This window comes from Nonomuraea sp. NPDC050227, assembly GCF_044459705.1.
Taxonomy (GTDB): domain Bacteria; phylum Actinomycetota; class Actinomycetes; order Streptosporangiales; family Streptosporangiaceae; genus Nonomuraea.
This window is the reverse complement of sequence record NZ_JBITJF010000001.1, coordinates 265,318-709,152: the sequence shown is the minus strand read 5'-3', so window position 1 is coordinate 709,152 and position 443,835 is coordinate 265,318. Positions and strand designations below refer to the sequence as shown.

The 443,835-nt window shown below is 70.3% G+C and carries 450 protein-coding genes, 6 tRNA genes and 7 pseudogenes (1 of these 463 only partly in view); 263 read left to right on the top strand and 200 right to left on the bottom strand.

Features of this window, described 5'->3' with window-relative positions; all coding sequences use genetic code 11:
* Positions 1–868: the 5' portion of an NAD(P)H-quinone oxidoreductase gene (locus ACIBK9_RS03825; protein ID WP_397154945.1), read on the bottom strand. The gene continues 89 nt to the left of window position 1, outside the view; only the first 868 of its 957 coding nucleotides appear in the window; its start codon is at positions 866–868; the stop codon falls past the left edge of the window.
* Between the two features lie 114 nt (positions 869–982).
* Here ACIBK9_RS03825 and ACIBK9_RS03820 point away from each other — a divergent pair, with 114 nt between their 5' ends.
* On the top strand, positions 983–3,121 hold the full coding sequence (locus ACIBK9_RS03820; RefSeq protein WP_397154943.1) for an AAA family ATPase: 2,139 nt from the start codon (positions 983–985) through the stop codon (positions 3,119–3,121).
* 1 nt (position 3,122) lies between these two features.
* Here ACIBK9_RS03820 and ACIBK9_RS03815 read toward each other — a convergent pair.
* Positions 3,123–3,209: transfer RNA gene (locus ACIBK9_RS03815), tRNA-Ser, on the bottom strand.
* A gap of 36 nt (positions 3,210–3,245) precedes the next feature.
* Between ACIBK9_RS03815 and ACIBK9_RS03810 the strand changes: the two genes are divergently transcribed.
* A complete protein-coding gene (locus ACIBK9_RS03810) occupies positions 3,246–3,581 on the top strand; it encodes an STAS domain-containing protein (RefSeq protein WP_397154941.1) in 336 nt (111 codons plus the stop codon).
* A 44-nt stretch (positions 3,582–3,625) separates the two neighbouring features.
* On the opposite strand, the gene ACIBK9_RS03805 is transcribed toward ACIBK9_RS03810, so the two are convergent.
* The 6 genes from ACIBK9_RS03805 to ACIBK9_RS03780 are packed head-to-tail and all read right to left on the bottom strand — an operon-like array spanning position 3,626 to position 8,245.
* On the bottom strand, positions 3,626–4,471 hold the full coding sequence (locus tag ACIBK9_RS03805; RefSeq protein WP_397154939.1) for an NUDIX hydrolase: 846 nt from the start codon (positions 4,469–4,471) through the stop codon (positions 3,626–3,628).
* 11 nt (positions 4,472–4,482) lie between these two features.
* Positions 4,483–5,214: a M15 family metallopeptidase gene (locus ACIBK9_RS03800; RefSeq protein WP_397154937.1), complete on the bottom strand. Its 732-nt coding sequence runs from the start codon at positions 5,212–5,214 to the stop codon at positions 4,483–4,485.
* Positions 5,215–5,243: 29 nt separating this feature from the next.
* Positions 5,244–5,729: a universal stress protein gene (locus ACIBK9_RS03795; protein ID WP_397154935.1), complete on the bottom strand. Its 486-nt coding sequence runs from the start codon at positions 5,727–5,729 to the stop codon at positions 5,244–5,246.
* Positions 5,730–5,742: 13 nt separating this feature from the next.
* Positions 5,743–5,979, bottom strand: a complete 237-nt coding sequence (locus ACIBK9_RS03790) for a hypothetical protein (protein WP_358290947.1) — start codon at positions 5,977–5,979, stop codon at positions 5,743–5,745.
* Positions 5,976–6,401: a hypothetical protein gene (locus tag ACIBK9_RS03785; protein ID WP_397154933.1), complete on the bottom strand. Its 426-nt coding sequence runs from the start codon at positions 6,399–6,401 to the stop codon at positions 5,976–5,978. Before ACIBK9_RS03785 ends, ACIBK9_RS03790 begins: the two co-directional genes overlap by 4 nt.
* Positions 6,398–8,245: an MDR family MFS transporter gene (locus ACIBK9_RS03780; RefSeq protein ID WP_397154931.1), complete on the bottom strand. Its 1,848-nt coding sequence runs from the start codon at positions 8,243–8,245 to the stop codon at positions 6,398–6,400. Before ACIBK9_RS03780 ends, ACIBK9_RS03785 begins: the two co-directional genes overlap by 4 nt.
* 50 nt (positions 8,246–8,295) lie before the next feature.
* Between ACIBK9_RS03780 and ACIBK9_RS03775 the strand changes: the two genes are divergently transcribed.
* The 3 genes from ACIBK9_RS03775 to ACIBK9_RS03765 all read left to right on the top strand — a co-directional run bounded on the left by ACIBK9_RS03775 (position 8,296) and on the right by ACIBK9_RS03765 (position 11,460).
* Positions 8,296–8,856 (top strand): TetR family transcriptional regulator, encoded by a 561-nt coding sequence (locus tag ACIBK9_RS03775; RefSeq protein ID WP_387672102.1) that lies wholly within the window; start codon positions 8,296–8,298, stop codon positions 8,854–8,856.
* 144 nt (positions 8,857–9,000) lie between these two features.
* Positions 9,001–10,335, top strand: coding sequence for a glycoside hydrolase family 6 protein (locus tag ACIBK9_RS03770; RefSeq protein ID WP_397154928.1), 1,335 nt, complete (start codon positions 9,001–9,003; stop codon positions 10,333–10,335).
* Positions 10,336–10,464: 129 nt separating this feature from the next.
* Positions 10,465–11,460, top strand: coding sequence for an LLM class flavin-dependent oxidoreductase (locus tag ACIBK9_RS03765; protein WP_397154926.1), 996 nt, complete (start codon positions 10,465–10,467; stop codon positions 11,458–11,460).
* Here ACIBK9_RS03765 and ACIBK9_RS03760 read toward each other — a convergent pair.
* Both ACIBK9_RS03760 and ACIBK9_RS03755 read right to left on the bottom strand, forming a co-directional pair.
* Entirely contained in the window at positions 11,457–11,915 is a 459-nt protein-coding gene (locus ACIBK9_RS03760) for a hypothetical protein (protein WP_387672111.1), read from the bottom strand. The two genes, ACIBK9_RS03765 and ACIBK9_RS03760, sit on opposite strands and share 4 nt — an antisense overlap.
* On the bottom strand, positions 11,899–12,606 hold the full coding sequence (locus ACIBK9_RS03755) for a PAS domain S-box protein (RefSeq protein ID WP_387672213.1): 708 nt from the start codon (positions 12,604–12,606) through the stop codon (positions 11,899–11,901). The genes ACIBK9_RS03760 and ACIBK9_RS03755 overlap by 17 nt, the downstream gene beginning before the upstream one ends.
* A 238-nt stretch (positions 12,607–12,844) precedes the next feature.
* Between ACIBK9_RS03755 and ACIBK9_RS03750 the strand changes: the two are divergent.
* Positions 12,845–13,468 (top strand): annotated as a pseudogene (locus ACIBK9_RS03750) (serine hydrolase domain-containing protein); the annotation flags it as partial.
* A 104-nt stretch (positions 13,469–13,572) separates the two neighbouring features.
* Here the strand turns inward: ACIBK9_RS03750 and ACIBK9_RS03745 are convergent.
* The gene (locus ACIBK9_RS03745) at positions 13,573–13,779 is read right to left on the bottom strand and encodes a hypothetical protein (RefSeq protein WP_397154924.1); all 207 of its coding nucleotides are present in this window, start codon (positions 13,777–13,779) and stop codon (positions 13,573–13,575) included.
* Positions 13,780–13,936: 157 nt separating this feature from the next.
* Entirely contained in the window at positions 13,937–14,515 is a 579-nt protein-coding gene (locus ACIBK9_RS03740; protein ID WP_397154922.1) for a shikimate kinase, read from the bottom strand.
* Between the two features lie 74 nt (positions 14,516–14,589).
* Between ACIBK9_RS03740 and ACIBK9_RS03735 the strand changes: the two genes are divergently transcribed.
* Positions 14,590–15,615, top strand: coding sequence for an ATP-binding cassette domain-containing protein (locus ACIBK9_RS03735; protein WP_397154920.1), 1,026 nt, complete (start codon positions 14,590–14,592; stop codon positions 15,613–15,615).
* The gene (locus tag ACIBK9_RS03730; protein WP_397154918.1) at positions 15,612–16,448 is read left to right on the top strand and encodes an ABC transporter permease; all 837 of its coding nucleotides are present in this window, start codon (positions 15,612–15,614) and stop codon (positions 16,446–16,448) included. The genes ACIBK9_RS03735 and ACIBK9_RS03730 overlap by 4 nt, the downstream gene beginning before the upstream one ends.
* Positions 16,449–18,128: 1,680 nt before the next feature.
* Here ACIBK9_RS03730 and ACIBK9_RS03725 read toward each other — a convergent pair.
* Positions 18,129–19,367: pseudogene (locus ACIBK9_RS03725) on the bottom strand (ATP-binding protein); the annotation flags it as partial.
* Between the two features lie 323 nt (positions 19,368–19,690).
* On the opposite strand from ACIBK9_RS03725, the gene ACIBK9_RS03720 reads away from it, so the two are divergent.
* The gene (locus ACIBK9_RS03720) at positions 19,691–21,283 is read left to right on the top strand and encodes an FAD-dependent monooxygenase (RefSeq protein WP_397154916.1); all 1,593 of its coding nucleotides are present in this window, start codon (positions 19,691–19,693) and stop codon (positions 21,281–21,283) included.
* 16 nt (positions 21,284–21,299) lie between these two features.
* On the opposite strand, the gene ACIBK9_RS03715 is transcribed toward ACIBK9_RS03720, so the two are convergent.
* The 4 genes from ACIBK9_RS03715 to ACIBK9_RS03700 form a co-directional block, all read right to left on the bottom strand.
* Positions 21,300–21,920 (bottom strand): DedA family protein, encoded by a 621-nt coding sequence (locus ACIBK9_RS03715; RefSeq protein ID WP_397154914.1) that lies wholly within the window; start codon positions 21,918–21,920, stop codon positions 21,300–21,302.
* Positions 21,921–22,016: 96 nt separating this feature from the next.
* Positions 22,017–23,054 (bottom strand): CU044_5270 family protein, encoded by a 1,038-nt coding sequence (locus ACIBK9_RS03710; RefSeq protein ID WP_397154912.1) that lies wholly within the window; start codon positions 23,052–23,054, stop codon positions 22,017–22,019.
* A complete protein-coding gene (locus ACIBK9_RS03705; RefSeq protein ID WP_387672142.1) occupies positions 23,051–23,623 on the bottom strand; it encodes an RNA polymerase sigma factor in 573 nt (190 codons plus the stop codon). Before ACIBK9_RS03705 ends, ACIBK9_RS03710 begins: the two co-directional genes overlap by 4 nt.
* Before the next feature lie 282 nt (positions 23,624–23,905).
* The gene (locus ACIBK9_RS03700; protein ID WP_397154910.1) at positions 23,906–24,616 is read right to left on the bottom strand and encodes a hypothetical protein; all 711 of its coding nucleotides are present in this window, start codon (positions 24,614–24,616) and stop codon (positions 23,906–23,908) included.
* Between the two features lie 70 nt (positions 24,617–24,686).
* Between ACIBK9_RS03700 and ACIBK9_RS03695 the strand changes: the two genes are divergently transcribed.
* Entirely contained in the window at positions 24,687–25,520 is an 834-nt protein-coding gene (locus ACIBK9_RS03695) for a TetR/AcrR family transcriptional regulator (RefSeq protein WP_397154908.1), read from the top strand.
* A gap of 432 nt (positions 25,521–25,952) precedes the next feature.
* On the opposite strand, the gene ACIBK9_RS03690 is transcribed toward ACIBK9_RS03695, so the two are convergent.
* The 3 genes from ACIBK9_RS03690 to ACIBK9_RS03680 form a co-directional block, all read right to left on the bottom strand.
* The gene (locus ACIBK9_RS03690) at positions 25,953–26,807 is read right to left on the bottom strand and encodes a hypothetical protein (protein ID WP_397154906.1); all 855 of its coding nucleotides are present in this window, start codon (positions 26,805–26,807) and stop codon (positions 25,953–25,955) included.
* 360 nt (positions 26,808–27,167) lie between these two features.
* Positions 27,168–27,572: a hypothetical protein gene (locus tag ACIBK9_RS03685; protein WP_397154904.1), complete on the bottom strand. Its 405-nt coding sequence runs from the start codon at positions 27,570–27,572 to the stop codon at positions 27,168–27,170.
* A 244-nt stretch (positions 27,573–27,816) separates the two neighbouring features.
* Positions 27,817–28,083 carry a hypothetical protein gene (locus ACIBK9_RS03680; RefSeq protein ID WP_397154902.1) on the bottom strand — a complete coding sequence of 89 codons (267 nt, stop codon included), beginning with the start codon at positions 28,081–28,083 and terminating at the stop codon, positions 27,817–27,819.
* Between the two features lie 266 nt (positions 28,084–28,349).
* On the opposite strand from ACIBK9_RS03680, the gene ACIBK9_RS03675 reads away from it, so the two are divergent.
* Positions 28,350–29,006 (top strand): DUF6461 domain-containing protein, encoded by a 657-nt coding sequence (locus ACIBK9_RS03675; protein ID WP_397154900.1) that lies wholly within the window; start codon positions 28,350–28,352, stop codon positions 29,004–29,006.
* 623 nt (positions 29,007–29,629) lie between these two features.
* A complete protein-coding gene (locus ACIBK9_RS03670) occupies positions 29,630–30,574 on the top strand; it encodes an ADP-ribosylglycohydrolase family protein (protein WP_397154898.1) in 945 nt (314 codons plus the stop codon).
* Between the two features lie 590 nt (positions 30,575–31,164).
* Here the strand turns inward: ACIBK9_RS03670 and ACIBK9_RS03665 are convergent.
* Complete coding sequence (locus ACIBK9_RS03665; protein ID WP_397154896.1) at positions 31,165–31,779, bottom strand: TetR/AcrR family transcriptional regulator; 615 nt, start codon at positions 31,777–31,779, stop codon at positions 31,165–31,167.
* A gap of 103 nt (positions 31,780–31,882) precedes the next feature.
* Here ACIBK9_RS03665 and ACIBK9_RS03660 point away from each other — a divergent pair, with 103 nt between their 5' ends.
* Entirely contained in the window at positions 31,883–32,890 is a 1,008-nt protein-coding gene (locus tag ACIBK9_RS03660; protein ID WP_397154894.1) for an NADP-dependent oxidoreductase, read from the top strand.
* 570 nt (positions 32,891–33,460) lie between these two features.
* Positions 33,461–33,967 (top strand): hypothetical protein, encoded by a 507-nt coding sequence (locus tag ACIBK9_RS03655; protein WP_397154892.1) that lies wholly within the window; start codon positions 33,461–33,463, stop codon positions 33,965–33,967.
* Positions 33,968–34,124: 157 nt separating this feature from the next.
* Here the strand turns inward: ACIBK9_RS03655 and ACIBK9_RS03650 are convergent, their stop codons facing one another.
* A complete protein-coding gene (locus ACIBK9_RS03650; RefSeq protein WP_397154890.1) occupies positions 34,125–34,592 on the bottom strand; it encodes an SRPBCC family protein in 468 nt (155 codons plus the stop codon).
* A 71-nt stretch (positions 34,593–34,663) separates the two neighbouring features.
* On the opposite strand from ACIBK9_RS03650, the gene ACIBK9_RS03645 reads away from it, so the two are divergent.
* Entirely contained in the window at positions 34,664–35,188 is a 525-nt protein-coding gene (locus tag ACIBK9_RS03645; protein WP_397154888.1) for a site-specific integrase, read from the top strand.
* Positions 35,189–35,275: 87 nt separating this feature from the next.
* On the opposite strand, the gene ACIBK9_RS03640 is transcribed toward ACIBK9_RS03645, so the two are convergent.
* Positions 35,276–35,348 (bottom strand) — tRNA-Arg (locus tag ACIBK9_RS03640).
* 57 nt (positions 35,349–35,405) lie between these two features.
* Positions 35,406–35,951 carry a hypothetical protein gene (locus ACIBK9_RS03635; RefSeq protein WP_397154886.1) on the bottom strand — a complete coding sequence of 182 codons (546 nt, stop codon included), beginning with the start codon at positions 35,949–35,951 and terminating at the stop codon, positions 35,406–35,408.
* A 461-nt stretch (positions 35,952–36,412) separates the two neighbouring features.
* On the opposite strand from ACIBK9_RS03635, the gene ACIBK9_RS03630 reads away from it, so the two are divergent.
* From ACIBK9_RS03630 to ACIBK9_RS03600, 7 genes are all read left to right on the top strand, one after another.
* A complete protein-coding gene (locus ACIBK9_RS03630) occupies positions 36,413–37,864 on the top strand; it encodes a sensor histidine kinase (RefSeq protein WP_397154884.1) in 1,452 nt (483 codons plus the stop codon).
* Positions 37,861–38,487: a response regulator gene (locus tag ACIBK9_RS03625; RefSeq protein ID WP_397154882.1), complete on the top strand. Its 627-nt coding sequence runs from the start codon at positions 37,861–37,863 to the stop codon at positions 38,485–38,487. The genes ACIBK9_RS03630 and ACIBK9_RS03625 overlap by 4 nt, the downstream gene beginning before the upstream one ends.
* Before the next feature lie 474 nt (positions 38,488–38,961).
* On the top strand, positions 38,962–39,222 hold the full coding sequence (locus ACIBK9_RS03620; RefSeq protein ID WP_397154880.1) for a hypothetical protein: 261 nt from the start codon (positions 38,962–38,964) through the stop codon (positions 39,220–39,222).
* Positions 39,223–39,685: 463 nt separating this feature from the next.
* Complete coding sequence (locus ACIBK9_RS03615; RefSeq protein WP_358290831.1) at positions 39,686–39,973, top strand: hypothetical protein; 288 nt, start codon at positions 39,686–39,688, stop codon at positions 39,971–39,973.
* A gap of 3 nt (positions 39,974–39,976) precedes the next feature.
* On the top strand, positions 39,977–40,708 hold the full coding sequence (locus ACIBK9_RS03610; protein WP_358290828.1) for a prolipoprotein diacylglyceryl transferase family protein: 732 nt from the start codon (positions 39,977–39,979) through the stop codon (positions 40,706–40,708).
* Entirely contained in the window at positions 40,705–42,243 is a 1,539-nt protein-coding gene (locus tag ACIBK9_RS03605) for a radical SAM protein (protein WP_397154877.1), read from the top strand. The genes ACIBK9_RS03610 and ACIBK9_RS03605 overlap by 4 nt, the downstream gene beginning before the upstream one ends.
* Positions 42,244–42,275: 32 nt before the next feature.
* Entirely contained in the window at positions 42,276–42,485 is a 210-nt protein-coding gene (locus tag ACIBK9_RS03600; RefSeq protein ID WP_352365768.1) for a hypothetical protein, read from the top strand.
* On the opposite strand, the gene ACIBK9_RS03595 is transcribed toward ACIBK9_RS03600, so the two are convergent.
* Genes ACIBK9_RS03595 through ACIBK9_RS03585 form a run of 3 tightly spaced genes read right to left on the bottom strand, consistent with a single transcriptional unit; the run spans position 42,486 to position 44,601 of the window.
* Positions 42,486–42,944: a MaoC family dehydratase gene (locus tag ACIBK9_RS03595; protein WP_364327787.1), complete on the bottom strand. Its 459-nt coding sequence runs from the start codon at positions 42,942–42,944 to the stop codon at positions 42,486–42,488. It lies immediately after the preceding gene.
* Between the two features lie 11 nt (positions 42,945–42,955).
* The gene (locus ACIBK9_RS03590) at positions 42,956–44,119 is read right to left on the bottom strand and encodes a TolB family protein (protein WP_397154875.1); all 1,164 of its coding nucleotides are present in this window, start codon (positions 44,117–44,119) and stop codon (positions 42,956–42,958) included.
* Positions 44,116–44,601, bottom strand: a complete 486-nt coding sequence (locus ACIBK9_RS03585) for a SigE family RNA polymerase sigma factor (RefSeq protein ID WP_387672171.1) — start codon at positions 44,599–44,601, stop codon at positions 44,116–44,118. Before ACIBK9_RS03585 ends, ACIBK9_RS03590 begins: the two co-directional genes overlap by 4 nt.
* A 220-nt stretch (positions 44,602–44,821) precedes the next feature.
* On the opposite strand from ACIBK9_RS03585, the gene ACIBK9_RS03580 reads away from it, so the two are divergent.
* Positions 44,822–46,003, top strand: a complete 1,182-nt coding sequence (locus ACIBK9_RS03580; RefSeq protein ID WP_352318114.1) for an ATP-binding protein — start codon at positions 44,822–44,824, stop codon at positions 46,001–46,003.
* 103 nt (positions 46,004–46,106) lie between these two features.
* Here ACIBK9_RS03580 and ACIBK9_RS03575 read toward each other — a convergent pair whose 3' ends face one another.
* Together ACIBK9_RS03575 and ACIBK9_RS03570 are read right to left on the bottom strand one after the other, a co-directional pair.
* Positions 46,107–46,922, bottom strand: a complete 816-nt coding sequence (locus ACIBK9_RS03575) for a MauE/DoxX family redox-associated membrane protein (RefSeq protein ID WP_397154873.1) — start codon at positions 46,920–46,922, stop codon at positions 46,107–46,109.
* Positions 46,919–47,866, bottom strand: coding sequence for a hypothetical protein (locus ACIBK9_RS03570; protein ID WP_397154871.1), 948 nt, complete (start codon positions 47,864–47,866; stop codon positions 46,919–46,921). Before ACIBK9_RS03570 ends, ACIBK9_RS03575 begins: the two co-directional genes overlap by 4 nt.
* Positions 47,867–48,081: 215 nt before the next feature.
* Between ACIBK9_RS03570 and ACIBK9_RS03565 the strand changes: the two genes are divergently transcribed.
* Positions 48,082–48,612, top strand: coding sequence for a SigE family RNA polymerase sigma factor (locus ACIBK9_RS03565; protein WP_358290809.1), 531 nt, complete (start codon positions 48,082–48,084; stop codon positions 48,610–48,612).
* A gap of 14 nt (positions 48,613–48,626) precedes the next feature.
* Here the strand turns inward: ACIBK9_RS03565 and ACIBK9_RS03560 are convergent, their stop codons facing one another.
* A complete protein-coding gene (locus tag ACIBK9_RS03560; RefSeq protein ID WP_358290806.1) occupies positions 48,627–49,118 on the bottom strand; it encodes a MarR family transcriptional regulator in 492 nt (163 codons plus the stop codon).
* A gap of 94 nt (positions 49,119–49,212) precedes the next feature.
* Between ACIBK9_RS03560 and ACIBK9_RS03555 the strand changes: the two genes are divergently transcribed.
* Together ACIBK9_RS03555 and ACIBK9_RS03550 are read left to right on the top strand one after the other, a co-directional pair.
* Positions 49,213–49,773, top strand: a complete 561-nt coding sequence (locus tag ACIBK9_RS03555) for a YceI family protein (protein WP_352318104.1) — start codon at positions 49,213–49,215, stop codon at positions 49,771–49,773.
* Between the two features lie 164 nt (positions 49,774–49,937).
* Positions 49,938–50,026, top strand: a tRNA-Ser gene (locus ACIBK9_RS03550).
* 84 nt (positions 50,027–50,110) lie between these two features.
* On the opposite strand, the gene ACIBK9_RS03545 is transcribed toward ACIBK9_RS03550, so the two are convergent.
* The 3 genes from ACIBK9_RS03545 to ACIBK9_RS03535 all read right to left on the bottom strand — a co-directional run bounded on the left by ACIBK9_RS03545 (position 50,111) and on the right by ACIBK9_RS03535 (position 53,000).
* Positions 50,111–50,383 (bottom strand): tyrosine-type recombinase/integrase, encoded by a 273-nt coding sequence (locus ACIBK9_RS03545; protein WP_397154868.1) that lies wholly within the window; start codon positions 50,381–50,383, stop codon positions 50,111–50,113.
* A gap of 164 nt (positions 50,384–50,547) precedes the next feature.
* Positions 50,548–51,522, bottom strand: coding sequence for a DUF4360 domain-containing protein (locus tag ACIBK9_RS03540; RefSeq protein ID WP_397154866.1), 975 nt, complete (start codon positions 51,520–51,522; stop codon positions 50,548–50,550).
* A gap of 1,160 nt (positions 51,523–52,682) precedes the next feature.
* On the bottom strand, positions 52,683–53,000 hold the full coding sequence (locus tag ACIBK9_RS03535; RefSeq protein ID WP_397154864.1) for a hypothetical protein: 318 nt from the start codon (positions 52,998–53,000) through the stop codon (positions 52,683–52,685).
* A 305-nt stretch (positions 53,001–53,305) separates the two neighbouring features.
* Between ACIBK9_RS03535 and ACIBK9_RS03530 the strand changes: the two genes are divergently transcribed.
* Positions 53,306–53,818 (top strand): hypothetical protein, encoded by a 513-nt coding sequence (locus ACIBK9_RS03530; RefSeq protein WP_397154862.1) that lies wholly within the window; start codon positions 53,306–53,308, stop codon positions 53,816–53,818.
* Positions 53,819–53,905: 87 nt separating this feature from the next.
* Here ACIBK9_RS03530 and ACIBK9_RS03525 read toward each other — a convergent pair whose 3' ends face one another.
* The 4 genes from ACIBK9_RS03525 to ACIBK9_RS03510 form a co-directional block, all read right to left on the bottom strand.
* Positions 53,906–54,466, bottom strand: coding sequence for a DoxX family protein (locus ACIBK9_RS03525; RefSeq protein WP_397154860.1), 561 nt, complete (start codon positions 54,464–54,466; stop codon positions 53,906–53,908).
* A 283-nt stretch (positions 54,467–54,749) separates the two neighbouring features.
* On the bottom strand, positions 54,750–55,118 hold the full coding sequence (locus ACIBK9_RS03520) for a VOC family protein (protein ID WP_387677505.1): 369 nt from the start codon (positions 55,116–55,118) through the stop codon (positions 54,750–54,752).
* A 2-nt stretch (positions 55,119–55,120) separates the two neighbouring features.
* Positions 55,121–55,498, bottom strand: coding sequence for a VOC family protein (locus ACIBK9_RS03515; RefSeq protein WP_387677508.1), 378 nt, complete (start codon positions 55,496–55,498; stop codon positions 55,121–55,123).
* A gap of 163 nt (positions 55,499–55,661) precedes the next feature.
* Positions 55,662–56,777 carry a S1 family peptidase gene (locus tag ACIBK9_RS03510; RefSeq protein ID WP_397154857.1) on the bottom strand — a complete coding sequence of 372 codons (1,116 nt, stop codon included), beginning with the start codon at positions 56,775–56,777 and terminating at the stop codon, positions 55,662–55,664.
* Between the two features lie 164 nt (positions 56,778–56,941).
* On the opposite strand from ACIBK9_RS03510, the gene ACIBK9_RS03505 reads away from it, so the two are divergent.
* Positions 56,942–57,481 (top strand): hypothetical protein, encoded by a 540-nt coding sequence (locus tag ACIBK9_RS03505; protein ID WP_397154855.1) that lies wholly within the window; start codon positions 56,942–56,944, stop codon positions 57,479–57,481.
* Here ACIBK9_RS03505 and ACIBK9_RS03500 read toward each other — a convergent pair.
* Both ACIBK9_RS03500 and ACIBK9_RS03495 read right to left on the bottom strand, forming a co-directional pair.
* Positions 57,438–58,607 carry an MFS transporter gene (locus ACIBK9_RS03500; protein ID WP_397154853.1) on the bottom strand — a complete coding sequence of 390 codons (1,170 nt, stop codon included), beginning with the start codon at positions 58,605–58,607 and terminating at the stop codon, positions 57,438–57,440. The two genes, ACIBK9_RS03505 and ACIBK9_RS03500, sit on opposite strands and share 44 nt — an antisense overlap.
* A gap of 161 nt (positions 58,608–58,768) precedes the next feature.
* On the bottom strand, positions 58,769–59,107 hold the full coding sequence (locus tag ACIBK9_RS03495; protein ID WP_397154851.1) for a winged helix-turn-helix transcriptional regulator: 339 nt from the start codon (positions 59,105–59,107) through the stop codon (positions 58,769–58,771).
* A 78-nt stretch (positions 59,108–59,185) separates the two neighbouring features.
* Here ACIBK9_RS03495 and ACIBK9_RS03490 point away from each other — a divergent pair, with 78 nt between their 5' ends.
* Both ACIBK9_RS03490 and ACIBK9_RS03485 read left to right on the top strand, forming a co-directional pair.
* The gene (locus ACIBK9_RS03490) at positions 59,186–59,764 is read left to right on the top strand and encodes an NADPH-dependent FMN reductase (protein ID WP_397154849.1); all 579 of its coding nucleotides are present in this window, start codon (positions 59,186–59,188) and stop codon (positions 59,762–59,764) included.
* 15 nt (positions 59,765–59,779) lie between these two features.
* Positions 59,780–61,060 (top strand): TIGR04013 family B12-binding domain/radical SAM domain-containing protein, encoded by a 1,281-nt coding sequence (locus ACIBK9_RS03485; protein ID WP_397154847.1) that lies wholly within the window; start codon positions 59,780–59,782, stop codon positions 61,058–61,060.
* Between the two features lie 120 nt (positions 61,061–61,180).
* Here ACIBK9_RS03485 and ACIBK9_RS03480 read toward each other — a convergent pair whose 3' ends face one another.
* Positions 61,181–61,411 (bottom strand): hypothetical protein, encoded by a 231-nt coding sequence (locus tag ACIBK9_RS03480; RefSeq protein ID WP_352318077.1) that lies wholly within the window; start codon positions 61,409–61,411, stop codon positions 61,181–61,183.
* Between the two features lie 44 nt (positions 61,412–61,455).
* A complete protein-coding gene (locus ACIBK9_RS03475) occupies positions 61,456–61,965 on the bottom strand; it encodes a VOC family protein (RefSeq protein ID WP_358290701.1) in 510 nt (169 codons plus the stop codon).
* A gap of 63 nt (positions 61,966–62,028) precedes the next feature.
* On the opposite strand from ACIBK9_RS03475, the gene ACIBK9_RS03470 reads away from it, so the two are divergent.
* The 7 genes from ACIBK9_RS03470 (at position 62,029) to ACIBK9_RS03440 (ending at position 68,937) form a co-directional block, all read left to right on the top strand.
* A complete protein-coding gene (locus ACIBK9_RS03470; RefSeq protein WP_397154845.1) occupies positions 62,029–62,478 on the top strand; it encodes a MarR family winged helix-turn-helix transcriptional regulator in 450 nt (149 codons plus the stop codon).
* Positions 62,479–62,643: 165 nt separating this feature from the next.
* Positions 62,644–62,832 (top strand): hypothetical protein, encoded by a 189-nt coding sequence (locus ACIBK9_RS03465; RefSeq protein WP_397154843.1) that lies wholly within the window; start codon positions 62,644–62,646, stop codon positions 62,830–62,832.
* A gap of 84 nt (positions 62,833–62,916) precedes the next feature.
* On the top strand, positions 62,917–64,422 hold the full coding sequence (locus ACIBK9_RS03460; protein ID WP_397154841.1) for a xylulokinase: 1,506 nt from the start codon (positions 62,917–62,919) through the stop codon (positions 64,420–64,422).
* A gap of 178 nt (positions 64,423–64,600) precedes the next feature.
* Positions 64,601–65,410, top strand: coding sequence for a hypothetical protein (locus ACIBK9_RS03455; RefSeq protein WP_397154839.1), 810 nt, complete (start codon positions 64,601–64,603; stop codon positions 65,408–65,410).
* A 181-nt stretch (positions 65,411–65,591) separates the two neighbouring features.
* Positions 65,592–66,275, top strand: coding sequence for a DUF998 domain-containing protein (locus ACIBK9_RS03450; protein WP_397154837.1), 684 nt, complete (start codon positions 65,592–65,594; stop codon positions 66,273–66,275).
* Between the two features lie 56 nt (positions 66,276–66,331).
* Positions 66,332–68,566 carry a nitrate- and nitrite sensing domain-containing protein gene (locus tag ACIBK9_RS03445; protein ID WP_397154835.1) on the top strand — a complete coding sequence of 745 codons (2,235 nt, stop codon included), beginning with the start codon at positions 66,332–66,334 and terminating at the stop codon, positions 68,564–68,566.
* The gene (locus tag ACIBK9_RS03440) at positions 68,563–68,937 is read left to right on the top strand and encodes a DUF742 domain-containing protein (RefSeq protein ID WP_358290686.1); all 375 of its coding nucleotides are present in this window, start codon (positions 68,563–68,565) and stop codon (positions 68,935–68,937) included. The genes ACIBK9_RS03445 and ACIBK9_RS03440 overlap by 4 nt, the downstream gene beginning before the upstream one ends.
* 47 nt (positions 68,938–68,984) lie before the next feature.
* Here ACIBK9_RS03440 and ACIBK9_RS03435 read toward each other — a convergent pair whose 3' ends face one another.
* The 6 genes from ACIBK9_RS03435 to ACIBK9_RS03410 form a co-directional block, all read right to left on the bottom strand.
* The gene (locus ACIBK9_RS03435) at positions 68,985–69,557 is read right to left on the bottom strand and encodes an ATP/GTP-binding protein (protein WP_352318064.1); all 573 of its coding nucleotides are present in this window, start codon (positions 69,555–69,557) and stop codon (positions 68,985–68,987) included.
* Entirely contained in the window at positions 69,538–69,900 is a 363-nt protein-coding gene (locus ACIBK9_RS03430) for a DUF742 domain-containing protein (protein ID WP_352357593.1), read from the bottom strand. Before ACIBK9_RS03430 ends, ACIBK9_RS03435 begins: the two co-directional genes overlap by 20 nt.
* Positions 69,897–70,304: a roadblock/LC7 domain-containing protein gene (locus tag ACIBK9_RS03425; protein WP_352318060.1), complete on the bottom strand. Its 408-nt coding sequence runs from the start codon at positions 70,302–70,304 to the stop codon at positions 69,897–69,899. The genes ACIBK9_RS03430 and ACIBK9_RS03425 overlap by 4 nt, the downstream gene beginning before the upstream one ends.
* A complete protein-coding gene (locus ACIBK9_RS03420; protein ID WP_397154832.1) occupies positions 70,301–72,412 on the bottom strand; it encodes a nitrate- and nitrite sensing domain-containing protein in 2,112 nt (703 codons plus the stop codon). Before ACIBK9_RS03420 ends, ACIBK9_RS03425 begins: the two co-directional genes overlap by 4 nt.
* A gap of 164 nt (positions 72,413–72,576) precedes the next feature.
* The gene (locus tag ACIBK9_RS03415; protein WP_397154830.1) at positions 72,577–73,434 is read right to left on the bottom strand and encodes a PrsW family intramembrane metalloprotease; all 858 of its coding nucleotides are present in this window, start codon (positions 73,432–73,434) and stop codon (positions 72,577–72,579) included.
* Positions 73,431–74,891: a hypothetical protein gene (locus ACIBK9_RS03410; protein ID WP_397154828.1), complete on the bottom strand. Its 1,461-nt coding sequence runs from the start codon at positions 74,889–74,891 to the stop codon at positions 73,431–73,433. Before ACIBK9_RS03410 ends, ACIBK9_RS03415 begins: the two co-directional genes overlap by 4 nt.
* Positions 74,892–75,025: 134 nt before the next feature.
* Here ACIBK9_RS03410 and ACIBK9_RS03405 point away from each other — a divergent pair, with 134 nt between their 5' ends.
* From ACIBK9_RS03405 to ACIBK9_RS03395, 3 genes are all read left to right on the top strand, one after another.
* Positions 75,026–75,226: a hypothetical protein gene (locus ACIBK9_RS03405; protein ID WP_358290673.1), complete on the top strand. Its 201-nt coding sequence runs from the start codon at positions 75,026–75,028 to the stop codon at positions 75,224–75,226.
* Positions 75,227–75,236: 10 nt separating this feature from the next.
* Positions 75,237–76,760 carry an SPFH domain-containing protein gene (locus ACIBK9_RS03400; protein WP_397154826.1) on the top strand — a complete coding sequence of 508 codons (1,524 nt, stop codon included), beginning with the start codon at positions 75,237–75,239 and terminating at the stop codon, positions 76,758–76,760.
* Between the two features lie 107 nt (positions 76,761–76,867).
* Positions 76,868–77,515, top strand: coding sequence for a hypothetical protein (locus ACIBK9_RS03395; RefSeq protein ID WP_397154824.1), 648 nt, complete (start codon positions 76,868–76,870; stop codon positions 77,513–77,515).
* 3 nt (positions 77,516–77,518) lie between these two features.
* On the opposite strand, the gene ACIBK9_RS03390 is transcribed toward ACIBK9_RS03395, so the two are convergent.
* Both ACIBK9_RS03390 and wecB read right to left on the bottom strand, forming a co-directional pair.
* Positions 77,519–79,555, bottom strand: coding sequence for a glycosyltransferase (locus ACIBK9_RS03390; protein ID WP_397154822.1), 2,037 nt, complete (start codon positions 79,553–79,555; stop codon positions 77,519–77,521).
* A 54-nt stretch (positions 79,556–79,609) separates the two neighbouring features.
* Positions 79,610–80,740 carry a non-hydrolyzing UDP-N-acetylglucosamine 2-epimerase gene (gene wecB, locus ACIBK9_RS03385; RefSeq protein WP_358290661.1) on the bottom strand — a complete coding sequence of 377 codons (1,131 nt, stop codon included), beginning with the start codon at positions 80,738–80,740 and terminating at the stop codon, positions 79,610–79,612.
* 56 nt (positions 80,741–80,796) lie between these two features.
* On the opposite strand from wecB, the gene ACIBK9_RS03380 reads away from it, so the two are divergent.
* From ACIBK9_RS03380 to hisC, 7 genes are all read left to right on the top strand, one after another.
* Positions 80,797–82,470, top strand: coding sequence for a glycosyltransferase family 4 protein (locus tag ACIBK9_RS03380; RefSeq protein ID WP_397154820.1), 1,674 nt, complete (start codon positions 80,797–80,799; stop codon positions 82,468–82,470).
* Between the two features lie 115 nt (positions 82,471–82,585).
* Complete coding sequence (locus tag ACIBK9_RS03375) at positions 82,586–83,848, top strand: nucleotide sugar dehydrogenase (RefSeq protein WP_397154818.1); 1,263 nt, start codon at positions 82,586–82,588, stop codon at positions 83,846–83,848.
* Between the two features lie 19 nt (positions 83,849–83,867).
* The gene (locus ACIBK9_RS03370) at positions 83,868–84,956 is read left to right on the top strand and encodes a glycosyltransferase (protein ID WP_358290655.1); all 1,089 of its coding nucleotides are present in this window, start codon (positions 83,868–83,870) and stop codon (positions 84,954–84,956) included.
* A 43-nt stretch (positions 84,957–84,999) separates the two neighbouring features.
* A complete protein-coding gene (locus tag ACIBK9_RS03365; protein WP_358290652.1) occupies positions 85,000–86,799 on the top strand; it encodes a DUF4434 domain-containing protein in 1,800 nt (599 codons plus the stop codon).
* A gap of 31 nt (positions 86,800–86,830) precedes the next feature.
* The gene (locus ACIBK9_RS03360) at positions 86,831–87,487 is read left to right on the top strand and encodes an NrtR DNA-binding winged helix domain-containing protein (RefSeq protein WP_387677565.1); all 657 of its coding nucleotides are present in this window, start codon (positions 86,831–86,833) and stop codon (positions 87,485–87,487) included.
* Positions 87,484–87,981: a GNAT family N-acetyltransferase gene (locus tag ACIBK9_RS03355; protein ID WP_397154815.1), complete on the top strand. Its 498-nt coding sequence runs from the start codon at positions 87,484–87,486 to the stop codon at positions 87,979–87,981. The genes ACIBK9_RS03360 and ACIBK9_RS03355 overlap by 4 nt, the downstream gene beginning before the upstream one ends.
* Before the next feature lie 62 nt (positions 87,982–88,043).
* Entirely contained in the window at positions 88,044–89,102 is a 1,059-nt protein-coding gene (gene hisC, locus ACIBK9_RS03350; RefSeq protein WP_397154813.1) for a histidinol-phosphate transaminase, read from the top strand.
* Here the strand turns inward: hisC and ACIBK9_RS03345 are convergent.
* Positions 89,099–90,037 carry an EamA family transporter gene (locus tag ACIBK9_RS03345; protein ID WP_397154811.1) on the bottom strand — a complete coding sequence of 313 codons (939 nt, stop codon included), beginning with the start codon at positions 90,035–90,037 and terminating at the stop codon, positions 89,099–89,101. The two genes, hisC and ACIBK9_RS03345, sit on opposite strands and share 4 nt — an antisense overlap.
* Positions 90,038–90,196: 159 nt before the next feature.
* Here ACIBK9_RS03345 and ACIBK9_RS03340 point away from each other — a divergent pair, with 159 nt between their 5' ends.
* Positions 90,197–90,655 carry a rhodanese-like domain-containing protein gene (locus ACIBK9_RS03340; RefSeq protein WP_397154809.1) on the top strand — a complete coding sequence of 153 codons (459 nt, stop codon included), beginning with the start codon at positions 90,197–90,199 and terminating at the stop codon, positions 90,653–90,655.
* Positions 90,656–91,019: 364 nt separating this feature from the next.
* Here the strand turns inward: ACIBK9_RS03340 and ACIBK9_RS03335 are convergent, their stop codons facing one another.
* The 4 genes from ACIBK9_RS03335 to purD form a co-directional block, all read right to left on the bottom strand.
* Positions 91,020–92,309, bottom strand: coding sequence for a GTP cyclohydrolase IIa (locus ACIBK9_RS03335; RefSeq protein ID WP_352357559.1), 1,290 nt, complete (start codon positions 92,307–92,309; stop codon positions 91,020–91,022).
* Between the two features lie 201 nt (positions 92,310–92,510).
* Entirely contained in the window at positions 92,511–93,776 is a 1,266-nt protein-coding gene (gene murA, locus ACIBK9_RS03330) for a UDP-N-acetylglucosamine 1-carboxyvinyltransferase (protein WP_358290635.1), read from the bottom strand.
* A 78-nt stretch (positions 93,777–93,854) separates the two neighbouring features.
* The gene (locus ACIBK9_RS03325; protein ID WP_397154806.1) at positions 93,855–94,691 is read right to left on the bottom strand and encodes a phosphoribosylaminoimidazolesuccinocarboxamide synthase; all 837 of its coding nucleotides are present in this window, start codon (positions 94,689–94,691) and stop codon (positions 93,855–93,857) included.
* Positions 94,688–95,905, bottom strand: a complete 1,218-nt coding sequence (gene purD, locus ACIBK9_RS03320; protein ID WP_397154804.1) for a phosphoribosylamine--glycine ligase — start codon at positions 95,903–95,905, stop codon at positions 94,688–94,690. Before purD ends, ACIBK9_RS03325 begins: the two co-directional genes overlap by 4 nt.
* A gap of 462 nt (positions 95,906–96,367) precedes the next feature.
* Between purD and corA the strand changes: the two genes are divergently transcribed.
* Complete coding sequence (gene corA, locus ACIBK9_RS03315; protein WP_352357551.1) at positions 96,368–97,384, top strand: magnesium/cobalt transporter CorA; 1,017 nt, start codon at positions 96,368–96,370, stop codon at positions 97,382–97,384.
* Positions 97,385–97,420: 36 nt separating this feature from the next.
* Here corA and ACIBK9_RS03310 read toward each other — a convergent pair whose 3' ends face one another.
* Positions 97,421–98,329 (bottom strand): glycerophosphodiester phosphodiesterase family protein, encoded by a 909-nt coding sequence (locus ACIBK9_RS03310; RefSeq protein ID WP_397154801.1) that lies wholly within the window; start codon positions 98,327–98,329, stop codon positions 97,421–97,423.
* Between the two features lie 155 nt (positions 98,330–98,484).
* Here ACIBK9_RS03310 and ACIBK9_RS03305 point away from each other — a divergent pair, with 155 nt between their 5' ends.
* Positions 98,485–99,171: a GNAT family N-acetyltransferase gene (locus tag ACIBK9_RS03305; protein WP_397154799.1), complete on the top strand. Its 687-nt coding sequence runs from the start codon at positions 98,485–98,487 to the stop codon at positions 99,169–99,171.
* Between the two features lie 60 nt (positions 99,172–99,231).
* On the opposite strand, the gene ACIBK9_RS03300 is transcribed toward ACIBK9_RS03305, so the two are convergent.
* The 3 genes from ACIBK9_RS03300 to fbaA all read right to left on the bottom strand — a co-directional run bounded on the left by ACIBK9_RS03300 (position 99,232) and on the right by fbaA (position 102,111).
* Entirely contained in the window at positions 99,232–100,515 is a 1,284-nt protein-coding gene (locus ACIBK9_RS03300; protein ID WP_358290619.1) for an adenylosuccinate synthase, read from the bottom strand.
* 128 nt (positions 100,516–100,643) lie between these two features.
* Positions 100,644–101,054 (bottom strand): DUF3151 domain-containing protein, encoded by a 411-nt coding sequence (locus tag ACIBK9_RS03295; protein ID WP_352318011.1) that lies wholly within the window; start codon positions 101,052–101,054, stop codon positions 100,644–100,646.
* A gap of 34 nt (positions 101,055–101,088) precedes the next feature.
* Positions 101,089–102,111 (bottom strand): class II fructose-bisphosphate aldolase, encoded by a 1,023-nt coding sequence (gene fbaA / locus ACIBK9_RS03290; RefSeq protein WP_352318009.1) that lies wholly within the window; start codon positions 102,109–102,111, stop codon positions 101,089–101,091.
* Between the two features lie 126 nt (positions 102,112–102,237).
* Here fbaA and ACIBK9_RS03285 point away from each other — a divergent pair, with 126 nt between their 5' ends.
* The gene (locus tag ACIBK9_RS03285) at positions 102,238–102,948 is read left to right on the top strand and encodes a DedA family protein (RefSeq protein ID WP_358290615.1); all 711 of its coding nucleotides are present in this window, start codon (positions 102,238–102,240) and stop codon (positions 102,946–102,948) included.
* Between the two features lie 89 nt (positions 102,949–103,037).
* Positions 103,038–103,439, top strand: a complete 402-nt coding sequence (locus ACIBK9_RS03280) for a hypothetical protein (RefSeq protein ID WP_397154796.1) — start codon at positions 103,038–103,040, stop codon at positions 103,437–103,439.
* Here the strand turns inward: ACIBK9_RS03280 and pyrE are convergent.
* Positions 103,414–103,947: an orotate phosphoribosyltransferase gene (pyrE, locus tag ACIBK9_RS03275; RefSeq protein WP_352357535.1), complete on the bottom strand. Its 534-nt coding sequence runs from the start codon at positions 103,945–103,947 to the stop codon at positions 103,414–103,416. The two genes, ACIBK9_RS03280 and pyrE, sit on opposite strands and share 26 nt — an antisense overlap.
* A 10-nt stretch (positions 103,948–103,957) precedes the next feature.
* Positions 103,958–104,656 carry a hypothetical protein gene (locus tag ACIBK9_RS03270; protein ID WP_397154794.1) on the bottom strand — a complete coding sequence of 233 codons (699 nt, stop codon included), beginning with the start codon at positions 104,654–104,656 and terminating at the stop codon, positions 103,958–103,960.
* 111 nt (positions 104,657–104,767) lie between these two features.
* Here ACIBK9_RS03270 and ACIBK9_RS03265 point away from each other — a divergent pair, with 111 nt between their 5' ends.
* Together ACIBK9_RS03265 and ACIBK9_RS03260 are read left to right on the top strand one after the other, a co-directional pair.
* Entirely contained in the window at positions 104,768–107,104 is a 2,337-nt protein-coding gene (locus tag ACIBK9_RS03265; protein WP_397154792.1) for a sigma-70 family RNA polymerase sigma factor, read from the top strand.
* A gap of 186 nt (positions 107,105–107,290) precedes the next feature.
* Complete coding sequence (locus ACIBK9_RS03260; RefSeq protein ID WP_397154790.1) at positions 107,291–108,553, top strand: NYN domain-containing protein; 1,263 nt, start codon at positions 107,291–107,293, stop codon at positions 108,551–108,553.
* 70 nt (positions 108,554–108,623) lie between these two features.
* On the opposite strand, the gene ACIBK9_RS03255 is transcribed toward ACIBK9_RS03260, so the two are convergent.
* The gene (locus ACIBK9_RS03255) at positions 108,624–109,253 is read right to left on the bottom strand and encodes a response regulator (protein ID WP_364327633.1); all 630 of its coding nucleotides are present in this window, start codon (positions 109,251–109,253) and stop codon (positions 108,624–108,626) included.
* A gap of 3 nt (positions 109,254–109,256) precedes the next feature.
* Positions 109,257–113,447: a HAMP domain-containing protein gene (locus ACIBK9_RS03250; RefSeq protein WP_358290600.1), complete on the bottom strand. Its 4,191-nt coding sequence runs from the start codon at positions 113,445–113,447 to the stop codon at positions 109,257–109,259.
* Positions 113,448–113,909: 462 nt separating this feature from the next.
* Here ACIBK9_RS03250 and ACIBK9_RS03245 point away from each other — a divergent pair, with 462 nt between their 5' ends.
* Positions 113,910–115,112 (top strand): GAF domain-containing SpoIIE family protein phosphatase, encoded by a 1,203-nt coding sequence (locus ACIBK9_RS03245; RefSeq protein WP_358290597.1) that lies wholly within the window; start codon positions 113,910–113,912, stop codon positions 115,110–115,112.
* A gap of 50 nt (positions 115,113–115,162) precedes the next feature.
* Here the strand turns inward: ACIBK9_RS03245 and ACIBK9_RS03240 are convergent, their stop codons facing one another.
* From ACIBK9_RS03240 to rho, 3 genes are all read right to left on the bottom strand, one after another.
* Positions 115,163–116,929, bottom strand: coding sequence for a prolyl oligopeptidase family serine peptidase (locus tag ACIBK9_RS03240; RefSeq protein ID WP_358290594.1), 1,767 nt, complete (start codon positions 116,927–116,929; stop codon positions 115,163–115,165).
* A 145-nt stretch (positions 116,930–117,074) separates the two neighbouring features.
* A complete protein-coding gene (locus ACIBK9_RS03235) occupies positions 117,075–118,085 on the bottom strand; it encodes a putative RNA methyltransferase (RefSeq protein ID WP_397154787.1) in 1,011 nt (336 codons plus the stop codon).
* Between the two features lie 20 nt (positions 118,086–118,105).
* Positions 118,106–119,218 (bottom strand): transcription termination factor Rho, encoded by a 1,113-nt coding sequence (rho, locus tag ACIBK9_RS03230; RefSeq protein ID WP_397154785.1) that lies wholly within the window; start codon positions 119,216–119,218, stop codon positions 118,106–118,108.
* A 389-nt stretch (positions 119,219–119,607) separates the two neighbouring features.
* Here rho and ACIBK9_RS03225 point away from each other — a divergent pair, with 389 nt between their 5' ends.
* Genes ACIBK9_RS03225 through ACIBK9_RS03210 form a run of 4 tightly spaced genes read left to right on the top strand, consistent with a single transcriptional unit; the run spans position 119,608 to position 121,880 of the window.
* Positions 119,608–119,748 (top strand): hypothetical protein, encoded by a 141-nt coding sequence (locus tag ACIBK9_RS03225; protein WP_352321299.1) that lies wholly within the window; start codon positions 119,608–119,610, stop codon positions 119,746–119,748.
* 10 nt (positions 119,749–119,758) lie between these two features.
* Positions 119,759–120,496, top strand: coding sequence for an MBL fold metallo-hydrolase (locus ACIBK9_RS03220; protein ID WP_397154783.1), 738 nt, complete (start codon positions 119,759–119,761; stop codon positions 120,494–120,496).
* 24 nt (positions 120,497–120,520) lie between these two features.
* Positions 120,521–121,387: a TolB family protein gene (locus ACIBK9_RS03215; RefSeq protein WP_397154781.1), complete on the top strand. Its 867-nt coding sequence runs from the start codon at positions 120,521–120,523 to the stop codon at positions 121,385–121,387.
* 10 nt (positions 121,388–121,397) lie between these two features.
* A complete protein-coding gene (locus ACIBK9_RS03210; RefSeq protein ID WP_397154779.1) occupies positions 121,398–121,880 on the top strand; it encodes an NUDIX domain-containing protein in 483 nt (160 codons plus the stop codon).
* Here ACIBK9_RS03210 and ACIBK9_RS03205 read toward each other — a convergent pair.
* Complete coding sequence (locus ACIBK9_RS03205; protein WP_397154778.1) at positions 121,839–123,740, bottom strand: nitrate- and nitrite sensing domain-containing protein; 1,902 nt, start codon at positions 123,738–123,740, stop codon at positions 121,839–121,841. The genes ACIBK9_RS03210 and ACIBK9_RS03205 overlap by 42 nt on opposite strands.
* Before the next feature lie 62 nt (positions 123,741–123,802).
* On the opposite strand from ACIBK9_RS03205, the gene ACIBK9_RS03200 reads away from it, so the two are divergent.
* Entirely contained in the window at positions 123,803–124,216 is a 414-nt protein-coding gene (locus ACIBK9_RS03200) for a hypothetical protein (protein ID WP_397154776.1), read from the top strand.
* 2 nt (positions 124,217–124,218) lie between these two features.
* Here the strand turns inward: ACIBK9_RS03200 and ACIBK9_RS03195 are convergent, their stop codons facing one another.
* Positions 124,219–124,671, bottom strand: a complete 453-nt coding sequence (locus ACIBK9_RS03195) for a hypothetical protein (protein WP_397154774.1) — start codon at positions 124,669–124,671, stop codon at positions 124,219–124,221.
* Between the two features lie 74 nt (positions 124,672–124,745).
* Between ACIBK9_RS03195 and ACIBK9_RS03190 the strand changes: the two genes are divergently transcribed.
* Positions 124,746–125,273, top strand: coding sequence for a DUF6886 family protein (locus tag ACIBK9_RS03190; RefSeq protein ID WP_364327602.1), 528 nt, complete (start codon positions 124,746–124,748; stop codon positions 125,271–125,273).
* On the opposite strand, the gene ACIBK9_RS03185 is transcribed toward ACIBK9_RS03190, so the two are convergent.
* The 4 genes from ACIBK9_RS03185 to lysS are packed head-to-tail and all read right to left on the bottom strand — an operon-like array spanning position 125,248 to position 129,185.
* Positions 125,248–126,210, bottom strand: coding sequence for a ketopantoate reductase family protein (locus ACIBK9_RS03185; RefSeq protein ID WP_397154772.1), 963 nt, complete (start codon positions 126,208–126,210; stop codon positions 125,248–125,250). The two genes, ACIBK9_RS03190 and ACIBK9_RS03185, sit on opposite strands and share 26 nt — an antisense overlap.
* Positions 126,211–126,229: 19 nt before the next feature.
* Positions 126,230–126,958, bottom strand: coding sequence for a glycosyltransferase family 2 protein (locus tag ACIBK9_RS03180; protein WP_352321313.1), 729 nt, complete (start codon positions 126,956–126,958; stop codon positions 126,230–126,232).
* 60 nt (positions 126,959–127,018) lie between these two features.
* A complete protein-coding gene (locus ACIBK9_RS03175; RefSeq protein WP_397154769.1) occupies positions 127,019–127,558 on the bottom strand; it encodes an AAA family ATPase in 540 nt (179 codons plus the stop codon).
* A gap of 13 nt (positions 127,559–127,571) precedes the next feature.
* Positions 127,572–129,185, bottom strand: coding sequence for a lysine--tRNA ligase (lysS, locus tag ACIBK9_RS03170; protein WP_397154767.1), 1,614 nt, complete (start codon positions 129,183–129,185; stop codon positions 127,572–127,574).
* A gap of 89 nt (positions 129,186–129,274) precedes the next feature.
* Here lysS and ACIBK9_RS03165 point away from each other — a divergent pair, with 89 nt between their 5' ends.
* Positions 129,275–129,790: a DinB family protein gene (locus ACIBK9_RS03165; RefSeq protein ID WP_358006890.1), complete on the top strand. Its 516-nt coding sequence runs from the start codon at positions 129,275–129,277 to the stop codon at positions 129,788–129,790.
* A 4-nt stretch (positions 129,791–129,794) separates the two neighbouring features.
* Here ACIBK9_RS03165 and ACIBK9_RS03160 read toward each other — a convergent pair whose 3' ends face one another.
* Positions 129,795–130,907: an ROK family protein gene (locus ACIBK9_RS03160; RefSeq protein WP_397154765.1), complete on the bottom strand. Its 1,113-nt coding sequence runs from the start codon at positions 130,905–130,907 to the stop codon at positions 129,795–129,797.
* Between the two features lie 90 nt (positions 130,908–130,997).
* Here ACIBK9_RS03160 and xylA point away from each other — a divergent pair, with 90 nt between their 5' ends.
* The 3 genes from xylA to ACIBK9_RS03145 are packed head-to-tail and all read left to right on the top strand — an operon-like array spanning position 130,998 to position 133,989.
* A complete protein-coding gene (xylA, locus tag ACIBK9_RS03155; protein WP_352357490.1) occupies positions 130,998–132,149 on the top strand; it encodes a xylose isomerase in 1,152 nt (383 codons plus the stop codon).
* Positions 132,146–132,889, top strand: a complete 744-nt coding sequence (locus ACIBK9_RS03150) for a sugar phosphate isomerase/epimerase family protein (protein ID WP_397154763.1) — start codon at positions 132,146–132,148, stop codon at positions 132,887–132,889. The genes xylA and ACIBK9_RS03150 overlap by 4 nt, the downstream gene beginning before the upstream one ends.
* Positions 132,886–133,989, top strand: a complete 1,104-nt coding sequence (locus ACIBK9_RS03145; protein ID WP_358290549.1) for a Gfo/Idh/MocA family oxidoreductase — start codon at positions 132,886–132,888, stop codon at positions 133,987–133,989. Before ACIBK9_RS03150 ends, ACIBK9_RS03145 begins: the two co-directional genes overlap by 4 nt.
* 9 nt (positions 133,990–133,998) lie before the next feature.
* On the opposite strand, the gene ACIBK9_RS03140 is transcribed toward ACIBK9_RS03145, so the two are convergent.
* Complete coding sequence (locus ACIBK9_RS03140) at positions 133,999–135,279, bottom strand: esterase-like activity of phytase family protein (protein WP_397154761.1); 1,281 nt, start codon at positions 135,277–135,279, stop codon at positions 133,999–134,001.
* Positions 135,280–135,448: 169 nt separating this feature from the next.
* Between ACIBK9_RS03140 and ACIBK9_RS03135 the strand changes: the two genes are divergently transcribed.
* From ACIBK9_RS03135 to ACIBK9_RS03125, 3 genes are all read left to right on the top strand, one after another.
* Positions 135,449–135,715 (top strand): hypothetical protein, encoded by a 267-nt coding sequence (locus ACIBK9_RS03135; RefSeq protein WP_397154759.1) that lies wholly within the window; start codon positions 135,449–135,451, stop codon positions 135,713–135,715.
* A gap of 80 nt (positions 135,716–135,795) precedes the next feature.
* Entirely contained in the window at positions 135,796–136,071 is a 276-nt protein-coding gene (locus ACIBK9_RS03130; protein WP_397154757.1) for a hypothetical protein, read from the top strand.
* 120 nt (positions 136,072–136,191) lie between these two features.
* The gene (locus ACIBK9_RS03125; protein WP_397154755.1) at positions 136,192–136,554 is read left to right on the top strand and encodes a nuclear transport factor 2 family protein; all 363 of its coding nucleotides are present in this window, start codon (positions 136,192–136,194) and stop codon (positions 136,552–136,554) included.
* 87 nt (positions 136,555–136,641) lie between these two features.
* On the opposite strand, the gene ACIBK9_RS03120 is transcribed toward ACIBK9_RS03125, so the two are convergent.
* Complete coding sequence (locus ACIBK9_RS03120) at positions 136,642–136,974, bottom strand: hypothetical protein (protein WP_397154754.1); 333 nt, start codon at positions 136,972–136,974, stop codon at positions 136,642–136,644.
* Here ACIBK9_RS03120 and ACIBK9_RS03115 point away from each other — a divergent pair.
* Positions 136,964–137,311 (top strand): hypothetical protein, encoded by a 348-nt coding sequence (locus tag ACIBK9_RS03115; protein WP_397154752.1) that lies wholly within the window; start codon positions 136,964–136,966, stop codon positions 137,309–137,311. The genes ACIBK9_RS03120 and ACIBK9_RS03115 overlap by 11 nt on opposite strands.
* Positions 137,312–137,328: 17 nt before the next feature.
* Positions 137,329–137,682, top strand: coding sequence for a YbaB/EbfC family nucleoid-associated protein (locus ACIBK9_RS03110; protein ID WP_358290528.1), 354 nt, complete (start codon positions 137,329–137,331; stop codon positions 137,680–137,682).
* Between the two features lie 15 nt (positions 137,683–137,697).
* Here the strand turns inward: ACIBK9_RS03110 and ACIBK9_RS03105 are convergent, their stop codons facing one another.
* The gene (locus ACIBK9_RS03105) at positions 137,698–138,606 is read right to left on the bottom strand and encodes a hypothetical protein (RefSeq protein WP_397154750.1); all 909 of its coding nucleotides are present in this window, start codon (positions 138,604–138,606) and stop codon (positions 137,698–137,700) included.
* 366 nt (positions 138,607–138,972) lie between these two features.
* Here ACIBK9_RS03105 and ACIBK9_RS03100 point away from each other — a divergent pair, with 366 nt between their 5' ends.
* From ACIBK9_RS03100 to ACIBK9_RS03090, 3 genes are read left to right on the top strand one after another with little or no spacing between them, the layout of a single operon-like run.
* Complete coding sequence (locus ACIBK9_RS03100) at positions 138,973–139,866, top strand: sigma-70 family RNA polymerase sigma factor (RefSeq protein ID WP_397154748.1); 894 nt, start codon at positions 138,973–138,975, stop codon at positions 139,864–139,866.
* The gene (locus ACIBK9_RS03095; protein WP_397154746.1) at positions 139,863–140,714 is read left to right on the top strand and encodes a hypothetical protein; all 852 of its coding nucleotides are present in this window, start codon (positions 139,863–139,865) and stop codon (positions 140,712–140,714) included. The genes ACIBK9_RS03100 and ACIBK9_RS03095 overlap by 4 nt, the downstream gene beginning before the upstream one ends.
* The gene (locus ACIBK9_RS03090) at positions 140,705–143,863 is read left to right on the top strand and encodes a S8 family serine peptidase (protein WP_397154744.1); all 3,159 of its coding nucleotides are present in this window, start codon (positions 140,705–140,707) and stop codon (positions 143,861–143,863) included. Before ACIBK9_RS03095 ends, ACIBK9_RS03090 begins: the two co-directional genes overlap by 10 nt.
* Positions 143,864–143,935: 72 nt before the next feature.
* Here the strand turns inward: ACIBK9_RS03090 and ACIBK9_RS03085 are convergent, their stop codons facing one another.
* Together ACIBK9_RS03085 and ACIBK9_RS03080 are read right to left on the bottom strand one after the other, a co-directional pair.
* Positions 143,936–144,487, bottom strand: coding sequence for a hypothetical protein (locus ACIBK9_RS03085; protein ID WP_397154742.1), 552 nt, complete (start codon positions 144,485–144,487; stop codon positions 143,936–143,938).
* Positions 144,488–144,517: 30 nt separating this feature from the next.
* Positions 144,518–145,000 carry a hypothetical protein gene (locus tag ACIBK9_RS03080; protein WP_397154740.1) on the bottom strand — a complete coding sequence of 161 codons (483 nt, stop codon included), beginning with the start codon at positions 144,998–145,000 and terminating at the stop codon, positions 144,518–144,520.
* A 121-nt stretch (positions 145,001–145,121) separates the two neighbouring features.
* Here ACIBK9_RS03080 and ACIBK9_RS03075 point away from each other — a divergent pair, with 121 nt between their 5' ends.
* Together ACIBK9_RS03075 and ACIBK9_RS03070 are read left to right on the top strand one after the other, a co-directional pair.
* Complete coding sequence (locus tag ACIBK9_RS03075) at positions 145,122–146,522, top strand: hypothetical protein (RefSeq protein ID WP_397154738.1); 1,401 nt, start codon at positions 145,122–145,124, stop codon at positions 146,520–146,522.
* 139 nt (positions 146,523–146,661) lie between these two features.
* Positions 146,662–148,977: a hypothetical protein gene (locus ACIBK9_RS03070; protein WP_397154736.1), complete on the top strand. Its 2,316-nt coding sequence runs from the start codon at positions 146,662–146,664 to the stop codon at positions 148,975–148,977.
* A gap of 325 nt (positions 148,978–149,302) precedes the next feature.
* On the opposite strand, the gene ACIBK9_RS03065 is transcribed toward ACIBK9_RS03070, so the two are convergent.
* Positions 149,303–149,923, bottom strand: coding sequence for a TMEM175 family protein (locus tag ACIBK9_RS03065; protein WP_352357460.1), 621 nt, complete (start codon positions 149,921–149,923; stop codon positions 149,303–149,305).
* A 222-nt stretch (positions 149,924–150,145) separates the two neighbouring features.
* On the opposite strand from ACIBK9_RS03065, the gene ACIBK9_RS03060 reads away from it, so the two are divergent.
* A complete protein-coding gene (locus ACIBK9_RS03060; protein WP_397154734.1) occupies positions 150,146–150,307 on the top strand; it encodes a hypothetical protein in 162 nt (53 codons plus the stop codon).
* A 90-nt stretch (positions 150,308–150,397) separates the two neighbouring features.
* Here the strand turns inward: ACIBK9_RS03060 and ACIBK9_RS03055 are convergent.
* Together ACIBK9_RS03055 and ACIBK9_RS03050 are read right to left on the bottom strand one after the other, a co-directional pair.
* Positions 150,398–150,471, bottom strand: a tRNA-Pro gene (locus ACIBK9_RS03055).
* A 64-nt stretch (positions 150,472–150,535) separates the two neighbouring features.
* Positions 150,536–151,399 (bottom strand): metallophosphoesterase, encoded by an 864-nt coding sequence (locus ACIBK9_RS03050; protein ID WP_352321394.1) that lies wholly within the window; start codon positions 151,397–151,399, stop codon positions 150,536–150,538.
* A gap of 89 nt (positions 151,400–151,488) precedes the next feature.
* Between ACIBK9_RS03050 and ACIBK9_RS03045 the strand changes: the two genes are divergently transcribed.
* Complete coding sequence (locus tag ACIBK9_RS03045; protein ID WP_397154732.1) at positions 151,489–151,944, top strand: GatB/YqeY domain-containing protein; 456 nt, start codon at positions 151,489–151,491, stop codon at positions 151,942–151,944.
* Positions 151,945–152,584: 640 nt separating this feature from the next.
* On the opposite strand, the gene ACIBK9_RS03040 is transcribed toward ACIBK9_RS03045, so the two are convergent.
* Positions 152,585–154,918 carry a transglycosylase domain-containing protein gene (locus ACIBK9_RS03040; protein WP_397154731.1) on the bottom strand — a complete coding sequence of 778 codons (2,334 nt, stop codon included), beginning with the start codon at positions 154,916–154,918 and terminating at the stop codon, positions 152,585–152,587.
* Positions 154,919–155,162: 244 nt separating this feature from the next.
* Between ACIBK9_RS03040 and ACIBK9_RS03035 the strand changes: the two genes are divergently transcribed.
* Complete coding sequence (locus ACIBK9_RS03035) at positions 155,163–155,459, top strand: WhiB family transcriptional regulator (protein WP_090771382.1); 297 nt, start codon at positions 155,163–155,165, stop codon at positions 155,457–155,459.
* A 53-nt stretch (positions 155,460–155,512) separates the two neighbouring features.
* Here ACIBK9_RS03035 and ACIBK9_RS03030 read toward each other — a convergent pair whose 3' ends face one another.
* A complete protein-coding gene (locus tag ACIBK9_RS03030; protein ID WP_364327527.1) occupies positions 155,513–156,640 on the bottom strand; it encodes an ArsA family ATPase in 1,128 nt (375 codons plus the stop codon).
* Positions 156,637–157,641, bottom strand: a complete 1,005-nt coding sequence (locus ACIBK9_RS03025) for an ArsA-related P-loop ATPase (protein WP_397154729.1) — start codon at positions 157,639–157,641, stop codon at positions 156,637–156,639. Before ACIBK9_RS03025 ends, ACIBK9_RS03030 begins: the two co-directional genes overlap by 4 nt.
* A 131-nt stretch (positions 157,642–157,772) precedes the next feature.
* Between ACIBK9_RS03025 and ACIBK9_RS03020 the strand changes: the two genes are divergently transcribed.
* The 4 genes from ACIBK9_RS03020 to ACIBK9_RS03005 are packed head-to-tail and all read left to right on the top strand — an operon-like array spanning position 157,773 to position 160,036.
* A complete protein-coding gene (locus ACIBK9_RS03020) occupies positions 157,773–157,928 on the top strand; it encodes a hypothetical protein (RefSeq protein WP_352321370.1) in 156 nt (51 codons plus the stop codon).
* On the top strand, positions 157,925–158,383 hold the full coding sequence (locus ACIBK9_RS03015; protein WP_358290489.1) for a RidA family protein: 459 nt from the start codon (positions 157,925–157,927) through the stop codon (positions 158,381–158,383). The genes ACIBK9_RS03020 and ACIBK9_RS03015 overlap by 4 nt, the downstream gene beginning before the upstream one ends.
* A gap of 49 nt (positions 158,384–158,432) precedes the next feature.
* Positions 158,433–159,251 carry an NUDIX hydrolase gene (locus tag ACIBK9_RS03010; RefSeq protein WP_358290486.1) on the top strand — a complete coding sequence of 273 codons (819 nt, stop codon included), beginning with the start codon at positions 158,433–158,435 and terminating at the stop codon, positions 159,249–159,251.
* Complete coding sequence (locus ACIBK9_RS03005; protein WP_397154726.1) at positions 159,248–160,036, top strand: MBL fold metallo-hydrolase; 789 nt, start codon at positions 159,248–159,250, stop codon at positions 160,034–160,036. The genes ACIBK9_RS03010 and ACIBK9_RS03005 overlap by 4 nt, the downstream gene beginning before the upstream one ends.
* Here the strand turns inward: ACIBK9_RS03005 and ACIBK9_RS03000 are convergent.
* Together ACIBK9_RS03000 and ACIBK9_RS02995 are read right to left on the bottom strand one after the other, a co-directional pair.
* The gene (locus tag ACIBK9_RS03000; RefSeq protein WP_352321378.1) at positions 160,018–160,698 is read right to left on the bottom strand and encodes a Crp/Fnr family transcriptional regulator; all 681 of its coding nucleotides are present in this window, start codon (positions 160,696–160,698) and stop codon (positions 160,018–160,020) included. The genes ACIBK9_RS03005 and ACIBK9_RS03000 overlap by 19 nt on opposite strands.
* 133 nt (positions 160,699–160,831) lie before the next feature.
* On the bottom strand, positions 160,832–161,260 hold the full coding sequence (locus ACIBK9_RS02995) for a hypothetical protein (RefSeq protein WP_397154721.1): 429 nt from the start codon (positions 161,258–161,260) through the stop codon (positions 160,832–160,834).
* A 76-nt stretch (positions 161,261–161,336) separates the two neighbouring features.
* Here ACIBK9_RS02995 and nth point away from each other — a divergent pair, with 76 nt between their 5' ends.
* Positions 161,337–162,059, top strand: a complete 723-nt coding sequence (gene nth, locus ACIBK9_RS02990) for an endonuclease III (protein ID WP_352321382.1) — start codon at positions 161,337–161,339, stop codon at positions 162,057–162,059.
* A 49-nt stretch (positions 162,060–162,108) separates the two neighbouring features.
* Positions 162,109–162,774, top strand: a complete 666-nt coding sequence (locus tag ACIBK9_RS02985) for an NUDIX hydrolase (protein WP_397154719.1) — start codon at positions 162,109–162,111, stop codon at positions 162,772–162,774.
* Between the two features lie 15 nt (positions 162,775–162,789).
* Here ACIBK9_RS02985 and ACIBK9_RS02980 read toward each other — a convergent pair whose 3' ends face one another.
* Positions 162,790–163,281: a HEAT repeat domain-containing protein gene (locus ACIBK9_RS02980; RefSeq protein ID WP_352321385.1), complete on the bottom strand. Its 492-nt coding sequence runs from the start codon at positions 163,279–163,281 to the stop codon at positions 162,790–162,792.
* Positions 163,282–163,384: 103 nt separating this feature from the next.
* Between ACIBK9_RS02980 and ACIBK9_RS02975 the strand changes: the two genes are divergently transcribed.
* Positions 163,385–164,575 carry a MarP family serine protease gene (locus ACIBK9_RS02975; RefSeq protein WP_364327501.1) on the top strand — a complete coding sequence of 397 codons (1,191 nt, stop codon included), beginning with the start codon at positions 163,385–163,387 and terminating at the stop codon, positions 164,573–164,575.
* On the opposite strand, the gene ACIBK9_RS02970 is transcribed toward ACIBK9_RS02975, so the two are convergent.
* The 4 genes from ACIBK9_RS02970 to acs all read right to left on the bottom strand — a co-directional run bounded on the left by ACIBK9_RS02970 (position 164,572) and on the right by acs (position 168,538).
* Positions 164,572–165,015, bottom strand: coding sequence for a DUF309 domain-containing protein (locus ACIBK9_RS02970; RefSeq protein WP_397154716.1), 444 nt, complete (start codon positions 165,013–165,015; stop codon positions 164,572–164,574). The genes ACIBK9_RS02975 and ACIBK9_RS02970 overlap by 4 nt on opposite strands.
* 15 nt (positions 165,016–165,030) lie before the next feature.
* Complete coding sequence (locus ACIBK9_RS02965) at positions 165,031–165,948, bottom strand: alpha/beta fold hydrolase (protein ID WP_397154714.1); 918 nt, start codon at positions 165,946–165,948, stop codon at positions 165,031–165,033.
* Positions 165,938–166,378: a phage holin family protein gene (locus tag ACIBK9_RS02960; RefSeq protein WP_352321392.1), complete on the bottom strand. Its 441-nt coding sequence runs from the start codon at positions 166,376–166,378 to the stop codon at positions 165,938–165,940. Before ACIBK9_RS02960 ends, ACIBK9_RS02965 begins: the two co-directional genes overlap by 11 nt.
* A 186-nt stretch (positions 166,379–166,564) precedes the next feature.
* Positions 166,565–168,538 (bottom strand): acetate--CoA ligase, encoded by a 1,974-nt coding sequence (gene acs / locus ACIBK9_RS02955; RefSeq protein WP_397154712.1) that lies wholly within the window; start codon positions 168,536–168,538, stop codon positions 166,565–166,567.
* A gap of 439 nt (positions 168,539–168,977) precedes the next feature.
* Here acs and ACIBK9_RS02950 point away from each other — a divergent pair, with 439 nt between their 5' ends.
* The 5 genes from ACIBK9_RS02950 (at position 168,978) to ACIBK9_RS02930 (ending at position 174,453) form a co-directional block, all read left to right on the top strand.
* Entirely contained in the window at positions 168,978–169,757 is a 780-nt protein-coding gene (locus ACIBK9_RS02950; protein ID WP_358290459.1) for an oxidoreductase, read from the top strand.
* Positions 169,758–170,490: 733 nt separating this feature from the next.
* Positions 170,491–171,531 carry a septum site-determining protein Ssd gene (ssd, locus tag ACIBK9_RS02945; protein ID WP_397154710.1) on the top strand — a complete coding sequence of 347 codons (1,041 nt, stop codon included), beginning with the start codon at positions 170,491–170,493 and terminating at the stop codon, positions 171,529–171,531.
* Positions 171,528–172,691: a TadA family conjugal transfer-associated ATPase gene (locus ACIBK9_RS02940; protein ID WP_397154708.1), complete on the top strand. Its 1,164-nt coding sequence runs from the start codon at positions 171,528–171,530 to the stop codon at positions 172,689–172,691. Before ssd ends, ACIBK9_RS02940 begins: the two co-directional genes overlap by 4 nt.
* A gap of 13 nt (positions 172,692–172,704) precedes the next feature.
* Positions 172,705–173,418, top strand: coding sequence for a type II secretion system F family protein (locus tag ACIBK9_RS02935; RefSeq protein WP_397154706.1), 714 nt, complete (start codon positions 172,705–172,707; stop codon positions 173,416–173,418).
* A gap of 246 nt (positions 173,419–173,664) precedes the next feature.
* On the top strand, positions 173,665–174,453 hold the full coding sequence (locus tag ACIBK9_RS02930) for a type II secretion system F family protein (RefSeq protein ID WP_397154704.1): 789 nt from the start codon (positions 173,665–173,667) through the stop codon (positions 174,451–174,453).
* Positions 174,454–174,648: 195 nt separating this feature from the next.
* On the opposite strand, the gene ACIBK9_RS02925 is transcribed toward ACIBK9_RS02930, so the two are convergent.
* Positions 174,649–174,771: a hypothetical protein gene (locus ACIBK9_RS02925; RefSeq protein ID WP_397154702.1), complete on the bottom strand. Its 123-nt coding sequence runs from the start codon at positions 174,769–174,771 to the stop codon at positions 174,649–174,651.
* A gap of 91 nt (positions 174,772–174,862) precedes the next feature.
* On the opposite strand from ACIBK9_RS02925, the gene ACIBK9_RS02920 reads away from it, so the two are divergent.
* The 3 genes from ACIBK9_RS02920 (at position 174,863) to ACIBK9_RS02910 (ending at position 175,967) form a co-directional block, all read left to right on the top strand.
* Entirely contained in the window at positions 174,863–175,000 is a 138-nt protein-coding gene (locus ACIBK9_RS02920; RefSeq protein WP_387651699.1) for a DUF4244 domain-containing protein, read from the top strand.
* Entirely contained in the window at positions 174,997–175,377 is a 381-nt protein-coding gene (locus tag ACIBK9_RS02915) for a TadE family type IV pilus minor pilin (protein WP_397154700.1), read from the top strand. Before ACIBK9_RS02920 ends, ACIBK9_RS02915 begins: the two co-directional genes overlap by 4 nt.
* 227 nt (positions 175,378–175,604) lie before the next feature.
* The gene (locus tag ACIBK9_RS02910) at positions 175,605–175,967 is read left to right on the top strand and encodes an Rv3654c family TadE-like protein (RefSeq protein WP_387677916.1); all 363 of its coding nucleotides are present in this window, start codon (positions 175,605–175,607) and stop codon (positions 175,965–175,967) included.
* Positions 175,968–176,244: 277 nt separating this feature from the next.
* Here ACIBK9_RS02910 and ACIBK9_RS02905 read toward each other — a convergent pair whose 3' ends face one another.
* Both ACIBK9_RS02905 and ACIBK9_RS02900 read right to left on the bottom strand, forming a co-directional pair.
* On the bottom strand, positions 176,245–177,108 hold the full coding sequence (locus ACIBK9_RS02905; RefSeq protein WP_397154698.1) for an NAD(P)H-binding protein: 864 nt from the start codon (positions 177,106–177,108) through the stop codon (positions 176,245–176,247).
* A complete protein-coding gene (locus ACIBK9_RS02900; protein ID WP_397154696.1) occupies positions 177,095–177,463 on the bottom strand; it encodes a VOC family protein in 369 nt (122 codons plus the stop codon). The genes ACIBK9_RS02905 and ACIBK9_RS02900 overlap by 14 nt, the downstream gene beginning before the upstream one ends.
* A gap of 63 nt (positions 177,464–177,526) precedes the next feature.
* Between ACIBK9_RS02900 and ACIBK9_RS02895 the strand changes: the two genes are divergently transcribed.
* Both ACIBK9_RS02895 and ACIBK9_RS02890 read left to right on the top strand, forming a co-directional pair.
* Positions 177,527–177,985, top strand: a complete 459-nt coding sequence (locus ACIBK9_RS02895) for a MarR family transcriptional regulator (RefSeq protein WP_358290429.1) — start codon at positions 177,527–177,529, stop codon at positions 177,983–177,985.
* A 460-nt stretch (positions 177,986–178,445) separates the two neighbouring features.
* A complete protein-coding gene (locus ACIBK9_RS02890) occupies positions 178,446–178,583 on the top strand; it encodes a hypothetical protein (protein WP_397154693.1) in 138 nt (45 codons plus the stop codon).
* Here ACIBK9_RS02890 and ACIBK9_RS02885 read toward each other — a convergent pair.
* The gene (locus ACIBK9_RS02885) at positions 178,580–180,868 is read right to left on the bottom strand and encodes a DEAD/DEAH box helicase (RefSeq protein WP_397154691.1); all 2,289 of its coding nucleotides are present in this window, start codon (positions 180,866–180,868) and stop codon (positions 178,580–178,582) included. The two genes, ACIBK9_RS02890 and ACIBK9_RS02885, sit on opposite strands and share 4 nt — an antisense overlap.
* Before the next feature lie 409 nt (positions 180,869–181,277).
* On the opposite strand from ACIBK9_RS02885, the gene ACIBK9_RS02880 reads away from it, so the two are divergent.
* From ACIBK9_RS02880 to ACIBK9_RS02860, 5 genes are all read left to right on the top strand, one after another.
* A complete protein-coding gene (locus ACIBK9_RS02880; RefSeq protein ID WP_043629845.1) occupies positions 181,278–181,628 on the top strand; it encodes an STAS domain-containing protein in 351 nt (116 codons plus the stop codon).
* Between the two features lies 1 nt (position 181,629).
* Positions 181,630–182,055, top strand: a complete 426-nt coding sequence (locus ACIBK9_RS02875; protein ID WP_358290423.1) for an ATP-binding protein — start codon at positions 181,630–181,632, stop codon at positions 182,053–182,055.
* A gap of 2,196 nt (positions 182,056–184,251) precedes the next feature.
* Positions 184,252–186,564, top strand: a complete 2,313-nt coding sequence (locus ACIBK9_RS02870; protein WP_397154688.1) for a sodium-translocating pyrophosphatase — start codon at positions 184,252–184,254, stop codon at positions 186,562–186,564.
* A gap of 349 nt (positions 186,565–186,913) precedes the next feature.
* Positions 186,914–187,381, top strand: coding sequence for a SixA phosphatase family protein (locus ACIBK9_RS02865; RefSeq protein WP_397154686.1), 468 nt, complete (start codon positions 186,914–186,916; stop codon positions 187,379–187,381).
* A gap of 15 nt (positions 187,382–187,396) precedes the next feature.
* Positions 187,397–189,550 (top strand): FUSC family protein, encoded by a 2,154-nt coding sequence (locus tag ACIBK9_RS02860; protein ID WP_397154684.1) that lies wholly within the window; start codon positions 187,397–187,399, stop codon positions 189,548–189,550.
* Here the strand turns inward: ACIBK9_RS02860 and serB are convergent.
* The 4 genes from serB to ACIBK9_RS02840 form a co-directional block, all read right to left on the bottom strand.
* Positions 189,540–190,757: a phosphoserine phosphatase SerB gene (gene serB, locus ACIBK9_RS02855; protein ID WP_352357394.1), complete on the bottom strand. Its 1,218-nt coding sequence runs from the start codon at positions 190,755–190,757 to the stop codon at positions 189,540–189,542. The two genes, ACIBK9_RS02860 and serB, sit on opposite strands and share 11 nt — an antisense overlap.
* Positions 190,758–190,836: 79 nt before the next feature.
* The gene (locus ACIBK9_RS02850) at positions 190,837–191,421 is read right to left on the bottom strand and encodes a hypothetical protein (RefSeq protein WP_397154682.1); all 585 of its coding nucleotides are present in this window, start codon (positions 191,419–191,421) and stop codon (positions 190,837–190,839) included.
* A gap of 96 nt (positions 191,422–191,517) precedes the next feature.
* Positions 191,518–192,528, bottom strand: a complete 1,011-nt coding sequence (locus ACIBK9_RS02845; protein WP_358290408.1) for an S-adenosylmethionine:tRNA ribosyltransferase-isomerase — start codon at positions 192,526–192,528, stop codon at positions 191,518–191,520.
* Positions 192,525–193,181, bottom strand: coding sequence for an SDR family NAD(P)-dependent oxidoreductase (locus tag ACIBK9_RS02840; RefSeq protein WP_387677940.1), 657 nt, complete (start codon positions 193,179–193,181; stop codon positions 192,525–192,527). Before ACIBK9_RS02840 ends, ACIBK9_RS02845 begins: the two co-directional genes overlap by 4 nt.
* A 122-nt stretch (positions 193,182–193,303) precedes the next feature.
* On the opposite strand from ACIBK9_RS02840, the gene ACIBK9_RS02835 reads away from it, so the two are divergent.
* Positions 193,304–194,422, top strand: coding sequence for a GAF domain-containing protein (locus ACIBK9_RS02835; protein WP_397154679.1), 1,119 nt, complete (start codon positions 193,304–193,306; stop codon positions 194,420–194,422).
* Complete coding sequence (locus ACIBK9_RS02830) at positions 194,419–195,042, top strand: response regulator transcription factor (RefSeq protein ID WP_352357384.1); 624 nt, start codon at positions 194,419–194,421, stop codon at positions 195,040–195,042. Before ACIBK9_RS02835 ends, ACIBK9_RS02830 begins: the two co-directional genes overlap by 4 nt.
* An 8-nt stretch (positions 195,043–195,050) precedes the next feature.
* Here the strand turns inward: ACIBK9_RS02830 and ACIBK9_RS02825 are convergent, their stop codons facing one another.
* The gene (locus ACIBK9_RS02825; RefSeq protein ID WP_397154677.1) at positions 195,051–195,716 is read right to left on the bottom strand and encodes a hypothetical protein; all 666 of its coding nucleotides are present in this window, start codon (positions 195,714–195,716) and stop codon (positions 195,051–195,053) included.
* Between the two features lie 169 nt (positions 195,717–195,885).
* Here ACIBK9_RS02825 and ACIBK9_RS02820 point away from each other — a divergent pair, with 169 nt between their 5' ends.
* The gene (locus ACIBK9_RS02820; protein WP_397154675.1) at positions 195,886–198,558 is read left to right on the top strand and encodes a serine/threonine-protein kinase; all 2,673 of its coding nucleotides are present in this window, start codon (positions 195,886–195,888) and stop codon (positions 198,556–198,558) included.
* A 5-nt stretch (positions 198,559–198,563) separates the two neighbouring features.
* Here ACIBK9_RS02820 and ACIBK9_RS02815 read toward each other — a convergent pair whose 3' ends face one another.
* Positions 198,564–199,280, bottom strand: coding sequence for a hypothetical protein (locus tag ACIBK9_RS02815; protein ID WP_397154673.1), 717 nt, complete (start codon positions 199,278–199,280; stop codon positions 198,564–198,566).
* A gap of 89 nt (positions 199,281–199,369) precedes the next feature.
* Between ACIBK9_RS02815 and ACIBK9_RS02810 the strand changes: the two genes are divergently transcribed.
* The 3 genes from ACIBK9_RS02810 to ACIBK9_RS02800 all read left to right on the top strand — a co-directional run bounded on the left by ACIBK9_RS02810 (position 199,370) and on the right by ACIBK9_RS02800 (position 201,462).
* Positions 199,370–200,158, top strand: a complete 789-nt coding sequence (locus tag ACIBK9_RS02810; protein WP_358290392.1) for an ABC transporter ATP-binding protein — start codon at positions 199,370–199,372, stop codon at positions 200,156–200,158.
* Between the two features lie 95 nt (positions 200,159–200,253).
* Entirely contained in the window at positions 200,254–201,180 is a 927-nt protein-coding gene (locus tag ACIBK9_RS02805; RefSeq protein ID WP_397154670.1) for an SPFH domain-containing protein, read from the top strand.
* Positions 201,181–201,231: 51 nt separating this feature from the next.
* Positions 201,232–201,462 carry a hypothetical protein gene (locus ACIBK9_RS02800; protein ID WP_352319104.1) on the top strand — a complete coding sequence of 77 codons (231 nt, stop codon included), beginning with the start codon at positions 201,232–201,234 and terminating at the stop codon, positions 201,460–201,462.
* Here the strand turns inward: ACIBK9_RS02800 and ACIBK9_RS02795 are convergent.
* From ACIBK9_RS02795 to ACIBK9_RS02770, 6 genes are all read right to left on the bottom strand, one after another.
* Positions 201,459–202,298 (bottom strand): NAD(P)H-binding protein, encoded by an 840-nt coding sequence (locus ACIBK9_RS02795; protein ID WP_397154668.1) that lies wholly within the window; start codon positions 202,296–202,298, stop codon positions 201,459–201,461. The genes ACIBK9_RS02800 and ACIBK9_RS02795 overlap by 4 nt on opposite strands.
* Before the next feature lie 29 nt (positions 202,299–202,327).
* Entirely contained in the window at positions 202,328–203,149 is an 822-nt protein-coding gene (locus ACIBK9_RS02790; RefSeq protein WP_358290383.1) for a Rieske 2Fe-2S domain-containing protein, read from the bottom strand.
* Between the two features lie 120 nt (positions 203,150–203,269).
* A complete protein-coding gene (locus ACIBK9_RS02785; RefSeq protein ID WP_352319099.1) occupies positions 203,270–203,881 on the bottom strand; it encodes an HD domain-containing protein in 612 nt (203 codons plus the stop codon).
* A gap of 1 nt (position 203,882) precedes the next feature.
* Positions 203,883–206,108, bottom strand: a complete 2,226-nt coding sequence (locus ACIBK9_RS02780) for a molybdopterin-dependent oxidoreductase (protein WP_397154665.1) — start codon at positions 206,106–206,108, stop codon at positions 203,883–203,885.
* 119 nt (positions 206,109–206,227) lie between these two features.
* Positions 206,228–206,878: a hypothetical protein gene (locus tag ACIBK9_RS02775; RefSeq protein WP_397154663.1), complete on the bottom strand. Its 651-nt coding sequence runs from the start codon at positions 206,876–206,878 to the stop codon at positions 206,228–206,230.
* A gap of 1 nt (position 206,879) precedes the next feature.
* Positions 206,880–207,095 (bottom strand): hypothetical protein, encoded by a 216-nt coding sequence (locus ACIBK9_RS02770; protein WP_358290371.1) that lies wholly within the window; start codon positions 207,093–207,095, stop codon positions 206,880–206,882.
* Between the two features lie 667 nt (positions 207,096–207,762).
* Here ACIBK9_RS02770 and ACIBK9_RS02765 point away from each other — a divergent pair.
* Positions 207,763–208,626, top strand: coding sequence for a helix-turn-helix transcriptional regulator (locus tag ACIBK9_RS02765; RefSeq protein ID WP_352319091.1), 864 nt, complete (start codon positions 207,763–207,765; stop codon positions 208,624–208,626).
* A gap of 55 nt (positions 208,627–208,681) precedes the next feature.
* The gene (locus ACIBK9_RS02760) at positions 208,682–208,900 is read left to right on the top strand and encodes a DUF397 domain-containing protein (RefSeq protein WP_397154661.1); all 219 of its coding nucleotides are present in this window, start codon (positions 208,682–208,684) and stop codon (positions 208,898–208,900) included.
* Between the two features lie 33 nt (positions 208,901–208,933).
* Here ACIBK9_RS02760 and ACIBK9_RS02755 read toward each other — a convergent pair whose 3' ends face one another.
* Both ACIBK9_RS02755 and ACIBK9_RS02750 read right to left on the bottom strand, forming a co-directional pair.
* On the bottom strand, positions 208,934–209,440 hold the full coding sequence (locus ACIBK9_RS02755) for a DUF6082 family protein (RefSeq protein ID WP_397154659.1): 507 nt from the start codon (positions 209,438–209,440) through the stop codon (positions 208,934–208,936).
* 178 nt (positions 209,441–209,618) lie between these two features.
* Positions 209,619–211,019 carry an MFS transporter gene (locus ACIBK9_RS02750; protein ID WP_397154657.1) on the bottom strand — a complete coding sequence of 467 codons (1,401 nt, stop codon included), beginning with the start codon at positions 211,017–211,019 and terminating at the stop codon, positions 209,619–209,621.
* Between the two features lie 109 nt (positions 211,020–211,128).
* Here ACIBK9_RS02750 and ACIBK9_RS02745 point away from each other — a divergent pair, with 109 nt between their 5' ends.
* The 3 genes from ACIBK9_RS02745 (at position 211,129) to ACIBK9_RS02735 (ending at position 214,303) form a co-directional block, all read left to right on the top strand.
* Positions 211,129–211,956 (top strand): helix-turn-helix transcriptional regulator, encoded by an 828-nt coding sequence (locus tag ACIBK9_RS02745; RefSeq protein ID WP_397154655.1) that lies wholly within the window; start codon positions 211,129–211,131, stop codon positions 211,954–211,956.
* Between the two features lie 59 nt (positions 211,957–212,015).
* Positions 212,016–213,089 (top strand): CapA family protein, encoded by a 1,074-nt coding sequence (locus tag ACIBK9_RS02740; RefSeq protein WP_397154653.1) that lies wholly within the window; start codon positions 212,016–212,018, stop codon positions 213,087–213,089.
* A 623-nt stretch (positions 213,090–213,712) separates the two neighbouring features.
* The gene (locus ACIBK9_RS02735; RefSeq protein ID WP_387678343.1) at positions 213,713–214,303 is read left to right on the top strand and encodes a TetR/AcrR family transcriptional regulator; all 591 of its coding nucleotides are present in this window, start codon (positions 213,713–213,715) and stop codon (positions 214,301–214,303) included.
* Positions 214,304–214,493: 190 nt separating this feature from the next.
* Here the strand turns inward: ACIBK9_RS02735 and ACIBK9_RS02730 are convergent, their stop codons facing one another.
* Complete coding sequence (locus tag ACIBK9_RS02730) at positions 214,494–214,787, bottom strand: hypothetical protein (protein ID WP_397154651.1); 294 nt, start codon at positions 214,785–214,787, stop codon at positions 214,494–214,496.
* Positions 214,788–214,960: 173 nt separating this feature from the next.
* On the opposite strand from ACIBK9_RS02730, the gene ACIBK9_RS02725 reads away from it, so the two are divergent.
* Positions 214,961–215,491 (top strand): tetratricopeptide repeat protein, encoded by a 531-nt coding sequence (locus tag ACIBK9_RS02725; RefSeq protein ID WP_352357346.1) that lies wholly within the window; start codon positions 214,961–214,963, stop codon positions 215,489–215,491.
* A gap of 153 nt (positions 215,492–215,644) precedes the next feature.
* On the opposite strand, the gene ACIBK9_RS02720 is transcribed toward ACIBK9_RS02725, so the two are convergent.
* The 7 genes and pseudogenes from ACIBK9_RS02720 to ACIBK9_RS02690 all read right to left on the bottom strand — a co-directional run bounded on the left by ACIBK9_RS02720 (position 215,645) and on the right by ACIBK9_RS02690 (position 224,002).
* Positions 215,645–216,298: a hypothetical protein gene (locus ACIBK9_RS02720; RefSeq protein ID WP_397154649.1), complete on the bottom strand. Its 654-nt coding sequence runs from the start codon at positions 216,296–216,298 to the stop codon at positions 215,645–215,647.
* Positions 216,299–216,516: 218 nt separating this feature from the next.
* Positions 216,517–219,087, bottom strand: coding sequence for an ATP-dependent chaperone ClpB (gene clpB, locus ACIBK9_RS02715; protein WP_358290347.1), 2,571 nt, complete (start codon positions 219,085–219,087; stop codon positions 216,517–216,519).
* 30 nt (positions 219,088–219,117) lie between these two features.
* Positions 219,118–219,441 (bottom strand): annotated as a pseudogene (locus ACIBK9_RS02710) (heat shock protein transcriptional repressor HspR); the annotation flags it as partial.
* 3 nt (positions 219,442–219,444) lie between these two features.
* Positions 219,445–220,626 (bottom strand): molecular chaperone DnaJ, encoded by a 1,182-nt coding sequence (gene dnaJ, locus ACIBK9_RS02705; protein WP_397154646.1) that lies wholly within the window; start codon positions 220,624–220,626, stop codon positions 219,445–219,447.
* A gap of 21 nt (positions 220,627–220,647) precedes the next feature.
* Complete coding sequence (gene grpE, locus ACIBK9_RS02700) at positions 220,648–221,247, bottom strand: nucleotide exchange factor GrpE (RefSeq protein ID WP_357966251.1); 600 nt, start codon at positions 221,245–221,247, stop codon at positions 220,648–220,650.
* A complete protein-coding gene (gene dnaK / locus ACIBK9_RS02695; RefSeq protein ID WP_397154644.1) occupies positions 221,247–223,118 on the bottom strand; it encodes a molecular chaperone DnaK in 1,872 nt (623 codons plus the stop codon). Before dnaK ends, grpE begins: the two co-directional genes overlap by 1 nt.
* A gap of 440 nt (positions 223,119–223,558) precedes the next feature.
* Positions 223,559–224,002, bottom strand: a complete 444-nt coding sequence (locus ACIBK9_RS02690) for a hypothetical protein (protein ID WP_397154642.1) — start codon at positions 224,000–224,002, stop codon at positions 223,559–223,561.
* Between the two features lie 81 nt (positions 224,003–224,083).
* Here ACIBK9_RS02690 and ACIBK9_RS02685 point away from each other — a divergent pair, with 81 nt between their 5' ends.
* Together ACIBK9_RS02685 and proC are read left to right on the top strand one after the other, a co-directional pair.
* Complete coding sequence (locus ACIBK9_RS02685) at positions 224,084–224,965, top strand: proline dehydrogenase family protein (RefSeq protein WP_397154640.1); 882 nt, start codon at positions 224,084–224,086, stop codon at positions 224,963–224,965.
* Between the two features lie 40 nt (positions 224,966–225,005).
* A complete protein-coding gene (gene proC / locus ACIBK9_RS02680) occupies positions 225,006–225,800 on the top strand; it encodes a pyrroline-5-carboxylate reductase (RefSeq protein ID WP_352357328.1) in 795 nt (264 codons plus the stop codon).
* Between the two features lie 34 nt (positions 225,801–225,834).
* Here proC and ACIBK9_RS02675 read toward each other — a convergent pair whose 3' ends face one another.
* From ACIBK9_RS02675 to ACIBK9_RS02660, 4 genes are all read right to left on the bottom strand, one after another.
* Positions 225,835–226,578, bottom strand: coding sequence for an ABC transporter permease (locus ACIBK9_RS02675; protein ID WP_397154637.1), 744 nt, complete (start codon positions 226,576–226,578; stop codon positions 225,835–225,837).
* The gene (locus tag ACIBK9_RS02670; RefSeq protein ID WP_352325260.1) at positions 226,575–227,465 is read right to left on the bottom strand and encodes an ABC transporter ATP-binding protein; all 891 of its coding nucleotides are present in this window, start codon (positions 227,463–227,465) and stop codon (positions 226,575–226,577) included. The genes ACIBK9_RS02675 and ACIBK9_RS02670 overlap by 4 nt, the downstream gene beginning before the upstream one ends.
* A gap of 82 nt (positions 227,466–227,547) precedes the next feature.
* Positions 227,548–228,207, bottom strand: coding sequence for a response regulator (locus ACIBK9_RS02665; RefSeq protein WP_397154635.1), 660 nt, complete (start codon positions 228,205–228,207; stop codon positions 227,548–227,550).
* Positions 228,204–229,253: a sensor histidine kinase gene (locus ACIBK9_RS02660; protein ID WP_397154633.1), complete on the bottom strand. Its 1,050-nt coding sequence runs from the start codon at positions 229,251–229,253 to the stop codon at positions 228,204–228,206. Before ACIBK9_RS02660 ends, ACIBK9_RS02665 begins: the two co-directional genes overlap by 4 nt.
* A 205-nt stretch (positions 229,254–229,458) precedes the next feature.
* Between ACIBK9_RS02660 and ACIBK9_RS02655 the strand changes: the two genes are divergently transcribed.
* From ACIBK9_RS02655 to ACIBK9_RS02615, 9 genes are all read left to right on the top strand, one after another.
* A complete protein-coding gene (locus tag ACIBK9_RS02655; RefSeq protein WP_397154631.1) occupies positions 229,459–230,622 on the top strand; it encodes an acetoin utilization protein AcuC in 1,164 nt (387 codons plus the stop codon).
* 52 nt (positions 230,623–230,674) lie between these two features.
* Positions 230,675–231,457: a phosphatase gene (locus tag ACIBK9_RS02650; RefSeq protein WP_358290319.1), complete on the top strand. Its 783-nt coding sequence runs from the start codon at positions 230,675–230,677 to the stop codon at positions 231,455–231,457.
* Between the two features lie 312 nt (positions 231,458–231,769).
* Positions 231,770–231,973, top strand: a complete 204-nt coding sequence (locus ACIBK9_RS02645; RefSeq protein ID WP_026214222.1) for a helix-turn-helix domain-containing protein — start codon at positions 231,770–231,772, stop codon at positions 231,971–231,973.
* Between the two features lie 175 nt (positions 231,974–232,148).
* Positions 232,149–232,247, top strand: a complete 99-nt coding sequence (locus tag ACIBK9_RS02640; RefSeq protein ID WP_018654693.1) for a 30S ribosomal protein bS22 — start codon at positions 232,149–232,151, stop codon at positions 232,245–232,247.
* A gap of 22 nt (positions 232,248–232,269) precedes the next feature.
* Complete coding sequence (locus tag ACIBK9_RS02635; protein WP_358290316.1) at positions 232,270–233,265, top strand: NAD-dependent epimerase/dehydratase family protein; 996 nt, start codon at positions 232,270–232,272, stop codon at positions 233,263–233,265.
* Positions 233,262–234,161: a lysophospholipid acyltransferase family protein gene (locus ACIBK9_RS02630; protein WP_397154628.1), complete on the top strand. Its 900-nt coding sequence runs from the start codon at positions 233,262–233,264 to the stop codon at positions 234,159–234,161. The genes ACIBK9_RS02635 and ACIBK9_RS02630 overlap by 4 nt, the downstream gene beginning before the upstream one ends.
* 72 nt (positions 234,162–234,233) lie before the next feature.
* Positions 234,234–235,019: an SDR family NAD(P)-dependent oxidoreductase gene (locus ACIBK9_RS02625; protein ID WP_358290313.1), complete on the top strand. Its 786-nt coding sequence runs from the start codon at positions 234,234–234,236 to the stop codon at positions 235,017–235,019.
* A 58-nt stretch (positions 235,020–235,077) separates the two neighbouring features.
* A complete protein-coding gene (locus tag ACIBK9_RS02620; RefSeq protein WP_397154625.1) occupies positions 235,078–235,659 on the top strand; it encodes an RNA polymerase sigma factor in 582 nt (193 codons plus the stop codon).
* A gap of 2 nt (positions 235,660–235,661) precedes the next feature.
* Entirely contained in the window at positions 235,662–236,675 is a 1,014-nt protein-coding gene (locus tag ACIBK9_RS02615) for an LCP family protein (RefSeq protein WP_397154623.1), read from the top strand.
* 95 nt (positions 236,676–236,770) lie between these two features.
* Here the strand turns inward: ACIBK9_RS02615 and ACIBK9_RS02610 are convergent, their stop codons facing one another.
* Genes ACIBK9_RS02610 through ACIBK9_RS02600 form a run of 3 tightly spaced genes read right to left on the bottom strand, consistent with a single transcriptional unit; the run spans position 236,771 to position 238,937 of the window.
* Positions 236,771–237,640 carry an HAD-IB family hydrolase gene (locus ACIBK9_RS02610; RefSeq protein WP_358290304.1) on the bottom strand — a complete coding sequence of 290 codons (870 nt, stop codon included), beginning with the start codon at positions 237,638–237,640 and terminating at the stop codon, positions 236,771–236,773.
* Between the two features lie 22 nt (positions 237,641–237,662).
* Positions 237,663–238,313, bottom strand: coding sequence for a DUF5667 domain-containing protein (locus ACIBK9_RS02605; protein WP_397154621.1), 651 nt, complete (start codon positions 238,311–238,313; stop codon positions 237,663–237,665).
* Positions 238,314–238,373: 60 nt separating this feature from the next.
* Positions 238,374–238,937, bottom strand: a complete 564-nt coding sequence (locus tag ACIBK9_RS02600; protein ID WP_357966288.1) for a sigma-70 family RNA polymerase sigma factor — start codon at positions 238,935–238,937, stop codon at positions 238,374–238,376.
* 288 nt (positions 238,938–239,225) lie between these two features.
* On the opposite strand from ACIBK9_RS02600, the gene ACIBK9_RS02595 reads away from it, so the two are divergent.
* The gene (locus tag ACIBK9_RS02595) at positions 239,226–240,620 is read left to right on the top strand and encodes an antibiotic biosynthesis monooxygenase (protein ID WP_358290298.1); all 1,395 of its coding nucleotides are present in this window, start codon (positions 239,226–239,228) and stop codon (positions 240,618–240,620) included.
* 10 nt (positions 240,621–240,630) lie between these two features.
* Here the strand turns inward: ACIBK9_RS02595 and ACIBK9_RS02590 are convergent, their stop codons facing one another.
* Positions 240,631–240,864: a glutaredoxin family protein gene (locus tag ACIBK9_RS02590; protein ID WP_352322537.1), complete on the bottom strand. Its 234-nt coding sequence runs from the start codon at positions 240,862–240,864 to the stop codon at positions 240,631–240,633.
* A gap of 113 nt (positions 240,865–240,977) precedes the next feature.
* On the opposite strand from ACIBK9_RS02590, the gene ACIBK9_RS02585 reads away from it, so the two are divergent.
* The 7 genes from ACIBK9_RS02585 to hemL all read left to right on the top strand — a co-directional run bounded on the left by ACIBK9_RS02585 (position 240,978) and on the right by hemL (position 248,427).
* Positions 240,978–241,655, top strand: a complete 678-nt coding sequence (locus tag ACIBK9_RS02585) for a redox-sensing transcriptional repressor Rex (RefSeq protein ID WP_352322536.1) — start codon at positions 240,978–240,980, stop codon at positions 241,653–241,655.
* Complete coding sequence (locus ACIBK9_RS02580; RefSeq protein WP_397154617.1) at positions 241,652–242,908, top strand: glutamyl-tRNA reductase; 1,257 nt, start codon at positions 241,652–241,654, stop codon at positions 242,906–242,908. Before ACIBK9_RS02585 ends, ACIBK9_RS02580 begins: the two co-directional genes overlap by 4 nt.
* Complete coding sequence (hemC, locus tag ACIBK9_RS02575; protein ID WP_364327342.1) at positions 242,905–243,810, top strand: hydroxymethylbilane synthase; 906 nt, start codon at positions 242,905–242,907, stop codon at positions 243,808–243,810. Before ACIBK9_RS02580 ends, hemC begins: the two co-directional genes overlap by 4 nt.
* Positions 243,811–243,845: 35 nt before the next feature.
* Entirely contained in the window at positions 243,846–245,351 is a 1,506-nt protein-coding gene (locus ACIBK9_RS02570) for a bifunctional uroporphyrinogen-III C-methyltransferase/uroporphyrinogen-III synthase (RefSeq protein WP_352322533.1), read from the top strand.
* Entirely contained in the window at positions 245,348–246,331 is a 984-nt protein-coding gene (gene hemB / locus ACIBK9_RS02565; RefSeq protein ID WP_397154615.1) for a porphobilinogen synthase, read from the top strand. Before ACIBK9_RS02570 ends, hemB begins: the two co-directional genes overlap by 4 nt.
* Before the next feature lie 128 nt (positions 246,332–246,459).
* On the top strand, positions 246,460–247,089 hold the full coding sequence (locus tag ACIBK9_RS02560) for a bifunctional DNA primase/polymerase (protein ID WP_352357287.1): 630 nt from the start codon (positions 246,460–246,462) through the stop codon (positions 247,087–247,089).
* A gap of 48 nt (positions 247,090–247,137) precedes the next feature.
* The gene (gene hemL / locus ACIBK9_RS02555; RefSeq protein WP_397154613.1) at positions 247,138–248,427 is read left to right on the top strand and encodes a glutamate-1-semialdehyde 2,1-aminomutase; all 1,290 of its coding nucleotides are present in this window, start codon (positions 247,138–247,140) and stop codon (positions 248,425–248,427) included.
* On the opposite strand, the gene ACIBK9_RS02550 is transcribed toward hemL, so the two are convergent.
* On the bottom strand, positions 248,369–249,268 hold the full coding sequence (locus tag ACIBK9_RS02550; RefSeq protein ID WP_397154611.1) for an EamA family transporter: 900 nt from the start codon (positions 249,266–249,268) through the stop codon (positions 248,369–248,371). The two genes, hemL and ACIBK9_RS02550, sit on opposite strands and share 59 nt — an antisense overlap.
* Before the next feature lie 183 nt (positions 249,269–249,451).
* Here ACIBK9_RS02550 and ACIBK9_RS02545 point away from each other — a divergent pair, with 183 nt between their 5' ends.
* Positions 249,452–250,372 (top strand): LysR family transcriptional regulator, encoded by a 921-nt coding sequence (locus ACIBK9_RS02545; protein WP_352357281.1) that lies wholly within the window; start codon positions 249,452–249,454, stop codon positions 250,370–250,372.
* A gap of 43 nt (positions 250,373–250,415) precedes the next feature.
* On the opposite strand, the gene ACIBK9_RS02540 is transcribed toward ACIBK9_RS02545, so the two are convergent.
* Positions 250,416–251,276 carry an EamA family transporter gene (locus ACIBK9_RS02540; RefSeq protein WP_397154608.1) on the bottom strand — a complete coding sequence of 287 codons (861 nt, stop codon included), beginning with the start codon at positions 251,274–251,276 and terminating at the stop codon, positions 250,416–250,418.
* 241 nt (positions 251,277–251,517) lie between these two features.
* Here ACIBK9_RS02540 and ACIBK9_RS02535 point away from each other — a divergent pair, with 241 nt between their 5' ends.
* The 5 genes from ACIBK9_RS02535 to ccsA all read left to right on the top strand — a co-directional run bounded on the left by ACIBK9_RS02535 (position 251,518) and on the right by ccsA (position 256,017).
* The gene (locus ACIBK9_RS02535; protein ID WP_358290273.1) at positions 251,518–252,156 is read left to right on the top strand and encodes a histidine phosphatase family protein; all 639 of its coding nucleotides are present in this window, start codon (positions 251,518–251,520) and stop codon (positions 252,154–252,156) included.
* A 71-nt stretch (positions 252,157–252,227) separates the two neighbouring features.
* Positions 252,228–252,791, top strand: a complete 564-nt coding sequence (locus tag ACIBK9_RS02530; protein ID WP_397154606.1) for a TlpA family protein disulfide reductase — start codon at positions 252,228–252,230, stop codon at positions 252,789–252,791.
* Complete coding sequence (locus ACIBK9_RS02525) at positions 252,784–253,506, top strand: cytochrome c biogenesis protein CcdA (RefSeq protein ID WP_364327320.1); 723 nt, start codon at positions 252,784–252,786, stop codon at positions 253,504–253,506. The genes ACIBK9_RS02530 and ACIBK9_RS02525 overlap by 8 nt, the downstream gene beginning before the upstream one ends.
* Positions 253,506–255,068, top strand: a complete 1,563-nt coding sequence (locus tag ACIBK9_RS02520) for a cytochrome c biogenesis protein ResB (protein ID WP_397154603.1) — start codon at positions 253,506–253,508, stop codon at positions 255,066–255,068. Before ACIBK9_RS02525 ends, ACIBK9_RS02520 begins: the two co-directional genes overlap by 1 nt.
* On the top strand, positions 255,058–256,017 hold the full coding sequence (gene ccsA, locus ACIBK9_RS02515) for a cytochrome c biogenesis protein CcsA (RefSeq protein WP_397154601.1): 960 nt from the start codon (positions 255,058–255,060) through the stop codon (positions 256,015–256,017). Before ACIBK9_RS02520 ends, ccsA begins: the two co-directional genes overlap by 11 nt.
* Here ccsA and ACIBK9_RS02510 read toward each other — a convergent pair.
* On the bottom strand, positions 256,014–256,301 hold the full coding sequence (locus tag ACIBK9_RS02510) for a PLDc N-terminal domain-containing protein (protein WP_352322521.1): 288 nt from the start codon (positions 256,299–256,301) through the stop codon (positions 256,014–256,016). The genes ccsA and ACIBK9_RS02510 overlap by 4 nt on opposite strands.
* 123 nt (positions 256,302–256,424) lie before the next feature.
* Between ACIBK9_RS02510 and ACIBK9_RS02505 the strand changes: the two genes are divergently transcribed.
* Both ACIBK9_RS02505 and ACIBK9_RS02500 read left to right on the top strand, forming a co-directional pair.
* Positions 256,425–257,402 carry a hypothetical protein gene (locus ACIBK9_RS02505; RefSeq protein WP_397154599.1) on the top strand — a complete coding sequence of 326 codons (978 nt, stop codon included), beginning with the start codon at positions 256,425–256,427 and terminating at the stop codon, positions 257,400–257,402.
* Between the two features lie 10 nt (positions 257,403–257,412).
* Positions 257,413–257,655, top strand: a complete 243-nt coding sequence (locus ACIBK9_RS02500) for a hypothetical protein (protein ID WP_357966334.1) — start codon at positions 257,413–257,415, stop codon at positions 257,653–257,655.
* A 165-nt stretch (positions 257,656–257,820) separates the two neighbouring features.
* Here ACIBK9_RS02500 and ACIBK9_RS02495 read toward each other — a convergent pair whose 3' ends face one another.
* Positions 257,821–258,042: a BldC family transcriptional regulator gene (locus ACIBK9_RS02495; protein WP_026214226.1), complete on the bottom strand. Its 222-nt coding sequence runs from the start codon at positions 258,040–258,042 to the stop codon at positions 257,821–257,823.
* Between the two features lie 257 nt (positions 258,043–258,299).
* Here ACIBK9_RS02495 and ACIBK9_RS02490 point away from each other — a divergent pair, with 257 nt between their 5' ends.
* Positions 258,300–258,518 carry a DUF4229 domain-containing protein gene (locus ACIBK9_RS02490; protein ID WP_352357263.1) on the top strand — a complete coding sequence of 73 codons (219 nt, stop codon included), beginning with the start codon at positions 258,300–258,302 and terminating at the stop codon, positions 258,516–258,518.
* On the opposite strand, the gene ACIBK9_RS02485 is transcribed toward ACIBK9_RS02490, so the two are convergent.
* On the bottom strand, positions 258,515–259,720 hold the full coding sequence (locus ACIBK9_RS02485; protein WP_397154596.1) for a hypothetical protein: 1,206 nt from the start codon (positions 259,718–259,720) through the stop codon (positions 258,515–258,517). The two genes, ACIBK9_RS02490 and ACIBK9_RS02485, sit on opposite strands and share 4 nt — an antisense overlap.
* Before the next feature lie 150 nt (positions 259,721–259,870).
* Here ACIBK9_RS02485 and ACIBK9_RS02480 point away from each other — a divergent pair, with 150 nt between their 5' ends.
* The 18 genes from ACIBK9_RS02480 (at position 259,871) to ACIBK9_RS02395 (ending at position 278,930) form a co-directional block, all read left to right on the top strand.
* Positions 259,871–260,587 carry a demethylmenaquinone methyltransferase gene (locus ACIBK9_RS02480; RefSeq protein WP_397154594.1) on the top strand — a complete coding sequence of 239 codons (717 nt, stop codon included), beginning with the start codon at positions 259,871–259,873 and terminating at the stop codon, positions 260,585–260,587.
* Positions 260,588–261,024: 437 nt separating this feature from the next.
* Entirely contained in the window at positions 261,025–261,186 is a 162-nt protein-coding gene (locus ACIBK9_RS02475) for a DUF397 domain-containing protein (protein ID WP_397154592.1), read from the top strand.
* Positions 261,187–261,369: 183 nt separating this feature from the next.
* Positions 261,370–262,623 (top strand): geranylgeranyl reductase family protein, encoded by a 1,254-nt coding sequence (locus tag ACIBK9_RS02470; protein ID WP_352322514.1) that lies wholly within the window; start codon positions 261,370–261,372, stop codon positions 262,621–262,623.
* Positions 262,624–262,687: 64 nt separating this feature from the next.
* Positions 262,688–263,083, top strand: a complete 396-nt coding sequence (locus tag ACIBK9_RS02465) for an NADH-quinone oxidoreductase subunit A (protein ID WP_352322513.1) — start codon at positions 262,688–262,690, stop codon at positions 263,081–263,083.
* Between the two features lie 2 nt (positions 263,084–263,085).
* Positions 263,086–263,637 (top strand): NADH-quinone oxidoreductase subunit B family protein, encoded by a 552-nt coding sequence (locus ACIBK9_RS02460; protein ID WP_352322512.1) that lies wholly within the window; start codon positions 263,086–263,088, stop codon positions 263,635–263,637.
* Positions 263,638–263,735: 98 nt separating this feature from the next.
* Positions 263,736–264,341 carry an NADH-quinone oxidoreductase subunit C gene (locus ACIBK9_RS02455; RefSeq protein WP_358290768.1) on the top strand — a complete coding sequence of 202 codons (606 nt, stop codon included), beginning with the start codon at positions 263,736–263,738 and terminating at the stop codon, positions 264,339–264,341.
* Complete coding sequence (locus tag ACIBK9_RS02450) at positions 264,338–265,663, top strand: NADH-quinone oxidoreductase subunit D (protein ID WP_358290248.1); 1,326 nt, start codon at positions 264,338–264,340, stop codon at positions 265,661–265,663. Before ACIBK9_RS02455 ends, ACIBK9_RS02450 begins: the two co-directional genes overlap by 4 nt.
* Positions 265,660–266,316, top strand: a complete 657-nt coding sequence (gene nuoE, locus ACIBK9_RS02445) for an NADH-quinone oxidoreductase subunit NuoE (RefSeq protein WP_387678071.1) — start codon at positions 265,660–265,662, stop codon at positions 266,314–266,316. The genes ACIBK9_RS02450 and nuoE overlap by 4 nt, the downstream gene beginning before the upstream one ends.
* The gene (nuoF, locus tag ACIBK9_RS02440; protein WP_352322509.1) at positions 266,313–267,605 is read left to right on the top strand and encodes an NADH-quinone oxidoreductase subunit NuoF; all 1,293 of its coding nucleotides are present in this window, start codon (positions 266,313–266,315) and stop codon (positions 267,603–267,605) included. Before nuoE ends, nuoF begins: the two co-directional genes overlap by 4 nt.
* Complete coding sequence (locus ACIBK9_RS02435) at positions 267,602–269,989, top strand: NADH-quinone oxidoreductase subunit G (protein WP_364327291.1); 2,388 nt, start codon at positions 267,602–267,604, stop codon at positions 269,987–269,989. Before nuoF ends, ACIBK9_RS02435 begins: the two co-directional genes overlap by 4 nt.
* Complete coding sequence (gene nuoH, locus ACIBK9_RS02430; protein WP_352322507.1) at positions 269,986–271,290, top strand: NADH-quinone oxidoreductase subunit NuoH; 1,305 nt, start codon at positions 269,986–269,988, stop codon at positions 271,288–271,290. The genes ACIBK9_RS02435 and nuoH (ACIBK9_RS02430) overlap by 4 nt, the downstream gene beginning before the upstream one ends.
* Positions 271,277–271,792, top strand: a complete 516-nt coding sequence (nuoI, locus tag ACIBK9_RS02425; RefSeq protein WP_352357245.1) for an NADH-quinone oxidoreductase subunit NuoI — start codon at positions 271,277–271,279, stop codon at positions 271,790–271,792. The genes nuoH (ACIBK9_RS02430) and nuoI overlap by 14 nt, the downstream gene beginning before the upstream one ends.
* Complete coding sequence (locus tag ACIBK9_RS02420; protein WP_352357243.1) at positions 271,785–272,567, top strand: NADH-quinone oxidoreductase subunit J; 783 nt, start codon at positions 271,785–271,787, stop codon at positions 272,565–272,567. Before nuoI ends, ACIBK9_RS02420 begins: the two co-directional genes overlap by 8 nt.
* Positions 272,564–272,860, top strand: a complete 297-nt coding sequence (gene nuoK, locus ACIBK9_RS02415) for an NADH-quinone oxidoreductase subunit NuoK (RefSeq protein WP_352322504.1) — start codon at positions 272,564–272,566, stop codon at positions 272,858–272,860. The genes ACIBK9_RS02420 and nuoK (ACIBK9_RS02415) overlap by 4 nt, the downstream gene beginning before the upstream one ends.
* A 73-nt stretch (positions 272,861–272,933) precedes the next feature.
* The gene (gene nuoL, locus ACIBK9_RS02410) at positions 272,934–274,784 is read left to right on the top strand and encodes an NADH-quinone oxidoreductase subunit L (RefSeq protein WP_397155891.1); all 1,851 of its coding nucleotides are present in this window, start codon (positions 272,934–272,936) and stop codon (positions 274,782–274,784) included.
* Positions 274,784–276,343 (top strand): NADH-quinone oxidoreductase subunit M, encoded by a 1,560-nt coding sequence (locus ACIBK9_RS02405; protein WP_352322502.1) that lies wholly within the window; start codon positions 274,784–274,786, stop codon positions 276,341–276,343. Before nuoL ends, ACIBK9_RS02405 begins: the two co-directional genes overlap by 1 nt.
* The gene (gene nuoN / locus ACIBK9_RS02400) at positions 276,340–277,929 is read left to right on the top strand and encodes an NADH-quinone oxidoreductase subunit NuoN (protein WP_358290238.1); all 1,590 of its coding nucleotides are present in this window, start codon (positions 276,340–276,342) and stop codon (positions 277,927–277,929) included. Before ACIBK9_RS02405 ends, nuoN begins: the two co-directional genes overlap by 4 nt.
* A gap of 11 nt (positions 277,930–277,940) precedes the next feature.
* Positions 277,941–278,930 (top strand): polyprenyl synthetase family protein, encoded by a 990-nt coding sequence (locus ACIBK9_RS02395; protein ID WP_397154585.1) that lies wholly within the window; start codon positions 277,941–277,943, stop codon positions 278,928–278,930.
* Here ACIBK9_RS02395 and rarD read toward each other — a convergent pair.
* Entirely contained in the window at positions 278,892–279,821 is a 930-nt protein-coding gene (gene rarD / locus ACIBK9_RS02390) for an EamA family transporter RarD (protein WP_397154583.1), read from the bottom strand. The two genes, ACIBK9_RS02395 and rarD, sit on opposite strands and share 39 nt — an antisense overlap.
* Before the next feature lie 170 nt (positions 279,822–279,991).
* Between rarD and msrA the strand changes: the two genes are divergently transcribed.
* From msrA to ACIBK9_RS02375, 3 genes are read left to right on the top strand one after another with little or no spacing between them, the layout of a single operon-like run.
* Entirely contained in the window at positions 279,992–280,654 is a 663-nt protein-coding gene (msrA, locus tag ACIBK9_RS02385; RefSeq protein WP_397154581.1) for a peptide-methionine (S)-S-oxide reductase MsrA, read from the top strand.
* A 55-nt stretch (positions 280,655–280,709) separates the two neighbouring features.
* The gene (locus ACIBK9_RS02380) at positions 280,710–281,018 is read left to right on the top strand and encodes a type II toxin-antitoxin system prevent-host-death family antitoxin (RefSeq protein WP_397154579.1); all 309 of its coding nucleotides are present in this window, start codon (positions 280,710–280,712) and stop codon (positions 281,016–281,018) included.
* Between the two features lie 3 nt (positions 281,019–281,021).
* Positions 281,022–281,540, top strand: coding sequence for a type II toxin-antitoxin system RelE/ParE family toxin (locus tag ACIBK9_RS02375; protein ID WP_397154577.1), 519 nt, complete (start codon positions 281,022–281,024; stop codon positions 281,538–281,540).
* Positions 281,541–282,525: 985 nt separating this feature from the next.
* Here ACIBK9_RS02375 and ACIBK9_RS02370 read toward each other — a convergent pair.
* Positions 282,526–282,741, bottom strand: a complete 216-nt coding sequence (locus ACIBK9_RS02370; RefSeq protein ID WP_397154575.1) for a hypothetical protein — start codon at positions 282,739–282,741, stop codon at positions 282,526–282,528.
* A 112-nt stretch (positions 282,742–282,853) separates the two neighbouring features.
* On the opposite strand from ACIBK9_RS02370, the gene ACIBK9_RS02365 reads away from it, so the two are divergent.
* Positions 282,854–283,630, top strand: a complete 777-nt coding sequence (locus tag ACIBK9_RS02365) for a hypothetical protein (RefSeq protein ID WP_397154573.1) — start codon at positions 282,854–282,856, stop codon at positions 283,628–283,630.
* A gap of 48 nt (positions 283,631–283,678) precedes the next feature.
* Here the strand turns inward: ACIBK9_RS02365 and ACIBK9_RS02360 are convergent, their stop codons facing one another.
* Together ACIBK9_RS02360 and ACIBK9_RS02355 are read right to left on the bottom strand one after the other, a co-directional pair.
* Complete coding sequence (locus tag ACIBK9_RS02360) at positions 283,679–283,942, bottom strand: replication initiator (protein ID WP_397154571.1); 264 nt, start codon at positions 283,940–283,942, stop codon at positions 283,679–283,681.
* The gene (locus ACIBK9_RS02355) at positions 283,846–284,106 is read right to left on the bottom strand and encodes a hypothetical protein (RefSeq protein ID WP_397154569.1); all 261 of its coding nucleotides are present in this window, start codon (positions 284,104–284,106) and stop codon (positions 283,846–283,848) included. Before ACIBK9_RS02355 ends, ACIBK9_RS02360 begins: the two co-directional genes overlap by 97 nt.
* Between ACIBK9_RS02355 and ACIBK9_RS02350 the strand changes: the two genes are divergently transcribed.
* From ACIBK9_RS02350 to ACIBK9_RS02335, 4 genes are all read left to right on the top strand, one after another.
* A complete protein-coding gene (locus tag ACIBK9_RS02350) occupies positions 284,099–284,290 on the top strand; it encodes a hypothetical protein (RefSeq protein WP_397154567.1) in 192 nt (63 codons plus the stop codon). The two genes, ACIBK9_RS02355 and ACIBK9_RS02350, sit on opposite strands and share 8 nt — an antisense overlap.
* A gap of 112 nt (positions 284,291–284,402) precedes the next feature.
* Positions 284,403–285,278, top strand: a complete 876-nt coding sequence (locus tag ACIBK9_RS02345; protein WP_397154565.1) for a GNAT family N-acetyltransferase — start codon at positions 284,403–284,405, stop codon at positions 285,276–285,278.
* A gap of 1,285 nt (positions 285,279–286,563) precedes the next feature.
* A complete protein-coding gene (locus ACIBK9_RS02340) occupies positions 286,564–287,019 on the top strand; it encodes a helix-turn-helix domain-containing protein (RefSeq protein ID WP_352357226.1) in 456 nt (151 codons plus the stop codon).
* A gap of 3 nt (positions 287,020–287,022) precedes the next feature.
* Entirely contained in the window at positions 287,023–287,505 is a 483-nt protein-coding gene (locus tag ACIBK9_RS02335; RefSeq protein WP_397154562.1) for a PIN domain-containing protein, read from the top strand.
* A gap of 231 nt (positions 287,506–287,736) precedes the next feature.
* On the opposite strand, the gene ACIBK9_RS02330 is transcribed toward ACIBK9_RS02335, so the two are convergent.
* From ACIBK9_RS02330 to ACIBK9_RS02320, 3 genes are all read right to left on the bottom strand, one after another.
* Positions 287,737–289,068, bottom strand: coding sequence for an erythromycin esterase family protein (locus ACIBK9_RS02330; RefSeq protein WP_397154560.1), 1,332 nt, complete (start codon positions 289,066–289,068; stop codon positions 287,737–287,739).
* Positions 289,069–289,175: 107 nt separating this feature from the next.
* On the bottom strand, positions 289,176–289,634 hold the full coding sequence (locus ACIBK9_RS02325) for an SDR family oxidoreductase (RefSeq protein WP_397155889.1): 459 nt from the start codon (positions 289,632–289,634) through the stop codon (positions 289,176–289,178).
* The gene (locus ACIBK9_RS02320) at positions 289,598–289,948 is read right to left on the bottom strand and encodes an SDR family NAD(P)-dependent oxidoreductase (protein ID WP_397154558.1); all 351 of its coding nucleotides are present in this window, start codon (positions 289,946–289,948) and stop codon (positions 289,598–289,600) included. The genes ACIBK9_RS02325 and ACIBK9_RS02320 overlap by 37 nt, the downstream gene beginning before the upstream one ends.
* A 117-nt stretch (positions 289,949–290,065) precedes the next feature.
* Here ACIBK9_RS02320 and ACIBK9_RS02315 point away from each other — a divergent pair, with 117 nt between their 5' ends.
* Positions 290,066–290,962, top strand: coding sequence for a LysR family transcriptional regulator (locus tag ACIBK9_RS02315; RefSeq protein ID WP_397154556.1), 897 nt, complete (start codon positions 290,066–290,068; stop codon positions 290,960–290,962).
* A gap of 258 nt (positions 290,963–291,220) precedes the next feature.
* Here ACIBK9_RS02315 and ACIBK9_RS02310 read toward each other — a convergent pair whose 3' ends face one another.
* On the bottom strand, positions 291,221–291,817 hold the full coding sequence (locus ACIBK9_RS02310; RefSeq protein WP_397154554.1) for a hypothetical protein: 597 nt from the start codon (positions 291,815–291,817) through the stop codon (positions 291,221–291,223).
* Between the two features lie 73 nt (positions 291,818–291,890).
* A complete protein-coding gene (locus ACIBK9_RS02305; RefSeq protein WP_397154552.1) occupies positions 291,891–292,433 on the bottom strand; it encodes a hypothetical protein in 543 nt (180 codons plus the stop codon).
* Between the two features lie 633 nt (positions 292,434–293,066).
* Between ACIBK9_RS02305 and ACIBK9_RS02300 the strand changes: the two genes are divergently transcribed.
* From ACIBK9_RS02300 to ACIBK9_RS02290, 3 genes are all read left to right on the top strand, one after another.
* A complete protein-coding gene (locus ACIBK9_RS02300; protein WP_397154550.1) occupies positions 293,067–293,339 on the top strand; it encodes a hypothetical protein in 273 nt (90 codons plus the stop codon).
* Positions 293,340–293,520: 181 nt separating this feature from the next.
* Positions 293,521–294,150 carry a GNAT family N-acetyltransferase gene (locus tag ACIBK9_RS02295; protein ID WP_397154548.1) on the top strand — a complete coding sequence of 210 codons (630 nt, stop codon included), beginning with the start codon at positions 293,521–293,523 and terminating at the stop codon, positions 294,148–294,150.
* A gap of 24 nt (positions 294,151–294,174) precedes the next feature.
* Entirely contained in the window at positions 294,175–294,366 is a 192-nt protein-coding gene (locus ACIBK9_RS02290; RefSeq protein WP_397154546.1) for a hypothetical protein, read from the top strand.
* A 20-nt stretch (positions 294,367–294,386) separates the two neighbouring features.
* Here ACIBK9_RS02290 and ACIBK9_RS02285 read toward each other — a convergent pair whose 3' ends face one another.
* Complete coding sequence (locus tag ACIBK9_RS02285; RefSeq protein ID WP_397154545.1) at positions 294,387–294,809, bottom strand: MarR family winged helix-turn-helix transcriptional regulator; 423 nt, start codon at positions 294,807–294,809, stop codon at positions 294,387–294,389.
* A gap of 70 nt (positions 294,810–294,879) precedes the next feature.
* Here ACIBK9_RS02285 and ACIBK9_RS02280 point away from each other — a divergent pair, with 70 nt between their 5' ends.
* The gene (locus ACIBK9_RS02280; RefSeq protein ID WP_358290172.1) at positions 294,880–295,269 is read left to right on the top strand and encodes a PPOX class F420-dependent oxidoreductase; all 390 of its coding nucleotides are present in this window, start codon (positions 294,880–294,882) and stop codon (positions 295,267–295,269) included.
* 10 nt (positions 295,270–295,279) lie between these two features.
* On the opposite strand, the gene ACIBK9_RS02275 is transcribed toward ACIBK9_RS02280, so the two are convergent.
* Positions 295,280–295,873, bottom strand: coding sequence for a helix-turn-helix domain-containing protein (locus tag ACIBK9_RS02275; protein WP_397154544.1), 594 nt, complete (start codon positions 295,871–295,873; stop codon positions 295,280–295,282).
* 93 nt (positions 295,874–295,966) lie between these two features.
* Here ACIBK9_RS02275 and ACIBK9_RS02270 point away from each other — a divergent pair, with 93 nt between their 5' ends.
* The 3 genes from ACIBK9_RS02270 to ACIBK9_RS02260 are packed head-to-tail and all read left to right on the top strand — an operon-like array spanning position 295,967 to position 298,495.
* Positions 295,967–296,920, top strand: coding sequence for an NAD(P)/FAD-dependent oxidoreductase (locus ACIBK9_RS02270; protein ID WP_397154543.1), 954 nt, complete (start codon positions 295,967–295,969; stop codon positions 296,918–296,920).
* A gap of 25 nt (positions 296,921–296,945) precedes the next feature.
* The gene (locus tag ACIBK9_RS02265) at positions 296,946–297,305 is read left to right on the top strand and encodes a thioredoxin family protein (protein ID WP_397154542.1); all 360 of its coding nucleotides are present in this window, start codon (positions 296,946–296,948) and stop codon (positions 297,303–297,305) included.
* On the top strand, positions 297,302–298,495 hold the full coding sequence (locus ACIBK9_RS02260) for an MFS transporter (RefSeq protein ID WP_397154541.1): 1,194 nt from the start codon (positions 297,302–297,304) through the stop codon (positions 298,493–298,495). The genes ACIBK9_RS02265 and ACIBK9_RS02260 overlap by 4 nt, the downstream gene beginning before the upstream one ends.
* On the opposite strand, the gene ACIBK9_RS02255 is transcribed toward ACIBK9_RS02260, so the two are convergent.
* A complete protein-coding gene (locus ACIBK9_RS02255; protein ID WP_397154540.1) occupies positions 298,492–299,142 on the bottom strand; it encodes a hypothetical protein in 651 nt (216 codons plus the stop codon). The two genes, ACIBK9_RS02260 and ACIBK9_RS02255, sit on opposite strands and share 4 nt — an antisense overlap.
* Positions 299,143–299,253: 111 nt before the next feature.
* On the opposite strand from ACIBK9_RS02255, the gene ACIBK9_RS02250 reads away from it, so the two are divergent.
* The 5 genes from ACIBK9_RS02250 to ACIBK9_RS02230 all read left to right on the top strand — a co-directional run bounded on the left by ACIBK9_RS02250 (position 299,254) and on the right by ACIBK9_RS02230 (position 307,048).
* Entirely contained in the window at positions 299,254–300,351 is a 1,098-nt protein-coding gene (locus ACIBK9_RS02250) for a helix-turn-helix domain-containing protein (RefSeq protein WP_397154538.1), read from the top strand.
* Positions 300,352–300,377: 26 nt separating this feature from the next.
* Positions 300,378–300,893 carry a DUF3368 domain-containing protein gene (locus ACIBK9_RS02245; RefSeq protein WP_397154536.1) on the top strand — a complete coding sequence of 172 codons (516 nt, stop codon included), beginning with the start codon at positions 300,378–300,380 and terminating at the stop codon, positions 300,891–300,893.
* 131 nt (positions 300,894–301,024) lie between these two features.
* Complete coding sequence (locus tag ACIBK9_RS02240) at positions 301,025–302,236, top strand: NAD(P)/FAD-dependent oxidoreductase (protein WP_397154534.1); 1,212 nt, start codon at positions 301,025–301,027, stop codon at positions 302,234–302,236.
* Entirely contained in the window at positions 302,233–303,150 is a 918-nt protein-coding gene (locus tag ACIBK9_RS02235) for an RNA polymerase sigma-70 factor (RefSeq protein ID WP_397154532.1), read from the top strand. Before ACIBK9_RS02240 ends, ACIBK9_RS02235 begins: the two co-directional genes overlap by 4 nt.
* Before the next feature lie 145 nt (positions 303,151–303,295).
* Positions 303,296–307,048, top strand: a complete 3,753-nt coding sequence (locus tag ACIBK9_RS02230) for a S8 family serine peptidase (protein WP_397154530.1) — start codon at positions 303,296–303,298, stop codon at positions 307,046–307,048.
* Between the two features lie 35 nt (positions 307,049–307,083).
* Here ACIBK9_RS02230 and ACIBK9_RS02225 read toward each other — a convergent pair whose 3' ends face one another.
* The 3 genes from ACIBK9_RS02225 to ACIBK9_RS02215 are packed head-to-tail and all read right to left on the bottom strand — an operon-like array spanning position 307,084 to position 309,350.
* Positions 307,084–308,037: a helix-turn-helix domain-containing protein gene (locus tag ACIBK9_RS02225; protein WP_397154528.1), complete on the bottom strand. Its 954-nt coding sequence runs from the start codon at positions 308,035–308,037 to the stop codon at positions 307,084–307,086.
* 30 nt (positions 308,038–308,067) lie between these two features.
* Positions 308,068–308,895, bottom strand: a complete 828-nt coding sequence (locus ACIBK9_RS02220) for a hypothetical protein (protein ID WP_397154526.1) — start codon at positions 308,893–308,895, stop codon at positions 308,068–308,070.
* A 32-nt stretch (positions 308,896–308,927) separates the two neighbouring features.
* A complete protein-coding gene (locus ACIBK9_RS02215) occupies positions 308,928–309,350 on the bottom strand; it encodes a hypothetical protein (RefSeq protein ID WP_397154524.1) in 423 nt (140 codons plus the stop codon).
* Positions 309,351–309,504: 154 nt separating this feature from the next.
* Here ACIBK9_RS02215 and ACIBK9_RS02210 point away from each other — a divergent pair, with 154 nt between their 5' ends.
* The 15 genes from ACIBK9_RS02210 to ACIBK9_RS02140 all read left to right on the top strand — a co-directional run bounded on the left by ACIBK9_RS02210 (position 309,505) and on the right by ACIBK9_RS02140 (position 324,730).
* Entirely contained in the window at positions 309,505–309,924 is a 420-nt protein-coding gene (locus ACIBK9_RS02210) for a VOC family protein (protein WP_397154522.1), read from the top strand.
* Between the two features lie 40 nt (positions 309,925–309,964).
* Positions 309,965–310,324, top strand: coding sequence for an MmcQ/YjbR family DNA-binding protein (locus ACIBK9_RS02205; protein WP_364327188.1), 360 nt, complete (start codon positions 309,965–309,967; stop codon positions 310,322–310,324).
* 22 nt (positions 310,325–310,346) lie between these two features.
* A complete protein-coding gene (locus tag ACIBK9_RS02200) occupies positions 310,347–310,841 on the top strand; it encodes a GNAT family N-acetyltransferase (protein WP_397154519.1) in 495 nt (164 codons plus the stop codon).
* Between the two features lie 170 nt (positions 310,842–311,011).
* A complete protein-coding gene (locus ACIBK9_RS02195; protein ID WP_358290119.1) occupies positions 311,012–311,389 on the top strand; it encodes a hypothetical protein in 378 nt (125 codons plus the stop codon).
* Positions 311,390–311,407: 18 nt separating this feature from the next.
* Positions 311,408–312,328: a DMT family transporter gene (locus ACIBK9_RS02190; protein ID WP_397154517.1), complete on the top strand. Its 921-nt coding sequence runs from the start codon at positions 311,408–311,410 to the stop codon at positions 312,326–312,328.
* A complete protein-coding gene (locus tag ACIBK9_RS02185; protein WP_358290759.1) occupies positions 312,328–312,957 on the top strand; it encodes a GntR family transcriptional regulator in 630 nt (209 codons plus the stop codon). The genes ACIBK9_RS02190 and ACIBK9_RS02185 overlap by 1 nt, the downstream gene beginning before the upstream one ends.
* 72 nt (positions 312,958–313,029) lie before the next feature.
* On the top strand, positions 313,030–313,380 hold the full coding sequence (locus ACIBK9_RS02180; protein WP_397154515.1) for a hypothetical protein: 351 nt from the start codon (positions 313,030–313,032) through the stop codon (positions 313,378–313,380).
* Positions 313,381–313,650: 270 nt separating this feature from the next.
* Positions 313,651–315,105, top strand: a complete 1,455-nt coding sequence (locus ACIBK9_RS02175; protein WP_397154513.1) for a sugar transferase — start codon at positions 313,651–313,653, stop codon at positions 315,103–315,105.
* A gap of 2 nt (positions 315,106–315,107) precedes the next feature.
* A complete protein-coding gene (locus tag ACIBK9_RS02170; RefSeq protein ID WP_397154511.1) occupies positions 315,108–316,175 on the top strand; it encodes a glucose-1-phosphate thymidylyltransferase in 1,068 nt (355 codons plus the stop codon).
* Positions 316,172–317,101, top strand: a complete 930-nt coding sequence (gene rfbB, locus ACIBK9_RS02165; protein ID WP_352364744.1) for a dTDP-glucose 4,6-dehydratase — start codon at positions 316,172–316,174, stop codon at positions 317,099–317,101. The genes ACIBK9_RS02170 and rfbB overlap by 4 nt, the downstream gene beginning before the upstream one ends.
* Before the next feature lie 13 nt (positions 317,102–317,114).
* On the top strand, positions 317,115–317,966 hold the full coding sequence (gene rfbD / locus ACIBK9_RS02160; RefSeq protein ID WP_397154509.1) for a dTDP-4-dehydrorhamnose reductase: 852 nt from the start codon (positions 317,115–317,117) through the stop codon (positions 317,964–317,966).
* Entirely contained in the window at positions 317,951–318,910 is a 960-nt protein-coding gene (locus ACIBK9_RS02155; RefSeq protein ID WP_397154507.1) for an endonuclease/exonuclease/phosphatase family protein, read from the top strand. The genes rfbD and ACIBK9_RS02155 overlap by 16 nt, the downstream gene beginning before the upstream one ends.
* Positions 318,911–318,962: 52 nt before the next feature.
* Complete coding sequence (locus ACIBK9_RS02150) at positions 318,963–319,733, top strand: WecB/TagA/CpsF family glycosyltransferase (RefSeq protein ID WP_397154505.1); 771 nt, start codon at positions 318,963–318,965, stop codon at positions 319,731–319,733.
* Positions 319,730–320,845 (top strand): hypothetical protein, encoded by a 1,116-nt coding sequence (locus ACIBK9_RS02145; protein ID WP_397154503.1) that lies wholly within the window; start codon positions 319,730–319,732, stop codon positions 320,843–320,845. The genes ACIBK9_RS02150 and ACIBK9_RS02145 overlap by 4 nt, the downstream gene beginning before the upstream one ends.
* Positions 320,846–320,914: 69 nt before the next feature.
* Positions 320,915–324,730: a LamG-like jellyroll fold domain-containing protein gene (locus tag ACIBK9_RS02140; RefSeq protein WP_397154501.1), complete on the top strand. Its 3,816-nt coding sequence runs from the start codon at positions 320,915–320,917 to the stop codon at positions 324,728–324,730.
* Here ACIBK9_RS02140 and ACIBK9_RS02135 read toward each other — a convergent pair.
* Both ACIBK9_RS02135 and rfbC read right to left on the bottom strand, forming a co-directional pair.
* The gene (locus ACIBK9_RS02135) at positions 324,727–325,557 is read right to left on the bottom strand and encodes a glycosyltransferase (protein ID WP_397154499.1); all 831 of its coding nucleotides are present in this window, start codon (positions 325,555–325,557) and stop codon (positions 324,727–324,729) included. The two genes, ACIBK9_RS02140 and ACIBK9_RS02135, sit on opposite strands and share 4 nt — an antisense overlap.
* Positions 325,551–326,108, bottom strand: a complete 558-nt coding sequence (gene rfbC / locus ACIBK9_RS02130) for a dTDP-4-dehydrorhamnose 3,5-epimerase (RefSeq protein WP_397154497.1) — start codon at positions 326,106–326,108, stop codon at positions 325,551–325,553. The genes ACIBK9_RS02135 and rfbC overlap by 7 nt, the downstream gene beginning before the upstream one ends.
* 96 nt (positions 326,109–326,204) lie before the next feature.
* Between rfbC and ACIBK9_RS02125 the strand changes: the two genes are divergently transcribed.
* The 10 genes from ACIBK9_RS02125 (at position 326,205) to ACIBK9_RS02080 (ending at position 336,259) form a co-directional block, all read left to right on the top strand.
* Entirely contained in the window at positions 326,205–327,410 is a 1,206-nt protein-coding gene (locus tag ACIBK9_RS02125) for a class I SAM-dependent methyltransferase (protein WP_397155887.1), read from the top strand.
* Positions 327,407–328,186 carry a sugar phosphate nucleotidyltransferase gene (locus tag ACIBK9_RS02120; RefSeq protein ID WP_364327144.1) on the top strand — a complete coding sequence of 260 codons (780 nt, stop codon included), beginning with the start codon at positions 327,407–327,409 and terminating at the stop codon, positions 328,184–328,186. The genes ACIBK9_RS02125 and ACIBK9_RS02120 overlap by 4 nt, the downstream gene beginning before the upstream one ends.
* Positions 328,183–328,830, top strand: coding sequence for a PIG-L deacetylase family protein (locus ACIBK9_RS02115; protein WP_352364726.1), 648 nt, complete (start codon positions 328,183–328,185; stop codon positions 328,828–328,830). Before ACIBK9_RS02120 ends, ACIBK9_RS02115 begins: the two co-directional genes overlap by 4 nt.
* Positions 328,830–329,846 carry an NAD-dependent epimerase/dehydratase family protein gene (locus tag ACIBK9_RS02110; RefSeq protein WP_397154494.1) on the top strand — a complete coding sequence of 339 codons (1,017 nt, stop codon included), beginning with the start codon at positions 328,830–328,832 and terminating at the stop codon, positions 329,844–329,846. The genes ACIBK9_RS02115 and ACIBK9_RS02110 overlap by 1 nt, the downstream gene beginning before the upstream one ends.
* Complete coding sequence (locus ACIBK9_RS02105) at positions 329,843–331,108, top strand: DUF4910 domain-containing protein (protein ID WP_397154492.1); 1,266 nt, start codon at positions 329,843–329,845, stop codon at positions 331,106–331,108. Before ACIBK9_RS02110 ends, ACIBK9_RS02105 begins: the two co-directional genes overlap by 4 nt.
* Positions 331,096–332,085, top strand: coding sequence for a hypothetical protein (locus tag ACIBK9_RS02100; RefSeq protein ID WP_397154490.1), 990 nt, complete (start codon positions 331,096–331,098; stop codon positions 332,083–332,085). The genes ACIBK9_RS02105 and ACIBK9_RS02100 overlap by 13 nt, the downstream gene beginning before the upstream one ends.
* An 8-nt stretch (positions 332,086–332,093) precedes the next feature.
* On the top strand, positions 332,094–333,569 hold the full coding sequence (locus ACIBK9_RS02095) for an oligosaccharide flippase family protein (protein WP_397154488.1): 1,476 nt from the start codon (positions 332,094–332,096) through the stop codon (positions 333,567–333,569).
* 15 nt (positions 333,570–333,584) lie between these two features.
* Positions 333,585–334,463 carry a glycosyltransferase family 2 protein gene (locus ACIBK9_RS02090; RefSeq protein ID WP_358290065.1) on the top strand — a complete coding sequence of 293 codons (879 nt, stop codon included), beginning with the start codon at positions 333,585–333,587 and terminating at the stop codon, positions 334,461–334,463.
* Between the two features lie 7 nt (positions 334,464–334,470).
* Entirely contained in the window at positions 334,471–335,292 is an 822-nt protein-coding gene (locus ACIBK9_RS02085) for a hypothetical protein (protein ID WP_397154485.1), read from the top strand.
* 121 nt (positions 335,293–335,413) lie between these two features.
* On the top strand, positions 335,414–336,259 hold the full coding sequence (locus ACIBK9_RS02080) for a hypothetical protein (RefSeq protein WP_387678218.1): 846 nt from the start codon (positions 335,414–335,416) through the stop codon (positions 336,257–336,259).
* Positions 336,260–336,265: 6 nt separating this feature from the next.
* Here the strand turns inward: ACIBK9_RS02080 and ACIBK9_RS02075 are convergent, their stop codons facing one another.
* A complete protein-coding gene (locus ACIBK9_RS02075; RefSeq protein ID WP_397154483.1) occupies positions 336,266–337,393 on the bottom strand; it encodes an acyltransferase family protein in 1,128 nt (375 codons plus the stop codon).
* 142 nt (positions 337,394–337,535) lie between these two features.
* Between ACIBK9_RS02075 and ACIBK9_RS02070 the strand changes: the two genes are divergently transcribed.
* The 3 genes from ACIBK9_RS02070 to ACIBK9_RS02060 are packed head-to-tail and all read left to right on the top strand — an operon-like array spanning position 337,536 to position 340,576.
* Positions 337,536–338,444 carry a hypothetical protein gene (locus ACIBK9_RS02070; RefSeq protein WP_397154481.1) on the top strand — a complete coding sequence of 303 codons (909 nt, stop codon included), beginning with the start codon at positions 337,536–337,538 and terminating at the stop codon, positions 338,442–338,444.
* Between the two features lie 9 nt (positions 338,445–338,453).
* Positions 338,454–339,185: a hypothetical protein gene (locus tag ACIBK9_RS02065; protein ID WP_397154479.1), complete on the top strand. Its 732-nt coding sequence runs from the start codon at positions 338,454–338,456 to the stop codon at positions 339,183–339,185.
* A complete protein-coding gene (locus tag ACIBK9_RS02060; protein ID WP_397154477.1) occupies positions 339,182–340,576 on the top strand; it encodes an O-antigen ligase family protein in 1,395 nt (464 codons plus the stop codon). The genes ACIBK9_RS02065 and ACIBK9_RS02060 overlap by 4 nt, the downstream gene beginning before the upstream one ends.
* Here the strand turns inward: ACIBK9_RS02060 and ACIBK9_RS02055 are convergent.
* Positions 340,465–341,013, bottom strand: a complete 549-nt coding sequence (locus tag ACIBK9_RS02055; RefSeq protein WP_397154475.1) for a dTDP-4-dehydrorhamnose 3,5-epimerase family protein — start codon at positions 341,011–341,013, stop codon at positions 340,465–340,467. The two genes, ACIBK9_RS02060 and ACIBK9_RS02055, sit on opposite strands and share 112 nt — an antisense overlap.
* Before the next feature lie 92 nt (positions 341,014–341,105).
* Positions 341,106–342,029 carry a glycosyltransferase family 2 protein gene (locus ACIBK9_RS02050; protein WP_397154473.1) on the bottom strand — a complete coding sequence of 308 codons (924 nt, stop codon included), beginning with the start codon at positions 342,027–342,029 and terminating at the stop codon, positions 341,106–341,108.
* 106 nt (positions 342,030–342,135) lie between these two features.
* On the opposite strand from ACIBK9_RS02050, the gene ACIBK9_RS02045 reads away from it, so the two are divergent.
* The 3 genes from ACIBK9_RS02045 (at position 342,136) to ACIBK9_RS02035 (ending at position 345,429) form a co-directional block, all read left to right on the top strand.
* Complete coding sequence (locus ACIBK9_RS02045) at positions 342,136–342,951, top strand: 2OG-Fe(II) oxygenase (protein ID WP_397154471.1); 816 nt, start codon at positions 342,136–342,138, stop codon at positions 342,949–342,951.
* Positions 342,948–343,868, top strand: coding sequence for a hypothetical protein (locus ACIBK9_RS02040; protein ID WP_397154469.1), 921 nt, complete (start codon positions 342,948–342,950; stop codon positions 343,866–343,868). Before ACIBK9_RS02045 ends, ACIBK9_RS02040 begins: the two co-directional genes overlap by 4 nt.
* A 163-nt stretch (positions 343,869–344,031) precedes the next feature.
* Complete coding sequence (locus ACIBK9_RS02035; protein WP_397154467.1) at positions 344,032–345,429, top strand: hypothetical protein; 1,398 nt, start codon at positions 344,032–344,034, stop codon at positions 345,427–345,429.
* Between the two features lie 18 nt (positions 345,430–345,447).
* Here ACIBK9_RS02035 and ACIBK9_RS02030 read toward each other — a convergent pair whose 3' ends face one another.
* The 6 genes from ACIBK9_RS02030 to ACIBK9_RS02005 form a co-directional block, all read right to left on the bottom strand.
* Positions 345,448–346,104 carry a class I SAM-dependent methyltransferase gene (locus tag ACIBK9_RS02030; RefSeq protein WP_358290033.1) on the bottom strand — a complete coding sequence of 219 codons (657 nt, stop codon included), beginning with the start codon at positions 346,102–346,104 and terminating at the stop codon, positions 345,448–345,450.
* A 60-nt stretch (positions 346,105–346,164) separates the two neighbouring features.
* Positions 346,165–347,088: an NAD-dependent epimerase/dehydratase family protein gene (locus ACIBK9_RS02025; RefSeq protein WP_397154465.1), complete on the bottom strand. Its 924-nt coding sequence runs from the start codon at positions 347,086–347,088 to the stop codon at positions 346,165–346,167.
* A gap of 61 nt (positions 347,089–347,149) precedes the next feature.
* A complete protein-coding gene (locus ACIBK9_RS02020) occupies positions 347,150–348,196 on the bottom strand; it encodes a 2-oxoacid:ferredoxin oxidoreductase subunit beta (RefSeq protein ID WP_358290028.1) in 1,047 nt (348 codons plus the stop codon).
* A complete protein-coding gene (locus ACIBK9_RS02015; RefSeq protein ID WP_397154463.1) occupies positions 348,189–350,033 on the bottom strand; it encodes a 2-oxoacid:acceptor oxidoreductase subunit alpha in 1,845 nt (614 codons plus the stop codon). The genes ACIBK9_RS02020 and ACIBK9_RS02015 overlap by 8 nt, the downstream gene beginning before the upstream one ends.
* A gap of 120 nt (positions 350,034–350,153) precedes the next feature.
* A complete protein-coding gene (locus ACIBK9_RS02010) occupies positions 350,154–350,243 on the bottom strand; it encodes a putative leader peptide (RefSeq protein ID WP_352322479.1) in 90 nt (29 codons plus the stop codon).
* Between the two features lie 33 nt (positions 350,244–350,276).
* Complete coding sequence (locus ACIBK9_RS02005) at positions 350,277–351,761, bottom strand: polysaccharide deacetylase family protein (protein WP_397154461.1); 1,485 nt, start codon at positions 351,759–351,761, stop codon at positions 350,277–350,279.
* 85 nt (positions 351,762–351,846) lie between these two features.
* Here ACIBK9_RS02005 and ACIBK9_RS02000 point away from each other — a divergent pair, with 85 nt between their 5' ends.
* The 6 genes from ACIBK9_RS02000 (at position 351,847) to ACIBK9_RS01975 (ending at position 356,613) form a co-directional block, all read left to right on the top strand.
* Entirely contained in the window at positions 351,847–352,218 is a 372-nt protein-coding gene (locus tag ACIBK9_RS02000; protein WP_358290019.1) for an NADH-quinone oxidoreductase subunit A, read from the top strand.
* 239 nt (positions 352,219–352,457) lie between these two features.
* Positions 352,458–353,552, top strand: a complete 1,095-nt coding sequence (locus ACIBK9_RS01995; RefSeq protein WP_397154458.1) for a M48 family metallopeptidase — start codon at positions 352,458–352,460, stop codon at positions 353,550–353,552.
* 48 nt (positions 353,553–353,600) lie between these two features.
* Entirely contained in the window at positions 353,601–354,116 is a 516-nt protein-coding gene (locus ACIBK9_RS01990; RefSeq protein WP_387652039.1) for an NADH-quinone oxidoreductase subunit B, read from the top strand.
* The gene (locus ACIBK9_RS01985) at positions 354,113–354,655 is read left to right on the top strand and encodes an NADH-quinone oxidoreductase subunit C (protein ID WP_397154456.1); all 543 of its coding nucleotides are present in this window, start codon (positions 354,113–354,115) and stop codon (positions 354,653–354,655) included. Before ACIBK9_RS01990 ends, ACIBK9_RS01985 begins: the two co-directional genes overlap by 4 nt.
* The gene (gene nuoH, locus ACIBK9_RS01980) at positions 354,648–355,589 is read left to right on the top strand and encodes an NADH-quinone oxidoreductase subunit NuoH (protein WP_358290014.1); all 942 of its coding nucleotides are present in this window, start codon (positions 354,648–354,650) and stop codon (positions 355,587–355,589) included. Before ACIBK9_RS01985 ends, nuoH (ACIBK9_RS01980) begins: the two co-directional genes overlap by 8 nt.
* A gap of 79 nt (positions 355,590–355,668) precedes the next feature.
* Entirely contained in the window at positions 355,669–356,613 is a 945-nt protein-coding gene (locus ACIBK9_RS01975) for a hypothetical protein (RefSeq protein WP_397154454.1), read from the top strand.
* A gap of 333 nt (positions 356,614–356,946) precedes the next feature.
* Here ACIBK9_RS01975 and ACIBK9_RS01970 read toward each other — a convergent pair whose 3' ends face one another.
* Positions 356,947–358,182, bottom strand: coding sequence for a serine/threonine-protein kinase (locus ACIBK9_RS01970; protein ID WP_397154452.1), 1,236 nt, complete (start codon positions 358,180–358,182; stop codon positions 356,947–356,949).
* Positions 358,183–358,335: 153 nt separating this feature from the next.
* Between ACIBK9_RS01970 and ACIBK9_RS01965 the strand changes: the two genes are divergently transcribed.
* The 7 genes and pseudogenes from ACIBK9_RS01965 (at position 358,336) to htpX (ending at position 367,299) form a co-directional block, all read left to right on the top strand.
* On the top strand, positions 358,336–360,099 hold the full coding sequence (locus ACIBK9_RS01965; protein WP_397154450.1) for a 4Fe-4S binding protein: 1,764 nt from the start codon (positions 358,336–358,338) through the stop codon (positions 360,097–360,099).
* Positions 360,096–360,656, top strand: a complete 561-nt coding sequence (locus ACIBK9_RS01960; protein ID WP_352322488.1) for an NADH-quinone oxidoreductase subunit J — start codon at positions 360,096–360,098, stop codon at positions 360,654–360,656. The genes ACIBK9_RS01965 and ACIBK9_RS01960 overlap by 4 nt, the downstream gene beginning before the upstream one ends.
* Positions 360,656–360,958: pseudogene (gene nuoK, locus ACIBK9_RS01955) on the top strand (NADH-quinone oxidoreductase subunit NuoK); the annotation flags it as partial. The gene ACIBK9_RS01960 and the pseudogene nuoK (ACIBK9_RS01955), both read left to right, overlap by 1 nt.
* Positions 360,959–361,116: 158 nt before the next feature.
* Complete coding sequence (locus ACIBK9_RS01950; protein WP_397154448.1) at positions 361,117–363,060, top strand: NADH-quinone oxidoreductase subunit L; 1,944 nt, start codon at positions 361,117–361,119, stop codon at positions 363,058–363,060.
* Positions 363,057–364,700, top strand: a complete 1,644-nt coding sequence (locus ACIBK9_RS01945) for a NuoM family protein (RefSeq protein ID WP_397154446.1) — start codon at positions 363,057–363,059, stop codon at positions 364,698–364,700. Before ACIBK9_RS01950 ends, ACIBK9_RS01945 begins: the two co-directional genes overlap by 4 nt.
* On the top strand, positions 364,697–366,268 hold the full coding sequence (locus tag ACIBK9_RS01940; RefSeq protein ID WP_397154444.1) for an NADH-quinone oxidoreductase subunit N: 1,572 nt from the start codon (positions 364,697–364,699) through the stop codon (positions 366,266–366,268). Before ACIBK9_RS01945 ends, ACIBK9_RS01940 begins: the two co-directional genes overlap by 4 nt.
* Positions 366,269–366,447: 179 nt before the next feature.
* The gene (gene htpX, locus ACIBK9_RS01935; RefSeq protein WP_358289996.1) at positions 366,448–367,299 is read left to right on the top strand and encodes a zinc metalloprotease HtpX; all 852 of its coding nucleotides are present in this window, start codon (positions 366,448–366,450) and stop codon (positions 367,297–367,299) included.
* 152 nt (positions 367,300–367,451) lie between these two features.
* Here htpX and ACIBK9_RS01930 read toward each other — a convergent pair whose 3' ends face one another.
* Positions 367,452–367,922 carry an NUDIX hydrolase gene (locus ACIBK9_RS01930; RefSeq protein ID WP_397154442.1) on the bottom strand — a complete coding sequence of 157 codons (471 nt, stop codon included), beginning with the start codon at positions 367,920–367,922 and terminating at the stop codon, positions 367,452–367,454.
* Positions 367,923–368,024: 102 nt separating this feature from the next.
* Positions 368,025–368,522, bottom strand: a complete 498-nt coding sequence (locus tag ACIBK9_RS01925) for a YajQ family cyclic di-GMP-binding protein (RefSeq protein ID WP_352322494.1) — start codon at positions 368,520–368,522, stop codon at positions 368,025–368,027.
* Between the two features lie 219 nt (positions 368,523–368,741).
* On the opposite strand from ACIBK9_RS01925, the gene ACIBK9_RS01920 reads away from it, so the two are divergent.
* Together ACIBK9_RS01920 and ACIBK9_RS01915 are read left to right on the top strand one after the other, a co-directional pair.
* A complete protein-coding gene (locus ACIBK9_RS01920) occupies positions 368,742–369,422 on the top strand; it encodes a sulfotransferase family protein (protein ID WP_397154440.1) in 681 nt (226 codons plus the stop codon).
* Positions 369,423–369,509: 87 nt separating this feature from the next.
* Positions 369,510–369,594 (top strand) — tRNA-Tyr (locus ACIBK9_RS01915).
* 236 nt (positions 369,595–369,830) lie between these two features.
* On the opposite strand, the gene ACIBK9_RS01910 is transcribed toward ACIBK9_RS01915, so the two are convergent.
* The 11 genes from ACIBK9_RS01910 to ACIBK9_RS01860 form a co-directional block, all read right to left on the bottom strand.
* The gene (locus tag ACIBK9_RS01910) at positions 369,831–371,210 is read right to left on the bottom strand and encodes a tyrosine-type recombinase/integrase (protein ID WP_397154438.1); all 1,380 of its coding nucleotides are present in this window, start codon (positions 371,208–371,210) and stop codon (positions 369,831–369,833) included.
* A complete protein-coding gene (locus tag ACIBK9_RS01905; protein ID WP_364326961.1) occupies positions 371,207–371,398 on the bottom strand; it encodes a helix-turn-helix domain-containing protein in 192 nt (63 codons plus the stop codon). The genes ACIBK9_RS01910 and ACIBK9_RS01905 overlap by 4 nt, the downstream gene beginning before the upstream one ends.
* Positions 371,395–373,008 carry a replication initiator gene (locus tag ACIBK9_RS01900; RefSeq protein WP_397154436.1) on the bottom strand — a complete coding sequence of 538 codons (1,614 nt, stop codon included), beginning with the start codon at positions 373,006–373,008 and terminating at the stop codon, positions 371,395–371,397. The genes ACIBK9_RS01905 and ACIBK9_RS01900 overlap by 4 nt, the downstream gene beginning before the upstream one ends.
* Positions 373,005–373,208: a hypothetical protein gene (locus ACIBK9_RS01895; RefSeq protein ID WP_397154434.1), complete on the bottom strand. Its 204-nt coding sequence runs from the start codon at positions 373,206–373,208 to the stop codon at positions 373,005–373,007. The genes ACIBK9_RS01900 and ACIBK9_RS01895 overlap by 4 nt, the downstream gene beginning before the upstream one ends.
* Positions 373,205–374,632 (bottom strand): FtsK/SpoIIIE domain-containing protein, encoded by a 1,428-nt coding sequence (locus tag ACIBK9_RS01890; protein ID WP_397154432.1) that lies wholly within the window; start codon positions 374,630–374,632, stop codon positions 373,205–373,207. Before ACIBK9_RS01890 ends, ACIBK9_RS01895 begins: the two co-directional genes overlap by 4 nt.
* 84 nt (positions 374,633–374,716) lie before the next feature.
* A complete protein-coding gene (locus ACIBK9_RS01885) occupies positions 374,717–375,046 on the bottom strand; it encodes a hypothetical protein (protein ID WP_397154430.1) in 330 nt (109 codons plus the stop codon).
* Complete coding sequence (locus ACIBK9_RS01880; RefSeq protein ID WP_397154428.1) at positions 375,043–375,309, bottom strand: hypothetical protein; 267 nt, start codon at positions 375,307–375,309, stop codon at positions 375,043–375,045. Before ACIBK9_RS01880 ends, ACIBK9_RS01885 begins: the two co-directional genes overlap by 4 nt.
* Entirely contained in the window at positions 375,309–375,734 is a 426-nt protein-coding gene (locus tag ACIBK9_RS01875; RefSeq protein WP_397154426.1) for a plasmid replication, integration and excision activator, read from the bottom strand. Before ACIBK9_RS01875 ends, ACIBK9_RS01880 begins: the two co-directional genes overlap by 1 nt.
* A 122-nt stretch (positions 375,735–375,856) precedes the next feature.
* Positions 375,857–376,573, bottom strand: a complete 717-nt coding sequence (locus tag ACIBK9_RS01870) for a GntR family transcriptional regulator (RefSeq protein ID WP_397154424.1) — start codon at positions 376,571–376,573, stop codon at positions 375,857–375,859.
* Positions 376,574–376,860: 287 nt separating this feature from the next.
* Positions 376,861–377,193, bottom strand: coding sequence for a hypothetical protein (locus tag ACIBK9_RS01865; protein WP_397154422.1), 333 nt, complete (start codon positions 377,191–377,193; stop codon positions 376,861–376,863).
* Positions 377,190–377,369, bottom strand: a complete 180-nt coding sequence (locus ACIBK9_RS01860) for a hypothetical protein (protein WP_397154420.1) — start codon at positions 377,367–377,369, stop codon at positions 377,190–377,192. The genes ACIBK9_RS01865 and ACIBK9_RS01860 overlap by 4 nt, the downstream gene beginning before the upstream one ends.
* A 362-nt stretch (positions 377,370–377,731) precedes the next feature.
* Between ACIBK9_RS01860 and ACIBK9_RS01855 the strand changes: the two genes are divergently transcribed.
* Complete coding sequence (locus ACIBK9_RS01855; RefSeq protein ID WP_397154418.1) at positions 377,732–378,955, top strand: XRE family transcriptional regulator; 1,224 nt, start codon at positions 377,732–377,734, stop codon at positions 378,953–378,955.
* Here ACIBK9_RS01855 and ACIBK9_RS01850 read toward each other — a convergent pair.
* The 4 genes and pseudogenes from ACIBK9_RS01850 to ACIBK9_RS01835 all read right to left on the bottom strand — a co-directional run.
* Positions 378,933–379,463 (bottom strand): NUDIX hydrolase, encoded by a 531-nt coding sequence (locus ACIBK9_RS01850; RefSeq protein ID WP_397155884.1) that lies wholly within the window; start codon positions 379,461–379,463, stop codon positions 378,933–378,935. The genes ACIBK9_RS01855 and ACIBK9_RS01850 overlap by 23 nt on opposite strands.
* A gap of 362 nt (positions 379,464–379,825) precedes the next feature.
* Entirely contained in the window at positions 379,826–380,812 is a 987-nt protein-coding gene (locus ACIBK9_RS01845) for a hypothetical protein (protein WP_397154416.1), read from the bottom strand.
* Between the two features lie 335 nt (positions 380,813–381,147).
* Positions 381,148–382,833, bottom strand: a complete 1,686-nt coding sequence (locus ACIBK9_RS01840) for a DEAD/DEAH box helicase (protein WP_397155882.1) — start codon at positions 382,831–382,833, stop codon at positions 381,148–381,150.
* 18 nt (positions 382,834–382,851) lie between these two features.
* Positions 382,852–383,064: pseudogene (locus ACIBK9_RS01835) on the bottom strand (HNH endonuclease); the annotation flags it as partial.
* 384 nt (positions 383,065–383,448) lie between these two features.
* Between ACIBK9_RS01835 and ACIBK9_RS01830 the strand changes: the two are divergent.
* Positions 383,449–384,048, top strand: coding sequence for a DUF6932 family protein (locus ACIBK9_RS01830; RefSeq protein ID WP_397154414.1), 600 nt, complete (start codon positions 383,449–383,451; stop codon positions 384,046–384,048).
* The gene (locus ACIBK9_RS01825) at positions 384,045–384,986 is read left to right on the top strand and encodes a hypothetical protein (RefSeq protein ID WP_397154412.1); all 942 of its coding nucleotides are present in this window, start codon (positions 384,045–384,047) and stop codon (positions 384,984–384,986) included. The genes ACIBK9_RS01830 and ACIBK9_RS01825 overlap by 4 nt, the downstream gene beginning before the upstream one ends.
* 416 nt (positions 384,987–385,402) lie before the next feature.
* Here ACIBK9_RS01825 and ACIBK9_RS01820 read toward each other — a convergent pair whose 3' ends face one another.
* The 3 genes from ACIBK9_RS01820 to ACIBK9_RS01810 all read right to left on the bottom strand — a co-directional run bounded on the left by ACIBK9_RS01820 (position 385,403) and on the right by ACIBK9_RS01810 (position 388,476).
* Positions 385,403–385,597 (bottom strand): hypothetical protein, encoded by a 195-nt coding sequence (locus tag ACIBK9_RS01820; protein WP_397154410.1) that lies wholly within the window; start codon positions 385,595–385,597, stop codon positions 385,403–385,405.
* Positions 385,598–387,215: 1,618 nt separating this feature from the next.
* Entirely contained in the window at positions 387,216–387,761 is a 546-nt protein-coding gene (locus tag ACIBK9_RS01815) for a GNAT family N-acetyltransferase (protein WP_397154408.1), read from the bottom strand.
* Between the two features lie 277 nt (positions 387,762–388,038).
* Positions 388,039–388,476, bottom strand: coding sequence for a hypothetical protein (locus tag ACIBK9_RS01810; RefSeq protein WP_397154406.1), 438 nt, complete (start codon positions 388,474–388,476; stop codon positions 388,039–388,041).
* A 317-nt stretch (positions 388,477–388,793) separates the two neighbouring features.
* On the opposite strand from ACIBK9_RS01810, the gene ACIBK9_RS01805 reads away from it, so the two are divergent.
* Together ACIBK9_RS01805 and ACIBK9_RS01800 are read left to right on the top strand one after the other, a co-directional pair.
* Positions 388,794–389,987, top strand: coding sequence for a sensor domain-containing protein (locus ACIBK9_RS01805; RefSeq protein WP_397154404.1), 1,194 nt, complete (start codon positions 388,794–388,796; stop codon positions 389,985–389,987).
* 23 nt (positions 389,988–390,010) lie between these two features.
* A complete protein-coding gene (locus tag ACIBK9_RS01800) occupies positions 390,011–390,682 on the top strand; it encodes a response regulator (protein ID WP_397154402.1) in 672 nt (223 codons plus the stop codon).
* 165 nt (positions 390,683–390,847) lie between these two features.
* Here the strand turns inward: ACIBK9_RS01800 and ACIBK9_RS01795 are convergent, their stop codons facing one another.
* On the bottom strand, positions 390,848–391,255 hold the full coding sequence (locus tag ACIBK9_RS01795) for a MerR family transcriptional regulator (RefSeq protein WP_397154400.1): 408 nt from the start codon (positions 391,253–391,255) through the stop codon (positions 390,848–390,850).
* A gap of 59 nt (positions 391,256–391,314) precedes the next feature.
* Here ACIBK9_RS01795 and ACIBK9_RS01790 point away from each other — a divergent pair, with 59 nt between their 5' ends.
* The 3 genes from ACIBK9_RS01790 (at position 391,315) to ACIBK9_RS01780 (ending at position 393,642) form a co-directional block, all read left to right on the top strand.
* A complete protein-coding gene (locus ACIBK9_RS01790; protein ID WP_397154398.1) occupies positions 391,315–392,022 on the top strand; it encodes an SDR family oxidoreductase in 708 nt (235 codons plus the stop codon).
* A 522-nt stretch (positions 392,023–392,544) separates the two neighbouring features.
* Positions 392,545–393,099, top strand: coding sequence for a hypothetical protein (locus ACIBK9_RS01785; RefSeq protein WP_397154397.1), 555 nt, complete (start codon positions 392,545–392,547; stop codon positions 393,097–393,099).
* A 162-nt stretch (positions 393,100–393,261) separates the two neighbouring features.
* Positions 393,262–393,642 (top strand): hypothetical protein, encoded by a 381-nt coding sequence (locus ACIBK9_RS01780; RefSeq protein ID WP_397154395.1) that lies wholly within the window; start codon positions 393,262–393,264, stop codon positions 393,640–393,642.
* A 63-nt stretch (positions 393,643–393,705) separates the two neighbouring features.
* On the opposite strand, the gene ACIBK9_RS01775 is transcribed toward ACIBK9_RS01780, so the two are convergent.
* Both ACIBK9_RS01775 and ACIBK9_RS01770 read right to left on the bottom strand, forming a co-directional pair.
* Positions 393,706–394,956: a serine hydrolase domain-containing protein gene (locus ACIBK9_RS01775; protein WP_397154393.1), complete on the bottom strand. Its 1,251-nt coding sequence runs from the start codon at positions 394,954–394,956 to the stop codon at positions 393,706–393,708.
* A 34-nt stretch (positions 394,957–394,990) separates the two neighbouring features.
* On the bottom strand, positions 394,991–396,508 hold the full coding sequence (locus ACIBK9_RS01770) for a serine hydrolase domain-containing protein (RefSeq protein WP_397154391.1): 1,518 nt from the start codon (positions 396,506–396,508) through the stop codon (positions 394,991–394,993).
* A 224-nt stretch (positions 396,509–396,732) separates the two neighbouring features.
* Here ACIBK9_RS01770 and ACIBK9_RS01765 point away from each other — a divergent pair, with 224 nt between their 5' ends.
* Positions 396,733–397,935, top strand: coding sequence for a helix-turn-helix domain-containing protein (locus ACIBK9_RS01765; RefSeq protein ID WP_397154389.1), 1,203 nt, complete (start codon positions 396,733–396,735; stop codon positions 397,933–397,935).
* 148 nt (positions 397,936–398,083) lie between these two features.
* Here ACIBK9_RS01765 and ACIBK9_RS01760 read toward each other — a convergent pair.
* Positions 398,084–398,314: pseudogene (locus ACIBK9_RS01760) on the bottom strand (ABC transporter permease); the annotation flags it as partial.
* A 563-nt stretch (positions 398,315–398,877) separates the two neighbouring features.
* Between ACIBK9_RS01760 and ACIBK9_RS01755 the strand changes: the two are divergent.
* Entirely contained in the window at positions 398,878–399,474 is a 597-nt protein-coding gene (locus ACIBK9_RS01755) for a hypothetical protein (RefSeq protein WP_397154388.1), read from the top strand.
* 90 nt (positions 399,475–399,564) lie between these two features.
* Here the strand turns inward: ACIBK9_RS01755 and ACIBK9_RS01750 are convergent, their stop codons facing one another.
* Together ACIBK9_RS01750 and ACIBK9_RS01745 are read right to left on the bottom strand one after the other, a co-directional pair.
* A complete protein-coding gene (locus ACIBK9_RS01750) occupies positions 399,565–400,086 on the bottom strand; it encodes a hypothetical protein (protein WP_397154387.1) in 522 nt (173 codons plus the stop codon).
* Positions 400,087–400,436: 350 nt separating this feature from the next.
* Positions 400,437–401,141, bottom strand: coding sequence for a VOC family protein (locus ACIBK9_RS01745; RefSeq protein WP_397154386.1), 705 nt, complete (start codon positions 401,139–401,141; stop codon positions 400,437–400,439).
* Positions 401,142–401,419: 278 nt separating this feature from the next.
* Here ACIBK9_RS01745 and ACIBK9_RS01740 point away from each other — a divergent pair, with 278 nt between their 5' ends.
* Positions 401,420–402,175, top strand: coding sequence for a hypothetical protein (locus ACIBK9_RS01740; protein WP_397154384.1), 756 nt, complete (start codon positions 401,420–401,422; stop codon positions 402,173–402,175).
* A gap of 14 nt (positions 402,176–402,189) precedes the next feature.
* Complete coding sequence (locus ACIBK9_RS01735; protein WP_397154383.1) at positions 402,190–402,768, top strand: hypothetical protein; 579 nt, start codon at positions 402,190–402,192, stop codon at positions 402,766–402,768.
* A 62-nt stretch (positions 402,769–402,830) separates the two neighbouring features.
* On the opposite strand, the gene ACIBK9_RS01730 is transcribed toward ACIBK9_RS01735, so the two are convergent.
* Positions 402,831–403,469, bottom strand: coding sequence for a hypothetical protein (locus ACIBK9_RS01730; protein ID WP_397154381.1), 639 nt, complete (start codon positions 403,467–403,469; stop codon positions 402,831–402,833).
* Positions 403,470–403,864: 395 nt separating this feature from the next.
* Positions 403,865–404,158: a hypothetical protein gene (locus ACIBK9_RS01725; protein ID WP_397154379.1), complete on the bottom strand. Its 294-nt coding sequence runs from the start codon at positions 404,156–404,158 to the stop codon at positions 403,865–403,867.
* Positions 404,159–404,644: 486 nt separating this feature from the next.
* Here ACIBK9_RS01725 and ACIBK9_RS01720 point away from each other — a divergent pair, with 486 nt between their 5' ends.
* On the top strand, positions 404,645–405,022 hold the full coding sequence (locus ACIBK9_RS01720) for a hypothetical protein (RefSeq protein ID WP_397154378.1): 378 nt from the start codon (positions 404,645–404,647) through the stop codon (positions 405,020–405,022).
* A 237-nt stretch (positions 405,023–405,259) separates the two neighbouring features.
* Here the strand turns inward: ACIBK9_RS01720 and ACIBK9_RS01715 are convergent, their stop codons facing one another.
* Together ACIBK9_RS01715 and ACIBK9_RS01710 are read right to left on the bottom strand one after the other, a co-directional pair.
* On the bottom strand, positions 405,260–405,583 hold the full coding sequence (locus ACIBK9_RS01715; RefSeq protein WP_397155880.1) for a DUF6461 domain-containing protein: 324 nt from the start codon (positions 405,581–405,583) through the stop codon (positions 405,260–405,262).
* A 9-nt stretch (positions 405,584–405,592) separates the two neighbouring features.
* Positions 405,593–405,814 carry a DUF6461 domain-containing protein gene (locus tag ACIBK9_RS01710; RefSeq protein WP_397154376.1) on the bottom strand — a complete coding sequence of 74 codons (222 nt, stop codon included), beginning with the start codon at positions 405,812–405,814 and terminating at the stop codon, positions 405,593–405,595.
* A gap of 291 nt (positions 405,815–406,105) precedes the next feature.
* On the opposite strand from ACIBK9_RS01710, the gene ACIBK9_RS01705 reads away from it, so the two are divergent.
* Positions 406,106–408,388 carry an SCO7613 C-terminal domain-containing membrane protein gene (locus tag ACIBK9_RS01705; RefSeq protein WP_397154375.1) on the top strand — a complete coding sequence of 761 codons (2,283 nt, stop codon included), beginning with the start codon at positions 406,106–406,108 and terminating at the stop codon, positions 408,386–408,388.
* A gap of 195 nt (positions 408,389–408,583) precedes the next feature.
* A complete protein-coding gene (locus ACIBK9_RS01700; protein ID WP_397155878.1) occupies positions 408,584–409,246 on the top strand; it encodes a DUF4097 family beta strand repeat-containing protein in 663 nt (220 codons plus the stop codon).
* A gap of 200 nt (positions 409,247–409,446) precedes the next feature.
* On the opposite strand, the gene ACIBK9_RS01695 is transcribed toward ACIBK9_RS01700, so the two are convergent.
* Complete coding sequence (locus tag ACIBK9_RS01695; protein WP_358289875.1) at positions 409,447–409,791, bottom strand: nuclear transport factor 2 family protein; 345 nt, start codon at positions 409,789–409,791, stop codon at positions 409,447–409,449.
* Positions 409,792–410,866: 1,075 nt separating this feature from the next.
* Between ACIBK9_RS01695 and ACIBK9_RS01690 the strand changes: the two genes are divergently transcribed.
* The 10 genes and pseudogenes from ACIBK9_RS01690 (at position 410,867) to ACIBK9_RS01645 (ending at position 416,513) form a co-directional block, all read left to right on the top strand.
* On the top strand, positions 410,867–411,430 hold the full coding sequence (locus tag ACIBK9_RS01690; RefSeq protein WP_397154373.1) for a hypothetical protein: 564 nt from the start codon (positions 410,867–410,869) through the stop codon (positions 411,428–411,430).
* Complete coding sequence (locus tag ACIBK9_RS01685; RefSeq protein ID WP_397154371.1) at positions 411,427–412,818, top strand: SRPBCC family protein; 1,392 nt, start codon at positions 411,427–411,429, stop codon at positions 412,816–412,818. The genes ACIBK9_RS01690 and ACIBK9_RS01685 overlap by 4 nt, the downstream gene beginning before the upstream one ends.
* A 56-nt stretch (positions 412,819–412,874) precedes the next feature.
* Positions 412,875–413,081, top strand: a pseudogene (gvpJ, locus tag ACIBK9_RS01680) (gas vesicle protein GvpJ); the annotation flags it as partial.
* Positions 413,082–413,295: 214 nt separating this feature from the next.
* Positions 413,296–414,099, top strand: coding sequence for a GvpL/GvpF family gas vesicle protein (locus ACIBK9_RS01675; RefSeq protein ID WP_397154369.1), 804 nt, complete (start codon positions 413,296–413,298; stop codon positions 414,097–414,099).
* A gap of 70 nt (positions 414,100–414,169) precedes the next feature.
* On the top strand, positions 414,170–414,394 hold the full coding sequence (locus ACIBK9_RS01670; protein WP_397154368.1) for a gas vesicle protein GvpG: 225 nt from the start codon (positions 414,170–414,172) through the stop codon (positions 414,392–414,394).
* A gap of 44 nt (positions 414,395–414,438) precedes the next feature.
* Positions 414,439–414,804 (top strand): gas vesicle protein, encoded by a 366-nt coding sequence (locus ACIBK9_RS01665; RefSeq protein WP_397154366.1) that lies wholly within the window; start codon positions 414,439–414,441, stop codon positions 414,802–414,804.
* Between the two features lie 26 nt (positions 414,805–414,830).
* The gene (gene gvpJ / locus ACIBK9_RS01660; RefSeq protein ID WP_397155876.1) at positions 414,831–415,208 is read left to right on the top strand and encodes a gas vesicle protein GvpJ; all 378 of its coding nucleotides are present in this window, start codon (positions 414,831–414,833) and stop codon (positions 415,206–415,208) included.
* A complete protein-coding gene (locus ACIBK9_RS01655; protein ID WP_397154364.1) occupies positions 415,198–415,992 on the top strand; it encodes a GvpL/GvpF family gas vesicle protein in 795 nt (264 codons plus the stop codon). The genes gvpJ (ACIBK9_RS01660) and ACIBK9_RS01655 overlap by 11 nt, the downstream gene beginning before the upstream one ends.
* Positions 415,979–416,218 carry a gas vesicle protein gene (locus ACIBK9_RS01650; protein WP_358289850.1) on the top strand — a complete coding sequence of 80 codons (240 nt, stop codon included), beginning with the start codon at positions 415,979–415,981 and terminating at the stop codon, positions 416,216–416,218. The genes ACIBK9_RS01655 and ACIBK9_RS01650 overlap by 14 nt, the downstream gene beginning before the upstream one ends.
* The gene (locus tag ACIBK9_RS01645) at positions 416,202–416,513 is read left to right on the top strand and encodes a gas vesicle protein K (protein WP_397154362.1); all 312 of its coding nucleotides are present in this window, start codon (positions 416,202–416,204) and stop codon (positions 416,511–416,513) included. The genes ACIBK9_RS01650 and ACIBK9_RS01645 overlap by 17 nt, the downstream gene beginning before the upstream one ends.
* 51 nt (positions 416,514–416,564) lie before the next feature.
* Here the strand turns inward: ACIBK9_RS01645 and ACIBK9_RS01640 are convergent, their stop codons facing one another.
* The 3 genes from ACIBK9_RS01640 to ACIBK9_RS01630 all read right to left on the bottom strand — a co-directional run bounded on the left by ACIBK9_RS01640 (position 416,565) and on the right by ACIBK9_RS01630 (position 421,184).
* Entirely contained in the window at positions 416,565–418,877 is a 2,313-nt protein-coding gene (locus ACIBK9_RS01640) for an FtsX-like permease family protein (RefSeq protein ID WP_397155874.1), read from the bottom strand.
* Positions 418,874–419,608: an ABC transporter ATP-binding protein gene (locus tag ACIBK9_RS01635; RefSeq protein WP_352320949.1), complete on the bottom strand. Its 735-nt coding sequence runs from the start codon at positions 419,606–419,608 to the stop codon at positions 418,874–418,876. Before ACIBK9_RS01635 ends, ACIBK9_RS01640 begins: the two co-directional genes overlap by 4 nt.
* A gap of 178 nt (positions 419,609–419,786) precedes the next feature.
* Positions 419,787–421,184: a glutamate decarboxylase gene (locus ACIBK9_RS01630; RefSeq protein WP_397154360.1), complete on the bottom strand. Its 1,398-nt coding sequence runs from the start codon at positions 421,182–421,184 to the stop codon at positions 419,787–419,789.
* 118 nt (positions 421,185–421,302) lie between these two features.
* Between ACIBK9_RS01630 and ACIBK9_RS01625 the strand changes: the two genes are divergently transcribed.
* Both ACIBK9_RS01625 and ACIBK9_RS01620 read left to right on the top strand, forming a co-directional pair.
* Complete coding sequence (locus ACIBK9_RS01625) at positions 421,303–421,536, top strand: hypothetical protein (RefSeq protein ID WP_397154359.1); 234 nt, start codon at positions 421,303–421,305, stop codon at positions 421,534–421,536.
* 53 nt (positions 421,537–421,589) lie between these two features.
* Positions 421,590–423,104, top strand: a complete 1,515-nt coding sequence (locus ACIBK9_RS01620) for an FAD-dependent monooxygenase (protein ID WP_397154357.1) — start codon at positions 421,590–421,592, stop codon at positions 423,102–423,104.
* Between the two features lie 69 nt (positions 423,105–423,173).
* Here the strand turns inward: ACIBK9_RS01620 and ACIBK9_RS01615 are convergent, their stop codons facing one another.
* Positions 423,174–423,635: a hypothetical protein gene (locus ACIBK9_RS01615; protein ID WP_397154355.1), complete on the bottom strand. Its 462-nt coding sequence runs from the start codon at positions 423,633–423,635 to the stop codon at positions 423,174–423,176.
* A 29-nt stretch (positions 423,636–423,664) separates the two neighbouring features.
* Positions 423,665–424,234: a DinB family protein gene (locus ACIBK9_RS01610; protein ID WP_397154354.1), complete on the bottom strand. Its 570-nt coding sequence runs from the start codon at positions 424,232–424,234 to the stop codon at positions 423,665–423,667.
* Positions 424,235–424,293: 59 nt separating this feature from the next.
* Here ACIBK9_RS01610 and ACIBK9_RS01605 point away from each other — a divergent pair, with 59 nt between their 5' ends.
* Positions 424,294–425,274, top strand: coding sequence for a helix-turn-helix transcriptional regulator (locus ACIBK9_RS01605; RefSeq protein WP_397154352.1), 981 nt, complete (start codon positions 424,294–424,296; stop codon positions 425,272–425,274).
* Here the strand turns inward: ACIBK9_RS01605 and ACIBK9_RS01600 are convergent.
* Together ACIBK9_RS01600 and ACIBK9_RS01595 are read right to left on the bottom strand one after the other, a co-directional pair.
* Positions 425,258–427,750, bottom strand: a complete 2,493-nt coding sequence (locus tag ACIBK9_RS01600) for a bifunctional copper resistance protein CopD/cytochrome c oxidase assembly protein (protein WP_397154350.1) — start codon at positions 427,748–427,750, stop codon at positions 425,258–425,260. The two genes, ACIBK9_RS01605 and ACIBK9_RS01600, sit on opposite strands and share 17 nt — an antisense overlap.
* A gap of 166 nt (positions 427,751–427,916) precedes the next feature.
* Entirely contained in the window at positions 427,917–429,533 is a 1,617-nt protein-coding gene (locus tag ACIBK9_RS01595) for an AMP-binding protein (RefSeq protein WP_387679772.1), read from the bottom strand.
* An 86-nt stretch (positions 429,534–429,619) separates the two neighbouring features.
* On the opposite strand from ACIBK9_RS01595, the gene ACIBK9_RS01590 reads away from it, so the two are divergent.
* The 3 genes from ACIBK9_RS01590 to ACIBK9_RS01580 all read left to right on the top strand — a co-directional run bounded on the left by ACIBK9_RS01590 (position 429,620) and on the right by ACIBK9_RS01580 (position 431,676).
* Positions 429,620–430,495, top strand: a complete 876-nt coding sequence (locus tag ACIBK9_RS01590; RefSeq protein ID WP_358289821.1) for a LuxR C-terminal-related transcriptional regulator — start codon at positions 429,620–429,622, stop codon at positions 430,493–430,495.
* A 69-nt stretch (positions 430,496–430,564) separates the two neighbouring features.
* Positions 430,565–430,942, top strand: a complete 378-nt coding sequence (locus ACIBK9_RS01585) for a DUF2255 family protein (RefSeq protein ID WP_358289818.1) — start codon at positions 430,565–430,567, stop codon at positions 430,940–430,942.
* Between the two features lie 68 nt (positions 430,943–431,010).
* A complete protein-coding gene (locus ACIBK9_RS01580) occupies positions 431,011–431,676 on the top strand; it encodes a flavin reductase family protein (RefSeq protein ID WP_397154347.1) in 666 nt (221 codons plus the stop codon).
* Here the strand turns inward: ACIBK9_RS01580 and ACIBK9_RS01575 are convergent.
* Genes ACIBK9_RS01575 through ACIBK9_RS01565 form a run of 3 tightly spaced genes read right to left on the bottom strand, consistent with a single transcriptional unit; the run spans position 431,673 to position 433,854 of the window.
* Positions 431,673–432,179: an NUDIX hydrolase gene (locus ACIBK9_RS01575; RefSeq protein WP_397154345.1), complete on the bottom strand. Its 507-nt coding sequence runs from the start codon at positions 432,177–432,179 to the stop codon at positions 431,673–431,675. The genes ACIBK9_RS01580 and ACIBK9_RS01575 overlap by 4 nt on opposite strands.
* Before the next feature lie 9 nt (positions 432,180–432,188).
* Entirely contained in the window at positions 432,189–432,932 is a 744-nt protein-coding gene (locus tag ACIBK9_RS01570; RefSeq protein WP_397154343.1) for an ABC transporter permease, read from the bottom strand.
* Positions 432,913–433,854, bottom strand: coding sequence for an ATP-binding cassette domain-containing protein (locus ACIBK9_RS01565; RefSeq protein WP_397154341.1), 942 nt, complete (start codon positions 433,852–433,854; stop codon positions 432,913–432,915). The genes ACIBK9_RS01570 and ACIBK9_RS01565 overlap by 20 nt, the downstream gene beginning before the upstream one ends.
* A 263-nt stretch (positions 433,855–434,117) precedes the next feature.
* On the opposite strand from ACIBK9_RS01565, the gene ACIBK9_RS01560 reads away from it, so the two are divergent.
* From ACIBK9_RS01560 to ACIBK9_RS01550, 3 genes are read left to right on the top strand one after another with little or no spacing between them, the layout of a single operon-like run.
* Positions 434,118–435,116, top strand: coding sequence for a lysozyme (locus ACIBK9_RS01560; RefSeq protein WP_397154340.1), 999 nt, complete (start codon positions 434,118–434,120; stop codon positions 435,114–435,116).
* A gap of 53 nt (positions 435,117–435,169) precedes the next feature.
* Positions 435,170–435,700 (top strand): C40 family peptidase, encoded by a 531-nt coding sequence (locus tag ACIBK9_RS01555; protein ID WP_397154338.1) that lies wholly within the window; start codon positions 435,170–435,172, stop codon positions 435,698–435,700.
* A 33-nt stretch (positions 435,701–435,733) separates the two neighbouring features.
* Positions 435,734–438,940: a BTAD domain-containing putative transcriptional regulator gene (locus tag ACIBK9_RS01550; protein ID WP_397154337.1), complete on the top strand. Its 3,207-nt coding sequence runs from the start codon at positions 435,734–435,736 to the stop codon at positions 438,938–438,940.
* A 15-nt stretch (positions 438,941–438,955) separates the two neighbouring features.
* Here ACIBK9_RS01550 and ACIBK9_RS01545 read toward each other — a convergent pair whose 3' ends face one another.
* Positions 438,956–439,591 (bottom strand): hemerythrin domain-containing protein, encoded by a 636-nt coding sequence (locus ACIBK9_RS01545; protein ID WP_397154335.1) that lies wholly within the window; start codon positions 439,589–439,591, stop codon positions 438,956–438,958.
* A gap of 133 nt (positions 439,592–439,724) precedes the next feature.
* Here ACIBK9_RS01545 and ACIBK9_RS01540 point away from each other — a divergent pair, with 133 nt between their 5' ends.
* From ACIBK9_RS01540 to ACIBK9_RS01530, 3 genes are all read left to right on the top strand, one after another.
* Positions 439,725–439,955, top strand: a complete 231-nt coding sequence (locus tag ACIBK9_RS01540; protein WP_358289747.1) for a transposase — start codon at positions 439,725–439,727, stop codon at positions 439,953–439,955.
* A gap of 40 nt (positions 439,956–439,995) precedes the next feature.
* Positions 439,996–440,068: transfer RNA gene (locus ACIBK9_RS01535), tRNA-Thr, on the top strand.
* A gap of 144 nt (positions 440,069–440,212) precedes the next feature.
* Positions 440,213–440,392, top strand: a complete 180-nt coding sequence (locus tag ACIBK9_RS01530) for a hypothetical protein (protein ID WP_352320986.1) — start codon at positions 440,213–440,215, stop codon at positions 440,390–440,392.
* A gap of 61 nt (positions 440,393–440,453) precedes the next feature.
* Here the strand turns inward: ACIBK9_RS01530 and ACIBK9_RS01525 are convergent, their stop codons facing one another.
* Together ACIBK9_RS01525 and ACIBK9_RS01520 are read right to left on the bottom strand one after the other, a co-directional pair.
* Positions 440,454–440,666, bottom strand: coding sequence for a hypothetical protein (locus ACIBK9_RS01525; protein ID WP_397154332.1), 213 nt, complete (start codon positions 440,664–440,666; stop codon positions 440,454–440,456).
* A gap of 162 nt (positions 440,667–440,828) precedes the next feature.
* Complete coding sequence (locus ACIBK9_RS01520; RefSeq protein ID WP_397154330.1) at positions 440,829–441,245, bottom strand: hypothetical protein; 417 nt, start codon at positions 441,243–441,245, stop codon at positions 440,829–440,831.
* Positions 441,246–443,104: 1,859 nt separating this feature from the next.
* Here ACIBK9_RS01520 and ACIBK9_RS01515 point away from each other — a divergent pair.
* Positions 443,105–443,425 carry a hypothetical protein gene (locus ACIBK9_RS01515; RefSeq protein ID WP_357966825.1) on the top strand — a complete coding sequence of 107 codons (321 nt, stop codon included), beginning with the start codon at positions 443,105–443,107 and terminating at the stop codon, positions 443,423–443,425.
* The last annotated feature ends 410 nt before the right edge of the window (positions 443,426–443,835 follow it).

Here is a 443,835-nt window from a genome sequence, read left to right as displayed (position 1 = left end):
AGACCACGGGACGTACGGCACCCGCCTCGACCAGCGGCCAGACGTTGTCCACGACGCTCCGGACGATGACGCCCTTCTCGTCGACCGGACGGGCGCGCAACGTGGTGCCGTGGACGGAGGCCCGCTTGGTCAGCAGCGCGCCGAGATCGAGCTCGGCCCTTCCGCCGCCCTGGAGGCCGATGATCACCAGCCGGCCGCCGGTGCGCAGCGCACGTACGTTGGCCGCCAGGTACTTGGCGCCCATGATGTCGAGGATGACGTCGGCCTCCACCCGGTCGGCGAAGTCCTCCTCGCGGTAGTTGACGACCTCGTCCGCGCCCAGCTTCCTGACCTGCTCGGCCTTCGCCTCGGACCCGACCGTGGCCGCCACCCGCGAGCCGAGCGCCTTGGCGAGCTGCACCGCGAACGTGCCGATGCCGCTGGCCCCGCCGTGCACCAGCAGGGTCTCGCCGCGCCGCAGCCGGCCGACCATGAACACGTTCGACCACACCGTGCACGCCACCTCGGGCAGCCCCGCCGCCTCCGCCAGCGGCACGCCCCGCGGCGCCGGCATGACCTGCTGCCAGGGCACCGCCACGCGCTCGGCGTAACCGCCGCCGGCCAGCAGCGCGCACACCTCGTCGCCGGCCTTGAACTGCTCGACGTCCGCCCCCACCGCGGCCACCACGCCCGACACCTCCAGCCCCGGGTACAGGGGCGCGCCGGGCGGCGGGTCGTAGAAGCCCATCCGCTGGTGGACGTCGGCGCGGTTCACCGCCGAGGCCACCACGTCGATGAGCACGTCGCCGCGTCCGACGGCCGGATCGGGCACCTCACGCCATTCCAGGACCTCTGGTCCGCCCGGCTCGGTGATCTCAATGGCTCGCATGCGATCCACGGTAGCCGGGCAAAGAAGTTGTGGGTTGCCGGGCTGCGCGGGAACGCGTGGCGTTAACCTGCAAAGTATTTGCTGCCCCTTTAGACCCACCCGAGGGGGAACACGGTGGCAAGACACGATCGAGAAGAATCTCTCGAGGAACAGCTGGCCTGGCTGGACGCGATCAAGGAGACGGAGGAGACGCCCGTCTCCGTCGGAGCCTCGTCCGCGTCGGCGGACGAGCCGGTCGCTTCGCCGTACCCCAAGGACCCGTGGCTGCTCGTGCCCACGCCGCACGACACGCCGACGCCGCCGCTGTTCCGCGCTGCCGTCGACTCCGTTTACGGCCACGCGGCGGCCGAGGATCTGCCCGAGGCCGAGAGCGAGGCCGGGGAGTGGCTGGACAGGGCCGCCACGCAGGAGAGCGGCAGGGGCCGGGAAGGCGGCAGGGGGCAGGAGAGCGCGGCGGATGAGCCGGCCGTGCCGCCGGTGAGCCTCGGCCGGTCGGAGGACCCTTTCCTGGCGCCGCTCAAGCCGCTGCCGCGTCCTGACGACACCGACAGCTACTCCTTGACGTTCACGCCGCCCGAGCGGGCGGGGAGCGGGGAGAAGGACACCGAGCAGGGCCGGGAGCAGGGCGAGAGGCCGAGCCAGGAGCAGGGCGAGGAGCCGGTCCGGGAGCAGGGCCGGCAGCACGGCCCGCAGCAGGGCGAGGAGCAGGCGCGCGAGAGCGAGGAGCCGGGCTGGCCGTCGCTCGGCGACTGGTCGCGGCCCGCCGAACAGTCGAACGAGACGCAGCCGATGATCACCGAGCTGCCCGAGGCGTTCGACCTGCCGTCCCGCACCGAGTCATCCAGGACGTTCGATGTGCCGTCGCGCACCGAGTCGCCCGGGGCGTTCGACGAGCCCGCCCGTACCGACGCGGCCAGGGTGTTCGACGAGCCCGCCCGGATCGAAGCCGCCGAGTCCGCCCCCGTCGAGCCGCCGCGGGGGTTCGAGGAGCCCGTCCGCGGAGAGGAGCCGGTCCGCGCGGAGGAGCCCGTACGCAGGGAGGCGGTTGAGGACGCGCCGGCCGAGGAGCGGCCCCGCTGGGACGAGCGGCCGCAGTGGTCCGACACCTCCTTCCGCGAGGGCCGCCCGCAGCGGCCCGACCTCGCGCACGCCGAGGCGCCCGCCCCCCAGGACGCCGCGCGGGACGAGCGCCCGCAGTGGAGCGACCGCCAGGAGTGGCGGCCGGCCGAGCGGGAGATCCCGCCGCCGCACGAGCGCCGGCGGCGTCCGGCGCCCATCCCCGTGTTCACCGCGCCGCAGCGCCCGCCGCTCACCGGCAGGCCGACCGCCGACAGCCTCGACCCGGAGTCGTTGCTGCGCGGCAGGCGCAACGCGCCCTCGAAGGGCTGGCGGCGTCTGGTCTACAAGGCGTCCGGCGGCTGGATCAAGCCGGGCGAGGCGCCGGAGGTGCGCCGCCGCCGCGAGCTGGTGACCAGGGCGCGCACCCCCGTGACCACCGGCCACCACCGGGTGGCGGTGCTGAGCCTGAAGGGCGGCGTGGGCAAGACCACGACGACGGTCGGGCTCGGCGCGACGCTCGCGCAGATGCGCGGCGACCGCGTCATCGCCGTGGACGCCAACCCCGACCGGGGCACGCTGTCCGACAAGCTGGTGCTGGAGACCTCCGCCACCGTGCGCGACCTGCTCAACGAGCGTGACCAGGTCAAGCGGTACGTCGACATCAGGGCGTTCACCTCGCAGGCGCCGTCGCGGCTGGAGGTGCTGGCCTCCGACCGCGACCCGTCGGTGTCGGAGGCGTTCAGCGGCGCCGACTACCAGGCCGTCTCCCAGGTGCTGGAGAACTTCTACTCCATCTGCATCACCGACTGCGGCACCGGCCTGCTCCACTCCGCCATGGGCGGCGTGCTCGGGCTCGCCGACCAGATCGTGCTGGTCAGCAGCCCTTCCGTGGACGGCGCCAGGGCCGCCTCGGCCACTCTCGACTGGCTGGAGGCCCACCACTACGCCGACCTGGTGAAGAACGCGACCGTGGTGCTGTGCAGCGTCCGGCCGCGGTCGAAGTCGGCGGTGGACATCAGAAAGCTGGAGGCCCATTTCGCGGCCAGGTGCCGCGCGGTGATCAGGGTGCCGTACGACCCGCACCTGGAGGAGGGCGCGGAGATCGACCTCGACCGGCTCCAGGAGGCGACCAGGGAGGCCTACCTGCAGCTCGCCGCCAGTGTGGGCGACGGGTTCGCGGGTGTGCGCGAGTGAGCGGAGGGTGTGGGATTCGAACCCACGAGGCCATCGCTGACCTGGCCGCTTTCAAGGCGGCTGCACTCGTCCACTATGCGAACCCTCCTGTGCGGACACCACGATAGCGGCTGTGGTGGCAGGGGTGTACGTTCAGGAGGTGGCGGATCTCGGCGTCGAGGTGGAGCGTGGTCCTGGCGACACGACGGTGCGCCTGGCCGGAGACCTCGACAAGGTCACGGCACCCCTGCTGAGGCAGCGGCTGGCCGAGCTGACCGCCGAGGGGCTCGTGCACCTCGCGATCGACGCCCACCACCTCGACTTCTGCGACTCCAGCGGCCTGTGGACGCTGGTGGAGCACCAGCGCGCGGTCGCCGGGCACGGCGGCTCGTTACGCCTGTTCGGCGTGCACGGCGTGCTGCGGCGGGTGCTCGACGTGACCGGGCTGACGGCCGCCTTCGATGAGGTGCTTCCTGTTTAGACGTGCCGCCCGTGAGGTGCTTCCTGTTTGGCAGTGCCGCCCGTTCAGCGGCCCAGTTGTGACAGGAGCCAGCGGGGGCCCTCGGTCTCGGCGCCCAGTTCGGCGACCCGTTCCCGGAGCCCGCGGTCGGCCGTGACGACGAGCACCCGCTCCCACGGCTTGGCCCGGGCCACGACGTCGACGATCGCGTCGTCGCCGCTGCCCGTCGCGGCGACGACCTGCAGCCCGGGGATCTCGGGGGTGCTCCTGGCCGCGCCCTCCACCACCGCGACCACCCGCGGGAACCACTGCGACAACACCGGGTGGAACAGCCTGAGCTCCGCCACGTCGGTGAGCAGGCGGGTGGCCGCGCCCAGCCGGTCGTTCCACCAGCCGTGCTCGGCCCGCGCGCCGATGATGTTGGCGACGTCGAGCACGATCGTCTCGGGATGGATGGCGGCCTGGACGCGGTCCCAGGTCGCGGCGAAGCCGGGATGCAGCTTGCGGCCGGCCACCTCGGGCAGCGGCAGCCATCGCAGGTCGGTGCTCTCGCTGTTGGCCGGCTTGGCCGGCACCAGCTCGGCGGACTCGGCGATCACCGTCTCGAAGCTCCAGCCGCCGTGGTCGTCGAGGTAGACGCCCTGGACGCGGAACCCGTCGCCGCCGAGGGCGGCCTCCTCGTGGGCCTCGCGCAGCGCGCTGGTGACGGCGTCCTCGTGGCTGTCGCGGGCGCCGCCGAGCAGCCCCCAGGTGCCGCCGTGGTGGCTCCACAAGGAGCGTTCCTGCATGAGCACGTGGGGCACGCCGAGCGGGTCATGGTGGACGAGCAGCAGGCCCGACGCTCCGTGGATGCCCCAATGTCTGTGTCCGAGCCCGCATTCGGCCCAGCCGTCGCCGTCCTTAGCCGCCATGAGGGATTGTCTCAGCCTCCGCCCTTGCTGAAATGCTGCAGGTCCTTGGCACCCGTCCAGTAGCCGCCCCACTCCCATCCGACGTCGGCGAAGGCCCTTACGACCTTGTCTCCAGGGTTTACCACACCTTTACCCTTCATTGGGCGCTGGGTGTACCTCTTGGCATTTTGGTGCGCTGTGCCACCGCTTGCAGTGACATATGGGTTCTCGCGTGGATTGATGTCAATCGCTTGGCCGTACGCGTGGTTCGACCAATTGCTGGAGCCGGTCGCGCGACGGCAGTTGAATGCCGAGGTGTTGTCGGCCTCGATGGAGGCGAAGTCGTCGCCTTTGTAGACGTCGACGAGCTTCATCTGCCGGATGGGCCAGCGCCAGTCGTACAGCTTGCGGAAGACGGTCTCGATGTCGTCGGTGACCGTCTTGCGGACGACCAGCTCGCCGGTGTGCGGCTTGTCGTCGAAGCCCCAGAACGACATGGTGACCAGCCGCAGGTCCTGGTAGGACACCGGGCAACCGGGCCGCCACGAGTACGGCAGCCGCTCGCGCGACACCTTCGTGACCTTCGAGGTGAACGGCGGCGGAGCCGTCGGGCTCGGCTCGCTGGTGGGCGAGGTCGTGGGCGACGTCGTCCCGGACGCGGGCGCGGAGGGCGTGGGCGTGGCGCCGGACGAGGCGACGGGCTCCTGCCCTGCGCACGAAACGGACGTGAGCACCACGAACGCGATGGCGGCGGTACGTTTCATCTGGCCACCATATGCGACGTCATGCCAGGTCAGGGGACTATCAGCACGGTACGGCGAGCCCGTTTCGCCAGGCCGACGGCCACCGAGCCGCCCAGGGCGTGCCAGGAGGAACGCGACCTGCCGACCACGATGGCGTCGGCCCGGTAGGAGCCGGCGAGCGCCTCCAGTTCGCGGGCGGTGTCCCCGCGGACGCTGACGAACTGCCAGGGCACGCCGGCGCCCTTCAGCTCGTCCCGGAGGTCGTCGGTGAGGTCGGCCGCGCTGTCCGGGATGACCGGGGAGCCGGCGAAGAACCACAACGTGGCGCTGTTGATCGGCTCCACGAAGGCGACGAGCAGCGCGGCGGCGTCCCGCCGGGCCAGGCCGGCCGCGTACGCGAGCGCGTTGCGGCTGGGGTCCGACCCGTCGAAGCCGACGACCAGCAGCCCGGCGCCGTCCTTGCCGATCTCGAACTGCCCCGCCGGGAGCCGGCCTTCCAGTGGCTCCCAGCCGGGGTCTGTGCTACCGCCGAACACGGCAGGACTCGCGTCAGGCGTCCGCGTGCTTGCCGCGGCGGGCCAGCTCGCGCAGTGAGTCGGCGGCGTAGATCACCAGGGCGACGAACGAGACCGCGGCGAGCCCGCCGCCGACCCACAGGTCATTGACGGTCGCGTCCGCGTACACGGCGCCCCGGGGCTGGTAGCCGACCGCGAACGGCGCGGCGACCAGCCACAGCCCGGTCAGGAACAGCAGGACGAGGGCGGCAATGCCCAGCTTGGCCTTCATCGGGACTCCTCCAGACCCACCAGGGTGGTCCTGCCGTTCTGACGGTGCTCACCGCCGCGGCTCGGGTTGTGCATGTCCTCGCGCAGCGCCTCCACGAGCGGGGCGAGCAGGCTCGCCAGCTCGGCCGAGGACGCCTGCGGCGCGGCGGGCACGGGCTCGGGCTCCGGCTCCGGCTGCACGCGCTGCCTGACGGTCACCAGCCCGCGGACCACGAGCTCTTCGTAGATGGCCAGGACGAAGCCGACGACGCCCACGAGACCGAAGACGGTCACGCCCAGGCCCGAGAAGAACTCGGTCGTGGTGGGGTCGGTCCAGTCGGCGTTCTCGGGCTGCGTGCCGAGGGCGAAGGGGGCGATCATCAGCCACAGGCCGGCCATGACCGCCAGGGCGGCCGCTACGGCGCCCACGAACTTGCGAATCATTGTGAGACTCCTCCGGATACGAGGTCTTGCTGCGCCGGCGTGGCCTGCGCGATGAGGGCGCGCGAGGTGGGCCGGAGCACGTTCTGTGCGACTGCCCAGGCGCGTTCGCGCTCGGGGCGGCCGTCGGGCGGCGCCATCCTGGCGACCGCGGAGAGCAGCGCGGACGGCTGGCCGTTCGAGCGCTCGACGCGCTGGGCGATGAGCTCCAGGAGCAGCCCGGCCAGGACGAGGTCGTCCTTGCCGAGGGGCTTGGGGCCGGCCGGCATCGTGGTGCCGCGCAGTGGCAGCTCCTTCAGGAACAGCGCCGCGACGAACCCGAGCAGGGCGATCGGCACGCCGACCATGAACACCGTCTCCAGGGCCCGGGTGAAGGACTCCAGGATGATGCCCTTGATCGGCTCGGGCAGGTGCTGGATGGCGGCGGGGCTGCCCAGCTTCTGCCCGGTGCTGGGCAGGTGGAGGCGGGCCTGGGCCACCAGGTCGGCGAACTCGCTGGCCTGCCGGTTGGTCAGGATCGCGCCGAAGCCCGCGACGCCCATCGCGCCGCCGAGCGAGCGGAAGAACGAGACGCCGGCCGTGGTCGAGGCCATGTCACGCAGCTCGGAGCCGTTCTGGGCGGCCAGGATGAGCATCTGCATGGACAGGCCGAGGCCGATGCCCAGGACGCCCACGTCGAAGCCGATGAGCCATTCGCTGGAGTCGACGTGCAGCCGGGAGAGCAGGAACAGGCCGACGGCCACGATCACCAGACCGGCGACCGGGAAGATCTTCCACTTGCCGGTGTTCGTGACGATCTTGCCGGAGATCACGCCCGCCAGGAACAGCGCCACCACCATGGGCAGCGTCATCAGACCCGACTTCGTCGGGCTCAGGCCCTTGACGATCTGCAGGTACTGCGGCAGGTAGATCATCGCGCCGAACATGGCCATGCCGACGAACAGCGAGGCCGCGCTGGTGAGCACGAACGTGCGGTTCCTGAACAGCCGCGGGGGCAGAATCGGGTTGCGGGCCGTACGCTCGGCCAGCACCGCCAGGGCCAGCATAAGCAGAGCGAACGCGGCCAGGAAGTAGGTCCAGAACGAGTTCCACTCGAACTCGTTGCCGCCCAGCGTCAGCAGCAGCATCAGCGAGGCCGCGCTGGCCGTGATGGTGGTCGCGCCCCAGATGTCGATCGAGGTGTTCCGCTTGACCTTGGGCAGCCGCAGCACCTTCTGCACCACCGCGAACGCGACGATGGCGAACGGCACCACGACGTAGAAGCACCAGCGCCAGCCGAGCCAGTCGGTGTCCACGATGAACCCGCCGAGCAGCGGTCCAGCGACGGTGGAGATCCCGAAGACGGCCCCCATGTAACCGGAGTACCGGCCGCGCTCGCGCGGCGAGACGATGTCTCCCAGGATCACCTGCGCAAGTGCCGACAAACCACCCACGCCCAGGCCCTGCACGGCACGTGCCGCGATGAGCTGTCCCATGTTCTGCGACAGACCGGCCACCAGTGAAGCCGCCACGAACAGACCGAGAGCGGTCTGGAAGAGCAGTTTCCGTCCGAACAGGTCGGACAGCTTGCCCCACAACGGCGTCGAGACCGTCATCGTCAGCATGGTGGCGCTGGCCACCCATGAGTACTGGTCCTGACCGCCGAGTTCCCCCACGATCGTCGGCAACGCGGTGCCCACCACGGAAGTGGAGATCATCGACGTCAGCATGGCGAGCATGAGCCCGGACATGACTTCGAGGATCTCGCGGTGGGTGTACTGCCTTCGGGCGGGGGGCGCGGCCTGTGCCTGGGCTACCAAGACACCACATCCCCTTCGTACGCACTTATCCAAATTGAGTATACGCATGTTTACTAGCCGCGCGGCAAGTGACTTTATTCCTGAGTAGAGTTCGGAACATGGACGCCCCGACGACGGACGCCCGGCCCCGCGGACGCGAGGCCACCCGGCAGCGCATCCTTGACGCGGCCCGCGTGCTGTTCGGCGAGCACGGATACGAGCAGGTCACCGTCCGCATGATCGCCGCGGCCGCGGAGGCCAACATCGCCCTGGTCGGCCGCTATTTCGGCTCCAAGGCCGGGCTCTTCGGCGCGGTGCTCGAAGGCGAGCCCACGTTCGTCGCCCTGCTGGCCGGCGATCACGGGAGCCTGCCGCGACGCCTGGCCGAATACGCCGCCGAGCGCATGCACCACGACCCCGAGAGCCCGGTGCTGCGCACCCTCGAACGTTCGGCCGCCCATCCGGAGATCCAGGACGTCGTGCGCGAGCGCCTGCGCACGTCCATCCTCGATCCGCTGGCCGCGCAGCTCGACGGGCCCGACGTCCAGGCGCGGGCCAGGATGGCGACGGCGGTCTTCCTGGGCATCGGCGCGATGCGCCGCCGGCTGGGCCCGGAGCAGCCCACGGCGGCCGACGTCGACCGGTTGACCGCGGTGTTCGAGGCGTGCCTGGCGGAGTGAAACTTTCATCGCCCTGACCGGCCGTGGCCTGGGGAAAACCGGTCGGCAGCGGTCGGATGTCTTTCTGTGGCCGGGCGGGCTCCCTACGATCCGGAGAGAGCCGTGGGAGCGCTCCCACTCCCACTCTACGGACGGAGTAACCTCATGTCTCGCAGAAGGCCCGTGCTCGCGGCGCTCGTCGCCGCCACCGCCGTGGCCGCGGCGGGGGCGGTCGTCCTCGCCTCGTCCACCGCCCAGGCCGCCGACTCCGCTTTCTACCTCGATCCCCAGACGAACGCCGCCAAATGGGTCGCCGCCAACCCGGGCGACAGCCGTACGCCGGTGATCAGGGACCGGATCGCCGCCGTGCCGCAGGGCCGGTGGTTCGCCAGCTACAACCCCGCGACCGTGCGCGGCCAGGTGGACTCCTACGTGGGGGCCGCCGCCGCGGCGGGCAAGATCCCGATCGTCGTCGTGTACGACATGCCCAACCGCGACTGCGGCGGCGCGAGCGCGGGCGGGGCGCCCGACCACGCGTCCTACCGGGCGTGGATCGACCAGATCGCGGCCGGTCTGGGCGGGCGGGCGGCGACCGTCGTCCTCGAACCGGACGCGCTGGCCATCATGACGAACTGCATGAACGCCGCGCAGCAGGCCGAGGTGAAGGCGTCCATGGCGTACGCGGGCAAGAAGTTCAAGGCGACGTCGTCGCAGGTCAAGGTGTACTTCGACATCGGTCACGACGCCTGGCTGTCGCCGTCGGAGGCCGCGTCCAGGCTCAACGGCGCCGACGTCGGGGGCAGCGCCGACGGCATCGCGCTCAACACCTCCAACTACCGCGCGACGCCGGGACTGGTGTCGTACGCCAAGAGCGTCATCGCGGCGACCGGCGTGTCCAGGCTGAAGGCGGTCATCGACACCAGCCGCAACGGCAACGGCCCGGCGGGCAGCGAGTGGTGCGACCCCGCCGGCCGGGCCACGGGCATCTGGAGCACCACGAACACGGGTGACGCGGCGATCGACGCCTACCTGTGGGTCAAGCCGCCGGGCGAGGCCGACGGCTGCATCGCGGGGGCCGGGCAGTTCGTGCCGCAGCGGGCGTACGACCTGGCCATGGCCGCGCCCTCGCCCACCGCGAGCCCGACCGTGACCCCCACGGTGACCCCGACGGTCACGCCCACCGTCACCCCCACCACCGGCCCGGCCGGCTGCTCGGCCGCCTACAAGGTGACCAGCCAGTGGCAGGGCGGCTTCCAGGGCGAGGTCACCGTGAAGAACACCGGCTCGGCGCCGACCGCCGGCTGGAAGGTCCAGTGGACGTTCCCCGGCGGCCAGACGATCAGCCAGCTCTGGAACGGCACCCTGTCCGGCAACGCCACCGTGACGAACCTGAGCTGGAACGGCGCCCTGGCCGGCGGCGCGACGACCACGTTCGGCTTCCTCGCCAACGGCGACGCCGCGACCAGCACCCCGCCCGCCCTCACCTGCACCGCGTCCTGACGCCTCCCGGGCGCCCCCGCGCGGGGGCGCCCGGGGAACAAGCCCGGGAACCAGCTCGGGAAATAAGCGGAGAGCCATTACGGTTGCACTGCCCGATGGCCACCGTCCAGGCGAAAGGGCTCGTTCCCCATGACTGTTCCACTCTCCATCCTTGATCTGGCGCACATCGGCGACGGAGAGACGGCGAGCGAGAGTCTGGCCGCGAGCGTGGGTCTGGCCCAGCGGGCCGAAGAACTGGGATACCACCGCATCTGGTACGCCGAGCACCACAACATGCCTAGCATCGCCTCCTCGGCCACCAGCGTGCTCATCGCCCACGTAGCCGCTCACACCAGGACGATCCGCCTCGGAGCGGGCGGCATCATGCTGCCCAACCACTCCCCGCTGACCATCGCCGAGCAGTTCGGCACCCTGGAGACCCTCCACCCCGGACGCATCGACCTCGGCCTCGGCCGCGCCCCCGGCAGCGACCAGCCCACCATGCGCGCCCTGAGGCGCACCCCCGGCGCCGCCGACACCTTCCCCCAGGACGTCCTCGAACTGCAGGGATTCCTGACCGGCGAGTCACGCATCCCCGGTGTGGACGCCACGCCCGGCAAGGGCACGAACGTGCCGCTGTACATCCTCGGCTCGTCGTTGTTCGGCGCCCAGCTCGCCGCCGCGCTCGGGCTGCCGTACGCGTTCGCCTCGCACTTCGCGCCCGACGCGCTGGAGGAGGCCGTGGCGCTCTACCGGCGCGAGTTCAAGCCGTCCGAGCAGCTCGCCGAGCCGTACGTGATCGCCGGGGTGAACGTGATCGCCGCCGACACCCGCGAGGAGGCGCAGGAGCAGCTGCTGACGGCCAAGCGGTACCGGGTGAGCCGGTTCCTCGGGCGCGGGCGCACGTTCACGCCGGAGGAGGCCGACATGGTGCTCGAATCGCCGGGCGGGCAGCAGATCCTGCGGATGATGCAGTACTCGGCCGTCGGCACGCCCGCCGAGGTCGAGGACTATCTCACCCGCTTCGCCGCGCACGCGCAGGCCGACGAGCTGATCGTTGTCTCCTCGGCGCCCGACAGGAAGGCGTGGCTGCGCTCCGTCGAGCTGCTGGCCGCCGCCCACGGCCTGGCCCGCGCCGCCTCCTAGTCGGCCGAGTGCTGCGGTCGCAGCAGATGCGGCCCGGTCAGGTCGGACGGCGGCGCCGGCGACAACCCCGCGTCCACGAGCTGGGAGCGCAACGCGAGAACCGTGCGTTCCAGGGCCCGGATCTGGGCCTGCAACCGGCGGATCTGGTCGCGCATCGCCACCGAGCTGCTCTGCTCGTTGACCAGCTCCGCGCCGAGCTGGCTGGCCTGGCCCTGCATCCGGGTCATCTGCTTCTCCATCTGCGCCAGGGCGTCCTCGTAGATCGTCTTGGCGCGGATGAAGGCCTCGGCGTCGACCTTCGAGCGTTCGACCTCGGCCTGGTGCTCGACCTGGAGCAACGCGCTCTGCTGGGACTTCTTGCTGGCGTCCGTCGCCGAGCGGAAGGCGAGGTAGGCCACGCCGAGCGGCACGATGCCGACGCCGAGCTGGACCAGGATGTCACTCAGAGCGGACATGGCGGCCCCCCAATGGACGGATCACCCCTGTGTAGGTGACGCCGTCGTCGCTGTGCCAGGCGTTGACCGTCAGCGCGATCGGGAACTCGCTGCCGTCGCGGTGGAGGCCGACCAGCGGGATGATCCGGCCGGCCAGGTCGGAGTGGCCGTCGGAGAGCACCCGGGCGAGCCCGTCGGTGTGCGGGTCGCGGAAGCGCGGCGGCATCAGGATCGTCAGCGACCTGCCGACCGCCTCGTCGGTGTCCCAGCCGAACAGGGCCTCGGCCTGCGGGTTCCACGACTGGATCGTGCCCGAGGCGTCGGCCACGATGACGGCCGTCGAGGACGCCGCGCGGCCGCCCGGCAGGCGGCCCAGCACGACCGCCTCGGGCCAGGTGGCGATCAGCGCGATCCAGCCGCCGAAGGCCAGCCAGACCGCCCCGCCGACCCAGCCGCGCGGGTTGTCGCCGGTGAAGGTCGAGATCAGATAGATCAGCCCGTACGTGAGGAGCAGCGCGGTCGCGGCGGCGAAGGCCACCCGGTCGGACCGCATGAACGCCTGCGCCAGGCAGAGCATGCCGAGCGCGCACCAGACCGCCGCCCAGGCGGGCAACGGCGCGACGACGGCCAGCGACGCGTAGCCGGGAGTGCCGCGCTGGTTGCCCGGCACGAACGCCAGCGAGGCCGCGATGGCCAGGCTCAGCAGGCCCACGAACGTCAAGGAGGCGCCCCGCCTCCCGACGCGGCGGAGGACGCGGGTGAGGGTACGGCGAAGCGGCGGCGTACCGACAACGTGTCCATTACTCACAGTCGTCAGATTAATGCATTTAGTTATCGTCCGATGAGATTACCGTGCTGGTCCGCCCGGCGTGGCGGCCGTACGGGAAACACCGGGGAAACGCCGTGACCGGTTGCATGCCTTTCCTGGACCTGTCCGAGAAGAGGTGCGCATGAGTGGAGCCGGATCCGCGAGGCCGTCGCGGCGGACGACGTTGGGCCTGCTCGGGGCGGTGCCCCTGGCGGCCGGTGGCGGGCTGACGCCTGCCGAGGGCGGGGTGGCCGCCTATGACCGTCATCTCCGTTCGCTGGCCGAGCAGGACAAGTTCTCCGGGACGGCGCTGCTGGCCCGTCGCGGGCGTCCGGTGCTGGCCCGTTCGTACGGGATGGCGGACAAGGAACGGTCGATCCGCAATCGGACCGACACCGTGTACTGCCTGGCCTCGGCGTCCAAGCCGTTCACCGGGCTGGCGGTCGTGCAGCTCGCCCAGCAGGGCAGGCTCAGGTTCTACGAGAAGCTGGGCACGTACCTGGACGGCTTCCCCGACGAGGTCGCCAGGCACGTCACCGTGCACCAACTGCTCACCCACAGCTCCGGGCTGCCGGACTTCACCGTCCAGGACCCGGACGACGTCAAGCTGGTCACCCACAGCGTCGAGGAGCAGACCCGGTTCGTCAGGACGCGGACCCACCTGCTCAAGCCCGTCTACACCCCCGGCACCGACAAGACCTACAGCAGCTCCGGCTACGAGATCCTCGGCGAGCTCGTCGCCACGCTCTCCGGGCTGCCCTTCCACGAGTACGTCCGCCGCAACATCTTCGTCCCCGCGGGGATGACCCGCTCCGCCTACTACACCCGGACGGGCTGGCTCAACGACGCACGCATCGCCCATCCGTACATCTACCAGTCGGACGGCTCGCGGGTGGACGGCGTCCGCCACCTGGAGGCGGGGGCCGTGCTGAACGGCGGGCCGGGCACCAACGCCGCCCGCGCCCCAAGGTCTCCGGCCCGCCCCTCGCCGGCCCCGGCCCCGCGCCCGCGGCGGAGGCGTTCCAGGCGTACGGGCCGGTCGCCGGGATCACGGGCGACCAGCGGCACGTCAGCCACGGGGGTGGCATCGCGGGCGGCAACACCAACTGGTCGATCTACCTCGACAGTGACTGGGTCGGCGTCATCCTGTGCAACTACGACCTCGACATCCAGGCCGTCATCCGCCAGGAGAGAAAGGCCGTCCTGGGCGCCTGACCGCCGTCGGCTCCGAGCGCTAGCCGGTTCCGCATGCGGTCAGGAGGCGGGCGAGGGTCTGGTCGGGGGTGTCCGCGTCGGTGTGCAGGACGGTCGTGGCCAGGGTGCGGTTGCCCGGGTCGCGCACCCACTCCGCGAGGAAGTCGTGGCCGTCGGCGCTGATCCAGTCGGTCTGCTTCGTGGCCAGGCTGCGCCGCCGCAGGACCTGGACGGATCGTTCCTCGTCCGGACAGGGCAGCACCAGCACCACGTGCTCGACGGCGGCGAGGGCGGCCCGGACGCGCCGGAACAGCTCCGGCCGCGTGTAGTGGCTGTGGCCGGCCCCGAGGGCGACGATCGCGTCCGGGTGGTCGGCCACCGCGCGTTCCACGGCATGGGCGCGGGCCGGCTCCCACTCCCGTTCGGCCGCGACCCGGCCGACGGCCCGGATCCGGGAGCGCAGCCGGTCCATGTCCCAGCCTGCCTCGGCGTAGTAGTCGGCGCCGATCGCGTCGATGTCGACGAAGCGCCGGCCCGTCGCCGCGGCCATGCCCTCGCCCAGGGTGCTCTTGCCCGCCGCGGCGGGACCGATGAGGATCATCCACGGCGATTCACGCATCCGTACATTCTCCTCGGCAACCGGTGAAACCTTGTCGAGGGCGCCATGAAACCGGCGTCCCCGACACTGGAGCCATGAGCATCACAGAACTCGGGCACACCGGGGTCGGCCCGCCCCCCAGAGCGGCCACCGAGGCGGCCGTACACGCCGAAGGGCTGGTGAAGACGTTCGGCGCACACCGGGCCGTGGACGGGATCGACCTGGACGTACGCACCGGCGAGATCTTCGGCGTCCTCGGCCCCAATGGCGCGGGCAAGACCACCACCCTCCGCATGCTGGCCACCCTCCTGAAGATCGACGCCGGCCGCGCCGAGATCTTCGGGGTGGACGTGGCCGCCAACCCGCACGTGATCCGCCAGCTCGTCGGCGTCACGGGCCAGTACGCCTCGGTCGACGAGAACCTGACCGCCCGCGAGAACCTCTGGCTGTTCAGCCGCCTCCAGGGCATCGCCAAGCCGCGCGCCCGGCGCATCGCCACCGAGCTGCTGGGCCAGTTCGGCCTGGAGGACGCGGCCGACAAGCCGATCTCGCAGTTCTCCGGCGGCATGCGCAGGCGCCTGGACCTGGCGGTCAGCCTGATCACCAGACCGCCGCTGATCTTCCTGGACGAGCCCACCACCGGCCTCGACCCCCGCACCCGCGGCCAGATGTGGGACGCCATCCGCGACCTGGTCTCCGACGGCTGCACCGTGCTGCTGACCACCCAGTACCTGGACGAGGCCGACCAGCTCGCCGACCGCATCGCCGTCATCGACCACGGCCGCAAGGTCGCCGAGGGCACGCCCGACCAGCTGAAGAGCGCGGTCGGCAACTCGACCCTGCAGTTGCTGCTCGCCGAGCCGGACGAGGTGCCCGCCGCCGTGGAGGTCGTGCGGCGCGTGCTCGGCTCCGACCCGGTGCTCAGCCCGGAGCAGGGCCGCCTCAACGTCGCGCTCGACCAGGCCGACCTGGCCGCCGAGGTGCTGATCGCCCTGCGCACCGCCGGGGTGTCGATCTCGTCGGTGAGCGTGGCCAAGCCCAGCCTGGACGAGGTGTTCCTCGTCCTGACCGGCCACGGGACGGACGACGACGCCGCGACCGGCACGGAGGAGAACCGATGAGCACCATGATCGCCCCCACCCGCGAGACGGTAAGGGCCGCCGACCGCGTGGAGGCCGCGCGGCGGCGCGTGACCCTGGCGGAGACCGTCAGCCAGACCCTGTCGATGGCCTGGCGGGCGCTGAAGAAGATGCGCCGCAACCCGGAGCAGTTCTTCGACGTGGCGCTGCAACCTCTGCTGTTCACCGCGATGTTCGCCTACATCTTCGGCGGCGCCATCGCCGGCGACGTGCAGAACTACCTCCCGCTGATGATCCCCGGCATCCTCGCCCAGACCGTGCTGACGACGTGCATGGCGACGGGCACGCAACTGCGCGAGGACATGGAGAAGGGCGTCTTCGACCGGTTCAAGTCGTTGCCGATCGCCCGGATCGCGCCGCTCGCCGGCCCGATGGTGGCCGACCTGCTGCGTTACACGATCGCGGCCACGCTGACCTTCGGCATGGGCGTGCTGATGGGCTACCGGCCGGGCGGCGGGGTGGGCGGCGTGCTGGCCGCGATCCTGCTGGCGATCTTCACGGGCTGGTCGCTGGCGTGGATCTTCACCTGGGTCGGCACGATCGCCCGCAGCGCCCAGGCCGTGCAGGGCATCTCGATGATGATCCTGTTCCCGCTGACGTTCCTGTCCAACGCGTTCGTCCCCGTGGAGACCCTGCCGGGGTGGCTGGCCGCGTTCGTCCGGGTCAATCCGGTCTCACACCTGGTCACGGCCACCCGGGACCTCGCCAACAACGCCCTCGTCAGCGGCGAGGTGGCCTGGACCCTGCTGGCGTGCGCGGTCGTCATGGCGATCTTCGCGCCCCTGTCGGTGCGCAGCTACAAGCGGCACATGTGAGCGCCGCCGGTCATGGCCGAAGACCTGATCGACGTGCCGCCGGGCCTCGTCGAGCAGGTCAGGGCCGCGCCGGTGGCCGTACTCGGCCCGGACGGCCGCGAGCGTGCCCGGCGCGGCCCGTTCCGCGTGCGGCTCGATCAGCGCGAAGTGCATGCTCGGCATCGTGCTGTTGTACGAGAACCGTTCGGCCAGCACCAGCAGCCTGATCGCGTCGCGCGCCGCCACGGCCTGCCGCAGCAGCCCCCATGTCCCGAGCGCGAACAACATCGAGCCGCACACCGGGAAGTCGAGGACCGGGTTCGTCACGATCAGCAGGTCGTAGCCCCGCGCGGCGGCGAACAGCTCCGCGCCGTACCGGACCTCCCGCGGCCCGGCGTGGTGGGCGTACGCCGTCAGCGCGATCGACTCCGCGACGACCGACCACGACGTGGCCCCCTCGTACGGCACCCCCGGCGGACGCAGGTCGCGCGCCCGCTCGACCGCCCTGCGGTAGTGCACCAGCGCCGCGGACGTCTCCCCGCGGGCGAGGGCGATCTCGGCCGCGCAGAGCGAGTCGATCGCCGCGCCGCCGAGCACGGTGTCGCCCTCGCTGATCCCGTTGATGCCGGCCAGTTCGGCCTCGGCGGCGTCGAGATCGCCGTCGGCCAGCGCCGAGATCAGCAGGACCGAGCGGAGCTGGGCCTCGTCGTCGACGGCGCCGAGCCGGCGCAGCACCGGCAGCGCGGTCCGGGCGTGACCGACCGCCCGCCCGCGGTCGCCGAGCTGCATGAACAGCTGGGCCAGCACGGCGTGCGCGACCGCGCCGATCCACGGGCCCTCACTGTCGCGGAGCAGCGACAGGGCCTGCTCGGCGGCCCCGATCGCCTGGTGCACCTCCCCGACGTTCTCCAGGACGTGGATGCTCGCCTGCGCCGCGGCCAGCGCCACGTCGCGGTCGGGGCTGCGGCGCAGCTCCAGGAGCTTGCGGTGGGCGTCGTCCCGGTCCCACGCGAGCGCCACCGTGGTCATGGCCCCCAGGCGGGGATCGGTCTCGCCGGTTCCCGGCAGCTCCTCAAGGAGCAGGCGCAGGGGATCGTGGGCGCGGTCGGTCACGGCGATGGTGTTCATCAGCGTGATCAGCAGGGCGGCCCTGGTCACCTCGACGAGCGGCGGTGGCGGCGTCCAGCCCTTGAGCGCCTGGCCGATCGCCTCCCGGTGGACGAAGATCCGGGTGTGGTCGCCGCGGATCGACCACAGCGAGCCCACACCGGCCAGCAACTGGACCGTCGCGGCCGGGTCGGGCTCGCCGAGTGCCTGCCGGAGCAGGTCGGCGAGGTTGCCCTCCTCCGCGCGCAGCGCGTCGACCGACTCGTACTGCCCCGGGCCGAACAGCGTGTAGGCGTGTGCGAGGGCGTACGCCGTGGCCCACTTCCGCTGCGCCGCGCGTGCCGCCGCCTCCTCGCCGGCCTCCTTCAGCCGCAGCCGCCCGAACTCCCTGACGGTCTCCAGCATCCGGTAGCGCAGGCCGTACGCCGTCTCGCGGACGCCGAGGATGGACTGCTCGGTGAGCGCGTCCACGACGGCCAGGGCGTCCGGGCCGAGTACGTGCTCGGCGGCGGTCAGCGTGAACCCGTCGCCGAACAGCGACAACCAGCGCCAGGCCCGCCGTTCGGGCTCATCCAGCAGGTTCCACGACCAGTCGATCACCGCGAGCAGCGTCTGGTGGCGGTCGGGGGCCGTCCGGTTGCCGCCGCGCAGCAGGGCGAACCGGTCCGCCAGCCGCCGCGCGATCTCCTCGACCGACATCACCCGTACCTTGACCGCGGCCAGCTCGATCGCGAGCGGCAGCCCGTCGAGGCGGGCGACGACCTCGGCGACCGCGTCCTCGCCGATCCGCACCCCGGGGCGGGCGGCCGTGGCGCGCTGCCGGAACAGTTCCGCCGCGTCCTCGGCGAGCAGCTCGCCGAGCAGGTAGACGCGTTCGGCCGGGATCGACAGCGGGGCGCGCGAGGTGGTCAGCACCCGCAGGTCGCGGGTCGTCACGGTCAGGAACGCCACCAGGTCGGCGACGGCCTCGATCACGTGCTCGCAGTTGTCCAGGACGAGCAGCGCCGGAGCCTGGTCGAGATGCTGGGCGATGCGGGCGCGCACGTCGGCGCGCTGCCCGGCGGTCAGGATCCGGCGCCCGCTGACCGAGTCGCGGACCCCGAGCGCCGACCCCACCTCGCCCACCACGCCCTCCGGCGAGGAGACGCCGACCAGCTCGATGAAGTGCACGACGGGCTGCGCGGCGTTCCGGCCCGCCACATGGGCCAGCCGCGTCTTGCCCAGGCCGCCGGGGCCGACGACGGAGACCACCCGGTTGGTCTGCAACAGGGCGTGGACGGCGCGGATGTCGTCCTCGCGGCCGAGCAGCGAGGAGCCGTCGAACTGGAGGCCGACGCGCACCGGCCGGTCCGCGGCGAGGAGTTCGGCGTACACGCGGGCCAGCTCGGGGCCGGGTTCGGTGCCGAGCCGGGCGATCAGGCCCGAGCGGTGGCGTTCGTAGCGCTCCAGCGCGGCGGCGGCGCCGCGGACGGCGGCCTCGCTGCGCAGCAGGCAGGTCAGCAGCTCCTCGTCCTGCGGCCGGTCGGCCGCGGCCTCCTCCAGCAGCGGCAGCGCGGCCCCGTGCGCGCCGCCGCGGGCGGCCGCGATCGCCGCCACCCGCCGGGCCTCGGCCGCCTGCCGCGCCGCGACGGCGCGCAGGTCGGCCAGCGCGCCCGTGGCGCCGTCGGGGCCGCCGGCCGCGACCAGGTCCAGGGCCTCCTCGGCACGGCGGCGCGCGAGCGCCGCGTCGTCCTGGCCCAGCGCGGCCCGCGCCTGCTCCACCAGCGTCCCCAGCAGCAGGACGTCGACCTGGCCAGCGGACAGCCCGAGCCGGTAACCGCGCTCAACGCGCACGACGACGTCGGGGCCGGTCGCGGCCCTGGTCCGGGAGACGACCACCTGCAGCGCCTTGGTCGGGTTGGCCGGCGCGCCGTCGGGCCACAGCTCCTCGACCAGCCGCTCGTCGCCGACGCCCGCGCGCCCGTGCAGGGCGAGCACGGCCAGCAGGGTGTGCGCGCGGTCGCCCACGACGCGCGCGCCGTGCCAGCGGACGCCGTCGAGGAGGACCAGTGCGGGAGACACATCCTCAGCTTACGGACGATTCACCGGCCCGCGCCGCCTCCCGCGCCCGCCCCGCCGCGACGACTCGGCCGGGCAAGCCCTGCTTACGATGAGGCGTGGATCGGCTGCGGAGCGTCCCCAGGGCGGACGGCGAGGTGGAGGTGCTGATCGTCGGCGGCGGGCCGGTCGGGCTCACCGCACGGGCGCTGCTGGACCGCTGGGGCGTGCGAACCCTGCTGGTCGAACGGCACCGAGAGCCGTCGCCCTTCCCGCGGGCCCGGCTGGTCAACGTGCGGTCGATGGAGATCTACCGCGGGCTCGGGCTCGCCGCCGGGATCACCGCCCACGCGTTCGCCCCCGAGTACGGCCGCATCCGCTTCCGCGACACGCTGTGCGGCCGCGACTTCGCCACGGCGGCGATGACCGGCATCGACGCGCCGGTGCCCGAGAGCCCCGTGACCGGCGTGGTCACCTCGCAGGACCGCCTGGAACCCGTCCTGCTCGCCGGGGCGGAGTCGCCGGCCTGCTTCGGCGTCGAGCTCGCCGGCCTGACCGAGGAGGCGGACGGCGTCGTGGCCGTCCTGCTCGGCGGACCCCGGCGCGGCGAGCGCACCCGGCTCCGCGTCCGTCACGTCCTCGCCGCCGACGGCGCGAACTCCACCGTCCGGCGCCTGCTGGGCATCGGCGTCACCGGGCCCGGGAGCATGGGCGGCTTCACCACCGTCGTGTTCGACGCCGACCTGCGCCGCTGGTGCGCCGACCGGCCCGCCGGGGTCTACTTCACCGCGCACGGGCTGTTCGCGCCGCTGTATCCGGAAGGAGGCTGGGCCTGGTTCGTCCCCACCCCGGACGACGGCCCGCACGCCGACTGGCCCGCCCTCCTCGCGCGTGCCCTCGGCGGCGTGCCGGCCGACGTCGTACGGATCCAGCACTGGGAGACCGACGCGTTCGTCGCCGAGCGTTTCCGCCACGGCCGGATCCTGCTGGCCGGGGACGCCGCGCACGCGATGCCCATCGTCGGCGGGCTGGGCATGAACACCGGCATCGCCGACGTGCACAACCTGTGCTGGAAACTGGCGGGCGTCCTGCGCGGGTGGGCCGCTCCCGGCCTGCTGGAGACGTACGAGGAGGAGCGGCGGCCGGTCGCCTGCCGGACACTGCGCCAGGCGGTGGCCAACACCGAGCTCATGCTCGACGTGCAGAACCGGCGCCGCGCCCAGCTCCGGCCCGGCCGGGCAGCGCCGGACCACGTCGAGCTGCCCTGGTCGGAGCGGTACTTCGCGCAGCTCGGCCTGGTGCTGGGCGGCACGTACCGCTCCGGCGCCGTCCTCGCGGGCGAGGGGCCCGAGCCGGAGCCGCCGGGCGCGGACTACGTGCCCAGCGCGGAACCAGGTCGCCGGATGCCGCACCTCTGGCTCACCCGCGACCGCTCGACCCTGGACACGTTCGGCGAATGGTTCACCGTGCTCACCCCGGACCCCGTCGCCTGGGCCGGGCCGGCGACGCCATGGCCGGTGCGCGTCGAGTCCCTGCCCGTGGAACATGCGGCGTTCTGCGGGATCACCGGGCAGGGAGCGCTGCTCGTCCGTCCCGACGGGCACGTCGCCGCCCGCTGGTCCGGCCCTCCGGCCGCCTCCACCCTCCTCGACGCCCTCGCCGCGTTGACCGGGCAGGACGCCCGAGCCGTCCGTCGCGCAACGCCTCCGTGACGACCGGCCCGCGCCGTCATCCGGCCTGTGCCGCATGCCGTCCCTTGCGCCGCTCGCCCAGCCGGACGCCCACGAAGACCAGCACGGCCAGCAGCACCACGGCGATGACCGCGTTGGTGCCCATGCCGACATAGGACTCCACCAGCGACCAGTTCTCGCCGAGCGCCCAGCCGGCCAGCACGAACACGGTGTTCCAGAGCAGGCTCCCGGCCGTGGTCAGGAGCGTGAAGACGCCCAGCGGCATACGTTCCACCCCGGCGGGAACGGAGATCAGGCTGCGGAAGATCGGGATCATCCGGCCGAAGAACACCGTCTTGCGCCCGTGCTTGTGGAACCACGCCTCGGTCCGCGCGATGTCGGAGACCTTCAGCAGCGGGAGCCGGGCGGCCAGCGCCAGTGTGCGCTCGCGGCCGAGCACCGCGCCCACCCAGTACAGCGCCAGCGCCCCGATCACCGAGCCGGCCGTGGTCCACAGCAGCACGGCGGCAAGGTTCATCGCCCCCTGGGAGGCGGTGAAGCCGGCCAGCGGCAGGATCACCTCGCTGGGCAGGGGCGGGAACAGGTTCTCCAGCGCGATCGCGATCCCCGCTCCCGGCGCGCCCAGCAGCTCCATCAGGTCGATCAGCCATTCCGTCATGCGTCAGAGACTAGGAACGATCAAGGGGGGGCCACCATGAGGCAGGTGGCCGTTCGGGGGTGCGGGAAACCACACCCCCCGCTGCCCTCGTCGGGACTAGCTGCCGGTGCACCACTGCCCGCTCTTGAACTTCTCCTCGATCTCGACGTCGGGCGCCGAGTCGGCCACCGAGATGTCGAGTTGCGCCGTGGCGGCCACCAGGGTGCCGGCCGGCGGCTTGGCCACCTTGGCCGCCTTGGCGTCGACCACCACCTGACGGTCGCCGAGCAGCGCGTAGGTGTCCCTGTCGAAGATCAGCTCCCAGCGCAGCCCGTCCGGGCTCGTGAAGCCCACGCCGACGCCCTCGCGGCCCGCCGCGTCCTGCACCTCCTCGTCGATGGTGATGCCGGGGAACGTGCTCAGGGCCTGGTACAACGCGCTGCGCTGCGCGGCCGGCAGGTACGTCTGCCACAGCAGCTCACGTGCGGCGAGGAAGGCGAGGAACGGCGTCAGCTTCTCCGCCTTGGGCTTCCACATGGCGTCGAGGTGGGCGCGCATGCCGGCCGGGTCGGTCGGCAGGTTCTTGATCGTCGGGTAGTCGCTCTTGAAGTCCTTGCAGTAGACGATGGGCTGGATCTTGGTTCCCATGTCCTTGTAGGCGGACTTCGGGATCGGTTCGCCGGCATAGGCCAAGGGCTCGATGGGTGTCTGCTTGCGCACGCCGTCGGCGTACTGCCCTGGCCGCCGCTCGCCCGCTCGCAGCCAGATGGTGTTCTTGTAGCGCCGGTAGTAGTGCTCCTTGGACTTCTCGTAGGGCATCAGGGAGTAGTCCATCGTCTGCAGGGTCTTCACCACGATGTACTGGTCGTCGCGCGGCTCGATCTCGTCGGCCGCGGCCTTCGCCGCGCGGTTGAGCACTTCGGCGGCCGACAGCAGCTTCATCTCGTGAGGTGGGTTCGAGGGGGACGGGGCCTGCACCGCGACCACGCCGACGGCCACCGCCAGCCCTCCGGCGAGGGCGAAGGCGTACGGCCTGCGCCAGGCCCACCGGGACCGTCCCGCTCTGAGCAGCCGATCCCTGGCCATGGCCTTGGTGCCGGGGTCGTAGGGCGCCACTCCCGGCCGGACCTCGTTGATCAGGTCGAACTCGTTCATCGGGGGTCCTCCAGGACGTTGCGAATCTTGGCCCGGATCCGGGACAGACGGGAACGGACGGTGCCCACCGGGATGTCGAACGCCTGAGCCGCCTGCTCGTAGGACAGTTCGGCCCAGGTGACCAGGAAGAGCAGCTCGCGTTCCGCCGAAGAGAGCCTGGCCAGCGCGTCGGCCAGGCGGGGACCGAGCCGCTGGGCGTCGATCCGGTCGATGCTGCGCTGCTCGAAGGGGTTGTCGTCGTGACCCGGCATCCTGGCCAGGGCCCGCAGCCTGCGCACCTCGGTACGGCGGTGTTTGGCGATCAGGTTGGCGGCGATGCCGTACAGCCAGGGGGCGGCGTCCGGTCTGGACAGGTCGTAGCGGGACCGTTTTCGGAACGCCGCGAGGAACGTCTCGGCCGTCACGTCGTCGGCCGCGGCGGAGTTCTCCTGGCCGAGCCGTCTGGTGGCATATCGGTGGATCTCATCCGCGTACCTGTCGAAGAGGCCCGCGAACCGATCGGGGTCGGCCAGCGACTCCTCGATGAGGGCGGCGTCCGTGATGGCCGCCACCGGGGTGAGTCCTCTCATGGGGGGAAGTCCTTCCACAGGGCGCATTCGCACCCTTCACCACAGACTCACCCGCACCGGGCTTTCGGTTCCATCGCTACTCGGGGGAGTTCGGCGCGTGGGAGTTCAACGGATTCCGACCCGCTTCAGCCTGCTTGAGCAGAATCCAACCTGCTTCAGCTTGCTTGAGCGGAATTCGACCTGCTTGAGCGGGATCTGATTCGCTTCAGCGGGATCCGGCCTGCTTGAGCGGGATCCGGCCCGCCGAACTCGCCACGCGTACGTGCCTGTGCGTCGCCGCCGTCAGGCGAACCGCGGCGCCGGGACGACCCTCTTCCTCAGCGCCGCGACGCCGACGGCCGCCACCCAGATGGCGGCGATGCCGTTGAACATCGCGACCGCGCCCCAGCCGTTCGAGGCGTAGAACTCCGACGAGTTGAAGCCGAAGAACATCGACGGCACCCCGACCAGGTGCAGTGCGGCGATGCCGAACGACGACCAGCCGACCCACCGGGAAAGGGCGCCGGTGCGCAGCACCGCGTACCCGAAGGCGACACCGAAGACGACCAGCATCAGGTGGCTCATCGAGCCGTAGAGCAGGTAGGTGGGCACGGTGCGGGTCGGGTCGATCTCCTCGACGGCCTTGATGGCGCTGCTGCCCTCGATCCCCTTGGCGACCATGTCGATGATCGTCCACGCCACGCCGGCGGTGCCGGCGACCGCCCCGAACCATTCGTAGCGGGCGTCGGCCCGCGTGATGAGGGACCGGACGCCGCTCATGAACACCAGGAACAGCGTCAGCGCGCAGAAGTTGAAGAGCGTACGGGTGAGGATCAGCCAGTCCGGCATGAGGGCGCCGGTCTCGACACCGCAGGCCGGAGGGTCACACGCGGGCACGACGAAGTAGAGGGGGAGCTCGGCCATCGCGAAGACGGCGCCGAGGATCGCGGCCACGCCGATCCAGCGGCGAGCCGTGGGCGGGAGCTGAATCTGTGTAAGTAATGAAGTGTTCATGGCATGCACAGTAGCAACAACTGTGTAAGCCGTCTACTATTTCCTTCAGATCTTCGAGAGGATGCCGGCCATGACCCCACGCAAGAGCTCCGGACGCGACCTCACGCGAGACCGCGAGCCCGTGCCGGATCCCGGGCCCGCCGACGACGCAGACCTCGATGCGCTGCCGCCTGGCTTGGCCGCGGCCTGGGGCGTCGTCGACACAGGCGGGCGGCGCGGCCCCAAGCCGGCGCACAGCGTCGAGAAGATCATCGCGGTCGCGACCGAACTGGCCGACGAGGAGGGCATCGCCGCCGCCTCCCTGCCCAAGGTGGCCGCCCGGATCGGCGTGACCGCCAACGCGCTGTATCGCTACGTCAGCTCCAAGGAAGAGCTCATCGTGCTCCTGGCCGATCGCGCCTGGGGCGACCCGCCCGAGTTGCCCGACGGCGACTGGCGAGAGGCGGCCGCGCTGTGGTCACGCCGGCTGTTCGAGCGTTTCCTCTCCCGTCCGTGGCTGCTGGACGTGCCGACCACCGTCTCCCTGACCCCGCACAACGCGGCCTGGCTGGACGCCCTGATCACCGCGCTCGGATCGACCGGCATGGAGGCGCAGCTGATGCTGAACTGCGCGTACCTCCTCGACAGCCACGCCCGGTACGGCGCCAACCTGCGCCGCAACACTCCGACACCGGCCGCGTTGCGCCGCGCGAACCCCGACCAGCAGCGGGCGGTACGCGCGGTCCGCGTGTTCCTCGACGGCCAGCTCCGCTCCCGCAATCTGAACGCCGTCGCGGACGCGATCCAGGACCCGATGTTCCTCGCCGACGAACCTCCGCTCGACGGCTTCGAATTCGGCCTCGCCAGAATCCTCGACGGCATCGAGGCGTACGTCGCCGCAGCAGCAGGAACGCCGCAAGAGTAGGAACGCCGCAAGAGTAGGAACGCCGCAACACCCGGCCCGCCGGACATTCCGGTCGGCGATTGCGCCTTTGTTGTCGGCAGGGTCTCGGGCGGGCTGCACGCAGCCCGGCTCGAACTCGCCACGGAACGCTGACACATTCTGCGCGGCGAGGCCGACCCGCTCGCGCTCGCGCCGGACGAGGCGTCGTCGCGGGTCCGCGTCCAGGTGATCAAGGACGCTCCTGCCGGAAACAGCACATGACGCCGGGCCGGTTCTGCTCTCTTCACCACCGTCACGCCCTGAAGGGCGCGCCCCCGCGGCGGCCGACTGCGGCACCATCACGTACGAACAGCGTCAGGACCTCGGTCGGCTCAATCCAGCGAACGAGTGGATCGCAGGGCGCTGCGACCAGCCGTCCCCGCCGTCGCCGCCGCCGTTGTGCCGTTCGATCACTCAGGCTGACGCCAGGTCCTCGAACCCCGCCTTCAGCCAAGTAGTGCCCACGACGACGTGCAGCTCGCTGCCTCGCCCCAGCACGGCCGCCATCCTGGGAACCGGCCGTCCGTCGGGCATCACCAGCCGGGTGGGACGATCCACCGACAAGCCTTCTCCCTTGATGCTCCCGGTGACCACCCGGTGCCGATGTTCCGCATATCCGCCGACAAGCGCCACCCGGTCGCCGGCGACAACGAGCGCATGGGCGCCCCTCACCTGTGTGGACCAGCCGGCAACCGCGCCGGCTCGAACCCGCACAAGCGGAAAGTCGGTGTAGTAGTAGGCCCACGCTTCATTTCCCGACACGTTCAGCGCGTAGCAGTCGGAGATCGCGCCGAACTCACCGTCGTACGGATATCGCCACGCGGGAGCCAGGTCAGCCCCGAAGCGGATCAGCCCAGAGGATCCGATGGGGGCAGGACTGCCTTTCTCTCCCCACCCCAAGCTGCCGAACACGCCTTCGTCGTAATAGCTCACCCATATGTCGCCGGAAAGCGTCGTCTGCACGTCCGCGATTCCGTCTCCCAGTACGCCCTTTCGCAGGAGCTTTCCATCGGCATCGTAGACGGCGGCGTTGGACTCGGCCGCTCCGTCCCGCCAACGGCACCGCGCCCCCACCAAGAGCACGGCCCCGTCCGGCAGCGGCTGGACGTGGTTGTGCGCCTGTGAGTGCCGGGCGATGGAAACCGCCCTCGTCAGATGGGGGCGGTACGTGGCGACCTGTAATGCGGCGGGCGCAGCCGTACGAGATGCCCCATCGAGGGCGACAGTCTGTGCGGTGAGCGCATCGGAATTCTCCTGCGAGGCCCACACAACGACGAGTTCTCCCTTGGGGCCTGCCGCCGTACTCACCATCTCCGCGCCCCCGGATGGCGGAGCCAAGTCCGCGTGACGGCGCAGCCTCACAACATCTGTCTGTCGATTTCTCCCGCCGCGGCCTCGCATGGGAGACACCTTATTGATCGCACGGCGGAATCGCGCCCGAAATAAATCCCAGCCAGCGGGCCTCGCTCCTGAGACACCACTTCGGGACCGATCTCCATATCGCAAACGATCGACCCGACCATGTGGCATGGAACGACAGCGGGATCAGTAGCCGTCCCCGCATTCCGGCGAGCGCGGCCCGGCCGCGTGCCGCACCCAAGGCGCGGCGGCGATGCCTTCGAACAGGCTTCAGCGACGGGCTTTGCGCAACCCGGTGATCTGCAGCTCGGCGAACAGCCCCACGGCGAGGGCCTGCGCGATGGCCCAGGCGGCCCCCAGCGTGCTGAACCCGACGGCGCCGGTCACGACGGCCGCCACGCTGCCCAGGGTCCAGACGATGTTCAACGCGATGACGGCCCTGACGGCGTTCTGGCTGATCGCGGGACGCGCGGCCACCAGGCCGACGGCGGCGCCGTACACGAGCAGGAAGACCCCGATCTCGCGCAACAGCCCCGCACCCGGCCCGAGCAGGTCGCTCACGGGGCCGGCCAGGGTCAGGTACACCAGCCCGTTGAGGCCGGTGACGACGGCGTCCGCGACAAGAGCGAGACGCAGGAACTTGGTCCGGTCGGCGGTGATGGTGAGGGCGGTCATCTCGGCTCCTTCAAGTGCTCGTTTCGACACCTGAACAATGGCAGCACGCGCGTAAGGACCGCGATTACGCGTGAGGTAATGAGAACGGCGATCAGCTCGCCCACCTGAGCCAGGTCGCGGGCCTTTTGCGTGCGGTACTCGAACCCGAAACTTCTGATCCGTACCAAGAACGACGACGTCCACCACCATCCAGCGCCGACCATCAGGGCCCCAAGCCGCAGAGACGTGTTGTCAGTCCCCACGTCTACTGTCCAGCGCATGGCAGTCCCCGCGTTGGTACGCCGTTCTGCACACCTTCGACGCCGCCGGCCACCACCTCGGCTCCCGCATCGAGCCCACCGGCGCCGACGACCACGGCTCGGCCGTCGACCTCGCCGAGCAGCGACTGAAACACTGGCTCGACACGCTCACGGGCCTCCGCTTCGACGACATCGCCATCCGGCCCTTCCAGCAGACGTTCGACGGAGTGCTGTTCGGCCTCGTCATCGAGACCTTCGAAGGCGAAGAACACGCCGAGTTCTACCCGACCAACCTCGGCTTCTACGATCCATGGGACGGCCTGTACGACACCTGACCGCCTGAGCCGTGGACGCCCCGTCAGCGGCCTCTCGCCCTGCTCAGAGGGCAGATGCGAGTAGGTGGAGAGCCCCCCTGCAAGGCGCGGTGTTGCTGTACAGCACTTCCTCCGCATGGATCAGGACCCCATCAAATGTGGGCCTTCATCGAGGTGGCCGCGATCTCGACTGACTGTCGGTACGGCCTGCCACCATGACCCGCATGACGACAACCGACCCCTTGGCCCCGTTCCAGTGGCTCAACGTGCCCGAGGGCTTGGGCGGCGAGCTGGGTGTGATCTTCAGCGTGGCCTTCTTCCGCGGGCTCGACCCGGCGGAGGTGGTGCGTCGCTTCAGCCGCGGTGACAGCTTCGGCCAGGAGCCGGACTTCCGCGGGCTCGAGGGCAAGGCCGACGAGTTCGTCCTCGAGACGGACGGCGGGCTTGGCGGCGGCTACGTGGGCGTCTTCAAGGCCGGCGAGTGGTGCGTGGCCATCGAGCCCCACGGTTGGATGGTTACGTGCCACGCGGTGGTGACCGAGCTGTCGCAGGGTTGTGAGGTTGTGGCGGTCACCCGGCACGACTACGCCGACCACAGCTTCGCGTACGCGATCGACGGCATGTTCGTCACCGGTTACCAGCTGCGACACCCGTACGAGCGTTACGGCTCCGACCCTGACCGGCTCAACGGCTTCATGCGGGAGCTGGGCATGCGGCTCGACATGCCGGAGGACGAGGCTGCCTGGGACGCCGCTTGGGAGGACAACTACGGCACCGCCGTGCCAAGGGGCTTCGCCCTGGCGGCGAAGGTCACCGGGGTGCCGTTCAGGCCGGACATGCTCGACCGCCCCATGCTTGTGGGGCCCCTCGTGGGAGCATGATCGTTTCTGCGCCGCCCAGCAGTACCCGCTGCTCGGCGTACCACCTGACCGTCCCGGCGGTGCCACGGGGTTGCATCCGCGAAGGTCTGGGTCATGGGCGGGGTCCAACCGACCTTCCGCTGCTCAGACAGAGCAACCACCATGCTCGATCGATGAAGGCCGCGGTCAGAAGTGTGTGGGTGGTGCCGCAGCTGTGTCGCCGATGCAGACGTTGCTGCCCCGGCCGCGCGTCATCCGGCCGGCAGGCCCCACGAAGAAGGCCGCCGACAGCCGATCGCCCCAGCCTCGTATGGTGGTGCGATGTCCTGCCCACGTGGCAGACACTGTCCGGTGGCGGGTGATGGTGTTGCTGTACGAGGCTGATGTACACCACGTCAATGGACGCGACCAACGGGGCCCAGTCACCTCGTAGAGACCTGGCAACTCTAGCCAAGCAGTAGCTGCGGGCCGACAACGTGTGACCGGGTAAGGCGGCGTTGCTGTATCCCGCTGCTGTACTCAGCGCTCTTTCGGCGGCCTGGCCGTCATGATCTCAACGTCCGCCGTTTCCTTCGATCAGCTCGGTCACCCCGCCGAGAAAGCACCAGAGGGTCGGCGCTGCAAGGGCTAAGTAGCCTGTTGGCGTGGATCTTGTGCAGCGTGCCGTTGGTGCGGTCGTCGGCTCGGCTGTGGGCGACGCGCTGGGTGCTCCCTTCGAGTTCGGGCCGGCGGGCGCGTTCTCCTCCCGCTTTCCGGTACGAGGTGCCGGCGGCGAGATGAGTGGAGGTGGCGGCTGGGATGCTGGCGAGGCCACCGACGATACGCAGATGGCCGTTCATGTAGCCGAGTCGCTGCTGGAACGCGACGGTTTGGATCTGCCGGATATCTTCGCCCGCTTCCAGCGGTGGGCAGCCGATGAGCCCAAAGACATCGGGCTGCAGACGGAAGACGTACTGACCCGCGGCCTGCCCTGGGATCGGGCCGCGGCCGCCCACTACCGGAGCAGCCACCGAGCCGCAGGTAACGGCGCCCTGATGCGCGCCACCCCATCGGCGGTGTACTTCGCCCGCGACGGACAGCAGGCCACCATGGACGCCGCTCGGCACATCGCCGCCCTCACCCACGGTGACCCGGCGGCATGGGAAGGCACCGCGATCTTCCACGACCTGATACGCGTCACTCTGGACGGTGCGAACCCCCTGGACCAGCTCTCCCACACCCTGACCGCTGTCCACCCCGACCATCGTCAACGCTACGCCGCCATCCTCGCCCCCAGCTGGCATCCCGGCCAGGCCACCGAGTTCAACGGTGCCGTCTGGCCCTGCCTTGGCTCAGCCGTATGGGCACTGCGCACCACCTGCAGCTATGTGGATGCCATCCGCGCCGCGATCGACCTGGGCGGCGACACCGACACCGTCGCCGCGATCACCGGCGGACTGGCCGGGGCCGTGTACGGACCGGCAGCGATTCCAACCAGTTGGACCGGCCCCTTACACGTTCCGCTACCCGGAAGTGGCGGCCGAACCCTGCATCTGACCCACCTGATCGACCTCGCTTGTGACCTCGTAGAGCGTCCGAATTCAGACTGACAACGAAGCCCTGACTGCCAGGGCCGCAACGACCTTCCGCTTCTCGGCCGGAGCAACCACCTTGCTCCGGCAATGGAGACCGAGCTCGGAGCGTCGTGTACGGCTGTCGTCAGATGCCTCTGGTGGTTGCTGTCAGCGCTACTGTCATCTCCCGCCTCGACTTTCCTCCGGCAGATTACAGATGTCGATTGAGGCAACCGCTGTCCAGCGGACATGGCACAGGCTTGAAAGATGGATCACGCCGCCTGACCGAGGAGGTTCTAACCCGTCCATCGTCATGGCGGCCCTGATTGACGATGCCGGTAACCGGAGGAGTGCCGCGCCGTTCCCCGACGTCCGAACCTGGATGCAGGTTGGCCACGACCGTGTAGACGATTTCGGGCCCGGCCCTAATCTCAAGAGACCCCTGAGCCTTCCGCGCAACGTGCTGACTACTGATTGTCGTCACGTCGCGCGAGTGTGTCGATATCGAGAGAACCACCAGTGCCGGAGCGACGATCTTCCGCATCCGGGCGACATACCCCATTGCCGATGCGCGGGTGACCAAAGGGTGGCTGGGGCGGCGGGACGGTCGTGAGGGGAGGACGATGTCAGGGAGTGGCGGCCCTGGTGAAGTCCTCACTCGTTGGTGCCGCAACGGGTAGCTCGTGCGCGGCTTCCGGTCGTAGCCCGTCGAAGATCAGGCGCAGGTAGCGCTGCCACAGGTCGGATCGTGTGGTGGCGAGCGGTGCTGCGATCCGGGCAGGGGCATTGAGCAGCAGCACGATGTCGTGGCCGGTGACGTCCGCCCGGACGACTCCGGCCTGCCGGGCGCGTGCGGTCAGCGCCTCGGCCACCTGTGCCAGCCGGTCGCTGGCGGCCCTGATCGCGGGATGGGCGCGCGAGACCGCAGTGGCCGCCTCGCAGAATGCACGATCGTTGGCCTGGAGTTCGGCGCCTGCGGTCATGAACTGCAGCAGGGCGGAGCCCGGATCGGTTTGCTCCAGCAGGATCTCGCCGGTCGTGGCGAGGGTGTCGAGTTGGTCGCAGAAGATCGCGGAGACCAGCTCCTCCTTGCTGGAGAAGTGGTTGAAGACCGTCCCCTTGGCGACGCCGGCGCGCGCGGCGATCCGCGCGATGGAGGCATCGAGCCCATGCTCGGACAGTTCCGCGCAGGCCGCGTCGATGAGCAGTCTTCGATTTCGGGCGGCGTCGGCTCTGGGCATGTACGCCAGCCTAACGCAACTTGACCACCCGGTCATGCTGTGTGCTAAGGTCACCAACATGACCAGTCGGTCAACTTATCTTGGCGACTGTAAGGGGTCGATGATGAGAGCAGTTGTCGCGAAGCAGTACGGCCCGCCCGAGGTCCTGACCGTCGAGGACGTTCCGGTTCCACGACCCGGCCCGGGCCAGATCCAGGTCCGCATCCGCGCCGCAGCCATCAACCCCGCCGACCTGCGAGCCCTCAGCGGGGTGCTAGGCGAGCTGACCCCCTTGACCTTCCCCCATGTGCCAGGCAGCGACTTCGCCGGCACGGTGACCGAAGTCGGCCCGGACGTGATCCGGTTCACCCGGGGTGAGGAGGTGTTCGGAGTCGGGCTGCCGCGCGCGACACCGAAGATCGCCGCGATGCTGTCCACTCCACCATCCCTCACCACCGGCGCCATGGCCGACTTTGCGGTCTTCGAAGCCGACACCCCCGCCATCGCCCGACGCCCGGACGGTTTGACCGCCGACCACGCGGCCAGCCTGCCGATACCCGGGCTGACCGCGCTGGCCGTGGTGCGCGCGGGCCGGTTCGAGGCAGGTGAACGGGTTCTGGTGACCGGCGCCGCGGGCGGGGTCGGCGGCGCCGTGGTCCCCTTACTGGCCGCCGCCAAGGTACATGTGATCGCCACCGCGATCCCCGAGGACGACGACTACGTCCGCGACCTGGGCGCCACCGAGGTGATCGACTACCGGACAGTCGACACCATCACCGAGACACTGCGGCGCCACCCCGGCGGCGTCGATGCCATGGTCAACCTCGCCCTGCCCGGCCCCGCCCTGGTCAGAGCAAGCGACGCCATCAGGCCAGGAGGCCACCTGCTCAACGTCGCCTTTCCCAGCCCCGAGCCTTCCGCATTCGACCGCCCCGACCTGACGGTGCGCACCGTCTTCAGCACCGCGCGCCCTGGAGATCTGGAGGAGCTGGCAACACAGGCCATGGCCGGCTCCCTGCCTGCCACCGTCAGTCGGCGGTACCCGCTGGAAGAGGCTGCGCGAGCGTATGCCGATCTCGTGCACACCCATGTGCGCGGAAAGCTCCTCGTCATCGCCAACGCCACGGACTGAATCATTGCTCGCAGCCAATTCAGGACGCGATACAGCAGACCGCGGCGTGACACACCCGGCGGATCGTCGCCCACCATGGAGGCGCAGAACCCCGGTATGAAGGTGGTCCTCTCACGGATCAACTTCACAAGGGTCTGCGTCGACGAGGAGCGTCACATACGCCTCGGTCCTCACCCCGATCACGCTCAGCTCGCTCTTCCCGGCCCTGATCAAGCGAACCCCGGCACGCCGTTGCCACACGCACGGCTTCACGACCTGCGCCACATCCATGCCACGCCCTGCTCATGGCCGGCGTCCCCGTCCATGTCGTCGCGGCCCGCCTCGGCCACGCTGACCCATCGATCACCCTCCGGGTCTACGCCCACGTGATCCGTGCGGCGGAGGCCTCGGCCGCCGAAGCCTTCACCAAAGCAATGGATGAATGGTAGACGCACCCGTCCGTTGTCAGCATCGATAGCCGATGTGCGAGACCGAAGAGCCCCTGAGACGGCATGTCTGTCCAGGGGGCCTTCTGCTGAGCTGGGTTACCGCCCCTCAGCCATTGTGCTTGTCGCGGATCACATAGCGGGTGTGAGTCCCGTTCATCCACTCCCTGTCAATCTCCTTGCCCGTCACTCTGCCGACAAGCGTCAGGGCCGACGTGAGGCAGGTCGCGCCCGTCACCTGCTGGCGGCGGAGATCCTGGGCGGGCGCCGGGTCACCATCCGGATCGAGGAGAACACGCTGATGTTCCTCGACGCTGAGTCCCGGCAGCTGCTGCGGGTCCGGCCGAACCCGCTAATCTGGGCCAAGTGCCTGCAGTTGCGCGGTGCTCGCCCGGCAGGGCCGCCGCCGCTGCCGGAGCGGTCACGGGTCACGGTGCAGCGCCGCACGAACGCCTTCGGTGTGATCATGGTGACCCGGCAGAGGGTCTCCCTCGGCCGGTTGTATGTCGGCCGAGTCGTCACCGTGCATGTCAGCGACACCACGTTGACCATCGATCTGGACGAGGGACCGCGCACGGTGCACCGCATCACCGATCTTCCGGTCCGCAACGTCAAAGCGCATCGGCCGTACAAGGTCGACCATGCTTCCTAGGTCACCTGTCGCTCATGTCGTGGGACAGAAACGTCGCGCATCTCATGGGACTAGACACGTGAAGCACTCCGTCCGACTTGCTGTTTCGTCAACTTTTCCGGCGGTCGGCGATGCTGTTCAGGCTGGGGTAGCGCCTTCGATTGCAGGCCGGAGTGAGTCAGCCGGCCCCTTCGACGTAGGACGCCAGGTTGGCCAGCGAGGAGGCGATCCCAGCTTCGTGCACGGCCTGGTCGATGCCGGGTGGTACGCCCGTGGCGGTAACGGCTATTTCGGTCCCTTCATCGGCGGCGGTCAGGTGCCAGGTCATCGTCATGGTGCCCGCGTACGACGGGTCATCGGCCTCGAACACCGCCCGCTGCACCATGCGCTCCGGTGGAACCAGTTCGGCGAACTCGACGTCGACGACGTCCGTCGCGTCTGACGTCTTGCCAGGGCTGTCGGTGGGGTCGAGGTACGTAAGGATCATCCGGAACCCGCCACCAGGCCGGGGATCCCACCGCTCGATTCGCCCGCGCATGCCGTCCGGCGGCAACCATGCCTCAAGGGACTCTCGGTCGAGGAGGGCGCCGTAGACAGTCGCCGGTGGTGCCGCGATCAATCGACTGGCGCGGTCAGTCCTGGCCATGGCCCGAGTCTAGGACCGAAGCTCTCCAGGCCCATCCTCGTCGAACGACAGAGAGACCAGCGCCTTTGAAGGTGTCCGACGTCGACCTTGAGGACAGGCAGATCACCCTCCGCGGCTCGGCCTCGTTCATCGACGGGAAGCGCGCCGAGGGCACCACCAAGAGCGGCCGTAAGCGCGTCGTCAGCCTCGACGCGCGGACGGTCCAGGTCTTCCGTGCACAACGCTCCCAGCAAGCCGCGGACAAGCTCCAACTCGGCCCGGAGTGGCGGGGCGGCGGCGACTACGTGTTCACCACGGGATGGGGCGAGCCCGTCCACCCCGACACGCTCAGCTCGCTCTTCCCAATCCTGATCAAGCGGTACAACCAAGCGAACACCGGCACGCCGTTGCCCCATGCACGGCTTCATGACCTACGCCATATCCATGCGACGATCCTGCTCCTGGCCGGCGTCCCCGTCCATGTGGTCGCGGCCCGCCTCGGCCACGCCGACCCGTCGATCACGCTCAGGGTCTACGCCCATGTGATCCGCGCCGCCGAGGCGTCAGCCGCGATGTCTTCGCTGAGGCGATCGGTGAGGGATGAGAGGCCGTGTTAGCAGAGGTGTCAGCAAGATCCGGAGATTGTCCTGACAAATAGAAAGGCCCGCTCCCAGGAACCCCTGGTTGCGGGCCTTTCGCATGTGTGCGGCCGGAGGTACTCGAAACCCCAACCTTCTGATCCGTAGTCAGATGCTCTATCCATTGAGCTACGGCCGCTCGCTGCGTAAGCAAGCATAGCGGGTTCTGTGCAGTGCATCGAACCGAATACCGCGATCACTGGCGAGCCGGCTCCTCCTTCTTGGGCCAGAGGGTGTGGCTCACCGGCCAGATCAGGGCGATCAGGGGGACCTTGAGGAGGTTGAGCATGAAGTCCACCAGGGCTTTTGTGCGGGAGGGGTCGTTCACGAGCCAGATGAGGCCGAAGAGGATGAGGCACGAGATTCCGTACGCCAGGAGCAGTTTCAGCCAGAACGCCCACTCGTAGCGTGTCCGGGCGGGTCCGCCTGCGGGAGGCTTCCAGGGCGGGGGGCCGCCGGCGAAGCGGTGGTGGAAGCGGGCGTCGGCCCAGCGCATCGTCCGGTGGCCGAAGACGATCGAGTAGGCCAGGTAGGCCGCGGCCAAGCCGTGGCGCAGGTCCGCCGTGGCGCCGCCGCGCATGTCGATGACCGCCGCGGCCAGGAGGACCACGTCGAGGAGCGGGACGCAGAGCAGGAGGGCCGTGCTCAGCCGTCGGCGCTTCCAGAGGTAGCGGCAGGACAGGCCGAGGCCCAGGAGGAGCCAGAAGCCGATTTCGCAGCCGATGAGGATGGCGACAATCACGTGTACCAGCTTGCTGTGATTCGCGGCCCGGCACATCGTCGGCGAAAACGAGCCTGTGGATACATCGAAGGGTGTATCCACAGGCTGACCCTCGGAGGACGGCGGCGGCGTCCGGGAGTGGTGAGATGAGGACATGACACGAGCGGCGGTGAGGGGCTGTGGCGCCGGGGCGCGGGCGGTGGCGGGTCGGGCGACACTGTCCGAGGCGCCGCTGGGGGCCGCCTTCGGTTGTTCAGGGTGTGGGCGGGGCCGGAGTAGGCCGGGTGGTCCGGGTGCGTAGGGTCGCTGACCGGCCGCCGGCCTCGACACGGTCGGTTTCACAGTGGTGGCGGTCGGTGCCGCTGCCGTGGGGGGCCGGGGTGCGGACGGGTTCACGGTGGTTGAGGCGGTTCGAGGCGCGAGGGGCGTCCGGGGGCGGCGGTCAGGAGAAGGGCAGGGTGCCGCCTGGGGTGGCGGCCGGGGTGGCCTTCGTTCTGGGGGCGTTGCTGATTCTGGCTGGTGGATACCTGCGCCGTGGCGTGCCGGTGTGGGTGTTGCTGGTGCCGTTGGCGATCACCTGTTCGGCCGTGTTGCTGCGGCAGCGGGCCCCGTTGTGGTCACTGGCTCTGGGAGTGGTGGCCGTCACGATCGACGGGCTGGTGGGGCCGTCGCTGGCGACCGTGCTGGTGTTCACCGACAATCTTTACGCCGCGGCGCTCTATGGGCCGGCGCGGCTTGCTCGGTGGTTGCTCGGGATCACGACGGTGCTGGCCGTGGTGGCCGGGGCCGTGGCGGCGTTCATCGCGGCTGACTGGCGGTTGCTGGCCGTCATGGGGATCCAGGCGGGGCTGGTGCTGGTCACGCCGGTCACCACGGCCTGGGTGCTGCGGGAGCAGCGCGACCGGGCGGCCGCGGAACGCGCGCGGGCCGAGCAGGTCGCGCATCTCGCCGAGCTCGACCGGCAGGCCGCGATCGCGGCCGAGCGTACGCGGATGGCTCGTGAGTTGCATGACATGATCGCGAACCATTTCAGCGCCATCGCCATCCAGTCGACGGCTGCGCTGTCCCGCAAGGACCTGGATCGGGAGACGGTCCGGAAGGTCATGGAGTCCGTACGGGAGAACAGTGTCAAGGGCATGGCCGAGATGCGGGACATGATCGGGCTGCTGCGGGAGGCCAACGGCGGGCGTGAGGGGGACGGGCCGGAGCTTGAGGCCACCCGGCCGCGGCTGGCCGACGCGGAGAGCCTGGTCGAGCGTACGCGGCGGGCTGGGATGGACGTCGAGCTGCGGGTGGACGGGGAAGTGCGTGAGGTGCCGGCTTCGGTGGATCTGGCCGGTTATCGCATTCTTCAGGAAGGGCTGACGAATGCGCTCAAGCATGGTGAGGCGCCGGTTGTCGTCTCGCTGACCTACGAACCTCGGGAGGTTCTCCTGACGGTCGAGAACCGAGTCGGGCGGCGGGGGGCTCGGCTGCCGGGTTCGGGGGCGGGGCTGATCGGCATGCGCGAACGGGCTTCGCTGGTCGGAGGGTTCTTCGAGGCGGGGCGGTCGGGGGATGGGTGGCGTATCGCGGCGGCCTTTCCGACGTCGCTCACCCCGGACACACAGCGGCTCGACGCCCGCCCGCCGGACGGTAGCGCGTCAGGTGGCCGTCCTGTGGGTGAGCGTGCCGCGGGTGATGGTGCGTTGGGGGGCCGTCCTGCAGAGGTGCGTGCTTCTGGGGAGCGCGCTTCGAGGGGGCGGGGTGCGGGTGTGCCGGTGCCGGAGGCTGGGGCTGTGGATGGGCGGGTGGTGCGGTGGCGGGCGGTCGGAGGAGCAGCGTTGGCGCCGGACGACAGCACTGGCGACGACGGTGAACACCTCAGGGATGGTGAACGTCCCAGGGGCGGCGAGTGTCCCAGGAATGGTGATGGCGGAACGGACGTGGCATGAGCATCAGGGTGTTGGTGGCCGACGATCATGCGGCCGTACGGGCCGGGATTGTGATGATTCTGGACGGCGCGGACGACGTCGAGGTCGTGGGTGAGGCGGCCGATGGTGAGCAGGCGGTTCGGTTGGCTCATGATCTGCGCCCTGACGTCGTCCTCATGGACATCCGCATGCCTCGTCTCGACGGCATCTCCGCCACCAGGGAGCTGGCGGGGGTGAGTGACGTCCTGATCCTCACGACGTTCGACGTCGACGAGTACGTCTTCGGCGCTCTCCGGGCGGGGGCGGCCGGTTTCCTGCTCAAGAACACCGAGGCCGATGCCCTGGTGGAAGCGGTGAGACTGGTGGCGGGCGGCGAGGGGATGATCGCGCCGGGCGTCACCAGGCGGTTGATCGCCGCCTTCGCGGACCAGCCGCCCCGCCGTGAGCCTCCCGAGCCGGAGGCCCTGACCCCGCGCGAGCGTGAGGTGCTGGCCTGCATCGGGCGCGGCCTGTCCAACGCCGAGATCGCCAAGGAACTCGACATGGCCGAGGCCACCACGAAGACGCATGTCAGCCGGCTGCTGAACAAACTGGGCCTGAAGAGCCGCGTGCAGGCGGCGATTTACTACTCAGAGTCGCTTTAGCCCCGTAGGGTGAACGCCGTGACCACGCCGCCGCCCCCTCCAGCCGGGGAGCCGCCCCCCGAGGGGCCTCCGTCCGGGCAGCGTCCGCCCGGGCCGCCCGGCAGCCAGCCTCCACCTGGGGAGCCATCCCCCGAGGGGCCTCCGCTCGGGCAGCGTCCGCCGGGCCCGCCGGGTGGTCAGCCTCCACCTGGGCAGCCGCCCTCCGGGCTGCGTCCGTCTGGGCAGCGTTCACCCGGCGCGCCTGGGCAGCCGCCCTCTGGGCAGCGTCCGTTCGAGGCGTCTGGGCAGCCGCCGTTCGGGCAGCCCCCGTTCGAGCAGTCTCCGTCCAGGGCTTCTGGGCAGCCTTCGTCCGGGCAGCGTCCACCTGGGCCTCCTCCTCCCGGGCAGCCTCCGTTCGGGCCGCCACCTGGGCCGCCGGGCAGGCCGCCGGGCGGGCCGTCGCAGCCGCGGCGGCAGCCTGGGCTGACCGTTGCGTTGGCGCTGGCCGGCAGTTTCGCCTACCTGGTGATCAACCTGGTGGTCGGGCTGCTCGCGTTGAGCACGCAGTCCTCGGCGGGGATCGGCGTCGCGGCGGGGTTCCTCTTGCTTCTGGGGCTCGGCTTGGGCATCGTGCTGGTCGTCCTGCGCAAGCCGTGGTCGTTCGGCCTGGGGCTCGGGTTGATGATCGGATGGTCGTTGGCGTCGATCGTCTCGGCCGGATATTGCACGGGGCTGAACCCCGGCCTGTACGCATAGGTGAAGGCATTGATCCTTCGGCACGTAGCGTCCCCTGCCGGCCAGAGGTAGCGGGATGACGACACCACCGCCACAGGGCCCGCCGGGGCCGCACCAGAACTGGCCACCACCATCGTCGCCCCCGCCGTCGTCACAGCCACCGTCAGAGGCGGGGCCGATGCCCCCGCCGCCATCCCAGGCGGGGCCGATGCCCCCGCCGTCGTCACAGCCGGGACCGCTGCCGCCGCCACCGCCACAGGCGAGGCCGACGGCCCCGCCACCATCTCAGGCGGGGCCGTTGCCACCGCCGTCGTCACAGGGGGGATCGATGCCCCCGCCGTCGTCACGGCCAGCACCGTTGTCACCGTCACCGTCACAGTCACAATCCTGGGCAGGGAACTTCCCAGCGCCCCCGCCGTCACCACCGCGACCGTCGCGGTCGACGCCTCTACCGCCACCACCACCCAGCAGTCGCAACTCCGCGATGCTTCTCGGCGCGATGCTGGTCGTCGGCGTGTTCACCTACACCGTCGTCAACGGCATCGTGGGTTTCTTCGCCTTCTTCTCCGCCATCAACGGCACGAACAAGGGGGTCGTGATCGCCGCCGCGGTGCTGCTGGCCCTCGTCGGTCTCGGCGGCGGTCTGGGGTTCGGCCTGGTCCGCAAGTCGTGGTCCCGAGGGCTGGGGCTGGGGCTCGCGATCGGCTGGGCACTGTGGTCGATGCTGACGGCCGGAGTCTGCACCGGCCTCAACCCCAGCCTGTACGGCTGAACCATGCCTTACCACGAGATATTCGTCGGCCTGGGCGTCCTGGTGGCATCGGTGGTCTTCGTCCGCGAGGCCAGGGCCAGGGGCGCGCTCAACGAGCAGTCACTGGTCGCCGTCACCGGAGCCCTGGTCGGGGGCGCGATCGGCATGCGTCTGGCGGGCTGGCTGGAGACGCTCGACCTCGCCGACCTGTGGCTGTACGGCTCCCGCAGCATCCTCGGCGGCCTGACCGGCGCGTACGTCGGCGTGCTGGTCGCCAAGAAGGTCATCGGCTACAAGGAGCGCACCGGTGACCTGTTCGCCCCGGCGGTGGCGCTCGGCATGGCGATCGGCCGCATCGGCTGTCACCTGACCGAGGCGCCCGGCAGACCCACGGACCTGCCCTGGGGGGTGCACGCGCCGCCGTCCACCCCGGAATGCCCGGGATGTCTGACGGGCCAGGCCATGCACCCGTCGTTCGTGTACGAGATCGTCTTCCAGCTGGCCGCGTTCGTCGCGCTGCGGTGGGCGCGCAAGCGGCTGACCGAGCCCGGGGAGCTGTTCACGCTCTATCTCGCCGGATACGCGGCCTTCCGGTTCCTGGTCGAGTTCACCAGGGCGAACGAGACGTTGTGGCTAGACCTGACCGGGCCGCAATGGTTCCTGGTCCCCGGTCTGACGCTGCTCGCGCTCAGGCTCGCGTACGGGTGGCGTCGAGGCCACTACGATGCCCTTTTCAAACGGAAGGTCACGACATGAGCGCAGGGATGGGGCTACGGGGAGACCGCATCCTCCGGTACGTCAACGCGTTCTGCCCGAAATGCCACGGCCGGGACCTCGACCAGGTCGAACGGCTGAGCGGCTGGCTGGCCGAACGCGACGGCAAGGTGTGGCTGGAACGCGGCTGCCGCGAACACGGTCTGATCCGCACGCTGTACGACGAGGACCCGGAGATCCTCTCCTACCTGGAGGAGTGGACCGCTCCCACCAAGCAGCACATCCCCGACGTGTCCGGAAACTTCGCCCCGATCCCCGGCGCGTACCTCGACGGCCTGCCCGAGATGCAGACCCAGCACACCTGCATCCTCCTGGAGGACATCGCCGAGGCGTGCAACCTGCGCTGCCCCACCTGCTTCGCCGACAGCTCGCCCGACCTGACCGGCGTCGTCCCGGTGGCCGACGTGCTGGCCAACGTGGACCAGCGTCTGGCCAGGGAGAACGGCAAGCTCGACGTCCTGATGCTGAGCGGCGGCGAGCCCACGCTCCACCCCGAGCTGAAGACCCTCCTCGCCGAGCTGGTGAGCCGGCCGGTCACCCGCATCCTGATCAACACCAACGGCGTGCTCATCGCCAGGGACGACGCCCTGCTCGACCTGCTCACCGAGCACCGCGACCGGGTGGAGGTCTACCTCCAGTACGACGGCTCGTCGGCCGAGGCTTCCAAGCACCACCGCGGCGGCGACCTGCGCCGGATCAAGGCGGAGGCCGTACGGCGGCTGTCGGAGCGGGAGATCTTCACGACCCTGGTCATGACCGCGGCCCTGGGCGTCAACGACGGCGAGATCGGCGACGTCGTGCGCCTCGCGCTCGACACGCCGTTCGTCGGCGGCGTGTCGCTGCAACCCCAGTTCGGCTCGGGAAGGTCGGGCGTCATCGACCCGTCCGACCGGCTCACCCACACCGGCGTGCTCAAGCGGCTCGGCCCGCAGACCGGCGGCCTGGTGACCTGGCGCGACCTGACCGCGCTGCCCTGCTCGCACCCCCACTGCTGCTCGGTCGGCTACCTGATCCGCGACGACGCCCAGCAGTGGCGCTCGCTGGTCGCCCTGATCGGCCACGACCGCCTCAAGGAGAACCTGGGCCTGGTCTCCAACCGCATCGCCGACTCCGAGCTGCCGCGCGAGCTGCGGATGGCGGTCCAGGAATCGCTGCTCGGGCTGCTGTCGGAGCAGTCGTCGCTGTCCCACCCGCAGATCGGCGACCTGTGGCGGGACATCTGCGAGAACTGCGACCTCGGCGTCGCCACGCTGCTCACCCTCGCCTCCTCGGCGCTGCCCGGCCGGCGGAAGAAGCTGCGCCGGATGCTGGGGGAGCGGGTGGTGCGCATCACGATCAAGCCGTTCATGGACATCTCGACCATGATCGAGGAGCGGCTCACGCAGTGCTGCGTGCACGTCGGCACGCGTGCCGAGCAGGACCAGTGCGCGCCGTTCTGCGCCGTGCAGGCCTGGCCGCAGTTGTCGCGGCAGCGGCTGTCCGCGGTGGCCGCCAAGCCGGGGCTGGTGATCCTCTGAAGAGCCAGCCGTACGATCCGCTCCGGTTGTGTGTGTACGCCACCGTGGCGCTGCTGGCCTGGCTGCTCGGGCCGTGGGCGGTGCTCGGCTTCGCGGCGCTGGGGTTCGCCGGGTACTGGAAGGCGCGGCGGGCCGGGCTGACCCGGAGCAAATGCCTGCTCAGGGACACCCGGCTCGTGCTGGCCTATCTCGGGCTGATCGGGCTCGCCGCGGTGGTGGGAATCGTCCTGTCGCTGCGGTGATCAGGTCGCGGGAACGTACAGGATGAGCGACTCGGCGATGCAGGCCGGCCGGCGCTCGCCCTCGATCTCGATCGTCATCTTCAGGTTGGCCAGATAGCCGGCCGGGGTGCCCTTGACGTCGGTGAGCTCGCCCACGGCCCTGACCCGCGCGCCCACGGGCACCGGCCGGGGGAAACGGACCTTGTTCAGCCCGTAGTTGACGCCCATCGCGATGCCCTCGACGCGCACCATCTCGAACATGAACGTCGGCAGCAGCGACAGGGTCAGGAAGCCGTGGGCGATCGTGCCGCCGAAGGGCCCCTCCTTGGCGCGCTCCACGTCCACGTGGATCCACTGGTGGTCGTCGGTGGCGTCGGCGAAGAGGCCGACCTGCTCCTGGGTGACGGTGCGCCACTCGGTCGGGCTGAACGTCTCGCCCACGGCCGCCTTGAGTTCCTGTACGTTCGCGAAGGTCCGCATGGCCACGAACGCTATTGCGCGGGCGGGACGGCTGCCAAGTTGAGCAACCGGTACTCCTTCCCCGAGACCACCCAGTAGACGATCGTGCTGGGCTCGGCGGACCGATCGTCGCCCCACCAGATCCCCACCCGCTCGAACGTCACCAGCGCGCCGGTCGCGAGGTCGTACACCTCGCCGTCGGACACCGCGAAGCGGTCGAGAGCCGGGTAGTCGGCGAGCCGGGGGGCGAGGCCGAGCCCCCGGGGCTCGATCGCGCCGGTCCCGTCGGCCCGCTGCAGGTACGAGCGCCCGCCCTGGGCTCCCCAGCACCAGAACGGCCCGCACCGCAGCGTCACGACGTCCCGGGGGGCGACGACGCGCACGGTGTAGGGGGCGCCGGACAGGTCCACGACCTTGGTCTGGACCTTCTGCGAGTCGTCCGCGTCCGTGGCCCACGGCCACCTGATGAGGTGCAGGCCCTCGCTGCCGGGGATCAGCCGCGGCGCTTCGCCGCCTGCGAGCGGCATCCACCACACGCCTCCGCCGCCCTCCGACCAGATGATCCGGTCACCGTTGACGGCGATGCGCTCGATCCGGAGGTGCTCGCCCGTCATCGCGGCGACCCGCCGGGGCGCGCCGCCCGCGAGCGGGGCCGTCCAGATCTCGCGTACGGGGGTGCCGTCGTCGCGGAGGGCTTTCACGTACCAGGCGAGGTTCGTCCCGTCGAACGCCGGCGGCTGTGGCAGGTACGTCCTCATGCCGGGAGGGACCGTCAGGCCGGCGAGCTCGCGGAACGTCCGGGTGACTGTGTCGTACACCTCGAACAGGCGGAACGTGTCCTCCCTGGGGCCGGCGGCGACCAGGACCCGCGTGGCGTCGAACGCGGTGAGCGGGAAGCGCCGCCATCCGTCCGGCCCTTGCGCGGGCATCGTGGTGACCGCCTGCGGCCACGCCCGTTCCAGGGGCACGACCTGCGGGGCGGCGGCGGGCCGCGTCGCCTCCTCCCGTCCGTTCCCGGTGGTGAGCGTGACGGCCGCGATCACCGCCGCCACCGCCGTCGCGGCGGCCAGCCCCTGTGTACGCCGCCTGCGCCGTCGCCGTCTGCGCGCCGCCACCCCGCCGAGCAGCCTGGACGGTTCCGGCGCACGGTCCGCCGCCGCCCGCAGGGCCTCCGCCAGGTCGTCCTCGCTCCTCATGTTCGTCCCTTCTCGAACAGCCCTGGCCTGATGCGCAACGTCTGGAGCGCCCGGAACGCCTGGCTGCGGACGGTTCCGCGGGAGATGCCGAGGATGTCGGCGATCTCCTGGTCCGACAGGTCCTCGTAGTACCGCAGCACCAGGACGACCCGCTGCCTGCGCGGCAGCGTCGCCAGCTCCCGCCACAGCTCGCCGGAGGAGTGGCTGTCGGTGTACGCCCCCTCGGGCACCTCGCCCGTGAGCTGCTCCCTGCGCCGCCGGCGCCACCAGCTCACGTGCTGACGGGCCATGATCGTGCGTACGTAGGACTCCGGGTTGTCCTTGTTGCGCACCTTGCGCCAGGTGTCGCCGAGCTTGAGCAGCGCCTCCTGGACGAGGTCGGCGGCGTCGTCCGGGTTTCCGGTGAGCACGTATCCGTACCGGAGCAGGGCGGCGCCACGCGCTTGCACGAACTCCTCGAACTCCACAACACCCAGACGCACGGGCGTCCCGGACTGTTGCAAAGATCTTTTACTCGAAACCATCGCATGCATGTTCGAGTCCGCGCTACAGTTCTGGGTATCGAAATCGAACAAGGGTTCGGCCTGGTGAGAGGGGGTGTGTCCGATGACGATGCTCGCCACAGCTCCCGCTCGGACACGCCGTAGCACTTTCTTCCCAAATCTAAGACGGCCGCTATATCCGGCAATAAAGTCCGAGAGCGTGGACCCTGTGCGCAATCCCTACGCCCCCGGCGCCGGGCAGCGTCCGCCGGAGCTGGCCGGGCGCGACCGTGAGCTGCAGCAGTTCGAAGTGGTGCTGGAGCGGGTCGCCCGAGGCCGCCCCGAGCGCAGCATGGTCGTCACCGGCCTGCGCGGCGTCGGCAAGACCGTCCTGCTCAACACGTTCAAGTCCATGGCCATGCAGCGGCTGTGGGGCACGGGCAAGATCGAGGCCCGGCCCGACCAGTCGATCCGGCGTCCTGTGGCGGCCGCCCTGCACATGGCCATCCGCGAGCTGGCGCCGCGCCACCGCGCGCCCGAGCGCATCGAGGAGTTCCTCGGCGTGCTGAAGGCGTTCGCGATGCGCGACCCGTCCGCGGCCAAGGGCACCTCCCACTGGTCGCCCGGCATCGAGGTGCCCGCCAGCCGCGGGCGCGCCGACTCGGGCGACCTGGAGATCGACCTCACCGAGCTGTTCGTCGACGCCGCCGGCGTGGCGACCGACCTCGGCGTGGGCATCGCGCTGTTCATCGACGAGATGCAGGACGTGCAGTCCGCCGACGTCTCCGCGCTCTGCGCCGCCTGCCACGAGCTGTCCCAGTCGGGCGGGCCGCTGATCGTGGTGGGCGCCGGGCTGCCGCACCTGCCGAGCGTGCTGTCGGCCAGCAAGAGCTATTCCGAACGGCTCTTCCGCTACGCGCGCATCGACAAGCTCGACCGTGAGGCCGCCGACCTGGCGCTGATCCTGCCCGCGCGGGAGGAGAAGGTCGAGTTCACCCAAGAGGCCCTCGACGCGCTCTACGAGGCCGCCGACGGCTATCCCTACTTCGTCCAGGCGTACGGCAAGGTCGCCTGGGACCTCGCGCTGCGCAGCCCGATCACCCTCGACGACGTCAAGGTGTCCGCGCCCGAGGCCGAGGAGGAGCTCGCCGTGGGCTTCTTCGGCAGCCGCTACGAGCGGGCCACCCCCGCCGAGCGCGACTACATGCACGCCATGGCCCAGATCGGCGACGAGCCGGTCGCCACCGCCGACGTGGCCGACGCCCTTGGGCGGAAGCCGTCCAGCCTCTCGCCCGCCCGCGACAGTCTGATCAAGAAAGGGCTCATCTACAGCGCCGAACGCGGTCTGATCGCGTTCACGGTGCCGCACTTCGGAAGGTTCCTGCGGGCTCAACCCATTTGAGCGCCGCCCCTAGACCTCTATTGGGCTGTCTAGTGGGGAAGCTAGACAGCCCAATAGAGCTGTATCGCCATGCCCGGATAGAGAAATCTAGGGCTCTCTAGCGTCATGCCGATACTGACGTATATTCCGGCAGAGAGTCGCTGTCGTCGCTGCTCACGACCGCCACGCGCACCGCCGGACGCCGTCCGCTCAGGTAGACCGCGAAGACCACGTCGTCGTGGTCGTGGCCGGTGAAGACGAAGAAGCGCCAGCACAGCTCGCGCCAGCTGTCGTACGGCTCGGGCGAGGTCAGCGCCTCCCGGTACGCCCGCCACGGGCCGCTGGACCTGAGCCTGGAGAGCATCACCTGCTCGGCGGGGCCGGGGCGCTGCTCGCAGGGGGCGCGGTACCGTACCCGATCGATCAGCTCCTCGATCTCGGGGGAGAGCAGCGCGATCACCGCCACCCCCGCGGCCGTGAACCAGGTCGGATGGGTCATCGCCGCCCAGCCCGACGCCGGCGCGGCCACCGACAACGCCGACATCCCGGTCAGCACGACCGTCCGGCCGATCGAGCGCATGCCGACCGGCGCCGAGCTGACCTCGCCGAAGCAGCCGCAGCCCGCGTCCGGACGTCGCCTGCGCAGCTCGATCAGCACGTACGTGGACAGAGCGAAGAAGCAGACCGTCCCCCACCTGAAGATCGGCGCGGTGGTGGCCAGCAGCCCGACGGCGAGCACCAGCTCGCCCGCCGCGCAGACCAGCAGCGAGGGCGCCTGCATCCGGCCGGGCATGAGCACGGCCGGGCCCAGCCTGGACAGGGCGCCCGGCTCCCCGCCCCCGCGGACCGTGACCACCTTCGCGCCGGTGCCCATGACCAGCAGCACGATCAGGATCGGCAGCTGCGATTCCAGCACGCCCGTCTCCAGCACGTCCGTCACCCCAATCCGATCTGAGCGTTGAAGCAGCCTTTGATCAACTCGCCGCCCAGCTCGACGAACGAGGCCGGCGACAGCTCGGCGACCCGGCCGCGCGGCGAGGTCTCGCACTCGACGCAGCGGTCGCAGAACCGCCCGGCCAGGCATCCGCAGGCGACCACCGGCAGGTTGGCCGTGCGGCCGGCGCAGGTGTTGCTGATCTGCAGCAGCGAGCCGATGGCGAGGTAGGGCAGGCCGGCGCAGGAGAGCCCGGCGTCGGGGCAGCCGGTGTCCACGCGTTCCAGCATCGGGTACGCCGCGCCGCGCTCCTCCTCGTCGAACGTGTCGGACCAGGTGGCGGTGCCGGAGATGCGCGCCTGCGCCCCGGCGTAGGCCGGCGGCGGAGCCGGGACGCTGCCCGACCGGTGGGCGGGCTGCGAGGTCGCCGGCAACAGCGCCAGGGCGGAGCCGTCGCGCCTGATCCCGATCGCGTCGAACAGGTAACCCGGCTCGAACTTCGGATGCCGCACCTGCAGCCGTCCGGTGGCCGGGTAGGGGATGACGATCGTGCGGGGGCCGCGGTGGGGGCCGCAGTCGAGCTCGACCGTCAGCTCCCCGCGCCCCTCGATCGAGACGATCGTGCCGGTGAGGCGGGTGATGTCGGCCCAGATCCGCTCGACCACGCGGCCTTCGCGCAACGTGCGCATGAGCACCATGGAGCCCACCGGGAGGTCCGCGGGCGCGATCTCCGCGCCGTGCCAGGCCGTGGCCCAGGGGGCGATCACCAGCCGCTCCTCGGTGCCTTCTGGGGTCTCGATGGCGATGAGATGCGGGCTCACGTCAAGGATCTCGCCGGTGACGGCGCATAAAGGCGCGCCGTCGGCCGGGTCGGGGCCGGCGATGCCCGGGGCGCGGCCCAGCGCGGCGGCCGCGAGCAGTCTGCGGCGCTCGACGTTCGGATAGCCCATCCGCCCTCCCTCGTCAGGTACTAGGTTCACATGACTCCGGAGCGGCTCGTGCCGCGGCGAACAGATGGGAGCAAAATACGCATCCCCGGGGAAGGTAGCTGACACCCGCCTTCGAACAATCTGCCACCGACCTTGACTGACCTTTGTCTTCGTCGGGCCGAAACCTGAATTGTGGCTCAGTCGCAAAAGGGCATCAGGCTGCGATTCTGGCCACGATGCAGACCACCGGATGGGAAGAGGAGTTCCGCGAGTACGTCATGGCCCGCGGTCCCGCGCTGCTGCGCGCCGCCCGTCAGCTCACCGGGCATCCGCTGGACGCGGAGGACCTGTTGCAGAGCGCCCTGGCCAAGACGTACCTGGCGTGGGGCAAGATCGAGGACCGGGGGGCGCTGGACGGGTACGTCCGCCGGGCGATGGTCAACATCAACATCTCGCAGTGGCGGCGGCGCAAGCTGGAGGAGTACCCCTCGGACGATCTGCCCGAGGTGGCCACGGCGGACCCGCCGGCCTGCGGGGAGGTGCACGAGCTGCTGGAACAGGCGCTGGAGGGGCTGCCCGAACGGATGCGGGCCGCGATCGTGCTGCGGTACTACGAGGACATGACCGAGCCGGAGATCGCCAGGACGCTCGGGATCAGCGTCGGCACGGTCAAGAGCACGGTGTCACGGGCGATGGGCAAGCTCAGGAGCGCCTTGGGGATCCCCTCGGACGCGGGAGGGCCGGGGGTTCCGGAGACGTCCTCGTAGGAGCGCTCCAAGGATCAGTTGAGCGAGGGGGTGGTCTCCTCGGCGCCGGCGGTCGCGCAGGGGCGTACGACGTCTCTGATCTTGCGGAGCGTCTGCAGGAACGCGGCGAGCTCGTCCTGGCTCAGGAGGCCGGTGAAGGTGTCCTCGATGTCCTGAAGGTGCTGGGGGAGGACGCTCGCCAGCCGGTCGCGCCCCTCGTCCGTGAGCGCGGCGTAGGAGGCCCTGCGGTCGGTGGCGCACGCCTGCCTGGTCACCAGGCCCTCGCGTTCGAGCCGGTCGACGACCCTGGTCACGCCGCTGGTGGACAGGCCCGTCTGGGCGGCCAGGTCGGTCATCCGCAGCGCCTGCCGCGGTGATCGGGCCAGGCGGATGACGGTCTCGAAGTCGATGCCCGACAGCCCGGCCGCGCTGAAGACGGGCTGCATCCGGGCCGTCAGACCTGCGTGAACCTCGGCGAGCAGGCCCATCGCCGTCAGCCTGGGGTCATCGATGTGCTTCACGTCCATACCTTAACCGACGTTAGTTGACTTGCGGAATATTCCTCGTGTAGACATTTGTTGCCGCAGACATCCGCACAGCAACGTTCCCAAGGAGAACCCGATGAGCACCCGCACCTGGGAGTCCCTGACCATCCCCGCCGCCGGCACGTACAACCTCGACGTGGCCCACACCCGCATCGGGTTCGTGGTCAAGCACATGATGGTGAGCAAGGTCCGCGGCCGCTTCGGCGACTTCAGCGGCACCGTGACGATCGCGGAGAACCCGCTGGAGTCCACGGCCGAGCTGACGATCAAGACCGCCAGCATCGACACCGGCGTCGGCGACCGCGACGGCCACCTGCGCAGCGACGACTTCCTCGCCGTGGACAAGTTCCCCGAGATCACCTTCCGCAGCACCCGCGTGGTCGGCCACTCCGGCGACGAGTTCACCGTCGTCGGCGACCTGACCATCCGCGACGTCACCAAGGAGGTCGAGCTCACGGTCGAGTACGGCGGCGCCGGCACCAACCCCTGGGGCAACTCGGTCTGGGGCTTCTCCATCAACACCGAGTTCGACCGCGAGGAGTTCGGCCTGACCTGGAACCAGACCCTGGAGGCCGGCGGTGTGCTCGTGGGCAAGAAGGTCAAGATCGAGATCGAGGGCGAGGCGAACCCCGCCTGAGCTGGGTTGTCCACACCCCGGAAGCCCGCCCTGACATGGGGCGGGCTTCATCCACAGGTGGTTACCCACAGGCTGTTGATAACTCTTGGTGAAGGCACGACGCGCAACCGCTTTGCCGCCTCGGCAGAAGGCCGGTACGCTGTGCTGAGCCGCGATGGCTTCCAGGAGGATTCGCCTAGTCAGGTCTATGGCGCCGCACTGCTAATGCGGTTTGGTGGCAACACCATCCGGGGTTCAAATCCCCGATCCTCCGCAGGTGAAAGGCCCTCTCCCCGAATCCGGGGGGAGGGCCTTTCGATCTTCCTGGGCCTCATAGTTGCAGTCCTAGTTGCAACGGCTATCCCCAGAGAGCCGAGGCGAGCCGTTCCCCGGCATCGCGCATCAGCGGTGTGGATACGTGCGTGTAGCGCTCGGTCGTCGTCACGCGGGTGTGGCCGAGGACCTGTTGAACGACGCGGATGTTCACACCGTGCTCGATGAGGAGCGTCGCGGCGGTGTGGCGAGCGTCGTGAATCCGGACTTCTCGGACGCCAGCCTGCTGAAGGATGGGCTTCCAGATCTTCCAGTCCTCGGTGCGCTCGATGGGAGAGCCGTGCTTGGTCGCGAACACCAGGCCGCCGACGGTGCGCTTGGGGCACTTGTCCGCATGGCCGGCGCAGTCAATGAGGCGGGGCCCGCTTGTAGCGGGCATGGCCTGATTCGGTGCAGCCCGGCTTGCAGGTCGGCTGATGTCTGTGGATCGTGCATCTCTTGTGGCGGGAGCGTCGACCTGACTCAGCAGGAGGTGGTCGTCTCAGCTACGCAGGAATCGGTGCCCGGCCCGCCGTTGGCGGTGTCGATGCCCGGCCCACCCAGGATCCGGTCGTTGCCGGCTTCGCCGTCGAGGGTGTCGTTGCCGTCGTCGCCACTGATCTCGTCGTCGCCGTTGCCGCCGAAGACGGTGTCGTTGCCGGAACCGGCGGAGATCCGGTCGTTGCCCGCGAAGGAGAGGATGACGTCGTCGCCGCCCAACGCGGCGATGCGGTCGGCGAACGGTGACCCGCAGATGACATCGGCGCCCGCGGTGCCGACGATGGTCTGCCCCGAGGTGGCGGTGCGCCGGTCGATGGTGCAGCTCGGTCCGTTTTGGAGCGTCCCGTCGACACTGCTGGTGTTGAAGTAGCCGCTGCCGGTCCCTGCGGGGTTGTTGGTGAGGACCAGGCCCGTTGCCACGTTCAGCGCGCGGGTTGCGCCCTGCGCCGCCGCCACGTCGTCGTGAAGCAAGATCCGGTCGGAGAAGAGGTACGAGTCGTCGTGCGGCCCCGAGATCTGCGAGCGAACCGACTGAGCCGGGACGGGAGCACCGCTGAAGTTGTAGCTTGCGCTCTGCGTCGCGCTCATCCCCGCTTGGTCCATGAGCGCGTAGCCCTGGTAGGAGAACTTGGCGGTGGAAAGCGAGGACCCCGACGGCGTATGCACGTTCAGCGAGAGCGTGCATTCCTTGTCCGAAGCATCACTACCAGGTTCGATGAGCGTCTCGTATGAGCTGAATGTAACCGTGAACGCCTTCCCGTCGGGGCTGATCGCCGCCTCCCATGTCCCAGGCGGGCACCCGTTTCCGTTCGCACTGACGCTTGAGATGTACGCCTCGGCCGGGTTGGGGGCAGAGGATGCCGCGACCGCGGGCGTCATGACCGCTGCGGTGAGGACGGTGGCGGCGAGTGTATGTGCGGCCAGCCTGGGGAGGGTGTTGCGCATGATGAATGGCATGGGTCATTCCTTTCCGTGGTGAGCATTCCTGGCGAGAACGTTGGATAATTTCCTGAGGCTCGTTGACCTGCGTCGGATCGAGCTCGTGAATGGCGCCGCGGTGGCGCGGATGCCGGAGCTGTTTTTTGTGTATCCGCTCACACCGCTGCGATAGCGCGACAAGGGAGATACCCCAGCGTCAAGCATGAAAGACGTACGCAGCTTTTATGGGCGGGCAAACAATCAGCAATGAGCGAAAGAGGGTGCGTCCTTGATGTCCGAATATCGCCATTAAAATGGATATTATTCTGACGTGTAGCTCCCGAAAATTCCGATTCGCGCAGATATGCCATGATTTAGAGAATCCGGCCCATCGTGCGACGGCGGGCCGGGGGCAACAAGCACAGCAGCAACCGCGCCATATTCGGGCGACCCCGAGCGGTCGTCAATGACCCCCTGCGAGCAGTGCGAACAACCTGTAGCGATCTCGCTGCCGAGATTTCATGGCTCGGAGGGGAGACGGTATCCCACTGCTCGGCTTCGTCTCCCGTCGACGCACAAGTTCGTGCTCGTTGGGAGCCGCTTTGGCTTGCCGAGAGTCGTCGTCGCACCCGGAGAATGTTTGAGAAGCCGTCTCCTTGAGTCGAGCAGCGAGCACGCGTGTCGACTCGGTAGGTCGGCGATGAGCGATGGCTACATTGATGTCCGCCACTCCACGCTTGGTGATCAGGTGGCGGTGGGGCTGGTCCAGTTGCAGTTCTAGTTGTAATCCCGTCTCGTATATAGCCCGTCCAGGAAGACCGACGCGGCCAGGTGGTCCAGGTGGAACCAATAGGGATACGCAAGACTCGATCTGCTGATGCGGTTTGGTGGCAACACCGTCCGGGGTTCAAATCCCCGATCCTCCGCAGCTGAAAGGCCCTTCTCCGATCTTCGGGGAGGGCCTTTGTCGGTCTCTGCGGGCTTGTGGGTTGCACTTGGCCTGTCAGCCCCGGAGGGGCGAGCCCGTGCGGTCGCCGGCGTCCTTCCACAACCTCCGGTTCCAGGACCGCCGACTCGGCAGCGCCGCCATTGCCGACAAGATGCACGCCCACAGCTTGCCTGCCTGCTTGCCGGAACAGCGTCGTTGGCCTGGCAGGTCTGGCTGGCCGTGACGATGTTGTGCCACTTCTTGCACGCCCTCAGGCGGTTGGGCGCCGCCGCTGCTGCCACCATGGCCGATCGGGCGATGCGAGCGGATCCGGCGACGTTCGGGCGAGAAAGCTTCTGTCGATGGGGAGTACGAGGCTGTAGAGATGTGGTCGCGTCCAACGGGGCAGCGCCATGAGCACCTGTTCCAGTTCCTCGCGCGGATCGTCCTCGCGACAGCCCAGGCATGGGCAGGTAGGTAGGAGCCGGATGGAGGTGCCGGGGATCACTTGCCGTGTCCAGGCCAGCAGCGCCGCGGCCACATGACCTGGGCTCAGCCGGGTGTGCTCCAGTGCGATCACCGCAGCCATGGGGCGCGGTCCGAGGCCGGGAACCTGATGAATCGAAGGTCTGTGGGTTACGCACATGAATCCTCGGGTGCGAACCGCTGACGGGCGCCTACGGGGCATGGCCCTTTCTGCGCGAAGTCATGAGCGTGATGATCGCATGCCTTCGGCGTTACCTCCAGGTCGCGATTGCCCGAGCGAACCACGTCTCCGGCGGTGGCACGTCAGCGCCGGGACTGCTGCTGGCGGTTCGGGCGTCTTTCGTACATACGTACGATCCCCTAATCTGTCGCGAGCATGGAAGCCGGGCGATCGAACGAGAGGGACGCATGGGGGTCTTCTACGACTATTACCGGGCGGCGAACAGGCAGGTCGCTGCGGAGAAGCCTGATGACCCACGTGCAGTTGGGAAGCCCATCCAGGGTGGGGGCACGTTCGACGCCGTGGAAGCCAAGTGGATCGACCCCTGCGTGATTCTTGGCCGGCTCATAGCCCTTGCCAGAGACGTTCCGTACAGCTTGGACCTGGTGCGGACGGTCACCGTCTATCCGCCGCCCGAGGGCGCTCCGGCGACGATGGAGGAGTGGGAGGCCCTGCCCGACGACTCGCCTTACAAGGACGGACCGGGAATCGAAGAGCTCCCTGCGGACGTCCGCGACACGTTGGCCGGCGTCCCGGACGGCAGGTTGGACGAACTCGTCGAGCAATGGGAGCAGATCGAGGAGTTCGCCTTCGTCCCACCGGGCGATGGATACCTGCTGGAGATCCTTACCGGGCTGCGAGGCCTTGCTCAACGGGCGCAGGAGGAAGAGCAGATGATCTATTGCTGGATCGGCATCTAGTCTCCGCCGGCGCCGGGGTTCGAGCCCATGGCATCGTGTTCTCAGCGGCTGCCGTGCGGGCACGGCCCGGGCGTGCCGGGGCGGTGTTCAGAACTGGACGTTGGTCATCGTGTACCAGGTCGGGGCGAACGTCAGCAGGACCAGGGCGACCAGGACGGCGAGCGCGCCGAGTGCGCGCGGGGTGGTGAGGGGCGCGGGGGAGATGGGGCGCTGCTTCCATCGTCCGGCCGTGAGGAAGGCCGCGACGCCGCCCAGGAGGAGGTTGGCGGGAACCAGTTCGTACTCGCCGCGCAGGATGTGGAAACCGGCCGCGAGGATCATCGTCAGCGTCAGGCCGGCGGCGGCGAGCGGCGTCAGCATCGGCTTGACCTTCGTCATCGCCGGCAGGATCAGGCCGATGCCGCCGAGCACCTCGACGATCCCGATGAAGACGATCAGGGACTGCGGCACCGCCGCGTACCAGGCCACCGCCCGGGGTGCTGTCGCGAAGAGGGCGTCGTCGTACAGCAGCACCTTGCCGAAGCCGCTGCCGGCGAAGAAGAAGCCCCAGAGCGCTTGGAGCGACCAGAGTGCGCCGTTGAGGGTGAACCTCATTCTGCGCGTCCTGGGCTGCTGCTCGATGTCCGTGATGCTGACGTGGTGGCTCATGTCCTGTCACTGCCTTTTCTCATCGGATTCGCGGGGAACTCGCCGGCGCTTCGTGCCTTCGTCAGTACGTGGTGAGCGGTGCGTGCTGACGGGGCTTATCCGAGCACGGAAGCGAGGTCGTGCGCATCGTCCGTGGGACAGGGTGGGACATGGGGGAGGCGGTTTACCTGTGGAAACGTGACTCATGCCGTGACCGCGGGATGGGACGGTCCCAGGTGGGGCGGGCGCCGCAGGGTGGGGAAGGTGTTCCTGCGGCGCCGAACCGCGGCCCGGCTTCTGGGCGTCAGTCCTGGAGGACCGAGAGGACGTTTCCCGCCGGGTCGGTGAACCAGGCGATCAGGGGGCCGCCGCCGCGGAAGATGCCCTTCTCGTCGGTCTTCAGCTGGTCGTAGCGCTGGAAGTGCACGCCGCGGGCCGCCAGGGCGTCGACGGCCTGCTCGATGTCCTCGACCGGGAAGTTGAGGATGGTGAAGGTCGCGGGGACGTGGTCGGGTTTGGGGTAGACCAGAATGTCGGTGCCGCCGGCGATGTGCAGGGTGAGCAGGCCGTTCGACTCCGACACCGCCAGCCCCAGGGTGTCGCCGTAGAACGCCTTCGCGGCGGCCAGATCGTTGACGGAGAATCCGCTGAACGCCTTCGTCTTGCCGAACATCGTCACATCGCCTTCCGGTGGTCCTCGCTGAGCTGGATGATCTGGACGTAGTTGCCGTCGGGGTCGATCGCCGTGGCGAACAGGCTGCCCTCGCGGTCTTCCAGCTCGGCCAGCCAGGACACGCCCGCCTCCTCCATCCGGGCGACGATCGCGCGCGCGTCGGGGACGTCGAAGTTGAGTATCACCCGTCCGGGCTCGGGATTCTTGTCCGCCACGTCGGCCCTGGTGTCGATGATCAGGTGAAAGTCGCCGAACGTGAGCACGCCGTAATGGGTGACGTCGGTGTCGGACTCGGGGTCGAGCACGGTGGCGTACCAGGCGCGTAGTCGGGCCGGGTCGGTGCTGGCCAGGAGCAGGCTGTTCAGGTTGGGGCGCGTCATCGGTGCCTCCCGGTGGTCGGTGTGGCGGAGGGGATCCGCTTTCGGGAGGGCAGACTCGGCCGGGCGCGGGAACTCATCGGTGGCGCGCGAACGAATTTCGCGAAGGCGCCGGGTGGCCCTGTGGAAGCGAAGGCGCCGGGTGGCCCTGTGGAGGAGGGCGGGGTCAGGCGGTGCGGAGGGTCAGGCCGTACGCGCTCAGGATCTCGTTGACGGGCTGGAAGTACGTCGTGCCGCCCGTGCTGCAGTTGCCGGAGCCGCCCACGGTCACGCCCTGGGCCTGGCCGCCCGAGATGAACGGTCCGCCGGAGTCGCCGGGCTCGGCGCACACGTTGGTGCGGGTCAGGCCGTACACCGTGCCCTGGGCGTAGGTGACGGTGGCGTTGTGCTGCTGGACGGTGCCGCAGTGCCAGCCGGTGGTCGGGCCCCCGCGGCAGACGGACGCCCCCACCGTCGCCTGGACGGAGCCGCGTACGGTCACCAGCGTCCCGCCGGGACCGCGGACGTACGGCTGCGCGGTGTACCCGGGGGTGGCGACCCACGCGTAGTCGTTGCCCGGGAAGGACGAGCCCTGGAAGGTGCCAGCCGGTGACTTGACCAGGTCGCCGGTGTGCCCGCAGTGTCCCGCGGTGACGAAGCCCGGAATGCTGCCCTTGGTGACCGAGAAGCCGATCGTGCAGCGCATCGAGCCGACGTAGAAGGGGTCGCCGCCGATGATGTCGGCGTACGTGCGGGGCAGCTCGGCGGACGGCGCCACCACGACGGCCGCACTGCGCGCCGCCGCCGCCAGGGCCGCGGCCGGTGAGGACCCGGACGGGGAGGACCCGGACGGGGAGGACCCGGACGGGGAGGGGACCTGGAGGACGACCCGGTTCGCGCGGAGGTCGGCGTACCAGAGGGCGGGGCCCGTCCGGATGCGGCGGGCGGCCCGGTCCAGGCGGCGGACGACGGCGTCCAGCTCCGACAGCGAATGCCGCACGACGACGGGACGCGCCCCCCGGCCCGAGATCGCGGCGGTCCGATCGGGGTCGGTGGTGGCGACGACGAGGGCGGAGGCGTCCTCGGTCAGCCACGATCCGCCGTAGGAGTCGCCCAGCGAAGTGGCCAGTTCGGCCTCCAGGGCGGCGGCATGCCGCTCGCTCGCCAGCCGGGTGACCACCGCGGGCACCGAGAGGCCGAGGTCGCGCGAGAGCGCCTCGATCACGGGGTCGGACGCCGCGTGGGCGGGGGTGGCCAGGCAGGCGGCCACCAGGGTGATGCCTGCCACTGCACAGCGAAACATGCCGCCGCTCCTCGATGGGGGGTTCTGTCACGGTAACGGCTGACAGACAAATGAGGAGATACCAAATATTTCCTATTAAGGCGATATGCCCGTCCTTCCGGCCACCGGCCACAAATGGAGATTTTTCGTCCTAAAGTTGTAACTGGTGGTATGTCGGTATCGTATTGGGCCTGGAGGTGTTCCCTATGGGTAATGGTGTTCGTCATTTCGCCGGGGCCGCGGTGGGGGTCGCCGCGATCCCGTTGATCGCGGCCGGTCTCCTGTACGGACCCCGCGCGACCACGTCCGTCCCCGACTGGACGGCGACGGCGGCGCTGGCGGGGACCGCGGTCCTCATCGCAATCCTGGCCGGTTCCCGGATTTCTCCGGTCGCCTCGCTGCTGCCCGGCCTGGCTTTCACGGCCCTGGCCGGGGCGACGGTCGTGCGGGCCGCCACGGGAGGCGACCGGAGAATGGGATTCGACCTGGTGCCCGCCGATTATCTGGACGCGTACGCGGCATTGCTGAATACCTGGTCGTTGGTGGTCGGCGGCATTCTGCTGACCGCTTCGCTGTTCCCGTCCCGCTGGCGGGCGCGCCGGGGCGGGACGCCGGCTCCGGAGAAGGAGGGGGAGGAGCCGCCGCCGCTGCCCAAGCGCGTCCCGTTCGCGTCGAAGAGGATCACATCGGCGCGACCCGCTCCCGGGCCAGCCACAGGGCGATGACCACGTACGGCAGGACCAGGAGGGCGAACGTCGTGCCGTGGGACAGGAACGGCGATCCCGCGCCGTAGGCCGTGTAGACGGCCAGGGTGACCACGTTCGTGCCGAGCCCGGCCACCGACGTCACGGTGGCCCGCTGATCGCCCGAGACGCGTTCCTGCAGCCGCGTGTCGGCCACCACGCCGGCCATCTGGAACGCCCCGAAGGCGCCGGCGACCAGCACGAACCCGGCCGGATGCGGAACCAGCGCGCCCGCCGCCATGGCCAGCGCGGCCAGCCCCAGGACCAGCGCGAACGACCGCTCGCTCAGGCGGCGGGCGGGCCCCGCCAGCAGGCCGCCCGCCGCCGCCCCGACCCAGACGGCCAGGACGAGCAGCGGAACGGCCGTCCTGGGCGCGCCGGTCGCGGCGGCCAGGAAGGGCACGTACTCCTCCAGAGCGCCCCAGATCGCCGTCACGACGGAGATCAGGACGATCGCTTCGAGCACGTTCCGATCGGTACGGGCCTCGGCCACACCGGCCCGCAGAACCGCGAGATACCGCCCGTCCGAATCAGTGGACGTCTCAGTGGACGCCGCTCGGACAGGACGCCGCTCGGGCAGGGTCAGCGCGGTGGCGGCGCACAACAGGCAGGCCGCCACGCTGGCCGCCCCCACCGCCGGATATCCGCCGGCCGCGAAGACGGGCGTGGCGAGGGCGATCGCCGACGCGGCGGCGGCGATGCCGATCGAGTGGGCCCGGCCCATGACGGCGGCGTACCGGCTCTGGAGGCCCCGGCGTTCGAGCTCCTCGTACGCGAGCGCCTCGAAGGCGCCCGAGACGAGCGCGCCCTCGGCCCCCCACAACACGAAGCCCAGCGCGAAGGCCCAGTAGGACGGGAACAGCACCCACAGCCCGAAGCCGACGCCGGCCAGCAGCGGGCCCAGGAACAACAACAGCCTGCGGGACACCGCGTCGGCCCAGGCGCCGGAGGGGATCTCCAGCACCATGCCGGTCACGGACCAGATGACGAACAGCGAGGACGTCTCGGCCACCGAGAGCCCGGAATCGGTGAACAACAGCGTGTACACCGGGTAGAGCAGGACGAACTCGCCGAGGAACGTGTAGACGTAAAGCTTGGGGACGAACATGCGGCCCTCTCGGAAGGGGCGGACAGGGACTCCGTCTGGTGCTCGGCACCTCGGAGGCCCGCGCGCGCTCCTGCCGCGTCGGCCGCTGGTGGTTCATCAATGTCGCCAGTGCATGCCCGGAGTCTAACCCCGGCCCGCCTCCCCGCGCTCGCCCGTACGCGCTAGGCGGATCTGGCCGGCTCCTCGGGCCGCGGGATCCACTTGTGCGCCCAGGTGACCAGCTCGTCGAGCACCGGGCGCAGCTCCTGGCCCATCTCCGTCAGGTGGTATTCGACCCGCACCGGTGACGTGGCCAGCACCCGCCGCTCGACGAGCCCGGCCGTCTCCAGCTCGCGCAGCCGGCGGGCCAGCATCGTGTCGTTGATGCCCGGGATGGCCGCCCTGAGGTCGGCGTAACGATGGGCGCCCTTGAAGATCATGTGGATCAGGGCTCCCGACCACCGGGCGCCGATCAGTTCGAGGGCGACGTGGAACCGGACGCAGACGGAATGGGGGCTCACGGGGCAGATCCTAACATTTGCTAAGAAATGTTTAGTTACTCAATAATGTTGAGGTATCAACTACCTGAGGAGGAACCCATGGACAAGCCAGTCCTGCAGATCATCGTCGCCAGCACCCGTCCCGGCCGTGCCGGGCGCGAGGTCGCCGAGTGGTTCAAGAGCCGGGCCGTCGCCGCCGGCCAGTTCGACGTCGAGCTGGTCGACCTCGCCGAGGTGGGCCTGCCGTTCCTCGACGAGCCGAACCACCCCAAGCTCAAGCAGTACGTGAACGCCCACACCAAGGAGTGGAGCGCCACCGTCGAGCGGGGCGACGCCTTCGTGTTCGTGACCCCCGAGTACAACCACAGCTTCACGGCCGTGCTGAAGAACGCCCTGGACTACCTGCACCACGAGTGGCAGCACAAGGCAGCGGGGTTCGTCAGCTACGGCGGGATCTCCGGCGGCACCCGGGCGGTGAACGGCCTGCGCCAGGTCGTCAGCACGCTGAAGATGATCCCCGTGGTCGAGGCCGTCAACATCCCCTTCTACCAGCAGTTCATCGCCGAGGACGGCACCGTGGCGCCCAACGACATCATGATCGCCGCCGCCGACGCCATGCTCGCCGAGCTGGCCAAGCTCACCGGCGCGCTGCGTCCCATGCGGCTGGCCTCCGCCTGAGCTACGCTGCCGGTCGTGGCGCTGGCAGTGGATGTGGTGGTCCGTTACCGCAAGGCCGTGACGTACGGCGTGCACGCGGTGCTCGCCGCCCTGGAGACCTCGGGCGTGGAGCACCGGCAGCTGCTGGGCGTCACCCCGGAGGAGACGGCGGCCCACATCGCGGCGAGCCGGGCCGACCGGGTGCTCGTGCTCTGGTCGTTCTACTCCCCGGACGCCGAGGCCATGGCCGCCGAGCTGGCCGCCGTCAGGTCGCTCAGCGACGGCCGGGGGCTGCACATCGCCGGCGGCGTGCACGCCACCGCCGAGCCGCAGCAGGTCCTCGACGCCGGCTGGGACCTGGCCGCGATCGGCGAGGGCGAGTCCACGATCATCGCCCTGGTCGAGGCGCTGCGGCGGGACGAGCCGCTGACGACCGTGCCGGGCCTCGCGGTCAAGGACGCCGACGGCGTCGCGCTCAGGACGCGTCCGGCCCCGCAGCTCCCGCTCGACGCGTTCCCGTCGTTCCTGGGGCGTAAGGGGCCGATCGAGATCACCCGGGGCTGCCGGTACACCTGCCGGTTCTGCCAGACGCCGTTCATGTTCGGCGGCCAGTTCCGCCACCGGTCGGTGGCCAGTGTGCGCGAGCACGTCAAGGGCATGGTCGAGCAGGGGCTGCGGGACGTGCGGTTCATCACGCCGACCTCGCTCTCCTACGGCTCGCCGGGTCCCGACCCCGATCTCGGCGCGGTGGAGGAGCTGCTGGCCGGGGTCAAGGAGGAGCTGCCGCCGCACGGCCGGGTGTTCTTCGGCAGCTTTCCCTCGGAGGTGCGGCCCGAGCACGTCACGCCGGAGGCCATGCGGCTGCTCAAGCGGTACGTCGCCAACGACAACCTGATCATCGGCGCCCAGTCGGGGTCCGACCGGGTGCTGGCCGCCTCTGGCCGGGGGCACGGCACCTCGCCCGTGCGCGACGCCGTCCGGATCGCCGTCGAGCACGGCTTCAGGCCGAACGTCGACTTCATCTTCGGCATGCCGGGGGAGTCGGAGGAGGACCAGCGCCAGTCGCTCGTGCTGGCCGGCGACCTGGCCGAGCTGGGCGCCCGCATCCACACGCACACGTTCATGCCGCTGCCCGGCACGCCCTGGCGGGACGCCGAGCCCGCGTTCATCCCGCTCGCGACCATGCGGGAGCTCGACCGGCTGGCCCAGCGCGGCGACGCGTACGGCCACTGGCGCCGGCAGGCCGAGCACTCGGCCCGGCTGGCCGAGACGGCCAAGGCCTACCCCCGCCGCACCCGCCGTCGCCGAACGGACTGAGGGGCCGCGAAACGCCACGCCACGCCGACGCCGACGCCGACGGAGGCGGAGACGGCAAGCCGAGCACGCGCGGGACAACCCGACTGCGTCCACCCGGCACGCGCGGCGGCGGCGGGTCGGTCAGTCGTCGTCGGTGAGTCGTTCGAGTGCGCGGTTGATGGAGTCGCCGAGCGGCCGCAGAACCTCGGAGAGCGCCTCGGCCAGCGGCCTGAGGATCTCCGTCGCCTCGTCCAGCAGGTCGGGCGACTTGTGCTCGGGAGGCGCCCAGCGCATGGCGTCCGCGCTGAGCGTCTCCCATTCGTCCACGACGCCGTCGATGGCGTCGAGGACGTGATCCGGATCGTTTGGCATGACCCTCTCCGGAACAAATCGGTCGGATACCTGCCACGGTACCTTCAGGCCGGGATCGACACCCCTACCCCGCCCCGGGTCTGCGCGCCGTACCGCTCCTTGTCGGCGGCCAGGTCGAGCGGGCGGATGGCGGACCGGGCGGCCAGGGTCTCCTCCGTGATCAGCGCGGCGGGCACGAGCCAGGAGACCTCGAACTCCAGCCCGTCGGGGTCCTTGGCGTACAGCGCCTTGGTCGTCCCGTGGTCGGAGGCGCCGACGAGGGAGCCGAGCTCGCTCAGGGTGACCGCGATGCGCTCCAGCTCGTCGAGTGTGTCCACCTCCCACGCCAGGTGGTAGAGCCCGACGGCGGTGCGTCCGGCGGGCGAGGAGCCGGCGCCCGCGCCGATCTCGAACAGCCCGAGGTCGTGGTCGTTGCTGGAGCCGGGGGCCTGGAGGAACGCGGCGCCGCGCATGCCCATGACCACCTCGAATCCGAGCGCCTCCCGGTAGAAGGCCACGCTGCGCTCCACGTCACGGACGTAGAGGACCGCGTGGTTGAGCCTGTGGACCGGCATGGTCGTCCCCTTTCACCTGTTTCTCCCGGCCAGAGTATATGAGAGTTCAACTAAAATGAGAGGGTGACTCGATGGCTGGATCCGGACGAGCAGCAGACCTGGCGTGACTTCCTGGCCGCCGGTCAGCTCATCAACGAGGCGCTGGACCGGCAGCTCCAGCGCGAGGCGGGCATGCCGCACACGTACTACATGATCCTGGTGGCCCTGTCGGAGGCGCCGGACCGGTCGATGCGCATGAGCGAGCTGGCCGCCAGGGCCCAGAGCTCCCAGAGCCGCCTGTCGCATGCCGTCGCCCGCCTGGAGGAGCGCGGCTGGGTGCGCCGTGAGCGCTGCCCGGCCGACGGCAGGGGCAACATCGCCGTCCTGACGGACGAGGGGTTCGCCACACTGGCCGCCACCGCTCCCGGTCACGTGGAGGAGGTGCGCAGGAGCCTGTTCGACGTCCTCACCCGCGAGCAGGTCCGCGAGCTCGGCGCGATCTGCTCCGCCGTGCGTGGTGCGCTGGAACGGTGAAGCGCCCGGCTGTGCGGGGCGCGCTGGAACAGTAGAACGCCCGGCTGTGCGGGGTGCGCTGGAACGGTGGAACGCCCGGCTGTGCGGGACACGCTGGAGCGGTAGCGAGCGAACTGTCATGGCCAGGCCGTAGCCTCTCCCGGTAGCCGAACGAGGGGATTGCCGATGCACCACACCGAAGAGGCACTGTTCCGGACGGTCCACGGCATCGCCGGGCTGATGGCGGGCCAGCCCGTGCCCGTCGTCATGGAGGCGTTGCTGCGCCACCTGCCCAAGGCCCCAGGTCTCGAGGTGACGGAGATTCGCAAGATCGCGGAGGAGATCAGCGTCGGCCGCGACCCCTCGGGGTTGTAAATCACCCGAATTGCCCCTGAACGTCGCTCCCGAGCGGGGATACCATCTCAACCATCTCGCGCGGGACACGCATAAGGAGTTCGGGTGACGCTGGTCGCTGGGGTCGATTCCTCCACGCAGAGCTGCAAGGTCGTCATTCGCGAGGCCGAGACGGGCGCGCTGGTCAGGCAGGGCCGCGCCGCCCATCCGGCCAGCACCGAGATCCACCCCTCCCACTGGTGGACCGCGCTGCTGCGGGCCGTCGAGGAGGCCGGTGGCCTCGCCGACGTCGCCGCCATCAGCGTGGCCGGGCAGCAGCACGGCATGGTCTGCCTCGACGAGGCGGGCGAGGTCGTGCGCGACGCCCTGCTCTGGAACGACACCCGCTCCGCCCGGGCCGCCGCCGACCTGGTGGCGGAGCTGGGCGGGCCGGGAGCCTGGGCCGACGCGGTCGGCTCGGTGCCCGTCGCCGCGTTCACCGTGGCCAAGCTGCGGTGGCTGGCCGAGCACGAGCCGGACAACGCCCGCCGCACGGCGGCGGTCTGCCTGCCGCACGACTGGCTGACCTGGCGCCTGGCGGGCGCGCTCGCCCTGGGCGACGGCTCCGGGCGGGGCGGCTTCGGTTCGGGCAACGGCCCCAGTCGGGGCGGCGGCTCGGGTCCTCGGGGCGGCTCCGGCTCGGGGTTCGATCTCGCGGCCTGGCACGACGCGCCCCCGCCGCCGCTCGACCTGCTCACCACCGACCGGGGCGACGCCTCGGGCACCGGCTACTGGTCCCCGGCGACCGGCGCCTACCGCACCGACCTGCTCAAGGCCGCCTTCGGCGCCGTCCCGCTGCTGCCCCGGGTGCTGGGGCCCGCCGACCGCGCGGGCGACCCGGCGTCGTCCGGGCCGCTGCTCGCGCCGGGCACCGGCGACAACATGGCGGCCGCACTCGGCGTCGGGGCCGGGCCGGGCGACGTGGTGGTCTCGCTCGGCACGTCCGGGACGGTGTTCGCGGTCGCGGAGACGCCCAGCGCCGACCCCACCGGCGCGGTCGCCGGGTTCGCCGACGCCACCGGGCGTTTCCTGCCGCTGGTGTGCACGCTGAACGCCGCCCGGGTCCTCGACGCCGCCGCCGGGCTGGCCGGGGTCGGCCTCGACGAGCTGAGCGACCTCGCGCTCCGGGTCCCGGCGGGGGCCGGCGGCCTGACGCTGGTGCCGTACCTGGAGGGGGAGCGCACCCCCAACCGGCCCACCGCGACCGGCTCGGTGCTCGGGCTCACGCTGGCCACCTCGACCCCGGCCCACCTGGCCCGCGCGGCCGTCGAGGGCATGTTGTGCGGCCTCGCCGACGCCCTCGACGCGCTCGGCACCCGCCCGGAGCGGGTGCTGCTGATCGGCGGCGCGGCCCGCTCGGAGGCCGTACGCCGCGTCGCGCCGACCGTCTTCGGCGTGCCGATCGCGGTGCCGCCGCCCGGCGAGTACGTCGCCGACGGCGCCGCCCGCCAGGCCGCCGGCCTCCTCACGACCCCCGACTGGCGGACCGAGGACACCGAGACCTACGACGCCCCGGCCGTCCCGGAGATCCGCGCCCGCTACGCCAGGGCCACGTCCCACGTGCTCGACTGAGGGCTCTTGTTATTGGGCGAAAAAAGCCTCGCGGTGGACAAGTCATTAGAAATCCGATGCGTGTCGGAGTTGCTGGTCGCGGACGTGCGAAGCGATGCTGCGATCAGCGAGATACCTGGAACCACGGGTGTCCTTCCTGCGAGAAACGGAGAGATCCGTGGCCCTCACTCTCAATGCCGTGACCATCGACGCCGCGGACGATATCAACGGCGTCTTCCGATACGACGGCTCCGGCACTTCCTGGACCAAGATCAGAGGACCGGTCACCGTCAATGGGCCTTTCGGCGGCGGGTGGGGAACCCTCGTCGAGGGCGCCGGCGACGAGACGGGCACCGCGTTCGGCTACAGCGGCACCCCTTTCGACTGGTTCTCCGTCGGCGAGATCGGAGCGACCTACGCCGTCTCCGACAACACCGTCTACAAGACGCCTCGGGACGGCAGCCGGATACTCCAGTTCGACGGCTTCGAGGGCGACACGCCGCTGTGGAGCAAGGTCGGAGACTCCGGCTTCCTGGCGGTCGGTGGGTTCAGCGTCGTGGCCCAGATGCCCGACTTCCAGGGTGACACCTTCCTCTACAGCGGCAATCCGAACGACTGGGAACGCATCGGCCCCAAAGGCGGCGCATACGCGATCGCGGATACGGTTTACCGTACGGACCCGCTCAACAACACGGTGTTCAGATACACCGGCTCCGGAACCGCCTGGGACAACCTCGGCGCCCCTCCCCGAGGTGTCCTGCAAATCTTCGCCGGAGGTTTCGGGCTGTTCGCCACCGCCGCCGACTTCAGTGGCGTATATCAATTCCAGGACGCAGCCGGAAACTGGCAGCGCATCGGGGAGCACAGTGCGTCCTGCGCGGTCACGGACGACACCGTTTTCCGAGTGGCTCGGGACATGAGCGTATTTCAATACGATGGATTCGATGATTCCTGGACGCCCGTCGGCCGTCCCGATCGCGTGCTCCGCCTGTTCGTCGCCTCCGACTGAGGGACACCGTCCACCCGGGGGGCAGGGGAGGGGGACTCAGGGGTCGACTCAGGGACGGCTCGGGGGTGCCACCGGATGTGCCGGCACGCCTGTGGGCGCGAGAGTTGGGCACATGACCGCAGTGCCGAACAGCAGAGTGAGAGTCGCGAGAGCGCCCTGGAGCGTGAGTCTGAGGGCCCTCATGACCCCGACGAGGCTCTACCCCCTGATCGCCTGTGCATCGATCGTGTTCTCGGTGGTCGCGATCCTGGTCGGCCACTTCGGGCCCGACCCCTACCTCGACCCCATGAACGTGACCATCAGCGAGTACGCCGTGACCGACCGCGGGGGCGTCACGGAGGTCGCGATGGCGGTGCTCGGGCTCGGGTCGCTCGCGCTGCTGACCGCGCTGCGGAGAATGGGGGCGCCGGTCCGGGGGCTGCCGGAGAAGTTGCTCATGGTGTGGTCGGCGGCGCTGGTCGTGGTGGCGGTCATCCCGACCGTCCCTCTCGGTCTCGATCTCGACGTCGCGGCCCAGGTTCACCGGTATGTGTCGATCGCGGCGTTCGTGAGCCTGCCGGCCGCCGGGGCGCTGCTGGTGCCCAGGCTGACCGCGGACGTCCACTGGAAGCCCGTCGCGCGGGCCGTGGAGTGGGTGGCGCTGGCGGGCGGGTTCGGGCTGCTGGCGATCACGTACGTGGCCCTGCCGGGGGAGCGGGTCATGATCGGCCTGGTCGAGCGGCTGCTGCTGGGCGCCGAGGTGTCGTTGCTCGGCCTGCTGGCGGCGTGGGCGCTGTGGCTGACGTGGTCGCCGGCCCGCGCCCCGAAGCGCCCAGTAGACGCAAATTTCCCGACATATCACAGATTTATCGCTAGTCGATCTTAATCTCGTCCGTTTCGATGCTATTCTCTCCCGCGATCTTCTATGCGGGAGCAGGTGTCATGGCATCGGGCAGATCCATCCGATTCAAGATCTCGACGCTGCTCGTCATCCCCTTGATCTCCCTGATCGCGCTCTGGGGCTTCGCCGCGAGCACGACCACGGGTGAGGCGCTGAACCTCTTCAAGATCGATGCGATCTGGTCGAGTGTGATCAACAACGCCGATGGCCTGGTCTCCAGCCTCCAGACCGAACGCCTGGCCTCCGCCGAACGCCTCGCGGGCACGGCGACCGAGCAGGCGGCCCTGTCCAAGGCCCGCGCCAAGGTGGACGCCAGCAGGAAGACCCTGCGCGAGCAGGGCCTGTCGGAGGACGCCCAGTCGGCGATGACCGACGACATGAGGAAGCAGTTCCAGGTCGTCCTGGACACCGTCGACCGGCTGCCGGAGGTCCGGCGCAAGGTCGACGAGCGCAGGATCACCCCCGGCAACCTGGTCACCGAGTACGCCAAGGTCTCCGACGAGGTCCACCTGCTGTACTCCAGGCTGACCGTCAGCACCGACCTCGAACTGTCCCTCCAGGCCCACGGCCTGATTGCGGCCGACGAGGTGCGCGAGCTGCTCAGCCGCGAGAACGCCCTGGTCGTCGCCTCCAACGGCCGCCCCTCGATGCACGACGTGCACCTGCTGGCCGGCATCGACGGCACCCGCACGTTCCTGTTCCCCAAGGCGCTGGCCAACCTCGACACCGAGCTGCGGGCGCCGTTCGAGAAGCTGTTCTACTCCTCCAGGTACATCACCATGGAGAGCCTCCTGCGGAGCTTCGTCGCCGGCCAGCCGGCCGACATGGATCTCTGGCGCGGCATCGCCGACCAGGTGCTCAAGGAGTACAGCGAGGCCGTCTGGGACACCGGGGACAAGCTGCTGGGCCGGATGCAGCCGGCCGGCGTGGTCATCGTGGTCAGGGCCGCGATCGCGGGCGCGCTGGGGCTCATCGCGGTGGCCTTCTCGATCTTCATCTCCGTCCGGGTGGGCCGCAGGATCACCAGGGAGCTGGCCACCCTCCGCCGTACGGCGCTGGACCTGGCCGAGGTCAGGCTGCCCGACGTGGTGACGAAGCTGCGTACCGGCGAGCGGGTGGACATCGACGCCGAGGCGCCGCCCATCAAGGTCGGCGACAACGCCACCAGCGAGGTCGCCGACCTCGCCGCAGCCTTCGACAGCGTGCAGAGCACCGCCGTGGACGCCGCCGTCGAGCAGGCCAGGCTGCGCGAGGGCGTGTCCGAGGCGCTGCGGAACCTGGCCAGGCGCAGCCAGTCGCTGCTCCAGCGCCAGCTCAGGATGCTGGACGAGATGCAGCACCAGACCGAGGAGCCCGAGGCCCTGGAGCGCCTGTTCCGGCTCGACCACCTGACCACCCGCATGCGCCGCCACGCCGAGGGCCTGGTGCTGCTCTCGGGCGGCACGGCGGGCCGCAGGTGGCGCGGCGTCATCCCGGTCGAGGACGTGCTGAGCGGCGCCGCCGCCCAGGTCGAGGAGTACACCCGGGTCCGGGTCTACCCGATGCCCGAGTGCGGCGTGTCCGGCTCGGCCGTGGCCGACCTCATGCACCTGTTCGCCGAGCTGATCGAGAACGCGACGTCGTTCTCCTCGCCCGCCAACGAGGTCTCGGTGCGCGGCGAGATGGTCGGCAGGGGCTTCGCGGTCGAGATCGAGGACCGCGGCCTCGGCATGGACGAGGAGACCCGCAAGTCCATCAACGACCGGCTGGCCAGCCCGCCCGAGTTCGACCCCGCGCAGACCGAGCGGCTGGGGTTCGCGGTGGTCGGCATGCTGGCCGCCCGGCACGGCATCAAGGTGACGCTGAAGCTGTCCCCGTACGGCGGCACGACCGCCATCGTGCTCGTGCCGGGATCGCTGGTCGAGCCCATGGCGACGCCGGTGCGGCCGATGGAGTTCGAGCCCGTGTCCGTCTCCGTCCTCCGGTCCGAGCGGCCGGTCGACGCGGGGGAGGCGACCGGGCCGGGCGAGCTGCCGCGCCGGGTGCGCACGAGCAAGCGCGCGGGGCCCGCGCCGGGCGAGGGACAGGACCTGCCCCGCCGCGACCGGCAGACGGGCCTGCCGCAGCGGCAGCGGCTCAGGCAGGCGCCCCTGGCCGCGCCGACGCCATCGGCGCCCGTGGCGCCCGTGGCCGACGAGCGTTCTCCTGAGGAGACCAGGGCGCTGCTCTCCTCACTCCAGTCCGGATGGCAGCGGGGGCGGCAGGAAAGCGACCAGGATGGGGGTTCCCGAGCGTGAGCGGCGAGCACGAGTGGGTTGACGAGGAGGCCGGGCCCGTCGTCCGGCCGTACGCCGTGGCGCGGGGGCGCACCAGGCCCTCGTCCCCGGCCCTCGATCTGCTGGCGACCGTCGTCTCGACGGGACGGCCCGCGCCGGCCAAGGCCGAGCTGAGCGGCCAGCACCGGCGGCTGATGAGCTGCCTGTCCGGTCACTCCAGGCCCGTCGCCGAGGTCGCCTCGGAGCTCGGGCTGCCCGTGGGCGTGATCCGGGTGCTGCTCGGCGACCTGCTGGAGTACGACCTGATCGACGTGCGCCCGCCGCGCGACAAGACCGCCACCCCGACGGAGAGCCTGCTCCGCGAGGTGATCAACGGGCTGCGCGCGCTCTAGCCCGGCGGCGGGCCGCGCCCGCCCGGGTTCGCGACGGGCCGCGCGTCCTAGTTGGCGGCGGTGAGCGTCCGCAGGGAGTGCTCGACCAGGGTGATCATCACTTCCTTGGCCGAGGCCCTGCGCCGCACGTCGCACAGCATCACGGGGACGTCGTCGTCGAGGTCGAGCGCGATGCGCACGTCGTCCACGCTGTGCTGGGACGCGCCGTCGAAGCAGTTGACGGCCACCACGAACGGCGTGCCGCGCTGCTCGAAGTAGTCCACCGACGGGAAGCAGTCGGTCAGCCGCCGGGTGTCGGCGATGACGACCGCGCCCAGCGCGCCGTAGGACAGCTCGTCCCACATGAACCAGAACCGTTCCTGGCCGGGGGTGCCGAACAGGTAGACGACCAGTCCGTCGCGGATCGTGATGCGGCCGAAGTCCATCGCCACGGTGGTGGTGGTCTTGGCCTCCACGCCGTCGAGGTCGTCGACCCCGATCCCGCGGTCGGAGAGCACCTCTTCCGTGCGCAGCGGCTTGATCTCGCTGATCGACCCGACCAGGGTGGTCTTGCCGACGCCGAACCCGCCCGCGATGAGGATCTTCAGCGCGACGGGGTCCTCAGAGAGCACGGAGTCCATTGATCACTTCCTTGAGAATGCGCTCATTCGAACGCGACCCCGTTGCCGAGGGCGACGTCACCGAGATGAGGCCGTGGTCACGCATGTCGCCGAGCAGCACCCGGACGACGCCTACGGGCAGGTCGAGCTCGACGGCCAGGTCGGCCACCGAGATCGGGCTCCGCGCCGCCCGCAGGATGAGCTGCTGTTCCGGCCCGAGGTCGTCCGCCTGGTCGGCGAGCGCGCGCACGGACGCGACGAGGTCGAAGGCGTCTCCCGACGAGCGCGTCCGGCCTCGGATGAGGGCGAAGGGCCGGACGACGGGCCCGGCCTCCTCGTCGTACCAGCGGGGGGCGTCGGTCATGCCGTTCCCGCGCGCGGGTTGGTGGTGATGTGCTGGCCCACCCGCTTGACCAGCATCGCCATCTCGTACGCGATGTGCCCGACGTCGACGTTCGCCTCGGCGATCACGGCCAGGCAGGTGCCCTGGCCGGCCGCGGTGACGAACAGGAACGCGCTCTCCATCTCCACGATGGTCTGGCGCACGTCGCCGCCGCCGAAATGGCGCCCGGTGCCGCGGGCCAGGCTCTGGAAGCCAGCGGCCACGGCCGACAGGTGCTCGGCGTCCTCGCGGGTCAATCCCTTGGAGTACCCGACGGCCAGGCCGTCGGTGGAAAGGATGACCGCCTGGCGGACGGCGGCGACCCTGCCTGCCAGGTCGTCGAGCAGCCAGTTCAGCTCACCGGTGTTGGTGGTTTGCGCAGTCATGCGTCCCCCTTGCTCATGGGCTCCTCCTCGGAGGCTTCTTCTCGGGCACGTTGGGTTCCCCGCTGGAACGCGGAGAACAGATCGCGTACCTCGTCGGGAGAGCGTTCGGCCTGCGGCTCCGGCTCCGGCGGTTCTTCCTTCAGCTGCGGCGCCAGGTTCGCCTGGCGCACGCGCCTGGGCAGTCCGGCGTGGGTGCCCGAGGTGACCACCGCGAGGGCCTTCTTCGTCCGGCTCGGCGGCTCCGCCGGCCGGCCGTCGTCGTCGCCTGAGGTCAGCGCGGCCTGGTCGGCGACCAGCGAGCGCGGCACGAGCACGATGGCCGCGGTGCCGCCGTAGGGCGAGCGGCGGAGCTGGACCTTGAGGCCGTGGCGTTCGGCCAGCCTGGCCACCACGAACAGGCCCAGCCGGTCGCTGTCGGCCAGGTCGAACTCGGGCGGGGCGGACAGCAGCTTGTTGATCGCGGCGTACTCGACGGCCGACAGGCCGAGCCCCTTGTCCTCGATCTCGATGGCGTAGCCGTTGCTGACCACGTCGCCGCGGATCTGGACCACGGTGTCCGGCGGTGAATAGATGGTGGCGTTCTCGATCAGCTCGGCCACGAGGTGCGTGAGGTCGGCCGCGGAGCCGCCGTCGAACGCGCTGACCGGCATGGCCTCGACGTTGACCCTCGTGTAGTCCTCGACCTCGGCGACCGCGGCCCGGACGATGTCGATCACCGGCACCGGCCTGCGCCAGGCCCGCGCCGGAGGCGCGCCCGACAGGATCATCAGGCTCTCGGCGTGCCGCCGCATGCGGGTGGTCAGGTGGTCGAGGCGGAAGAGCTCCTCCAGCCGGTCGGGGTCGTGCGTGCGGCGCTGCATGCCGTCGAGCAGCCCGAGCTGCCGGTGCAGCAGGCCCTGCTTGCGCCTGGCGAGGTTGAGGAAGACCTGCCCGACCCCGCGGCGCAGCGCGGCCTGCCCGACGGCCGCCGTCACCGCCGTGCGCTGCACGGACGCGAAGGCCCGGCCCACGTCGGTGATCTCCGCCGATCCGCTCACCCTGATGGCCCTGGCCTCCTTCCGCACGTCAACGTCCTCGCCCTTGCGCAGCCTGTCCACGACGTCGGGCAGGCGCACCTCCGCCAGCTCGATCGCGGCGGTGCGCAGCCCGTACAGCTCGCCCGCCAGGCGGCGACCGAAGCGTACAGAGATGATGATCGACGCGAGCACGGCTATCAACCCGAGGCCGCCCGCGACGGCGATCTCGACGACCGTGCCGGTCGCGGCCCGCGAGGTCCGGCCGGCCAGCGTCTTGGCCGCGGCGGCGCTGTCGCGGTCCAGTTCGGTGGTGAGCCGGTCCACCGCGCTCTTCCACGCCTCGGCGTCGGCGGGCGGCGAGCCGGTCTTGACGACCCTGGACTCCAGCGCGGAGAAGGTCAGGAACGGCTGGGACGCGAACACCTGCTCGAACGGCCTGCGCAGCGGCACGTCGAGCCCGGCCAGCCCGCGGGCGTGCAGGAACTTCCTGGAGGCCGCGTACTCGGTGAAGGCGGCCCGCTCGGGCTCGGTCAGCCGCTTGTCCACCAGCGCGCCGACGATGAGGGCGTGCTCCCTGGCGATGTACTCCCGGGCGCTGCCCATGGCGTGCAGGGAGGTGGCCTGCTGGAAGACGGTCAGGTCGGAGACGGAGATCAGGTGGTCGTAGAGGGCGAAGACGGCGTCGAGCACCTGGTTGTAGGCGTCCACGCCGGCCAGGCGGGAGCTGATGCCGCCGTCGATGTCGGCGCGGATGGAGCCGAGCCGGTCGAGGTGGGCGGTCAGGGCGTCGAGCGGCGTCCGCAGGTCGTCGCCGACCGCGTCGCCCGCCTCGGTGACGGCGTGCTGGAAGTCGGCCGCCGCCTTGTCCGTACGGGCCCGCTGCGCGCCCAGGACCTCGGTGAGTTCACGGGTAGTGAGCGCCTCGGCGGAGCGCACCCGTTCGGACTGGAGCTGAACGCCCAGGTCGGTGGAGGTGACGCCGAGTGTTTCGTAGAGCGTGTCGGCCCGGAGGAGTGACTGTGCGTCGCCCATGGTCAGGTTGAGGACGAAACCCCACAGCGCGCTGAGAGACAGGAGGGGTAGCAGCAGCAATAAAAAGATCTTGAACCGAATTGACCGGTTTCGCGAGCCCATGTCCCAACCTCGAGTCGGGGGCATTTCCACACCTTGTGTAAATACACCTCCGGAAGATCGCACAGGAGACTAGCATCGTTTATGGTTCCGGCGCAGTGGGAGGAACAGGATGATTACCGTGATTATTGGGGCATGATCTCGGCCTCCCGGCGGGCCGCGCGCAGCACCCGCCAGAGCCACCCCAGCGCGACCAGCGAGATCACGATGAGTCCGGCCCAGTTCACCAGCGTGTACACGTGCACCTGCCCTTCGGTCACGTGCGGCACCCGGCCGATCCGCAGCAGCTCGAACTGCCACGGCCGCCCGGTCAGCACCAGCGTGATCGCGATGGCGATGGCGCTCATCGAGTCCCACAGCGCGTGCAGCAGCGAGACGCCGAGGTAGCACCACACGACGTGCCCGGTGAGGCGTCCGTGGGCGGCGAACAGCACGCCGCCGAGTATCGCGGTCCACAGGCCGTGGCCCACCGGCGCCAGGATGCCCCGCAGGATCTCGGTCTCCACGAGCTGCGCCAGTGACAGGCCGTCGGCGGTGAACAGGGCGTTGAAGGCGTAGCCGGAGCTCTCGAAGGCGGCGAAGCCGAAGCCGACCGTCGCGCCGAGCACCACGCCGTCCCTGGGCGAGCGCCGGACCGCGTGCCGGGTGACGTACATCAGCGCGGCCAGCTTCACGCCCTCCTCGATCAGGCCGACCAGCGCGTACATGAGGAACGAGGGCCGGATCAGCCAGCTCTCCAGCAGCGACGCGCCGAGCACCCCGAGCACGCCGCCGACCACGAACGCCCGGAACTGCAGCTCCACCGTGACCACCGGCGAGCGGTCGCGCCCGTGCGCCCACACCACGAACGTCACCGGGATCAGGAAGCTGCCGAAGAGCACGACGGTCGGCACCAGGTTGGAGTTGGCCGTCCAGGCCGTGACGGCGACCGTGGCCAGCCACAGGACCAGCCCGCCGAGGAAGACCCGCAGCCAGGGCCTCATGCGGTGAGCTCGCGCACGGCCCGGTGCGCGGCCACCACGGCCGCGTCGCCGCCGGCCGCCGGTTCGGTGTCCGACCCGGCGATGGCGATGCGGCCGAACCGCCTGCGGGCGACGTCGGCGGGGAAGGGGCCGTCGGGGTAGAAGGGGTGCCAGGGCCTGCAGTACGCCACCGGCAGCCCGTGCCCCCAGCGGTGGACGGTGACCGCCTCGACGCCGGCCCGGGGGCCCAGCAGCCGGGTCACCTGGTCGCGCACGCCGTCCGCCAGCCGGTCGTAGGGCGTCGCCATCAGCTCCCGCCGGCCCGCCGCCGCCCCCGCCACGGGCCCGAGCTCCGACCGGCACGGCGTGGCCAGCAGGCGCAACCCCTCGGTCGCGGGCTCGGTCAGGCACCAGAACGCGCCCGTCCAGCGGGTGCGCCCGATCCGCGCCCGGCCGCCGCGCAGCCGGACGGTGGCCTCCAGGACCGGCAGCCGGGCCGCCTGGCCCAACGCCCGCCGCTGCTGCTCGGGCAGGTCGGGCACCAGGTGCGGCACGTCCGCGCTCCAGCAGGCCATGATCACCGACTCCGCGCCGACGGTCCTGACCCGATGCCCGTCGAAGTACGCGACCACCACGGACGCGTCCCCGTGCCGGACCGAGACCACCGGGCTGGACGGCCGCAGCACCGCCCGCGCGGCCCCGGGCGGGCTCCCGGTCGCGGGCCCGGCCGCCGAGGCGTACCGCGAGGGCTTGTCCAGCCCCAGGCCGCCGAACCCCGGGTAGCCGGCGGCCCAGGCGTCCACCGCCCCGAGCGCCCGGCCGTCGTAGGCGCGCTCGGCGCACGGCAGCGTCCGGCAGAACCGTTCCGCGTCGGGATGCGCGCCGCAGACCTCCAGCAGGAACCGGGAGTAGGTCAGCCCGGCCAGGCGCTCCTGCTTGTCCTCCTGCGACAGCCCGGGGAACCAGTCGGGCGGGTCGTCGCGCAGCATGCGCAGGTCGTCGACGGCCCGCGCGGCGAGCGGCAGCTCCTCCAGCCGGCCGGCCGGGACCAGCGTGTCGGCGCCGAAGCTCTCCCTGTCGCACATCACGTGCACAGCCGGCCCCGCGCCGAACCCCGCAGGGCCGCCGTGCTCGCCGGGGTCGCGGTTGTCCAGCACGAGCACGCGGGCCCTCGGCTCCCGGCGCAGCCACTCCGCCGCCGCGCTGAGACCGCTGCGACCGCCGCCCACGACCACGAGGTCGTAGCTCTCGCCGGTGGGCTCGGGCGGGCCCGCGTGCCGCCAGAAGCGGCCGTCGCGCAGCGCGTGCGGCACCGCGACCGCCTGCGCGGTGTCCCCGCGCAGCCCTCCGGCCGGTTCCGTGGCGTTGACAACGGCCTTCGCCGCCGAGCAGCCCAGAGCGCTCACCGCAATCCCGTCGAACAAGTCACGGCGGGAAATGGGCACATCCATCCCGAGGTCGCGCGGATTCCTGCTCATGAGGGCGATCATCAGCACTTCGGCCAAAAGCCCCACAGGGGCGCGCAGCGGTTCGAGAAACATTTTGCGTGGCCTATTACCGCGAATGCCCGTTTGGAGTAGCGTCCGGAATGCAAGCGAGCGGGGGGAGCAGGGTGGTCGGCAAGCAGGGCAGAGTCACCGGAAAGATCGGCCCAGGGCTCGTCGGCGAGGTCATGATCCCGGTCAGGGGCGGGGTGGAGGCCTTCTACGCCCACCCCAGCGTGCCCGACGAGGAGTTCGGCCTCGGAACCATCGTGGTCGTGGTGGACTACTTCCCCCCGCGGACGGTTTACGTGGCCAGAGCACTCGTCTAGGGAGGGCCGGTTGTCCCCCGAGGTCTTCATCGTCGCCGGAGCCGCGGTCGTCGCGGTCGTCATCGTGATTCTGCTGTTCAAAGCCGTCTGGCGGGTCGCCGAGCCCAACGAGGCGCTGATCATCTCCGGTCTGGGGGCGCGCCGCCGGGGCGAGGGCGTCGACAGCCTGGGCTTCAAGATCATCACCGGCAAGGGCACGGCCGTGCTGCCCGGCTTCCAGGCCGCCCGGCGGCTGCGCCTGGACACCAGGGCGGCCAATCTCCAGGTCTCCTGCGTCACCCAGCAGGGCATCCCCGTGCACATCCGCGGCGTGGTCATCTACAAGGTCGGCGACGACCTGTCCTCGATCGCCAACGCCGCCCGCCGCTTCCTCGACCAGCAGGACTTCATGACCAGCGCGATCCACGAGCTGTTCACCGGGCACCTGCGCTCGATCATCGGCAACCTCACCATCGAGGACCTGATACTCAACCGCGAGCGCCTGACCAGCGAGACCAGGGCCTCGGCGGCCGACGAGATGAGCAAGCTCGGGCTGATCGTCGACTCGCTGCAGATCCAGGAGATCGACGACGAGACCGGCTACATCGCCAACCTCGGCAGGCCGCACGCCGCCAGGGTCGCCGCCGTCGCCCGCATCGCCCAGGCCCAGCGCGACCAGGAGGCCACCGAGGCCGAGCAGATCGCCGAGGCCAACAAGGCCGCCGCCCAGCGCGACGCGCAGCTCAAGCGGGCGGCCTACCAGGCCGAGATCGACCGGGCGCAGGCCACGACCCGGCAGGCGGGGCCGCTGTCGGAGGCCACCGCCCGGCAGGAGGTCGTCGTCCAGGAGACCCGGGCGGCCGAGCTGGAGGCCCAGCTCGCCGAGCAGCGGCTCCAGTCGCAGGTGCGCAAGCCCGCCGACGCCAAGGCGTACGAGACCGTCACGCTCGCGCAGGCCGACCGGGACGCCCGGATCGCCCAGGCCCAGGCCGAGGCCCAGGAGACCGAGCTGCGCGCCGGGGCCCAGGCGAGCCAGGTCAAGCTGGCCGCCGCCGCCGAGGCCGAGTCCGTACGGCTGCGCGGCGAGGCGGCCGGCGCGGCCACCAAGATCGCGGGCGAGGCGGAGGCCCAGGCCGCCCAGGCGCGCGGGCTGGCCGAGGCGCAGGCGGCCAGGGCGCTGGGCCTGGCCGAGGCCGAGGCGATCAGGGCGCGGGCCGAGGCGCTGAAGGAGAACCAGGAGGCCGTCATCGCCCAGCAGCTCGCCGAGCGCTGGCCGGAGGTCGTCGAGGCGGGCGCGAAGGCGTTCGGGAACGTGGACCACATGGTGGTGCTGAACGGCGCCCAAGGCGTGGAGGAGCTGCTGGCCAAGGCGCTCACGCTCGGCGGCACCGGGATCGGCCTGGCCAGGGCGCTGCTCGACGGCGGAAGCCGGAACGGCGCCGAACCCGAAGTCCCGCGCGAGCCCAAAACCTCTCGCGAGCCTGAAGTCCCGCGCGAGCCCAAAACCACTCGCGAGCCTGAAATTCCTCGCGAACCTGCCGAATTCCGTGAATAGCGACGTTACTCGGCTCCTTACTCGGCCCTTCCTCTAGCGTTTTCGAAAAAGCTGCTAGAGCAAGGGGAGAATTCGTGCTTAAGGCTATTTCGGGGGTATGTCTGAGCATGATGGTCGTCGCCGGATGTTCCGCCGGCGAGGCCGACAATCAGGCCGCCGGGTCGGCGCAGCCCGCCGCGTCCTCCTCGGCGGTGGAGGCGGCCCGGCTGCGCGCCGCCCTGTTGCCCGTGCCCAAGGGCATGCGCATCGCGTACGGGCCGGAGATGGGGGCGTTCGGCTCGCTCAAGTCCACCCAGGAGGGGCTGGCCGCCATCCAGCAGGCCAAGCTGGAGCGTCCGGAGTGCGCCGGGGCCGCCCAGCTCGACGCGGCCAAGCCGGAGGTCGCCCGGGCGCCCGCCGCCGTCATCGCCTTCTCCGCCGCGCGCGGCTCGATCACGCAGGCCGTCGTGTCGATGCCGTCGGCGTCCATGCCGGCGCCGCTGCCGCCGCAGTGCGCCCTGTACAAGGCCACCGTCGAGGGCGCGGACGTGACCTACCGCACCGCCAAGCTGGCCATGCCGGCCAGGGGCGACGAGTCGCGGGCGTACCTGACGACGGCCTCCGGCGGCGACAAGCGCGCCCAGATCGGGTCGGTCGTGATCAGGCGGGCCCACCTGATCATGAGCATGCTCGTCGTCGGCGAGAAGGTGAAGGCGGCCGGCCTGTACGAGCTCGCCCGCCTGGCCGACCAGAACCTGGCCCGCGTCACCCGCTGAGGCTCAGATGAGCACGTGGTCGTCCGGGCGGCCGACGAAGGAGAACTGCGCGTTGCGGGTCAGCTTGATGTGGTCGGCCTGCCAGGTGTGCATCGAGGCGTCGGCGCTGCGCCAGTAGACGAAGTTGAACCGGTCGGCCGAGTAGATCTTGACGGAGTCCTCCTTCAGCCGGCGTACCAGCTGGGTGTCCTCCCCCCGCGTGATGTCCGCGAAGCCGTACGAGCGGAACATGTCCGCCTTGCCGAGGAACGTGCCGCCCTGGACGAGGAAGGAGTACCGGTGCTCCAGGCCGGGCAGCCGGAGCATGGTGGTGTTGCTGCCCTCGAAGTACGCGTAGTGCGCCCCCTTGCCGACCAGCTCGGCGTCGGAGTAGTCGAACGCGCGCACCAGGTCCGACAGGTAGTGCTCGCCGTAGAGGTTGTCGTCGTCCATCTTGGCGATCAGGTCGCCCTCGGCGGCGGCGATGCCCAGGTTCATGCAGGCGCCGAGGGTCAGCTCCGGGGCGGCGGGCAGGACGACGACGTCCGTGATGCCGGCCATCCGGGCCTTGTCGGCGACCACCACCGGGTCGATGTCCAGCCCGTGCAGGACCATGATCAGCTGCAGCGGCCGGTGGAGCTGCCGGGCCACCGACGAGATCGCGTGCTCGATCTGCGCGGCCCGGTTGGTGGGCAGCACGACCGAGATCGAGCGCGACCGGGGCGTGGTCGCCTGGCCGAGGTTCTGCAGGATCTGGTCCACCCGGTGCGAGAACAGGTGCTTGTCGAAGACCTCCCGCATCGCCAGGTGGCCCATCCTGGCCCGCAGCTCGGGGCTGTTGATCAGGTGCAGCACCTGGTTGTACGACTCGACCGGCTCGCGCGCGATCGGCACCAGCTCGCCGAACGTCTCCTCGATCGCCCGCGACCACCCCGACACCACCGGGGTCGCGCACGCCGACAGCTCGAAGACGCGGCGGGCGCACATGGTCGGCGAGTCGAGCACCGAGTTGACGTTGAGGAAGACCTTGTACATCCGGTACGCGGCCAGCATCTGGTCGTAGGGCAGCTCGCCCACGATGTGCGGGCGGTACTTCTCCGGCCAGGCGTACTTCTCGTCCACCTCGCCGTTGCGGGCGAAGATGTGCAGGCCCAGCTCGCGCACCGGGTCGAGGACGACCTCCATCTGCTCACGCCGCTCGGGGTGCTTGTCGCGGAAGTACATGCCGGCGAACACCACGTCGTGCAGACGGCCCTGCTTCTGCTGGATCGGGTTGTGCACCCGCGGCTGCGCGGCGAACTGCAGCACGTCGACCCGGTCGTGGCCGAGCACCTCGCGGTACTTCGGCACCATGTCGCCGTCGCAGGTGAACACGTGGTCGAACAGCTTGGCCGTGTCGATGAAGAAGTCGAAGTTCGGCGGGTCCTCCTTGTTCCAGAAGACCGTGGGGATGCCCTCGGCGCGGCACCAGGCGACCAGGTCGCGCAGCGGCTCCTTGGGGGCGTTCGTGCCGGTCATCTGGTAGCGCCAGCGGCCCTGGTTGCCGTGCCAGGCGGACTCGCAGAACAGCAGGTCGGGGCGCTTGTCGGCGAAGATGTCCGGCCAGTCCTTGAGGCCGAACTCGATCTGGTCCCACTCGTACCTGAAGGCCATCCTGGAGAAGTCGTCCAGGATGACCGCCACCTTGAGGTCGGGCCGGTTGACCGGGCCGAGCGGCCACTTCGCCGTCGGCACCTCGACCAGCGGGGGGCGGTGGTTGGCGAGCTCGACCGCCTCGGTGACCGGCATGGGCGGCTTGGGCGCCTTGTCCTTCGACCTGACCGCCTCGACGATCCTCCCCGGGCTCTTCGAGCCCAGGGCCTCGCCCAGCTTGAACGTGCGCTTGGCCTGGGTGGCCTCCAGCTTCCAGCCGGCGTACGCGGCCTTGGCCTCGGCGATCTCCAGCCGCCGCCGCAGCTCCCTGACCTCGGCCTCGTACCGCTCGATGAGCTTGCGCTCCTCGGGCAGCCAGTTGACGGGTCCCAGTCGCTGGAACGCGGGGGGCTCAGGGTTTTCGGCCATGGTGATACGCCTATCGCTCAGCGGAGGTATGTCATAGTACGGCGGATTCAGCCGCTATTCGGGGCGTTTGGCCTGGGAAGCGGGGGCCAGGTTGTCGCCCTTCAGCCACGCCGCGATCACCGTCGCGATGCGCGGACCGGCCTTGCCGTCCCACAGCACCGGCAGCTCGCCGGCCGGCGTGGCGGCGCCGTCTGCGAGCGCCTTCTCCGCCGCGGCGGGCAGCAGCGCGGGCGTGACCAGGCGGTTCGTGCCGTGCGTGATCGTGATCGGCCGCTCGGTGTTGGGCCGCAGCGTCAGGCAGGGGACGCCCAGCATGGTCGTCTCCTCCTGCACGCCGCCGGAGTCGGTGACGACCAGCGCCGCGCCCCGGACGAGTGAGAGGAAGTCCACATAACCCAGCGGCTCGATGACCTTGATCGTGTCGCCGTCCACCAGGCCGGCCTCGGCCAGCCGCGCCTTGCCGCGCGGGTGCACCGGCACCACGACCGGCGTCCGCCGCGACACCTCCAGCACCGCCTCGACCAGCTCCCTGGCGGCCTCGGCGGTGTCCACGTTGGCCGGGCGGTGCAGGGTCGCCACGGCGTACCGGGCCGGCAGGCCGAGCCGCGCCACCACCGGCGCCGGGTCCAGCGAGGGCAGCGCGGCGAACAGGCTGTCGATCATCGGGTTGCCCACCAGGTGCACCTTCGCGGGCGGCACGCCCTCCGAGGCCAGATAGGCGAGGGCCTCGGGCGAGGTGACGAACAGCAGGTCGGCCAGCGCGTCGGTGACGACCCGGTTGACCTCCTCGGGCATGCCCCGGTCGAACGAGCGCAGCCCGGCCTCGACGTGCGCCGTCCTGATGCCCAGCTTGGCGGCGACCAGGATCGCGGCCAGCGTCGAGTTCACGTCGCCGTAGACCACGACGAGGTCGGGCTCCTGGGCGACGAAGACGTCCTCCAGGCCCACGAGCAGGGCCGCGGTCTGCCTGGCGTGCGTGCCGGAGCCCACCGCCAGGTTGGCCACCGGCTCGGGCAGGCCGAGATCGGCGAAGAAGACGTCCGACATCAGCGCGTCGTAGTGCTGACCGGTGTGGATGATGCCCTGCCGCACGCCGAGTTCACCGAGTGCACGCACCACCGGGGCCGCTTTCACGAAATTGGGACGAGCACCCAAAACGTGCAGGACCAGGGGGTTCTCCCTCATTGACCTCGCCTTTCATAGCGGAAGGGAAAAAACGCTGCCTATGGTACGGTCCCAGCGTGGCATCCGACGCCAGTCGTCAAGACTCCTCCAAGGTTTCCGCGAAGTCCGCCCGGGCCGGCGTCGGGGGACTTCTCAAAGGCTTCGTCCAGCACCCCGTCATCGTTTCCCGCGTCGTCGTGACCAAGGTCAAGTCCGACCCCGTCCGCGTGGCGCAGGCCGCCGCCGACGCGCTCCCGCCCAAGCTGCGCCCGATCGTCGGCAGCGTGGCCTGGCCGGCCGCCCGTGGCGCCCGGCGCATGGTCCGCAAGCTCGGCATGCGCATGATCAAAGCGCCGTGGAACGAGGCGAAGGCCCACTGGGACGCCGGCCGGGTCTCCCAGGCCGCCGAAGTGCTCGACGCGTACACCAAATACCCCTTCGTCAAGCGCAGGGCCGCCTACTACCGCGGTGAGCTGGCCGCCATCAGCCCCGACCCGATCCCGCCGGGACCGAAGGTCGCCGTCGCCGGGCGCGTCGAGGGCCGCGTGCTGCACCTGGTCACCAACGCGCTGCCGTACACGCAGGCCGGTTACACCGTGCGCACCCACCGGATCGTCACCTCCCAGAAGGCGGCCGGGCTCGACCCGCACGTCGTGACGAGCTGGGGCTGGCCCATGCTCCAGGGGCACGCCGACGCGCCCGCGCAGGAGGAGATCGACGGCATCCCGTACTACCGCCTGCTGCCCGACGGGCACGGCGAGGTGCCGTTCGAGATGCGCGGCCGCATGGTCAAGGGCGCCGAGGGCGTCACCCGGCTGGTCGAGCAGCTGCGCCCGCAGGTCCTGCACGCCGCCACTGACCACCGCAACGGCTCGGTCGCGCACGCCGTCCGCGACCGGACGGGCACCCCGTTCGTCTACGAGGTGCGCGGCTTCCTGGAGGAGACGTGGGCCTCCCGCGACCCCATCCGGGTCGGCAGCCAGCGGCACGTGCTCCAGCGCGAGCGCGAGGCGTTCCTCATGCGCGAGGCCGACGCGGTCGTCACGCTGGCCGAGACGATGGCCACCGAGATCGTCGAGCGCGGCGTGCCCAGGGAACGCATCCACCTGGCGCCCAACGCCGTCGACGACACCCTGCTGTCGGCTCACTACGACGGCGCCTCGTTCCGGGACGCGTACGGCATCGCCCCCGGTGAGATCGTGGTCGGTTCGGTGTCCAGCATCGTGGCCTACGAGGGCTTCGCGACCCTGCTGCGCGCCGCCGCGCTGCTGCGCGACGACCGCACGCCGGTGCGGGTGCTCATCGTCGGCGACGGCGCCGAGCGGGAGAACCTGCTCGCCCTGGTCGAGGAGCTGGGGCTGCGCGACGCCGTCCTGCCCGGCCGGGTCGGCCCCGACGAGGCGCTCCAGGCCCAGGACGCCATCGACATCTTCGCCTGCCCGCGTGAGGACCTGCGGGTCTGCCGGCTCGTCACGCCGCTGAAGCCGGTCGAGGCGATGGCGCTCGGCAAGCCGGTGGTGCTCAGCGATCTGCCCGCGCTCTCCGAGCTCGTCGGCTCCGACGGGGCCGGCCTGCTGGTGCCCGCCGGCGACCCGGCCGAGCTGGCCAAGGCCATCGCCGGCCTGCGCGAGGACCCGGCCAGACGGGCGGAGATGGGCGAGGCCGGACGCGCCGAAGTCGCCGCGAAGCGGACCTGGAGCCGCGTTGCCGAGACTTATCAAGCTCTATACCGATCGCTTGCCGAAAGATGACCTCCACGTTGCCTGTACGTTGTGACGGGTTCGGTCGCATTAGGCGTGAGCTAGGTGGACTTGAGATAACCTTTGCGACCATGAAGTGTTGTTTCCGGCTCTCGAAGGCACTGCTGTGACAGAAATCGACTTGGCTGTCATCGGCCTGGGCTACGTCGGTATGCCGCTTGCGAAGGAAGCGGTTGCCGCCGGGCTGCGGGTCGTCGGCGTGGACGTCGACCCCCGGAAGGTCGACGCGCTCAACGCCGGGCAGTCCTACATCGATGACCTGACCGACGCTGACCTCGATCACATGCTGGCGAACGGATTCAGCGCGACGCTGGACGAGTCCGTGCTGGCCAGAAGCAACACGATCGTCATCTGCGTACCCACCCCGCTGGACGAGGACCACCGTCCCGACCTGTCCGCGGTCGAGGGCGCGACCAAGGCCGTCGCCCGCAACCTCAGCAAGGGCACGCTCGTCGTGCTCGAATCCACCACCTGGCCCGGCACCACCGACGAGGTGGCCCGCCCGCTGCTGGAGCAGTCGGGCCTGACCGCCGGCGTGGACTTCCATCTGGCCTTCTCGCCCGAGCGCATCGACCCGGGCAACCCGAAGTTCGGGCTCAAGAACACCCCGAAGGTCGTGGGCGGCTACACGCCGGTCTGCCGCGACCGGGCGACGGCGTTCTACAAGCAGTTCATCGAGCAGGTGGTGCCGGTCAGCGGCACCCGCGAGGCCGAGATGGCCAAGCTGCTGGAGAACACCTACCGGCACGTCAACATCGCCCTCGTCAACGAGATGGCGATCTTCTGCGACGAGCTCGGCATCAACCTGTGGGAGTCGATCGAGGCCGCGGCCACCAAGCCGTTCGGCTTCCAGAAGTTCCTGCCGGGGCCGGGCGTCGGCGGTCACTGCATCCCCGTGGACCCCTCGTACCTGTCCTACACCGTGCGCAAGCTCGGCTACCCGTTCAGGTTCGTGGAGCTGGCCCAGGAGATCAACGAGCGCATGCCGTCCTACGTGGTGGCGCGCGTCCAGCGACTGCTGAACAGACACAAGAAGCCCGTGAACGGCGCCCGAGTGGTTATGCTCGGCGTCACGTACAAACCGGATATCGCCGACGAACGGGAAACTCCGGCTCTGCCTGTGGCGCGTGCGCTGCTGGAACTGGGGGCCGACCTCTCGTTCGCCGATCCGTACGTCAAGGAGTGGTCGGTCGACGGCACTCCGGTGCCACGGGAAGAGGATCTGACCGAGGCCGTGGTCAACGCCGACGTGACGCTGCTGCTGCAGCAGCACGCCGCGTTCGATCTGGCCATGGTCGAGGCGAAGGCCAAGCTCGTGCTGGACACCCGCGGTGTGCTCACCGAGGGTGAACGCGTCGAGCGGCTGTAGCGACGGAGGGCTGCGCGCAGTGCACGTGCTCGTCATGACGGTGGTGCATAACCCCGAGGACGCGAGAATTCTGCATCGGCAGATCCGTGCCCTCGTGGATGCCGGTCATGAGGTCACGTATGCCGCCTCCTTCTCGGCGCACGGGGTCGTACCGCGTCCATGGGTCAACGGCGTCGATCTGCCCAGGGCCGCCCAGCGGAAACGCGTGGCGGCCGTCTGGGCCGCCCGGCGGCTGTTCAAGCGCATGCGGAACAAGGTCGACCTGGTCCTGATCCACGACCCGGAGCTGCTGTTCGCGGTCTGGGGCGTGCGCAACCGGCCGCCGGTGGTCTGGGACGTGCACGAGGACACTCCGGCGACGTTGTCGCTCAAGCCGTGGCTGCCCTCGTTCCTGCGCCCGCCGGTGCGCTTCTTCGCGCGCATGCTGGAGGGCACGGCCGAGCGGCACATGCACCTGCTGCTGGCCGAGACCGCCTACGCGGGCCGGTTCAAGCACGCCCATCTGATCGTGCCGAACGAGACCTGGGTGCCGGACTCGGTGACGCCTCCGGGCGACGACCGGGTGGTCTACCTCGGGTGGTTGTCGCGGGCGCGCGGCGTGTTCGAGGCCGTCGAGGTGGCCAAGCTGCTGCAGCCGTACCGGGTGACGGTGGAGCTGATCGGGTACGCCGATCCGCAGAGCCGTCCGATGCTCAACCAGGCCGTCGCCGACGGCCTGCTGGAGTGGCGTGACTTCATGCCCAACGACGAGGCGCTCAAGCGGCTCGACGGGGCGCTGGCCGGGCTGTCGCTGCTGCACGACGAGCCCAACTACCGGCACTCGATGCCCACCAAGATCGTGGAGTACATGGCGCACGGCATCCCGGTCATCACGACGCCGTCGCCGCGCGCGGTCGAGCTGGTGGAGCGGTACGACAGCGGCGTCGTCGTGCCCTGGGAGGACCCGAAGGCCGTCGCGCAGGCGGTGCTGACGCTGCGGGACGACGTGCGCGAGCGGCGGGCGCAGGGCGCTCGCGGGTACGCCGCGGCCCGCGCGAACCACCACTGGCCGAACTCGGCCAAGCGGTTCGTGACCCAGCTTGAGGCATGGGCCGGGATCACGCGATAGCGGTTTATCTCCGGCAGATCACGAGAGCGGTAGGTTCCTGAACGTGCGATGGCTCTTCCTGCTCGTGGGCGCAGCCGTCCTGGCCGTGGTCGCGGTGGTGATCATCCTCTTCCCGTCGTCGTCCGAGCGGCCGGTCGCGTCCTCGTCCAGCACGCCGAAGCCGTCCAGGACCGTATCGACGCCGCCGCCGCCGAAGGTCAAGGAGTTCACCGACCCCTGCGGCACGTTCGACACCACGACCAAGAACTTCTACGCCGTCACCGGCTACTGGATCACGCCGAAGTCGAACCCGTGCACCTGGCGTCACCAGCTCCAGGAGATCCACCGCGCCGGCGGCGACACGATCATCAGGATCGGGTACGGCCTGCAGTTCCGTAGCGTCTCCGACGACACCGGCGAGGTGCTGGCGAAGGACGGGACGCTCGACCCGCTGTACAAGGCGTGCGAAGAGGACGGCCTGAGCTGCCACGACGCGGCCGAACGGGACCTGCGCAAGGCCAACCCCGGCAACCGGATCGGGCGCACGTACGTCTACCGCACCGACGAGGCGTTCGGCGGCGACCTGTTCCGCTGCCCCAAGATGGAACACGCCGTCAAGGCCGGCGACCGCATCTACTACCGCATGGTCGCCCCTCCGGACGGCTCCGACGACGCCACCTGCGACTTCACCAAGAAGGCCACGTCGTACGACCTGATCCTGGTGGCCGGCTCGGCCAAGGACAGCCTGGCCGAGCTGCTCGACCTGGCCGACCAGTTCAGCATGCGGGTCTTCCCCGCGCTGCCGCTCGCCCCGCGCGACTCCGAGACGCCGACCAGGGCGAACAAGCGGCACATCGGCACCCTCACCACGCTGACCCGGCGCATCCTCCAGGACTACGGCGTGCGCTTCGCCGACCGGCAGGCCCTGGGCGGCGTCTACCAGCCGTTCGAGGTCCAGATGGGGGCCACGCTGGCCACCAACCCCACCCTTGAGGTGTACGCCGACCAGCACCGGATCGTGGAGCAGGAGCTGGGCAAGCCGATCCTGATCAGCCCGTACCTGGACGCGCGCAAGCGGGTCGGCTTCGGCCAGACGCCGGCGCAGGTGGCCGAGGCGTTCAAGGCGCTGGCCCGGACCGGCGTCGGCATCATCGCTCCGCAGGACAGCCGGGGGACCGGCAAGGTCGGCCTGTTCTGGCCGGACGAGCGCGACACCGAGGTGGACGACCGGCTGCGTCCGGTGGTCGGCGAGGCCACGTACGGCACCGCGTACCACGGCTCGACCCGCGACTACTACCGGGAGATGGCCAAGGCCCGCGACGAGATGCTCCAGGCCGGTCACGAGGTGGAGCTGTGGGCGAACGTGGAGGCGTTCGAGCCGTCCGGCAAGCAGCCGTGCGCCCCGCAGGGCACCCGCGGCCAGACGGACAAGAAGCGCCTCGACCAGGCCGTCACGATGGCCGGCCGGTACGTCCAGAAGATCGTCTCCTACATGTGGAGCGACTTCATGACCTGCGGCGACCCCTCGCTCCAGGACGAGATCGCCGGCGACTGGCAGCGCCCGATCGCCGTGGACGCCATCAGGCGGCCCCGCGACCCCCAGGACGGCGTCGAGGTGCGCGGCTACAACCTGGACGGCAGCACCGTGCTCGTCGAATGGTCCGGCGGCACCAAGGAACTGGTGGTCGCGGCCGTCGGCTGGCTGGACAAGGACCCGCTGGACGAGCACCCGGCCCGGATGGCGACGGCCTGGGTGCCGTTCGACTGGACCCAGGTGCCGCCCGGGGAATGGGTCAAGATAGGGATCAAGGGGGCGTCCGGCAAGGAGGCCACGACGCCCCTCCACGTACGCATATCCGCATAGGGCAGACGGGACTCCGTGTAACGTGCCGTCCATGGTCCCGAGCATCCCGGTCAGCGTCGACCTGGTCGTGCTCACCGTGCGCAACCATGCGCTCAGCGCCCTGGTGTGGCGGCGCGACAACCCGCCGTTCATGCGCCGCTGGTCGCTGCCGGGTGGCTTCATCCAGCTCGACGAGGACCTGCCGGCCGCCGCCCACCGCATCCTGGCCGAGCGGGCCGGGCTCCCGGGCGCCCCGGTGCACCTGGAGCAGCTCCAGACGTACGGATACCCCGACCGCGATCCGCGCCAGCGCGTGCTGAGCGTCGCCTACCTGGGCCTGGCCCCCGACCTGCCGGCCTCGGAGAAGGCGCACATGAGCTGGCAGCCGGTCGAGGCGCTGTCCGTCATGGCCTTCGACCACCGCCGCATCATGCTCGACGGCGTCGACCGCGCCCGCGCCAAGCTGGAGTACACGTCCCTGGGGGCGGCCTTCTGCCCGCCGGAGTTCACCGTCGCGGATTTGCGCCGGGTGTACGAGATCGTCTGGGGGCGTCCCCTCGATCCCCGCAACTTCCACCGGAAGGTCACCAAGGCGGAGGGCTTCCTGGTGGAGACGGGCGCCACCACCACCAGAGACGGCGGCCGCCCCGCCAAGCTCTTCCGCCGCGGCCCCGCCGAACTCCTCCACCCGCCCATGCTCCAGGAGTGACCATCCCGGACGACCTCATCGACGTCATCGAGACCCCTCGCCTGTCGCTCGTGCCCCTGCGGGTCGAGCACGCCGCGGAGATGGCGGCCGTGCTCGCCGACCCGCGCCTGCACGAGTTCATCGGCGGCGCCCCCGTCACCGAGCAGGAGCTGCGCGCCCGCTACGAACGCCTGGCCGCGGGCCCGCCCGGGTGGCGCAACTGGGTGCTCCGCCTGCGCGCCGACGGCCGGCTGACCGGCTACGTGCAGGCGACCGTCGAGGCGGGCACGGCCGAGATCGCCTGGGTGGTCGGGGTGCCCTGGCAGGGCCGCGGCCTGGCCGCCGAGGCCGCCCGCGCCCTGGTCTCCTGGTGCGACGCCCACGACATCGGCACGGTCGTCGCCCACATCCACCCCGGCCACGCGGCCTCCGCCGCGGTCGCCGCCCACGCCGGCCTCCACCCCACCGACCTCGTGCACGACGGCGAGACGCGCTGGGAACGCGTCCGGCCGTGAGCCCTCGCGACGTGCGGGGGCTGGCGGATGCTTCATCGGGCGTGGCCTTTTAAGGTAGTTCTATGCCTCGTTTCCGCCACATCCTGGACACCATGCCCCCCTACAAGCCGGGCAAGGCCGTGGTCTCCGCCGACGGCCGGTCGTACAAGCTCTCCTCGAACGAATCCCCCTACGACCCGCTGCCCTCCGTGGTCGAGGCCGTCGCCGAGGGAGCCCGGCAGATCAACCGCTATCCCGACCCCGGCGCCGTCGGGCTGACCGAGGCCATCGCCGAGCGGTACGACGTGCCGGTCGAGCACATCGCGCTGGGCGCGGGCTCGGTCACGGTGGCCCAGCAGCTGTTCGAGTCGGTCGGCGAGCCCGGCGTCGAGGTCGTCTACGCGTGGCGGTCGTTCGAGGCGTACCCGTTGCTGGCGGACCTGTCGGGGGTCACGTCCGTCCAGGTGCCGCTGGCCGGCGAGGACCACGACCTGGACGCCATGGCCGAGGCGATCACCGACCGCACCCGCATGGTCTTCGTGTGCAACCCCAACAACCCCACCGGCACCGCGATCCGCCGCGACGCCCTGGTGTCCTTCCTCGACCGCGTGCCGGAGAACGTGCTCGTGGTGCTGGACGAGGCCTACCGCGAGTACGTCCGCGACGAGGACGTCCCCGACGGCCTGACGCTCTACCGCGACCGGCCGAACGTCTGCGTGCTGCGCACCTTCTCCAAGGCGTACGGGCTGGCGGGCCTGCGGGTCGGCTACCTGATCGGGCACGAGCCCGTGGCGGCGGCCGTCCGCAAGACGATCATCCCGTTCGCCGTCAACCACCTCGCGCAGGTCGCCGCCATCGCCTCGCTGAAGGCCGAGGACGAGCTGCTGGAGCGGGTCGAGCGGGTGGTCAAGGAGCGCGGCCGGGTCCGCGAGTCGCTGATCGAGCAGGGCTGGACGGTGCCGCCGACCGAGGCGAACTTCGTCTGGCTGCGGCTCGGCGAGCGCACCCTCGACTTCGCCGCCGCCTGCGCGGTGGAGGGCGTGGCCGTACGGCCGTTCGCGGGCGAGGGGGCCCGGGTGTCCATCGGTGATCCCGAGGCCAACGACGCCTTCCTCGCCGCCGCCAAGGAGTTCCGCGGTTAGGCGCTGACCTCTTCGGCGAGGGTCGCGGTCCTGGCTTTGGCGCGTCGTTCGGTGGAGACCACCAGGGCGACGCCCACCAGGATCACCGCCCCGCCGGCGATGATCTGCGGGGTCACGTGCTCGTTCACGACCAGCACGCCGAGGAGCACGGCGACGACCGGGTTGACGTAGGCGTACGTGGAGACCAGCGAGATCGGCGCGTTCCCCAGCAGCCAGGTGTAGGCGGTGAAGCCGACCAGCGAGCCGACCAGCACCAGGTAGGCCAGCGCCGCCCAGGAACGTCCGGAGACCGCCGCCAGGTCGAGCCGTTCGCCGAGCACCGTGCCGGTCACGGCCAGGCCGGCGCCGCCGACCAGCATCTCGATCGAACTGGCCGCGAAGGGGTTGGCGGGCATGGGGATGCGCGCCGACAGGAACGAGCCGACCGACCACGAGAACGAGGCCACCAGGATCACCACGATCCCGGTGGTGTCCACCGACTGGCCGCCGGTCAGCGACAACGCCGCGACGCCGGCGAACCCGACGAGCACGCCGGCCAGCGTCAGCACGGCCGGCCGGTCCCTGACCACGATCCGGAACACGACGAGCCAGAGCGGCACCGAGGCCACGAGCAGCGCGGCCAGGCCGCTGGAGATGTGCTGCTCGGCCACGGCGACCATGCCGTTGCCGCTGGTCAGCAGGAGCAGGCCGACCAACCCGGCCCCGCAGACCTGCCGCCACGACACCCGGAACGGCTCCAGGCCCTTCCTGATCAGCAGGAAGCCGCCGAGCAGCAGCGCGGCCGTCACGAATCGCAGCGCGCCGCTCAGCATGGGGGGCATGGTCTCGATGGCGATCCTGATGCCGAGGTAGGTCGAGCCCCACACCACGTACACGATCGCCAGGGCGCTCCAGACGAGGACGGGAGCCCGGCTGTCAGTGGTGTTCGCACTCATGGGTCATGACTTTATCGGGCGACCACGACAAAGCACCTGCGGGTATCGGACTTAGGGATTTGGCGCGATATTAGCGACAGGCGGCTTTCGCGCCACTGTTGAGCGGACGGGCCGGCTGAGACGATCGCCACTGACCAGCAATGAAGGGAAATGTCGTAGATGTCAGCCGTCACCTCCACCCCTGCCGCCCCCAACGCCGCCGCCCTCGCCCACTTCGCCGCCCGCCTGGCCTTCGAGACCGACGTCTCTGACGTGGCCGCCGACCTGGCCGCCGGCGCGCCGGGCGTCGTGGTCGTGGACTCGCGCAGCCGGGAGAGCTGGGACCAGGGGCACGTCCAGGGGGCGGTGCACCTGCCGACGGCCGAGATCGCCGCCGGGGCGGCCGTGCTGATCCCCCGGGAGGCCACCGTCGTCACCTACTGCTGGGGGCCCGGCTGCAACGGCGCCACGCGGGCCGCCCTGGAGTTCGCCCGGCTCGGCTACGCGGTCAAGGAGATGCTCGGCGGCTTCGAGTACTGGGCCAGGGAGGGCTTTCCGGTCGAGACGGCGTCGGGCGTGACCCGGCGACCGATCGACGCCCTGACGGCGCCGGTGTCGGGGATCGCGTGCGCCTGCTGACGCCGGTGTGGGTGGCGTGCGCCTGCTGAACGGCGATGGGCGGGCGCCTGCTGAAAGCGTCCCAGGCGGGTTGTGGTGACCGGCTATATCCGGACATGCCCGCCGGTCCGACAGTGCCGCCAAACGGCCTCACAGCCCCGTCCGGACGCCTTCCGTAAAAAGGGCGGCGGCGAAGGGGCTGTGCGGGAAAGTTTGGCGCCCCCGTCCGAATCCCGTCGATCGGGGGCGTGGGAGAACATACCCGCATCTACTCGGGTCAACCAATAAGACCACAAGAGTCAAGCGGATTGTCTGTACCTTTGACTCCCCAGGTCAAGAACCGGGCACCCGTCGCCCCTGAAATGGGACGACGGGCCCCGTATGGTCACCGCGGTCCGAGCTTCTCCACGATGAGCCGGTAGAGCTGGCGCGGACGCCCCGGCTGCGGGGTGCGGTTCGGCGGAAGCGGCCACGCGAGTCCCTCGTCAACCAGCGTGCGCAGCAACCGCCGAGCCGTGCGCGGCGTCACCCCGAGCATCTTGCCCGCGCCCTCGGCGTCGACCACCGTGTCGCCGCCTTCGAGCTTGGCCGCCAGCCTGGCCAGCACCTCCACGCCCTTCGGCTTGAGCGCGGTCGACCCGGAGGGTGGCATCCGGGGGGCCGGGATGAGGGCCCGGCCCTCGCGGTCCACCGCGAACCCCTGCGCCTGCTTGCCCGCCTGGGTACGGGCCAGCGCGGCCCGCGCGTGCGACTCCGCGTCGTGTGTCGTCCGCCCCATCCCGACGCCCACCTCGACCGCCAGCCCGAGTTCGTCCCGGATCCTGGCCGCGAAGGGCAGCACCCTGAACCCGTCGGTGGCCGCGGCGATCGAGCCCCTGGTCGCGGTGACCAGGTAACTGTGATCGTCGATCGGCCAGACGGTCGCGTTGATCCGGTTCGCCTCCTGGACCAGTAACCGGTGGAGCGACAGCCGCAGCTCGTCGCGCCAGTAGCGCGGCGCCGCGCGCCGCACGGGCTCGCGCAGCGTCGGCACCTCCACCAGCACCACGGTGAGCTGCGACTCCTCCAGCCGGTGATGCGCCCCGAGCAGCGCCGCGGTGTGCAGCGCCGTCCGGACCGCGGCCGAGGTCGGCCTGATCCTGATGACCGGCACGCCGGCTGCGTGCAGGCGTTCGGCCACCGCGGGCAGGCACGTCAGTGCCCCCGAGGTGGCGCCCTGGCGGGCCAGCCGTTCGTGGTAGGCCGCGATCGTGCCCGTGGCTCCGGGCTCGTCGCGGCTGTGCACGTCCGTGGCCGGTATGCCGAGGTCGGTGTACGCCTCCTCGACATCCGCCCTGCTGACCACGTCCACGCTGACCCGTTGCGGGTCCATCCGAGTGTCAAGTGCGGCCTTCGCCAGCGCCGCCACCAATGCCGCTCCGCCGAGTTGCACGTAGGTCGCGGGCATCGTCAGCACGCCTGATCGCCTGGCCAGGTCATAAGGGACCGGGCTGGCGAACAGGCACGCGTCGACACCGGGACCGAGCCGCGTCACCTTGTCGGGCGCCTCCTGCTCATCGCGGTACGCGGCCGCGACCAGGCGACACGGCAGCGGTGCCGCGGCGTGACCCATCAGCATGACTCGCTCGACCAGGTCGTGGGGTCCGACCACGCCGATGGTGAGGTCCGGTGTCATGGCGCCCGGGCGTGACACTCGGGGAGTTTCTTCGGCCCTCTCGACCAATGTTCGTCCCATCCTGCCGTCCGTTGCAGTGCTCTCTTTTGGAACGATCGCTCGCGGGGGCCGTAATGTCACGCCCGACTTTTCCGGAAAGTCGTTCTGGTTGACCGCCCGACAAGATGTCTCAGCAGCTCAACGCGGTTTTTCTCATGTTTTTTAGCGCTCAGAAATCTCTCGTGTAATGTCCGCGCCGAGCGCGCGCATTCGCGCCGCGAGATGTGCGTGGCCGCGATCGATGAGGTATCCGGACTCGATGACGGTCTCTCCTTCGGCCGCCAGACCGGCGAGCACGAGCGCGATACCGGAGCGCAGATCGTGCGCCGTGACTTGTGCGCCCTTGAGCGGCGTGCGCCCGCGCACGACGGCCCTGCTGTCGTCGACCTCGACGTCGGCGCCCATCTTGTTGAGCTCGCCGGCCAGGGCGAAACGGCCGTCGAAGATGCGCTCGTGGATGTAGCTCGTGCCGTCGGCCAGGGCGGCCACCGTCATCATCGGCGACTGCAGGTCGGTCGCGAAGCCGGGATAGGTGTCGGTGATGATGTTGATGGGCCGCAGCGGACGGTCGCACCGCACGTGCAGCACCGCGCCCTGCCGGGCGAAGTCGACGCCCATCTGCTCCAGCTTGTAGCGGACGACGCCCAGGTCGAGGCCGGTGCCCACGAGGCTGAGCTCGCCGCCGGTGATCGCCGCGGCCATCGCGAACACGCCCGCGTCGAGCCGGTCGGGCATCACGGTGTGCTCGACGGCGTGCAGCTCCTCCACGCCCTCGACGGTGATGAACCCGGTGCCGCCGCCGCTGATGCGCGCGCCCATCTTGGTGAGCATGTCGATGACGTCGAGCACTTCCGGCTCAAGGGCCGCGTTCTCGATCACCGTCGTGCCCTTGGCCAGGGCGGCGGCCATGATCAGATTCTCGGTGCCGGTGTGGGAGGGCGTGTCCAGGTAGAGCGTCGCGCCGGTCAGGCCGCTGGCCTTGACATGGATGACGGTCTCGCCCTCGTCGACGACCGCGCCCAGCCGCTTGTAGCCCAGGTAGTGGAAGTCGAGGTTGCGGCTGCCGAGGTTGCAGCCGCCCACGCCCTCGACGATCGCCTCGCCCAGCCGGTGGAGCAGCGCGGGGGTGAACAGCACCGAGCCGCGGAACCGGCGCGCGATCTCGGCCGGCAGCACCGGGCTGCTCAGCCGGGAGGCGTCGATGACCAGCGTGCGCTCGGACTCGTGCAGCTCCACGTACGCGCCGATCGCCTCGGCCAGCTCGACCGCGCGCCGGACGTCTTCGATGATCGGCACGTTCCGCAGCACGGTACGGCCCTTGGCGGCCAGCAGAGCCGCACCGATCATGGGAAGCACGGCGTTCTTCGCGCCCTGGATGAACGCGGTTCCACGCAGTGCGTTGCCACCGCGCACGCGGTAACGGACCATTTCGTGCGGCTCCTTGAAATCAACGGTGAGGCTCGATCGGGCCAACAGTAGTGGCTGACACCAGGTGACCCAGCCGAATCATCCGCTAAAGGGAGCCCCCGTGACGCGCTCATACGCTTCTAGGTATCGCTGCTTTGTGCGCTCGACAACATGCTCGGGAAGCCGAGGTGGGGGGTTTCCGGAGGATTTGTCCCATCCGGATTCGGGCGAGAGCAGCCAATCACGTACATATTGCTTATCGAAAGAAGGTTGCGCCCTGCCCGGCTGCCATTCGTCGGCCGGCCAGAACCGCGACGAGTCCGGCGTCAGCACCTCGTCGCCCAGGGTCAGCACGCCGTCGGCGTCGAAGCCCAGCTCGATCTTGGTGTCGGCCAGGATGATGCCGCGCTCGCGGGCGATCTCCGAGCCGCGCGTGTAGACGTCGAGCGTGATGCGCCGCAGCTCGTCGGCCGTCTCCGCGCCGACCTCGGCGACCACCTGCTCGAAGGAGATCGGCTCGTCGTGCTCTCCCTGGGGGGCCTTCGTCGAGGGGGTGAAGATCGGCTCCGGCAGCCGGGAGCCGTCCTCCAGACCGGGGGGCAGCGGCACCCCGGAGACCGTGCCGGTCGCGCGGTACTCCGACAGGCCGCCGCCGGTCAGGTAGCCGCGGGCCACGCACTCCACCTGGACCATGCGCAGCGGCTTGCACAGCACGCTGCGCGCGTCGTCGCCCCTGGCCAGGATGTGGTTGGGCACGACGTCCTTGAGCTGGTCGAACCACCACAGCGACATCTGCGTGAGGATCGCGCCCTTGTCGGGGATGCCGGGCTCCAGCACGTAGTCGAAGGCCGAGATCCGGTCGGAGGCGACCATCAGCAGCAGGCCCTCGTCGGTCTCGTAGAGGTCGCGTACCTTGCCGGAGTGCAGATGCTTCATCGGGCGATGTCCGTCCTGTGGTGCGAGCCGCGCAGCTCGACGCGGTCGACGAGGTCGTAGGCGTTGCGGCGGGCGCTCGCCTGGTCGGGGCCGTGGCCGACGACGGTCAGCACCCGGCCGCCGTTGGAGACGACCTCGCCGCCGGGGCCGCGCGCGGTGCCGGCGTGGATCACGTACGCGTTCTCGGTCTCGGTCAGGCCGGTGATCACGTCGCCCTTGACCGGGGTGTCGGGGTAGTTCTCCGCCGCGATCACCACGGTCACCGCCGAGCCGTCCTTGAACACCGGGTCGAGGCCGAGCTCGCCGGTTGCGCAGGCCATCAGCAGCCCGCCGAGCGGCGTCTCCAGCCGGTCGAGCAGCACCTGCGTCTCGGGGTCGCCGAACCGGGCGTTGAACTCGACCACCTTCGGCCCCTTCTGGGTCAGGGCCAGCCCCACGTAGAGCACCCCCTGGTACGGCAGCCCGCGCCGGCCCAGCTCGGCGATCGTCGGGTGCACGACCTCGCGCATGACCTGCTCGGTCAGCCCTTCCGGCGCCCAGGGGAGCGGTGTGTACGCGCCCATGCCGCCGGTGTTGGGCCCCTCGTCGCCGTCGTAGGCGCGCTTGAAGTCCTGGGCGAGCTGGAGCGGCACCGCCGTGCTGCCGTCGCAGAGCGCGAACAGCGACACCTCGGGCCCGTCGAGGAACTCCTCGATGACCACCCGCTCGCAGGCCCGCGCGTGCTCCAGCGCCTGGTCGCGGTCGCGCGTGACGACCACGCCCTTGCCCGCGGCGAGGCCGTCGTCCTTGACGACGTAGGGGGCGCCGAACTCGTCGAGCGCGGCGGCGGCCTCCTCCTCGGTCTCGCAGGTGCGGGCCCGGGCGGTGGGCACGTCGGCGGCATTCATGATCTCCTTGGAGAACGCCTTGGAGCCTTCGAGCATGGCCGCCTCACGGGTCGGCCCGAAGCAGGCGATGCCGGCCTCGCGCACGGCGTCGGCCACGCCCGCGACGAGCGGCGCCTCCGGCCCGATGACGACGAGGTCGGCCCCCAGCCGCCCGGCCAGCTCGGCCACCTGCGCGGGATCGACGGGATCGACGGGATGAACGGTCGCGACGCCCTCGATGCCCGCGTTACCGGGAGCACAGTGGAGCTCGCTGACCTGGGGATCGAGTTTGAGCGAACGGCACAGGGCGTGCTCACGCCCTCCGGAACCAATGACTAGAACGCGCACGTGCCCCATTGTCGCAGGCCCGGCCCCCTCGCCCGGCGCGGGTCCCGGGCGGGTTGCAGGCACGTCGAATGCCGGAACAAGCCCGCATCTTTGTGCGGTTCTACCTGAACCGAGCACCCTCCGGCGAGTATCGTCGTTTGGGTTCACCCGCCTGTGGTAGGTTAAGGCGGCTTTGCGGCGTCTCTTGTGATTGGAGGTGGTCCGGGATGAAACCTGGTGATCCCAGCAGTACGTGCTCTCCCACGTACGCCCCAGTTACCCCCGACCACTCCAATCCGGCAGCCTGATCGTGCCTCCACGCATTTGTGTCGATTGAGGTGACTTTTCATCGCGCGTGGAGCGTGCCAGGTCGGGCGGAAAGGGACTGCCATGCGCTCGTCCACGCTTTTCCGTCGCATCAACCGTCACCCTGTTCAGCCGCATGCCGCACGCCCGCTCACCAAGCCGGTGCGTGAGGTCTGCGTGCCCCCTGTCGACTCCATCGTCGAATTCGGCGCCTACATCCAGGGCAAGAAGGTCTGCGCCCCGGGCATCGTCGAGTCCCTCGACCTCGTCCGCGAGCACAACAAGAACTCCGACGGCGCGAACGCGTTCGTCTGGGTCGGGCTGCACGAGCCCGAAGCGCCCGAGGTGGAGTGGTTGTCCGAGGTCTTCGGGCTGCACCCGCTGGCCGTCGAGGACGCGGTCAAGGCCCACCAGCGTCCCAAGGTCGAGCGTTACGGCGAGTCGCTGTTCATGGTGCTGAAGACGGTCGCCTACCTCGACCACGACGAGCTGACGGCCAACAGCGAGATCATCGCCACCGGCGAGATCATGGTGTTCCTCGGGGTCGACTTCGTGGTCACCGTGCGCCACGGCGAGCACTGCCCGCTGACCCTGGTCCGCGAGCGCCTTGAGGACAAGCCCAAGCTGATGAACCGCGGCCCGGCCGGCGTGCTGCACGCCATCGCCGACCACGTCGTCGACCAGTACCTCCAGGTGGCCGACCTGATGCAGCTGGAGCTCGAAGAGGTCGAGGCGACCGTCTTCGCCGACGTCAGCTCCCGCGACATCAACCGTATCTACCAGCTCAAGCGGGAGATGCTGGAGATGAAGCGGGCCGTGACCCCGCTGCAGTCGCCGCTGTCGGCGCTGCCGCAGCGCCGCGTCATCCCCTCGGAGATGCGCGAGTACTTCCGCGACGTCGGCGACCACCTGTCCCGCGTGTGCGAGCAGGTCGAGTCCTCCAACGAGCTGTGCAGCTCGATCCTGCAGGCCGCCCTGGCCCGCTCGAACGCCCTGGCCAACGAGGACATGCGCAAGATCTCGTCGTGGGTCGCCATCCTGGCCGTGCCGACGATGATCGCCGGCATCTACGGCATGAACTTCGACTTCATGCCCGAGACCAAGCAGGTCTGGGGCTATCCGGCGGTGCTGGCCGTGATGATCACTGCCTGCGTGCTGCTGCACCGCGGCTTCCGCCGCAACGGCTGGCTCTGAACGACGCGTCCGGACGCTCGGGGGCTTGAGCGGCGCTCAGACGCTCACGGGCTTGAGCGGCCGGACGCCCTCCGGCAGTTCGAGGCCGCGCTCGCGCCACAGCTCCCGCATGCGGTCGGGGTAGTCGGTCACGATCCCGGCCACGCCGAGGTCGATCAGGCGGCCGGCCAGGGCCTGGTCGTTGACCGTCCAGACCGCCACGTCGAGGCCCGCCGCGGCCGCCTGGGCCATCAGCTTCTCGTCGACCATCACGTGCTCGGGCGAGAGCGTGGTGGCTCCGGCCTCGCGGGCGGCGGCCGGGATGTCGTCGCCCAGCCCGCCCTCGTGCCAGTGGAGCGTGTCGAGCTCGATCAGCGCGAACCGCCTGGCCGCCGGCGCCAGCCGGGCCGCGTGCCTGATGACGCGCCAGTCGAAGCTGAGGACGGCGGCGTTGCCCAGCCGGCCGTGCCGGTCGAGCTCCTCGACCACCAGCTCGGTGAACATCTCCGGATCGGCCGTCAGCTCCGGCCTGGTCGGGTCGGACTTCAGCTCGACGTGCAGCCGCACGTGCTCTGCCTCGTAGGCGTTGACCAGCCCGAGCACCGCGCCGAGCGTCGGCATCCTGGTCTCCGGCATGGCGACCTGGGTGAGCGCGAACGGGTCGTCGAGGTGACGCGGCAGGCGGACGCCCACGTCGAGCGTGCGCAGCTGGGCGAGGCTGAGCGCGTTGATCGGCTTGCCCACGTACGGGAAGAGCGGATCGCCCTGCCGCAGCGGACGGCGGTCGGCACTGGTGACGGCCGAGACCGTCAGGTCGTGCGTGAGCACGAGGCGGCGATCGGCGGTGAGGGCGACGTCGAGCTCAAGCGCGTGAACGCCCAGCTCCATCGTGCGGCTCAGCCCTGGCAGGGTGTTCTCCGGCCACAGGCCCCGCGCTCCTCGGTGACCATGAATCTCAACGCGCACACCGGGGACACTACCCGGCGCGAGGCCCGCTGAGGCAGTGCCACGCCGTGTCCTTTTTATCCTGCTACGCCCCGGTCGGAAGGGAAGGCGTCAAGAGGACTCTCCGCCCGCTTATTGCACGATAAATGCAACTACCTTGCAATAAGCTGGAGCTCATGACGGAGGTTCTCAAACATGCCCATTCAGCAACAGTCCGGGCATGGGTGGACGGCTGGGTGATCTCCCGCAACGCCCCGCGGCCCGTACCCGAACCGTGGGGCCTCAGAGTGGACGTCGGCCTTCCCGGCCACGTGGCGCGGCACGTCGTCCCCACCCCTACCGCGGAGATCCTGGACCACCTGACCGGCACCCTCACCGTCCCCGGCACCTGGCTCAAGCTCTGCGCCCCCGCCGAGGCGGTCGCCCCCTCCCTGCCCCCGCGGTGGTCCGTGCAGGAGCAGGAGTACATGATGACCACCGCGTCCCTGGCCCGCACCACCCCGAAGGCCCCCGCGGGCTACACCCTGGCGATCACCACCAGGGCGGGGGTGACCGTGGCCCGGCTGCTCACGGCCGCGGGCGAGGTCGCGGCGCGCGGCCAGTTCGCCGTCGCGGACCGGGCCGCCGTGATCGACCAGGTGGAGACGGCCGCCGAACACCGCCGGCGCGGCCTCGGCACGGTCGTCATGGCCGCGCTCGCCGCCGCCGCCGTCTCCCGGGGCGCTCGCACGGGCATCCTGGTCGCCACCGAGGCGGGCCAGGCCCTGTACGAGACCCTGGGCTGGACCCTGCACACCCCGATGACCGCCGCCGTCCTCACCGCCGGAGGCCCGGCGGAGGAAGAGCCCGCCGTCCGGCCGTAGTCCCTTTCGCACGCGAGGGGCCCGGCGCGTTCCCGCGCCGGGCCCCTCGTCACGTGCCGGTCAGACCAGCGACCGCACCACGACGGTCTGGTCGCGGCCGGGGCCGACGCCGATCGCCGAGATCGGCGCCCCGCTCATCTCCTCCAGCGCCCGCACGTACGACTGCGCGTTCGGCGGCAGGTCGTCGAACGACTTCGCGTTGGAGATGTCCTCCTTCCAGCCCGGCAGCTCCTCGTAGACCGGGACCGCGTGGTGGAAGTCGGTCTGGGTCATCGGGATCTCGTCGAACCGCTCGCCGTCGACCTCGTAGGCCACGCACACCGGGATGCGCTCCAGCCCCGACAGGATGTCGAGCTTGGTGAGGAAGTAGTCGGTGACCCCGTTGATCCGGGTCGCGTAGCGGGCGATCACCGCGTCGAACCAGCCGCAGCGACGGTCACGGCCGGTGGTGACGCCGTACTCGCCGCCGGTCCTGCGCAGCCACTCGCCCGTCTCGTCGGTCAGCTCGGTCGGGAACGGCCCCGAGCCCACGCGGGTCGTGTACGCCTTCAGGATCCCGATGATCTTCGTGAGCCGGTTCGGCGGGATGCCCGCCCCGGCGCACGCGCCCCCGGACGTCGGCGAGGAGGAGGTGACGAACGGGTACGTGCCGTGGTCGATGTCCAGCAGCGTGCCCTGACCGCCCTCCAGCAGCACGAACTTGCCCTCGTCCAGCGCCTTGGAGAGCACCAGCGAGGTGTCGGCGATGTGCGGCTTGAGCCGTTCGGCGTAGGCCAGGTACTCCTCCAGCACGGCGGCCGGGTCGATGCCGCGCCGGTTGTAGACCTTGGTCAGCACCTGGTTCTTCTCGGTCAGCGCGACCTCGATCTTCTTGGCCAGGATGCCCGGGTCGAGCAGGTCCTGGACCCGCACGCCCATCCGGGCGATCTTGTCGCCGTACGCGGGGCCGATGCCGCGTCCGGTGGTGCCGATCTTGGCCTTGCCCAGATAGCGCTCGGTGACCTTGTCCAGCGCCTTGTGGTGCGGCATGATCAGGTGCGCGTTGGAGGAGATCAGCAGGCGTTCGGCGGAGATGCCCCGCGCGGCCAGCCCGTCGATCTCGCTCAGCAGCACCCCCGGGTCGATCACCACACCGTTGCCGATCACCGGTACGACGTCCGGCGACAGGATCCCCGTCGGCAGAAGATGCAGAGCGTATTTCTGGTCACCGATGACGACGGTGTGTCCCGCGTTGTTGCCACCCTGATAACGGACGACGTAGTCGACGTCGCCACCGAGCAGGTCGGTGGCCTTGCCCTTGCCCTCATCGCCCCACTGGGCCCCAACGAGAACGGCAGCCGGCATTGTTCAGTCTCCCGAGCACAAAACGAAACCCCTGGCGCAAGTGCGACAGGGGCTCTTGCGTAGAGAGACTACCCGAGTCTGCCCATTCGTCCCAAGGCGCGTGGGCCCAATGCGGGCCCAATGCGCTGCTAACCCTTGGTCAGCGCCTCATATCCGGTCTCGCTGCTGTCCTTGAGGAACTGCAGGCAGCGCTCGGCCTCGTCCTTCTCGCCGATGGACTGCGCCGCCCTGGACAGGGCGTGCAGGCAGCGCAGGAAGCCGCGGTTGGGCTCGTGCTCCCAAGGGATGGGACCGTGGCCCTTCCAGCCGTTCCTGCGCAGCTGGTCGAGGCCGCGATGGTAGCCCGTGCGGGCGAAGGCGTAGGAGGTGACGGCATGGCCCTGCGCGAAGTACTCCTCCGCGAGCGCGGCCCAGGCCGCCGGGTGGGCGGGGAAGCGGGCGGCCACGTCGGCGGCCTTGGCCCCGGATTCCAGCGCCTCCCTGGCCTCGGGCAGGTCCGGCAGGTGAGTCGGGGGCGGCCCGGCGAGAAGGTTATCCATAGGACAAGTCATACCCGCCGTGCCGCCCAAGTGGCTAGGAGATCTTCGTCCCACTGCTCTTGAGGTTGTGGCAGGCCTCCGCCACGCGGGCCGCCATGCCGGTCTCGGCGCTCTTGCCGTAGGCGCGCGGGTCGTAGGCCTTCTTGTTGCCGACCTCGCCGTCGACCTTCAGCACGCCGTCGTAGTTGCGGAACATGTGGTCGGCGATCGGCCTGGTGAAGGCGTACTGGGTGTCGGTGTCGACGTTCATCTTCACCACGCCGTAGGAGATGGCCTCGTGGATCTCCTCCAGCAGCGAGCCGGAGCCGCCGTGGAAGACCAGGTCGAACGGCTTGTCCTTGCCGTACTTGGCGCCGACCGCCTCCTGGATCTCCTTCAGCACGCTCGGCCGCAGCTTCACGTGGCCCGGCTTGTAGACGCCGTGCACGTTGCCGAACGTGGCGGCCAGCATGTAGCGGCCCCGGTCGCCGACGCCGACGGCCTCGGCCGTGGCCAGCGCGTCTTCGGCGGTGGTGTAGAGCTTCTCGTTGATCTCGCCGACGACGCCGTCCTCCTCGCCGCCGACGACGCCGATCTCCATCTCCATGATGATCCGGGCGCGGGCGCACTTGTCCAGGAGCTCCTTGGCGATCTCCAGGTTCTCCTCCAGCGGCACGGCCGAGCCGTCCCACATGTGCGACTGGAAGAGCGGGTCGAGGCCCTTGGACACCCGCTCCAGCGAGATGTCGATCAGCGGCCGCATGTAGCCGTCGAGCTTGTCCTTCGGACAGTGGTCGGTGTGCAGCGCCACCGTGACCGGGTACTTGGCGGCCACCACCCGGGCGTACTCGGCCAGCGCGGTCGCGCCCGTCACCATGTCCTTGACCGTCGTGCCGGAGAGGAACTCGGCGCCGCCGGTGGACACCTGCACGATGCCGTCGCTCTCGGCCTCGGCGAACCCGCGCAGCGCGGCGTTCAAGGTCTGAGAAGAGGTCACGTTGATCGCCGGATAGGCGAACCCGCCCGCCTTGGCACGGTCGAGCATCTCGGCGTAGACCTCTGGAGTCGCGATGGGCATGAGTCATCTCCCTGAGAAGTACGGCTTCGCGCCTGCCCAGTATCCCGGCTCCCAACCACAACTGGTAGTGACAACGCGTGCCGGATGGCCACATCCGATTCGCTCGGCTCCAGGTAGGCTCACGGGGTGGACTGGCTCTGGAATCTCCTCGACCCGACGTGGTGGCTCACCATCCTCGGCGCCTTCGCCACCATCGGCGTCCTGGCGATCATCTTCGCCGAGACGGGTCTGCTGCTCGGCTTCTTCCTGCCGGGCGACTCGCTGCTGGTGGCGGCGGGGATCTTCAGTTCCGCGTCGCTGGTCGTGGGCGAGGCGCCGCCGATCTCCTTCCCCGTCCTGGTGATCGGCACACCGTTGTGTGCCATCGCGGGCGCCCAGCTCGGCCACTTCCTGGGGGCCAGGTTCGGCAGGAAGATGTTCGACCGGCCCGACTCGCGGCTGTTCAAACGCGAACACGTGGTGCGCGCCGAGGAGTTCTTCCAGAAGTTCGGCCCGGCGCGGGCGGTCGTGCTGGCGCGGTTCGTGCCGATCGTCCGCACGTTCATGAACCCGGTGGCCGGCGTCCTGGAGATGCCCGCCAGGCGCTTCTTCCTGTGGAACGTCATCGGCGGCGTGGTCTGGGTCGAGGGCCTGGTGCTGCTCGGCTACTTCCTCGGCAGCAAGGTCGATCCCAAGCAGATCGACAAGTACATCCTGCCGGGCGTGTTCATCATCGTCTTCATCTCGCTGATCCCGATCATCGTCGAGGTCGTCAAGAAGCGCCGCGAGCGCAAGCGGCTGCCGCTGCCCAACGGCAAGCACCACCGCGTGCCCTCCAGCACCGACCCCCAGCACTGACACCGGGCACCGGCCCCCGGCGCTGACCGGGGGCCCTTGAGTTACCACCGGGTACAGTGCCCCCTGTGGGACGCCACAGGTCAGATCCGATGGGAATCGCCCGATCCGCCCTCGTCGTCCTCGCGGTGGGGGCCGTGGTGACGCTGGTGGTCGTCGGCGTGCGCGCCCTGATCGGCTCGTCCGGCTCGCAGCCGGAGCGGCCGTCCACGGCAGGGTCCACGGTCGTGCGGGCGAGCGAGGGCAGGGCGCCGACCGTGCGCTTCGAGTGCGTGGCCGAGGTCTGCCCCACCGTGACCGTCCGCGTCCCCGGCGGGGACGTGCTGCACCATCGCGAGATGAGCGGGGGCGAAGAGGTCAGCTACTTCGAGCCCGAGCTCGACGTCGTGCTCGGCGACGCGGGCACCGTCCGCGTCACCGAGAACGGCAGCCCCCGCGCCCCCGGCGAGCAGGGCGCGAGGGAGGCCTTCACAGCCCGAGGTCCTGGAGGGTGAAGGCGGTGCGGTAGTCGAGCCCCTCCTCCGCCATCCGCGCGCCCGCGCCCCGGTCGACGATCGTGGCCACGGCCACCACCTCGGCGCCCGCCTCCCGCAGCGCCTCCACGGCGGTCAGCGGCGAGCCGCCGGTCGTCGAGGTGTCCTCCACGGCCAGCACCCGGCGGCCCTTCACCTCGGGCCCCTCGATCCGGCGCTGCATGCCGTGCGACTTCTGCGCCTTGCGCACCACGAACGCGTCGAGCGTGCGCCCGCGCGCCGCCGCCGCGTGCAGCATCGCGCAGGCCACCGGGTCGGCCCCCATCGTGAGCCCGCCGACGGCGTCGAAGTCGAGATCGTCGGTCAGGTCGAGCATCACCTTGCCGACGAGCGGCGCGGCCACCCCGTCGAGCGTGATCCGCCGCAGGTCGAGGTAGAAGTCGGCCTCCTTGCCCGAGGAGAGCGTGACCTTGCCGTGGACGACGGCCTTGCGCTTGATCTCGGCCAGCAGGTTGTCGCGGTCTGTCATGCGCCCAAGCTTAGGGTCCCAGGCTCAGCGTCCTGATGAGAGCCAGGGCCTGCGCGTGTGCGCGGGGGAGCCGGCGCACCCGGACGCGGGGGTGGCGGCCGTACAGGATCTCCGTGGCCCGCAGGTCGGCGACCTTGCCGGCCAGCCGGTCGTCCTCCCTGGTCACCGCGCCGACGCGGGTGGGCGCGAGCAGCGCCAGCGTCTCGTCGCCGGTGAACGCCCTGCGCAGCGCCGTGGCCAGGTTGAGCGCCGCCGCCAGCCGCTCGGCCAGTTCGGCGATCTGCCCGTACGGCTCGGCCACCACCAGCAGGTGCCCGCCCGCGACCGCCCCCCGGTAGAGCTCGCCCAGCCTGGTACGCAGGTAGGCCACCGTGGCCAGGCCGGTCAGCGGGTCCTCGCACTGCAGGTCGTTCATGGGCGCGAAGCTCTGCTCGGCCCACCCGGCCGCGTACGCCCGTACCAGCGGGAACGTCGGCTCTCCTCGATCGGTGACGGCGAACAGCGCCGCCAGGTCGCCCAGTCCCTCGCTGATCCCCACCCCCGCCCCGGCGCGCGCCGCGCCCAGCTCCTCGCAGGCGCGCGGCAGGTCGCCGCCGTCCGTCACGGCCTTGATCGCGTACGCCGCCGCCGGGGTCCACCAGTCGTCGGCCAGCGACCAGCCCTCCGCCATGCTCCGGCCGCGCCAGCGCGACAGCACGTCCTCGTCCATGCGTCCTCCCGTGGTCCTCAGAGGTAAAGACGGCGCTGCGGTTTAGTCATGACGGAGAATGCGGAATGATTGCGCGGGGCAACCCACCGTAATCGTGAGGTCACAATGAGTGTGGAATCGCCGCGAAGCGATGCGGACCTGCTGAAGGAGGTCCGCGCCGGCGACGCGACCGCGTACGGACGGCTCTACGAGCGTCACGTGGCCGCGGCCCGCGCGCTGGCCAGGCAGCTCGTCAGGGGCGAGTCCGAGGTCGAGGACGTCGTGGCCGAGTCGTTCACGAAGATCCTCGACCTGGTGGGCAGGGGCGGCGGGCCCGAGTCGGGGTTCCGCACGTACCTGCTGACCGTCGTGCGCCGTACCGTCTACGACCGCGGCCGGGTCGAGAGCCGCCAGGTGACCACCGGCGAGATCGAGCGCTACGACGCGGGCGTGCCCTTCGTCGATCCCGCGCTCGTCGGCCTGGAGCGGTCGATGATCTCGCGCGCGTTCCTGTCGCTGCCCGAGCGGTGGCGGGCGGTGCTCTGGCACACCGAGGTGGAGAAGTGCAAGCCCGCCGAGGTCGCGCCGCTGCTCGGCCTGTCGGCCAACGGGGTGGCGGCGCTGGCCTACCGGGCGCGCGAGGGGCTGCGGCAGGCGTACCTGCAGATGCACCTGCGCGCGGCGCCGCAGCACGAGTGCCGTCCGGTGCTCGGCAAGATGGGCGCCTACGTCAGGGGCGGCCTGGCCAGGCGCGACTCGCGCGCGGTCGACGACCACGTCAACGACTGCGAGGAGTGCCACGGCGTCCTGCTCGAACTGACCGACGTCAACCGCGGCCTGCGCGTCATCGTCGGCCCGCTGATCGCCGGCCCGGTGTTCAGCGGCTACGCCGCGGCGCTGGCCAAGGCGGGCGCGGCCGGCGGCGGAGCGGGCTGGCTGCTGCGGCTGTTCGGCTGGTTGCGGCGGGCGCCCTCGCGGCAGCAGGTGGTTGCCGCGGGCGGTGTCGCGGTCGCGTCCGCGGCGGTGGCGGCGTTCGTGCTGGTGTCCGGGGAGTCGCCGGTGGCCGAGCGGCCGGTGGCCACGCCCACACTGGTGGCCCAGCCCCCGGTGTCGGTGCGGCCGGTGCCGCTGCCCGTGGCGAGCGAGCCGCCGGCGCGCGTCCCGCCGCCGCGGAGGGAGCCGCGGGGCAGGGCCCGGCTGCGGGCCACGATCGGCGCGCTCGGCGCCCTCGTACGCGCCCAGCCCGGCATCGTCGGCATGCGCCTGCGCAACGACGGCGACGGCCCGAGCGGCGAGCTGGCCGCGACCGTCGAGCTGCCGCCCGGCGTGACCCTCCTGCCGCCGGCCAGGCGCGGGCACGGCGTGGCGCTGCTCGAACCCGTGGGCACGGTCGACGGCTGGTCCTGCCGGCAGGCCGGGCAGGGCGCGCGGTGCGCCAGGCGGCCGCTGGCCGCCGGGCAGGGCACGGCGGTGTTCCTGCGCGTGCTGGTGTCGGAGCTGGCTCCGGAGGGCGCCGGGCCCGCCGTGCGCGTCGACGCCGACGACCTCCACGTCGACGCGCGGGCCGCGCGGGGCGTGCGCACGGTGGGGGCGTCGGCCAGGTTCGCCACCGAGGGCAGGGTGGCCGTCCGGGCGGTCGGCAACACGCTGCTGAGCTGTCCCGAGGAGCACGACGGCTGTCCCGAGGCCAGGCGCCGCCAGGGCGACCAGCGCGACAACGACCTGTGGTCGATGACCCCCCTCGACCAGGACGCCAGCCCGGCCACCACCGCCTCCAGCGCGGCCCGGCTCACCCTGCCCAAGGACAGCCGGGTCGTGTGGGCCGGCCTCTACTGGTCGGCGAGCGGCGCGGCGGCGGGGCCCGTCAAGGTCAGGGCGCCGGGCCGGCGCACGTACGTGTCGGTCCGTCCCGACCACGTCACGGCCCTCGACATGCCGCTCGGCCCGGCCTACCAGGCGTTCGCCGACGTCACCGCGCTCGCCGGGCAGGCGCGGCCGGGCGGCCTGTGGTGGGCGGCCGACGCGCCGATGGCGGAGGGGGCCTCCAGCCACGCCGGGTGGAGCCTGGTGGTGGTCGTGACCGGGCCGCGGCAGCCGTACAGCCAGGCCGTGGTGCTCGACACGGCGACCGTGATCGGCGGCGCGGACCGGAAGGTGCGCATGCCGCTCGGCGGCCTGAGCCCGGCCGCCGCGCCGGCCAGGGCCGAGCTGGTGACCTGGGAGGGCGACGCCGATCTCCAGGGCGACAAGGTCTCCCTCGGCACCGGCGCGATCGTCCCGGAGGGCGGCGACCGCGAGCGCGCCAACGTCTTCGACGGCTCCGCCAACGGCGCCGGGGGCATGACCTTCGGCGTCGACGTCGACACGGTCGACGCCGAGCTGGGCCGCGATCCGGCGCTGACGATCGTGACCGACAAGGACGTCGTGCTCTTCGGAGCGGCCGCGCTGACCGTCAGGGCACGCTCATGACCGCAAACAGGACGAACTGGTACGGTCTGCCTAAATGGTCCGGCTGCACGGCGGCCCGCGGTCGAATCGTCGGGATTCACCCTCGCGCGATCACCTGCTTTCATTACCCTGAAAGAGGGCCGCCGAGTCCGGTCTCTGACGGTGCAGAGCCAGCAAGGTCGGACCACCAGGAAAGGGGCGGTGTCAGTGGATCGCTGTGCGCTGTTCGTGGACGCCGGCTATCTGCTGGCGGACGGAGCGATGGCCGTGCACGGCACTCGCCATCGAGAGGCCGTCGCCTGGGACTATCCCGGGCTCCTCCAGCTGATGACCAACCTGTCGCGCGAACGCACGGGCCTGCCGCTGCTGCGGTGCTACTGGTACGAGGCGACCGTCGAGGGCCGCCGCACCCCGGAGCACGACGCGCTGGCCGACATCCCGGGCCTCAAGCTCAGGCTCTCGCGCATCCGGCCGGGCCGCCGCGAAGGCGTCGACGCCCAGGTCCATCGCGACCTCATGACCCTCGCCCGCAACAACGCCATCTGCGACGCCGTCGTCGTCAGCGGCGACGAAGACCTCGCCCAGGTGGTGTGCGACGCACAAGACCTCGGCATCAGGGTCACCGTCATCCACATCGCCGCCGACGGCGGGTGGGCCGTGTCCCGGTCGCTGCGGCAGGAGTGCGACGACCTGGTCGAGCTGGGCAACGCCCACCTGCGGCCCTATGTCACGATGGTGAGCGGCGTCACCGAGTCCTCCAACGGCCACCACCAGCCGCTCAGCAACGGGCACGCCGCCCCCTCGCTGCCGCCCGCGCCGCCGGCCGCGCCCCCGGCGACCCCGACGGCCTCGCTGCCGCCGGCGCCGTCCGCGGGCAGTCACGCGGCCGGGCAGCACTCCGGGAGCCACGCGGCCCCCTCCTCCGGCCAGTCGTCCGCCAACGGGCAGGCGTCCTCGGGCGGGCGGTCGGCCACGCCGCCGGTGCTGCCGTCGTACTCGGGGTACCAGGAGCAGCCGCCGTCGATCCCGCCGTCCGTGCCGCCGTCCGTGCCGCCGTCCGTGCCGCCGACCGGGCCGCTGCAGCAGCCGCAGTCCGCCTCGCCCAGCACCGGGCAGTTCGCCACGCCGTCCTCGGGGGGCGCCTACCAGCCGGCGCAGCTCGGGCCGTACACCGGGCCGCAGGCCGCGCCCGTCTCCCCGCCGCCCGCCGCCACCGCCGGGGCCACCACGCTGGCCGACGCCGTGAAGGCCGCCCATCGCGAAGGGCACGACTTCGGCGAGTCCGTGGCCCGCGACGCGCCCGCGCTGTGGCTGGAGGCGGTGCTGGCCCGCAAGCCGCGCATGCCCTCCGACCTGGAGGCCCGCCTCCTGCAGGGCTCCTCGCTGCCGATCGACTTCCTGCTGCACGACGAGGTCCGCCACGCCCTGCGCCGCGGCTTCTGGGACGCCCTCGAACGCGCCCGCCACTGACCCACCCGCGCACGGCAAGCCGGACGCCCGGGCGCCAAGAGTGGCGGCCCGGGCGTCGGACGGGACGAGATCAGGAGAGCGCGTCGAACCCGGCGCGCAGGTGGGCGACCCGATCGCCCAGGTCGGCCAGCGGCACGGCGAGCGCCGGATCCTGCGACTTGCGGGCCAGCTCCCGCACCCGGGCCAGTTCGTCCTCCACCGCCGTCAGCCGCCGGGACAACTCCGGCAGGACCGAGGCGTGGTCACCCGCTCCGGGCGGCAGCTCGCCGGTCAGCCGCTCGCGGAGCAACGACGCCTGCTCGGCCAGGCGCTTGTTCATGTTGTAGAGCTCGGTGAACACCGACACCTTCGCTCGCAGCACCCAGGGGTCGAACGGCTTGGTGAGATAGTCGACCGCCCCCGCCGCGTATCCGCGGAAGGCGTAGTCGGGGGCGCTGTCGACCACGGTCAGGAAGATGATCGGGATGTTCCTGGTCCGCTCCCGCCGCTTGATGTGGGCGGCCGTCTCGAAGCCGTCCATGCCCGGCATCCGGACATCGAGCAGGATCAGCGCGAACTCGGTGTTGAGCAGCGCCTTGAGCGCCTCCTCGCCGGACCTGGCGCGTACGGGCACCAGGTCGAGCGAACTGAGGATCGCCTCCAGGGCGATCAGGTTCTCCTCGCGGTCGTCGACCAGGAGGATCTTTGCACGGTCCGGCATCGATCACGACCCTTCAGCGGTTGAGGGCGACGAGTCGGTCGTGGCTCCCCGCCCACGGCTGAGCCAGCCGCGCAGCCGTTCGAGCAGGCGATCGACGTCGACCGGCTTGGGCACGTAGTCGGACGCGCCCGAGGCGATGCTCTTCTCGCGATCACCACGCATGACCTTAGCGGTCAGCGCGATGATCGGCAGGTCGGCGAACTGGGGCATGCGCCGGATGGCCGAGGTCGTGGCCCAGCCGTCCATCTCCGGCATCATGATGTCCATCAGCACGAGCGCGACGTCCTCGTTCCGTTCGAGCTGCTCGATGCCCTCGCGGCCGTTCTCGGCGTAGACGACCGTCGATCCGTGTCGTTCCAGCACGCTGGTGAGGGCGAACACGTTGCGGATGTCGTCGTCGACGATGAGGATCTTGGCGCCGTTGAGCGGGTCGTCGCCCTGCCACTGGGCGGGCGTCTCCACCGGCGGCTCGACCAGCTCGGGCATCGGCATGTCCAGCGGCGGCGGCTCGGGCAGGGTCGCGGCGGCGGCCTGCTCCTCGGCGGGCGAGGTCATGAGCTGCCGGCGCGGGGCCGTGCTGCCGTCGGTGGCGGCCAGCGGGCCGGTGTAGGAGGCCGGCAGGTAGAGGGTGAACGTGCTGCCCCTGCCCAGCTCGCTCTCGACGTGGATCTCGCCGCCGAGCAGCCGGGCGATGTCGCGGCAGATGGCCAGGCCGAGGCCGGTGCCGCCGTACTTGCGGCTGGTGGTGCCGTCGGCCTGCCTGAACGCCTCGAAGATGACCTCGCGCTTGTCGGGCGCGATGCCGATGCCGGTGTCGATCACCTGGAAGGCCAGCAGGTCGGTGGCGTCGTGGAGGGTGTCGTCGTCGAAGTCGACCCCTCGGGGGGCCGCCGCGACCCGCAGCTTGACCTCGCCCTTCGGGGTGAACTTCACCGCGTTGGACAGCAGGTTGCGCAGCACCTGCTGCAGGCGCTGCTCGTCGGCCCGCAGCTCGCTCGGCACGTCGGAGGCCACCTCGACGCCGAAGGACAACCCCTTGTCCTGGGCCAGCGGCGCGAAGGCCGCCTCCAGCAGGTCGACCATCTTGGGCAGCGACACCTGGATCGGATGGATGTCCATCCGGCCCGCCTCGACCTTCGACAGGTCGAGCATGTCGTTGATGAGCTGCAGCAGCGCCGAGCCCGCGCTGTGGATCGTGCGGGCGAACTCGACCTGCTGGGACGTCAGGTTGCCCTCGGCGTTCTCGGTCAGCAGCTTGGCCAGCACCAGCAGGCTGTTGAGCGGCGTGCGCAGCTCGTGGGACATGTTCGCGAGGAACTCGGACTTGTACCGCGAGGAGACCGCGAGCTGCTCGGCGCGCTCCTCCAGGGTGCGGCGGGCCTGCTCGATCTGGAAGTTCTGGATCTCGATCGCGCGGTTCTGCTTGGCCAGCAGCGCCGCCTTGTCCTCCAGCTCGGCGTTGGACCTGCGCAGCTCCTCCTGCTGCCGCTGGAGCTCGTCGGAGCGCTCCTGCAGCTCGCGGGTGAGCCGCTGGGACTCGGTCAGCAGGTCCTCGGTGCGGGAGTTGGCGATGATCGTGTTCATCGTGACGCCGATGGTCTCGACGAGCTGCGTCAGGAAGTCGAGGTGCACCTCGCCGAACGGGGTGAAGGAGGCCAGCTCCAGCACGCCGAGCACGCGGTTCTCGAACAGGATCGGCAGCACGACGATCTGCGCGGGCGTGGACTGGCTGAGCCCGCTGTCGATGGTGATGAACTGCGGCGGCACGTCGTCGAGGATGATGTGCCTGCCCTCGGCCGCCGCCTGGCCGACGATGCCCTCGCCGATCGCGAACCGCCGGCGCGGCCCCCGGTCGGGACGCACCCCGTAGCCGCCGATCAGCGTCAGCTCGTGGTCGCCCTCGGGGTCGATGCCGTAGAAGGCGCCGTAGCGGGCCGAGACCAGCGGAGTGAGCTCGCTCATCGTCAGCTTGGCCACCTCGAACAGGTCGCGGTGGCCCTGCATGAGCCGGGAGATGCGGGCCAGGTTCGACTTGAGCCAGTCCTGCTCCTGGTTGGCCTGGGTCGTCTCGCGGAGGTTGGCCACCATCGAGTTGATGTTGTCCTTAAGCTCCGCCAGCTCGCCCTGCGCCTCGACGGCGATCGACCGGGTCAGGTCGCCCCGGGCCACGGCGCTGGTCACGGTCGCGATGGCGCGCACCTGCGTGGTCAGGTTGCCGGCCAGCTCGTTGACGCTCTCGGTGAGCCGCTTCCAGGTGCCCTCGACGCCCTCGACCCGGGCCTGGCCGCCGAGCTGGCCCTCCGAGCCCACCTCGCGGGCCACGCGGGTGACCTCGGAGGCGAAGGAGGACAGCTGGTCGACCATCCGGTTGATGGTGGTCTTCAGCGCCAGGATCTCGCCCTGGGCGTCGACGTCGATCTTGCGGGTCAGGTCGCCGTTGGCCACGGCCGTGGTGACCTCGGCGATGTTGCGCACCTGATAGGTCAGGTTGTTCGCCATGAAGTTGACGTTGTCGGTGAGGTCCTTCCACACGCCCGACACGCCCTGCACCCGCGCCTGGCCGCCCAGCTGCCCCTGCGTGCCCACCTCGCGGGCCACGCGGGTGACCTCGTCGGCGAACGACGACAGCTGGTCGACCATGGTGTTGAGGGTGTCCTTGAGCTGCAGGATCTCGCCCTGCGCGTCAACGGTGATCTTCTTCGACAGGTTGCCCTGCGCCACCGCGGACGAGACGGCCGCGATCTGGCGCACCTGCGAGGTGAGGTTGTTGGCCATCGAGTTGACGTTGTCGGTGAGGTCCTTCCAGACCCCGGACACGCCGCGCACCTGCGCCTGGCCGCCCAGCTGGCCCTCGGTGCCCACCTCGCGGGCCACGCGGGTGACCTCGGAGGCGAACGAGGACAGCTGCTCGACCATCGTGTTCATGGTCGACTTGAGTTCGAGGATCTCGCCCTGGGCGTCGACGTCGATCTTGCGGGTGAGGTCGCCGTTGGCCACGGCCGTGGTCACCTGGGCGATGTTGCGCACCTGGTAGGTCAGGTTGTTGGCCATCGAGTTGACGTTGTCGGTGAGGTCCTTCCAGACGCCCGACACGCCCTTCACCTCGGCGCGCCCGCCGAGCTTGCCCTCGGTGCCGACCTCGCGGGCGACTCGGGTGACCTCGTCGGCGAAGGACGACAGCTGGTCGACCATGGTGTTGAGGGTGTCCTTGAGCTGCAGGATCTCGCCCTCGGCGTCAACGGTGATCTTCTTCGACAGGTTGCCCTGGGCTACCGCCGTCGCGACGGTGGCGATCGAGCGCACCTGCGAGGTCAGGTTGTTGGCCATGAAGTTGACGTTGTCGGTGAGGTCCTTCCAGACGCCCGACACGCCGGTGACCTGCGCCTGACCGCCCAGCTGGCCTTCCGTGCCCACCTCGCGGGCCACGCGGGTGACCTCCTCGGCGAAGCCCGAGAGCTGGTCGACCATCGTGTTGACGGTGTTCTTCAGCTCGAACATCTCGCCCACGGCGTCGACCGTGACCTTGCGGCTCAGGTCGCCCTTGGCGACCGCCGTGGTGACCACGGCGATGTCGCGGACCTGCGCGGCCACGCGCGAGGACATCGTGTTGACGGCCTCGGTGAGGTCGCGCCAGCTTCCCGACATGCCCCGCAGGTTGGCGCTGCCGCCCAGCCGGCCCTCGGTGCCCGCCTCGCGGGCGACCCTGGTGACCTCGGAGTTGAACAGGGCGAGCTGGTCGACCATGCCGTTGATGGCCTTGCCCAGGCGGCGCACCTCGCCGCGGGCCGACCGGTCGAGGTCGATGCGCCGCGACAGGTCGCCCTTGGCCACCGCGTCGATCACGTCGGCCGCGCCGCTGACCGGGCTGACCAGGGCGTCGATCAGCATGTTGACCGACTCGACGCTCTCGGACCACGCCCCGACGCCCGGGCCGGGCGTCAGCCGCTCGCCGAAGCGCCCTTCCTTGACGACTTCTTTGCGAACTCTCGCCAGCTCGTTCGCGAGGTGTTCGCGGCGGTCGGCCACTTCGTTCAGCAGCAGGCGCACTTCGCTGAGGATGCCGGGAGGAGCGTGCGGGACCCGACGCCGGAAATCGCCGTCACGCCAGGAGAAGAGAGTCTCCAGCACGGGAACGAGATCCGATTCCGTATAGGTCCGCTCCTCCGGGCTTGATGCGGCCTTGGCCGTGGTCATGGGGCCTCCTTCACTCGCGACGGGTCCCGGCGAGTGAGTCAAGTCTGTCACGATGAGTAGCTCGTAGTCCTGCCCTTGGATTTACCCCAAGTCAGTGAGAAGTGTGGTAGGCACGATGGGATGACTGCTTCTCCCCACGCGGTCCTGGCCGCGACCTTCGCGCCTGGCGATACCGCTGTGACGGCTGCGATGAGGTTCACGCGCGAGGTGATGACCGCGTGGGCCACCGTCAGCGTGCTCCACACCGCCGAGCAGGTGGCCGGCGATCTGGCGGAGCAGGTCTCTGACGAGCCGTTTGAGGTGATTTGGAAGCATTACGGGGACTCAGTCCAGGTCGAACTGCGGCAGCGGATCAACGCGCACGGTGACCCGAAGGCTCCTTCCGTGAACGTGGAGGAGTGGGGAGTCACCTTCGCGGGCGATTCCCGTGTCCATTGGGCAAGGCTCACGCTACCCGGCTCCGTGGACCAGGTGGCCGCCGAATGGGCGGAGGAGAGCGCTCGTGGCCCCCACTGGCTCGGCTTCCTGGCCGACGCCAGCGACCTGCTGGCCGGCACCCTCGACCCCGACATGGTCCCGGCGATCATCGCCCAGATCGTCGTGCCCCGCCTGTCGAGCTGGTGCGCGGTCTACACCGCCGGCAACTCGGGCGGCCCGCTGCGGCTGGTCTACCTCTGGCACGCCGACGAGGCCCGCATCGACGGCCTGCGCGAGCAGCTCACGGACATGGACGTCGGCGCGGCCGACACCAGGGCCACGTCCGTCATCCACCTGAACGACTCCCAGGTGCTGGCCGTGCCGCTCACCGCGCGCGGCCGCGGGCTCGGCATGATGTGCCTGGGCCGGTCCGACCGCTTCCCCGACGAGGTCATCCAGTTCGCCGACGACATCGGCAGGCGCGCCGCGCTGGCCATGGACAACGCCCGGCTCTACGCCCAGCAGGCCGCGGCCAACCGGGCGCTGCAACGCAGCCTCCTGCCGCCCAACGAGCCCGAGGTGCCCGGTCTCGACTACGGCGTCATCTACGAGCCCGCCGGCGAGGCCAACGAGGTCGGCGGCGACTTCTACGACCTGTTCAAGGCGGGCGACGACTCCTGGCGCTTCGCGATCGGCGACGTCTGCGGCACCGGCCCCGAGGCCGCCGCGGTGACCGGCCTGGCCCGCCACACGCTGCGCCTGCTGGCCCGCGAGGGCTACGGCGTCGCCGCGGTGCTCGGCCGGCTCAACCAGGCGATCCTGGAGGAGGGCGAGCGGGCCAGGTTCCTCACGCTGCTCCACGGCGACATCACGCCCGTGGCGTCCGGCCTGGAGGTGCGGCTGGTGTCCGCCGGCCATCCCGAGGCGCTGCGGCTCAGGCCGAGCGGCAAGGTGGAGGCGGTGACCACGCCGCAGTCGCTGCTCGGCGTCTTCCACGAGGTCGTGTTCGAGGCCGACACCATCCATCTCGACCACGGCGACGTGCTGCTGGCGGTGACCGACGGCGTGACCGAGCGGCGCTCGGGCGGGCGGCTGCTCGACGACGACGGCGGTCTGGCCAAGCTGCTGGCCGAGTGCGCCGGGCTGTCGGCCAGGGCGGTGGCCGAGCGCATCCGCAGGGGCGCGGCGGAGTTCGCCGCCGAGCCGAGCGCCGACGACCTCGCCATCGTGGTCCTGCGCGCGCGCTGACCGGCGCGAGAGCGCCCCCGCAGGAGCGCTCCCACGACGTGCGCGCGAGGTCAGCCGACGTGCACGTGCTTGCGGGCGAACTCCAGTTGCAGGGCCGTCTGGGCGATGCGCTCGGCGACCACGAGCGAGCCGCGGATGGCGCCGTAGGTGTAGAGCTCGTGCTCGCGGCCGTGCTCGGCGAGCTTGGCCACGTACTTCTCGATCTGGCGCAGCGGGCAGCGGGTGTCGTTCTCGCCGGCGAGGATCAGCAGGGGGCTCTTGATCTGGTCCACGTACGTGATCGGCGAGCAGAACGCGTACCGCTCGGGCTGCTCGTCGGGGGAGCCGCCGAGCAGGGCGCGCTGGTAGGCGCGCAGGCTCTCGGCCTCGTCCTCGTAGCACGTCTGGTGGCAGGCGATGGGCACCGCGGCGATGCCCGCGGCCCACAGGCCGGGCTGGACGCCCAGGCCGAGCAGCGAGAGGTAACCGCCCCAGGCGGTGCCGGCCAGGATCAGCCGGGCGGGGTCGATCGTGCCCCGGTCCACCAGCGCCTGGCGCACGGCGGCGATGTCGGCCAGCTCGATGTGCCCGACGTCGCCGTGCAGCGCGTCCCGCCAGGCGGAGCCGTAGCCGGTCGAGCCGCGGTAGTTGACGCGGACGACGGCGAAGCCCGCGTCGACCCAGGCCGCGACCTCGGGGGAGAAGGCGTCGCGGTCGTGGTCGGTCGGGCCGCCGTGCATGAGGAAGACCGCCGGGTGGGGCGCCGCGCCGGTCTCGGGCTTGGACACCAGCGCGTGGATGCGCCCGCCTGGCCCTTCGACGTCGAGGTCCTCGACGGGGACGCTCGGCGGCGCCGGCGGGCCGCCCGCGTTGAGCACGACCTGGCCGTTGCTCGACCGGATGACCGGCGGGCGCGAGCCGCTGGACCAGGAGTACTCGATGTGGCCGCCGGGCCGCGGCGCGGCCTCGTCGATCACGCCGTGCGGGGTGTCGATGAGGGTCAGGACGCCGCCCGCCAGGTCGTAGCGGTGCAGGTAGCTGCGGGCGCGGTGGTCGCGCACGATCAGCAGGCCGCGGCCGTCGTCGAACCACTCGGCGGCCAGGTCGCCGGGGTCCTTCAGCCAGATCTCGCGCTGCTCGTCGGTGACCGGGTCCCAGACCAGGGGCTCGTGGCGCTGGCGTCGCTCGTGCAGGGTCAGCAGGCGGCGGTCGCCGAGCACCGGGGCGAAGCGGAGGCCGTGCACGCCCTTGTCGGGGCCGTCGTAGAGCTCGCCGACGGTCTCGCCGTGCTGGTCGACGACGCGCAGCGCCGGACGCCGGAAGTCGCCGTACTCGCCGTGGTTGATGGCGATGAGGGAGCCGTCGAGGGACATGTCGGTCACCCAGGCGGCCTCGGCGTGCTCGTACAGCAGCTCGGCCGGCGCGCCGGGGCGTACCAGGTGGATCCGGAACGTGCCCTCGCTGGCCAGGCTGATGGCGGCCAGGCCGGTGGCCGACAGCGCGATGCCGCCCGGCTGGCCCGGCGGCAGGCCGGGCGCGGCCGGCTCGCTCGGACCGCCCGCGAACGGCTGGCGCCACCAGGTGCCGAACTCGTCGCCGTCGGTGTCGGCGAACCAGTAGATCCACTGTCCCGCCGGGTCGATCGCCGCGTACGCGGTGCCCTTGGGCCGGTCGGTGACCTGGCGCACGGCGCCGGTCGCCCGGTCCCAGGCGTAGACCTCCCACGTCCCGGTGGCGTTGGAGCGGTAGATGGAGCGGTTCGGGGCCTGGCGGGCCCAGGCCGGCAGCGTCATGCGCGACGCGCGGAACCTGGCCTGCCAGCGTTCCTCCGCCTTCATCCGGCGCGCCCCCTCCCATCGATGGCCCACGCCCTCTGGGTGCGGGATGCCGTCCAGTATTGCGCCTGAGTCGGGGAAATACTCGGGGAATGTGGGGGAATTTCGGACTAAATGCCCCATCAGTAACACCAGTCGCAGATGCCCGTCAAGGAACAGGTCTTGAACGGGGCTCAGGCTCGAAGATAGACAGATGAAACGCGGCTCTGACCGTAACTTTATTATGGCCATTCTTGGCATGTCGGCTGAAATAACCGGATATGCGGGCGGCCAGCTCGGCGGAATCAGTGTGCCACGCGCTCGGGCCCATTCCCACGACCTGGACCAGCTCGTCCGGTCCGAGCTCCATGTCGAACTCGATGGCGCGCCGTCCGGTCATGGTGAACCCCTGCATGCTGCGGGCGACCCGGAGATCCTTCTCCTCGTCCACCGAGAGCAGCCCCAGCTCCCCGACCAGCGGGCTCAGGTGCGCCGCCGCCGGGGTCGCGACGACCGCGGCCCCTCCAGGGCGCAGGATCCGCCGGAACTCGGGCCCGTTCCTGGGCGCGAACACATCGATCACCACATCGGCCACCCCATGCCGGATCGGGAGCGGCCGCCACACGTCCGCCACGAACGCCCCCAGCCTCGGATGCGCCCGCGCCGCCCGCCGTACGGCGTGCTTGGAGACGTCGAACGCCATCCCGATGCCATCGTCCACCGCATTGAGCACGGCCGCCAGGTAGTGCCCGGTGCCCGTGCCGGCGTCGACGATCAGCGGTGCGACCCTGCCCGCCGCGCCGAGACCTTCGACGGTCACCGGCCCACCTTGCGGACCGGCCTCCACTCCCGCCCCACCGTACGCTCCCGGCCCGGTTTCGTCATTCGATTCAGTAGAAGATTCACGTTTTTCTCCGGCCGCCACCCGTACGCGTACGGTTTCCGCCAGCGCCTGCGCCAGCGGGGCGTAGTGCCCGGCCGCCAGGAACTCGGCCCGCGCGGCCACCATCGCGGGGCTGTCGGCGGTGCCGGGCGGGCGTGACCCGGTGAGCAGGCTGACGTACCCCTGCTTGGCCACGTCGAAGGAGTGCCCGCGCGCGCACCGCAGTGCGCCGTCGGCGAGCTCCACGTCCGCGTGGCAGACGGGGCAGATCAGGTGTTCGACGATGTCGGCCAGCATGCGCCCATTCTCCAGCGGCCTCACGCCGCCGCGCGCAGCGCCTCCAGCAGGAACGCGGCGTTGGACGGCGTCGCGCGCAGCTTGCCGACGAGCGTCTCCAGGGCCTGCTGCCGGTCCAGCCCGGCCAGCGTGCGGCGCAGCCGCCAGATCACCTGCAGCTCCTGCGGGTGCAGCAGCATCTCCTCGCGCCTGGTGCCGGAGGCCTCCAGGTCGACCGCCGGGAACAGGCGTCGCTCGGCCAGGTCGCGGGCGAGGTGGAGCTCCATGTTGCCGGTGCCCTTGAACTCCTCGTACAGGCTGTTGTCCATGCGGGAGCCGGTGTCCACGAGGGCGCTGGCGAGGATGGTCAGCGAGCCGCCGCCCTCGACGTTGCGGGCCGCGCCGAAGAAGCGCTTGGGCGGGTAGAGGGCGCGGGCGTCGATGCCGCCGGTGAGCACCCGGCCGCCGCCGGGCGCGAGGTTGTTGTAGGCCCGGCCGAGCCGGGTCAGCGAGTCGAGCAGCAGCACGACGTCGCGGCCGCCCTCCACCAGGCGCTTGGCGCGTTCGAGGGCCAGCTCCGCGACGGCGGCGTGGTCGCGGTCGGGGTGGTCGAAGGTGGAGGCGAAGATCTCCCCCTGGACGGAGGCCCGCATCTCGGTCACCTCCTCGGGCCGCTCGCCCACGAGCACGACCATGAGGTGCACCTCGGGATGGTTGCGGGTGACCGCGGCGGCCAGCGCCTGCAGCACCATCGTCTTGCCGGCCTTGGGCGGCGCCACGATGAGACCGCGCTGTCCCTTGCCGATGGGCGCGACCAGGTCGATGACCCGGGTGCTGAGCGACCCGGTCTCGATGACCAGCCGCTCGTCCGGGTGGACGGGCGTCAGCTCCTCGAAACGCGGCCGGTCCCGCCACTCGGCCAGGCCGTTGACGGACTGGACGCCGGCCAGCTTGTTCCCGGCCACGGTGGCCACGACGCGGTCGCCGCGGCGCAGCCCGAGCTGCCTGACCCGCTCGGCGGGCACGCGGACGTCGCCCGGTCCGGGAAGGTGTTCCGCGCGGATGAAGGCGGACTTCTCCTGTACGTCGAGGAGGCCGCTCACCTGCCCTGCGGGCGTTTCCGCGCGCTGCTGCGGAATGGTGTGAACAGACATGATGAGCCCCTTTGGGGGAGATGCGCCGACCGGAGATCGGCGAGTGCGATGAAGAAGCCGGGCCCGGAGAAACCTGGGCGGGGCTGGAGCAGAACCAGCGGAGCGGAAGCTCAACGCTTGTGGGGAAGATACCACACGTTCCGCCCCATTAAACGCCTAGCCCTCTTGGACTATTCCCGGACGGTTCTGGTGTGTTCTGCCGCGTGTCCCGGCCCGTACGCGTGACAATGTTCTTCATCGCACCACGCCGTGAGGAAGACCCCCGGCCGGCGGTGCGGCGAAGGCACACAACCCCCATCAGCGCAGCGGCACCGTGTCAAGTGACATGCAGGACCCCTGCAACTCGGCGGGGGTTCCATGGACACATCCGAGCTCCTTGGGGGAACACCATGAACACCGTCCACTGCCCGCAGTGCCAGCACACGCTCGACGAGGGCCCGATCATGTACCGGTGCGCCCACTGCTGCCGCGCCGTCTACGCCGCCGACCTGGAGAACGAGTACGTTCCCCGGCAGCCCGTCGCCGCCTAACCTAGGCGGGATGAAGCACAGCCCCATCACCGTCTCCGGCGTCGAGGTGACGCCGCTCTGCGACGCGGTGGGCCCGATGGGCCCCGCGATCCGCCTCCCGCTCGCCGAGATGTTCCCCGGATCCGGTCCGGCGGACGATCCGTGGGTCCTGCACTTCCACTGCTACCTGCTGCGCGACGGCGCAGGCCGCCTCACCCTCGTCGACACCGGCATCGGCGGGGAGGACTCCCCGGCGGCCGGCTGGGCGCCCGTGCCCGGCGTCCTGACGGACGAGCTGGCGGCGGTGGGCGTCGCGCCCGCCGACATCGGCACCGTCGTCCTCACCCACCTGCACAGCGACCACGCGAGCGGCGCGGTCACAGGCGGCCGGCCGGTGTTCGAGAACGCGCGCCACGTGCTCCAGCGGGCCGAGGTGGACTCGGCCTCAGGAGCCATGTCCGACCTGCTGACCCCGCTCAAGGACCAGCTCCACGTCGTCGAGGGGCAGGCCGAGATCGCGCCGGGCATCCACGTCCAGCACACGCCCGGCCACACCCCCGGTCACCAGATCGCCAGGGTCGGCGACCTGGCCATCACCGGCGACCTCGTGCTCCACCCGGTGCAACTGGCCGACCCGGGCATCCACTACGCCTACGACGACGACCAGGAGACGGCCGCGCGCACGCGCACCGAGGTCCTGGCGGCGTTGCGGGCCGAGCGGGCGACGATCGCCACCGCGCACTTCAGCGAGCCGTTCATGCGTCTTTGATCCGTTACGGCACCATTAGCTGTCATGAAGATTCGTGTTGTGGCCGGGATCGCCCTCGGCGCCGCGCTGCTGGCCCCCGCCCCTGCGTCGGCGGCCACCGCGCCCGAGCTCTCGGGCGCCGCCGTCTACGCCGACGACGGCCACCGGCTCGCCCGCTACGAAGGCGGTGAGTGGAGCACTCTCGCCAAGATCGGCGCGCTGCCGCAGTTCGCCGTCTCGCCGGACGGCAGGAAGGCCGCCTGGGTGACCGACGGCGGCGACCTCCAGGTCAAGGACGGCGCCAAGACCGTCACCGCGGCCACGAAGCTCCAGGGCGGCACGCCGTGCCTGACCCCCGTCTGGTCGCCCGACTCGACGCAGGTCGCCTACGTCGGCAAGGGCGAGACCGTCATGGCGGTCAAGGCCGACGGCACCGGCGGGCGCAGGCTCGGCACGTCCAAGGGCGTGTGCCATCTGGCGTGGGCGGCGGGCGGCCGTTACCTCGCGGGCTACACCGGCGAGGCCGACGCCGTCTACCGGCTCGACGTCAGGACAGGGAAGGCCGCCAGGGCCAAGGGCGTCAAGCTCGTCACCCACGTGCAGAGCCTGTCGCCGAACGGCCGCAACGCGGTCGTCGCGGTCCCGGCCGATCCCGCCGCGCTCGGCGACGGGAGCTGGCCGGCGGCCTTCAAGCCCGCCGTGGTCGACCTGGTGACGGGCCGGAAGCTCACCCCGGCCGTCAAGGGCCGGCTGATCGGCGCGTTCTACCTGGCCGACGGGCGGCTGGTGGTCCGCGTGGCGGGCGGCGCGCACAACACGCTGGTCGTGCTGGACGCGGCGGGCAAGGAGAGCCAGCGGATCGAGGAACCGGCCAGGGCCAGGACCCAGGCGCTGCTGCAGGTGCTGCCGTAACGTTGGCCCGGTGAACGATTTCTGGTCCACCGTCAACCGGGTCGTCACCGGAGCCGCGGCCTACATCACCGACGAGCGGGGCCGGGCCCTGCTCGTCAAGCCCAACTACCGCGACCACTGGTCCTTCCCCGGCGGCATCATCGACGCGGGGGAGCACCCGGCGCAGGCGTGCGCCAGGGAGGTCGCCGAGGAGCTCGGCCTGGTGCTGGAGGTCGGCCGGCTGCTCGCCGTGAGCTGGGTCGACGGCCTGGCCTACGTGCCGTACGCGATGGTCAACTTCATGTTCGACTGTGGCGAGCTGCCGTCGGGCACGGTGATCACCTTGCAGGCCGAGGAGCTGGACGACCACGGGTTCTACACCCACGAGGAGGCCGCCCGCCTGCTGCCCGCTCACGGCCACCGGCGGCTGCTGGCGGCCGCGCGGGCGCGGGCCTCGGGCGGGACGGCCTACCTAGCTCCCGGCGAGGACCGGCTGGTCGGCCAGGAGGGCTGAGGGCAGGAAGACCATCGCGGTCAGGCCGCCGTAGGGCGAGGGCGCGAGGGTGACCTTGATGTCGTGCCGGGCGGCCAGCCGGCCGACCACGAACAGGCCCAGCCGGTCGCTCTGCGCCAGGTCGAACTCCGGCATCTTGGCCAGCCGGTCGTTGAGCTCGTCCAGCTCGACGCGGGGCAGGCCGAGGCCGCGGTCCTCGATCTCGATCATCAGGCCGTTCGGGGTGCTCGAACTGCGCACGTCCACCCTGGTCTGCGGGGGTGAGAAGAGGGTGGCGTTCTCGACCAGCTCGGCCAGCAGGTGGGCCACGTCCGTGACGGTCGCGCCGAGCAGGGCGGTCTGCGGCGGCGGCAGGATCTCGACGCGCTCGTACTCCTCGACCTCGGCGACGGCCGCGCGCAGCACGTCGAGGATGGCCACCGGGTTGCGCCAGCCGCGCCCGGGGGCCTGGTCGGACAGGATGATCAGGCTCTCCGCGTGCCTGCGCATGCGGGTGGTGAGGTGGTCCAGCTTGAACAGGTCGGCCAGCAGGTCGGGCTCCTCGGTGGCCCGCTCCATGCTGTCGAGCTGGAGCAGCTGGCGGTGCAGCAGCGACTGGTTGCGCCGGGCCAGGTTCACGAAGACCTGGCTGACGCCGTGCCGCAGCCTGGCCTGGTCGACGGCGGCCTCCACGGCCGTGGACTGCACGTGGTTGAAGGCCCGCACGATGTCGGCGACCTCGGAGGTCTCCGTCCTGACCTCCAGCGGCGCGACCTCGGCGGCCGTGGGCGGGCGGGTGTTCGTGCGCAGCCGCTCGATCAGCCCGGTCAGCCGCACCTCGGCCAGTTCGGTGGCCGCGTCGCGCAGCCCGGCCAGCTCGCGGACCAGCCGCCGGCGGAAGCGCAGCGACAGCAGGATCGAGGCGAGCACGGCGAGCAGGCCCACGCCGCCGGCCACGCCGATCTTGATCAGGATGCTCTCGGCGGCCGGCGTCACCCGGGCCACGATGCCCTCCACGGCCTGTCCCTGGTCGCGTTCGAGCACCGCCCACAGGTTCTGGCCGTCCACCTCCCAGGTGGCGGCGGTGGCGGGCAGGCCGTTCATCGCGGCCTGGCCCCGGATGGCGTCCTCGGCGTCGAGGAACTCCTTGTAGACGGGTGAGGTGGCCAGCTGCGCGTACGGGCCGCGCAGGCCGCCGTCCAGGTGCGAGAGCGCCTGCGAGTACAGCAGCCGCCGGGTCGCCACCATCCCGGTGAACGCCTCCCGCTCGACGGCCTCGACCCGCCCTCTGGCCAGCACCACGACGATCATCGCGCGCTCGCGCGAGACCAGGTCCTTGGCCTCGCCGAGCATGGTGACGGCCCGCGCCTGCCGGTACAGCGACATGTCGGGCACCAGCACCATCGCGTCGTACATGCGGAAGGAGGCGTCCACGATCTGGCTGTAGCCGTCGATCACGGCCAGCGGCGCGACCGTGCCGCCGTCCACCTCGGCGCGGATGCCGGACAGCAGGTCGAGCTTGGCGTTGAGGACGTCGAGCTGCGTGCGCATCTCGGGCGACATCCCGCGCTGGTCCTTGGCCAGCTTGCGGAAGGCCGCCACCGCCCGGTCGGTCTGCCCGCGCTGCCTGGCCAGCTTGTCCGCGCCGCGGTGGGTGGCCAGGAACTCGACCGAGGCCAGCCGCTCGTCCTGGAGCTCGGCGTTGATCCGCTCCGACGGCGTGGCCAGGTTCGAGGCCAGCTTGTTGATCTCCAGCAGGCGAAGGCCGTCGCCGCCGGTCAGGCCCGCCGCGAACGCCCACAGCCCGACCAGGGACAGCAGCGGCACGAGCAGGAGGATCAGGAGCTTCAGAGCAATGGGACGGCCACGCGTGGGGGGCATGCGACCTCCGGGTGCATGATGAGATCGCCTCGCAGATTACACCCCCCTTTGGAAGGATTTCTGTGCGTCTTCCGCGTTCCGCCGCCGGTTGGACCATCGGCGTCTTCGGCGTGCTCGCCTTCGCACTCGGGCTCGTCGGGCTGCTGTCGCCGGACTCCCTGCTGGTCCTGCTGGGTTTCGAGGTGCTCGACGTACGCCCGTCCGGCGACTACACGCTGGTCTACATGGCGGCTTCGTCGATGGCGGCGGTGAACATGGGGGTCTATTACGTTTTCGCGGCATCCGCCGACTACACGCCGTTCTTCCGGTGGACCGTGCCGTTCCGGCTGGTGACGTTCGCGGTGTTCACGACGCTGGTGCTGACGAGGGCGGCGCCGGGCGAGTTCTTCGGCGTGGGGCTCTGGGAAGGCGTGGGAGCGCTGGTCACGGGGTTCGCGCTCTGGCGCGAGGGCAAGCTGCTGCCCTCGCGCCCATGAGCTCACGGCCTGGTGTCGTCGGGGCGGCCGCCGGCCACCAGCCGGTCGCCGTCCACCGGTTCGTGCGCGGCCCGCTCGCTCGCGACCCGTTCGTGCGCGACGCGGCCGTCCGTTCCGCCGTCCGTCACGCCGTCGTGCGCGGCGCGGTTGCGGTCGCGTTCGAGCCGCCGTTCGAGGTCGCGCTTCTCGTCCTCCAGGCGGGAGACCCGGTCGGACGCCTCGGCGCGGACGGCCCGCAGCCTGCGGCGCTTCCTGGCGGTCCTGCGCGACCCGGCGCCGATCAGCCAGATCCCCGCCAGCAGGGCGGCCGCGACGACCGCTCCGGCGAGGAACATCTGGACGTGGTCGAGCTGGTAGGTGTTGCCGAACAGGATGTACCTGGAGCTCTCCTCCGTCACCACCAAGGCGACGGCGCCGCCGGCGAGCAGGACCAGGATCAGACCCAATAAGACCATCCGAACTCACCCCTTGTCGTCTGAGCGCGTTTCTTCTGCCCTGACGGAGACGGGGTATGCGCATGATGGCGGGTATGAGACCCGAGCCCGGCCAGGTGCTGCACTTCTCCGAGGACCCGACCATCGAGCGGTTCGTGCCCCAGGTCGCGGTGACGTCCTCGCTCGGCGAGCCGTACGTGTGGGCGGTCGGCCACGACCGCTGCCCCGACCACTGGTTCCCGCGCGCCTGCCCGCGGGCGATGGCCTGGCGCGGGCCGGACACCACCGACGAGGACGTGGCCAGGATCGCCGGCGCGGGCTGCGGCGACCGCGTGCACGCCGTCGAGTACGCCTGGCTCAAGGCCATCATGGACGTCCGCCTGTACGCCTACCGCCTGCCCGCGGCCGGGTTCGCGCCGATCGGCGACCCGCCGCACGCCGTGGTGTCGCGGGAGCCGGTCGTCCCGATCGGCCCGCCCGAGCCGGTGGGCGACCTGTTCGAGCTGCACGAGCAGGCCGGCATCCAGCTGCGCGTGCTGGACAACCTGTGGCCGTTCTGGCACGAGGTGACCGGCAGCAGCATGGAGTTCAGCGGGATCAGGCTGCGGAACGCGCGTCGATGAGCGCGGTCAGCTCGGCCACCGGCATCGAGGCGGGCGGCAGCTTCTCGCGGGCGACCCGGTTGGCCTCGCGGCGCAGCACTTCGTTGACCGGCGTGGGCACGCCGTGCTCGCGGCCGAGCAGGACGATCTCGCCGTTGAGGTAGTCGGCCTCGATCGAGCCGCTGCCCCTGGCCAGGCTCTGCCAGGACGATCCGCCGCCCCGCCGGACGCCTTCGATCGGCACGACGTCCACCTGGTGGCCGCGGACCCGGCGCTCGTCCTCGGCGGTGGAGTAGGGGATGCCCGCGTGCTCGAACACGCTTATGGCCTCGGCGCGGGCCCGGTCGGCGAGCTCGGCCATGCCGTCGGCGTGCCCGACGAGGGCTTCGACGGCGTTGCCGAGGTTGTTGAGCAGCTTGCCGTGCTTCCAGCGCATGACGTCGGGGGTGGCTCGGGCGAGCAGCCCGTGTTTGCCGAGGTCGTCGGCGATTCGCCCGGCGAGGTCGTCCACACCCTGGGGGTAGCGCCCGACGTGCAGCAGGCCCGAGTACGGCCGGCCGTGGGCGGCCACGACGCCGGGTTCGAGGTGCTGGGACGGCAGCCACACGCACATGCCGTAGACCCGCTCGGACCTGCGCAGGACGGTGCGCTCGTTGGCCACGCCGTTCTGCGCGCACACGACCGGCAGATCCGTCGGCCAGGGATCGAGGGCGGCCAGGGTGTCCTGGGACTTGGTGGCCAGGATCAGCACGTCGTCGTCGCGGGTGGGGATCGGGCCGGAGGCCGCGGGGATGCGCAGAGTCTCGTCGGAATCGGGGGTGATCAGGCGGAGTCCGTCACGCTTGAGCGCCTCGTGGTGCGCGCCTCTCGCGACGAGCACGACCTCGTGCCCGCCCTGGTGGAGGCGGGCGCCGATGGTGCCGCCGACTGCTCCTGCTCCGATCACTATGTAGCGCATTGTCCGAGAATGTCACTTCTTACTTCGCGAGCGCCACCTCGGTCTGCGGCATCAGGGCGGTCCCGCGCGTACGCTCGCGCATGATCGTCTTCAGTACGCGCCAGCCGTCGCGCACCGCGTGCAGGTTGCTCGCGCCGTGGATCCGGGAGCGCTCGTGGCTGGGCACCTCGTGGATGACCAGGCCGGCCTGGGCGGCCCGGACGTTCATGAGGGTCTCGATCTCGAAGCCGTCGCAGTCGAGCTCCATGACGTCCAGGTGGTCGCGCCAGAAGGCGTTGTAGCCGTAGCACAGGTCGGTGAAGCGGGTGCCGTACAGCATGTTGGTCAGGCCGGTGAGGAACTTGTTGCCCAGCGACCGGATGGGGCTGAGGTCGTCGGAGCCGCCGCCGGGGGCGTACCGGGAGCCCTTGGCGAAGTCGGCGCCGTCGATGAGGGTCTCGACGAACGAGCGGATCTCCTTGCCGTCGGTGGAGCCGTCGGCGTCGATCATGACGATGATGTCGCCCCGGGCGGCCTGGAAGCCCTCGATGAGGGCGTTGCCCTTGCCGCGCCGGCTCTGCACGACGACCCGGAGGTCGGGGCGCAGCCTGCGCGCGACGGCGACGGTGTCGTCGGTCGAGTTGCCGTCGACCAGGATCACCTCGTCGATCCAGTCGGGCAGCGTGGCGAAGACGTGGGGAAGGTTCTCGGCTTCGTTCATCGCGGGGACGATGACACTGACACTGGCGGCGAAGGGCTGCTTGTTCATGGGTACAAGGTGCACCTGCACACATGCAGCCCACTTGACACTGCCTTGCAGTGATCCTACTTATATGCGATCTCCACCGACCAATGCCTCGTCCGCCCGCGCGAGGATCTCCTCGACGGTCTCTGCGGGGGACTGGGCGGAGGTGTCCAGCCACAGGCCGATGCGCGGCGTTTCGGCCCGCAGGGCGGCGTCGAGCTGGGCGATCGTCCAGGCGCCGTAGCCGGTCTTGGCGCGTTCGCGCTCGCGGCGCTCGACGGCGGCGGCGTCGGGGGCGAGCACGACCACCCGGAGCGGACGGGTGCGGATCCACCCGGTGAACCGCTCCAAGTCCTCTCCAAGGACCACATCTTGCACAATTGCTGTAAATCCGGCTTCGAAATACAAGTCCGCCGTTTGGGCCGCGAGCCGGTAGCGCAGCTGCAACTGGCGCACCGCCTCCTCCTCCGACCCGGGCGTCATCTCGGCCCGGCCGCCCACGACCATGCGGCGGAAGGCGTCGCCCCGGACGTGGGCCGACCGCGGCAGGCGCTCGGCCAGCGCCTGGGCGACCGTGGACTTGCCGGCGGCCGAGATCCCGGTGACCAGGACGACGCCGTTCACCCGCGGCCGCCCCTCACCCGCCGACCAGCTTCCGCACCCGGTCCGCGCCCACCGCCATGAGCAGCGTGGGCAGCCGCGGCCCGGTGTCGCGGCCCACCAGCAGCCGGTAGAGCAGGACGAAGAACGAGCGCTGGGCCGCCTTCAGCTCCGGCGTGGGCTTGGCGTCGGCGTCGAGGCCCGCCTGGAGCTTCGGCACGCCGTAGACCAGGCTGGTGAGACCGTCGAGCGTCCAGTCGTCGAGGCCGTCGGCCAGCAGCCGCAACGACTCGCGCTCGGTCTGGCCGAGGGAGTCGAGCAGGTCCTGGTCGGGCGTCTCGCGCACGTGGGTGCGCTGGTCGGCGGGCAGGTGGTCGGCCACCCAGCGCTGCGCCCGGTCGAGCCGGGGGCGGGCCTGGTCGAGCCGGTCGACGGCGTCGAGGTCGCGCAGGATGCGCAGCGCCTGCTCGTCGTGGCCGGTGGTGATGTCGAGGATCGAGGCCAGCGTGCGGTAGGGCACCGGGACCGGCGTGGCCGGCAGCGGCCCGGCGGCGGTGCCCACGGCGCGGGCGTGGGCGGCCAGCTCGGCGGGCTGGGCCTGGCCGGAGTCGACCTTGCGGGCCAGGGCGTCCCACTCGTCGTAGAGGCGCTGGATCTCCTGGTCGAAGGCGATCTTGAAGGACTGGGCGGGCTTGCGGCGGGCGTACAGCCAGCGCAGCACGGGCGCCTCCATGATCCCCAGCGCGTCGGCCGGGGTCGGCACGTCGCCCTTGGAGCTGCTCATCTTGGCCATGCCGGTGATGCCGACGAAGGCGTACATCGGGCCGATCGGCTGCTCGCCGCCGAACACCTCGCCGACGATCTGGCCGCCGACGACCCAGGCCGAGCCGGGGGAGTGGTGGTCGACGCCCGACGGCTCGAAGACCACGCCCTCGTACGCCCACCGCATCGGCCAGTCGACCTTCCACACCAGCTTGCCGCGGTCGTGCTCGGCCAGGCGCACGGTCTCGCCGAACCCGCACTCGCAGGTGTAGGCCAGCTCGGTCGTCTCGTCGTCGTACGCGGTGACCTTCGTGAGGTCGCGCTCGCACAGCTCGCAGTACGGCTTGTACGGGAAGTAGTCGGCCACCTCCCGGCCGCCGTCCTTGGTCCGGTACGCCGCCAGGATCGCGTCGATCCGCGACCGCTCGCGCACGGCCAGCAGGATCTGCTCCCGGTAGACGCCCGAGGTGTACTGCTCGGTCTGGCTGATGCCCCGGTAGTCGACGCCCAGCTCGGCCAGCGCGGCGGTCATCGGCGCCTTGAAGTGCTCGGCCCAGTTGGCGTGCGGGCTGCCCGGCGGGGCGGGCACCGAGGTCAGCGGTTTGCCGATGTGCTCGGCCCAGGACGGGTCGACGCCCGCGGGCACCCTGCGGAAACGGTCGTAGTCGTCCCAGGACAGCAGGTGGACGCAGTCGAGGCCGCGCCGCCTGATCTCGTCGGCGACGAGGTGGGGGGTCATGACCTCGCGCAGGTTGCCCAGGTGGATGGGGCCCGAGGGGCTGAGCCCGGAGGCGCAGACGATCGGTTTGCCCGGGGCACGACGCTCCGCCTCGGAGATCACCTCGTCCGCGAACCTGGAGACCCAGTCGGCCTCTGCACTTTCCACCATTGAGCCATTGTCGCGGCTCGCCCGGGTCATACGCGAACCGGCCGAAAATCCGGTGCGTCGCCGGCGAGCCCTGCAGTAGCCTCCCGCGCATGACGCCACCCCGTGTACGTCCGCCCTTCGTGGCCGACGAACGTACCCAGCTCGTCGGCTGGCTGGACATGCAGCGCTCGATCGTCCACTGGAAGTGCGAGGGGTTGTCCGAGGCCGACGCCCACCGGCCGGTCCTGCCGACCTCGCCCCTGATGACGGTGGCCGGTCTGGTCGCCCACATGCGCTGGACCGAGCACTGCTGGTTCGAGGTGCTCTTCCTGGGCGGCAGCGCCGAGGGCAACCCGCAGTTCCTGGAGGAGCCCGAAGACGCCGACATGCTGGTCGAGGGCGTCACGCTGGCCCAGCTCCTCGACGACTACGCCAAGCAGTGCGAGCGCTCCAACGAGATCGTCGCCGCCCACTCGCTCGACGACGTCGGCAAGCACCCCGACTTCAGGTCGGCGGCGTCCTCGCTGCGCTGGGTGCTGATCCACATGGTCGAGGAGACCGCCAGGCACGCCGGCCACCTCGACATCGTCAGAGAGCTGGTCGACGGGAACAAGGGCTACTACTGACCCGTCACACGCCCAGCACGTCCGCCGGGTCGGCGACGATCCGCTGGATGATCAGCCCGGCCGCCCCCAGCACCGCCGCGTCGGCGCCGTTGGCCGAGACGACCAGGGCGGGCGGCGTGCCGCGCATCTGCCCCAGCCGGGCCGCCAGCACGTCCCGGGCCGGGGTCTCCAGCCACGGGAACAGCGGGGCGAAGACGCCGCCGAGCACGATCCGGCCGGGGTCCATCAGGTGCACGGCCGACGTGAGCGCCACCCCGAGCGCCTCCCCGGCCCGCGCGCAGGCGGCCAGCGCGCGCCGGTCGCCCGCGGCCAGCGCGTCGGCCAGGGCGGCGACCGAGTCCAGGTCGCCGAGCAGGGCGTCCTGGCCCGCGTACACCTCCAGGCAGCCGCGGCCGCCGCAGCGGCAGGCGGGGCCGTCGGGGGTCACGACGACATGGCCCAGCTCGCCGGCCAGCCCGTACGTCCCCCGGAACACGGTCCCGTCCACGACCAGGCCGGCGCCGACGCCGATCTCGCCGGAGACGTAGAGGAAGTCCGTCGCCCGCGAGCCGAACCACAACTCGCCCAGCGCCGCCAGGTTCGCCTCGTTGTCGACCGCGCACGGCAGGTCGAGCAGGTCGGCCACCCGTACGTCCCGCCAGCCCAGGTGGGGGGCGTTGCGCAGCAGGCCGTCCTCGACCGTGCCGGGCACGGCCAGGGCGGCGCCGATGATCCGCAGCCCGGCCGCCTCGGCCTCCGCGGTGACCTCCTTCACCAGGTCGCGCAGCAGTTGCAGCACGTCGGCCGGGTCGGAGCCGCGATTGTCGGCCGGCCGGATGCGGCGCAGGCGTACGGACCGGGTCAGGTCGACCACGCAGGCGGCCAGATAGTCGATGTTGACCTCCAGCCCGAGCGCGGCCACCCGGTGCCCGCTCAGCCGCACGGCCACGCCGGGCCGCCCGCGCTCGCCGTCGCGCACCGCGCCCGACTCGCTCACCGCGCCGGCCTCCAGCAGGGCCGCGACCAGGCTGGACACGGTGGTCTTGGTCAGCCCGGTCAGTTCGGCCAGCGCCGCCCTGGTGAGCGGGCCGTGCGCGTGGACGGCCTGGAGTACCACGGCCAGATTGCGGGCACGCATGGAATCATGCCGGACCCCCCTTGACGCCACCATGCATGCCTCCTCAGGATTATGTACAGATTATGGACTAAAGGTAGGGGACGTCAGCAAATGTCATCCTTCACTCCGACACCCGCCGATCGCTTCACCTTCGGACTCTGGACCGTGGGCTGGCAGGCCCGTGACCCGTTCGGCGACGCGAGCCGTCCCGCGCTCGACCCCGTCGAGAGCGTGCACCGGCTGGCCGAGCTCGGCGCGTACGGCGTCACCTTCCACGACGACGACCTGCTGGCCGTCGAGCCCGACCGGGACAAGGCGATCGCCGCCTTCCGCAAGGCCCTGGACGAGACCGGGATGAAGGTCCCGATGGCCACCACGAACCTGTTCACCCACCCGGTGTTCAAGGACGGCGCGTTCACCAGCAACGACCGCGACGTGCGCCGGTACGCCCTGCGCAAGGTCATGCGCAACATCGACCTGGCCGCCTCGCTCGGCGCGACCACGTACGTGTGCTGGGGCGGCCGCGAGGGCGCCGAGTCCGACGCGGCCAAGGACGTCAAGGCGGCCCTCGACCGCTACAAGGAGGGCCTGGACCTGCTCTGCCAGTACGTCCTCGACCGCGGCTACGACCTGCGCTTCGCCCTGGAGCCCAAGCCCAACGAGCCGCGCGGCGACATCCTGCTGCCGACCATCGGCCACGCCCTGGCGCTCATCAACGACCTGGAGCACCCCGAGATGGTGGGCCTCAACCCCGAGGTCGGCCACGAGCAGATGGCGGGGCTCAACTTCGTCCACGGCATCGCCCAGGCGCTGTGGCACGGCAAGCTGTTCCACATCGACCTCAACGGCCAGCACGGCCCCAAGTATGACCAGGACCTGATCTTCGGCCATGGCGACCTCAAGAGCGCCTTCTTCCTGGTCGACCTGCTGGAGAACGGCGGCTACGACGGCCCCCGGCACTTCGACTACAAGCCGCTGCGCACCGAGGACCCCGACGACGTGTGGGACTCGGCCGCCGCGAACATGCGCACGTACCTGATCCTGAAGGAGAAGTCGCGCGCCTTCCGCGCCGACCCCGAGGTCCAGGAGGCCCTGCGCGCCTCCCGCGTGGACGAGCTGGCCCGGCCCACCCTCGCCGCGGGCGAGACCTGGCAGGACCTGGCCGCCGACGACTTCGACCCCGAGGCGGCGGCCCGGCGCGGCTTCCACTTCACCCGGCTCAACCAGCTCGCCCTTGAGCACCTCATGGGGGTCCGTGGATGACCAGGCCGCTCAGCGTCCAGCTCTACACCGTCAGGGAGCAGCTCGCCGCCGACCGCGACGGCACCCTTGAGCGCATCGCCGGCATCGGTTACGGTGCCGTCGAGCCCTTCGACCCGACCGCCGACCCCAAGAGCTTCCGCCAGGTGATCGACGACCTGGGGCTCACGGTGAGCAGCACGCACGCGTACGCGCTGCTCAGCCAGGAGCCCGCCGAGGTCTTCGACGCCGTCGCCACGGTCGGCGCCGACCTGGTGATCATCCCCGGCGGCGTCCCCGAGGCCGAGTTCACCACCCGCGACGGCCTCTCGCGCACCGCCGACCTGCTGAACGGCTTGGCCGAGCAGGCGGCCGGGCACGGCATGCGCATCGGCTACCACAACCACTGGTGGGAGATCGAGCCCAGGATCGACGGCCGGCACGCCATCGAGGCGCTGGCCGACCTGCTCGCCCCCGAGGTGTTCCTGGAGATCGACACGTACTGGGCGGCCGTGGGCGGCGCCGACGTGCCCGCCCTGCTCGGCCGCCTGGCCGGGCGCACGCTCGCGCTGCACGTCAAGGACGGGCCGATGGTGAAGGGCGAGCCGCACACGGCGGTGGGGGCGGGCGCGATGCCGGTGCCCGAGATCCTGGCCGCCGCGCCGGACGCCTGGCGGATCGTCGAGCTCGACACGTGCGCGACCGACCTGTTCACCGCCCTGGCCGACAGCCACGCCCACCTGACCGGCCTGGAGGGCTCATGAGCAGCGGGCCGGTCGGCGTCGCGGTCGTCGGCGCCGGGGTGATCAGCGCCCAGTACCTGCGCAACCTCACCGCCTTCCCCGACGTGCGGGTGCTCGGCGTGGCCGACCTCGACACCGGCCGGGCCGCCGCGGCGGCCCGCGAGCACGGCGTGCCCGCCTCGGGCAGCCTGGCCGAGATCCTCGCCCTGCCCGAGGTCGAGATCGTGGTCAACCTGACGGTCCCGGCCGCGCACGCGGCCGTCGCGCTGGAGTCCCTGCGCGCCGGCAAGCACGTGTACGGCGAGAAGCCGCTCGCCCTGGACATGGACCAGGCGGCCAAGGTCATGGCCGAGGCCGCCAACCTGGGCCTGCGCGTCGGCGGCGCCCCCGACACCTTCCTCGGCCCAGGGCTCCAGGCCGCGGCGCACGCCCTGCGCTCCGGCCTGATCGGCGAGCCGGTCGGGATCACCGTCGCCTTCCAGAACCTGGGCCCGGAGTCCTGGCACCCCGATCCCGAGTTCTACTACCGGCCCGGCGGCGGCCCCCTGTTCGACATGGGCCCCTACTACCTCACCGCGCTGGTCTCCCTGCTCGGCCCGGTCGCCCGGGTCGCGGGCGGCACGCGCAGGGCCCGCGCCGAGCGGGTCGTCGGCTCCGGCCCCAAGGCCGGCACCCTGTTCCCCGTGGACGTGCCCACCCACGTCAACGCCCTGCTGGACTTCCCCGGCACGGCCACCGCCACCGCCACCTTCAGCTTCGACTCGCCCGTCAGCCGCAAGCTGATCGAGGTGATCGGCACGGAAGGAGCCCTGCTGCTGCCCGACCCCAACACCTTCGGCGGCCCGCTGCTGGTCCGCGGTCCGCACGACCCCGACTGGCGGGAGCTGCCCGTCGCCGCCGACCAGGCCGGGCGCGGCATCGGCGTGCTCGACCTGGCCCGGTCGCTGCGCGCGGGCACGCCACACCGGGCCTCGGGCGAGCTGACACTGCACGTGCTGGAGCTCATGACGGCCATCACCGAGTCGGGCGAACGCGCCGAGTTCCGCCCGATCACCTCGGCCGTGACGGCCCCCGAGCCCCTGCCCGCCGGCTGGGACCCGTACGCGAGCACGTTGTCCTGACGGGACGGCTCAGAAGAGCGGCTTGGCCAGCCGGATCGTCAGGATCCGGCTGGTCACGCCCGAGTCCACCAGGCGGCCGTCGGCGTCGAAGGTGCCGAGGCCGAAGTCGTTGTCGTTGGCCACGGCGAGCGTCACCGGGTCGAGCAGGGCGACGCCCTCGATCTTGCCGGGCAGGCCGGGGATCGCCGCCAGGTCCACGGCCAGTGCCTTGGTGGCGACGGTGACGTTCGACGGCAGCGACGCCTCCAGCGAGGGCGTGGTGGCCGGGTCGTCGTGCCGGCCGCCGAGCAGGTTCGTCGCCCGGCGCAGGTCGACGGTGTAGAGGCGGGCCACGGCGTCGGTGCGCTCCTGGAGCAGCAGGCGGCCGGGGCTCAGCACGTTCAGGGCGGAGATCTTCATGTCGCCCTGCTCGGCCGCCGGGTCGAAGCCGGCCACGTTCTCCATCGTGTAGGCCCACTCGCCGGTCGGGCGGCCGGTACGCAGGTCCACCCGCAGGATGCGGGCCGTGCTCGACGCCTTGCCGGTCTTCTTGTCGGGGTTGGCGAGCGGACTCTGCACGGCCAGGTACAGGGCGCGCTCGGCCTGCGAGACGCCGAGCGCCTCGATGCCGCGGTTCTGCTGCCGGGACGCCAGGATCGCGGGCAGCGTCTCGTGGACCGGGTAGCCGGCGCCGGTGAGCTTCAGGCCCTTGGGGACGTACCGGGCCAGGACGCGGCCGTCGCTCGCCACGTGCAGCAGCGAGGGAGAGTACTCGTCCACCAGCCAGAAGCCGCCGCGGCCGTCGGTGACGATGTCCTCGGTGTCCAGGCCGTTCGGGTCGTAGGGGAGCTGCGTCAGGCCGTCCCAGGTGTAGGGAATCTCGTCGTGGCCGGACTGGTTGGACAGACCGGTGATGGGGGTGCCGTCGGAGGTCTTCAGCGGGATGCTCTCCACGATGCGCGCCGTGTCGTGCCGCACGGCCACGCGGACGATCGCCGGGGCGAACTCCGGCACCGGGAACGTGCGCCGCTTCTCGCCGTTGATCTTGGGCTCGCCGTTCGGGCCGCGGTCGGTGACCATCCAGTACTCGCCCGCGCGCCTGGCCGGGAACAGGCCGCTGCCGAGGCCGCCCAGCTTGACGCCGCGGGAGTCCTTGACGATGTCCGGCTCGAAGGCGGCCAGGTCGGGGGCGGGCAGCGTCACGTCGGACAGGACGCGCGGCTGCCGTCCCGAGGCGGCGTCGGCGGGCGCGGCGACGGTGGTGGCGAGGGCCGCGCCGACGGCCAGCATGGCGATGAACGAACGAGACATGACGCTTCCCTTGGCAGCAAATCTACAGATAAGGGTCGAAAGGTATCCGCGCTGGATGTCCTGCCGTTGAAGGGCGCGTGAATTCGTCACACGACATCCCACGAAATTTCACGACGATCGGTGACATGTCGTACTAGGCGGCCTTCGGGGGGCTTCCTACCGTGGAGCCGTGACCCTAATCCGGCGTACGGCCGTCGCCGCGGCGGCGGCGCTCATCTGCTCGCCGCTGCCCGCGCAGGCCGCCCGCGCCGACGGCGCCTACACCTGCTTCCTCGGCCGGATCGACCACGGCACGATCTCCGGCCAGGACTGCGAGGGCGTCGGCTACGTGAACGTCAACGTCACGATCACGGCCGGCCCCGACCCCGGCAGGTACCTGTGCCGTACGGCCTTCTCCTGGAACGGCTCCCTGTCGGGCGAGGGCTGCACGGGCTGAGCCCGTCCCGGTTCCTTGCCTGCCGGTGAGGTCCCCGGTCCGGCCGTTCCCTTCCCTTCGTTCGGGGCAGGAGGGTGCTCATGACCCATGACCCCTTCGAACCTCCCGGAACCGGGCTCATCACCTCCTGGATCGCGCTCCTCGACAACGCCCGCCACGAGAACCGGGTCATCTCGGTACGCCTGCTGAGCGGCGACTGCTTCACCGGTCACGTCACCCGCCGGGGCGACTCCGTCGTCACCGTCGAGTCCTCGGAGCGGACCGCCGGCGTACGGGAGCACAACCTGGCCATCAGCGCCATCGTGTCGATCACCTTCGAGTCGCCGCCCGGTCCCGGCGGGGCCTCGCCCGCCTGAGCACCCGCCGGAACGCCCGGCTGTGTGCCGGAAGCGCCGGACGCGCCGGCCTGTCGCACGGGAACGCGTCGTCACGTATCGTCCGCAGCAGCGACCCCGTCCACGTGAGGAATGATCAACATGTCCCACGATGTGGTACGACGCGTTTTCCAGGTGGTCGACTCGTTCGACCCCGACAAGTTCGCCGAGCTGCTGGCCGAGGACGCCACCCTGGTGTTCGGCAACGCCGAGCCCATGGTGGGACGCGCCGCCGTCGCCGCCGGCCTGCGGACGTTCTACTCGACCATCGGCGGCCTGCGGCACCGGATCGTCCGGGACTGGCAGGCCGGGGCCGACACGATCGCCGAGACCGAGGTGACGTACCGGCGGCTCGACGGCAAGGACGCCGCGGTGGTGGCCGTGTCGATCTGGCGCACCCGGGACGACGGCCTGATCTCGGACTACCGCATCTTCGCCGATCTAGCCCCCGTATACGAGCCGTAGCCCTTACCCTGTATTCCTGTCGGTATTGTGGACAACTCTCGTGCGCCGTCGGCGGCCACGTACCGACAGGAGAACCGCCATGCCCACCTACGAGCCGCCCACCCCCACCCCGACCGGCACCCCTGCCCCGAGCCCCACGCCCCCGACCCCCAGCGAGCCCCCGACCCCCAGCCCCACGACCCCGTACCCCACCCCCACCCCGACCTCCACGGCAACCCCGTCACCCACCGCGACCCCGACTCCGACCGGGACCCCGACTGCGACCAGGACGCCAACCCCGAGCGGGACACCCACCCCGACCCCGACCACCACCCCCAGTGCGACGCCGAGCCCTTCAGGGGTGGCTCCGGCCCCGAGCGCCACCCCCTCGACCCCCGCCCCGGCCGCGCCCGCCCCCCAGGGCTCCGGGATGCCGACCACCGAGGTGCACGGCACCGCCTTCACCAAGGCCGCCGGCGCCTTCCTCGCCGAGCGCACCGAATACGCGACCGACACCCGCCGCATCCTCGACGCCCTCGACGCGCTGGGCGACTTCGCCGGCACCGACGAGACCGCGAACACCTTCAAGAAGAACTACGTGACGGCCCTGGAGAAGGCCGAGACCTACGTCGACGCCCTGCGCGACGTCTATCCGGCGGTGGCCGACCGCCTGGCCGACATGCGGACCAGCTTCGACGTCGCCAACTGGGCCACCATCGCATCCCTGCCCGAAGTGTCCGACCCGCCCAAGCTCGCCCCCGACGGACAGTTCGCCTGACACCCCTGGAGCCCCCGATGACCACCCCCGAAGACCCCACCCCCTACCTCGACGACGAGATGCGCCGGCTCCTCGGCCAGTTCCAGGCCGACATCCGCCCGCTGGAGGAGTTGCAGGAGAGCCTCGACGCCGTCCGCGGCCGTGGCGAGGCCGCCGACGGCCAGGTGAGGGCCGAGGTGCTGCCGACCGGCGCGCTCGGCGGCCTGCGCATCGATCCGCGGGCCATGCGACTGGGCGCGGACGCCCTTGCCGAGGCCGTCCTGGCCGCAGCGAACGCCGCCGCCGAGGACCTCGCCGCCCAGATGACCGGCCTGATGACGACCGGTCTGACCCCTTTCGCCGACGAGGTCCGTCGCTTCACCCGGGACTGACGACGTGACCGGCACTCAGTACCGGCGCCACCGCCTGAACTGGTCCTGGCCCGCGGCGACCCCCAGCTTGGCGAGCATCTGCTGCCAGGTCGGCAACAGGCTGGCTGGGTCGTCCACGACGTCGCCCGGCCGGTTGAGCGCGTTGGCGGTGGTGCTGAAGATGGTGGACCCGGTCAGGAACACGACCGCGTTACGCGCCGCCGGGTTCTTCGGCAGCACGTTCGCGGCCTTGCCGAAGTTGGCCGGGTCCACGTGGTAGAAGACCATGGCCGCCGCGAAGTTCTTCAGCATGTACTCGCCGCGGTCCCCCCAGGAGCCGGTGTCCTCGCCGCGCGCCAGCTTGAGCCCGTCGACGACCGCCTGGTCGAGCACGGTGTAGGCCAGGCTGCCCCCGAGGGCGTAGATGAACCGCTTCCCCACGGCGTTCTCGAACATCTTGAGCAGCAGCCGCGCCTGCGACCTGCGCATCGCCCAGTTGATCAGCACCTGGACCTTTTTGTCGATCGCGGGCCAGCAGAAGAACATCAGCAGTTCGATCCACTGGATCATGGCCATCGTGCGCAACGTGTGCTGGGTCCGTTCCAGCAATTCCGCGTAATCCTCGACCGCGTCCGCCAGTCCGCGGATGTAGGCGGAGACGCGCGGCGGATAGGGCGCGATCTCCTGGTTGAAATACGTCCGGAACGCGTCGATGCCCGCTCCGCTGTTCGGCGGCAGCCAGACCCGGGCCGCGACCTCCTCCACGTCGTCGAGGCTGGCGTCCACGCGTCCGGCCAGTTGGCGCAACAACTCCGCAGCCGCCCGCGCCTTCGCCGGATCGCCGTCGGGATAGGCCACGCTCAACATCTGCAGAACCACACCGCCCACCCCGACGGCGGAGAACATGAACCCCGCCATCGGCAGCGCCCGGGAAGAAGGACTCATTCGACAACCCCATTTCTCCTGATATCGGCAATAATCATAGGATCATCCCACCAATGCTCTTGATTACGCCAGTCCCGGCCGGAACAAGACGACGGAACTGAGCCCTGAACCGGCGCGCAATTGCTCAATGGCCTCAATGCGGCTCATGTTCTGCGTCGGAGGTACGGTGACCCCCGAATTCGCTCACATCTCCGCCGGACACCACCCCGATCCCGCACTGTCGATGTCCCTGCACGCCGACGCCTATACCGACCCGAAATGGCACGACATCGACCAGTGGCCCATCTTCGGCCGTTCCTGGCAGTGGCTGTGTCACGTGGAACCGCCTGCGGACGCCGGGCGGCTACGTGACGGGGACGGTGGCCGGTGCCCGTACCACGCCTGAACTTCGACCTGACCGGCCGCCTGAGACGAGCGCGCAACACCGGCGGCATGCCCGGCTTCGCCCCCTCCACGGTGTGCCTCGACCGGATCCGGGTCACCGAGCACGCCGTCCACCACTTCCACGGCCTGGTCCTGGACGCCTGCCGCCGCCACCTCGAACAACGGTCATGGGACTCACACAGCCCCGACCAGAAGGCCGCTTCCGGAGCCGGAGGCGGCCTTCTCCGTGTTCGTCTGTCACGCCTGGAACCATCCGGACACCTGCTTGTTGTGACATACCCCTACGGAAGGGATGACCGCGTGGGCCCACCGGACCCCCGGCAGCGCTTCGAGGAGCTCTACACCGAGCACTACGCGACCGTCTCCGGCTACGTGCGGCGGCGCAGCGACGACCCTCACGACGTCGCCGACGTCATCGCCGAGACGTTCACGACCGCCTGGCGGCGGCTCGGCGAGGTGCCGCCCGGCGACCGCGCCCGGCTCTGGCTGTACGGCGTGGCCCGGCGCACCCTGGCCAACCACCGTCGCGGCGAGTCCCGCAGGGCGGCCCTCACCACGCGCCTGCGCGCCGAGCTCGCGGAATGGACCGGCCCGGCGGCCGCCCCCGCGGCGGACCCGGTGGCGGACGCCGTGCCCGAGACCGCCCGCGCGGCCTTCATGCGGCTGTCCGCCGACGACCGCGAGGTGCTCTCGCTCGTCGCCTGGGAGGGGCTCGGCAACGCCGAGCTGGCGCAGGTGCTCGGCTGCTCGCGCCTCGCCGTCCGGCAGCGCCTGCACCGCGCGCGCAAGCGCCTGGCCGTCGAGCTCGCCGCCGACGACCCCGATCTCGCCCGGTACGGCCCTCGGGCCGTCCGTCTCGCCAAGGAGACCTCATGAACTCGCAGCTCGACGACATCGTCAGGCGGCTCGCCCCGCCCGCCGGGCCGGGGCTGACGCCCGGCGCCAGGGAGACGATGTACAAGATCATGGACGAGGAGCCCGCTCCGGCCCTGCCCGCGCGCAGGAGGCGGCGCGCCCTGCTCGCGCTGCCGGCCGCGCTGGGCGCCCTCGCGGCGTCGCTGGCCGCCGTCGTCACCCTCGGGCCCGCCTCGGCCTCGGCCCTCGACGTCAAGGAGGAGGGCGACTACTTCGTCATCGAGGTCGAGGACGTGTTCGCCAAGCCGGAGGTGTACCGGCAGCAGCTGCGCGACGCCGGGCTCGACATCAAGCTGCGGCTGTTGCCCTCCACGCCCAGCAACGTCGGCTCGGTCGCCCCGAGCACGGTGGAACCGGACGGGATCAAGGTGATCGACCGTCAGGAAGGCTGCGAGACGGCAGGCGGCTGCCCGATCAGCATCAAGGTCCGTCGCGACTTCAAGGGCTCGGCGGAGCTCGTCCTCGGCCGGGAGGCGCGTCCCGGTGAGGAATACCAGATCATCACCGGCTTCGACGTGCCCGGCGAGCCCATGCACTGCGCGCCGTACTACAACAGGCCCGTCAGCGAGGTGCGCGCCCTGCTCAAGGACCGGGGGGTGGACATCCAGGCGTTCGACGTCCTCGGTCCCGTCTTCTGGACGGACGAGGGCAAGGAGACCGAGCCGGTGACCAAGGCGTCGGTCCCGGAGTCCATGCACGTCGTCGGCGGCTACCTGACGATGGCCGGCAAGGCGGCAGTCCAGGTCAGCGACTCGGACCTGCCCGCCGACCTGGTGCGCACGCTGAAGGAGAAGGCCGGATGCCCGTGATCCCGAACAAGGCGCTGGCCGCCGTCCTGGTGGCCGCGACGGTCGGCGTCGTGCCCGCGGCCGACCGTCAGGACGACCCTCCGCAGCCCGCGGACGCGGCCCGGGCGGGCGGCGTCACGCTGATCACGGGGGACCGCGTGGTGGTCACCGGCGGCGGCGGATACCGCGTGCAACCGGGTCCGGGCAGGCGGGTGGGGTTCAGCGGCCAGGTCCAGGACGGTCACCTGTACGTGATCCCGTCCGACGCCCGGCCGCTGGTCGCCGCGAACCTGCTCGACCGGCGGCTGTTCGACGTCACCCAACTGCTGGCCTGGCGGTACGGCGACGCCGACCGGCCCGACATCCCGCTGATCGTCCAGTCGTCCCCGGGGACGGCCCCGGCGCTCCGGGGGACCGAGCGGGCCCGGCCGCTCGGCGGGCTCGGGATGAGCGCGATGAACGTCGTCAAGGCGTCCGCCGGGCGAACCTGGCAGGACCTGGCGGCCGGCGCGCGCTCCCTGACGGCCGCAACCACCAAGCTCTGGCTGGACGGCCGCCGCTCCTACAGCCTCGACCGGAGCGCCGAGCAGATCGGCGCGACCGAAGCCTGGAAGCACGGCATGACGGGCGAGGGCGTCACGGTGGCCGTCCTGGACAGCGGGTACGACCCCGACCACCCCGACCTGAAAGGCGTGGTCACCCAGGAGAAGAACTTCACCGACGAGCCCGACATCCGCGACAACACCGGGCACGGCACCCACGTCGCCTCGATCATCGCGGGGGCCGACGCGAAGTACCGAGGGATCGCGCCCGGCGCGAAGCTCGCCGTCGCGAAGGCCGGCACCGCCTTCGGGCTGACCGAGTCGGCGATCCTGGCGGGCATGGAGTGGGCCGCCGCCGAGGTCAAGGCCAAGATCGTCAATTTGAGCTTCGGCGCCCCCGACACCCTGGACCTCGACCCGGTCGAGCAGGCGGTGAACACGCTGTCGCACCGGTACGGCACGCTGTTCGTCGCGGCCTCGGGCAACAAGAGCACCACCGTCGCCAGCCCCGGCAGCGCGGACGCCGCGCTCACCGTCGGCTCCGTCGACCACCAGGACCGCATCGCCGCCTCCTCGGGCAGCGGCCCCCGTGAGGGCGATCACGCCATCAAACCGGACATCACCGCACCCGGAGTGGGGATCGTGGCCGCGAAGGCGGGCGGGACCGGCACCGAGGCGCATGTGGCGATGTCGGGCACCTCCATGGCCGCGCCGCACGTGGCGGGCGCCGCGGCGATCCTCGCCCAGCTTCATCCCGACTGGACCGGGCAACGGCTCAAGGCCGCGCTGACGGGCAGCGCCACGCCGCTTCCCGGCCTGACGCCGTACCGGCAGGGGGCCGGGCGGGTGGACGTCGTCCGCGCGCTGGCCCAGCAGGTCGTCGCCGTGCCGGAGCGCGTGTGGGCGTACTTCCCCTCGGACGGGACGGGGGAGCGGGTGTCCACCGGGACCGTCACGTACGACAACGCCGGTGACACCCCCGTCGACCTCGACCTGACCGCCGACGGCGAGGTCGTGAGGCTGTCCGACCGGCGTCTCCAGGTGCCCGCCAAGGGGCAGGCGACGGTCACTGTGACGATCGACGCCAAGGACCAGGCGTCCGGCGAGCATCCGGTGACGATCACCGCCAGGTCGGGCGACACGGTGATCCGCACCCTCGCCGGCGCGTACGTCGAGCCCGAGTCCCACAACGTGACCGTCAAGGCGCTCGACCGGGCCGGCCGGCCCGCCGAATCGGGCTTCATCCAGGTGTACGACGCGCGGACGGGCGCCGGCCGCGACGTGCCCCTCGTCGACGGGACGGCCCGGCTCAGGCTGCCCGAGCGCGAGTGGAACCTGTACGCCGAGATCTACGACGCGGGAGACACCCTGGCCCACGCCCGGCTCGATCTCGACCAGGACCGGCAGGTGACCATCGACGCCCGCGACGGCAGGCGAGCCGGCTTCAGCGTGGACGACCCGGACGCCGCGCCGGGTGACGAGCTCGACGTCGAACTGGCCGACGGCGCGTGGTCCTACGGGTTCGCGAGCTGGCCCGCACCGGGCTGGGACACCTACGTCGTCCCGGCGCGCGCGCCGGGCCTGCGATTCCTGAGCAGGAACATCTGGAAGAGCAGGACCCGCACGCCGAGCCCGTACGTCTACGACCTGGTGAACACCCACACCGACGGGCTCCCGGACAACCCCTTCTACGCCGCCCGGCGCGTGGACCTGGTCAAGGTGACGGCGACGTACCGGGCCGCGGCCGCGGCGGCGACCGGACTTCCGTACTTCGGTCCGAGGCTCGTCGAGGACAGGCCCGGGATCATGGCCGCCCCCGGGCAGGACGTGGAACTGCCGAGCACCCTCACCCACTACCGGACGCCGGGGCTGGTGTGGGACAGCGGGTTCGAGGTCGGCACGTCCGTCCTGGCCGGCGCCCCGGTCAGGCTGGAGCGGGGGAGCGCCACGGAGGTGTGGAACGCCGCCGTGACCGGCCCGTCCGCGCCCGTCGCGACCCGATCGGGTGACGAGCTGACCGTTCCCGTGGGCGACCTGTTCGCCGACGGCGTCGCCGGCCACAGGGGCGCCGACGACGCGGCCACCGGCACCGCCATCCTCACCATGGGCGGCCGGACGCTGGCGGAGACCGACCTGGCGGGATGCGCCACGGCCCGGCCCAAGGACTGCGTGCTCCACGCCACCCTGCGACCGGAGGCCGCCACGTACACCCTGAAAGCGTCGGCCCGCCGCCAGGTGCCCTACTCCGCCCTCTCGACCGCCGTGGAATCCGTCTGGACGTTCCGCTCCTCCAGGGCCGACGGCCGCCGCCCGCCGTCCCTGGCAGCGGTACGCCTCACCCCCACCACCCTGGACGACCACAACCGCGCCCGTCCGGGCACCCGCACCCCCCTCACCCTGACCCTCGAACCCCCAACCCGCCAGGAGAGCACACGGGTACGCCTTGAAGCCTCCTCCGACGACGGCCGCACCTGGCATCCCGTCCCGGTGACGCGATCCGCCCAGGGCTGGCTGGCGGTGGTCGCCAACCCCCGCACAGCGGCATTCGTCTCCCTGCGCGCGACCGTCACGGACACCCCCACCACCGGACTGACCCAGACGATCACCCGCGCCTACGCGGTGCGCTGAACCCGTGCCCGGCCGTCCATCGGGGGAACGGCCGGGCACATCCGGCTGACTCACCCGCCGCCCGTGTGTGCGCTACATGGAGCTGACCTCGTCGTCGGAGATCGGCAGGGGCGCGGAGAAGTACGGCCGGCCGGCCGAGCGACAGAGCACGACGACGAGAACGACAAGGGCGGCGAACCACGCGACGAGCAGCACAGGTGACAGCTCGGCGTAGCCGTACCCGGCCAGCAGACCGGCCGCGCCCAGACCGGCCACGGCCCAGCGCACCACGTCCAGCAGGGCGGCCTGGGAGTTGTCGCCGTGTGCGCGCATGCGGGTCATGAGGGCGTCCGCGATCAGCCAGACCGTGATCAGGGGGCCGGCCGTGCCGGCGATGCCGATCAGCTGCCTGACCGGCTCGTCCATGCGCGCGCCGCTCGCGAGGACGGACACCAGCGAGACGAGGGCCATGCAGAACGCCCATGACCGCGCCCTGGCGAAGGCGTCGCCCGGTCGCTGCAACGAGAGCAGCCCGGCGGCGCACAGGCCCCATCCGGCGGGGTCGAACAGCAGGTCGAGGCCATTGAAGCGGAGCGCGCCGAAGGCGATGACCAGCCCGGTGGCGATCTTCGTGACGGGACGCACGTGCGGTGCCCTTCTCTCCTGAGCCGGCCGTCAGAACTCGCCGCTCACTGCCTTGTTGCACACCGTGCCGGCCAGGCCGCGTTGCCAGGCCACGGGAACGCGACGCTCGCTCGCCGTCATCTGCCACGGGTCCAGCAGCACCTCGGACGTACCCGAGACGAGCCAGGTCCGATAGGTGAACCGGATGGGCTGCGGCTCGTGCGGCACCGCCGCGCAGTCGGTGATGACGATCCGCCGGATCACCGTCTCCGAGCCGTCACCCCCGACGGTGATCTCGGCGGGATCGTTCTCCGTGTTCTCGGGAGGGAGCAGTCGCAGGCCCGGTATGGCCATCGAGATATCCGTGATGGTGAATGGAGAAATCGCCTCGTTCTCCAGGTCGATCCAGGCGCTGGTGGACAGCACGCCATTGTCGTCAACGTGGGCGGTGAGAGAGAAGCTGTCGATTCTCCAGCGGATGTGCGGCGTTATTGAACCCGTCCACCACAAGCCGCCTGCGACGCACATCAGCACGAGACAACTGGACACCGCCAACGGTAATCGCGTACGCGGGGTGACGCCAAATTGCTGCCATATATCCGCTGAACTCACGAGACGGAACCATATATCGTGGCGCCTTGTGACGATACCCCCATTGATCTTCTGGGCGGCGGCGCTGATCCTCGTGCCGGCGGCAGCCGCGCCCCTCGGTCAGTGGCGTCTCGGCAGGTTCGTCGCCCTGACGGGCCTCGCGGGCGAGGAGACCGATGCCCGCCGGGTCGTCGGCCATTTCGCCAGGCTGCGCCGGTGGCGGCTGGCGGCCGTCGTCCTGGCGGCCCCCGTGGCGGGACTGACCGCGGATCCGTTCTATCTCGTCGTGGGGTGGTGCGCCGTTTCGGTGTTCCGCGTCGTACGGGCGCCGGTCGCGGACGCCGTCTATCGCCAGGCATGGCTGCTCGCCGTATTCGCGTCCGCCGTGACGGGCTGCTACCTCTTGACGGCGCAGGGAATCACTCCGACGCGGCTTGCGCATGCCGTCATCGTGGACGCGGTGATAGCGGCGATATCGTACGCCGAGCGGAATGCCGGGCCAGAAAAGCCGGGCGAAACCGAGTCCGCCATTGGCCGATGGTCCGTTCGCGCGCGCTATTTGGCGGGAACCGCGATTGTGCTGGCCGGCGTTTTCCTTGCTCCCGGACGGGCGCTGCCGAGCGAATCGCCGCAGTACACGATGCCCATACGGTTCGAGGAGCAGCAGGTCTCGTTCCAGAAGATCGGCAAGGTCAAGCGGCCCACCTGTCCGTGGGTCGATGAATTGGACACCCCGTGCCGCTACTGGCTGGTTGACGACGCGCCGTTCCCGCAGGCCGCGCCATATGTCGTCATGAAGGGCGGGGCGCCGAAGGCGGCGCCGTTCGTGGTGAGCCCCGATCGGCGATCCGTCGTCTACCTGGACCGGACCTCACGTCGCATGGTCCACCAGGACGAAGAGAACCGGCATGAACTCGGCGGGCCGCTCGCCGACACGGACGTGCCCGAAGTGACCATCAGCGAACGCGGCAGATACGTCGCCCTGACCAGGAACGGCACCCGCGTCATCGACACCAGGACTTGGAGCGGGATCACGCTTCCCGGCGCTGCGAAGGTGCTCGAAGTCAACTCGGCCGGGGTCGTGGTCACGACGGCTTCCGGCCTGATCGCCTACGACCACCGCGGCAAGGAGCTTCTGAGCACCGCCATCCCGGACGGGCTCCTGGAGTCCCACACCGCCTTCCTCAAACCGGACGGAAGTCGGCTCCTGATCATCAGCGACGCTGGACACCTCGTCGAGACCTACGACCTCACCACCCGCGAGCGCATCCATCGCATACGCCCCCGACTCCCCGACGGTGACCCGATCGATTCGGGCGCCGGCTGGTCGAGCAAGGGCCCCTTCCAGGTCCACCGGGACGCGGGGGACGGCGAGCGCAAGAACTTCTTCCTCGACCTCGCGACCGGCATGACCTGGCACATCAAGAACGCCCCGCCACCCGGCTACCGACCCGCCGACCAGTAGGCGGCCCCCACGGCACCGTTGCAGTACGGGACGCGTTCAGCCGCGGGTTCGATCCGATGCTGATGGGGTCTTCGTCCTCATGGACGGCAGGCGCGGCATTTAGGCTCCTGGCCACTTCCCTGTCCCGCTGGAGGCATCCATGTCCATGCCTGCTCAACTGATCGCCAGATCGCGGGCCAGGCTGGCGCGGGCCCGCCTCTGGGCGCAGTTCCTGTTCCTGCAGCCTGAACCTCCAGATCGCAGGCACGGAACCGGGCCAAGACCTGCGCCGACGGGATGGGCGATCGACGGAAGCCCGAACGGCGGCGTCGCCGATGACCGCCGCACGCCCACCTGGAACGGCGTGCGGCGGCACGGCGTGGTCTGGCTGGCCTACGCGTCCGCGGCGCGACACCTGATCAAGTTGTCGACTCCGGCTCTGCTGGTGTTCCTGCCACTCGGCTTGATCGCCGCAGCGGCGCTGGTCGTGCTCTTGGACGGGGCGGCGGCCGTGATCAACGGCGGGTTCGAACTGGTCGGTCCGCCCGGCGTGCCCTTGCTCGTGTGGTCGGCGGCGGTGCTGGTCGCCACGGTGGCCGGGCAGATGGTGGTGCTGCCCGCAACGACGATGATCGCCGCTGGGCTGCTGGTCGGCAAGAACGTCTCCACCGTGGACGCGATGCGGGCCGCGGCCCGGCGCTGGCCCGCGATGCTGGCATTGGTGCTGATCGGCGCGGTCGTGATCGGCGCGGACCTGGTGGTCGGTTTCGGCATTCTCCTGTGGAACGGGGCGCAGGTCCCGGCCTACGTCATCACGGCGCTACTGCTCCTGTTCTCGTTGCCGTGCCTGCTGGCCGTGCCGGGCGTGGTGCTGAAGCAACGGTCGGCGAGAAGCGCGTTCGCGCTCGCCTACTGGCTGACGTCCCACGCCCCCTGGGCCACCGCCCTCACGCTGGCCTTCGGCGTGCTGATCTTTCCCGCGTTGATCCAGCAGGTGGTGGAGGAGGCCTTGTCCGAGACGCCCGTCCTACAGGCGGGGACGGGCTTCGGCTTGGGACTGGTCGCAGTGCCGTTCCAGGCGACCGTGATCGCGCGCCTGTTCCTGCACCGTCTGGCGCTCGCGGGGATGACCGCCGAGCTCATGGAGATCGCCGACGCCCTCCCGGCGAGCACGTCACGCCGGGCCAGGCCCGTCCTGGTGCTCGCGGCGTTCCTCCTGCCGAGTCTGCTGTACGGCGGCGCGGTGCTGGTCAACCCGCTCGGTTGGGTGGAGGTCTCCGAGACGGTCGTCACGAGGAAGCTGCCCCACGTCGCAGGCGAGGATACATCTGAGGCGGACGGCCGCCCGCCGCAACCGACCCTCGGATCGTCCGACCTGCAAGCCTTGTACGCCGGGCCGGACGGACGTCTCACCATGCTCATGGACGGCTCCAGCGAGGCGACGCTGCTGACCTGTGCGGACAGCGGTTGTGCCCGCCCCCGGCTCTCCTGGGCGGAGCCGCCCGCCGTCGACGGCGAGCGAACAGCGGTCAGCGCGCGGCTGGCCGACGGCCGCATCGCGGTGACGACATGGGCGATCGATGAGCATTATCGACGGGTCTACGACGAGAACTGGCGCGCCCGGCTCGGATTGCTGATCTGCGATGCGACGGCCTGTGCGCCGGCCCCCGGAGGCAAGCCTCTGATGAAGGTGAGGTGGGGCGAGCGGACCAAGGTGGTCACCCTGGCGGCGCGGCCCGGTGGCGGTCTGGTGGTCGCCCGACTTCATGGGCTTCCGTTGGAGAGTGACGACGATGAGGAAGTGCTCTCGCTGACCACCTGCGACGATCCCGCGTGCATCCATCCGCGCACGAGGAAGGTCGCCAAGCTCCCTGTGAACACGCGTACGGGCGGCGGACGCGACCTCATCGCCGCCGTGGCCTCTGACGACCGCCCCGTCGCCCTCCGCCTGGATCAGGACAGTGGCGCCATCCACGTGGTCTCCTGCGACAACCCTGCCTGCACCAGGGCAAGCGTGGAACAGCCCGTCGGGAAGGGCCGGTCCGGTTACGTGTTCGACCGTCGCAACGAACCCCACGCCGAGATGGCCGTACGGGCCGACGGCCGCCCACTGATCGCCTACGAGGATCTGGCCGAAGGCGCGATCAAGCTGCTCGACTGCCGTACCCGCACCTGCTCACAGGCTGACACGGTCACGCTGACCGCACCGGGCGAGCGGCACGCGGGCCCGGCGATGGTGCTGGATCGGGCCGGACGCGCGTGGGTGGCGTTCCAGGAACTCGGCCGAAAACAGATCGTCATCGCCACTTGTACGGGAACGCGCTGCACACGTACCCCGGTCACCCGGATTCCGCGCCGTGGCGACAACGGCCTGACCATGACACTGGACGGCCGCAACCGTCCGGTTCTCGCCTGGATGGACGGCGACGGGGACAACCGGGACCTGATCCTGACCACGCCGCTCACCCTTCGATGACCCAAGAAGCGTGACACGCAGCAGGCCGGCCCCTTCGATGGGGGATGTGGCAGAGCTCCCGTGGCTCCTCTCTGGAGCGGGAGAGAAGCCTCGTGATCAACAGATATCTTCCCGACGACGGCGACGGGCCTTTCCCGAGGACACCGCCGTCCTCGCCAGGTACCGCCCATGCGAGCACCAGAACGACGATCGCGACTCGTGGCCGTGGCTACGAGCGGGATATGGCAGGGATCCATCGTGCTACGGAATGGAGATCCGGCCTACGTGGGCCGCGAAGGCGTGCCTTCACCGGGCAGGGCGGGCGACCGGATCGTTCCGTGGGGTGCTACGCAGCCTGTCGCCTGGGGCGCATGTCGAACATGTAGAAGATGAGCAGCAACACGTAGAACACGAGCGCGCCAATCGCGCTGAGCGCGCCGATGACGGTCGCGACGAGATAGAGCACCGGCCCCATGCCCCAACGAAATCGCAACGAGCGCGCCTCGGCCGGAGTGATGTGCCCGCCGAGGTGGCGGTGCCCTGACGAGGCGTACCACCACACGGCGTTGTAGAAGATGCCGCCGATCACCAGCACGATTCCATAGAAGACGGCGGCCATCTGGGTGCCGTGGTCGGCGTGCAGCGCCTCGGCCAGCACATGCGTGGGAAACGGCAGGAAGGCGACATCCATCAGGAGGAGCACGTTGAGGGCCAGCAGCAGGCCGTCAGTCCTCTGGATGAAGTGGAACATCCGATGGTGGTTCATCCAGATCATCCCCACCAGCAGGAACGTCACCATGTAGGCGAGGTAGGACGGCCACAGGCCGATCAGGGCGCCCCCGAGGTCCTCTTCCCAGCCTTCGGGCAGCCGGATCTCAAGCACCAGCAGGGTGATGGCGATGGCGAAAACGCCGTCGCTGAACGCCTCCAGGCGCCCGGTGCTCATCACGGAAGAGTCATCGCTCACGCCGCGTATCGTAGCGAGGGGATCAAGTCGCCCGATGACGGGCAGTTCGGTGAATTTCTACTGCTAGGCGGGACTCGGTGCCGTCTCGGCGGCACGGCGAGGCTGAACCTCGTAAGCACACCGAAGAACCTCAGCCTTGGCCATCCCGTGCGGCGCGGTCAAGCAAGGCGAATCGGAACCGGCTGGACACCTCGCGAACTGCGTCACTCGTTCGTCTCCACCATGAGTGGTGACCAGGGCGTCCCCATAGAGACCATCGCCGATCTTGTCGGGCACGCCGGCACCGGCGTCACAGAAGCGGTCTGCCGGCACCAGCTCAAGCCGATGATCACCAAGGGAGCCCACACCGTGAACAAGACGTTCAGTGACAAGCCAACGGGATGAGTCCGAATGAGATGGCTTCCGTCGACTGCCGGAAATGGAAAAGGGCCCGACCCGCTTAGCGGATCAGACCCTCTACCTGGTCAAACTGTGTCGGGGTGGCGGGATTTGAACCCACGACCTCTTCGTCCCGAACGAAGCGCGCTGCCAAGCTGCGCTACACCCCGGTGCACGCCCGTCTTGCGCGTGCTTGAGAAAGTCTAGCGGACTTCGCGGGTACTCGTGACCGCCTCAGCGCCGCGGAACCAGCGTGAGCAACGTCGCCTCCGGGAAACACGCGAAACGGGCCGGTGCGTACGGCGAGGTGCCGAGTCCGGCGGACACGTGCAGCCAGGCGTTCTCGTGCCGGCTCAGGCCCTTCACGCGGGCACGGTCGATGCCGCAGTTGGTGACCAGGGCGCCGTAGAAGGGGACGCAGAGCTGGCCGCCGTGGGTGTGGCCGGCGAGCAGGAGCTGGTAGCCGTCTTCGGCGAAGCGGGTCATGTTGCGGGGCTCGGGGGAGTGCATGACGCCGAGGCGGAGGTCGGCGTCGGCCGGGGCCGGGCCGGCGACCAGGTCGTAGCGGTCGCGGGAGATGTGGGAGTCGTGGATGCCCGCCACCGCGACGTCGAGGTCGCCGATCTTGACGCGGGCGGTGGTGTTGTTCATGTCCAGCCAGCCCTCGGCGGCCATGCCGGCGCCCAGTTCCTCCCACGGGAGGTTGGGGATGTGCTGACGGCGGTCGTTCTTCGAGGTACGCCAGAGGTAGCGGGCCGGGTTCTTCGGCTGGGGGGCGTAGAGGTCGTTGGACCCGTAGACGAACAGACCGGGACGGGACAGCAGCGGCTCCAGGGCGTGCAGGAGCGCGGGGACCGCTTCGGGGTGGGCGATCGAGTCGCCGGTGTTGACCACCAGGTCGGGCTCCAGGGCGCCCAGGGAGCGCACCCAGTTGATGAGCATCGTGCGCCTGGGGGTCAGGTGCAGGTCGGACAGGTGCAGCACGCGTACGGGACGCCGCCCGCGCTCCAGCACCGGCACGTCGAAGCGGCGCAGGCGGAACCAGTTGCGCTCCACGACGGAGGCGTAGCCCAGCCCGGCCAGGCCGAGACCGATCATGGACAGGGGCACTGCGACGGCTTTCCTCACGTACTCATGATGCCTGACAACGGGCACGAGCCGTCCCGGCAGACGGCAAGATGGACCGCATGAGCGCAATGAAGGACAAGCTGAAGGCCGATCTCACGGCCTCGATGAAGAGCCGGGACGAAGTCCGTCTCCGGACGATTCGCATGGCTCTGGCGGCCGTGAACGTCGAGGAGGTGGCGGGCAAGGCGGCCAGGGAGCTCAGCGATGACGAGGTCATCAAGGTGCTGACCAAGGAGGCCAAGAAGCGGCGCGAGGCCGCCGAGGCGTTCCAGAACGCCGGACGCACCGAGCAGGCCCAGGCCGAGCTGGACGAGCAGGCGGTGCTGGAGGAGTACCTGCCGGCGCAGCTCTCCGACGAGGAACTGGCCCAGATCGTCGACGCGGCCGTGGCCGAGACCGGCGCGTCGGGGCCGCAGGCCATGGGGCAGGTCATGAAGGTGGTCAACCCCAAGGTCGCGGGCAGGGCCGAAGGCGGCCGCGTCGCCGCCGCCGTCCGCGCCCGCCTCAGCGCCTGACCCCGGCCCCCTCCCCCCACCGATCGCCACACCGCGCCGCCTTCGCGTGGGACGCCTTCGCACGGGACGCCTTCGCACGGGACGCCGCCCCCCGCGACCCGAGCCTCGGGGCACCGCCCTCGGGGCACCGCCCTCGGGACACCAGCCTTGGGGGCGGTAGCGGCCCCACAGGACGACGGAAGTGGTCCGCGGTGGCGGCGACGGCCCGACAGGGCGGGTGGCGGTTCACATGGCACCGGCGGTCCGACGGAGTGGCTCGTGGTGGCGGCAGCGGCCTAGAGGCGGTGGTGGTGCGAAGGAGCCGCGGCGATGGTCCGACGTGGCGCTAGCGGTCCTATACGGCTGCGGCGTTCCGACGGAACGGCTGCGGCGGTCCGACGCGGCGGCCCGAGGGGGCGGCAACTGGCCTACAGGCGGTGGTGGTCCGAGAGAGTGGCGCTGCCGGTTCACCGGGCGGCCGCGGCGACCGGGCCGCGGCCGACCGGGCCGCGACGTCTGGCTGAGGGGCGTTGTGGGAGGTGGTCGGGGACGGCCGGCTGAGGGCCGTCCTCACGAAGCCTCTGAAGGCGTTGTGCGAGGGGCTGGACGGCCATGGAGGGGCAATCGGTGGCCAAGGCCGTTCGGGGCCGCCCAGTGTCTCTCAGCGGCGGGTTCGGCCCGCCGGGGCTGTGGGCCCGAGGTTGGCCTGGCCGCCGAGCCCGTCGCCGAGCCCCCCGCCGAGCCCTCCGCCGCCGAACCCGTTGCCCGGCCGCTGCCAGTCGCCCGGCCCGCGCCCGTCACCGCCGCCGCCGTCGCCACGGTCGTTGTGGTCGCCGAAGAAGTTGTCGAACGGATCGCCGTCCCCGGGCCCCTCGTCGCCGCGCTTCTTCTTCTTGGGCTTCGGCGCGCACTTGTCGGAGCAGCCGCCGAACCGCGAGTGGTCCACCGGCGTGAACTCCACCGGCTCCACCCCCTTGAGCGCCTGCATCATCGCCTGCTTCCAGATGGGCCCGGAGATCGAGGCGCCGTACACGTACGGGAAGTACTGGCCCCCGATCGTGACCCCGATCAGCTTGTGGGTGGAGGCGCCGCGCGGGTCGCCGAGGCTCACGGCCGAGGACAGGTTCGGGGTGTAACCGGCGAACCAGGCGGACATGTAGTCGTCGGTCGTTCCGGTCTTGCCGGCCGCGTCACGACCGATGCCGCCCACGCCGCTCATCGTGCCCTTGGTGAACACGCCCGACAGGATGCCGCTGACCGCGTCGGCGACCTCCTCCTCCATGACCTGCGAGCACTTCGGCTTGTACTGCTTGGCGGCGCCGTTCCTGTCCTTGATCTCGGTGATGGCCAGCGGCTTGCAGTACTGGCCGCGCGAGGCGAACACGGCGTAGGAGTTGGCGATCGTCACGGGGTCGACCTCGTTGACGCCCAGCGTGAACGTCTCGACCTCGCGCAGCTTGCCGCCGTCGGCCCGCTTGACGCCGAGGCGCTTGGCGAGCTTGACGACCTTGCAGAGCCCGACCTCCTGCTCCAGCTTGAGGAAGAACGTGTTCACCGAGCCCCACGTGCCGGTCTGCAGGGTCTTGAAACCGCCGCCGCCCTCGCTGGAGTTGTGCGCGGTGTGCGAGGGGTCGCCGACGTTGTCGCCCTTGCAGTCCTTGAACGAGTTGTAGCCGCTCGCGGTGAACCCGGCCGGCGAGGGGAAGCCGTCGCCGTACTTCAGGCCCTCCTCCAGGGCGGTGGCCAGCGTGTACGCCTTGGCCGTCGAGCCCTGCTGCAACCCGCGCCCGCCGCCGTGCGCGGCGTCGGCGACGACGTTGTAGCTCATCTCGTTCTTCTTCTTGCTGCCGCCGAACTTGCGCGAGGCCGCCATCGCCTTGATCTCGCCGGTGCCGGGCACGACCATGGCCTGCGCGGCCACGGGCTTGTCCTTGGGGCTGACGTACTTCTTGATGGCCTTCTCGGCGGCCTTCTGCATCTTGGGGTCGAGCGTGGTCTTGATCGTCATGCCGCCGCGCTGGAGCAGCTTCCTGCGCTCGTCCTGGTTCTTGCCGAAGTCGTCGTTGTTGAGGATCTCGTACTGGACGTAGAGGCAGAAGTACGGGAACTTGCTGGCCTCGCAGCCGCCGGGGAACTTGACGTCCTTGTAGCCGAGCTTCTCGGCCTTGGCCGCGTCGGCCTCCGCCCGCGTGATCTTGTGGATCTCGGCCATCCGGTCGAGCACGGTGTTGCGGCGCAGCAGCAGCCGTTCGCGTGACTCGGGGCCGACGTTGGGGTCGGTGCGGGCCGGGTTCTGGACGGCGCCGGCCAGCGTGGCGGCCTCCGACAGGTCGAGCTCGGAGGCGGGCTTGTCGAAGAAACGCCTGGCCGCGGCCTGGATGCCGTGCGCGCCCGCGCCGAAGTAGGCGATGTTGAGGTACTTCTCCAGGATCTGCTGCTTGCTGTACTTGCGCTCGATCGCCATGGCATACCGCAGCTCCTGGAGCTTGCGGGACATCGTCGGGGCGATGGCCGCCTGCTGCTCCTCCGGCGTCTCGGCCTTGTTGACCAGCACCTGCTTGACGTACTGCTGGGTGATCGAGGAGCCGCCCTGCATGACGCCGCCGCCGGTGAGGTTCTTCACCAGGGCGCGGGCGGTGCCCTCGACGTCGATCGGGCCGTGCTCGAAGAAGCGGAAGTCCTCGATCGCGATCAGCGCCGTCTGCATGATGGGCGCGACCTTGTCGAGGGTCACGGACTGCCGGTTCTCGTAGTAGAACTGGGCGATCTGCTTGCCGTTGGCGTCGACCAGCTTCGTGCGTTCCGGCAGCGGGGGTTCGTCGAGTTCCCTGGGCTTGAGTTCGAGTCCGTCCATGGCGGTCTTGGCCGACACGCCCGCCCCGCCGACCGCCGGCAGCGCCACCGCCGCCGCCAGCACACCCGCCGCCGTCCCGGCGATGATCAGACGCAGGACGCTGAGGAGCGGGTGGGAGCGGTCTTTGCCCTTCGCTTGCACGCTCCCAAGGGTACGTCGAAACACTGTCCTTATCGGTAACACGACACCATTTCGCCTTGACTGGGAGGGGTGACTAGTCATTCCCGGTCAACAGTCCGGCGAGAAATTGGTCCTCTGGGGTCTGTCGGCCCGAACGTGAAGTTGCGTACGTTCATCCTCTGCGGCAACTGAATACGGAGGCTCGGCGCCCGCGCCCGTCGGCCCCAAATGACGACTGACCACCTAAGGGGAGTGGGGTCGAAAAATGTGGATCACGGATTGGACCTCCCGTGCCGCCTGTAAGGGTGCGGACCCGGACGCGCTGTTCGTCCAGGGCGCCGCACAGAACAGGGCGAAGCTGATCTGTCGAGGATGCCCGGTCCGTACCGAATGCCTCGCCGATGCGCTGGACAACCGCATCGAGTTCGGGGTGTGGGGCGGTATGACCGAACGCGAACGCCGTGCGCTGCTCAGGCGCCGGCCCGACGTGGACTCGTGGCGCGACCTGCTCGAGTCCGCGAAGGAAGAGTACGAACGGACCAATGAGCTGATCGCGGGCTGATCTGGCCCGCGGCGGGAGAGCACGGCCGGCGCCGCCCGTCGGCCGTGCTTTCTCTACGCGCTCGCCAACAGGTTCCCGATCTGCCGCAGTCCGGCTAGATCGTGGACATCTCCGGACATCGCACGTACCTGTGCCACGGGCACCGTGGGATGAGCCGAGACGAAATGCTCCTGCTCGCGGCTCTCGCGAGTGGCGAGTTGCATCCGGCCGGTGTGCAGCCGCAGCACAGCGGCCGTCAACTCGTGTTCGCCCCTCGACTCCAGGTCCTCGGCCGCGGCGGCGCTGCGTGCCGCCGAGAGCGCCGAGCCGGGCGACACGTGCACCCGGTTCACCACGAGCCCGGCGAGGGGCATGCGCTCCTCGGCGAGCCGTTCCACGAAGTACGACGCCTCCCTCATCGCGTCGCGCTCCGGCGCGGCCACCACGAGGAAGGCCGTGCCCGGCGCCTGCAACAGCTGGTACGTCATCTCGGCCCGCTGCCTGAACCCGCCGAACACGGCGTCCAGGGCGGACACGAACGTCTGCAGGTCCTTGATCACCTGTGCGCCGAGCAGCTTGGTCATCGCTCCGGCCATCAACCCGAACCCGGCGTTGAGCAGCCGGAACGCGCTGCGCCCGCCCGCCTTGGCGGGGGCGGTGAGCAGCCGGATGAACCGCCCGTCGAGGAAGCGGCCGAGCCGCTCCGGCGCGTCCAGGAAGTCCAGCGCCGACCGCGAGGGCGGCGTGTCCACGATGATCAGGTCCCACTCGTCGGAGCGGCGGAGCTGGCCGAGCTTCTCCATCGCCATGTACTCCTGCGTGCCCGAGAAGCTGGAGGACAGCGACTGGTAGAAGGGGTTCGACAGGATCTGGCGGGCCCGCTCGGGGTCGGCGTGCGCCTCGATGATCTCGTCGAACGTGCGCTTCATGTCGAGCATCATGGCGAAGAGCTGGCCGCCGCCCTCGGGCGAGCTGACCAGGCGCGGGGTGTTGTCCAGCTCGGTCAGGCCCATCGACTGGGCCAGGCGGCGCGCCGGGTCGACGGTCAGCACCACCGCGCACCGGCCGCGTTCGGCGGCGCGCAGGCCGAGGGCCGCGGCGGTCGTGGTCTTGCCGACGCCGCCGGAGCCGCAGCAGACGATGATCCGGGTGCCCTTGTCGTCGAGGATCGCGTCGACGTCGAGGGGGATGGGCTTCTTCACACTGCTCCCCGGTGGGTGCGGAGGATTTCGGCCAGCTCGTACAGGCCGGCCAGGTCGACGCCGTCGGCCAGCAGCGGCAGCTCGACGCGCGGCAGGCCGGCCTCGGCCAGCGACTCGCGCTCGGCGTGTTCCAGCTCGGTGCGGCGGGCGTGCTCGACGACCTCCTCGGCGAGCGCCTCGGCCATCGCGGCGGCGTCGGAGGTGTCGGCGAGACCGGCCGCCTTGAGCCCGAGCGCCAGCTCGCCCACGTCGAATCGGCCCTTGACAGCCATGTCAAGAGCGGCCGGTGGAAGCAGTGATTCACGGACCATGTTGATGAAAACGCAACCTGCGGGAAGCCCGGCCGAGCGCAATTCGGCGACCCCGTCGAGGGTCTCCTGCACCGGCATCTCCTCCAGGAGGGTGACGAAGTGCACCATCGTCTCCCTGGACTTCACGACGCCGTTCACGAGTTCCGAGTGGTTCTTGATGGGTCCGACCTTGGCCAGGCCGGCGACCTCCTGGGTGACGTTCAGAAAGCGCGTGATGCGGCCGGTGGGCGGCGCGTCGAGGACGACGGCGTCATAGACCCGGCGCCCGTTCTTGCCCCGCCTGCGCACGGCCTCGGTCGTCTTGCCGGTGACCAGGACGTCGCGGAACCCGGGGGCCACGGTGGTGGCGAAGTCGACGATGCCCATCTTGGTCAGCGCGCGTCCGGCCCTGCGCATGCCGTAGAACATCTCCATGTATTCGAGCATGGCCTCTTCGGGATCGATGGCCAGCGCGTACACGTCGCCGCCGGAGGGCGCGACGGCGATCTTGCGCTCCTCGTAGGGCAGCGGCGGCAGGTCGAAGATCTGGGCGATGCCCTGCCTGCCCTCCACCTCGACGAGCAGCACCTTGCGCCCGCCCGCGGCCAGTGCGAGGGCGAGGGCGGCGGCGACGGTCGTCTTGCCGGTGCCGCCCTTGCCGGTGACGACGTGCAGCCGCACGTCGCCCCAATCCGTGTCCGGAGAGTCCACGTTTCGAGGCTACCGAACGGTTACTTGTCGAAACCCGACGGCCACCGTTTGATTGCTCACATTGTGGTCACCGCCCCCCGTATGGGTGGGGTGACAGGCCGGGAAGCGGCTTTCCATGAGATCGTCATGCCATGAAGAAATGGGAGTACCTCACCGCTCCGGTGCTGATCCACAACACGAAGATGATCCTCGACAACTTCGGGTCCGACGGCTGGGAGCTCGTCCAGATCGTCCAGGGCGCCTCGCCCGAGCAGCTCGTCGCCTACTTCAAGCGGGAGAAGGCGTGAGCCCCGAGGAGCGGATCGCCGAGCTCGGGTACGAGCTGCCCCAGCCGGTGACGCCGCTGGCCGCGTACGTGCCGACAGTCCGTACCGGTGACCTCGTCTACACCTCCGGCCAGGTGCCCATGCTGGAGGGCAAGCTGCACCAGACCGGCAAGCTCGGCGTCGACCTCGGCGTCGACGAGGGCAAGGCGCAGGCGCGCATCTGCGTGCTCAACGCGCTGGCCGCGCTGAAGGCCGAGCTGGGCGAGCTGTCCCGGGTGCGGCGGATCGTCAAGGTCGTGGTCTTCGTGGCCAGCGCGCCGAGCTTCACCGAGCAGCCCCAGGTGGCCAACGGCGCCAGCGACTTCCTGGCCGAGGTGTTCGGCGAGGCGGGCAAGCACGCCCGCAGCGCCGTGGGCGTGGCCGCGCTGCCGCTGGACGCCCCCGTGGAAGTGGAGCTGATCGCGGAGGTCTCCTGACCATCAGGATGTGTCACCATGACCGAGTGATGTTCTAGTAGGAGGTCAGGTGGCCGGTCTTCCCCTTCCCGACGAGCTCGCCGCGCGAGCCAGAGAGATCATCGCCGGGCGGCTCGCCCCCGTCCCGGCGCGCGACGCCGCCACGGTGGTGATCCTGCGCGGCTCGGGCCCGCGCGGCGGGCCCGAGGTCTACCTGCTCCGGCGGAAGTCCACGATGGCCTTCGCGGCGGGCGCCTACGTCTTCCCCGGCGGCTCCGTCGATCCCCGCGACACCGACCAGGCGGTGGCCTGGGCCGGGCCGTCCCCCAAGGAGTGGGGCGAGGTCTTCCACGCCAGTGAGAACGTCGCGCGCGGGCTGGTGTGCGCGGCCGTGCGGGAGACGTTCGAGGAGTCCGGCGTGCTGCTGGCGGGGCCGGGGCCGGACAGCGTGGTCGAGGACACCACGGGCGACGACTGGGAGGCCGACCGGCTGGCGCTGATCGACCGCAGCCTGGCCTTCGCCGACTTCCTGGCCAAGCGGGGCCTGGTGCTGCGGTCCGACCTGCTCAAGCCGTGGGCCCACTGGATCACGCCGGAGATCGAGCAGCGCAGGTTCGACACCCGGTTCTTCGTGGCGGTGCTGCCGGAGGGCCAGCGCACGCGCGACGTCGGGGGCGAGGCCGACCACGTGGTGTGGCGGCGGCCGGCCGAGGCGATCGAGCTGTGGCGCGCGGGGGAGATCTTCCTGATGCCGCCCACCTCCCACACGCTCACCGAGCTGGCCGGGCACGACAGCGTGGCGTCCGTGCTGGCCGAGGAGCGGCGGATCACCGCGATCCTGCCGGCGGCCGTGGAGGTCGAGGGGGAGATGAGGTTGATGACGCCGTGAGCGGCCTGCACATCCCGCTCGGCACGCCCGACGGCTCCCGTACCGAGCACGCCGAGAACCTGCTGGCGCCCAACCCGTCAGCCATGACGCTCGACGGCACCAACACCTGGGTCATCGGCACCCGCGACGCGGTCGTGGTCGATCCCGGGCCCGACGACGAGGCGCACCTGCTGCGCGTACGCGACCATCTGGGCGAGCGGCGGGTCACCCAGATCCTGCTCACGCACGGCCACGCCGACCACAGCGGCGGCGCGAAACGGTTCGCCGAGCTGGTCGACGCCCCCGTACGCGCCCTCGACCCGCGCCACCGGCTCGGCGACGAAGGGCTCGGCGACGGCGACGTGATCACGGTCGACGGCCTGGAGCTGCACGTCCACGCCACGCCCGGCCACTCGTTCGACTCGCTGTGCTTCTGGCTGCCCCAGGACCGGGCCATGCTGACCGGCGACACCGTCCTCGGCCGGGGCACCACGATCATCGCCCAGGACGGCGGCCTCGGCGACTACCTGCGCAGCCTCGACCGGCTGCGGGCGGCGGCCGAGGGCCTGGGGGCGCGGGCGCTGCTGCCCGGCCACGGCCCGGTGCTGCCCGACCCGATCGCGGCCCTCGACGGCTACATCGCCCACCGGCGGCAGCGGCTCGACCAGATCAGGGCGGCGCAGGCGCAGGGCGCGCGCACGCCCCGGGAGGTCGTCGAGATCGTGTACGCCGACGTCGACAGGTCGCTCTGGCCCGCCGCGGAGGTCTCCGTGCGGGCCCAGCTCGACTACCTGGAACGGTTGTAGAGCCGGTCCATGTCGAGGATGACCACGGCCTTGGCCTCGATGCGCAGCCAGCCGCGCTGGGCGAAGTCGGCCAGGGCCTTGTTCACCGTCTCGCGCGAGGCCCCGACGAGCTGGGCCAGCTCCTCCTGGGTGAGGTCGTGGTGCACGCGCATGCCGTCGTCGGTCTTGGCGCCGAACCGCTCGGCCAGGTCGAGGAGCTGCTTGGCGACCCGGCCGGGCACGTCGGTGAAGACCAGGTCGGCCAGCACGTCGTTGGTGCGGCGCAGCCGCTGGGCCAGCGCGCGCAGCAGGTGCAGCGCCACCTCGGGGCGGCCGGTCAGCCATGGGCGCAGGTCGTCGTGGCCCAGCCCGGCCAGGCGCACGTCGGTCAGCGCCGTCGCCGTGGCGGTGCGCGGACGCGGGTCGAACAGCGACAGCTCGCCGAACATCTCGCTCGGGCCGAGCACGCTCAGCAGGTTCTCGCGGCCGTCGGGCGAGGTGCGGGAAAGCTTGATCTTGCCTTCGAGCACGACGTAGAGCCGGTCGCCGGTCTCGTTCTCGTGGAAGAGGGTCTGTCCCTTGGACAGCTGGACCTCGGTGATGCTCGTCCGCAGCGCCGCGGCGCTCTCGCGGTCGAGCGCGGCGAACAGGGGGGCCTTGCCCAGCACATCTTCGGTGTTCACTCTGCCTCCTCTGCTGCCATTGTGACTCACCCCACTCCGGGCGGCACACACAGGCTATGGGAATGCCCGGGTTAGCCCGGGATTGCCCTGTTGTGTTGCGCACTGAAGTGTATGAACAAATCGGGTGACCTGCTTACTTCCGCAGGAGGTCGTCCACGGAGGCGACCGCCGTCGCCATCGTGTGGCCCAGCAGGACGCGTACGACATGGGCCGCCGAAGGGCGGCCGGCCGGCTCCGGACGGCGGCACCGCTCGACGATCCCGCGCAGCGGCTGCGGCAGCGCGCCGGACCCGCTCGCGAACCGCACCAGCTCGGCCCAGTCCCGCACGTCGGCGGCCTGGCTGCCGCGGCCGGGCGAGCCCTGCACGCCCACCAGCACCTGGCCGCGCGTGCCGAGCGCGACGTTGTCCGGAGTGAGCCGCAGGCCGGTCACGCCGTGGGCGTGCATCCTGGCCATGGCCGCCGCGCTGCCCAGCGCCAGCCGGTGCAGCGCCGCGCCGCGCAACGGTCCGCCCGCGCGGACGAACTCGGTCAGTGACTCGCCCTTGTGCCGATCGCCCATGGTCGCCGCCCTCCAAGCCGCCAGGTTGTACGCGAACGCGGCGTAGAAGGTTCAACCGTTCCCATAGTCTTGCGGCATGGCCACGAACGCGGCGGGGCGCAAGCCGGAGACCCAGCTCGCCCTGGTACGGCGGGCACGCAAGATGAACCGCATCCTCGCCGAGACCTACCCCGACGCCCACTGTGAGCTCGACTTCCGCAACCCGCTGGAGCTCCTGGTCGCCACCATCCTGTCGGCCCAGTGCACCGACAAGCGGGTGAACATGGTGACCCCCACCCTGTTCGCCAAATACCCCACCGTCGAGGACTACGCCGCCGCCGACCGCGCCGAGATGGAAGACATCATCCGCTCGACCGGCTTCTTCCGCGCGAAGACCAACAGCATCATCGGCATGGCCCAGGCCGTGTGCGAGCGTTACCGCGGCGAGGTGCCCGGCCGGCTCAAAGACCTGGTCACCCTGCCTGGCGTGGGCCGCAAGACCGCGAACGTGGTGCTCGGCAACGCGTTCGGCGTGCCGGGGCTGACCGTCGACACGCACTTCCAGCGGCTCGTGCGCCGCTTCGGCTGGACCGAGGAGACCGACCCCGTCAAGATCGAGCACATCGTGGCCGAGCTGCTGCCCCGCCGCGAGTGGACGATCTTCTCCCACCGGGTGATCTGGCACGGCCGCCGCATCTGCCACGCTCGCCGCCCGGCCTGCGGCGTGTGCCCGCTGGCGAACCTGTGCCCCTCCTTCGGCACCGGGCCCACCGGCGAGGCGGAGGCCGAGAAGCTGGTCAGGCCCGGCCCCTTCTCCTGATCCCCGAGCCGTGGGAAGTGATCGAGGCCGTGCCGTGTTGGAGGTTGGCGTGACAGAAGTGCCCGACTGGCTCGAACGGCTGGCGGCGCAGGCCGCGCGCATCACGGTCCCCCGATACCTGCGTCCCCCGGCCGACGGCGGGCGCCTGGCCGCGGTGCTGATGTTGTTCGGCGAGGGCCCGCTCGGGCCCGACGTGCTGCTCATCCAGCGCAGCTCACGCGGGCGCAGGCACGCGGGCCAGCCCGCCTTCCCCGGCGGCGGCGTCGATCCCGGCGACGGCGGCCCGGTCGGCGCGGCCCTGCGCGAGGCGGAGGAGGAGACCGGCGTCGATCCGCGCGGCGTCCGCGTGCTCGGCACGATGCCCGAGCTCTACCTCGACCACAGCGACAACCGGGTCACCCCGGTGTTCGGCTGGTGGCACACGCCGTCCGCCGTGCACGCGGCCTCGCCCGACGAGGTGGAGTCCGTGGAGCGGGTGCCGATCGCGGAGCTGGTCGATCCGGGCAACCGGGTCATGTTGCGGCATCCCAGCGGGCTCGCCGGCCCGGCCTTCCACGTGCGGGGCATGCTGGTGTGGGGGTTCACCGCCATGGTGCTCGACGTCGTGCTGCGCGAGGGCGGCCTCGAACGTCCCTGGGACCAGGCGCGGCTGGAGGACCTGCCGGCCGAGGTCGTCCGGCTGGGCCTGCGCGAGCGGACCACTCCGGCGCCCTGACGCAGGACGCCGGGGTCACTCCGGGGCTCTGAGCGAGACGCCCAGGGAGGCCCAGTCGGCCACGTCGGCGTCGTCGTCGGCGGCCAGGGTGCGCAGCATCTCCAGGCCGGCCCGGTCGGGCGGATCGCCGAGCACGTGCTGCAGCGCGTACGCCGCCCCGTACCGCACTCTCGCGTCGCCGTGACAGGCCAGGTCGATCACCGAAGGCAGCGAGCGGGGGTCGGCCAGGTGGCCGAAGGCGATCAGCACCGAGTACAGGACCATGGCGTCGTCCTCGCTGGCGGCCAGGTAGCGCAGCACCGGCAGCGTACGGTCCACGAACGGCCGCAACATGCCCATGATGTCCACCCCGAGCAGGCGCTCGGCCACGTTGTCCGCAGCGCACAGGCGGCGTGCCTCGATGAACGACTCCAGGTCGGCCCGCTGGCGCAGCTGGCAGATCACGTGCCAGCGCAGCGGGCCGTCCGGATCGGTGTCGCTGAGAGCTGCCTGGATGAGATCGCGCACTGTTCCCTCGGCCGGCGGCATACCGCTCAAGATAGCCAGGCGGGTGACGCCGTCCTGGCGGAAGACGTGCACACTTGACCGTATCGCTGGCTACCTTTGAAGCGTGCGCGGTGATCTGCTTGACCTCATATTGATCGGCCTCGTGATCGCCTTCGGCGTATCCGGCTACCGACAGGGCTTCATCATCGGCGCGATGAGCTTCGTGGGGTTCGTGGGCGGCGCCGTGCTCGGCATCTTCATCGCTCCGCCGGTCGCCAAGGCCGTGGTCGACGGCGACACCCCGCAGGCGCTGCTCGCGATCGTGATCGTCTTCCTGGCCGCCACGATCGGCCAGTTCGCCTCCTCCACGGTCGGCGCGGTCGTGCGCAGCCACGTGACGTGGGAGCCGGCCAAGATGGCCGACGCGGTGGGCGGCACGTTCGCCAGCGCGCTGTCCGTGCTGGTGATCGCCTGGCTGATCGGGTCGCTGATCGTCTCCACGACGTTCACCCCGCTGGTCGACCAGGTCAAGAACTCCGCGCTGCTGACCACCGTCGACGACGCGATCCCGCAGGCCGCGCGCAACTGGCAGCAGCCGTTCAAGAAGTTCGTCGACCGGTCGGAGTTCCCGCCCGTCTTCGACGCGATCGGCGCCGACACGCTGATCGACGTGCCGCCGCCCGCGCAGAGCATCCTCCAGGGCGCCAAGCTGGGCCGGGCCCAGCGGGCCATCGTCAAGGTGCAGGGCAACGCCGAGAGCTGCAACAAGCACATCGAGGGCACCGGCTTCGTCTACGCCGACGGCCGGATCATGACGAACGCCCACGTCGTCGCCGGCGTCACCCGCGACCTTGAGGTCATCGACTACAAGAACGTGCGCCACCCGGCCAAGGTCGTGCGCTACAACCCCCAGCGCGACATCGCGATCCTCTACGTGCCCGGCCTCGACCTGCCGCAGCTCAGCTTCGAGGCCGACGGCAAGCGCGGCGCCAACGCGATCATCGCCGGCTTCCCCAGGGGCAAGGGCTTCACCGCCGAGCCGGCCCGCATCGGCGGCCGCCTCGACGCCGAGGGCCCCGACATCTACCACGGCAGCAACGTCCGGCGGAAGGTCTACGCGATCCGCGGCAAGGTGCTGCCGGGCAACTCCGGCGGCCCGCTGCTCACCGTCGACGGCCGCGTCTACGGCGTGATCTTCGCCGCCGCGGTCAGCGAGAAGGACACCGGTTACGTGCTGACCGCTGAGGAGGTCGCGCCCGACGCCGGCCAGGGCAGGAACGACACCACCGCGGCCAGCACCCAGGAGTGCGACTAGCCGGGCAGCTCGCCCAGGACCAGGGCGATCGCCCCGGCGGGGTCGCTGTCCTGGGTCAGGCCGGTGACCGCCCGGCCGACGGCGTCGTAGTCGCCGCCGTACGCCTGCGCCCTGGCCGCGCCGCGGCTGAACAGGGTGACCGCGCCGCGGCCGTTGCCGCGCTGGAGGTGCGTCAGGCCGACGCAGATCTGCGCGAGCCCCTGCCACAGCTCGCGCTCCTCCTCGGGCGCGCACTTCCAGCGGCCCTCGAAGACCTCGTGCGCGTTGAACGGCAGCCCCTCGGCCAGGAAACGCCGGGCGTCGGCGAGCGCCTGGTCGGCGGTGGGGGCGTAGTCGTCGGGGACCCGGTCGACGCCGGGCGAGCCGTAGGGGAGCGGCCTGCCGTACGCGTCGCGTGGCCTGGCGTTGCGCGGCTTGCCCTGGGGGTCGCGGTCTCTCATCGCTCGCGGGGCTTCCTATCGGTCGGGCTCGGGGTCGGCCAGCCAGCCGAGCAGCTCGGTGTCGAACACGTCGGGGATCTCTTCGTGGGGGAAATGGCCCGCGCCCTCGAACAGCCGCCAGCGGTAGGGGGCGGCGACGTACCGGCTGGAGCCCTGGGCGGTGCGGGGCAGCACGCACGGGTCGAGCGCGCCGTGCAGGTGCAGCGTCGGCGCCTCGATCTCGGTACGCATGACCCTGGCGTAGCGGCGGCCGTCGGGCCGGAGCTGGGACCGGCCGAACCAGCGGTGGTACTCCAGCGCCGAGTGGGCCACGGCGGGGATCCGGAACGCCTCCCGGTAGGTGCGCGCGGTCTCGGCGTCGGGCCAGCCGGGCGCCGACCAGCCCGCCAGGATCCGGCCGACCAGGGCGGCGTCGTGCCGGGTGAGCCGGCGTTCGGGCAGCAGCGGGAGCTGGTAGCCGAGCGCGTGCCGGCCGGCCCTGACCTGGGCGGGGTCGGTCACCAGCGCGTTGCGCAGCCGCAGCGGGTGCGGCGCCGAGACCACGACCAGCCGGCGCACGCACTTGGGGTCGAGAACGGCCATCGTCCAGGCCAGCAGGCCGCCCCAGTCGTGCCCGACGACGACCGCGCCGGTCTCGCCCAGCGCGCGGATCAGCCCGGTGGCGTCGGCGGCCAGGGTGGGCAGGTCGTAGCCGCGCGGCGGCTTGTCGCTGCCGCCGTAGCCGCGCAGGTCGGCGGCGACCGCCCGGAAACCGGCCCGGGCGAGGGAGGTGAGCTGGTTGCGCCAGGTCCACCAGAACTGCGGGAACCCGTGCAGCAGCAGGACCAGCGGCCCCTCACCGGCCTCCACGACGTGGAAGCGGGTGCCGCCGGCGTGCACGGCCCGGTGCGTCCACGGGCCGTCGATCTGGACGACCGACTCGTCAGGTGCCATCACGACTCACTGGCTGGCCCTCGGGACTGGGCACGGGAAGCGGCTGCTCCTCCGGCGTCGCGATCTCCTTGAGGCCCTTGATCGACCTGGCGGTGCGCTTCATCCCGGCCAGACCCTTCAGCCTGCGCACGCCGACCAGCACCAGCAGGCCCGCGGCCACCAGGTAGAAGACGGTCACGATGAGGAAGGCCAGCCAGTTGGGCAGCCACTGGGCCAGCACGTACGCGATGGTGAACGAGGCCAGGATCAGGCACAGGTGCGCCATGAACGCGGCGGCGGCGAACAGGCCCGCGGCCATGCCCACCCGCTTGGCGTCGAACTTGAACTCGGCCTTGGCCAGCTCGATCTCGGAGCGGACGAGGTCGGAGATATGGCTGCTGGCCTGGGCGACCAGCGAGCCCAGGGATTCTTCCTCGGGAGTCTGCGGCATGAACGTCTCCTATCGAGGCCTGGTGGCCGTGTCAAACATCCCGTACGGACGGCTGGGCGCCACCGAACACGCCGAGGACGCTGCTACTCACAGAACTACCCGATCGCCCACGATAACGCCGTCCGGTGGAGACGGCTGAGGCGCATGCCCGGTTCGGGCATGCGCCTCAGCTGACTTGCGGCCTGATCAGTCCTCGGACTTGGCCGCGGGCAGCTTGTCGGAGATGAGGTTCATCACCGTGCTGTCGGCCAGCGTGGTGACGTCGCCGATGCTGCGGTTCTCGGCCACGTCGCGCAGGAGGCGGCGCATGATCTTGCCGGAGCGGGTCTTCGGCAGCTCGGGCACGACCAGGATCTGCCGCGGCTTGGCGATCGGGCCGAGCGTCTTGGCCACGTGGTCACGCAGCTCGGCGGCGATGTCGTCGCTCTCCTCGGCGCTGCCGCGCAGGATCACGAACGACACGATGGCCTGGCCGGTCACCGGGTCGGTGGCGCCGACCACGGCCGCCTCGGCGACCTTGGGGTGGCTGACCAGCGCGCTCTCCACCTCGGTGGTGGAGATGTTGTGGCCGGAGACGAGCATGACGTCGTCGACGCGGCCGAGCAGCCACAGGTCGCCGTCCTCGTCCTTCTTCGCGCCGTCGCCGGGGAAGTACATGCCCTCGAACCGCGACCAGTACGTGTCGATGTAGCGCTGGTCGTCGCCCCAGATCGTGCGGAGCATGGCGGGCCACGGCTCGCGCACCACGAGGAAGCCGCCGCCGCCGTTCGGCACGCTGTTGCCCTGGTCGTCGACCACGTCGGCGTTGATGCCCGGCAGCGGCCGCATCGCCGCGCCCGGCTTGGCCGAGGTGACGCCCGGCAGCGGGCTGATCATGATCGCGCCGGTCTCCGTCTGCCACCAGGTGTCCACGACCGGGCAGCGGTCGTGGCCGATGTTCTCCCGGTACCAGACGTAGGCCTCGGGGTTGATCGGCTCGCCGACCGAGCCCAGGACGCGCAGGCTGGACATGTCGAACTTGGCGGGGATGTCGTCGCCCCACTTCATGAACGTCCGGATCGCCGTGGGGGCGGTGTAGAGGATCGTGACCTTGTACTTCTGCACGATCTCCCAGAACCGGCCGCGGTGCGGGGTGTCCGGGGTGCCCTCGTAGATGACGCTGGTCGCGCCGTTGGCGAGGGGGCCGTAGACGATGTAGGAGTGGCCGGTGACCCAGCCGATGTCGGCCGTGCACCAGTAGATGTCGGTCTCGGGCTTGAGGTCGAAGACCGCGTGGTGCGTCCAGGCCGTCTGGGTGAGGTAGCCGCCGGTCGTGTGCAGGATGCCCTTGGGCTTACCGGTGGTGCCGCTGGTGTAGAGGATGTACAGCGGGTCCTCGGCGTCGTGGGGCTCGGCGGTGTGCTGGTCGCTCTGGCGCTCGACCAGGTCGTGCCACCACACGTCCTTCTCGCCCACCGCGACGTCCTGGCCGGTACGTCGTACGACGAGCACGTTCTCCACCTGCGGGCACTCGGCGACGGCCTCGTCCACGGTGGGCTTGAGGGCGCTCGGCTTGCCGCGGCGGTAGCCGCCGTCGGCCGTGATCACGAGCTTGGCGTCGGCGTCGTCGATGCGGCTCTTGAGCGCGCCGGCGGAGAAGCCGCCGAACACCACCGAGTGGATCGCGCCGATGCGGGCGCAGGCCAGCATCGCGATCGGCAGCTCGGGGATCATCGGCATGTAGATGGCCACCCGGTCGCCCTTGCCCACGCCGAGCTCCTGCAGGGCGTTGGCGGCCTTGCTGACCTCGCTCTTGAGGTCGTCGTAGGTGAGCGTGCGGCTGTCGCCCTCGGGCTCGCCCTCCCAGTGGTAGGCGACCTTGTCGCCGCGTCCCTCCTCGACGTGCCGGTCGACGCAGTTGTAGGCGACGTTGAGCTCGCCGCCGACGAACCACTTGGCGAACGGCGCGTTCCACTCCAGCGTCGTGTCCCACCGCCTGGCCCAGGTCAGCCGCTCGGCCGCGCGCTCCCAGAAGGCGAGACGGTCGGCGTCGGCCTCGGCGTAGGCGGCGGCGGTCACGTTCGCGGCCGCGGCCAGCTCAGCCGGTGGTGCGAACCGGCGGTTCTCCTGCAGCAGGTTGGACAGCGCCTGGGTCTCGTTGCCAGGGGTCTCCGGGGCCACTTCGTGCTCCTTCTATGGCCAGGTGGGATAGGTCGGGTCCCACTTCACCAGCTCACGGCCTTCCCACACAAGAGGTCTAGACAGGTCTGTACCGATTCGCGTGGGTGGCCGCATGATTATCAGCTCGCATGACAAACGCAATTGAACTGTTGTCATCCTGAAATCAGGAGAATATGCGGTTCGGCGTGGCGGGAAAAAGCGGGGGTCGCCGTGGCGCCTAATCCGGCGGCGGTCCGGTCCATGGCGGGGGCGGCGTGGGAGCTTATGTCGCGCTCCCGCGGCGCCTTGTGCGGCGGCGGAGCGGTGTCCGGCGGGGCCCGGCGTGGTGCCCTTTCCGGCGGGGGGTGTGGTCCATGGCGGGGCCCGGCGAGATGCCTTTTGCGGCGGGGGGTGTGGTCCCTGGCGGGGCATGGTGTACCCGCCGGTAAGGTCGGTTTTCGTGAGTGACCCATTGGCCGTCATCGCGCGGTTCCCAGGCGTGTCCGAGGCGGTTGACGAGGCGCGGCAGGCCGTCGACCGGCTCTATCGGCATCGCGTCCTGCGCCGGGCGAGCCCGGCGGTGTCCACCGAGTCGTCCCTGCGCGGCGCGCGGGCCTCGGCCGCGATCGAGGGCGCCGACGTGCCGCTGGACGCGCTGCGCCGCGACGAGGTGCACGACCCGCTGGTCCAGGGGGCGCTGCGGGCGTCCGCGGAGATGGGCCGGCTCGGCGCCACCTGGCGGAAGGCCCCGAGGCAGGTGCTGGCCCGCCTGCACACCGTCGCCGCCGCGGGGCTCGCCGACCAGCCCGCATTGGGACGTCCCCGCACGGACGACTCCGCCCCCGACCCGCTCGGGCTCGGCCCCGCGCCGGGGGCCGCGGAGACCGCGACGCGGATGGAGGCCCTGCTCCGGCTGCTGGAGGGCGCGGGCAAGGCGCCCGCGATCGTGCTGGCCGCCGTGGTGCACGCCGAGCTGGCGGTGCTGCGTCCGTTCGGTACGTGCGACGGCGTCGTGGCGCGCTCCGCGGAGCGGCTGACCCTGGTCGAGTACGGGCTCGACCCGAAGTCGCTGGTCGTCGTGGAGATCGGGCACCTGGAGCTGCCGTACGCGGAGGCGCTGCGGGCGTACCTGACCGGGACTCCGGAGGGCGTCGGCCAGTGGGTACAACACTGTGCCTCGGCGGTAAGCCTGGGGGTACGGGAGACGACCGCGATCTGCGAAGCGATGCAGCGGGGCTGACGGACGGGCTGGTCACATAGCTGACGGCGTCTCGTCAGAGACGCCGTCCGCCTGTGCATCACACCGGGTTACCAAGCGTGCACCTCAATCCGTCGGAGCGGGTCAAGCCCGTCACGACGCGCCTCCCGCGGCTGGTCGCACGTGGGTGCCCGGCTGATGCACCCGGACAAGTGGTCCGTAACACCTTTCTACGTCGGATCCCCCCTGATGGGAACCCCTTGGAGCAAGACCTTTACCGAGCCGTGGAGCTGCCGGGAGGGTCCCGTTGCGGCGCCCGCGAACGCCAACCCGTTATCTACCTGTGACGATTACGGACAGTGATCGCCTTTATGTGATTGTTATGGGGTAGCGAAAAAACTTGGCGAAAATGCCAGATTACTGCTCGACGAAACTCGAGTGGATCGGGCAGCATACGGTGGTATCGCCCGAAACTGGAGCGGCTGTGTGAGGGATTGCTTTGCAAGTCTCTTGCCATGCTCCGGTGAAGTGATGAAAGCTTTCTTCTGAAACGGGACCGGCTCTACCCCCCCGGAGCCGGACCGATCAGGCGACCCCCGCTCTCCCCCCCGGCGGGGGTCGCCCTTTTTCCGCCCCAGGTCGTGCTGGGCTCACCGGTTGTCCACAGGCGGCCCGCGCCTCCGCGCCGCCGTCCCCAGAATCCCGTTCGCCCTCTCGCGACGTCCGTCCTCCTCGGCAGGGTTGGCCTCCCCCGCCCCCGCAAGAGGAGGACCCCGTGCACCGCCCCCTGGTCATCACCGAGGACCACGACCTCCTCGACGACCTGGTCCGCATCGCGGCCGCCGCCGGCGCCCAGCTCGACGTGGCCCACACCCCCGCCGGCGCGCGCCCTTACTGGAACCTCGCCCCCATGGTCGCCATCGGCCCCGACCAGGCCGACGCCCTCTCCGCCGCCTCGCCGCCCGCCCGCGACCAGGTGCTCCTGGTGACCCGCGCCCCCGACGACCCCGACACGTGGCGAAAGTGCGTGGCGGTGGGCGCCCAGGCCGTCGTACGCCTCCCGGGCGACGAACGCCACCTCGTGGAACGCTTCGCCGACGCCATGGAGCCCGAGCCCCGGTCCGGCGCGGTGACCTGCGTGATCGGCGGCCACGGCGGGGCGGGCGCGAGCGTGGTCGCCGCCTGCCTGGCTCTGCGCGCCTCGGGCGACCGCCTCCGTACGCTGCTGATCGACGCCGACCCGCTGGGCGGCGGCATCGACGCGTTGCTCGGCCACGAGGAGTCGGCGGGCGCCCGCTGGGGCGACCTCGTGGCGCGGGAGGGAAGGATCAGCTCCAGCGCCCTGCAGGCGGCGCTCCCGTCGTTCGGCGACCTCGCCGTCCTGTCCTTCCACCGCGGGGAGGTGGCCGCCATCCCGCCCCAGGCCATGCGCTCGGTCCTGGAAGCGGGCCGGCGCGGCTTCGACCTGATCGTCGTCGACCTGCCACGCCATCTCGACCCGGCCGCCGTGGAAGCACTCACCAGGGCGACCACGACCCTGACGGTCACCACGGCAGACCTGCGCGGCATCCTGTCCACCGTCCAGGTCCTGGGCGAGCTGCGTAAACACGCCTCCGACGTGCGGGCCGTGCTCCGTCCCGGCGTCCTCGACGAGGAGACGGCCGCGGCGTCCCTCGGCATCCCCGTCGCCGCCCACCTGCCCGACCATCCGAGGCTCACCGCCACCCTCAACCGCGGCGAGCTGCCCAGGCTCGGCCCGCGCACGGTTCTCGGCACCCTCTGCGCCGCCCTCCTCCGCGACCTGCTTCCGGCATGAGCGCCGCCGAGGAGGTCTCTCCGGAGCTCGTGGAGGCCGTCCGCGTCCGGCTGGCGCGCGCCGGTGTGGAGCCGACGGCGGCCCAGGTGGCCGTGGCGCTCCGGGCCGAACGCTCGGTCTACGGAGACGCCGAGATCCTGGCGGTGGCCCGCGCCCTGTGCGCCGACCTGATCGGCGCCGGTCCGCTGGAGCCGCTGCTGGCCCGTCCCGACGTCACCGACGTCCTGGTCAACGGCCCACGCGAGGTCTGGATCGACGACGGCGGCGGCCTGCGCCGCACCTCCGTCACCTTCACCGACGACGGAGCGGTCCGCAGGCTGGCCCAGCGCCTCGCGGCCGCCGCCGGTCGCCGGCTCGACGACGCGTCGCCTTATGTGGACGCGCGGCTGGCGGGCGGCGTCCGGCTGCACGCCGTCCTGCCGCCGATCGCGTCCGGCGGCACCTGCGTGTCGCTGCGCCTGCCGCCGCGCCGCACCTTCACCCTGTCCGACCTGGTGTCGGCCGGCACGATCGCCCCGGCGGCCGTCACGGTGCTGACGGCGATGGTCGACGCCCGCCTGGCCTTCCTCGTCACGGGTGGCACCGGCACGGGCAAGACCACGCTCCTGTCGGCCCTCCTGTCCCAGGCCGACCCGGCCGAACGTCTCCTGCTGGTGGAGGACTCCGCCGAGCTACGCCCTCTGCACCCCCACGTGGTCCGCCTGGAGACCCGCCCGGCCAACCTCGAAGGAGCGGGCGGGGTGGGGCTGCGCGATCTGGTGCGCCAGGCGCTGCGCATGCGTCCCGACCGGCTCGTGGTGGGCGAGGTCAGGGGAGCGGAGGTCGTCGACCTGCTCGCCGCCCTGAACACCGGCCACGAGGGCGGCTGCGGCACGCTGCACGCCAACGCCGCCGCCGACGTGCCACCCCGCCTGGAAGCCCTCGGCTGCGCGGCGGGCCTGACCAGGGAGGCCGTGCACAGCCAGCTGGCCGCGGCCCTCGACGTGGTCGTCCACTTGACCCGCACCCGCAGCGACGGCCGAAGGCGCGTCGCCGAGATCTGCCTGCTCTCCAGAGCCCCGGCCGGCCTCGTCGAGTCGCTCCCCGCCCTCACCTTCGCCCCGAACGGCTCCACCCACACCGGCCCCGGCTACGAATCCCTGTTGCGCAGGACATCATGAAGGCCCCCGGACGATGACCGCCGCGATCGTCTCGGCCCTGTCCACAGCCTGTGCCATCTGGCTGTGGACCGGCCCCGCCACGCCCGCCCTCCGCCTGCACGCGCTCCTGACCGCTCGCCATCGCCGTCTCCCATGGCAGCACCTGCTGCGGGCCACCCTCACTCGCCCCGGCCCCGCCCGCCGCGCCGACTCCTGGCGCCGGGCCTCCATAGAGCTGTGCCAGTCGCTCTCGGCCGAGCTCGCCGCGGGCCGCACCCCAGGCGAAGCCCTGACCCGAGCCATCACGGCAGTCGACTTCCCCGACCCGGAAGCCCTGCGCCCCGCCCTGGCCGCCGCACGAGACGGCGGCGACGTCTCCGCGGCCCTCACGGCGGCGGCGCCGGCTCAGGGCGGCGAGGGCCTCCGCCGGCTCGCGGCCTGCTGGGACGTCAGCCTCACCGTGGGCGCAGGCATGTCCGCACTGGTCGAACGAGTCGGCGGCACGCTCCGCGCCGCTCAGACCCACCGCCAGGACGTCGCCGCCCAACTGGCCGGCCCCCGCACCACAGCCCGGATGCTCGCGGCCCTGCCGGTTCTCGGCCTGGTCATGGCGGGAGCGCTCAACATGCACCCGATGAGCTTCCTGTTCGGCACCTTGCCGGGCCTGCTCTGCCTCCTGTCCGGCATCGCCCTCGACGTCTGCGGCCTGTGGTGGACCCACCGCATGGCCACCAAGGCCCAACCTTGACCCGCCACGTCCCCGAACACCTGTAGGCCAGGGCTCCGGCGAGTCGTGTGGCTCTGCACTCATGCGGGTCCTGTAGGCCAGCACTCCAGGGAAGCCTGTAGGTCCTTATTCCGGCGAGTCGTCCTCCCTGAGCCGTGCTCATCCTCGCCCGTCCGGGTCGTCCGCGTCCCCGCCCGTCGGAGTCGTGCTCATCCCCGTTGCCGAGCCGTCTTCATCCACGTCCGCCCGAACCACTGGATCCGCCCGATGCTCCCTTTGCTGTCCGCCTTCTGCGCAGCCCTCGCCGCCTTCTTGTGGTCGGCCCCACGCACCCCCGTAGACCGCCTCACCCGCCTCCTGCCCTCACCCGACCCGCCGTCGAGCCCCGCCATCTCTCCGACGGACACCCCCGCCCAGCCCGACTGGCTCGACAAGAAGGACCCCCGCCACCGCCGCCCGACCCGCAGAACCGTCACCGCCGCCGCCATCACCGGCGTGATCACCGCCCTCCTGGTCGGCGGCCTCCCAGGAATCACGGTGGCCCTGCTGCTGACCCCGGTCACCGCCCTGATCCTGCACAGGAAGGAACCCCCGCCGTCCCGCCAGGAACGCGAGCAGATCACCGCCGATCTCCCCTTCGCCGCCGACCTGATGACCGCCTGCCTTCTCGCCGGACAGCCGGTGACCGCCGCCACCGACCTGGCAGCGACCACGATCGGCGGCCCTCTCGGTCAGCGTCTGGCATGGGTGGGCAGCCAACTCCGCCTGGGCGCCGACCCCGAGCCGACCTGGGCAACCCTGGCGAAGGACCCGGCCCTGAGCCAGCTGTCGAGAGCGATGAGCCGGGCCGCGCAGACCGGCGCCCCGCTGGCGGACGTCCTGACCCGCCTGGCCGACGACGCGAGGGACACAGCCAGAGCCGCCTCACTCGCCGCCGCCCGGACCGTGGGCGTGAAGGCGGTCGCCCCGCTGGGCCTGTGCTTCCTGCCGGCCTTCGTCCTGCTGGGCATCATCCCGGTGATCGCCGGCCTCGCCTCCACGATCGTCCTGCCGTGACGTCCCGACGGCGGCGTTGTCCACAGCCTGAGGGCCGACCCCGCTGGACTATCCCCAGAACGCCATTCGGCCTGACGGCAGCTGTGCCTTCTCGGCGAATCTTGGACTCCCGCCGGACAAGACCCGGCTCCGACCACCTGGAGGCACGATGCAAGGTCCCGCCACCATGCCAGGCACCCTCAGCCCCACTCCAGCTCACGCGTACGCCACTTCACCCCGGCCCACCGCCTGCACCGAGCCGGCCACCGCCGCGCCGCCCCTCGAAGCCGACGACTCCTCCAACGTCGAGACGGAAGCCGCCCACGCTTCCTCGACCACCTCCGGTCCTCCCGGTGGGCCCACTGGGCAGAGCTCACGCTGGTACCCGGGCAAGTGGATCACCTGCGCTGTCGCGAACAGAGAGCGCGGCATGTCCACAGCCGAATACGCAGTCGGCACCATCGCGGCCTGCGCCTTCGCCGCGCTCCTGTTCAAGGTGGTCAGCAGCCCAGAGGTACAGGAGATGCTGAAGTCCCTCATAGACCGAGCGCTCAAGATGACCGGATGACCCTCCACCAGACGCGGAACGCCGCCACCAGGAAACGGTCGCCATCACGCGGTTCGGTGACGGCCGAGACCGCCGCCATGCTGCCCGCGCTCATGATCGTCCTGGCAGCCGCGCTCTGGGCCATACAAGCGGTGAACGTCCAACTGGAATGTGTAGACGCAGCCCGAGCCGCTGTGCGCGCCGCAGCCCGAGGTGAGCCGCTGGACCAGGTCCGCGAGCTCGCCCGCTCGGCCACTCGCCCAGACGCACACGTAGAGATCACCCGCGACGCAGAATTCACCCACGTAGAGATCGCAGTAGATGTACGACCAGCTTGGGGCGTTTCGCTACCGGCCGTCCCCGTGTCGGCCTCGGCGACAGCCGCCACAGAACCGTGACGTCACGCAGGTACTCGCCGAAATGAGATCTGCCAGGAGGACATGAGCCCTCGTGTCCTCCTGGCAGTCGGGGGGCGAAATCTCCAACCCCTACGGCGTCTTCTACCCACAAGAAGAGACAACAACTCCGCGACGCGGCACGGAGATCGTCCGTGCGGGAGGCGCAGAAGCGTCTCAAAGCCGGGCGAAGCGACGAGCTTCACCGATCAATCACTCCGAGGACAAGGATGATCAAGCACAAGGAACGAGGGTCGGCGACCTTATGGGGAGTGGCCCTCATGGGGCTCCTGATGGCGGTTGCCGGAGGGTTGGCCTCCGTGGGGGCGGTTCGGGTGGCTCGCCATCGGGTTGACAGCGCGGCCGATCTGAGCGCTCTGGCCGCGGCCAGAGCGGCGATCATCGATCCGGAGGGCGCTTGCGGCAGGGCGGCCGCGTTGGCCAGAAGGAACGGCGTCCGACTGGCGGCTTGTGAGATCACGGGAGAGATCGCGGATGTCCGGACCTCTCTGTCGATCACCTTGCCGATCGCCGGAGCACACACTCTTACGGGCAGGTCTCGCGCGGGGCCGGTCACGATGTCACCTGGGTAGCAACCGTTGCAGCAGTCGGCCGTCAGGCCACCGTCCTGGGCCTTGGGGGCGCGTGACCGACCGCGACACGTGCAAGCCTGGGGGCGTGTCGCGCGAGTCCGGCGACCGGCTCCTCAGGCTGAGAAACGCGTGCCGGCGTCGTGGCCCACATGCGTGCAGTCTCTATGGCCGCCCGCTTCGACCGTGATTCAAACTGACGGCGTTGCGCCAGACGCGCTGATCGGGAGAAGGGGCGGCGCGAGCCGAGATGTCGATTCGCCTGCGCCAGCCCCGGTGTTCACTCTGCTGTCAGTCCCTCGACCAGGCCGGTGGTTGGCCTGCCGAGGAGTCGAGGAAGATCGTCACCGACCCGAGCGAAGACTCCGGCGGCGATGGTTTCATCGAGACGTGCCAAGAAGCCGGCCAGTTCGCTGTCCATCCCCGAGTTGATGAGCGCTGCCTGCAATTCTTCGGGAGTGACAGGCCGGTAGGTGACCTCGCGCTTCAGGACGACCGACATTGCTTCGGCTATGTCGGCGTAGCTGAAGTTCGTGTCGCCGGAGAGGCTGTAAGTCACATTGTCGTGCCCGTCTGTGGTGACGACGGTGGCCAACGCCTCAGCCAGGTCCTTCCGGCTGGCTGGGGCAACGACGGCGTTGCCGGTCGCGGCGGCCAGAACGCCGGAGAAGCGGGGGCCTGCCAGCGCCTGGATGTAGTTCTCGATGTACCAGGTGTTCCGCAGGATCGTGTACGTCACGCCGGAAGCGGTGAGAGCGTCCTCTGTCGCTCTGTGGTCCGCGTTGATCTCGAAGCGGTCGTCGTCGGCCCGGACTCCGCTGGTGTAGTAGACGTGTCGGACCTTGGCGTTCTTCGCCGCCTTGACGACCGACTCGTGCTGAGCAAGGCGGTTCGGGTCTCTGCCCGAGATCAACACGATGTCGGAGTGCCTGGCAACCAGCGCTGCGACGCTGGCCGAATCCGACAGGTCGACGGCGGCGGTGCCGAACCCGGTGGAAGCAAGTTCCCCGAGGCGCGCTTGGTTCCGACCGGCCGCGGTGATCGTTCCTGGGCTGGTTCCCCGAGCGACCAGCGCGTTCAGGACGTGGCGACCGAGTGCCCCGGTGGCCCCGAAGACGAGGGTGCTCGCCTCAGGCGCGGTCATGGAGGGTGATCTGGTAGCCGTCGGGGTCGGCGAAGGTGAAGGTGCGGCCGAAGGGGCCGTCGATCGGTGCGGAGACGATGGTGTGACCGTCGGCGACGAGGGCGTCGTGGATGGCCTGGACGTCGGTGGCGTGGAGCCAGATCGCGGCACCGATGCCGGGCTGGGGAACGGAGGCGAGATCGGTGCCGGGAACGACCTCGCGGAGTGCGAACGCGATCGGCTTCGTCTCGAAGACGACGGCGTGCGGAGGACCGGCCTGCGAGCGGACGAGGCCGAGGTATTGCTCGTAGAACGCCTGCGAAGCGTTGAGGTCGCGCGCTTGCAGGGAGATGAAGTCGGGGCCGGTGACGGGCATGGTGATGCTCCTTGTCGTCATGTCAGTTAGCTGACACGTCGCAATGTATGTCAGAATACTGACATGAGTCAAAACGGTGCCGGCGTCGACCTGGACAAATCGCTGGGCTACCTGCTGAAAGAGGCTTCGAGCGCCCTGCGCGCAGCCATGGAGGAGGTGCTGCGGCCACTCGGGATGACCGTGACGCACTACTCCTGCCTGGAGTTGCTGGCTCAACGACCGGGCTTGTCGAACTCCGAGCTCGCGCGTGGCGCGTTCGTGACCCGGCAGTCGATGAACGTGCTGCTCCAGACCCTGGAACGAGACGGCTACGTGACCAGGCCAGCGGAGGCGCCCGTCGGAAAGGCTCTTCCGGCGCGGCTCACGCCTCGCGGACGACGGAGTCTGGAGAAGGCGAGCGCGGCGGTCCGGTCCGTCGAGGTCAGAATGCTGGCCGGCATGACCGACGCCGAGCAGTCGGACGCGTTCCGGATTTTGCAGAGCATGATTCATTCGCTGCGCGATGGTGACGGCGGTGCCTAGTCGTTTCTCGGTGCACGACTCGCCGCGTCGGGTCAGGGGTGCGGGCGGGCGTGGAAATCTGTGCGAGTGACCTCGAAAACCGGCACCTTGTTCTGCGATTGAGTCGATAAATCGTCAGGCGAGCGAATTAGTGAAGGCTCGTGTGGGGGCGAGGCGGAGCCCAGGGTGGCGAAGGTGCCGGGTGGGGCGTCGGGGGAGGTGGTGTCGGTTGTTCTGCGTCCAGCTGAGCGTGCAGGACTTACGCGCGGCCCAGGAAGTGCAGGAGTCAGCCCGTCATGGGGCTCGGCCGGAAGCGGGCCGGGAAACGGCGGGGGAGACAGGGCGGGATGTGCGGCAGGAGCCGCCGTGCATCGCATTGCCCAGCTGAGCCGTCACGGACGTTCCCGAGCCCGGCCCGCTGTCCCACCCGCCACCCCTGGAGCAGCGATGGGACGACTACCTGCCCCCGTCGCCCAGGTGCATGGAGGACAGCGGCTTCTGGGAGCGTCCGCTGCCGGGCGCCGGCGACTTCTGGGCCGCCGACGATGACGATGACGCCTACGACGACGACGCAGAGCGGATGCGTGCGGGGCGTCGGCCGGAGAAGGGTGACAGTTAGGACAGGGGGCCGGGGGTGAGGAGGATGTCCAGGAGCTGGAGCGCGCCGCGTTTGTGCAGGGGCTCGTTGCCGTTGCCGCACTTCGGGGACTGGATGCAGGACGGGCACCCGCGCTCGCACTCGCAGGACGCGATCGCCTCACGCGTGGCCGTCAGCCAGTCGGTGGCCCGCGCGTAGCCGCGTTCGGCGAAGCCCGCGCCGCCTTCGTGGCCGTCGTACACGAAGACGGTGAGCAGGCCGGTGTCGGCGTGCAGTTCGGTGGAGACGCCGCCGATGTCCCATCGGTCGCAGGTGGCGAACAGGGGGAGCAGGCCGATCGAGGCGTGCTCGGCGGCGTGTGCGGCGCCGCCGAGGTCGATGTCCGCCGCCGCGAGCGGCGCGACCGCCGTGGCGGGCAGGGTCCACCAGACCGCGCGGGTGCGGAGGGTGCGGGGCGGCAGGTCGAGGGGTTCGTCGCCGAGCATCTCGCCTGACTGCAGGCGCCTTTTCAGGTACGAGACCACCTGCCTGGTCACCTCCACCTCGCCGAAGTGCAGCGTTCCCGGGCCGAGGGAGCGGGAGCGCTGGGTGGCCAGGATGGAGATGTCAGTGATGTCGCGGGCGAACGTGGAGTAGTCGGGATTGGCGGCCTCGACCAGGGCGACTCCGGAGTCCAGGTCGAGGGTCTCCACGAGGAAGGTCTCGCCCTGGTGGATGTAGACCGCGCCGGTGTGGACCGTGGTGTGGGCGGACGGCTCGTCCACGCTGCCGAGCAGGCGGCCGGTCGAGGACTCGACCACCTGGATCGGGGCGCCTCCGCCGCCTCTGATGTCGGCGAGGTCGGTGGCGCGTTCGCGACGGGTCCAGAACCAGCCCGCGGGACGGCGTCTCAGGAGGTTCCGGGCGACCAGGTCTTCCAGGACGTCGGGGGTGGTGGTGCCGAAGACGGGCAGGTCGTCGTCCGTCAGCGGGATCTCGGCGGCGGCGGCGCACAGATGTGGGCCCAGGACGTACGGGTTGTCCGGGTCCAGGACGATCGCCTCCACCGGCCGTCCGAACAGGGCCTGCGGGTGGTGGACGAGGTAGGTGTCCAGGGGATCGTCCCTGGCGATGAGCACGGCGAGGGCGTCCTGGCCGTCGCGTCCCGCCCGGCCGGCCTGCTGCCAGAGGGAGGCGCGGGTGCCGGGCCAGCCGGCGATCAGTACGGCGTCCAGGCCCGAGACGTCCACGCCGAGTTCGAGGGCGTTCGTGGTGGCCAGGCCCATGAGGGTGCCGGCGCGCAGGGCCTTCTCCAGGAGACGGCGGTCCTCGGCGAGGTAGCCGGCGCGGTAGGCGGCGACCTTGTCGGGGAGGGCGGCCAGGTCTTGGACGTCGTCGGGGATGGCCCAGGTGAGCGGGCTCGCGGGGATGGGGCGGCGCGGGTCCTGGGCGCCGGAGGCGGGGCTTCCGGTGTGGGAAGCGGAGTCCTGAGAGGTCGAGGAGGAGGCGAGCGGCGGGGGCTCGGCGCTGGGGGAGAAGTCCGCGGGAGCGGTTTCGGGGGTGGCTTGGGGAGGCCAAGGCGCGGTGACGGAGAAGGCGACGTCGGCGAGTTTGGCGCGGGCGGACAGGGCGACCGTCTCCGCGCCGCGTCGCGAACGCACGAATGCGAGCGTCCGTACGTTCGCCAGAACCAGGTCCGCGAGGAGGTCAGCGGTCTCCGCGGTCGCCGTGCGACGCACAGGAGCCCCTCCCTCGCCCCGCAGATCCGTCAGGGGCGGTTCCCAGAGCGCGATGGTCGTGGAACCCTTCGGCGAGGCATCGGTGGTCACCTCGTCCATCTCAAGCCCCGTCAGCCTCATGGCGAACACGCCGGGCTCGCTCGCGGTGGCCGAGGCGAGCACGAACGTGGGGCGCGAGCCGTACCGGGCGCAGACCCGGCGCAGGCGGCGCAGGATCTGGGCCACGTGCGAGCCGAAGACGCCGCGGTATCCATGGCACTCGTCCACGACGACCATGCGGAGGCGGCGGAAGAACGAGGACCACTGCGCGTGCCGGGGCAGGACACCGCGGTGAAGCATGTCCGGATTGGTCAGGACGTAGTTGGCGTGCTGGCGGACCCACGTACGTTCCTCGAAAGGGGTGTCGCCGTCGAAGCAGGCGGCGCGCACCTGCGTGATGCGCAGTTCGCGCAGGCCGCGGAGCTGGTCGGCGGCCAGGGCCTTGGTCGGCGTCAGGTACAGGACGGTGCCGCCGTCGAGGCAGGAGGCCACCGCCGGCGTGAGGTACGCCAGGGACTTGCCCGAGGCCGTTCCCGTACTGATGATCACGTTTCGGCCACGGAAAGCCAGGTCGGCGGCTTCGTACTGGTGGGGCCAGAGTCCTGTAACTCCACGGTTCGCCAAGCGCGTAACCAGGACTTCCGGAGCCCAGTCCGGCCAACGGGCTTGACCCGCCTGACGTGCTGGAACATGCTCCACATGGGTGACACGCTCATGACGTGCGGGAACTCCGAGCAGGTGGGCGAGGAGTGGACCTGCCTGTTGTGGGGAGGATGCCGAGGAAGTCACTGTTTCCAGTCTTGCATCGATGGGCAAAGTCGCCGGGAATCGTGATTTCGTATAGACACAAGCCAGACGCGTGGTTGAATGCCGCGCGTCAGGGTCGGACAGTCTGGGGCCACGCTCCAGATTGCCAGGCCCGCAAGAGTACTTTCGCAGGCGAGGCGCTGGAGGATCTGTGGATCTGAAGTTGGATCACCGCACCGAAGACCGACTCACCATCGTGGAGGTCGAGGGTGAGATCGATGTCTACACGGCGCCGAGATTGCGTGAGCTCCTCATCGACCTGGTGAACAAGGGCAACTTCCACCTTCTGGTGAACATGGAGAAGGTCGACTTCCTCGACTCCACGGGGCTGGGAGTGCTCGTCGGAGGGCTCAAGAGGGTCCGGGCGCACGACGGCTCGCTTGAGCTGGTGTGCACCCAGGAGCGCATCCTCAAGATCTTCCGCATCACCGGTCTGACCAAGGTCTTCGGGATTTACGCTTCCGTCGACGAGGCCAAGGAAGCTCACGGCAAAGACAAGTAGCATGGCTACCGTCGAGCTGACGTTCAGCGCTCTCCCCGCGCACGTGCGGACCGCCCGGCTGGTGGCCACGGCGATCGCCCGGCGTACCGGCGTGGAGGAATCGCTGCTGGACGAAGTCAGGCTCGCCGTGGGTGAGGCATGCTCCCGGGCGGTCGAGGCGCATCGACTTCACTGCCCGGGCGAGCCCATCCGCATCGAGCTACGTGACGACTCCGGGCGTTTCGAGGTCACGGTCAGCGATCTGGCCCCCAGTGACGAGATCAAGCAGGAGCAGCCGCTCGATCTGGGCATGCTCTCTGACTCGTTCATGTCAGGCTTCGGCATCGCCGTCATCTCGGGTCTGGCCGATGACGTCGAGGTCTTCCCCAGCCCCAAGGGGACGAACATCCGGATGAGCTGGCCCGCCTCCAACGGGGTGGGTTCCTGACCTGACATCGCTTGGATCGGTCCCTTGTCTCCCTAGGGGCGTGTTCGAGCTGGTCGGGTGTGGTTTTAGGGGCGATAGACGGGGATGAGGGGATGTTCGGTTGTGGCATGCCTTCATCCCTGTCGAGTCGCGCCATGTTTCCGCATGTCCTGACGAGGTCGCTGAGTGCCTCGTTCTGTCGGCATGCCCGGACGGCCTGCGCCGCTCTGCGACAAGCGGCAGCGCGTGTGCGCGCGGACGTCGGACGGCCCGGCCGCCGGATTCGGCCACGCCCGGTGCGAAGCTCGGCGAAGTCTGGTGCAGGGGTTCGGCTGGAGCGGTTCAGCGAGCTCCGGTGCAGGGCTCGGTGCCGCAGGGACTTCGGCGTGTACCGGCCGAAGCGGCTCAGGGCGGTCCGGTGCGGGGCCTGGAACGGCGTCGAAGCAGTGTGAGGGGCGCACGCCTCTACGCCTGACGCCTCTACGCCTGACGCTTCTACGCCGCACGCTTACGGAGCTTTGGCCTCGGAGCAGGCCAGAGCCCGGCTTCGCACGTTCAACCGCTGTGTCGTGCGGCGAGACGCCCAGGTTCCGATCGGGCGGTTGCTCAGGGGGCGGACTGCGGGCCGGCTGTGCAGGCGGCTCCGCAGGGCGCGGGTCAGTGGCTGGGGTCGAAGGGCCAAGGTCTACGGCGGCAAAGGCCGGAGGCTGACTGCCGAAGGTCAGTGCGGCGAACGCCTGGGCTGGGGGCTGAAGGCTCAGTCGCTGCGAAGGCTCCGCGTGGCGCGGTCGCGACCGAGGGTCGAAGGCCAGGGCGGCAAATACGGCCTGGGCCTGCTTGGGGTGTTCTGGTGGAGCGATGCGACTGCCCCATAGGATCTTGCTCCCCCAGTGGTGTCTGTGGAAGGTGGCGAGAGTTATCCACAGGCTGTGGATGGGCGGGGGATAGTCAGTCGGGTCGTCATGAGGCCTCGCGGTGGGGCGGCAGGGGCATGGGGTTGAGGTGGGTGACTGGCGGCGACTGGAAGAAAGGCGTGGCGGCCGCACATGGGGCTGTCAGGACCGACATCCGGAGGGCCGCGTGGGAGCTCCAGGTCGAGATTGAGGCATCGGGTTTGGCTATTGGCTGGCGTAGCTTCTCGGCCGCCGCAGGGGCTTTGAGGCGGTGTAGAGCCTTTCGGGCCGACGCGCGAGCTGTCGGCTGTCGGGGAGGTGGCCTGAAGGGGCGGGGCGGTGTCGGCCAGGGGCCCGATTGGCGCCTGACCGGGAGGTCAAGGGGGGCGTACGGCATTGGGAGGCGCCGGGCTGTCGTGGAGGTGGCCTGGAGGGGCGGGGCGGTGTCGGCCACGGGCCCGAGTGGTGCCCGGCCGGAGGTCAGGGACGGCGTACGGCTCCAGGAGGCGGTGGGTGGCCGGGTCGCCGGGCCCGCGTCGGTTGGCCGCGTCCGGTGGGCCGTGACGCGGGAGGCGCGGCGGCCGGGCAGCTCCGGCGGGCCATGTCATCGGGCTGCGTCGGCCGGGTGTCCCTGCGAGGCCGTGTCATCGAGCCGTGTTGGCCGGGACGTGTCCTGGCGGGCTGTGTCATCGGGCCGCGTTGGCCAGGGTGCGTTCGGCGGGCCGTGTTGCTGGGGCGCGTCCGTCGGTCGTGGTGCCCCGCCGCGTCTCGCGGAGGTAGCACGGAGGTGGCGCGCGGAGGTAGCACGGAGGTGGCGCGCGGAGGTAGCGGGGAGGTGGCACCTGGCGGTCGCGGCCGGCGGTCGCGCCTGGAGGTCGCGCCTGGAGGTCGCGCCTGGAGGTGCTGCCATGCGGTGCTGCCATGCGGTGCTGCCAAGCGGTGGTGCCGGGGTGCTGCGGGGGGGGCTCGGGTGGCCGGTGGGGAGTGTGGGTGGGGTGGGTCGGCGTGTCGTGGGGATTAAATCTGGGTTTCGGGCGGTCCGATTTGTGGGGTTGTCATGCCCGTAAACCTGAGGAAATTTCGCCTGTCAGATCTCAAACCGGCCCGCTGTCAGGGGATTACTGAACGCCCGCGCAAATAGCCGCCCCGAGAGCCTTCATATCCGTTCAGTGCCTGCGTAGACTCCCGGCACCGGCCAAGGTGATCCGGCGGAACCGCGGATTCAACCGGAAGCGGCACCCACAACCCGGATGGTGCCGCACCCGCCCGCCGAGAAATCCGCAGCACCGTTCGGGCAGGACGACCGGTCTTGCCGAGGAGAACGATGAGCAGGCACATGCTGGCATTGGCGCCAGCGCCCAATCTGTCCCTGAGCGGTAACAATCTCACCATCGTGATCGTGGTCGCCGCGGTCGCGCTGATCGCGCTAGCCGTCGCCGGCGGCCTCGTACGCGAGGTGCTGTCCGCCGGCCAGGGCACCGAACGCATGCAGAACATCGCGCGAGCCGTGCAGGAAGGCGCGGCTGCCTATCTCACGCGCCAATTCCGCACACTGGCGGTCTTCGTGATCGTCATTCCCTTCCTGTTGCTCTTGCTGCCGGGCGAAATGGACGTACGCGTCGGTCGCTCGATCTTCTTCGTGGTCGGTGCGGTGTTCTCCGCATTGACCGGATTCATGGGCATGTGGTTGGCGGTGCGCGGAAACGTGCGCGTCGCCGCCGCGGCCAACGAGTCGGGCGAGAAGCGCGCCATGCGCGTCGCCTTCCGCACCGGCGGCGTCGCCGGCATGTTCACCGTCGGCCTCGGGCTGCTCGGTGCGGCCGTGGTCGTCTTCATCTACCAGGGCGAGGCGCCCCACGTTCTCGAAGGCTTCGGGTTCGGGGCGGCGCTGCTGGCGATGTTCATGCGAGTCGGCGGCGGCATCTTCACCAAGGCCGCCGACGTCGGCGCCGACCTGGTGGGCAAGGTCGAGCAGGGCATCCCCGAGGACGACCCGCGCAACGCCGCGACGATCGCCGACAACGTCGGTGACAACGTCGGCGACTGCGCGGGCATGGCGGCCGACCTGTTCGAGTCGTACGCGGTCATGCTGGTCGCCAGCCTCATCCTGGGCAAGGTGGCCTTCGGCGAGCAGGGCCTGATCTTCCCGCTGATCGTGCCCATGATCGGCGTGCTGACGGCGATCATCGGCATCTTCGTCACGGGGCTGCGCGACCGCGACCGCAGCGGCATGGCGGCGATCAACCGCAGCTTCTTCATCTCGGCCGGGATCTCGGCGGTGCTGGTCGCCGCGGCGGCCTTCTGGTATCTGCCCAGCAGCTTCGGCGCCCTGTCGGGCTCGACCGTCACCTCCGACGCCGACCCGCGCCTGATCGCGGTGGGCGCGGTGCTGATCGGCCTGGTCCTGGCCAGCGCGATCCAGCTGCTGACCGGCTACTTCACCGAGACCAACCGCCGTCCGGTGCGCGAGATCGGCGAGAGCTCGGCCACCGGGCCGGCCACCGTCATCCTCGCCGGCATCAGCGTCGGCCTGGAGTCGGCCGTCTACTCGGCGCTGATCATCGGCGGCGCGGTCTACGGGGCGTTCCTGCTCGGGTTCGGGAACGTCACGATCGCGCTGTTCGCGGTGGCCCTGGCCGGCACCGGCCTGCTGACCACGGTCGGCGTCATCGTCTCCATGGACACCTTCGGCCCGGTCTCCGACAACGCCCAGGGCATCGCCGAGATGTCCGGCGACGTCGAGGGCGAGGGCGCGCGGGTGCTCACCAGCCTCGACGCCGTCGGCAACACCACCAAGGCCATCACCAAGGGCATCGCCATCGCCACGGCCGTGCTGGCGGCGACGGCGCTGTTCGGCGCGTTCCGCACGGCGGTGGAGGACCAGCTCTCCAAGGCCGGCCAGGACATCAAGGCGGCGCTGGGCGCCTTCTCCACCTTCAGCCTCAGCATCGACCAGCCGAACGTGCTGGTGGGGCTGATCGTCGGCGCCGCGGTGGTGTTCCTGTTCTCCGGCCTGGCGATCTCGGCGGTCGGCCGCGCGGCCATGCGGGTGGTCTTCGAGGTACGCGACCAGTTCCGCAACAAGCCGGGCATCATGGACGGCACCGAGAAGCCCGAGTACGGCCGCGTCGTGGACATCTGCACCCGCGACTCGCTCCGCGAGCTGGCCACGCCCGGCCTGCTGGCGGTGATGACCCCGATCGCGGTCGGGTTCGCGCTCGGCTACGCGCCGCTCGGCGCGTTCCTGGCCGGCGCGATCGCCTGCGGCACCCTGATGGCCGTCTTCCTGGCCAACTCCGGTGGCGCCTGGGACAACGCCAAGAAGCTGGTCGAGGACGGGCACCACGGCGGCAAGGGCTCCGAGGCCCACGCCGCCACGGTCATCGGCGACACGGTCGGCGACCCGTTCAAGGACACCGCGGGCCCGGCCATCAACCCGCTGATCAAGGTGATGAACCTGGTGGCGCTGCTGGTCGCGCCGGCCGTCGTCCTGTACGCGGGCAACGCCGCGCTGCGGATCGGCATCACGGTGGTGGCGGTGGCGGTGGTCGTGGCAGCCATCGTCGTCTCCAAGCGCAGGTCGGTGACGAGCGAGCCGGCCAACAACGACCGCGAGCACGAGCCCGTGGCCTCGTAACGACCGATCGACGAGACGCCCGTCCCGGCCAGGGGCGGGCGTCTTCGCATGCGGGCGGGTGGCGCGGGGGACGGCGGGGGCGCGGTGGGAAACTGGGCGGGTGGAAGAGGACAACCGGCCCTCGGGCGGGAAGACGCTGGGCCTGATCCTGCTGGCGATGCTGGTCATCCTGGGCGTGATCATCGGGCTCGGGATCTGGGCGTCGAAGGGATGACGTGCCAGACGATGACATGCCCGATGACGTGCCAGACGATGACATGCCCGATGACGTGCCAGATGATGACGTGCCGGGTGATGACGTGCCGGGTGATGACGTGTCGAGGGGATGACGTGCCGAGGTGATGACGTGATGCGGACCCTGATACTGCTCCGCCATGCCAAGGCCGCGCAGGTGCCCGGTCTGGCCGACCGCGAACGTCCGCTGACCGAGCGCGGCGAGCGGGACGCCGGCCGGGCCGGCGACGAGATCAGAGCGGCCGGGCTGAGCCCCGGCGCGGTGCTCTGCTCACCGGCGCTGCGGACCAGGCGCACCGCCGAGCTGGCCTTCCCCGGCATGGAGATCAGCTACGAACGCGACATCTACCAGGCCTATCCCGAAGAACTGCTCGAACTGCTCCGCAGGACCGACCCGGAGCTGGGCACGGTCGTGTTGTGCGGGCACAATCCCGCGGTGCACGAGCTGGCCCTGCAACTGGGCGGCGGCGACTACGGCTTCCGGCCGGGGGCGTTCGCGGTGATCCAGGTGGAGGCGGCGTGGGTAGACCTGTGGCCGGGGGAGGGACGCCTGGTCACGCACTGGGATCCCAAGGAGCACTGACCGGGGACGACGCCTATGAGGGGGGCCGCCAGAGCGCTGCGTGACGGCTTCTCGCTGCCCGCGCGCCCGCCCTGGGGGTACGGGCTGCTGTGCGGGCTCGCGGTGGCCGGGCCGCTGCTGGCCGGGGTGCTGGCGGGCCGGCCGCAGTCGGGGGCGTTCCTGGCCCTCGGGGCGTATCTGACGGCGTTCGGGGACATGTACGGGCAGCCGTACGCGGCGCGGGCGCGGTCCATGGCCATCAAGATCGTGCTGATCGCCGGCGGGTGCTGGCTGGGCCTGTACCTGGCGGACCGGCCCTGGTGGGCGGTGCTGGCGCTCGGAGCGGTCGCCGCGGCGGGCGGCCGGTGGCGCACGGTCGGGACGCCGCCCGCGTTCGCCCTGGTCACCGGGTTCTACCTGGCGGTGCCCGCGGGGTTCGGGCCGCCCGAGCTGATGGTGCTCGGCGGCCTTCTGTACGCCGTGCCCGCCCTTGCCCTGTGGCCGTTGCGCCGGTTCGACCCGTTGGCGACGGCGCTGGGCGAGGCCGTCCGCGGCGTGGCCGGGCTGCTCGACGGGCTCGCCGGCGACGACTGGGACGACCGCAGGGAACGCGCGTCCAAGGCCCTGGAGACGGCGGCCACGGCGTCGGCGTCGTTCGAGAGCATGGACGCGGCCGGCCGGTCCGCCGACGCGTACGTCGAGGCGCTGGTCCGGATCTTCCACGAGACGGTGGCGCTGCGCGCCCTGCGCGCGGCGGCCCCGGACGAGCAGGACGGGATCGACGACGTGGCCACGACGCTGGCCGCGGACCTGCGGGAGGCCGCGGACGGGCGGCGGGCCGGGGTGGTGGAGGCGCTGGCCGTCACCGCCGACTACGCCGAGCGCCTGGGCGCGCGCGAGCCGGGCGCCGACCCGGCGGCGCTGCGCAGCGGCGCGGTGCTCGGGCAGGCCCGGCGCTGCCTGGACCGGATCGCGGTGGGGGTGCGCACCGTCGGCCTCCTGGCCGCCCGGCACGTGCCCCCGGCCGGCCGCGGGCTGCTGCCCGGATTGCCGGGAAAGCCTCCGGCGGGCCGCGGGCTGCCGGCGGGGTTGCCGGATGAGCCTGCGGCGGGCCGCGGGCTGCTGCCCGGGAAGCCTGCGGCGGGGCGCCGGCTGTTCGCGCGGCTGCCGTGGAAGCCGCCGCCGGGCGGTTCGGGGCCCGAGCACGCCGGGCGGCTGGGGCTCACCGCCGCCGTGGCGATGGCGCTGATGCTGGGGGTGCACGAGCAGTACGGCAAATGGTTCGTGTTCACCGTGCTGCTGGCGGTGCGGCCCACCTACGGGGACACCGTCGAGCGGGTGGTGCTGCGGGTGGCCGGCACCGTGGCGGGGGCCGCCGGGGCGGCGCTGATCCTGGCGGCGGTGCCGGGGCCGTACACGATCGTGGGGACGGTGCTGGTGTTCGGCACGCTCGGGTTCGCCCTGCGCGAGGTCAGCTACGGCTACTGGTCGATCTTCGCGACGCCGCTGGCCATGATGCTCACCGACTTCTCGACCCGGCTCGACTGGGAGGCGGCGGGGATCAGGCTGGCGCTCACCGCGGGCGGCGGCGTGCTGGCGCTGGCGGCGGCCCGCCTGCTGTGGCCGCGCGGCCAGGCGGGACGGCTCCGCGGCCTGGCCGCCGAGCTGCTGCGCGAGCACGCCTGCCTCGTCCGCGCGCTGGCCGAAGGCGACCTGGACCGGCTGCCCGACCGTACGGAATCGGCCGGGACGGCGGCCGACCGGCTGCGCGAGTCGCTGGACAAGCTGGACAAGGAGCCGGGCGGCAGGGCGCCGGCCGAGCTGCGGGCCGCGCTGACGCTGGCCAGGAAGCTCAGGGACGACGCGATCCTGCTCGGCGCCGTGCTGCGCGGGGCCGAGCCCGGCTCGGACGCCACCGCCGGCGTGCTCGACGCGGTGGCCGACCGGCTGGACGCCGTGGGGCAGGCCGTACGGGAGGGCGAGCCGCCGCCCGCCGCCGACGCGTTCGAGTCGCAGCTCGACGAGGTGGCGCGGGAGGTCAGCTCGCTGATGGAGGAGGCGGCGGCGGGGGAGGGCACGGCCGTGCGCAGGCGGCTGCGGCACGCGGTGACCGCCCACCCGGCGCTCAGGTCGCTCTGCAAGGACGCGCTCGACCTGGCCGCCGAGGTCACCGCCCGGTTCAGGACGTGAGCACGCCGTCCTCGGCGTCGGCGGCCTCGACCTCGTCCCTGGAGATGCCCAGGAGGTAGAGGATCGAGTCGAGGTAGGGCGTGTTGACCGCGGTGTCGGCCGCCTGCCGGACGACGGGCTTGGCGTTGAAGGCGATGCCCAGCCCGGCCGCGGCGATCATGTCGAGGTCGTTGGCGCCGTCGCCGATGGCCACCGTCTGGGAGATGGGCAGCCTGGCCTCCCTGGCGAACCGCTCCAGCGCGCGGGCCTTGCCCGGCCGGTCGACGATCTCGCCGACGACCCGCCCGGTGAGCTTGCCGTCGATGACCTCCAGGACGTTCGCCGCCGAGTAGTCGATGCCCAGCTCCTCGACCAGGGCGTCGGTGATCTGGGTGAAGCCGCCGCTGACGATGGCGAAGCGGTAGTCGAGGCGCTTGAGCGTACGGACGAGGGTGCGGGCGCCCGGGGTGAGCACGACCTCCTGGCGCACCTGCTCGAACACCTCGGCCGGCAGCCCTTCGAGCAGCGCGACGCGGCGGCGCAGCGACTCGGCGAAGTCGAGCTCGCCGCGCATGGCCTGCTCGGTGACCCGGGCAACCTCGTCGAGGCAGCCGGCGTGCGCGGCCAGCAGCTCGATGACCTCGCCCTGGATGAGGGTGGAGTCGACGTCCATGACGATGAGCCGCTTGGCCCGGCGGGACAGGCCGGTGCGCTGGACGGCGACGTCGACCTCCTGGGCGGCGGCCTCGGCGGCCAGCTCGACGCGCAGGGCGGTCGGGTTGGCGCCGGAGACCGACAGCTCGATGCAGGTGACGGGCCACTGGGCGAGGCGTTCGATGCGGTCGATGTTGGCGCCGGCGGCGGCGATGCGGCCGGCGATGCCCGCGATGGCGGCGGGCTGGAGGGTGGCGCCCAGCACGCTGACCGACAGGCGGCCGCGGCGGCGCTGTTCCTTGGCCTGGGAGCCGGTGGAGAGCTCGACCTCCATCCCGAGGTCTTCGGCCACCCGTTCGACGGCGGTCCACATCGCGCCGAGGGTGGTGCCCGTGCCGGTGGACGGGCCGCCGGCGTAGGCGACGAGCACGCCGAGCGTGAGTCTGCCGCGGATGACGACCTGTTCGATGTCCGCGACCGTCACCGGGAACCCGGACAGCACGGAGAAGAGCCTGGAGGTGACACCGGGCCGGTCGGGGCCGGTCAGGGTGATCAGGAGGGTGCGCTGGTCCACATCCAGCCACGGTACTGCGCCCGGTCCGGTGCCCGCGCAGCAGGCTCGCCATTCGGACACGGGCGCAGCGGCCGCGGGACTAGCGGACGATCTTCGTCTTGGCGGTCTTGGCGTAGCCGTGCTCAGGGATGCCGAGGCGCTCGAGCTCCTCCTGGGCCAGGGACCACGTGCCCTTCTCCTGGTCCCACATGCCCTGCTGGACGTCGTAGGTGACCACGCCGAGGGTCGCCTTCTGCGTGCCCACGGCGCTCTTCTTCAGCTTGGCGTAGAACTCGAGGCGGACCCAGTCGTCCTTCTCCAGGACGTAGGGGACGCTGCAGTACAGGGCGCGGCCGTCGAGGGCGCAGATGGTGCCCTTGGGGGCGCTGTAGCGGATCTTCCGGAGGTCCACGCCCTTCGGGAACTGGCCGCCGACGAACCAGGCGTCGGCCGAGTACGGGCCGGTGTTGGTCGCCTGGAGGCTGTACTTGATCTGGCCGCCGGCCTTGGCCGTCTTGGACGCCTTCAACTTGATGTCGAAGACCGCGAAGGGGGCGTCGGCGGCCTTGGCGGCCGTGGCGGTGTGGGCGGCGGTGGTCGTCGTGGCGGACGCGGGCACCGCCGGGACAATCAGCGCACCGGCCAGCAAAGCCAGCGAGGCGACCTTAGTGAGGGAGTTGCGCATTAACGTCTCCGGAGAGGAAGTGGCACGGGGACGCGCTTGAACAAGCCCCCGTAAATGTCGGCTGTTCCTATCACGTGGGCAAAATGTGTGTAAAGCTTATTTATCCAGAATCAGGTGCGTGTCGCCGAACTCGTGCCACAGATATCCCTTCCGCAGCGCCTCTTCGTACGCGCGGGCCAGGGCCCTCTCGCCGGCGATCGCCGTCAGCATGAGCAGGTGGCTGGAGCGAGGTTCGTGCAGGCCGGTGATGAGCCCGGTGACCGCCCGTACCCCGGTGGCCGGGGTGACGACGTGGCCGGTCCAGCCGGAGGCGGCGCCGACCAGGCCGTCCGGGCCCACGGCGGTTTCCAGTGCGCGCACGACGGTCGTCCCCGCGGCGATCACCCGGCCGCCGTTCCGCCGGGTCAGGTTGACCAGCCGGGCGGTGGCGGCGGGCACCTCGTACCGCTCGGCGTAGGGCCGCTCGTCCTTCTCCGGCGAGGCAACGCCGGTGTGCAGCGTGACGGGCGCGATCGTCACGCCCCGCGAGACCAGCGCGGTGACCAGCTCGGAGGTGAACGGCCGGGCCGCGCTCGGCATCTCCGCGCTGCCCGGCACGGTGGCGAACACCGTCTGGTAGGCGTCGATGGGCCAGTCGGCCGGCACGTACGAGTAGCGGATCGGACGGCCGTGCTCGCGCAGGTACGGCAGCACGTCCCGGTCCAGCCGCGCCCGCCACAGCCGCGGCGTCTCCCGTTCGATCAGCCGCAGCGTGGCCCGGCCGGGCAGCGGCAGCCACTCGCCCGGCTCGCCGCCCCCGTACGGCTCGGACGCCTTGGCCGTCCTGCGGCGCAGCTCGACCAGCCAGGTGCCGTCCTCGCGGGCGGTGGAGAAGTGCACCGCGAGCCGGTCGAGCCGGACCGCCGCGGGCAGCGTCGCCGAGTTGTTGACCACGATCAGGTCGCCGGGGTCGAGCAGTCCGGGCAGGTCGCCGAACCGGTGGTGGGCGGGCTCGGCCTCGCCGCGCGAGACCATCAGGCGCACCGCGTCCCTGGCCAGCCCGCGCGCCTCGGGCGGCTCGTGGGCCGACAGGTCGTCGGGCAGCGCGAAGTCCAGCAGCGCCGTCATTGCAGGCTCACCTTCCCGCCGGCCGGACGGGACGTGACCAGGTCGCGCAGCGCCGCGGCCACCTTGGCGGGGTCGGTGGCCGACGACGCCTCCTCGGCCCCGACGGCGTCGGCGAGCATGCGGGTGTTCATCTCGCCGGGATCGGCCCACCAGACCCGCAGGCCGGGCTCCTCGGCGGCCAGCACGTTCGACAGCTGCTCCAGGGCGGCCTTGGTCGCGCCGTAGCCGCCCCAGCCCGCGTAGGCGCCGGTGGCGGCGTCGGAGGTGATGTTGACCACGGCTCCGCCGGCCGCGCGCAGGGCGGGCAGCGTGGCCTGGATGAGCGCGAGCGGCGCGGTCACGTTCGTCTCCAGCAGGACCCGGAACGCCTCCAGCGGGTAGCCCGCCAGCGGCGGCAGCGGGGTCACCCCGAGGTCACTGGCGTTGTTGACCAGGAGGTCCAGCTCGGGCACGGCCCGTCCCAGCCGCGCGATGTGCTCGGGGTCGGTCACGTCGCCGGGGATCGCGGTGGCGCCCAGCTCGTCGGCGATCCGGCGCAGCTCGTCGGCGCCGCGGGCGGTGAGCACGAGGTTCCAGCCCGCCTCCGACAGGGACCTCGCCAGGGCGAGGCCGAGGCCGCGGGAGGCGCCGGTGATGAGAGCGGTGTTCGTCATGACATCGACGCTAGGATCGGCGCGCCGCGCCGGCATCGGGCGCAGGGCCCGCTCCCGCCTGGGCACATCGTCCTAGGACGTCCTAGGACTCCGCCCCTGGAGCGGGACCCTAGAGTGGGTCCGTGAGCTCATCGGACCGGGACGAGATCCTGCAGGCGGTGAGTTCCGCCGTGCTCGCGGTCACTCGCCATCTGTCGGTCCGCGAGGTGCTCCAGGTCATCGTACGGTCGGCGCAGCGCCTCCTCGACGCCCGCTACGCCGCGCTCGGCGTGCCCGACGACGACGGCTCGTTCGCCGAGTTCGTCGCCGAGGGCCTCACCGACAAGCAGTGGGAGGCCATCGGCCCGCTGCCCAGGCAGCACGGCATGCTCGGCGCGATGCTCCGCGAAGGCACCCCGGCCCGGCTGCCCGACCTGCGGGAGGACCCGCGGTTCGAGTGGTGGCCGAAGGCGCACCCGGTGATGAAGGACTTCCTCGGCGTCCCAATCCGCGACGCCGACCAGGTGATCGGCATCATCTTTCTGGCCAACAAGCGCACCCCCGGCGGGTTCACGCAGGAGGACCAGGAGCTGCTGACGCTGTTCGCCGCGCACGCCGCCATCGCGCTCACCAACGCCAGGCTCTACGAGCGCGGGCGCGAGCTGGCCATGCTGGAGGAGCGCAACCGGGTGGCCCGCGAGCTGCACGACGCGGTCACCCAGAAGCTGTTCTCGCTCCGCCTGACCGCCCAGGCCGCCGCCACCATGCTGGACAAGGCCCCCGAGAAGGCGCACGCCGAGCTCGAACGCGTCCAGCGGCTGGCCGGGGAGGCGCTGTCGGAGCTGCGCGCGGTGATCGTCGAGCTGCGCCCGGCCGAGCTCGACCGCCACGGGCTCGCCGAGACGTTGCGCAAGCACGTGCGCATGCTCGACCGGCTCCACCCCTCGCTGGTCACCTTCGAGTGCGACGAGCTGCCGCCGCTCGACTCGGCGGTGGAGGTGGCCGTGCTGCGGGTGGCCCAGGAGGCGCTGCACAACGCGCTCAGGCACTCCGGGGCCTCGCGGGTGTCCGTGCGCCTGGTCCTCGACGGGGGGACGCTGGCGCTGACCGTCCACGACGACGGCGACGGCTTCGAGCAGGGGGAGTCGCACGGCCTTGGCCTGGTGTCGATGCGCGACCGGGCGGAGTCGGTCGGCGGGGCGATGACGGTCTCCTCGGCCCCCGCCCAGGGGACCACCGTACGCGTGGAGGTGGGCGTGTGATCCGGGTGCTGATCGCCGACGATCATCCGGTGGTCCGGCAGGGGCTGCGGACGTTCCTCGACCTGCAGGACGACATCACCGTCGTCGGCGAGGCGGCCGACGGCGCGCAGGCCGTCGAGCTGGTCGGCGAGCTGACGCCCGACGTGCTGCTGCTCGACCTGAAGATGCCGGTGCTCGACGGGCTCGGCGCGCTGGAGCGGCTGGCCGGCTCGGCCACGCGGGTGGTGGTGCTGACGTCCGTGAGCGACCGGTCCGACGTGGGCCCGGCGATGCGGGCGGGGGCCGCGGGCTTCCTCTACAAGGACGTCGATCCGTCCGCGCTGGTCCAGGCCGTGCGGGCGGTGCACAACGGTCAGGTGCTGCTCGCGCCGGAGGCGGCCGAGGCGATGTTGTCCGCCCCGGCGCCCGTGGCCGCCGTGCCGGGGCCGGCGCCGCTGACCGAGCGCGAGCGCGAGGTGCTCGCCCTGATCGCGGCCGGGCGGTCCAACAGGGAGATCGCGCGCAGCCTCGCCGTCGCGGAGAAGACGGTCAAGACCCACGTGTCGAACGTGCTGATGAAGCTGGGCGTCCAGGACCGGACCCAGGCCGCGCTGTACGCCGTGCGGCACGGCCTGGCCTGATCAGCCGGTCAGGTGTCCTTCTTCTGGTTGGACTCCTCGTGGCTGGCCGGCGGGTTGTACTCCTTGACGGGCGGCGGCGGCGTCCAGTGCTTGGTGGGCTTGCGCGGCGGGACCACGATCTTGGTCTTGGCCGTCCTGAGCCAGGAGTAGCCCTTGATGCCGAGGCGCTTGAGCTCTTCCTTGTCGATGTTCTCCATGCCCTGGTCGACGTCGTACGCGATGACGCCGAGCTTGGCGACGGCCACGCCCCTGGTGCCCTTCTTCAGGGTGACCTGGAAGTTCAGCCAGTCCGTCTTGCCCTTCGGCAGGACGAATTTGCCCCAGCACCAGAACCAGCGGCCCTCCCATGTGCACTTCGTGCCCTTCGACGCCCCCCAGCGCAGCGTGGGCACCACGCCCTTGGGCACCTGTCCGCCGATCCAGTAATAGTCGGCGTAGTACGGCCCCAGATTCTTCGCTTTGAGGTAGTAAGTTATCTTTCCGCCGCTTCTGGTGCGGTTGTTGTACTTAACGGAGATCTTGAAGTTCGAGAACGGCTTGGCCCTGGCGGCGACGGCCGGCGTCGTCGCGGTTGTCGCGGTGGTAGCGGTGCTCATGGCCTCTGCCTGGGCCGGAACCACCAACGGCACGGCGGCCAGGCCGCTGACTAAGAACAGGCTGAAGCTCTTGCGCATGTGACGGCTCCCCGTACGGTGCTGGAAATCCCCGATCTTCTCCGTGATTATTGCGTAGGGCAAATTTTTCGCAAAGAGCGATGATCTTTCGTGACTTGGGATGGCTTGCGGGCTTTTCGCATGGTTCATCACGCTTCGATCGGGGGTCTCAGCGCAAGGGGAGGACCAGGTGCCGGAGACGCACCCATTACAGCCCGGCGATCCGCGATCTCTGGGCGCCTACCGGCTGCTGGAGCGCCTCGGCAAGGGGGCCCAGGGGGTCGTCTTCAAGGCGGCGGGGCCCGACGGGCGGCTTGTCGCGATCAAGCTGCTGAACACGCTGCTCGACCGGCCCGGACTCGACGGGGAACGGTTCCTGCGTGAGGTCGCCGCCGCGCGCCGGGTCGCCCAGTTCTGCACCGCGCAGGTGCTGGGGGCCAACCTGGACGGCGAGCAGCCGTACATCGTGAGCGAGCTGGTCGACGGGGTGTCGCTCCAGGTCGTGGTGCAGCGGGAGGGGCCGCGCCAGGGCGGGGCGCTGTACCGGCTGGCCGTCGGCACCGTCACCGCGCTGGCCGCCATCCACCGGGCCGGGATCGTCCACAGGGACTTCAAGCCGAGCAACGTGCTGCTGGGGCCCGACGGGCCGCGCGTGATCGACTTCGGCATCGCCAGGGCGCTGGACTCGGCGATGACGATCAGCAGCGGGGTGGTCGGGACGCCGGCGTACATGTCGCCCGAGCAGATCTCGGGCGAGCGGGTGGGGCCCGCCGGCGACATGTTCAGCTGGGCGCTCACCATGCTGTACGCCGCCACCGGGCGGCCCGCGTTCGGCCAGGACAGCCTGCCCGCGGTCATCTACCGGGTGATGAACGAGGAGCCGGACCTGTCGGCGCTGCCCGGCGAGCTGCGGCCGTTGGTGCAGGCGTGCCTGAGCAAGCGCGCCGAGGACCGGCCCACGGCGGCGGACGCGCTGTTCGCCCTGCTGGAGAACCAGGGGGCGGCGGCCCAGCGGGACGCCGAGGTCGCCCTCAACACCGGCTCCCAGCTCGCCGCCGACCACCCCCACCCCGCCGCCGACGGCCCCGGCCTCGCCGCCGACTACCCTCAACCCGCCGCCTACGGCCCCGGCCCTTCTGGCCCGCCGCCTTCGGGTTCCCGGGCCTCGGGCGCCGGGCCGTCCGGGCCCGCGCCCGCCGGCGGAGTGAGGGATCCGGGGCCCGTGGGGGCTCGGGGGCCGCAGGGGGCGCCCGCGCCGACCGGGTGGGCCAATCCGTCCGGGGCGTCCTACACCCCGCCGCCGCCCGCCGCCCGCCCGGCGGTACAGGGCCCACCTGCGGCGGGTGGGGCCGGGGGAGGGCCGGTCGGTCCCGGGGTGTCGTTCGGAGGGGCTGGGGCGGGCGGCGGGCAGGAGGGGGTCACGCGATACGTCCGGCAGGCGCCTGCGGGACCCTACGGGCAGCCGCCGCGGCTTCCGCCGCCGTACCCCATGGGGCCGCGGCAGGCGCCGGGCGGGAGCGGCAACGACGCGTTCTTCAGGCACGCCCCCGCCGTCGAGCCGCCCGGGGAGGTCAGGGCCAGGCGCAGGCGGGCGATCATGGTGGCCGGCGCGCTCGCCGTGGCGCTCGCGCTGGCCGGCGGCGTGCTGTTCCTGGGGCCGAGGATGTTCGGCCCGGAAAACCCGCCGAGCCCGGGCGCGGCGGCCGAGGCCACCACGTCTTTGGCCCCGAGCCCCGGTCTGCCCACCGTCCGGCCCACGGCGCCGCTGCCCGCCACCGCCACCGCCACCGCCACCGCCACCGCCACCGCCACCGCCACCGCCACCCCGCCGTCCACGCCGGTCCCGAGTCCCACCGTCACCCCCATGCCCACACAGACGGTCCCGCCGCCGCAGGCCGTCGCCGCCATCGGCAATCAGGACGGCAAGTCGCTCAAGGGCCACACCAAGGGCGTCCAGACGATCTCCGCCCTGTCCCTGGGCGACGGCAGGACCTGGCTGGTGTCCGGCGGCCAGGACGGCCGCGTCCGCCTGTGGGACCTGGGCAGGCACAAGCCGCTGGCCACCATGAGGGGCCACAGCGAGGAGGTGTACGCCGTGGCCGCCGTCATGATGGGCAAGACGCCCATGGCGGTGTCCGGGGGCTACGACGGCAGCGTCCGCCTGTGGAACCTCAAGACGCACAAGGGCAAGATCCTCGGCTGGCACGGTGACGCCGTCTACTCGGTCGCGCTGACCAAGGCGGGCGGCAAGTGGATCGCCGTGACCGGGGACGCCAACGGCTGGCTGCGCTTCTGGGACCTGAAGAGGCGCAAGGCCACCGGCAGGGCCGTCAAGGCCCACCGCACCTCCGTGAACTGGCTCAACGCCACCCACCTCGGCGACCGCGCGATCGTCGTCTCGGCAGGCGAGGACGCGACCCTGCGCCTGTGGGACGTGGCCCGCCACAAGCCGTACGGAAAGGCGTACAAGGGGCACGCGAAGGGCGTGTACGCGGTGGCCACCGGCAGGCTAGGAGACCGGACGGTGGTCGCGTCCGGCGGCAAGGACCGGAAGATCCGGATCTGGGACCCGAAGACCGGCAAGACCATCGGCTCGCCCCTGTCGGGTCACAAGAAGATCATCTACTCCTTGTCCTTCGGCACGCTGGGCGGCCGCACGGTCCTGCTGTCCGGCTCGACCGACGGGACCATCCGGCTCTGGGACCCCGACACGCACAAGCCTCTGGGCAAACCGGTCAAGGCCCACAAGCGCGGCGTGTACGCGGTCGGGATCGTCCCCTCGGACGGCGGCCCGGTCGTCGTGTCGGCCGGCAAGGACAAGGTCATCCGCGTCTGGAAGCCGAAGGAGGAGGCCGGGTCCTGAGCCGCCTACGAGTGGCGTACCGGCTCGAAGATGGCGTGATGGGCGGCCACCAGGGCGCGGCGGACGGCCCGGTCGAGCTCCCGCAGGGCCGTGGCCCTGGCCGCGACCTGCGTCGAGGTGAGCCCGCGGTCGTCGGCCAGGACGAGGACGGCGGCCAGCCGGGTGGCCAGCGTGGAGACGCGGTGGGCGCGGGCCGGGTAGCCGGGGGCCAGCTCGCCGCCGCCCTGGGGCCGGTCGGGCCGGGCCTGGGCCGGGCCTTCGACGCCGGTCAGCGCCTCGGTGGCGGCGCGCATGGCCGACGACAGCTCGTGCTCGGCCTCGGCCAGCGAGGGCAGGTCCTGGCGTACGGGCCCGGCGTCGTGCACCTCCAGGCGGGTCCCCACGTACGAGGAGCCGCGCCGGTCGGGGACGGGCACCAGGCCGAGCCGCCGGTCGCGCAGCACGGCGACCGCGGCCTGCCCGGCGTCGACGGCGGAGGAGTTGAACGTCGCCGGCCCGGACAGCCCGAGCGGGTCGCCGGGCGCGGGAAGGGCGAGCCGGAACTCGTGCAGGCCGTCGGACCGCAGGTTTGCGAGGTATTTACGCAGCGGCACGTCACCGGCGACGACGGGCCCCGCGACGGCTTCCACGTGGTCAGCCGCCTCGTCGAGGCCGACGTGACCGGAGAGCCACGCGTTGCCCCAGGCGACGAGCGAGGGACAGACAGGTGATTCAGGGTGCACCGATCCACGATAAGCGCTCGCCCTGCAATAGGTTTGTCCCCAGGGTGACTCCAAAGGTCCCCAGGGTGACTCCAAGGGAGGGAACGGGGATGGGTGGTCAGGTGCTGCGGCTCCAGGACGTCGCCGTCAGGCGCGACGGAGCGGCCCTGCTGCGCGGCATCGACTGGACGGTCAACGAGGACGAGCGCTGGGTCGTCATCGGTCCCAACGGCGCGGGCAAGACCACGTTGTTGCAGGTCGCCGCGACGTTGCTCTATCCGACCGAGGGCGTGGTCGAGGTGCTGGGGGAGCGGCTGGGGCAGACCGACGTGTTCGACCTGCGGCCGCGCATCGGGCTGGCGAGCGCCGCGCTGGCCGAGCGCATCCCGCCGGAGGAGAAGGTCATCGACCTCGTCCTGACCGCCTCGTACGCCATCATGGGCCGCTGGACGGAGGAGTACGACTCCAACGACGTGACCAGGGCCGTCGAGCTGATCGACATGATGGGCGCGGCCCACCTGATCAGGCGGCGGTTCGGCACCCTGTCGGAGGGCGAGCGCAAGCGGGTGCAGATCGCCCGCGCGCTCATGCCCGACCCCGAGATCCTCCTGCTCGACGAGCCGGCCGCCGGCCTCGACCTGGGCGGCCGGGAAGACCTGGTGCGCCGGCTGTCGGCGCTGGCCGGCGACTACCGCTCGCCGACGCTGGTGCTGGTGACGCATCACGTCGAGGAGGTGCCGAGCGGGTTCACGCACGGCCTGCTGCTGCGGCACGGGTCCGTGGTGGCGCAGGGGCCGCTCGACCACGTGATGACGGCCGACAACCTGTCCCGTACGTTCGGGGTGCCGCTGACGCTCGACCGGAGTGCCGAGGGCCGCTGGTACGCCCGGGCATACTGACCTCAATGGATCACCATTTATGCGGATATCGGTCGCCTAAAGGTGAAACGAAATATCATGCACCGAGTCGGTCCCCTCGACTCCGGAGCTTCGCCATGTCGACCGAGCAGCTCGCCGTCGCCCTCGTCGTGGTCGCGGCGATGGGCTTCGTGGTGGCCCGCAGCATCCGCATCATCCCGCAGGCCACGGCCGCCGTCATCGAACGGCTGGGCCGCTACCACCGCACGCTGACGCCCGGGCTCAACATGGTGGTCCCGTTCGTCGACCGCATCAAGGGCCTGATCGACCTGCGGGAACAGGTGGTCTCGTTCCCGCCGCAGCCGGTGATCACGTCCGACAACCTGGTGGTGTCGATCGACACGGTGATCTACTTCCAGGTCACCAACCCCAAGGCGGCCACGTACGAGATCGCGAACTTCCTGATCGGCGTCGAACAGCTCACCGTCACCACGCTGCGCAACGTGGTCGGCGGCATGGACCTGGAACGCACGCTGACCTCGCGCGAGGAGATCAACACCGAGCTGCGCGGCAGCCTCGACGAGGCCACCGGCAAGTGGGGCATCCGGGTCAACCGGGTCGAGCTGAAGGCCATCGACCCGCCCGTCTCCATCCAGGACTCGATGGAGAAGCAGATGCGCGCCGACCGGGACAAGCGCGCCGCCGTGCTGGCCGCCGAGGGGCAGCGTCAGGCGGCGATCCTGGCCGCCGAGGGCGACAAGCAGGCCGCCGTGCTGCGCGCCAGGGGCGAGGCGGAGGCCGCCGTGCTGCGGGCGCAGGCGGACGCCGAGGCTCAGGCCATGCGCGCCAAGGGCCAGGCGGACGCGATCGGCATGGTCTTCAAGGCCATCCACGACGGGAAGCCCGACCAGCGACTCCTGGCCTACCAGTACCTCCAGACCCTGCCCGAGATCGCCAAGGGCGACGCCAACAAGGTCTGGATCGTGCCCTCGGAGCTGGGCAAGGTGCTGGAAGGGCTGGGCGGGCTGTTCGCCCCGCCCGCACCGAAGAACCCGGAAGAATAACTCAAACACATGTACGGATAAATACCGGCCTAAGTGGGTATAAATCAGTACATGAAGGGTGATCGGGTGGAGATCGTCATCGACGCGGGCGGCTCCCCGCGAACCTACGAGGTCACGGCCACCCGCGCGGGCCGGCGCGTCGAGGTGGCCAACCGGCGCGGGCTGGTGGAGGTGAGCGAGGTCACCCGGAGCGGCACGCCGGTGCGCACGGCCCGCTTCATGTCCAGCCGGATCCTCGCCCTCGTGGAGCATCCGGCCGACGAAGCCGCCGGGGACGACTAGCGGAAGTCCGCCACGTGGTCCTCGGCCCACTGGCGGAAGGTCAGCGCGGGCCGGCCGAGCAGCCGCTCCACCGTGTCGGTCACCCGCTCGGGGTTGTGCACCGCCGCCCCCCAGCCCTTCAGCGCGGCCTCCACGAACCCGGGATCGCCCCAGGCGGCCGTCAGGTGCTCGCGGGCCTCGTCCAGCGGCTGCTCCTCCCAGCGCACCTCGTGCCCGGCCACCTCGCCGATGATCCGCACCTGCTCGGCCTGGGTGAGCTGCTCGGGGCCGGAGAGCACGTACTTGCCGCCCGCGTGGCCGGCCGAGGTGAGCGCGTGCGCGGCCACCGCGGCGATGTCCTTCTCGTGGATCAGCGCCCTGACCGCCTGCCCGAACGGCCAGCGCACGACGCCCTGCCGGATCTGGGCGGCCCAGCCCAGCGTGTTGGCGGCGAAGCCGCCGGGCCGCAGGAACGTCCAGGCCAGGCCGGAATGCCGGATCAGCCGCTCGACACTCTGGTGGAACAGCGTCGGCTCCTCGCCGTCGGCCAGGTCCTCGACGTCGGCGGACAGGTAGACCACGCGGCGGGCGTGCCTGGCGAGAGCCGTCACCGCGCCCGCGGTCGCCGCCTCGGAGTAGCCGGGCCACAGCAGGAAGACGCTCTCGACGTCCCGCAGCGCCGGTTCAAGGGTCTCGGGCACGGTCAGGTCGCCGCGCACGGCCTCCACGCCCTCGGGGAGCCGGGTCTTGTCGGGGTTCCTGACCAGGGCCCGCACGTCCAGGCCCGCCTCCGCGAGCTGGGAGACCACATGTCTGCCCACATTGCCGGTCGCGCCGGTCACCAGAATTTTGCTCATGGCCCCGACGGTAGGACCTCAAGTTAAGTTCAGGTCAATCCCGGCCGTACCTGGATCGTGCCGTCGCGGCGGACGCGGGTCTCGAACATGGGCGCGGGCGCGGTCGCGGGACCGTGCTTCACCGAGCCGTCGGCCAGCCGGAACGTGCTGCTGTGCCACGGGCAGACCACGCACGCCTCGCCGTCCTCCATGACCAGCCGGCCCTGGTGCAGCGGGCCGGCCAGGTGCGGGCAGCGGTCGGCCAGCACGGTCACCCCGTCGCCCTGGCGCAGCACGAAGAGCTGGATGTAGCCGAGCCGGCGCGCGACCGGCCTGCCGTCGGGCAGGTCCTTGAGCGGGCACAGGTCGTGCCAGCCCAGCGGTACGAGATGGGCGACCTGCGGCGCGTGGTTGGCCCCCGCGGCCTGCCGGTAGGCCATGTGGCCGCCGAGGTAGCCGCCCAGCCCGCCCAGCCCGAGCCCGACGTAGGACAACACGCGCCCGGCCCGCTCGGCGCCGCGCAGCCGCGCCACCAGCGAGGCCGACATCAGGCCCAGGGCGGTCATGTTGGCGGCCATGTGCACGAAGCCCACGCGCTGCTGCTCGCGGTGGAGCGAGGACCAGTCGGTCAGCCCGGCCGCCGCCGTGGGCAGCGCGTTGACGATGCCCGTGGCCAGGAGCAGCCTGCTCGCCCTGGGGTCGGCGTGGGCCAGGTCGAGCACGGCGGCCGACAGCCAGCAGCCGAGCGTGACCGTGGCCAGCGGCGGGTGCAGCGGTTTTCCCGTGGGCACGCCGTGCAGCAGGTCGCGCAGAGTGCCCTGACGCAGGCGCTCGCGGACGACCTTGGCCAGCCCCCGGATCGGTTTGTCCATCGCCTTCGACTTCTCAAGTCGATCGGCGAGGTCAACCGGACCGACGAAACCCCGCAATTGCCGACGTCTCGCTCGCACTGTCTCTTTCACGACAAGTCCCCTACCCCGGCCTTGACGGGATCACTCGGAGAGGTGTCCCCTGGCCACGGAGAGTTCTACCAGCTCCAGCGCGTACGCGCCGAGAGAGGCCGATCCCTCCTGGATGATCCGCACCTTCTCCCTGACCTCGCCGGCCGTCACCTTGAACAGCGGCCACGTGCCGCCCTCGGTGTGGTGGTTGGCCAGGATCGGCGCGAACCGGTCGAGCGCCTTGGCGAACCTGGCCTCCGGCGTCTGCCTGGCCTCGAACTCGTCCCAGAGCTCCCGCAGCCGGGCGCCCTGCTCCGCGGGGAGCAGGCCGAAGATGCGGTCGGCCGCGGCGGTCTCGGCGGCGGCCTGGGCGGCGACCGCCACGTGGTCGTAGACGAAGGTGTCGCCGGCGTCGATCTCGACCAGGTCGTGCACGAGTAACATCGCCACCACCCGCTGGAGGTCCGTTCCGGGCGGGGCGTGCTCGCCGAGGACCATCGCCAGCGTGCCCACGTACCAGGAGTGCTCGGCGGAGTTCTCCCGCCGCGACCCGTCGATCAGATGGTTGCGGCGGATGATCCGCTTCAACTTGTCGATCTCGACGGCGAACGCGATCTGGGCGTACAGGCGGTCCTCTTCTGGCGCGATAGTCACGCGCGACACCCTAATGTGCGGTGATCACCCCGGTTGGTGAAATCGTGACCGGAACTCCGTTGAACACTGCGTTACCACTTGGGATATCCAGGGCGGATTCGTCCGTCAGCACGTTCGTGTTGACACCGGCGTGTTGGGCCGCCACCTGCTGCGTGCTGCCCGCGTGCCCCCAGCCGTGCGGCAGGCTCACCACGCCCGGCATGATCGTGTCGGTGGGCTCCAGCGTCACCGTGAGACTTCCGGTGGCCGAGGTGACCACGGCCTGGCCGGCCAGGCCCAGCCTGGCCACGTCGGCGGGGTTGATCTGCAGCGTGCAGGTGTTGGTGCCGCCGACCAGCGGGCCCACGTTGTGCAGCCAGCTGTTGTTGGAGCGCAGGTGCCGCCGCCCGATCAGCACGATGTCCGGCGGCTCGGCCGCCAGCCCGTCGCGCAGGCGCTCGACGTCCTCGACGAGCTGCGGCGGAGCCAGCTCGATCACGCCGGAGGCGGTCTTCAGCACCTCGGGCAGCCGCGGCTCCAGCGCGCCGAGGTCCAGGCCGTGCGGGTGGTCGAGCAGCTTGCGCAGCGACAGGTCGCCCTTGCCGGCCCATTCGCCGTACGGGCCGAGCCGGAGCATGAGGTCCAGCCTGCGCTCGGCGCCCGTCTCGCCCTCCAGCGCGGCCCGCAGCGCGGCCACGTCGTGTCCCTCGACGCCGGAGCCGGGCGTCTGCACGGCCTTGCGCAGCATCTCGCCGATCAGGAACTCGTCCAGGTCCGCCGCCGGTCCGTCCGGCCCTCCCGTCCCTCCCGGCCCTTCCATGCCGGACGCGATCACGGCCAGCCTGGCCAGGATCCGGGCCTCGCTGGGCCGTCCGTCCAGCGGCAGCGCGGGGCGCGAGTAACGGGCGTAGTTGCGTACGGCGAACCCGAGCAGCGCGAAGTCGTAGTGGCCCGACTGCAGCACGCGCGGCGGCGGCAGGATCACGTGCGCGTGCCGGGTGGTCTCGTTCAGGTACGGATCGACGCTCACCATGAAGTCGAGCCCGGCGAAGGCCGCCTCCAGCCGGTCGCCGTGCGGCGCGGACAACACCGGGTTGCCCGCGATCGTGACCAGCATCCTGACCTGGCCCTCGCCCGGCGTCTCGATCTCGTCGGCCAGCGTGGCCACGGGCAGCTCGCCGTTGGACTCGGGCAGCCCCCGCACCCGGCTGCGCCACCGGCCCACCGCGTACGGCCGCCGCCGCGCCCCGAACTCGGTCGCCGGCTTGGGGAACATGGCCCCGCCGGGCCGGTCGAGGTTGCCGGTGAGCACGTTGAGCACGTCCACGAGCCACTGGGCCAGCGTGCCGAACTCGGTCGTGCAGGTGCCCATCCGGGCGTACACGGCCGCCGTCCGCGCGCCGGCCAGCTCCCTGGCCAGCCGGACGATCGTCGCGGCCGGCACGCCGGTACGCCGGGAGACCGCCTCCGGCGGGAAGTGCTTGGCCGCCTCGCGCACCTCGGCCAGCCCGTTGACCTCGTGCCACGGCCTGGCCAGGTCCTCGGCGAACAGCGTGTGCACGATCCCGAACAACAGGTACGCGTCCGAGCCCGGCCGGACGAAGACGTGCTCGTCGGCCAGCGCCGCCGTCCTGGTCCGGCGCGGGTCCACCACGACGAGCCTGCCGCCGCGCCGGCGCAGGGCCTTCAGCCGGCCGGGGAAGTCGGGGGCGGTGCACAGCGAGCCGTTCGACTCCAGCGGGTTGGCGCCCAGCATCAGCAGGAAGTCGGTCCGGTCCAGGTCGGGCACCGGGACGGCCAGCGGGTGGCCGAACATCAGGCCGCTGGCGACGTGCTTGGGCATCTGGTCGGCGGTGGCGGCGGTGAAGACGTTCCGGGTGCCGAGCGCCTTGACCAGCGGCCCGGCGTAGAGGCCGCCGGCCATCGTGTGGGCGTTGGGGTTGCCCAGGTAGACCGCCACCGACCGGCGTCCGTACCGCTCGGTGACGCGGGCCAGGCCCTGCCGGACGGCCTCGAACGCCTCCTCCCAGCTCGCCTCGCGCCACTGGTCGCCCTCGCGGATCAGCGGCTTGCGCAGCCGGTCGGGGTCCTCGTCGAGGCGGCCCAGGCTCGCGCCCTTGGGGCAGATGAACCCCTTGCTGAACGGGTCGTCCCGGTCGCCGCGGACGCCGGTGACGTGACCGCCGTCGTCGACGGTGAGCGTCAGGCCGCAGACGGCCTCGCAGAGGGGACAGGTGCGGTGGACGGTCGAGGTCATCGCGACTCCTGAGTTCGCCAGGTGAACTCATCTTGGCCCGTCCCGTGCGCATGGGGAAGCCCCGGGAGCCCCCGCGGTCCCCGGGGCCGTTCCTAGGGAGATGTCCCGCTTTCCCTAGGTCATCGGACGACCTGCGGCAACGCCGGCGGCGTGCGCAGATCGTGCGGCTCCTCAAGGCCGGACCGCAGCGGCGTCCAGGAGCGGCGGCCGTACAGGCGGTCCAGGCCGGGAGCGGTCACGCCGGGCAGCTCGTCCCGCCGGACGATCTCCACCAGCAGCAGGTGGGCCCGGTCGCGGTGCCTGTGGACGGTCGCGCTCCTGGCCCAGCAGGCCGCCGCGATCTCCTCGGCGTACGCGTCGAACTCCTCGGCCGAGATGCCCGCCCGCGTCATGACCAGCGCCTTCTCGCCCCTGGCCGACGGCGTGATCCAGAGCACCAGCGGGATCCGTCCCGACCGGGTGTGCATGGTCGTCTCCAGGCAGAGCCGCTGCAGGCGGTGGCGGGAGACCACGCACCAGAAGTGGGCCAGGGCCCGGTTGCGGCCGGCCCTGGTGGCGGCGGGCACGGAGACGGCGCTGCTCAGCAGGACGAACGGCACCCAGTGGCCGCCCCGCGCGACGCCCAGCAGAGCCAGGACCAACAGCCCCAGCCCGCCGAGCGCCATGAGCTCGCTCCGGACGCGCCAGATCCGCGTCAGCGGGCCCCCGCCGCCCGCGCCCGGGAGGTCCTCGACGGCCGGGTAGATCTGGTTGCGCGGGTTCCTCGACACGTCAGGACACCTCCTCGGGCACCCGTGACGCCACCGTGAGCTGGTCGAAACGCGGGTCGCGGTAGGCGCGGGCGCCGAAGCCGGTCCTGGTGACCGTCCAGCCCCGGTAGATGGCGAACTCGTCCGGCTCCATGCAGATCTCGCGGTCCGTCCATGCGATCAGATCCCGGATCCGGGACTTGATTCGGCCGAGCCCCTTGGTACCTTGTGAGTACATAGAAGACCCCTTTCGCGGCATTTCCAGAGGTGGCTTCTTCGCCGGGTCGCAGGTCGGGTCCCGTCCCGCCGCAGGGTGGCAGCCCATATGCGGCGAACGCGGATCCGGTCTCGGCCCGGCAATTTCTTCGTGCTCCGATGAGCGACACGCTTTTCAGGCGATGGGACGGTCCTTCCGGCAAGCGGCCTCCCTTGGCTGGACATTCGAATCCGGGACGGCTCCGTTGCCGGTGAGGCGGCCCTCGCGCGGGCGCCCGATCGTGAGCGGAGAGTCCGACGTGCGGGGCCGTTTCGTCATCCCGGCCTCCCCTCGTCGGACGAGAACCCTCCTGGCTCGATCGTCCTCCGCGTTCGGTGATGCTGCAATACATCGAGCAAGGGAAGAATTAAGTTTCTTCGCAGATTGCCGTTCTAGTTGCCGTGCAACTTGCACGCGTTCTGTCAGGGGCACACGGGACCTCCAGGACGGCCGTAAATCCTCCCCCTGACCTCTATACCTACGTGAAGCCTTGTCTTGCTCCCACGCTCTCTCCGTGAAAGCCTTCGGGCAACCCCATGCGGCAGAGTTCGTGCAAGTTGCAGTGTAAGATTGAGTGAACGGCCCACAAACCGGGTTGCCAAACGATCCGTTCCCGCCACACCTTCATTCCCGACAAGGAGAGTGGACGGTGCCATCGCAGCAGGGCAGTCCGACAGTGCGCAGGCTCCGCCTAGGCCAGGAGTTGCGCCTCCTTCGCGAACGACGGAAGTTCACCGGGGCCCGGGCGGCGCGCGAGCTCGGCTGGTCGGCCAGCAAGGTCAGCCGCATCGAAGCCGCGAAGACCATGCCCAGCGCCGCCGACATCAAGGCGTTGGGCGAGCTCTACAGCCTCGACGGCGACAGACTTGACGAACTCTTCGGCCTCCTGCGAGATGCGGAGCAGCGTGGGTGGTGGGAAGATTATGAAGACTCCCTTCCCGAGGAGTACATCAGGCTTCTCGGGCTGGAGGCGGAGGCGACGGTTCAGCGCAACTGGGAACCCCAGTTGGTGTCCGGTCTCCTCCAGACCGAGGACTACGCGCGAGAGGTCATCCTCTCCGCGCGCGGAATCGTCCGGATCACGCACAGCGGCGTGCGCAGTCGCGTCGAGGCCCGCCTAGACCGGCAGCAACGGGTTCTGCACCGGCCCGATCCCTGCCGCCTCAACGTGGTGCTCGACGAAGCGGTGCTGATGCGGCGCTTCGGGGAGCCCTCGGTCATGCGGGAGCAGATGGAACACCTCATCGAGGTCTCCCTGTTGCCGCACGTCAACGTCCGGGTGTTGCCGCTGGACTCGCTCCATCCGGTCAATACCGGGGCGTTCATTCACCTGAAGTTCACCGGTTTCGACGATGTCGTCTATTTGGAGCACTTGTACACTGCTCACTTCGTAGAGGACCTCGAACGAGTCGCCGGTTATGAGAACGCTTTTGACCACATGTGGGCAGAGGCACTCGACGAGGACGAATCCCGCGTACTCATCCAACGCAAAGCCATGTTGTGGCGGCGCTAGAGCGCGGTCTCAGTAGGCGGGCAATGGGGCCCGCTTATATCCTTTTGGGGAGAAAATGCACACCAGTACGATCCCGAGCTGGCGAAAGAGCACCTTCTGTAATGGTGCGACCGCTTGTGTCGAGGTTGCACCGCTGGCAGACGGCAACGTCGCCCTGCGGGACAGCAAGGTGGAGGACGGCCCCGTGCTCGTCTTCACGCCGTCCGAGTGGGCCGCCTTCACCGCAGGGGTGCGTGACGGCGAGTTCGACCTGCAGACCCTCGCCGCCGGGTGAACAAGCGGCCCTGACGAGTTGACGACACAACCTTCAGGGCCGCCCACGACGAGGCTCGGTCCGAGTTCGCCGGCTCGTCCCGCCTCGTAAGGTTTCCCAGATCCGGCCCCCAGCCGCCGCCGCAGCGTTCAGCACGGCAGGACGAGCGGGGCCGACGAGCAAGTGATCCGGCCCTGATGTCCTGCTCTGCCGCCAGGCGTCGTCGATCGCGTCGACGAATCGCAGGGCGGTTTTGTCGTCCGCGGTCGCGCGTCGGTAATCACGCGTGCTCTCCCAGAAGCGCCCGCCTGCCGAGGTGGAGAAGAACTCGTTGCGGGCATGCGCGATGAGCACGCGCTCGGACATCTCGCCGAGCACAAAAGCCGCTTCCCAGTGCGACATGACAAGGTTGAGGTAGATGTGCAGACGCGGGTCGAGGCCGTTGGCCGGCAGCCCCAACCCGCGTCGCAACACCGGATGGGTCATCTGGAGCTGCATGAGCTGGAGGTGGTGGGCGCGGTTGGCGGCCGAGCGTGACAGCCGCATCTCCTTGGCCTGCACGAGACCTATGGAGCCGCGGCGATGAGGCAGGCGACTGCTGCCAGGAGGAGGGTCAGCAGGGGCGACCGCCGCAGAGATCGGGATGCCATGCCTACATGGTGACGAAGGGTCCGCGGCCCGTGAAGGCGAACCGGCGACGTCGGCGACCGGGCGGGAGCGATCGTCGCCGGCCGGCACGTCAGCGGCGGCGGATCAGGAAGAGGCTGCTCAGGCCCGCCAGGACGGCCAGGCCCGCCATCGCGACGGCGGCCATGAGGGAGGCCGAGACGGTGCCGTGGCCCTGGCTCAGCGAGATGAACAGGGTGCCCACGGTCGAGACGCCGATGACCTGGCCGAGCTGCATCACGGTGAGCAGCGCGCCGCTCGCGTCCGCCGCGTACGCGCCGTCCACCTGCTCGGTCGCCATGTTGGTCACCGCCACCTGCACGCCGAGCCCGGCGCCGATGAGGGCGCTCATGACGGCGTACAGGACGCCGCCGTCGGCGGCGAGGCCGAGGCCGAGGTAGGCGGGCGCGGCCACCACGTAGCCGACCGGGACGAGCGGGCGCTGCAGCCCAGCCGGCAGCCGCGGCCACAGCAGGCCGACGATGCCGAAGGCGAGCGCGCACGGCACCAGCATCATGCCCGAGCCGAGCGGGGACAGGTGCAGGTCGCCCTGGAGGTGCAGGGCCGAGGTGAACAGGAACGCGCCCCACGTCGCCGGGCCGAACAGCAGGATCGCCAGGCCGGGACGCATGCCCGGCGCGGCCAGCACCTTGGCGTCCACCAGCGGACGCCCGCCCCGGCCGGTCACCCAGCGCTCGACCCGGACGAACGCCACGAACATCACGACACTGAGCCCCATCGACACCCAGCCCCAGACGGGCCAGCCCAGGTCACGTCCGAGCACCAGCGGCACCACGAACAGCAGCACGGCCGCCGACAGGGTCACCAGGCCCCACGGGTCGAGCCCGGTCCTGCCGCCGCCCTCGTCGGCGGGCAGGGCGCGGAACCCGATGCCGAGCAGCACCGCCCCGACCGGCACGAGCACCAGGAACACCACCCGCCAGCCGGCGCCGAAACCGAGCAGGATGCCGCCGAGCGCCTGGCCCACGACGATGCCGCCGCTGATCACCAGTGACCAGAGCCCGATCGCCCGTCCGCGGGCCGCGCCCTGGTAGTTGCGCTGGATCAGGGTCAGCACCTGCGGCATCATCATGGCCGCGCCGGCGCCCTGGGCGAGGCGGAAGCCGATCAGCCAGCCCGTCGAGGGCGCGAGGCCGGCGCCGAGCGTGGTGACGGTGAACACGGCCAGACCGCCGAGGAAGGCGTTGCGATAACCGAAGAGGTCGCCGATCCGGGCGCCGGTGATCAAGAGGACGGCATAGACAATGGTGTAACCGGCGACGATCATCTGCAGCCCCGCGCCGGAGGAGTGCAGGTCCGCCTCGATGGTCGGGGTGGCCACGTTGACGATGTTGACGTTGAGGATGGCCAGGAACTGCCCGACGAGGATCACTGCGAGGAGCAGACCGCTGGCCTTGGCCCTGTCCGGTGGGGTGACCTGGACAGGAGTGGTGACAGTGGCGGATTCGGTCATGTGTTTCATTATTGTGCGAATCCGATACCAGTAACGAGAGTCCCTTTATACTGGTATTGGCGGCACCTGGATAAGTGTGCGCGGATGCCCCCATAGTGGAGGTGTGACCGTGACCGAGGCAAGACGTACGGATCTGGCGGCGTTCCTCCGGACCCGCCGGGAGCGCATCACCCCCGAGATGGTGAACCTCGCGCCGGGCCCCCGCAGGCGTACGCCGGGGCTGCGCCGCGAGGAGGTCGCCCAGCTCGCCGGGGTGGGCGTCACCTGGTACACGTGGCTGGAGCAAGGCCGGCCGATCAACGTCAGCGGCCAGGTGATCGACGCCGTCGCCCGTACGCTCATGCTGGACAACGCCGAGCGTCAGCACCTCTACCGGCTCACCGGCCAGGCCGAGCCCCCCGCCGTCGCCGACGCCAGCCGCATGCCGCCCGAGATGCAGGGCATCCTCGACCAGCTCGGCGACATGCCCGCGTCCGTCACCAACAGCCGTTCTGACCTGCTGGCCTGGAACGCCGCCTACGCCACCCTGTTCCCGCACGTCGTCGGGGCCCCGGACGGCGAGCGGAACTCGTTGTGGCAGACGTTCGTCAACCCGCACGCCGCGACCACCCTCGTCAACCGCGAGTCGGAGCTGCCGCGCGCGGTCGCGGTCTTCAGGGGCGCCTACAGCCGGCACGCCGACGACCCCTGCTGGCAGGACTTCGTGCGGCGGCTGAGCGCGGAGAGCGCCGAGTTCGCCCGCATGTGGGCCAGGCAGGACGTGGCCGAGCCGGGCCCCCGCGTGAAGGTCTTCAAGCACGAGGTCGCCGGCGACCTCCGCTTCAGCACGACCAGCCTGAACGTCTCCGCCACCCCGGAGACGCGGCTCGTCGTCTACAGCCCCAAGGACGACGCCACCAGGTCCGCTTTGACCTGGTTGATGGGTACCAAGTCCTAATCTGCCGCCCATAGAATGCTCGATCCGTAAAAGTCTGGATCGAGCGGAAATGGCGGTAGATGAGACTCCCCCGTGTCCTACCGGTGCTGGTCGTCGCCGCCTCCCTCGCGGCATGTTCGTCGGCACCTGACAAAGAGCCGCAGAGCAAGCAGGTCGAGCAGCAGGCGGCCGAGTCGCCGAGCTCGAAGCCGAAGCCCGCGCGCCGGCCGTTCACCATCTCCTTCGGCGGCGACGTGCACTTCGAGGGCGTCCTGCGCGGCAGGCTCGCCAACCCGGGCACCGCCCTCGGGCCCATCGCGAACGTGCTGCGCAAGGCCGACCTGACGATGGTCAACCTGGAGACCGCCATCACCACGGCCGGGACGCCCGCGCCCGGCAAGCAGTTCACCTTCCGCGCGCCGGCGACCGCGTTCAACGCGCTCAAGGCGGCCGGGGTGGACGTCGCGTCCATGGCCAACAACCACGGCATGGACTACATGGAGAGCGGCCTGGCCGACTCGCTGGCGGCCATCAAGCGCAGCAAGTTCCCCATCGTGGGCATCGGGGCGAACGCCGCGCAGGCCTACAAACCCTTCCGCAAGACGGTGAACGGCAACCGGGTGGCGATCATCGGCGCGACGCAGGTGCTCGACGCCGAGTTCATCCAGTCGTGGACGGCCACGGCCGACAAGGGCGGACTCGCCTCGGCCAAGGACGAGGCGAGCCTGCTGAAGGCGGTACGCCAGGCGCGCAAGAACTCCGACACCGTCATCGTGCACCTGCACTGGGGCACCGAGATGCAGAAGTGCCCCAACGAGGCCCAGCGCTCGCTCGCCCCCAAGCTGGTCGCGGCGGGCGCCGACGTCGTGGTCGGCGGGCACGCGCACATCCTGCTCGGCGCCGGATACCTGGACAACGCCTACGTCAGCTACGGCATGGGCAACTTCGTCTTCTACAACTCCACCCCGGGCACCACGGGCAGGACGGGCGTGCTGACGTTGACGATCAACGGCCGCAAGGTGCTCAAGGACCAGTGGACCCCGGCCACGATCCAGGGCGGCATCCCGATCCCGATGACGGGCACGGCCAGGACCCAGGCCGTGAGCGACTGGAAGGCGCTGCGCGCGTGCTCGGGGCTGGCCGCGCGGCCATGATCGATCTATCCTCTGGACAGTCCGTCCAATAGGAGGTCGCCATGCGGCAGGTCGAGTCCGGCGGGGCGCGGCCGGCGGTGACCGCCCGGCGGGGCGGCCGGCCGTGGCCGACCGTGGCGCCGCACGGTTGAGGCCGGCCACTGGACGCAGCGCAGCCACCCGCGCGACGACGGCGCGGCCCGGCATCGCCGTTATCGCTCGAATTGAAGATTATTCGCGAAATATCGTCTCGCAATACAGTGTGCCGGGATTGTGTCGAACAATATGACGGTCCCCGTCGGGGAACGTTTATCGAACATATCATCGGCGGGCTGTTACTCGGGGCCTCGTCTCGCCGGAGCCGCGCCGGGCCACCAGGCGTCCGCGCTGGGCCGCGGGCCGCGCGCCGGGCCGGATTCGGCGCGCCGACCAGTACGGAAATTCGGTTATGCCGGCCCGTGGATTTCGCCACGGGCGACCCGGCAGGCAGTCATCCGAGAAATCCCGCAAATGAGTAGGTAACGATCGTGCAGACGAGAGAAGATGAATCCGTGTCTTCGCCGCAAATGGATGATGACTGCGTCCACCCCAAAGCTCTCCGGCGGCAGCCGGCCCAACGCCGCAGCGCCCGGCGCGTCGAGCGCATGCTCGACGCCTGCGCCGAACTCCTCGACGAGACCGGCTACGAGGCCCTGTCCACCACCCGCATAGCCGAGCGGGCAGGCGTCGCGATCGGTTCGGTCTACCAGTTCTTCCCCGACAAGCGGGCCATCACCCAGGAGCTCACCCGGCGCAACGTCGAGCAGTTCGTGGCGCGGGTGGGGCTGCGGTTCATGGAGGAGGAGTACCGCGGCTGGTGGGAGGCCGTCGACGCGATCATCGACGAGTACGTCGACATGCACCGCACGGTCCCCGGCTTCCGGAGCCTGCACTTCGGCGACGTCGTCGACCTCAACCTGCTCGACTCCGACTCCGAGAACAACACGGTCATCGCGGGCAGGTTGCGCGGGCTGCTGCTCAAGGAGTTCGGCCTGGCCGACAGCGAGACGCTCGACCTGGCCGTGCTGGTCGCGGTCGAGGCCGGCGACGCGGTGCTCAAGCTGGCCTTCCGGCGCGACCCCGCCGGCGCGCCCGACATCATCGACGCCGCCAAGCACCTGATGCGGGGGTTCCTGTCGCGTCAGCTCAAGTCGTGGTCGCCGCACGTGCTGACCGAGGGCGAGGGGGGACGCTGACCGAGATCTGGGCATGACAGCGACGAGCGATCGTCACTGTCCGTCACGGGTCTTCCGGAGGTGAAGATGTACGATCTTCCGCCGTCCGCCTTCAAGCGCAGTGCCCCCTTCGACCCCCGCCACAGGCGTGGGCCGGTCCGCGTCGCGCTCGGGCTCGCCCGGGCCGTGCGGTCCGTGGTCGCCGGCCGGATCACCGGGCCGTGCCGGCGATGACCGGCCGCCGGGCGCCGGGCGCGGCCCGCTGCCGCGCCTCGGGCACCTGCTGGATGCGCGGCGTCACCGGCGTACGCAGGCAGGGCAGGGGGAACGACACCGGCCGGACGTCCCGGGCCTGCCGGACGTCGAGCCTGGCCTGCAGCGCGTGCAGGTTGCGTTCGGCCGTGCGGATCGCGTCCAGCCGGGCCGACAGATACCCGGCCACGCCGGGCCCGAGGGCCGAGAGAACGACGGCGCAAGCCAGCGTGAAGGTCATCTGCCTGGACATGCCCATTACAGCCCCCTCCGCCCGCGTACCGCAAAGCATGCCGTATATGCCCGCTGACCTGCGCATACACGCGCAGCGTGACCAGCCTTGGACGAGACGTTGCCGAATTTGCATGTGACCGGCGATGCGCATTGACCGGGCAAACCGCCTGGCGGCTCGGTAGTCTCGCGGGTGTGGCGCATGTGACCCGAGAGCACCTTGATCGTCTGCTGGAGCAGGCCCTGCTGGCCGACGACCACAGTTCCTTGGCCAGTCGGCTTTACGACGTCGCGCTCGGTTATTCGTCCGGCGACGTCTCCAGGGCGTCCATCCTCGTCCTGGCCGCCGAGGAGTGGCGAGCGGCGGGACAGCCCGCACGCGCGATGGAGTGTTTCCAGCGCGCCGTGGAGGACGGCGGCGACGCGGGCTTCGACCCGCGCGCGGGCATCGCCGACACCCTCTTCGAGCTCGAACGGCCCGACGAGGCCCGGGAGCTCATCGAGACCATCCGCGCGGAGGGCGACGTCTCCACGGCGACGGCCCACACCATCGCGGAGACCCTGGTCGCCTACGGCGATCTGCGGGGCGGCCTCGAATGGGCCACCCAGGCCGTGCTGGGCTGCGAGGAGGGCGACCCCGAGCAGGTGGCGCTGCTGCGGACGCGATACCGGATCAGGGTCGACCTCGGCCTTCCGGAGGACGAGCTCGACGAGCTCGTCTCCTAGTCGCGGGGGCCGGCCGGCGGGCCCCAGCGCGGGGCCCGGCTTGTCGCGTGCCCGCGAAGCCGGGCCGGAGGGGCCGCGACAGTGCGCGGCCACGGCCCCTCCGGTTGAGGAAGCCGGGCGCGGCAGGCACGACCCGCGCCCGGACACATTGGCTCAGTGCAGGTCGAGACCGGGCAGCAGACGGCTGAAGCCGTCGATCGCGGGGTAGCCGCCGGGCAGCGTCGAGGCGCCCTCGATGCTCTCCACGGCCCTGGGCAGCAGGTTCGAGATCAGATCGCCGCCGACCTCCCGCACCGGCTGCCGCGCCCGGCCCGGCGACTTCGCGGCGCGGGCCGAGGCGGGGGTGGTCGGCTTCTCGCCGAGCGTCATCTCGGCCGGCACCCGGGCCGCGACGGGCGTCTGCGGCAGCGCGGGGAGGGCGGGCAGCGCGGGCACCTGCAGCGTCGTGGCCAGATCACGCATCCCGCTGTTGCCGGAGGCCGCGGGGAACAGCGCGGGCGAGGCGCTGTTCAGCGAGGGCATGCCCCACGTCGCCCCGACGCCGCCGAGGTCGGCCAGCGGGCCCATGGCGGACCTGGCGGCCGCCAGACCCGTCAGGCCGAGCCGCCTGGCCATGTCACCGGCGGCCATGGCGAGCTTGCCGACCTCCTCGGTGACGACCCGGTGGCCGTTCGTTCTGCCCTCGTTGAGCTGGAGCTTGGCGTGGCCGTCGCAGTACGAGGCGACCGCCTCGGAAGGCGGCCGGCAGGTGTCGGCCACCGAAGGACCGGCGACCGGCCAGGTGACGCCCACGGTCAGAACGGCCACCGTGAGGATGCTTCGGATCTTACGAGATGACACCGCACGTCCCTCTGATCGGAATCGGTGATCTGACGAACGCCGAAGCTAGCCACGTGTCCGGCCGGTCGCGTGCGGCTTGTCCGAAGGGTGGCGGGAACCTTACCCCGCGGCGACGGGATATGACCCTGGCATGACATGCCGGAGCCCGGAGATCCGCGGGGATCTCCGGGCTCGACGGCACCGCCTCAGCCGCGCTGGATGAGCAGCTCGTCGTCGCCGAGCTCCACCCTGACCTTGTCGCCGTCGGCGATCTCGCCGGACAGCACGGCCTTGGCCAGCTTGTCGCCGATGGCCGACTGGACCAGGCGGCGCAGCGGGCGGGCGCCGTACAGGGGGTCGTAGCCGGTCAGCGAGAGCCATTCGCGGGCGGCCGGGCTGACCTCCAGCGTCAGGCGGCGGTCGGCCAGCCGCTGGGCCAGGCGGTCGACCTGGAGGTCGACGATCTGGGCCAGCTCCTCGGAGCCGAGCGCGTCGAAGAGGATGACGTCGTCGAGCCGGTTGAGGAACTCCGGCTTGAACGAGCCGCGCACCGCCCCCATGACGGCCTCGCGCTTGGCGTCGTTCTCCAGCTTCGGATCGACCAGGAACTGCGAGCCGATGTTGGAGGTCAGGATCAGGATCGTGTTGCGGAAGTCGACCGTGCGGCCCTGGCCGTCGGTCAGCCGTCCGTCGTCGAGCACCTGGAGGAGGATGTCGAACACCTCCGGGTGCGCCTTCTCCACCTCGTCCAGCAGCACCACCGTGTACGGCCGCCGCCGGACGGCCTCGGTGAGCTGGCCGCCCTCCTCGTAGCCGACGTAGCCGGGAGGCGCGCCGACGAGCCTGGCCACGCTGTGCTTCTCGGAGTATTCGCTCATGTCGATGCGGGTCATCGCCCGCTCGTCGTCGAACAGGAACTCCGCCAGCGCCTTGGCCAGCTCGGTCTTGCCCACACCGGTGGGCCCGAGGAACAGGAACGAGCCCGTGGGACGGTCGGGGTCGGCGATGCCGGCCCTGCTGCGGCGCACGGCGTCGGAGACGGCCTGTACGGCCTGCTGCTGGCCGATGAGCCGCCGGCCCAGCTCCTCCTCCATCCGCAGCAGTTTGGCCGTCTCGGCCTCCAGCAGGCGGCCGGCGGGGATGCCCGTCCAGGAGGAGATGACCTCGGCGATGTCGTCGGCGCCGACCTCCTCCTTGACCATGGCGTTGTCCGGCGGCGCGGCGTCGGAGGCGGCCTGGAGGGCCTGCTCCAGCCGGGGCACCTCGGCGTACATGAGCCGGGAGGCGGCCTCGAAGTCGCCGTCGCGCTGGGCCCGCTCGGCCGCGCCCCTGGCCTCGTCGAGCTGCTTCTTCAGCTCGCCGACCTTGTTGAGCCCGGCCTTCTCGTGCTCCCAGCGGCCGACGAGGGCGTTGAGCTCCTCCTGGCGGTCGGCCAGCTCCTGGCGCAGGCGGTCGAGCCGCTGGACCGACGCCTCGTCGGTCTCCTTCGTCAGGGCCAGCTCCTCCATCTTCATGCGGTCGACGCTCCGCTGGAGCTGGTCGATCTCCACGGGACGGGAGTCGATCTCCATGCGCAGCCGCGAGGCGGCCTCGTCGACCAGGTCGATGGCCTTGTCGGGGAGGAAGCGGTTGGTGATGTAGCGGTCGGACAGGGCGGCGGCGGCGACCAGCGCGCCGTCGGCGATCTGCACCTGGTGGTGCGCCTCGTAGCGGCCCTTGAGCCCGCGCAGGATCGCGATCGTGTCCTCGACCGTGGGCTCGCCCACGTAGACCTGCTGGAAGCGGCGTTCCAGCGCGGGGTCCTTCTCGATGCGCTCGCGGTATTCGTCGAGCGTGGTCGCGCCGATCATGCGCAGCTCGCCGCGGGCCAGCATGGGCTTGAGCATGTTGCCGGCGTCCATGGCGCCCTCGGCGGCCCCCGCGCCGACGACGGTGTGCAGCTCGTCGATGAACGTCACGATCTGCCCGTTGCTCTCCTTGATCTCGGAGAGGACGGCCTTGAGACGCTCCTCGAACTCGCCGCGGTACTTCGCGCCGGCCACCATCGCGCCCAGGTCGAGCGAGATCAGCCGCTTGTTGCGCAGCGACTCGGGCACGTCCCCGGCCACGATGCGCTGGGCCAGGCCCTCGACGACGGCGGTCTTGCCGACGCCGGGCTCGCCGATCAGCACCGGGTTGTTCTTGGTGCGGCGGCTGAGCACCTGGACCACGCGGCGGATCTCCGAGTCGCGGCCGATCACCGGGTCGAGGCCGCCGCCGCGGGCCCGCTCGGTCAGGTCGACGCCGTACTTCTCCAGCGCCTGGTAGGTGTCCTCGGGCGTCTCGCTGGTGACGCGGGCGTGGCCGCGTACCTTCTCGAAGGCGTCGAGCAGCGCCTGCGGGGTCGCGCCCTGCGCCTTGAGCAGCTCGGCCATCGGGCCGCCGTCGGCCGCCAGGCCGACGAGCAGGTGCTCGGTCGAGACATAGAGGTCTTCGAGGCGGTTGGCGTGCTGGGCGGCGGTGTTCATGACGGTGAGCAGCTGCCGCGAGCTCGACGGCGCGCCCACTGTCGCGCCCTGAGCCTTCGGCAGCGCCGCGAGCTGCTCCTCGACGCGCGCCCGCAGCGTGCGCCAGTCGGCGCCGACCGCTTCGAGCAGCGGCACGGCCGTGCCGCCCGTCTGGGAGAGCAGCGTGGAGAGCAGATGGGCCGGAGAGATCTCCGGGTTGCCCTCGGCGGCGGCGCGCCGCATGGCACCCGAGAGAGCTTCCTGGCTCTTCTGGGTGAGCTTGTAGTCCATAACCTAGGCCCCCGGTGGCAGCTCGTAGCGGATCAGCGCCCTGACCATCCGCATCTCGGCGCGCAGGCGGTGAACCTCCTCACGCAGCCGCAGAGCTTCGTTCTCGAGCTCGAGGATCCGCTTGATGCCCGCGAGGTTGATGCCCTCCTCCTGGGAGAGCCGCTGGACCTCGCGGAGCTGGATGATGTCTCTTGTGGAGTAGAGGCGGCCGCGCCCGGCGGTGCGGCCCGGGCTGACCAGGCCGAGCCGGTCGTACTGGCGCAGCGTCTGCGGATGGAGCCCGGAGAGCTGCGCGGCCACCGAAATCACATAAACAGGCGTGTCGTCGGACAGGTCGAAATAGTTGGCGTCCATCGGCTACTCGCTTCTGGCTCGCTGAATGAGATCGGCGCGCGGGTCGTCGCCCGCGGTCGCGGTGTTGAACTCGGTGAGGAGCTCGCGCGACTTGTCGTCGAGCGTCTTCGGCACGAGCACCTCGACGCTGGCGAGCAGGTCACCCTTGGTGCCGTCCTTGCGGGTGACGCCCCTGCCCCGCACGCGGAACGTGCGGCCGTTGGGCGTGCCCGCCGGGACGCGCAGGGTCACCGGCATGCCCTTGAGGATCGGCACCTTGATCTCGGCGCCCAGCGCGGCCTCCGAGAACGTCACGGGAACCGTGATCGTGAGGTTGTCGCCCGTCCGGCCGAACACGTGGTGCGGCTTGACGTGCGTCAGGATGTAGAGGTCGCCGGCCGGGCCGCCGTTCTCGCCCGGCGCGCCCTTGCCCTTGAGCTTGACCCGCTGCCCGTCGGCCACGCCGGCGGGGATCCTGGCCTGGATCGTGCGGGTGCTCTTGGCCCGGCCGTTGCCCTCGCACACGGGGCAGGGGTCGTCCACGAGCAGCCCGCGGCCCTTGCAGTCGCGGCAGGGCTCGGAGAAGGCGAAGTTGCCCAGGTTGCGGCTGGCCGCGCCGGTGCCCTCGCAGGTGGGGCAGACCCGGGGGGTCGTGCCCGCCTTGGCGCCGGTGCCGCTGCACGCGGTGCAGGCGGCCGAGCTCGTCAGCCTGAGCGAGACCGTGGTGCCCTCGACGGCCTCGGTGAACGAGAGCGTGACCTCGGACTCGACGTCCTGGCCGCGGCGCGGTCTGGTCGCGCTCGTCGTGCGGGTGGAGCCCCCCGCCCCACCGCGGTTGAACAGCCCGCCGAACAGGTCGCCGAGCCGCTCACCGGCGCCCCCGCCCTGCTGGCCGGCGGTGCCGCCGAACAGGTCGCCGAAGTCGAACGGGAAACCGCCACCGCCGGGGCGCTGTCCGCCCACCCCGGACCCGAACAGCGTGCGCGCCTCGTCGTACTCCTTGCGGCGCTTGCTGTCGGACAGGATGTCGTACGCCTCCGAGACCTCCTTGAACTTGGTCTCCTTGGCGGCGTCGCCCTGGTTGGTGTCCGGATGGTACTGCCTGGCCAGCTTCCGGTACGCCTTCTTGATCTCGTCGGCGGTGGCGGTCTTGGGCACACCAAGGACGGCGTAGTAGTCCTTTTCCAGGTAGTCCTTGGTGCTCATCTACGGCCCTTCGTCCTTTTGTCAGTTTGCTTCGTCGTCATTGGACGCGGGAGGAGCGTCCTCGGGCTCGGCCACCGCCACCCGCGCCGGGCGCAGCACCCGCTCACCCATCCGGTAACCGGGCTGCAGCACCTCGATCGCGGTAGGCTCGGTCACGTCGGGCGAGTAGCTGTGCATCAGCGCCTCGTGGACCGTCGGGTCGAACGGGTCGCCCTTCTGGCCGTAGGCGCTGAGGCCCAGCTTGGTGAGCACCGACTCCAGCGACTCCGCCACCTTCGCGAAGCCACCGGTCAGCTCGCCGTGGTCACGGGCCCGTCCGATGTCGTCGAGCACAGGGAGGAGCTCGGTCAGCGCGCCGGCGACGGCCTGCTCGCGGACCGCGACCCTGTCGCGCTCGACCCTTCTGCGGTAGTTCGTGTACTCCGCCTGGAGGCGCTGGAGGTCGGCGGTCCGCTCGGCGAGCTGGGCCGCCAGCTCACCGTCGTGGGCCGCCGCCGGCGCCTGCTCGGCGGGCGCCTCGGGCTGCTCGCCCGAGGTCTCCCGAACCTCGCCCGTCTCCGGGTCGATCTTGCGCTTGTCGCGGATCACCGGCTCCTCGTGCCCGTTGTCGCGCGCCGGCATCACTGGTCCTTCTTCGGCTGGTCTTCGTCGACGATCTCGGCCTCGACCACGTCGTCGTCGGCCTTGGCGCCCTGACCGGCCGTGGCGTCCTGCGGAGCGCCCTCGGGACCGGCCTGCTGGCCCTGGCTGGCGGCGTAGATGGCCGAGCCCATCTTCTGGCTGACCGTGGCGAGCTTCTCCGCGGAGGTGCGGATGACGTCGGTGTCGGTGCCCTCAAGAGCCTTCTTCAGCTCCGCCAGGGCGTCGTTGACCTCGGTCTTGATGTCGCCGGGGACCTTGTCGTCGTTCTCGCGGAGGAACTTCTCCGTCTGGTAGGCCAGACCGTCCGCGTTGTTGCGGACCTCGGCCTCCTCGCGGCGCTTCTTGTCCTCCTCGGCGTACGACTCGGCCTCGCGCATCATGCGCTCGATGTCGTCCTTCGGCAGCGCGGAGCCGCCGGTGATGGTCATCGTCTGCTCCTTGCCCGTGCCCAGGTCCTTGGCGGAGACGTTGACGATGCCGTTGGCGTCGATGTCGAAGGTGACCTCGATCTGCGGGATGCCGCGCGGCGCAGGGGCGATGCCGGTCAGCTCGAAGGTGGCCAGCTTCTTGTTGTACGAGGCGATCTCGCGCTCGCCCTGGTAGACCTGGATCTGCACCGACGGCTGGTTGTCCTCGGCCGTGGTGAAGACCTCCGAGCGCTTGGTCGGGATCGTCGTGTTGCGCTCGATGATCTTGGTGAAGATGCCGCCCTTGGTCTCGATGCCCAGCGACAGCGGGGTCACGTCGAGCAGGAGGACGTCCTTGACCTCACCCTTGAGCACGCCGGCCTGGAGAGCGGCGCCGATGGCGACGACCTCGTCGGGGTTGACGCCCTTGTTGGGCTCCTTGCCGCCGGTCAGCTCGCGGACGAGCTCGGTGACGGCGGGCATGCGGGTCGAGCCGCCGACGAGCACCACGTGCGCGATGTCGGAGACCTTGATGCCGGCGTCCTTGATGACCTGGTGGAACGGGCCCTTGGTGCGCTCGAGCAGGTCGGCCGTCAGGCGCTGGAACTCGGCCCTGGTCAGCTTCTCGTCGAGGTGCAGCGGGCCCTCGGAGGAGGCGGTGATGTAGGGCAGGTTGATGTTGGTCTCGGCCTGGCTGGACAGCTCGATCTTGGCCTTCTCCGCGGCCTCACGCAGGCGCTGGAGGGCCATCTTGTCCTTGGCGAGGTCGACGCCGTGGGCGTTCTGGAAGCGCTTGACCAGCTCGTCGACGACGCGCTGGTCCCAGTCGTCGCCACCGAGGTGGTTGTCGCCGGAGGTGGCCTTGACCTCGACGAAGCCGTGGCCGTCCTCCTGGCCGACGTCGAGCAGCGAGACGTCGAAGGTGCCGCCGCCGAGGTCGAAGACCAGGATCGTCTGGTCCTGCTCCTTGTCGAGCCCGTAGGCGAGGGCCGCGGCGGTCGGCTCGTTGATGATGCGCAGGACGTTGAGGCCCGCGACCGTGCCGGCCTCCTTGGTGGCCTGGCGCTGGGCGTCGTTGAAGTACGCCGGGACGGTGACCACCGCGTCGGTGATCTTCTCGCCCAGGTACGCCTCGGCGTCCTGCTTCAGCTTCTGCAGCACGAAGGCGCTGATCTGCTGGGGGGAGAACTTCTTGCCGTCGATCTCCTGGGACCAGTTGGTGCCCATCTCGCGCTTGACCGAGCGGATCGTCCGGTCAACGTTGGTGACGGCCTGCCGCTTGGCGACCTCGCCCACCAGGACCTCGCCGTTCTTCGCGAAGGCGACCACGGACGGCGTGGTCCGCGAGCCCTGCGCGTTGGCGATGACGGTGGGCTCACCGCCCTCGAGGATCGAGACGACGGAGTTGGTCGTCCCAAGGTCGATACCTACCGCACGTGCCATGAGTACGTCCTTGTAGTCAAAGTTGAGTCGGTTGGACTCAAGCTACGGATTCGTGTCGTCTTTGTCAAACGACTTGAGCCTACCCGACTCAACCCCTGTGAGCGTGACGGCATTCCCGACAATCGGGCACCAAACCGTGATTCTCCACAACCCGCGTAACGGGGGCGGGCGCCCGCTGGTTCCACCTGATCACCAGGCCGGCCGCAAGGATGAGCGGTTCCCATGGGACCACGCCGCGGGTCCCTGCTCCGGTGATCGCAGACGGAGGGCAAGCCAGACTGCCGGGACCATGGCGTTCCCGGAGTCGTTCCTGACGTACGGCGTCGGCCGGTTGCCGAGCCTGCCCAAGGCCGGGGCCGCGGGGGACGTGCCGTACCTGCCGGGAACGGCGGGATCGACGCGCGCCCGGCCGTTCCCGAGGGCTGCCGGCGCCTCGGGCGCTAGGGCTTCGCGCCGTCCACGAGCTTGCGCTTGCCGAGGGCGTGCTTGAGCTTGACGGTCGTGGTCTTCTCCAGGGCCAGCATGATGCAGGACACGTCCTTGGCCTTCGGGGACGTGCCCTCGTACAGGGTGATGGTGACCTTCTTGGCGGTCTCCTTGACCTTGACCTTGTCCAGCACGGTGCACGGCTCCACGCCCGACCACCAGGTGAGCCTGACCTGCTTGCCGCGTGCGACGGCCGTGGCCTTGGTCCAGCGGACCTTGTGCACGTTGATGGCGTCGCCGGTGGGCTTGACCGGCTCGGGGGCCTTGCTGGGGGCGGTGGTGACCGGTGTCACGACGTGCTCGGCGGGCGTCTGCGGCAGCGGACGGGCGGCCGGCGGCGATGTGGCACAACCCGTCGCGAGCACCAGAGAACCGGCGAGAAGAGTCGCTGTCGTCATTGTGCGCATATCCATAAGACGAAAAGGGCAGGTCCGCGGTTCAGCGATATACCCGGGAAGTGGGCGGTTAGTGTGGGTCACGTGCTCCGTCAGGCAATGCTCGCCGTCTCCAAGAGCGAACGCGCCGAACGCGTCATCACCACATCGCCGCTGACCAGGGACGTGGTCAAGCGATACGTCGCCGACGACGTCGGCGAGGTCATCCGCGGGCTGGCCCACGAGGGCCTGCTCGTGACCGTCGACCACCTGGGCGAAGAGGTGACCGACAGGAGACAGGCCGAGGCGGCGGTGCGCGAGTACCTGTCGCTGCTCGACCGGCTGCCGCCGGGCGGCGACGCCTCGGTCAAGCTGACCGCGCTCGGGCTGCGGCTGTCGGAGCAGGTCGCGCTCGACAACGCGGCCACCATCTGCGAGGCGGCGGCCCCCCGCGGCATCACGGTCACGCTCGACGCCGAAGAGCACGACACGATCGGCGGGCTGCACTTCGTGCACGCCACCCTGCGCAAGGAGCACCCCGACGTCGGGATCGTGGTCCAGGCGTACCTGCCCGACGCGCTCGAACGCTGCGAGAAGCTGGCCGGCGCCCGCGTGCGGCTCTGCAAGGGCGCCTACACCGCCCCCGGCGCCTACAGCAGGCCGGCCGACGTCGACCGCTCGTTCGTCCGCTGCCTCAAGATCCTCATGGCGGGCACCGGCTACCCCATGATCGCCACGCACGACCCCAGGATGATCCAGATCGCCTCCACCCTGGCCGTGCTCGACGGCCGCGACGTCAACGGCTTCGAGTACCAGATGTTGTACGGCGTGCGCCCCGGCGAGCAGCGCCGTCTGGCCGGGCTGGGCGGCCAGGTGCGCGTGTACGTCCCGTACGGCGCCGACTGGTACGCCTACCTCATGCGCCGCCTGGCCGAACGCCCCCGCAACCTGGCGTTCTTCCTCAGATCGCTGCTGTCGCGGGGCTAGTAGGCTGGGGCCGGCGTCCGTTCCCCTTCGAGAGGTCGAGATGATCGCGATTCTGGGCACCGGCAAGATGGGCGAGGCCCTGCTGTCCGGGCTGCTGCGCGCCGGGTTCAAGCCGGGCGACATCATGGCGACCAGCCGCCGTCCGGAGCGGGCGCAGGCGCTGCGCGAGACGTACGGCGTGCGCACGGTCGACAACGCCGAGGCGGCCAAGTCGGCCGACACCCTGATCCTGGCCGTCAAGCCCCAGGACATGGCGACCCTGCTGGCGGAGATCGCCCCCTACGTCCCGGCCGACCGCCTGGTCATCACGGCGGCGGCCGGCATCACCACCGCGTTCGTCGAGCAGCGGCTCGGCGTCGAGGTGCCGGTGGTCCGGGTCATGTCCAACACGCCGATCAAGTTCGACGAGGCGATGAGCGTGATCTCGGCGGGCGCGCACGCCGGCGAGGAGCACCTCAAGCTCACCGAGGGCCTGCTCAAGCCGGTCGGCAAGGTGCTGCGCATCCCCGAGTCCCAGCAGGACGCCGCGACCGCGCTGTCCGGCAGCGGCCCCGCCTACTTCTTCTACCTGGTCGAGGCCATGGTCGACGCGGGCATCCTGCTCGGCATGCCGCGGGCCGCCGCGCTCGACATGGTCACCCAGTCGATCGTCGGCGCGGCCGTGATGCTGCGCGACTCCGGTGAGCACCCGGTGATCCTGCGGGAGGCCGTCACCTCGCCGGGCGGCACCACGATCGCGGCCATCGCCGAGCTGGAGCGCCACAGCGTGCGCGCCGCCTTCCTGGCCGCCATCGAGGCCGCCCGCGACCGGGGGCGCCAGCTCGCCTCGGGCTGACCGGCGGCGGGAGTGCCCGGCCGCCGGGTGCGGCTCAGGCGTCCCGCCGCTGCAGGAGCACGGCCCCCGCCACCACCGCGACGGCGACCCACAGCGCGTAGACGCCGAGCCCGCTCCACGGCCCCAGCGGGTTCCCGGGCTGGTCCAGCACGATCTCCATACCGGCGTTGGTGGTGAAGTGGTCCGCGACGGCCTTGCCCCACGCGCCGGGCAGCGCGTTGGTGAGCTGCGGCAGCACCATCATCAGCGCGATGGCCGAGACGATCGCGCCCGGCGTGTGCCGGATCACCGTGCCGAGCCCCAGCCCGAACAGGCCGCAGGCGGTGAGGTAGAGCCCGGCCCCGAACACCGACTGCGCCGCGGTGCCCACGTCGACCGAGTCCGGCCGGAGGATCGCCACGCCGACGGCCACCGCGGCGGCCGCCGCGACGGTGGAGACGACCAGCGCCGTCACGGTGAACACCACGATCTTGCCGGTGAGCAGCTTCAGCCGCCGCGGCACGGCCAGCAGCGACGTGCGGATGCCGCCGGTCCGGTATTCGCTGGAGATCACCAGCACGCCCAGCGTGGCCATGGACAGCGCGGCGAACATGATGCCGGTCAGGCTCGTCATGACGGCCTGGTCACCGGTGATGGGCTGCCCGTCGGCCGTGGCCCTGGACGCGACCGACAGCAGCCCGCCCAGGCCGATCAGGAGCACGGCGGTGACGGCGAGCGTCCACACCGTCGAACGCACCGAACGGATCTTGGTCCATTCGGACCTCAGGATGTCGGTCATGACGAGTACTCCACACTGTCCTTGGTGAGCTCCATGTACGCCGCTTCGAGCGAGGGCTGCACGAACGTCAGCTCCTCCAGGGGGATCCCGGCCCGAGCGGTCAGGGTGCCGATCTCCAGCGTGCTCATCGCGGTGACGCGCAGGTGGTCGGGGTACAGGTCGCCCACCTTGACCAGGTCGGCGACCTCGGCCAGGCGCGGGGAGCGCACCCGTACGTAACCCTGCGAGCTGCGCCCGATGAACTCCTGCACGCTCGTGTCGGCGATCAGCCGGCCCCGGCCGATGACGATCAGGTGGTCGGCCGTCTGGGCCATCTCGCTCATGAGGTGGCTGGAGACGAACACCGTGCGCCCTTCGGCGGCCAGCTTGCGCATGAACGTGCGGATCCACAGGATGCCCTCGGGGTCGAGCCCGTTGACCGGCTCGTCGAAGAGCAGGATCTCGGGGTCGCCGAGCAGCGCGGCCGCGATGCCGAGGCGCTGCGACATGCCGAGCGAGAAACCGCCGATCCGCCGCCGCGCCACCTCGCGCAGGCCGACGGCCTCCAGCACCTCGTTCACCCGGCCCGCCGGGATGCCGTTGCTCTGGGCGATGGCCAGCAGGTGGTTGCGGGCGCTGCGGCCGCCGTGCACGGCCTTGGCGTCCAGCAGCGCGCCCACTTTGCGCAGCGGGTGCCGATGCTCCTGGTACGGCCGCCCGTCCACCAGCACGGACCCGCTCGACGGCCGGTCGAGGCCGAGGATCATCCGCATGGTCGTGGACTTGCCGGCGCCGTTCGGCCCGAGGAACCCGGTCACCTGGCCGGGCTCGACGTCGAACGACAGGTCCGCGACGGCATGGGTGGCGCCGTAGCGTTTGCTCAGGTTGGTTGCGCGAATCGCCGTCATGCCACCAAGCGTGCCGCCCGGGGCCTGCCGTTCTCTTCGGCCGTGAGGACGTTCTTGCCGGGCGCGGCCTGGGAGCCTGGTCCTAGTCTCCAGGTTTGATCAGCGCCGCCTCGTACGCGACGATCACGGCCTGCGCCCGGTCCCTGACCCCGATCTTGGCGAACAGGCTGGTCACGTGGTTCTTGACGGTCGAGGGGGAGACGGCCAGCTGCCCGGCGATCTCGGTGTTCGACCGGCCCCTGGCGATCAGCACGAGGATCTCCCGCTCGCGCTCGGTCAGCGCGTCCAGCGCGGGCGGCGCGGGCGCGGCCGGCGGCCTCGACGCGCGGACGAACGTGCCGATCAGCCGGGTCAGCAGCCGCGGCGCGACCGCCGACTCGCCCCGGTGCACCACGCGCACGCCCTCGATCAGCTCCTCCGGGGAGACGTCCTTGGGCAGGAAGCCGTCGGCGCCCGCCCGCAGCGCCGCGAGCACGTTCTCGTCCAGGTCGAACGTGCTCAGCGCGAGCACCCGCACGCCCGGCAGCTCCGAGGTGATCAGCTCGGTGGCCCGCACGCCGTCGAGCCCCGGCATGTGCAGGTCCATCAGCACCACGTCGGGACGCAGCCGCCGGCTCAGCTCGACGGCCCGCTCGCCGTCGCCGGCCTCGCCCACCACGGACAGGTCGGGCTGCGCGTCGAGCATCAGCCGGAACCCCTTGCGGACCAGCTCGTGGTCGTCGACCAGCAGCACCGTGATCATGTTGCCTCCAAGGGGATGCGGGCGTGCACCCGGAATCCTCCCCCGGGACGCGGGCCGGTCGAAAGCTGGCCGCCGCACAACGCGACCCGCTCGGCCATGCCGCCCAGCCCGAACCCCGGCGCGCCGCCCTGCTGCGGCACGCCGTCGTCGAGCACCTCGACCTCCACCGCCTCGGACCCGTAGGCCAGGCGCACGCTGGCCCTGGCGCCGACCGCGTGCTTGCGGGTGTTGGTCAGCGCCTCCTGCACGATCCGGTAGACGGCGTGGTCCACGGCCGAGGGCAGCGCCACCGGCTCGCCCGTGACGGTCAGGCTGGCGGGCAGCCCGGCGCTCCTGGCCTCGCCGATGAGCGCGGGCAGGCGGTCGGCCCCCACGCCGGTCGCGGCGTCCGGGCCGTCGTTGCCGTCGGCCCGCAGCACGTGCAGCAGCCGGCGCATCTCCGACATCGCCTGGCGGGCGGTCTGCTGGGCGCTCTCCAGCGCCTCGCGGGTGACCTCCTGCTCGGGCGCGAGCGTCGCCCGCGCACCGCCGACCAGGGCGTTGATCACCGTGATGTGGTGCGCGACGACGTCGTGCAGCTCCCTGGCGATCCGCCGCCGCTCGGCCTGTACGGCGGCGTCGGCGGCCTCCAGCCTGCTGCGTTCGTTCAGCTCGGCCCTGGCCTTGACCAGCGCGCCGATGCCGGCCGGGATCGCGACGACGAAGGCGCCGGCCAGGAACTGCCCGAGGCCCGGCCCCTTGATCTCCATCACCGTGCCGTAGACCACGATCCCCACGACCGTCATGACCAGCGACGGACGGCCGGAGGAGTGCCGCACCAGGCTGTAGAAGGCGATGCCCTCCGGGATGGTGGCCGACGTCACGAGTCCGGCCGCGATGCCGACCACGTCGAACGCCGTCACGGCCCCGGCCACCAGCACCGGCCTGCTCCGGCGGACCAGCAGCAGCACGCTGGTCAGCAGGAAGTGCGCCGACCCCAGAGCCCCGTCGGCCCCCGTCTGGACGGACGACACGATCACCCCGAGGCCCGCGAACAAGGCGAGCACGACCACGATCGTGGTGTCGAAAACCCGGGGACGTCGGAAGAAATGGAAGATTCTGCGGAAAGGTCGCGCCCAGCGCACCATAAAACACTAAGTCACGAATTTTCTGATGCGACCGAGAGCATCCCCGACGATCACCCGGGCTACAACCGGAACAGGGCGCTGCGGTAACGTCGGCGCAAGGTGAGGGACGCGCGGAGGGCGGGGCATGAGCCGAACGGCACGAGTCATCTGGGACGACGCTCTCACCTCCTACAACTTCGGCCCGAGCCACCCGCTGGCGCCCATCAGGGTCGAGCTGACGATCGCGCTCGCCCGCGCGCTCGGCGTCCTCGACAAGGCCGAGATGGCCGGCTGCGCGCCCGCCGGCGACGACGAGCTGGCCATGGTGCACGACCGCGGCTACATCGAGGCGGTCAAGGGCGTCTCCGTGGCCGGCGTGCCCGACCTGCGGGCGGGGCTCGGCACCACCGACAATCCGGCCTTCAAGGGCGTGCACGAGGCGTCCGCGCTGATCGCGGGGGCGTCCCTGGCGGCAGCGCGCGCGGTCTGGGAGGGTGCGGCCGAGCACGCGGTCAACGTCGCGGGCGGGCTCCACCACGCCATGCCGGCCGCGGCCAGCGGCTTCTGCGTCTACAACGACCCGGCCCTGGCCATCGCCTGGCTGCTGGAGCAGGGGGCCACTCGGGTGGCCTACGTCGACGTCGACGTGCACCACGGCGACGGCGTGCAGGCCGTCTTCTACGACGACCCCCGGGTGCTGACGATCAGCCTGCACGAGAGCCCGCGCACGCTGTTCCCGGGCACCGGCTTCCCGCACGAGACCGGCGCGGAGGGCACGGCCGTCAACGTGGCGCTCCCGGCCGGCTGCGGCGACTCCGGCTGGCTGCGCGCCTTCCACGCGGTCGTGCCGCCGCTGCTGCGCGAGTTCGGCCCGGAGATCCTGGTCACCCAGCACGGCTGCGACAGCCACGCGCTCGACCCCCTCGCCAACCTCATGCTCAGCATCGACGGCCAGCGCGCCGCCTACGCGGCCCTGCACGACCTGGCGCACGAGACGGCGGGCGGCCGGTGGATCGCGGTGGGCGGCGGCGGTTACGAGCTCGTCCAGGTCGTGCCGCGCATCTGGACGCACCTCATCGCCGAGGCCGCCGGCCATCCCGTCGATCCGGCCACGCCCACCCCCGACGCCTGGCGCCAGTACGTCAGGGAGCGCACCGGCGAGGCGCCCCCGCTGACCATGACCGACGGACGTAACCCGGAATTTCGCGACATCTCCGGCGGTTATGACCCAGCGGACCCCATCGACCGTGCGGTCATGGCGACCCGGCAGGCGGTGTTCCCTCTGCACGGCCTCGACCCGATGCCCTGACGACCGCCCCGACGACGCTCGACGTCCTCGATGCCCCTGATGAGGAAGACCTGTGCTGAGCCGCGACGAACTCCGCCGACACCTGATCCACAGCCGTATCGCCGGTGACGTCGCGACGTCGCGCGAGAACAACCTCGACCACTACAGCTCGCTGGCCAACCGCGACCCGTACTACATGCTCGGCCTGACGTTCGAGCAGCCGTGGACCTTCCGGGACGTCCTCGACCTGATGGCCAAGTCGGCCGGCGTGGTCGCCGATCCCGGCCACCGCCGCGGCCAGGACACCATCGACCCCGACCTGACGATCGACGCGATCGACGCCATGGCGGCGCGCATCGCGTCGGTGTTGTCGCGACCGGCCCCGCGGGTGCTGTTCGCCACCGGCCACCCGACCGGGCTGCTCGCCGTCCACCTGCCGCTGGCCAGGTTCGCCGTCGAGCGTGGCGCGACCCTGCTCACCCCGGCCGAGGGCTGGACGTACGCCGGCTCCGGCTTCGGCCGTCCGCGCCGCATCCGCTACCTCCAGGACGTCGCCATGCTCGACGACCGCGGCGGCTTCGTGCACACCCACGACTCGGCCCCGATGCGGCACATGCTCGACGAGCTCGAAGGCGGGCTGCCCGACCTGGTGATCGCCGACCACGGCTGGGCGGGGGCGGCGGGCGAGGCGGGCGTGCCGACGGTGGCCTTCGCCGACAGCAACGACCCCGGCCTGTTCCTCGGCGAGGCCGAGGGAAAGATCGACGTCGTCGTGCCACTCGACGACAATGTGCTACCCCGCTATTACGCTCCGCTGACCGAGCGGTTGGTCACTCTGGTCTCACGAGCCCTTTGAGTCGAAAACGGCCCTCCCCATACCGTCTTTTCGCGCCTGCATTCCAAGAGGCTCGCTGTCCCTTTGCCAACTTTTGATGGGGCTTGGGCGACTCTTATGTGTGGCAACTTGGACAGTTCCAAGGTCCAGGCGAGGTGCTCGGCCTGGCTGCTAACCAGCGACTTTACTGGTCCGGCTGACAGGTGGCTCCGCGGGCTGAGAAAATAGGGGGTTTGCGCACCCGGAGTCCCGACTTACGCTGACGGCAGTACACGTGCGTGAGCAATGGCACCAGTGGGGATAACCCGGAAACACGTGCGGAAGAGGCGTCCGATGGGTGCAGGCGAAAGACCTCTCAGCGAGGTGAAGTTCCTGACCGTGGCTGAAGTCGCGACGGTCATGAGGGTGTCCAAGATGACGGTGTACCGGCTCGTCCACTCAGGGGAGCTGCCGGCCATCCGAGTTGGCCGGTCGTTCCGAGTGCCCGAGCAGGCGGTCCACGACTATCTGCGGGAGGCCTACATCGAGGCAGGTTGAAGTAGCGGCGCGCCCGAACGCGCCGTGAATTCGGTCGCGGGAGAAGCCCGGCCTGCGCACCACGAGGCCGGGCTTTCACCCCCCAAGGGGCGATCCACCCCCGATCGCCGGTAGTCTGTCACCCGGTGTGCGCTCGCACATCGATTCAGACTTGCTATCAGTACCTGGGGGTCCCGTGGGCTCTGTGATCAAGAAGCGCCGCAAGCGGATGGCCAAGAAGAAGCACCGCAAGCTGCTCAAGAAGACGCGCATCCAGCGGCGTAACAAGAAGTAACCGACGCAGCTGCGAGGCGCTGATGACCCACACCGTGCTTGTCACCGGGGTCTCGCGCCACATAGGCGCCCGGGTGGCGAGCGTCCTCGCGGCTGACCCGGAGATCAGCCGCGTCATCGGAGTGGACACCGTGCCGCCCCCCTCGCTGACGCGGGACGGCGGCATCACTCTGGGCCGGACGGAATTCGTCCGGGTCGATCTGCGCAGCCCCGACATCGCCGAGGTGATCGCGGCCGCGGACATCGACACCGTTGTGCACATGAGCCTGGTCAGCGCCCCGTCCAAGGGCGATGGCAGGGCCGCCATGAAGGAGCACAACGTCATCGGCACCATGCAACTGCTCGGTGCCTGCCAGCGGTCGTCGACCGTGCGGCGCGTGGTGGTGCGCTCCACCACCGCCGTCTACGGCTCGTCCCCGCGCGATCCCGCGGTGTTCACCGAGGACCTGGAGCCGCACGTCGGCCCGGTCCACGGCTACGCCAAGGACGCGGCGGAGGTCGAGGGCTACGTGCGTGGTTTCGCGCGCCGCCGCCCCGACGTGACGGTGTCACTGCTGCGCTTCGCCAACTTCATGGGTCCGGGCGTCGACTCGCCGCTCACGCGTTACTTCACCCAGCCCGTCCTGCCGACGGTGTTCGGCTTCGACCCGCGGTTGCAGTTCGTCCACGAGGACGACGCGGTCGAGGTGCTGCGCAGGATGGCGAACGAAGACCACCCCGGCACGTTCAACGTGGCCGGGGCAGGCGTGTTGCTGCTGTCGCAGTGCGCGCGCCGGGCCGGGCGGGCGTCGCTGCCGCTGCTCGCGCCCGTCTTCCGCACGCTCGGCAACACCGTGCGCAGGCTCGGCCTCGTCGAGTACTCGCCCGAGCAGCTGCGGCTGATGAGCTACGGCCGGGCGGTCGACACCGCCAGGCTGGAGGCCGAGCTGGGCTGGCGGCCCAAGTACACCACCGCGGCGGCCTTCGACGACTTCGTGCGTTCACGGGGTATGCATCCGTTCGGAGGTGTGCGTCCGTGAGCGTGCCGCACGAGGAGGAAGGCCGGGTGATCCCGATCAGCGCCGCGCCGTCCTACGAGGAGCCCGACCCGCTGGCCCGGCTGCTGGCGTTCGTCCGCCGGCGCATCACCGGCGACTACGAGGTCGACGAGTTCGGCTACGACCCCGAGCTGACCGACAAGGTGCTCCTTGAGCTGATCAGGCCGCTCTACCACCGCTGGTTCAGGGTCGAGACGGCCGAGCTGAAGAACGTGCCCGCCGAGGGCGGCGCGCTGGTGGTGGCCAACCACTCCGGCACGCTGCCGATCGACGCGCTCATGATGCAGGTCGCCCTGCACGACGAGGCGGGCCGGGCCGTCCGCCTGCTCGGGGCCGACCTGGTCTACCAGCTCCCGCTGCTCGGTCACCTGTCCCGCAAGACCGGCCACACGCTGGCCTGCCCCGAGGACGCCGACCGGCTGCTGCGCAAGGGCGAGCTGGTCGGCGTGTTCCCCGAGGGCTTCAAGGGCGTCGGCAAGCCGTTCTCCGAGCGCTACAAGCTGCAGCGGTTCGGCCGGGGCGGGTTCGTGGCCTCGGCGATCCGCGCGGGCGTGCCGATCGTGCCCACGGCAATCGTGGGGGCCGAGGAGATCTATCCGAAGATCGGCGACCTGAAGTTCCTGGCGCGCATCCTCGGCGTCCCCTACCTGCCGATCACGCCGTTCTTCCCGTTGCTCGGGCCGCTCGGGCTGGTGCCGCTGCCGTCCAAGTGGATGATCGAGTTCGGCGAGCCGATCCGCACCGACGAGTACGAGCCCGCCGCGGCCGACGACCCGATGCTGGTGTTCAACCTGACCGACCACGTGCGCGAGGTCGTCCAGCAGATGCTCAACGAGTTGCGGCTGCGCAGGGGGCCGGCCTTCCCGCCGTTCCTGTGAAGGGTGCAACCGGTCGCGTCCGGCCGGTGTTCTTGCGGGTGTAGTCATTGACACCCGAGAGGAACCTCTTCGATGGATCTCCAGCTTTCCGGCCGTGTGGCCGTCGTCACCGGCGCGTCCAAGGGCATCGGCCTGGCCGTCGCGCGCACCCTGGCGGAGGAGGGCGTGCACGTCGTGGCGGCCTCGCGGACCGCGCCCGACGCCAAGGTGACGCACGTCGCGGTGGACCTGATGGACCCGCAGGCGCCCGCCCGGGTGATCGCCCGAGCCGTCGAGGAGTTCGGCGGGGTGGACATCCTGGTCAACAACGCCGGCGGGCCGCCCCCCGGCGTGACGCTGCCCCGGGTCGGGTTCATGGCGCCGGGCGACGACGACTGGCAGGCCATGTTCGAGTTCAACCTGTTCGCGGCCGTACGCATGATCCGCGCGGCCGTGCCCCTCATGGTGGAGCGCGGCGGCGGCTCGATCGTGAACATCTCCTCCGGCTCGGCCCGCCAGCCCGGGGCCATGAACGTGGACTACGGCGCGGCCAAGGCCGCCATGAACCACGTGAGCAAGGCCGTCTCGGAGGAGTACGGCCCGCAGGGCGTCCGGGTGAACACGATCTCGCCCGGCCCGGTGCTGACCGACTGGTGGACCAAGGACGGCGGCGCCGCCGACGTCATCGCCGGGATGGCAGGGGCCTCGAAGGAGGACGTCATCGCCCAGGTCGCCCCCGGCATGATGAAGCTGGCCACCGGACGCCTGGTGAGCCCGCAGGAGATCGCCGACATGGTGGCCCTGCTGGTCTCGCCGCGCTCGGGCAGCACGACCGGCGCCGACATCGCCGTGGACGGCGGGTTCCTGAAGGAGATCTGAACCCTCTTGGCGGGTTGTGGCAAGACATCCGTGACCGATTCTCCACAGAAGGGCGGAGATGATCACGCAACCCGCCACCAGGGGGGCGGACTCGGAGCTCATGAGCGCCTCCCTGACCGAGCCGGAGGCGTTCGCCGAGCTGTTCGACCGCTACTCCGCCATGCTCTACCGGTACGTCTCCAAACGCCTCGGCCCTGAGCCCGCCGAGGACCTCGTCGGCGAGACGTTCCTCGTCGCGTTCTCCCGCCGCAAGAGCTACGACCTGTCCTGCCCCGACGCCAGGCCGTGGCTCTTCGGCATCCTCACCAAGCTCATCTCCCGCCACCACCGCAAGGAGGCGGCGCGGTACCGGGCGTTCCTGCGGTCCCCCCTCGACCAGGACGTGGAGTCGCCCGCCGACCGCGTCGCCGCGGGGGTCACGGCGCAGGCCGCCCGTCCCCGCCTGGCGGGCGCGCTGGCCGCGCTGCCCGCCAAGGACCGGGACGTCCTGCTGCTGATCGCCTGGGGCGACCTCACCTACGAAGAGGTCGCCCGGGCCCTCGGCATCCCGATCGGAACCGTGCGCTCCCGCCTCAACAGGGGCAGGCGGAAGGTGCGGGCCGCGCTCGGCGACACCAACCCCATGCTGGCGGAGGAGTGACCATGGACGACCTGCGGATGCTCCGCGACCTCGGCGGGGAACTGGAGCACGAGCCGCCCCCGACGCTCGCCCGCCAGCGCGACCGCCTGCTGCGGGAGCGCCCGCGCCGCCGATGGAACGCCTACTGGACGGCCGGCCTGGTCGCCGTGGGCACGGCCGCGGCCGTCGCGGTGCCGACCATGCTGGTCAACAGCAACATCGTGGCCGCTCCGTCGACGGGCGTGCGGCCGGTCGACATCACCGGCGCCCGCAACATCCTGGTGATCGGCTCCGACACGCGCGGCGGGCCGGGCAACGCCGACTACGGCCCCGCCATGGCCAGGACGCCCGACAAGGGCGGCAGGCGCTCCGACACCATCCTGCTCGTGCACGTGCCCGCCGACCGCGGCCAGGCCGTCGGGGTCAGCGTGCCGCGCGACTCGATCGTGCAGATCCCGTCGTGCGGGTCCGACCCGGCGCGGAAGGACATGATCAACTCGGCGTACAACACCGGGGGCGCGGGCTGTCTGGTCAAGACGCTGGAGAAGCTCACCGACGTCCGCATCGACCACACGGTCGAGGTCGACTTCGCCGGCTTCAAGGGCATGGTGGACGCGCTCGGCGGCGTGCAGATCACGCTCAGGTCGCCCGTGGACGACAAGGCGTCCAAGCTGAAACTGCCCGCGGGCAAGGTCATGCTCAACGGCGAGAGCGCCCTCGGCTACGCCCGCCTGCGCCGCTACGGCGACGGCTCGGACGTCCAGCGGATCAAGCGGCAGCAGATCCTGCTGCTGGCGATGCTGAAGAAGGCGAGGAGCACGGCCGCCGACCCGGCCCGGCTGCGCGACTTCGTCGGCGAGGTGCGCAAGTCGGTCAAGACGGACCTGAGCCTGGAGGCCATGGTCGAGCTGGCCAGGGCCACGTCCGCGACGCGGGTGGCGTTCGTCACCGTGCCCTGGAAACCGGCCCAGGACGACCCCAACCGGATCGAGTGGCGGCAGCCGGACGCCCAGAAGCTGTTCGAACGCCTGCGATGACCGGCGCCGGCGCGCGCCCGGCCGTGGACGTCAAGGAGCCGTCCACGCCGCCGGGCCGCGCCGGTGGCCCCGTCGGCGGCCTCGTGGGCGGGCGGTCAGTGGGAGCGGTAGTGCCTGCGCAGGGCGATGCCGGCCGCGACGCCGCCCGCGATCGCGCCGACCCCGGCCGCGATCGGCAGTGCGGTCATGGTGGCCTTGCGGCCGGTGCGGAAGTCCTTCACCGGCCAGTCGTGCTTCCTGGCGTGCTCGCGCAGCTCGCTGTCGGGGTTGATCGCCACCGCGCTGCCGACCAGCGACAACATCGGCAGGTCGTTGGCCGAGTCGCTGTAGGCCGTGCAGCGGGTCAGGTCGAGCCCTTCGCGGCGGGCCAGCGCCCGCACCGCCTCCGCCTTGGCCGGGCCGTGCAGCAGGTCGCCCACCAGGTGGCCGGTGTAGACGCCGCCGGCGGTCTCGGCGACCGTGCCGAGCGCGCCGGTGAGGCCGAGCCGCTGGGCGATGACCCGGGCCAGCTCGACGGGCGTGGCCGTGACGAGCCAGACGCGCTGACCGGCGTCGAGGTGGCTCTGCGCGAGCGCGCGGGTGCCGCCCCAGATGCGGTCGGCCATGACCTCGTCGTAGATCTCCTCGCCGAGGCGGACGACGTCGTCGACCTTGGCGCCCGCGACGAAGGCGAGCGCGGTCTCCCGGGCGACCGCGATGTGCTCCGGGTTCTCGTTGCCGCGCAGCCGGAACACGGCCTGGCCGACGGCGAACTTCAGCAGATCGGATGTGGTGAACATGCCGCGCGTGGCCAGCCCGCGGGCGAAGTGGTAGATGGACGCGCCGCGCATCATGGTGTTGTCGACGTCGAAGAAGGCCGCCGCCTCCAGGTCCGGCTCGACCGGCTCGGTGGGCGCGACGGTGACCGCCGCCCGCGCCGCGGCCTCGCCGGCGGCCTCGGCCCCAACCTCGTGTCGTCGTCGCATTAGCCGCCACATGCGGTTCAGCTTACCTAGCCGGTGCCACGAGCCCCTCGATGTAGTCGAGGTAGCCGGCGGCCTGTCCCTTCTGTGCCTCGTTGAGGTGGTCCAGCATCGGCTCGACCGTCTCCCGCTGCTTCTGGGCGAACTTCTTGATCTTGGACGAGCGGGGCTGCGTACGCGTCAGCCGGCTGATCCCGGAGCGGGTGGAGTCCTCCATGTCCTTGAGCGTCTGGCCGACCAGCGGGCTGTCGGTGGACGAGCCGAGCAGGCTCGCGACCTCCTTGGCGCGGGTCTCGGCCGAGGCCAGCTCGCGCTCGCCGCGTTGGGCGTCGTCGGTGCTCAGGTGCACGAGGGTGCTCTCCGCGGCCCTCTTGAGCGGGTAGAGCGTGTCGCCCGGGACCGCCTGGTACGTGGCGAAGGACGCCACCATCATGGCCCCCGCCAGGCCGAGCGTGGCGACCTGGGACAGCAGCGGACGGCGTCGGCGGCGTACGGACGGCACGGCCGGGCCCGGCGCGCGCTCCTCTTCGGGGGCCGTCAGCAGCAGGCGGCCGGAGACCAGGTCCTCGCGCAGGCGCTCGCGGAACGCCGCCTCGGGCCCGCCGCCCAGAGACGGGCCGTGCAGCTCCGTGAGACGCTCGATGACGAGCTCCCGCCGCCTGCGCGCCCTACTCATGACAGCTCCCTGAGGGATCCAGCCGTGCCAACTGGCCTAACGAGGTGCGGGTGGGAGAGGTTACGCCAGGTCGTGCTTGAGTGCCCTGGCGAGCGTTCGAATGGCCCGAAACTGCAGCGCTTTGATCGCTCCACTCTTCTTCCCCATGATCAACGCGGTTTCCGCGAGCGAGAGGCCGTGCAGGAAGCGCAGCACCACGCATTCCTGCTGGTCGGGATTGAGATCGCGGACGGCGCGCAGCACCCGGTCGTTCATGATGGCCGTGACCACCGCGTTCTCCGGGATGTGCGCGCCTTCGAGCGGCACGTCGATCAGCTCTCCCGTCGGGATCTCCAGTCGGTAGCGGCCGGACTTGAAGTGGTCGGCCACCAGGTTCCTGGCGATGGTGACGAGCCAGGCGCCGAAGTCGCGGCCCTGCCAGGTGAAGTCGCCGATCCTGCGCAGCGCGCGCAGGAAGGTCTCGCTGGTCAGGTCCTCGGCGAGCTGGTGGGAGCCGACCCGGAAGTAGATGTAGCGGTAGACGAGGTCCACGTAGCGGTCGTAGAGCGTGCCAAAGGAGTCCGTGCATCCGTTCTTGGCGTGCAGCACCAGCGTGCGGATGTCGTCGGGCACTTCTTCGCGCACGCCAAGCTCGCCCGTCCGGGCAGGTCCAGCGACCGCTGGAGCAAGCAGCCCGGCGAACGGCCACGAATCAGGCATCCGGTATCCCTAGGGGTAAGGGGTGCGGCGTGCTCGAATACTCTAGAAATCAACTGGAAATTCCACAATCCGCGCCTGCTGGCCTGGCTACGAGTAATCGCCCTATACCGTATAGGCGCCTACCCCACAGCCTGCGGCGAAGCCCCTCATGGAGCGCCTGTTTCCTCTTCGGCTACCGGCCGGGAGGCATCGTCCGGCAGCATTGGAGTCACCATGGAGATCCTCGTTGCTGTCATAGCCCTTGCCGGTGCGCTCCTCGCCGCCGTCGCGACCGGAGCCCTGATCCGCCGGCTGCGCGACGAGCCCGAGGGGTGGTTGATCGCCTGGACCGTTGCAGCTGGAGCCCTGTGCCTGTCGCTGGCCGCGATCGGCGTCGGTTACGTCCTGGGGTTCGGGCCGGTCACGTTCCGCCTCTACCAGGTGACCGGGTCGCTGCTCGCGCCGCTCTGGCTGGCCGTGGGCCTGATCCAGCTGCTGTCCGACAAGGTGCCGCCGAGGTTCCTGGCCTGGCTGTTCGGCATCGCGCTCACCGTCGTCTCCGTCGCGATCCTGACCTTCGACCCGCTCAGGTCCACCGACCTGGGCAAGTCGCTGCCGTCCGGCTCGGCCATGTGGGGGCTCATCCCGGACAAGCTGCTCATCGGCGTGCACACGATCGACGTGCTCGTCCTGCTGGCGTGCGTGGTGGTGGCCGGGCTCAAGTGGCGTGGCGGCGACGAGTACGACACCGACAACCTCCATGCGGTCCTGGTCATCGCGCCGTCGAGCATCGCCCTGGTGGGGGCCATGCGGTTCTCGGTGCCGCCGCTGTTCACCACCGCGCTGCTCGCGGTGGGCGCGGCGGCGATCTGGTACACCGTGCTGCGCCCGCTGGCGCCGTACGAGGACGACGAGGACGACCTGGAGACGCCGCACGACGACGTGGAGCGCCGGCCGGGCCGCAGGGTCGCGCCCGAGCCCGTGCCGGTGCCGGTGCCGGCCGCCGAGCCGCCTCCCGTGGCGCCCCCGCGCCGCTCGCCCGGCCTGGGCGACCTGGTGGCCGAATACCGGGCGGGCGACCAGCAGGTCGACTACGCCGCCAGGATGGGGGCCGCGCCCGACTCGGGCCCCGCGACCGGCTACATCATGAACGGCTCCCCGCCCCCGCGCATGGACACCTCCCCGCGCATGGACGCCCAGCCCTCCCGGCCCGACTACTCGATGCCCGGCACCGGCGTGGCCTACCCGGGCGCCGAGCTGTTCACCCCGTCGCAGCCCCAGCAGGCGGGCGGCAGGCCCTCGCCCAGCATCTACGGCCTGCTCACCGTCTTCACGATCATGGACGGCGCCGGCGACGCGTTCGACCGCCTGGCCGAGGCCACCGTCGAGGCCGTGCGCCGCGGCGAGCCCGACACGCTCGTCTACGCCTGCCACGCCGTCAAGTCGGCCCCCCTGCAGCGCATCGTCTACGAGCTCTACCGCGACGAGGTCGCCTACCGCGACCACCAGCGCCAGCCGCACGTCGAGCGGTTCCTCAACGAGCGTCAGGCGATGGTGCTGGCCACCAACGTCATCGAGCTCAACGTCAACGCCGCGAAGGTGGTGCCGCTGCCCACCGTCATGTTCTGACCGTCGTGTCCTAGGCGAGGGCGGCGCGCAGGCGGGCCTCGTCGACCCGCCAGAAGTCGTGCTGCACGCCGTCGATCAGCGTCACCGGGATCATCTCCCAGTACTTCTCCCTGAGCTCCTCGGAGGAGTCGATGCTGACCTCCTCCCACGGCACGCCCAGCTCTCCGGCCACCCTGGCGATGACCGCGCGGGCGTCGTCACAGAGGTGGCAGCCGGGTTTGCCGAGCAAGGTGATGCGATGCATGTCCCCAACCGTAGCGCCCCTACTTTGTGCATCGGTTCACAAAGGGATTAACCTGAAAGACGGTTCTAATCCGTTCAGCGGTCCCCACCGCCCGTTCCCTGGAGCTCCGGCACGTGAAGAGCACGTCCCAGTCCCGTGACCGCGGCATCCCCGAGGCGACGGTCGCCAGGCTTCCGTTGTACCTGCGGGCGCTGCACGGGATGGCGGAGCGCGGCGTCGCGACCGTGAGCTCGGAGGACCTGGCCGTGGCCGCGGGCGTGAACTCGGCCAAGCTCCGCAAGGATCTTTCGCACCTCGGCTCGTACGGCACCCGCGGCGTAGGCTACGAGGTGGAGTACCTCGTCTACCAGATCTCCCGCGAACTCGGCCTGACCCAGGACTGGGCGGTCGCGATCGTCGGGGTCGGCAACCTCGGCCGCGCCCTGGCGAACTACGGCGGCTTCGTCTCCAGGGGCTTCCGCGTGGCCGCGCTCTTCGACGCCGACCCCGAAGTCGTGGGCGACACCATCGCGGGGTTGAATGTGGAGCACATCGACGAACTGGAAGCCGTCATCAAGCGGCGTGGAGTCTCGATCGTGGTACTGGCGACACCGGCGGCAGCGGCGCAGGAAGTGTGCGATCGTGTTGTCGCCGTGGGCGTGACCAGCATCCTGAACTTCGCCCCAGTCGTTCTCACCGTTCCGGACACCGTCGACGTCCGGAAGGTCGACCTGTCAATCGAACTGCAGATTCTCGCGTTCCACGAGCAACGCAAAGCTGGGGGGCCACTCATGGCGGTGGACGGTCAATGAGTGTTCTGGCGATCGGACTCAGCCACCGGACCGCTCCGGTGGCGCTTCTCGAACGCGTCTCGGTGACCGGTGACGCGCTGGTCAAGCTGCTGCACGACGTGCAGCAGGACACCAGCGTCGCGGAGGCCATGGTGATCTCGACCTGCAACAGGGTCGAGATCTACGTCACGGTCGACCGCTTCCACGCCGCGGTCACCTCGATCAGCGGGCTGCTGGCCGTCCACTCCGGTGTGCCGGCCGACGAGCTGACCCCGCATCTCTACGTGCACTACGAGGAGCGGGCCGTCGAGCACCTGTTCTCGATGGTGTGCGGCCTCGACTCCATGGCCGTCGGCGAGGGCCAGATCCTGGGCCAGGTCCGCCAGGCGCTCAAGCTCGCCCAGAAGCACGGCACGGTCGGCGCGACCCTCAACGAGCTGACGCAGCAGGCGCTGCGCGTCGGCAAGCGCGCCCACACCGACACCGGCATCGACCAGGCGGGTCCCTCGCTGGTCTCGGCGGGCCTCGCGCTCGCCGGCGACCTGGCCGGGCGGCGGGCGCTGGTGGTGGGCGCGGGCTCGATGAGCTCGCTGGCCGCCGTCACGCTGCAGCGCGCCGGGGTCACCGACATCGTCGTGGCCAACCGCACGTACGAGCGGGGCGCGCGGCTGGCCGAGTCGGTCGGCGGCCGGGCTGTCGCGTTCGCCGCCGTGCGCGAGGAGCTGGCGGACGCCGACATCGTGATCACCTGCACCGGCGCCGGGCGGCACGTCATCACCCCCGACATGCTGACCGGGGGCGCGTTCCTGCTGGACCTGGCGCTGCCGCACGACATCGACCCGGCCGTGCGCGAGGTGCCCGGCGTCACGCTGGTCGACCTGGAGACGATCCAGGAGTCCGGCGTCGGCTCGCGCGGCGGCGACGCCGTGGAGTCCGTGCGCGCGCTCGTGGCCGAGGAGCTGAACGCCTACCTCGACGCCGCCCGCGCCGCCCGCGTCACCCCGACCGTGGTGGCGCTGCGCAGCAAGGCGGCGGGCGTGGTGGAGTCCGAGCTGGGCCGCCTGATGATGCGCATGCCCGATCTCGACGACAAGGCCAGGGACGAAATCGCCATGACCGTGCAGAGGGTCGTTGACAAACTGCTTCACGAGCCGACTGTGCGTGTCAAGCAGCTCGCCGCCGGTCCAGGGGGCGATCATTATGCGGAAGCCCTGCGTGAGTTGTTCAATCTCGATCCGAAGATGCCCGCGGCCGTGAGGGAGGTGGAGCTGTGAACCTGCGGTTGGGCACCCGCCGCAGCATGCTGGCGACCACGCAGTCCCAGATGGTGGCCGACGCCCTCACCGCGCGCACCGGGCACCCGGTCGAGCTGGTGGGCGTGACGACCTTCGGCGACGTGACCAAGGCGCACCTGGCGCAGCTCGGCGGCACCGGCGTGTTCGTCAGCGCGCTGCGCGACAAGCTGGTCGAGGGCGAGATCGACTTCGCCGTCCACTCGCTGAAGGACCTGCCGACCAAGCAGGACCCGCGCTTCACGCTGGCCGCGCTCCCCGAGCGCCACGACCACCGCGACGCGCTGGTCGGCTCGCACAAGTTCGCCGACCTGCCCGCAGGGGCCAGGGTCGGCACGGGCTCGCCGCGCCGCGTCGCCATGCTGAGCGCGCTCCGCCCCGACCTGGAGTACGTCCCGATCCGCGGCAACGCCGACACGCGCATCGGCAAGATCGCCGCGGGCGAGCTCGACGCCGTCGTGCTGGCCAGCGCCGGGCTCACCAGGCTCGGCCGCGGCGGCGAGATCGCGCAGATCTTCGAGGTCGAGGAGCTGCTGCCGGCCCCCGGCCAGGGCGCGCTCGCCGTGGAGTGCCTGGCCGCGCGCACCGACCTGATCGAGACCCTGTCCGTGCTCGACGACCCGCGCACGCGCAGCGCGGTGACCGCCGAACGCGCCGTGCTGTCCGCCCTGGAAGCAGGCTGCGCCGCACCCGTGGGTGCTTTCGCGGCCGATCACGGGCACACTCTGAACCTGACCGCAGTGGTCGTCTCCATCGACGGCCGCGAAGCGGTCCGCAAGTCCGCCGCCGGTTCTCCTTCGGAGGCTGCACAGCTGGGCCGCCTCCTGGCGGCCGAGATGATCGCCGAAGGGGCCGACAGATTGATGGGGGAGCAATCCCATTGAGCTCCGATAGTCCAACCTCCGGTTTCGTCGCCTTCGTGGGGGCGGGTCCCGGTGACCCCAACCTGCTGACGCTCCGCGCCGCCGAACTTCTCGGCAAGGCGGACGCCGTCGTGCTCGACGACGAGCAGTCCGGCCCGCTGCTCAAGCACTGCCGCGAGGGCGTCGAGGTCGCCGAGGGCGACTACGTCCAGCGGGCCAAGGCCGGGCAGCTCGTGGTGCGCCTGTGCGCGGGCGACCCCATGTTGTTCTCCTCGATCGACGACGAGGTCGCGGCCTGCGTGGCGGCGGAGGTGGACTTCGAGATCGTGCCCGGCGTGCCGCCCGCGACCGCGGTGCTCACCTACGCCGGCATCCCGGCGGCCACGGCCGTGCCCGAGTTCCGCGTCGTCGACGCCGCTCAGGAGCAGGACTGGTCGTCCCACGCCGCCACCCGCGGCACGCTGGTGATCTACAACGGCATCGCCGAGGCCGTCGCCATCGGCAAGGCGCTGATCGCCGGCGGCAAGCCCGACACCACGCCGGTCGCCGTCAGCAGCGGCGGCACCACCACCGAGCAGTACACCGTCGTGTCCTCGCTCGGCCGGCTCCAGGCCGACCTGAAGCACGCCGGGTTCACCGAGCCCGCGCTGATCGTCGTCGGCGAGGCCGTGGGGCAGCGCGAGCGGCTGTCGTGGTTCGAGACCAAGCCGCTGTTCGGCTGGCGGGTGCTGGTGCCGCGCACGAAGGAGCAGTCCCGCAGCCTGTCCGAGCAGCTCGTGGCCTACGGCGCGGTGCCCGAGGAGGTGCCGACCATCTCGGTCGAGCCGCCGCGCACGCCGCAGCAGATGGACCGCGCCATCAAGGGCCTGGTCACCGGCCGCTACGAGTGGGTGGCCTTCACCAGCGCCAACGCCGTCAAGGCGGTGCGCGAGAAGTTCGAGGAGTACGGGCTCGACGCGCGGGCCTTCGCCGGGCTCAAGGTGGCCGCCGTGGGCGAGGCCACCTCGCGGGCCCTGGTCGAGTTCGGCGTCAAGCCCGACCTGCTGCCCTCGGGCGAGCAGTCCTCCGAAGGGCTCGTGGCCGAGTGGCCGCCCTACGACTCGATGCTCGACCCGATCAACCGGGTGCTGCTGCCCCGGGCCGACATCTCGACCGACACGCTGGTGGCCGGGCTCACCGAGCTGGGCTGGGAGTGCGACGACGTGACGGCGTACCGGACGGTGCGCGCCGCGCCGCCGCCCGCGCCCATCCGCGAGGCGATCAAGGGCGGCGGCTTCGACGCCGTGCTGTTCACCTCGTCCTCCACCGTGCGCAACCTGGTCGGCATCGCGGGCAAGCCGCACAACGTCACCGTGATCGCGGTGATCGGGCCGCAGACGGCCAAGACGGCCGAGGAGTTCGGGCTCCGGGTCGACGTCATGTCCGACAAGCCATCCGCATCAGCCCTGGCCGCAGCGCTGGCCGAGTTCGGTGCCAAGCAGCGCCAGGCGGCCGTGGCCGCGGGTGACAGCCCGCGCAGGCCGTCCCAGAACCGCCGTGGCGCCAGGAGGAGAGCCAAGTGAGCGCCCAGTACCCCGTCGCACGTCCCCGGCGCCTGCGTCGCAGCCAGGCGCTGCGCCGGATGGTGTCGGGCACGCGGCTGCACGCCGCGGACCTGATCCTGCCGCTGTTCGTCAAGGAGGGCATCGACGCGCCGCAGCCGGTGTCGTCCATGCCAGGCGTGTTCCAGCACACCCGCGACTCGCTGCGCAAGGCCGCGCACGACGCGGCCGAGGCGGGCGTGGGCGGCCTGATCCTGTTCGGCATCCCCGCGGTCAAGGACGCGACCGGGTCGGCGGCCGACGACCCCGACGGCATCCTCCAGGTCGCGCTGCGCGAGGTGACCGCCGAGGTCGGCGACGCCCTCGTGGTCATGGCCGACACCTGCCTCGACGAGTTCACCGACCACGGCCACTGCGGGATCCTGACCCCGTCCGGCGAGGTGGACAACGACGCCACGCTGGAGCGTTACGCCTCCATCGCGCTGGCCCAGGCCGCCGCCGGCTCCCAGATGATCGCGCCGAGCGGCATGATGGACGGCCAGGTCGGCGCCATCCGCGCCGCGCTCGACGGGGCCGGCCACGCCGACGTCCCGATCCTGTCCTACTCCGTCAAGTACGCCTCCGCCTTCTTCGGGCCGTTCCGCGAGGCCGCCGAGTGCGCGCCGCAGTTCGGCGACCGCAGCACCCACCAGCAGGACCCGGCCGGGCCGCTGGAGGAGGCGCTGCGCGAGGTCAGGCTCGACCTGGCGGAGGGCGCCGACGCCGTCATGGTCAAGCCGGCGCTGGCCTACCTCGACGTCATCACCCGGGTGCGCGACGCGGTCGACGTGCCGGTGGCGGCCTACCAGGTGAGCGGCGAGTACGCGATGGTCGAGGCGGCGGCGGCCAACGGCTGGATCGACCGCGACCGGACGATCATGGAGTCGCTGGTCGCCATCAAGCGCGCCGGCGCGGACATGATCCTCACGTACTGGGCGACGGAAGTGGCGCGCCAGCTCTAACCAAGGGGTTTCCCGTCAACTCCTGAGGCGTGTGCGTTAGAGTGCGATGACAAGTGCTGGTGTGTCCCGCGGTGTGCGAACGGCCCGGAGCCGGGACCTCCTCAGGCGCTGACTCGACGGGAGACACCATGGTGGGGGTACCACTGGCTCGGCGTACCAGAAAGCGGTCGCGCCCGACACGCATCGATTCCGTGCTGGAGTACGCGTCCCTGGGCTGGCCCGTGGTGCCGGGAGCCTTTCCGCTGCGGCACGGCCCGCGCGCGTGTTCGTGCGACCGCGTCGGCTGTCCCGACCCCGGCGCCCATCCGCTCTCGCCCGCCTGGCACATGCAGGCCACGACGGACACGACGCTGCTGACCCGCTGGTGGGAGAGCGAGCCGGAGGCCAACGTGATCCTGCCCACAGGGCGCGTGTTCGACGTGTTCGACGTACCGCTCGCCGCCGGCCTGTCGGCCCTCACCAGGATCGACGCCGCCGGAGCCCACCCAGGCCCGGTCGCCGCTCAAGGCGACCGGGTCTTGTTCTATGTGGCCACCCGCGGCAACCCCGAGGACGAGGACGAGTGGTGGTCCTGCCAGCTCGACTGCGACCCGGCCACCATCGACGACACGCCGGGCCTGCGCTGGCACTGCCGCGACAGCTACGTGCTCGCGCCGCCCTCCATGCTGCCCTCGGGCCAGCCGGTCTCCTGGCTCCGGCCCCCGGACGGCCGTCCGCTGCCCGACCCGCTGCGCATCCTGGAATGGCTCGCCGACTGAGCACGCCCCGCGGCGGGGGCACGGACCTGCGGGACTAACCTGGGTCGGGTGAGCCGTACACAGAACTCCGAAGGTCTTTTCACCCGCGCCAGGGAAGTGGTGCCCGGCGGCGTCAACTCGCCCGTGCGCGCGTTCGGCGCGGTGGGCGGCACGCCGCGTTTCATGGCCTCGGGCCAGGGGCCGTACATCACCGACGTCGACGGCAACCGCTACGTCGACCTGGTCTGCTCCTGGGGCCCGATGATCCTCGGCCACCGGCATCCCGCGGTCGTCGAGGCCGTCTCCGGCGCGGTCGCCCACGGCTTCTCCTACGGCACCGCCACGCCGGGCGAGGTCGAGCTGGCCGAGGAGATCGTCTCCCGGATGGCGCCGGTCGAGAAGGTGCGCCTGGTCAGCTCCGGCACCGAGGCGACGATGAGCGCGGTGCGCCTGGCGCGCGGCTTCACCGGGCGGTCCAAGGTGATCAAGTTCGCCGGCTGCTACCACGGGCACGTCGACGCCCTGCTGGCCTCGGCCGGGTCGGGAGTGGTCACGTTCGGGCTGCCGGACACCCCCGGGGTGACCGGGGCGTCGGCGGCCGACACGATCGTGCTGCCGTACAACGACATCCAGGCGGTGGCGGAGGCGTTCGCGGCCGCCGAGGTGGCCTGCGTGATCACCGAGGCGTGCCCGGCGAACATGGGCGTCGTCCCGCCGCGCGACGGGTTCAACGCCCGGCTGCGCGAGCTGTGCACGGCCAACGGCGCGCTGCTCATCGTCGACGAGGTGCTGACCGGCTTCCGGGTCTCGTCCGCCGGCTGGTACGGCCTCGACCCGGTCGACGCCGACCTGATGACGTTCGGCAAGGTCATGGGCGGGGGTCTGCCCGCGGCGGCGTTCGGCGGCCGGGCCGACGTGATGGCCTTCCTGGCTCCGGAGGGCCCGGTCTACCAGGCGGGCACGCTGTCCGGCAATCCGCTGGCGTGCGCCGCGGGCCTGGCGACCCTGCGCGCCCTCGACGCCGACGCCTACGCGCGCATCGACGCCGCGGCGCTCGCGGTGGGCGACGCGGCGGCCGAGGCGCTGGCGAAGGCGGGCGTGCCCCACCGGTTGCAGCGTGCCGGCAGCCTGTTCTCGATCTTCTTCGCCGAGGGCGAGGTGACGAACTTCGACCAGGCCAAGGCACAGAACACGGCGGCCTTCACCGCGTTCTTCCACGCGATGCTCGACCAGGGCGTCTACCTGCCGCCGTCGGCGTACGAGGCGTGGTTCCTGTCGGCCTCGCACGATGACGAGGCGCTCAACCGGATAGCCGAGGCCCTGCCGGCAGCGGCGAAGGCGGCCGCGGCGGTTCTGTAGCCCGGCGCGGCCTGGTGCCGGCGTACAGCACGCCGGCGACGATGAGGGCCGCGGCCAGCAGCTCGGTCCAGGACAGGGGCTCGCCGGCCACCAGCGCGGCCGACGACATGCCGAACACCGGCACCAGCAGCGTGTACGGCGCCACGGTCGAGGCGTCGTACCGGCGCAGCAGCCAGCCCCACACGCCGAACCCGCCGAGCGTCGAGACGAAGGCCACGTAGGCCAGCGACAACCAGCCCTCGGCGGGGGCCGTCAGCACGGGCGGCCCCTCGACCAGCAGCGACAGCAGCAGGAGGGGCGGCGCGGAGAACGCGCTCACCCACACCATGAACCGCAGCGAGTCCGGCGGCGCGGCCCTGCGCTGCACCACGTTGCCGAGCCCCCAGGCCGCGGCGGCGGCCACGCACAGGGCGAAGGCGCCCAGCGGGCCGGACACCCCGAAGTCGAACGCGACCAGGGCCAGGCCGCCGAAGGCGACCGCCAGGCCGAGGACGCGGCGGGCGGTGAGCCGCTCGCCGAGCAGCGTCACCGCGAACAGCACGGTGAACAACGCCTGCATCTGCAGGACGAGAGAGGTCAGTCCGGCCGGCATGCCCGCTCGCATGCCCACCAGCAACAGGCCGAACTGACCCACTCCGAGAGTGGCCGCCACCCCGGCGACCCAGCGCCACGGGACTCCCGGCCGCCCCGCGAGCAGCAGGGCGGGGAACGCCGCCAGGGTGAACCTGATCCCCGCGTACAGCAGGGGAGGGAAGTGCTTCAGGCCGACCTGCATGACGACGAAGTTGAAGCCCCACACGGCCGCGAGGCCGATGGCGAGGGCGAGGTGGCGGGGGCTCACGCAGAGCGGGTCTTCTGGTACCGGTTGCGCTGCTCGCGAGCCTGCTCGGCGAGGACCTTCAGGTACGAGGTGGAACGGGTCTCGGGCTTCCTGCTCTTAATGATTCGCATGCATATATTTTCATCTGCTTCAGATACAAGGACAAGCGAGACTTTCTACGCTAAACCCTTTAGTCTGGCTTACATGTTGGACCTGAACCGGCTCAAGGCACTTCACGCCGTGCACGTGTACGGGTCGGTCGGCGCCGCGGCCGACGCGCTCATGGTCACCCCGTCGGCCGTCAGCCAGCAGATCGCCAAGCTGGAGCGGGAGACGGGCGCCCGGCTCATGGAGCGCAGCGGCCGGGGCGTCCGGCTGACCGACGCCGCCGGGCTGCTCGCCGAGCACGCCGAGCGCATCCTGGCCCTGGTCGAGACCGCGGAGGCGGACTTCGAGGCGCTGCGCGGCGAGGTCGTCGGCCGGCTCAGCATCGCCGCCTTCGCCACCGCGACCCGCGGCCTGATGCCCGGCGCGCTCGTCCAGCTCAAGAGGCACCACCCCGACCTGCACGTGCAGCTCTACGAGCGCGAGCCGGAACGGGTGCTGCGCGAGGTGGCCAGGGGCGAGCTGGACCTGGGCGTGATGCAGGACTGGCTCAACCGGCCCATCGCCATGCCCGAGGGCCTGTCCAGGGCCACGCTGCTCGACGACGTGGCCGACGTCGCCATCCCCGCCGACCATCCGCTGGCCGGGCGCAGGGAGGTGGGGCTGGCCGAGCTGCACGGCGAGCGGTGGATCAGCTCGTCGCCCGGCACGGTCTGCCACGACTGGCTGGTCTTCACGCTGCGCAACGCCTCGCTGGAGCCGGAGATCGCCTGCATGGCCGACGAGTACCCCACCCAGCTCGCGCTGGTCGCCGCCGGGCTCGGCTGCGCGATCGTGCCGCGCCTGGGCCGCGACTGCGTGCCCGACGGCGTGCGGCTGGTCCCGATCATGCCGCGGCAGACGCGCCGCATCTACGCGGTGTGGCGCACCGACGCGGCCCGCCGTCCCGCGATCAGGGCCACGGTCGAGGCCCTGATCGGCGTCAGCCGCGAGCAGGAGAACGCCTGGGCGGTCAGCTGAGCACCCGGCTGCGCACCCTGCCGTGCACCCTGCCGGGCCGCGCTCAGCTGAGCGCGATCGCCACCACGCCGCCGAGGATCACGCCCGCCGCCAGCAGCCGCCGCCGCAGGTCGCCCTCGGCCAGCAGCCGCCCGCCGAGCAGCACCGCGATCAGCACGCTCACCTCGCGCGCCGGCGCCACCACGCTCACCGGCGCCATCGTGAACGCGATCAGGACCAGCAAATACGACAGGAAGATCAGGAACGCCGCCCCCACGATCCGCGACCGGTGCTCCCGCCACACGGACCCGACCAGCCGCCGCCTGGCCCCGGCGACGAACGGCGTGAGCGCCAGCGCCCGCCCGACCTCCCCGAGGTAGTTGAGCATGATCGGCGCCACCGCGAACGCGCTGACCACCTGCGAGTCCCACACCGTGTACCCGGCGATGAACAGCCCCACGACCAGCCCCGACACCAGCCCCCGCAGGTCGCCCCGCCCGGCCGCGCCGCCGCTCATCATGAACACCCCGACCCCGACGAGCACGATCCCGGCCACGCCGGCCGGCGCCGGGTGCTCGTCCAGGAACAACACGGCGACCAGGCTGGCCAGCATCGGCCCCGTCCCGCGGGCGACGGGGTAGACCAGCGACAGGTCGCCCGCGCCGTAGCCGCGCTGGAGCAGCACGAAGTACCCCAGGTGCAGGGCCGTGCTGCCGCAGATCACCGCCAGGTCGCCCCACGACAGCCGGGTCCCCGTGACCAGCAGGAACCCGGCGAACAGCGGGCTCCACACCACCGTGGCCACGACCCCGATCAGCCAGAGGAAGACGATGCCGTCGGCCTGGGCCGCCTTCTTGCTCAGCAGGTTCCAGGTGGCGTGCGCGACGGCGGCGACGAGAATGAGGACCAGCGCCCAAGGGCTCATCCGGGCGACTCCTTCCAGGGGTGACGGAGAGGAGCCTCCAGGCTTTTGTCCCGTCAGCTGTACGGCCCGGCGGGCCGCGGCGCCGCTCGGACCTGTCTTCCGGCCCTGGTTGTGTGACGGGGGAGGCGGACCGGACGCGGAACCCTAGGCGCAGTCGTCCCGACCATACCTCCGCGCGAAATGCCGGACCAGGCAGCCCCTGACTATGACCGGCATCGAAACGGATAGGCTGTGGCACACCATGGCTGAAACCACCGTCGTCCACCTTTTGCGCCACGGTGAGGTGCACAATCCCGGCGGCATCCTGTACGGCAGGCTGCCCGGCTACCACCTGTCCGACACCGGCAGGCTCATGGCCGAGACGGTCGCCAAGGCCGTCGGCGGCCGCGACATCGTCGCCGTCCACAGCTCGCCGCTCGAACGCGCGCTGGAGACCGCGGCCCCGCTCGCCGACAAGCTCGGCCTCGACGTGACCAAGGACGACCGCCTGCTCGAAGCGGCGAACATGCTGCAGGGCCGTCCGGTCGGCCAGGGGCTGGCCATCCTTCGCAACCCGCGCAACTACCGCTATTTCTGGAACCCGCTGCGCCCGTCGTGGGGCGAGGCGTACCCGGCGATCGTGGCGCGCATGAAGGCGGCCGTCGACGACGCCAGGGCGGCCGCGCGCGGGCACGAGGCCGTGCTGGTCAGCCACCAGCTCCCGATCTGGACGATCAGGATGGCCGCCGAGGGCCGCCGGCTCTGGCACGACCCGCGCCGCAGGCAGTGCGCGCTGGCCAGCCTCACCACCTTCACCTTCGAGGGCGACCGCCTGGTCAGCGTCGGCTACAGCGAGCCGGCCGGGTCGCTGAGTTCGGGGCCGTCGATACCAGGGGCCTGATGTCGGGGCCATGTCTGCCCGCCGGTAGAGTTGCAAGCTCTACCGGTTGTAGTACAAGGAGATCATCCTCCGTGCGCGCGACGTCCATCTCCCTCGTTCTCCTGGCCGCGCTGGCCGCGGGCTGCGCGGCAAACCAGAGCGGGCAGCCCCAGGTGGGCGACACCCGGTTCGTCGCGGGCGACGGCAAGATGCAGGTCTTCGACGCCGCCGACCGCAAGGCGGCCCCGCCGGTCGAGGGCCCCACGCTCGACGGCGGCACGGCCTCGCTGGCCGCCCACAAGGGCAAGGTCGTGGTGATCAACTTCTGGGCCTCGTGGTGCGGCCCGTGCCGGGCCGAGGCGCCGGTGCTCAAGGAGGTCGCCGCCAAGACCAAGGGCGACGTGCAGTTCATCGGCATCGACTTCAAGGACCGCCAGGCCGACGCCCTCGCCTTCGAGCGCACCGAGCAGACCGGCTACTCCCACATCTTCGACCAGCCCGGCAAGGTCGCGCTGTCCTTCCAGGGCACCGTGCCGCCCGCGGCGATCCCGTCCACGCTGGTCATCGACAAGCAGGGCCGCATCGCGGCCAGGGCGCTCGGGGCGGTCAAGTACAGCGACCTGATGAACACGGTGACCAAGGTGCGCGATGAGTGACGTCGTCGCCTCGGGCTCGTTGCTGCTCGCGGTGCCGATCGCGCTGCTGGCCGGGGTGGTGTCGTTCCTGTCGCCGTGCGTGCTGCCGCTGGTGCCGGGCTATCTGTCGTACGTGACGGGCATGAGCGCCGACCCCAAGCGGGGGCGGCTGGTGCTCGGCACGGTGCTGTTCGTGGCCGGGTTCGCGCTGGTGTTCGTGCTCAGCGGCGCGCTGTTCGGCGGGCTCGGCTCGATCATGCTGGGCAACGCCCAGGTCATCACGCGGGTGCTCGGCGTCCTGACGATCCTGCTCGGGCTGGCCTTCCTCGGCGTGCTGCCCGGCCTGATGCGCGACGTGCGCATCCACAAGCTGCCGGCCGCGGGCCTGGCCGGCGCGCCGCTGCTCGGCGTGGTGTTCGGCCTCGGCTGGACGCCGTGCATCGGCCCCACGCTGGCCGTCGTGCTCACCCTCGGGCTCAACGAGGGCAGCGCCTCGCGCGGCGCGCTGCTGGCCGTGGCCTACGCGCTGGGCCTCGGGCTGCCGTTCGTGGCCGCCGCCCTGGCCTACAGCAAGGCCCTGCGCACGTTCCAGGCCGTGCGCAAGCACACCCGGCTGATCACCAGGATCGGCGGGGGCATGATGGTGGCCGTCGGGCTGCTGCTCGTCACCGGACTGTGGGGTGCGATGATCGCGGCCATGCAGGGGCTCATCGGCGCGTTCGAGCCGGTGATCTGATGAGCGTCGACGAGCTGGTGCGCGAGGAGCGCGAGCCGCGGCAGGCCAGGCTGGGGCCGGTCGGCTGGCTCCGGTGGGGCTGGCGCACCCTCACCTCGATGAAGACCGCGCTGATCCTGCTCTTCCTGCTGGCGCTCGGCTCGATCCCGGGCTCGCTGGTGCCCCAGCGCAGCGTCGAACCCGACAAGGTGGCCCAGCTCTACCAGCAGAACCCCACCCTGGCCGAGTGGTACGACCGCTTCCAGCTCTTCGAGGTGTTCACCTCGGTCTGGTTCGCCGCCGTCTACCTGCTGCTGTTCACCTCGCTCGTCGGCTGCATCATCCCGCGCACCGCCACCTACCTGCGCGAGCTGCGCCGCAAGCCGCCCGCCGCGCCCAAGAACCTGTCCCGGCTGCCCCACTCCGACTCCTTCGAGGGCGACCTCACGGTGGAGGAGGCCGCCGGGCGGCTGCGCAGGATGCGCTTCCGCGTCGTCACCGGCGACGGCTGGGTGGCCGCCGAGAAGGGCTACCTGCGCGAGACCGGCAACCTGTTCTTCCACGTCGCGCTGATCGGCATCCTGCTCGCCGTCGGCTTCGGCTCCCTGTACGGCTACCGCGGCAACGTCCTGGTCGTGGAGGGCGACGGCTTCGCCAACACCGTGGCCGCCTACGACAGGTTCATCCCCGGCAGCCGGGTCTCGGCCGAGTCGCTCCAGCCGTTCTCGTTCGAGCTGACCGACTTCAAGGCCACCTACCAGGTCGAGGGCGACAAGAAGGGCCAGGAGCTCGACTACTCCGCCTACCTGAAGGTGCACGACGAGCCCGGCGCGCCCGCCCGCGACTACGAGCTCAAGGTCAACGACCCGCTGGAGGTCGACGGGACGCAGACGTACCTGATCGGCCACGGCTACGCGCCCGTCTTCAAGGTCACCGACGGCAAGGGCCAGGTCGCCTACGAAGGGCCCGTGGCCTGCCTGATCGACCAGAAGGCCACGCTGACCTCGTCGTGCGTCGTCAAGGTGCCCGACGCACAGCCGTCCCAGCTGGGGTTCCTGCTGCGTTTCCTGCCCACCAGCGTGCCGCTGACCGACGGCAACTACGCCTCGGCCTTCCCCGGCGAGCTCCAGCCGCAGGTGCAGCTCCTCGGCGGTTACGTGGGCGACCTCGGCATGCGGTCGGGCAAGCCGCAGTCGGTCTACAAGATTCTGCCGGACGAGCTCGACGGCAAGGTCGTGCCCGTCGTGCGGGGATCGTTCGCGACCAAGCCGCTGTCGGTGGGGGAGTCCGCCGAGCTGCCCGGCGGGGCGGGGAAGCTGGAGTTCACCGGCGTCAAGGAGTGGATCACGCTCCAGACCGCCTACGACCCCGGGCGCGTGCCCGCGCTGATCGCCGCGGCCGTCGCGGTGGTCGCCATCGCGCTGTCGTTGATGATCCGCCGCCGGCGCGTCTGGGTGCGGGTCAGGGAAGGGCGGGTCGACGTGGGCGGCCTGACCCGTACCGAGGGCTCCGCGGCGGGCTTCGCCGAGGAGTTCGCCGAGATCGTCAAGGCTCTATCAGCAGGAGAACAGCATGTCCGCTGAGCAATTGGCCGGGCTGAGCGACAACTTCGTCGTCGGCGCCGTCCTGCTCTACATCATCGCCATGGTGGGCTTCGCGATGGAGCTGGCCTTCGGAAGGGCCGTCCTGGGCAAGGCGGCCGTGAAGCGGGCCGCCCGGCAGCCCGTCACGGTCGGCGCACCCTCCGAAGGCGATGCCGGGCCCGAGGCCGAGGCGCCCGCCGCCGATCCGCTGCCTGTCCTGGCGGGCGGGGCCAAGGCCGGGCGGGTCGCGCTCGTGCTGGCCTGGATCGGGTGGGCCGCCAACCTCGGCGCCATCATCACCCGCGGCCTGGCGGTCGGCCGGTGGCCGTGGGGCAACATGTACGAGTTCGTGGTGGCCATCTGCTTCGCCGCCGTGACCGCGTTCCTGTTCACCCAGGTCCGCCAGAACGTGCGGTTCCTGGGCGCGTTCGTCATGATCGCCGCCACGCTCGGCCTCGGGTTCGCGGTCAAGGTGCTCTACACGGCGGCCGGGCCCGTGGTGCCGGCGCTGAACTCGTACTGGATCGCGATCCACGTCACCGCGGCGATCCTGGCCAGCGGGCTGTTCACGCTGGCCGGCGTGTCGGGCGTGCTGTTCCTGGTGCGCGGCGAGGGGCTGTCGCGCCTGCCCAGCCGCGACGACCTGGAGCGGGTGGCCCACCGCGCGATCGTGCTGGCCTTCCCGCTGTGGACGTTCGCCGTCATCGCCGGCGCGCTCTGGGCCGACCGCGCCTGGGGCCGCTACTGGGGCTGGGACCCCAAGGAGGTCTGGTCGTTCATCACCTGGGTGGCGTACGCGGCCTACCTGCACGCCAGGGTGACGGCCGGCTGGCGGGGCAGGGCCGCCATGATCGTGCAGCTGCTGGCGTTCGGGTGCCTGATCTTCAACCTGGTCGGCGTCAACATCTTCATCTCCGGCCTGCACAGCTACGCCGACGTCAGCGGTTAGTCCTCGCCGCGCATCCGCCGGTCGAGATCTCGCAGGAAGTCGGGGTCGTCGTCCGGGCCCTTCGGCGCGCCCGGGCCCGGCGGCACCGGCCACGGGTCGCGCTCGGCCCTGGGCCGCCCGCGCAGCATCCAGATCACGCCGCCGAGCAGCGGGACCAGCACGACGATGAGGACCCACAGCGCCTTTGGTACGTTCCTGACCTCTTCCTCGGGTGCGGTGATGACGTCGAAGAGCGAGAAGAGCCAGAAGGCCAGCAACGCCAGGCCGATCAGAACACCTGCCATGCCCGAACTGTAAGCCATCCGCGACGTGATCGTGTCGGACGATGTCCCGTTTCGGATGACTCGGGAAGATCGGCGTCGTACCGTGGAACCCGGTTCGCCATGGACGCGGCGTGAAGGGGTGCGATGGCCTTTTCTCACGACAAGGGCCGACATCGGCGCGGCCGTTGGTGGCGCCGCGGGTCGTACCTGTTCTCGCGGCGTGACGAGGCTCCTCCGGACGCGGACCGTTCCTTCTGGTCCCGACGGAAGGAGAGCCGCCCGGAGGCCCCGAGAGAGCAGCTCAAGGACGCCGAGCGGCGCAGGGAGCAGCAGCCGGAGCGGTTCGCCCGTCCCGGCGGCCCCCAGCGGCGCGAGGTCACCTGGGACGGCCTCTCGCTGCGCGAGCGCGCGCCACGCCTGCCCGCCGCCGTCGCCGAACGCCCCCGCTACACCTGGTACGACTTCGAGCTCGACGACACGCCGCCCAGGGCCCAGCCCAACAGGCCGGAGGCCCCCTCCATCGGCGACGGACTGCGCCACTGCGGCAAGCTGGAGAAGATCCTCCACCGCCAGTGGGACGCCCGGCACGGCCCGCCCTCCAAGGACGCCGTACGCGCGGTGGAGAGCCTGGCCCGGCTGCCCGACCGGCTGAAGGAGCTGCTGGCCGCCGGTCTCGAAGGCATCTACGTCGGCCCCGGCGGCGTCCCCGACCTCGACGACATGGGCTACTTACGCGGCGCGCCGCTCCCGTCCGGCCGGGCCACCTGGGACATCTGCGCCGGCGCGTACGGCGACCGCAAGATCGTGGTGGGCGACCGCCCCTCACCCACGCCGGACGTGATGATGCACGAGGTCGGCCACGCCATCGACGACCTGGACTCGTTCCACGGTGAATGGGTGTCGGACTCGCCGGAGTTCGTCCGGCTCTACGAGAACGCCTTCCCCAAGCTGGCCTCGACCTTCCACCGGCAGGGCAACGGCCTGGGCCGCAAGGAGTTCTTCGCCGACGCCTTCGCCGCCATCGCCGCCCGCCAGCGCCCGGCCCTGGTCGACATGCTCGGCGGCGACACACGGATGGCGCTCGACGTCATGCTCTTCTTCAACCGGCGCTACGGAATCTAGGTGATCAGCCATGTACGTCATCCGGCTCGCTGACGGGACCCTGCGCGTGCCGCAGAGCCTGACCAGCGAAGACGGGCGTCTGATCGGCAACGCGTACGTGGACGTGCAGCCCGGCGATCCCGACTACGACAAGTGGCTGCCCGAGTCGCTGACCGAGGAGGAGGCGGCCGAGCGCCGCAGTCGCTGGGAAGAGGAGAACGACGACCTCGAACGCGAGTTCCTGGCCTTCAAGGCCAGCCAGGAGGACGCCTGAGAAGGACCGGCGCCAGCCACGGTCGGCGGTTGGCGCCGCCCCGTGCCTGCCGTCGGGAAGTGTGGCCCGCAGGCACGCTCGACCACGGCCTCACGACGTGAGGCGGATTGAGGTCCCGCCAGCGGTGATCCTGGCGGATCTCAGGATCACCGACTAGACGGAACGTCAGACGCGCGGGGACTCACCTGCTGGCCTGTCGGCCGTGAGAACGTCCTCGCCTCGAAGAAGGGCGTGCACTTCCGACTCGCGGAAGCGCCGGTGCCCTCCGGGGGTGCGGATACTGCTGATGCGGCCTGCCGCAGCCCAGCGCGTAACCGTCTTTGGGTCTACCCGGAAGAGGGCGGCAACCTCTCCTGGGGTCAGCAGACGCTCGCTGCTACTCTCCACCAATCTCTCCCCCTCGCATCCCGCTTCCTGCCAGCGGGCGGACAGGTAACCAGTGTGTCGAGCGAAGCCTGATTTATCCGTGGTTTTCGACAAAGATCACGGGTTGTTATCAGCTGACTGCCCGATTGTTATATGATAGAGCCTCTTTGGGGCTCTCGTGGGTGTTTCTTTACGAAACACCCTTACTGGGCACAGTAGCAGCGCTCGCGTCCGATGCGAAGAGCGACCGCTACGCAGGGACGAGTAACCTCGAACCCGTGCATCCCGTTCTCGTTTACACCGCGTCGCGGATCGGCCTGTTTGTCGTGACCCTGGGTGTTCTGTACCTCGTCGGCCTGCAAAACCCGCTGTTCCTGCTCGCAGCCGCTTTCGTGATCAGCGGCATAGCCAGCTACGTGCTGCTGTCGAGGCAGCGTGACGCCGTCAGCGCACGGCTCAGCGGCCGGATCGACCGGCCGGAGCCGCAGGACGACTAGGGCAGGGGGAACATGCCAATCCGGGCATGGTACTCCCGTCCGAGTCGCGTTGTGTCACTACCGACTAGTAGGCCGGTCTTGTGCGCCAGAAATGCCTTCACGCCGATGCCCCGCTCCCGGCCGGGATTCCAGGCGAGCGCCTTTCCCGTACGCGGATGAATGGCGCCGATGCCCTCGCGGGGCACCGCTCCGGGGCCGGCCGAGTCGCGGCCCTGCGGATTGTCCAGCCAGCGCTGGTGGCCGCCGACATACACGGCTGAGCCGGTGACCGCCACCGCGTAGAGCGAGTCGCCGCCGGTGGCGTTGGTCCAGGTCGGCCTGACGTCCGGGCCTGCGGCGTACGTCTCGAAGCGGGTGGCCGTGTCGCACATGCGGCCCTTCGGGCCCCCGGTCGTGACCACCACGAAGGAGCGGCCGTCGGGTGCGAAGTCCAGGCCGCGCACGTAGGAGGGGAACGCCTCCGCGCAGCGCTGGGCGTAGACCTCGGTGCGCCAGTCGGCGACCCTGGCCACGGGCCCGCTGACGTCGATCAGCCCGAGCTGCGGCCGGGACCGCCCGCCCAGCGTGGTGAACGAGCCGTCGACCGCCAGCCGGCCGCCCGACAGGGCGAGGGCCTGGACCTTCACCCTGGGCGTGAGCGGCTCGCCCGGCGTGACGGCGAAGCCGGGGTCGGCCACGCCCGTCGCGGCGTCGAGCCCGGCCAGGGCGACGCGCGGCCGGACGAAGTCGCCGCCGACGTAGAGCCTGGAGCCGTTCCTGACCACGGCGGTGACCATGCCCCCGTCGATCCGGGGCATGAAGCCGTCGACGAGCTGCCCGTCGGCGACGTTGATCCGGGCGAGCGCGCGGGCGCCGACGTTGTTGACGCCGGGGAAGGCGCCGCCCACGTAGACCGTGCCGTGGTCGCCGGCGGCCAGCCCGTAGACCGGCCCGGCGACGGACGGCGCGAAGCCGCGCAGGATGCGGCCGGTCGCCAGGTCGTAGGCGAACAGGTTGGCCCGGCGCAGCGTGTACGTGCGCCCGGCGTCGCTGACCTCGCTGAACGAGCCGCCGACGACGACGGTGCCACCGACCAGCGCGATGGCGTTGACGATGCCGTCGAGGACGTGGGGGGTGTTGTCGACCGGGTCGGCCGAGACCACACGCGAGTGCGCGACGGGGGCCGAGGCGATGATCGCCGCAAGGGCGACACGGGCAAGCATTCACCAACAACTAGCAGACGTTCGGTAGCGGTGCCGCTACTTTGCGTCAATTGCCGCAAGGGCCGGGCTCGCCGGCGGCCCGGTGGTGGCTGGTCAAAGGCCGTAACGCCCGGCGAATACCGCACGGGCCGCCTGAGTACTCTTGTCCGCATGACGCGCGCTCAGTTGGACAAGCAGCCGGACGAGGTCGCCGCGATGTTCGATCGCACCGCCCGGCGCTACGACCTGGTCAACGACGTGGCCTCGCTGTGGCAGGTCAGGTTCTGGCGCAAGGCCGTGGCCGCCGCCGTCGACGCGGGCCCCGGCGAGGTCGTGCTCGACCTGGGGGCCGGCACCGGCACCTCCACCGACAGCTTCACCGGCCTCGGCGCCCGCGCGGTGGCCTCCGACTTCTCCCTCGGCATGTTGCGCACGGGCGTGCAGCGGCACGGCGGCAACGCGCTGAGCGGGCCCGGCATCCCGTTCGTGGCCGGCGACGCGATGCGGCTGCCGTTCGCCGACGACGTCTTCGACGCGGTGACGATCTCGGTGGCGCTGCGCAACGTGCACGACACCTCGCAGGCGCTGCGCGAGATGCTCCGCGTGACCAGGCCGGGCGGCCGGCTGGTGATCCTGGAGTTCTCGCACGTCACGTTCGGGCCGTTCGACCTGGTCTACCGCGAATACCTGATGAGGGCCCTGCCCAAGGTGGCCAAGGTGTTCGGCTCCAACGACGACTCCTACGACTACCTGGCCGAGTCCATCAGGGACTGGCCCGACCAGCGGGCGCTGGCCCGGACGATCGGCGACGCCGGCTGGGAGCGGGTCGCCTGGCGCAACCTGACGATGGGCATCGTCGCCGTCCACCGGGCGTTCAAGCCCGCCTGAGCCGCGAGGCGGGCGGCCATGGCGGGAGTTCCTGGAATCGTTTTCCGGCTTTCCGCCCGTCTCGGCTTTGATGTGTCGGAGGGAAGCCGCGTGCAATTCCCGCTGGGATGACTTCAGGGCCTCTTTCCGGGACGAAACCAGGGGCGAGGATTGCCATCGCACTTTGTGGGCATATCTCTCGATTTCTCGGAAGGAGCCCCGCCGGCTGCTGATGGAGGAGCCGCCGCTGCGCTGCTCGACCGCGCTCGACGAGGCCGTGCCGCGCCGGCGCTTCGGGACACCGCCATGGACGAGGAGGAATCGCGGGAATTCATCGCGTCGTCGGCAGATCAATCGTAACGACATGGTTATCGCGGCGCGTCTTGCAGGTCCGGCCGATCTTCTGTTGGCTACCGTCATTGGTCCAGACCAATGAGACTCGGGAGGTAGTCCGTCCGATGAGCGGCCCCACTGTCTCGCCGGGCGGACGGCGCAGGAGCAGTCTCAGCGCGGCCGCCGGCGAGTGCGTCGAGTTCGCCCGGAGCACGACCGGCGACGTGCTGTCGCGTGACTCGAAAGACCTCTCGGGCGGAGTGCGCAACGCCGAGTTCGAAGTCTGACGTTCCCGTGCCCGGCCCTTCGTTGACGACGGAGGGCCTTCTTGTGTCCAGGATCCGTACCCCGACTGCCACTATGTACAGGAAAAGCAGTAGACTGCGGGCCGACAAGTTTGTGAAGGGGTTCACAAAGGAACGAAGGCGCAAGACCCCGAGGCCTTCGAGCGTGTAGGACAGGACAGTCCAGTGACCGTGCCACCAGCCATACAGGCTGACGCCGACGTCATCGTCGTCGGCGCCGGTCCCGCCGGTTCCGCAACCGCCTTTTACCTCGCTCAGGCCGGTCTCGACGTGCTGCTCCTGGAGAAGACCAGGTTCCCCCGCGAGAAGGTCTGCGGCGACGGCCTGACGCCACGTGCCGTCAAGCAGTTGCTCAACATGGGCGTCGACATCGACGCGCCCGGCTGGATCAGGAACAAGGGCCTGCGCGTCGTCGGCGGCGGCCTCCGCTTCGAGCTCGACTGGCCGCAGTTGGAGCGCTTCCCCGACTTCGGCCTGGTCCGCACCCGCAAGGACTTCGACCAGATCGTCGCGGCCAACGCGGTCAAGAACGGCGTGCGCCTCATGGAGGGCGTCACCGTGACCGGGCCGGTGCTCGACGACCGCAGCGGGCACATCGTCGGCGTGCGCACCAAGGACGGCGCGACGTACCGCAGCCGGGTGGTCGTGGCGGCCGACGGCAACAGCACCCGCCTGGCGATCGGCATGGGCCTGCACAAGCGGGAGGACCGGCCCATGGGCGTGGCCGTCCGCACCTACTTCGAGAGCCCCCGCCACGACGACGACTACCTGGAGACCTGGCTGGAGCTGTGGGACGGCGACACCCTGCTGCCCGGCTACGGCTGGGTGTTCGGGGTCGGCGACGGCACCGCCAACGTCGGGCTCGGGCTGCTCAACACCAGCGCCCAGTTCGGCAACATCGACTACCGCGACCTGTTGAAGCGCTGGTGCAGGGCCATGCCGGCCGACTGGGGCTTCACCGAGGAGAACATGACGGCCCCCATCCGCGGCGCCGCTCTCCCGATGGCCTTCAACAGGCAGCCGCACTACACCCGGGGTCTTATCCTCGTGGGTGACTCCGGCGGGTCCATCAACCCGTTCAACGGCGAGGGCATCGCCTACGCCATGGAGACCGGCGAGATCGCCGCCGAGATCATCGCGAAGGCACTCAAGGACACCACTCCCGCACAGCGCGAGCGGATCCTGAGGACCTACCCCCAGGTGATGAAGGACGCCTACGGCGGCTACTTCACACTAGGGAGGTTGTTCGTCGAGGCGATTGGGAAGCCGGGTGTGATGAGCTTCGGGACCAGGCACGGCCTGCCACACCCGAGGCTGATGCGCTTCGCGCTCAAGCTCCTTGGTAATCTCACCGACCGGCGAGGCGATGCGTCCGACATGATCATCAACGCTCTCTCGAAGGTCGCCCCACCAGCATGATTCCCACGACAGACACATCAAGCTGCGCGCCCGCGCGCGCGGCGACTCCAGAGGAGGCGTAGCGATGGACCTTTACGTGCCCATCCTGGTGCTCGCCGTTCTCGCGGGGGGCTTCGCGATCTTCTCGGTCGCCATCGCTCCCTTCACCGGACCCAAGCGCTGGAACCGCGCCAAGCTTGACGCCTATGAATGCGGCATCGAGCCGACGCCCCAGCCGGTCGGTGGCGGACGGTTCCCGCTCAAATACATGATCACCGCGATGCTCTTCATCGTGTTCGACATCGAGATCATCTTCCTCTACCCGTGGGCGGTCTCCTTCGCGCCGCTGAAGAACGACGCGGGCACCACCATCGCGTCCGGCCTCGGGCTGTTCGCGCTGGTCGAGATGCTGCTGTTCATCGTCACCGTGCTCGTCGCATACGCGTACGTGTGGCGCCGCAAGGGTCTGGACTGGGACTGAAAATGGGACTTGAAGAGAAACTCCCCAGCGGGTTCATCCTCAGCACGGTCGAAGCCGCCGCAGGATGGGCGCGGAAGAGCTCGGTGTGGCCGGCCACGTTCGGCCTCGCGTGTTGCGCCATCGAGCTGATGGCCACCGGTGGCCCCCACTACGACCTGGCGCGCTTCGGCATGGAGCGCGCTTCGGCGTCTCCCCGCCAGGCCGACCTCATGATCGTCGCCGGGCGCGTGTCGCAGAAGATGGCGCCCGTCCTGCGGCAGATCTACGACCAGATGGCCGAGCCCAAGTGGGTCATCGCCATGGGCGTGTGCGCCTCCAGCGGCGGCATGTTCAACAACTACGCCATCGTGCAGGGCGTCGACCACGTCGTGCCGGTCGACATCTACCTGCCCGGCTGCCCGCCGCGGCCCGAGATGCTGATCGACGCGATCGTGAAGCTGCACGACAAGATCCAGAACATGAAGTTCGGCGCTCACCGCGCCAAGCAGATCGAGGACCTCGAACTGCGGGCGCTGCGCACGCTGCCGCTGATCGACCAGGGGGCCGGAAAGTGACCTCGCCCGACCACCTTCCCGGGAGCCCGGAGAGCGGGGAGGCCCCCGAGGCCGCCTCGGTCCCGGCCGTCCCCGAGACGCCCGTCGCCCGGCACGGCATGTTCGGCGCGCACGACTCCGGCGACACCTCCGGCTACGGCGGTCTCGTCGTCCGCCGGGCGCCGCAGATCTCCACGCCCCGCCCGTACGGCGGCTACTTCGACGAGCTGGTCGACGCCCTCGCCCTCGACGACGCCATCGAGCGCGTCGTGGTCGACCGCGGCGAGCTGACCCTGCACGTCCGCCGCGAGCGTCTGGTGGAGGTCGCCCAGAAGCTGCGCGACGACCCGGCCCTGCGTTTCGAGCTGTCGCTCGGCGTCTCCGGGGTGCACTACCCGCACCTGAAGGGCGAGGAGCTGCACGCCGTCTACCACCTGTGCTCGATCACCCACAACAGGCGCGTGCGCCTGGAGGTCAGCGCACCGGACACCGACCCGCACATTCCATCGACCGTGGGCGTTTACCCTGGTCATGACTGGCATGAGCGGGAGACGTACGACTTCTTCGGAATCGTCTTCGACGGCCATCCGTCGCTCACCCGGATCATGATGCCGGATGACTGGGACGGTCACCCGCAGCGCAAGGACTACCCGCTCGGCGGCATCCCGGTCGAGTACCGGGGCGCCACCATCCCCTCGCCGGACCAGAGGAGGTCTTACTCATGAGCACCGCTTATGACGAGGCGACAGAGGGCAAGGTCTACTCGGTCACCGGCGGAGACTGGGACGAGGTCGTCGGCGGCGCGCGCGACACCGAGGAAGAGCGCCTGGTCGTCAACATGGGCCCGCAGCACCCGTCCACGCACGGCGTGCTCCGCCTGGTCCTGACGCTCGACGGTGAGACGGTCACCGAGGCGCGCAGCGTCATCGGCTACCTGCACACCGGCATCGAGAAGAACATGGAGTACCGGACGTGGACCCAGGGGACCACGTTCGTGACCCGCATGGACTACCTCTCGCCGATCTTCAACGAGACCGCGTACTGCATGGGCGTGGAGAAGCTGCTCGGCATCACCGACCGCGTGCCCGAGCGGGCGCAGGCCATCCGCGTGATGATGATGGAGCTCAACCGCATCGCCTCGCACCTGGTCGCGATGGGCACGTTCGGCATGGAGCTGGGCGCGACCACGCCGTTCCTGTTCGGCTACCGCGACCGTGAAATGATCATGGACCTGTTCGAGTACATCACGGGTCTGCGCATGAACCACGCCTACGTCAGGCCGGGCGGCGTCAGCGTCGACCTGCCCGCGGGCGCGGTCGACAAGGTGGGCGAGTTCCTCAAGGAGATGCCCAAGCGGATCAAGGACATCCGCAAGCTCCTCGACGAGAACCCCGTCTACGTGCGCCGCACCAAGGACGTGGGCTACCTCGACCTGACCGGCTGCATGGCGCTGGGCATCACCGGCCCGATCCTGCGCGCCGCCGGGCTGCCCTGGGACCTGCGCAAGTCGCAGCCCTACTCCGGCTACGAGACGTACGAGTTCGAGGTCGCCACCGAGCGCGGCTGCGACGTCTACTCGCGCTACCTCGTGCGCATGCGGGAGATGGAGGAGTCGCTCAAGATCATCGAGCAGGCTCTCGACCGCATCGCCGGCCCGCTCAAGGGCGACCCGGTCATGATCGAGGACAAGAAGATCGGCTGGCCCGCGCAGCTCGCGCTCGGCCCCGACGGCTTCGGCAACTCGCCCGACCACATCGCGCACATCATGGGCAGCTCGATGGAGGCCCTGATCCACCACTTCAAGCTGGTGACCGAGGGCTTCCGGGTCCCGGCCGGCCAGGCGTACGCGAGCATCGAGTCGCCCAAGGGCGAGCTCGGGGCGCACGTCGTCAGCGACGGCGGCACCCGCCCGTACCGCGTGCACTTCCGCGAGCCTTCCTTCTGCAACCTGCAGGGCTTCCCCGCCATGGCGGAGGGCGGCCAGGTCGCCGACGTGATCGCCGCGGTGGCTTCTATCGACCCCGTCATGGGAGGTGTGGACCGGTGACTTACTCACCGGAAGTCCGCGAGCGTCTCGAACAGGACGCCAAGGAGATCATCGGCCGCTACCCCAAGACGCGGTCCGCCCTGCTGCCGCTGCTCCACCTCGTGCAGTCGGCCGACGGCTACGTCTCCGACGACGGCAAGGAGTTCTGCGCCGAGATGCTGGGCCTGAGCAAGGCCGAGGTCACCGGCGTGGCCACCTTCTACACGATGTACAAGCGCAAGCCGGCCGGCGACTACCACGTCGGCGTCTGCATCAACGCGCTGTGCGCCGTCATGGGCGGCGACGAGATCTGGGACGAGCTGTCCGAGCACGTCGGCGTCGGCCACGAGGAGACCACCGGCGACGGCAAGATCTCGCTGGAGCGCCTGGAGTGCAACGCGGCCTGCGACTTCGCCCCGGTCATGATGGTCAACTGGGAGTTCTTCGACAACCAGACCCCCGACTCGGCCAAGCAGCTCGTCGACGACCTGCGTGACGGCAAGGACGTGCGGCCGACCCGCGGACCGAAGAAGCTCTGCACCTTCAAGGAGGCCTCGCGCGTGCTCGCGGGCCTGCCCGACGACCTGGCGGGCGACGGCCCGTCGGCCGCCGGCCCCTCGCTGGAGGGCCTGAAGGTGGCCAAGGCCAACGGATGGAAGGCCCCCGAGGCATGAGCACCACACTGACCCCGGTCCTGACCGCCAACTGGGACCAGGCCGACTCCTTCACCCTCGACGGCTACGGCGGTGACTACAAGGCGGCCAAGAAGGCGCTGGGCATGGACCCTGACGCCGTCATCCAGGCGGTCAAGGACTCCGGCCTGCGCGGCCGCGGCGGCGCGGGCTTCCCCACCGGCATGAAGTGGGGATTCATCCCGCAGGGCGACGGCAAGCCCCACTACCTCGTCGTCAACGCCGACGAGTCGGAGCCGGGCACCTGCAAGGACATCCCGCTGATGATGGCCAACCCGCACTCGCTGGTCGAGGGCGTCATCATCACCGCGTTCGCGATCAGGGCCAACTACGCCTTCATCTACGTGCGCGGCGAGGTGCTGCACGTCATCCGACGGCTGCACGCGGCCGTGCGCGAGGCGTACGAGAAGGGCTTCCTGGGCGAGGACATCTTCGGCTCCGGGTACAACCTGGAGCTCGTCGTGCACAGCGGCGCCGGCGCGTACATCTGCGGCGAGGAGACGGCGCTGCTCGACTCGCTGGAGGGCTTCAGAGGTCAACCGCGACTCAAGCCCCCGTTCCCGGCCGTGGCGGGCCTGTACGCCTCGCCGACTGTCGTGAACAACGTCGAGTCGATCGCCAGTGTTCCCTCGATCATCAGCAACGGCGCCGACTGGTTCGCCTCGATGGGCACCGAGAAGTCCAAGGGCTTCGGCATCTTCTCCCTCAGCGGCCACGTCACCAGGCCCGGCCAGTACGAGGCCCCGCTCGGCATCACGCTGCGCGAGCTGCTCGACATGGCCGGCGGCATCCGCGAGGGGCACCAGATCAAGTTCTGGACCCCGGGCGGCTCGTCCACGCCGATCTTCACCGACGAGCACCTCGACGTGCCGCTCGACTTCGAGGCCGTCGGCGCCAAGGGCTCGATGCTCGGCACCCGCGCGCTGCAGATCTTCGACGAGACCACCTGCGTGGTCCGCACGGTGCTGCGCTGGACCGAGTTCTACGCCCACGAGTCCTGCGGCAAGTGCACGCCGTGCCGCGAGGGCACGTACTGGCTCAAGCAGGTGCTCAAGCGCCTGGAGAAGGGCCAGGGCACCGAGGAGGACCTGTCCACGATCACCGACATCGCGGACAACATCCTCGGCCGCTCGTTCTGCGCCCTCGGCGACGGCGCGACCAGCCCGATCCACTCCTCGGTGAAGTACTTCCGCGAGGAGTACCTCAAGCACTTCGAGATCGGCGGCTGCCCGTTCGACCCGAAGAAGTCCACTCTCTGGGGTGAGCAGTGACCGTCGTAGAAACAGAAACCACCCTGGTGACCCTCACCATCGACGGGTTCCAGGTCAGTGTCCCCAAGGGCACCCTGATCATCAGGGCCGCCGAGCTGCTGGGCATCCAGATCCCCCGGTTCTGCGACCACCCGCTGCTCGACCCGGCGGCCAACTGCCGCCAGTGCCTCGTCGACATCCCCGACGCGGGCAACGGCCGCGGCTTCCCCAAGCCGCAGCCGTCCTGCGCGATCGAGGTCGCCGAGGGCATGGTCGTGCAGACCCAGCTCACCTCGCCGGTCGCCGAGAAGGCGCAGCGCGGGGCCATGGAGCTGCTGCTGATGAACCACCCGCTCGACTGCCCGGTCTGCGACAAGGGCGGCGAGTGCCCCCTGCAGAACCAGGCCATGTCGAACGGCCAGGGCGAGTCGCGGTTCCAGGAGCAGAAGCGCACGTTCCCCAAGCCGCTGCCGCTGTCCACGCAGGTGCTGCTCGACCGTGAGCGCTGCGTCCAGTGCGCCCGCTGCATCCGCTTCTCCGACCAGATCGCCGGCGACCCGCTCATCGAGTTCTTCGAGCGCGGCGCCAAGGAGCAGGTCCGGGTCGCCGACGGCAAGCCGTTCAACTCCTACTTCTCCGGCAACACGGTGCAGATCTGCCCGGTCGGCGCGCTCACCGGCGCGGCCTACCGGTTCCGGGCGCGCCCGTTCGACCTGGTCTCCACGCCGAGCGCGTGCGAGCACTGCGCGTCGGGCTGCTCCCTGCGCACCGACCACCGGCGCGGCCGGGTGACCCGCCGCCTGGCGGGCAACGACCCGCAGGTGAACGAGGAGTGGAACTGCGACAAGGGCCGCTGGGCCTTCTCCTACGCCACCCAGCCCGACCGGCTCAAGACGCCTCTGGTGCGCAACGAGGAAGGCGTGCTCGTGCCCGCCTCGTGGCCGGAGGCGCTGGCGGTCGCCGCCGAGGGTCTGGCCGCCGCCCGCGGCCGGGCCGGCGTGCTGGTCGGCGGCCGGGTCACGGTCGAGGACGCCTACGCCTACAGCAAGTTCGCCCGGGTCGCGCTGGGCAGCAACGACATCGACTTCCGCGCCCGTCCGCACTCCGCCGAGGAGGCGCAGTTCCTGGCGCACGCGGTCGCCGGCAAGGGCATCGAGATCAGCTACACCGACCTTGAGAAGGCTCCGGCCGTGCTGCTCGTCGGGTTCGAGCCCGAGGAGGAGTCGCCGATCGTCTTCCTGCGCCTGCGCAAGGCGTGGCAGAAGAAGGGGCTGAAGGTCACCGCGATCGCGCCGTTCGCCTCCGCCGGGCTGGCCAAGATGGGCGGCACGCTCATCGCCACCGCCCCGGGCGCCGAGGCCGACGCGATCGGCGACCTGGTCGGCACGCTGGCCGAGGGCACGATCGTGCTGGCCGGCGAGCGGCTGGCCACCGTGCCGGGCGCGCTGTCGGCCCTGGTCCGCCTCGGCGCCGGCTCCGGCGTCCGGCTGGCCTGGGTGCCGCGCAGAGCCGGTGAGCGCGGCGCGCTCGAAGCCGGCGCGCTGCCCAACCTGCTGCCGATCGGCCGTCCCGTGGACGACGAGGCCGCCAGGACCGAGGTCGCCAGGGTCTGGAACGTGGGCTCGCTGCCCGCCGTGCCCGGCCGCGACACCGACGGCATCATCGCCGCCGCCCGCGCCGGCGAGATCGACGCGCTGGTCGTGGCCGGCGTCGACCCGCACGACCTGGCCGACCCGGCCGCCGCGCTGGAGGCGCTGGAGAACACGCCGTTCATCGTCAGCCTGGAGATCCGCGCCAGCGCCGTCACCGACCGCGCCGACGTGGTGCTGCCGGTCGCGGCGGTGCAGGAGAAGAGCGGCACGTTCGTCAACTGGGAGGGCAGGGGCCGCTCGTTCGAGGCGCCGCTGCGCGTGCCCGGCCTCCAGAGCGACCTGGCCGTCATCGGCAACCTCGCCGACCGCATGGACGTGCACCTCGGCCTGCCGGACGCCAAGGCCGTCCGGCGCGAGCTGGCCAGCCTCGGCGCCTGGCGCGGGGTCCGCGTCGCCGCGCCGAGCACCGCCACCCGCGCCCAGGCCGCCCCGGCGGCCGGCGAGGCGCTGCTGGCGACCTGGCACCTGCTGCTCGACGAGGGCAGGCTCCAGGACGGCGAGCCGTACCTGGCCGGCACCGCCCGCGCCACCGAGGCGCTGGTGTCGGCGGCCACGGCGGCCGAGATCGGCGTCATCGACGGCGACAAGCTCGTCGTCGGCGGCCCCGGCCCCAACGCGGTCACGCTGCCGGTCCGCGTCGCCGACCTGCCCGACCGGGTGGTCTGGGTGCCGGCGAACTCCGGCGGCTGCTCGGTCACGCGCGACCTGCGCGCGCTGGCCGGCGACATCGTCACGATCGGGAGCGCATCATGACCCACGTTCTCGCGGCCGATCCCACCCTTGCCGACTTCGGCAAGGACCCGCTGTGGATCACCATCATCAAGGCCGTGATGCTGTTCGCCTTCCTGATGCTGGGCATCCTGTTCGGCGTCTGGTACGAGCGCAAGCTGATCTCGCGGATGCAGCACCGCTACGGCCCCAACCGGGCCGGCAAGTTCGGTCTGCTCCAGTCGGTGGCCGACGGCATCAAGATGGGTCTGAAGGAGGACATCTTCCCGCGGACCGTGGACAAGGTGCTCTACCTGCTGGCCCCCGTGATCATGGTCGTGCCGGCGTTCCTGGCCTTCTCGATCGTGCCGTTCGCGCCGATGGTCAACCTGTTCGGCGTCCAGACGCCGCTGCAGCTCGTCGACCTGCCGGTGGCGGTGCTGTTCATGCTGGCCATGGGCGCCATCTCGGTCTACGGCGTGGTGCTGGCCGGCTGGTCGTCGCGCTCGCCGTACGCGCTGCTGGGCGGTCTGCGGTCGGCGGCGCAGGTGGTCTCGTACGAGATCGCGATGGGCCTGTCGTTCGTGGCGATCTTCCTGTTCGCCGGGACGCTGTCCACCTCCGAGATCGTCAAGGCGCAGGGCGAGCAGGGCTGGTTCGTCTTCCTGCTGATCCCGTCGTTCGTGATCTACGTGATCTGCATGTTCGGCGAGGCCGCCCGAATCCCGTTCGACCTCCCCGAGGGCGAGGGTGAGCTGGTCGGCGGCTTCCAGACCGAGTACTCCTCGTCCCTGAAGTTCGCGCTCATCATGATGGGCGAGTACCTGCACACCTTCACCGCCTCGGGCATCGCGGTCACCCTGTTCCTGGGCGGCTGGCGGGCCCCGTGGCCGATCTCCCTGTGGGACGGCGCCAACACGGGCTGGTGGCCGGTGCTGTGGTTCTTCATCAAGTTCGTGCTGACCTTCAGCTTCATCGTGTGGGTGCGTGCCTCGCTGCCGCGCGTGCGCTACGACCAGCTCATGTCCCTGGGCTGGAAGGTGCTGATCCCGGTGAACCTGGCCTGGATCCTGCTCGTCGCCGCGGCTCGCAACGTGGTCGTCAACGAGGGCAACAAGACGGTCGGCATCGTGATCGGCGCGGTCATCGTGGTCGGCGCGCTGGCCATCTGGATGCGGTTCGACACCGTCAACCAGCGGCGCAAGGAGGCGCGCAAGGCCGAGGTGGAGGCCGAGTTCGAGCAACTGTCCGACGAGCCGACGGCCGGCGGCTTCCCTGTGCCGCCGCTCGATCTGCCGCACTACCACGGGGTGCAGCACAAGGAGATTCCCAGTGGGACTAACTGATTGGCTGAACCCCGTCAAGGGCTTCGGGGTCACCTTCCACACGATGTTCAAGAAGCCCGTCACGACCAACTACCCGGAGGTCAAGAAGCCGACGGCTCCTCGCTTCCACGGTCGTCACCAGCTCAACCGCTGGCCGGACGGGCTGGAGAAGTGCGTCGGGTGCGAGCTGTGCGCGTGGGCGTGTCCGGCGGACGCGATCTACGTCGAGGGCGCGGACAACACCGACGAGGAGCGCTTCTCGCCGGGTGAGCGTTACGGGCGCACGTACCAGATCAACTATCTGCGGTGCATCCTGTGCGGCCTGTGCATCGAGGCCTGCCCGACCCGCGCGCTCACCATGACCAACGAGTACGAGCTCGCCGACAGCAGCCGCGAGAGCCTCATCTACACCAAGGAGATGCTCCTCGCGGACCTGACGCCGGGCATGGAGCAGCCGCCCCACCCGATGCGTCTCGGCGAGACCGAAGAGGACTACTACCGGCTGGGACGAACCAATGGGTGAGACCATCACATTCTGGGTTCTCGCCGTCGTATCGGTCGGCGCGGCGCTCGGCATGGTCTTCAACAGGAAGGCCGTCTACTCAGCGCTGATGCTCGGCACCGTGATGCTCTGCCTCGCGGTGCTCTACGCCGTCCAGGACGCGCCCTTCCTCGCCGCGGTGCAGATCATCGTCTACACCGGCGCCATCATGATGCTGTTCCTGTTCGTGCTCATGCTGGTGGGCGTGGACTCCTCCGACTCCTTCGTGGAGACGCTGAGGGGCCAGCGCTTCTGGGGCGCCCTCGCGGCCCTCGGCTTCGCCGTCCTGATCATCCTGGCGGTGGGCAACGCGATCTTCTCCGGTGAGGCCGGCCTGGCGCAGGCCACGGCGCAGGGCGGCTACGTCCGCTCGATCGCGCTGCTGCTGTTCACCAAGTACGTCTTCGCGTTCGAGGTCACCTCGGCCCTGCTGATCACCGCCGCCCTGGGCGCGATGGTCCTGGCGCACCGGGAGAAGTTCACCGAGAAGGCCACGCAGAAGGACCTCTCGCGCGCCCGGTTCCTCGGCGAGCGTCCCTCGCCGCTGCCCGGCCCCGGCACCTACGCCAGGAACAACGCCATCGACATGCCGGCGCTGCTGCCCGACGGCTCGGTCGCGGAGTCGTCGGTCAACCGCTACATCGCCCGCTACGACGTCGAGCACGGCCACCTCCCCGAGGACCCGAAGCTCGCCGAGGCCATCAAGCACACGGCCGAGGATGACGCCGAGGAGACGACCAACGAGGTGACCAAGTGACGACCCACTACCTGATCCTGTCGGGTGTGCTGTTCGCGATCGGCGCGCTCGGCGTGCTGATCAGGCGCAACGCGATCGTGGTGTTCATGTGCGTCGAGCTCATGCTCAACGCCTGCAACCTCGCGTTCGTCACCTTCGCCAGGCAGAACGGCAACCTGGAGGGCCAGATCATCGCGTTCTTCGTGATGGTGGTGGCCGCGGCCGAGGTCGTCGTCGGCCTGGCCATCATCGTGACGATCTTCCGAACCCGCAGGTCCGCGTCCGTCGACGACGCCAACCTGCTGAAGTACTAAGAGGTGACTGGTGGAATCTCCTGCTGAGATCGTCCAGCACACCGCCGGTGGCGCGATCGGGGTCTCCTGGTTGATGATCGCTCTCCCCTTGTTGGGGGCGTTCATCCTCCTGGTGTTCAACCGGTTCACCAACCGGTGGGGCCACCTGCTGGGCGTGGCCATGTCCCTCGCCTCGTTCGTCGTGGCTGTGCTGGCGTTCTTCGAAATCCTCGGACTCGGGGACGATCAGCGTCGCCAGGCCGTGCATCTGTACGAGTTCATCCCCGGCATGGTCGACATGGGGCTGCTCATCGACCCGCTGTCGATCAGCTTCGCCCTTCTGATCACCGGTGTCGGATCGCTGATCCACATCTACTCGATCGGCTACATGTCGCACGACGAGCACCGGCGCAGGTTCTTCGCGTACCTGAACCTGTTCGTCGCCGCGATGCTCCTGCTGGTGCTGTCCGACAACTACGTCGGGTTGTTCATCGGCTGGGAGGGCGTGGGTCTCGCGTCCTACCTGCTGATCGGGTTCTGGCAGTTCAAGCCCTCGGCGGCGGTCGCGGCGAAGAAGGCGTTCGTCGTCAACCGCGTCGGTGACTTCGGCCTGCTGGTCGGCATGTTCATCATCTGGACCACGTTCGGCACGCTGAGCTTCGGCAAGCTGACGCACGCGGTCGTCTCAGGTCAGGGCGACGGCACGCTCACGGCCATCGGCCTGCTGCTGCTCCTCGGCGCGTGCGGCAAGTCGGCGCAGCTCCCGCTGCAGTCCTGGCTCCTCGATGCCATGGAGGGCCCGACCCCGGTCTCGGCCCTGATCCACGCGGCGACCATGGTCACCGCCGGCGTCTACCTGGTCGTGCGATCCGGCGCGTTCTTCGAGGCGTCCGACGTCGCCTCGCTGGTCGTGACGATCGTCGGTGTGGCCACGCTGCTCGCCGGTGCGATCATCGGTTGTGCGAAGGACGACATCAAGAAGGGCCTGGCCGGCTCGACGATGTCGCAGATCGGCTACATGATGCTCGGCGCGGGCCTCGGCCCGGCGGGCTACGCCTTCGCCATCGCGCACCTCATCGCCCACGGCTTCTTCAAGGCCGACATGTTCCTCGGCGCCGGATCGGTCATGCACGGCATGAACGACGAGGTGAACATGAGGAAGTACGGCGGCCTGCGCAAGTTCATGCCGATCACGTTCGTCACGTTCATGGTGGGCTACCTCGCCATCATCGGCTTCCCGTTCCTGTCCGGCTTCTACACCAAGGACGGGATCATCGAGACGGCCATGGAGCACGGCGCCTGGATGGGCTGGCTGGCCGTCCTGGGCGCGGGCATCACCGGCTTCTACATGTCGCGCATGATCTTCATGACGTTCTTCGGCGAGAAGCGCTGGGACAAGGAAGCACACCCGCACGAGTCGCCCGCGGTGATGACTCTGCCGCTGATCCTGCTGTCGGTCGGCTCGGTCGTCCTCGGCTACTTCCTCATCAACGACAACCGCCTGATGAAGTTCCTCTCGCCGGCCGTCGGCCTGCCCGAGGAGCTGCCGTCGTTCCACGTGTTCAGCACCACGACGGTGGGTCTGGCGACGCTCGTGCTCGTGGCCATCGGCGCGGCCTACGCGTGGATGCGCTACGGTCGCGCGCAGGTGCCGGTGGTGCAGCCGCGCGGCTCCTTCCTCACCACGTTCGCCCGCCGTGACCTGTACGGCGACGCCCTCAACGAGTCCCTGTTCATGCGTCCCGGCCAGTGGCTGACCCGCATCGCGGTGTTCTTCGACAACCGCGGCGTCGACGGGCTGGTCAACGGTCTGGCGGCAGGCATCGGCGGGAGCTCGGGTCGCCTGCGCAGGCTCCAGACGGGCTTCGCGCGAACGTACGCGCTGTCCATCCTGATCGGTGCCGCCCTGCTGACCGGCGCCCTGCTCCTCGTTGGGAACATCTGATGTCACCCTGGCTCCCGATACTCATGGCGGTGCCCGTTGTGGGCGCCATCGTGGTGGCCCTGCTTCCCAAGGGCGGCGACAAGCTGGCCAAGCAGGTCACGCTGGCGGTCTCGCTGCTGACGATGGTGCTGACGGGCGTCATGGCCGCCGGGTTCAAGCCCGGTGGCGAGCGCTTCCAGTTCAAGGCGGAGTACGACTGGATCCCGAGCTTCGGCGTGAAGTTCGGGGTCGGCGTCGACGGCGTCGCCCTGGTGCTGATCGCCCTGTCGGTCGTGCTGGTGCCGATCGTCGTCCTGGCCTCCTGGCACGACGCCGACGGCGTCAGGACCGCGGACGGCACGCTGATCACGCCCAAGCGGTCGGTCAAGACGTACTTCTCGCTGCTGCTCGTCCTTGAGACGATGATGATCGGCGTCTTCGCGGCGACCGACGTCTTCCTCTTCTACGTGTTCTTCGAAGCCATGCTGATCCCGATGTACTTCATGATCGGGTCGTACGGCGGCGCCCAGCGGTCGTACGCGGCCGTCAAGTTCCTGCTGTACTCGCTCTTCGGCGGCCTGCTCATGCTGGTCGCGGTCATCGGCCTGTACGTGCTGGCGAACAAGGGCACGTTCATGTTCGAGCCGCTCGTCGGGGCCATCAAGGACCCGACGACGCAGAAGTGGCTGTTCGGCGGCTTCTTCATCGCCTTCGCCATCAAGGCGCCGCTCTGGCCGGTGCACACCTGGCTGCCCGACGCGGCCGCCCAGGCCCCGGCCGGCGCCGCCGTGCTGCTCGTGGGCGTGCTCGACAAGGTCGGCACGTTCGGCATGCTCCGCTTCTGCCTGGAGCTGTTCCCCGACGCGGCCAAGGCGTTCACGATGCCGATCGTCGTCCTGGCGGTCATCAGCATCATCTACGGCGCGATCGTGGCCATCGGCCAGACCGACATGAAGCGGCTCATCGCCTACACGTCGATCTCGCACTTCGGCTTCATCGTGCTCGGCGTCTTCGCCATGTCGTCGGTCGCCCAGTCCGGCGCGGCCCTCTACATGGTCAACCACGGCTTCGCCACGGGCGCGCTGTTCCTCGCCGCCGGGTTCCTCATCGCCCGGCGCGGCTCGCCGTTCATCGCCGACTACGGCGGCGTCCAGAAGGTCGCCCCGGTGCTCGCCGGCTTCTTCCTGGTCGCCGGTCTGGCCGGTCTCTCGCTGCCCGGACTGTCGTCCTTCGTCAGCGAGTTCATGGTGATGATCGGCACGTACTCCAGCGAGGCGCACGGCTCCGGCGCGCTGACGGTGGCCGCGATCATCTCCGCGGTGGCCGTGATCCTGGCCGCCGTCTACATCCTGTGGATGGTCCAGCGCACCCTGAACGGCCCGACCGCCGAGCCGGTCAAGGCGTTCAAGGACCTCAACGCCCGGGAGATCTGGGTGCTGGCGCCGCTGGTCGCGCTGATCATCGGGTTCGGCTTCTTCCCCAAGCCGCTGCTCGACGTGATCAACCCGTCCGTGCAGCAGACGCTGACCAACGTGCACGTACCCACTGCCACCATCGCTGAGAAGGGGACAGGTCAGTGAACGACGTCATCCCAGCGCCGACGATCGAGTACGGCACGCTGGCGCCGTTGCTGATCATCTTCGGCGCTGCCTGCATCGGCGTGCTCGTCGAGGCGTTCGCGCCCCGCTACCTGCGCAAGTCCATCCACGTCCCGCTCACGCTGCTCAGCCTGATCGGCGCGTTCGCGCTGGTCATCCTGCAGGTCATGCGCGGCGTGCCCACCCAGGCCGCCGCCATGGGCGCGGTCGCGGTGGACGGTCCCGCGCTGTTCATCTGGGGCGTGATCATCGTCCTGTCGTTCGTGTCGGTGCTGCTGATCAACGACGAGGGCCACTTCGTGGCCTCGGCGGCGGCCGTGCCGGGCAGCGCGGACGAGGAGGAGGCCGAGGCGGCCGACAACGGCGCCGGGCAGACCGAGGTCTACCCGCTGGTGCTGTTCGCGGTCGGCGGCATGCTGCTCTTCCCGGCCTCGCACGACCTGCTGACGATGTTCGTGGCCCTTGAGGTCATGTCGCTGCCGCTGTACCTGCTGTGCGGCCTGGCCCGCCGGCGCCGCCTGCTGTCGCAGGAGGCTTCGATGAAGTACTTCCTGCTCGGCGCGTTCTCCTCGGCGTTCTTCCTGTACGGCACCGCCATGATCTACGGCTACGCGGGCACCGTCTCGCTGCCCGGGATCAACGCCGCCCTGGCCAAGGGCGCGCTGCTCGACCCGCTGCTCATGGCCGGGCTCGCGCTGCTGGGCGTCGGCCTGCTGTTCAAGATCGGCGCCGCGCCCTTCCAGGCGTGGAAGCCCGACGTCTACCAGGGCGCCCCGACCCCCATCACCGCTCTCATGGCCTCCGGCACGCTCGTCGCGGCCGTCGGCGCCCTGCTGCGGGTGTTCTGGGTCGGTCTGGGCAACCTGGACTGGAACTGGCGGCCGGTCATCTGGGCCGTCGCGGCCCTGACGATGATCGTCGGCTCGATCCTGGCGATCACGCAGACCGACATCAAGCGCATGCTGGCCTACTCCTCCATCGCGCACGCGGGCTTCCTGCTCGTCGGCGTGATGGCGACGTTCGGCTCGGCCGGGCAGAACGCCCAGTCGCTCAAGTCGATCCTGTTCTACCTGGCGGTCTACGGCATCACCACGGTCGGCGCGTTCGCGGTGGTCACGCTGGTGCGCGACCCCGGCGGCGAGGCGGGACACCTGTCGCGCTGGGCCGGGCTCGGCAAGCGGTCGCCGGTGCTCGCCGGGGTGTTCGCCTTCTTCCTGCTCGCCTTCGCCGGAATCCCGCTGACCAGCGGCTTCTTCGGCAAGTACGCCGTGTTCGCGGCCGCGCTGAACAGCGGCACGCAGCCCGGCGACTCGATGGGCGGCTGGATGGCCGGCCTGGTCGTGGTGGGCGTGGTGGCCTCGGCCATCGCCGCCTTCTTCTACGTCCGGGTCATCGTGCTGATGTTCTTCAGCGAGCCCGCGGCCGACGGCCCGGCGATCTCGGTGCCCAGTATGGGGACCGTGGCCGTCATCGCCGTTTCCCTGCTGGTTACCGTAGGAGTGGGGCTCTACCCGGAGACCCTCCTCGGTGTCGCCAACGACGCCGCTTCGGCACTGTTCATTAGATAAGGGGATCTCGTATGTCTGCGCCGCCCGTGGTTGACCTTCCCATCGAGGACGAACGGTTGGCGCAGGACGTGGCCACCGGACTGGCCGCGGTCGAGAAGCTCCTGCGCTCGTCGGTGGAGAGCGAGGACGCCTTCGTCACGGAGGCGTCCAAGCACCTCATCGAGGCGGGCGGCAAGCGGTTCCGCACACTGATGGTGCTGCTCGCGGCCCAGTTCGGCGACCCTTCCGCGCCGGGCGTCGTGCCCGGCGCGGTGGTCATCGAACTGACCCACCTGGGCTCGCTCTACCACGACGACGTCATGGACGAGGCCCCGGTGCGCCGGGGCTCGCCCTCGGCCAACGCCCGGTGGGACAACACCGTGGCGATCCTCACCGGCGACTACCTGTTCGCCCAGGCCTCGGACCTCCTGGCCGACCTCGGCCCCGAGCTCATCCGCATCCAGGCCCAGACGTTCTCCCGCCTCGTCCAGGGGCAGATCCGCGAGACGGTCGGCCCGCGCGACGGCGAGGACCCCGTCGGCCACTACCTGAGCGTCCTGGCCGACAAGACGGGCTCCCTCATCGCCGCCTCCGGCCGGTTCGGCGCGCTGCTGTCCGGCGCCCCCGCCGACGTCGAGGAGCGGCTGAGCCGCGCCTGCGAGGCCGTCGGCGTGGCCTGGCAGCTCGGCGACGACCTGCTCGACGTGGCCTCCTCGGGCGCCCAGTCGGGCAAGACCCCCGGCACCGACCTGCGCGAGGGCGTCCACACCCTGCCGGTCCTCTACGCGCTCACCAGCGGCGAGCAGTCGCGGCTGACCGAGCTGCTGTCCGGCCCGGTGCCGGAGGAGCACGTGGAGGAGGCGCTCACCCTGCTGCGGGCCCACCCGGCCATGGAGCGGGCCCGCGCCGAGCTGACCGCGTGGATCGACCGGGCCCGCGTCGACCTCTCCGCCCTGCCCGACATCCCGGCCAGGGCGGCGTTCCTAGCTCTCTGCGACTACGTGGTCGAGCGTTCGGGCTGACCGCCTGACCCGGGCGGCCGTCCGTGCCGCCCGGAGGCTGTCGTAGGTGAAGATGGCCAGGGCCAGCCACACGATCGAGAACCCGATCCACCGGCTGGGCGGCATGACCTCGCCGGCGATCGTCACCCCCACGATGAACTGCAGGATCGGCGCGATGTACTGCAGCACCCCGACGGTGCTCAGCGGCACCCGGATGGCCGCCGCGCCGAAGAAGATCAGCGGCACGGCCGTGATGATCCCGGCCCCCACCAGCAGCAGCGCGTGCCCGAGCCCCTGCTGCCCGAACGTGGCCTGCCCCGCGAACTCCAGATAGATCAGGTATCCGAGCGCCGGCAGCAGCAGCACCAGCGTCTCGACGGCCAGGCTCTCGGTGGCGGCCACGTTCGCCTGCTTCTTGACCAGCCCGTACACGCCGAAGCTGACGGCGAGCGTGAGCGCGATCCAGGGGAGCCTGCCGTAGTCCAGGGTCAGCACGACCACCGCCAGCGCCGCGAAGCCGACCGCCGTCCACTGCAGCGGACGCAGCCGCTCCCGCAGCACCAGTACTCCGAACAGCACGCTGACCAGCGGGTTGATGAAGTACCCGAGGGCGCTCTCGACCACGTGGCCGGTGTTGACCGCGTAGATGTAGGTGCCCCAGTTGACGGTGATGACGATGGCGGCGATCGTCAGCAGGACGAGCTTGCGCGGTTGCCGGGCCAGCTCCCTGAACCAGCTCCAGTGCCGGCGCACGGCCAGCGCGACGGCGACGGCGACCAGGGACCAGACCATCCGATGAGCCAGGATCTCCACGGCTCCGGACGGTTTGAGCAGCGGCCAGTACAGGGGGAACAGCCCCCACATGGTGTAGGCGGCGATCCCGAACAGTACACCGCGCCGAAGGTCAGGCATGTAACCCATTTTCGGGCCTTACCAGCTTAAATACAAATGTGTGTCACTATACGGGAATGTTTAGGCGTCCTTAACTGTTCGGGCGTTGTGTAGGCGCAATCCCGCCACCCACGCCACGCCGCCGCCCGCGGCGCTTGCGTAGGGTGGAGACACCTGATGGAGGTGGCACGATGGGCTGGCTGTTCGGCGGCAACAAGACATCGATGGTCCGTCCCGAGGACGCTCTGCCGGGCCGCTCGGAGGCGATGCCGGTGCCCGCGCGGCACGCGGTTCTCGACGCTCCGCTCGCCCCGCCGTACCCCTCGGGCCTGGAGGTGGCCGACTTCGGGCTGGGCTGCTTCTGGGGGGCCGAGCGCAAGTTCTGGCAGACGCCCGGGGTGGTGACGACCGCCGTCGGCTATCAGGGCGGCTACACCCCCAACCCGACGTACGAGGAGGTCTGCAGCGGCCTCACCGGGCACACCGAGGCCGTCCGGGTGGTGTTCGACCCGGCCCAGGTGTCGTACGAGGAGCTGCTGAAGGTCTTCTGGGAGAACCACGACCCGACGCAGGGCATGCGCCAGGGCAACGACACCGGCACGCAGTACCGGTCGGCGATCTACTACCACTCGCCGGAGCAGGAGAAGGCGGCGGAGACGTCCCGCGCCGCCTACCAGCAGGTCCTCACCCAGGCCGGCTACGGCGCCATAACCACCGAAATAGCCCAGGCCAAGCCTTTCTACTACGCCGAGGACTATCACCAGCAATATCTCTTTAAAGTGCCCAACGGGTACTGCGGGATCGGTGGCACGGGCGTCGCCTGCCCGGTGGGCCTGACGTCCGGCGAGGCATGAGCCGAACGCGGGCCCAAGCATCGCACTTCTGTGCAGATAGATATACAGTTAATGCATGACTGTTCTGCACGAAGCTACTGAGCTGAGCGTCACAGAGGCGGCCCAGCGAGGGGTTGCCCGTCTGGTGGCTGATGCGGAGCAGGGGACCGATCTGGTGGTCACCCGTCGGCGTCAGCCAGTGGCGGCCGTGGTGAGTATCCGCCGGCTCAACGAGCTGGAGGAGGCGGCGGCTGATCTGCGTGATCTGGCGCTGGTGCTCGCCCGGTCGGTTACGGACACAGGGGAGCGGGTCTCACTCGATGAGGTGCTTGCCGCTTTCGGGCATACTCGCGAGTCGCTGTCCGCCATCCCGGACGATGAGTGAATCGTGTCCGACGTCGCCTTCACGGCGCCGGCGGTCGACGACCTTCGGCGGATCGGCCCAGACGCGGTACCCAAGGTGCTCAAGAAGATCCTTCTCCTGCTGGACAACCCTGAAGCTGGTTATCCGCTTGGCGGGGAACTGACCGGTTTCCGGAAGCTGGTGGTCGGTCGCAACACCTGGCGTGTCGTCTACCGCATCACCGAGGACAAGTCGGTGGAGATCTGCGAAGTGTGGGCTGTCGGTGAACGTGCCGACGCCGAAGTGTACGAGGAGGCGACGGCGAGGGTCCGGGAGGCGGGTGCGGGCCGGCCCGAGATCATCCAGCTCGGCCAGGTGATCGAACGCCTTGGCAGGCTGGCCGATCACCTTCGGGTGGAGAAGGCACCTCCCAGAGAACCCGTTCCAGATTGGCTCGCGGACCGGTTGATCTTCACGGTCGGGATGGCGCGTGAGGACGTTGCCGCTCTTGACCTTCAAGAGGCGGTCGACAGGTGGGCTGAGTACCGGTCCAAGGCTCCTTAGGTCGTGCATCCATTGCCTGAAGCGCAGCGCCATCACCAGCAGTACCTGTACAAAGTCCCCAACGGCTACTGCGGCCATGGCCTGCCCGGTCGGCCTGACCTCCGGCGAGGCGTAGACCTACGGAGATAGCTAGATCCTGGCTCATGGTCGCCCGGCACGTCCGGCGTCGATCATGGGCCAGAGCCGTCTTCGGCGACAACCTTCCTTACGGGTTCAATGGCTCGCTGCGCTCGCCACGGGGTCGCCGGCCCGCTCAGCGGTCTGGCGGGCTTGCGCGTGCGGCCTGGGGGCCGTTCGCGCCCGCCACCGCACGCGGGCCGGCGGCCCCGACGATGAGCTTCAAGTCTCTGCCGCCCCGCTTCCGGTGCTCGGGCCTGGAGGCCCTGCGCTCCGGGTCGGGTTGCCATCGATCTACCCGGGTTGCTCCCTGTGGTGGAGGCTGGCGTGTTGCGGGGCTGTTTCAAACGCTTCGAAGGGGCCTTTGCTCCCTCCTTCCTGTCTGGTCTCCGCCTGCAGATTCGCATCCAGTTCATCCAACGTCGCCCCGCAACGGACGTTGGACAGTCTGCTTGCCCAGGGAACGGGCTGCCTCCGAATGGCCACCCAGCCTGCGGCAATTTCCTGAACCTGCCATGCCGGATACTGGGCGATCAGCTTCGCCAAGGTCATGGGCACGGGTGCACTCCGGCGACCGGCGTACAGATTGGGTGAGACTCCCGTAGTTGGGCGTAGCGGAGAGCGATTCGGTGAGCGGCCTGAGCGGGTTCGGTGGAGGGGTGCCAGGCGTAGATGACTCGCTGTCGTCTCGCATCCCATGCCGATCGCCACCAGTAGCGCCCGTCGTGACACCAGACGACCAATCCGACCCAGACGGACACCAGCGCCAGGCCGTAGCCGTCGTGCACGTCCGCGGAGACTCCCCGAGCGGTGAGGGCGTTGGCCAGGGCGGCGGCGGCGTGGGTCTCCGGTGCGAGCGAAGGGCGGCTCACAACGCCTCCTCTGCTGTCTCCTGCTCCTTCAGCAGCTCGGCGAGATGGACGATGTCGTCCGCGTCGATCGTCTGGGACAGGCCGTGATCTACTTCGCGCGGGGACAGGCGACGGCCGTTCCGGGTGGCCCAGAGACGGCCCGCAGAACTACGCCAAATGCGCCAACCGGGAAATGCCGCTTGGAGGTCTTCGAGAATCACCGGAGTGGACATGCGATCAGCGTGCTTACCTGAGCGTGACAAACCCACCGCGTTATCAAGACGTCCAGGACGTTACAGCGTTACGCTCCGAACGTCCCTGACGTCCTCCAGTTCGAGGTGTGCCGTGGCCAACGTCCCCCTACGCAGCGCCATGCTGAACGCCCAGGTCACGAACCAGAACTTGGCCGACCGATGTGGCGTGGACGTAAAGACGGTGGAACGCTGGCTGCAGGACGAAACCCGCGTTCCGCACATGCGGCACCAATGGGCAGCCGCAGAGGCACTAGGAGTTGAGACAGCCGTGCTATGGCCAGATGCAATTCGCAATACAGTGAAAACTGGGCCGGATAAGGAAGTCTTGACCGTCTATCCGTATCGCTCCGCATGTCCGAAATCAATCTGGCGCAATCTCATCAGCTCGGCGCGCAACGAGATCGTGTTCGCCGGTTACACCAACTACTTCCTGTGGCTGGAACACCCCAATCTCGCGAAGGTGCTCAAGCGGAAGGCGCAGCAGGGCTGCAAGATCCGGTTCCTCGTCGGCGATCCGGAGAGTGAGGTGACGCGCCACCGCGAGGACGTGGAGAACGTTCCGCTGACCGTCTCCACGCGCATCCGGATCACTCTGTCGGAGATCGATCAGCTACGCGACGTTGCCGGTGTCGAGGCCCGGTTCGGTGACGAGCACATCGCCATGAGCGTGTTCCGGTTCGACTCGGAAATGCTCGTCACGCCGCACTTGGCGAAGCTCGTCGGTCATGACTCGCCCATGTTGCACTTGCGGCGGTTTCAGGACGACGGCCTGTTCGATCGGTTTGCTTACCATGCCTCTGAGTTGTGGGGCAACGGCCGAGACGTGTGGCAGCAGCCCCAGCCCGCAGGCCCGATCCTGGGTGACTAGCTGAGCGACAACCGGCTTCCGGACGATCTCGGTTAGAGGCGCGGGGCCCTATCGCTTCTCGTCTGCTTGGTGTCGGGCGATCCTGCGAGCGGTGGCGATCCGTTGGCGTGCTACCTCGGCCCAGAAAGCCTCTCCATGGCGATGGCCGCTTCCGGCATAGTGCCATTCGCCTACCGTCATGGTTTTCTCTGGATCGGGAGGCGGAGTGCCAGTGATCAGGCGGGCTTGCTCGGTGCGGGCCTGTCGGATGTCCCCGCATCTGATCGAGTAGTGGCGGGACTTGGTGGAGAAGTGTCCCCGATAGCCGAGCATGTGCGCTCACTGTCGCAGGAGCAGGGGTCGGTAGGGCTGGAACAGGGATAGATCATGCGGCGGGCGTGCTCGGTGACCTTCAGGCCGGCGATCTGTCCGGCATGCCGAATCGGACGGTCTACGGTGCCTGCGGACTCGGCTCCCTTGGTCGCATACTTGGCCACGTACGCGGACTCGCTGATCGCCCCAGCGGACGGGCGAGGGTGGCCCGTCGTCTATTCGGACCGCGACCTGACCGGTGGTCTGGAGTATGGCCCGGTGGAGCAGGTCGATCGCACCACCGGCTACTGCGGCATCGGCGGCGTGGGTGTCGTCTGTCCGGTTGGCCTGACGTCCGGCGAGGCGTGACCTGCCCTGTGCTGGGTCGCCCACGGGTGGACAAAAGGTCCACTAGGCTCATTTGGTGATTTCCTGCCGTGCGATCGTCCCTGCGGAGCTGGACCGTGTGACCTCGTGGGTCGTGACGGAGCCCGTCGGTTGGATCTCCGCTGACCGTTACCTCGCAGAACTGGCCGAGAACATGTACCGGCCGGAGTGGACGTGGATCGCCGAGGTCGGTGACCGGGTCGTGGGACGTGCGCTGTGGTGGGGTCCGAGGGACGGCGCGCACCCGGTCGCGCTCGACTGCCTCGACGTGGATCCCGCAGTGGGCGATCGCATCCTCGTCGCCACCGAACTGATCAGGGCCGCCCTGGCGGTGTTCCCGCAGCCGGTGCAGTACGCGATCAAGGCGTCCGGCGGCTGGCGGGACGATCCGGTCACCTCGGCGGCCGTGGAATGGCGGCGAACGGCGGCACACGCGGCCGGCCTCACCCGGGAGGTCGAGCGGCTGCAGTTCGAGTGGGCGCCGGCCGACGGGGTGCCCTCAGCGGCCGGGGCGCTGCGGTTCGCCGAGGCGTCCGATGAGGAGTTCCTTGCGGTGTTCAGGAGAATCGCCGAGGGCAGTCTGGACTTTCAGACCCGAACGAACGTAGCGGCCAAAGGCGTGGACGTGACCGCGCGCGAAGAGATGGACTTCTATCTCGGCGCGCCGGGCAAGCGGGAGTGGTGGCGGATCGCTTACACGTACGAGGGCGAGGTGGCAGGCATGGCGATCCCCTCGGCGACGCCGTACAGCGTGAACGTCGGATATCTCGGGGTGGTCCCGGAGTTCCGGGGGCGCGGATACGTGGACGAGGTACTCGCCGAGATCACCCGCATGCATGCGGCCAACGGAGAGTCGCGCATCACAGCCACCACCGACGTGGGCAACGCCCCGATGGCGGCCGCGTTCCTGCGCGCCGGGTACCGCAACACGGAGATCCGGATCAACCTCTCCAACGACCTCCAGTTCTGAGGATTCGTTGCCGGGAGCGGAACGCTACCAAGGGCAATGCCCTGTACAAAGCCGCCACCGGCTACTGCGGCATCGGCGGCACGGGCGCGGCTTGTCCGGTCGGCCTGACTTCCGGCGAGGCGTAGACCGGCCGAATTGGCTAGATCGTGGCCCATGGTCGCCGGCACCTCCGGCGTAGATCATGGGTCAGCGTCGTTTTCGGCGACAGCCTTCATCCCAGGGGCAAGGCGGTCCTGCGTGGGCCGCTATGCACTGCTGCCGCGCTCATCCTGAGCATCTTGGGGGTAATGCCCGTAGTGCCGCTGCTGTCGGCGTCCGTAGCAGCCCAGGCCCGCGAATAGGACGCCCATGAAAACGGCACCGCCGAGGCAGGCGAGCAAGGAAGTCAGCGTCAAGGCGTGTCCCGCCCCGAGCGCGGCGCTCGTCAACACGAAGAAGCCCATGAGCCCACCGAAGGCAGAGCCCGCGATCAAGCCGAGGCGCACAGGATGAGCCGCAGCGAACCGCTGACCTCGATTCGGCTTTACATCGCCCCCCAGGAACGCGTCTACTCGCCAGTACCAGTTCACAAAGAGCCTCAACAGGTGCACGGGTGATCCCTTTCATGCCTCCGTGGGGTGCTCCCGCTCCAGGATGATCGCTGTGCCGCGCGTCAGGCGGTGAGTGGCTGAGGTGGAAGCCTCATCGCCCCGCCCGCCATCGACCCGGGACAAGCCGAGCAGACCAGGGCCACGGGGTCAAGGTCGTTCGTCCAGTGGGGGCGCCCCACCTTGACCTCGTGAGCCAAGAGAGTTGCGCATCCGCATCTACAGCGCCCGGTGACAACTGCTGAGAAGACCTGAGCCCAATGATTCGCCAGCCGGGGAGAGTTGGGTGTCCAAGGCGTTGCGTGGTCGTCAGCCGCTCACGTGGACCAGGCCCGGGAGACATCTATCCAGATCGGGGTGCCGCATCACTTGCTCCGATCTGGGAGCCTGAGGGGATCACGATCCGACGAAGCGCAGAGATTTCGGCACGGCCGCCACGCTGGCCCGCATCGCCGGCTCCCAGCGTCGGTTGGAGGCCGTCTCGCCCGCGCGTGAAGTCGCCAGGCCGGCTGTGGTGTAGGTCGATCTTGCGAGCCGCGGCGGTCCGCACCTCGTTCGCTCATCCCGACCTCTGGGGCAGCGGTGGAATCCATGGTCCTGATGAGGGCCGCCTTCGGCTATGTGCGCCCGTTGGATGCAGGTGATCCTGCTTGCGTTTATTTCGTTTGTTGCGGATACTGCGAAGTGGGGGTGACATCATGACTGACGTGCAGGCCAAGCGAGTTCAGCCGGGAAGCATCGATGCCGAGGTGGCCGCTCGGGCGGTCCGCCGGATCAAGGATTACCTCATGCGGTATCCCGAGCAGCCGACCGTGCAGGTCGTCGGTGAGCACGGGGGAGAGGACCCCTTGATCCTGCCTCGTGAAGCAGTGACGCTGCTCGCCTTCATCCTTGCCCAAGCAGCTGAGGGGCGCGGAGTCACGGTGATTCCGTCCCATGCTGAGCTGACGACACAGCAAGCGGCGGACATGCTGAACGTCTCACGCCCGTACGTCATCAAACTTCTGGAAGCGGGAGAGATTCCGTTCCGGTTGATTGGCAAGCACCGTCGAATCAAGTACGAGGACCTCCAGGAGTACAGACGTCGCGATGACGCCAAGCGCCGGACCGCGGCCGACGAACTCGCTGCGCTGGGGCAAGAGTTGGGCATCTGAGCCATGACATTCGTGGTGGTCTACGACGCAAACGTGTTGTACGGCAACACCCTGCGTGACCTGCTCATTCGCCTCGCCATGACAGCACGGGTGCAAGCCAGGTGGACCAACGGCATCCTCGACGAGATGCAGCGCAACCTCGCCGCCAACCGCCCCGACATTCCTGCGGAAAAGCTCGACAAGCTCCGCCGGCTGATGAACTCCGCTGTCCGCGACTGCCTCGTCGAGGGGTATGAGCCACTGATCGAAGGGCTGAAGCTTCCCGACGCTGACGATCGACATGTGCTGGCCGCAGCGATCAAGGTGGGCGCGAAGGCCATCGTCACGTCGAATGGACTTCCCTGCCGAATACTTGGCTCCATGGGACATCGAGGCGAAGTCGCCCGACGACTTCGTCCTCGACCAGATCGACTTGGACGGAAGGGTCGTCTGGGCGTGTGTGCAGCAGATTGCGGACTCACGGATCAGCCCGCCGGAGACCGTTGAGGATGTCCTCGATGCCTTGGAGGCGGCCGGCCTCGTTGAGGCTGTCGCTGCCCTGCGAGCTGGATGAAGCCTCTTCGGGCTGGTTCTGCAGCACGAAGTGAACGGCTGCCACCAGCAGCAGCGGTACAGGGCCACCAACGGCTACTTGTCCGGTCGGGGCGACATCTGGCGAGGTGGAGGCCGGCCCATGGTCGGCCGGTACGTCCGGGGGCGATCATGGGCCGGGGGCAGTCAGCGGGTGAGGGTGGCGGCCTTGACCTGGTGGAGGTGGATCACCACGTCGAAGGAGCGGCTCAGGGAGGCATGGACGGCCTGGTCGGGGGACCAGAAGCCGCCGCCGATGAGCCGGGTGGGCCGGGCCTGCGCCAGCCACGTCCGAGCCGTCCGCGGAGCTGTCCGCGTGTCCAGCATGAAGTCGCGGTGGCGCACCTGGTCCAGGACGTACTCGTTGTAGTCGGGGCCCGCGGCGGGGACCCAGCCCTTGCACGTCCCCGGCCGTTCGGCGGGCTTGACGCCGTCGGGGCAGGCGGTCTCGGAGCTGGAGAAGTTGTAGCCGCCCTGGTTGAAGCTGGTGCCGACGGTGACGAAGCGGTCGCCGAGCCGCTTGCGCAGCTCGCCGCCCATCGGGGCCGGCACGTACGTGGTGTCGATCGGGGTGTAGCTCAGGTGCGCGTTCAGCCCGGACATCTGGATCTTGGCGCCCGTCGTACGGTTCCACCAGGTGACGTTGTCGGCCAGCACCTGGTCCCGGTATACCGCCGCCTGGCGGCGGCCGTCCGCGGTGGCCTGGTCGAAGGCGAAGTCGGTGAAGGTCTGCGACAGCGCGCGGGCGTGCTGGAGCGTCCATCGGTCGGCGCCCTCCTTCTGGAGGAGCTTCAGGGCCTGGGTGGCCCGCTCGGCGTTGTCCTGCCGGGTCTCCAGGGGTACGGCCAGCGCCTGCGCCATGTACTCGCCGGCGTTCTTCGTGGTGGGGCGCAGCCCGTCGTACAACTGGATGAGCTCGGGCAGCAGGGCGGGCCGACGCTGCTTGGCGTAGGCCAGCACCTTGTCGAAGATGATGTCGCCGGGGTAGAGCAGGTCGGCGCCCATGAACTGGACCTTCTTGGCGTGGCCGGCGTTGTAGGCGCGCATCCACTGGACCAGGTCGAGGAACTCGCGGTTGTCGAACAGGTCGTAGGGGCCCTTGACCTCGTCGTGGAAGATCGCTTGCGGGTCGCCCTGGCCGTACAGAACATAATCATTCAGGCGCAGGCCGGTGCTCCAGCTCAGCTCGCGGGCGAACGTGGTGAATCCTTTCTCGGTCACCAGGTAGCGGAACAGCCGCTGGTTGAGGGCGTAGAACTCGGCGGTGCTGTGGGTGGCCTCGCCCACGCCGACCACCTCCGCCTGGCCCACCATGGCGCCGAAGGCGTCCAGGTCGTGCGCCCGGGCGCCCGGGGAGGTGGAGACCAGCGGCTTGGCCACGCTGTCGAGCGCGGACACCACTCCGGTGTCGGCCGACGCCGGGGTGGCGGTCCCGGCGAGGGTCACGGCGGCCAGGCAGCTGAGGGCAAGAATCTTCATGAGGTTTCCTGATACGTGAAGGGGATTGTTGGGGCAGGTCCGAATCTCCCGGGCAGCGCTGACAGCCGGTTGAAGGTCGGCTGACGGCGGCCCGGGGCGTTGTCAGCTCAGATCCGGGGGCCGAGGAAGCAGCCGCCGGAGGCGTCGACGACCTGGCCGGTCACCCACCGCCCGGCCTCGGAGGCCAGGAAGGCGACCACGTCGGCGATGTCGTCGGGCTGACCGACGCGCGGGATGGCGTTGCCGGTGCCGACCATCTGCTGGACCTCGGGCTTGCCGAGCATCCACGGGTTCATGTCGGTGACCGTCGGGCCGGGCGCGACGGCGTTGACGGTGATGCCCCGCGCGCCCACCTGCTGGGCCAGGGAACGGCTGAGCACCTCGATGCCGACCTTGCTCATCGCGTACGGCGCCTCGGGCATCGCGATCCTGGTCGCCGCGGTGGTCACGTTGACGATCCGGCCGCCGTGGTTCAGCAGGGGAAGCGCCCGCTGGATGATGAACAGCGGCGCCTTGGTGTTGATCGCGATCAGCCGGTCGAACGCCTCGGGGGTGATGGCCTCGATCGGGCCGCCGGTGTTGACGGCGGCGTTGTTGACCAGGATGTCCAGGCGTGCCTGCCCGGTCCGCGCGGTGAGGCCCGCCTCCAGCCCGGCGAACAGGGCGTCGACGTCATCGGGCGTGCCAGTTCGGCCCGCACCGGGAAGGCCCGGCCGCCGTCCTTCTCGATCAGCTGCACGGCCTCCAGGGCCGCGTTCTCGTTGCTGCCGTAGTGCACGGCGACCAGCGCGCCGGCGGCGGCCAGCCGCCGCGCCACGGCCCGGCCGATCCCCCGCGAAGCCCCGGTCACCAGCGCCGTCTTCCCTGCCAGGTGCATCATGTCGTCACTCCTGAATCATCTGACTTGTCCGGTGACCAGGATCCGGGCACTAAATAGCCCGAAACAATGACAAAATGCGCAAGGCAGAATTAACCCCGAAGACAACGTGGGGGAGTCGTGGAGCTTCGCGACATCGAGATCTTCCTGGCCCTGGCCGAAGAGCTCCACTTCGCCCGCACCGCCGAACGACTGCACGTCACCCCGGCCCGGATCACGAAGGCGATCCAGAAGCAGGAACGCCAGATCGGCGCCCCGCTCTTCGAACGGACCCCGCGGTCGGTGCGGCTGACGCCGCTCGGTCGGCAGCTCCGCGACGATCTCTGGCCGATGTACAGCGGCCTCCAGGAGAGCATGCGCCGGGCCAGGCTGGCCGCCGAGGGCATCACCGGCGTGCTGCGCGTCGGCATGATCCCGCACAATTCGCACGACCTGCGGCACTACTGGGACACGTTCCGCAGCAACCACCCCCAGTGGAAGCTGCAGATCCGCATCTCCCCCTTCGCCGATCCGTTCGCCGGGTTGCGGCGCGGCGACATCGACGTCCTCGTCGCGTGGCTGCCCGTCGAAGAGCCCGATCTGACCACGGGGCCGGTCCTGTTCACGGACCCGCGCCTGCTGGCCGTGGCCGCCGACCACGAACTCGCCCGGCACACCACCGGCCTGCTGGAGATGCTCGCCGACTTCCCGCATGTGGACACTCCGTCCAGGCCCGACTACTGGGCGGACGGCTTTCTCCCGGCCCGGACTCCTGTGAGCCGGCGGATCGAGCGCGGCCCCCTGGCGCGTAACACCGAGGAGATCCTCTCCCTGGTCACCACCGGAGAGACCGTCAGCCTCGTCGCCCACCACATGAGGCGGTACTACCTGCGGCCGGACATCACCTACCTCGCGCTTCGGGACGACGATCCGCTGAAGTACGCGCTGGTGTGGTCGACCGAAGCGGAGAACGACCTGATTCGCGCCCTCGCCCAGACCGTCCGCGACCTCGGCCCCCTCGACCTGCTCACCCTCTGACCGGTCGGGCGCCGAAACTCATCCGCGGGGCCGAGGTCAGGGCGAAGGTACGGCGCGCCGCCGCGCCCCGTCCTCCGGCTGAACGCTTCGGCTGGGCTGGTCGCCGTGGGGCGACGGTCCGAGGCTTCGCTCCTCAGCACCGGCTGGTCGAAGGAGGTGAGGCCTTCTGGGGCGTGTCAGATCTGTGCCAGGACGGGCGGGGGCGTGGACAATCACGGCTGCTCGCGTCGTCAACCGGTTCAGCGCTTGTGGCGGGGGTCAGAACTTGCCTGACTGTACCTCTATGCGGTGTCCCAGTTGCTTGCTCAACTCCGTGTGGAAGCTGACGCTGAGAGGTGGCCATCCCCAGAAGTCGAATGCGAGCGCCCCGAGGTCGAAACCGGACCCGAACTGCCACTCGGTGACCGGGACGGAGGCGCCGCATGAGGAGCAGGTGACACTCCCTTCGCCGGTCTCCTTCCAGGTGTCGATGCCGTCGCTGAACGACTGCCAAGCCGCCTGGTCCGCCTCCCACGCGTTCGGGTAGTCGATGATCACAGTCGTCGCGTCACATCGTGGGCAGGTCGCGGAGTCCGCCTCGCTCATCCCCTGCCCTCCGACGTGGTGATCCCGCCCGACGATGACCGCCACCGGGCCCGGTATCCACGATGGGTCCGAGGAATCAGCCACTGCTCGTTGCCAGTTGGGGCCGGGCTCGTATCCGTCGTCCACTTGCAGGCTGTACATGCCGTCCCTGGACCTTTCGCGCGTGATCAGCCCTTCGGCGACCATCCAGTCGACCACCCGCTCTGCGAGCGACTCAGCCTCTTGGCCGGTCACCTCGACATCGACGATCCGCTCGAAGTAGTCACCCATCGTCTTTCAACTCCTTCTCGGTAGCTGATGCCCACTGTGCCACTTTCCTGAGAGAGTGGCGCCGTTCTCCCACTCACCCCGCGGCCCTGTCAGCTTTCAGCATGTGCTGGAAGGGGATACTCGTGGTTTTCAGTACGGCCGGATCGTGCTGTGCCGCAGGCCATATCTGAAGGTAGTGGTCATCAACGGAGCAGCGCTCTTCGGCCATTCCTCGGACGTGATATCGCAGACGATATGTGCCGGGACCGGAAAGCAACGGGGAAAGGTCGTGCGCCTTTTCGTCGTCCCAATCCATGAGCCATCCGGCCAGGAAGACCTGGCCCGACGGGGAGTCGAAACTGATCTCCACGATGTCCTCATAGCCGTCCAGGTCAGCGCCTGGATCCCGGTCGGCGACCGTCACGGTGAAGGGGATCAGCCCCCAAAGTGTGGCGATGTTCAGGCTGGCGAAGCCTCTTCCTTCCGTTGTAACGAGGCCGACCGAGTGGGTCGGTGAGTCAGCTGGCCTGCCATTGGGCTCGTGGTCTCCCTCGTCCAGGAGATAGACCTGACCGCAGTCTGCGACCTCCACATCGATTGAGCCGCGGCGGATCGTCTCGCATAGCATCGTGAACATGGACGAGGCCACCACCGTAAGGCTCCCGCACGGGCAGAACCTCAGGTGCGACACATGCCAGAGCGAGATCTTCGAGTCCCGTCAGTGGAAGCTGCAGACGACCGGAATGAGTTTCATGGGCCTGGACTGGGCCAACCGAGACGCGACCTGCTTCGTCTGTACCACTTGTCGGCGGATTCACTGGTTCCACCTGTAAGGGAACCGGCTGCCGGCGCCCGGAGGTGATCATGGTGCGCGTCGCTGTGTCGGGGCACAGGGGCTTGCCGGTAGAGACCGCTGTACTGGTCGATCGGGCGATACGTGAGGCTCTTGTGGCGTGCCTTCCCGACCTCGGTGGGTTGTCCTGTCTGGCGGACGGGGCCGACCAGATCTTCGCTCGTGCGGTACTCGATCTCGGCGGTGTGCTGTAGATCTGTGTGTCCCGCCTGCTCGTCCCGCTTTTCCGGCTGTTCGGCTGGGTTTGTGCTCGGGGGGCTGGTGAGAAACCGTATCCCCGGGAGGAAAGACGGCTGGTGGTAGGAGAAAGAACTACACCTCGGTGTCGGACCGCGGCTCGGTTCTTTGCCGTCCACCTGTCACTGTGCTCACGTCAGAGCACGCTCCGGGCCACCGGTGCGGCATCTTCTTCCCTGCGTGGAACAGGCAGGAGCCGTGAACCTAGAGGCGCAGATCCTTGAGGTGATGCTACGGGTCAAGGCGCTCGAGACGAGCACCCGCACCGCGGACGACCTCACCATGATCAGCATCGTTCTGATGATGACCGAACTCGTCACCTTCCAGGCTGAGCTGAGACAAGACTACGAGGCCCTGGTGGACGAGATCGCCAGGCTCCGGCACCAGATCAACGGCCACGGCTGCGGTCTCCTGCGCCGTCCGGACGTTCGGCAGCGACCGGAGAGCAACTGACGGGCCGGTGCCGGTTGGGAAGACCTCCTGTCGGGGGAGACGCCGTCTTCGTCTACGCGGCAGGAGGGCTCATGTCCCACGCTGTCTGGGATCATTGAGTGTGGTGCGTAATGCGGCGGGGCGGTTGTGGGCGGACCTGGCTCGGGTGCCTGTCAGGTTTCCCGGGCGGGGAGAGGTCGCGGTGGTCGTCTCCTCCGGGTCGGGGTTGTGCCCGCCCGGATGGACGGGGATCGTCGTGCTGGACGGCGGGGCGCTGGTCACGGTGCCTGATGCAGGGTTGGTCGTGCCGTTGCGTCAGGCCCTGTGCGGCGGTCTCGGTAAGGACGGCGTCGATCTTCCGCGGCTTTCCGAGCGGCTGGAGGTCCGCGAGGTTCTGGGGCCGGCGACGCTCGCGTACGTCGATGCCGAAGCGTTCGTTCCCAGCCATGCCGGGACGGAGGTCGAACGGCTGGCGGCAGGGGATAGGGACGTCGGCGGGCTGCTGGCGGCGGCGAGCGAGCAGGATGCCGACGAGAGCGGGCTGGCGGAGGTCGATTCGGCGGTCTGGGCGGTTCGTGCGGGCGGTGATGTGGTCGCCGCCGCCGGGTATCGGACGTGGTTGGACACGGCGGCGCATCTGTCCGTACTGACTGCCGAGGGGTTTCGGGGGCGGGGGCTGGCTCGGGCGGTGGCGTCGGCGGCGGTGGCCGACGCGCTCGGTGCGGGGTTGCTGCCGCAGTGGCGGGCGCGTCCGGAGGCGTCGCGGCGGGTGGCCCGAGCTCTCGGGTTCCGCGAGCTGGGGTCACAGGTGAGCCTTCGCGTAGAGCGGTGAGCGTGTCTCTGCGGAGCGGTGGCCGTGTCTCTGGGGAAGGCGCTCACCGACCAGCTGCGCGAGCAGCTCGTCAGCAGCGCCCGCGACCTGCGCTGGATCCGGTGGCGAGCGCGTGGCCGGGAGGCGAGGACGTACGTGGACCGGCTGCTGCGGATGGCCGACCTGATCCTCGGCAGGGCCGCTGCGGATGATCGCCATGGCTCCCCGGCTGGATGAGGAGCTGGCCCGGCGCCTGGTCAGATCGCGTCGGTGAAGCGGGTGAGGAGGGTGCGGAGGGTGGCGCGTTCCTCGGCGGTGAAGGCGGCGGAGATGCGGCGTTCGATGATCACGGCTGCCTCGTCCGCCACCCGCAGCGCCTCGCGACCGGCGTCCGTGAGGTGGGTCTCCAGCATGGTGCGGTGCCACTGATGGGGGGAACGCTCGATCAGGCCATGTTCGAGCAGGTTCTTCAGTACGACGTTCATGGCCTGCGGCGTGACCAGGCATTCCCTGGCCAGGGCGGCGGCGGAGATGCCCGGGTTGGCGTGGAGGGCGAGCAGGGCGGCGTACTGGGGCACGGTCAGTCCGGCGGTCTTGACCGCGGCGTGCTTGGCCGCCATGAGTCGCTGCTCGGCGCGCTTGACGTCGAGGCCGAGCCGCTCCTCCGGGGGCATGTCCATGCCTGGAGCCTACAAGTCGACAGGGGAGCAAAGCTCTTATGGTCATAAAAGCTTTGATAGTGTTCCGGGCATGTCTGTGATTCCGGAGAGCCATCTCGACCTGCTGACCCGTCCCCTGTACGTCCATCTGGCGACGTTGATGCCCGACGGCACCCCGCAGGTGACGCCCGTGTGGACCATCTGGGACGGCGAGTTCCTGCGCTTCACCACCACGAACGACCGGCAGAAGGGACGCAACGCCGGCGCCCGCCCGCACGTGGCGATCTCGGTCAACGATCCGGAGCAGCCGTACCGCTACCTGGAGGTGCGGGGCACGGTGGAGCGGGTCGAACCCGACCCCCAGGGCGACTTCTTCGACGTGCTGGCCAGGCGGTACGGCCTCGACTACGCACGGCCCGTCGGCGACGCCGAGCGCAGGGTGGTCATCGTGGTGCGGCCCACCCGCTGCACCAGCCAGTGACCGGACACCTCTAGGACGGCTGCCGGGGGCGGGGCTGGGCGCGCATGTGCATGCGTTCGCCCTGCCGTCCGAACAGGTTGAGCACCTCCACCGGATGATCGCCCGCGGGGCCGAACCAGTGGGGCAGGTGGGTGTCGAACTCGGCGGCCTCGCCGGGCCCCATGACCAGGTCGTGGTCGCCCACGATCAGGCGGACGCGTCCCGAGAGCACGTACATCCACTCATAACCCTCGTGCGTGACGGGCTGCGGCTGGTTCTGGTCGGCGGGGATGACCGACTTCCACGCCTGTAGCGGGCCGGGCTGGGCGGTCAGGGGCAGCACGGTCCGGCCGTTGCGGACCACCGGCTTGAGCCGGACGCGCGGGTCGCCGACCTCCGGCGCGCCGACCAGCTCGTCCAGCGGCACCTGGTGCGCCTCCGCGATCGGCAGCAGCAGCTCCAGGCTGGGCCGGCGCTGCCCCGACTCCAGGCGCGAGAGCGTGCTCTTGGAGATGCCGGTGGCCTCGGCCAGGGCCGACAGGGTCACGCCGCGCTGGGTGCGGAGGTGTCTGAGCCGGGCGCCGACCTGGGCCAGCGTGGCGTCGATCCGCGATTGCTGCTCCATGGGGTCCATTCCACCTCCGATTTCCCAGAAATGGCAACAGAAGTTGTCATCCCCGCGTGCCGGATCGCACCATCGGGGCTGGAGGTGATCGCCATGACTACGGCGATGAACAGCAAGAACACCGAGTACGACGTGGTGGTGGTCGGCGCGGGGGCGGCCGGACTGAGCGCGGCCCTGCTCCTCGGGCGCGCGCGCCGCAAGGTGGTCGTGGTCGACGCGGGCGCGCCGCGCAACGCCCCGGCCGCGCACATGCACGGCTTCCTGTCCCGCGACGGCCTGCCGCCCGCGACCCTGCTGGAGCTCGGCCGGGCCGAGATAGAGCGGTACGGCGTGCGGTTCGTCCGGGGGCGTGTGGAGGAGGTCGAACCGGGCTTCGCGGTGCGGCTGGAGGGCGGCCCGGTGCTCGGCGCCCGCCGCCTGCTGGTCGCCACCGGCCTGTACGACGAGCTGCCCGCCATCCCCGGCGTGCGCGAGCGGTGGGGCAAGGACGTCCTGCACTGCCCCTACTGCCACGGCCACGAGGTCGGCGACCAGCCGCTGGGGGTGCTCGGCACGCATCCGGGCGCGGTCCACCAGGCCCTGCTGCTGCGCCAGTGGAGCGACGACGTCGTCCTCCTCACCCACACCCTCGACCTGACGCCGGAGGACCGCGACCGGCTGGAGGCCCGCGGCGTGCGCATCGTCGAGGGCCCGATCGACCACCTCGTCGTCCAGGACGGACGGCTGCGCGGCGTCGAGCTCGCCGACGGGCGGGTGCTGCCGCGCGCCGCCGTGTTCCTGTTCCCGCGCATGGCGCCGCAGGACCAGGTGCTCACCCGTCTGGGCTGCGACAAGGACGACGCCGGCTGGGTCGTCACCGACCGGACGGGACGGACCAGCGTGCCCGGCGTCTGGGCGGCGGGCAACGTCGTCGACCCGCGCGCGCAGGTCGTCACGGCGGCGGGGATGGGTTCGGCCGCCGCGTCCGCCGTCAACGCCGACCTGGTGGACGAAGAGGTGCGGGACGCCGTCGAGCGGCGCCGCGCGACGTCCGTCCTGGCTCGCTAGCCCCCGCACGCAAGGAGACTTCGTCATGCCCGCGCATGTTCCCGGCTCGGTGCGCAGCGTCACCGAGCAGAACTTCACCGAACGCGTCCTCCAGGCGGAACGTCCGGTCCTGATCCAGTTCTGGGCGGCCTGGTGCCGTCCGTGCCAGATGGTCACCCCGATCGTGGAGAGCCTGGCGGCCGACCGCGCGGGCGAGGTGGACGTCGTCCGGGCCGACCTGGACGACCAGCCCGGCCTGGCCGCCCGGCACGGCATCACCGCCGTCCCCGCCTTCGTGGTGTACGCCGGCGGCCGGCCCGCCGGTTCCTGGACGGGAGCCGCTCCCCGGCACGTCCTGGACGAATACCTCGCCTCGGCCCTGCGCGCGGCGGGGGCGGACCGATGAGCGCCACGGCCACCGGAGGGGCGGCGGTCGCCCGCGGCAGGTTACCGCTGGGGGTCTACCTGCTGTCCTTCAGCCTGTTCTCGATGGGCAGCGCGGAGTTCCTGCTCGCCGGGGTGCTGCCGGCGGTCGCCGCGGACCTGCGGATCACGCTGGCCTCCGCCGGCGGGCTGATCTCGGCGTTCGCGGCGGGGGTCGTGATCGGCGGGCCGCCGCTGGCCGTCATGACCCTCCGCTGGCCGCGCCGGACGACGCTGGTGGTCGCCCAGGCGGCCTTCGCCGCCTGCGTGGCGATCGGCATCCTCGCCGACAGCCATCCGGTGCTGCTGGTCACGCGCTTTCTCTCCGGTCTGGCGTACGCGGGGTTCTGGGCGGTGGCGGCGGTCACCGCGATCGGGCTGGTCCCGGCGGACCGCACCGCCCGCGCGTCCGGGGTGGTCGTCAGCGGGCTGAGCCTGGCGATGATCGCCGGCGGGCCGGCCGGAGCGATGATCAGCTACTTCACCGGGTGGCGCGGCGGGTTCTGGGCCGTGACCGTGCTCACCGTCGCCGGCGCCGTCCTGACGCTCGTGGCGCTGCCCGCCACCGGCGGGCACGGGCAGGCGAGCGTCCGCGGCGAGCTCCGCACGATGCGCCGGCCGCAGCTGTGGATCGTGTACGCCGTCACCCTGCTGAGCACCGCGGCCTACATGATCTCCTACAACTACCTGGCGGCGTTCCTGACGCAGGTCACGGGCGTGCCCGGGGTGTGGGTGCCGGTGATCCTGACGCTGTTCGGCGTGGGGGCCTTCGCCGGGCTGTCGGTCGGGGGCCGCATCGCCGACCGGCTGCCCACCCACGCCCTGCTGGCGGGGGCGCTCGGGATCGCGGCCTGCTCCGTGCTGCTGGCGGTGCTCGGGCGGCATGTCGCGGCCGTCGTGCCGCTGGTGCTGCTGCTCGGCGTCGCCGGGTTCGTGCTGAACCCGGCCATCTACGGGCGCGTGTTCGCCATCGCGTCGGGGGCGCCGGCGCTCGCCGGGGCCACCACGGTCTCGGCCTTCCAGCTGGGCATCAGCCTGGTGCCGGTGCCGGCCGCCGTCGTGCTGGACGCGGGGGCGGGGGTCGCCGCCGTCCCGTGGATCGGCGCGGGGCTGGCCGCGCTCACGGTCGTCCCCGTCCTGCTGGACCGGTTGTCGTCGCGCCGGGCGGGTTAGCAGACGCCGGGCAGGCCGCAGACCTTGGCGGCCATCTTCCTGGCGTTCTTGGTGAGCCGGCCGGGGTCGTAGTCGCCCTCGTCGGTCCGGTAGATGATCAGCGCGCTGCCCCGGCGCGCGACGACCCCCGTGACCGTCCGGTCCACGTTGCCGTCCTGCCGGGTCCGGTAGCCCATGCCCACGGCCTCGTCCCCCGCCTTCACCTTGGTCGTCCGCCACTGGACCTTGATCGAGGGCATCGACGGGTCACCCTTGCGCGCGCACCGCCCGGCCTCGGCGCGCAGGCCGGCGAGCGCGGCACGGGCGGCCCGCGGGCTCTTGTAGAGGACGAGCTGCTCGGCCGAGTTGCTGGGCGCGCTGCTCCAGTAGGTGATCGTGCGGGCGGCAGTGCGGCCCCGGTCGACGGCCCGCCGATGCCGGCACGGGTTCAACCCGAAGGGCGCGGCGAGGCTGTCGATGATCTTGTATCCCTGCTCGGCGGCGTCGTCCGGGCTCAGCGGCACGCGCGCCTCGCGCTCGGTGAGCAGGAAGTTCTTCGGAATCTCGGTCACGGCCGCCGGGGACAGGGCCAGCAGCAGGGAGAGCGTCACGCCGATCATGAACAGTTGGATGCCGCCGCAGGCGACTTCGTTCGCCGAGAGGGTCATGTAATCGGGCGTAAGTGCGAATAGGCGGATGAATGTTTATTGGAGCGATGATTGCCGGGATTCGACTTTCCGGCCTCGCGTCCCCATCTGTGTGTGTGCGATTATCGCACTATGAAGGAGCCGGGAGAGTGGCTGGACATCGGTGAGCGCGTACGCGAGTGCCGCATGGCCGCCGACATGTCCCAGGAGGAGCTGGCCTCGGAGCTGAAGCTCGACCGGACGATGATCGCGAAGATCGAGAGAGGCGTCCGCCGGGTCGACGCGCTCGAACTGGCCAGATTGTCGGCGGTTCTCCGGGTTCCCCTGAGCTATTTCCTGGATCCGACCCCACTGGTGGTGTCCCGGCGCGCGGAGTTGGCCGATGACACGGTGACCGACGCGTCACGGCAGTCGCATCGATTGGAGGTGGCGCTCTCCACGTGGCTGGCCGACATTCGGCAGCTTGTAAACCTGGGAGTGTTCAGTCCTCCTGAAACAAGGCGCTGCCCGGAGCCGGTTCAGGATATTGCGGCTGCCCGCCGTGCGGCCCTGTGGGTGCGAGAGCGTCTGGGGCACAGGGCCGAACCCATCGATTCACTCATGAGCGTGTGCGAACGGCTCGGGCAGTTGGTCGCGGTCGTCGAAGTGCCGGGTGAAGGCGCGTCACTGATCGAGGGCGACGTGGCCGTGGCGGTCGTCAGCAAGCACGGCGATCCCGGCCGCCGGCGCGCGACCGCGGCCCATGAGCTGGGGCATCTGATCGTCGGAGACGAATACTCGACCGACATCGGCGTCCACGCCTCCCGTGACGACAGGGAAGCGATCATTGACGCGTTCGCCGCCGAACTTCTGCTTCCGGTCGAAGCGTTCCGCGCGGCGGCCCGTACGGACGGGGGAGCGAGGCGTGAGGATCTGGTGGTTCTCGCAGCCCGGTTCAGGGCGTCCTGGTCTTTGACCGTACGGCAGGCGGTGGAGGCCGGAGCCGTCACCAGAGGTGTCGCCAAAGAGATGCGCCGGAGGAACCCCACCCGGGCGGAGCTGATGGAAGCGGTCGGTTGGGCGCCGCAGCCCGACCTGGAAACGGTGCGAGTGCCCCCGAGCTTCGCGCATGCTGTGCTGGAGGCGTTCAAGAGATCGCTCATCACGGAGTCCCGTGCGGTCGAGCTCATGCGCGGCCAGATCGTGGCAGGCGACCTGCCGGTGCGCGAGGACACGGATTGCGAGCTGTGAGCGACCCTGGCCCGGAGCCCGCCCTGGTGTTCGACGCGATGTGCCTGAACCATTTCGCCCGCGCCGAGCGCCTCGACGTGTTGCGCGATCTCCTGGCCGGCACCGCGTGCCTGACCACCCATGTCGTCCGGGAAGAGATCCGCGCGGGCATGGAAGAGCATCCCCTCCTTCGGACGGTGCTGGACGCCGACTGGCTGGGGCTGGCGCGGCTCGACTCGCTGGAGGAGCTCAGGTGCTTCATGAAGTGGGCGCAGCGGATCGGGTCTGCTGAGCGCAATCTCGGCGAGGCCAGCGTCTTCTCCGCGGCGGAGCTGGCCCGGGGCATTGCCGTCACGGACGATCGCGAGGCCGTGACCGTGGGGAGGGCGCACGGCCTGGACGTGCACGGCACCTTGTGGCTGCTCGCCCGCGCCACCCAGGACGGCAAGCTCAACGAGGTCGCCGCGGGGAACCTCGTGGACGCTCTGATCGCGACGGGAATGCGTCTGCCCTGCAGCGGCTCGACGTTCGGGTCCTACATCCGGCGTAACGGCCGGGCCTGACCCGTTCTGGCGGCGCCAAGTCGTAAGAGGCCTGTCGCCGGACTGTGGCGCGGATCACAGCAAGGGCGTGTCACGGATGGGGCGGGGTCTTGCATCACGTGGTCAGACGCACCGTAGGAAAGGGCACGGCGATGACCACACAGCGCGAGAACGGCAAGGCTCCGCACCACGTCCTGGTGCTGGGGGCGGGGTACGCGGGGATGGCGGCGGCCATTCAGCTCGCGGCGCGGACCAAGGGGCGGGCGGACGTCCGGGTGACCCTGGTCAATCCGCGGGAGCGGTTCACCGAGCGGTTGCGGATGCACGTCGTGGCGAGCGGGCAGCAGGTCGCCGAGATGCGCATCCCTGAGCTGCTGGAGGGCACCGGGGCCCGGTTCGTGCGCGGCTGGGTGACCGCCGTGGACGTGCGGGCCAGGAGCGTGCGGATCGACGACGACCAGGTCCTGCACTACGACACCCTCGTGTACGGGCTGGGCAGCGTGGCCGACACGGTGACGGTGCCGGGGGTGGAGGAGCACGCGTACACGCTGGACAGCGTGCCGGACGCCGAGGCGCTGGCCGCCCGGCTGGGCCGCCTGGGCAGGGGCACGGTGGCCGTCTGCGGCAGCGGGCTGACCGGCGTCGAGTCGGCCGCCGAGATCGCCGAGCGCCACCCCGAGCTGGACGTCGTGCTGCTCGGCAGGCAGGAGCCCGGCGCGGCCATGGCGGCGGGGCCGAGGGAGTACGTCAGGAAGGCGCTGGCCCGGCTGGGCGTCCGGGTGCGCAGCGGCGTCGAGGTCACGAAGGTGCTGCCCGGGTCGGTCGAGGTGGTGTGCGGACCGGACGCGGAGAGCGTCGCCGCCGACGTCGTGCTGTGGACGAGCGGCACGCGGGTCTCGCCGCTGGCGGCGGCCGCCGGGCTCACCGTGGACGACCGCGGCCGGATCGTCACCGACGCCTTCCTGCGCTCGGTCTCGCACCCGGACGTGTACGCCCTCGGCGACGCCGCCGCGATCCGCCAGGGTTACGGCGTCATGCACGGCACCTGCCAGAGCGGCATGCCGACCGGCGTGCACGCCGCGGTGTCGATCCTGCGCGCCCTGGACGGCCGGCGGCTCAAGCCGTTCCGCTTCGGCTACTACCACACCCCGGTGAGCCTCGGCCGCAACGACGGGGTCGTGCAGTTCACCCACCCCGACGACAGCCCGCGCCGGGTGTATCTCACCGGTCGCACGGCCGCACGGTATAAGGAGACGGTGACCGCAGCACCCTGGCCGACGTACCTCCGCATGAAGAAGATGCCGGTCTCCGGCGCGCTCTGGCCGCGTGGCGGCCGGTTCACCCGGATCGGCGCCGGGCGATGAGCCGCGCGTACCCGGAGCAGGACCAGCAGGTCTTCGACGAGCATCGCAAGCTGCTGTTCTCGGTGGCCTACCGCGTGCTCGGCTCGGCGGCCGACGCCGAGGACGCGGTCCAGGACGCCTGGATCAGGTGGTCGGCCGACGACCGTTCGCAGGTGGCGGATCCGAAGGCGTACCTGGCGCGGATCGTGTCGAACGTGGCCCTGCAGCGGCTGCGGTCCACGCAGTACCAGCGCGAGACGTACGTGGGGCCGTGGTTGCCGGAGCCGATCCTGACCAGCGGCGACACCGCCGACGACGTCGCGGGCGCAGATTCGGTCTCGACGGCGATGCTGGTGGTCCTGGAGACCCTGAGCCCGCTCGAACGCGCGGTGTTCGTGCTCAAGGAGGTCTTCGGCTTCAGCCACGCCGAGATCGCCGAGGCGGTGGAGCGTTCCGAGGCGGCGGTGCGCCAGGTCGCGCATCGGGCGCGGGAGCACGTACAGGCCCGGCGGCCGCGCTTCACGGCGGACCGGACGCGGCAGCGGGACGTCACGCGGCGCTTCCTGGCCGCCGCGACCGGCGGCGACATCAACACGCTCATGGAACTGCTGTCCCCTGACGTCACCCTGTGGACCGACGGGGGCGGGAAGGTGCGCCAGGCGCTGCGTCCGGTCGTGGGCGCGAAGACGGTGGCCGCGTGGTTCGCCGCGATCGGCACGGTCTCCTACCAGGGCGTCGAGCCGGGCGACATGCGGGCCGAGCTCGCCGAGATCAACGGCGGCCCCGGCGTGGTGTTCCGCGGTCAGGGCAAGGTCGTCGCCACCGTGACCTTCGACTTCGACGCCGACGGGCACATCACCGCCGTCCACAACGTCGCCAACCCCGACAAGCTGGGGGCCGTCGCGGGCGGGACCGCCCGCGACCTCACGCCTTGACAACCGGTGCTGACCCGGCCGGTGGCGACGACCTGACATGTCGGTTGTCCGCCATGCCCTAGTCATGGTGTGTACGTCCCTTTCTGGCGAAACTTTGTTCTGCCGGTTGCGCAACCCCCCAACCGGTAGAAAGAGAGCCACCGCCATGCCATTCAGTCGTAGAGCGGCGCTGCTCAGCGCCGCCCTCGCCGCCACGCTCGTCGCGGCCGGCACCGGAAGCGCCCACGGTGACGCGACGGCCCCCGCCGCGGGAGTCGCCGGAGTCACCGGCGTCCCGGCGTCGTCGGTCACCACCGCGCGGGTCACCCTCATCACCGGGGACGAGGTCACCGTGGCCAGCCAGGCCGGCCGTCCCGTCTCGGTCACCGTCACCCCCGGCGAACGGTCGGCCGGCGCCCTGCGCACCTACACGGTCGGCGGCGACGTGTACGTGCTGCCGAACGAGGCCGCGCCGCTGGTCGCCTCGGGCCAGGTGGACAAGCGGCTGTTCAACGTCACCCAGCTCATCGCCCAGGGGTACGACGACGCCCACAGCGAGTCGATCCCGACCATCGTCCGCTACACCGGCAAGGGCTTGGCCAAGGCCGCTCCGCCCGACGGCGGCCGGCTCACCCGGTCCCTGCCCGGCATCCGGGGAGCGGCCGTCGCCGCGGACAAGAAGCGCGGCGGCGCGTTCTGGGAGGCCGTGGACGACGACACCGCCAAGGCGGGAACGCCCAAGGCCCGGCTCTCCGGCGGCATCGAGAAGCTCTGGCTGGATGGCAAGGTCAAGACGCTGCTCGACAAGAGCGTGCCGCAGATCGGCGCCCCCGAGGCATGGGCCGCCGGTTACGACGGGACCGGCGTCAAGGTCGCCGTCCTGGACACCGGCGTGGACGCCGAGCACCCCGACCTGGCCGACCGGATCGCCGAGAGCCGCAGCTTCGTCCCCGGCGAGACGGCGAAGGACGGCCACGGGCACGGCACGCACGTCGCCTCCACGATCGCGGGCAGCGGCGCGGGCTCGGGCGGCAAGTACAAGGGCGTGGCGCCCGGCGCCCGGCTGATCGTGGGCAAGGTGCTGGCCGACGAGGGCGCCGGCATGGAGTCGTGGATCCTCGACGGGATGAACTGGGCGGCGCACTCGGGCGCGAAGGTCGTCTCGATGAGCCTGGGCGGCCAGGAGGGCGCCGACGGCACCGATCCGATGGCCGTGGCGGTCAACGAGCTGACCGCCGAGACGGGCGTGCTGTTCACCATCGCCGCGGGCAACAGCGGCCCTGGGACGACCACGGTGGGCTCGCCCGGCGTGGCCGAGGCGGCGCTCACCGTCGGCGCGGTCGACTCGGCCGACGCGATCACCGACTTCTCCAGCCGAGGGCCCCGCGGCGGCGACGGGGCGCTCAAGCCGGAGATCACCGCTCCCGGCTTCAAGATCGTGGCCGCCCGCGCCGCGGGCACCTCGATGGGCACGCCGGTGGACGGCTCGTACACCACGGCGAGCGGCACGTCTATGGCCACGCCGCACGTGGCGGGCGCCGCCGCCATCCTCGCGCAGCGGCACCCCGACTGGACCGCCGCGAGGCTGAAGAACCAGCTCGTCAGCACGGCGCGGACGACGGCCGGCACCCCCGTGCACAGCCAGGGCGCCGGCCGCGTGGACGTGAGCCGCGCCGTACGCCAGCCCGTCTCGGGCTCCGGCGTGATCGACTTCAGGCTCGCCGACTGGGACGCCGGAGAGCCGGCCACCAAGCAGATCGAGTACGTCAACGACGGCGACCAGCCCGTCACCCTGACGCTCGCCGCCAAGGGCGCGGGCGAGGACCTGCCGGCCACGGCGCTGACCCTGGGCGCCCAGACGGTGACCGTGCCGGCGCACGGCACCGCGTCGGCGGCCGTCACCGTCAACACCTCGGCCGTGCCGGCGGGGGCGCACGGCGCGCACGTCACCGCGACCACCGCCGACGGCCAGACGGTCGTGACCACGGCCGTCGGCTTCGTCCGGGACGTGGAGCGCTTCGACGTCACCCTCAAGGTGCTCGACCGGGACGGCAAGCCGACCACCGGCGCCGCCGTCGTGCACGACATCAACCTCGACAGGCTGGCCCTTCCGGACAGCTACCTGATCGGCGCGGACGGCACCGCCAAGGTCCGGCTGCCCCGGGGCGAGCACGCCTTCATGGCGGAGATCTTCCACTACGCCGCCGACGGGAACCGGGTCTGGGAGTACACCTACGGCGCCGAGCCGGGCGCGGTCATCGACTCCGACCGGACCATCACCTTCGACGGCGCCAAGGCCGGACAGGTCACCATGGACACCCCGAAGCCGAACCAGACGGACAGGGTCCGGCTCGGCCTGTCGGTCCAGAGCGCGGCCGGCACCAGCGCCTACGGCCTCGAACAGTGGATGAACGGCGAGACGAAGGTGTACTCCGTCCCGTCCCAGGGCACGAGCAGCCGCTTCGAGTCCCGGGTCGCCTGGTCGCTCACCGCGCCGGAGCTGAAGGCCCAGGTCCTCGGCGCCGGGGCCGAGCCGATCGAGCCGGCCTACTTCCGGGGCCGGGCCGGCTCCGCGCGCATCGACGGCGCCCAGGTCCTGCGGGCCGCGGACGCCGGGAGCGGGCGTCCCGAGGACTACGTGGGGCAGCCGGTCCGGGGACGGCTCGCGCTGGTCAAGCGCAGCGCCGAGCTCACGCCGCAGCAGCAGGTCGACAACGCGGCCGCCGCGGGAGCGGGCGCGGTCATCATCTACAACGACAAGCCCGACAACTGGGGCGCCGACAACTGGAGCACGTCGCCGACCAGGATCCCGGCGATGACGCTCGCGGGTGAGCAGGGCGCCCGGCTGGCCGCGGCGGCGGCCAAGGGCAGGCTTCAGGTCCGGCTCTCGGGCACGGCGGTGAGCCCGTACGCCTACGAGCTGGTCAAGTACCGCAACGGCGGCGTCCCGGCGGACCAGCGGTACAAGGTGCGCGACGGCGAGCTGGCCACCGTGCAGTCGTCGTTCCACGCCTCGGCGCCGGACACGGAGGCCGGGTACGCCCGGGCGCTGGTCTCGCCGATGCAGGGCACGGCCTACCAGGTCTTCACCCGGATGGTCATCCCGCGGCCCCTCACCGAGTACGTCACGGCCGACCTGCGGACCTTCGAGTCGATGCAGGTGGGCTCGGTCTGGGAGGGCGGCCAGGCGTGGCAGCAGACCGCGCCGTCCGTGCTCAAGGCCGGTCAGCGGGTGTCGCGCGACTGGAACAAGGCGGTGGTCCGCACGGCGCTGCCGGCCGCGGTGGACAAGTCGGCGGTCCGCGAGGGCGCGATCGGCGTGCTCTTCGCGGGCGGGCTGTTCGACACCGCGCCCGGCCAGACGTACCTGTTCCGCGCCTCCGCCGACAAGGAGCAGTCGACGGTCTACCGCGACGGCGAGCTGCTGGGCTCCGCGCCGTCGGCGGCCGTCGCCTTCCCGGTGGTGCCGGAGCGCGCCCGGTACCGCGTGGTGACCGACGTGCAGCGGAACGCACCTTTCTGGACGACCTCCACCAAGGTGCGCACCGACTGGACGTTCCACTCGCAGCAGGTGGCCGCCCAGGACCTGCTGCCGGTCCTGTCGATCGACTACGACCTCGACGTGGACGAGACCAACAGCGCCCACGCGAACGCCCCCACCCGCGTCGGCCTCGGCCTGCGCTACCCGAAGGGCCTGGCGGGGCCGCGCATCACCCGGGCCGCCCTGTGGACCTCCGCCGACGACGGCGCCACCTGGCAGCCGGTACGGCTCGCCGGGGCCGGTGAGCGGGCCTTCACCGGCACGATCAGGAACCCGGCCAAGCCCGGCGGGTTCGTGTCGCTGCGCGTGCAGGCCACCGACGCCGACGGCGGCACCGTCGAGCAGATCGTGACCCGCGCGTACCAGCTAAGCCGATAGTTCCAGGTGAGGGGCGTCCCCGGCGGGGGCGCCCCTCACGGCGGGATCATGCCGGACCGGGCCGCGTACCAGGCCAGCTGCATGCGGCTGTCGGTCCCGGCCAGCTTCATCAGCCGCCGGATCCGGCGCTGGACGGTGCGCTCGCTGGTGCCGAGCCGGCTGGCGACCGTCTTGTCCGGCATCCCGGACAGCAGGTACGTCATCAGCGTGACATCGGTGTCGTCCCAGGCCGCGACCCCTTCGGTCACGCTCGTGGCGGTGAGCCGCAGCGGGGTCGCCGCCTGCCACACCCGCTCGAACAACTCCACCAGAAGATGGACCAGGGACTGCCCCCTGACCAGGAGGAAGCCCGGTTCCACGCTCGTCTGGTCGGGCAGGACGGGCAGGAGCACGACCTCCCGGTCCACGATGATCATCTTGCTGGGCAGCTCGGCGGCGATCCTGATCTCGTAGCCGCCCTTCAGGAACCTGGCGATCTCGGCCGGGGCCCTGGGGTCGTCCAGCGCGGCGCGTTCGTACACGTAGCGGTAGGTGGCCAGGGCGTTGGTGGAGTCGTCGAGGTTGACGTCGAGCACGTACGGGGGCCGGAAGAAGGCCAGCACCTCCCGGCGGGCGCCGCGTTCCAGGTTGCCGAGCCAGGTGGCGAGCTGTTCCGGCGTGGTGAGCGCCTCGATCTCGCCCGCGGGCGAGGCCGCGCCCGTGCGGTAGACCTCCACCAGCTCGGCCAGCCTGCCCTGCACCTGCTGCAACGCGGCCTGGCGCTCGGCGATCAGCGTGCCGAGGCCCACGTCGGGGGGCACGGCCATGTACAACCCGGTGTTGTCGCGGCTGGCCAGACCGAGCGCGACGAGCCGCGTCACGGCCGCCGTCACGGCCGTCACCGGCAGGTCCAGCGCCTCGCCCACGTCGGGGATCGTCACCCGGCGGCGGCGCAGGAGCTCCAGGTAGACGACCTCCTCCTCGTCGCTGAACCCCAGCCTATCCAGCATCTTTCATCACTTTCCGGCTGCCTGGCAGCATCACGGTCGCTCGTACGCGGGCGCGGCCAGCTCCCAGAGGCCGACGGGCCGCAGGGCGCGCGCGGCGGCGAGCAACTGCTTCTCGGGCACGGCCCTGCTGGAGAGCCGCACCAGGGTGTTCTCGTAGGCGGTGTACACGGTGCTGCCGTGGTCGGTCCTCAGGATCCACAGGTCCGGCGCGGCCTCCACGCAGGTCATGTCCTCCTGGGGATCCACTACGTCGTCGCAGGCCTGCTCCGGGGACATGGTCTCCGACAGGACGTCGACGAAGACGGTGGCGGTGGCGCGCTCGTACCACAGGGAGAGTTCCGGGCCGTAGATCTTCGCCTGGGTCAGCCGGAAACCGGGCAAGTCGGGCACGACGTTCGTGGTGTCCCGGGCGGTCATGCCCTGCGCCTGGGCGGCGAGGGCGATCACGTCCTGGTTCGACCAGGCCGCCAGGAACAGGGACGCGGCCACGCCGACCGCCGAGACGCGCAGCGGCGTGGCGAGCGGCAGGGCGAGGCCCGCTCCCACGGCGTAGCCGCAGGCTCCGGCGGCCATGGTGATCAGGCCGACCCGCCAGGAGCCGAATCCGACGAGGACGGAGACGGGGGCGGTCATGGTCAGGCCGACGTACAGCGCGACCAGGGCGAACTGCCCCAGCAGCGCCACGAGCCACCAGTTCCGCAACATGGCGTACCAGGAGAGCAACATCCCGGCCGGAAGGGGCGCGAACAACATCAGCAGCAGGTTGCCCGCGGCGTCCTCAGGGCCGTGGAAGGCGATGACGGCCTGTGCCAGGCCCACGACGGCCCCCACGAGGGCCGCCCGGATCAACGCGTTCATGCCCGATCATGGACGATCTTCGCCCATTCCTGTCAAGAGGGGGCATCCGTCCGCTTCTGCCGCGAGAACCAGCGCCAGGACGGCGGCAGGAGCAGCAGGGCGACGACGGGCACCGGCCCGAGGGCGTTCGCGACGAGCAGCCGCACCGGGTCGAGGCCGCCGGAGTCCATCAGCCGCAGCACCACGTAGTCGGTGACGACGAGCACCTCCAGGGCGACGACCGCCCAGCGCACCCACATGGCGCGCCTGCCGAACCGGCCCAACAGCCAGCCGGTCAGCCCGAGGATCGCCGCCTCCCACGCGACCAGCAGCAGCGGGCCGGGGGCGAGGACGGACAACGCCGCGGCGCCCAGGGAGACGACTGCCACCAGCCCGAACGCCACCTGGAGCGTCATGAGAAACCTGGCGGCCCGTACGACGAAGGGCATCGGCTCGGTCCGCACGGTCACCGTCATGGGAGAAATCATGACGGATCGGCCCCCGCCGGGACAGGGGAACCCCGCGTGAATCCCGTCTTTCGATCAGGGGACGATCGTCCGTCCCGGGAGCCCTCAATTGGACAGCGGCATGCGCGCAACGGATATTGGACGGGAATGGAGGATCTATTACATGGATGCGCGTCTGGACCATCTCGTTCTCTGGGTCTCCGACCAGCTTGCCGCCCTGCGTTTCTACGAGCAGGTGGTGGGCCTGCCAGGGGTCCGGGGGGAGGAGTTCCGCGAGGGCAAAGCGGGGTTCCCGAGTGTACGGATCGCCGAGGAGACGATCATCGACCTGATGGCGCAGGACGTGTCGAAGGGCGTGGAGGAGGGCACGGGGGTGACGGGCAGCGCCGGACACCAGATCAACCACTTCTGCCTGTCGGTGAGCAGAGAGGACTTCGAGGCGCTCAAGGTGCGGCTGAAGGACCACGGGGTCGAGGTCACCGGCACCGGCTCCAACTCCTTCGGCGCCCAGGGCATCGCCCCCGAGACCATCTTCTTCCCCGACCCGGACCGCAACGTCATCGAGGTCCGCTACTACCGCTGAGCGGGCGGAGTTGTCGGTCGGGTTTGGTAGACAGGTCGGCATGGGTGTGAGCGTCGACGAGTTCCTCGATCTGGTGCGCGGGCTGCCGGAGGTGACCGAGCATCCCAGCGCGGAGTGGGTCGGTTTCAAGGTCCACGGCAAGGGCTTCGGCTACCTGTGGGAGAAGACCGAGACCGTCGGGGTCAAGGCCACGATCGAGGAGCAGCTCGCGCTGGTGGCCGAGCGGCCCGAGGTGTTCGAGGTGCAGTTCACCGCCGGGCGCTTCGGGTGGGTCGTCGTCCACCTCGGCAAGATCGACATCGACGAGCTGTTCGAGCTGATGGCCGAGGCGTGGTGCCTGACCGCGCCCCGGCCGCTGGTCAGCGCGTTCGAGGCGGAGCACCAGATCGCGCCCTCGTGAGCCGGCGGTAGTCTCGGGCAGCGTGACCCCCGTCGACATCCGGCTTCGCGAGTGGCGCGAGGACGACGCCCCGGCCGTGCTGCGCGCGTTCCGTACGCCCGATCTGCGCCGCCAGTCGTCCTTCCCCGTCGTCACGCTCAAGGACGCGGTGGGCTGGATCACGTCCTGGACGGGCGTCGGGCACGCGTTCGCAGTGACCGTCGAGGGCGGCGCGGTGGTCGGCAACGTGGCCGTGGCCGGGATCGACGCCCACGACAACGGGTGGGTGTCCTACTGGGTCCTGCCCGCGCACCGGGGGCTCGGGATCGCGACCGCGGCCACCGAGGAACTGGCCCGGTGGGCGTTCGGCGAGCGCGGGCTCTTCCGGCTGGAGCTGGGGCACCGCACCGACAACCCGGCGTCGTGCCGGGTGGCGACCAAGGCGGGGTTCCGGGCGGAGGGCGTCGAGCGCGGCAAGCTCCGCCACGAGGGCGTGCGCCTCGACGTCGAGCGCCACGCCCGCCTCGCCACCGACTGACCCGCCCGGCCTGCTCCCGCCGCGGAGGGCCCGGGGCGACGCTCGCATCGGGGAGGGGTTTGGTGACCGGCTGATCCCACTGCGGAGGGCCCGGCGGCCGGAGGGCCCGGGAGGGCCGGGTGATCGGGTGCGCTGGTCACGTGGTGGCGGGGTGAACTACCCTTTTTCGGGTGGACAGCGAGAGCCGGGCCGCGGCCGGGCTGCTGGCGGCCCTGAGCAGGGCGGCCGAGATCCTCGCCGGCTTACGCCACCCCTTCGTGCGCAGCCGTCCCTTCTCCTGTTTCGTCCCGCCCTCGGGGGTGCGCACCGGCGCCGACTTCGTCCTCCCCGACGGCCGCGAGGTGCGCTTCGAGGTGTCCCTCACCGTCTCCGGCGACGCCTTCCACGTGGCGGGCGGGATCACCGCGGAGGGCGAGCCGCTGCTGGAGCTGCCGCGCCGAAGCCTGCCGAACGTGCACGACGCGCTCGCCGTCCTGGACGACTACGCGGGCGACGTCGCCGCCCCCGCTGACCGCATGCTGGACGGCCTGCTGGACGAAATTGTCTAATTGTCTGACAATGGCGGCATGAAGAACGGACCTCTCGCCGTCGTGGGCGCCTCCGCGCTCTGGGGCACCGCGGGCACCGCGGGGCTGCTGGTCTCGGCCGATTCCGTCGCCCTGGCCGCGGCCCGGCTGGTCATCGGCGGCGCCGCGCTCGGCCTGCTCGCGCGGGCCGGCGTCCGGCGGGCGTTCCGGCCGGTGCTGGTGCCGGCGGCCCTGGCGGTGGCGGCGTACCAGCTGTGCTTCTTCGCGGCGGTCGGCCGCACGGGCGTGGCCGTCGGCACGGTGGTCGCGATCGGCAGCGGGCCCGTGTTCACGGGCCTGCTGTCCTGGGTGCTGCACGGCCGGCGGCCGAGCGGGCGGTGGGCGCTGGCGACCACGGCGGCGGTCTGCGGGTGCGCGGCGCTGATCGGCGGCGGCGGCGCGCAGGCGGGCGGGCAGATGGTGTCGGGGGTGCTGTTCGCGCTGCTCGGCGGCCTGCTCTACGCCTTCTACGCGGTCTCCGCGGCCAGGGCCATCGAGAAGGGGGCCGAGTCGGACGCCGTGATGGGCGTGCTGTTCGGCGGCGCCGCCCTGGTCATGCTGCCGGTGCTGCTGGTCAACGGCGTCGGCTGGCTGGGGGAGCCGCGCGGGCTGCTCGCCGTGCTCTACCTGGGCCTCGGCACCACCGCGCTGTCCTACATCCTGTACGGGCGCGGCCTGCGCACCACGCCGGTCGCCACGGCCTCGACGCTGGCGCTGGCCGAGCCGGCCGTCGCCGCGCTGCTGGGCCTGCTGGTGCTGGGCGAGCGGCTGGCCCCGCTGTCGATCGCCGGGCTGGTGATGCTGGTGCTCGGGCTGGTGGCGGTGGCCGTGCCGGAACGCGGCAGAGCCCGGGGCCAGGGCCGGGGCGGGGAGCGGGGCAGCGAGCAGGGCAGGGAAACGGCACTAGCATCACAGCCGTGATGTTGCCCCTCAAACCCGTCTCCACGGTCGGCGCGCTCGCCGACGCCCTGCGCACCCGCGTGCTCTCCGGCGAGATCGCGCCGGGCACGCCGCTGCCCGAGCAGGAGATCGCCGCGTCGTACGGCGTGGCCAGGCCGACCGTGCGCGAGGCGCTGGCCGGCCTGGTGCACGAGGGACTGCTCAGACGGGAGCGCAACCGCAGCGCTTATGTCCCCGAGGTGACGATCTCGGACCTCCAGGACCTCATGTACGTGCGCCGCCCCCTGGAGGACCTGATGGCCCAGGCCGTGGCCGGCCGCCGGGTGCCCGACGCCGAGGCCGCGCTGCTCAGGTGGGCGGAGCTGCCGGCCGACGCGCCCTGGTCGGCGACCGTCGCCGAGCACATGGCCCTGCACGAGGCGCTGATCGAGGCGGCCGGCAGCCGGCGGCTCGAACGTCTCTACGCCACGCTCGCCGCCGAGACCAGGCTCGGCATGGTGCGCCTGCGCCAGGTCTACCGCGACCGGGACGTCCTGATCCGCGAGCACCGCGAGCTGCTCGACGCCATCGCGGCCGGCCCGGTGGAGGCGGCGCGGGCGGCCGTCGCGGCGCATCTCAGCCACAACTGGGGCAGTCCCGAGCTTCCTTGAACGGGTGGCTCATGTGCGTCATTGAGCGCGAACCCTTGCGGGACGGCCCCGGAACTCGCAAGAATCGCGGCCATGCACGGCAACCCGATGCCGGACTCCTACGTATATGTCACCGAAGAGGGCGTCACCCGCCACTACGCCGACGGCAGCGTCGAAGCCCTCGCGTGGGAGGACGTGGTGGAGGTCCGTGTCGCCACCGAATCCGGGGAAGACGTCCACTACATCCTGCTCGATCGGGACGGCGAAGGCTGCGTGGTGCCGCGTTCCGCGACCGATGCCACCTTTGTCGCCCGGCTACGCTACTTGCCCGATTTCGATCTCGACCGGCTGAACCTGGCCGCCGATTCCGTGCGTGACGGAGTTGTGGTCGTGTGGCGCAGCCCTGATCCGCCGTCCGCATTGCCGGACCTGGAGTACGACTAGCGGCTCCGCCTCCCGGTCACCTGGCGAAATGTCGCCATAAACCTCACATTTTCTCGCTCTGATGCTGCACTTTTGGATCGTTCCGTCAACCCCCGAAACCCCTAGATCGACGTCCGATTGTGGACATTTCCCGTTATTCCCCAGGTTGGAATCGATCTTTACTCTTTAGTGGGGGCCGCCGCCCTTGATAACGCATGGGTCATTGTCAACCTATGCGGCACAAGGAACGTCCTGTTATCGCGGTGAAAGCAGTTATCACAGGGTGGTGCTATGAGGGTGGGGACTGGGGAGTCCACTGCTGTGCTCCTCGAGGCCGCGCCACGCCTTGAGTCCAACATCTGGACCCGGGCGTATCTGCGGCTCCTGTTAGGCGGGGACACGGCGTGCGCGCTGTTCGCGTGCGCGTGCGTGCTGGGCGTACGCCTGGCCTCCGGCGTGTACGTGCCGATCGCCGAGTACGTGCTCGGGCTCGGCCTGCTCGTCGTCTGGCCGGTCGCGCTCATGATGGCGGGCGCGTACCGTCAGCGCGCCAACGGCGAGGGCACCGAGGAGTTCAAGGCCGTCTTCACCGGCGGCATCGGGCTGATGGCCACCACGGCCATCCTGGCCTACGCCACGCAGACGGCCATCGCGCGCAGCTTCGTCATGGCGATGCTGCCGCTGGTGCTGCTGGCCACGCTCTACTTCCGCTACCGCATGCGCAAGCGGCTGCACCGCAGGCGGGCGATCGGCGAGTACATGCGGCAGGTGATCGCGGTCGGGCACCGGGAGTCGATCCTCGACCTCGTCGTGCAGTTCCGCCGCCAGCCGCACCACGGCATGCAGGTGGTGGGCGCCTGCCTGCCGCACGACACGCTCGACGTCGACCTCGACGGCATCCCCGTGATGGGCTCCTTCGGCGACGTCGCCGAGGTCGTGGCCCATTCGCGGGCCGACGCGGTGGCCGTCCTGGCCTGTCCCGAGCTGGACGGCGCGGCGCTGCGCCGGCTGGCCTGGAGCTTGGAGACCGCGCGCACCGACCTGTTCGTCGCGCCCGCGCTCATGGACGTCGCCGGCCCGCGCATCAGCATCAGGCCGGTGGCCGGGATGCCGCTGCTGCACGTCGAGCACCCGGAGTTCGACGGCACCCGGCAGCTCGTGAAGGCGGCCTTCGACCGGCTGGTGGCCGGCGCGGCCCTGCTCGTGCTCGCGCTGCCGCTGCTGACGCTCGCCCTGGTGATCAGGCTCACCAGCCGGGGGCCCGCGCTGTTCCACCAGACCAGGGTGGGCAGGGGCGGCCGGGAGTTCCGGGTGGTGAAGTTCCGCACGATGGTGGTGGACGCCGAACGGCTCAAGCACCAGCTTCTCGCGGCGAACGAGTTCGACGGCGTGCTGTTCAAGATAAGGAACGATCCAAGGATCACCCGCGTCGGCGCGTTCCTGCGCCGCTACTCGCTGGACGAGCTGCCGCAGCTGCTCAACGTCATCCGTGGTGAGATGTCCCTCGTCGGCCCCCGGCCGCCGCTGCCGGAGGAGGTCGCCAGGTACGGCGCCGACGTGCGCCGCCGTCTGGTGGTCAAGCCGGGCATGACCGGCCTCTGGCAGGTCAGCGGGCGCTCCGATCTGACGTGGGAGGAATCCGTCCGGCTCGACCTGCGCTACGTGGAGAACTGGTCACTCCTGCTCGACCTGCAGATCCTGTGGAAGACCTGGTCCGTCGTCACCCGTGGAGAAGGGGCTTACTAGCAGTGAAGGCACTCGTGCTCGCCGGAGGGTCGGGCACACGGCTCCGGCCCATCACGCACACCTCGGCCAAGCAGCTGGTCCCCGTCGCCAACAAGCCGGTCCTGTTCTACGGGCTGGAGGCCATCGCGGCGGCCGGGATCCGGGAGCTCGGCCTGGTGGTCGGGGACACGCAGGCGGAGATCGAGACGGCCGTGGGGGACGGCTCGGCGTTCGGGCTGCAGGTCACCTACCTCCGCCAGGAGGCGCCGCTCGGGCTGGCCCACGGCGTGCTGATCGCCCGCGAGTTCCTCGGCGACGACGACTTCGTCATGTACCTGGGCGACAACTTCGTCGTCGGCGGCATCAACGACCTGGTGGACCGGTTCGCCAGGGAGCGGCCCGCCGCGCAGATCATGCTGACCAGGGTCGGCGATCCCGGCCAGTTCGGGGTCGCCGAGCTGGACGCGAAGGGCCGGGTGGTCGGTCTGGAGGAGAAGCCGGCCCGGCCCAAGAGCGACCTGGCGCTGGTCGGCGTGTACCTGTTCAGCCCGGCGATCCACGCCGCCGTCGCCGAGCTCAAGCCGTCGTGGCGGGGGGAGCTGGAGATCACCGACGCCATCCAGTGGCTGATCGAGGCCGGGCTGCGCGTGGAGTCGTCGGTGATCTCGGGATACTGGAAGGACACCGGCAACGTCACCGACATGCTGGAGGTCAACCGGCTGGTCCTGGAGTCGGTCGAGCCCGGCGTGCGCGGGCGGGTCGACGAGGCCAGCGAGCTGATCGGCCGGGTCGTGGTCGAGCCGGACGCGGTGGTCGAGCGCTCCCGCGTGGTCGGCCCGGCGATCATCGGCCGGGGAGCGCGCGTCCAGGACAGCTACGTCGGGCCGTTCACCTCGGTCGGCGCGTCGTGCGTGGTCACCGGCAGCGAGATCGAATACTCGATCCTGCTGCCCCGGGCGTCCATCGACGGCGTCGGCCGGATCGAGGCGTCACTGATCGGCCACGACGTCGAGGTCACCCGAGCGCCCAACACGCCCAGAGCCCACCGTCTCGTGCTGGGCGATCACAGCAAGGTACAGATCACTACATGACAAGAATTCTGGTGACCGGCGGCGCGGGATTCATCGGCTCCCACTTCGTCCGGGGGCTGCACGACGCGTACGTCACGGTCCTCGACAAGCTCACCTACGCGGGGAACCGGGCCAACCTCGAAGGGGTGCGGCACGAGTTCGTCCACGGCGACATCTGCGACGCCGAGCTGCTGCGCGAGGTCGTCCCCGGGCACGACCTGGTGGTGAACTTCGCCGCCGAGTCCCACGTCGACCGGTCGATCGAGGGCGCCGCCGCCGAGTTCATGCGGACCAACGTGCTCGGCACCCAGACGCTGCTGCAGGCGTGCCTGGAGGCGGGCACGCCCAAGGTCGTCCAGGTCTCGACGGACGAGGTCTACGGGTCGATCGACATCGGCTCCTGGGACGAGTCCGCGCCGGTGCGCCCGCGTTCGCCGTACGCGGCCAGCAAGGCGGGCGGCGACCTGATCGCCCGCTCGTACGCGATCACCTACGGCCTGAACGTGTCGATCACCCGCTGCGGCAACAACTACGGCCCCCGGCAGTACCCGGAGAAGCTGATCCCGCTGTTCGTCACGAACCTGCTGCGCGGCCGCCCGGTCCCGCTGTACGGCGACGGCGGGAACGTGCGCGACTGGATCCACGCCGAGGACCACTGCGCCGGCATCCGCCTGGTCGCCGAGAAGGGCGAACCCGGCGAGATCTACCACATCGCCGGCACCGCCGAGCTGACGAACAAGGAGCTGACCGCCCGCCTGCTCGAAGCCTGCGGCCGCGACTGGGACTCGGTGCGCCACGTCGAGGACCGCAAGGGCCACGACCGCCGGTACTCCCTGGACGACAGCAAGCTGCGCAAGCTCGGCTACCGCCCGGAGATCCCGTTCGACCAGGGGTTGAAGGACACCATCCGCTGGTATGCCGAGCACCGCGACTGGTGGCCCGCGTGACCGGGCGCCTGCCATGAGGTGGCTCGTCACGGGCGGCGGCGGGATGCTGGCCGCCGACGTCCTGGAACGGGCCGCGCTGACCGGCGAGCCGGTGCTCGCGCTCGCCCGGTCCGAGCTCGACCTGTGCGACCGGCGCGCGGTGCGCGACTTCGTCGCCGCCTACCGGCCGGGCGTGGTGGTCAACTGCGCCGCCTGGACCGCCGTGGACGACGCCGAGACCCACGAGGACGAGGCACTGGAGATCAACGGGCACGCGGTGGGCTGGCTGGCCGAGAGCTGCGCGCGGGCCGGGGCGCGGCTCGTGCACGTCTCCACCGACTACGTCTTCGACGGCACCGCGCCGGGCCCGTACCCGGAGGACGCGCCGACCGCGCCGGTGAACGCGTACGGCAGGACCAAGCTCGCCGGCGAGCGGGCGGCGCTGGAGCACGGGCACCACGTGGTGCGCAGCGCCTGGCTGTACGGCGCGGCCGGCCCCAACTTCGTCCGGACCATGATCAGGCTGGCGGCCGAGCGCGACACCGTGGACGTGGTCGACGACCAGCACGGCCAGCCGACGTGGACCGCCGACCTGGCCGACTATCTGGTACGGCTGGCGCGCTCCGAGCTGCCGCCGGGCGTCTACCACGGCACCAGCTCCGGGGAGACGACATGGTGCGGCCTGGCCAAGGAGATCTTCACGCTGCTCGGCCTGGACCCGGACCGGGTGCGCCCGGTGAGCTCGGCGGGCTTCCCCCGGCCGGCCCGGCGGCCGGCCAACAGCGTGCTCGCGCACACGAAGGGAGAGCCGATCCGGCACTGGCGCCAGGCGCTGCGCGCGGCCTGGCCGGTGCTGACCCGCGGGCGCCGGTGCGGCGTCGCGTAGGCGGCGCGGTGCTGTGGATCATGGTGGCGGGCCTCGCGGGCTGGGCGGGGCTGCGGCTGCTCGGGTGGGAGCCGAAGTTCCTGTGGTCGCAGCTCGTGTCGTTCACGCCGTACGCGGCGGCGTTGTCGGTGGTGCCGCTGGCGTTCGCGCTCTACCTGCGCGCCGGGGCGCTGATCGCCGCCGCGCTCGCCGTGACCTGCGCGTTCGCGGTGGCCGTTGTGCCGCGCGCGGTGCCCGAGGGCAACCCGCCGGCCGCCGGGCCGGTGCTGCGGGTGCTGGCGGTCAACCTGCTGCACTCCTCCGTGCTGCCGCCGGTGCTGGTGGAGACGGTCGAGCGCGAGCGGCCCGACGTGCTGCACCTGCTGGAGTTCACCGGCCTGATGCGGGAGCGGGTGGAGGAGCTGGGGCTGACGCGGCTGCTGCCGTACCGGATCGTGCTGCCGGGGGAGGACTCGTCGGGGGCGGCGATCTACTCGCGGTACCCGTTGCGGGCCGCGGACTCGCCGATCGCGGCGCCGCCCTTCGAGGAGAGCCCGCGCCACCTGCCCGCCGTCGTCACGCTGCCGGGCGGGCGGGAGGCCGAGATCGTCGCCGTGCACGCGTGCGCGCCCTCGGAGGGCTGGCGCACGGCCTGCTGGGCGTCGAGCATCCGGGCGCTGCCGCCCGCCGGCGGCCGCCTGCGGATCCTGGCCGGGGACTTCAACTCCACGCTCGACCACGCGGTGCTGCGCGACCTGATCGCCACCGGCTACCGGGACGCCGCCGACGTCACCGGAAAGGGGCTCTCCATGACCTGGCCCTACTACGAGCAGCCGCGGCTGTTCCCGAAGGTGGCCATCGACCACGTGCTGGCCGACCGGCGGATCGCGGTCCGGAGCTTCCAGACCCTGCGGGTGCCGCGGACCGACCACCGGGCCACGCTCACCGAGCTGGTCCTTCCTTGATGTGACGTTTCCGGAGCTGAGACCGATATCTCATGGACACCCAGGGGGACGGATGACGAGGTTGCCGGAGCGGAAGACGGTGTTCGGCACCGTGCTGGACGCCCTCACTATGAACCAGGTGATCGCCCGCTGCGTGGCGGCCGTCGCGGAGGGCGGCAGGCTGACCATCGGCGTGGTGAACGCCGCCAAGGTCGTCAACATGCGCGCGGACGCCGCCCTGCGCCAGTCGGTGCTGGACAGCGACCTCGTGCTGGCCGACGGGCAGGCGGTGGTCTGGGCGGCGCGGGCGCTCGGTCACCGGATCCCCGAGCGGGTGGCGGGCATCGACCTGTTCACCGAGCTGATGGCCGAGGGCGACCGGCGCGGCTACCGGGCGTACTTCCTGGGCGCGACCGGTGAGGTGCTGGCCGGGGTGCTGGACGAGGTGCGCGCCCGGTACCCGGGGCTGGCCGTCGCCGGCTCCCGCGACGGCTACTTCGCGCCGGAGGAGTCGGCCGAGGTCGCCGCCGAGATCGCCGCCTCGCGGGCCGACCTGCTGTTCCTGGGCATCACCTCGCCGAAGAAGGAGATCTTCATCCGCGAGTGGGGCGAGCGCACCGGGGCGCGGATCATCCACGGCGTGGGCGGCTCGTTCGACGTGCTGGCCGGGCGTACCCGCAGGGCGCCGGTGCGCTGGCAGCGATTAGGGCTGGAGTGGCTCTACCGCATGCTCCAGGAGCCGCTGCGGCTCGGGCCGCGCTACGTGCGCACCAACGGCAGTTTCCTGCTCCTGGTGGTCAGGGAGTGGGCCGGTGTCAGACGCAGGATCGAGGAGACGACGTGACGGATCACCGGATCGCTCTGCTGAGCTCCGGCCACCAGGACTTCGTGCGGGGCATGCTGGACCTGTCGGTACGCGGCCTGCCCCCCGGCTACGCCGACGGCGGCTTCGTCTTCACCCGCCGGGGCCGGCGACAGCCCGACGGCACGTGGACGGCCGTGCCCGAGGGGCGCAGCATCCGCTACTCCGCGATCGTCGCGCTCGGCGTGGCCACCCTGGAGGAGGCCCGGCAGCGGGCGGCGCTGGCCGGCGACGACGTCCTCGACCTGGTGGGGAACCTGGTCAAGCGGCTTCCAGAGGTGAGCGGCGCCGGCGACGCGGCGCTGATCTGCTGGGCGGCGGCCGAGGCCGGGCACGCCGACCTCGACCTGGCCCTGAGCCGCCTGGCCGAGCTGGACGCGGGTGGGCAGATCCACACCGTCGAGGCGGCGTGGGTGCTGGCCGCCCTGGTCGCGGCCGGGGTGCGCGACGGCCGGGCCGAACGCGCCCGCGAGCGGCTGCTCGGCGGGCTGGCCGGCAACCGGCTCTACCCGCACGCGCTCGGCCGGGGCGCGCTGGTGCCGCGCTACCGCGCCCACGTGGGCTGCTTCGCCGACCAGGTCTACCCGCTGCAGGCGCTGGCCCGGCTGCACGCCGCCACCGGGGACGCCGAGGCGCTGCGGGCCGCCGAGCAGGTGGCCGCGGGCATCTGCCGGGCGCAGGGGCCGGAGGGGGAGTGGTGGTGGCACTACGACGCCCGTACCGGCTCGGTGGTGGAGGGGTATCCGGTGTACAGCGTGCACCAGCTCTCCATGGGGCCGATGGCGCTGCTGGACCTGGCCGACGCGGGCGGCACGGCGTACGTGGCGGAGATCTCCAAGGGGCTCGACTGGATGATCGAGCGGCCCTCGTTCGTGCTCGACGACCTGGCGCTGACCTGGCGGAAGGAGGCCAGGGCCGATCCGCGCAAGCTGGTGCGCGGGCTGCGGGCGATGGCGACGGGGGTGCACAAGGAGATGCGGCTCGGCGTCCTGGACCGGGTCTACCCGCCGGTCGCCGTGGACCGGGAGTGCCGGCCGTACGAGCTGGGGTGGTTGCTGTACGCGTGGCTGGCCAGATGCGGACAAAGCGCGTGACTTAGCCCTGGATCGGTGCGATAGATCGATCCAGGGCTCGGGGGATTTTTCCGTTTCAAGGGGGTTCCCGTGTTACGGCGGCTTCGCCATGCGCTTTTTTCCGTCCTGCTGATCACGACCGGGCTGGCGATCGTCGCGCCGCCGCCCGCGCAGGCACTGCCGGGCAGCTTCCAAAGACAGGTGGTCTTCAGCGGCCTGACCAATCCGACCAACATCGAGTTCGCCTCGGACGGCCGGGTGTTCGTCGCCGAGAAGAGCGGCCTGATCAAGGTCTTCGACTCACTCACCGACACCACGCCGACGATCTACGCCGACCTGCGCACGCAGGTGCACAACTTCTGGGACCGCGGGCTCCTCGGCCTGGCCCTGCACCCGGACTTCCCGGCCGACCCGCGCATCTACGTGCTGTACTCCTACGACGCGGTGCCCGGCGGCAGCGCGCCGCGCTGGGGCGCCGCGGGCGTGAGCGCTGACCCGTGCCCGACCCCGCCCGGCGCGACCGGTGACGGCTGCCTGATCACCGGGCGGTTGTCCGTGCTGGCGCCCTCGGGCGGCTCGGTCGCCGAGACGCCGCTGATCACCGGCTGGTGCCAGCAGCACCCCAGCCACTCCGTCGGCGACCTGGCGTTCGGCCCCGACGGCATGCTCTACGCCAGCGGCGGCGACGGCGCCAGCTTCAACTTCGCCGACTACGGCCAGGACAACGTGACCAGCTCCGACGTCACGCCGGACAACCCCTGCGGCGACCCGCCCTCGCCCGTGGGCACCGCGCTCAGCCCGCCGGCCGCCGAGGGCGGCGCGCTGCGCTCGCAGGACCTGCGCACCGGCGGCGACCCGGCGGGCCTGAACGGCAGCATCATCAGGGTCGATCCGGACACCGGCGCGGCCGCCCCCGGCAACCCGAACGCGGGCAGCAGCGACCCCAACGCGGCCAGGATCATCGCCTACGGCCAGCGCAACCCGTTCCGCATCACCGTACGGCCCGGCACGAACGAGATCTGGGCGGGCGAGGTCGGCTGGAACACCTACGAGGAGATCAACCGGATCGCCTCGCCCACCGGCCCGGTCAGCAACTTCGGCTGGCCCTGCTACGAGGGCCCGGCCCGGCAGGGCGGCTACGACAACCTGAACCTGACGCTCTGCGAGAACCTGTACGCGGCGGGCCCGTCGGCCGTGACGCAGCCGTACTTCGCCTGGAACCACGCCTCCAAGCCCGCGCCGAACGACCCGTGCCCGTCAGGCGGATCGTCCTCCAGCGGCGTCGCGTTCTACGAGGGCGGCTCCTACCCGCACGCCTACGACGGCGCGCTGTTCTTCTCCGACTTCAGCAGGTCGTGCGTCTGGGTCATGACCAAGGGCGCGAACGGCCTGCCCGACCCGGCCACGGTGACCACGTTCGACTCCGGGATGCCCGCCGTGGAGGTGCAGACCGGCCCCGGCGGCGACCTGTTCGCGGTCGACTACACCAACGGGCAGATCGTCCGCTACATCTACGCCAACCACCCGCCGTCGGCCGTCATCAGGGCGAGCGCCACCGCCGGCGTCGAACCCCTCACGGTGAACTTCACCGCCGCCGACTCCAGCGACGCCGACGGCGACCCGCTGACCTTCCAGTGGGACCTGGACGGCGACGGCGAGCTCGACGACTCCACCGCGACCGCGCCGTCCTTCACCTACAGCCAGCGCGGCTCCTACGTCGTGCGGCTGCGGGCGAGCGACGGCCATGGTGGGCAGGGGGACGCCACCGTCACGATCAACGTGGGCAACACCTCGCCGCAGGCGACGATCAACACGCCGTCCACCGGGCTCACCTGGGCGGTCGGCGACACGATCGCCTACTCGGGCTCCGCCACCGACGCCCAGGAGGGGACCATCCCCGGCTCGCGGATGGTGTGGAAGCTGAGCCTGATGCACTGCCCGCTCACCTGCCACGAGCACGAGATCACCTCGACCACCGGCACCAGCGGCACGTTCGTCGCGCCCGACCACGAATACCCCTCCTACCTGAAGCTCTCCCTGACCGCGACGGACGCGCAGGGCCTCACCGACATCAAGAGCGTGGTGCTGCAGCCGAAGACGGTGAACGTCGGCTTCGAGACCTCGCCTTCCGGCCTGCAGATCGGCTTCAACAGCGAGCAGTCCGTGACCCCCTTCACCAGGACGGTGATCGTGGGCTCCCACAACTCGATCTCCGCGCCGTCGCCGCAGAGCGCGGACGGCTTCACCCACACCTTCGCCTCCTGGTCCGACGGCGGCGCGGTCAGCCACGACATCACCGCCCCGGCCACCGGCGTGACCTACACGGCCACTTTCGAGCGGGCCCAGGGGCCCGACGGGCTCGTGGCCGCGTACGGGATGAACGAGGGCGCGGGCACGGCGGTCGCCGACTCCTCCGGCAAGGGCAACGCCGGGACGGCGGCGAGCACCACGTGGAGCACGAGCGGCAGGTTCGGCAAGGCGTTGTCGTTCGACGGCACGTCGAGCTGGGTGACCGTGGCCGACTCGGCCTCGCTGCACCTGACCGGCGGGATGACGCTGGAGGCGTGGGTGCGCCCGACCAGCGTGACGGGCTGGCGGACGGTGCTGATGAAGGAGTTCGGCGCCGACCTGGACTGGGCGCTCATGGCCAGCGGCGGCAGCGGCCCGGCGGCGTTCGTCCACACCTTCGCGGGCACGAACGCGCAGGCGCCGGGCAACCTGCCGCTGAACACGTGGAGCCACGTGGCGGCGACCTACGAGGGCAGCCGGCTGCGGCTGTACGTGAACGGCAGCGAGGTGGGCGGCACCTCGATGTACGGCAACCTGCGCACCGGGACGGGCCCGCTGCGGATCGGCGGCAACAGCGGCTCCGGCGAGCACTTCAGCGGCCTGATCGACGAGGTGCGCGTCTACGACCGGGCGCTCACCCCGGCGCAGATCACCACCGACATGAACACCCCCGTCGGCCCCCAGGGACCGCCCGACACCACGCCGCCGACCGCGCCCGGCCCGCTGACCGCGACCGGCGGCCCGGGCAGCGCGCAGCTCGTCTGGACGCCCGCGACCGACAACGTCGGGGTGACCGGGTACACCGTCCACCGCTCCTCGACCGCGGGGTTCACCCCGTCGGGGGCCAACCAGGTGGGCTCGACCGGCGGGCCGGCGTTCGTCGACTCGGGGGTCGCGCCGGGCACGTACTACTACCGGGTGGTGGCCTTCGACGCCGCCAGCAACACCGGGCCGCCGTCCAACGAGGTGTCGGCGGTCGTGACCCAGCCGCCCGCCGTCAGCGGCCTGGTGGCCGCGTACGGCATGAACGCGAGCAGCGGCACGGCCGTCGCCGACTCCTCCGGCGCCGGCAACAACGGCACCGCCACCGCGGCGACCTGGGTGGCCGGCAAGTACGGCCAGGCGTTGTCGTTCAACGGCACGTCGAGCTGGGTGACCGTGGCCGACTCCGCCTCGCTGCACCTGACCGACGCCATGACGCTGGAGGCGTGGGTGCGCCCGTCCAGCATGGACGGCTGGCGGACGGTGCTGATGAAGGAGTTCGGCGCGGACCTCGCCTGGGCGATCATGAGCAGCGGCAGCAGCGGCAGCCCGTCGGCCTTCATCCACACCTCCTCGGGGGTGAACGCGCAGGCGCCGAACTACCTGACGTTGAACGCCTGGAGCCACGTGGCCGCCACCTACGACGGCTCCACGCTGCGGTTCTACGTCAACGGCGTGGAGGTGGCCACCAACCCCACGGGCGGCGACCTGCGCATCGGTACGAGCCCGCTGCGGATCGGCGGGAACAGCGGTTCGGGTGACTACTTCAGCGGCCTGATCGACGAGGTGCGGATCTACAACAAGGTGCTCACCCGGGCCCAGATCGGCACCGACATGAACACGCCGGTCAGCTAGCTCCGGCTGCTCTCGTCGCGCAGCCAGGTGGTGTAGTCGCCCGCGCGGATCGCGCGGGCGGCCCGCCGCCTGGCCAGCACGGCCATCGCGGCGAAGACCACCGCCGCGCCCGCCAGGCGCGGCTCCTTCGCCACGATGGCCGCCAGGTCGCGCGGGCCGGTGCGCTCGCCCGCGCCGGCCGAGGTCCGCTCCAGCTCGGTGACGCTGGTCATGGCGCGGACCCGGCGGCGCAGCAGGTCGGCGACCGTGCGCGGCGGATGGATCACCACGCGGGCGGTGCCGACGATCACGCGTTCGCCGGGCGTGAACGCCAGCGAGGCGGTCAGGTCGTCGGCCATCACCGGCGGCAGCGCGCGCAGCCGCTCGTTGCCCGCGCCGTTCACCGCGATCACGCCCCGGGCGAACAGCCCGGCGCGGACGTGCGGCAGCCGCGTCCAGATCGCGTAGTAGGCGCGCACCGGCCACGGGCGGTCGGCCAGCGTCAGGTCCCGCTCCGGCGCGGCGGCGAGCGGCCCGTCCGGCGCGGCCAGCACGGCCGCCAGCGCGCGCGCCGAGGCCGTGCTGAGCTCGATGTCGGCGTCCACGTACAGGCGGGGGTAGCCGCGGGCGGCCGCGTCGCCCAGGCGCAGCGCCGCGCTCTTGGACGGGACGGGCGTGGTCAGCACCCGGACGTCGTACGGCCGGGCCACCTCCGCCGTGCCGTCGGTGCAGCCGTTGGCCACGACCACCACGTCGAACTCGCCGGGCGCAGCGTCGCCGAGCAGGCCGTCCAGCAGCCGGCCGAGCACCTTGGCCTCGTTGTGGGCCGGGATCACGACGCTCACCACGACGGGAGGATCCCCGCGTCGCGGGCCTGCTTGAGCGTGGGGGCGGCGGCGTCCTTCGCCGACAGGACCGGCTCCACGTCGACCGGCCACTCGATGGCGAGGTCGGGGTCGAGGGGGTGGATGCCGTGCTCGTGGGCCGGGTCGTACGGGGAGGAGCAGAGGTAGACGACCGTGGCCGACTCGCTGAGGGCCATGAAGCCATGACCCAACCCCTCGGTCAGGAAGATGCCCTGGCGCGAGACGTCGTCCAGCCGCACCGCCTCCCACCGCCCGTACGTCGGCGAGCCCACGCGGACGTCCACCACGACGTCCAGGGCCTCGCCCGCCACGCACATGACGTATTTGGCCTGGCCGGGCGGCACGTCGGCGAAGTGGATGCCGCGCAGCACGCCGCGGCCGGAGACCGAGCAGTTGACCTGGGCCAGCTCGATCGAGCGCCCTGTCGCCTCCCGCAGGTCGGCGGCGCGGAAGCTTTCCAGGAAAACGCCCCGGGGATCGCTGAGGATGCGGGGGGTGTAGAGCAATGCTCCATCGATGCTCAGGCGTTTCATGAAGACACTTGTAACACTCATTGCCGCTCACCCGAAGTATGGCTGTGGGTTTCCAAAGGGGGAAATCTTGTCATTTCTGGGTGGGGCCCTTTGTTGATGACATCGTGCCGGTTGTGCGGCTCGACGGACCTGGTCGGCGTGGTGGATCTCGGGGCGACACCGCCCTGTGAGCTCTTCCTCACGGCGGAACAACTCGATCAGCCCGAGCTCACCTATCCCCTTCATCTGCGGGTTTGCACGGGCTGCTGGCTGGCCCAGATCCCGCCGTTGATCACACCGGAAGAGACATTCACCGAATACGCCTACTTCGCGTCATTTTCTGCCTCCTGGGTGGAGCACGCGCGGCGGTTCGTCGACACGGCCGTGGAACGGTTGAAGCCGTCGTTCGTGGTCGAGGTGGCCAGCAACGACGGCTACCTGCTGCAGCACGTGGTCGGACGCGGCATCCGGTGCCTCGGCATCGAGCCGTCGGCCAACGTGGGGCAGGCGGCCAAGGACAAGGGCGTGCCGACGCTCACCGCGTTCCTGACTCCGGAGACGGGCGCGTCGGTGCGGGACGGGAACGGTCCGGCCGACCTGGTGGTGGCCAACAACGTCTACGCGCACATCCCCGACGTCATCGGCTTCACCAAGGGGCTGCGCGCCCTGGTGGCCGACGACGGATGGGTCTCGATCGAGGTCCAGCACCTGCTCACGCTCGTGGAGCTGAACCAGTACGACACGATCTACCACGAGCACTTCCAGTACTACACGGTGGCCTCCGCGCAGCGGGCGCTGGCGAGCGGCGGCCTGACCCTGGTCGACGTCGAGCTGCTGCCCACCCACGGCGGGTCGATCCGGCTGTGGGCGCGGCCTTCGGGCAGCCCGTCCGGCCGGGTGCTCGACGTGCTCGCCAGGGAGAAGGCCGCCGGGCTGCACGACCTCTCCGGTTACGCGGGGTTCGCGGAGCGGGTCGCCCGCGTCCGCCGCGACCTGCTCCGATTCCTGATCACCGCCGCCGAGGAGGGCAAGACGGTCGCCGGGTACGGCGCGCCGGGCAAGGGCAACACGCTGCTCAACCACTGTGGCGTCCGGCCGGATCTGCTGGCCTACACCGTGGATCGCAATCCGTACAAACACGGCAGGTTCACGCCGGGCACCAGGATCCCGATCGCTCCGCCGGAGCGCATCGCCCAGGACCGTCCGGACTATGTGCTGGTCCTGCCGTGGAACCTGCGCGAAGAGCTCACCGCTCAGCTCTCCTATGTGCACGAATGGGGAGGCCGGCTGGTCTTCCCGATCCCACACCTGGAGGTCGTGTGAAGGTTGTCTTGTTCTGCGGAGGATTCGGCACCCGGATGCGGACCGGTGTGCCGGGCGAGGTGCCCAAACCGATGGCGCTCGTCGGTCCGCGACCACTGCTCTGGCACGTGATGCGCTACTACGCCCACTTCGGACACAAGGAGTTCATCCTGTGCCTGGGGTACGGCGCCCACCACATCAAGGACTTCTTCCTCGGCTACCAGGAGGCCACCTCCAACGACTTCGTGCTGCGCGGCGGCAAGGTCGAGCTGCTGTCGAGCGACATCTCCGACTGGTCCATCTCGTTCGTGCAGACCGGGACGGACTCCCCGATCGGGGAGCGGTTACGCCGGGTCCGCAGCCATCTGGGCGACGACGAGGTGTTCCTCGCCAATTACGCCGACGTGCTCACCGACGCGCCGCTGCCCGAGATCATCGACCGGTTCACCGAGTCCGGCGCGGCCGCCTCGATGATGGTGGTGCCGCCGTCCCAGACCTTCCACTGCGTGGACGTCGGCGAGAACGGGCTGGTCGGCGGCATCTCGCCGGTCAGTGAGATGCCGGTGTGGGTCAACGGCGGCTACTTCGTGCTGACCCAGGAGATCTTCGAGCACATCCCGGAGAACGGCGACCTGGTCGCCGACGGCTGCGCCGAGCTGGCCAAGCGCGGACGCCTGCTGGCCTACCCCCATCGCGGCTACTGGCGGCCCACCGACACCGTCAACCAGCGCATGGAGCTGGACGAGGCGTACTCGCGCGGCGTGCGTCCGTGGGCTCTGTGGGAACGGTCCCGGTGATCGGACTGCGTCCCGGGGGCGTGACCTCCGTCGTGGCGCTCGCCGCGCACTGCGACGACCTGGCGATCGGAGCCGGCGGCAGCCTGCTGACGATCTGCGCCGCCCGTCCCGGCGTGCGCGTGGACGCGCTGGTGCTGTCCGGCGGCGGGACCGAGCGGGAGGACGAGGAGCGCGCCGCGCTGGCCGACTTCTGTCCCGGCGCGGACCTGCGGGTGAGCGTGCTCAAGCTGCCCGACGGCTACCTGCCGGCCCGCTGGGAGGAGGCCAAGGCCGCGGTCGAGGAGCTGCGCGCCCGCACCGAGCCCGGCCTGATCCTGGCGCCCTGGCGCGGCGACGCCCACCAGGACCACCGGGGGCTGGCCGAGCTGGTGCCCACCGCCTTCCGCGACCACCTGACGCTCGGCTACGAGATCGTCAAGTGGGACGGCGACCTGGCCGCCCCCGCGGTCTACCAGCCGCTCACGCCGGAGGTGGCCGAGCGCAAGGCGGACCTGCTCCAGCGCCACTACGCCTCGCAGCGGCACCGCCCCTGGTACGACCGCGAGGCGTTCCTGGGGCTGGCCCGCATCCGGGGCATCGAATGCCACACGCGGTACGCCGAGGCGTTCCACGTGTCCAAGCTGACCGTCGATCTGGAGAACTGATGCGGGTACTTCTCACCGGCCACCAGGGCTACCTGGGCAGCGTGATGGCCCCCGTCCTGGCCGAGGCCGGGCACCAGGTCGTCGGCCTGGACTCCGGCCTGTTCGCCGACTGCGTGCTCGGGCCCGAGCCCGAGCCGGTCCAGGCGCACGCCGTGGACCTGCGCGACGCCGGCCCCGAGCACGTCGCCGGGTTCGACGCGGTGATCCACCTGGCCGCCCTGTCCAACGACCCGCTCGGCGCGCTCGCGCCCGACCTGACCTACGACATCAACCACCACGCCTCCGTACGGCTGGCCAGGCTGGCCAAGGACGCGGGCGTGCGCCGCTTCCTGTACGCCTCCACCTGCTCGGTCTACGGCGCCTCCGGCGGCGCGGACCTGCTGGACGAGGAGGCCCCGCTGCGCCCGGTCACGCCGTACGCCGAGTCGAAGGTGCGGGTCGAGGACGACCTGACCGCGCTGGCCGACGACGACTTCACCCCGGTGTTCCTGCGCAACGCCACCGCCTTCGGGTTCTCGCCGAGGCTGCGCGCCGACATCGTGCTGAACAACCTGGTGGGCCACGCGCACCTGACCGGCGAGGTCCGGGTGTTGTCCGACGGCACCCCGTGGCGTCCGCTGGTGCACGCCAGGGACATCGCCGACGCGTTCGCCGCCGCCCTGACCGCGCCGCGCGAGGCCGTGCACGCGACGGCCTTCAACGTGGGCACCGAGGCCAACAACGTGACCGTGGCCGAGATCGCGGCCGAGGTGGTCGCGGCCGTCCCCGGCTCGACGCTGACGATCACCGGCGAGACGGGCGCCGACCCGCGCTCCTACCGCGTCGACTTCTCCCGGATCAGGTCCGCCCTGGGCTACGAGGCCCGCTGGACGGTCAAGGCGGGCGCCGTCGAGCTCATCGACGCCTACCGCGAGCACGGCCTGACCCGGCACGACTTCGACCGCCGCTTCACCAGGCTGGCCCGGCTCGCCGACCGGCGCGAGGCCGGCACCGTCGACGCCACCCTGCGGCCATGACCGGCCCGGAGATGCACGACCTGGTACGGCGGCTCTACCCGCTGTGCCGCAGCATCACCGGCGACGGCCTGCGCCGCACCCTGGAGATCATCGGCGGCTCGATCCCGCTGGAGATCACCGAGGTGCCGACGGGCACGCAGGTGCTCGACTGGACGATCCCCCGCGAGTGGAGCATCCGCGACGCCTACGTCAAGGACGCCGCCGGGAACCGGGTCGTCGACTTCCGGCGGAGCAACCTGCACGTCGTCGGCTACAGCGCGCCGGTCGAGGCCACCATGTCGCTGGCCGAGCTGCGCGGACGCCTGCACACGCTGCCCGGCCAGCCGGACCTGGTGCCGTACCGGACCAGCTACTACGCCGAGACCTGGGGCTTCTGCCTGAGCCAGAACACCCTGGACGGGCTGGCGGAAGGCCCGTACGAGGTCAGGATCGACTCCACGCTCGCCGACGGCCACCTGACCTACGGCGAGCACGTGATCCGGGGCCGCAGCTCGCAGGAGGTGCTGATCTCCTGCCACGTGTGCCATCCCTCGCTGGCCAACGACAACCTGGCCGGGGTGGCGGTGGCGGTGTCGCTGGCCCAGCGGCTCCTCGACCCCTGGTACACCTACCGGTTCGTGTTCGCGCCCGGCACCATCGGCGCGATCACCTGGCTGGCGCTCAACCGCGAGCGCGCGGACCGGATCAGGCACGGCCTCACCCTGGCCTGCGCCGGGGACGCCGGGACGATCACCTACAAGCGCAGCAGGCGCGGCGACGCCGAGATCGACCAGGTCTTCGCGCACGTGCTCAAGGACCGGCCGCACACCCTCCTGGACTTCTCGCCCTACGGCTACGACGAGCGGCAGTACTGCTCGCCGGGGTTCGACCTGTCCGTGGGCTCGCTGACCAGGACGCCCTACGGGGGTTACCCGGAGTACCACACCTCGGCCGACGATCCGGACTTCGTGCGGCCCGAGGCCATGGAGGACACCCTGGAGACGCTGTGGAGCGCCGTGCGGGTCCTGGAGGGCAATCGCCGCTACCAGAACCTCAGCCCGTACGGCGAGCCCCAGCTCGGAGCGCGCGGCCTGTACGGCTCGCTGGGCGGCCGCAGTGACACGAAACAGGCCCAGATGGCGATGTTGTGGGTGCTCAACCTTTCCGACGGGCGGCACAGCCTGCTCGACATCGCGGAACGGTCGAACCTGCCGTTCCAGGCATTGGCGGACGCGGCGAACGCCCTGCAGAACGCGGGCCTGCTGAAGGAGTGGGTGGATTGAGCCTGGCGCTGAAAGTCGGCGACGTGGTCGAGGTTCTCAGTGCTGAAGAGATCCTGGCGACCCTCGATGAGCGCGGAGAGCTGGACAGCCTCCCGTTCATGCCGGAGATGCTGCGGTTCTGCGGGCAACGGCTGACCGTCCACAAGGTGGCCAACAAGCTCTGCGACACGATGACCAGGACCGGGATGCGGAAGATGGAGGACGCCGTCCACCTGACCGGCTCCCGCTGCGACGGCACGGCCCACGGCGGCTGCCAGACGGCCTGCCTGCTCTACTGGAAGACGTCCTGGCTGCGGAAGGTCGACGGGCCGCCCACGGCCGAGGAGCGGGTCCGTCCCGAGCGGCCGCTGCTGCCGCTGCTGGAGGTCAACACCCGCAAGGAGCCCGCGCCGGACGGCGAGGAACGGTTCCGCTGCCAGGCGACCGAGCTGCTGCGGGCCGCCCCCGAGCTGCTGCCGTTCCGCGACCTGGGCCAGTACGTCACGGACGTCCGGGTGGGCAACGCCGGGATCGCCTCGACCGTCCGGACGTTGTTCTTCGGCCTGTTCAACCGCTACCAGCGGCTGTCCAGGAGGTTCCCCCGGGCGCTGCGCTTCAGGGGCGGCCTGGACTGGGGGTTCGTGCAGCCCGGCCCGCACACCGGCCCGGCCCCCACCGGGACGACCGACCTCCAGCCGGGCGAGCTGGTCCGCGTCAAGTCCAAGGACGAGATCGTCGCCACGCTCACCACCAAGGGGTTCAATCGGGGGCTGGGCTTCGAGGAGGACATGGCCCGGTCGTGCGGCAAGGTCGCCCGGGTCACCGCGCGGGTCGAGCGCTGCATCGACGAGAAGACCGGAAAGCTGCTTGAGATGAAAAATCCGTGCATCGCCTTGGACGGAATCATCTGCGACGGTGTGTACAAGTCCAACTGCCCCCGCGCGTTCATCCCGTTCTGGCGGGAGATCTGGCTGGAGCGGGTCAACGAGCAAAAGTAGGGCACAGCATGGTGGATCAGGCGAGCCCGGACATCAGTGACATTGGGCGCAAGGCGGGTCGAGGGGCGGTGTGGAGCCTGCTCGGCACGCTCGTCACCCGTGCGGGCTCGTTCATCCTCGGGCTGATCCTGGCCCGGCTCCTCGCACCCGCGGACTTCGGCACGTACGCCGTCGCGCTCGCGGCCACCCAGTTCGTCATGGTGGTCAAGGACGTCGGCGTCATGTCGGCCGTCGTGCAGTGGCGCGGCCGGCTGGAGGACATCGCGCCCACGGCCACGACGCTCACGATGATCTCCGCGCTCGGCCTGTACGGGATCTTCTGGGTCGGTGCGCCGTACTTCTCGGCGCTGGCCGGCAGCGCGGAGGCCACCACCGTGGTGCGCATCCTCACCGCGGTCATCCTGGTCGAGGCGGTCACGGCGGTGCGCAGCGCGGCCCTGCTGCGCTGGTTCCGCACCGGCAAGAACGCCAAGGCGGTGCTCGCCGGCTTCCTGGTCAACGCGCCGGTGGCCATCGTGCTCGCGGTCAACGGCGCCGGGGCCTACAGCTTCGCCTGGGGGCAGCTCGCCGGGGCCGTGGTCACCGGCGTCTTCATGCTGATCTACGCCCGGCTGCCCTACCGGCTGGGGTTCGACCGGAACGTCGCGGGCCGGCTGCTGAGGTTCGGGATCCCCTCGGCCGCCGGGATCGCCCTGGAGGTCCTGCTGCTCAACGTGGGCTACATCATCGTCGGCAACATCATGGGCGATGCGTGGCTCGGGTTCTACCTGATGGCGTTCAACGTGTCGAGCTGGGTGCCCGGCATCATCGGCAGCGCCATCCGCATGGTGTCGATCGCCGGCTTCTCCCGGCTGGCCGAGCGGGACGAGGAGTCGTTGTCGATCGGCGTCCAGCGCAGCGTGCCGCTGCTCATCGCCATGGTGCTGCCGCTGGCGGTGTTCATGGCGGTGCTGGCGCACTCGCTGATCATCTTCATCTACGGCCCGCAGTGGGAGCAGTCCGCCGGGGTGCTGCGCTTCCTGGCGGTCCTGATGGTGGTGCGCATGCTCACCGCCTTCGCGCTCGACATCCTGAACGGCCAGGGCGCCACCCGCTCGACCGTCTGGATGAACCTCGGCCACGCCGCGGCGATGATCCCGGCCGTCATCGCCGGCACGCACCTCGACGGCATCCGGGGCGCCGCGATCGGCCAGGCGGCCGCCGCCGTGCTGGTCGCGCTGCCGCTGGCGATGATCGCCGTGCAGCGGGCGGGGGTCCGGCTCGGGCCGGTGCTGCCCGGTCTCGTACGCCCGGCGGTCGGGGCGGTGGTCTGCGCCGCCGTCATGCTCGGCCTGGCGAGCCTGACCCACGGCAGCCCGTTCGTCCAGCTCGCCCTGGCCGGCGGCGGCGGACTGCTGGCGTACGTGCTGGTCGTGGTGACCCGCGACCAGTTCCACCTAGTGAGCGCCCGTCTGGTGCGGCTGCTGCCCGCCCGCGCGCGCTGACCCCGAGGAGAGACGATGCTGGTGTCCATCGGAATCCCGGTACGCAACGGCGCGGACCGGCTGGAGACGGCCGTGCGCTCCGCGCTCGCCCAGGATCACGCCGAGCTGGAGGTCGTGATCTCGGACAACGCCTCCACCGACGGCACGCAGGAGCTCTGCCGCGAGCTGGCCCGCCAGGACGACCGCATCGCCTACCATCGCCAGCCCCACGACCTGCACGTGGTGGGGAACTTCGTGGAGGTGCTGCGCCGCGCGCGCGGCGAGTTCTTCCGCTGGATGGGCGACGACGACCTGCTCGAACCCGACTACGTCTCGCGCACGCTGGAGCCGTTCCTGGCCGACGAGCGGCTCATCCTGGTCACCTCCGACGTCCGGTACACCGGCGCGGACGGGACCGTCCACGAGCCGCGCTACCGCGGCACCCGGATGCTCTCCGACGACCCGGTCGACCGCCTCGACGAGCTGTGGGACGTGGTCACGACCCAGCACCACGGCCTCGACCCCCTCTACGGGCTGATGCGGCGCGAGCGGGTGGCCGCCGTGCCCAGACCGCTGATGATCCGCGAGGACGAGGTCTACGCCACCATGCTCGCGCTGACCGCGCCCTGGGGGCACGTCCCGCGGGTGCTGGCCCATCGCAACCTGCGCGAACGCCGCCTGTCCGGGATCGCCGCGGCGCTCGGCGTGCCCGCCTGGACCGCCCATTTCGCCACCACGCTGCAGTTCCGGGCCATGCACCGGGCCCTTGGCGGCACGGAACTGTCGGCGGAGCAACGCGCCCGCGCGCGGGCCGTGCTGCTGCGCACGTACTGGCGGCGTCAGCAGCAGATGCTGACGCACCGCAGCCGCAAGATCGCCGGGTTGGCCGCCCGACTCGTCTCCTCGAAAGGGTGAAACCCTCGTGCTGATTCGCATCGTGCGGCTGCTCATGCAGCCGGGCCGCATCCTGCTGGCCGTCCTGCGGCGCCTGCCGTTCGGCTCCCACGAGCTGCGCTGCGCGCTCGACCTCTATCCGCGGCCGCACTACGCGTACGGCGTCCAGCAGGCGGCCGAGCTGGCCAGGCGGCTCGGCGTCGGCCGGATCAGCGTGGTCGAGTTCGGCGTCGCCGGCGGCGCGGGCATGGTCGAGCTCAACCGCATGGCGGCGCTGGCGACGGCCGCGACCGGCGTCAAGATCGACGTGTACGGCTTCGACACCGGCGCCGGCCTGCCCAAGCCCACCGACTACCGCGACCTGCCCTACATCTGGCGCGAGGGCGACTTCGTCATGGACGTCGAGGCCCTGCGCGCCCGCCTGGGAGCGGCGCGGCTGATCCTGGGCAACATCGAGGACACCGTCGGGGAGTTCCTGGACGGCGAGCACCCCGCGCCCATCGGCTTCGTCTCGATCGACGTGGACTTCTACTCCTCGACGGCGGCGGCGCTCAGGCTGTTCGCCGGCGACCACCGCTACTTCCTGCCCCGCGTGTTCGTCTACCTGGACGACACCGTCGGCGACGACGACCAGGTCATCCACAACGACTACGTCGGCGAGCTGAGCGCGATCCGGGAGTTCAACGAGGACAACAAGGCGATGAAGCTGGCCCCGATCCACGGCCTGCGGCACAAGCGCCCGGTCCCGGCCCCCTGGAACGACAACATCCAGGCGCTGCACCGGTTCGACCACCCCGACTACTCGACCTATGTCGCCCGTCCGGACACCGAGACACAATTGCCGCTGTAATTCCCTGTAACGAAGAAGCGGGCACCGGCGAGAGAAAGGAAAAGAACGACGCGAGGGGGTAAATCTCGCTATGTCCGTTATATTAACCAATAGCCGAATTCGGGATGATGTTCGGCGCCAAATGATCTTCAAAGGGGACGTGTTCCTCTACTCCGCCACCCCCGCCTCGACCAAGCTGATCGAGTTCGCCCGCGAGCTGATCGAGGAGGCGTTCGGAGCACGCGACCCCCAGACCGCCCAGCACGAGATGCCGGTGGAGGACTTCGCCGCGCTGCTCGCCGAGCTCAAGCCCCGCTTCATCCATCATCCCACCAGCAAGAAGCTGATCCGCGCCCTGCTGGAGGAGCTCGGCATGGCGCTGGACGAGACGTACTTCGACGTGCCGCGGCTGCGCACCTCGACCGCCGACCACTACCTCGACTCGGGCATCTCCTACGCCTACCACGCGCACAGGGACTGCTGGTACTCCGCGCCGTTCTGCCAGGTCAACTGGTGGATGCCCATCTACGAGGTGGTCCCGGAGAACGTCTTCGCCCTGCACCCGCAGTACTTCGACCGTCCCGTGCTCAACGGCAGCGGGCGTTACGACTACGCGGAATGGACCGCGGTGAGCCGGCCCACCGCCGCGCAGCACGTCCACAGCGACACCAGGGAGCAGCCCAAGCCGGAGGAGGCGCTCGACCTCGACCCCGAGCTGCGGCTCGTCCCGGAGCCGGGCGGCATGATGCTGTTCTCCGGTGCGCACCTGCACTCCACCGTCGCCAACACCTCCGGCAGGACCCGGTTCAGCATCGACTTCCGCACCGTCCACATCGACGACGTCCGCTCGCGCGCCGCCGCCCCCAACGTGGACGCCGCCTGCCGCGGCACCACCCTGCGCGACTTCCACCGGGCCGACGACCTGTCGCGCATCCCCGAGGAGCTCGCGGCGGCCTACGAGGCCGAGGCGCTGGCGAAGATCACCTGATCCGGGTCACCTGAACCGCGCCCGCGCGGCCTCGCGCAGGCTCCGCCAGCCTCTGTGCCGCTGGAAGGGCAGCTCGAAGACGGACGCGAACAACCACGCCACTCCCACGCTCGCCGGCACGGCCAGGGCGAGCGTGAGGAGGAAGGCGGGCATCCCCGGCGGCACGCGCGGCGCGACCACCAGCCGGTTGACCATGACCACCAGCGGCGCGTGGATCAGGTAGAGGCTGTAGGAGAACGAGCCGAGCCGCCGTACCGGACGGGTGTCGAGCACCCGGACGAGCCAGGAGGGCCGGCCCGTCGCCACGCCGGCCAGCAGCAGGCCGGCGGCGGGACCGACCGCGAGGTCCACCCAGAAGAAGTGCCCGACCACCCACTCCGGACCGGCCGCCACGACCAGCGCGAGCACCGGCAGCGCGGCCGCCGCGGCCAGCCAGTGCCAGGGCGGCCGCCCGGTGCGCTCCGACGCCCGCACCACCCCGGCGCACACCGCGCCCACGGCGAACAGCGCGGCGAACTGCGGGGTCAGCCGCATCAGCAGCTCCACGGCCGGCACGTACGGCGCCAGCGCCCCCACGGCCACCACGACCAGCGTCACCGCGCCCAGCATCACCGCCGCCCCCCACCGGCGCAGCACCAGCACCATCAGCGGGAACACCAGGTAGAGCTGCGCCTCGACGGCGATCGACCACATGGCGCCGTTGGGGCTGGGGGAGCCGAAGACGTCCTGGAGCAGCAGGCCGTAGATGAGCACCGACTGCCCGGTGGGCGCCTGCTGGCCCGGCTGCGGGATGACCGTCCAGGCGATCACCAGGCTGAACAGCAGCGCCGCCCAGTACGGCGGCAGGATGCGCCAGGCCCGCCGGTTGAAGAACGTGGGGATGCTGCCGAGCCGCCAGCCGGACCGGGCGGGCGAGACCGCGAGGGAGAACCCGGACAGCACGATGAACACCACGACCGCGAAGTGCCCGTAGAGCAGCCACCCCGTCCACCAGGGCGCGTCGTTGACCGGGAACCCGGGGAACGACAGCAGCCAGCAGTGGTGCAGGACCACGAACAGCGCGGCCAGCCCCCGTAACCCGTCGAGCCCGGCGAGCCTGCTCCGTGTCGCCGGACGCTCAGTTGTCAGCCCCACCGAAAGCCCCCGTCGCCGTAGTCGTAGGTCTATCGCGGCGATCACGTCCGATGTAACCGATCTGGGGGGATGTAACGTCTGCCAGTGATTGGGCGATGGTCCGCTATAGGGCAAGTTCGCTGATGCGGGGGAACGTACCAAAATGGAGTTCTGGAAGGCGATTCTTGGTCTTCTCCGACGAATTCTGATAGGCCCGCCGCTGATCCTCCTGTCGATCCTGGTGGGCGGCGTGGTGTACCTCGTCCTCCCGGCCCACTACACGACCGACGTCTCCCTCGTCCTCGCGACCCCGGTGAACGGCGGCACGGTCAACAGCGACAAGACCAAGCAAGGGCTGACCAACCCCTTCCTCTCCTTCAACGACGCGCTCAAGACCGGCGCCAGCATCGTCATCCTCGCGATGAACACCCAGGACGTCTGGACCGAGCTCGGCGCCCCCAAGGACGGCCCGACCGAGATCACCATCGACGACGGGCGCACCAACCCCAACGTCCTGGACATCAACGGGCCCTACATCTACATCAGGGTGGACAGCGAGTCCCCGCGGCAGGCCACGACCGTGCTCATGGCGGCCCGCGAGCGCGTGGCGAGCGAGCTGTTCAAGTGGCAGAAGACGCTCGGCGCGCCGCCGAACACCTTCATCACCTCCACCGACATCGTGCCGCCGTCCAAGCCCGAGGCCGACCACAGCGCGAACTGGCAGGGGGCGATCGGCGGCGCGCTGCTCACCCTGTTCCTGGGCCTCGGCATCGCCTACGGCGTGGTGGTCCGGCGCGAGCCCCGGCAGCGCCGGCAGCCCGAGCCCGCCGCCCCGGCCGCGCCTCCCGCCGCCGCTCCCGTTCCGATTCCGGTGCCGGCTCCCGTTCCGGTGCCGGCTCCCGTTCCGGTGCCGGCGCCCGAGCCGGTCGAGGTCCAGGCGGCCGAGCCCGCCGAGCTCCCGGTCCTCGACGAGGACAGCTCGGCCACCATGGAGTTCCCCGCCTACCGGGCCGGCCCGCTGTCGCCCGTCCCGGGGCCGAGGAAGGCGAACCAGGACGACGGCGAGAAGTGAGGGCCCGCCATGGACTTCTGGGCGACGGCGAAGATCCTGTTCAAGCGCTGGTACGTGACGGTCCCCGCGTTCCTGCTCACGGTCGTCACGGCCCTCGGCGTGTTCGCCGTCGCGCCCAAGACCTTCATCTCCAGCTCGGCGCTCGTGCTGACCCTGCCGGTGACCGGCGGCAGCGTGCCGAGCGACCCCAAGTTCCCCAATCCGCGCACCAACCCCCTGGTCTCCTTCGACCAGGGGCTCAGCATGACCTCCTCGATCCTCATCCAGGCGCTCAACACCCCCCGGACGGCCGCCGAGGTCGGCGCGCCCATCGGCGGCGACGTCACCCTCAAGATCACCAGCGGTGGCACCAACCCCGAGCTGATGCCCGCGACCCCGTTCATCGTGATCATCTGTGAGGCGCCGACCGCCGAGCTGGCCCACGGCATCGTCGTGAAGGTCACCGCCCTGGCCCAGAAGGAGCTGCGGGCCCGGCAGCAGCAGGTCAAGGCGCCGCCCACCACGTACGTGACCGCCACCGTCGTGGTGCCGCCGACCGCGCCCGACGAGAAGAAGGGCAGCCGTATGCGCAGCGCCGTCATCACCGGCGCGCTGGCGTTCTTCATGAGCCTGTTCGCCGCCTTCGCCGTCGAGAGCCTCGCCCGGCACCGCCGTTCGCGCCGCCGGGCCGGCGGCGGTGCCGTGCGGTTCGAGCCCGCGCTCGCCAACGGCGCCAGGACGCCGGCGGGACACGAAGGATGACCGCCGCCGTCCTGCCGCGGCGCGCCGACGGCGCCACCCTGGCCTGCCTGTTCGTGCTGTTGCTGCTGATCCTGCCGGCCCGCCTGGCGGTCGCCGGGCTGCCGCTCTCGCTCACCCCCGCCGAGATCATGGCCCTGTTCATGGGCGTGGTGTGGGTGTGCGCCCAGATGGTCGGCACGACCGGCGTCGCCAAGGGCGGCAACCCCGTCCGCACCTCGATCTTCGTCTACGGCATGCTCCTGCTGGCCGTCTACGGTTACACGACCTACCGCTACCTGCCCTCCGACGAGCTCAACCTCGCCGACCACACGCTGGTGCTCTACCTGGGGTACGCGAGCCTGCTGCTGGTGATGTGCGACGGGATCGGCAGCCGCGAACGCCTCGACTTCGTGCTCAAGGCGGTCGTCATCGGCGGCACGTTCGCCGCGATCGTCGCGTTGCTGCAGTTCCGGCTGGACTTCGACCTGACCGAGTACATGCGCGTCCCGGGCCTGCGCCACTCCTCGGTCGAGGAGGTGCCGACCGTGATCTCCCGGTCCGACCTGCGCAGGGTCGCCGGCACGCTCGGCCACCCGATCGAGTTCGGCGCGCTGTCGGCGATGCTGCTCCCGCTGGCCGCCCACCTCGGCTTCCAGGCGCGCAGCCGGGGCCAGGCCGCGACCCGCTGGTGGGTCTGCGCGGCCGTCATCGCGGCCGGCCTGATGTTCTCGGTCTCCAGGACGGCCGTGCTCGGCCTGGCCGGGGCCGGGCTGATCCTGCTGCTCGGCTGGTCCAACCGGCGGCGGATCGTCACCATCGGCGCTTTCGTGGTGTTCCTGGGCGTCATGAAGGTGCTGGCGCCGGGCCTGATCGGCACGTTCTACAACCTGTTCGCCGGCGCGGGCGAGGACAGCAGCGTCATCTACCGCACCCACGACTACCCCTTCGCGATGCGGGAGTTCGCCAAGAGCCCGTTCTTCGGCCGCGGCCTCGGCACCTGGTACCCCTTCAAGCATCAGGTGTTCGACAACCAGTACCTGCTGTCCCTGGTGGAGACCGGGGTGGTCGGCGTGCTGGGGTTCGTCGGCGTGATCGGGTGCGGGATCGTCGTCGCCCTGCGGGTGCGCCGGATGAGCACCGACCCGAACGTGCGCAACCTCGGCCTGACCATCGCTGCCTGCCTGGTGATCCCGCTGCTCGGCGCGGCCACCTTCGACCTGCTGTCCTTCCCCGGCATCACCAGCGTGCTGTTCCTGCTCGTCGGCGCGGCCGGGGCGCTGATGCGGTTCGAACGCCGCGATCAGGCGGCGAGAACGGCCCTGAGCTCCTTCCACGTGCCCGCCGACCTGTCGCGCTCGCTGATCGCGGTCACCGGCAACGGCCACGGCAGCGCGAGGTCGGGGTCGTCGTAGCGGACGGCCAGGTCCTCGGCCGGGTCGTGCTCCCTGTCGATGCGGTAGCAGACGTCGGCCTGCTCGGTCAGCGCCTGGTAGCCGTGCAGCACGCCCGGCGGCACGTACAGGTTGGCGAAGGTCACGTCGTCGAGCCGGACGGCGACGTGCGAGCCGAACGTCGGCGACCCGGGCCGCGCGTCCACCAGGACGTCCAGCACCGCGCCGCGGGCGGCGCGCACCAGCTTGGCCTCGCCGCGCCCCGACCGGCCGTGCATGCCCCTGATCGTGCCGAGGCGCGAGCGCGACTGGCTGTCCTGGACGAACGCCGTGTGGTCCAGCCCGTGCTCGGCGGCGATCACGGCGTCGAAGGTCCTGGTGAACAGGCCGCGGTCGTCGTGGCTCGGCGTCGGCACGAACAGCAGCGCGCCTTCGAGCCCCAGTCGCTCGACTCTCATCGTGTTCCTCTCCTGTGGAAGGGCCCGTGGTTACCGTGGAAGGGTCCACGGCTCCTGTGGAAGCACCCGCGGTTTCTGGGAAGGCCCGCGGTTCAGCCCGGCAGGGCCCGCAGCCGGCGGGACGGCCTGAGCAGGGCCACGACCGAGGCCCTGGCCGTACGCCGCCCGGCCGCCGCCCGCATCGCCTCGCCGAGCAGCACCGCCAGGTAGAAGCCCGCGGTCGCGACCCGGCCCCGGCGCCGCCGGAACAGCCGGACGCGGTTGACGGTGAGCAGCGCGGCCAGCATCGGGCTGGTCTTGGCCTCGCCGCCGATGTGCTCGACCACGGCGGCCGGCTCGTACCAGAGGGTCCAGCCGGCGTCCGCGGCGCGCAGCGCGTACTCGGTCTCCTCGCTGTAGAGCAGGAAGGACTCGTCCCAGGGGCCGAGCCGGGCCAGCGCCGTGGCCGAGACGAGCATGGCGGCGCCGGTGGCCCAGTCGGCCGGCCCGGGACGATCGTAGCGGGCCGGATCGACGACCATCTCGCCCAGCGTGCCGATCCGGCCCGCCAATCGGCCGCCGACCAGCGACTCGGCCAGCGCGCGGCGTACCGCGGGCGTGCGGCGCAGCGAGTGGTGGAGCACCCCCTCGGTGCTGACCAGCCGGGGGACCGCGATGCCGGTGCCGGGCCGGTCGAGGGCTGCGGCCAGCACGGCCAGCGAGCCGGGGCGCAGGCGGCAGTCCGGGTTCAGGACGAGCACCGCGTCGAGGTCGTCCAGGTCGAGCGAGGCGAGCCCGACGTTGATCGCCGCGGCGTACCCGGCGTTCCGGCCCACCTGAAGGGGCCGTACGGGCAGGCCGGCGGCCTGTTCGGCGATGGCGAGCGAGTCGTCCTTGGAGGCGTTGTCGGCCACGACGACGTCGGTGAGCCGGACCCCCTTCGCGCCCTCGGGCAGGGAGGCCAGGCAACCGCCGAGGACCGGCGCGCTGTTGTAGGTCACGATCACGATCGCGACTCGGGGAGAGCCGGGCGTCACATGTCGCCATCGGCGGCCGGGAATGGATCGTTACAGGTAACAGAAGGCACTGATGAGGCGATGAGGAGGTAGGGGCCGGGTGTCGTAGGAGACGGAGACACATTCCATGCAGGATCTGCAGGCTTTCACCTTCCACCGGGACGAGCTGTTCCCGCTGGCGGACAAGTACTCCGAGCAGTTCCGTACCGCCTCGCCGTTCCGTCACGTGGTCATCGACGACTTCCTGCCGCCCGAGGTGCTGGAGCCCGTCCTCGACGAGTTCCCCGAGCCGCGCGACGCCACCTGGCAGCGGTTCGACAGCGCGCGCGAGGTGAAGCTGGCGCTGGCCGACACCGAGCGCATGGGGCCGGCCACCCGGCGCCTGCTGGCCGAGTTCAACAGCGGCGTGTTCGTCGAGTTCCTGGAGCGGCTGACCGGCATCACGCAACTGGTCTCCGACCCGCACTTCGAGGGCGGCGGCCTGCACCAGATCCGGCCCGGCGGCTTCCTGAAGGTGCACGCCGACTTCAACCGCAGCCGCCGGCTCAACCTCGACCGCCGGCTCAACGGCCTGCTCTACCTCAACAAGGACTGGCAGGAGAGCTACGGCGGCCACCTGCAGCTGTGGAACAAGGACATGACCGAGTGTGAGGGCAAGATCCTGCCGGTCTTCAACCGGTTCGTGCTGTTCGCCACGACCGACGACGCCAACCACGGCCACCCCGACCCGCTCACCTGCCCGGACGACCGGGCCCGCCGCTCGATGGCGCTCTACTACTACTCCAACGGCAGACCCGACGACGAGGTCACCGACGACCACACCACGCTGTTCAAGCAGCGGCCGGGCGAGGCGTGGAGGAGCAACCTGCGCCAGGTCGCCAAACGCTGGACGCCTCCCGCGCTGGCCGACCTCGTCGGCGGCCGGAGGACCAAGGGCGAGTGAGGCCGTACGTCCGAGGGGGCTGGTGCCTCGTCGCGGTCCTGGTCGTGCTGCTGGGCGGCTGCACCGGGTCCCCCGGCGGGCCCGAGGTCACCCGGTCGCCCGCCGCGGCCACGTCCAGGCCGGGCACGCCGTCGCCGTCGAAGCCGGCCGAGCAGGGCTGGCCGGGCGCGCACAACACCGGCGTGCCCGAGGGGATGGCGCTGCGCAAATCAGGATCGATCCGGGTGACCAGGAACGGCACGGTGATCGACGGCGTCGAGGTGACCGGCTACATCACGGTCGAGGCCGACGACGTGGTCATCCGCAACACGCGGGTGCGCGGCACCAAGGGCTGGTGGGGCATCCTCCAGCGCGAGGGACGCACCGGCCTGACGGTCGAGGACACCGAGATCTTCGGCAACGGCAGGGCGCGCACCCAGTTCGGCATCCTCAACCAGGGCAAGCTGATCACGATCCGCCGCGTGGACGTCCACACCATCTCCAACGGCATCCTGACCCAGCAGGGCCTGGTCGAGGACTCCTACGTGCACGACCCGAAGTACTACTCCGGCGACCACACCGACATGATCATGTCCACCGGGCCGCCCGCGCCCGGCACCGAGCTGGTCATCCGGCGCAACACGGTGATCAACACGCTCGACCAGACCGGCGCCATCGCCCTCTTCCAGGACTTCGGCGTGGTCAAGGACGTGACGGTCGAGGGCAACCTGCTGGCCGGCGGCGGCTGGTCGCTGTACGCCGGGGCCGGGGTGAAGGGGAAGTCGTCCAACATCAAGGTGATCGGGAACGTCTTCAGCCGCCGCGTCTGGCCCAAGGGCGGAGCGGCGGGGCCGGTTTCATATTGGGATAAAGACGGGCCCGGAAATCGGTGGCAGGGGAACACCTGGGAAAACGGCGGCACTGTGACGCCGGGATGACGCCTCTCTGTCGGATTTGCCGCGATAGATGAGAAACATGAGCTTGTTGTGAATTTGGAGGATAACGAGTTTATTTCGGTAAAAGGCACCACTTCTTCTTTCGGCATGGCTACTCTCTCCCCTTGGGGGACTCGGACTCGGCCACGATCGGAAGGAGTCGCCTGTGTCGCGGCATCGAAGAGGGAAGAGACGTACCGGCTGGTTATCCCTGGCCGGGGTCTCCGTGGTGGCGCTGCTGGCCGGCGGGTACGGCCTCGTCGTCTCCGACGTACTGGAGCCCCGGGCCGTCCTGACGGAGGCCAGTGGGGCGAGCGGCGCGGCCTCGCCGCAGGCCGCCGCCGGCCGGCGAGCCCGGCCGCGTCCCACCACCCACAAGCCCCGGCCCACCAGGACCCGGAGCCAGGAGCCCAGGTGGTGGCCCAGGCGGCCCACGAGGAAGCCGACCGCGCGCCCGACGCGCCGTCCCACCCACCCGCCGACGCACCGCCCGACGCCGACCGGCACCCTGCCCGGCACCCCACCGGGCACCCCGCCCGGGACGCCCACGACGACGCCCACGGTGAGCCCTCCCGCCACGCCGACCGTCACGGCCACCCGCACCCCGACCCCCACGGGCACGCCGCCCAGCGAGTCGCCGACCCCGACGCCCACCAAGACGCCCACCGGCACCCCGACGGCGACCCATACGGCGCCCCCCACGGCCACCAAGACCCCGCCCCAGACCCCGTCCCAGACGCCGACCCAGACCCCCACCAAAACCCCCGCCTCCACCCCGCCCCCCGGCGGCGGCGGCCGGCCCGGGGCGGGCAACACCGGCGTCCCCGACGGCACCGACCTGGTCAAGAAGACCGGCTCGATCGTCATCAAGGAGGACGGCAAGGTCATCGACGGCTGGGACGTCACCGGTGACATCACCGTCGAGGCCGACAACGTGACCATCCGCAACACCCGCGTCCGCGGCCAGAGCGACTACTGGGGCATCCTCCAGCGCGAGGGCTTCTCCGGCCTGAAGGTCGAGGACAGCGAGATCTTCGGCAACGGCAAGGTGCGCACCCAGTTCGGCATCCTCAACCAGGGCAAGCTGATCACGATCCGCCGCGTGGACATCCACACGATCTCCAACGGCATCCTCACCGACCAGGGGCTGGTCGAGGACTCCTACGTGCACGACCCGAAGTACTACTCCGGCGACCACACGGACATGATCATGTCCACCGGCACCGCCGCCCCCGGCACCGAGCTGGTCATCCGGCACAACACGGTGATCAACACGCTCGACCAGACCGGCGCCATCGCCCTCTTCCAGGACTTCGGCGTCACCAGGAACGTCACCGTCCAGGGCAACTTCCTGGCCGGCGGCGGCTGGTCGCTGTACGCGGGCGCCGGCCGGAAGGGCCTGTCGTCCAACATCAAGGTGATCGACAACGTCTTCAGCCGCAAGGTCTGGCCGAAGGGCGGCTACGCCGGCCCAGTGTCGTACTGGGACGCGAACGGGCCGGGCAACGTCTGGAAGGGCAACTCCTGGGAGGGCGGCGGCGCGACCATCATGGGCACGGACTGACCCCGGCGAGCCCGGGCCTCAGCTGCGGACCGCGATGACCGACTTCACCAGCCCGGCCAGCCGCTCGAAGCGCAGCCGCGACTTGGGGAAGTAGTGCCGCATCTCGGTCACGCTCAGCAGCTCGACCTCCATGGCGATCATCCGGGCGGCGTCCCGGTCGGAGGTCGGCGTGTGGACGAGCGGCCAGCGGCGCAGGATCGTCGTCCGTGCGGCGAGCGGCAGGAACTGGAAGCCGGGGAACAGGAAGTGCGGTTCGACCGGGAAGTACCGGTAGGGCGTCTGCACCCAGTGGCGATCGGCCATCTCGTGCACGGTGTCGGCGAACCGCTGCCGGCGCTGGTGTCCGCCGACGTGCTCGATGACGGCGTTGGAGAACACCAGGTCGTAGCGGCTGCCGCGGATCGCGGGCGGCAGGTCGCAGGCGTCGGCGACGTCGGCCCGCAGCCAGGACGGCAGGTCGGCGGGCGGCTGTTCGAGGTTGACGATGTGCACGTGCGCGGGCCTGACCGGGGCGCGCATCCAGGCCCCGGCCGTGCCACCGAGGTCGAGGACGTTCATCCGGTCGAGGTCGGGGAAACGGGCGGCGAACCATTGCCACCTGCGTGCCCGCGCCTTGGCTCCCAGCGAGTCGGGAGCGTCCACGAAACGACTGCGCAGGGCGTTCAGGCGGCTCATAAAGGCAACTCCTCCGGCCGGAATAAGTAGCCCCATGCTCGCAGAATTTCGCCCGTCCGGCTAAGAGGGCCTTTCTTCGTGACATTCTTGGGATGCATACCAATTGACCGTCCGGCGCAACCCTTCGTCCAATTCCGTGGCAGGGCGCCAGCCGAGCCGGTCCGCCGCCGGGACGATGTCGGCGACCTGCGTGATGTCGTGCGGACGGTCGGGCGCGACGCCGAACTCGGGCCGCGTGTCCGCGCCCGTGATGCGGTAGAGCCGCTCGACGACCTCGTGGGCGGCGGTCCGTACGCCGGTGCCGACGTCGAGCGTGTGGCCGACCGCCTTGTCGGACTCGCCCGCCAGCACGAACGCGTCGACGACGTCGTCCACGTAGATCCAGTCGGCGAGCTTGGCGCCCCTGGTCAGCCGGGGACGTTCGCCGCGCAGCAGGCTGAGCGTCACGTACGGCACGAGCTTGGTGGTGTCGGGCTGGGCCGGGCCGTAGACCATGCTGGGACGCAGCACGGTGACCGGAAGGTCCCAGAGCCGGTGGTAGAGCCGCGCGTAGCCGGTGGCCGCCCACTTGGACATCGCGTACGCCGACGAGGGCGGCGCATGGTCGTTGCCCGGCCGCGGCTCCTCGATCGAGCCGGTGAACACGGTCCGGACGCCGTGCTCGCGCGCGGCCGACAACACGTTGACCGCGCCCACGACGTTGCTCTCCAGCGTGGCCCGGACGACCTCGTCGCCGCGCGACCCGGTGACCTCGCCGGCGAGGTGGAACAGCAGGTTCGGGCGTACCGACCGGAACAGCCGCGCGGTGTCGCCGGCGTCGTCGAGCCGGGCCTGGTGCCAGATCTCCCCGTGGCGGGCCTGCTGTGGCCGCCGGCTGACCGCGTGCACCTGCGCGCCGAGCACGCGCAGACGCGCGGCCAGGTGCGATCCGATGAACCCGGCCGCACCCGTCACCAGCACCACGGCCTCAGGCCAATACGACATCGTGGATTGACCTCCGTGGAAGATGGAGCCGTCGGGCCGACGGCTCCATCTAATACACGAACTAGCCGATGCGCCAGGTGTCTCCACCCATGAGCAGCTCGCTCAGGTCGCCGGGGCCCTTCTGCGCCACGGCCTCCTCCAGCTGGTCGGCCATGAGCACGTCGTAGGCCGGGCGGTCGACCTGGCGGAAGATGCCGATCGGCACGTGCTCGAAGGCCGGCTCGTCGAGCCTGCTGAGGGCGAAGGCCACCGACGGGTCGGGGTTGTGGGCGTCGTGCACGAGGATCTGCTCCTCGCTCACGCCGTCCCTGGCGACGACCTCGATGCCGCCGTTCGCGCCGCGCACGACGGCCTTGGACGCGCTCACGATCGGCTGGCCGTGCTCCAGGCGCAGCGTGATGTCGTCGCGCACCGCCGGGTCCTTGAGCTGCTCGAAGGCGTTGTCGTTGAAGATGTTGCAGTTCTGGTAGATCTCCACCAGCGACGTGCCGCGGTGGGCCGTGGCCTCGCGCAGCACCGACTGCAGGTGCTTGCGGTCGGAGTCGATCGTGCGGGCCACGAACGACGCCTCGGCGCCGATGGCCAGCGAGATCGGGTTGAACGGCTTGTCCAGCGAGCCCATGGGGGTCGACTTGGTGATCTTGCCGACCTCGGAGGTGGGCGAGTACTGGCCCTTGGTCAGACCGTAGATCCTGTTGTTGAACAGCAGGATGTTCAGGTTGACGTTGCGGCGCAGCGCGTGGATCAGGTGGTTGCCGCCGATGGACAGCGCGTCGCCGTCACCGGTGATCACCCACACCGACAGGTCGGGCCGCGAGGCGGCCAGGCCGGTCGCGATCGCGGGCGCGCGGCCGTGGATCGAGTGGAAGCCGTAGGTGTTGAGGTAGTACGGGAAGCGCGAGGAGCAGCCGATGCCGGAGACGAACACGATGTTCTCGCGCCGCAGCCCCAGCTCGGGCAGGAAGCTCTGCACGGCCGCCAGGATCGCGTAGTCGCCGCAACCCGGGCACCAGCGCACCTCCTGGTCGGACTTGAAGTCCTTCAGCCCCTGCTTGACGTCGGTCTTGGGAACCAGGCTCAGGCCCTTCCCGTTCACCAGCTCAGTCACTGTCGATCACGTCCTGAATGACTCCGGCCAGCTCCTCGGCCTTGAACGGGAGCCCGCGCACGCGGTTGTAGCTGATCACGTCGACGAGGTAGCGGGCCCGCAGCAGCAGCGCGAGCTGGCCGAGGTTGATCTCGGGCAGCAGCACCTTGTCGTAGCTCTTGAGCACCTCGCCGGTGTTGGCCGGCAGCGGGTTGAGGTGGCGCAGGTGCGCCTGGGCGACCTTGCCGCCCTCGCGCCTGATGCGCCGCACGGCCGCCGCGATCGGCCCGTACGTCGAGCCCCAGCCGATGACCAGGACCTTGGCGTCGCCGTCGGGGTCGTCGACCGCGAGGTCGGGCACGTCGATCCCGGCGATCTTGGCGGCCCGGGTGCGGACCATCAGGTCGTGGTTGTCCGGGTCGTAGGAGATGTTGCCGGTGCCGTCGGCCTTCTCGATGCCGCCGATGCGGTGTTCGAGGCCGGGGGTGCCGGGAATGGCCCAGGGGCGGGCCAGCGTCTCGGTGTCACGCTTGAACGGCAGGAACTCGCCGCCCTCACCGTTGGGCTCGGTCGTGAATTCCTGCGAAATGTCGGGCAAGTCGGAAACTTCGGGCAGGCGCCACGGCTCCGAGCCGTTGGCCAGGTAGCCGTCCGAGAGCAACATGACCGGCGTGCGGTACTTGACCGCGATGCGGGCCGCCTCGACGGCCGCGTCGAAGCAGTCGCTCGGCGAGAGCGGCGCGACGATCGGCACCGGCGACTCGCCGTTGCGGCCGAACATGGCCATCAGCAGGTCGGTCTGCTCGGTCTTGGTCGGCATGCCCGTGCTGGGACCGGCGCGCTGGACGTCAACGATGATCAAGGGCAGCTCGGTGGTGACCGCGAGGCCGACCGTCTCCGCCTTCAGCGCCACGCCGGGGCCGGAGGTGGTGGTCACGCCCAGCGCCCCGCCGAACGCGGCCCCCAGCGCCGCGCCGACGCCCGCGATCTCGTCCTCCGCCTGGAAGGTGCGGATGCCGAACCGCTTGTGCTTGGACAACTCGTGCAGGATGTCGCTGGCCGGCGTGATCGGGTACGAGCCCAGGAACAGCGGCAGCTTCGACTGCACGCTGGCCGCGATCAGCCCGTAGGCGAGGGCCTGGTTCCCGGAGATGTTGCGATAGACGCCGGGAGCCAGCCTGGCCGGCTTGACCTCGTAGGAGACCGAGAACGACTCGGTCGTCTCGCCGTAGTTCCAGCCCGCCTGGAAGGCCGCGATGTTCGCCTTGGCGATGTCGGGCTTCTTGGCGAACTTCTGCTGCAGGAACGAGATCGTCTGCTCGGTCGGCCGGTGGTAGAGCCACGACAGCAGGCCGAGGGCGAACATGTTCTTGGCGCGCTCGGCGTCCTTCTTCGAGATCTCGAAGCCTTCGAGCGACTTGACCGTCAGCGAGGTCAGCGGCACCGCGTGCACGCGCCACTCGCTCAGTGAGTCGTCCTCCAGCGGGTTGGCCGCGTAACCGACCTTCTGCAGGTTGCGCTTGGAGAACTCGTCGGTGTTGGCGATGATGTCGGCGCCGCGCGGCAGGTCGCCGAGGTTGGCCTTCAGCGCCGCCGGGTTCATGGCCACGAGCACGTTGGGCGCGTCGCCGGGCGTCAGGATGTCGTGGTCGGCGAAGTGGAGCTGGAAGCTCGACACGCCGGGCAGGGTTCCTGCGGGGGCGCGGATCTCGGCGGGGAAGTTGGGCAGCGTCGACAGGTCGTTGCCGAACTCCGCCGTCCCCGCGGTGAAGCGGTCGCCGGTGAGCTGCATGCCGTCGCCGGAGTCGCCGGCGAACCTGATGATCACGCGGTCGAGTTGCTGGACCTGCTTCGTCACAGCTCAGTCCTCCTCGACGCGCCAAGGCGCGGTTGCGTTGGGCGCGTTCTCTGTTTCCATGCTAGATCCTCGGAAGGTCACGCGTTTGCCAGCCGCGAAAGCGGGTAACGCGGTCGGAAGTCAGGGTGAGGCGGGAGAACGACGACACAGCCCTGACGCGAGCCTGCAGAGGTCTACATGCAGGCGTGCGAAGAGGACGGTTCGGGTCACGAGCGCCAATGATACGTCCCCCCAACACGTGTGCTACGTCAGGGGCTGCTTACGCGACTGCTGGTTCCCCGACTCGTACAGGCGTCCGGCGCGCATCGCTGCGGAGCCGTACAACTCTGGAACGGTCACGAAGGTGTAACCCTTCCCGCTGAGTTCTTTCAGGATGCCCGGAATCGCGTCGATCGACTCGGGGTTGGTGTCGTGCATCAGGATGATCGCGCCCGGATGGGCCTTGCGGACGACGCGGTCGGTGATCTCCGACGCCGTCGCGCCGGGCTCGTCCCTGGAGTTCACGTCCCAGCCGACCAGCGACAGGCCCAGGTCGCGGGCGACGTCGCGCACGTCCTTGCTGATCGCGCCGTACGGCGGGCGGGCCAGCGTGGGCTCCTGCGCGATCGCCGCCCGGACGGCGTCGTCGGTGCGCCGGAAGGAGTCGGCGATCTTGCTGGTCGCCTGCTTCGACAGGTCCCGGTGCGACCAGGAGTGGTTGCCGACCAGGTGGCCTTCCGCGCTCATCCGGCGCAGCAGGCCCGGCTGCGCGACGGCGTTCGTCCCGACGGTGAAGAAGGTGGCCCGCGCCTTGCCGGCGGCCAGCAGGTCGAGCAGCCGCCCGGTCCGCGGCCCCGGCCCGTCGCTGAACGTCAGCGCCACGCACTTGGTCCTGGCGCAGTTCACGCTCCCGGCCCGGTTGCTGGACGCCTCGGGGCTCGCCGTCGCCTTCGGCGGCGTCGTCGTCGGCCCGGCCGGAGGGGCGCTGCGGGCGGCCTCCCGCACGCTCTCCTGGGCCCGGCGTCCCAGCTCGGACAGCAGCGGCGCGACCCGTCCCGCCTGGACGGCCACCGCGACCCGGCCGAGCGAGCACGGCCCGATCTGGCAGTCGTCGAACTCGACCACCAGGTCACCGCTCCGGTTGAAGGCCATGGAGTCGAACTGGCCGGGGTCGGCCCGCACGCCGTCCCGCTCGACCTGCGGCCCGCGCCCCTTGAGCTGCTCCTTGACCAGCGCCGCCAGCCGGTCCAGCGCCTGCGGCCCGCCCAGCAGCGCCGTGGACCCGCCCGCCTTGCCGGTACGCGGGTCGAACCAGAAGGTACGGGTGGAGTTGCCCCAGCTCGCGCCCAGGAACTCGCCGGTGCGCAGCCGAACCGCGACGGCCTCCGGGGAACGGGCGGCGAGCTGCCAGTCCACGTTCAGCTCGGGACGCGGGTAGTCGCCGTTGACGCTCTTGGCGGCCCGGAAGTCCCGCAGCTGCCGCTCGGCGTCCGCGCGCAGCGCGCGGTTCAGGCCCGGCGCGTCGGTCAGTTCGGGGTAGTTGATGTGCACGTATCTGCTGTGGTCGTCGTCCTCGTTCGTGATGGTCGCGGTGGACAAGCCGACGACTGTCGCGGGGTCGACGAAGTCGATCGCGGTCGGCTCTGCCGGGACCAGCACGTCCCGCTCGGGTGCGGCGGCGGCCAGCCCGCAGCCCCCGGCCGAGAGGGCCAGCAGAGCGATTCCAGCCAAGAATCGCGTTTGGTGCATGTCTGTCAGGGTATGTGGGGGATCTTACCTTTTGCCCTGTCTTGGGGTTATGGGGTCTGAGGTTTGACTGGGTTACGATCACGTCATGGAGGGCTACTTCGGGTCCTACGTGCTGGTCGCCGCGCTGTTCGCGATCGGTGTCGCCATCGTCGCCGGGGCTCTCATGGCCAACCGGCTCCTGCGGCCCACCAGGCCGACCCCCGAGAAGCTGACCACGTACGAATGCGGCGTCGACCCCGTCGGCGACGGCTGGGCGCAGTCGCAGGTCCGCTACTACGTCTTCACCTACCTCTACGTCGTCTTCGCCGTCGACGCCGTCTTCCTCTTCCCATGGGCCACGATCTTCGACGCGCCCGGCTACGGGGTGACGACGCTGGTGGAGATGTTCGTGTTCCTCGGCTTCATCGCCCTCGGCATCCTGTACGCCTGGCGCAAACGCGTCCTGTCCTGGACATAGCCCGGCTCCTGGCCGCCGATCGTTACCCGGACGTGCTGGCGCCCTGAATGTGTCATCTGTCACCGTCCTCGGTCGTGCCGAGACAAAGATCGTGTCCCCGCTGCGACGTTTCGATCGAGCATGATGAGCGGTATCCCGCCTGGTGTCCGTCCTGCGGATGGAATCTGCCCGTCCCTCAGGGCAAGCGCTCGATCAGCGCGGTCCTCGCCGACCGACTGACGGCCGGACTGCACGCCGACGTGCTCAGGACAGGCGCCGACGTACCGAAGGGGAAAGTCCCGCGGGCGCTTTCGTACCTGTTCGCGGGGCTCATCCACCTGATCGCGGCGAGCGCGCTCGCCGCGGCCGGCTGGGCGGCCGTCATGTGGCCGAACGTTCTCGGCGTGCTGCTCGGCGCGTTCCTGCTGTTCGTGGCCTGGCTGATGCGGCCGCGTCTGGGCCGGGTGCCGAGCGGGCCGCTCGTGCTCACCAGACACGCCGCGCCGCGCCTGTACGACCTGACGGACAGGATCGGGGCGGAGATCGGGGCGGACCGGGTGGACCTCGTCGTCGTCACCCCCGTCTTCAACGCGTCCTTCGAACAGGCGGGCCCAAGCGGCAGACGCGTGCTCACGATCGGCGCCCCCCTCTGGGCGCTGCTCGAACCCCAGCAGCGGGTGGCGCTGCTCGCGCACGAGCTGAGCCATTCCAGCAACGGCGACAGCCGCCACGACCGGTTCACCCGTACCGCGCTCGGCGCGCTGGCCGCCGTACACCGCGCGATGCGCGGCGCGGCCGGGGGTGGGGAGTACGTGGCGGAGGCCGTGCCGCAGAGCGTGCTCAGCGTCCTGGGGCTGGTGCTGCTCATCGTGATGCGCGTGGCCGGGCTCGTCGTCCGGCTGGTGGGCCTGCTCTTGCTGGTCGTCACCATGCGCTCCGCCCGCCAGGCCGAGTACGTCGCCGACGAACGCTCCGCCCGCATCGCCTCCTCCGCGGCCGCCGCAGCAATGCTTGACCTCGTCGCCACCGCCGATGTCGAGGTGAACGAACTGGCCTGGATGTCGTCCGCGCTCGGCCCTTCGGTGTGGGAGCACCTGCGCGAGCGGCAGGCCGCCGTCCCCGACTCCGAGCTCGAGCGGCGCCGCCGGATCGAGGCCATGGCACAGGCCCGCCTCGACGACTCGCATCCACCGCTCCCGCTGCGCGTGGAGTTCGTCCGCTCGCTGCCTCACGACTGGCCCCTGATCAGGCTGCGCGACAACGAGAACGAGGCCATCGAGGCCGAACTCGCCCCCCTGTTCGACCGGCTCGCCACCGAGCTCGGCGCCACCAAGAGACATGATTCCTTTGCCTGACCTGCGATTCGCGCAAGAATGGGCGACATGGCAGCAACGGATCTCCCGATGCCCACCGTCGGACCTGTCTCCAGGCTCGCGCCCAAACCCATGCGGTTCGTGCTCAACTGGGGGCGGCGCTATTCGCTGTGGGTGTTCAACTTCGGGCTGGCCTGCTGCGCCATCGAGTTCATCGCGACCTCCATGAGCAGGCACGACTTCATCCGGTTCGGGGTCATCCCGTTCGCCAACGGCCCCCGTCAGGCCGACCTGATGATCGTCTCCGGCACGGTCACCGACAAGATGGCCCCCGCCGTGAAGCGCCTCTACGAGCAGATGCCCGATCCCAAGTACGTGATCTCGTTCGGCGCCTGTTCCAACACCGGCGGCCCCTACTGGGACTCCTACTGCGTCACCAACGGCGTCGACCAGATCATCCCCGTCGACGTCTACGTGCCCGGCTGCCCTCCCCGTCCCGAGGCACTGCTCTACGGGATCATGAAGCTCCAGGAGAAGATCGCGGGGGAGAAGCTGAGCGACCGCTACGTGTGGTCCCGCTCCCACGGCTCCGAGGACCAGGCGTGAACGCCGCCGTCGCCGCCCGTTTCGGCGAGCGCGCCCAGATCAGCGAGTCCTACGGCGAGACCACGGTCGACGTCGCCCCCGCCGACTGGATCGAGCTGCTGACCTTCGCGCGCGATGACCTCGGCCACGCCTTCTTCGACTGGCTGACCGGCGTGGACGAGCCGCCCGACGCCTTCGTCGTCGTCGCCCACGTCTACAACCTGGACACCCGCGAGCGGCTGCTGCTGCGCACCCGGGTGCCGCGCGCCGACCCGCGCCTGCCGTCCGCCGTCGGCGTCTACCGGGGGGCGAACTGGTACGAGCGCGAGACGTACGAGATGTTCGGGGTGATCTTCGAGGAGCACCCGTACCTGGTGCCGCTGCTCCTGCCCGACGGCTTCGAGGGCCATCCGCTGCGCAAGGACTTCGTGCTGGCCGCCCGCGTGGCCAAGCCGTGGCCGGGCGCCAAGGAGCCGGGCGAGTCAGGGCACGGCGCCCCGAGCCGCCGCAAGACGCTTCCGCCCGGAGTACCGGCCGATTGGGGTCCGCCTGATGCTTGAAGTGGTGCTGAGCTTCGTCGTCATCCTCGTCGTGTTCCTGGTGCTGCCGCTGATCGTCGGCCAGACCGAGCACAAGGTCATGGCCCACATGCAGTCGAGGCTCGGCCCCATGTACGCCGGCGGCTTCCACGGCTGGGCCCAGCTCATCGCCGACGGCGTGAAGTTCATGCAGAAGGAGGACGTCATCCCGGCCGCGGCCGACCGCCGCGTCTTCATGATCGCGCCGGGCGTGGCGCTGGTCCCGTACCTGGTCGTCCTGATCGTCATTCCGCTCGACCGTGGCCTGGTCGCCGTCGACCTCGATCTCGGGCTGTTCTTCGTGCTCGCCGTCATGGGCGTCGGGGTGCTCGGCGCGATCATGGCGGGGTGGGCGTCGGCCAACAAGTATTCGGTGCTCGGCGGCATGCGGGCGGCCGCCCAGCTCATGTCGTACGAGCTGCCGCTGGTGCTGGCGGCCTCGTCCGTGGCGATGGCGGCGGGCACGCTGTCGATGCCCGGCATCGTCGAGGCGTGGCAGTGGTGGTGGCTGCCCTGGCAGGCGATCGGCGGCGTGGTGTTCTTCGTGGCGGGGCTGGCCGAGCTGCGCCGTCCGCCGTTCGACATGCCGATCGCCGAGTCCGAGATCATCATGGGCCCGATGACCGAGTACACCGGCATGCGGTTCGCCCTGTTCATGCTCTCCGAGTACGCCGGGATCGTCGTCCTGTCCCTTCTGACCACCGTGCTCTTCCTGGGCGGCTGGCACGGGCCGTTCCTGCCCGGCTGGATCTGGACCCTGATCAAGGTCTTCGCGCTGGCGTTCGTGGTGATCTGGCTGCGCGTCACCTATCCGCGGCTGCGTGAGGACCAGCTCCAGAAGCTCGCCTGGGCCGGACTGGTGCCGCTGGCACTCGTGCAGCTCGCGCTCACCGGAGTGGTGAAGGTCCTCATCTGAGTTTCGCTCCGGCGGAAACTTTATGACGCCCTTATCCGTCGTACCCGGCACAGGGGGCCCCGGATGAAGGGGACAATTCGTGAACGCGCAAATCCTGCCCGTCGCGGGCGCGATGAAAGGCGCCCGCTGCCCGAAAGTCACTCTCACCTCCGACGGCCGCACCTTGACCGTCACCGACGAAGCCAGGGGCCGTTCCACGACCCTGTCGCCCGCGTCGCTCTACCGTTACGACTATTCGACGGACGGTTCCGGGAAGAGGTCGCGGTTCCTGAAAGGGGTCGCCGCCCTCGACCCCGACGGGCTCGTCCTGCTGGACCTGCCTGGCGACTGGCACCCACCCCACCTGCTGGACTTCGCCGCCAAGGCCGGCATCCCGCTCCGGGACGGCCGGGACGACAGCTCCGAGCAAGCGCGCCGGATCCTGGCCGCCCGCGCCCCCGGCTGGGAACGCATCCGCGGAATCCCGGCGCCGCGGACGGCCCGATGGAACCTGGCGCTGGGGGTGTGCGCGGGAATCGCCGGGCTGGCGTTGATGGTGTATCTGGGGGTCACCGGAATGTGGGTCGCCTGGCGCGGCTTCTCGGCCTTCGGACGTTTTCTGATGGAACTGATCGAGGCCAAATGGCTGATGGTGGCTTTCAGTCCCGCGTTGCTCGTCGTACGGCCCGTGCTGGGCGGGGTGCATCGGTGGCAGGAGAGGCGTGGCCTTGTCGTGGGGCCGCCTGGAGGGCCGTATCTGCGGATGAAGTCGTCCCGGACGTTGTCGGTGTACCGCCGTTCGGGGGTCATCACCGAACTTCCGGTCGAACCGGGCAGCAGTCTCCTCCGGTACCGTCACGACGACCTGTGCGGCGTCTTCCTCCTCGACCCCGCGGGGAACCCCCTGCTCCACCTGCCCGGCCGCTGGCCCCCGGCCTCTCTCCACCGCTTCACCGAACGCCACGGGCTGGGGCTGGCGATGCACCGGGTCTCCCGCGAGGAATACCTGACCCTCACCACCCACTGCCGCCAAGCCTTCCCTTGACCCTCACCACCCACTGCCGCCAAGCCTTCCCCTGACTCTCACCACCCACTGCCGCCAAGCCTTCCCCTGACCCCCTCCTCATCGGGCCGCCCTCCACGAACCCTCGACCGGATCGTGAGGGGCGCCCTACTCCATCTCCCGTCCTGTCCCTTTGGGCAGGGGTGACCCGCTTTCGTCGTACGGCGCTTCGTGGTGGGGCGACTCGCTTCGAGCCCTCCCGATCCAGCTGGCACGGACCGCCCACGGGCGGTCACCGGTGGGCGAAGCGGTGAGTGGTGGTCATCCGCCTGCGGTCGGTTGTTCGGTGGTCGCGGCATGTGCCGGGGGCGGTGGTCAGTGGACGATTGCGACCATCACGTCCGAAGCCGACGGGCGTTCCTGGGGGCGCTTGTTCAGGCATGCCCCCACCACGCCGCGCAAGGCGGACGGCAACGGCGACAGGTCCGGGTGGACCGTGAGCACCCGGTTGAAGACGGCCGGCACGGTGTCCTCGCCGAACGCCGGACGCCCGGTGGCCGCGAACATCATCGTCACCGCCCAGCTGAACACGTCGGACGCCGGCCCCACAGGCTCCCCGGTCAGCTGCTCAGGCGACATGTACGGCGGCGTCCCCATCATCTTCCCGGACGTCATGGTCATCCGGTCGAGCGCCCGCGCGATCCCGAAGTCGATCACCCGCGGCCCGTCGTGCCCGATCAGGACGTTGCTCGGCTTGAAGTCACGATGCACCACCCCGGCCTTGTGGATGGCCGCCAGCGCTCCGGCTGTGGATAACGCGAGCCGCGTCAGGCCGTCCTCGTCGCGGGGCCCGTGGCGCCGTACGAGTTGCTCCAGCGACGGCCCCTCCACGTATTCCGAGACGATGTACGCGTGTTGCCCGTTGATGTTCACATCGAGCACCCGGGCTGTGGAGAACGTGGCGACCCGCCGAGCCGCGTCCACCTCCCGCGCGAACCGGGTGCGGGCCGTCTCGTCGACCAGGTCGTGCAGCACCTTGACCGCCACCCGCGCCCCGTTGGGCGCCATGGCCAGGTAGACGGCGCCCTGCCCGCCGCGCCCGAGCTGGTGCAGCACCCGGTAGTGCCCGATCCACTCCGGCTGCCCGCGATGTTGCTGATGGGTGGGGGCCGTGGTTCGTTGATGCAGGTCGGCGGGCCGATGCCGCGGCGTGGGCGTCTGGGCGGGCGCGTGCATGGGCGCCTGCGTGCGCACGGGGGCCTGCGCGTGCACCGGCGGGCGGTGCCGCGCCCGCGCCATCGCCGGCACCAGGACGGCCGAATGGGCGATCCCGCCGATCCAGGCGATCACGAACCCGAACGAGATCAGAGTGGACATCGGCTCGGGGATGTTGTCGAAGTCGTCGTACAGCATGATGGCGATGACGAACGAGCCGATCAGGACCAGGTAGACGCAGGCCCCGATGGCCTGCCAGGTGCTCCGCAGCCAGAATGCCGCGAACCCGATCGTGAACGGGGTCGCCAGCCCGCACGAGATCAGGGCCAGGCTGGCCCACCCGATGGCGGCCGCCCACGCCCCGCTGCTGGGACGGACCGGATGGCTGTACGGCATGGCCGAGAGACTATCGCCATGCAGTCGTTCATATCGGACAGTCACCCAGCCTGTGGATAACTTCCACCGAACCTGTGGATGGCTGTGGAAAAACTGGGGACAACGGTCTTGGCTCATTCACCTCCGCCGCCAAGTACGTCATGATGTTGAACCATGGCGCGGATACCGGGAGTCGGACTGGCGAAAGGGCTGTCCATCACTCTTCGCCACATGCTGCGCAAATCCGTCACCCAGCAGTATCCCGAGGTCAAGCCGGCTCTTCCGCCGCGCAGTCGAGGCGTTATCGCCCTCGTTGAGGAAAATTGCACCTCTTGCATGCTCTGTGCCCGAGAGTGTCCCGACTGGTGCATCTACATCGACTCCCACAAGGAGACGATCCCGGCACCGGAGGGCGGGCGTCCCCGTCAGCGCAACGTGCTCGACCGGTTCGCCATCGACTTCGCGCTGTGCATGTACTGCGGCATCTGCATCGAGGTCTGCCCCTTCGACGCGCTCTTCTGGTCTCCGGAGTTCGAGTACGCCGAGGGTGACATCCGGAACCTTCTTCACGAAAAGGACAAGCTGGCGTCCTGGACCCAGACCGTCCCGCCGCCGCCCGCCCACGATCCCGGCGCCGAACCGCCCAAGGAGCTCACGGCGGCTCCTCGCCGTCCCGCGGCCCGTACCGGAACCACCCGCCCCGGAGCAGCGCCTGAAGCACCCGGCCCCGCCGGAGCCGCCCGCCGCGCCCCGCGAGAGCGGGAGGGCGCCACGGGCGAAGCAGCGCCAACGACCCCCCAGGGAACGGGCACAGCGCGACCGGACGCCGGCCCGCAGGACGAGCGTGCCCGCAGGGGAGCGGCGGGGGTCCCGGGAGAGGGCGTGACCGAGCCGGGAGCCGCCGAGCCGGGAGCCGTGCCTCCGGGGAGCGGAGAGCCGGGCGCGGCTGCCTCCGGCGCCAACGCGGGCCCCGACTCCGAGGTCGGCGCCACATCACCGCCCGGCCCCGACTCCGCCGTAGGCGCAACCTCCGACGCCGGCTCCGCCGTGAGCGCAACCCCTGACGTCGGCTCCGCCGCGAGCGCACCCCCCGGCACCGGCTCCGCCGTGAGCGCACCCCCCGGCGCCGAAGCAGCGCGCCGTCCCGAAGGCGGGGAAGCCGTCCCTGGCCCCGAAGGGGCCGCAGCAGCTGACGCCGGACAGGCCGGCGCAACTCCGCCTGCTGGGCGCACCGACGCGGGCCCGTCGGCCGGAGGCGTCGAAGCGCGCATCGGCGCCGACCGGGAAGAGCGAGCAGGTGAGAAGGCCGGCCCCGCGGAAGCTCCTGAAGCCGCACCCGGCGAAGGCGCTGCCGCGCCTCCGTCTCCTGCGGGCCGCCGCGAGCGTACGCGCAGGCCCATGTCCAACGTACGAGGCATCCGTCCTCCAGGCGCTCTCCCACCAAGCCCGCAAGCGGCCGAACCGTCCGCCGATGCACAGGACAAAGAGCCGGAAGACACTCGCCCGTCCGACACAACGACCCCGAAACCGTCAACAGCGGCAAGCCCGTCAGACGTGACGGAAGGCGACGTTCCCCCCACGGAGGAAGGCGACGTTTCCCCCACGGCGGAGGGCGACGTTTCACCCGCGGCGGAGGGCGACGCGCCGCGCGCCCATGACGACGACGCCGCAGCTCCGGCAGGCGAGGAGGCGAACCGCCCGCCCGACCAGGAAGCCCCGGCCTCGGACGAGCACCCGCCGCGAACGCCTTCATCCACAGGTGAGCCGCCCTCGAACGGGTTTTCCACAGGCGCGGGTGAACCGTCTCCGGAACCCGGCCCGGACGAGCAGACTTCTTCCGCGAGCCCCCGCAGGCGCCGGATGGCGGACCCGAGGTCCATCCGACCGCCGGGGCGGCTCGGCCCTGACGACACAGAGGAGTCCGAGGAGGAGTCGTGACCGAGGCGGTGCCCTCCTACCTGTCACCCACCGGGCAAGAGATCGTCTTCTTGCTGCTGGGAGCGGTAGCGGTTGGATCGGCGCTGCTCGTCGTCACGACCCGGCAACTCGTCCACGCCGCCCTGTGGCTCGTGGTCTCCTTCGGCGCGCTCGCGGGCGGCTACCTGGTGCTGACCGCCGAGTTCGTGGCCTGGGTCCAGGTGCTCATCTACGTGGGCGCGGTGGTGGTCCTGATGCTGTTCGGCATCATGCTCACCCGTGCCCCGATCGGCCGTTCCGCCGACCTCGACAGCGGCAACCGGCCGGTGGCCGCCCTGGTGGCGGTGGCGACCGCCGCGGTCCTGGTCACGGTCGTGATCGACGGTTTCCGCACGGCGTACACCCCGCTCACACCGGGCCAGGGGGCGGCGAAGGAGCTGGGCGCCAGCGTCTTCGCCACCTGGGTGCTGCCGTTCGAGGCGCTGTCCGTGCTGCTGCTCGCCGCATTGATCGGAGCCATCGTGCTGTCCCGTACGGACATTCCCGGCTCGCCGCCCGATCAGACCGGGGGTCACTAGTGCACATCGTCTACCCGGCGGTCGTCTCCGCGCTGCTGTTCTCCGTGGGCGTCTACGGCGTGCTCGCCAGGCGCAACACGATCCTCGTGCTCATGTCGGTCGAGCTGATGCTCAACGCCGTCAACCTCAACCTGGTGGCGTTCGACGTGTGGCTGCGCGACCGGCTGCACAGCGGTCAGGTGCTCACCCTCTTCGTCATCGTCATCGCCGCCGCCGAGGTCGGCCTCGGCCTGGCGATCGTCCTGGCCCTCTACCGCAACCGCCGGACCGTCGACCTCGACCACCTCCGCGACCTGTCCGAGCCTCCCGACGAACGTCCTGACCTGGTCCCGGCCGCCACCCCCTCCGGCCAGGCCGCCGGCACCACCCCGCCCTCTCTCAACGACCACCATCCGGCCTCGCCGACCGGCCCAGGCCAGCCCCTCCCGGACGACCGCCGCGCCCGCCGAGGGGGCGAGCTGTGACGACGTTCCCGCTGCTGGCCGTGTTGCTGCCCGCTCTCGCCGCCGCCACCGGCCTGCTGCTCTCCCGCTGGCCGCACGCCCGCCCCGCTGCCCAGGAACAGCCACCGGGCGGAGCGCGGCTCGCGGCGGCCGAGAAGACCGCCGGCGAACGCGCCAACCGCCGAGCCGCCTGGATCGCCGTCATCCCGACCGCGGCGTCGGCCGTGCTGGCTCTCTGGCTGGCCTGGGGGCCGGGCTTCACGTTCCTCGAAGGCGGCGCCCCCTCGGCGCCCGTGGGCCGCACGTACGGCTCGATCGTCACCGGCGGCGTCCCGATCTCGCTGACCCTGCTGGCCGACGACCTGTCGGCCATCCTCGGCGTCCTGGTGACGCTGGTGGCGCTGGCCGTGCAGGTCTACTCGGTCGGCTATCTCAAAGACGATCCCCGCTACCCCTCCTACAGCGCGTTCATCAGCCTGTTCACCAGTGCCATGCTCCTGGTGGTCTACGCGGGCGACCTCCTGGTCCTCTACGTGGGCTGGGAGATCATGGGCCTGTGCTCCTACCTCCTCATCGGTCACTGGTGGGAAGACCGGGGCAATTCGCGCGCGGCGGTCAAGGCGTTCCTCGTCACCCGGCTCGGCGACGTCGGCTTCCTGTTCGGCATCTTCGTCCTCGGCACGGCGGCGGGCAGCTTCCGCGTCGCCGACGTGCTGGCGAAGGTGCCCGACATGTCCGCGGCCACCCTGACGACGGCCACCATGCTGCTGCTGTGCGGCGTCGCCGGCAAGAGCGCCCAGGTGCCGCTGCACACCTGGCTCCCGGACGCCATGGCGGGCCCGACCCCGATCAGCGCGCTGATCCACGCCGCCACCATGGTCGCCGCCGGCATCTTCATCGTGGCCAGGCTCTTTCCCGCCTTCCTCGCCGCCCGTCCCACGCTCGACGTCCTGGCCGTCATCGCCGCGATCGGCATGCTGGGCGCCGCACTGGCCGCGTTCGCCCAGGACGACCTGAAACGGGTGCTCGCCTACTCCACGGTCAGCCAGCTCGCCTACATGGCCGGCGGTCTGGCCGCGGGCTCCGACCGGGCGGCGATCTTCCACCTGGTGACCCACGGGGCGTTCAAGGCGCTGCTGTTCCTGTGCGCGGGAGTGGTGATCCACCACGTCGGCTCCAACCTGATGACCCAGATGGGCGGGCTGCGCCGCGAGCTGCCGGTCACGTTCGTGACGATGACGGTGGGGTTCGCCGCTCTGATGGGCCTGCCACCGGCCAGCGGCTTCTTCAGCAAGGACGGCGTCCTGGCGGCCATGGACGCCGCGCTGGCCGGCGGCGGCCTGACGGACGCCGCCGCCCTGCTCCTGTACGGCTGCGCCCTCGCGACCGTCGCCGTCACCGGCGCGTACGCCACCAGAGCCTGGCTCCGCACGTTCTTCGGACCGCCGCGCGTGGTGGCGCTCCCCGAGCCCGAGCCCGGCACGGCCCACGTCGTCGACGTCACCGAGGCCCCCAAGACCATGCTCGTGCCCGTCGTGCTCCTCGCGGTCCCCGCTCTGCTGCTGGGCTTCGCGGGGCAGCCGCACGTCGAGCTGGCGGTGGCCGTGATCAGCGTCGTGCTCGCGCTGCTCGGCGCGGGCGTCGTCCACGCCGTCTGGCGCGGCGATCCCGTCACCGACCCGGCCCGCCTGCTGGGCCCGCTACGGGTGCCCTGCGAGCGCGCCTTCTACGTCGACGACGTCTACGCGGCGCTGTTCGTCCGCCCGATCACGGCCCTGGCCCGGCTGGTCGTCAGAACGGACGACGTGGTCGTCGACGGCGCCGTCCGTGGGTCGGGCCGCACCGCCCGCGGCCTGTCCGGATGGCTGCGCCTGGCCCAGAACGGCAACGTGCAGCTCTATGTCAGCGGCGTTCTCGCCGGCGTGATCCTGATCGCGGTGGGGGCGGTGATGCTCACATGACGGGCTGGCTGTCGGTCGCACTGCTCGCCGTGCCCCTGCTCGGCGCGCTCGTGCTCCTCCTCGCCCCCGGCGCGCTCCGCCCGGTCCTGCGCACGTACGGCTTGATCCTCTCGGGGGTCACGCTGGCACTGGCCCTGGTCATGGCGGCCACGTTCGACCACGGGCGGCCGACGAGCCTGCAGTTCGCGGTCGACCAGCCGTGGATCCCCGGCCTGGGGCTCCGCTTCCATCTGGGCGTCGACGGCATCTCCCTGCCGCTGATCGTGCTCACCGCGCTGCTGACGTTCCTCTGCTTCGGCTACCTGTCCTGGGGCCGGCCCCGCACGCCGAGCCGGTTCCTGGGGAACAGGCCGAGGGCGCTGGTGTTCACGCTGCTGGTGCTCGAAGTCGGCATGATCGGCACGTTCCTCGCCCTCGACCTGCTGCTCTTCTTCGTCTTCTTCGAGATCGTGCTGATCCCGATGTACTTCCTGATCGGCATCTGGGGCGGCGCCGGGCGGCGGGCGGCGTCGGTCAAGTTCATCCTGTACACGCTGCTCGGCTCGGTCGTGATGCTCCTCGGCCTGCTGCTCGTCTGGGCGCGGACCGGCACGCTCGACATGGCTGAGCTGGCCGCCGCCCACGGCGCAGGAATGTCCAGGTCCGTGCAGATCGTGGCGTTCGTGGCGATCGGTGTGGGCCTGGCGGTCAAGACGCCGATGTGGCCCCTGCACACCTGGCTGCCCGACGCCCACACCGAGGCCCCGACCGTCGGCTCGGTGCTGCTGGCCGGAGTGCTGCTGAAGATGGGCACGTACGGTTTCGCCAGGATCGCCATCCCCGTCCTCCCCGAGGGGGCAGCCGCCGTGGCGCCGTGGCTGGGGGCGTTCGCCGTGGCCGGCATCGTCTACGGCGCCCTGGCCTGCCTGGCCCAGCGTGACCTTAAACGCATGATCGCCTACTCCTCCGTGGGCCACATGGGCTTCGTCCTGCTCGGCTTCGCCACCCTGACCCCGGTCGGCGTCAACGGCGCCCTGTTCGCGAACGTCGCCCATGGCCTGATCACCGGCCTGCTGTTCTTCCTCGCCGGTGGGATCAAGGACCGCTGTCACACGGCCGACATGCCGAGCCTGGGCGGCGGCCTGTTGGCCACGATGCCGCGACTGGGATCGGTGCTCACGTTCGCCGCGATCGCCTCGCTCGGGCTGCCCGGCCTGGCCGGGTTCTGGGGGGAGATGCTGGCGCTGCTGGGGGCGTTCCAGCCGGCGAGCGGCCTGCCGCGTGCGCTCTTCCGCACGTACATGGTGATCGGCGGCCTGGGAGCGGTCCTGACGGCCGCGTACTTCGTGCTCATGCTGTCCCGCGTCACCCACGGCCGTCCGTCGGGAGCCGCGCGGCAGCGGGAGACCCCGCCGGAGGGGGAGACGCCGGACGAACGTCCCGTTGTGCCTCTCGGCTCGGCGGAGTCGCTCCCGGGGCAGCCGGCGACCGCGACCCTCGAAGCCGGCCACGCCACGCAGCGCATCGACGACCTCCGGTCCTACGAAGCGGCGGCGTGGACCCCGCTGGTGGTCCTGATCGTGCTCTTCGGGCTCTGGCCCGGTCTCCTGCTCTCACTCACCACGCCGGTGGCGCAGACCCTGCTGGGAGCCCTGCCATGACTCAGCAGATCGACTACTTCGTGATCGCGCCGCCGCTGGCGTTGGCGGTGGTGGCCGGGCTCGTGCTGCTGCTCGACGTGTTCCTGCCCGCCTCGACGCGTACCCGCACCGCGCTCGGGCTGGTGACCCTGGCGGGGGTCGTCGTGGCCCTCGGGTTCGTGATCGCGCAGGCCGCAGGCGGCACGTCCCGGGCGACGTTCTGCGTGCCGCCGGACCTAGCGACCGGGGGAGCGGGCACGCTCTGCTCGTTCGTCGCCGACCGGTTCACGACGGTCTTCGCCGGGCTGGTGCTCGTCGCGGCCCTGGTGGTCGTGCTGATGTCGATGACGGAGCTGGCCGGGGGCGGCATCCCGGCCGGTGAGTGGTACTTCCTGCTGCTGTGCACCCTCGTCGGCGCGGTGACCCTGCCCGCCTCCCGCGACCTGATCATGCTCGTGGTGGCGCTCGAACTGGTCTCGCTTCCGGTGTTCGCCCTCACCGCGCTCAAACGCTACGACGGGCGCGCCTCCGAAGCCGCGGTCAAGCTCTTCGTCGTGTCGGTCGTGTCCACGGCCGTCATGCTGTTCGGCGTCTCCCTCCTGTACGGCGTCTCCGGCGCGGTCCACCTGTCCCGCGTGGCGGCCGTCCTGGGCGGCCGGATCCCGGCGCCGGGGGCGGCGGGCACGCACTCCACGGCCCTGGAGACGGCCCACGGGCTGCCCGCGGTCGTCACGGTGGGCGTCGTCCTCGTGGCGGCCGGGTTCGCGTTCAAGATCGCCGCCGTGCCGTTCCACTCCTGGGCGGCGGACGTCTACCAGGGCGCGCCCGTCCCGGTGGCGGCCCTGCTCTCGGTCATCTCCAAGGCGGCCGGGTTCGCGGGGCTCATCCTGGTCCTGGTCGCCGGGCTGGCCGGCCAGTCGTCCACCTGGGGGCCGGTGATCGCGGTCATCTCGGCGCTGACCATGACCGTGGGCAACCTGCTCGCCATGCGTCAGCGGTCGGCCGTCCGCATGCTGGCCTGGTCCTCGGTCGCCCAGTCCGGCTACATCCTGGCCCCGCTGGCGATCGCCGCCACGGTGGCTCCGTCCCAGGCCGCGTCCCAGGCTCCGTCCCAGGCCGCGACCGGCACATCCGTCGCGTACCTGGTCATCTACGCGGCCATGAACCTCGGGGCCTTCGCCGTCGTCATGCTCGTCTCCAGGGCCGCCCCGCGCAACGAGCTCGACGACTATCGCGGCCTGGTCCTCCGCAGCCCGGCGGCCGGCATCGCGCTGGCCTTCTGCCTGGTCTGCCTGGCAGGGCTGCCGCCGGGGCTGGCCGGCCTCTTCGCCAAGGTCTTCGTGTTCCGGACGATCGTCGAGGGCGGCCTCGGCTGGCTCGCGCTGGTCATGGCCGTCAACACCGTGATCGGCCTCTACTACTACGCCGCCTGGGCGGCCCGCCTCTTCGCCCCTCCCGGGGAGACGCGCCTGCGTGGTTCGTCCCCATCGGCGTGGCTCGCTGTCGGCCTGGCCCTGGCGGTGGCGATCCTCTTCTCGGTCGCTCCGCAGCTCGTGCTGGACATGACGTCCTTATCGGCCACGAGCTGACCGTAGGCAGGTCATGACACCGGCTGTCCTCGTGCGGGCAGCCGGGCCGCACCCCGCCCTGTTCCCCGGCGGACACGGGGGTAAGTCGCGCTCCGCCCGCAGCTGAGCACGCCGGGGAACGATAGACCGGGTCGTCGTCGTTGGACGAGGTGAAACCCGGACCACGAAGGGGGGAGACCTTGCACCACAACGGTCTGCGTACCGCCATCCTCCTGGGAGGTCTGTCCGCGTTCATCATCGTGATGGGCGCGTGGCTGGGGGGTGGCACCGGCCTGCAGATCGCGCTCGTGCTGGCCCTGCTGAGCAACGGCGTCGCCTACTTCTTCTCCGACCGCATCGCGCTGTCGGCCATGCGGGCCAGACCGGTCAGCGAGGTGGAGCACCCCACGCTCTACCGGATCGTCCGCGAGCTCTCCACCGAGGCGCGCCAGCCGATGCCGCGGCTGTACATCTCCCCGACGGTCCAGCCCAACGCCTTCGCGACCGGCCGCAGCCCGCGGAAGGCCGCCGTGTGCGTCACGTACGGCCTGACCCAGCTGCTCGACGAGTCCGAGCTGCGCGGCGTGATCGGGCACGAGCTGTCCCACGTGTACAACCGGGACATCCTCGTCTCCTCCGTGGCCGGTGCGCTGGCCACGATGATCACCTGGCTCAGCTACGTCGCCGTCTTCTTCGGCGGTTCCGACGACGACGAGGGGCCCGGGTTCGTGGGCGCGCTGTTGATGATGATCCTCGGGCCCGTGGCGGCCGGGATGGTCCAGATGGCGATCTCCCGCACCAGAGAGTTCCAGGCCGACGAGTCGGGCGCGCGGCTCACGGGCGACCCGCTGGCCCTGGCCTCGGCCCTTCGCAAGATCGAGATGGGTGCGCGCAGGCTGCCGCTTCCCGAGAACAGCCGCCTCACGTCGGCGTCCCACATGATGATCGCGAACCCGTTCAGCGGATCCGGCTTCGGCCGCCTCTTCTCGACGCATCCGCCCACGTCGGAGCGGGTGGCGAGGCTGGAGCGCATGGCCGGCTACCGCCGCTGACCTTCCCGGCCAGGACGAAGTGCGGGGGACGCGTCCGCGCCGAATGCGCCAGGGCCTCCGAAATCGACCGAGAGCCCCGAACAGGGCTCATCCGTCATCTTGCCCTTCGGTGGTCCTGCTGCAGCGATCAGGGCCTTCCGGCGACGTCGGGGCTACCCCGGCTCTCCGGCCGCAGCGATCCGCCTCAGGATGGCCGGCAGGTCCTCCGGGAAGAAGGTCTCCTCGGTGTTCTCGAGCTCCTCCGCGCTCCACCACCGATGCCCCGTCGTCGTCTCCTTCTCGATCTGCTCCATGTGCTCGAACGACACGGCGGTGTCGTGCACCCGGATCGCGAAGAAGGTCTGGTCCTGCGTGATCGCATAATCGGACCAGCAGAACTCGATCGTGCTCGTCCCGTACGGCCCGGTGAACTCCGCCACCTCCCGCCGGATCCCGACCTCCTCGTACAGCTCGCGCGCGGCGGCCTGCCGAAGCTCCTCCCCGGCCTCCGCCGCGCCCCCAATGGTGAACCAGAACGGCTTGTCCGGCAGTTGCGGATCAAAGCCGTGCAGCAGCAGCACCCGGTCTTTCGCATCAAGGGGCAGGACGCGTGCCGTGAAGCGGCGCAGGGGGATCTTCGTCACGATTGTCGAGCCTACGATGCCGGATTCGCCCGTTCCACCGCGAATGCAGGCCCGAGGCACAAGAAGGCGCGTACGCCGCCATGTGCCCCGGATGCCGACCTGTTAGCGGTAGTTCACGAATTGCAGAGCGATGTCGAGATCCTTGCCCTTGAGCAGAGAAATGACGTCCTGCAGATCGTCCTTCTTCTTCGAACTGACCCGCAGCTCCTCGCCCTGGATCTGCGCCTTGATGCCCTTGGGACCCTCGTCGCGGATCAGCTTGGAGATCTTCTTGGCGTTCTCCTGGTCGATGCCCTCCTTGAGGGTGACCAGCATGCGGTATTCCTTGCCCGACAGCCTGGGCTCGCCCGCGTCGAGGATCTTCAGCGAGAGCCCGCGCTTGACCACCTTGTCCTTGAACGCGTCGAGTGCGGCATTGGCGCGCTCCTCGCTGTTCGCCTTGATCTCGATGTTGTCACCGGTCCAGCTGATGCTCGCCCCGGTGCCCTTGAAGTCGAAGCGGTGTCCGATCTCCTTGGCCGTCTGGTTCAGCGCGTTGTCGACCTCCTGGCGGTCGATCTTGCTGACGATATCGAAAGATGAATCGGCCAAAACACCCATCCTCTCGGCTGTGAAAGCGTTATTAGGGATCCCGCCTCTCCGCCGTACGCGAAACCGCTCCGTCGTACGCCGAATGCGCGGACCCAGCGAACGAGCCTAGCCAGCATCGGCGCGCCGTGCAGTCCACGTGGGCGCGAGGCGGCTTGATGCCGGGCTCTTGGCGACGGATCATGCCTGTGGACCCACATTTCGCAGTTTCCGATCGTATTGGTAGGGATCATGCGAGTCATCGGAGCCGGCTTCGGCCGTACCGGAACGTTGTCCACGAAGACCGCGCTGGAACGTCTGGGCTTCGGCCCATGTCACCACATGACGGAGGTGCTCCAGAATCCCGTCCACATCCGACGCTGGCTGGACCTCGCCGAAGGCCGCCCGGTCACCTGGGAAACCCTCATGTCGGGGTACGACTCCTGCGTCGACTGGCCGGCCGCCGCGTACTGGCGCGAACTCGCCCACCACTACACCGACGCCAAGGTCATCCTCACCGTCCGCGACCCGGAACGCTGGCTGGCCAGCATGAACGCCACCATCTTCAAACAGTCGGCCCGCGCCCGCACCTGGTCGGGCCGGACGATGGCCACACTCTCCCGCCTCCTCGACACGGACTTCGCGGCATTCATCCGGATGACCCGGCTGGTCGTGAGCGAGCGCGTCTTCGGCGGCGGCATCCCCGACACCGAACTCGCCCTCAAGATCTTCACCGAACACGTGGAGGAGGTCAAAGCCACCATCCCCCAGGACCGCCTGCTGGTGTTCGAAGTCGCCCAGGGCTGGCAGCCGCTGTGCGACTTCCTCGGCGTACCCGTCCCGGACGAACCCTTCCCCAGAACCAACGACGCGGCAGGCTTCGACCAGCACGCACGCGGGATGGGACGCCTGCTGTTCCGGCGCAGCCGGTGACCACGATCCGGCTGGGGACAAACTGGTGTCACGTACACCTCGGAAGTCCGCTATTCTTCTGTCTGTCGCCGCGAGAGCGGATGGCACGGCAGGTTGCCCGAGTGGCCAAAGGGAGCGGTCTGTAAAACCGTCGGCTCAGCCTACGCAAGTTCGAACCTTGCACCTGCCACCAGCAGTAGCTGCAGGTCAGAGGCCCTTCGGGGCCTCTTCTGCGTTTCAGGGGTATGCAGCCGTAGGCACCTCTGAGCGGTCGTTTGTCGCTGGTCACGGGATATGCGCGGGATGGATCTGGGGGCGTTTTCCCAGGTGGGCGCCCATGATCCGGGATGTGTGCGGGATGCTGCCGCCCCTCAACGCCGAAAGGCCCCGGGGGAAGCCGGAGCCTTTCGAGTGGTGCTGTTTGTGATCTCATGCGGTCAGTACGTCCGCTATCCGCTGGTTGACGATGTCCTCCTGGCCGTCGATGCACTTGGCGTAGACACGCAGCAGGACATCCACTCCGTGGCCGGCACGGGCCGCCACCTCTGGGGCCGGTACGCCGCCGTTGAGCCAGAGGGAGACGGCCGCGTGCCGGAGGTCGTACGGTCGGCGGGCGAGTGGTGAGGCGACCTGGGCGGGTGTGAGCGCGAGGGTGCGGGCTTCCTGCCAGACCTCGGTGTAGGCCGTCGAAGCGACCACCCCGCCACGCTCACTGCGGAACAGGCGTCCGTCAGGGGCTACGCCGAACTCTGCGATGTGTTGCCGAAGGATCTTGACCAGTTCTGGAGGGATCGGGATCCGGCGGACGTCGTCCTCGCCCCGGTGCTTGAGGCCGCGCAACTCGTGGGCGTCTCCCGTGTCCGTCCAGCGGCGGTTCACCTCTGGACGTGAGCCGTCGAGGGTGAGCCGTCCCCAGCCTTCCGCTGGTAGGTGGCAGTTCTGCTCCAGGAGGCTGACCGCCTCGCCGGGCCGGAGGGCGGCGAAGTACATGCAGGCGAACATGGCCATGAGCCGTTGCCCTCGCCCCTTTCCGCCACGTTGGCGCTTGCCCACGTAGGTCAGTGCCACGAGCAGTTCCCTGGCCTGGCGAGGGTTGACCACGACACGCGGATCCACCGTTTCGGTCGTCTTCGGGAGCTTCCACTTGATCCGGTGCAGGGGGTTGGAGGGCAGCTCTTCCAGTTCCACGGCGTACTCGAAGACGTGGTGAAGGACGGCGCGCTTCCGCCTGATCGTGTTGGCGCCGGCCTTCTGGCCGTCGAGGCGCAGCGCGAGGACATCCAGGGCCGGACGAACCGCCTTGGTGTCGTTGAGCGCTTCCATGCTGAGCGATGCCGCTTCCAGCCAGCGGACGGCCCGCGCGATGTCGGCGGGCATGATGGGCCGCTTGTCTGCGGGCAGGAGAACGTACTGACGCAGGGCAGTGCGGAGGAGGCCCGAGTCCGGCCGTCCTGGCTTGTCCGTCGTCAGCGCCGGGAGAGCTGTTGCGAGGGCATCGGACATGCTGTCGCGGCTCTTGGCAGCCGCGTACGGCCAACGCGCCTCGACGTACGCCTTCACGAAGTCGAGGACGGTTCGAGCGTCCTTGGCCTTCGTCATCGACTCGGGAAGACCGGTCTCCAGGTCGAACGCCTCGCCCCGCCGCGCGGCCTGCCGCAGGTCGGTCAAGAAGCTCTCACCGAGGGCCTTGGTCTTGTACGTCTTGGACTTCTCACGTCCGCCGACCTTCCAGCGCACCTCATAGGAGGGTGACTTGCTGGACTTGTTCCGCCGGATCTCCCAGAACTTCACGTCGTACGAGGTCGTCATGCTGCGCTCCGGAGGGATTCGAGCCAGGCGTCGAGGTCGCTGCGGTAGATGCGGAGTTCGCCGTTGGGCAGGCGGATGCCCTTCGGTGCCTTGCCGATCTCGCGCCAGCGGTAGAACGTGCGGCGGGAGACTCCGCCGAGTTCGTCGAGGACCTGGGCGACGGTGAGGAGTTCATTTCGCCTGCTCATGCCGCCCTCCCTGTCTCCTCAGTTGCCGAAAGATCGGATCCGACTGCTCTGGCCTCCAGCTCTCTGAGGTGGGCTCGCCAGCGTTGGCGTTCGGCCACAGTTCGAAGGAGGCGTACGGCTAGCGGCGGCACATTCGCGTCTCCGGCAGGGACGGGACGCCAGACGTAGCGGTGAGGGTCGGTCGGTTCCTCGGCCTGGCCGAGGGCTTCCAGGACCCAGGTACGGCGGTCCTGCTTGTGCTCGGCGAGCGTCTTGTTCGACCACTTACGGGAAACCAGGACCCGGCGGCCGGCGTAGCCGAGGTGTTCGGGCTTGTGCGCCTTGGAGCGGCACCGGCCGGGAACCATCCCCGCCTTGGCGTTCTTGGGCTGGACGCCGTAGCGCAGCCAGTTCGGGCAGGTCGGCGAGCAGGGCTCATAGCGCAGGGCATCGACCATGCGGGCGGCGTGCTCGCGCTGGGCCTGGCCGCCGTCGAGGTTGTCGCTGATGGACTTGGTGAGGTACTTGGACAGGTAGCGGATGCACTGGTCGGCGTCCGGGGTGCCGGCGAGAACACCTTGCACGTCCACCTGATCGCCGAAGCGCAGCACATGGAGGGGTTCGGCGCTCTCGTCCAGAGCGTCAAGGGCCTCGTCCCAGGTGGGCAGAAGCTCGCCGGTGCTCGGGGCGAGGTAGCCGTTCCCGTCCTGCCAGACGGGCAGGTGATCACCGTCGAAGCGCACATTGTCGGTTGATGGCCACCACACCTGGTGATAGGTGGCGGCGGCTATCTGCTTGATCTCCGCGCGCGGGAGCGTTCCGCGAATGGCCATGTGCAGGTGCGGCGCGAGCCGCTTCTGAGGCTCTACAGCCGCGAAGTACTGCACGTCATAGCCTGCGACCCGGCGTAGGTTCTGCACGAAGCGATCCACGAGCTTGGGGAAGTGCAGCGCGTCCCGAGCGGCGCGCCGGTAGTCGTAGGTGTCGGGGTCGATCGGGACGCCGTCGCGGACCTTGCCGTAGCTGGGCAGGGTGAGCGTGACGAACAGCGACGGCCGGTAGGTCTTGCCGCCGGTGCTGGTGAAGGTGCGTCCAAGGGTGGTGTTGGTCATCTTGCGCTGGGGCAGGTCGGGGGCGTCCTGCCGCCGGCGGGTTGATCGGGTGCGCTTGGGCACCGCGGATCCGGTGACGCTGCCACGCATGCCAGCGGCGTTGATCTCGTCATCGAGGCCGGACAGGACGGCGTCCAGGTCGGTCGTGTCGTCGCCGGCCTGCTCGGCGGCATCCCGTCTGGCCTGCATGTCGGCGCGGAACTCGATCAGCCAGTGCTGTTCTTCGTTCGGCTCGTCGGGTGTGATCGTGGGTTCGGTGTCGAGGTGCCAGCCCTCGCGGCATTGGGCCATGCGGAGCTGCCGGTTGCGCTTGGCGCACGGCGGGCACTTGCTGGCGAGAGTGGCCCCGCAGGGGACATCGATGATCTCGGACTTGCCGGTGACGATGTCGAGCCGCCGCAGCGGGATAGGCCGGATGCAGACTCCGTGGAGCTTGGCGACCTCCACGAGTACGTCCCGGGCCATCGGCATGGCTTGGCGGACGGCCCGGGGTAGTGCGCGGTCGTGCGGATGGGTCATGCGGTCCTCCCTTCGTCGGTGGTCTCGGTCATCAGGGCGCAGAGCCGGTAGTGCTCGTGGGAGGGGGAGGCGTGGACGTGGGGCTGGTAGAGCTCGAAGACCCGCATTCGGGGCAGGTCACGGGCGGTCAGCAGGACCAGGAGGGGGCGGCCGGCGACCCGGCTGATTTCGTCGGCGGTGCCGTGGAAGCAGATCTTCACGCTGCCTCCCCACGCGGGGCGTAGGCGTCGACCATGGCGCGGATGTCGTGATCGGAGACGTAGGCGGCGCGGACCCGGACAGGTCCGGGGCTGGCTTCCAGCCGGACGTAGCCGACGCCCGCGCCCAGCTCCGGGACAGGTGAGATGCGGTCGGCCAGGGCGCCCCGGTCGCGTGCGCCGTCGCCGAGGACCATGTCCACCTGCTCGGACTCGTCCAGCCGGAGGGCGATCTTGTCGGGGAACAGGTTGCGGATGTTCATGACCTCTTTGCGCGGGTCCTGAAGTGCGGCCAGGATGCCGACACCGACCGCGCGCCCTTGGGTGGTCAGGGTGGCCAGCGCTGCGGAGATGCGTTGCCGGAGTTGCCGGTCGGACTGGTAGGCGGTCAGGAACGCCACCTCATCGACGACGACCAGGACGAACGGATCAACCACGGTGGGCGTGTGGGAGCGCTGGAGCCCGGCGAACCGAGCCGCCCGCTTCTGCATGACGCACACGGCTTCGTCCAGCAGATCGGCACACTCCTCCGGCGTGGCGGCGTACCGGGAGCCGAACAAGGCACGGCCGTAGGACAACTCCATGAGTTTGGGATCCAGCGCCCACAGCTCGACCAGGCCCGCGTCGGCGGCGGGGAGCAGGGAGCGAATGACGGACCAGATGATCGACCCCTTGCCGGCCCCGGTCGCGCCCGCGACGAGGACATGGGTGCCGTGCACCTTGAGCCGCCACGGCCGCCCGTCCTCGCCTTTGCCGATCTCGACCGGCCCCACGGTCGGCTCGTCCGGTATAGCGAGCGCCAGCAGGGGAGAGGCGAGTGGATCGCTGCGCGGGAAGGTCAGCGAGAGCCGCCCAGCGTGAGACAGCGCCACGCGGCACGACGTCGCGCCGAAGCCTTGGGCCAGGTGATCGGTGCGATCGGCCCAGTCCTTGACGGCTTGGCCCTTGAGCATTCGCACGGTGACCACGTCGGCCCAAGAGGTACAGGTGACCTTGCCCAGCCGGGGCAGGTAGTCACGGCCCCGGATGTGACGGCCGAGACCGGAGACGATCATGACGGGTTGCCAGTGTCGCCGGTAGATCCAGACGAGTCGCCACCAGGCCAGCAGCCGGTAGCCGACGAGACGGGCGAACGAAGGTCGGTCGAGGAACGTCCAGGAGGCCAGGGCCATGACGACGGTCCCGGTCAGGGACGCCGCGACTGGCCAGCCGTAGACGTACCAGAGAGCGCCGAGGACGACGAGGACGGCGGCCGCGATGGGGTGACGCCAGATCGTACGGACGAGCCTGGCAACCATGCGACCGATGAGGATGACGATGGTCAGGATTGCGGGTGTCTTGACCACGGCCGGTCGGAAGACGACGGCCGTGTCGGGCGTGGTGGAGACGAGGTTGCGCGCCTCGTCTCCAGGCAGCCGCTTGAACATAAGCTTGGGACCTCTCGTGATGTGGAGTCAGGGGAGAACCGAGGGGCCGCCGGAAGTTGCCGCTTCCAGCGGCCCCGCCTCATGTCAGGTCGCCGGGTCGGTGGTGTCCGGGGTGGCGTCCTGGTCGTTGGCCGTCTGTTCGGCGTGCAACTGCTCGCAGTCGGCCAGGTAGCGAGCGGCGGCGGTGAAGATCTCGCGGGCGGTGCTCAGGTCGGCGTCGGTGACCGGGCCGGCCCCGGTGGTGGAGATGTGCACGTTGGCCTCGTGGGAGTAGAGCTCCAGGTACGGGCGCGGGTTGCTGAGCAGGAGACCAGCGCCAACCTTGAGGTCGGACGTGTGGAAGGAGACGCCGACGTGCGGCGTGGACTCCGGTCGCAGGGACAGGGTGACGTAGGTGTACGGGCGCAGACTCATGCCGCGACCCCCTTGCCGTCGGACAGGCCGTAGAAGCTGCGCTCAACGGAGCGGGCGAAGCGGTTGGCTGCGTGGGCGAGCTGGCGGGCGAACTGCAGGTCCTCCACCGTGACGGGTCCGTTGGTGGTGACCAGGACGGAGGTGGCGCCGAAGTCGAGCGCCAGGACGGGTTCACGGCGGGCGAACGGGTGGTTGAGGGTGCGGGCGGAGTGCCCGGTGGTCAGCCGGATCACGCTGTTGCGCGGGGTACGGCGTCGAGTCATCAGGCGGCGTCCTTTCCGGCCGAAGCCTTGTTCTGAGCGGGCTGGGCGGTCTGGCGAGGCGCGTACATCTCGCGAACCTTGATCGAGTACGCGAGGCGTCCGGCGGCGTTGACATACGGCGTGATCGTGATGCCGTTGAACTCGACCGGTGTGAATGGCAGCCCTGGCATGGGTTGCGGGGGTACCGGTTGGACCGGCGCGAGGATCTTGACGGCGACCGTCTTTTGGGCGGGCTTGAGGGTTGGGTCGCCGTCCATGACCGCGACCTGCCAGACCAGTTCGGTGGTCTGCTTGTCGCGGGCCTGCACGAACCGGCCGTTGGGCGAGGCGTCGAAGTCCTTGACGGGCTCGACCTCGCCGACGATGTAGCAGCCGTGCGGGAAGACCATGGTGTAGCTGACGGGAATGGGTCCCTGGATTGCCATGTGGTTCCTCTCGATAGCGATGGAGAGCCCTTCGTTCGCTCGTCCACTTGTCCGCATGAGTCGAGAGTAGGCTGTGGCCACTCGTCCGCACAAGTGGTTGAGCCGGAGTGGCGCGGTAAGAATTACCTCACCTTGTAGACATCCTCAAGCTCATGCAGGCTGCCAGGCAGCGCCAGGCTCATGGCCAGCAGGACGTTCCCCGCAGGGTCGTGCACCGTCGCCGTCACGCCGAGCACCGGATTGGGCGAGCCCAGCAGCTCGGCCTCGTCCTTCGTGGGCTTACGCGCGGACAGCCGCTCGGTGATGCGATCGAACCGCACATGCTTGACCGCCTGGAGATGCTTGCGGATGCCGCCACGCAACGGCTCGGCCTTGTCCAGGTCGGTCCCCACCGCGATCTCCAGCGGCACCCACACTGTCTCCACCGCCGAGACGAGATCCGCCTGACGAGCCACCCGCTTGCGAACGATCACCGGCGTACGCTCGGCGATCCCGAGCAACTTCGCGACATGCCGAGGCGCCGGAACCCGCGCCACCTCAACAAGACTGTCGGCGCTCTCTCCCTGCTCCGCAGCACCCAGGCCCGGACGCACGGTCTCCGCCTCGCGTTCCGGCCGGCCCTTCACGAACGACCCGCGCCCGTGCTCGCGCTCGATCCACCCCTGCATGGCGAGCGTCTGAAGCGCCCGCACCACCGTGGTGCGCCCCACGCCCAGCTCACGAACAAGCTGCGTCTCGGACGGCAGCATGTCGCCGGGGGCGTACTCGCCCGACTCGATGCGCTCCTGGATCGCCTGCATGACCTGCGCATATTTCGGCGGGGCGAAGTCCATGCTCATGTTGGCCGTCCGTTCACTCTTGCGCTTGTCCGCATAAGTACAGTACCGGCTGAGCCAAGACTTGTCAGGCCATGATTAGGACTCAGAACGCCCTGCGAGGAGGCGTACACACTCCTCGCAAGCGCTCGGGACGGTCGGCATGAACGGCACCTGCCAATCGCCGATCACCACGAGCTGAATCGTCTTGCCGCACAACGCCTTGGAAGCGCCACGCACAACCGCGTGCTGCACAAGCGAGAAATCACGGCGCTCCGTCCCCACCCCGCACGACACCCGCCGGCCGGTCATTACTCGACCCCGTCAACAAGATCGGCGATCAACGCCGAATATGGCTGCGTCCTACGCAGGTCCGAATAATGCATAGAGATACGACGGGCGGCCCGCACCGGATCAATCGCCGGATGCCAGGCATAGATGACGCGACGACGGGCGACATTCCAGCCGGTTCGCCACCAGTAGTGACGACCGTCGCACCACACCACCAGCCCGACCCAGACAGACACCAGGGCGAGCCCGTACCCGTCATGGACATCGGCGCTGACGCCGTTCTGCTCCAGCGCTTCCTGGAGCAGTTCAGCGGAACGACGCGGATCGATCGAGATCACGACGGGGGCCGTCATTCGGCCACCCGCTCGAACCGCACCGAGCCCGCCGCGTCGAGGTAGGCCCGGAAGATCTCGCGCCGGGTGGTCTCGTCCGGTACGGCCCCGAGCCCGTAGACGCTGTGGACTATCCGCCCCAGCACCGCGCCGGCGTCCTCCGACATGCCCCGCATGGTCTTACGCAGCTCATCCATGGCGGTCGCCTGGAACGAACTCGAACCGCACGTCCCCAGCTCCTCGCCGAGGCCGGACCGGACCCGGACCTCCCACTCGAACGCCTCGCCGCCGCCAGGACCGTGCTCGGCCCCTTCGCAGTGAAGGCACTCAGTGGTGACCGACGAGGCCGCATCCAACCTCGATGCCGCCACATGCCCACGACGGGTGACGATCTTCCATCCCCGCCCCTCGCATTCTTCGCACCTGACTGGAGTTGTCATGCGGCAGAGCATGAATGGACCAACCGTTTATACATATCCCACGGCGATATACCGCCGAGGCATATAGAGTCCGCCGCACAGCAATGCACAATCTCGGAGTACGAGTTCCGGAGGGTCGCATGCGCGCGAGTGGTTTCCAGCCGATCAAGCTCCCACCATCGGTATGGGAACGCGACGATATGCGAGAAAGCCTGAAAAACCGCGACATCGCGGGACTGTTCCGCCTGGTCGCCAAATACGGCGGAATCAGTCAGGTCCGCATCGCATCAGCAACCGAAATCGCCCAGCCCCGCGTCAACAAGATCTTCAACGGAACGGCCGGCCCCATCGAAGAACTGGCCGTCTTCGAACGCATCGCCACCGGACTCGGCCTCCCCGACCACGCCCGCATGCTCCTGGGCCTGGCCCCACTCGACACCGCGTCCCCGACAGGCGACCTCGACGACGAGCACCAGGAGCAGACCAACGAACTCACCGCCCGCCTGGAGGCCGCCGCAGCCGTCGACGACACCATGGTCATGATCCTGCGTACGGACACCAACAACCTCCGCCTCCAGGACCGCCGACTCGGCAGCATCGCCATCGCCGACAAGATGCACGCCCAGATGGCCCAGATCGAACGAGCCCACCGCCACGCCGTCCGCCCGGGCATCCGTACTCAGCTCGCCCACCTACTTGCAGAAACAGCTTCGCTGGCCGGCTGGCAGGCCATCAACACCGTGGCGCTCAACGACGCGTGGAACCACTACGAACGCGCCAAGGCCGCCGCCCGCGAAGCCGAGGATGCCGCAGTCCTGGCCTACGTCTCCGGCGAACAGGCATACGTCCTCACGGACCTGGGCCGCCCCGCCGAAGCCGCCGAACTCCTCCAGCACATCCACGCCACCCACCGCGACCGCGTTCCGGCCCGCCTCAGAACATGGCTCGCAGCGGCCGAGGCCGAAGCCGCGGCCATCCTCGGCGACGAAGACGCATGCCGCCGGGCACTCGACCAAGCCGCGGCCGTGTTGCCGGATGGCGACGGAGACCCGGACATGCCCTACCTGTCCATCAACGTCCACCACTTCGCCCGCTGGCGCGGAAGCTGCCTGCTCCGCTTCGGCGACCCCAACACGGTCGAGGACCTACGCTCATCACTCGCCGGAATGGACGGCACCTACAACCGCGCCGAAGCAGGCGTCCGCTGCGACCTCGGCCACGCCCTGCTCGCGGCCGGCGAACCTGAAGCAGCACAGCCCCACATCCAGCGCGCCAAGCAGCTGGCCACGATGACCGGCTGCCGCCGCCAACGCCGCCGCATCGAAGAACTCTCGCGAGCGGTCAACCGCGCTCTCGGCCGTTGAGCCGCTGTTGGGCTTGAAGCAACCCGATCAGTGTCCCGGACGTCCAGATGTCCCCGCGGGCGATCATCTCGGGGATCTCGGCCATCGGAACCCACTCGATCCGATCGGCCTCCACCTCACCCTCAGGCTTACCGACCAGCTCGGCGCCATGCACCAGAAACAGGATGTGCTCGGAGTCCACCATGCCGGCCATCGGCTGATAGCTCACCAGATGCTCGACCCGCTTCGGCCGATACCCGGTCTCCTCCTCCACCTCCCGCACAGCGGTCGCCATCGGATCCTCGCCGGCCTCGACCAGCCCGCCGGGAAGCTCCCATCCCCACCGGTCGAACACGAACCGATGCCGCCACATCAGCAACACCCGATCTTGCTCATCCACGACCACGGCGATGGCAGCCCGGTCCAGATGCACCACATGATGCTCGAACCGCTCCCCACCCGGGATCTCCACATCGGCCATCCCGAGCCGGATCCACCGGTTGTCGTAGATCAACCGCTCGCCATGCACCACCCAGCGCGTCAGCTCAGCGTCATCAGCCACAATGCGAAGCTACCGCCTTACGCATCCGAGTTACACGCCCTTCTCGTCGATAACAGAGATGCGCCAGCACACTTGGCGTTGCAACGCCGCCGTGGCCCGCCGATGACGGGGCGTTCTCTGCGCCATTCAAGGAGTACTCCTCTAGTGGGTGACTCGCCGTGCGTCCGAGCGGCCAACAAGCCTTGCCGCTCTCCACAGGTCACAGCCCGTGCTGCCTTCGCGTCTGAAACAGGGGCGAGGCAGCATGCGGGCTGGCGTCAGGTATGAACACTCAACACTGCTCGGCATCCTGGAGGTTAGTCACAGGGAACGTCATCTGAGTCGTCAAACTATGATTCGCTGTTGACCGATCGAAGTGGGCGGCGATTCCTCCGCGCGTTCGACAAGAGATCGCCAATTACCTCTTGAATTTCCTCTAGGGTCTGCACGAGATCGTCCTCGCCGAGCTTTTCCACTTCTTTGGGATCAAGATCGGAGAATGCCTTAGCTGCCTTTTGAATGCGACCATAGAGCTTATGTCTCCGCTCGCTTACAAGCAGTTGAGGGTTGGCTTCAATGGTCTCGGTGACAATCTGCCGGAAAGCTTCATATGCTTCACCAGACTCCGACTGTGCTGGGGCGTTCTCGATATCAGTGAGATGTTCGGCTACTTTCTTCTTCACGTCTTCGGGAAGCTCGATGATCTGACCAGCAGGAGTCTTCACGGTACCGGAATCGATAGCTCTGCGTAGTAGCGCAACATGCTCAACTCGGCGGCTTTCGGCAGTCACAGCTTTGCGAAGATCGGGCGTCTGTACGATGGTCTGCGCTAGCCTCGCCTGTAGTTCGACATCGTCTTGCATTCTGTCTGCCAGGGCGGCGCGAGCAGCCTCCGCTGTTTTGGGATCACCGAGAATCGCGGTGCGCAGAGCGGCGGGATTCTCGGCGACTCTAACGGCCTGATTGTAACTTGTGCCAGCTATCTCGGCCTGTAGCGCAATGCTCTCTCGCCGATCTGAACTCTGCTCGTACTTAGTGAAATACTCGCCCCACAAGCCCGGTTCTGGAAGCTCAATCTCCTGTCCAGGAGTAAGCAAGCCCGGAGATGGCACAACGCCCGCTTCCGCAGCGCGCTCCCAGGCTCGGTAGAATCGCATGACACGAACCGCAGAGGTGCCAGCCATAAGCGCGAACTTTTTGGCTGATATTTTGTCCTCACTCGACGCCTTATGCGTCGCCTCAACATTTTGCGGCTGAACACATCGAGCTACCATCAACCCAAACATCCACCCGCCTGAATTCGCGTAGGAGCCAAAGCTGCGAGCGTCTTGCTCCACTGTGCTATAGGATTCTTTAGACCGCATTCTCAAACGTAGATCTTCGGGTGGAGTGCCAAGCTCCTGTGCCAGGAGCTTAAGAGTCTCCGGATCCTCACCAGCAACTTTTACGATCTGAGCGACTGTCTTTCCCAACCCTTTCGAGGGAGGGGTTGTCAAGAAGGATTCGAACGTAGTGTGCTCGACCTCTTCGCCCCGAGGCGTCGTGAAACTGCGCCACGAGCCCTCCTCCAAGACTCTCCGGATCAGGTCAGGAGCCGTGTCCAACCCGTTGAGGGTGGAACGGAGCGATGAGCTGAGGGCATTGACCAGCACGGCGTTCCCATCGGGTGTCCTCACTGTTGTACCTCCTCCAGCCACCGATCCAGCATCTCGACTCGTCTGAGAAGAGAGTCCATCGTGGCGGTCGTGGTTGTGTCTCCGAGAGCCTGGTTCATCTCAGCATGAATGTACTGATGGAGCTTGCCTGTGGCCAGGTTCAACCTGCCGACCTTACGCTTGATCAACGTCCGCACGTCCCGCTTCTTGTCCGCCAGCGGTTCGTGTCCAACGTCGGGCCGGCGAGGTTCGGCTACGGGTTGGGAGGCGCCGGCAGCTCGCAGGAGGAGGGCGACGAACTCCGGGGTAGTGCCGCGAGGCGCCGCGGTTTCCGCCCTGCTAAGAACGCTCTTGGCATAAGCCATTTCTGAAGGAGTGATTGCTTCGCCGTTTGCGATGGTGCTGTGATGGCTAGCTTCCGATGATCCCACGATCTCTATCGTCGGAAGAAGAGACGGAGGCTCGTCAGAGTCTCCATCATCCTGCATATCTCGGACGCGTTTCTCCTGATCAGCAATAACGGCGTCGACAGTCTTTTCGATATCCTGTGCGTATGTAAGCAGAGGCTGGATAGAAGGTATGAAAAGACGTGCTGTAGTTTCGTCGTCGTCTCCCCGCAGGCGGACAAAGCGTCCTACTACCTGAATGAAGAACATTTGAGTCCGGATGCGCGATGCGTATACTCCTACTGTGAGTCGAGGAATATCGACGCCTTCTGCGACCATCTGAACGGCTACGATCCATCGGCTTTCTGAGGCGGCAAAACGCTTGATTACTTTGGACGCCTCAGGCTCATCCGAAACGGCAATAGCCGGACGTTCTCCAGTGATCTTCTCGAGAATATCGCAGTAAGCATACGCGTGGTCCTGATTGCTGGCGATGACTAGCCCACCCGCATCTGGAGTGTCGAGGCGAGTCTGTGTCAACGCCGCATCAGCTGCGCGCAGCACGGAGGGAATCCACTCCCCTTGCGGATTTAGGGCAGCCTGGAGTGCGGGTGGGACAGTCTTTTCGTCCGTGTCGACCAGGGCGATAGACGTTACGGCGAGCTCTCCGGACCGTCGCCATTTGGACTCTCCGTCCATGGCAGGGAAGACCGCTGGACGTACGACCCCCCCATCGGTGAGTGCCATGCCATAGTCGTAGTTGTAGCCTGCAACTGCCCTGTTGCTTTCGTACTCTACGAAAGGAATCGGCATGCCATCCGTGCGAAACGGCGTTCCTGAGAGCAGAAGGCGACGAGTCGCCACCTCGAAGGCCTCTTTCAAGGCCGGACCCCAAATTTGCCCGTCGCCTTCGCCCGCGTGGTGGATCTCGTCGAAGACCACTAGTGTTCGGCGATTCGAACATAGCCTGCGCCAGAGGAGCGGAGAAGATGCAACAGTTTGATAGGTGACCACTACGCCGTCGTAGTCCGCGCCGACGACGGTGTTTGCGTTGACGAAATTATGGTCGAGCTGGATGCCTTTTTTGGCAGCGGCCTCCGACCACTGTCGGCGAAGATGGGATGTAGGGACGATGACCACGAGGTTGTTGATAGTGTCCTGGTCGATCAGGTCCTGCGCGATAGTCAAGGCAAACGTTGTCTTGCCGGCCCCGGGCGTGGCGACTACGAGGAAGTTTCCATCAGTACCACCGTGGCGGCCGTGATACCGCTCACGAGCCTCCTGCTGCCACTCTCGTAGCCCGAACGCATCTGCCATGGAACTTGCTCCCTTTTTCAGATTGCATTTCGGACAGAGGGCCTGCCCATTTGTCACATCCGTCCGCCCGCCGTCGGTCCAGGCCTGGATGTGGTCACCGTGCCACCCCGGTCCTAGCTCCTGCCCGCACGAGGTGCATCGCCCGTCCGCTGCCAGGTACAGGGCTACGCGTTCGGAACTGTTGAAGGCGCGCCGCGGATCTCGGGCCTCGCCCGGCAAGGCTTCTGCCATAGCTCCGGAGGGTAGCGGCGCGGTACGACATTTTGGTGTCGAGTTACAGAACTGAGTCGACAACGAGCAGTCGGGAGTTGGATATCTGCAGCTAGTGAAGGTGCTCGCCGCATAGTAGGCGAGAGAGGGGAAGGGGTCCAGGCCGAAGAGCCAGTCAGGTGTCCGACGGTGTTACCTGCCGGAGGGTGGTTCAGCCTGCTTCGCGGCGATCTGGGTATGGCTGGCCACAACCCTACGACGCCACAGGCGGCAGCCTGACCAGCGCAAATACTCTCAGTAGATCATCATCTAGGTCGAAGTGCTCCACTCGATACCATTACGGGTAAACCAAAGTGCCATGGTCGGCGTCCTCTGTAGAGCCTGTAGCCCTAGGAGGATCACGACGTGGTCGCATCGAGCGTTATGCCCGCTTTCGGCGCAAATGGGCATCTCCCTTGCGGTCGCTTCCAGATCGACATGGACATGGCTTATGAGCTTTTAGTAGCGGATCAGCGGTTCGCTACATCTGGAACGCGCTCTGACCTGTGGGACAAGCTCACGGAGTACCTTCTTCTCTTTGATGAGCCTGTGCGGCTGAACCCTGGGGCGTCGCTCGGGCGACCCATCATCCGCCACCTGTGGCTTGCTGGGAGCTTTGTCAGCACCAAGATCGATCCCAGCGACATCGACCTCACTGTCTTCACCGACGCCGAGGTGATCGCGGCGCTCAAGTCGAAACCAGGCGCTAAGTGGATCACTGAGGCGTTCAATCGAAGGAAGATCCAGCCCGAGTTTCGTCTAGATCCTTACCGGGTGGACTATCGCCCCGTGCCGCATGTCTTCCAGCTCAGGGGTATGAGTCCTGCTGAGCAGGAGTACTTCCGCGATCGAGGCCGATACGACGACTGGTGGCAACGACGGCACCCACCCGGAACGATGGACAAGCAAGCCCCCACGATAGATTCTTGTGTTCCAGCGAGGGGATACCTGGAGGTGACCCTGTGACCGGCGACTGGCGACAACGAGCACGCGAACGGGTTGGCGTCAAGGTCGAGGCGCGCATGCGTAGCCTCATGCAAGATGAACCCCTCACCTCCGATGAGTTCGACACCGCGATGCGGCGCAACCAGTTGGAGGCCCTCCAGGATGTCGAGCCCTCCGCGAGACTGGAGGAGGAGCTGACCCTCAGATTGATGAGCGAAGAAATCCCTGAGGGCCTACTTCTGGTTGGGACTGCGGATCCAATTCTGCGGCGCCTGCAAGACATCATTACTGCTGCAGCTTCCACCAAAGTACAGTTGGGCTTGGTGGGGATTTCGCGCGGGAGTACGGTCCTCCACCTCTGTCCTGTGTATGCAGAATCGCTCAGGACCGATGAGGTCCCAGAAGCGCCGGCTTCTAGCGATGTCACTTTCACTTTGTCGAGCGAAGAGACTGGATCTTCGGTAGATCGTGCGATGCATGACCTCATGCGGCTCGTGGAAGCAGCTGAATCTGGGGACGATCTAGAGGCCTCGCCGTCCATGCTTAAAGCCTTTGAGGACCTTGTGACCACTCTTGATAAGAGTGGTATTGACGTTGACCTGGGCTGGCACGCCGACACGGGAAGTGTGCGCACCAGCAAGCTTACGTCGGCAGGTCGTCATCACATACAGAGCCGCATGCGCCCTCAGGTTCGTAGAGAAATAAAGGTCATTAGAGGCTTCGTGACTGAAGTAAGCGCGCCATCGGGTCAAGGACGACTGACCGTGAAGTCTTCGATGAACCAGAGACGTGGCGGCCGTAAAGTAGAAATAGATAGGAGTGAGCTAATTGATCTCGGGCTCGCCTTTGGTGAGTGGATAGAGATTAGCGTAACGGTCGAGCAGAAGATTGATGCTCTGACGGCTAAGCGCGAATCGAAGAACGTATTTCATGAGTTGATTGAACGCCGGCGTCTCTAGCTTATTCCTTAACAACATGTGACTCGTCTCAGGGCGCCTCTCCGGCCAGAGCCTGTTGGTCGCGGGTCTGTTGCCGAATTTGGCTTATAAGGGATCAAGCGGCGGCGCGGCGCGCCGCCGTACCCCGGCCCTCCGCCCGCCCGCCGTCCGGGCGTGCGGCCTGGGGGCCGGTCCCGGACGGCGGCGGGACACCGGGCCGGGCACGGCACACCGGCCCCGCCGTATCGACCTGACGCGCCGGCCGGGGTTGCCGCGCCGCCACACGGATGCAGCCCTTACGATCGCCACGGTGTGGCTGGCCCCATAAGTGCTTGGGGCGATCGACGATCCAGGGTTCGTTCCTCACCCTGGCTCACTGAACAACGTGGCTGATCGTCGTAGCATGAGCCCTGTACCGGCGGGCGACAGGGCGAGGATCAGAGCACCTTCAACGCGTGGAACACGCCGAGGAGCAAGGCCACAGAACCTGCAAAGGCGCCCCCTCCGGCCATAAAGCACTGGGAGATGCTTCCTTCGTCGATAGCGACCAGGATGCCCGTAGTTTCTCCGACGATGGTGCCGACAAGTGCGGCAATCAAGATCAGAAGCGCCCTGCGGGAGATGTCGGTCACGCTTTCCTCTTCTCGGCTCTGACTACCCAGGAGCCCTTGACCGCCTCGATCAGGACATAGCTCCGCCTGGGTAGCATCCAAATGGGCGCCGAGAAGGCGCTTCAGCGTGCGACTACAGTAGCCACGCTGCTCGTCTCATGGACGAGGCAACTACATACTAGGACAATCAAGATCCGCAGAGAAGTTGGTTTTGTGCGCTGGTTTGCAGGTCGAGCGATCGGCCTCTAGCTGCAGGCTCCCGGGGTGTTGGTGGCTGGCTCTGCCTCACGGGATATACGCGGGATGAGCCTTCAGTACAAGAGACGCGCGGGAGCCGTATTCGCAGGTGGGCGGCATGATGCAGCCCTATACGTTGGCCCGCTGTAAAACCGTCGGCTCAGCCTACGCAAGTTCGAACCTTGCACCTGCCACACCAGCGGGAAGAGGCCCGTCACCAGCGGAAACGCGGTGACGGGCCTCTCGCGTTGTGTCCGGCCGTCCACGAGTGGCGCCGGCTCTCTATGGTTGATCGTTCCCTATGCATTCCTTAGTGATCATGGTTGGTGGACTGCGGCGCTCAGGATGTGTCTGCAGCGACACTGGCTCCCATAGTGTGCGCGTCCACCTCAGGAACGGAGCGTCACAGAGCTCTTCGGAAGGAATCAGGCACCCTGGGACGGCACTGCAGCTACTTCGGCAGCACTCGTGCCGCCCTCTACGCGCTGGCATTGGGCGCGTGCTACTGCGCCCGACCCTCTGCGTGATCAACGAATCGTCGGCACCGAACCGGCCAAGCTCGACGCCACCGGCTACCGGCCACTACGTTGCTTCGAACGCGTCGTGACCTCGTCCTTGTGATGACTGAGCAGGGCGGCCAGAGGCGCGCTCTCGCTCGTGGGTACCCCGCGATGGAACCGGGCTATTCCATGCCAATGTTCCTGCAACGGTCCCGAAGCCAAAGGACGAAATCGAGATCACCATCTGTGTGTCGATTTCCGAAGTCGCCTGCACGGGTGGCCGAAGTCTCGTGCGCAACAAGGCGACGGTCGGGAGGTAAGACCTCGCCATCTCGGAGATGATCACGAGCCGTGTGATCACGGCCCGGGCAGGATGCTCCTGTGAACTCTGTCCTATGCGGCCTCGCTATCAATCCAGCCCTTCTGCCCGATCTGGTCGACCGGCTGATCGCGGTTGCCGACGTGCCCATTCGGCTACCTGGGGCGCTCGGCACGCCAGCGTTGAGCCATGTGGAGACGGCCGCATGACGTAGGGCGTAGGGGACCTCCATGAGGGGCGACCGGGCTTCGGACGGTTAGAACGCTCGTGCTCTGGCTGCGTGGAAGACCTTGAGGGTCGGCGATGTCCTGGCCACCGGCCTCCGACGTTTCCGGGTTCGTCTGCGCGAGCAGCTGGTGCCGGTCGATGACCTCGCGCCGGAAGATCTTTTCGGGTTCCGCAGCGGCCCTGGGGGTGGATGCGGCCGTGCTGGCCTCATCGCCGGGAGGTGAGGGGGGCGCTGAGGCCGCCTGAGGGCCGTGCGGCGTTCGGGGCCCGGGGTGCGTGCCCTTGCGTCCCGTCGGGGCCTTCGGCGGCGGCCACCTGCGCGAGCTGCGTGATCTGGTGGCTGATGCTCGCGTCTCTATCGCGGGTCGAGTACGCGCGTCATCCAGATCGAGTTGCCGTGTTCGACGTCCTCGTCGATGCGGTCGCTTCGGTGGAAGCCGAGTTTCTCAAGGACGCGGAACGAGGGGGTGTTCCACTCCCGCACAGTGGCCCAGAGGCGGCGACGTCCTGTTCGAATCGCGGCTTCCAAGACCGCACGGGCGGCTTCTGTCGCATAACCATGGCCGTGAGCTCGTTGTGCCAGCTCGTAGGCGATCTCAGGTTCGTCGAACGTTCCCTGGCCGACGGTCAATCCGCAATACCCGAGGAACTCACCGGTGTCGCGCAGCTCTATGGCCAGCAACCCGAGCCCAGGAGCCGCCGTCAGCGGATTGTCAACGAGCCAGCCGCGGACGTCCTCGACCGTCGGCCGTCCCTCGGCGTCGATCCGCCGGGCCGCAGGCACTCGCGGGTCCCGCTCGAACCACAACCCGCGGAACTGCTCTGCGTCCGACGGCACCCACCGTCGCAACCGCAGCCGCTCGGTCACCAGCTCCGCCGGAAGATCCTCATATGTCCTCATCCCGACCAACCTAACCCAAGGCTGGTCAACCTCGGACGGAGACGGGGGCACGACGAGCATCCGTACGAAAGGTCCTGTTAGCGGGTGGCCACAGCTAACTATTTGATCTTCCGCTCGTCCTGCTTGCCGGGCCAGGCGGCCAGCCGCAAGAAGCGCGGATCTGTCGGCGGCCGGCCGGTCCTGTGATCCCGATCTCTACAAGCAGCGCAAGGTCACGACCACGTCAAAGGCCACTACCCGTGACGGGTGCGGGGTCTTCTCGATGTACGGCGACCGCTCACCCTGGTTCCCGTGAGAGTGAGTCGACGAGTGTCTCGGCTTCTGACTGGCTCATGTCTTCGGTGCTTCGCGCAAGAAAGACGGCCTCCTTCCGGTTGCCGGCCTCGATCAGCTTGCGAATCCGGGTAGGTAGATCGCTGTCGTCGAACACCGGGAAGCCCGGCAGGACGCCACCAGCGCGCAGAACCCGTGTGACCTTCACCGCGGTGGGCCAGGACACCTGGGACTCCTTTCGGATCAGTGCTACAGCCTCGCGGATCCTGTCTGCCTCGATGAGGTCATGGGCCCGAACCTGAACATCGACAGGGGTCATGAAGTCCAGGCCGACGTAGATCCGCGCTACCTTGCGCTGTCTTGTCCACCGGCTGATGACGATCCCGAGGATCGACAGCAGCAGGGCGAGGAGAATCGAATTCGTCGCGTCCAAGCCGAACATGCGGTGATCGTAGTGAGAGGCACCGACAGATCAGAGCTTCGTGCGTCATGCCAATGGTGTGAGCGGCCTTGGTGATTCCGGACAGCCGTGCAGAGCATGGCCGATGCGGCTGCTGGGAGCTCGCGTATGTGGTTGGCGACGCTGCGCCGCGCGGAGGTCCAGAATTCGACACCGAGACGGGCGAGCGCGCTTTCGGCCTGACGGCCCCGTCCCACGGAACTCGGCGCCCGACCGCTTCGAAGTAGGCTAAAAGCTACCTCGAAGTGATGGGGTTCCCTCACTGTCCAGAGATTCCGGAACGCGTACCGTCTCTTGGCATGCACCAATCGGCGGCACTGACCGCGCTGCGAAGGTCCCCCATCCGGTTCCCGTTCACGCGCTGGCCCTGGATGTCGCTGATGTATCTGTCGATCGGCGCCGCGCTTTGGCTCGTGACCGTGCTGGCCTTCGCGTTCATCGGCACCATCCCCTACTGGGCGCACGGGCTCGCCAACGCTGAGCGCCGCCTGGTAAGGCTGGCCGGGTACCGGCCGATCGCCGGCCGGTCTCCGGGTCTGCCAGGTCTGCAAGAGCCGGTGCTGTGGCGGGAGGTCTCCTACGCACTGGCGCACATGCTGATCGGCTTCATCTCATTCGTCATGCTGATCGTGATCGCCGTCTTGGTCTTCACAGGGGTCATAGCGATGCTCGTCATGGCGGGCGTGGACGCGCCGCTGAGCCCGAACCACACGGAACTCCCGCTTCTGGCCCTGTTGGGAGTGGTGTTGCTGGTCGTTTCGCCTTACGTGGTGACGCTGCTGGCCAGTGTGCAGGGTGCGCTGGCCACCGCACTCCTCTCGCCTCGGGTGGAGGAACTCCAGACGCAGGTGGCGTCCCTGGCCAGGGCCAACATCGCCGAACTCGACCGGTTCGAGGGGGAGCGGCAGCGGATCGAACGCGACCTGCACGACGGCACCCAGCAGCACCTGGCCACTTCGGCGATGCGCCTGGGCATGCTCGAACTGGAAGTACGTGAGATGTTCCCGCCAGGGCCGAAGCAGGATTCGGCGCTGGAGTCGCTGGAGGCGGTCAGGAGAGAGAACGAACTGGCGCTGGACACGTTGCGCGACGTCGTACACGGGCTACGGCCACGCACGCTGATCGACGACGGCCTCGGCGCCGCCCTGCGCGAGCTGGCACGCCGCGTACCCATCAAAACCACCGTCGACGCCGAGGGCGTCGGGCGCTTCTCCCTGCCGGTGGAGTCGTCGCTGTACTACATCGCCAGTGAGGCCGTCACCAACGCGATCAAGCACGCGACGCCGGACCACATTCACATCGAGCTGGCACAGACTTCTGACAGGATCAGGCTGACGGTGTCCGACGACGGTCTCGGTGGCGCGAACTCGGCGCACGGCACCGGAATGGTCGGTATGTACGAGCGGGCCGTCCTGCTCTCGGGCGAGCTCATCATCGACAGCCCACCGGCCGGGCCGACCAGGATCACCGTCGACATCCCGCGTCCGTACTGATCAACATGACGCACAATGGCACCATGCGTGTAGTGATCGCCGAAGACGCGGCCCTGATGCGGGAAGGCCTGGTAGCACTGCTGCAACGCTTCGGCCACCAGGTCGTGCACGCGGCCGAGGACGCGGACGAACTGCTGGAGGCCGTCGCCGATCACCGGCCCGACGTCGTGATCACCGACGTGCGGATGCCGCCGCGCAACGTCGACGACGGACTGCGGGCCGCACTGGAGATCCGCGCCGAGTATCCGGACATCGGCATCCTGGTGCTGTCGCAGTATCTCGGTGACGCCTACGCGGCCAAATTGATCGCCGAGCCCGTGAACGGGCCTCGCCGCGGCGGCGCCGGCTATCTCCTCAAGGATCGCGTCGGCAGGGTCGCCGACTTCATGCAGTCCCTCGACGTCATCGCGGGCGGCGGCATCGTCATCGACCCCAAGGTCATCGGGCATCTCATGTCCTCCGGGCGCCCGCACGCGCTCGACACGCTCAGCGAGCGCGAACACGAGGTCCTGGGTCGGATGGCGACCGGGGAGAGCAACGCCCACATCGCCGCGGGCTTGCACGTCACCGAGGGCGCGGTCGTCAAGCACATCGGCAATGTCTTCGCCAAACTGGGCCTCCAGGCCCAGGACGGCAATCGGCGCGTCCTGGCGGTCCTCACCTACCTCCAGGCGGCTCGGCCGGAGGGTCCCTGATCAGCTCACCGGCCCGGTTCGATGGCACCGCGACGACGGCGGAGGCCGCGTCAGGCGCGTAGCCCGTGCGGCTGCTCACGGGGTGAGGGGAAGATCGTCACCGGCCCGGGAGAAAGCCTCGGCGGCGATGGTTTCATCGGGAGTTGCCAAGCCTAGCCGTGGCGATCACGGCGTCGCGGAGTGACTTGTCTCCGCGGCGACGTCCTGGTCCGCGATCCACATGCAGCCGCTGTCGGGGCTTTCGGAGAACTGGATGACCGCGTCCAGACGGTTACGAGTACGGGTCAACGCGGCGATCTGGGCATCGATGCGACTGCGCTCGGCGGCGAGCCGGGCACGCGACTCCGGAGTATTGACCTTGGCCTCGACACAGGGCAGCAGTTCGGCAATGGTCCGGCTGGACAGACCGGCCGCGTAGAGCGTCTGGATCAGCTGGACACGGTCAGCCGCCGACTCGGGGTAGTGGCGCTGCCCGGAGTCGCTCCGGTACGCGTCCAACAGCCCCTGCTCTTCGTAGTAGCGCAGGGCTCGCACGCTGACGTCCGACCTTGCCGCCAACTCGCCGATGCGCACCGTGGCCTCCATCACAAGACTTGCCTCTGACGTCAACGTCAGGTTTTAGCCTATCCGGCATGCAGATCAACGGAGCACATGTGCTGGTGACCGGGGCCAACCGCGGCCTCGGACGGCGATTCATCCTGTCTCTCCTCGACCGCGGCGCAGGCAAGGTGTACGCCACTGCCCGCCGCCCGGAGCTCATCGACGTACCGGGGGTCGTCCCGCTGCGCCTCGACATCACGGATCCGGCATCGGTCGCCACCGCGGCGGCAGCGGCACCTGACGTCAAGATCGTCATCAACAATGCGGGAATCTCGACCGGGGCGAATCTGGTCACCGGGGACCTGGACACGATTCGCCGCGAGATGGACACCCACTTCTACGGCACCCTCAACGTGATCCGTGCCTTTGCGCCCCAGCTGGCCGACGGCGCGATCCTCAACGTTCTGTCCGCGATCTCGTGGCTCGCCTACGACGGCGCAGGCGCGTACCACGCGGCGAAGGCCGCTGAGTGGGCGCTCACCAACAGCGTCCGGCTGGAGCTGGCCCACCAGCGCACTCTGGTGACGGGCCTGCACCTGGGCGCTGCGGACACCGACATGATGGCCTGGTACGACGGCGACAAGAGCGCCCCCGAGGTGATCGTCGCGGCAGCCCTCGACGGTATCGAGGCGCACCGGCCCGAGGTGCTCGCCGACGGCTGGAGCCGCCAGGTGAAGGCATGGCTGTCCGAGGACCCGAAGGTCATCTACCGGGAAGCGGCGGCCGCCCTCACGGCCTGATCCGCTGCCCCTGTAGGTCACCGCACTCGCGGCCGTGACATTTCAAGCGCGCCCGTACGTTGAGCCGCAGTCGCCGGCAGGGTGATGCAGCGGGACCAGAGCGAGGCGAGCTGACGCCGCCGCATCGTTGCCGGCGCAGGCCGGCCCGATGACGAATCTCATCCCCATCTGGGGATCGGCCCATTCGGCAGGCCACCGGTCAGGGCTCCGGCCGCCTCGGCCTCCTCGTCTTCGCTGTCCGTGCAAGACGAGCGACGATGGTCCTTCAGAATTCCGGAAATCTCAGCAATCCCCGGAAGAACCGCCGATCCCAGGAAGTCAGTCCGAGGTCCTGCGGCTATGGCCACGCTCAACCGCTCAACGAACACAGGGGGTATTTCACGGCACCACGAGCATTTCCACGAGCCCGACCGCGGATCCCTTGTCACAAGTCACTTCCAAGTGTGACTGCAATGGCGTCCGCCACCGTGTTCGTGGTGCCGGAAGCGCCGGCACGAGCGACCGATTCGAGGGACGTAATCCGTGTACAAGAAGGTGCTCGCCACTGCGGCGTCCGTCATCCTGGCCCTGGCCCTGACTCCCGCAGACCCGGCCGCCGCGAAGCCGGTCGTCTCGATCGTCGAGGGGTACTCCGCAACGGTCAAGGAGAACGACAGCAGCTTCTTCTGCCCCCAGAACGAGGTGTTGATCGGCCGGGCGCACCATGGGGACGAGAACGGCTACACCACGTACTGGTGCGGCAAGATCTGGATCGACAGGACACAGGTCGCCGTGTCCACGAACCACTACCAGCTGGTCGACCCCGAGACCTACTCGTGGTTCGAGGCTCCTGAGAGCAACGCCATGGTCGGCCGCGAGCACGACGGGGACGAGAACGGCATCAGCGTGGCCTACTTCGCCATGCTCACGTATCTGGGCAGGCCCGTGACGCTGGTCAACAAGCGCTGGTCGGAGACCTACACCGAGGAGTCGCACGAGTCGAAGGCGAACCCGGGCGAGATCATGACGGGACGCAAGCACTTCGGCGATGAGAACGGCGACACCGAGTACCAGTACGCCGTGGTCACGTACTACTGACCGATTCGCCACGGAGAGGGCCCGCTGGGCGCTCGCGTGGTGGCGGCGCTGGACGATCTTCACTCCATGGCCCGGTACGAGCTGGGCTGGATCTGACGAACCTGTACACGAATCCGGCTCCTGGACATCGACCTGTCCGTCCCGATCCGTGACAATCACTCTGTGCGTCTCTTGTTGAAGTCGGCCTTGGCGGGGTCAGCGGTAGGGTTCTTACTGCTGCTCCTCCTCCACTGGCCGACTCCCGATTCGGATTCCGAGATCAAGCTGGCAGTGGCATTCGCGCTGGCGCCCTTCCCGCTCAGCATGGTGGCCGCGCTGCTTGCTCGCCTGCCTGCCTGGCCGGCCGTTGGGCTGCTGGCGCCCTTCGCCATGCTGGCGGTCGTCCTCATCCAGCCGGACTATGACCCCTGGGTGCCTGATGGGAATCTCTCGCTCTACCTCTCCATCGCGGTCCCTGCGGTGACCGGCTTCACGCTCACGGCCCTGCTCTGTGCGCTGCTCTTGTCGAAGGCCGCGGGCTCTCCAGGAGTGGACGCAGCGTAGAGCACGTGTAGAAGGCCGGCCGCCGTGTTCGCCGTCCCCGACGCCCCTGCGGTCACCGGCTCCTCAGAAGGCAGAACCAGGCTTGTCCGGCTGTGCCTGTCCGGTCGGTGTGTCGCAGAACTCCTGCTTGACGAGGGCGTCCACGAGCGTCAGGAAGTCCTTCGCCGAACCTCTGGTGGCCGAGTCCAGCCAGGTCACCGAGGCGGTCAGGGTCTTGCTGCCGTCGGGCGAGCTGTACATCAGCGCGCCGTAGCCGTGCGGCGGGCTGCCGTTGTGCTGGTAGACGGTGCCGCAGCCGGGGCCCAGGTCCTGCGCCCAGATGCCGAGGCCGTAGTCCTGCCTGGGGATGGACGTGGGGATCGCCGTGCGCATCTCGGCCAGCAGCGGGGCGGGAAGGAGCTTGCCGCCGTTCAGCGCGGAGAAGAACGTGGCCAGGTCCTGGGTGGTGGAGATCAGGTCACCGGCGCCGGTCAGCAGGGACAGGTTCTGGTGGGAGAGGTCGATCACGCGGTCCTTGTACTGGTAGTAGCCGTGGGTGTGCGGGCCGGGCAGTGCCGTCGTGCGGTTGCCCGCCGCGAGGGTGCCCCGCAGTCCGAGCGGGCCGGTGATGCGCCGCTTCAGCTCGGTGGCGTAGGAGTGGCCGGTGACGTTCTCGATCAGCAGCAGCGCCACGGTGTAGTTGGTGTTGGAGTAGCTCCATTGCGTCCCGGGTTCGAAGCGCGGCTTCTTGGACAGCGCCAGACGTACCAGGTCTTCGGGCTTGTAGCTGTTGAACCGGTTGGGCACCCATTCGTCTCCGTTGGCGGGGATCCCCGGTTCGTCCATCGTCCCGTCGGGGTTGTACTCGCCGGTGTAGTTGAAGATCCCGCTGGTGTGCCGCAGCAGCATCCGTACGGTGATCCGCTCGTCCAGCCCGTAGCCGGGCAGGTAGTCGGCGGCGGGACCGTCCAGCTCGATCCTGCCCTCGGCCACCAGCTGCAGCACCATGGTCGCGGTGAAGGTCTTGGTGATGCTGCCCGCCCAGAAGCTCCCGTCGGCCGGGGGCTTGGCGGCCGAGCCCAGCTTGCGCACCCCGGCGCCGGCGGCCCAGTCGCCCTGCTGATCGCGCACGCGTAGCTGGATCCCGGTGAAGCCGGCGTCGACGAAGGCGTTCATCGCCTTGCGCAGCTCCGGGCGATCCTGCGCGCTGGAGGCGGCCATGGCGGAGGTGGGGGCCATGGTGGGGGTGGCGGCCACGGCGGGGGAGGCGGTCCCCGCCAGCACCGCCGTTGCGAGCGCCGCGACGGCCGTGCGCCGGCTGATCGTCGTGTTCATGATGTCCTCGTCTCTGGGGGCTTGGTCGCTGTTGTCAGTTCGCGGGCCGGCCGTCGCCGAACACCTCGGCGATGAGCCGCTGTGTCGCCTGCTGGAAGGCCGCCGCCTTGGACAGGGCGGCGTCGTCCACGTAGGTCACGGAGGCCGTCATCGTCTTGCGGCCGTCGGGCGTGCTGTACATCAGGGCCGCGGAGCCGGCCATGCCGCCGTTGTGGTGGTAGACGGTGCCGCCGTTCTCGCCCAGGTCCTGCTCGAAGATCCCCAGGCCGTAGCCGATCTTCGGGTCCGGCTTGCGCATCTCGGTCAGCAGCTCGGCGGGCAGCAGCCGGCCGCCGTTCAGCGCGGAGAAGAACGCGTGCAGGTCCTGGGTGGTCGAGATCATGTCGCCGCCGGCGGAGATCCAGGAAGGATTCTGGCTGGTGACGTCCACCGTGTGCTCCTGGCCGCCGTCCTCGTACCGGTAGTAGCTGTGGGCGTGCGGACCGGTGATCTCCGTGGAGGTGCCCGGCGCCTCGGTGCCCGTCAGTCCCAGCGGGCCCAGGATCAGCCGCCGCAGTTCCTCGGCGAACGAGCGGCCCGTGACCCGCTCGATCAGCAGCCTGGCCAGCACGTAGTTGGTGTTGGAGTAGCTCCAGTCCGTGCCCGGCTCGAAGCGCGCCGGCTTGGACAGCGCCAGCCGGACCAGTTCCTCGGGCTGGTGGGTGTGGAACCGGCCGTCCACCCATTCCTTGCCCGACCACGGGATTCCCGGCGCGAACGTCCCGTCCTCGTAGTACTCGCCGGTGTGGTTGAAGATCCCGCTGGTGTGCTGCAGCAGCATCCGTACGGTGATCCGGCCGTCCAGCGCGAACTCGGGCAGGTAGCCGTCCACCGGGCTGTCCAGTCCGATCCTGCCCTCGGCCACGAGCTGCAGCACCACGGTCGCGACGAACGCCTTGGTGGAGCTGCCGACCCGGAACCGTCCGTCCGCCGGCGGCTTCTCCGGTGAGCCCAGCTCGCGCACCCCGGCGGTGCCGACCCACTCGCCGCGCTCGTCGTTCACCCGCAGTTGCATGCCGGTGGCCACCCCGGAATCGACGTACGCCTGCATGGCCTCCTGCAGTTCCGGGCGATCCTGCCCGGCCACGGTGCTCGCCGCGCTCACCTCGGGCGCGGCCGGAGCGGTGTCGAGGGCCGCGCTGATCTTGCGGGCCATCTCGGTCATGGTGGGGCTGGGCCTCCCGTGGGCGGCCGCTTCGACGGCGACCAGGACGGTGCGGCGGAAGTTGTCGGCCTCGGCCGGTGCCGACTTCGCGAGCAGGCTCATGGAGGCGTTCAGGGCAGGCAGCACCTGGTCGGCGAGTTCGGCCACGGTCCTGCCGTACTTCACGCCCTTGGGCGCCTTGGCCAGCACGTGCCCGACCAGACCGGTCGCGGACGTCAGGGCGACGGAGCCCTCGGCGGCGGCCTTGTGGGCCGAGCCGGCGGCGCCGGCGGCGGACATCAGCGAGACGGCGCCCCAGGCGGCGGTGCGCAGGGTGAGCTGGTCCTGGTCGGTGAGGGCGATGGGCATGGCGGTGCTCCTTCGGGTTGCTTCTGGCTTGTCGGCGACGAGGTCCGTTGGCGACGACAGGAACGCTACGGCTGTTGCCACGGCGTTGGCAAGTAGTTGCCAAAATCAATTGCCGAGCCCGCATGGGCCGAGCACTGGCGCTAGGCAAGAACTTGTCTAAAGTGAGGCAAGTGAGCTACCCTCCGGACGTCGGACGACGTCAACCGCTACCCGGGAGTTCGGACATGCTCGAACAACCACTCTTCGGCCGCCGACTGAGGCAACTGAGGACCGAACGCGGCCTGACGCTCGCAGCCCTCGCGGGCGAGGGCATGTCCACCGGATACCTGTCCCGGCTGGAATCAGGGGCGCGTCAGCCCACCGAACGGGCCATCACGCACCTGGCCACCCAGCTCGGCATCAGCCCCGCCGCCCTCACCCAGTCCACCGCCACCTCCCTGGCCGAGAGCCTGACCCTGGCCACCGGCCTGAGCCAGGACGAAGGCGGCCAGACCCTCAGCGACGCCCTGAAAACCTCCCGCGGAGAGGACCCCCTGCTGCGCTGGCAGGCCCTCTGGCAGGTCGCCGAATGGCGTCAGTGGCGTCAGGAGTACGCCGAGCAGCGCACCTGCCTCGACGAGCTGGCCACGCTCAGCGCGCAGATCGGGCTGCCCGAGCTGCAGTCCAGGGTGCTGGCCGCACTGTCGCGCTGCATGCGCAGCACCGGAGAGATCGTCGGCGCCGTCGATGCCGCAACACACGCCTACGAGCTGGCCGAACGCGAAGCGCTGCCCGCCCGCGTGCGCGCCTCCACGCTGCTGGCCCTGGTGTCGGCGCTGGCCGAGGCCGGGCGGCTTCCCGACGCCGCCCGGCATGCCGACGAACTGCTCACGCTGGCGGACCAGGTCTCGGGAACGCTGCGGGCGCAAGCCGTGTGGACCGTGGCCAACATCCGGGTCCGCCAGGGCGACCTCGACACCGGCGCGGAGCTGATGAACCAGGCCATCGACGGCTTCGACGGCCGTGACGACCTGACGCTCTGGATGCGCCTGCGCCTCGGCGCGGCCCGGCTCGACCTCAGGGCCGATCCGCCCAGAACGGAGTCCGCCCGGCGGCGTGTCACCGAAGTCCAGGCCGCGATGCCGTTCGCGGGCGCCCCCGCCATCGAGCAGCAACTGCTGGCCGTGCGCGCCCGGATCGCCGTCCTCGCCGGCGACCTCGACGAGGCCCGCACGGTCCTCGATCGGCTGACCGGCTTCGACGACCTGCTCACCTACCAGGAGCGGATGCGGCTCGACGTCCTGCGCAACCGCGTCCTGCTCCTGGAGGGCGAGCAGGACGCGGCGCTCGCCGGGCTGCGCAAGCTCGCCGAGCAGGCCCAGCAGAGCGGCAACATGGACCTGGCCGCGGACATCTGGCGACTCGTCGCCGAATCCCTGACCCAGTAGGACGCTGTTCCAGCCCGGGTGGCGGCATGCTGCTCGCTTGGAAGATCGACCCGATGTACCGGGGCCAGCTGGAGGCCAGGGCCACTGTGGGAGGCAGGTGGGAGGCCCTGATCGCCGGGCAGATCCCGGCGATCGCGCCGACGGCCGGTGTGGCGGCGAAGGCGCCGGCCGGCATCCACGCGGGCACCGTGAGCGGCCAGCCCTGCCACAGCGCGTACCCGGCGGTCACCAGCCCGCCGAGCGCGGCCCCCGCCACTCCGCCGAGCGCCGACAGCAGCAGCGACTCTGTCAGGAACTGGATTCTGATCTGCCCGCGTGTGGCGCCCAGCGCGCGACGCAGCCCGATCTCCTTGCGGAGCTCCAGCACCGAGATCACCATCGTGTTGGCCACGCCCACGCCGCCGACGAGCAGCGCGACTGCGCCAAGTTCGAGCAGCAGGGTGGTGAAGGTGCCCGCAGCGGCCGCGCGGGCGGCCAGCGCGTCCGACGGGCGGGAGACCGCGAGGTCGTGCGGTCGTTCCGGGCTGACCGTCCGCGCGAGCATGCCTGCGACCTGCTCCACCGATTCCTCGCTCGACCGCTCGTACACGGTGGTGGGGTGACCGTCGAAGCCGAGCCGCGACGGCGATCCGTCCGAGATCGAGCTCTACGAGCATGCTTCAGATCCACAAGTCCGACGGATCGACCGGGCAGTCCGATCGCGTGTTGGCCAGTATTTCCGGCACCTTGGACGCCTACAAGAGCGGACGAAGAACGCGTGACGCCGGAGCATGCTCCGGGATGTACGCGGGATGGACCGACATTGCAGGGCCGAGGGACAACGTCGACCCTTGTATCTTCCATCAGCAGTAAGTGCAGCTCAGAGGCTATTCGGGCCTCTTCTGCGTTTCTGGAGGAGACGAGGGCGGTTTCACTCCTGTCAGGTTCCGCGACAATCATCACGTGATCGATCGCTACCGCAATCTTTTCAGCCAACAGCAGTACTTTGAGGAGGCCCTCTGCTGGACCGTCGTGCAACCTCGCGATGAAGAGATCACAGTGGACGATCTCCTGTGGCGGCTGAACGGGGGCCGTGATCCCGAGAAACGCATCATGGAGTACCCCACAGAGGAGGCAGGAGAGGAGGACATGCCCGTGCTCTTCGTCTACCAGGGCGAAGGAGCCTGGGGTTTCCTGGAGTTCTCCCATGGCTTCGCCACGCCCGATCACATCCTCACTGAACTCAGCAAAAAGTCACGCGTGTGGATGACGACCTGGCACTTCAACGGGGGATACACGATTCTCTACGCGGCCGACGGCAAGATCAGGGCATGGATGCGCGACTTCATCTTCGCCGAGCACGCCGTCCAAAAGGGTGATCCGGGCATCCTGGCCGAGTTCCGCGCCATGCTCGACAACCTCGACCCCGAGGACTATCGAGGCAAGCGCAGCGCGGCGTTCGCCTTCATCGAGGCGTCCACTGGCATGGGCATCGAAAGCGAGTGGCTGGATGTGGAAGAGGCGCCCGTCATCGTTCTCGACAACTGGAACGAGGCCTGAAAGGCAGGCGCGACTCCAGCGCTGGTGAGCGTTGAGCCCACGCCTCCGGTGAGGGTACTTCGGCTCCGGGGTGATCAGGTGGCGAGCAGGTCAAATGACCGCACCTGAACCGCCTTGGCGGCCCTCCGTTCGCTGCAGATAGGCCATGGATCTCGGTATGAGATAGCAGGTTATGGCCGCCAGCACCCACGCGATCCCCAGACCGATACCCATCCATGAGATCACCAGCGGTGTCAGGAAGGATGCATTCGCTTCCGACGGCTCGACCACCCTCGCGCGCATCCATTTGTCCTGCACCCCCAACTGCATGAGGATGCTGGGAACAAGGACCACAAGCCCGATCCCCATCAACACTCGACTGCATGCCCTTAAAATCATTTGCTCCCCGTTCCGGTCAAGAGTCGCATCAGAGTAAGCGCTCCCCATATGTGGCCGATCGTAGGGCGATTGCGGGGTTGTGTGCACTCCAGGCAGACGAACATGTAGAGCGATCCAGCGTCCTGAACTGTCGAAGAGGCATAAAGGGTGGGCGATGAACGCTTTCGATGTGAGCCCACGATTACCGCTCTCGATGTCGAGTTTCCGGCTCGCAATGGTCAGCAGGTGTGCCATCTCGCGATTCGCGCCGGATCCTGGATCCGTCCACCCAGCCTCCGGCCTTGCTCCCTGGAGCAACTGGTCTCGGCATGAGGCGGCGGTCGGCACGCATCTGCGGGGCTGTGTTCGCGGCCGGCCGGCGCCCTCCCGCCTCCGCAGCCGACGCGCAGGCGGCCGTCGACGTCGGCCCCCGCCGAGTGCGGCCGGCTGAAGATCAGCCCGGCCCGTACGGGGACGGTTGGGCTCCGCACCACCTGCGGCATCCGGCGCCGCCTTGGCGCAGCACGGTCCGTACGACCGCAAGCCGGCAACTGGCACGAAATGTGCGATACATCGAAAACATGGACCGGACGGGCAGAGCCGCGCTACCGGGGGCTGCGTATGGAGAATTCGTTGCCGTCCGGGTCGAACATCAGGATCTGGCTGCCATCATCCTCACCGGCACGCGTCGCCCCGAGCGAGAGCAGGCGATCGACCTCCGCCTCCCAATCGGCGTCGTCGGGCGTCACGAGCTCGAAGCACAATCTGTTCGTGCCCGTCTTCGGCGCCACCGGAGGACCACCCCACGTGATCTTCGTGCCGCCACTCGGCGACTGGATCGCGGTCTCCTGGTCCTGGTCCCAGACCAGTGGCCACCGCAGCGCCTCGCTCCAGAAGTAGCCGACCTCCTGGGTGCCGTCGCAGGCCAGTGCACCGATGACGCCGGTGTCGGCAAGGAACTTGTTGCCCGCCTCAATGACGCAGAACTCGTTGTCCTCCGGGTCGGCGAGCACCACGTGTCCCTCTTCTGGGAGTTGGCCCACGTCGATGTGCTTCCCGCCGAGTCTCAGTGCTCTGGCCACCGTCTGCTGCTGATCGTCCGGGGAGGTGCTCGTCAGGTCGAAGTGCGCCCGGTTCTGGCCGATCTTCGGTTCCAGGCTCGGCAGGAAGCGGACGCGGAAGCCGGCAGGGTCGGGCGGCAGGATCGCGACGTCGTCGTCAGGGCCGTCGGCCATCTCCCAGCCCAGAACCCCCGACCAGAACCGCGCCAGGTCCGAGGGACGGATCGCATTGAAGCAGATCGCGAACAATTGACTCGTCATACCTCACGCATCCCCGATTCACCAAGATTGCTACAAGTCGGGCTTCGCTGGCACAGCCTAAAGGGCGTCCACGCGACGCCGCACCTGAGTTTCATGGCAGGCGGTCCGGACGGGGACGCGACCGGTACACCGCTTTGCTCCCCGCCCATGGACGAGTCCTGGGCAACGATCGGCAACCCCAGCGGGTCCTGGATCCACACCTACAATGCTCACCAACATCGCCGACTTGCGTCCGTTCCCGGGCCTGACCGCGAGGGAGGACAACGATGAGGAAGCAGACCCTTCCCGCGCTCGCCCTCGCCGCCACGGCGGCCCTGTCCGCCTGCGATGGACCCAGCGGCGGCGCGCCCGCGACACAAGCGGGCCCGAAGCAGGGGCAGGCCCCCGGCTCTGAAGCGAAGGGCTCTTTGGATTTGTCGCTGTTACGCGTGGTCGAGGCCGACTTCGACCCGTACAGAACACCGGAGGAACTCGCCGCGGACCGTCCCGTCGTGGCAGCCGGAACAATCGACGGCTGGCAGCAGGGCCCCGTTCTGAAGACTTATCCCGGCGGTCCTCTGGACCATCGCGTCGTCCTGCGGATGCGTGTCACGGAAGCGCTCAAGGGCGTCAAGGGGCGGAAAACGATCCCTGATGGGCTCGTTTACATAGAGCTCAGCCAGGGTGGTGTGGTCAGCGATCCGAAGATCCCGGTCGAGCAGTGGAAGCCGCGCAGATCCGTCGCAGATTTTGAAGAAGCGCTTCCGGTCGGCACCAGGATGCTCGCGTTCCCGCGCGAGCAACCTGGTCAGGAACTGGAGGTGCACGACCCGGGGGAACCTCTTCCGCCGGGTGCCGAGCTGATGCTCGTGCCTCCGCAGGGGCTGATATTCGAAGATCCGCAGCTGGTCGGCCGGCGATCCGGAGGCACGGCTTTGGTAGGGGGCAAGGAACGGCTGAGCGTCGGAGGCGAGGCCTGGTCCAGCGCCAGGGACATGGGCGAGTTGGTCGCCCGCCTGAAGCAGCACGGGATCACCGAATGACTCAAGGTCTCGTGTTGGACGGAATCGTCGCTCGTTACGGCGACATGCTGAGCCACCTCGACACCATCGCCTACACGGTGACGCTTCCCGATTCCGGTGTCCTGTCCATCAAAGACGCCGTAGGCCGACTCGGGGCAGACCTCGCCACCCTCCAAGGCCCCGACGAACTGCCGCGCAGCACCGGCTCCATCAGCCTCTACCAGGTCGGCAACGGCATCGTCACGCTGGACTGGGTCAACCCGGGCGGCGACCGCACGGAGATGACCGAGCGACTCGCCGGCCAGGGGTTCCGGCACTGGTACGTGTCCTTCGACATCGAAGGCAACACCAGCATGTACGCCCGCTACGGCCAGGTCGAAGGCTACCTCCATCACCCGGATCCAGACCCTCCGCCTTTCACGAGATGGGCAGACCACCTGGGTCCCTTGAGCCCGTACATCGACCTTCTCGCGAGCGGCTATGACAGCGAGGACGCGGAGGCGAGGGTGGACATCATTGCGGCCTGCCTCGCCGTGGTGGAGCTGGAAAGCGGCGTCCGCCTGGACGAAGCACTGATGGACAGCCCCTGCTCGGCACTGCCGATCCCCCTGTGACACAGCTCGCCGGCACCCAGCGGAAGCTGTCGCTGAACCGGCCGATCACTGCGGCGGTGAAGTCATGACCCTTGGCTGATGTAGTCCACTGGGCGCTCAGGGCACTCCAGGCAGACGAACATGTAGAGCGATCCAGCGTCCTGGATCATGAGATCGGTGGGGTTCTGCACTTCTTCAGGGGCGTGAGGGGTAAGCAGCGGATGCTCCTCGATGGGCGCCCAACGCCTGCCGCTCTCGATGTCGAGTTCCCAGCTCGCAATGGTCAGCAGGTGTGCCATCTCATGGCCTCTGCCGCACTCGAACTGCACCGGATCCTGGATCCAGTCCACCCAGCCTCCGACCTTGCTCCCTGGAGCAGCTGAGAGGTGCGAGAAGTAGCTCCAGTCGTCAGAGTTCGAGGCATCCTTCTCCCATGCCCAGATCCGAGCCCTGAGCTCATCGGGAAGCTCCCAGCCATCCGGGTGTTCCTCCACCCGCTCCGGCGACAGGACGCACGCCATGGGGAGATACGAGTCGTCGCTGTCGGGATCCGGCTCGGGGGCCTCGGTGAGCGGATCGCCGACCGCTTCCGCCTTCCGCCAGCGCACGATCGTATGAGGCTGAAAGTACGGCTCGTGATCGAGCGGGCACCACAACACCTGGAGGGTGTCGGTGTCATCGGGAAAGGGCAGCTCGGGAACGTCATGGGCGAACAGCTGCATGACCGGGACGAGTGGAAGTGGATCCCAACCCTCCGACGGGTGATGAGACAGCGGCTCAGGACAGATCGGCCAAGGCTCATCAGCAGGCCACAACAACGGCCCGCCCAGAGAGCTTTCCGTGACGGCCGGCTCTCCGCGGCGTGGATGCAGCCGAACCGTGGTCCGGCGCTGACCTGCCAGTTCAGGGAAGACAGCCGCCAAATCGAACGGCGCCGAAGGCGTCGTCAACCCCATGCTCACCACTCCGATCACAACAGAGGACGTCGTAACGGCACACCGTAGAGCAGCGGACCGACAGAACGAATCTGTGTTCGCCGCTGTGATTGACGCGCCATGAGCGTGCCGTCAACCGGGCAGAAATCCACGTCGCGCGGCTCCACTCGGAGCCGGGGCGTTCACTCGTTCTTGTCATCGGTAGGAGGCCCGAGCAGGCCGCATGCTGTGTCGATCTCTCCAGACGAGATCAGATCGCGAATCGCGGCCGCCATGCCCTCGTACCCCACGTCCCGAACGATGATCAAGTCCGAGCACCAGAAGTACCTGCCGCCAGGAGACTCGCCGGTGCGCGCATCACCGTTCTCATCGTCGGTGCCGGGGTAGCGGAGGTCGTCGGTCAGCACGCGCGGGTAGTCGGGGCCGGAGGCCTGGACGATGGCGATGGCGCCGTTGTCTATCTGGAAGACCTCCATCCAGCCGTTGTCGCGGACGACTCCGTCGGTGCCGACGAGGCCGCTCGGCCGGCTCCGACCGTGATGCCGGTGGTTTCCGGGCCGAGATCCACAATGTGGTCGTACTGGTCGCCGCTGAATCCGCGCCAGGCGCCGCGCAGTGATGCGTCGACAGCGGGACACGGATCACCGTTCGTCCACAGCCAGCCCAGATGCACTCACGGTTCTCGCATCGGCCCATTGTGGATGCAGGTTCAGCGAAAGCCGCACGAGAGCTTCCCGCCGCCGTGAAGGGTGCCAGCTGACATACGTACGGGAACTGATCTAGGCTGGGCGTCCTTTTGCTGCGATCACATGGCGGCTGTCTTGCTTCCGTTATCGGCGATTCCCCCGCGCTGGGGAGTGCCCCTTTTGACCTTGGCGGCTCTGGCGGCTCCCGCTTCGCGTACCTTGCAGTGGCGCCTTTCTGGCGGGCCGACCTACTCGGCGCACGGCTATGCCTGCCCCTTGAGCGCAGAGCCGTGGAAACCCGGCAAGTTCGATTGGCTGATCGAGATCAACTGGGGGACCATCTCCGCGGAGTTGTCCGGCTGGCCCACCGGCGTGATGGCGCTGGGGCTGTGTGCGACTCTCGCCCTTCGTGGCGGGTGGGGGGCATTCGCCGCATGGGTGACGGTGGCGCTGTTCGTGGTCTTCGCCGGGGTGTTCAGCCTTCCCTACGCCGTTCGGGTCATCTTGGACGATTGCCGGGAAACGCTTGAGTTCGGCGGCTGGGACATCGTCGGGTTCGGGCCGATGCTGCACTATTCGGCGGGCGCGGTGCTGGTCACGTTCTTGGCGCTGGCCCGGCGTGCGGAGACGGGCGGCGGCGTCCCGGGTTCCTGATCGGGAGATCGGCGTCCGCTACGTCGAGGAGGCGCGCAGTCGGTCTCCCATGCGTAATCCGCGGACGTGACCGGTTTCTCCCCCTGGGTGATCACGGGAAGTGTGGCACGTGGATCTGACGTTTCCGCGGGGATCACCGGCGAGCGGTGCGCCGCACGTCGTGGTGCGGTTGACCGTCGTGAAGACCCGAGGAGGGGGACGGGCGCCGGGTGGCCGTCGCCGAAGTCCTCGGCGCGGTCAACCTGCCATGAGGTGATCGGTCGAACCCGTGAGGGCCGGTCGGGCGTAGTGGGCGCGGGACAGGTGTACGCCGGTGGCGCGGGAGGCGAGGGCCAGAGCACCGGGGATGGGGTCTTCGTGGTATCTGTCCCCGTCGTCGTACAGGCCCAGTTCGCGGACATCCGCGAGCAGCCGGTCGGGATCGTCGCCCTCCCGGTAGCGGTAGCCGTACAGGCCGAACGTGGTGATCAGGCGGTCGTTCACCCTGTAGGTGAAGTCCGAGTCCTCGACATTGGCGAACACCATGGCCACGGCCGTGCCCGATGACAACGGCTCGGCCAGGTTGCTGACCTACTTGGTGGCCCATCCCGTGTCGGCGAGGACGGTTCCGCCCCGAGCGGCGTAGGCGGCGACGTTGAAGTCGCCGCGAGTGCCAGGGGTGACCTTGATTCGTCGGAGGGCGTCGGCGGGGGACAGGTCACGGACGAACGTGATGCACAAGACGGTGGTGCCGACACCGTCGGTCCACCGGTCGCTCAACCAGGCGTAGTCTGCCGAGGTCGCCCCGCCCATGCGCGCTCCTGGATCGTTTCGGGTGGCCGTCAGCCTAGACCGGACCGCGGATCCGCCGCTCGATCACTCGGGCCGGAATCCGCTACGACAACCGATGACAGTGATTCGCAAGGACGTCACGGTGCAATATGGGTCATCTCGTCGGGCTCAAACGGAGTGTCGGTGCAGGGAAATATGAAGTGTCCGGACTGCGGGGTGATGTTGTCCGGGGCCGGGCTTCAGGAGCCGGTTTCCAGCTGCCCGGGGTGTGCGCTGCCTCTGCAGGGCCCCGTCGCGCATGAGCTCTGGCAGGTGGATCAGGCTCTCGCCAGCTTGGGGGACCAGCTCGCCGGGTTGCAGGCCCGCCGTACGGAACTGCTCGGCGCCTTACGTGCGGAAGCGGCGAGCGCCGGTGCGGCGGGTCCCCCAGAGGCGGGCGCGTTGCCGCCGTATCCGGGGGTGGCGGCCGGATCCGGGGGTGCGGGCCCCGGCGCGGCGAGGCCGGAGGTCTCCGCGGGTACCGCGAAGAATGTCCTGCTCATCCTCGGTGGTCTGCTGCTGACGGTGGCGGCGGCGGTGTTCACCGTGGTGAGCTGGGGCCAGCTGGGCATAGGCGGGCGCGCGGCCGTGCTGGCCGCGTTCACCGCGCTGGTGATGCTGGCGCCGGTCGTGCTGATCCGGCGCAGGCTCACCGCGACGGCCGAGACCATGGCCGGGTTCGCGGTCGCGTTGCTGCTGCTCGACGGCTACGCGGCCAGGCGGGTGGGACTCCTCGGGGTGGACTCCCTCGACGCGTTGCAGTACACGGCGGGCGTGTTCGGGCTCACCGCGCTGATCCTGGTGGCCTATGCCCGGATCACCCGGCTTCGCGGGCCTGCTCCCGTCGCCGTGGTGCTGGCGCAGCCGGTCCTGGCGCTGCTGGTCGGAGACTGGCCGGTGACCTGGCTGGTGGCCGCGCTGGTGACGACGGCGGCGCTGGACGTTGCCCTGGTCCGCCGCGGCCGGGGGGCGGTGCGGGTGACGGGCGCCTCGACCGGCAGCGCGGTCGCGGTCCTCGCCCTGCTGAGCGGCGTGCCGTACGCGCTGGGATCGCCTTCCGTCGGTCAGGCGCTGGTCAGGTCGGTGCCGCTGGTCGCCTTGGTGCTGCTCGGCGGGTGGGTGACCTGGCTGCTGGCCAGGCGGGGCGACGCCGGGAGGGAGATCTGGGGCTCCGCGGTCGCCGTCGGGACCGCGCTCACGCTGATCGCCGTGCCGGCGGCGCTGGCGCAACCGATGCTGGACGGTCCGGGCATGGACTGGCGTCCCTTGGCCTACCTCGTCCCGGCGCTCGGGGTGGTGCTCGCCGCCTGCCGGTTGCCCTGGCGGCGGGTACGGGCGGCGGTCATGGGCACCGGCGGGCTGGTGGCGCTGCTGACCATGCTGACAGTGCTGCCCCGGCTCGTGGTCACTCTGGCGGCGCCGTTCGCCTGGCTGGACGTCCTCTGGACGGGCGCCTGGAACGGGCGGGAGTGGCCGCCGTTCGAGATGGCGTCGCCGGTGGACGTGGTGGTCCTGACCATACCGGCGGCCGCCCTCCTCGCGGCGGCCGGGCGCGGCACTGGTGGGTGGTTGGTCAAGGTGGCGGCGGCCGGGGCGTTGGTGGCCGGAGTGCTCGCGATCGCGGTCGCCCCCCAAGCCTTCGGGATGCCCTACCCGGTCGCGACGGCGGTGCAGGCGGCGTCGGCCGTCGCACTCGCGGTGGCCGCCACCCGTGGCCGGACGCCCTGGTGGGCGGTGGCCTGCGCGCTCGTCGCCGCTCCCGTCTCGGTACGGGCGGCGGCGTACGCGTTCGGCAGCGAGCCCGCGACGCTGATCGTGCTGCCGATCCTGGCGGCGGCGGCCGCCGCGATGGCGCTGTCGGCCAGGCCGAAGGAGCTCCGGCTCTGGGGAGCCGGCTTCGCCGCCCTGTTCCTCGGCCTGGAGGCGGTGGCGGCGGGGCTCTCGCTGGGCGTGCGCCTGCTGGTCGCGGGGAGCATGGGGTTCGCCGTGGCGGGGGTGCTGGTGCTGCTCATGTCGCTGTGGACGGGCCCGGCCAGCCGGAGCGGCGGGACCGGTCTCAGGTACGCCGGCGCCGTTCTGCTGCTGCTGGCGTCGTGGCTGCGGCTGGGGGCGGACGAGGTCACCGTCGTCGAGGCGTACACCGTGCCGTGCTCGGTGGTGCTGCTGGGATCCGGCTGGTGGCGGCGGCGCGGCGCGGCGGTCACGTCGTGGGCCGCCTACGGGGCGGGTCTCTCCTTCACGATGCTGCCCAGCCTGGTGGCGGTGTACTCGGACGCCGAATGGCGGCGGTCGCTGGCGCTCGGCGTGCTGGCGCTGGCGGTGCTGCTCGCCGGGGTCCGGTCCAAGCTCCAGGCGCCCACGTCGATCGGCGCGGTCGTGGTCGCCGGGGTCGTGGTGCGGGAACTGGCCCCGTACGTGTCGGAGCTGTTCCTCGCGGTGCCGCGCTGGGTGCCGATCGCCGTGGGCGGCCTGCTGCTCGTGGTGGTCGGGGCGACGTACGAGGCCCGCATGCGCGACCTGCGCCGGCTGCGCGACACCCTCGCGACGATGGGCTGAGGCCGCAGGGCGGCGGGGCCGTCCGCGTCCTGCCGGATGTCAGCGGCCATGTCAGGGCGGTGACGGCGCGGTATCAGAGCGGCCCGCGATGGTTGACCCATGAACGGTTCAGCGATGCGGCCCCAGGGCCGCGAAGCGGGCCAAGTGCCCGTCCCTCCAGGGGCGGGCGTCGGAGACCACCACTCGCAGGAGAGCATCATGCAGTTCACCACCCCCGCCCCCGTCCGCGTCGTCCTCGACATCCCCGCCGGACGCGTGCAGTTCGTGGCGGACGACCGGAGCGACACCACGGTCGAGGTCCGGCCCGCCAACGCCTCGAAGAGCCGCGACGTGCAGGCGGCGGAGCAGACCACGGTCGACTACGCCGACGGCGTCCTGCGGATCGCGACCACGGCGAAGAGCCAGATCCTCGGCCCGTCCGGGTCGATCGAGGTGACGGTCCAGCTGCCCGCCGGCTCCCGCGTCGAGGCCAAGGCGGCCAGCGCCGAGCTGCGGACCACCGGACGCCTCGGCGACGTCGCCTTCGAAGGCGCGTACAGCCGGATCGAGATCGAGGAGGCCGCGAGCCTCCGCCTCACGGCGGTCGACGGCGACGTCGAGGTCGGCCGGCTGGGCGGCCCCGCGGAGATCAGCACCGCACGCGGGGACATCCGGATCGCCGAGGCCGCGGGCGGCAAGGTCGTGCTCAGCACCCAGTCCGGCGACATCTCGATCACCGCCGCCAACGGCGTCTCGGCGGCCCTGGACGCCGGCACCAGCCACGGCCGCGTCACCAACGCACTCAAGAACGACGGCACCGTCGAGCTCGACATCCACGCCACCACCTCCAACGGCGACATCACCGCCCGCAGCCTGTGACCCCCGGCTTCCGACGAGAGGGCGGGCCAACCCGCCGGAACCGCCCTCAGGAAGAAGCCACAGGTCAGAGCGCTCATCCGGCGGGACTGTGAAACTGTCGGCCAAGCCCGCGCGAGCTCGGGACCTTGCGCAGGCCGCCGGTTCCAACAGCAGGTCAGAGGCCCTTCGGGGCCTCTTCTGCGTTGCGGGGAAGGCCGGGCTCAGGAGTCGCGTCGCAGCGAGGACAGGCCCCACAGTTCGGCGATCCGTCCGTCGCGCACCCGCAACATCTCCAGCATGGTCGGTGGCTCCCGGTCGGGAATGCCGTGCACGCTCGTGCGGACGGCGACCGTGTCCCCCTCGACGATCAGGTCCTCGACGACCACCTGGACCTCGGGGAACGCCTCGTGGAACCGTCGCCACGCCTGGGAGACGCTGTCGGGGCCGGTCGTGCCCAGGGGGTGGCTGTGGAAGTCCGCCGCGAAGATCTCCGTCGTGGCGGCGTGGTCGCGGGCGTTGAAGGCGGCGTACATGCGGTGGGCCGCGGCCCGTGCGTCCTCGGTCATCGGCTCTCCCGTTCGGTCATGTTCGCGCGGACGCGGCGCAGGGCGTCCAGGACGAGGTCCCGCTGGTGCGGCGGGACGCCGTCGAGGAGCCGCTCCTGGTACGCCTGGTGCGAGCGGTCGAGGTCGGCCGCGCATCGTTCGCCGGCGGGGGTGAGCGCGGACAGCGTGTAGCGGTTGTCCGCCGGGTCCAGGCGGCGGCTGACCAGCCCTTCGGCCTCGAATTGACAAGCTCAAGAGTCAGCGGAAGATCGTGTGGCACACGCGCGCCCGCAACCCCTCGAACCTGGCGCACGGCGAGTGGTGGTGCCTCCGCCTCTTCGTGTGCTGCGGCTTCCTCGCCGTGTGCTTCGCTGTGTGTTTCGCCGCCGTCTTCGGCCGTGTGACGACCGGGTGGGCCGGTTGGGCGGCCGGTGGCCGGGAAGGCGTGGACGGAGCCGCCTGCGGGACGGCCGCCCTCGCGACGCCCGCCGGCCCGCGCCCCTGAGCTTCATCCTGCAGCCCACGGCTGACCGTGAATCCGACGAACACGCCCGTCCCGAGCGAGAGGGCGACCGCGATGACGACGAAGACGTGGCCGAAACGCCTCCGAGGGGCGAGCGGCGATCCCCGGAAGAGCGCGGACGGCGGAAGGACGCCCTTGCCGCGCGCCGCGGACCGGGATGGGGCCGGACGGATGAACACGGAAGATGGCAGGTCGTTCATGGTCGCCTCCGAGATCACGCTCAGACGGTTGCCGTCTGGCCCGTATGACGCTCGACGCAAGCACTCCGGTTCGGGAGTTGGCGGATCCTTGGGCAGGTCGGGCCCAGGTCCTGACGCTTCCGCTCGCCTGAGCCCGGGGGCAGGCGAGGCTAAACACGCCCTGATGGGTCGGCTTGGATTCGCGCCCACACACCAACTCCCTGTCCCGTTTTTCGCCAATTGGGTGCTTTGTCGGTTTTCCGGGTAGGTCAAGCCGCGGCGAGCAGGCGTCGGCGTGTTCGGGGTCTGTCCGCGCGCACTGGACCGCGCACTGGACCGCGCACTGGACTCCGGTGCGGGTCGAGATGGTGAGCGAGCGGAAGGAGAGCTGACCATGTCGAGCAGATTGCAGATGGCCTTTGCCGTACTCGCCGGGTACTACCTCGGCAGGCGCCACAAGTTGCGCACGGCCGCGGCGCTGGCGGCGGCCGGGCTGGCGGGACGCGCCAGCTGCGGCCAGGGTGGGGCTGGTGGCCTGCTGGCGCAGGGCGTCAAGACCCTCGGCTCCAATCCCGAGATTCAGCGGATGACCGGCCGCCTTCGCGGCGAACTCATGGAAGTCGGCAAGGCGGCGGTGATCTCCGCGGCCACCAAGCAGATCGACTCCCTGACCCACAAGCTCCAGGAGCGTGGGGAGAAGTCCGGGACCGCGCAGGAAGAAGAAGCCGAGCCGCAGCCCACGAAGCGGCAGGCGCCCAGGGACGAGGAAGCCGACTACGGCGAGGAGGAGTACGACGAAAACGATCGCTACCAGGAGGACGAGGACGAAGAGGAACCCGAGGCGCCGGAGCAGGCCAGACGCAGGCCCGAGGGTCAAGAGGGTCATGAGGGTCATGAGGGTCACAGAGGGCAGCGGCGGACACGTCCTGTCCGGCGGGTCGGCCAGTCACGGAGGTGAGTGCGGTGGCTGATGCAGCGAAGAGGACGGCGACCGGAAGCGGCGGGGAAGCCCTGGGCAAGGCCGCCGGAACGGCCCGTCGAGCCGGTCAGGCCGCGACGGGCACGGTCGAGGACGTCACCGGCAAGGCAGGGGACGTGACCGGTAAGGCCGGGGACGTCACCGGCAAGGCAGGGGACGTCGCGGGGAAGGCCGGGGAGGCCGGCCAGGGCATCGCCGACAACCTGCCGATGGACCGGCTCGTGCAGTCCGCGCAGGGACTCCTGCAGGCGGCGGGCACGCGCGTGTTGTCCTCCGCCGGGGACAAGCTCGACGGACTGACCGGCCGGCTCACCGATTACGTCGAACACGGCGGAAAGGGCTTGATGAGCGCGGTCACGGGCTCGGACAAGCCCGGCTTCATGAGCGGAGCGCTGAAAGGCGGTCTCACAGGAGGTCTGAAGGGAGGCATCAAGGGAGGCCTCAAGGGCGGCCTCAAGGGCATCTGGCAGAAGATCACCGGCCGTGGCGGCGGGAAAGCCGGCCACGCGAAGATCACCAACATCGTCGAGTCGATCGACGTCGGTGCGCCCCGGCGCCTGGTGTACGACCAGTGGACCCAGTTCCAGGACTTCCCGACCTTCATGAAGAAGGTCGAGACCATCAACCAGGAGTCCGACGAGGAGGTGTCCTGGAAGGCCCAGGTCTTCTGGTCGCACCGGACCTGGAAGGCGCACATCATCGAGCAGATCCCCGACCAGCGGATCATCTGGCGGTCCGAGGGAGCGAAGGGGTATGTCGACGGAGCGGTGACCTTCCATGAGGTCTCGCCTGACCTGACCCGGGTCCTGGTCGTGCTGGAGTACCACCCGCAGGGCCTGTTCGAGCGCACCGGCAACCTGTGGCGCGCCCAGGGCCGGCGCGTACGCCTGGAGCTCAAGCACTTCAGACGGCACGTGATGGCGCACCTGCTGCTGAAGCCCGACGAGCTGGAGGGCTGGCGCGGCGAGATCCGCGACAGTCAGGTCGTCAAGGATCACGAGACCGCCGTCCAGGAGGAGCGGGAGCAGCAGGAAGCCGAGGAGCAGCAGCCCGAGGAGGGCGAGCGGGCGGAAGCGGAAGAGCCCGAGGAGGGCGAGCGGGCGGAAGCCGAAGAGCCCGAGGAGGAGTACGAAGAGGAGCCCGAGGAGGAGGAAGAGGAAGAAGAGGAGGAGCCCGAGGAAGAAGAAGGGGAGTTCGAGGAGGAAGAGGGAGAGTTCGAGGAGCCCGAAGAGGAAGAAGAAGAGGAAGAGGAGGAAGAGGAGCGTCCCGCGGCTCCGGCCGTGGCGCGGCGTCGCGCCGGAGCGCCCACCCGCCGGTCCGCCGAGCAGGATCGCCCGGTACGCCGGCGCCGGATCCGAGCCGAGTAGCCACTCGTCAGGGCCTGTCGCCGAGGGCCCGGCCACCCAGAACCAGGGGGAACGACATGACCGTTCAGCCTGCCGGTCGCGGTACACCGGCCAGCAGCGGCACCGCGGGGACAAGTCTGGCGGACGTCATCGACACCATCCTCGACAAGGGCCTCGTCATCGACGCCTTCGTCCGGGTCTCGCTCGTCGGCATCGAGGTGCTGACGATCGACACCCGGATCGTCGTGGCCAGCGTGGACACCTACCTGCGCTTCGCGGAGGCGGCCAACCGCCTCGACCTGTCGGCCACCGAGAAGGGTCTGCCGGAGGTCGTCGAGGGCGTGACGGCGGCCAGGGCCGTCGGCCAGGCGAGCCAGCCTGACGCCGGGGAGCTGGAGGCCGCCTCCGACGAGCCCGACGAGTTGCAGGAGCTCACGGGTGAGGTCGTGGACCGCGAGGAAGAGCCGCGCCGGGCACGTCGTAGAGAGGATGACTGAGATGTCGCCACACAGAGAGGCCGCGGAGGCCGCCGGGTCCGAGGACAGGGCGCAGCCGAGCATGAACGGCTACGCGTCCTACGTGTACGGGATCGTACCGATGGACGTCGAGGTGGAGCCCGGGACCAAGGGGGTGGGGGATCCCGGCGGGGACGTGCGGCTGGTGCCGTTCGGCCAGGTCGCCGCTCTGGTGAGCGACGTCGAGCCGGACCGCCCGCTCGGCCGCCCGCGCGACCTTCAGGCGCACCAGCGGCTGCTCGACCAGACCGCGGCGGAGGTGCCGGTGCTGCCGTTCCGCTTCGGGGCGGTGCTGACGAACTCCGAGGCCGTGCTGGAGGAGCTGCTGAAGCCTTACCACGACCAGTTCGCCGACGCCCTTCAGGAGGTGGAGGGCCGGACGCAGTACGTCGTCAACGGCCGGTACGACGAGCGGGCGATCCTGACCGAGATCCTGCGCGAGAACGGCGAGGCCGAGAGCCTCCGGCAGCAGATCACCGGCCGCTCGGAGGACGCGACGCGCAACGAGCGCATGCGGCTCGGCGAGATCATCGAGGGCACGATCGCGGACAAGCGCGAGGCCGACACCGCGACGGTGGTGGACGAGCTCTCCGACGTCTGCGAACAGCTGGCCGTGCGCGAGCCCTCCCACGAACGGGACGCCGCGCACGTGGCCGCGCTGGTGGCGAACGACCGGCGGTCAGAGTTCGAACAGGCCGTGGACGAGCTGGCCCGCCGCTGGTCGGGACGCGTCGAGCTGCGGCTGCTGGGCCCGATGGCGCCGTACGACTTCGTCGGCACGAGCTGACCGTACGGCTTCGTCGGCACGAGCTGACCGCGCCGGCACGGACGCGGGCACCCGGGAGGAGTGAACATCCTTGGGACTGGGGACGTTGCTTTTTGGCTGGCCACTCATGCCGCTCTACGCGGTCGTCAAGCTCGGCGAGCTCATGCGCGACCAGGTCGAGCGCGAGCTGCACGACCCGGCCGTGGTCCGGCGCCGTCTGGAGGCGGTGGAGCAGGCCAGGGCCGACGGCCGGATCTCCGCGGAGGAGGAGGACCGGGCGGTGGAGGAGATCTTGCGGGGGATGGTCGGCTGGTGAGGCGCTAGCGGGGGGCCGCACCAGGGGAGTACGGGGGTGATGTGGTGCCTGCCAGGCAGGAGACCGAGCACAAGCGCGTGCCGGGGACGACAGGGCATGCGGGAACCGGCGGCGAGGGGCCGCCTCGCACGCGTCCGGCGGACATGCCGGCCGCCGAGGTGGCCGGGGTCGGGTTGCGGATGATGACCGAGCTGACCGGCAAGGAGGCCGAGAGCGTCACGCGGGTCGAGCCGGCCGAGGACGGATGGCTGGTCGGCGTGGAGATCGTGGAGGACCGCCGGATCCCGTCCTCCGGTGACACCCTGGCCCTGTACGAGCTCGAACTCGACATGTCGGGCGGCCTCCTGTCCTACCGACGGGTGCGCCGGTACAAGCGCGGCAGCGGCGACCTCGCCGAGGGCTCGCGGTGAGCGCCAACGTGCGGTCGAGCCCGTACATGCCCGGGGCGTCGTACCAGCCGGCCTCCGGCGGCCGCGAGTCGGCCAACCTCGGCGACATCCTGGAACGGGTGCTCGACCGGGGCGTGGTGATCGCCGGCGACATCCAGGTGAACCTGCTCGACATCGAGCTGCTGACGATCAAGCTGCGCCTGCTCATCGCCTCGGTCGACACGGCCCGCGAGATGGGCATCGACTGGTGGGAGCACGACCCGTGGCTCACCGGCGACACCCAGGAGCTGGCGAAGGAGAACCGCAAGCTGCGCCGCCGTCTCGCGGCCCTTGAGGAGATGGTGTCCGCCCGGGTGGTGGAAGGCGGCGCCGCGACCGGGCACGCGCCCGGCCAAGTGCCTGAGGCGGTCGAGCGTGGCCACTGACCAGGGCGTCTACCTTTACGCGGTCACCCGCGACGAGGGCGAGGGGCCTGACGGCCTGGCGGGGGTGGCGGGGGCGCCCGTGCGCCGTCTCGCGCACCGGGGTCTGGCCGCGTTCCTCAGCACCGTCTCGCTGGCGGAGTTCGGCGAGGAGGCGCTGCGCCGCTCGATGGAGGACCTCGCCTGGCTGGAGGAGACCGCGCGCGCCCACCACCGGGTGGTGGAGGCCGTCGCCGCTCTCAGGCCCACGGCGCCGGTGCGGCTGGTCACCGTCTACACGGGAGAGGCGCAGGTCCGGGAGCTGCTCGACGAGCGGCACGAACAGTTCGACGCGGTGCTGGCGCGGGTGGCCGGCCGGCGGGAGTGGGGCGTCAAGGCGTACGCCGTTCCCGGCGGGGCGGAGCCGGCGGCCGACCCACAGGGCGCGACGCAGGACGCGACGCCCGGGGCGGCCTACCTGAACCGCCGCCGGGCTGCCCTGCGCAGCCGGGAGGCCGACTGGCGCCAGGCCGCCGAGCAGGCCCGGGCCGTGCACGAGGCGCTGATGGACGTCGCCGTCGTCGGCAGATGCCACCGAGCCCAGGACCCGCAGCTGTCCGGACGGCGGGAGCAGATGGTCCTCAACGGCGCCTACCTGGTGGACGACGCACGCGCCGCCGAGTTCGCGCGGGTGATCGAGGACGTCGCCGATCGAGGGGTCACCGTGGAGCTCGTCGGCCCGTGGGCGCCCTACTCCTTCGCCGCCCTCGACCAGGACGGTGAGGCGGCCCGCGGTGACGCCTCCTGAGCCGAGAGGAGCCCGGCTCGCCGCCCAGGGCCGCCTGCCCGACCAGCGGGTGGCGCTCGTCGATCTGCTGGACCGCCTGCTGGCGGGTGGGGCGGTGGTGACCGGCGACCTCGTGCTGTCCATCTCCGGCATCGACCTGGTACGGATCTCGCTGCGGGCCCTGCTGGTCAGCGTGCGCGAGGGCGACGCGGTCGAGGGAGGGATGCGACATGACGAGCCAGACTGACGGGCGGGTGGCCAGACCCGGCGAGTGGCGGCTGGAGACGGACGCCGACTCGGTGCAGCACGACCTGAGCCGTCTCGTGCTGACGCTGGTCGAGCTGATCCGCCAGCTGGTGGAACGCCAGTGCGTCCGGCGGATGGACAACGGCGACCTGACCGGGGAGCAGCTGGAGGCGGTGGGGCTGACCCTCATGCGGCTGGAGGAGGCCATGGCCGAGTTGTGCGACCGGTTCGGGCTGACGCCCGCCGACCTCAACCTCGACCTCGGCCCCCTCGGCACCCTGCTCCCGACGGACTGACCGCCTCGGGCTTCGTGGGCACCCCGCGCGCCCGGCGGACTGACCGTCCGCTCACGCCGCCGAGCGCATCGTGAGCCGGGCGGGCAGGACGGTGGCCGCCAGGGCCAGCACGGCCGCCGCCCCGACCACCGCCGCGTACGTCCCCACCGGCACGTACGGCACCGCGGACCCGGTCATCCCCGCCCCGAACGCGGCCAGCGTCACCAGCGCGGCCCCGGTGCCGAGCACGACGGCGGTGACCACCGCGCCCAGCGTCTCCAGCCGCAGCATGAGCAGCACCTGCCGTCGCGTCGTGCCGGCCAGGCGCAGCGCGCGCATCTCACCCGAGCGGGCCGAGGTGGCCATGGCCAGCGTGTTCACCACGGCGATCGCGGTGAAGGCGATGATCAGGCCCAGCGCCACGAACGTGGCCTGCGGATTCGACGCGCTCACCTCGGCGGCCCGCGCCCGGTCCAGCACCGACGCCCCGGGCAGCGCCCCGGCCAGGGCGTCCACGGTCAGCCTTGGCGCCTTGACCAGCAGGGACGCCGCGGGCTCGTCCACGTGGCCCGCCACCAGGTCGTACGGCAACGTCAGGTCGCCGAAGCCCAGCCCGCGGGTGTACACCGCGCTGACCGTCACCGTCGCGGGGGTGCCGTCGCCCAGCGTCAGCTTCAGCGGGTCGCCCACCCCGACGCCCAGCCGCTCGGCGGCGGTCGAGCTGACGGCCACGTCCTTCATCGAGCCGGCGACGATGCCCAGGTCCATCGTGCGGTCGTCGTAGGTGACCGCCTGCGCGCCGTACTTGTCCAGGCCGGACCGGACGGTCGTGCGCAGCACCCGGGTGACGGCCTCGACGCCGGGAACCCTGGCCGCCTCGGCGGCGGAGACGCCGGTCACGACGTACTCGGCGCGGGTGCCCGCGTCGGCCTGCTCCTGCGCGGCGTGGCCCATCGTGGTCTGGACGAAGAGGATCGTGCAGGTCATCGCGATCATCAGGGTCAGCGGGGACAACACCGAGGCCAGCGACCCCGAGTTGGCGCGCAGGTTGCGCGCGGCCAGGAAGCCGCCCACGCGGGAGGCCCGCAGCGGGACCGACAACACCGCCGCGGCCACCCGTGCGACCAGCGGGCCGAGCAGCGTCAGCGCGATCGTCCAGACCAGCGCGGTCAGCATCGTCACGGGCGTGGCCGCCGCCTCGGTGCGCAGGCTCGACAGGACCACCGTCAGCGTCACCGCGCCGGCCAGGGCCAGCGGCCCGGCCACCAGCCGCCACCGGGCCACCCTGCCGCTGTCCAGGACCGCCTCGCCCAGGGCCTCCACCGGCCGGATCCTGGTCAGCCGGCGGGCCGACACGCGGGCCGCGACCCAGGCGGCGCCGACCGTGGCCAGCAGCGCGGCCAGCGGTGGGAACGGGCTGACCACCAGGCCGAGGTTGGCGGGGACCGTCCCGAGCGAGACGAACTGGGCGCGCAGCCAGAACCCGACCCCGATGCCCGCCGCCGCGCCCAGCACCCCGGCTGCCCCGGCGACCAGCAGCGCCTCGCCGCCCACCAGCTTGCGCACCTGCCGGGGAGTGGCCGCCACGGCGCGCAGCAGGGCCAGCTCGCGCTGCCGCTGCTGGATGGACAGCGCGAACGTGCCCATCACGACCAGGATCGCGACCAGCAGCGACGTGCCGGCCAGCGCGCCGCCCATGCTGATCAGCTTGACCCGCGCCTGCTCGGCGTCCAGGAACTCCAGCCTGCCGCGCTCGTCGCCCGTGTAGACCACCGCGCCCTCGGGCGCCCGGTCCAGGCCGGGGAACACGCCGACCGCGCTGACCCTGCCGGGGTGACCGGCCAGGCGGCGGGCCTCGGCGGTGCTGAAGAAGACGGTGTCCTGGCTCGGCAGCGCCTGCGCGGTGACGCCCACCACGCGGTGTCCGCGCAGCTCGGCGCCCACGTCGAGCCCGGCGCGCGCGTCGACGACGACCTCGCCCGCCGATTTCGGCTCGCGTCCCTTCGCGATGGTGAACGGGGTGAGCGCGGCCGACTCCCAGCCGTGCCCGGTGAAGCCGCCGAAGGGGAACGTCACCTCGGGGATCACTTTGTCGGCCCGGATCGCCGCCACGACCGACTCGGGCAGCCAGGCGCGTTCCGTCAGGGGCTTGGCCTTGGTCTTGCTCTTGCCGTCGCCCTTGTCGACGGTCTGGCGCACGTACTGGTCGGCGGCCACGATCGCGGGGGCGCCGGCGTACCGCTCGGGGGCGACGCCGCCGCGCAGGCCGGTCTCCAGCAACATCAGGCACGCGCACACCAGGGCGGCGGCGCACAGCAGCGCGAAGAACGCGCCGGCGAACGCGGCCTTCCTGTGCCGCAACGTCCTCAACGCCAAGGTGATCATCGCGTCCACGCTCCCAGCCTGGTCATGCGCTCGGCCACCTTGTCGGCGGTCGGCGCGGTCATCGCGTCCACGATCCGGCCGTCGGCCAGGAACAGCACGGTGTCGGCGTACGAGGCGGCCACCGGGTCGTGCGTCACCATCACCACCGTCTGGCCCAGACCGTCCACCACCTCGCGCAGCAGCCTCAGCACGTCGCGGGCGGTCATCGTGTCCAGCGCGCCCGTCGGCTCGTCGCCGAACACCACCTCCGGCCTGGTGACCAGCGCCCTGGCGATGGCCACCCGCTGCTGCTGGCCGCCCGAGAGCTGCGCGGGCCGGTGCCCGGTCCGGCCCTCCAGGCCGACCCGGCGCAGGATCTCCGCCAGCCAGTCGCGGTCCACGCGGGCCTTGGCCAGGCGCAGGGGGAGCGTGATGTTCTCGACGACGTCCAGCGCCGGGATCAGGTTGAACGCCTGGAACACGAACCCGATCCGCTGCCTGCGCAGCTCGGTCAGGCCGGTCTCGTCCATGCCCGACAGTTCCGTGCCGCCGAGCCGCACCGAGCCGGACGACGGCACGTCCAGGCCGGCCGCGCAGTGCAGGAACGTGCTCTTGCCCGACCCCGAGGGGCCCATCACCGCGGTGAACGACCCTTGCGGGATGCCCACCGACACCTCACGCAGGGCCGCCACCGCGCCCTGGCCCTTGCCGTACACCTTGCTCACGGCGTCCAACCGCACCACGTCCGTCATGGGTACAAGCCTGCTGGCCTGCGCGTACGCCGACCAGAGACGCGATCACCGATCACTCATGACGTCCTCATGATCCGGACATTTAGTCATATTTCTCCGGGCCCTGGACAGCTCGCGGACGACCGACGAGAAGGGCGACCCCCAGACCTGGGGATCGCCCTTTAGCGGGACCGCCGACTTACCTTCCGGTCGGCACGCCTGGCTGCTCGGCGGACGTCCGCGGCCGCGGAACCCGGTTGTCACGCAGGTACTCGACCTCGGTACGCAGGTTCGCCAGCAGCTTGGCCGCGATGTCCTGGCTGAAGCCGTTGCGGATGACGAAGCGGATGACGGCGATGTGCTCCAGGTTGGGCGGCAGGTAGTACGTCGGGGCCTGCCAGCCGTGCATCTTCAGTCGTTCGGCCAGGTCGAAGACGGTGAAGCCGTCGAAACCGGGAGCGGTCCGGACGGCGAGCACCGGCAGTTCCGAGCCGTCGGCGATGAGCGAGAGCTCGGGCAGCTTGGCGATCTCGTCGCCGAGGTAGGTCGCCACGTCCCGGCAGGTCTGCTGGACGGCGCGGTAGCCGTCGAAGCCGAGCCGCAGGAAGTTGTAGTACTGGGCGACCACCGGCGCGCCGGAGCGGGAGAAGTTGAGCGTGAAGGTGTCGATGTTGCCGCCGAGCAGGTCGCAGGAGAGCACCAGGTCTTCGGGCAGCGCGTCGGGCTCCTGCCAGACGATCCAGCCGACGCCCGGGTACACCAGGCCGAACTTGTGCCCCGAGGTGTTGATCGACTGCACCCGGGGGAGCCGGAAGTCCCACACCCGGTCGGGCTCCAGGAACGGGGTGATGAAACCGCCCACGGCGGCGTCGACGTGCAGCGGGATCTTCAGGCCGCGCTCGGCCTCCAGCCGGTCGAGTTCGGCCGACATCTGCTCGATCGGGTCGTACTTGCCGCACTGCGTGGAGCCGAGCACGCCGACGACGCCGATGGTGTTCTCGTCGCAGAACTCCCTGAGCCGGGAGGCGGACAGCGTGTAGGCCGGCTCCTCGATCGGGATCCAGCGCGGCTCGACGTCCCAGTACTGGCAGAACTTCGGCCAGCAGGTGTGGACGGCGGTGCCCATCACGAGGTTGGGCCGGTCGACGGGCAGCCCGGCCGCCCGGCGCCGCTCGCGCCACTGGAACTTCATCGCCAGCGCGCCGAGCATGGCCGCCTCGCTGGAGCCGCCCGTGGAGCAGCCGACGCTGACGCCGTTTGGATCGTTCCACAGATGGTCGAGCATGTTGACGCAGCGCGCCTCGATGTCGGCCGTCTGCGGGTACTGGTCGTGGTCGACGATGTTGCGGTCGAGGGTTTCGGCGATGAGCTCGCGGGCCTGCGGCTCCATCCAGGTGGTGCAGAACGTGGCAAGGTTGAGCCGGGCGTTGCCGTCGAGAAGGAGCTCGTCACGGATGAGCGCCTGGGCCGCGCTGGGGTTCATCGGGCTGGCCGGCATCTTGAAGCGCGGCACGCCGCCCTCGGGCACCAGGCCGTTGTAGAGGGGGTTGACATCGAGCGCTTCCTGCCACCGGTCGGATTCGACTCGTCTGAGCATGAGCTTCACCTTCTCGATGAGTTCTGTGATGTCGAGCACTCACAGTAGGCAAGTTTTTACTGTCAGTCAACGCTCGTTTTACCGAGAGCCAGTGGGCCGCACACCGAGGAGAGGCACGTTGACGGCAGAGCCGGTGTTCGTGAGGTTCCAGAGTCCCGCGCCGAACGGCCGCGGGACGTACCCAGGGGTGTTCGGGCTGGTCAACAGCCTCGCCGAGCAGGGTCTTCTGTCGGACGAGGAGGAGGCGTTCAGGCGCGAGAACAACGCGTGGTACGAGGCCAACTTCACCGACCCGACGACCGTGGACCCCGACGTCTACCGCCGCGACGTCAACCCGATGGCGGCGGCATAGGGTGGGCGGCCGATGGTGGCTTGTGGGAGGAATGGCTGGTTATGGATGCCGATGTGATCATTGTGGGGGCCGGGCCGACCGGTCTCATGCTGGCGGCGGAGTTGCGGCTGGCCGGGGTGCGGCCGTTGGTGCTGGAGCGGAAGGCGCAGCGCAGGGACGTCCCGAAGGCCGGCGGGCTCGGCGGGCAGATCCTGGAGCTGCTGCGGTACCGCGGCCTGCTGGACCGGTTCGCGGCGGCCTGCACCGATCCGATGCCGGCGCCCAGGTTCCCGTTCGGCGGGGTGCACCTGGATCTCACCCAGCTGGCCGACCCGCCGATGCACGCCCTGCCGCTGCCGCAACAGCTCCTTGAGCGGCTGCTGGAGGAGCGCGCCGGCGAGCTCGGCGTCGAACTGCGCCGCGGCCACGAGGTGGTCGGGGCGAGCCAGGACGACACCGCGGTGACCCTGGACGTACGCGGACCGGACGGCCCCTACCAGGTGACCGCCAGGTACGTGGTGGGATGCGACGGCGCGCGCAGCCGGGTCAGGGAGCTGGCCGGCATCGCCTTCCCCGGCACCGTCTATCCCGAGGTCAACCGGCTGGCCCAGGTCACCCTGCCCGACGAGGTGACCGTGCTCGGCAACGGCGATCTCGACGTGCCCGGCTTCGGCACGATCCGCGCCGGTTTCACCCGGACCGAGAGCGGCCTGCTCGGCGTCGGCTCGTCGCCGGACTCCAGGGTCGTCTCGCTCTACACCACCGAGGACGAGAGCACCGAGTACGACGACGACGTCCCGATGACCGTGCCGGAGCTGCAGGACAGCCTGCGCCGCGTGGTGGGCGTGGACCTGCGGGTGGGGGAGGCGCTGCGGCTGTCGCGGTTCACGTTCAAGGCGCGGCAGGCCGAACGGTACCGCGACGGGCGGATCCTGCTGGCCGGGGACGCGGCTCACCTGTTCCCGGCGACCGGGATCGCGCTCAACGCGGGCATGCTCGACGTGGTCAACCTGGCCTGGAAGCTGGCCGCCGAGGTGCGGGGGTGGGCGCCGTCCGGGTTGCTGGCGACGTACCAGGAGGAACGTCAGCTGGCGGGCACGCGCACCATGCGGCACACGCGCGCCCAGGTGGCGCTGCGCCGCGGGCACGACGCGGCCGCCGAGGCGCTCCGGGAGGTCTTCCAGGAGCTGCTGACGGACGAGCAGCCGCTGCGCCGCATGGGCGCGATGGTGGCCGGTAGCGACATCCGCTACCCGATGCCCGGTTCGCACCCTCACCCGCTGGCCGGCGCGTTCGCCCCCGATCTCACCCTGCACACCGGGCAGGGCATGACCGGCGTCGCGGAGCTCATGCACGCCGCGCGGCCCGTCCTGCTCGATCTCGCCGACCGCGCGGACCTGCGCGAGGTCGCCGCCGAGTGGCGGGACCGGGTCGACGTGCACACGGCCAAGACCGACCAGCGCCCGGCCGACGTGCTGCTGATCCGTCCGGACGCGCACGTCGCCTGGGCGGCCGGCCCGGACGAACCGGCCGGCACGGCCGCGCCCGCGCTGCGCGAGGCCCTGTCCACCTGGTTCGGCGCCCCCTGACGGCGCGCCACCCCTGGAACACCGCCTGCGCCGGGACCGGCCCCTGTCGAACGCGGGTGACGCCGGCGCTCAGTCGAACCAGACGACCAGGCGCACGCCGTCGGGCCCGAACCGTCGCGCCGGCGCCCGCATGACCTCGAAGACGGCCGCCCATCCGGTCTCCGGTCCCAGCAGGTCGAGACGGGTCAAGGGAACGGATCCGGCCGCGGGGCGTGCCGTCAGGTCCAGGTCGCGCAGCTCCGCCCAGGAGACCCAGGTGCACCCGTGCACGGCGGGGTCGAGGCGGGCGGTGTCCTCGTACTCGGCGCGGACCGGTCCCGACACGTCGTCCGGCAGGCCGCGGCCGGTCGCGACCGGCGGCCACCCCAGCCGGTCGCGGATGCCGAACAGGCAGGCGAACGACTCGTGGTCCTGGTCGTCGTAGAGCGGGTGGAGCGGGATGGTGGCGGCCGTCCAGGGGTCGCCTTCGTACCAGTCCTCGTGGGCGAGCGGGTGACGGGCCTCGATGAAGCCGTAGATGTCGGTGCTCATGGGGAGAGGGTAGGAAGCGACGCCTCCGGTCAGGGGCGGTTCATGTGGAGGTGCAGGTCGCGCAGCAGGCAGACCTCCGACAGGTGGTGGATGAGCTCGCGGTGGACGTGCAGGACCAGGTCGGCCATGGGGGCCTCGGGGAAGGGCTCCGCGTCGCCCATGGGCGCGCGCAGGCCGGCCTCGCCGAGCTCCCGCACGCCCGCCTGCCACCGCTCGGCCTCCGTGTCGAGCTGGTCGAGCGCCGCGGCCGCGCCGCCGGCGTACTCCCAGGTCTCGTACGAGGCCGGCGGCGCCCCGAAGTGCACCGCGTTGCGGACGGCCAGCACGCCGACGATGACGTGGCCGAGCCGCCAGGCGATCGTGGTGAAGGGCGGCGGCACCGGCTGGGGGAAGGCGAAGTCGATCGTGTGGCCGCCCGCGCCGGCCTGGACGGGCGCCGTGGAGGTGCCGCGCGGCCGTACGCTCCAGGCGTCCGGCACCGGCGACCAGAAGTACTCCTCGTCGGTCAGGCCGTCGAGCCGGGCCCGGAGCTGGTGGTTCCAGTGGAACTCCCACTGCTCGCGCAACGTGCGGTTCCAGTCGAGTGTGTGTGCGTCCATGGAACCACGATCACCCCACCGGCGGACAGGATCGGTCCGCTTTCTGGCAGGGTGGCGGCATGGACGAGACGGGCGGCGCGGAGCGGGGCACGACCGAGCGGGTGCTGACCCTCCTCGGCCTGTTGCAGCAACGTCAGGTCTGGACCGGCCCCGAGCTGGCCGGGCGGCTCGGCGTCACGTCGCGCACGGTCCGCCGTGACGTGGAACGGCTGCGCGCGCTCGGCTACCAGGTGCACGCCGGCCAGGGCATCGGCGGCGGCTACCGGCTCGGGCCCGGCCAGGACCTGCCGCCGCTGCTGCTCGACGACGAGGAGGCCATCGCCACCGCCGTGTCGCTGCTCGCCGGGGCGGACAGCGCGGTCGCGGGCGCCGGCGACGCCGCGATCCGGGCGCTGGCCAAGCTCGACACGGTGCTGCCCGCCCGGCTCCGGTACGAGGTGCGCGCGCTGTCCGGGGCGGTGGAGTCGTTCGGCGGCGGGCGCGTGCCGGTCGATCCCGAGGTGCTCATGACGCTGGCCAGGGCCTGCCGGGACGAGGTCGAGGCCGGCTTCGACTACCCGTCAGGAGGGCGGGTGGGGCGGCGGCGGGTGGAGCCGTACCGGCTGGTGACCTCCGACCGGCGCTGGTACCTGCTCGCCTACGACCTCGACCGGGACGGGTGGCGCAGCTTCCGGGTGGACCGGATGGCCGCGGTGGCCGCCCGCACCTTCCGGTTCCGGCCGCGCCCGGCGCCGGACGCGGCGGCGTACGTGCAGGAGGGCGTGGCGAGCCGGGCCTACCCGCACCAGGCGCGTTTCCTCCTGCACGCCCCGGCCGCCACGGTACGCGCGCAGGTCCCCGCGTCGGCGGCCGTCGTGCGGGAGCGCGGGAGCGACCGGTGCGAGCTGGTCAGCGGCGCGGGCAGTCTCGACTACGTGCTCATGCACGTGGTCGCGCTGGGTCACGACTTCGAGGTGCTCGACCCGCCGGAGCTGGCGGAACGCTGCCGGGAGCTGGCCCGCAGGCTGGCCTCGGCCGGGGCGGTCAGGCCGTCGGGGTGACGGGGGCGGTGTCGAGGGTGAAGGTCTCGACGATCTCGGTGCAGGTGCCGTGCTCGCCCATCACGCACAGCGCGAGGGCCTGGTAGGTGGCGGTGAAGGCCGACGGCGAGGCGAGGAGGCCCAGGTCGAGCGGGTGGTCCCGCTGCTGGAGCCGGGTGAGGGTGATGTGCGGGCGGAACAGGTCGCCGATCTCGTCGTAGCCGTAGAGGTCGAGATTGGCGCGGGCCGTGGGCGGCGCGGTGAGCCGGTGGTCGGCCAGCACGCGGCCGACCGGGTCGCGGTGGCGCAGGCCCGTGCGCAACGGGTTGAGCGCGGCGACGACGTCCTCCTGGAGCCGGGTGATCGCGTCGGTCTTCCGGAAGAACAGCTCGACCATGCCGTGCTCGTTGGCGGCGAAGGACTCGCCTTCCAGGAGCGTCGCGGAGGTGCGGCCGCTGAGGTCGCGCAGCAGCGCGACGGCCTTTTCCAGCTGGTCGGGGGTGAAATTGGCCATGTAGAGGGAGATGTGCGGGTAGAGGCCGTCCTCGCGCAGGACGAACTCGGTCGCGGCGGCCTCCGCGCAACGCCGGCTCAGGCGCACGGCCTCGGCGTTGACGTCGTGCGGCGGCAACAGGACAACGTCGTAGACCGGGAGATCGCCCATAGGGGATGAGTGTAGGACGGACCGGGGGCGGTGCGCGCGGGCGGCCTGCCGTCGCAGGGCCAGGCGTACGGCCGGGAACGCGTAGGCGGCCAGCGGGGCCAGCAGGAACACCGCCCCGGCCGCGCGCTGGTCGGCCAGCGGGTCGGGCACCCCGGGCGGGGCCGCCAGGGCGAACCACTCCGCCGCGACGGCCGGGCCTGCCAGCAGGTACGTCCCCAGCCCCAGGTACGCGACGGCGGCCACGGCCAGCAGCCGGACCCGCGCGGCCCACGGGAACGGCCTGGGCAGCGGGTCGAGGTCGAGCACCACCCAGGCGACCAGCAGGCCGACCCCGGCGGACACGGCCATGGTGACCAGATGGGGCGCGTACCCGGCGAGCGACCAGGGCAGCCACGGCGTGCCGTACAGCAGCAGGAGCAGCACCGGGACGGCGGCCGTCACCAGCGCGGGACGGGTGAGACGGCGACCGAGGACGCGGTCGCCGATCGGGCCGTACTGGGAGCCGGGGCCGGTGGCCCGCGCGGCCAGGGTGAGCGGCGCGCCCGCGCACAGCAGGAGCGGCGCGACGACGGCGAGCACGACGTGCTGCACGGCCTGGGCCGACGACATCGCCCGCGCGTACCCGCCCACGCCGCCGAACAGCCCGACCGCGGCCAGGGCCAGCCCGGCGTGCCAGGAGAGCGTGCGCAGGACCGGCCAGCCGGGCACCCGGCGCAGACCGGCCAGGTATCCGGCGGCGGGCAACGCCAGCAGGAGCAGGACGAGCGGGTCGAACCGCACCTCGCTGAGCAGGGCGCCGGGCGAGAAGGGCGCGAGCGCGTACTCCAGGACGGGATGGTCGTGCCCGCCGCCCGCGCCGGGCGGCGGCGGGGTGCGCGAGAGGCCGACGGCCAGCCCGGTCGCCGCCACCATCACGATCACCTCGCCCGCGGCCAGCCGGACGAACGTGCCCCGCACCCCCCGGTCGGCCACGCCGGCCACGGTACGCAGACGGTGCCGCCGGCCGAACCAGGCCAGCACCGCCAGGGCGGCGACCTTGGCCAGCAGCAGCAGGCCGTACCGGCTCAGCCACAGGTCGGACAGGCGGTCGAGCCGCACCCAGCCGCTGACCACGCCGGAGAGGGCGACGGCGGCGAAGCAGCACAGCGCGATCGTGCTGAACCGGGGCAGCACCACGCGCAGGTCGGCCGAGCGCCGGAAGTGCACCAGCACCGCGGCCAGGCCGCCCACCCACACCGACACCCCCAGCAGATGGGCCATCAGCGCGGAGACGGCGATGTCGTGGTCGGCCGCCGAGGCGGCATGGCCCACGTAGGCGGGCGGCAGCAGCCCGAACGCCGCCAGGGCCAGCGGCACCCAGGCGGGCAGCCGGCGCACGAGCGTGGCCACCGCCACCGCGAACGTCGTGACCAGCACCACCAGGAGCGCCTGCGTCTGCGGGAGCGAGGTGCCGAAGTCGAGCATGCCGGGCTCGGCGAGCAGGTACCGCACCGGCATCGGGATGAAGCTGGACAGGGTGAACACGTAACCGGCCAGGGCGGCGACCGCCCACCCCAGCGCCCACCAGCCCGCCGCGCGCAGGCACCGCGCCGACTCCGGCGAGCCGGCCGGGGCCAGCGCGGACGCCGCCAGCAACGTCCCCACGCACGCCACCGCGCACAGGTCGAGGGCGAGGCGGGCCAGCGGCAGCCCCCAGTCGGTGACCGGACCGGCGGTGGGCAGCCCGAAGACCTCCACCGTGCCGGCGCCGCCGCCGAAGCGCAGCACCGCGACCAGCACCAGGACGCCCACGCCGACCGCGAACACGGCGTACGTCCGGGCAGAAGCTCTCATAGCCGACCCGCCAGGTTGTCGGAGGCCAGGAACCAGGCCGCGCCGCCCGGGGCGGGCGCGACCCCCACATGCTCCCACGGGGTCCCAGGCCGGGCCAGGCGCGAGCGAGGTCTGCTTCGAGCGCACACGCGGAGATACGCGCGCCCGCCGCCCGCGGTTCAGCAGGTCAGGGGTGGAGCCCCAGAAGAGTGACGGCCTGCTCGCGCATCTCGACCTTGCGGATCTTGCCCGTGACCGTCATCGGGAACCCGTTGACCAGGTGCACGTAACGGGGGACCTTGTAGTGGGCCAGGCGGCCGGCGCAGAAGTCCCTGATCGCCTCGGCGGTCAGCGGCTCGGTGCCGGGGCGCATGACGATCCAGGCCATCAGCTCCTCGCCGTACTTCTCGTCCGGCACGCCGATCACCTGGACGTCGGCGATGTCGGGATGCGTGTAGAGGTATTCCTCGACCTCGCGCGGATAGACGTTCTCGCCGCCGCGGATGACCATGTCCTTGATCCGGCCGACGATGTTGACGTAGCCCTCGGCGTCCATGGTGGCCAGGTCGCCGGTGTGCATCCAGCGGGCCTCGTCGATCGACTCGGCCGTCTTGTCCGGCTCGTTCCAGTAGCCGAGCATCACCGAGTAGCCGCGGGTGCACAGCTCGCCCGGCTCGCCCCGGGGCACCGCGAGCCCGGTCTCCGGGTGCACGATCTTCACCTCCAGGTGTGGCATCACCTGGCCGACCGTCTCGGTGCGCCGTACCAGCCCGTCGTCGCGGCGGGTCATCGTCGACACGGGGGACGTCTCGGTCATGCCGTAGCAGATCGCCACCTCGCTCATGTGCATCTCGCCGATCACCCGCTTCATCACCTCGACCGGGCACGGCGAGCCCGCCATGATGCCGGTGCGCAGCGACGACAGGTCGAAGTCGGCGAAGCGCGGATGGCCCAGCTCGGCGATGAACATCGTCGGCACGCCGTACAAGGAGGTGCACCGCTCGGCCTCCACGGCCCGCAGCGTGGCTTCGGCGTCGAAGCCGGGCGCGGGCAGCACCACGCAGGCGCCGTGCGAGGTCGCGCCCAGGTTGCCCATCACCATGCCGAAGCAGTGGTAGAGCGGCACCGGCAGGCAGACCCGGTCGTCCTCGGTGTAGCCGACGCCCTCGCCGACGAAGTAGCCGTTGTTGAGGATGTTGTGGTGCGACAGCGTCGCGCCCTTGGGGAAGCCGGTCGTGCCCGAGGTGTACTGGATGTTGATCGGGTCGTCGAAGGACAGCGTCGCCGCCCGTGCCCGCAGCGCGGCGGGGTCGGCGCGGCGGCCGGTCTCGACCAGCTCGTCCCAGCCGGGCTCGCCGATGAACACCACCTGCGTGAAGCCGATCTCGGCGAGCATCGCGCGGTAGTCGCTCGTCTTGTGCTCGACGGCGCTGACCAGCAGCCGCATGCCCGACTGGCGGACCACGTAGTCCAGCTCGTGGGCGCGGTAGGCCGGGTTGATGTTGACCAGGATCGCGCCGATCTTGGCGGTGGCGTACTGCGTCAGCACCCATTCGGCGCAGTTGGGCGCCCAGATGCCGACCCGGTCGCCCTTGGCGATGCCCCTGGCCAGCAGGCCGAGCGCCACCTCGTTCACCGCGGCGTCGAACTCGGCGTACGTCCAGCGCCGCCCGCTCGCCATCTCGACCAGCGCCTCGCGGCCGGCGTACCGGGCCGCGGCGCGTTCCAGGTTCTCCCCGATCGTCTCGCCCAGCAGGGGGAGCGCGGAGACGCCGGACGCGTAGGAGAGCAGTGAGTCACCCATGCCCGAAGCATCCGCCAGGGCGGTGCGGCACGCTACCCCCGTTCAGGGGTAGCCGCGGGACGCCGGCCGCGTGCCATGCTGGTGACATGGCGGTGACACATCTTCCGTCGAGTGCCCTGGCCCCGCAGGCCGCCGTGCTCCTGCGGGCCGCCCTCACCCGGATGCGGCACGTCGTCGGGCTGCCCGTCCTGTTCGGCGGGGCGGTGTCGGCCCCGGGCGGCGCCGTGCGGCTCACCGAGGTGACGGGGGTCCGCACGGACGTGCTGCGCGGGCTCGCCATCCACACCGGCAGCGGCCTGGGCGGCCGGGTCCTGGTCACCGCCCGGCCGGGCAGCGTCGAGGACTACGTCACCGACTCCCGCATCAGCCACGAATACGACAGGCCGGTGGCGGCGGAGGGCCTGCGGGCGATCGCGGCCGTCCCCGTCGTGGTGGGCGAGACGGTCTACGGGCTGCTCTACGGCGGCGTCCGCGAGCCGCTGCCGCTCGGCACCCGCGTCCTCGACGGCATGAACCAGATCGCCGCCCGGCTCGGCGTCGAGCTGGCCGTACGCGCGGAGGTGGAGCGGCGGGTGGCCGCGCTGGAGACGGCCGCGATCACCGGCGCCGCCCGCGAACGGCCCGCCGGCCCCGAATGGGAGCAGCTGCGCGAGGCGCACGCCGAGCTGCGCTCGATCGCCCAGGAGGTCGCCGACCCGGTCCTGCGCGAGCGGCTGCAGGGCGTCTGCGACCGGCTGACCTCGCCGGACGGCGGCCCCGTCCCGGCCAACCCGCTCTCCCCCCGGGAGCTCGACGTGCTCTCCCTGGTCGCGGTCGGCTGCGGCAACGCCGAGGTCGGCCGGCGGCTCGACCTGAAGCCGGAGACGGTCAAGAGCTACCTGCGCAGCGCGATGCGCAAGCTCGGCACCCACACCCGCATGGAGAGCGTGGTCTCGGCCAGACGCGCCGGCTACCTCCCCTGACGCGGCGGATTTACCAACTACGGACGATGACCGCCGGCGCCGCCGACCGGTTCCGGGTAGGCCCCCACCATGACTGCTTGGACGAACGACGAACTCGACCGGATCGCCGCCGCCGAGGAGCTGCAGATCGCGTCCCTGCGCGGCGACGGCGAGCTGCGCCGCCCGGTGACGATCTGGGTCGTCCGCCTCGGCGACGACCTGTACGTCCGAGCCGTGAACGGGCGGGACGGCACCTGGTTCCGCGGCGCCCAGGAGCGCGGACGCGGCCGGATCCAGGCCGGGGGCGTCGACAAGGGCGTCACGTTCGCCGACGCCGACCAGGAGCTCAACGACCGGATCGACGCCGCGTACCGGGCCAAGTACCGCCACTACCCGGAGAGCATCGTGGACTCGGTGGTCAGCGGGCAGGCGCGGGCCGCCACGATCAGGCTCGTGCCGCGCTCCTGACCGGCCCGGCAACGACAGGTCCGAAGGCCGCCAGCGTCCGGCCCGCACCGGCGGCGACAGTGGGACGCATGAACACTGTCGTGGATCAGCACGTCCGCATTGAACCCAACATCCTCTACTTCGGCACCCCCGTCGTCCTGATCTCCACCGTGAACGAGGACGGCACCCCCAACCTCGCCCCCATGTCGTCGGCCTTCTGGCTGGGCTGGCGCGGCATGCTGGGGCTCGGGGCCAGGTCGAAGACGTCCCAGAACCTGTTGCGGACCGGCGAGGGCGTGCTCAACCTGCCGTCCGACGCGCTCGCCCCGCAGGTGGACCGGCTGGCGCTGACCACCGGGAGCGACCCGGTGCCCGAGCGCAAGCACCAGCGCGGCTACCGGTTCGTGCCGGACAAGTTCCAGCGGGCCGGGCTGACCGCCGTCCCGTCGGAGACGGTGGCCGCGCCCCGGGTGGCCGAGTGCCCGGTCGCCATGGAGGTCGTGGTGGAGGAGACGCACCCGGTCGGCGACGGCGGGGTGCTCGCGTTCGAGGTGCGGGTGCAGCGGGTCTGGGTGCACGAGGACATCCGGATGAAGGGCACCGACGACCACATCGACCCCGACGCCTGGCGTCCGCTCATCATGAGCTTCCAGAAGCTGTACGGCCTGGGCCCGCAGGTGCACCCGTCCACGCTGGCGAGCATCCCGGAGCGGCACTACCGCAGCGCCGACCTCGAACGCGCGCGCACCCTCTAGAGGCACTCCAGCAGCGGCAGCCAGGTGCGGTGGGCGCACAGCTCCATGATCCGCTCCCGGGGCAGCCACTCCGCGCCGGTGCTCTCCGACCCCGCCGGCGGCGCGGTCGCGGCGCCGGGCGCCGCCAGCCGCGCCCGGAACATCACCATGTACGTCAGCGGCGCGTAGCGGTAACCGGCCGGAGCCGGGCGCAGCAGCTCGACGCGCTGCCACGCGAACACCGACAGGGCGGACGGCTCCAGGAGGAGGCCGGTCTCCTCCTGGAGCTCCCGGACCGCGGCCTCGGTGGCGCTCTCCCCGGCCTCCAGGTGGCCGCCCGGCACGTCCCAGCCGCGTCCGGGCCGGTCGACGCAGGTGAGCAGGGTCCTGCCGACGCCGTCGGTGACGAACGCGAACGCCGAGGTCGTGCCGGCGGCGGGCGGGAGGTCCGGGGAGAGGATCACGTCGAGGCGGTGCTCGACGGGGATCCACGGCACGGTGCGGGAGGCCATCACACGGGTCATGCCTCCATTTCACACGCCCTTGCGCATGGCCCGGTTGCCCAGGTACAGGCCGATCGCGGCGACCAGGCAGGCCGACGCGGTGCCGTACAGGACGGAGGGGTTCGCGAGGTCGCCGGAGAACAGCGCGCGCTGGCCTTCGACGATGTACGTGACCGGGTTCGCCGCACCGACGGCGCGCAGCCACCCGGGCGCGGTGTCCAGGGGCAGCAGCACGCCCGACAGCAGCAGCAGGGGGAACATGATCGACTGGCTGACGACGTAGAACAGCGTCCCGCCCGGCGCCGACCGGATGGCCAGGACGAACGAGAACGCCCCCAGCCCCACCCCGAACACGGTGAGCTGCGCCAGCCCCGCCAGGACGCCCGCCGGATACAGCTCGAACCCCAGCGGGACGGCCAGCACGATGATCAGCACGGCCTGGGCCAGCAGGACCACCATCGCCTTCATCGCCCGGCCCACCAGCATCGCCGTCCGGTTCAGCGGCGTGACCAGCATGCGTTCCAGCGAGCCGCCGATCAGCTCGACCAGCAGCGTGTAACCGGCCGACATCGGCCCTGTCAGGCACATCATGACCAGGATGCCCGGCACGAACCACTGCCACGACGAGCCCACCGCGCCGTCCAGCAGCGCGCCGAACAGGAACAGGAACAGCAGCGGCTGGCCCATCTCGAACAGCAGCGCGACCGGCTCGCGCAGGACCGGCCGGAACTCGCGGGTGAAGACGGTGGCGGTGTCACGCAGGAAGGTCGTCATCGGTGAGGCTTCTCCCGGTGAGGGTGAGGAACACGTCGTCAAGGGTGGGGCGCGCGGTCTCGGCGGCGGTCACCTTGATCCCGGCGGCGTCCAGCGCCCGCAGGCAGCCGGGGAGCGCGGCGGGCGCGTTCGCCACCCGCACCCGCACGGTGACGCCCTCGGCCTGGCCGCCGGTCAGCTCGGCGGCCCTGGCGGCGTCCTGGGCGGTGTCCGTGGTGACCGTGACGGTGTCGCCCGCCAGGTCGTTCTTGAGCTGCTCGGCCGTGCCGTCGGCGATGATCGAGCCGTTGTCGATGATCATCACCCGTTCGGCCATGTTGTCGGCCTCCTCCAGGTAGTGGGTGGTGAGGAAGATCGTGGTGCCGTACGCCTCGCGCAGACGCAGGATGTGCCGCCAGATGTCGGCGCGGCTCTTCGGGTCGAGGCCGGTCGAGGGCTCGTCGAGGAAGAGCAGGTCGGGGCGGTGGATCAGGCCGAGCGCGATGTCCAGGCGGCGGCGCTGGCCGCCGGACAGCGTGCCCGGCCTGCGGCTCGCCAGGTCCTCCAGGTCGAGCAGGCGCATCAGCTCGCCGGCCCGCGCGACGGCGTCGGAGACGGTCAGGCCGTAGCAGCGGCCCTGCGTGACGAGCTCGTCCCGGACGCGGAAGCTCTCGCCCGCGCTGTTCTTCTGGCCGACGTAGCCGATGCGGGAGCGCACGCCGGCCGGGTCGCGGGTGACGTCGTGGCCGGCGACGACGGCGGTGCCGGAGGTGGGCGGGAGCAGGGTCGTGAGCAGGCGGAGGGTGGTGGACTTGCCGGCGCCGTTGGGGCCGAGGAAGGCGACGAGCCGGCCGGGTTCGACGTCGAGGTCGATGCCGCGTACGGCTTCGACGGTCTCCTTCTTCATCGTGAACACTCGGGTGAGGGCCCGGGTGTGGATCATGGGTGGTGCCTCCTGGGCATGGCGAAGAAGCCCCTGGTCAGGGGCCCTTTCGGGGATCGGTTCAGTTTGGGCCGGGCGGTATCGATTTGGCAAACGCGAATGTGACGTTCATATACGGCTCTGACCTGCGGAAACGACGTCCGGAGAGGTGGTCGCGGAAGGCGGATTTCCGGGCCTCGACATGGGGTTTCGCGCTTTTTCACGGAAAGACGTGATATTTCCGTGCTTGCGGCGTAAGTGGCGGCTCCGCGATGATCTCGGGCGTGAAACGCTTGTGGTTAATTGCGGTAATTGCCGCTGTCGGCATGACAGGGGTCGCGGAGGCGGCCGACGGTGTTCCCGGTGTCGACGTCAGCAACTGGACGGGCGACGTGGACTGGGCGAGCGTGGCCGCAGGCGGCGGTAAGTTCGCGTTCGTGCAGGCCACCGAGGGCACGAACTACCGCAACCCACGGTTCGACGCGCAGTTCGGCGGGGCCGCGACGGCCGGGCTCGTGCGTGGCGCTTATCACTTTGCGCAACCGCATGAATCCGACGGGACAGCGCAGGCCGACTATTTCCTGCAGAACGGCGGAAACTGGACCAGCGACGGTCAAACGCTGCCCGGAGTCCTCGATATCGAGGACAATCCGTACAAGGACAAGAACGGCAAGAACAACTGCTACGACCTGTCCGCCGAGGACATGGTCACCTGGATCAAGGACTTCACCAAGAAGTACCGGCAGCAGACCGGCCGGGACGCGATCATCTACACCACCACGAGCTGGTGGCAGACCTGCACGGGCAACTCCGGCGCGTTCAAGGCCAACCCGCTCTGGCTGGCCCGCTGGGGGAGCGACCCCGGCGAGCTGCCGAAGAGCTGGAAGCGGCACACGTTCTGGCAGTCGGCGGAGAAGGGCTCGCTGGCCGGCGGCCAGAACTCCTTCAACGGCTCGGAGTCCCAGCTGCGGTCGCTGGCCAACCCGCCGGCCCGGGTGTCGGTCTCCGGCCTGGTCAAGGGCAGGAAGCTCTACCGGGTCACGATCACGAACACCGGCCCGCACCCCGTCGAGGACATCGTGGTCTCCGGGCGCGCGTACGGCGGCCAGAAGGTGGTCAAGGCCCCCGGCTGCAAGTTCAGCGGCACGGCGGTGCGCTGCGTGGTCGGCAAGCTGGAGCGGGGCCAGAAGGCCGCCTTCACCTTCACCACCAGGCCGAAGCCGAAGGGCCGGGTCGGGATGATCGTCGAGGTAGGAACGGTCACACTTGACCTCAAAAGCTGAAATATCGCGATAGGTAGGATAAAACCCGGGATCTCGGCTTAAGGGAGAAACGGGTGGCGCGGCGGCGGCTGGTCCTGGCGGTGACCGCCCTGGTCATTCTGCTGGCGGGCGCGGCGTCCATGCCGTTGTCGACGTTCGTGCCGTCCAGGATCGTGCGCATCGCGTACGAGATCGAGCGGTACGACATCACGTACTCGTGGGGCGGCGGCCACGGCGAGCGGCCCGGCCCCACGAAGGGCACCTGCCTGGGCTACAGTGGCCGGATCAAGCCCTGCCCGGCCGCGCGCACCCGCGGCCTCGACTGCTCCGGCCTGGCCCGATGGGTGTACGCCCTGGCCAACGGAAGGGACGTGCTCGGCCCCGGCAGCACCGACGACCACGTGCGCAGGATGCGGCCCGTCGAGCGCGGCCTGCCGGGCGACTTAGTCTTCTTCGGAAAAATCACGAAAAATAAGATCAAGACGCATCATGTGGGCATCTATCTGGGTCGTGGGAAGATGATGAACGCGCCTGAGACGGGGGCCTCGGTGCGCATTGACGATATTGGGCGAAGATCGGACTTCGCGGGCTTCTACCGGTACTGAAAGCGGGCGCTACCGGTACGGAAAAAGGGTGCCATGCTCCAGTTACACCTCCTTGGACCGCTCCACGCCACCCTGGACGGCCGCCGGCTCGACCTCGGCTCCGCCCGGCAGCGCGCCGTGCTCGCCCGCCTGGTCGCCGCCGACGGCCAGGTCGTCTCGACCGACCGGTTCATCGAGGACCTGTGGCAGGGGCAGCCGCCGCCCAAGGCCCTGGCCGCGCTCCAGGTCTACGTCTCGAACCTGCGCCGGGTCCTCGAACCCGACCGGCCGCCGCGCGCCCCCGCCGGAGTGATCGTCAGCGCCCCGCCCGGCTACCGGCTCTGCCTGCCCGACGAGGCCGTGGACGCCTGGCGGCTGCCCGGCCTCATCGACGCGGCCGGCGCGGCGCTCAAGCGGGGCGCGGGCGCCGTCGCCCACGACCTGCTCGACCAGGCGCTCGGCCTGTGGACGGGCGCCGCCTACGCCGAGTTCACCGAGGAGTGGGCCGCGCCCGAGGCGGCCAGGATGGCCGAGCTCAGGCTCGTCGCCGTCGAGTACCGCGCCGAGGCCGCGCTGCTGATGGGCCGCCACGCCGAGGCCGTGCCGGAGCTGCGCGGCCACGCCGACGCCCACCCGCTGCGCGAGAACGCCGTCCGCCTGCTGGCCCTGGCGCTCTACCGAGCCGGCAGCCAGGCCGAGGCGCTGGCCGTGCTGCGCCAGGCCCGCGAGAACCTGGCCGAGGAGCTCGGCGTCGATCCAGGCCCGGCCCTGCGCGCGCTCGAACAGGACATCCTCCGCCAATCCGAGTCCCTGCACGCGCCCGAGGTCGTCGAACACGTCCAGGAACGGCCCGTGGCCGCGCAGGAGCCCTCGATCGTGGGCCGGGCCCGCGAGCTGGCCGCGCTGCGGGAGGAGGCCGTGCGGCCCTACCGGCGCACGGTCTGGCTGGGCGGCGAGCCGGGCGCGGGCAAGAGCGCGCTGGCCGAGGCGTTCGCGGCCGAGCTGGCCGAGCGCGGGTGGCGGGTCGCGTTCGGACGCTGCCCGGAGATCGACGGTGACGCGCCCCCCGCCTGGGCGTGGAGCGAGATCGTCCGGCAGCTCGCCGCCGTCCGGCCGCCCGCCGCCGCCGACGCGGCCCGCCTGGCCCCCCTCCTGAACGACGGCGTCGCCATCCAGAACCAGTTCCAGCTCGCCAGGGCCGTGGCCGGCTACCTGGCGGGCTGCGCGCCGCTGCTCGTGGTGCTCGAAGACGTCCACCGGGCCGACGGCGAGACCCTGCACCTGCTGCGGCACCTGGACCCCGCCGCGCGGATCCTGGTCGTCGCCACCTACCGCCCGGCCGAGACCACCGAGGACCTGTCCGCCACCCTGGCCGCGCTCGCCACCGGCAGCAGGCACGTCGAGCTCGCCGGGCTCGACGAGGCCGCCGTCGCCACGCTGCTCGAACGCCACTCCCAGCGCGCCGGCCTCGACCCCGCCACCGTCCGCACGGTCCTGGACCGCACGCTCGGCAACCCGCTGTTCGTCTGCGAGATCGCCCGCCTGCTGGCCTCCGAGGGGCCGCAGGCCGCCGAGGCGCTGCCGCCCGGCGTGCGCGACCTCATCCGCCGCCGCATCACCCGCCTGCCCGCGACCGCCCAGACCGTGCTGCGCAACGCCGCCGTCGTCGGCAGGGACGCCGACGTGGACGTGCTGATCGCGCTGCACGACGGCGACGAGGACACCGTCTTCGACGGCCTGGAGGCCGGCGTCATGACGGGCCTGCTGGCCGAGCCGGGACCGGGCCGCGTCAGGTTCACGCACGTCCTGGTCAGGCAGGCGCTGTACGAGGACACCGCGCGGATCCGCCGGACCAGGCTGCACGGGCGCGTGGTGTCGGTGCTGGAGCGGCTGCGGCCCAACGACGTGGCGGCCCTGGCGCACCACGCGCTTGAGGCCGCCGTGCCGGACGCCGTCCGGTACGCCAAGGCGGCGGCCGTCCAGGCGTCCGGCCTGCACGCGCACCGCGAGGCGGCGGCGCTGTGGCGCGCCGCGCTGGAGTTCGCCACCGACGACGCGACCCGGCTCGACCTGCTGTGCGGACTGGTGTCGGCGCTGGGCCACGCCGGCGACGTGCTGGGCGCGCTGGCCGCAAGGACGCGGGCCGTCGAGCTGGCCGCCCCGCACGGCGCGCTCGCCCGCGCGCTGACCTCCTACGAAGCCCCCGTGGTCTGGACGATCCAGGTGGACTCCCTCTACAACCGGGACTTCATGGAGGCCGTGGAACGCGAGCTGGCCGCCGGCCCCGACGACGAGACGCGCTGCCGCCTGCTGGCCGCGCTCGTGTTCGAGCTGGAGGGGCACGACGACGACCGCGTGGACGCCGCCGGCGCCGAGGCCGTGGCCCTTGCCCGCCGCCTCGGCCGTCCCGACCTGCTCTGCCTGGCGCTCAACGCCCGCTATTTCGCCGTGCTCAGCCCCGAACGGCGGGACGAGCTGGAGGCCGTCGGCGCCGAGCTGCTGGAGCTGGGCCGCACCCACCGGCTCGTCGGCTACCTCACGCTGGGCCACTGCGCGCTGCTCATGGCCGCGCTCGGACGCACCGACCTGGAGGCGGCCAGGCGGCACGCCGACAGCGGCGTGGCGGTGTCCACCAGCGGCCAGCTCGGCATGTCGCTGGCCATCCTGGCGCTGTTCGGCGCGCTGCGGAAGCTGGTCGAGGGCGAGTTCGACGAGGCGGAGGCCGTCTACACCGGGCTCACCGAGCAGATGGCCGAGCGCGGCGGCGTCAACGCGCGGGCCATGGGCGCTCTGGGCAGGTTCGCCGTCCGGATGGCCCGCGGGAACGTCCGCGACTCCCTCGACGAGCTGGCCGCCATCCGGGAACGCGTGAACAGCGCCACCGTGCACGAGATCTACGCCGGGGCGCTGGCGGCCGCGGGCGAGCTGGACGCGGCCCGGCGGGTGTGGCGGCCCGAGTCGTGGTTGCCGCGCAACTACTACTGGCTGATGTGGCAGGCGCTGCGCGGCCAGACCGCCGTCGCCCTGGAGGACCGCGAGGTGGCCGCACGCTCCTACCGCGTCCTGCTGCCGTGGGCGGACGAGCTGGCCGGGATGAGCAGCGGGTCCGTCACGCTCGGGCCGGTCGCGCTGGTGCTCGGCGACCTGGCCGAGTTGCTCGGGCTGCCGGCCGACGGCCACTACGCGCAGGCTCTGCAGGTCGCCGAGCGCGTCAGCTCGCCCCACTGGGCGCAGGCCGCCCGCCGCCGGGCGCGCCGCTGAGCGGTCCCAGGAGGCTCACGGCGTGCCGAAGATCAGGCTCTGGCGGCGCCGGTGGCCGCGCCCCATGAGCGCGAGCAGCACCACGAGCACCGGCCCGGCCAGGCGCCGCAGCTCGGCCAGCTCCTCCGGCTGCGCGTACTGGGCGATCCTCGGCAGGTCGAACCGGGCGTCCCCGCCCTTCCTGACCTCGGTCTCGACCTTCTCCCAGTCCGCCTCCGAGACGTACTTGGCGACGACCGGGAAGATCAGCCGCTCCTCCTCCTCGATGTGCTCGTCCAGCAGGTCGGCGAGCGCGGCCAGGGACTTGGCCATCCGCCGGGCCGCCTGCCCGTCGGAGCCGAGCTGGGCCGCGGCCGTCGTGATCTCCTCCAGCAGCGGGTCGAGCGCCGCGTGGTCGTCGGTCAGGTCGCTCAGGTCCACCTCGGCGCCCGCCGAGCGCACGATGACCGGCCACAACACGTTGTCCTCGGCCTGGTGATGGTGGTGGATGCCCGCGCACAGCTTGGCGGTGAACGTCGCGATCGCCCGCAGCCGCTCCTGACCGGCAGGCTGCTCGCCGGCGGCGATCGCGCTCATCACCTCGGCCAGACGGCGGGTGTCCCCGCGCATGGCCCGGTGCGTGATGCGGAAGCCGAGCATGTTGGGTGCCATTTCGGTGCTCCTTCTGTCCGTTTGGCACCAGCGTGGGACGCGGCTCTTAGACACCTCTTGGTGCCGACTTGGCATGGCGGTAACGCCTGTGGCGGACGGAAATTGAGAGACCCGGCGGCTAGGGTGTGCCGCTATGGACAGGCGATGGGTCGGCCTCGACGGCGTCGAGGTCGTGCCGGCGATGCGGGCGGGCCGGCAGGTGCTGCGGGTGCGCAGGAACGGGTGGCTGGTCGCCGACTGCCGTTCGGTGGCGGAGGTGGCCGCGCACGTCGACCTGGCCGATCTGTGCGAGGTGATCGATCTCGCCGCGCGCCGCGGATCCGGCGGCGCGGTGGAGGCCCGTACGAGTTCGCATCATGGCTGAGTGCCGTGTATGGTTACACCTGTCCGCAGCGAGCGGACAGGCCCCTATAGCTCAGTCGGCAGAGCGTCTCCATGGTAAGGAGAAGGTCAACGGTTCGATTCCGTTTGGGGGCTCTTGTAATGAGCAGATACGACGCCCGGCCAAGGTGACTTGGAGCCGGGCGTTTTTCGTTGTGCGGGTCGGGTTGAGATGCGCTTGTTTCGGGGCTTCAGCCGGCCCCAAGAAGGCTCCAAGCGCCGGCGTGTTCCATGACGGTCATGAGAAACATGTTCGCGGCCCGTGGTGTGCGCCGGGCGCTGGCTCTGATCCTGCTCTCCGTCTCGACCGTGCTGACGATCAGCGTGGCGAGCAGTCCCGCCTACGCGTGGAACCCGGCGAACGACGGCTGGCACAAATGCCTGATCGACGGCAAATGGATGTGGTGCAAGGACCTGTAGGTCCTGCGGGCGAGCCGCTCTTCCCCGTGCGGGGAGGGGCGGCTTTTCGGTTGTGCGGCTCTCATGCTCTGGCCTTCCGGGACGCGAAGGCGGGGAGGTCGATCACCTCGACCAGGTCGGCGAGGTCCACGTGGTGGACGATCTGGGCGATGGTGCCGTAGTAGCCGAGGAGGTAGCGGCGGCCGTTCACCGTCTGGGTGACCTTGATGCGTTGCCTCGCGCCGAGGGTGATGACCTCGACGAGGATGCCGCAGGGGCCGTGCCAGCGTGTCACGCCACAACTCTACGCAAAACGGACAAAAGCATAGAATGTGGACCGGCGGGCAGTAGGCCGGTGAGGGTTGGTTGCCCACACCCGAAAGCTCCGGACGCGGGGAAGCGTCCGGAGCTTTCGCGTGCCCGGCGTTGCGGCGTTCTGTGAGTTCGCTGCCCGGCGCTAGGCGGTCTCGTCGAGGGGCGGGTAGGCGAAGTGGCGGGTGTCGGCGAAGGTCTGCGGGCCGGTGAGCCGGTAGCCGTGGGCGGCCTCGCTGGTGGTGTGGTACGGCCCCACGTCCACGGTGTCGGCGATCGACCAGACGCCTCTCACCTGCTGCTTGACGACGTAGAGGAACTCGTTGAAGTCGAGTGAGGAGGAGACGAAGGTGTTGAGCACGGTCAGCGATCGGCGTCCCGCGGTCAGCGCCGGCGGCAGGTCCACGGACTGGTCCCGCCAGCGGTAGGTGTTCTCGACGGGCAGGGGGTGCCACATGCCGGCGGGGGCGCCGTTCACGGTGATGGCGGCCTGCTGCATGGAGATGCCGGCGTCCAGGCGGCGGATCAGCCGTACGCCGGTGTTGGCGGGGTCAACGGTCACGGTGAACCGGCTCGATCCTCCGTGGCCGAACGCGCGCCCGTCGTCCGAGACCGGGCGGCCGAACGCGAAGGGCTGCACATGCCGCGGCGCCACCCACAACCCCACCACCACCCCAACCCCAACCGCCCCCATCACCACCAAAGCCCCAATCCCAACCCCCCGCCACCGCCCCCACCTCCCTCCAGCAGACGCCCCCACCCCACCCACCGAAACGGCCACCCCATCCGCCGGGGTTGCCACCCCGCTCGCCGGAACGGCCATCCCACCCGCAGGGGCCGCTGCCTCGCCTGCCGTGCCCGTAGGAGCCGCTGCCCCGCTTGCCGGCACGCCTGGCCCCCCGCCGACCGGGGAAGCGTCGGCGGGAAGACCATCGGCCAGGGAAGCGACACCGGCGGGGAGCCCGCTGGCGGCGGGGACACCGCTTACGGGCAGGGCGGCCCCGAACTCGTCCGCAGGCGGCCCGCCACCAGAACTCCCCTCAGCGGGAAGCCTGTCGGCTGGAAGCGCGCCGCCGGAAGGAGCGCCCATCGGGGAAGCGCCGAAGGCAGCACCCCCGCTGGACAGACCATCGGAAACCCCGCCTCCCGCAATCCCGTCAACGGGGATCCCGCTCGCCCAAAGGCCACCTTCTGGAGCCTCACCCACTGGAGACCCCTCACCCGGCCGCCCCTCACCCGGCCGCCCCTCACCCGGCCGACTCCCGCCCGGCAAACCCTCGCCCGGCAGGCCCCGGGCCAGTAGTCCTTCGCCGGGCCGACCCTCGCCCGGCAGTCCTTCGCCGGACAGAGCCCCGCCCGGGAGACCGTCCACCGGAAGTGCGCTGCCCGGAAGTGCGCCAGTTGGGGAACCGTCGGCCGGAAGTGCGGCGACCGGGGGACCTGCGACTGGGGGGTCCTTGATCAGGGGGCCATCGGCGGGGAGAGCGCCGCCGGCGGAAGGGGCGCCGGGCGCGGCCGCTGGGGCTGCGGCCGGGGCAGATGCCTCAGGTGCCCCACTTCTCGCCATCTGAGCGCCTGTCGAGCCCTCTGCCCCTTCGTGGAACCCAGAGAATCCCGGAAGCGCAGCCCCATGGCCAGGGCCTCCCACAAGAGGTGCAGCCCCTTGGCCAGGGCCTCCAGGCGGCGTCGTGCCGAGCTCGGCACGGCTGTCGACGGGCACGGCGTCCGGCGGGCTCAGCCCCGCAGGAGGCGCGGCATCCGGCTGAGGCAGCCCCCCGGGGGGACCGGCGTGCGGATGGACGGAGGCGACGTCAGGAACCCCGGAATACTCGAAGGGCGGAACGCCGGGGGACAACGCCATCCGGGTGAGCTGGAAGCCGGACGGGGGCATGCGGTTGATCCGCACACGCTCCCAGGCCCGCTCCCACTCCGGCACCCGATGCTCGGGCACCCCGCAAGCCCGCAGGAACGTCACCATCACCGCCTTCTTCGGAAACCGCCGTCCGGCCAGCATGTCCGCACAGGTCGCCCGGGGAAGCCGGGGCCCGCCCGCCCTGTCCGCCCGCGCCTGGAGCTCCCGCAACGACACGTCCGCCCGCGCGAACTGCTCGGCGAGGAGCCTCACCAGACCCTCGTGACAGCTCACCGACTCCACGCCGGGCTCCGCGCCTTCCTGGTCCTCGCCCATCGCCCCTCTCCCCGACCCGGCCTTCTTCTGTCCGACAGTGTACGAACGATGACCGTACGTGTCCGGAGGGATTTCAGGGACGTCCGAGTCAGGCTCGCGGGTGGACGACTCCGGACGAGTCTGTCCGCCCTGCTGTTGGACACCGGCGCTCGGTCGCTTTCCTGGCATTCGAGCGCAGACCAGCGCCGAAACCCCGAGCAGCACAAGCAGAACGAGCAGAAGAGGAAGACGACATGAACAGGAAACTGGCACTCGCCGCAGGTGTCGCCGCCGTCCTTTCCGGGCTTGTCATCCCGTCCGCCCCCGCCTCGGCCGGCAGCCTCCAGTGCAACAGCGGCCGGGCCCCGGAGGACGGCTACGTCGGCCGCGCCGACTGCCACAACCCGACCGGCCAGACCTGGGTCTACCGCGCCGTGATCACGTGCGGCTGGAGCCCGGACGTCGTCGGCCCGTGGATCACGCTCGGGCCCGGCGCCTCGGGCCGGTCCGAGGGCAAATGCGCAAGCTGGGGCAGCGGCGTCGGCGCTGTAGGCGTCGACGAACGCCAGGCATGAGACCCGGCCCGGCCCCGCCCGGTCCGGGCCCCCTCGGGTCCGAGGCGCGGGGCTGACAGGGCTCGGATGCGCCCTCGGATCCGAGGTGCGGGCGGGTGGGGCGCGGCTCGTCGTTGAGGAGCCGGAGCGCGGTCGAGGTGGGCGGCACCTCGCCGGGCATCCGTGCGGCACGCGCTCCCCTTGCAGGGTCGCGCGGCTGTCCACCGCACTCCCTTGCGTCCCCCCCGGGGCGTCCCCCCGGGGCGGTCCGCCCCGGGCCGTCCGCCCAGGGCCGTCCCGCAGGGTTGTCCGCCCAGGGCTGTCCGCCCAGGGCTGTCCGCCCAGGGCTGTCCGCCCAGGGCTGTCCGCCCAGGGCTGTCCGCCCAGGGCTGTCCGCCCAGGGCTGTCCGCCCAGGGCTGTCGGCCCAGGG

What these genes read in the sequence shown, in the direction of transcription:
- ACIBK9_RS02915 (WP_397154700.1), top strand. Translation starts at nt 174,997, where the DNA reads ATGACCCTCCACCAGACGCGGAACGCCGCCACCAGGAAACGGTCGCCA.
- ACIBK9_RS02055 (WP_397154475.1), bottom strand. Translation starts at nt 341,013, where the DNA reads ATGAGAGTCGAGCGACTGGGGCTCGAAGGCGCGCTGCTGTTCGTGCCG.
- ACIBK9_RS02475 (WP_397154592.1), top strand. Translation starts at nt 261,025, where the DNA reads ATGAGCGGCCCCACTGTCTCGCCGGGCGGACGGCGCAGGAGCAGTCTC.
- ACIBK9_RS03070 (WP_397154736.1), top strand. Translation starts at nt 146,662, where the DNA reads ATGTCCATGCCTGCTCAACTGATCGCCAGATCGCGGGCCAGGCTGGCG.
- ACIBK9_RS02905 (WP_397154698.1), bottom strand. Translation starts at nt 177,108, where the DNA reads ATGACCGCGCCTGAGGCGAGCACCCTCGTCTTCGGGGCCACCGGGGCA.
- ACIBK9_RS03415 (WP_397154830.1), bottom strand. Translation starts at nt 73,434, where the DNA reads ATGAGGCCCTGGCTGCGGGTCTTCCTCGGCGGGCTGGTCCTGTGGCTG.
- ACIBK9_RS01925 (WP_352322494.1), bottom strand. Translation starts at nt 368,522, where the DNA reads ATGGGTGTTTTGGCCGATTCATCTTTCGATATCGTCAGCAAGATCGAC.
- ACIBK9_RS03605 (WP_397154877.1), top strand. Translation starts at nt 40,705, where the DNA reads ATGAGCGCAGGGATGGGGCTACGGGGAGACCGCATCCTCCGGTACGTC.
- ACIBK9_RS02595 (WP_358290298.1), top strand. Translation starts at nt 239,226, where the DNA reads ATGGAGATCCTCGTTGCTGTCATAGCCCTTGCCGGTGCGCTCCTCGCC.
- ACIBK9_RS02865 (WP_397154686.1), top strand. Translation starts at nt 186,914, where the DNA reads ATGCGGACCCTGATACTGCTCCGCCATGCCAAGGCCGCGCAGGTGCCC.
- ACIBK9_RS03425 (WP_352318060.1), bottom strand. Translation starts at nt 70,304, where the DNA reads ATGACTGCGCAAACCACCAACACCGGTGAGCTGAACTGGCTGCTCGAC.
- nuoH (WP_358290014.1), top strand. Translation starts at nt 354,648, where the DNA reads ATGCTTGAAGTGGTGCTGAGCTTCGTCGTCATCCTCGTCGTGTTCCTG.
- ACIBK9_RS02380 (WP_397154579.1), top strand. Translation starts at nt 280,710, where the DNA reads ATGACTGTTCTGCACGAAGCTACTGAGCTGAGCGTCACAGAGGCGGCC.
- ACIBK9_RS03110 (WP_358290528.1), top strand. Translation starts at nt 137,329, where the DNA reads ATGACCACCCCCGAAGACCCCACCCCCTACCTCGACGACGAGATGCGC.
- clpB (WP_358290347.1), bottom strand. Translation starts at nt 219,087, where the DNA reads ATGGACTACAAGCTCACCCAGAAGAGCCAGGAAGCTCTCTCGGGTGCC.
- ACIBK9_RS02070 (WP_397154481.1), top strand. Translation starts at nt 337,536, where the DNA reads ATGGAGTTCTGGAAGGCGATTCTTGGTCTTCTCCGACGAATTCTGATA.
- ACIBK9_RS03105 (WP_397154750.1), bottom strand. Translation starts at nt 138,606, where the DNA reads ATGAGTCCTTCTTCCCGGGCGCTGCCGATGGCGGGGTTCATGTTCTCC.
- ACIBK9_RS02180 (WP_397154515.1), top strand. Translation starts at nt 313,030, where the DNA reads ATGCACGGCAACCCGATGCCGGACTCCTACGTATATGTCACCGAAGAG.
- ACIBK9_RS01610 (WP_397154354.1), bottom strand. Translation starts at nt 424,234, where the DNA reads ATGGACGCACACACACTCGACTGGAACCGCACGTTGCGCGAGCAGTGG.
- ACIBK9_RS01640 (WP_397155874.1), bottom strand. Translation starts at nt 418,877, where the DNA reads ATGATCACCTTGGCGTTGAGGACGTTGCGGCACAGGAAGGCCGCGTTC.
- ACIBK9_RS01880 (WP_397154428.1), bottom strand. Translation starts at nt 375,309, where the DNA reads ATGACTCGACGCCGTACCCCGCGCAACAGCGTGATCCGGCTGACCACC.
- ACIBK9_RS01920 (WP_397154440.1), top strand. Translation starts at nt 368,742, where the DNA reads ATGCGAGTCATCGGAGCCGGCTTCGGCCGTACCGGAACGTTGTCCACG.
- murA (WP_358290635.1), bottom strand. Translation starts at nt 93,776, where the DNA reads ATGGTCCGTTACCGCGTGCGCGGTGGCAACGCACTGCGTGGAACCGCG.
- ACIBK9_RS03220 (WP_397154783.1), top strand. Translation starts at nt 119,759, where the DNA reads ATGAAGCACAGCCCCATCACCGTCTCCGGCGTCGAGGTGACGCCGCTC.
- ACIBK9_RS02185 (WP_358290759.1), top strand. Translation starts at nt 312,328, where the DNA reads ATGTTGCCCCTCAAACCCGTCTCCACGGTCGGCGCGCTCGCCGACGCC.
- ACIBK9_RS03555 (WP_352318104.1), top strand. Translation starts at nt 49,213, where the DNA reads ATGAGCACCCGCACCTGGGAGTCCCTGACCATCCCCGCCGCCGGCACG.
- ACIBK9_RS01900 (WP_397154436.1), bottom strand. Translation starts at nt 373,008, where the DNA reads ATGACCCATCCGCACGACCGCGCACTACCCCGGGCCGTCCGCCAAGCC.
- ACIBK9_RS02540 (WP_397154608.1), bottom strand. Translation starts at nt 251,276, where the DNA reads ATGAGCCCTTGGGCGCTGGTCCTCATTCTCGTCGCCGCCGTCGCGCAC.
- ACIBK9_RS03300 (WP_358290619.1), bottom strand. Translation starts at nt 100,515, where the DNA reads ATGCCGGCTGCCGTTCTCGTTGGGGCCCAGTGGGGCGATGAGGGCAAG.
- ACIBK9_RS02780 (WP_397154665.1), bottom strand. Translation starts at nt 206,108, where the DNA reads ATGACCTCGACCGTCCACCGCACCTGTCCCCTCTGCGAGGCCGTCTGC.
- ACIBK9_RS02635 (WP_358290316.1), top strand. Translation starts at nt 232,270, where the DNA reads ATGACCCACACCGTGCTTGTCACCGGGGTCTCGCGCCACATAGGCGCC.
- ACIBK9_RS01890 (WP_397154432.1), bottom strand. Translation starts at nt 374,632, where the DNA reads ATGTTCAAGCGGCTGCCTGGAGACGAGGCGCGCAACCTCGTCTCCACC.
- ACIBK9_RS02545 (WP_352357281.1), top strand. Translation starts at nt 249,452, where the DNA reads ATGTTGGACCTGAACCGGCTCAAGGCACTTCACGCCGTGCACGTGTAC.
- ACIBK9_RS03240 (WP_358290594.1), bottom strand. Translation starts at nt 116,929, where the DNA reads ATGAAGGCGGAGGAACGCTGGCAGGCCAGGTTCCGCGCGTCGCGCATG.
- ACIBK9_RS01645 (WP_397154362.1), top strand. Translation starts at nt 416,202, where the DNA reads ATGACGAGCCAGACTGACGGGCGGGTGGCCAGACCCGGCGAGTGGCGG.
- ACIBK9_RS02665 (WP_397154635.1), bottom strand. Translation starts at nt 228,207, where the DNA reads ATGATCACGGTGCTGCTGGTCGACGACCACGAGCTGGTCCGCAAGGGG.
- ACIBK9_RS03205 (WP_397154778.1), bottom strand. Translation starts at nt 123,740, where the DNA reads ATGCCCCCCACGCGTGGCCGTCCCATTGCTCTGAAGCTCCTGATCCTC.
- ACIBK9_RS02870 (WP_397154688.1), top strand. Translation starts at nt 184,252, where the DNA reads ATGAGCAGGCACATGCTGGCATTGGCGCCAGCGCCCAATCTGTCCCTG.
- ACIBK9_RS03255 (WP_364327633.1), bottom strand. Translation starts at nt 109,253, where the DNA reads ATGCCGGACCGTGCAAAGATCCTCCTGGTCGACGACCGCGAGGAGAAC.
- ACIBK9_RS02005 (WP_397154461.1), bottom strand. Translation starts at nt 351,761, where the DNA reads ATGCACCAAACGCGATTCTTGGCTGGAATCGCTCTGCTGGCCCTCTCG.
- ACIBK9_RS03740 (WP_397154922.1), bottom strand. Translation starts at nt 14,515, where the DNA reads ATGCGTGAATCGCCGTGGATGATCCTCATCGGTCCCGCCGCGGCGGGC.
- xylA (WP_352357490.1), top strand. Translation starts at nt 130,998, where the DNA reads ATGTCATCCTTCACTCCGACACCCGCCGATCGCTTCACCTTCGGACTC.
- ACIBK9_RS03715 (WP_397154914.1), bottom strand. Translation starts at nt 21,920, where the DNA reads ATGACGGAATGGCTGATCGACCTGATGGAGCTGCTGGGCGCGCCGGGA.
- ACIBK9_RS01675 (WP_397154369.1), top strand. Translation starts at nt 413,296, where the DNA reads ATGTCGCCACACAGAGAGGCCGCGGAGGCCGCCGGGTCCGAGGACAGG.
- ACIBK9_RS01630 (WP_397154360.1), bottom strand. Translation starts at nt 421,184, where the DNA reads ATGCTCAGACGAGTCGAATCCGACCGGTGGCAGGAAGCGCTCGATGTC.
- ACIBK9_RS02285 (WP_397154545.1), bottom strand. Translation starts at nt 294,809, where the DNA reads ATGGACATGCCCCCGGAGGAGCGGCTCGGCCTCGACGTCAAGCGCGCC.
- ACIBK9_RS03590 (WP_397154875.1), bottom strand. Translation starts at nt 44,119, where the DNA reads ATGAGGAGCGAGGACGACCTGGCGGAGGCCCTGCGGGCGGCGGCGGAC.
- hisC (WP_397154813.1), top strand. Translation starts at nt 88,044, where the DNA reads ATGCCTCGTTTCCGCCACATCCTGGACACCATGCCCCCCTACAAGCCG.
- ACIBK9_RS03465 (WP_397154843.1), top strand. Translation starts at nt 62,644, where the DNA reads ATGCACCACACCGAAGAGGCACTGTTCCGGACGGTCCACGGCATCGCC.
- ccsA (WP_397154601.1), top strand. Translation starts at nt 255,058, where the DNA reads ATGTCCGCTGAGCAATTGGCCGGGCTGAGCGACAACTTCGTCGTCGGC.
- ACIBK9_RS01870 (WP_397154424.1), bottom strand. Translation starts at nt 376,573, where the DNA reads ATGAGCATGGACTTCGCCCCGCCGAAATATGCGCAGGTCATGCAGGCG.
- ACIBK9_RS02220 (WP_397154526.1), bottom strand. Translation starts at nt 308,895, where the DNA reads ATGAACGCGTTGATCCGGGCGGCCCTCGTGGGGGCCGTCGTGGGCCTG.
- ACIBK9_RS03780 (WP_397154931.1), bottom strand. Translation starts at nt 8,245, where the DNA reads ATGCGTATACTCAATTTGGATAAGTGCGTACGAAGGGGATGTGGTGTC.
- ACIBK9_RS01940 (WP_397154444.1), top strand. Translation starts at nt 364,697, where the DNA reads ATGACTCAGCAGATCGACTACTTCGTGATCGCGCCGCCGCTGGCGTTG.
- ACIBK9_RS02625 (WP_358290313.1), top strand. Translation starts at nt 234,234, where the DNA reads ATGGATCTCCAGCTTTCCGGCCGTGTGGCCGTCGTCACCGGCGCGTCC.
- ACIBK9_RS03035 (WP_090771382.1), top strand. Translation starts at nt 155,163, where the DNA reads ATGTGGATCACGGATTGGACCTCCCGTGCCGCCTGTAAGGGTGCGGAC.
- ACIBK9_RS02000 (WP_358290019.1), top strand. Translation starts at nt 351,847, where the DNA reads ATGGAGGGCTACTTCGGGTCCTACGTGCTGGTCGCCGCGCTGTTCGCG.
- ACIBK9_RS03775 (WP_387672102.1), top strand. Translation starts at nt 8,296, where the DNA reads ATGGACGCCCCGACGACGGACGCCCGGCCCCGCGGACGCGAGGCCACC.
- dnaJ (WP_397154646.1), bottom strand. Translation starts at nt 220,626, where the DNA reads ATGAGCACCAAGGACTACCTGGAAAAGGACTACTACGCCGTCCTTGGT.
- ACIBK9_RS01790 (WP_397154398.1), top strand. Translation starts at nt 391,315, where the DNA reads ATGCAGATCAACGGAGCACATGTGCTGGTGACCGGGGCCAACCGCGGC.
- fbaA (WP_352318009.1), bottom strand. Translation starts at nt 102,111, where the DNA reads ATGCCCATCGCGACTCCAGAGGTCTACGCCGAGATGCTCGACCGTGCC.
- ACIBK9_RS03360 (WP_387677565.1), top strand. Translation starts at nt 86,831, where the DNA reads ATGGTCCCGAGCATCCCGGTCAGCGTCGACCTGGTCGTGCTCACCGTG.
- ACIBK9_RS02840 (WP_387677940.1), bottom strand. Translation starts at nt 193,181, where the DNA reads ATGACGAACACCGCTCTCATCACCGGCGCCTCCCGCGGCCTCGGCCTC.
- ACIBK9_RS02465 (WP_352322513.1), top strand. Translation starts at nt 262,688, where the DNA reads ATGGACCTTTACGTGCCCATCCTGGTGCTCGCCGTTCTCGCGGGGGGC.
- ACIBK9_RS02730 (WP_397154651.1), bottom strand. Translation starts at nt 214,787, where the DNA reads ATGTCCAGGCAGATGACCTTCACGCTGGCTTGCGCCGTCGTTCTCTCG.
- ACIBK9_RS02320 (WP_397154558.1), bottom strand. Translation starts at nt 289,948, where the DNA reads ATGATGCACCTGGCAGGGAAGACGGCGCTGGTGACCGGGGCTTCGCGG.
- ACIBK9_RS02995 (WP_397154721.1), bottom strand. Translation starts at nt 161,260, where the DNA reads ATGGGCGATCGGCACAAGGGCGAGTCACTGACCGAGTTCGTCCGCGCG.
- ACIBK9_RS03610 (WP_358290828.1), top strand. Translation starts at nt 39,977, where the DNA reads ATGCCTTACCACGAGATATTCGTCGGCCTGGGCGTCCTGGTGGCATCG.
- ACIBK9_RS01695 (WP_358289875.1), bottom strand. Translation starts at nt 409,791, where the DNA reads ATGACCGAGGACGCACGGGCCGCGGCCCACCGCATGTACGCCGCCTTC.
- ACIBK9_RS02735 (WP_387678343.1), top strand. Translation starts at nt 213,713, where the DNA reads ATGCTCGACGCCTGCGCCGAACTCCTCGACGAGACCGGCTACGAGGCC.
- ACIBK9_RS03410 (WP_397154828.1), bottom strand. Translation starts at nt 74,891, where the DNA reads ATGAGCAGGAATCCGCGCGACCTCGGGATGGATGTGCCCATTTCCCGC.
- ACIBK9_RS01730 (WP_397154381.1), bottom strand. Translation starts at nt 403,469, where the DNA reads ATGCAGCTGTTCGCCCATGACGTTCCCGAGCTGCCCTTTCCCGATGAC.
- ACIBK9_RS03150 (WP_397154763.1), top strand. Translation starts at nt 132,146, where the DNA reads ATGACCAGGCCGCTCAGCGTCCAGCTCTACACCGTCAGGGAGCAGCTC.
- ACIBK9_RS03195 (WP_397154774.1), bottom strand. Translation starts at nt 124,671, where the DNA reads ATGGTCTTATTGGGTCTGATCCTGGTCCTGCTCGCCGGCGGCGCCGTC.
- ACIBK9_RS02525 (WP_364327320.1), top strand. Translation starts at nt 252,784, where the DNA reads ATGAGTGACGTCGTCGCCTCGGGCTCGTTGCTGCTCGCGGTGCCGATC.
- ACIBK9_RS01725 (WP_397154379.1), bottom strand. Translation starts at nt 404,158, where the DNA reads ATGGAGGTCTTCCAGATAGACAACGGCGCCATCGCCATCGTCCAGGCC.
- ACIBK9_RS03520 (WP_387677505.1), bottom strand. Translation starts at nt 55,118, where the DNA reads ATGTTCGGCAAGACGAAGGCGTTCAGCGGATTCTCCGTCAACGATCTG.
- ACIBK9_RS02405 (WP_352322502.1), top strand. Translation starts at nt 274,784, where the DNA reads ATGTCACCCTGGCTCCCGATACTCATGGCGGTGCCCGTTGTGGGCGCC.
- ACIBK9_RS03345 (WP_397154811.1), bottom strand. Translation starts at nt 90,037, where the DNA reads ATGAGTGCGAACACCACTGACAGCCGGGCTCCCGTCCTCGTCTGGAGC.
- ACIBK9_RS02655 (WP_397154631.1), top strand. Translation starts at nt 229,459, where the DNA reads ATGAGCCGAACGGCACGAGTCATCTGGGACGACGCTCTCACCTCCTAC.
- ACIBK9_RS03760 (WP_387672111.1), bottom strand. Translation starts at nt 11,915, where the DNA reads ATGTCCGCTCTGAGTGACATCCTGGTCCAGCTCGGCGTCGGCATCGTG.
- ACIBK9_RS01565 (WP_397154341.1), bottom strand. Translation starts at nt 433,854, where the DNA reads ATGATCCACACCCGGGCCCTCACCCGAGTGTTCACGATGAAGAAGGAG.
- ACIBK9_RS03130 (WP_397154757.1), top strand. Translation starts at nt 135,796, where the DNA reads ATGACCCATGACCCCTTCGAACCTCCCGGAACCGGGCTCATCACCTCC.
- ACIBK9_RS03095 (WP_397154746.1), top strand. Translation starts at nt 139,863, where the DNA reads ATGAACTCGCAGCTCGACGACATCGTCAGGCGGCTCGCCCCGCCCGCC.
- ACIBK9_RS02275 (WP_397154544.1), bottom strand. Translation starts at nt 295,873, where the DNA reads ATGGAGCAGCAATCGCGGATCGACGCCACGCTGGCCCAGGTCGGCGCC.
- ACIBK9_RS01905 (WP_364326961.1), bottom strand. Translation starts at nt 371,398, where the DNA reads ATGAGCAGGCGAAATGAACTCCTCACCGTCGCCCAGGTCCTCGACGAA.
- lysS (WP_397154767.1), bottom strand. Translation starts at nt 129,185, where the DNA reads ATGGTGGAAAGTGCAGAGGCCGACTGGGTCTCCAGGTTCGCGGACGAG.
- ACIBK9_RS02480 (WP_397154594.1), top strand. Translation starts at nt 259,871, where the DNA reads ATGACGCGCGCTCAGTTGGACAAGCAGCCGGACGAGGTCGCCGCGATG.
- ACIBK9_RS01635 (WP_352320949.1), bottom strand. Translation starts at nt 419,608, where the DNA reads ATGACGGACGTGGTGCGGTTGGACGCCGTGAGCAAGGTGTACGGCAAG.
- ACIBK9_RS03710 (WP_397154912.1), bottom strand. Translation starts at nt 23,054, where the DNA reads ATGAACGAGTTCGACCTGATCAACGAGGTCCGGCCGGGAGTGGCGCCC.
- ACIBK9_RS01570 (WP_397154343.1), bottom strand. Translation starts at nt 432,932, where the DNA reads ATGACGACCTTCCTGCGTGACACCGCCACCGTCTTCACCCGCGAGTTC.
- ACIBK9_RS02240 (WP_397154534.1), top strand. Translation starts at nt 301,025, where the DNA reads ATGACCACACAGCGCGAGAACGGCAAGGCTCCGCACCACGTCCTGGTG.
- ACIBK9_RS03535 (WP_397154864.1), bottom strand. Translation starts at nt 53,000, where the DNA reads ATGGCTGCGGTGATCGCACTGGAGCACACCCGGCTGAGCCCAGGTCAT.
- ACIBK9_RS01585 (WP_358289818.1), top strand. Translation starts at nt 430,565, where the DNA reads ATGACTGCTTGGACGAACGACGAACTCGACCGGATCGCCGCCGCCGAG.
- ACIBK9_RS02210 (WP_397154522.1), top strand. Translation starts at nt 309,505, where the DNA reads ATGGATGCGCGTCTGGACCATCTCGTTCTCTGGGTCTCCGACCAGCTT.
- ACIBK9_RS02175 (WP_397154513.1), top strand. Translation starts at nt 313,651, where the DNA reads ATGAGGGTGGGGACTGGGGAGTCCACTGCTGTGCTCCTCGAGGCCGCG.
- ACIBK9_RS02150 (WP_397154505.1), top strand. Translation starts at nt 318,963, where the DNA reads ATGACGAGGTTGCCGGAGCGGAAGACGGTGTTCGGCACCGTGCTGGAC.
- ACIBK9_RS03530 (WP_397154862.1), top strand. Translation starts at nt 53,306, where the DNA reads ATGGGGGTCTTCTACGACTATTACCGGGCGGCGAACAGGCAGGTCGCT.
- ACIBK9_RS02750 (WP_397154657.1), bottom strand. Translation starts at nt 211,019, where the DNA reads ATGACCGAATCCGCCACTGTCACCACTCCTGTCCAGGTCACCCCACCG.
- ACIBK9_RS03510 (WP_397154857.1), bottom strand. Translation starts at nt 56,777, where the DNA reads ATGTTTCGCTGTGCAGTGGCAGGCATCACCCTGGTGGCCGCCTGCCTG.
- ACIBK9_RS02800 (WP_352319104.1), top strand. Translation starts at nt 201,232, where the DNA reads ATGAAGGGTGATCGGGTGGAGATCGTCATCGACGCGGGCGGCTCCCCG.
- ACIBK9_RS03705 (WP_387672142.1), bottom strand. Translation starts at nt 23,623, where the DNA reads ATGAGAGGACTCACCCCGGTGGCGGCCATCACGGACGCCGCCCTCATC.
- ACIBK9_RS01805 (WP_397154404.1), top strand. Translation starts at nt 388,794, where the DNA reads ATGCACCAATCGGCGGCACTGACCGCGCTGCGAAGGTCCCCCATCCGG.
- ACIBK9_RS02590 (WP_352322537.1), bottom strand. Translation starts at nt 240,864, where the DNA reads ATGCATCGCATCACCTTGCTCGGCAAACCCGGCTGCCACCTCTGTGAC.
- ACIBK9_RS02335 (WP_397154562.1), top strand. Translation starts at nt 287,023, where the DNA reads ATGACATTCGTGGTGGTCTACGACGCAAACGTGTTGTACGGCAACACC.
- ACIBK9_RS02205 (WP_364327188.1), top strand. Translation starts at nt 309,965, where the DNA reads ATGGGTGTGAGCGTCGACGAGTTCCTCGATCTGGTGCGCGGGCTGCCG.
- ACIBK9_RS02740 (WP_397154653.1), top strand. Translation starts at nt 212,016, where the DNA reads ATGAGACTCCCCCGTGTCCTACCGGTGCTGGTCGTCGCCGCCTCCCTC.
- ACIBK9_RS02890 (WP_397154693.1), top strand. Translation starts at nt 178,446, where the DNA reads ATGGAGGACAGCGGCTTCTGGGAGCGTCCGCTGCCGGGCGCCGGCGAC.
- ACIBK9_RS01775 (WP_397154393.1), bottom strand. Translation starts at nt 394,956, where the DNA reads ATGAACACGACGATCAGCCGGCGCACGGCCGTCGCGGCGCTCGCAACG.
- pyrE (WP_352357535.1), bottom strand. Translation starts at nt 103,947, where the DNA reads ATGACAGACCGCGACAACCTGCTGGCCGAGATCAAGCGCAAGGCCGTC.
- ACIBK9_RS02215 (WP_397154524.1), bottom strand. Translation starts at nt 309,350, where the DNA reads ATGACGGTGACCGTGCGGACCGAGCCGATGCCCTTCGTCGTACGGGCC.
- ACIBK9_RS01910 (WP_397154438.1), bottom strand. Translation starts at nt 371,210, where the DNA reads ATGACGACCTCGTACGACGTGAAGTTCTGGGAGATCCGGCGGAACAAG.
- ACIBK9_RS03615 (WP_358290831.1), top strand. Translation starts at nt 39,686, where the DNA reads ATGCTTCTCGGCGCGATGCTGGTCGTCGGCGTGTTCACCTACACCGTC.
- ACIBK9_RS03665 (WP_397154896.1), bottom strand. Translation starts at nt 31,779, where the DNA reads ATGCCCAGAGCCGACGCCGCCCGAAATCGAAGACTGCTCATCGACGCG.
- ACIBK9_RS03020 (WP_352321370.1), top strand. Translation starts at nt 157,773, where the DNA reads ATGAAGAAATGGGAGTACCTCACCGCTCCGGTGCTGATCCACAACACG.
- ACIBK9_RS03190 (WP_364327602.1), top strand. Translation starts at nt 124,746, where the DNA reads ATGAGACCCGAGCCCGGCCAGGTGCTGCACTTCTCCGAGGACCCGACC.
- ACIBK9_RS03735 (WP_397154920.1), top strand. Translation starts at nt 14,590, where the DNA reads ATGAGCATCACAGAACTCGGGCACACCGGGGTCGGCCCGCCCCCCAGA.
- ACIBK9_RS02675 (WP_397154637.1), bottom strand. Translation starts at nt 226,578, where the DNA reads ATGACCGACATCCTGAGGTCCGAATGGACCAAGATCCGTTCGGTGCGT.
- ACIBK9_RS01840 (WP_397155882.1), bottom strand. Translation starts at nt 382,833, where the DNA reads ATGGCAGATGCGTTCGGGCTACGAGAGTGGCAGCAGGAGGCTCGTGAG.
- ACIBK9_RS01800 (WP_397154402.1), top strand. Translation starts at nt 390,011, where the DNA reads ATGCGTGTAGTGATCGCCGAAGACGCGGCCCTGATGCGGGAAGGCCTG.
- ACIBK9_RS03675 (WP_397154900.1), top strand. Translation starts at nt 28,350, where the DNA reads ATGACGACAACCGACCCCTTGGCCCCGTTCCAGTGGCTCAACGTGCCC.
- ACIBK9_RS02645 (WP_026214222.1), top strand. Translation starts at nt 231,770, where the DNA reads ATGGGTGCAGGCGAAAGACCTCTCAGCGAGGTGAAGTTCCTGACCGTG.
- ACIBK9_RS03570 (WP_397154871.1), bottom strand. Translation starts at nt 47,866, where the DNA reads ATGGGCTATCCGAACGTCGAGCGCCGCAGACTGCTCGCGGCCGCCGCG.
- ACIBK9_RS03445 (WP_397154835.1), top strand. Translation starts at nt 66,332, where the DNA reads ATGGCATCGGGCAGATCCATCCGATTCAAGATCTCGACGCTGCTCGTC.
- ACIBK9_RS01860 (WP_397154420.1), bottom strand. Translation starts at nt 377,369, where the DNA reads ATGGATGAGCTGCGTAAGACCATGCGGGGCATGTCGGAGGACGCCGGC.
- ACIBK9_RS02080 (WP_387678218.1), top strand. Translation starts at nt 335,414, where the DNA reads ATGATCTTCAAAGGGGACGTGTTCCTCTACTCCGCCACCCCCGCCTCG.
- ACIBK9_RS01865 (WP_397154422.1), bottom strand. Translation starts at nt 377,193, where the DNA reads ATGACGGCCCCCGTCGTGATCTCGATCGATCCGCGTCGTTCCGCTGAA.
- ACIBK9_RS02900 (WP_397154696.1), bottom strand. Translation starts at nt 177,463, where the DNA reads ATGCCCGTCACCGGCCCCGACTTCATCTCCCTGCAAGCGCGCGACCTC.
- ACIBK9_RS01750 (WP_397154387.1), bottom strand. Translation starts at nt 400,086, where the DNA reads ATGGCACACCTGCTGACCATTGCGAGCCGGAAACTCGACATCGAGAGC.
- ACIBK9_RS03145 (WP_358290549.1), top strand. Translation starts at nt 132,886, where the DNA reads ATGAGCAGCGGGCCGGTCGGCGTCGCGGTCGTCGGCGCCGGGGTGATC.
- ACIBK9_RS02610 (WP_358290304.1), bottom strand. Translation starts at nt 237,640, where the DNA reads ATGCGACGACGACACGAGGTTGGGGCCGAGGCCGCCGGCGAGGCCGCG.
- ACIBK9_RS02330 (WP_397154560.1), bottom strand. Translation starts at nt 289,068, where the DNA reads ATGAAGATTCTTGCCCTCAGCTGCCTGGCCGCCGTGACCCTCGCCGGG.
- ACIBK9_RS02805 (WP_397154670.1), top strand. Translation starts at nt 200,254, where the DNA reads ATGTCGACCGAGCAGCTCGCCGTCGCCCTCGTCGTGGTCGCGGCGATG.
- ACIBK9_RS01545 (WP_397154335.1), bottom strand. Translation starts at nt 439,591, where the DNA reads ATGGCACCCAACATGCTCGGCTTCCGCATCACGCACCGGGCCATGCGC.
- ACIBK9_RS02960 (WP_352321392.1), bottom strand. Translation starts at nt 166,378, where the DNA reads ATGCCGCAGACTCCCGAGGAAGAATCCCTGGGCTCGCTGGTCGCCCAG.
- ACIBK9_RS03280 (WP_397154796.1), top strand. Translation starts at nt 103,038, where the DNA reads ATGGGAATCGCCCGATCCGCCCTCGTCGTCCTCGCGGTGGGGGCCGTG.
- ACIBK9_RS02845 (WP_358290408.1), bottom strand. Translation starts at nt 192,528, where the DNA reads ATGACGGCGCTGCTGGACTTCGCGCTGCCCGACGACCTGTCGGCCCAC.
- ACIBK9_RS03700 (WP_397154910.1), bottom strand. Translation starts at nt 24,616, where the DNA reads ATGAACACTTCATTACTTACACAGATTCAGCTCCCGCCCACGGCTCGC.
- ACIBK9_RS01710 (WP_397154376.1), bottom strand. Translation starts at nt 405,814, where the DNA reads ATGGGCGGGGCGACCTCGGCAGACTACGCCTGGTTGAGCGACCGGTGG.
- ACIBK9_RS03595 (WP_364327787.1), bottom strand. Translation starts at nt 42,944, where the DNA reads ATGCGGACCTTCGCGAACGTACAGGAACTCAAGGCGGCCGTGGGCGAG.
- ACIBK9_RS02930 (WP_397154704.1), top strand. Translation starts at nt 173,665, where the DNA reads ATGCTCCCTTTGCTGTCCGCCTTCTGCGCAGCCCTCGCCGCCTTCTTG.
- ACIBK9_RS02790 (WP_358290383.1), bottom strand. Translation starts at nt 203,149, where the DNA reads ATGGACAAACCGATCCGGGGGCTGGCCAAGGTCGTCCGCGAGCGCCTG.
- ACIBK9_RS02110 (WP_397154494.1), top strand. Translation starts at nt 328,830, where the DNA reads ATGCGGGTACTTCTCACCGGCCACCAGGGCTACCTGGGCAGCGTGATG.
- ACIBK9_RS03045 (WP_397154732.1), top strand. Translation starts at nt 151,489, where the DNA reads ATGAGCGCAATGAAGGACAAGCTGAAGGCCGATCTCACGGCCTCGATG.
- ACIBK9_RS02560 (WP_352357287.1), top strand. Translation starts at nt 246,460, where the DNA reads ATGGTGGGGGTACCACTGGCTCGGCGTACCAGAAAGCGGTCGCGCCCG.
- ACIBK9_RS02795 (WP_397154668.1), bottom strand. Translation starts at nt 202,298, where the DNA reads ATGAGCAAAATTCTGGTGACCGGCGCGACCGGCAATGTGGGCAGACAT.
- ACIBK9_RS02105 (WP_397154492.1), top strand. Translation starts at nt 329,843, where the DNA reads ATGACCGGCCCGGAGATGCACGACCTGGTACGGCGGCTCTACCCGCTG.
- ACIBK9_RS03660 (WP_397154894.1), top strand. Translation starts at nt 31,883, where the DNA reads ATGAGAGCAGTTGTCGCGAAGCAGTACGGCCCGCCCGAGGTCCTGACC.
- ACIBK9_RS01595 (WP_387679772.1), bottom strand. Translation starts at nt 429,533, where the DNA reads ATGGGTGACTCACTGCTCTCCTACGCGTCCGGCGTCTCCGCGCTCCCC.
- ACIBK9_RS02310 (WP_397154554.1), bottom strand. Translation starts at nt 291,817, where the DNA reads ATGGGTGACTACTTCGAGCGGATCGTCGATGTCGAGGTGACCGGCCAA.
- ACIBK9_RS03125 (WP_397154755.1), top strand. Translation starts at nt 136,192, where the DNA reads ATGTCCCACGATGTGGTACGACGCGTTTTCCAGGTGGTCGACTCGTTC.
- ACIBK9_RS02770 (WP_358290371.1), bottom strand. Translation starts at nt 207,095, where the DNA reads ATGTACTCACAAGGTACCAAGGGGCTCGGCCGAATCAAGTCCCGGATC.
- ACIBK9_RS03475 (WP_358290701.1), bottom strand. Translation starts at nt 61,965, where the DNA reads ATGCCGGTCCACAGGCTCAACCACGCGGTCCTCTACGTCCGTGACGTG.
- nuoH (WP_352322507.1), top strand. Translation starts at nt 269,986, where the DNA reads ATGACCCACGTTCTCGCGGCCGATCCCACCCTTGCCGACTTCGGCAAG.
- ACIBK9_RS03695 (WP_397154908.1), top strand. Translation starts at nt 24,687, where the DNA reads ATGACCCCACGCAAGAGCTCCGGACGCGACCTCACGCGAGACCGCGAG.
- rfbB (WP_352364744.1), top strand. Translation starts at nt 316,172, where the DNA reads ATGACAAGAATTCTGGTGACCGGCGGCGCGGGATTCATCGGCTCCCAC.
- ACIBK9_RS02850 (WP_397154682.1), bottom strand. Translation starts at nt 191,421, where the DNA reads ATGCGCAACTCCCTCACTAAGGTCGCCTCGCTGGCTTTGCTGGCCGGT.
- ACIBK9_RS03235 (WP_397154787.1), bottom strand. Translation starts at nt 118,085, where the DNA reads ATGCTGGCCGACATCGTCGAACACCTGATCTGCCCCGTCTGCCACGCG.
- ACIBK9_RS03565 (WP_358290809.1), top strand. Translation starts at nt 48,082, where the DNA reads ATGCAGACCACCGGATGGGAAGAGGAGTTCCGCGAGTACGTCATGGCC.
- ACIBK9_RS01740 (WP_397154384.1), top strand. Translation starts at nt 401,420, where the DNA reads ATGAGGAAGCAGACCCTTCCCGCGCTCGCCCTCGCCGCCACGGCGGCC.
- rarD (WP_397154583.1), bottom strand. Translation starts at nt 279,821, where the DNA reads ATGCCTGACCTTCGGCGCGGTGTACTGTTCGGGATCGCCGCCTACACC.
- ACIBK9_RS03250 (WP_358290600.1), bottom strand. Translation starts at nt 113,447, where the DNA reads ATGACCACGGCCAAGGCCGCATCAAGCCCGGAGGAGCGGACCTATACG.
- ACIBK9_RS03295 (WP_352318011.1), bottom strand. Translation starts at nt 101,054, where the DNA reads ATGGATAACCTTCTCGCCGGGCCGCCCCCGACTCACCTGCCGGACCTG.
- ACIBK9_RS03340 (WP_397154809.1), top strand. Translation starts at nt 90,197, where the DNA reads ATGTCAGCCGTCACCTCCACCCCTGCCGCCCCCAACGCCGCCGCCCTC.
- ACIBK9_RS03305 (WP_397154799.1), top strand. Translation starts at nt 98,485, where the DNA reads ATGACGGAGGTTCTCAAACATGCCCATTCAGCAACAGTCCGGGCATGG.
- ACIBK9_RS01970 (WP_397154452.1), bottom strand. Translation starts at nt 358,182, where the DNA reads ATGCCGTACAGCCATCCGGTCCGTCCCAGCAGCGGGGCGTGGGCGGCC.
- ACIBK9_RS02225 (WP_397154528.1), bottom strand. Translation starts at nt 308,037, where the DNA reads ATGCTGGATAGGCTGGGGTTCAGCGACGAGGAGGAGGTCGTCTACCTG.
- ACIBK9_RS02045 (WP_397154471.1), top strand. Translation starts at nt 342,136, where the DNA reads ATGCAGGATCTGCAGGCTTTCACCTTCCACCGGGACGAGCTGTTCCCG.
- ACIBK9_RS02455 (WP_358290768.1), top strand. Translation starts at nt 263,736, where the DNA reads ATGTTCGGCGCGCACGACTCCGGCGACACCTCCGGCTACGGCGGTCTC.
- ACIBK9_RS01550 (WP_397154337.1), top strand. Translation starts at nt 435,734, where the DNA reads ATGCTCCAGTTACACCTCCTTGGACCGCTCCACGCCACCCTGGACGGC.
- ACIBK9_RS02875 (WP_358290423.1), top strand. Translation starts at nt 181,630, where the DNA reads ATGGCTACCGTCGAGCTGACGTTCAGCGCTCTCCCCGCGCACGTGCGG.
- wecB (WP_358290661.1), bottom strand. Translation starts at nt 80,740, where the DNA reads ATGAGGGAGAACCCCCTGGTCCTGCACGTTTTGGGTGCTCGTCCCAAT.
- ACIBK9_RS01945 (WP_397154446.1), top strand. Translation starts at nt 363,057, where the DNA reads ATGACGGGCTGGCTGTCGGTCGCACTGCTCGCCGTGCCCCTGCTCGGC.
- ACIBK9_RS02095 (WP_397154488.1), top strand. Translation starts at nt 332,094, where the DNA reads ATGGTGGATCAGGCGAGCCCGGACATCAGTGACATTGGGCGCAAGGCG.
- ACIBK9_RS01855 (WP_397154418.1), top strand. Translation starts at nt 377,732, where the DNA reads ATGCGCGCGAGTGGTTTCCAGCCGATCAAGCTCCCACCATCGGTATGG.
- nuoL (WP_397155891.1), top strand. Translation starts at nt 272,934, where the DNA reads ATGATCGCTCTCCCCTTGTTGGGGGCGTTCATCCTCCTGGTGTTCAAC.
- ACIBK9_RS03650 (WP_397154890.1), bottom strand. Translation starts at nt 34,592, where the DNA reads ATGGCCAGGACTGACCGCGCCAGTCGATTGATCGCGGCACCACCGGCG.
- ACIBK9_RS02535 (WP_358290273.1), top strand. Translation starts at nt 251,518, where the DNA reads ATGGCTGAAACCACCGTCGTCCACCTTTTGCGCCACGGTGAGGTGCAC.
- ACIBK9_RS02065 (WP_397154479.1), top strand. Translation starts at nt 338,454, where the DNA reads ATGGACTTCTGGGCGACGGCGAAGATCCTGTTCAAGCGCTGGTACGTG.
- ACIBK9_RS01815 (WP_397154408.1), bottom strand. Translation starts at nt 387,761, where the DNA reads ATGAGGACATATGAGGATCTTCCGGCGGAGCTGGTGACCGAGCGGCTG.
- ACIBK9_RS02615 (WP_397154623.1), top strand. Translation starts at nt 235,662, where the DNA reads ATGGACGACCTGCGGATGCTCCGCGACCTCGGCGGGGAACTGGAGCAC.
- ACIBK9_RS03805 (WP_397154939.1), bottom strand. Translation starts at nt 4,471, where the DNA reads ATGGCGGCTAAGGACGGCGACGGCTGGGCCGAATGCGGGCTCGGACAC.
- ACIBK9_RS03270 (WP_397154794.1), bottom strand. Translation starts at nt 104,656, where the DNA reads ATGGACGAGGACGTGCTGTCGCGCTGGCGCGGCCGGAGCATGGCGGAG.
- ACIBK9_RS01885 (WP_397154430.1), bottom strand. Translation starts at nt 375,046, where the DNA reads ATGAGTCTGCGCCCGTACACCTACGTCACCCTGTCCCTGCGACCGGAG.
- ACIBK9_RS02485 (WP_397154596.1), bottom strand. Translation starts at nt 259,720, where the DNA reads ATGCTTGCCCGTGTCGCCCTTGCGGCGATCATCGCCTCGGCCCCCGTC.
- ACIBK9_RS01990 (WP_387652039.1), top strand. Translation starts at nt 353,601, where the DNA reads ATGCCCACCGTCGGACCTGTCTCCAGGCTCGCGCCCAAACCCATGCGG.
- ACIBK9_RS01770 (WP_397154391.1), bottom strand. Translation starts at nt 396,508, where the DNA reads ATGCCCATCGCCCTCACCGACCAGGACCAGCTCACCCTGCGCACCGCC.
- ACIBK9_RS01580 (WP_397154347.1), top strand. Translation starts at nt 431,011, where the DNA reads ATGAACACTGTCGTGGATCAGCACGTCCGCATTGAACCCAACATCCTC.
- ACIBK9_RS02520 (WP_397154603.1), top strand. Translation starts at nt 253,506, where the DNA reads ATGAGCGTCGACGAGCTGGTGCGCGAGGAGCGCGAGCCGCGGCAGGCC.
- ACIBK9_RS02500 (WP_357966334.1), top strand. Translation starts at nt 257,413, where the DNA reads ATGTACGTCATCCGGCTCGCTGACGGGACCCTGCGCGTGCCGCAGAGC.
- ACIBK9_RS03515 (WP_387677508.1), bottom strand. Translation starts at nt 55,498, where the DNA reads ATGACGCGCCCCAACCTGAACAGCCTGCTCCTGGCCAGCACCGACCCG.
- ACIBK9_RS02125 (WP_397155887.1), top strand. Translation starts at nt 326,205, where the DNA reads ATGACATCGTGCCGGTTGTGCGGCTCGACGGACCTGGTCGGCGTGGTG.
- ACIBK9_RS03185 (WP_397154772.1), bottom strand. Translation starts at nt 126,210, where the DNA reads ATGCGCTACATAGTGATCGGAGCAGGAGCAGTCGGCGGCACCATCGGC.
- ACIBK9_RS02620 (WP_397154625.1), top strand. Translation starts at nt 235,078, where the DNA reads ATGATCACGCAACCCGCCACCAGGGGGGCGGACTCGGAGCTCATGAGC.
- ACIBK9_RS03800 (WP_397154937.1), bottom strand. Translation starts at nt 5,214, where the DNA reads ATGAAACGTACCGCCGCCATCGCGTTCGTGGTGCTCACGTCCGTTTCG.
- ACIBK9_RS02920 (WP_387651699.1), top strand. Translation starts at nt 174,863, where the DNA reads ATGTCCACAGCCGAATACGCAGTCGGCACCATCGCGGCCTGCGCCTTC.
- ACIBK9_RS03115 (WP_397154752.1), top strand. Translation starts at nt 136,964, where the DNA reads ATGCCGACCACCGAGGTGCACGGCACCGCCTTCACCAAGGCCGCCGGC.
- ACIBK9_RS02825 (WP_397154677.1), bottom strand. Translation starts at nt 195,716, where the DNA reads ATGCGCAAGAGCTTCAGCCTGTTCTTAGTCAGCGGCCTGGCCGCCGTG.
- ACIBK9_RS02360 (WP_397154571.1), bottom strand. Translation starts at nt 283,942, where the DNA reads ATGCTCGGCTATCGGGGACACTTCTCCACCAAGTCCCGCCACTACTCG.
- ACIBK9_RS02270 (WP_397154543.1), top strand. Translation starts at nt 295,967, where the DNA reads ATGACTACGGCGATGAACAGCAAGAACACCGAGTACGACGTGGTGGTG.
- ACIBK9_RS02965 (WP_397154714.1), bottom strand. Translation starts at nt 165,948, where the DNA reads ATGGCACCTGACGAGTCGGTCGTCCAGATCGACGGCCCGTGGACGCAC.
- ACIBK9_RS03770 (WP_397154928.1), top strand. Translation starts at nt 9,001, where the DNA reads ATGTCTCGCAGAAGGCCCGTGCTCGCGGCGCTCGTCGCCGCCACCGCC.
- ACIBK9_RS01765 (WP_397154389.1), top strand. Translation starts at nt 396,733, where the DNA reads ATGCTCGAACAACCACTCTTCGGCCGCCGACTGAGGCAACTGAGGACC.
- ACIBK9_RS03450 (WP_397154837.1), top strand. Translation starts at nt 65,592, where the DNA reads ATGACCCCGACGAGGCTCTACCCCCTGATCGCCTGTGCATCGATCGTG.
- ACIBK9_RS03140 (WP_397154761.1), bottom strand. Translation starts at nt 135,279, where the DNA reads ATGTCTCGTTCGTTCATCGCCATGCTGGCCGTCGGCGCGGCCCTCGCC.
- ACIBK9_RS03560 (WP_358290806.1), bottom strand. Translation starts at nt 49,118, where the DNA reads ATGGACGTGAAGCACATCGATGACCCCAGGCTGACGGCGATGGGCCTG.
- ACIBK9_RS03215 (WP_397154781.1), top strand. Translation starts at nt 120,521, where the DNA reads ATGAAGATTCGTGTTGTGGCCGGGATCGCCCTCGGCGCCGCGCTGCTG.
- ACIBK9_RS03525 (WP_397154860.1), bottom strand. Translation starts at nt 54,466, where the DNA reads ATGAGCCACCACGTCAGCATCACGGACATCGAGCAGCAGCCCAGGACG.
- ACIBK9_RS03490 (WP_397154849.1), top strand. Translation starts at nt 59,186, where the DNA reads ATGGACAAGCCAGTCCTGCAGATCATCGTCGCCAGCACCCGTCCCGGC.
- ACIBK9_RS03160 (WP_397154765.1), bottom strand. Translation starts at nt 130,907, where the DNA reads ATGCGTGCCCGCAATCTGGCCGTGGTACTCCAGGCCGTCCACGCGCAC.
- ACIBK9_RS03225 (WP_352321299.1), top strand. Translation starts at nt 119,608, where the DNA reads ATGAACACCGTCCACTGCCCGCAGTGCCAGCACACGCTCGACGAGGGC.
- ACIBK9_RS01875 (WP_397154426.1), bottom strand. Translation starts at nt 375,734, where the DNA reads ATGGCAATCCAGGGACCCATTCCCGTCAGCTACACCATGGTCTTCCCG.
- ACIBK9_RS03180 (WP_352321313.1), bottom strand. Translation starts at nt 126,958, where the DNA reads ATGAACAAGCAGCCCTTCGCCGCCAGTGTCAGTGTCATCGTCCCCGCG.
- ACIBK9_RS03060 (WP_397154734.1), top strand. Translation starts at nt 150,146, where the DNA reads ATGAGTGGTGACCAGGGCGTCCCCATAGAGACCATCGCCGATCTTGTC.
- ACIBK9_RS03325 (WP_397154806.1), bottom strand. Translation starts at nt 94,691, where the DNA reads ATGAAGCATCTGCACTCCGGCAAGGTACGCGACCTCTACGAGACCGAC.
- ACIBK9_RS02190 (WP_397154517.1), top strand. Translation starts at nt 311,408, where the DNA reads ATGAAGAACGGACCTCTCGCCGTCGTGGGCGCCTCCGCGCTCTGGGGC.
- ACIBK9_RS02935 (WP_397154706.1), top strand. Translation starts at nt 172,705, where the DNA reads ATGACCGCCGCGATCGTCTCGGCCCTGTCCACAGCCTGTGCCATCTGG.
- ACIBK9_RS02760 (WP_397154661.1), top strand. Translation starts at nt 208,682, where the DNA reads ATGCACACCAGTACGATCCCGAGCTGGCGAAAGAGCACCTTCTGTAAT.
- grpE (WP_357966251.1), bottom strand. Translation starts at nt 221,247, where the DNA reads ATGCCGGCGCGCGACAACGGGCACGAGGAGCCGGTGATCCGCGACAAG.
- ACIBK9_RS03395 (WP_397154824.1), top strand. Translation starts at nt 76,868, where the DNA reads ATGATGGTCGTCGCCGGATGTTCCGCCGGCGAGGCCGACAATCAGGCC.
- ACIBK9_RS02265 (WP_397154542.1), top strand. Translation starts at nt 296,946, where the DNA reads ATGCCCGCGCATGTTCCCGGCTCGGTGCGCAGCGTCACCGAGCAGAAC.
- nth (WP_352321382.1), top strand. Translation starts at nt 161,337, where the DNA reads ATGGCCACGAACGCGGCGGGGCGCAAGCCGGAGACCCAGCTCGCCCTG.
- ACIBK9_RS03435 (WP_352318064.1), bottom strand. Translation starts at nt 69,557, where the DNA reads ATGGACTCCGTGCTCTCTGAGGACCCCGTCGCGCTGAAGATCCTCATC.
- ACIBK9_RS03050 (WP_352321394.1), bottom strand. Translation starts at nt 151,399, where the DNA reads ATGATCGGTCTCGGCCTGGCCGGGCTGGGCTACGCCTCCGTCGTGGAG.
- ACIBK9_RS03165 (WP_358006890.1), top strand. Translation starts at nt 129,275, where the DNA reads ATGACGCCACCCCGTGTACGTCCGCCCTTCGTGGCCGACGAACGTACC.
- ACIBK9_RS02340 (WP_352357226.1), top strand. Translation starts at nt 286,564, where the DNA reads ATGACTGACGTGCAGGCCAAGCGAGTTCAGCCGGGAAGCATCGATGCC.
- ACIBK9_RS02395 (WP_397154585.1), top strand. Translation starts at nt 277,941, where the DNA reads ATGTCTGCGCCGCCCGTGGTTGACCTTCCCATCGAGGACGAACGGTTG.
- ACIBK9_RS03430 (WP_352357593.1), bottom strand. Translation starts at nt 69,900, where the DNA reads ATGACCGACGCCCCCCGCTGGTACGACGAGGAGGCCGGGCCCGTCGTC.
- ACIBK9_RS02895 (WP_358290429.1), top strand. Translation starts at nt 177,527, where the DNA reads ATGAGTCAAAACGGTGCCGGCGTCGACCTGGACAAATCGCTGGGCTAC.
- ACIBK9_RS02605 (WP_397154621.1), bottom strand. Translation starts at nt 238,313, where the DNA reads ATGAGTAGGGCGCGCAGGCGGCGGGAGCTCGTCATCGAGCGTCTCACG.
- ACIBK9_RS01575 (WP_397154345.1), bottom strand. Translation starts at nt 432,179, where the DNA reads ATGACCCGTGTGATGGCCTCCCGCACCGTGCCGTGGATCCCCGTCGAG.
- ACIBK9_RS02420 (WP_352357243.1), top strand. Translation starts at nt 271,785, where the DNA reads ATGGGTGAGACCATCACATTCTGGGTTCTCGCCGTCGTATCGGTCGGC.
- ACIBK9_RS02260 (WP_397154541.1), top strand. Translation starts at nt 297,302, where the DNA reads ATGAGCGCCACGGCCACCGGAGGGGCGGCGGTCGCCCGCGGCAGGTTA.
- ACIBK9_RS02970 (WP_397154716.1), bottom strand. Translation starts at nt 165,015, where the DNA reads ATGAGAGACCGCGACCCCCAGGGCAAGCCGCGCAACGCCAGGCCACGC.
- ACIBK9_RS02250 (WP_397154538.1), top strand. Translation starts at nt 299,254, where the DNA reads ATGAAGGAGCCGGGAGAGTGGCTGGACATCGGTGAGCGCGTACGCGAG.
- ACIBK9_RS02030 (WP_358290033.1), bottom strand. Translation starts at nt 346,104, where the DNA reads ATGAGCCGCCTGAACGCCCTGCGCAGTCGTTTCGTGGACGCTCCCGAC.
- ACIBK9_RS01965 (WP_397154450.1), top strand. Translation starts at nt 358,336, where the DNA reads ATGGCGCGGATACCGGGAGTCGGACTGGCGAAAGGGCTGTCCATCACT.
- msrA (WP_397154581.1), top strand. Translation starts at nt 279,992, where the DNA reads ATGGGCTGGCTGTTCGGCGGCAACAAGACATCGATGGTCCGTCCCGAG.
- ACIBK9_RS01810 (WP_397154406.1), bottom strand. Translation starts at nt 388,476, where the DNA reads ATGTTCGGCTTGGACGCGACGAATTCGATTCTCCTCGCCCTGCTGCTG.
- ACIBK9_RS01530 (WP_352320986.1), top strand. Translation starts at nt 440,213, where the DNA reads ATGAGAAACATGTTCGCGGCCCGTGGTGTGCGCCGGGCGCTGGCTCTG.
- ACIBK9_RS02450 (WP_358290248.1), top strand. Translation starts at nt 264,338, where the DNA reads ATGAGCACCGCTTATGACGAGGCGACAGAGGGCAAGGTCTACTCGGTC.
- rho (WP_397154785.1), bottom strand. Translation starts at nt 119,218, where the DNA reads ATGTCTGTTCACACCATTCCGCAGCAGCGCGCGGAAACGCCCGCAGGG.
- ACIBK9_RS01590 (WP_358289821.1), top strand. Translation starts at nt 429,620, where the DNA reads ATGGCGGTGACACATCTTCCGTCGAGTGCCCTGGCCCCGCAGGCCGCC.
- ACIBK9_RS02370 (WP_397154575.1), bottom strand. Translation starts at nt 282,741, where the DNA reads ATGTCCACTCCGGTGATTCTCGAAGACCTCCAAGCGGCATTTCCCGGT.
- proC (WP_352357328.1), top strand. Translation starts at nt 225,006, where the DNA reads ATGATCGCGATTCTGGGCACCGGCAAGATGGGCGAGGCCCTGCTGTCC.
- ACIBK9_RS02090 (WP_358290065.1), top strand. Translation starts at nt 333,585, where the DNA reads ATGCTGGTGTCCATCGGAATCCCGGTACGCAACGGCGCGGACCGGCTG.
- ACIBK9_RS02670 (WP_352325260.1), bottom strand. Translation starts at nt 227,465, where the DNA reads ATGACGGCGATTCGCGCAACCAACCTGAGCAAACGCTACGGCGCCACC.
- ACIBK9_RS01690 (WP_397154373.1), top strand. Translation starts at nt 410,867, where the DNA reads ATGTCGAGCAGATTGCAGATGGCCTTTGCCGTACTCGCCGGGTACTAC.
- ACIBK9_RS02910 (WP_387677916.1), top strand. Translation starts at nt 175,605, where the DNA reads ATGATCAAGCACAAGGAACGAGGGTCGGCGACCTTATGGGGAGTGGCC.
- ACIBK9_RS03500 (WP_397154853.1), bottom strand. Translation starts at nt 58,607, where the DNA reads ATGTTCGTCCCCAAGCTTTACGTCTACACGTTCCTCGGCGAGTTCGTC.
- ACIBK9_RS03480 (WP_352318077.1), bottom strand. Translation starts at nt 61,411, where the DNA reads ATGCCAAACGATCCGGATCACGTCCTCGACGCCATCGACGGCGTCGTG.
- ACIBK9_RS03685 (WP_397154904.1), bottom strand. Translation starts at nt 27,572, where the DNA reads ATGACCGCCCTCACCATCACCGCCGACCGGACCAAGTTCCTGCGTCTC.
- ACIBK9_RS01600 (WP_397154350.1), bottom strand. Translation starts at nt 427,750, where the DNA reads ATGAGAGCTTCTGCCCGGACGTACGCCGTGTTCGCGGTCGGCGTGGGC.
- ACIBK9_RS02235 (WP_397154532.1), top strand. Translation starts at nt 302,233, where the DNA reads ATGAGCCGCGCGTACCCGGAGCAGGACCAGCAGGTCTTCGACGAGCAT.
- nuoF (WP_352322509.1), top strand. Translation starts at nt 266,313, where the DNA reads ATGAGCACCACACTGACCCCGGTCCTGACCGCCAACTGGGACCAGGCC.
- ACIBK9_RS01615 (WP_397154355.1), bottom strand. Translation starts at nt 423,635, where the DNA reads ATGAGCACCGACATCTACGGCTTCATCGAGGCCCGTCACCCGCTCGCC.
- ACIBK9_RS02255 (WP_397154540.1), bottom strand. Translation starts at nt 299,142, where the DNA reads ATGACCCTCTCGGCGAACGAAGTCGCCTGCGGCGGCATCCAACTGTTC.
- rfbD (WP_397154509.1), top strand. Translation starts at nt 317,115, where the DNA reads ATGAGGTGGCTCGTCACGGGCGGCGGCGGGATGCTGGCCGCCGACGTC.
- ACIBK9_RS01540 (WP_358289747.1), top strand. Translation starts at nt 439,725, where the DNA reads ATGGACAGGCGATGGGTCGGCCTCGACGGCGTCGAGGTCGTGCCGGCG.
- ACIBK9_RS02280 (WP_358290172.1), top strand. Translation starts at nt 294,880, where the DNA reads ATGTCTGTGATTCCGGAGAGCCATCTCGACCTGCTGACCCGTCCCCTG.
- ACIBK9_RS03785 (WP_397154933.1), bottom strand. Translation starts at nt 6,401, where the DNA reads ATGATTCGCAAGTTCGTGGGCGCCGTAGCGGCCGCCCTGGCGGTCATG.
- ACIBK9_RS01515 (WP_357966825.1), top strand. Translation starts at nt 443,105, where the DNA reads ATGAACAGGAAACTGGCACTCGCCGCAGGTGTCGCCGCCGTCCTTTCC.
- ACIBK9_RS02305 (WP_397154552.1), bottom strand. Translation starts at nt 292,433, where the DNA reads ATGTTCACGATGCTATGCGAGACGATCCGCCGCGGCTCAATCGATGTG.
- gvpJ (WP_397155876.1), top strand. Translation starts at nt 414,831, where the DNA reads ATGCCCGGGGCGTCGTACCAGCCGGCCTCCGGCGGCCGCGAGTCGGCC.
- ACIBK9_RS02460 (WP_352322512.1), top strand. Translation starts at nt 263,086, where the DNA reads ATGGGACTTGAAGAGAAACTCCCCAGCGGGTTCATCCTCAGCACGGTC.
- ACIBK9_RS03540 (WP_397154866.1), bottom strand. Translation starts at nt 51,522, where the DNA reads ATGCCATTCATCATGCGCAACACCCTCCCCAGGCTGGCCGCACATACA.
- ACIBK9_RS03335 (WP_352357559.1), bottom strand. Translation starts at nt 92,309, where the DNA reads ATGACACCGGACCTCACCATCGGCGTGGTCGGACCCCACGACCTGGTC.
- ACIBK9_RS03390 (WP_397154822.1), bottom strand. Translation starts at nt 79,555, where the DNA reads ATGGCCGAAAACCCTGAGCCCCCCGCGTTCCAGCGACTGGGACCCGTC.
- ACIBK9_RS02580 (WP_397154617.1), top strand. Translation starts at nt 241,652, where the DNA reads ATGAGTGTTCTGGCGATCGGACTCAGCCACCGGACCGCTCCGGTGGCG.
- ACIBK9_RS02025 (WP_397154465.1), bottom strand. Translation starts at nt 347,088, where the DNA reads ATGTCGTATTGGCCTGAGGCCGTGGTGCTGGTGACGGGTGCGGCCGGG.
- dnaK (WP_397154644.1), bottom strand. Translation starts at nt 223,118, where the DNA reads ATGGCACGTGCGGTAGGTATCGACCTTGGGACGACCAACTCCGTCGTC.
- ACIBK9_RS03765 (WP_397154926.1), top strand. Translation starts at nt 10,465, where the DNA reads ATGACTGTTCCACTCTCCATCCTTGATCTGGCGCACATCGGCGACGGA.
- ACIBK9_RS02940 (WP_397154708.1), top strand. Translation starts at nt 171,528, where the DNA reads ATGAGCGCCGCCGAGGAGGTCTCTCCGGAGCTCGTGGAGGCCGTCCGC.
- ACIBK9_RS02230 (WP_397154530.1), top strand. Translation starts at nt 303,296, where the DNA reads ATGCCATTCAGTCGTAGAGCGGCGCTGCTCAGCGCCGCCCTCGCCGCC.
- ACIBK9_RS03790 (WP_358290947.1), bottom strand. Translation starts at nt 5,979, where the DNA reads ATGAAGGCCAAGCTGGGCATTGCCGCCCTCGTCCTGCTGTTCCTGACC.
- ACIBK9_RS02810 (WP_358290392.1), top strand. Translation starts at nt 199,370, where the DNA reads ATGGGTGGTCAGGTGCTGCGGCTCCAGGACGTCGCCGTCAGGCGCGAC.
- ACIBK9_RS02860 (WP_397154684.1), top strand. Translation starts at nt 187,397, where the DNA reads ATGAGGGGGGCCGCCAGAGCGCTGCGTGACGGCTTCTCGCTGCCCGCG.
- ACIBK9_RS03730 (WP_397154918.1), top strand. Translation starts at nt 15,612, where the DNA reads ATGAGCACCATGATCGCCCCCACCCGCGAGACGGTAAGGGCCGCCGAC.
- ACIBK9_RS02505 (WP_397154599.1), top strand. Translation starts at nt 256,425, where the DNA reads ATGGCCTTTTCTCACGACAAGGGCCGACATCGGCGCGGCCGTTGGTGG.
- ACIBK9_RS03090 (WP_397154744.1), top strand. Translation starts at nt 140,705, where the DNA reads ATGCCCGTGATCCCGAACAAGGCGCTGGCCGCCGTCCTGGTGGCCGCG.
- ACIBK9_RS02690 (WP_397154642.1), bottom strand. Translation starts at nt 224,002, where the DNA reads ATGACGACAGCGACTCTTCTCGCCGGTTCTCTGGTGCTCGCGACGGGT.
- rfbC (WP_397154497.1), bottom strand. Translation starts at nt 326,108, where the DNA reads ATGAAACGCCTGAGCATCGATGGAGCATTGCTCTACACCCCCCGCATC.
- ACIBK9_RS02060 (WP_397154477.1), top strand. Translation starts at nt 339,182, where the DNA reads ATGACCGCCGCCGTCCTGCCGCGGCGCGCCGACGGCGCCACCCTGGCC.
- ACIBK9_RS03625 (WP_397154882.1), top strand. Translation starts at nt 37,861, where the DNA reads ATGAGCATCAGGGTGTTGGTGGCCGACGATCATGCGGCCGTACGGGCC.
- ACIBK9_RS01605 (WP_397154352.1), top strand. Translation starts at nt 424,294, where the DNA reads ATGGACGAGACGGGCGGCGCGGAGCGGGGCACGACCGAGCGGGTGCTG.
- ACIBK9_RS02510 (WP_352322521.1), bottom strand. Translation starts at nt 256,301, where the DNA reads ATGGCAGGTGTTCTGATCGGCCTGGCGTTGCTGGCCTTCTGGCTCTTC.